The sequence below is a fragment of the Stagnihabitans lacustris genome (assembly GCF_025950525.1).
GTDB lineage: Bacteria > Pseudomonadota > Alphaproteobacteria > Rhodobacterales > Rhodobacteraceae > Stagnihabitans.
This window is the reverse complement of record NZ_JAPDGS010000002.1, coordinates 397,371-784,052: the sequence shown is the minus strand read 5'-3', so window position 1 is coordinate 784,052 and position 386,682 is coordinate 397,371. Positions and strand designations below refer to the sequence as shown.

The window sequence follows — 386,682 nt, the reverse complement described above, 5'->3', positions numbered from 1 at the left end:
CGCTTCGTTCCGTCGCTACCGTCGTTCGGTGAAGCGGTGTTTAGGCCCAGGTCACAAAACCCGCAAGAGGAAAAATCGGGCCATGTGACGATTTTTTGTCGGCCTTCAAAAAATACCCAAGCCTGCTTGAAAAAATCGCTTTGAAAAAACTTGGAACCGTCGTTTCCTGTATGACTTCGCGGGCCGACTTCTCCACAGAAACCGGCCCGCTTGTGGATAAGTCAAGCGAATCCATGGGCTTGGTGGGTCACGCGACCCGCCGAAACCGTCAAAGCGATTCCCATCGCGCCGATTTGCGCAAAGGACGTCGCCTCGATATCGCCATCCAGCAGCACCAGATCCCCCGCCAGACCGATCCGCAGCGTCCCGGTCACATCCTCCAGCTTGGCCGCCCAGGCGCCGCCGGCCGTATAGCCATGCAGCACCTCCATCAGTGTGAACCTTTCGTCCAAGGCCCCCTCATAGGTCGCCCGCGTCATCGCCGCCTGGATGCCGCGCAGGATCGAGATATCCGTGACCGGCCAATCCGAAGCCAAGGCCACCGGCGCCCCCGCCTCTTTCAGCGTCTTCCACAGATAGGCGTCGTCCCAGCGATCCTTCCCGATGATCTCCTCCATCACCGGCGAGAAGGGAAAGTCCATCGCCCCCGGAGGATGCGGCGGCTGCACCGAGGCGGTGATCCCCAAGGCCCCCAGCCGAGGGATATCGGCCTTGTCGATCAGCTCGATATGTTCGATCCGGTGGCGGGCATCGCGCCGCCCGTTGCGCTCCATCGCGGCCTGATAGCCGTCGATCGTTTGCCGCACGGCCCCATCGCCAATGGCATGAACCGCAATCTGCAGGCCCCTCCGGTCAATCTCGGTGCAGACATCCTGGAACTGCTGCAGCCCGAACAGCGGCTGCCCGCGCGCCGTGGTCCCCGGATAATCCCGCAGCATAAAGGCCGTGCGGCTGTCCACCACGCCATCCATGAACATCTTCACAAAGCCCGACCGCAGCCAGTCGCTGCGGTATAGCCGGTCCATCTCGGACGCCCGCTCCAGCTCCGCCAGCCCCATCGAGGGTTTCATATGGAAAGGCACGACCACCCGCGCGGTCAGATCCCCCGCGGCCTCAATCTCGGCCAGAACCTGCAGCGTGTATAGATTGCCGTCCATATTCACCATCGAGGTCACGCCATGCGCCGCGCAATGCGCCAGGCCGCGCCGGAAATGCACCGCATCCGCCGCCCGCTCCGCCGCCCCCGCAACCGGCTCTCCCCCGGTGGCAATCCCCACATTCATCCGCTCCAGCCCCGCAGCGCGGATCACCGGCCCAAAGGCCTCGAACTCGCGCAGCTCTCCGGTGGCCAGGCCATCCGCCCCCATCACCACCTCATGCCCCTCGGGCATCACGGCCCCATGCAGCAGCCCGCACAGCTCCAGCGCCTTGGTATTGGCCCAGACCGTGTGATGATCCGGCGAGGTCATGGCAATCGGCCGATCCGCAATCACCGCATCCAGCAGCAGCCGCGGCACGCCCTCCCCCAGACAGCCATAGCCCGCCCCCTGCGCCATCAGAACGACATCGTCGCGCCCCACCGCATAGGCGCGGAAGGCCGCGGCCACAGCGTCGAACCCGTAAACCCCGCCCAACTGCAATTGCCCCAGCTCTGACCCGCCAAGCCCAAGATGCAAATGGCTCTCGACGAACCCCGGCAGCAGCGTCCGCCCCCCGGCCTGAACCACCCGCGTGCCCGGCCCGCGCAGCGTCAGCACAGCCGCATCCGACCCCACCGCCACGATGCGCCCCCCCGCGACCGCGACCGCTTCGGCTCTGGGCCGCCCCGCATCCATCGTCAAAACCCGCGCACCACAAACGATCAGATCCGCTTCCATATCTCTCACCCTGCCCGAGAACTCCCGCCCTCGTCTTTCATCTTTTCAAAAATATCCCGGTGGGGTCCGGGGAGGCAGCGCCTCCCCGGGGCTTCCCCCTAACGCTCCGCCATGACGCACAAGAGCTCAAACATCAGGTTCACCGCCAGCCAGGCCGTATTCCCGGTCTGGTCAAACGGAGGCGACACTTCCACCAGATCCGCCCCCACGACATTGGCCCCCCGCAAGGCCCGCGCGACCTGCAAAGCCTGCCACGAGTTCGGCCCGCCCACTTCCGGCGTCCCCGTCCCCGGCGCAAAGGTCGGGTCCACGAAGTCGATGTCATAGGTCACATAGGTCTCACCGTCGCCGATGATCTCGCGGACCTCGGCCATCACGTCATCGACGCCACGGCGATGGAACTCTTCGATGCCGATGATGCGGATGCCATTGGCCGCGGCATAATCCCAATCGTCGCGGCCATAGGCCGTGCCGCGGATGCCCACCAGCACATAGCGCGCCGGGTCGATCAGCCCCTCTTCCATCGCGCGGCGGAAGGGCGTGCCATGGGTATACTTCCCCGTCCCGAAATAGCAGTCGTTCAGGTCGGTATGGCTGTCAAACTGCACCAGCCCCAGCTTGCGCCCCTTGGCGAGCCCCCGCAGGATCGGCAAGGTGCAAAGGTGGTCGCCGCCTCCGGTCAGGGGCCTGACCCCCGCCACGCGCAACCGGTCGTAAAACGCCTCCATCCGCGCAAGACTGTCCATCAGATCGGCCGGATTGGGCGAGACATCACCAAGGTCCGCGCAATTCTGCAATTCAAAGGGCGCCACCCAGGTCGCGCCATTCTTGGCGCGGATCATCGTCGACAGATCGCGCAACTGACGCGGCCCATGGCGCGGCCCCGGCCGGTTCGTCGTGCCCCCATCCCAAGGCGCCCCCACCAGGCCGATCGTCACATCCTTGAACCGCGGATGATCGAAGTCCACGTAAGGCAGCCGCATGAAGGTCGGCACGCCCGCGAATCGCGGCAGGTCCAGCCCGGACACCGGTTGAAAGAACGGATCACCCGCCATGATAGTCTCCATATTCCACCGCAGGGCGAACCCCCGCGCTTGCCCGCCAGTCAACACCCCCCGGACCGCCCCCACAAGCCCATCCGCGACACCCAAAGGGCGGGAAATGACGCCCGCCCCTTGGCCCCCTCTTGACCACGCCCCCCCTTTCCGTCCTTATCGGCCCAACCTTTTCGGGACCTGACACATGTTCACCAAGACCGAGCCGATGACTGCCCCCACCACGACCGCCCGCCCTGGCGCCAATACGAAATCCATCCTGGCCTCCGATTTGCGCATCGTGGGGGAAATCTCCTCCTCCGGTCAGATCGAAGTCCTGGGCGAGGTCGAAGGCAACCTGGTCGCCAAGGGCCTGCTGATCGGCACCGAAGGCCGCGTCTCGGGCACGGTCAATTCCGACATCGTCGAGGTCAAGGGCGTGCTCAGCGGCTCGGTCAAGTCGCAAAGCTTTGCGCTGCGCTCCACCGCCGAGGTTCAGGCCGATGTCACCTATTCGACCCTGACCATCGAAAGCGGCGCCCAGATCGAGGGCAAGTTCGCCCTGAACAAATGATTGCGGTCAGCCATCTCGGCCCGATCACCCGACTTACGCTGCAAAACGGCGCCAAGCTGAACCCCTTGTCCAGCGACATGCTTCAGGCCTTGACCGACGCGGTCGAGGCCTTTGCCTTGTCCCCCGCCCGGGTCCTGGTGATCGCCGCCGAAGGCCGCGCCTTTTGTGCCGGCCATGACCTGCGCGAGATCCAGGGCTTTCGCGCCGATCCCGACGGCGGCCAGGCGCGGATGACCGCGCTTTTCACCCAATGCAGCGCGCTCATGACCCGCATCGCCACCCTGCCCAAACCGGTCATCGCCGAGGTTCAGGGCATGGCCACCGCCGCGGGCTGCCAACTGGCGGCCTCTTGCGATTTCGTGGTGGCCTCGGATCACGCGCGGTTCGGGGTGAACGGCATCAACATCGGCCTGTTCTGTTCGACCCCCATCGTGGCCCTGTCGCGCAAACTCCCGCCATCGGTTGCCTATGAACTGGCCGCCACCGGCGATTTTCTGGATGCCCCCCGCGCCATGGCCCTTGGCCTCGTCACCCGCATCGCCCCGCCCGAGGCGCTGACCGCCATGACGATGGACCTTGCCGCAAAGCTTGCAAGCAAACTTCCCAGCGCCCTGGCCATCGGCAAACAGGTCTTTGCCGCGCAAAATGGCCTGCCCCTGGATCAAGCCTATGCCGCGGCCACCCCCCTGATGGTGGAAAACCTGATGAGCCCCGACACGAATGAGGGCCTGCAAGCCTTCCTGGAAAAGCGCCCGCCCCGCTGGTGATCTGGTATCCCGGGCTAGGCAGCCGAAACAGAGCCCTGCGCCGGATCAGCCCTCGACGCGCGGACGGGTCACGACCACGGCCAGCAGCAGCGCCGCCAGCGCAAAGCCCAACAGCGCCACATAGACCGCCTCGGTCCCCACCCCGTCCAGCAGGAAGGCCCCCAACGAGGGCGCCGCCGCCGTCGCCAGGATCGGCGAGACGGCCGAAGCACCCGAGACCGCGCCAAAGCCGCGCCGCCCCAGGACCTCACCCACCAGCATGGGGCGCATGATCGACATCAGCCCCACCCCTGCGCCCTGCACCGCCACCACGACAAAGACCAGCATCGGCGCGGCCCCGGCGGCGATCAGCAGGACGGCGGCCACCACGACCGAGGCCAGAGCCACCCGTGTCGCAGCCCGGTTGGTCACGCGGCCTCCGCCAAAGACCAGGACCAGGCGCCCGACCAGTTGCGCGGGCCCCAGGCAGGCGGCGGCAAAGGCTGCGGCTTCGCGGCCCACGCCACGCTCTTCGAACAGCGGCAGGATATAGGTCAGCAATATCCCGTGATCCAGCCAGATCAGCGCAAAGATCCCGGCGATGCCCCAGAACTCCCACCGCCGCAGGGCCGCGCGCAAGGCGCCCTCGGCGGCTTCGTGGACCGGGCTTTCGCCGCGCCCAAGCCGGCGCATCGCATAGATGTTCAAGGGCACGGTGACGACCAATGTCATCGCCGCAAAGACCGGATAGGCGCCCTGCCCGCCCAAGGCCCCCGCAAGGTAATGCCCCAGCGGAAAGGTCATGGTCCCCGACAGGCCCGCAACCAGGGTGATCCGCGTGATCCCCTCGCGCGCATAGGGGCCAAGGTGGCGGGCCAGGATGGCAAAGGTGCTTTCATAAAGGCACCCCGCCTGGGCCACCCCCATCAGCGCCCAGACCGCCCACCATTGCCAGACCTGCGTGACGAACCCCAAGGCGCCGACGCAGACCACCGCCAGCACCGGCATCCAGACCATCAGCCCCGCGCCGCGCCCCCGGTCGACCAAACGCCCGGTCAGAGGCGTCAGACCCGCCATGACCAAGGACCCCAGCGTCGGCCCGAAGGCCAGCGCCGCCTTGCTCCACCCGGTTTCCTCCAGCAGATCGGGCAGCATGGCCGGATAGGCATAAAAGACCCCGGCGTAGATCACCAAAAGCCCAAGCGCCAGCGCCCAGACCGCCCGCGCCTGATCCCGTGTCACAACCCGTAAAGCCCCGCGAACTTGGCCTCAAGGTAGTCCAGAAGCGGCCCTTCATGCGGGGCGAAACCGCAGGCATGGGCGATGGTGTCGGCCGGCGCGCGCAGGCCGCCTTGCGACTGCAACCGGTCTTTCAGCCAACCGACCGCGCCCGAAGTGTCGCCCTGTGCCAGCGCCTCTTCGACCCCCGGCACATCACGGCGCAGCGCCACCCACAGGCAGCCCGCATAGACATTGCCCAAAGTATAGGTCGGGAAATAGCCGAACAGCCCCACCGACCAATGCACATCCTGCAAGACCCCGTTCGAGGGCTTGTCGACCTTGACGCCGAAATCGGCCAGGAAGCGGGCGTTCCAGGCGGCCTCCAGGTCGCCCACCGCCAGATCACCCCGGATCAACGCGCGTTCCAGGTCAAAGCGCATCATGATATGCAGGTTGTAATGGACCTCGTCGGCTTCGGTGCGGATATAGCCGGCCTGAACCCGGTTCACGGCCTTCAGGAAATCCTGAGCCGAGCCCACCCCGATCTCGCCAAACCGCGCCTTCATCCGGTCGTAAAGCCACAACGCCATCGCGCCCCGGCCGATCTGGTTTTCATAGATCCGGCTTTGGCTTTCATGAACGCCCATCGACACGCCACGCCCGACCGGGGTCATCTTCAGCGCCCGGTCGATGTTCAGCTCATAAGAGCTGTGCCCGACCTCGTGGATGGTGGAATACAGGCAGTTGAACGGATCGCTTTCGACCACCCGTGTGGTGATCCGGCTGTCATCGCCGGTCCCGGATGAAAACGGATGGACCGCCAAGTCCAGACGCCCGCGGGTGAAGTCATAGCCATAGGCCTCGGCGACCTCACGGGCCAGCGCCAGTTGACCTTCGGCGGGGAAATGGCCCTCGACCTTGGGCGCCGCGCGGCCCAGCACCTTTTCGCGCAAAGCCACCAGCCGCGGCCGCATCCGGTCGAACATCGCGCCGATGGTGGCCGCCGTGGCGCCGGGCTCGTAGTCGTCCATCAAGGCGTCATAGAGATCGCCGCCCTGGGCCAGACACGCGGCCTCTTGGCGGCGCAGATCGACCACCTTTTGCAAGGTCGGCAAAAAGGCCGCGACATCTTGGGCCGCCCGCGCTTCGGCCCAGACCCCTTGGGCCACCGAAGTCACCCGGGCGAGGTCCTGCGCCAGCGCCCCCGGGATCTTGACCGCGCGGTCATGCGCCCGCCGGATCAAGCGCAGTTGCGCGGCCCCGGCCTGGTCTGGAGCCTCGGCCGCGGCCAGCCACTCCCCCACCCGCGGATCGGTGCGGCGGGCGTGCAGGATGCCCTCCATCGCGGCCATTTCCTCGCCGCGCTGATGCGAGGCCCCGCGCGGCATCATGGTTTCCTGATCCCAGCCCAGCCTTTCGGCCACGGCCGACAGGGCCTGTGTCTCGCGCTCAAACGCCATCAGATCGGTGTATGCGTGGTTGTTCATGCCGTTCCCTCCCGGATCGAGCCCTGCACCGGGGCCCCCGCCAAATGTCTGGCCCGCATCACAAGGACCCAAAGCACGATGGCCATGACCTGATGCGAAATCGCCGGATGCAGGCTTGCGGCCGACAAGACGGTGACGATGCCAAGGGCGATTTGCGCCAACAGCGCCAGGCCCACCCAATGAAAAGCCCGCCGCGTCGCCGCATGGGCAGATTTGCGCCCCTTCAACCAGGCATAGACGCCATAACCGGCAATCGCATAGGCCAGCATCCGATGGGCGAACTGCACCACGGCGGGGTTTTGCAAAAAGCCCACCGGCACGTCGAACGCATCCGGCGGAAAGAAGGCGCCGTTCATGTCCGGCCAGGTCGGGTAATATTGCCCGGCATCAACACCCGCAACCAGGGCGCCAAAGATCACCTGCAGGAAAAGGAAATGCATCAACCCGGTGGAGACCCCGAACAACCGCTTCTCGCGCCCGCGCCGGGCCTGCATCAGCTGCGCCTCGGTCCGGCCCAGTTGAAAGACCCATTCCGAAATCAGCCCAAAGATCAGGAAGGCCCCGGCCAGATGCGCCGCCAGCCAGACATTCGCCACCGAAACCATGCCCTCACGCAGGCCCGAGGACACCATCAGCCAGCCCACAGCGCCTTGCGCGCCGATCAGCGCCCCCAAAAGCCACAGCCGCGGCGACCAGCCCACCGGCACCTTGCGCGTCAAGGCAAGGCCCGCAAAGCCCACAGCCCAGACCAACCCGATGACCCGGCCCAACTGCCGATGCCCCCATTCCCACCAATAGATCGTCTGGAACTGCTCCATCGAGATATTGGGGTTCATCAGCTGCCCCTGGCTCGACTCCTTGTATTTGGCGAATTCCGAGGTCCAATCGGCCTCATTCAGCGGCGGAATGGACCCCATGACCAGGTTCCATTCGGTGATCGACAGCCCGCTTTCGGTCAGCCGTGTCAGGCCACCGACAGGGATCATCACCGCAACCAGAAGAAAGATGGTGACAAGCCAGGCCCGCACCGCATGGCGCCCGCCCAAAGATCTGGCGATCATGCCGGCCTTGGGGCCTTCGACCTTTTGGCCGACCTCTTCGAAAATGCTGCGCTTGCCCGCCATGGATGACCCCTTCTTTGCGGCGAAACCCTAGTGCGGGCTCTGGGGGGCTTCAAGGGGACGCAATGTCCAAGCGCGCTGGGTCCAGACCCGGAGGCCAGATTTTCACCGAAGATTTTCCGGGTGCCGGGCGCGAAAAGAGCCTCCGGCGGGAGTATTTGGGTCAGTATGAAAGCCTATTTGCCGGGGTGCTTCATCCGGTAGGCGATCTGGCGCAACATACCGTGAAAGGTCTGGACCTCGGCCCGGGTCAGGCCCAGCCGCGACCACATGTTGCGCAAGGCGGTCTTCATCCGCGGCGCCTTGTTGGGCGGAAAGAAGAAACCCGCGGTTTCAAGGTCTTCTTCGTAGTGCTGGGCCAGGGCCGCGATTTCTCCGGCATCGGCCAGATCGGCGCCGGCCATCTCCAGGACGACAGGCAGGGTGTCAACCGTCTGGCGCCGCCATTCATAGGCCAGAAGCAGGACGCATTGCGCGAGGTTCAGCGAGAAGAAATCGGGGTTCACCGGCACCGTGACGATGGCATTGGCCCGCACGATATCGTCGTTTTCAAGCCCCGCGCGTTCGGGACCGAACAGAAAGCCCACGCGCTTGCCCTGCGCGGCCATCTCGCGCGCAAGCGTCATGGCGCTTTCGGGCGTATGGACGGGCTTGGTCAGCTCGCGCCCCCGCGCCGTGGTGGCAAAGACGAAGTCGCAATCCTTCAGCGCGCCGTCCAGATCGGCAAAGACCCCCGCCTGATCCAGCACCCGCCCCGCACCCGAGGCCAAAGCCACCGCCCGCTCATTCGGCCAGCCATCGCGCGGCCCCACGACGCGCATCCGCTCCAGCCCGAAGTTCAGCATGGCCCGGGCGCTGGCGCCGATATTCTCGCCCATCTGGGGCCTGACAAGCACGAAAACCGGGGGGATCATGGCGTCTCCATTCTGCCCAGCCCCCTTACAGAAAAGCCCCCCCCTAGGCAACCGCCCCCCCATCCGCTAAACCGCCTGAAAGCGAGGTATCCCGATGTCGACAGAGCGTCCCCAGATCAACCTGATCACCCCCCCGGTGCTGGACCTCCAGACCTTCCCAGAAGTGCTGGCCCGCGTCATGGACAGCGTCGAGATCGCCTGCCTGCGCCTGTCCTTGGCCACCAAGGATATCGACGACCTGGGCCGCGCGGCGGATGCCTGCCGGGTCGTGGCCCATGCCCGCGACGTGGCCATCGTGATCGAGAACCACGTGGCCTTCGTTGAACGCCATGGGCTTGACGGGTTGCACCTGACCGACGGCGGCCGCAACATCCGCACCTTGCGCAAGGACCTTGGCGCCGATGCGATCCTCGGCGCCTATTGCGGCATCACCCGCCACGACGGGATCAATGCCGCCGAGGCCGGGGCGGATTACGTGGCCTTCGGCCCGGTGGGCGCCTCGCCCTTGGGCACCGGCGAACTCGCCCCCCATGACCTCTTCCAATGGTGGTCCGAGATGATCGAAGTCCCGGTCATCGCCGAAGGCGCGCTGACCCGCGACCTCGTGGCCTCCTTGGCCCCCGTCACCGATTTCTTCGCCCCCGGCCCCGAGATCTGGACCGCCGAGGACCCCGCCGCCGCCCTCAAGGCCCTCCTCGCCCCGATCCTGTAAGGCCCGGCCCCAAGGCCCTTCCCCCCATTCATCTTTTCATAAATATCCCGGGGGGAGAGGGCGCAAGCCCGAGGGGGGCAGCGCCCCCCCTCCCGAGGCGCAGCCGAGATATCTCTTGGCCGCAGGCCCCCGTTTGGCTCAAAGGTTTAGCTCAGCAAAGGATGCGAGGTCCGGATCACCCGCTCGCAATATCCCGCCAACACCTTGCGGTTTTCAAAGGCCGCCACGGTGACAGGGGCGTGAAAGATCACCTCGACATGGCCGCCCTTGCGGTCGCCCAGCACCATCAACAGATGCGGCGCGAATTCCATGTCGCCCCACCAGCCGTAGTGGCGCGGATCGCAGCCCTCGGGCGCGTGATAGACCAGTGTCACCGGCTGGACCTGCATCGGCGGCACCGTCTCGACCGTGAAAAACGCCTGAAACAGCGTCGACTTGAAGGGCAGGACATGCAGCGCATCGGTGCTGGTGCCCTCGGGGAAGAAGGCCAGCTTGTGCCCGGCCTTCAACCGCGCCTCGAAGAGCTCCTGTTGCCGCTTCGCCTCCGTCCCCTTGCGGGTGATGAAAACCGTCCCCGTGGCCCGCGCCAAAACGCCAATCCCCGGCCAGCCATGGACCTCTTCCTTGGACACAAAATAGACCCGCGCCGCCGCGTTCAGCGTAAAGATATCCAGCCAGGATGAGTGGTTCGCGACAATCGCCCCCGGCTCCTTCAAAGCCTTGCCCTTGACCGTATAGCGGATCCCCAGGATCACCATGGCCGAGCGGCAGACGAATTGCGTGATCCAGGGCGTCCAAGGCCGGTTCACCCCATGCAAAGGCGCCTCGATGGCCCGCAGGATCAGCAACAGCAGCAGGCATGCATAGGTCAGCCCGGCCAGAAGCAGCCCACGCCGGATGACCCTTAGCCAACCCCTGAGCCCCAGGGGCGGCATCGCCATCTCGGCGCTATTCCAGTCTGTCATGCCTCGCGGCCCTTTCGGATGTGGAAATCCCGATGCCGCGCGCTCATCCGCGCGGTGTCCATCACAAGGCACACATCCACCGTATTGAAGTCGCGGTCAACAAAGGCCCCATCCGAGACATAACCGCCCAGCCGCAGATAGGCCTTGATCAAGGCAGGCACCTGCGCCGCGCAATCGGGCGGGCCAAGGTCCATCCGCGCCGCGCCATGGGCCAGGGGAGTGACCCGCAAACCCTCCGGCGCGCGGTGGTTGTGCCACAGCCAGGACAGCGGACGCGCCAGCGCCTGCACATCGGTACCATGGAATGACGCCGGGCCGAACATCACCTCGATCCGGTTTTCGGTCACATAATCCGCCAGCCCATTCCACAGCATCAGCATCGAGGTCCCGCCCCGGTGATCGCGATGCACACAAGACCGCCCCAGCTCCAGCAGCCTGCGTCCCGAGGCGCGCAGGCGGGAAAGGTCGAACTCCGCCTCGCTGTAGTAACGCGCCGCCCGCCCCGGGGGCAGCAGGCGGTAAACCCCCACAACATCGGACAGCGTGTCGGGGTCACGGCGCGGGTCGATCAGCAAAAGGTGATCGCAGACCGCGTCAAAGGCATCGCTCTCCAGCCGGGCCGCGCGGTCCACCCCGGGGCCATCCGCCCCCAGTTCCGCCGCGAAAACCTCATAGCGCAGGCGCTGCGCGGCCCTCAGGTCGCGGGCATCCCGCGCCAGCCGCAGCGTCAGCCTCAGATCATGCACCGTCATGCCAAGCCCCCGGTTCCGTTCCGAACCCTCCTGCGGCACAGATGCTGCCGTTTTGTGACAGGTCCCGCAAGGCCGCTATTTAGCGTTGCCAAAATCCAGCACCAGATCAATTTGCCCCAGATCGAGGACAACCTTTCCTTGATGCTCGAAGTTAACCGTGCATTTACCATTAATGAGTGATTGTACCTGACCAAGGCCCCAGTCGGGGCACTGGGGATGGCGGACCAACATCCCCGGCTCCAGAAACGAACGCATTGACGGCCCCTTCGAAAGGATTCCCATGAGCGACAAGACAGATCTCGCAGCCCTGTTGGGCTCGCGCATCTGCCACGACCTTATCAGCCCGATCGGCGCGATCGGCAATGGGTTGGAGCTTTTGATGATGGAAACCGGGTCGCGCGGGCCGGAAATGGCGTTGATTTCCGAAAGCGTGGCCCATGCCAATGCGCGAATCCGGTTTTTCCGGGTGGCCTTTGGCGCCGCGGCCGGCGAGGCGCGCTTGGGCCGGGCCGAGGTGGTCTCGATCATTTCCGATATGACCAAGGGCGGGCGTCTGACCATCGACTGGCAGTCGGGGGCGGATCTGTCGCGCTCCGAGGTCAAGATCGCCTTCCTGCTGCTGATGTGCCTCGAATCGGCCATGGCCTATGGTGGCAAGATCACGGTGCAGGTCGATGGCGGGCGCTGGCAGATCGGCGGCGAGGCCAACAAGCTGCGCCTTGATCCGGGCCTCTGGGCTGTGCTGGCCGATCCGACCGCCGCGCCCGAGATCACGCCCTCGAACGTGCATTTCCCGCTTGCGGCCGAGGAAATCACCCGCCGCCAATTCCGCCTGACCGCCGAACTGGGCCAGACCGCGATCAAGCTAAGCTTCTGAGCTTTCCGCCAAGGCGGCTCCCGCGCGCCAAGATTTTTCCCCCAGGTTTTCGGCAAAAAATTTTGGCGCGCGCCCCGGGTCGCGCGCGGACGGGTTCACAGGAAACGGCGCAACCGCGTCTGGATAAAGGGGATCACCCCCCAGACCATGCAGCCCACCATCAGCGGCACAAAGACAAGGTTGCGCGCGGGCATCGGCCAGCCCGCGGTCAAGGGAAAGATCACAAGTTGCAAGACCGTGACCAGCGGATAAACCAAAAGCGCCACAAACAGGGCAAAGCGCAGTTTGGAGGGCGATTTCGGGGGTTGATTCTGCGTCATATGGGCCTCTAATGGAACGGTGTGTTCCGGCTATATGAAACGGAACGTTCCGTTTCGCAAGAGGCAAGATGGCGCTTGGTGAAGAAAAACGGCCCCCTGCCCGAGGGGAAGTTGAAAAACGGGGGGATGTTGAAAACCGGGGGGATGCCGAGAAGACCGCCGAAAGGCGGGCCTCGGTCGGCGCCAGGCGCTCCGAGGCGACCGAGGCAGCCGTACTAGGGGCCACCGCGGCCCTGATCGCCGAGGCAGGCTATGGCGCCCTGACGATGGAGGCGGTGGCCAAGCGCGCCCGCGCCGGCAAAGCCACGCTTTACCGCTGGTGGCCGACCAAGGCGCATCTGCTTTTGGGCCTGATCAGCCAGGCCAAGGGCTCCATGCCGCCACCGCGCGGCGAGGGTCTGCGCGGCGAACTGGTGGCCTATATCTCCGACATGGTCGCCCTGTGGCGCGGCGACGCGGGTCCGGCGATGGGCCCGCTGATCCGGCAATGCTATGCCGAAAGCTGGTCGAACCCCGACCTGGCCCTGGCCCTGCAAGAGGAACGCCGCGAACGCTGGACCCGCCTGACCGAGATCCTGAACCGCGCCGTGACCCGGGGTGATCTGCCCCAGGACCTTGACCTGGCGCGCGCCAAGGATTTCCTGATGTCCTGGCCGTTCTACCTTTTGATGACCGACCGGCTTCCGGACGCCCAAAGCATCGCGCAGATGGTGGACGACAGTTTGGGCGGGCTGCATGGCATGAAGTAACCCGGGGTGTACCCCGGGCTACGCAAGCGGAACCAAAGCCCTAACTCCGGACCGTGCCGTCCCCGGTGACAAGGTATTTGAACGAGCACAGCTGCTCTGCCCCCACCGGCCCGCGGGCGTGCATCTTGCCCGTGGCAATCCCGATCTCGCCACCGAACCCGAACTCTCCGCCATCGGCAAACTGGGTCGAGGCATTGCGCATCAGGATCGCACTGTCCAACCGCTCAAAGAAGCGCGCGGCGGTGGTGTCATTCTCGGTCAGGATGCTTTCGGTATGGCTGGAGCCATATTTCCGGATATGCGCAATCGCCTCGTCCACCCCATCGACCAGACGGGCGGCGATGATCATGTCCAGGAACTCGCGGCCGAAATCCTCCGGCGCGGCCTTGACCGTGCCGGGAACCTTCAGCAACTCGCCCTCTGTGCGCACTTCGACCCCAGCTTTCACAAGATCCTCGATCAGAACGGCCCCGTGGCGCGTATAGAACTGCCAGTCGATCAGCAGACATTCCGCCGCGCCGCAAATCCCCGTCCGCCGCGTCTTGGCGTTCAAAACCACGCGGCGCGCCTTTTCCAGGTCGGCATCGCGGTCGGCATAGACGTGGCAAATGCCCTCCAGATGGGCAAAGACCGGCACCCGCGCCTCGTCTTGCACGCGCCCCACCAGCCCCTTGCCACCGCGCGGCACGATGACGTCGATCCACTTCACAGCCCGCAGCATCTCGCCCACCATGGCGCGGTCCGTCACCGGGATCATCTGGATCGCAGCCTCGGGCAAGCGCGCCTCGCGCAGGCCCGCCACCATGCAATCGTAAATCGCCATCGAGGTCTCGTGGCTTTCCGATCCCCCGCGCAAGATCACCGCATTGCCCGCCTTCAGGCACAAGGCCCCGGCATCGGCGGTCACATTGGGCCGGCTCTCATAGATGACGCCCACAACCCCCAAAGGCGTCGCAACCCTTTGGATATGCAAGCCATTCGGCCGCGTCCACTCGGCCAGGACCCGCCCGACCGGGTCCTTTTGCTCGGCAATGGTGCGAAGCGAATCCACGATCCCGCGAATCCGCGCCTCGGTCAGGACCAACCGGTCGCGCATGGCGGGCGCAATCCCGCGCGCATCCGCCGCCGCAAGGTCCATGACATTGGCGTCCAGGATCGCCTCGCGCCGCTCCCAGACGAAATGCGCCGCACTGACCAGCGCCGCATACTTGCGCTCCTGCGACGCATAGGCCAGTTCCGCCGCAGCCGCCCGCGCCCGCGCGCCAATCTCATTCATCAGCCCGGCAAAATCCTCGCTCACGGCCAATCCTTTCATCTTTTCATAAATATCCCGCGGGGGTCCGGGGGCGCGAAGCCCCCGGGGGCGGGACATCAGACCACCATATCGTCGCGATGCACCAAAGCGGCCCTACCCTCATACCCCAGGATCGCGGCAATCTCGCCCGACCGATGCCCGGCAATCGCCTTCGCCTCGGCGACCGTATAGCGCACCAAACCCTTGCCGATCACATCGCCCGCTGGCGAAACCAAGGCCACCGGATCGCCGCGCCCGAAGTTCCCTCCGACCGAAACAACCCCGGCGGGAAGCAAGCTTTTGCCCTCCGCCATGGCCTTGACGGCTCCTGCATCCAACCGCAGCTCGCCGCGCGGCTTCATCGCATTGATCCAGCGTTTTCGCGCTGCCTGAGGGTCGCTTTGCGCGACAAACCAGGTCCGGTTGGCGCCCTCTGCCAGCGCCTTCAGCGGCCGCAGCACGGAACCCTCCATGATCGCCATGGCACAGCCCCCCGCAACGGCGGTCTTGGCGGCCAGCAATTTCGTCTTCATGCCGCCCTTGGACAGGCCGCTGATCGGATCGCCCGCCATGGCCTCGATCGCCGGCGTGATCTTTTCCACCAGGTCGAACCGGATCGCCGTCGGGTCTTCCTTGGGATTGGCCGAATAGAACCCATCGACATCGGACAGCAAAATCAGCTGATCCGCCCCCACCGTCACGGCGATTTGCGCGGCCAGCCGGTCGTTGTCGCCAAAGCGGATTTCATCCGTGGCCACCGTGTCATTCTCATTGACGATGGGCACGCAGCCCAGCGCCAACAGGGTCTCCATCGTGGCACGGCTGTTCAAATACCGCCGCCGGTCCTCGGTATCCTCCAGCGTCACCAGAACCTGAGCGGTGGTGATGCCATGCGGCGCCAGAACCTCTTCATAGGCCCGCGCCAGACGGATTTGCCCGACCGCCGCGCAAGCCTGCGACTGTTCCAGCGTCAAGGCGCCGGTCCCAAGGCCCAGAACCGACCGCCCCAGCGCAATCGACCCCGAGGACACCAGCACGACATCCGCGCCGCGCACCTTGGCTTCGGCCACATCCATGGCCAGCGCCGAAAGCCAGCCCTGCCGCAGCCCCTTTTCGCGGTCCACCAACAGGGCGGAGCCGATCTTGATGACGACCCGCTTGGCGCTGCGGATATCGGGGACGGTCAGTTGGACGCGGGATGCCACGGCGTTGCCTCCACCGGTTTTGCGGAAGCCTCCGCGATGTCTGATTGCAAAACCCGCAGCACCTCTTGCAGCCCCTTGCCCGCCACGCCGGAAATCACATGCACTGGCCCACCCGAGGCCTTTTCCAAGGCCCGGCGGCGGTCACTGATCTGCTTGGCATCCATCGCGTCGCATTTGGTCATGGCCAAAACCCGGCGCTTGTCGCCCAGAACCTCGGAATAGGCCTCGATCTCGTGGATGATGGTCCGGTAATCCTTGGTGATCGTGGAAGAGGTCCCGTCCACCAGATGCAACAGCACCTTGCAGCGTTCCACATGGGCCAGGAACTGGATGCCGAGGCCCCTGCCCTCATGCGCGCCTTCGATCAGGCCCGGAATATCGGCCATCACGAATTCGGTGCCGTCGATCCCCACGACGCCCAGGTTCGGAACCAGGGTCGTGAAGGGATAATCCGCGATCTTGGGGCGGGCGTTCGACACAGCCGCCAAAAACGTCGATTTCCCCGCATTGGGCAGGCCCAAAAGCCCGGCATCGGCAATCAGCTTCAACCGCAGCCAGATCGTGCGTTCCACCCCCGGGATGCCCGCATTGGCCCGCGCCGGAGACCGGTTGGTCGAAGACTTGAACCGCAGGTTGCCCCAGCCGCCATTGCCACCCTCGGCCAACAGCACGCGTTGGCCCAGCGAGGTCAGGTCGGCGATCACGGTTTCTTCGTCCTCGTCCAGGATCTCGGTGCCCATCGGCACGCGCAAAACGATGTCATCGCCCGACTTGCCGGTCTTTTGGCTGCCCATGCCGGGCTGGCCCGACTTGGCAAAGAAATGCTGCTGATAGCGGTAGTCGATCAGCGTGTTCATGCCGTCGACCGCCTCGACCCAGACAGACCCACCGCGCCCGCCGTCGCCGCCATCGGGCCCGCCGAATTCCACGAACTTCTCGCGCCGGAACGACACGCAACCGCCGCCGCCGCCACCCGAGCGGATATAGACTTTGGCAAGGTCAAGGAATTTCATCGTGCACGCTCCTGAAGATTCCTTGCCGATAAACGCCAAGGCGGCAAGGCGCAAGCCTTTCAGCGCAGGGCGCGCAGCACTTCTGGTGATGCCTGACCCGTGACAGGCTGCCCGGTGGCCGCCTGCCAGGCCTGTAGCGCGGCCTTGGTCTTGCGGCCAAAGACCCCATCGGTCGACCCGGTGTCAAAGCCAAGCGCGGTCAAACGCGTCTGCACCCGCACCCGTTCGGCCTGGGTCAGCCCCGTGCCATCGGGCGGGAATGTGCCCCTCAGACCCCCGCCGCCATTCACCCGGTCCGACAGAACCCCCACCCCGACGATATAGCGGGTGCTGGCGTTATAGGCGCCCAGGACCCGCCCATTGCGCAGGAGAAAGAACCCCGGCCCCGAAGAGGTCACAAGTTTCGCCTTGGCCGCTCCGGCAATCCTTGTCACCGGCGTCACGCCCCGTTCCGCCCATTCGGCCACGGTGCGGGTGGCCTCTTTGGTGCCCGGCGGCACCTGAACCTCGACGCCCCAGGGCTGACCCAGCTGCCAACCCGACTCCGCCAGGTAATGCGCGGCCGAGGCCAAGGCATCGGCCGGGTCCTCTCCCCAATGATCGGACCGCCCGTCGCCTGTCGCATCGACGGCATAGGCGCGGTAGGTCGTGGGGATGAACTGCATATGCCCCATGGCGCCGGCCCAGCCGCCCAGCATCCGGTCCGCCGTGGTATCGCCATGCTGCAAGATCTTGAGCGCGGCGATCAACTGGCCCTCAAAGAACTCGCCCCGCCGCCCCTCATAGGCCAGGGTCGACAGCGCCGAAATCACCGGAACCGTGCCCTTTTTCGTGCCGTAATAGCTTTCCACGCCCCAAATCGCGGTCAGAACATGGGCATCGACGCCATATGCCTGTTCCAGCTTCCGCAACAGCCCTCGGTTGCGGCGCAGCGCCTTGCGCCCGGCCGTGACGCGTTCGTCATTGGCGGTGATGGCAAGGTAATCCTCCATCCCCCAGATGCTTTCGGCCTGGTTGCGGTCCTTTTCGATGACGCCGGGGACAAAGCCCGCCCGGGAAAAGGCCGCGCGCAGGGTGGCCTGCGAGATGCCCTGGTCCAAAGCCCGGCCCTGGAATCGCGCGGCCCAGTCCTCCCAGCCCGCATCCGCCACCGGGGCGAACTGATCGGCAAAAGCCGCCATGGGTGCCGCCATCAGCCCCGCCAAAACCCCGCGCCGTGAAATCCGTGCAAACATCCGCCACCTCTTTTCGCTGCTACCCTAGCCCAGCCCCTGCCCCCTTGTCATTCCCCGCAACCGGCGCCATCAGGCCGGCATGACGCTTACCACCCTTCATCAGCTTGTTTCCGCCGGTCTTCTGACCAAGGCCGAGGCCCCCGCTTTGGCCCCCGTGGCCGAGACCTTCCGCATCAGCGTGACCGAGGCCATGGCCCGCCCCGAACTCGCCGCGCAGTTCGTGCCGACCCTGGCCGAGATGCTGACCCGCGCTGAGGAACTTTCCGATCCCATCGGGGACCACGCGCATGAGCCGACCCCCGGCCTGACCCATCGTTACCCCGACCGGGTGATCTTGCACGCCACCCAGACCTGCGAGGTCTATTGCCGGTTCTGCTTTCGCCGCGAATCAGTCGGCGCCTCGGGGCATCTGCCCGAAGACGACCTGAAAGCCGCGCTGGATCATATCGCGGCCACCCCGGCCATCCGCGAAGTCATCCTGACCGGCGGCGACCCGATGGTCCTGTCGCCCCGCCGCCTGACCGCCATCCTGCAACGGCTGGACGCCATCCCCCATGTCGATGTCGTGCGCTTTCACACCCGCATCCCCGTCGTTCAACCGGCGCGGATCACCGACGCGCTGATCGCGGCGCTGGACATCCGCCCCGCCGTCTGGGTCGTCGTCCACACCAACCACCCGGCCGAAATCACGCCCGAGGCCGCGGCGGCCTTGCGCAAGCTGACCCGCGCGGGCGTGCCCCTCCTGTCGCAATCCGTCCTGCTGCAAGGCGTCAACGCCGATCCCGACACTTTGGAGGCGCTGTTCCGCACCCTGATCGCCAACCGGGTCAAGCCCTATTACCTGCACCATGCCGACCTTGCGAAAGGCACCTCGCATTTCCGCACCACGATAGCCGAGGGCCAAAAGATCATGGAGACCCTGCGCGGTCGCCTGTCCGGCATCGCCCAGCCGACCTATGTGCTGGATATCCCCGGCGGCCATGGCAAAGTGCCCATCGGGCCGAATTACCTTGTGGCCCAAGGCGCAGCCTGGCAGGTCACAGACCCAAAGGGGCAAAGGCATGCTTACGCCGATGTGACAAAGGGTGACGTGCAACAGGCGGCCCAAGTGCCTATATTGGCGCCATGAATATCCTGGCCCTCCTCTCCCCGCTCGCCTTTGCGCCCCTGTTTTGGGCCGCGCCCCTGTCCGCCGCCGAAGTGCCGCTTGGCCAGATCTCGGCCTATCTGCAAGACCTGGTGACGGCCGAAGCCCCGTTCGATCAGGTGAACGCGGACGGCAGCACCTCGACCGGCAAGATCATCCTGAAACGCCCGGGCTTTGCGCGGTTCGAATATGCCAAGCCGGACAAGACGCTTGTGCTGGCCTCGCAGGGGATCGTTGCGGTCTTTGACGGCAAGACCAATGCCCCGCCCCAGACCTATCAGCTGCAACAGACGCCGCTGAACCTGATCCTGGGGCGCAACATCGACCTGGAAAGCTCGCGGATGGTGGTGGACCATACCGAGTTTCAGGGCGACACCCATGTGCTGGCCCAGGACCCGGCCCATGCCGACATGGGTTCAATCGAGCTGATTTTTGGCGACAGTCCCTTGCGGTTGAAGGGCTGGATCACGACGGACGAGGTCGGCAACCAGACCTCTTTGACGCTGGGCACGCTGGCCACGGGCCAGAGCTTTTCGCCCAACCTGTTTTCGATTGATCAAGAAAAGGCGCGCCGCGGGATCAACTGACCCCCCCCGGCGTCAGCCTATCCGGCGCTGCCCCCCCCCCGGCGCTGCCCCGCGTAGTCAGCCCTTCACCGCAAGCAGCGGCGCAGTTGTTCGCGATACATCTGCGCCCGCGACCCCACGCGCGCCGCCACATCGACCAGCCAGCCCTTGGCCTTGTAACTGCCATTGGCATAGCCGCGCCGGCCCTCGTGATAGGCCAGGTATTGGCTTTCGGCATCGCCCTTTGATATCCCCAGCTCGGCCGAGGTCTCGTCGATATACCAGCCCATGAAATCGGTCGCATCGCGGATATTGTCGCGCCGCGCGCCGCCGCGCCGCTGGTCCTTCTTGTATTCGTCCCAGGTGGAATCCAGCGCCTGCGCATAGCCATAGGCCGAAGATTGCCGCCCCATCGGGATGACCCCCAGCGCATATTGGTGCGGGGTGCGCGCATTGCCGATGAATTTGCTTTCCTGATACAGGATCGCCATTTGCACCGAAATCGGCACGCCCCATTTCGATTGCGTCGCCCGCATTGCCCGCAGGTATTGCGGCCGCTGTTTGATCACCGAACAGGCGTCATCCATGTTGCGAGGCGCCGAAAAGTTGCCCCCGCCACACGAGGCGAGAAACAGCAACAGGATCGACGCACGGGAAACTCTGCTCATCTGCCCCTCATGCGTTTTGTGGCCAAGTGTCGGCCGGTCGGTGAGCGTTCTGGCCTTTTGACGGCCGGGCGCTCTTGGTTTTGGCCGAAGATAGGCGAAAGCCCGGGGTTTTCCAATGGGTCCGCTGGGGGAAACGGGCGGAATCCCGCCCAACTGTAGGTCTGGGGGCCACAGATTGTTTCCCAGCCAGAGTCCCGCATCGGTGGACATGAGTTTGTTACAGGTTTACTGAAAAGAACCAAGGAGACTGGCCATGATGCTATCGACCGCCGCCAAATACCACATCGGCCAGGTGCTGCGTCATCGCAAGCACCCGTTCCGCGGCGTGGTTTTCGATGTCGATGCGATGTTCTCGAATACCGACGAATGGTATGAAAACATCCCCGAAGAGGCACGGCCGCCCAAGAACCAGCCGTTTTATCACCTTTTGGCCGAGAATGACCAAAGCTACTATGTGGCCTATGTGTCAGAGCAGAACCTTGTCCCCGACGAGACCGGAGAGCCGATGAGCCATCCCGACCTGCCCGACCTGTTCGGCGATTTCGAGGATGGGCGCTATCCGCTTCAGTTCCAATTGAACTGACCGCGCTTACCATTCTCTAACCCCTCCCCTCTAGGTTCAAACCTGAACCAAGACGAAAGGGTGTTCCATGAACCTGCAAACCGAACATCAGGGCGAAGTCCTTCTGATCACCGTGCAAGACGACCGCATCGACGCGGCCTCCGCCATCCAGTTCAAGGAAAAGATGCGCGAGATCGTGGCCGAACCCTCGGCCCGGGTCGTGCTGGACATGTCCAATGTGGGCTTTCTGGACAGCTCGGGGCTGGGCGCCGTGGTGGCCGTGATGAAGGCGCTTGGCCCGGTGCGGCGGCTAGAGCTGTCGGGCCTGACCACGACCGTCGAAAAGGTGTTTCGCCTGACCCGGATGGACACGGTCTTTGTCATCCACAAGTCCCTGCCCGAGGGAATTCGGCGTGCCGGCTGACGGGGTAGCCTTTGCGATGACGGCTGCCGACCCCTTCCCCGACCCTGACCCCGGCTTCCGCGTCCCGCGGGACCTGTCGGCCGACCTGGTCTTTGCCGCCACAACCGGCGCCGTGCGCGAGGGTTTGGCGCGGCTTTTGGCGCTGCCGATCCTGGCCGATCTGGGCGCCGATGACCGCGGCACGACCGAACTGCTCTTGGCAGAGGCGCTGAACAATGTCGTCGAACATGCCTATGCCAATTGGCCCGGAGAGATCCGGTTGCGCCTGTCGCGCAAGGGCGGCGACATCACGGTCTGCATCTGTGATCAGGGCCTGCCGATGCCGGACAACGCCCCGCCCCGCGGCACCTTGCCGGTGATCGGCGCGCCCGAACATCTGCCCGAGGGCGGCTTTGGCTGGTTCCTGATTCGCAACCTGGCCCGCGACCTTGCCTATCGCCGGCAGGACGGCAGCAACGCGCTGAGCTTTCGTATTCCCGTGGACAATCAGGACGATTGAGGGGGATTGTTTCTCGAACAGGGTCAGTGCCACGAAAGAGCCCTGATCCGCCCCAAATATCGCCGCCGCCCCGGGGCAATGTCGATCCTGTAGCTGCATAAAGCTTCACCTCGGCGCCGCGGATCACAGCCCCCACCCAGTCCGTGGCGCCGAGGTTCCTGCCCAAAGGCAGGACAAGGCGACGCCCGCCCCAGGGCACACCCTCTCCAGTCGGCGCGCCACAAACGCCCACGAAGGACCACTCGCCCTCCCACAGGGCAGCGCCCCTTTGCTGTGCCGCCCTCCCGCCAAGTCGGCAGAGCCCCACCCTTCGCCCCTTCCCTCGGCAAGCCCCCCGTCCTAATCTCCTGCCAAAGGAGACCCCATGCGCGATTTCCATCTTCCCGGCCGCTCTGCCGTTTATGCCGCCAATGGCATGGCTGCGACGTCCCATCCGCTGGCCACGGCCACGGCCATCGACATCCTGAAACAGGGCGGCAATGCGGTCGATGCCGCCATCGCCGCCGCTGTCCTTTTGGGCATCTGTGAGCCGCAGATGACCGGCATCGGGGGCGACTGCTTTATCCTGCTGAAACCTGCGGGCAGCGAAGAGGTGCTGGCGCTGAACGGCTCGGGTCGCTCGCCCGCCGCGGTCAGCGCGCAGCGCCTGCGCGACTTGGGCCACCAGACCGTGCCGATCCGCGGGATCGAGGCGGTGACGCTGCCCGGCGCCATAGACGCCTTTTGCACAATGTCGGAAACCCATGGGCGGCTTGGGCTTGCGGCCTCGCTGGCCCCCGCGATCCGTTATGCCGAAGAGGGCGTCCCCGTGGCCCCCCGCGTGGCTTTCGACTGGGCCGAGGAAGCCGCCTGCCTGCAAGGCGCCGCCCGGGATCATTACCTTGTGAACGGTCAGACCCCCCGCATGGGTCAGACCTTCCGCGCGCCGGGCCAGGCCGAGGTCCTGCGCCGCATCGCCCAACAGGGTCGCAAGGGGTTCTACGAAGGTGAGGTGGCCGAGGATATGATCACCTCGCTGCGCGCGCTTGGCGGGCTGCATGACCATGACGACCTGGGCGCCGTCAAGGCCACCTGGGGGGCGCCGGTCGCAGGCGACTATCAGGGCCACGAACTGCTGGAGCATCCGCCAAACGGCCAGGGCGCGACCGCGATCCTGATGCTGAACATCCTGAAACACTTTGACCTCGGCGCGCTTGACCCTTTCGGCCCCCAGCGTGCCCATCTGGAGGCCGAGGCCGCGAAACTGGCCTATGACGCCCGCAACCGCTTTATCGCCGAAACCGCGCCGCGTCTGGATCACATGCTGGCGCCCGAGACGGCGGCGCGACTGGCCGCCCTGATCGACCCCGCCCGTGCGATGAAGGCCGCGGCGCCGATCACCGAGGCCGTCCACCGCGACACCGTGCTTTTGACCGTGGTCGACCGCGACCGCATGGCGGTGACGCTGATCTATTCAATCTTCTGGGGCTTTGGCTCGGGCCTCGCCAGCACGAAATTCGGCATCAACTTCCAGAACCGTGGCGCGGGATTCACCCTGGCCGCGGGGCATCCGAACGAGCTGGGCGGGGCCAAACGCCCGATGCACACGATCATCCCCGCCATGCTGCGCCACAAGGGCCGCGTGACCATGCCCTTCGGCGTGATGGGCGGCGCCTATCAGCCCTGCGGCCATGCGCGGCTGGTCACAAACCTTTTGACCTATGGCATGGGCCTGCAAGAGGCCGTGGACGCGCCACGCTGTTTTGCGGCGCAAACCCTGGACATCGAGCGCGGCTATGCCCCCGCCACGATCGCCAAACTGTCGGAGATGGGCCATCAGGTGACGATCCCCGATGAGCCCCTGGGTGGCGCGCAAGCCATCCTGATCGACGAAACCGGCGTCCTTGTGGGCGCCTCTGATCCCCGGAAGGACGGCTGTGCCCTTGGATATTGACCGCACCCAACTGGATCGACCGGCCCTGAGCCAATCCATCCTGGCCCTGACGGCAGGCGAGACCGACACCGTCGCGCTGATGGCCACCCTGGTCTGCGAACTGCATCACCACCACCCTTTCGCAGATTGGACCGGGTTTTACCGCGTCGTGGCGCCAGAGCTGTTGAAGATCGGGCCCTATCAGGGCGGCCATGGCTGCCTGGTCATCCCGTTTTCGCGCGGCGTCTGTGGCGCCTCGGCCCGGACCGGCCAGGTGCTGAACGTGCCGGATGTGGAGGCCTTTGCCGACCATATCGCCTGTTCCTCGACCACGCGGTCGGAACTGGTTTTGCCAGTCTGGAACGGGGCGGGGCGGCTTTTGGGGGTGCTGGACCTGGACAGCAACACGCCTGCGGCCTTCACGCCCGAGGATGAGGCCTGGCTTGTGCCGCTTTTGGCGCAGGTCTTCCGGGACGCCGCCTGATGCGGGGCGCCTGCCTTTGCGGCGGGGTGGCCTTTACCGTCACTGGGCCTCTGCGTCCGGTGATCGCCTGCCATTGCACGCAATGCCGCAAGCAGTCGGGGCATTATTGGGCGGCGACCTCGGTTCCCGTGACCCATCTGCAGATGGACCGCGCCGAGACGCTGCGCTGGTATCAGGCAAGCCCCAGCGCCAGGCGCGGCTTTTGCGGCGGCTGCGGGGCGTTCCTGTTCTGGCAAGAGCAGGGCAGCGCGTCGATGTCACTGGCCGCAGGCGCGCTGGAGGGTCCAACGGGGCTCCGCATAGCCGAACACTGGTTCCATGAGGATGGCGGCGACTACTACACGACGCCAAGGGCCGCGACAAAGGTTCATGGCGCCTGCCTGTGCGGCGCCAACCGGTTCACCGTGCCCCATGCGGCGGGTGCGGTCTGGGCCTGTCACTGTTCGCAATGCCGCAAGACCTCGGGGCATTATTCGGCCAGTTTCGACGCGGAGCAGATCGACTGGCAGGCGCGGTCCGTGGCGCGTCATGTCGGGCCGAATGGCGGCCTGCGCGAGTTCTGCCCGACCTGCGGATCGGGGCTGACCTTCACCAAGGGCGGCGTGACCTCGGTCGAGGCCGGGGTATGCGAGGGGGCCACCGGCGGGCATCTGGCGGGCCATGTCTTTGCGGGCGACAGGGGGGATTACTACGCCCTGGACGACGGTTTGCCGCAAAGCGACCAGGACGATCTGAGCTAGGGGGGCCTCGGCTGCGCCTCGGCCCGCGCGGCGGCGGTGGCGCGCGCCCCGGCCTGTGCGCCGGTGACAAGGTCGGTCTGGCGCGCGTGACGGGGTGCGGCGCGGGGGGGACGGCCCGGGGGGCAGACAGTGCTGGGGGGAGGCTTGGCGAGGCTGGCGCTCCGGGCTATGGCTTGGCGAAACGGCAGGGAGATGGACCGATGATCACACTTCTGGACGGCGGCATGGGGCAGGAATTGGTCCACCGCTCTGGCGACACGCCGACGCCGCTTTGGGCGACGCGGGTGATGATCGACCATCCGGGGCTGGTGGCGGCGATCCATGCCGATTACTTCGCGGCGGGCGCCTCGGTGGCGACCACGAACACCTATAACATCCTGCATGACCGGCTGGTGGGCGTCGGGCTGGATCACCTGTTCCATGCGCTGCACCTGCGCGCCCTGATGGAGGCGCATGAGGCCCGCGCCGCGGCGGGGCGCGGGATCATTGCGGGGTCAATGGGGCCCTTGGGCGAGAGCTATCGGCCCGACCTGACGCCAGATATTTCCGTTTCCGTGCCGCTGTATCAGGAAAAGGCCCGGCTGATGGGCCCGCATGTCGATGTGATCCTGTGCGAGACCATGTCGTCGCTGGAACTGGCCCGCGGCGCCCTGATCGGCGCGCAGGCGGCGGGGCGGCCGGTCTGGCTGTCGGTGTCGGTGCATGACCGGGACGGGACCCGGCTGCGGTCAGGCGAGCCGCTGGCGGATCTGGCCGGCGTGCTGGCCGCGGCGCCGGCATCAGCCGTGCTGGCCAATTGTTCAATGCCCGAGGCGATGGGGGCGGCGCTGTCGGTGCTGCAGGGCTTTGGCCTGCCCTTCGGCGCCTATGCCAATGGCTTTTCAGAGATTTCCGCCCTGCCCCTGCCCGACGGCGGCGGGGCGCCCGATTACACCCACCGCCATGACCTGACGCCGGAACGCTATGCCGATTTCGCCTGTGGCTGGGTCGCGCAGGGCGCCACGATCGTCGGCGGCTGCTGCGAGGTGGGGCCCGCCCATATCGCCCATCTGCGCGACAGGCTGATCGCTGCGGGCCACCAGATCGCATGAAAGACTTCGTCTATAACCCGCCCGCCGATCCGCCCGTGATCCTGTATCAGGACGCGGCAATCCTGGTCGTGGACAAGCAGGCGGGCTTGCTGTCGGTGCCGGGCAAGCTGGAGGGGCGGGAAGATTGCCTGGAGCGCCGCTTGCGGCTGGCCTATCCCGGGACGCTTTTGGTGCATCGGCTGGATTGCGACACGTCCGGCGTGATGATCTTCGCCCGCAACAAGGCGGCTCAGGGGTTTCTGGGGCAGGAGTTCGAGAAAAGGCGGGCGAAGAAGACCTATGTGGCAAGGGTTTACGGGGCGCTGCACCCCGAGGCAGGCCAGGTCGATGCGCCCTTGTGTGCCGATTGGCCAAACCGGCCGCGCCAGATGATCGACAAGGTGAACGGGCGGACGGCCGTGACCGATTGGCAGGTGATCGGGCGCGAAGCGGAGGCGACACGGGTGCGCCTGCATCCGCTGACCGGGCGCAGCCACCAACTGCGCGTCCATATGCTCAGCTTGGGTCATCCGATCATCGGCGACCCGATCTATGCCGAGGACAGGCCAGAGGCGCCCCGCCTGATGCTTCATGCCGAAAGCCTGGCGCTTCATCATCCGGTGTCGGGGGAATGGGTGGAGTTCAAGGCGCCGGTGCCGTTCTGAACGGTGCGCTGAAGCACACCCTACGGAGTCATTCGGTAGGGTGCGTGCTTGCACGCACCGCTTCCCACAGTTCCGGTTGGCGTTCATAGGCGATATACAGCGGATGCTTCGGGATGCCGGCAATCGACAGACCCAGGTGGTAAAGCGCATGGCCCCTGCCGCGCAACAGCGCTTCGACCGCCGCCCCCCGCCCCCGATGTGTCCCATGCGTGCCCCAGGCGGCGACAATGCGATGGGCCTGCGCCGCCATCTCAAGGATGGCCGCGTCATTTTCCGCACCGATGGGATCGGGTTGCGCCCGCATCACCTTGGGGTCCGTCGCGCGAAAGGCAAAGATATTGCCCACCGCGAAGGACCCAAACCCCAAGGCCCGCGCCCGCCTTTCGCAGCGTTCGACCGTCGGGTCATTCTGCACCTCGGTCGCGGTCGAGGGGTTCAGCATGACAAACAGCACCCGCGGCCCCGGCGCCCAGACGCGCTCCAGCTGATAGCGGTAGGCCTGGTCATCCGAATAAACCGCGACGCTTTCGGCATCCCCCTTCAGATGCCGCCGCGTGATCATGCGACAAACACGCGGGAGGGGTGGAATTGGCCCATCTTGACCTCGCCGATCCCCAAAGCCTCACCCTGAAACGAGGCCCAGCAGATGCCCTCGGCCGCTTGGAACACGTCGCCGGGATTGCCCAGGCGGATGCGGCGGGCGCCGTCGATGGTGGTCTCGACCATGGGGAAATCCTCCAGCGCCGACTGAATCGGCAGGAGGGAGGCCTCCAGCGCCTCAGGGGTCAGGGCCAGGGCCGCCTCCCAGGTCAGGGCGTTTTCGACGTCGAAAGGCCCTGACCAGATGCGCCGCAGCCAGGCGACATGGGCGGCGCCACCCAGCGCGCGCCCCAGATCGCGGGCAATCGAGCGGACATAGCCGCCCTTGCCGCAGACCATCTCCAGCAAGACCGAATCAGCGCCGGGGCGGTCGATCACTTCCAGGCTTTCGACCCACAGGGGCCGGGCTGCCAGTTCGAAGTCCTCACCCTCGCGCGCCAGATCATAGGCCCGCGCACCATCGACCTTGACGGCGGAAACCCGGGGCGGAACCTGCAGGATATCGCCGCGAAAGGCAGGCAAGGCCGCCGCAATCGCCGCATCCGTGGGGCGGAGGTCAGAGGTAAGCACAACCTCCCCCTCGGCATCGTCGGTCGATGTCTCGGCCCCGAAGCGGACCTCGAAGCGGTAGGCCTTCAGGCTGTCGGTCAACAGGCTGACCGTCTTGGTCGCCTCGCCAAAAGCCACGGCCAGAACGCCGGTCGCGGCCGGGTCCAGCGTGCCGGCATGGCCCGCCTTCTTGGCCTTCATCAGCCAGCGGAGTTTGTTGACGATATCAGTTGACCCAATGCCCGCGGGCTTGTCGATCACCAGCCAACCCGTCACGGGCCGCCCCTTGCGTGCCATTATTCGACCACTCCAACCATGGGGCCGATGGCGAAACCACCGCCCTGACGGCCAATCTCGGGCGCATAAAGCCGCGAGATCGAGCCGTCGAAATACAGGGCATCCCGCGCGCCCAAATGATCACGGAAGAACCGCGCAAAGCGGTCGAAATTCACCCGCTGTTCGGAAAGGACAAACCAGGCGGTCTTTCCGTCACCTGAAACACCCACACCGTTGCGAATGTTCAAGCTGTCCGAGTCCGGCTTGAAGGCCGGATGCAGGTCGCCCGCGATCACAAGCATGGGCCCCGACTGGGTGGCATCGTCGCAGTCAGGGGGGTCCGCCTTGAAGGCCCGGCTTTCGACGACCGAAAACCGGGCGCCGATGCAAAAGACCCCATTGGGCAAAAGCCCGAAGTTCCCCGGCCCATCCGAGGTGACGATGCCATGGGCCTGAACCCCGTCCTCGATATACAGACCCACCGGCGAGAGGTCGGGTTGATACATCCCCGCATTCATCGCCCAGACCAGACGCCGTGGCGCAAGCGCCCGGTCCACCGCGCCAAAGCCGCCATAGGGACGCCCCGTCGCATCGTTCAGGAACAGCCGCAGATCCTCGCCCGCATGGACCTCGCAGACGGCCATGGGCACCTCCTCGAAGGTAACCCGCGTGCAATCGGCCGCCGCAGGGGTCGCCAGAAGGGCCAGGAGCGCCAGCCGCATCACGCCCCCTCTTGATCCTCGGAGGGCGCGTCCTTGGCGGCTATGTCGCGCTGGACCACGGGGTCGGAAAACAGCCGCCGCGTCTCGTCCATGCGGTCATAGGTCTCGTCGGCGCGAAAGCGCAGGTCGGGGGCATGGCGCAAGATGACCTCTTCGGAGACCTTCTTGCGGATGATGCCCTTGTGCCGCGCAAGCGCCGCAATGGCCTCTTCGATGGAGCCTTTGCCGAACAGGGGCATGACATAGATCGTCGCGACCTTCAGGTCGGCCGAGACCGAGACTTCGCCCACCGTGATCGGAATGGCATCAAAGGCCGGATCATGGATTTCGCCGCGCTGCAGAAGTTCCGACAGCACGCGGCGGATCATTTCGCCCACGCGCAGCTGACGCTGACCGGGGCCTTTTGAGGATTGTTTGACCATGGCGCCTGATAGGCCGAAATCCCGCCCCCCGCAAGCGCGAGGGCTTTCCGCTTGCCCGAAATGGCAGTAAACCGCGACAAAACGGAGGGACACCATGGAAAAGCCGGGCATCGTCATCACAGGGGCCTCGGGCCGCATGGGGCAAACGCTGGTGAAACTGGTGGTGGCCCAGGGTCGCTTCCGCATCGTGGGGGCGATCGAACGCGAGGGCTCTGCCGCGCTTGGCCAGGATATTGGCGCGCTGTGTGGCCTGCCTGCCCTGGGCGTGACAGTCACCGATGACCCGCTTCCCGCCTTTGCCCAGGCGCGCGCCCTGGTCGACTTCACTTCTCCGGCGGCCACGGTCGGCTTCACCGCCTTGGCGGCACAGGCGCGGTTGGTCCATGTGGTCGGCACGACGGGGATGGAGGCGGAACATCACCGCAAGCTGGACCTGGCCGCCCATCACGCGGTGATCATCCAAGCGGGCAACATGAGCCTGGGGGTCAACCTGTTGACACGGCTGACGCAAAAGGTCGCAGCGGCGCTGGACGAGGATTGGGACATCGAGGTCGTCGAAGCCCATCACCGCATGAAGGTCGACGCGCCCTCGGGCACGGCGCTGATGCTGGGCCAGGCCGCCGCCACGGGCCGCGGCATCGACCACGAGGCTGCCAAGGTGGCCGCGCGCGACGGCATCACCGGCGCGCGGGCGCGCGGCACGATCGGTTATTCCGCCATCCGCGGCGGGGATATCGTGGGCGAACATGACGTGATCTTTGCCGCCGACGGCGAGCGCATCATCCTGCGCCACATCGCCACCGACCGCGGCATCTTTGCCCGCGGCGCGCTGAAGGCCGCCGCCTGGGGGCTGGACCAAAAGCCGGGACGCTATGACATGATGGATGTGCTTGGGTTGTAAGCGCGCAGGGGGGCCTTCTGCCCCCCTCACCCCCCGAGAGATATTTGGGTCAGTATGAAAGACAGCCATCCCTTTCATACTGACCCAAATATCTCCGGGGTGAGGCGCGCCGCGCCGAGGGGCAGCGCCCCTCATTTCCTTCTTTCCTTCCCACCGATTCTGCGCTAAGCGCACGCATCCCGAAAGGGGCAAGGGCCTTGCTGGACGACATCCCGGCTCGTGCCGTCACACTCGAACAATGGAGATCCCGATGTCGATCACCGTCGAAGACAAAGCCCGCGTCATCAAGGAATATGCGACCAAGGAAGGCGACACCGGTTCGCCCGAAGTCCAGGTCGCGATCCTGTCGCACCGCATTGCTGCCCTGACCGAACACTTCAAGGGCCACAAGAAAGACAACCACTCGCGCCGCGGCCTGCTGGCCTTGGTGGCTCAGCGCCGCAAGCTGCTGGACTACCTCAAGGGCAAGGACCAGGCGCGCTATGCGACCCTGATCCAGCGCCTCGCCCTGCGTCGCTGATCGCACCGCACGCGGTCGAAACACAAACGCCCGGAGGTTTCCTCCGGGCGTTTTGCTGTGCGGTCTTGCGGGGGGCGGGCGCTTTGGCCAGTCTGGCGCCATGACCCATCTGCGCCGACGCCTTGGATTTGCCACGCTTGCCGCCCTGCTTTATGCGGGCCTCGGCTATCTGATGATCTGGGCCGACCCGACCCCCGGTGCCATGCCCTTTGTCGTGGGCCTTGTCCTGCTGCCCATGGGGCTGGCCGCGATCACCACGGCTCTGGCCAATCCCCTGGGTGAGGGCCGCATCTGGAAGGACATCTTCCGCGCCTGGATCGTGCTTTGCGCCGCCATCGCCCTGTCGGCCGTCCTTTTTGGCGAGGGCGCCTTGTGCCTGGCCATCGCCTCGCCCGTGCTGTTGGGCTTTTCGGCCTTGGGCGCGGTCCTGTCGCATCTGATGCTGCGCCGTCTGGCGCCCGCGACGGTCAGCGGGGTCTTCTGCCTCATGCCCTTTGCGCTTTTGCCGCTGGAGCCGCATTTCACCTGGCAGGCCAGCGCGGGCCGCGTCACCACCGTGATCGAAATCGACGCCCCGCCCGCCGAGGTCTGGCGCCACACCGTCCAGATCCCGCAGATCGACGCGGGCGCCCTGCCTTGGACCGTCAGCCACAACCTTTTGGGCCTGCCGCAGCCCATCGACGCAAGGCTTGCCCCGGGCTCAGGCGTCCGGCAGTTGCGCTGGACGCGGGGCATCGCCTTTGAGGAGGTCATCACCGATTGGCAGCAGGACCGCGCCCTTGCCTGGACCTTCCGCTTTGACGCGACCTCGATCCCGGACGAGATCGACCGCCATATCCAGGTCGAAAGCCGCTATCTGCATCTGGAGGGCGGCGGTTACAGGCTGGAGCCTCTGGGCCAAGGCACAAGGTTGACCCTGACCACCGATTACGTCGTGACCTCGCCGTTGAACGCCTATTTCAAGGCCTGGGGCGACCTGATGTTGAACGACTTTCACCACGTCGTCCTGTCGGTCATCAAGGAGCGGTCGGAGGGGGCGCCAACCGGTCGATCAGGCGAAAGGCCAAAGGGTTGACCAGGATCGACAGGATCGAGCCCGCCACGACCAAAGCCACGGCTTCGGGCGGGACCAGCGCCAGGTTCACCCCCAGCACGATCAGGATGAAAGAGAACTCTCCGATCTGCGCCAGGCTGGCCGAGATGGTCAGCGCCACGCCCCGGTCATGGCCAAAGGCGCGGACGATGGCATAGGCCACGGCCGATTTGCCAAGGATGATGATCAGCACCGTCGCCAACAGCGTCAGCGGCTGTTCCCACAGGATCGCGGGGTCAAACAGCATCCCCACCGAGACAAAGAACAGCACCGCAAAGGCATCGCGCAGCGGCAAGGTGTCCTTGGCCGCCTGGGTCGCCAGCTTGCTTTCCGCCAGGACCATGCCGGCGAAAAACGCCCCCAGCGCGAAACTGACGCCGAACAGCTTGGCCGAGCCATAGGCCACCCCCAGCGCAATCGCCAGAACCCCCAGCCGAAACAGCTCTCGTGAGCCGGTATGGGCGGTGTAATGCAGCACCATGGGAATGACGCGCCGCCCCAGGACCAGCATCACGGCGACAAAGACCCCGACCTTGACCGCCGTCAGCCCCAACGTCAGCCAAAGGGGCTGCACCCCCAGCGCGGCCACAAGCCCCCCCGCCTGGCCCTCGACCTGCCCCCCCAAAAGCCCGGCCATGGGCGGCAAAAGGACCAGGGTCAGCACCATGGCCAGATCCTCGACGATCAGCCAGCCGACCGCGATGCGGCCCTTTTCCGTGGCGACCTCACGGCGCTCTTGCAGCGCGCGCAGCAGCACAACGGTCGAGGCCACCGACAGCGACAGGCCAAAGACCAGACCCGCGCCGGGGCTCCACCCCAGGGCCCAGGCCAGGCCCATGCCCATGACGGTCGCCGCCGCGATCTGGCCTATGGCGCCGGGAATGGCGATGGCGCGCACCGACAGCAGGTCGCGCAGGGAGAAATGCAGCCCCACGCCGAACATCAGCAAGATCACCCCGATTTCGGCCAGTTCAGTCGCAAGCCCGGCATCGGCGACAAAGCCCGGGGTAAAGGGGCCGACACAGATCCCCGCCGCAAGATAGCCCACGATGGGCGGCAGGCGCAGCCTTTGGGCGATCAGCCCGAACAGAAAGGCAAGGCCAAGGCCAATGGAAATCGTGGCAATCAGCGGCGTGTCGTGGGGCATCGGTCCTCCGTTTCACCGCAAGGTAAGCAGGATGGCCGGGCGATCAACCGCAGCAGGCCGGATTTCCCCCCGGCGGGGGCGTTTTTCCGCGGGCTCCACCGTTTGCGCCCGCCAAAGCGTCGCAAACGGCGCCTGTGTTACGGGCACAGGGCCCGAGATTGGCGCGATGCAACGCCCCTGGCTTTTTCCGCTTTTGTCCGCCGCCATGATCATCGCCTGGTCGGGCGGCTTCATGGGCATCCGCTTTGCCACCCAGGAGGCGGCGGTGGAGACGATGTTGTTCTGGCGATCCCTCGCTTCGGGGTTGATCCTGTTGCCCTTTGCGCTGCGCGGGCCTGCGGTGTCGTGGCGGGCCTTGGGCGAGCAGGGGATTTTGTCGTTTCTGGGGATGTTCCTGTATCTGGGCGGGTTTTCCTGGGCCATCGCGCTGCGGGTGCCGACGGGGCTGGTGGCGCTGATGGCCGATCTGGTGCCCTTGGCCATCGCCGCGCTGGCCTGGCCGATGCTGGGGCAAAGATGGACCGGGCGGCAAGCCCTGGGCACCGCCATCGGCATCGGCGGCGTTGTCCTGACCTCGGCCGATGCGGTGACGCTGGGGGGCGCGCCGGTCTGGGCCTATGGCTTGCCGGTCCTGGGGATGGTGACGTTTGGCCTGGCGACCGTGCTGCAAAAGCGCCGCCCCAGCCTGACCATCGTGCAAAGGCTGTGCCTGCAATGCCTGTGGGCTGCGGCCTTCTTTGCGCCCTTTGCGGCCTTTGGCGGAGGCCTGCTGCCGCCGCTGACCTGGGTGTCGTTGGGCGGCCTCGCCTGGCTTGTGCTGGTGGCGACGCTGGCGGCCTGGGGGATCTATTACCTGTGCCTGCGGCTTTATCCGCCGAACCGGGTGGCGGCGGTGATCTATCTGTCGCCGCCCCTGACGATGGTCTGGGCGCATGTCGTCTTTGCCGAGCCGCTGACCCTGACCATGGCCGCGGGCCTTGTGATCACGCTGGGCGGGGTGGCGCTGGTTTCGGGCCGCGAGGCTTAAACCTTTCATCAACCATGGCCTGCTAGACCCATCCCAAAGCAAAGAATTTGCCGAGGATTTGATGAAGCACGTCAGCCTGCCCATGAACGACCGCTTGCGGGACTTCCTTTGGGAAAAACACATCATCCCCAAGCCGTGGCAGCGCAAGTCGCTGGCCGATGTCAAAACGCTGCTGGTGCCGCCCGGCCTTGCGGTCGAACCGATGACCCGCCACGTCTTTCGCCGGCCGGAACAGGCGCTTGTCCTGTCCTCGGCCAAGCATATGACCTATCTGCATTCCTCCCTGCCCCGGACCCGGCTGGGCGCCTATTGCTCGGTGGCGCTGGGGGTGATCGAGATGGGCGACACCCATCCGACCGAACGCGTCTCGACCCATCTTTACAGCTATGAGCCCTATTATCAGCACCTGTCGGGCCTGGCGCCGCAAGATTACCGCGCCCATGCCGAGTTTCGCTCGATCCCGCCGGATGTGATCGTCGGCAATGATGTCTGGATCGGGGCGGATGTGGTCTTGAAGGGCGGCATCACGATTGGCGACGGCGCGGTGATCGCGGCGCGGGCCGTGGTGACGCGCGATGTCGAACCCTATGCCGTGATGGGGGGGATGCCGGCCAAGCTGATCCGCCATCGCTTTCCGGCCGAACTGCGCGCCCGGCTTTTGGCGACGAAGTGGTGGGATTACCGGCTGCGCGATGTGGCCTCCTTTCCGTCCGAGGACCCTGCGGCCTTTTGCGACGCCTTCGAGGCGGCCCGCCCCGGCCTGACGCCGCGGCGGGCCCAAGTGATCACGGTTCAGACCCTTCAGGCCCTGGTGTGACGCGATCAGCCCGCTTCCCAAAGCCGTCGTTTTGGTGTAAGCGCGGCCCATCTGCGACGTGAGGCCCCACCCCCGGGCCCGTGCATCAGGATTGGGGGCGGCGGCAATGGGGCCGCCAGATATGCGGGGGCACTGGCAGGGGCCGGGCTTCCAGAGGATACGACAGATGTTCAATGAAACCAAGAAATCCATCCAGTGGGGCAATGAAACGCTCACGCTGGAAACGGGCAAGGTTGCGCGTCAGGCCGATGGCTCTGTGATCGCGACCCTGGGGGAAACCTCGGTCATGGCCAACGTGACCTTTGCGAAATCCGCAAAGCCCGGCCAGGACTTCTTCCCGCTGACCGTGCATTACCAAGAGAAATACTATGCCGCGGGCAAGATCCCCGGCGGCTTCTTCAAGCGCGAGGCCCGTCCTTCGGAAAAGGAAACGCTGGTTTCCCGCCTGATCGACCGTCCCTGCCGTCCGCTGTTCGTCGAGGGTTTCAAGAACGAAGTCCTGGTGATGGCGACCGTCCTGTCTTGCGACCTGGTCAATGACCCGGACGTGGTGGCAATGATTGCGGCCTCGGCTGCGCTGACCATTTCGGGCGTGCCCTTCATGGGCCCGATCGCGGCGGCCCGCGTTGGCTTCGCCAATGGCCAATATGTGCTGAACCCGGCCATGGACGACATGACCCAGCTGCGTCTGAACGCCGAACAGCGTCTGGATCTGGTCATCGCCGGCACCAAAGACGCCGTGATGATGGTGGAATCCGAGGCCTATGAGCTGACCGAAGAGGAAATGCTGGGCGCCGTGAAGTTCGGCCATGACGCGATGCAGCCGGTGATCGACCTGATCATCGACCTGGCTGAGGGTGCCGCCAAAGAGCCCTTCGACTTCCAGGCCCCCGACATCTCGGCTTTGTATGCCAAGGTGAAGACCGCTGGTGAGGCGTCGATGCGCGCCGCTTTCGCGCTGCGCGACAAGCAAGAGCGCACCAATGCGATCAGCGCGGCGGCCAAGGCTGTTGTCGCCTCCTTGTCCGAAGAGGACCAGAAGGACATCAACCTCGGTTCCGCGATCAAAAAGCTGGAATCGTCGATCCTGCGCGGTGACATCATCAACGGTGGCGCCCGCATCGACGGCCGCGACAACAAGACCGTGCGCCCGATCGACGTGGAAACCGGCATCCTGCCGCGCACCCATGGTTCGGCGCTCTTCACCCGTGGCGAAACCCAGTCGCTTTGCGTGGCGACCTTGGGCACCGGCGAGGATGAGCAGATCATCGACGCGCTGAACGGCAACTACCGGTCCAACTTCCTGCTGCACTACAACTTCCCGCCCTATTCGGTCGGCGAAGTGGGCCGCGTGGGTTCGCCCGGTCGTCGTGAAATCGGCCATGGCAAGCTGGCATGGCGCGCGCTGCAAGCGGTTCTGCCGGCGGCGACCGACTTCCCCTATACGGTCCGTCTGGTCTCGGAAATCACCGAGTCGAACGGGTCCTCCTCGATGGCCACCGTTTGCGGCTCGGCCTTGGCCATGCTGGATGCGGGCGTGCCGCTGAAGGCCGCGGTTGCTGGCGTCGCCATGGGTCTGATCCTGGAAGACGACGGCAAATGGGCCGTGCTGACCGATATCCTCGGCGACGAGGATCACCTCGGCGACATGGACTTCAAGGTTGCGGGCACCGCCACCGGCATCACCACGATGCAGATGGACATCAAGGTCGCGGGCATCACGCCGGCGATCATGGCTCAGGCCTTGGCTCAGGCCAAGGACGGCCGCCTGCACATCCTGTCGGAAATGGCCAAGTCGATCACCGGCCCGGCCAAGTTCTCGGCCTATGCGCCCAAGATCGAAACCATGTCGATCCCGACGGACAAAATCCGTGAAGTGATCGGCTCGGGCGGCAAGGTCATCCGCGAGATCGTGGAAACCTCCGGCGCCAAGGTCGATATCAACGACGACGGCACGATCAAGATTGCGTCCTCGGATGCAGCCGCGATCAAGCGCGCTTATGACATGATCTATTCGATCGTGGCAGAGCCCGAAGAAGGCCATATCTACACCGGCAAAGTGGTGAAACTGGTCGATTTCGGCGCCTTCGTGAACTTCTTCGGCAAGCGTGATGGTCTGGTCCATGTGTCGCAGATCGCCTCCAAGCGGTTGAACCACCCGAACGAGATCCTGAAAGAGGGTCAAGAAGTGAAGGTCAAGCTGTTGGGCTTTGACGAGCGTGGCAAGGTCCGCCTTGGCATGAAGATGGTCGATCAGGAAACCGGGCTGGAAATCACCCCGGAAAAGGAATCTGCCGAGGGCTGATTCTGGCTTGAAGACGACGGGCAGCGGGCCAAGGTCCGCTGCCCTTTGCATTGGAGGCGTCATGCGATTTGACAAGCTGCGCGTCAGGCGCGAATTGCGCCGGATCTATCTGCAGCTGCGGCTTTGGCCGGATGCCTGGGCGGCCGCCCGCCGCAAAGCCCGCCATGACCGCGACAAGCCCTTTCGCATCACCCAAGGCGCACAAGGCCCCCAGGCCGATGTGGCGATTTTCCTGCTGTATCAACCGAAGGGGCTTTTGGCCTCGACCTATGCGACCTGCCGCCATCTGACGGAAAAGGGCTTTGCGGTGATAGCGGTCAGCAATGTGCCGCTGTCGGACCATGACCGCACGGGCCTGACGGCCGTCGCCCACCGCGTGATCGAAAGGCCGAATTTCGGCTATGACTTCGGCGGCTATCGCGACGGGGTGCTTCATGTGCTGGAGACCGGGACCATACCGGACAACCTGTTGATCCTGAATGACAGCATCTGGTTCCCGGTGTTGCAAAACGACCTGTTCCTGGACCGGCTGCGCGCGCAAGAGGCCGATCTTTACGGCCCGATCCTGCACAAGGGCCACCTGCAATCCTATATGTTCAGCTTCAAGGCGCGGGTCGTGGCCTCGGCCCATTTCCGCGATTACTGGCAGAACCTGCCCCTGACCGACAACAAGGTCGGCGTCGTGCGGGGGGGCGAGATGAAGATGACCGGCCAGATCGCCGCCGGCGGCTTTACCGTCGCGGCCACGGCGACCACGCAAGATATGGTGGCGGCCATCACCGCCCTGCCCGATGCCGACCTGGCCCGCATCCTGCGCTATGACCTGGACAACGACACCGGCCTTGGCCGTGGGTTGCGGGGCCTTGACCTGCAAAGCCCGGGTTGGGCCGATGCGGCGCGGGCGCGGGTCCGGGCGCTGGCGGGCAAACGCTATCTGCTGAAGGACCATCCCGACCTGCTTTTGGGCGCCTTGGCCCTGCCCATCCTGAAAAAAGACCGCGCGCCGCAATATGTCCGGCAAAGGCGGGACCTGGCGCAAGGTGCGCTGCAAAGCCGCCTGGAGCCCGCGGTTTTGGCCGAAGTCAAGGCATGGGACCGCCGTTAACCCTGCCGCCGCGGGCAGATGGCTTGTCAAACCCCGCGCGCTATGCTTCACCGCAGCAAAACCGATAGCCATTCAAGTCGAGATAGCCATTTTGCCCCCAGTCTGGAAAATCAAACGAGAAATCAAACGCATCGGGATGCAGGCGCAAGACCTTTTTGCGCGCACACAAGAGCGTCTGGCGGAAAGCGGCCTGAACATCGGCAGCGCGGCTTCAAGTAGATCAAGCCAGGTTAAGGCGCGTTTGCAAAGCCGTATCTACACTGGTGCAATGGCTATCGAGTCCAAGGCTGCGCTATACCTGATCTTTCCAGCGCAAGGGGTCTTGGCCTCGCATCTGATTGCACTGGATTACCTGAACGCCTGCGGCTACGCGCCCGTCGTGATTTCCAATCTGCCGATTGCGCCCGAAGACCTGCCCTTGTTGCAAGCCCGTGCCGCCATCGTCGCCGAGCGGCCGAATTTCGGCTATGATTTCGGCGGCTATGAACATGGCATCTACCTTCTGCGCGCCCATATGGCCGGGCTGGAGCGGCTTGCAATTTTCAATGACAGTTCCTGGTTTCCGATGGACCCGACCGTCAACTGGTTCGACATGGCCGAGGCTTTGGACAAGGACCTGGTCGGGGCCTATGCCCACGAGGCCGTCGACTTCCGCGGCGTTCATGACCTTCGAGATTTGGCTTGGGACTGGAACACAAAGAACAAATTTTTCCACTACTGTTCCTTTGCGCTGTTGTTGAAGGGGCCAGTCCTACGCTCGAAGGCATTTAGGCGTTTCTGGACATACTATCTGGCAACGGACGATAAACATCGCACCGTCTTGCGAGGAGAGATTGGCTTGACCCGGCGGCTGGTCGATGCGGGCTTCAGTCACGGGGCGACTTGGCCGACCATTGATCTGCCCGCCCAAATAGCAGCACATGATCCTGAAATAGTTCGGCAGCTTGTGTCCGAACGGATACACACTGAAAGCGACTACTATGACCGTCTCTTTGATGGTCTGAAAGGCGCTGATCCAGAAATGACGAGCCGGATTTTTTTGGGCTTGGTGGCGAGACAAGGCCCTGCTTACAGCCTGGCCGCCCATGATCTTGCCTTCCGTCAGGGGCAGTTCGTCAAGAAGGCGCCGCTGAAATGGTCGGCCTCTGCGGCCCGGGCGACGCTGGCCATGCTGCGCCGCACCAAGGGCGCCGAGGTCTTCTTGGCCGAGGCCGAAGAGGCCCTGGCCCGCGGCGAATCTGCTGCGTCGTCACAGGATCAGGCCGGATAATTTCCGGCCACTTCGGCATTTCACGCAAGATTTCACCGCTCAGCACCCCCGCCCCGCCGATCTTTGCAGCAAAACGACAGGGCACCTGCCCTATCCTGTCGCCAACAGCGAACAGGAGTGCATCATGCGTGTCGTGGTTCTTGGGGCCGGTGTGATCGGCGTGACATCGGCCTGGTATCTGGCGCAGGCCGGGCATCAGGTGACGGTGGTCGACCGCCAGCAGGGCGCGGCGCTGGAGACCTCTTTCGCCAATGCCGGCGAGATTTCCCCCGGCTATGCCTCGCCCTGGGCCGCCCCCGGCATCCCGATGAAGGCGGTGAAGTGGCTGTTCATGCGCCATGCGCCCTTGATCATCCAGCCCAATTTCGACTGGACGCGGCTGGACTGGATGGCGCGGATGCTGGGGAACTGCACCCAAGCCGCCTACAAGGTCAACAAGTCCCGCATGGTGCGGCTGGCGGAATATTCCCGCGACGCGCTGCGCGACCTGCGCCGTGACACCGGCATCGCCTATGACGAACGCACGCAAGGCACGTTGCAGCTGTTTCGCACCGAAAAGCAGGTGCAGGCTGCGGCCAAGGACATCGAGGTCCTGAAGGCCGATGGCGTCCCCTATGAGGTCCTGTCGCCCGAGGCCTGCCTTCTGCATGAACCCGGCCTGGCCGCCAGTTTCGACAAGATCGCCGGGGGCCTGCGTCTGCCGGGCGACGAGACGGGCGATTGCTTCAAGTTCACCAATACCCTGGCCGATCTGGCGCGGGCGGCGGGCGTCACCTTCCGCTATGGCGTCAGCATAGACCGGCTGGAGCGGCAGGGCGACCGGATCGCCGCGGTCCAGACCTCGGAAGGCCGGATCACGGCGGATGCCTTTGTGCTGGCGCTGGGGTCTTATTCGCCCTTCCTGGTGCGGGAATTCGGGATGAAGCTGCCGGTCTATCCGATCAAGGGCTATTCGATCACCGCCCCCATCGTGGACGAAAGCCGCGCGCCGGTGTCGACCGTAATGGACGAGACCTATAAAATCGCCATCACCCGTCTTGGCGACCGCATCCGTGTTGGCGGCATGGCGGAAATCGCAGGCTTTGACGCGCGGCTGAACCCGCGCCGGCAAGAGACGCTGACCATGTCGGTCGAGGACCTGTTCGGCGGCGCGGCCGATCAGTCCAAGGCGACCTTCTGGAGCGGCCTGCGTCCGATGACGCCCGATGGCACGCCCATTGTCGGGGCCTCGCCGCTGTCGAACCTGTGGCTGAACACCGGGCATGGGACCTTGGGCTGGACCATGGCTGCGGGCTCGGGGCGGGTGATTGCCGACCTGATCTCGGGGCGGACGGCGGATATCGACGCCTCGGACCTGGGTCTTGCCCGTTATACCCGCCCCAAGGCGCGGGCCGCGCAGGTCCTGCATCCCCAAGCCGCCTAAGCGCTTGACAGGGCGCCTGCCGCCCTGTTCAACCGCAGGAAAAGCCGGGACGCGAGGTGGGCCCCGGCACGCGAGGTGGGCCTATGTATCTGGATTCCGTGCGCGATCTGCTTCGCAAGCAAAAGCTGGTCGAGGGCCTGACCCGGGCCCAGGCCGGCGCCCATCCGGCCGCTTTGGATTCCGCGACCGAAAAGCAGCAACATGGCGAGATCGAGAATTTCCTGGCCAAGCTGGCGGTTGCCGATATCGTCGAAATCTTTGAAAGCCTGACGCCCGAAGAGGCCGCTCAACTGTGGCCGCGGGTGCCTGCGGGGCGGTCCACCGATGTGTTGTGGGAGGTCTCGGACGAACTTCGCGACCGGCTGGAGGATGTGGCAGGGCCGCGCCTGGCGGAAACCAAGGTCTCGATCTTTGAAATCGAGGGCGGCCGCATCCGCCCGCATCCGATCAAGTCGCGCAAGGACCTTGAGGGGCGCAAACCGGTCTGGATCGACCTCTTGAACGCTTCACCAGCCCAGCGCGCCTATATCGGCGAGTTCTACAAGCTGGAGCTGCCCGACCCCGGCGACGAAGTGGACCTGGAGGTCGCCAACCGCTTCCATGTCGAGGAAAACGGCGCGCTGGCGCTTCATTCCAACTTCCTGCTGGACCGTGGCGGCAAAAGCCGGTCGATCCCGGTGTCTTTCCTGCTGCATCAAAAGATCCTGTTTTCCCTGCGCAACGAGGATTTGCCGGTCTTTCGCCTGCAGCGCCGCCGGGCCGAGACGGTGCCCTTCTATGCCGAGGATTGCTTCGACCTGCTGTTGTCGCTTTATGGCTCGGACGTCGAATATTCCGCCGACAGCCTGGAGGACATCTACAAGACCCTGTCCCGCGTCGGCAAACATGTCCTGTCCGAGACGATGACCGACGAAGAGGCCGCATCCGTCCTGGCCGATATCGCCGAGGAAGAGGACCTGAACGGCCGCATCCGCAGCAACATCATGGACACCCAGCGCGCCATCGTTTTCCTGATGCAGGCCAAGGTGCTGGAGGACGAACATATCCAGTCGGCCAAGCAGGTCTTGCGCAATATCGACAGTCTGAACAGCCACACGGCCTTTCTGTTCGACAAGATCAACTTCCTGATGGATGCGACCATCGGTTTCATCAACATCAACCAGAACCGCCGCGTGACGCAGCTGACCATGTTGTCGGTGGTTTTCCTGCCGATGAATGTGCTGGCGGGGATGGGCGGGATGTCGGAGTTCTCGATGATGACGGCGGGGGTGCCCTGGCCGGTGTCCTATGGCGCCTTCCTGGTCTGCACGGCGGCCATCGGCTTTCTGACCTACCGCGTGGTGCGCCGCGCCGACCGCATCAAGCGTGGGGCGAAATAGCGGCAGGCCTGCGGCGACCTGTCCACGACAAAGGGCGCGCCAATCGCATGGCGCGCCCCGTATTTCAGTCAGAGAGCTTACTTCGGCGCCTTGGCAAAGCGCAGGTAGGGCAGCTTGATATCCAGCGCGCCAAAACGCTCGGTCGCCTGGTCGTTGTTCAGGGCCAGGGCCACGATCACATCCTGACCCACCTGCCAGTTCGCGGGCGTCGCCAAGGGCACGCCGTCGGTCAGTTGCACCGCATCCAGCGCCCGCAGGATCTCGGCAAAGTTGCGGCCCACCGACATCGGATAGGTCATCGACAGCTTCACCTTTTTGTCGCGGCCCACGATATAGACCGTGCGCACCGTGGCCGAATGGGCAGGGGTGCGGCCCTCGGTCGGCAGATAGAATTCCGCCGGCAGCATGTCATAGGCCTTGGCCACCGTCAGCGAGGTGTCGTCGATGATCGGGAAGTCGGCAGGCGCGCCGCCAAAGGCCTCGATGTCGCGCTTCCATTTCGCGTGATCCTCGACCGAATCGACCGAGACGCCGATCACCTTGGTGCCGCGCCGCGCGAATTCCGGCACCAGCTGCGCCACGGCGCCGAATTCGGTCGTGCAAACCGGCGTGAAGTCGCGCGGATGGCTGAAGATGATCCCATAGCTGTCGCCCAGCCAGTCGTGGAACCTGATCTCTCCGGCGGTGGAGGGGGCGGTGAAATCCGGAGCGATGTCGTTGATGCGCAGACCCATGACGGCCTCCTTTTGCTGTCTCTGTCCCCTATCTAGCCAGAAGGCCCCGCCGATACACCCCCTTGGGTCAGTGCCGCCGCAGAAAAGAACCCGCTTCTGTGTGGGCCCCGGCCAAAGGAAAATCCCCCTCGTTTTGCCATGGCCGACAGGATTTGATCAAACCATGTCGCGCCCCGGCTGGACCTTTTTCCACCGCCTTCTATTCTGGCCCAAACAGGAGGCCCCCTCATGATCATTCGCCGTGACTTCTATATCGACGGGCGCTGGACCGCCCCTGCCGTGGCCCACGATTGCCCCGTCATCGACCCCTCGACCGAAGAGCCCTGCGCGGTGATCTCTTTGGGCGGCACGGCCGATACCGATGCGGCGGTGGCTGCGGCCAAGCGCGCCTTTCCGGCCTGGGCTGCGACCCCCCCGGCCGAGCGGCGCGCCGCGGTGGTCCGCATCCTGGCGCAATACGAAGCCCGCGTCGAAGACCTGGCCCGGGCGATGTCGACCGAGATGGGCTCTCCGATCGACCATGCCCGCACGGAACAGGCGCCCTGCCTGCCCTGGCATCTGACAAATTTCCTGACCGCCTTCGACCATATCGAATGGGTCAAGCCGCTTGGCCCCCATGCCCCCGACACGATGATCGCCCAAGAGCCCATCGGCGTCGTCGGCCTGATCACGCCCTGGAACTGGCCGATGAACCAGATCGCGCTGAAGGTCATCCCGGCGCTGCTGGCGGGCTGCACCTGCGTGCTGAAACCCTCCGAGGAATCCCCGCTGAACGCGATGATATTCGCCGAGTTCTGCCATGACGCGGGCCTGCCGCCGGGGGTGTTCAATCTGGTGAACGGCGATGGCGCGGGGGTCGGCGCGCGGCTGACCACGCATGAGGATGTGGCGATGATCTCGTTCACCGGCTCGACCCGGGCGGGCAAGGCGATCACCAAGGCTGCGGCCGAAACGCTGAAACGTGTCACGCTGGAGCTGGGCGGCAAAGGGGCCAACGTGGTCTTTGCCGATGCCGATGCCAAGGCGGTCGAACGCGGGGTGCGGCACATGATGGACAACTCGGGCCAAAGCTGCAACGCGCCCTCGCGCATGTTGGTGCAGCGGCCGTTCTACGACGAGGCGGTGAAGATCGCTGCCGAAGTGGCCTCCAGCATCCAGGTCGGCAGCGCGCATGAGGCGGGCGACCACATCGGCCCCGTGGTGAACAAGCGCCAGTGGGAGCAGATCCAGGGCTATATCCAGAAGGGCATCGACGAGGGCGCGCGGCTGGTGGCTGGCGGTCCGGGTCTGCCCGAGGGGTTCAACCGCGGGTTTTTCGTCAAGCCGACGGTCTTCGCCGATGTCGTGCCGGGCATGACGATCGAGAAAGAGGAAATCTTCGGCCCCGTGCTGGCGATGATCCCCTTTGACACCGAGGAAGAGGCCCTGACGATGGCCAATGACTCTCCCTATGGCCTGACCCATTACGTCCAGACCCAGGACGGCGCCCGGGCCAACCGGATGGCCCTGGGGCTGAAGGCCGGGATGATCCAGATGAACGGCAGGTCGCGCGGCGCTGGGGCGTTTTTCGGCGGGATGAAGCTGTCGGGCCGCGCGCGCGAAGGCGGCGTCTGGGGGATCGAAGAGTTCCTGGAATCCAAGGCCATCGGCGGCTGGGCGCTGTAAACGCGCAGGCCCGGGCTACGCTGCGACAGCAGAGCCCTGTTTCCGGCACGGTCGCTTGGGTGTCATCTGCGTAGCCCGGGTCTTGCCACCGGACTTGACACAGGTGTCTAGTCCGGTCAGCCTTACTCCAACGGAGGCCCCATGCACAAGCACCTGACATCCCCCCTGACGCTGCGCGGCCACAGCCTGCGCAACCGCATCGTTTTCGGCGCCCATACGGCGAATATGTCGGATATGGGCCTGCCGGGGCCGCGGGCCTTGGGCTATTGGCTGGAACGCGCCAAGGGCGGCGCCGCGATGATCGTGACCGAACCGGTGCCGGTCCATCGCACCGGGGTTCTGACGCGGGGCAACTATCTGCCGCAAGATGACGCCATCATCGCGGGCTTTCGTGCGGTGACGGATGCGGTCAAGGCCGAGGGCGCGGTGATCCTGCAGCAGCTTTACCACATCGGCGCGCATGGCGACAGCGACCTGAGCTTTGCGCCGCATTGGTCGCCCTCGGGTCTGCCGTCCTATCACGACAGCGACGGGTCGCACGAAATGACCGGCGCCGAGGTGCAAGAGCTGTTCGACGCCCATCTGGCGGCGGCGGTGCGCGCCCGGGATGCGGGGTTTCAGGGCGTCGAGATCTGGGCCGCCTACCACTCGCTGATCGACCAGTTCTGGACGCCGTGGAGCAACCGGCGGACCGACCAATGGGGCGGCAGCCTTGAAAACCGCACCCGGTTTTCCCGTGAGTTGATCGCCGCCATCCGCCGCGATTGCGGCCCCGATTTCATCATCGGCCTGGCGATTTCCTGGCAAGACAGCCCGGTTCTTCTGACCCAGGACGACTTCTGTCAGATCATCGCTTTGCATGACACCGGCGATGTCGATTACGTCACGGTGGGCGCCGGCGGCTATATGGATTTCGAATCCATCATCCCGCCCTTCACCCATGGCGAAAAGCTGACGACCCATCTGACGGCGCGGCTGAAAGCCCAGGCGCGGCATGTGAAGATCACCTCCGAGGCGGGGATACGCACGCCCGACAACGCCGAATCCGTGCTTTCGGCGGGCGAGGCGGACCTTGTGTCCATCGTGCGCGGCCAGATCGCCGATCCCTTTCTGGCGCGCAAGACGATGGAGGCGCGGGCCAGCGACATCCGCCCCTGCCTGTCGTGCAACCAGATGTGCTGGGGGCGACGGTCCCGCGACTACTGGATTTCGTGCCTGATCAACCCCTCGGCCGGGCGCGAGTTCGAATGGGGCGGGGATCGCTTTACCCCCGCCACAGGAGACCTGTTGGTGGTGGGCGCAGGCCCCGCGGGGCTGGAGGCCGCCCGCGCCGCCGCCGAACGCGGCATCCGCGTCGAGGTGGTCGAGGCCCTGCCCCAGATCGGCGGCCAGTTCCGTCTGGCGGGGATGCAGCCCCGGCGGGGTCAAATCCTGGACCTGATGGATTGGTATGAACGCCAATTCGACCGGCTGGGCGTGACGCTGCGGCTGAACACCTATCTGGACGACTTGGCGGACCATACCGCCGGGACGGTCATCATCGCGACCGGCTCTCTGCCCGACGAGAGCGGCTTTCAGCGCTGGCGCCCGCAAAGCGCCCTGCCCGGGATCGAAAATGGCCAGGTCTGGTCGCCCGAAGCCGTCATGCGCCGCGAGGCGCGGCTTGGTGACACGGTGATCCTGTATGACGAGGGCTCGAACTGGCGCGGTGTCGGCACCGCCTGGACCTTGGCCGAGCGCGGCCACAAGGTCATCATCGTCACGCCAGAGCCCTTTGTGGGCCGCGAGGTCGCCCGCACGGCAGCCGACGGCGCCGCCCGGCGCAAGCTGGCGGGTCTGGGCGTCGAATTCGTCACCGAAAGCGGCATCGCGCGCTGGCACGGGCAGGGGGCGACGGTGCGCAGCCTGTTGACCGGCGCCGAGCGCGAGATCGCCGCCGCCTCGCTGGTCATGGCGACGACCAACCGCAGCTTTGACCCCTTTCCCGCGCAGGTCCCCGGCAAGCGGCTGATCCGCGTCGGCGACGTGCAGGCCCCGCGCTTGGCGGCCTATGCCTTCCACGAGGGGCGAAAGGCGGCGCTGTCCCTGTAGCGACCGCCCCTCTTGCCTGTGGCGCGCCCCCTCCGACCGGATGGAAAGGCCCGCCCCAGATGGTTGGACGGCTCCGGGTGGTCCCAGGCGCCTATTTGAACGGATTGCCCGGGCTGGTGATCGCGTCCCCGCAATCCAGCAGCTTGGAGATCGAGGCCGACGACCCCGCCAGCGTGTAATCCTTGACCGGCGTCCCATCGCCCGACCGCAGATGCAGCGTCTTGCCCCGCGCCACTTCCACCACCAGATCCCCGGCATTGTCGGCCGCGGGCAGGTCGAACAGCACCGATTGCTTGTAAAGCTCCGCCGAGGTCAGCGACCAGGGCGAGCGGCGGTCGATCTCGACCTCCAGATCGGCCGTGTCGCCCTCGCCGAAGTCCCATTCCTCGGAATAGAACTGCAGCCGGATCGAGGCGTCCTGGAAGATCCAGATGGTAAAGCTTTCGCCCGGGTCGGCCACTTCGGCCAGGCAAGCATAGCTGCCGTCGTCAAAGCTGACGCCCTGAACGCGCCAGGATTTGTGCGTGAACAGCGTGTCGGTGCGGTCAGCCAGCGCCGGAGCCGCCGCAAGCCCCAAGCCCGCCACCAAAGCCAGACCGCCCAGCGTCGCGAATTTCATCTCAAAACCTCCCGGGTCAATTTGTGTCAGAATGAATCAGGCGTTGCGATTCCTGCAATGGGAAACTGCGAGAGAGGGCCGCTTTGCCGGGGGCTGCGACATCTGGTCCTCAGCGGGGGCTTCAGGCGGGCTCCCAGGGGGTCGCAAAGACGCCCAGGACCGCGGCGATATCCCCCGCACCGCTTCCCCCCGACACCCGGGCCACAAGGCCGCGCTTGCGGTCCTCGACCACGTCGACGACGCGGGCCGCAAGCCCCGCTTCGGTCAGGGCCGCGTCAAAGACCCGCGTGATGGCCGCCTTGCGCAGCTCGTTCTTCAGCACCTTGCCGACCGCGGTCTTGGGCAGGGCGGGCAGGATCTCGACATGTTTCGGGATGGCGGCGCGTTCGGTGATATGGGCGCGGCAATGGGCCTCGAGGGCGGCGGGCGTCGCCTCGGCGCCCGTCACCAGCTCGACATAGACGCAGGGCAGCTCGCCCGCAAAGGCGTCGGGCTGGCCGATTGCGCCGGCAAAGGCCACGGCGGGATGGCCGGCCAGGGCCTCTTCGATCAGGGCGGGGTCGATGTTGTGGCCGCCGCGGATGATCAGGTCCTTGGCGCGACCGGTGATATACAAATACCCCTCGGCGTCGATCCGGCCCAGGTCGCCGGTGCGCAGATAGGCGCCATGGAACAGGCCCGCGTTGCGCTCGGCCTCGACATAGGTGCCGCCCGGGATCACGCCGGGATTGCTGATGCAAATCTCGCCGATCTCGTCCGGGCCACGGTCAGACCCATCGGGCCCGGTGATCCGCACCTTGGTATGGGGAAAGGCGAAGCCCACCGAGCCGATGCGCTTTTCGCCATCGGGCGGGTTGACGGCCACCAGGCAGGTGGCTTCGGTCAGGCCATAGCCCTCGATGATCTGAACCCCGGTCGCCTTCTGATACCGTTGGAAAAGTTCAATCGGCAGCGGTGAAGACCCCGAAAACGTGCCCCGCAATGTTGAAATCTTCGCATCCACCGGACGCTGCATCAGCGCCGCCAAAGCCGTTGGCACCGCGATCAGATAGGTCACGCCCCAGCGTTCGACCAGCTTCCACAGGTTGTCAAAGACCCCATCGCCGCGATAGCCCGCGGGCGTCGGAAAGACCACATGACAGCCCGAGGCCACCGCCGACATCAGGATCGGATAGGCGGCAAAGACATGGAACAGGGGCAAGGGGCACAGCATCACATCCGAGGGCTTGAACAGCAGCGTCGCCCCCAGCCAACCGTTATAGACCATGCCCGAGACCCGGTGTTGCGCCACCTTGGGCAGGCCCGTCGTGCCGCCGGTGTGGAAATAGGCGGCGATCCTGTCCTCTTCGGGGTCGGCAAAGCCCAGGGTCGCGGCCTGCCCCGCCAGCGCCCGGGCGAAATCCATGACCCGCGCCTTGTGGCGGGCGGGGTTCTTTGGCCGCAACAGCCCGACGATCAGCGACTTGGGGAAACCCAGATAGGACGCAAGATCGACCTCCAGCACGGTCGTCACCCCCGGCGCCTCCTCCAGCGCCTTGGCCACCTTCTGCGGCACATCGGTGCGGGGAAAGGCCTTCAGCGTGACGACCACCTTGGCCCGCGTCTCGCGCAGGATGCCGGCGATCTGGCCAGGCTCCAGCAGCGGGTTGATCGGCGCCACGATCCCCGCCACCGCGCCGCCCAGCAGCGTCACCACGGTTTCCAGCGCGTTGGGCAGGACATAGGCCACCGTATCGCCCGGCCCGACGCCCAGACTGCGGAACAGGTTGGCCGCCCGCGTCACATCGGACAAAAGCTGATCCCAGGTCAGCGTCCGCGCCCGGTCCCCCGCCCCCGAGGTCAGCTGAAAACTGACCGCCGCCTTGCCGCCATGCGCCGCAGCCGTCCGCGCCAGGAACCGATGCATGGTCCGCGCGGTGCCCAGGCTCTCCCAGGGGCCCTGCGCCTCGATGGCCAAAAGGTCCGCGCCGTTGCGGAAATCCGCCATAGTCTCCTCCCCCGTCTTGGTCCCATGCCATCTCCCGTGGCCTGATCCCAAGATGGGGGAGAGCCCGACATTTGCCAAGCAACTCCTTGCGCGCGGCGGCTCGGGCGCGTTAATTCCGTTGCGGCACATGGAGGTGATGATGGCCTGGACCCAGTGGAGCGCGGATTGCACCGCCTGCGCGGCCTTGTGCTGCATCGAACTGCCCTTTGATGCGGGCCCGGACTTTGGCCATGACAAGGCGGCGGGGGTGCCCTGCCGCCATTTGCAGGGGCGCGCCTGCCTGTTGCATGGCGATTTGGCGGCGCGGGGCTATGGCGGCTGTGCGCGCTATGACTGCCTTGGCGCAGGGCAAAGGGCGACGCAAACCGGCCCCGGGACCTTTGCGGGCTTTCGGCGCCTGCATGACGACCACCTGACCCTGGTGGCGGCGGGCGCCCTGCCCCTGCCGCCCGATATTCAGGCCGCGCGCCTGGCCCTGATCGCCCAGGTCGCAGCCGAAACCGACAAGACGCCCGAAAGCTTGGAGGCCTATGTGACAGGCCCCCTGCCGGCACAGGTCAGGGACTTTCTGCGCGGGCTTAGATCGCTTCTGTCCCATCGGTGAATTGCAGCCGCGCAAGCCGGGCGTAAAGCCCGTTCTGCGCCACCAATTCCTCATGCCGGCCCTGCGCCACGATGCGGCCCTGGTCCAGCACGACGATCCGGTCGGCGCGTTTCACCGTGGCCAGCCGATGCGCCACGACCAACAGCGTCCGGTCCCGCGCCAGCGCATCCACCGCCTGTTGCACCGCCCTTTCGCTTTCGGCATCCAGCGCGCTTGTGGCCTCGTCCAACAGCAGAACCGGCGCATCCCGCAGGATGGCGCGGGCAATCGCGATGCGCTGGCGTTGCCCGCCCGACAGCATCACCCCGCGCTCGCCCAAAGGCGTGTCATAGCCCTGCGGCAAGGCCGCGATGAAGTCATGCGCCGCCGCAGCCTCTGCCGCGGCCTGAACCTCGGCCCGCGTGGCCTCGGGGCGGCCAAAGCGGATGTTTTCAAAGGCCGAGGCCGCAAAGATGAAGCTTTCCTGCGGCACCAAAGCGAATTTCCGGCGGAAATCGGCGCGGGTCATGTCGCGCAGATCGACGCCGCCCAGGGTGATGCGCCCGGCCTCTGGGTCGTGAAACCGTTGCAGCAGCTGGAAAATCGTCGACTTCCCCGCACCCGAGGGGCCGACCAAAGCCACCGTCTCACCCGGTTTGATCACCAGGTCGATCCCCTGCAACGAGGGCGCATCGGGGCGCGAGGGATAGCGGAAGGTCACGTCGTGAAACCCGATCTCCAGCGGGCCATTGGGCACCGGAACGGCGCGCAGCGGGTCGGCCACGCGGTCCTGATCATGCAAGATCTCGACCAGGCGTTCCGTGGCCCCTGCCGCGCGCTGCAACTCGCCCCAGATTTCCGAAAGCGCCCCCAGCGAACCTGCGACCATGACGGCATAGATGACGAACTGCACCAGCTCGCCCGCCGACATCGCGCCTTCCCGCACGTCATGCGCCCCGATCCACAACACGCCCACGACACCGGCAAAGGCCAGGAACATAACGACAAAGGTCATGACCGCGCGCAGCTGCACCCGCCGCAGGGCCGAGGCGAAACCGCCCTCGGTCACGGCCGCGAACTCGCCCCGCGTGGCGCCCTCATGGGTGAAGGCCTGGACGATCTGCACCGCGCTGAGCGCCTCGCCGGCTTTGGCGCTGCCCGCGGCCATCCAGTCCTGATTCTCGCGGCTGGACGCCCGCAAGCGCCGCCCCAAGATGATGATCGGCACGACCACCCCCGGCACGACCAGGGCCACCAGCCCCGTCAGCTTGATCGAGGTCAGCATCAAGAGCGCCATCCCCCCGATCAACGTCAGGAAATGCCGCAACGCGACCGAAACAGAGGACCCGATCACCGACAGGATCAGCGTCGTGTCCGTGGTGATGCGGCTGAGGATTTCCCCGGTCATCATCTTTTCGAACCACGAGGGGCTCATGCCCATGATCTTGTCGAACAGCGCGCGGCGGATGTCGGCCACGACCCGCTCGCCCAGCCTTGTGACGAAATAATACCGCGTGGCAGAGCCCACGGCCAACACCAGCGCCACGCCCATCGCCGCGCCGAAATACTTGTCCAGAAGCGCGCCTTGCCCGTCGCCAAAGCCGTCGATCACCCGGCGCACCGCCATGGGCAGCACCAGGGACACCGCCGCCGTCAGCACCAATGCCACAAAGGCCACGACGCCAAGCCCGCGATAGGGCCGCAAGAACGGCGCAAGCCCGCCAAGGGCCGAGACCTTGCGCGACTTCGGCCGCTCTTCTTCGCCCGGTTTCACCGGCGTTGCGTCTGCCATGGCATCCTCCGTTTGCAGGCGGGTTTAGGGGGCGGGGGCGCCCAAGGCAAGCAGGGCTTTCCGTCGCAGGGCCACGGGGATAGGATGGCGCGATGAACAAGGGGATGCCGATGACAAGCCTTGCCCGGACTGACCTTGACCGGATTGACCTTGACCAGACTGACCCCGCCCCGATTGACCTGGCCCCGATTGACTTGGCCCGGATCACGGCTGCAGCCCGGCGCATGGCGGGCCAGATCACCCGCACGCCGCTGCTGGAGGCGCCTTTGCTGAACCGGATCGCCGGGCGGCGGGTGCTGATCAAGGCGGAAAGCCTGCAAAAGACCGGCAGTTTCAAGCTGCGCGGGGCTTGGGCGGCCTTGTCGCTGCTGCCCCCGGGGACCGGGGTGCTGGCCTATTCCTCGGGCAATCATGCGCAAGGGGTGGCCTATGCGGGCGCTTGTCTGGGCCTGCCGGTCGTGGTCGTCATGCCCTCGGATGCGCCGGGGGTGAAGATCGCCAATACAAAGGCTTATGGCGCCGAGGTCGTGCTGTATGACCGCGCCACCGAGGACCGCAGCACGCTTGGCGCGCAGATCATGGCGGCGCGCGGCCTTGTGTTGGTGCCGCCCTATGATGACGCCGAAGTGATTGCGGGTCAGGGCTCTGTCGGGCTGGAGATCGCCGAGCAGGCCGCCGAACAGGCCGCGGGACTGGAGGCCGAGGTTCTGACCTGTTGCGGTGGCGGTGGCCTGACCGCCGGTGTGGCCCTTGCGCTGGAGGGCCGCCACCGCGTCCGCCCCGTAGAGCCCGCGGGCTTCGACGACATGGCGCGGTCATTGGCCGCGGGGCAAAGGCTGCGGAACCCGGGCCTGACGGGCTCGATCTGTGACGCGATCCTGACGCCCGAACCCGGCGCGCTGACCTTTCCCATCCTGAGCCGCCTGTGTGGCCCGGGTCTGGTGGTCAGCGACGATCAGGCGTTGCGGGCCGTGGCGCTGGCCTTCACCCATCTGCGCCTGGTGCTGGAGCCCGGGGGCGCGGTCGCCCTTGCCGCCGCGCTCTTTGCCCCGGACCTGCCCGATACCGTCATCGCCGTGGCCTCGGGCGGCAATGTCGACCCCGCCGTCCACGCCCGCGCCTTGGCGATGGCTTGACATTTTCCGACCTTTCCCGCCCGTGAACCGGCCAAAACCACCCGAAAGCAGACACTTCCCGATATGCATGTCTTTCTTCCCGATACCCGCATCAATGCCACCCTGCATGGACCCGAGGGCGCGCCGGCGCTGGTGCTGGCCCATGCGCTTGGCACCGATCACAGCCTTTTCGATGACCTGATCCCGCTGCTGCCGGGGCTGCGGGTCCTGACCTATGACCACCGCGGGCATGGGGCCTCTGACGTGCCGCCCGGCCCCTATGCCATGGGCGCGATGATCCGCGATGCCGAACGGCTGATGGACCATTTCGGGCTGAAGGACGCGGTGTTTCTGGGCGTCTCTCTCGGGGGTCTGGTCGCGCAGGGCCTGGCGATCAAGCGGCTGGATCTGGTGCGCGGCCTGGTCCTGTCCAACACCGCCGCCCGCATCGGCGCGCCCTCGATGTGGCACGCCCGCATTGCCGAGGTGCAATCCCAGGGCCTGACCGCCTATGCAACCGGCGCGTTGCAGCGCCAGTTGGGACCGAAATGGCGCGACCATCCGGCGCGCGCGCGACTGGAAACCCTCCTGACCGGGACCGATCCGCAAGGCTGGTGCGCCAGCGCCCATGCCATCGCGGGGGCCGATTTCACCCTGACCACGCCGACGTTGCGCCTGCCGACCCTGGTCATCGCGGGCCCCAACGATGGCACCACGCCCCCCGATCTGGTGCGCGAAACCGCCGAGATGATCCCCGGCGCGCGTTTTCACCTGATGCGCGGCACGGGCCACCTGCCGATGGTCGAACAGCCCGCGGCCTATGCGGAAACCCTGCTGCACTTCCTGACCGAAATCGGCCACAGGTGAGCGAGCAGCATTACCCCCAAGGCGCCCGCATCGGCGTCCTGACCTGCGAGCCGATCGGCCGGGTCCTGGATTACCGCGCGCCCGAGGGCGGCTGCGGCGATGGCGACTACCTGGAGGTGCCGCTTGGCCCTCGCAAGGTGCTGGGCGTCGTCTGGGGGCCGGGCACCGGCGACTTTGACGCGGCCAAACTGCGCGCGGCCTTTCGCGTGCTGGAGGCCCGTCCGATGCGCGCCGAACTGCGCGCCTTCCTGACCCGCGCCGCCGATTACACCCTGACCCCCCTGCCCGCCATGCTGCGCCTGGCCACCCGCGCGCCGGGCCTTGGCCTGCCGCCCTCGACCCGCCGCACCTACCGGCTGGCGGGTCCGGTCCCGAACCGCCTGACCGAAGCCCGCCTGAAGGTCGTGGAGGCCCTGCGCACCAACGCGCTTTTGACCATGACCGAGCTGGCCGAGGTGGCGGGCGTCTCGACCTCGGTCATCAAGGGCCTGGTGACTTTGGGCGTCGTGGCCGAAGAGGACGCGCCGCGCGACCTGCCCTATCCGCGCCTTGACCCGCTGCGCCCCTCGCGGCTGGAGGGCGATCAGGTGGCGGCAGGCGAAGCCCTGCGCCAGGCCGCCAAAGGCGCCTATTCCACCACGCTGCTGAAGGGCGTCACGGGGTCAGGCAAGACCGAAGTCTACCTGGAAGCCGTGGCCGAGACCCTGCGTCAAGGCCGCCAGGCCCTGGTCCTTCTCCCGGAAATCTCGCTCACCGGTGATTTCCTGGCGCGCGTCGAGGCCCGCTTCGGCGCCCGCCCCGGCGAGTGGCATTCCGGCCAGACCATGTCCGAACGCCGTCGCCTCTGGCGCATGGCCTCGGAGGGCGAGGTCGGCATGGTCGTCGGCGCAAGGTCCGCTTTGTTCCTGCCCTTTCAAGACCTTGGCCTGATCGTGGTCGACGAGGAACACGACACCTCCTATAAACAAGAGGAAGGCGCCTATTACCACGCCCGCGACATGGCGGTGCTGCGGGCCTCGATCCTCGGGTGTCCTGTGGTGCTGTCCTCGGCGACGCCCTCCTTGGAAACCTGGGTCAACGCCGCCCAAGGGCGCTATAACCGCATCGACCTGACCTCGCGCCATGGCCCCGCCGTCATGCCGCGCATGGCCACCATCGACCTGCGGGCGGAAAAGCTCCCCCCCGGCCGCTGGATCAGTGAAACCCTGGCCCGGGCCATCGACAAGCGGATCGGCCTTGGCGAACAAAGCCTGTTGTTCCTCAACCGCCGCGGCTATGCGCCGGTGACGATCTGCCGCGCCTGTGGCCACCAGATCGGCTGCGACCATTGCGACGCGCGGATGGTCGAACACCGCTTTCAAAAGCGCCTCGTCTGCCATCAATGCGGCGAGACGAAACCCATCCCCGAGACCTGCCCCGCCTGCCAGGCGACCGGCTCGCTGAACCCCATCGGCCCCGGGGTCGAACGCCTGGCCGAAGAGGTCGCGACCCGCTTTCCGGGTGCACGCTGCGAGGTCCTGTCGTCGGATATCTTCACCACCGCCCGCGCGCTGAAGGAAAAGATCGCCGAAATAGCCACCGGAGGCGCCGATATCATCATCGGCACGCAGATCGTGGCCAAGGGGCATAATTTCCCGAACCTGACGCTGGTGGGGGTGATTGACGCCGACCTTGGGCTTCAGGGGTCGGACCTGCGCGCGGCGGAGCGGACCTTTCAGCTGATCGCCCAGGTCTCGGGCCGGGCGGGGCGGGCGGACAAGCCCGGGACGGCGCTGTTGCAGACCTGCGCCCCCGATCACCCGGTGATCCTGGCCATCCTAAAGGGCGACACCGAGGCCTTCTGGACCGCCGAGGCCGAGGGCCGCCGCGCCGCAGGCGTGCCGCCCTATGGCCGGATGGCGGGGATCATCCTGTCCTCGCCCGACCTGCAACAGGTCTTTGATTTCGCGGGGGAACTGGCGCGGCTGGATGGCCCCCTGCGCGCGGTGGGCGCCCATGTTTACGGCCCGGCCCCCGCCCCGATCGCCCGCATCCGGGGCCGCCACCGCGTCCGCCTGCTGATCAAGGCCGACAAGACCACACCGCTGCAATCCGCCATCCGCGCCTGGGTGGCGCAACTTCGCCAGCCGCCCAACCTGCGCTTGGCCATCGACATCGACCCGCAAAGCTTCTTGTAAGTCGCAGCCAAGCCCGGGCCTGCCAGACAGCCCGGCCAGTCAGACAAGCCCAAGCCATCGCTGGAGCCCCGGCTTTCACACTGGCCCAAATACTCACGGGGTTCCCCAAGGGGCCCAAGGCCCCCTTGGGCTGGGGGGATCGGGGGGACTGGTCCCCCCGAAGCAGGGGGTCCGGGGGGCGCAGCCCCCCGGCCACCTCCGGCCCCAAACAAGGGCGTCAGCCCGCCGTGCGGGGCCGGACACCCAACGCGCAAAGCCAGCTATCACACCAGCTTGCGGTCGCGGGCAATCATCGCCGCATGGGTGCGGTTCCTTGCCCCCAGCTTGCGGCTCATCGTCTTGACATGCAGCTTGACCGTAACCTCTTGCAGATCATGATCCCGCGCGATTTCCTTGTTCGACTTGCCGGCGCAAATCCCGCGCAGCACATCCATTTCGCGGGCCGACAACAGGCCCTCGTCCGGCCGCGGCGCCAGGGGGACGGGGGCAAAGATCTCGCCCGCGATCATGCGTTCGACCGCCTGGACAAAGGCCGCCGGAGAGATCGTCTTGGGCACAAAGCCGCAGGCTCCGCGGTCCAGCGCCTCTATCACCAGCTCTTGACGCATCTCGCCCGAGATCAGCGCCACCGCCGCCACACCATCGACGGAAAGCACGCGGTCCAGCCCCGCCATCCCCGCCATCCCCGGCATGTTGTAGTCCAGAAGCACCAGGTCAAAGGTCGCATCCCCGGCCAGGATCGCCATGACCCCATCGGCATCGCCGGCCTGGGCCACGGGGCCAAGACCGCGCGTCACCAGGTATTGCGCGAGGGTCTCGCGCACAAGGTCATGGTCATCTGCCAGCAATATCCGCGCCACGTCGCCATCCTTGAACCTGGGCCTCCAATCTGGTGCCCCCTACTTTCAGCAACCAATCCTGCCGGCCCAATCCTGCCAGACCTGGCTTAGCCCGCGCCAACCCGGATCAAACTTGTTCCACAAATCCTGCCGGACCCGACCCGCGGCCCAAAGGCCGCGCCAGACACACCGCGCCCACCATGCCACTTTTTAGCGCAGAGCCCCGCCTTCGGCCATGCTTCATGAAAAGAGATTTAATTTCTGCTTAATCCTGTCCGCGCCACCTTCGGCCCCGCTTGCCCGCCCCCCTGCCGCGGCCTATACCTGCGACGAAGTGCCGCCTGTGGCCCGCAACCGTCGCTGGCCCGGGTCCCTGCCCCGGGTCCCTGCCTTGCCGGCGGCCAAGGACCCAGCGGCCCAGACCGGAGCCCCCATGCCTGCCCACCGCGTCTTGCTTCCCCTTCTGACCCTCGGCCTCCTGCCCCTGGCCGCGGTGGCCGACCAACCCCTTGCCCCGCCCGAGGGAGACATCATCCTGACCGTGTCGGGCCTTGATCCCGCCATGGCGCCGGATGGGGTCCTTGCCTTTGACCGCGCGGGCCTGGCCGCCCTTGGGCCTGTCAGCTTCTCGACGACCTCGATCTGGACCGAGGGGCGCCACGCCTTCACCGGCATCCCGCTTTGGACCCTGGCCCAAAAGCTGAACCTGCCGCCCGACGCCAAAGTGACCTTGCGCGCCATGAACGACTACCAGGTCGATATCCCGCTGACCGAGACCACGCCCCAGGCCCCGCTTTTGGCCTATGAGATGGACGGCAAGCCCATGTCAGTGCGCGACAAGGGGCCGATCTGGGTGGTCTATCCCTATGACGCCGACCCCAGGGCCTTTCAGACCGTCACCGTCTTTGCCCGCAGCATCTGGCAGCTGGACCGGATCGAGATCCCGCGCTAACCCCCAACCGCATCGGAGACCGCCTTGCCCGATGTCCTGACCTTTCCAGGCCTGCCCACGCTGAACCGCAAACGCGCGGTGGCGGCCTCGGCGCTGATTATCGTCGTGTTGTGCGGGCTGGCGCTGCTGGCCACCTCTGTTGCGCGGCAAATCGACCGGCTGGGGGCCTCGTCCATCGACAATGTGCAATGGACGCTGAGCCAGATGGGGGTGGAACTTCAGACCCTGGCCCTGGCGGTCGAGGACGGCATGGACCAGCCCGACGCCCTGCCCGAGGTGCGCAAGCGGTTCGACATCGCCTATAGCCGGTTCGAGACGCTGAAGGCCGGGGCGCTGTTCAACGACCTGCGCCAGCGGCGCGGGTTCGACCAGGCCTTTGCCGCGCTGGCCCGCTTCATGGACCGCAGCCTGATGCCGATCGACGGCCCCGATGCCGGCTTGCGTGCGGCCCTGCCCGGCATGCGCCAGGAGCTGCGCAAGCTGATCCCGGCCGCCCACCGGCTTGGCACCATCGGGGTCGAGGTCTTTGCAGCCCAAGCCGACGCCACCCGCGCCGCGATCAAATCGGCGCTTGTGGCGCTGGCGGTGCTGTCCTTCGTGCTGTTGACCGTGCTTCTGGCCCTGGTGGTGCGGCTGGTGCAGATCTCGCACACGACGCGGCAAAGGGCGCAAGAGGCGGCGGCGACCGCCCTGCGGCTGGATGCCGTCATCCGCGCCTCGTTGGACCCGGTGGTGACGCTGGACCAGGGCGGGCGGATCACCGGCCTCAGCCCAGCCGGCCACCGGGTCTTTGGCCATGACGAAGCGCAGATGCGGGGTCAGCCGCTGTCGGCGCTTTTGGCCCCCGGTCAGGCTTTGGCCCTGCCCGATGCCGGCCCGCAGCGCCTGCGGGTGACGGCGCGCCATGCCGATGGCACGACCTTCCCGGCCGAGGTCTCGATCTCGGCTGTGGCGGCGGGGGGGCGGGGGATCTTCGTGGCGTTTTTCTCGGACCTTTCGGCCCAGACCGCGGCAGAAGGCGCGTTGATCCAGGCGCGGGACACCGCGCTTGCGGGGGAAAAGGCCAAGGCCGATCTGGTCGTCCTGATGAGCCACGAAATTCGCACGCCGCTGAACGGGATGATTGGGACGATGGACCTGATGCAGGGCACCGACCTGAACCCGCAACAGGGCGAATACCTGCGCATCATGGCCGACAGCGGGCGGCTTTTGATGAACCAGGTCAATGACATATTGGACATGGCGCGGCTGGACAGCGGCAAGGCCGGGATGAACCGTCAGCCGCTGGACCTTGGCGCGTTGATCGGCGAGGTGATCGCAAACCAGCGCCCCGCCAGCGCGGCCCAGGGCAATGACCTGACCTTTGCCCCCGCGCCAGACTGCCCCATGCGGGTTCTGGGCGACTCCGGGCGGCTGCGGCAGGTGCTGTTGAACCTGGTGGGCAATGCGGTGAAATTCACCCGCGGCGGGCGGATCGTCATCGGGTTGGACCGCCTTGCCTCGGGCGCTTTTGCCATCACCGTCACCGACACCGGCATCGGCATCGCGCCCGAAAACCTGGCGCGGATCTTTGACGACTTTGTCACGCTGGACCCGTCCTTTGCCCGCAATGCCGGGGGGACGGGGCTTGGCCTGGGGATCGTGCGCCGCATCGTCACGCGGATGGGCGGCGAGATCACGGTGGACAGCGCCCCGGGCCAGGGCAGCAGCTTTCGCCTGATCCTGCCGCTGGAGGTGACAGAGGCTCTGCCCCTGCCCTCTCCGACGCAACTGCACCCCGCGACGCCCTGCGGGATGCATGTGCTGGTGGTCGAGGACAACGACTTCAACCGGCTGATCGTGCGCGAGATGCTGGCCCAGGACGGCCACCACGTCACCGAGGCCCGCGACGGGCTGGAGGGCGTCGCCCGCGCCGAAGCAGAGCTGTTCGACCTGATCCTGATGGATATCTCGATGCCGGGTCTGGATGGGATCGAGGCGACCGAAAGGCTGCATCACAAGGGCGGCCTGAATGGCGCGACCCCGGTTCTGGCGCTGACCGCCCATGCCATGCCCGAGGACCTGCGCCGCTTTGCCCGGGCGGGCATGGTCGAGACGCTTTTGAAACCGCTGGAGCGTCAGGTGCTGCGCCAAGCCCTTGCCGATCACGCCCCGCCGATGATCGACCTGCAAGCCCTGACCGAGATGACCGAAAACCTGGCGCCTGACGTGCTGGCAGATCTGGTGGACCGCTTTTTGGCCGATATGGACCGCCGCCTGACCGCTTTGGCCGGGGCAAAGCCCGATGCGGCATTGGAGGAGGCGCATCACATGGCGGGCTCTGCCGGGGTGTTCGGCGCCCATGCCATGGGCCTGGCGCTGCAACGGCTTTTGGCGCAGCTGCGGGCCGGCGAGCCCGATGCCGTGGCTCTGGCCCTGCCGCAGTTGACCGCGGTCTGGGCGCGCACGGCCAAGGCTTACCGGTTGGGCTCTTCGGCCCGGGCCCAGGCCTCCAGCTTGCGGTAAAGCGTCGAGGGCGAGATATCCAGCACCCGCGCCGCCTTGGGGACCGACCCGCCATGGCGCGACAGGGTGGCGGTGACGATCAGGCGTTCGACCTCGGCCAGGGGGCGGTCCAACAGGCTGTCCAGCGCCGGGGCATCGGGGGTCAGCACGCGTTCGGGCGGGGCAGTGCCGGCATCGGGCGCGGTCAGGGTCTCGGGCAGCATGTCCAGCGTGACAAGGCCGCCGGGGTTCAGCACGACGACATTGCGGATCACGTTCAACAGCTGGCGCACATTGCCGGGCCAAGGCTGGCGGCGGAACAGCTCTGTCACCTCGGGGGCCAGGCCGTCAAAGCGGCGGCCCTCTTCTTCGGCAAAGCGGGTCAGCATGGTTTCGGCGATTTCGATGATATCCTCGCCGCGGTCCCTCAGGGGCGGCAGGTGGATCGGCACGACGAACAGCCGGTAATACAGGTCCTCGCGGAAATGACCGCGGCGGACGGCGTCCAAAGGGTCGCGGTTGGTGGCGCAGACGATGCGGACATTGACCTTGATCGGCTTGGTCGCCCCCACCGGCAAAACGGTCGAGGTCTGCAGGAACCGCAGCAGTTTGGTCTGCAGCGCCGGGGCCATCTCGCAGATTTCATCCAGGAACAGCGTGCCGCCATCCGCCGCCGTCGCCGCCCCCGGCTTGTCGCTGATGGCGCCGGTGAAAGAGCCCTTCACATGGCCAAAGACCTCGGATTCCAGCAGGTCATGCGGGATGGCCCCGCAGTTCAGCGCGATGAAGGGCCCCTTGGCGCGCGGACTTGCCCCATGAACCGCCAGCGCCGCCAGTTCCTTGCCGGTGCCGCTTTCGCCGGTGATGAAAACCGTGGCCATCGACCCCGCCACCGAGGCGATCTTGTCATGGATGCGGCCCATGACCTCGGACGACCCCAGAAACCCCGCCGCCGCATCCCCCGCCGGTTTGCGCGCCTGCGACCGGGCCACCGCATTGGCCACGGCGGACAGGAACCGTTCATCCTCAAAGGGTTTGACCAGAAATTCATGGGCGCCCGCCCGCATCGCCTCGACCGCGCGGTTGATCGACCCATGGGCGGTGATGACGATGATCCGCGTGTCGGGGCGGGCCTGCAACATCTCGGTCATCACCTGCAGCCCGTCGCGGTCGGGCAATCCCAGGTCCAGCAGAACCACCCGGTGATGACCCGCGGCAAAGCGCTTTTGCCCCTCGGCTGCGGTGGCGGCCAGATGCACCTCATAGCCAGCAGCCTGCAGGACCGACCGATAGATCAGCTGCAACGAGGCCGTGTCCTCGATCAACAGCAGAGGACCGGCCTTCGCGGCTGCGGGGAAGGCTGCGGGTTTGACAGGTGCGCTTGCCATCGGAAATGCCTTTTACATCTCCGAACCATGCCGCCAATCCCTTCAGGGTTGCAAGGGGGCGTTAACGTTCGGCCCGCATCTCGATCAGGCGCTGGATCAGCCGGGCGACCATGGGCCGCAGGCCCGCCACCAGGTCTTCGCCTTGGGTCGGCCCCTCGCGCAACAGCTTCCCCGCCTCCAGCGCCAGCCGGTGCAGGGGCACCGCCCCCACCGTGCCGGCAATGCCGATCAGCGTGTGATTTTGCCGCCGCAACAGGGTGATGTCGACCCGTGAGGCCGCCTGCAGCACGTCCTGAACGCCGTGCAGGTCCAGGATCAAACGGTCTAGGATTTCGATGGTCTGCACCGGTCCGGCCAATTCAAACAGCCGCAACAGCACGTTTTCATCCAGCTCCGGCACCGGAGGGACATGGGTTTCGTCAGAGGTATCACGCGTGGATGAGGTCAAAACGGACCCCTTTTTACTCATCATGGCACAGACCCCGGGGTGAGTCCCGAGGTCCGGCCAGCGTTGCTACCTTTGTCTAATCTTGTCCATCTGAGTAACCAGATGTTAACGCTGATAGTCAGCCGTAAACCGAAACAGGCGCCGCAGCGAGGGCCGAGACGTTCAACAGCCCCCGCGCAGTGATCGACGGCGTGACGATATGGGCGCGGTTGCCCATCCCCATGAGAATCGGTCCGACCTCCAGCCCGCCCGCCTTCATCCGCAGCATGTTGCGCGCCACGTTGGCGGCATCGGTATAGCCAAAGATCAGGATATTGGCGGTGCCGGTCAGCCGCGAGTTCGGAAAGATCCGCATCCGCAAATCGGCATCCAGCGCGGCGTCCAGGCTCATTTCGCCTTCGTATTCGAAATCGACCTCGCGGGCGTCAAGGATTTCCATCGCTTGCCGCATCCGCCGGCCGCTGTCGCTTTCCAGGTTGCCGAAGTTCGAATGGGAACACAAAGCCACCTTGGGCGTGATGCCAAAGCGCCGCGCGTGGCGGGCGGCGCCGATGGCCGCGGTGGCGATCTGGTCGGGCTCGGGGATCGGGTTGACCTGGGTGTCGGCCACGAACAGCGGCCCGTCCTCCAGGATCATCAGCGACAGCGCGCCTTGCGGGTGATTGCCGCCGCGCGCCAGCACTTTGCGCACATAGTTCAGGTGCCATAGATACTGGCCATAGGTGCCGCAGATCATCGCATCGGCGTCGCCGCGCTGCACGGCGATGGCCGCAATCGCGGTGGTGTTGGTGCGCAGAACCGCCCGGGCCGTGTCGGGCGTGACGCCCTGACGTTCCAGCAACTGGTGATAGCTGCCCCAGTAATCCCGATAACGGCGGTCGCTTTCGGGGTTCACGATTTCAAAGTCGCGGTCGGGGCGGATCGGCAGGCCAAAGCGCTCACACCGCGCGATCATCACCTCGGGGCGGCCGATCAGGATCGGCTTGACGGTCATTTCCTCCAGGATCGCACTGGCGGCCCGCAAGACGCGCTCATCCTCGCCCTCGGCAAAGATGATCCGGCGTTCCGAAGACCGCGCGGCATCGAACACCGGCCGCATGATCAGCGCGGATTTGAAGACCGACCCGTCAAGTTTCTGGCGATAGGCCTCGATATCGGCCAGGGGCCTTGTGGCAACCCCCGTCTCCATCGCGGCACGGGCGACGGCGCTGGCCACGACGCCGATCAGGCGCGGGTCAAATGGCTTGGGGATCAGGTAATCCGGCCCAAAGGCCAGCTTTTCCCCGGCATAGGCGGCGGCGGCCTCGGCGCTGGTCGTGGCGCGGGTCAGGGTCGCGATGGCCTCGATGGCGGCCAGTTCCATTTCCGAATTGATCGTGGTGGCGCCGACATCCAGCGCGCCGCGGAAGATGAAGGGGAAGCACAGGACGTTGTTCACCTGGTTCGGAAAGTCGCTGCGCCCGGTGGCGATGATCGCATCGGGCACGGCGGCGCGGGCGACATCGGGCAAGATCTCGGGCGAGGGATTGGCCAGCGCGAAGACGATGGGCTTTGCCGCCATCGTGGCCACCATATCCGCCGTCAAGACGCCCGGCCCCGACAGGCCCAGAAACAGGTCGGCGCCGACGATCACATCGGCCAAAGTCGCGGGCGTGGTGCCCTGCGCATAGGCCGCCTTCTGGTCGGTCATCTGCTCGGTGCGGCCGTGATAGACCAGGCCCGCAAGGTCACAAAGCCAGACGTTTTCGCGCTTGACCCCCAGCTTCAGCAGCATGTTCAGGCAGGCAATCCCCGCAGCCCCGCCGCCCGTGGACACGACCTTGATCGCGCCAAAGTCCTTGCCCGCGACATGCAGCGCATTGGTCGCCGCAGCGCCCACGACAATCGCCGTGCCATGCTGGTCGTCATGAAAGACCGGAATCTTCATCCGCTCACGGCACAGCTTTTCGACGATGAAGCAATCGGGCGCCTTGATGTCCTCAAGGTTGATCGCGCCAAAGGTCGGCTCCAGCGCGCAGACGATTTCCGCCAGTTTCACCGGATCGGGCTCGTTCAACTCGATGTCGAAACAGTCGATGTTGGCGAATTTCTTGAACAGGACCGCCTTGCCCTCCATCACCGGCTTGGACGCCAAGGCCCCGATGTTGCCCAGGCCCAGAACGGCGGTGCCATTGGTCACAACCCCCACCAGGTTCCCGCGCGAGGTATAGCGGCTGGCCGTCGAGGGGTCGGCCTTGATCTCCAGGCAGGCTTCGGCCACGCCGGGCGAATAGGCGCGCGCCAGGTCGCGACCATTGGCAAGCGGTTTGGTGGCGCGGATCTCCAGTTTCCCGGGCTTGGGGAATTCATGGTAATCCAAGGCCGCCTGCCTTGCGCTTTGCTTCACCTCGTCCTGCCGGTCGTCGCTCATGGGCTTCCTCTTGCTCTCTTCTCCCGCCCGGGCCTTGGGCGGATGCCTTGCCCTGAAGTGGTCCCGCCGCGCCAAAGGGTCAAGCCTTTTCCGGCACATGAACGCTTGGCAGCGACGGGAAAGAGTATACCGAAAATACGGGTTTACGGCCTGATTTGCCCCACGCACCTTGACTTCGGCATGAAAAGTATACTTCTTTACCAAAACCCCGCGCTGAACATGACCAAAGACAACCACCGCACCCGCATCCGCGACGACATCCGCGCCCGACTTTTGACCGGCCAGATCGGCCCCGGCGATCGGCTGATCGACCATGCCATCGCGGCGGAATTGGGCGTTTCCCGGATGCCCGTGCGTGAGGCGCTGATGCAGCTGGTCTCCGAGGGCTATCTCACCTCGACCTCGCGCGGCTTTGCCCTGCCCGACCTGACACCGACCCAGATCGCCGAGGTCTTCACCCTGCGCAAACTGCTGGAGCCCCATGCAGCCGCCCTTGCCGCCCAAAGCCTGGACGCCGCGGCGCTAATGACCCTGACCCAGGCTCTGGCGGATCTGCACCAGGCCGCCGACATCGCCGCCTTTCACCGCGCCGCCGAGGCCTTTCGCAACACATGGGCGGGCGCCCTGCCCAACCAGGCACTGCGCGAGACGATCCAGCGCTACAGTGCGCAAATCCAGACCGTGCGGCTGGCCACGATGAAGGACCCCATGGCCCGCCAGACCATCGCCAGCGGCCTTTCGGCCCTGCTTGGCGCCTTTGCGGCCCGCGATGCGCTGGCCGCCCATGACCTCATGACCCGTTTCATCCACCAGGCCGAAGACAGCCTTCATACGCAAAGAGCCCCACAATGACCTCTGCGACCTCTGCGACCTCTGCACCCAAAGCCGAGATCCTGTTGCCGACCGCCGACCTGCGCGGCGACCTGCCGTTTTTCACCAAGACGCTGGGGATGCGGATGGACATGATCTATCCGGCCGACAATCCGGCGGTGGTGGTCCTGTCGGGCCATGGGCTGCGGCTGCGTCTGGATGCGGATTTGCAGGCCGCGCCGGGGACGATCCGCCTTTTGTCCGACGACTGGCAGGCGATTGCCGCGGGCGCGAAAACCCTGACCTCCCCCGGCGGCACCCGCGTGCAACTGGACGAGCTGGACCCGCCCCTGGTTCTGCCCGCGACCGAACATGCCTTTGTGGTGCGCAGGCTTGCCGATCAGGCGCCCTGGGTGATTGGCCGCGCCGGGATGATGTATCGCGACCTTGTGCCCACGCGTCTGGGCGGCGCGATGATCGCAAGCCACATCCGCGTGCCCGATGGCAAGGTCCCCGACCTCGTGCATTTCCACAAGGTCGGCTTCCAGCTAATCTTCTGCATCAAGGGCTGGGTCGATGTCCTGTATGAGGATCAGGGCGGCATCCGGCGCCTGCACGCCGGGGATTGCTTCATCCAGCCCCCCACGATCCGCCACCGCGTGCTGGAATCCGGTGACGGGATCGAGGTCATCGAAATCGGCGTGCCCGCCGAACATATCACCGAGATCGACCACGACATGACGCTTCCCACGCCGACCCTTCGCCCCGACCGCGAATGGGAGGGTCAGCGATTTGTCCACGACATCGGCGCGACGGGGCGTTTCGCCCCCTTCCGCATCCCGGGGTTCCAGGCCCGCGACACCACGATCAACGCCAATACCAAGGGCGTGGCCTCGGTCATGGTGGCAAAGCCCTTGCAAGACGGGCCCACCGGCACCGAAAGCCCCTGGACCAAACACCAGGGCGACATCCTTTTCACCTTTGTCATGTCCGGCGAAATGACCCTGCATGGCGAGGGCAAAGAGCCCTGGCGCCTCTCCCCCGGCGACGCTTTCGTCATCCCCCCGGGGCTGGCGACCCGCTATGCCGACACGACCCCCGACCTGCAACTTCTGGAGGTCTCCCTGCCCGGCGCGGCCCCCACGACGATCCTCTGACCCTGAGACCTTCACGGGGTTTCCAAAGGGCACGGGGTTTCCAAAGGGGCCCGTGGGCCCCTTTGGCGCGGGGGTGCGGGGGGCGCGAAGCCCCCCGCTTCCGCGACGTCAGGTCAAGGGCGCAAGCCCGCAGCCCTGACGTCGCAACCCTTGCAACCCATGGCAAACCGGATCATCCTTGTCCAAAAGGTCAAGGAGCCCCCATGTCCCTTCTGCAAGCCGCGTCCCTTCTGCCAACCGCGTCCCTTCTGCAAGCCGCGACCCAGGTCCGCGAGAACGCCTATGCGCCCTATTCCCGCTTCAAGGTCGGCGCGGCCCTGCGCTCGACCTCTGGCAACCTCCACCTTGGCGTGAATGTCGAAAACGCCGCCTACCCGGAAGGCACCTGCGCCGAGGCCGGCGCCATCGCCGCCATGATTGCCGCGGGCGACCACAAGATCGCGGAAATCCTCGTGATCGCCGATTGCCCCGAACCCGTGCCCCCCTGCGGCGGCTGCCGGCAAAAGATCGCGGAATTCGCCGCCCCCGATGTGCAGGTCACGCTTTGCACCACGGCGGGAAAATCGAAAACCATGACCGTGGCCGAACTCCTCCCCGGCTCTTTCTCTGCCGCCTTCATGGACCTGTGATGGAGCCCCGTGCCGTCATCGCCAAGGTGCGCGATGGGGTCCTGCCCTCGGCCGAAGAGCTGACCTTCTTTGCCCAAGGCCTTGCCACCGGGGCGGTTTCCGACGCGCAGGCCGGGGCTTTTGCCATGGCGGTGCTGCTGAAGGGGCTTGGCGAACAGGGCCGCGTGGCGCTGACAAGGGCGATGCGCGATACGGGTCATGTCCTGCAATGGCGGCTGAACGGGCCGGTGATCGACAAGCACTCGACCGGCGGGATCGGCGATTGCGTCTCGCTGCTGCTGGCGCCTGCGCTGGCCGCTTGCGGCGCCTATGTGCCGATGATCTCGGGCCGCGGGCTTGGCCATACCGGGGGCACGCTGGACAAGCTGGAGGCGATCCCCGGCTTTCGCACCAACCTGACCGAGGAACAACTGCGCCGCCAGATCGACCAGACACGCTGCGCCATCGTCTCGGCCAGCGCCGAGATGGCCCCCGCCGACCGCAGGCTTTACGCCGTGCGCGATGTCAGCGCGACGGTGGAAAGCATCGACCTGATCACCGCCTCGATCCTGTCCAAGAAACTGGCGGCGGGGCTAGAGGCCCTGGTGCTGGATGTCAAATGCGGCTCGGGCGCCTTTATGAAAACGCTGGAGGATGCCGAGGCCCTAGCCCGCGCTTTGGTCGACACCGCCAAGGGCGCGGGCTGCATGGCCAGCGCGCTGATCACCGACATGAGCCAGCCACTTGCCACCGCCGCGGGCAATGCGCTGGAGGTGATCGAGGTGATGGAGACGCTGACCGGCACGTCGGTGAACACCGCGCTTTGGGACCTGACCATGGCCCTGGGCGGTGAGGCTCTGGCCCTGGGCGGCCTGGCGGATGACCCGGCCGATGGCGCGGGGCGGATCGAACAGGCGCTGGAAAACGGCGGCGCTGCCGACTGCTTTGGCCGGATGATCGCGGCCCAGGGCGGCCCTGCCGATTTCGTCGACCGCTGGCCCGACCGCCTGCCCTCGGCGCCTGTGGTGGTCGAAGTGCCCTGTCCCGAGGGCGGTTTCGTGGGCGCCATCGACGGTGAGGCTTTGGGTCTGGCCGTAGTGCGCCTGGGCGGCGGGCGCCAGCGTGAGGGCGACCGGATCAACCCCTCGGTGGGCCTGTCGGACCTTGCGGGGATTGGCGATGCGATTGGCCGCGGCGATCCGCTGGCGTTGATCCATGCCGCCACGGTCGAACAGGCGGCGGCGGCGGTGGAAACCGTTTTGGCCGCCTATCGCATGGTGGAGGCCGAGCCCGCCGATCCGGGTCTGGTCCTGAAACGGGTGTCGTGATGGCGCGGGCTTTCCTGGTCGTGATGGATTCCGTGGGGGCCGGTGGCGCGCCCGATGCCGGTGATTTCGGCGATGCGGGGGCCAATACTCTGGGCCATATCGCCCAGGCACGGGCGGCCACGGGGCGGCCCTTGCAGATGCCGGTCTTGGACGGGCTGGGGCTGGGGGCTGCGGTGGAACTGGCCTCGGGTCTGCGGATGCCGGGGTTTACCGCCACGCCTGTGGGTCTTTGGGGTGCGGCCGAGGAGGTCAGCCGCGGCAAGGACACGCCCTCGGGCCATTGGGAGCTTGCGGGCGTGCCCGTGCCTTGGGACTGGACCTATTTCCCCGATCAGGTGCCGGCCTTCCCGCCCGAGATCACGGCTTTGGTTTGCCGCCTTGCGGGGACCGACGGCATCCTTGGGAATTGCCATTCCTCCGGCGTGCCGATCATCGAGGCGCATTGCGCCGAGCATCTGCGGACCGGATGGCCGATCTGCTATACCTCGGCGGATTCCGTGTTCCAGATTGCCGCCCATGAAGAGGCCTTTGGCTTGGATCGGCTGTTGAAGCTGTGTTCCGACCTTGCGCCTCATCTTCATGCGATGAAGGTGGGCCGGGTGATCGCGCGGCCTTTTGTGGGGGTTCCGGGGGATTTCCACAGGACGCCCAACCGGCGGGATTATGCGATTGCACCGCCGGGGCCGACTTTGCTGGACTGGGTGGCGGGGGCGGGGCGGATGACCCATGCGGTCGGCAAGATCGGCGACATCTTCTCCATGCAGGGCGTGGGGAAGCTGTGGAAGGGGAAAAGCGACCTTGACCTTTTCGATCATCTGGACCGGCTTGCGGATGAAGCCGAAGAGGGAAGTTTGACCTTCGCCAACTTCGTGGAGTTCGACAGCCTTTGGGGCCATCCCCGCGACGTCATGGGCTATGCCAGCGCGCTGGAATGGTTTGATGCCCGGGTGGGCGGGTTCCTCGCGCGGCTGAGGCCGGGGGATCTGGCGATCTTCACCGCCGATCATGGCAATGACCCGACTTGGGCGGGCACCGATCACACGCGGGAACGGGTGCCTGTGGTGGGCTATGGCGCGGCGGGGGCCATCGGCCTGCGGGGCTTTGTCGATGTGGGCGCCTCGGTGGCGACGCATCTGGGGGTGCGCGCGCAGGGGCCGGGACGCAGCTTTTTGTGACCGCCCGCCGGGGGTTTCACACCCCCGGACCCCTGTGGGATATTTGTGAAAAGATGAAACGAGGGGCCTTTGCGCAAGATCGAACTGCATCTGCATCTGGAGGGGGCGGCGCCGCCGTCTTTTATCAAGGGACTTGCCCGCGAAAAGAAAGTGGATATCGCGGGGATCTTCGATGAGCGCGGTGGGTATCGGTTCACCGGCTTTCCCGAATTCGTGCGGGTCTATGAGGCGGCGACCTCGGTCCTGCAGCGGCCCGAGGATTACGCGCGGCTGATGCGGGCGGTGCTGGAGGCTCAGGTCGAGGAAGGGGTGGTCTATACCGAACATTTCCTCTGTCCGGATTACTGCGGCGGTGGCGATCTGGGGGCGTGGCGGGAGTATGTGCTGGCGATGGAGGAGGCCGCGGCCGCGGTTCCCGAGATCACCGTGCGGGGGATTGCCCTGATGATCCGCCACATGGACCCGGCCAAGGGGCGGCGCGCGGCGCTTTGTGCGGCCGATACGGCGGGGGGCTTTGTCACCGGCATTGGCGTGGCGGGCAATGAGCGCATCGGCGCCTTGAAGGATTTCGCCTGGGGGATGGATTGCGGGCGCGAGGCGGGGCTTGGCCTGACGCTTCATGCCGGAGAGCTGAAGGGCCCCGAGGAGGTCCGCGAGGCCCTGGCCCTTGGCGCGGGCCGCATCGGCCATGGCGTGCGCGCCATCGAAGACCTGGCTCTGGTCGATGAGATCGCCGAGGCGGGGGTTGTGCTGGAATGTTGCCCAGGGTCGAACATGGCGCTGGGGCTTTACCCCAGCTGGCGCAAGCATCCGATTGGCGAGCTGTTTCACCGCGGTGTCAAGGTCACGGTGTCCACCGACGATCCGCCATTTTTCCATACGACGCTGCGGCGGGAGTATGAGCTTTTGTCCCAGGCTTTCGATTGGGACGAGGGGGTTTTCGCGACCTTGAACCGCTGGGCGCTTGACGCGGCTTTCTGTGACAAGGATACGAAAGAGAAAATCGCCCGAAGGATGGAGAGTTGAATGGGAAACGTGCCCGCCGAGCCTGTGCCGCCTCAGCCTGTGATCGTCGTGAGCCACCCTTTGGTGCAACACAAGCTGACCCTGATGCGGGAGAAGGACACCTCCACCGCCTCATTCCGCCAGCTTCTGCGGGAAATCAGCCTGCTTCTGGCCTATGAGGTCACGCGCAATCTGCCGATGACCACCAAATCCATCGAGACGCCGCTTTGCCCGATGGAGGCCCCGGCGATTGACGGCAAGAAGCTGGCCTTGGTGTCGATCCTGCGGGCGGGCAACGGGCTTTTGGACGGTATCCTGGAACTGATCCCCGCGGCGCGCGTGGGTTTCGTCGGCATGTATCGCGACCCCGAGACGCTGCAACCGGTGCAATATTACTGCAAGCTGCCCGACCATCTGGACGAGCGCGTGTCGATTGTCGTCGATCCGATGCTGGCCACGGGGAATTCCTCGGCCGCCGCCGTCAGCCTGTTGAAGGAAAAGGGCGCGCGCGAAATCCGCTTCCTGTGCCTTCTGGCCTCACCGGAGGGGATTGCGCATATGCAGGCGGTCCATCCCGATGTGCAGATCGTCACGGCCTCGATTGACAGCCATCTGAACGACCATGGCTATATCGTTCCGGGCCTAGGGGATGCGGGCGACCGCATGTTTGGCACCAAATAACAGGTTCAGGGGGTAATCCTCCTTTACTTGGAAACAATCCTGATTCATGATTCGTTCAAAACAAGAACGAGGGCGAGCATGTTTGTCAGGGTTTTGGGTCCGGCTTTGGCCGTGGCTGTTGTTGTGGGCATGGCGGCCGAGGCGCAGACTTTGCGCAACGTGACGGCGCCGGTCAATCCGCCGCCCGCCAGCTTCAAGGGTCAGCAGTTCATCGACAGCCGGGGATGCGTCTTTGTCCGCGCGGGGTTCGGCGGCCAGGTCAACTGGGTGCCGCGGATCGACGGATCAAAGCGGCCGATCTGCGGCATGATGCCCACCGGGGCGGCGCCTCAGCCGCTGGTGGCGGAGGTCGAGATCCCGCAGGTCGCGCCAACCACCCAGACCCCGACGGCGCCACAGCGCCCCCGCGGCCCGGGGCTCTTTGCCTTCCTGTTTGCCCCCGCCCCCGCACCCGCACCAATGGCGGCCCCAACCCGCGCCGAGCAGGTCGTGACCTTTGCCCCGCCGCCCACGCCCCGCGTCTTGCCGACCCCGCCCAAAGGCTGGACCCATGCCTGGAAGGACGACCGGCTGAACCCGATGCGCGGCATTGGCACGGCCGAGGGCCAGGCGGCGCAGAACCGGGTTTACACCCAAGACGTCCCCATGGTGGCCATCGCCGACCTGCCGCCGCAAAAGCAGGCCAAGGCCATTCGGGCAGCCCAGGTCGCAGCGCCAAAGGCCCAGCACGTCGCCGCACAACCCGTCACGGCGCCGCAAGTCACCGTCTCGACCATGTCGGCCCCCGCCGCGGGCCTGTTGATCCAGGTCGGCGCCTTTGGTCAGCCGGCCAATGCGGAAAAGGCGGCCGGGCGCATTGCGGGGCTGGGTCTGGCCGCCACGACCTCGGGGCAAAAGCTGCGGGTGGTCTTTGCGGGCCCCTTTGCCAGCACGGATGCGGCGCAGGCCGCACTTGTGGCCCTGCGCGCCGGCGGTTTCCCGGATGCCTTTCTGCGCTAACCCGCGCAGATGCCCTGCAGGCTGATCCAGTCGTTGTCCGAAATCACCGGCGCCGGAGAGCGGCCCTGAAAGGGGTCGCCCTCGATCAGCGCAAGTGAGCCCTCTCCGGTCGGGTCCAGTGCCTTGGCATAGGGGGTCGCGGACAGGCCCAGGGTCTTGAACGCCGCCAGCAGGGGCTCGGACGATGGGGTGGCGGTGGTCGCAAGCGCGGCCTCGGCATAGCCCTCGACCGCGCCATCAGGCAGCACGCCCGAGGTCAAAAGCCGCGTCGTGGCCACCAGGCCCGCGTGATGCAGCAGGGGGACGACGGGATCGGCCTCTTGGGCCGCGACCAAAGCGGCCAGGATGCGGCCAAGCACGGGCTCGGGGTCTTCAGAGGCGGTCAGCACGCCATTGGCCAAAAGCACGATGCCGCCGGGCAGAACCGTGACCTCTTGCGCGCCATCGCGGACCACGACGATTTCGCCGACGCCAAAGCCCGCGAACCTTTGCGCCAGGCTGCTGGCGGCCCGCGCGCCCAAAGGCTCGGCACAGGGCGAGCCGGTCAGGCGCTGCGCATCGGCCAGCGCCATCTTGCCGATCTGCACCCGCGTGGCCGTCGGCAGGACCTGCGCGGTATGCGACATCATCGCATCGGGCAGCCACAAAAGCAGCCCCAGCGCCGCCACCCCGGCGCCCAGCGCGACAAAGCCGCCGCGCAGCCGTCCGGGCCGGGGGCGGCGGCGGACCAGGGTGACATGGACGGTTTCCAGCGCCGCGATCATGTCGGGGTCGTCCAGCTCGATCGTCTCCGAGGGCGCGCCCTCTTCGGTGCGGCCGGGGGTAAAGATCGCGGGGCTTTCGCCCGGGTTCACCCGTTCGACCGAGGGCAGCGACCAATGCGACAGCGCCATTTCGGTGCGCGGATCGGCAAAGACCAGGGTGGTTTCGCGCAGGCCCACGACGACCTCGCGCAACTGGGCCGCAGGCGTCAGGCGCCAGAGCCCCGTACATTCCAGTCGCTGGTATTTCTCTAGGGCGGTCATTGCGCCTGCATTGCCTGTTTCGCCTTACAGTAACCGCGCGGCGCGGGCTTCACAATCGGCAGGTTGTCAGATCAGCAAAGCGGCGCCAAAGGGTCGCAATCAGGCGGGAATTCCGGGGCGGGCCGGGGTTCATGGGGGGATGAATGTGAACCTGAAGGCCCTGTCGATGATCGCCGTCTATGCCGGGATCATCGGGTTTACCGACAATTTCGTCCAGGTCATCGCCGCGGATGCGGGGCTTTGGCAGTTCCATGCGACGCGGTCGGTGATGGCGGTGGCTTTGCTGTGGCTGGTGGCGCGGCCTTTGGGGCTGCGCTTGGCGATGGTCGCGCCGCGCCGGGTTGTGGCGCGGTCGCTGATCCACGGCTGCGCCATGGTGATCTATTTCGGCGCGCTTGGGTTCTTGCCCGTGGCCCTGGTCGCGGCGGGGCTGTTCACCGCGCCGATCTTTGTCCTGTTGATCGAGCGGCTGTTTTACGGCGCGCCCATCAGCGGATCAGGCGCCCTGGCCGTCGCCTTGGGCTTTGCCGGCGTGGTCATGGTCCTTGGCCCCGAGGCCCTGGCGGGCGCCTCGCTTCCCGCCCTGCTGCCGGTTGTGGCCGGGGCGCTTTACGCGCTTGGCAACATCGCCACCCGCCGTTGGTGCGGCCCGGAATCCGCGGAAACCCTGCTGGCCGGGTTCTTCATCGCGCTGGGGGTGGCGGGTGCGCTTGGGATGGCCGCGCTGACGCTGCATCCTTTGGTGGCCCCCGCTGGCCCCGAGGGATTCCTCATGCGCGGCCCCGTCATCCCGGGGGGCGCGTTCTGGTTCTGGACCTTTGTGCAGGCGGCGGGATCGCTTCTGGGCGTCGGCCTGATGGTGCGCGCCTATCAGATCGCCGAGGCCTCGCGGGTTTCGGTCATGGAATACATCATCCTGCCCGCCTCTGCCGCCTGGACCTGGGTCCTGTGGGGCGAGGGGCTGAGCGCGCTGGCCATGGCCGGCATGGGCCTGATCGTGGCCGCAGGGGTGCTCATCGCGACGTCAAGGCGGGCCTGATCGGGTCAACCGCGCCGCGCTTGACCCGGCGCCTCCTGACCGAGAATCGCTGCACGGGAAGGCCGGGGCAACCTTGGTCGCCAGCCGCCCGGGGGCCAAGCGGCCCTACAACATCCCCGGCACCACCTGATCCGGTGGCCTATGCCCATCGGCAAAGGTCTTGATGTTGATGATGACCTTCTCGCCCATCTCCACCCGCCCCTCCACCGTGGCCGAGCCCATATGCGGCAACAGAACCACATTCGGCAGATCCTGCAGGCGCGGGTTCACGCGGCCGTTTTCCAGCACATCCAGACCCGCCCCCGCGATTTCCCCCGCCCGCAAGCCCCGCGTCAGGGCGTTTTCGTCGATCACCTCGCCGCGGGAGGTGTTCACGATCACCGCCGAGGGTTTCAACAGCTTCAGCCGCCGCGCGTTCATCAGGTGAAAGGTCGCCGGCGTATGCGGGCAGTTGATCGATATGATGTCCATGCGCGAGACCATCTGATCCAGGCTCTCCCACCAGGTCGCCTCAAGTTCGGCCTCGACCTCAACCCGCAGGCGTTTGCGGTTGTGGTAATGCACCTGAAGCCCAAAGGCGCGGGCGCGGCGCGCCACGGCCTGACCGATGCGGCCCATGCCCAGGATGCCCAGACGTCGCCCCGCCAGGCGCCCGCCCAGGAAGGCCATCGGCGACCAGCCCTGCCATTCGCCACGCATCGCCGCCAGACCCTCGGGGATGCGGCGCGTGACCGCCAGCATCAGCGCAATCGCCATATCGGCCGTGTCATCGGTCGTGACCCCGGGCGTGTTGGAAACCAATATCCCCCGCGCCCGGGCGGTGGACACGTCGATATGATCCACCCCCGCGCCGTAATTCGCAATCAGCTTCAACCGCGGCCCGGCCTGACCGATCAGCCCCGCGTCGATCTTGTCGGTGATCGTCGGCACCAGCACATCGCAGCGCCCCATGGCCTCGGCCAGCTCTTCGCGGGTCATCGGGCTGTCGGGGTCGCGCAACTCGACATCGAACAGCTCTTTCAGCCGCGTTTCCACAACTTGCGGCAAAGCCCGCGTCACCACCACCGTCAGACGTGATCCCCCCATGGCGCTCCCTCACTTCCCAATCGCAGCCTTTGATGGCAAAGTGGCCCCTTGCGGGTCCTAGCACAAGCCCGGGCGCATCGCGTTCGGGTGACAACAAGACGCAGGCCCGGTCAAGCAGGCTGGAATCGAGCGGGTAAACGGATGCGGGCATATCTGATTGCGGGGCTTTTGGCCCTGTCGGGGTCGATTTCGGTGACGGCGGCCTGGGGCCAGGAGGCCTCGATCGAGGAACAGGCCGAGGGCGCGCGTGAGGCCATGGCCCCCCTGCCCGAGGCCGATCCCGACGCCGAGGCCACGCCGCGCGATCCGACCAAGGGCGCTGTCACCAACCTGCCGATCCCGCGTTACGTCAGCCTGAAGGGCAACGAGGGCAATGCAAGGCGCGGTCCGGGGCTCACGCATCGCATCGACTGGGTTTTCACCCGCGAAGGGATGCCGCTGAAGATCACCGCCGAATACGAACACTGGCGCCGGGTCGAGGATGCCGACGGCGCGGGCGGCTGGGTGCATTACATGCTGCTGTCAGGCGTGCGCAGCGTGCTGGTCACGCAAGACATGGCCGAGGCCCATTCGGCGCCCGACGACGGCTCCGAGGTTCTGTTCCAGAACGAGCTGAACGTGGTGGGCCGCCTGGTGCAATGCGTCCCCGACTGGTGCCGCATCATGGTCGAGGGCGAAAAGGGCTGGGTCCATGCCTCGGCGCTTTGGGGCGTCACGTCGGGCGAGATCTTTCCCTGACCCGGCGCCTGACGCGGGGTCATTCGGTTTCCGGCAGGGATTGACGCCGCAAGGCCTTGCGGGGGCGCGAAACTTCGGCCAAGAATTATCCAGCTGAATAACTTGGCGCCGGACAGCAAGGCTCTTTCATGACCCCCGACCGCAAACCCTATCGCCGCGAGGCCGAAGACAAGCGCCGCCTTGCGCTGGTCGAGGCCACCTTGGCGCTGGTCGCCGAAGGGGGCGCGCAAAATGCCACCGTGCGGTCGATTGCCGAAAGGGCGGGGGTGACGGCGGGACTGATCCGGCACTACTTCCAGTCCAAGGATCAACTGCTGATCGCGGCCTATCGGCACCTGATGGACCGGATGACCGATGACAGCGCCTCGGTGCTGCGCGCGGCCCCTCATGCGCCCGAAGCGCGGCTGGCGGCCTTTGTCGCGGCCTCTTTGACCGCGCCGGTGGTTGACCCCGAGGCCCTGACGCTGTGGGCGACCTTTCTGCAGGAAACCCGGCGCGATCCGGTGATGCGAGAGACCCATTCCCAGACCTATCTGGGCTATCGCGACCGGCTGCAGGGGCTGATTGCCGACCTGCCGGGCGATTGGCCCGACCTTCATGCCCGCCGCATGGCCATTGCCTGCAACGCCGTGATCGACGGGTTGTGGATGGAGGGTTGCGCCCTGCCCGAGGCCTTTGCCCCCGGCGAGCTGGCCGAGTTGGGCATCCGTTCGGTCGGTGCGATCCTCGGGGTCGATCTGACGCCCTGGCTGTTGCTTTCCGCCCCCATCTTGACCGAGGTTTGACATGCGATACGCGGCGATCACCGAAAGGCTCGCGGGCCTGGGCGGGGCGAAATGGGAGATCCACGCGATGGCCAAGGCCATGGCGCAGACCGGGCAAGAGGTCATCGCCCTGACCATCGGCGAACCCGATGTCCCCCCGCCCGAAGAGCTGTTCGACAAGGCCCATGCCGCGATGCGGTCGGGCCGCTATGGCTATTCCAACGGCCGCGGCGAACCCGGCCTTCTGGCCGCCCTGGCCGAGCGCTATTCCCGCCGCACCGGGCGGACCATCGGCGCCAATCAGGTCATGTGCTTTCCCGGCACCCAGACCTCGCTTTACGCCGTGCTGTTGGGACTTGTCGGTCCGGGCGACGAGGTCCTTGTGGGCGACCCGATGTATGCCACCTACGAAGGCGTGATCCGGGCGCCGGGCGCGGTTCCGGTCATGGTGCCCCTGCATCCCGAACAGGGCTTCCGGATGCAGGCCGCGGATGTGGCGGCGCGCATCACGCCGGCCTCGCGCGTGCTGTTCCTGAACACGCCGCACAACCCGACGGGCGCCGTGCTGACCCGGGACGACCTGATGGCGCTGGGGCGGCTGGCGCGGGATCACAACCTGTGGATTCTGTCGGACGAGGTCTATGAAGAGCTGATCTTTGGCGGCGAATTCCTGTCGCCGCTGGATATCGCGGATTTCGCCGACCGGACCGTGGTCGTGTCGTCCATTTCCAAATCCCATGCCGCGCCGGGCTTTCGGTCGGGCTGGGCGGTCGGCCCGGGCGAGTTCATGGCCCGGCTTCTGCCGGTGGCCGAGACGATGCTTTTCGGCAACCAACCCTTTATCGCCGACATGACGGCGCTGGCGGTGTCGCGGCCCTCGCCGGTCGCTCCGGGGATGGTGGAACGCTTCTCCCGCCGCGCAAGGATGCTGAAGGACGCGCTGCATGGGGTGAACGCGCTGCAGGTCCATGAACCTTCGGCGGGGATGTTCAGCGTGGTGGATATCCGCGCCACGGGCTTGTCGGGCGAGGATTTCGCGCGCAAACTGCTGATGGAGGAACGCGTGGCCGTCATGCCGGGCGAAAGCTTTGGGCCGTCGCTGAACGGTTGGCTGCGGGTGTCTTTGACCCGGTCTGACGCCGAAATCACCGAGGCTTGCCGCCGCATCGCAGCCTTTACCGCCCGCCAGATGGAGGCCTGACATGAGAACCGTTGGCGAACGTCTGGTCGAGGGTCTGGCCGCGCGCGGCGTCAAGGTGGTCTTCGGCATCCCCGGGGTTCATACGGTCGAACTGTATCGCGGCCTGTCGGAAAGCCCGGTGCGCCATGTGACGGCGCGCCACGAACAAGGCTGCGCCTTCATGGCGGACGGCTATGCGCGCGCCAGCGGTCAACCCGGCGTGGCCTTTGTCATCACCGGGCCGGGGATCACCAATGCCCTGACCGCCATGGCGCAAAGCCGTCAGGATTCGGTGCCGGTCTTGGTCATCTCTGGCGTCAACCGGCGCGACAGCCTGGGCCGCGGCCTGGGGCGCCTGCATGAACTGCCCGATCAGGCCGCCATGGTCCGCGCTCTGTGTCCGACCCGCCAGATCACCGCGCCCGAAGATGTCGGCCCCGTGCTGGACTGGGCCTGGGCGCTGTTGACCACCGGCCGCCCGGGTCCCGTCCATATCGAGGTCCCGACCGATGTGATGCCCTTGCCCTGCCCGCCCCTTGCGCCCCCCGCGGCTTTGGCCGAACAGCCGGTGCCGGGGGCCGATGCGCTTGCCCGCGCGGCCGAGCTGTTGAACCGGGCCGCGCGCCCCGTGATCCTGGTCGGCGGCGGCGCCCGTGGCCAGCAAGCCGCGCTGCAAGCCCTGGCCGAAAAGCTTGACGCCCCGGTGATCCAGACCACCAACGCGCGTGGCATGATGCATGGCCATCCGCTGACCGTGCCCGCCTCGCCCAGCCTGGCCGTGGTGCGCGACCTGATCACGGGGGCCGATCAGGTCCTGGCCATCGGCACAGAGCTTGGCCAGACCGACTATGACATGTATGCGGACGGTGGCTTGCCCGACCTGTCCTCCATGATCCGCATCGACCGCGACGGCGCGCAGTTGGGCCGCTGGACGACCGCCTTGGCCCTGCTGGGGGATGCCGGGGCGACCATGGCGGCGCTTTTGCCTCTGCTGACCCCGCACGCGGCCCAAGGCGCGCCCCGCGCCGAGGACACCCGCCACCGCGCCCGCGCCGTGCTGGGAGAGCTTTCCCCCACCATGCCCGGCCAATTGGACATGGTCGAGGCGATCCGCGCCGCCCTGCCCGGCTGTCAGATCATCGGCGACAGCACCCAGCCGATCTATGCCGGCAACCTTTACTATGACCACGACCGCCCGGGCGGCTGGTTCAACGCGGCCACCGGCTATGGCGCGCTTGGCTTTGGCCCCGGGGCGGCGGTGGGCGCCGCCATGGCGCGGCCCGACCTGAAAACCGTTTGCCTGGTGGGCGATGGCGGCTTGCAATTCTCGCCGGGGGAACTGCGGACCGCGGTGGATGAACGCCTGCCCATCACCTTCCTTGTGTGGAACAACGCCGCCTTCCGCGAGATCGCCGAGGCGATGCGCGGCGCCAATACCGAGGTCATCGGCTGCCACCCCTCTCCGCTGCGGCTAGAGCCCTTTGCCGCGGCCTGCGACCTGCCCTTCACAAGCGTTCCCCAAGACCCCGATGTGCTGCATTGGGCGCTAAGCCAGCCCCAGGACGGGCCGCGCCTGATCGAAATCCGCGTGACGCTATAGCGCCCCTCTTGGCAAATCCTTCACCAGCCGATGCACGCGGTGGGGGATGCCGTTTTCCTGCATCTCGCGGTTGACCCCGGTGGGCCGAAAGCCCATGCGCTCCCAGAAGGTGCGGCCCCTCGGGTTGGCCTCCAGCACGGCCAAGTAAAGCCGCGGACAGCCCTGGGCAAGGGCCTGAATATGGTCCAGGAACGCCGCGCCTTGGCCCCGTGACCGGGCACGCGGCGCCAGGATCATCAGCCCCAGATAGGCATCCGGGGCGGTGGGAAAGCCGAAAGAGAGTTCCGCCACGCCCTCCAACCCCTCCCCCCAAAGGCCCAACCGATGCGAGGCCGCCGGATCGCAGCCCGGAGGACCGGCTTGCAAGACATCATCGACATCGCTTTCATTCGGATCGCGGCCCAGCCAAAGCTGATAGTAATCCCGCGCCTCGGTCAAAAGGCCAAGGATCGCGGCGCGGTCGGCCTGGGGGTCAAGCGGCAGGATCGGCATGGGATATCTCCAGAACGTCCAGGGTCACGACGCCCGAGGGCCTGCGCCACTGTACCGTATCGCCCAACTCGGCGCCGATCAGGGCGCGGGCCAGGGGCGATTGCGGCGCGATGCGGCCCAGGGCGGGGTCGGCCTCGTCCTCGCCGGTGATCTCATACCAGGCCGTGCCTTGCGGACCCGCCACGCGGACGCGCAGACCAAAGGCCACCGCGGTCAGATCGGCGGGGGGATCAACCGGAATGGCCGATTTCAACCGCGCCTCCAGATAGCGGATGTCGCGCTCGGCGGCGGCCTCGGGCAGCTTGTCCAGTCGATCCGCACGCGATTTCAAGTCGGCCAGCGCCTCTTGCCGCACAAGCAACCGCGCCTGCAAAGCCGCCAATCCCCGCCGCGTGACATAGTTCGGATGGGAGGAGATCGGCAGATCGGGCAAGGGCTCCAGCGACCCATCCCCCTCTTTCACGAAAGCGCGGCTCATGGCACGATGACTTCCAGCGGGTCGTAATGGCAGCCCGTGCCCCAGGCGGCCTTGGCCAGGCTGTCAGGTTTGAACCGGATGGCGGCCAGGTCGGCGCGGGCAAAGAACCGCCTTTGCGTCACGACGGCGGCCGGATCGACCCAGGCCGGGTCGATGACGCCCGCCGTGATGCGACAGCGGAAAAAGATGTCGACCTGGTGAAAGCCCGTGGCGGGGTCGTGGAATTCGTTGACCAGAGCCGGCGCGCCGACCTCGACGGTCAAACCGGTCTCTTCGCGCAGCTCGCGCGCCAGGTTCTCGGGCAAGGACGCCCCCGGCTCTACCCCGCCGCCGGGCGCGCACCACAGGTCCGAAACCCCACCGGGATAGGCATTGACCAGCAAAAGCCGATCCCGCTCCAGGATCAGCGCCCGCACCGCCAGACGTGGAAAGCGTTTCACAGCCATGTCTTACCCTATCCCGCGGCCCCGAAATGTCCAGAGGCCGCCCGGTGTCCCGGACGGCCTCTGTCGCAAGGGAGTATTTGGGTCAGTATGAAAGCCAAACCCCCTTTCATACTGACCCAAATATCTCCGGGGGAGTCCCAAAGGGACGGGGGCAGCGCCCCCCCTTAGGCGGCCACAGCCTGCGCGCCCTCGGATTTCCAGCCGCTCCACAACAGGTAAAGCGAGCCCGCCAGGATCAGCACGACGCCCATCCAGATATTGCCCTCGGGCCAATAGCCGAAGACCAGCCCATAGATCAGGATGTTCGAGATCAGCTTCAGATCGTCGAAGGGTTGGACAAAGGCCGCATCCGCCGCGGCATAGGACCAAGTCAGCAGATATTGCGCCGCCATCATCACCATGCCGCCCGCGATCAGCCAGAACCAGATCGGCGCCGAGGGCAGTTCGAACCCGGCATGAACCGACAGGCCCGCGTTGATCGGCGTCAACAGCACCAAAAGCCACAGCGTGATCGACGGCGCGCTTTCCGTCCGGGTCAGGACCTTGGTCAGCAGGGACGACCCCGCCCACAGCACCGCCGCCGCGACCGGATACAACATCGCCGCCGTCAGCCCCGAGGTCCAGAGCCCCGAAACGATGGTCGCCCCGCCCAAGCCGATCCCCGCGGCGATCCAGCGCGGCGCGCTGACGGTCTCGCCCAGGAACAGCGCCGCGCCCACCAGCACGAAGATCGGCGAGGTCATCACCAGCGAGATCACCTGCCAGATCGGCGTTCCCGCCGCCAGGCTCATGACAAAGGCCTGAACCCCCAGCGCCGAAACGACCACCCGCACCAGATGCATCACCGGCCGCTGAGTCTTGAAGCCCTCCAGCCCGTGGCGCAGGATGAAGGGCGCCGAAAAGACCGTGGCGATCAGATATTGCCAAAAGGTGTCAGACTGCGCCTTGAAGCCCAAGCCGCCCCAATCGCCCGGGGCCGTGATGTGATAGGTGATCGCATTGGCTGCCGCAAAGCAGATGCCCGCCAGCACCATATAGGCCGCGCCACGCAGGTTCTGAGTCATGCCGTTCTGAATCGTGCCGTTCTGAGTCATGGTTGTCTCCTTTCATTGACCACCTGTGACCCAGGGAGATCATGAGGAGACAGGCCCGCGCGAACGGGCCTGGCACTCATTCTCTTTCATCCGGACTATACCGTCGGCCCCGGGGTTCCACCGGATCTGCTGACCCTTCCGAAGAAGGCGCTCGCGGGCTATCACCGCCGGTGGGGAATTGCACCCCGCCCTGAGAATACCGGGACACCCCGGCCAAGAATGCATAGCGAAACTTGCCTCCCCGGGCAAGCGCGCCAGGGTGCGGGCCCGCAAAAGACCTGTGCGCGCCTGCAGATCGCCCGTTCCGCAGGCGGATATTCCCTTTGACGCGGCGGAAAGGAAAGCCGGGCGTCGTTGCCCCCTTGCCTCTGCCCTGCCGACGGGGCGACATAGGGCCATGCGCCGCTCTTCTGCCCTGTTCCTTGCCGCCCTCGCAGCCCTTGGCCCCGCGCCCGTGCTGGGCGAATGTGTGGTGCTCTTGCATGGGCTGGCGCGGTCCGAGGCCTCGCTTCTTCTGATGGACGGCGCCTTGCGGGCGCAGGGTTATCAGGTGGTGAACGAAAGCTATCCCTCGACAGCGGCCACGGTGGCCGAATTGGCCGAGATGGTGGGCGACCGGGTCGCTGCCTGTCCGCCCGGGACCAAGGTGAATTTCGTCACCCATTCGATGGGGGGTATCCTGCTGCGGCTGTGGCTGCGCGACCATCGCCCGGCGCAGATGGGCCGTGTCGTCATGCTGGCGCCGCCGAACCAGGGATCAGAAGTCGTCGATGCTCTGTCGGATTGGGCGCTGTTTCGCTGGGTCCATGGGCCTGCCGGGGCGGAGCTGGGCACCGGACCCGAGGGGCCGCGGTCGCTGCCGCCTGTGGATTTCGACTTGGGGGTGATTGCCGGCAACCGCTCGCTCAGCCCCTGGCTGTCGCGGTTGATCCCGGGGACGGATGACGGCAAGGTTTCGGTCGCCTCGACCAAGGTTGATGGCATGCGCGCCCATCTGACCCTGCCGGTCAGCCATACCTTCCTGATGAACTCGCCCGAGGTCATCGTGCAGGTTATGGCCTATCTGCAGACCGGGGCCTTCGTGCCCGGGCTGAAATGGGGCGATGCCTTGGCGCAGCTGCTCAAGCCAAAGGCTTGAGCGGGGCGCAATTTATCAAGGCCTGAGGGGCGGCGGGATCAATCCCGCCCTACACCTTCTCCGAGGGCTTCACCCGGTTGACATGGCCCATCTTGCGGCCGGGACGCGGGGCGCCCTTGCCATACAGATGCAAGGCCGCATGGCGTTCGGTCAGGATCGCGGGGACCTTGCCCACGTCATCGCCGATCAGGTTCTCCATGACCACATCCGAGTGCCGCGACCCGTCGCCCAGCGGCAGCCCCATGACCGCGCGGATATGCTGTTCGAACTGATCCACCGCGCAGCCGTTCTGTGTCCAGTGGCCGGAATTGTGAACCCGCGGCGCGATCTCGTTGCAGATCAGGCCCTTCGACGTGACGAACAGTTCGACCCCCATCACGCCGACGTAATCCAGCGCGTTCAGGATGCGGGCGGCGATCAGGATGGCGTCGGACCGCTGACCGGGCGTCAGCTTGGCGGGCACCGTGGTGGTGCGCAGGATGCCATCCTCATGGACATTCTGACCGGGGTCGAAACAGGCCACCGATCCATCCAGACCGCGGGCAGCGATCACCGAAACCTCGTGGGTGAAGGCGACGAACCCTTCCAGCACGGACACCGCGCCCTGCATCGAGGCCCAGGCCTCCGGGGCCTGTGCGGGTTCCATGATGCGGGCCTGGCCCTTGCCATCATAGCCAAGCCTTGTGGTTTTCAGGATGGCGGGCGTGCCGATGGTCGCAAGGGCCGCCTGCAGGCTGGCCGCATCGGTCACAGAGGCATAGGGCGCCGTCACGATGCCGATGCCGTTCAGGAAGTCCTTTTCAAGGATGCGGTCCTGAGAGGTCGCCAAGGCCCGGCGGTTCGGACGGATGGGCTTCAGGCTTTCCAGGAGGTCAAGCGCCGAGGTCGGAACGTTTTCAAACTCATAGGTGATCACATCGACCGAGGCGGCAAAGGCGCGCAAGCTTGCCTCGTCCTCATAGGGCGCGGTTGTCACTTGGTCGGCGACATGGCCCGCGGGGGGATTGGCGCCGGGCTCATAGATATGGGTGCGATAGCCCAGGCGCGAGGCCGCGACCGACAGCATGCGACCCAGTTGCCCGCCGCCTAGGATACCAAGGGTTTGCGGGTCAGTCATCGGAAGGCTCCTCGGGGATGGAGGCCGAAAGCGCGGCGCGCCAGGCGTCCAGACGGGCGGCAATCGCGGGATCGCTGATGGCGAGGATGCCCGCCGCCATCAGGCCCGCATTGGCCGCCCCTGCGCTGCCGATGGCCATTGTGGCGACCGGAAAGCCCTTGGGCATCTGCAGGATGGAATAAAGGCTGTCGACACCCGAAAGCGCCTTGGTCTGGACCGGCACGCCGATCACCGGGACCCGGGTCTTCGAGGCCATCATGCCGGGCAGATGCGCCGCCCCGCCCGCGCCCGCGATGATCACCTTGAGGCCGCGTTCGACCGCCGTCTTGCCGAATGACCACAGCCGGTCCGGCGTGCGATGGGCCGAGACGATCTTGGCCTCGTAGGGGATCGCCAATTCGTCCAGGATCTTGGCGGCTTCCTTCATGGTGGCCCAGTCGGACTGGCTTCCCATGATGATGGCAATTTCAGGCATCACGCACCTCCGTTTGATGGCGCGATAGCCGGAATGTGGGCAAAGGGCAAGTTGCAGCCTAGGCGATGATATCGGGGATCAGCTGGTCTTCCAGTTTGACGATATGATCCTTCAGCGCCAGCTTCTGCTTTTTCAACCGGCGCAGGGTCAGCGGATCGGGGCGCCCCGCAATCGCCAGGGCCGCAATCGCCTCGTCCAGGTCGCGGTGTTCGCGCCGCATGACCTCAAGCTTGATCCGCAGCATCTCTTCGAAACTGAGCGTGTTCTGGGCGTTCATCTGGCTTGGCCTTCCGTCAGGTCCTTCTGACCTTAACACAGTATACAATGATTCGCGCCACTTTGGGCAAGAATCTGCACGGTTGCAGACCCTTGCGCGGGCCGAAGTGCCGCCCCATATTTGTCTGATCCGGGTGCCAGCATGGGCCCGGGACCCCGATGTCGCTGACCAAGGACACCGCCGATGACGAAACTGACCTTTACCGCCCATCCCTATCTTTTGGGCTTTGAACAGCTGGAACGGCTGGTCGAACGCACCGCCAAAACCGGAAACGAGGGCTATCCGCCCTTCAACATCGAGGCGACCTCGGACAACACTTACCGCATCACCCTGGCGGTGGCGGGGTTCCGGGATGAAGACCTGCAAATCACTGTCGAGGACCGCCAATTGGTGATCCGGGGCCGCCAGGCCGAGGACGGCGGGGATCGGGTTTATTTGCATCGTGGCATTGCCGCCCGGGCCTTTCAACGCAGCTTTGTCCTTGCGGATGGGGTCGAAGTGGCGGGGGCCAATCTGGAACACGGACTCTTGCACCTGGATTTGCGGCGTCATGCGCCAGAAACCGTGGTGCAGACCATTCGCATCGGACGCAAATAGGAGGCCTTGATGGATCACAAACTTCCCGGACTTCAGACCCAGGGCGGCATCGTCTATGTCCGCCCCGTGGCGGTGGCCGACCTGCCCGACAACCTGCAAGAGCAGGTCTTGGGCTTGACCACGATCTATTCGGTCCACAAGGCCAGCGGAGAGCGTCTGGCCCTGGTGGCCGACCGCGCCCTGGCCTTTGCGCTGGCCCGCCAACACGACATGGCGCCGATGAGCGTCCACTAAGCCAGCCCCGGGGCATGCCCCGGGCTACGCAGCGGCGCCAGAGCCCTGAAATGACAAAGCCCGGAAATAGCAAAGGCCGCCCCGGCGTGGGCGGCCTCTTTGTTGTGTCGAAGGCCTTAGCCCTTGATCAACCCCAAGCTTTCCAGCTTCAAGATCACCTGATGGGCGCAGTGATCGACATCGACGCCGGTCGTATCGACGACGATTTCGGCCTGGGTCGGCGCCTCGTAGGGGTCGGAGATCCCGGTGAATTCTTTGATCTTGCCTTCGCGGGCCAGCTTATACAGGCCCTTGCGGTCGCGCTTTTCACATTCCTCGATCGGGGTCGCCACATGGACCTCGACGAAGGCGCCGTAAGCCTCGATCATCTCGCGCACGGCGCGCCGCGTCGCGGTATAGGGCGCAATCGGCGCACAGATCGCCACGCCGCCGTTCTTGGTGATTTCCGACGCCACATAGCCGATGCGGCGGATGTTGATGTCGCGGTGTTCCTTGCTGAACCCCAGTTCCGACGACAGATGCTTGCGCACCACATCGCCGTCCAACAAAGTTACGGGACGGCCGCCCATTTCCATCAGCTTGACCATCAGCGCATTGGCAATCGTCGATTTGCCCGACCCCGAAAGCCCGGTGAAGAAGACCGTAAAGCCCTGCTTGTCGCGCGCCGGAGAGGTGCGGCGCAATTGGCGAACCACCTCGGGGAAAGAGAACCAGGCCGGGATATCCACGCCCTCACGCAGGCGGCGGCGCAGTTCGGTGCCCGAGATATCCAGCACCGTGCAGCCCTCGGGGACCTCGTTGGCGGGATAATATTGATCGCGTTCCTGCACATAGACCATGTGCTTGAAATCGACCATCTTCACGCCGATTTCCGCCTCATGCTCCTGGAACAGGGTCTGCGCGTCATAGGGGCCGTAGAAATCCTTGCCCTGGCTGTTCTTGCCCGGGCCGGCATGGTCGCGGCCGACAATGAAATGGGTGCAGCCGTGGTTCTTGCGGATCAGGCCATGCCAGACCGCCTCGCGGGGCCCCGCCATGCGCATCGCCAGGTTCAACAGGCTCATCGTAGTGGTCGATTGCGGATACTTGTCCAACACCGCCTCATAGCAGCGGACGCGGGTAAAGTGGTCGACGTCGCCCGGCTTGGTCATGCCGACGACCGGATGGATCAACAGGTTGGCCTGAGCCTCGCGCGCGGCGCGGAAGGTCAGCTCCTGGTGCGCGCGGTGCAGGGGGTTGCGGGTCTGGAAAGCCACGACCTTTTCCCAACCCAGCTTGCGGAAATAGGCGCGCAATTCGTTCGGGCTGTCGCGCCGCGACTTGAAGTCGTAATGCACCGGCGCCTGCAGACCCCGCACAGGGCCGCCCAGATAGACCGGACCCGCCACATTGTGCAGGTAGTTGATCGCCGGATGGGCCAAATCATCGGCGCCATAGCCAAAGACCTTTTCGGCCTCAAGCTTCTTGTTCGGGACCCATTTGTCCGACACGGTCATCACGGCCAGGATCACGCCCTCGGCGTCGCGCAGGGCGATTTCGGTGCCCGGCGCCACCGCATCGGCAAACTTCTCGGACACGTCCAGCGTGATCGGCATGGGCCACAGCGTCCCATCGGCCAGACGCAGGTTTTCGACCACATTGTCGTAATCGGCCTGGGTGTTGAACCCTTTCAGCGGATGAAAGCCGCCGTTCATCAACAGCTCCAGATCACAGGCCTGGCGCGCGGTCAGATCCCAGGACGGCATCTCTCCGGCCGCGATCTTCAGGCGCTGCGCCTCGTCGGCGGAAACGAAAAGTTCGGGGATCGGCGCAAGGTTGGCTTTGGTCATGGTTCTCTCATCAAGATGCTGAACGGCACAGGGCTTTTGACCCCGCGCCGGGGATTAATCAAGCAAACCCCTAATTTTCGGCTTAAAAAGGGCCAAAATGCTGCGGAAACCGCAGATCTTGGCCCGATTTCCGCGAAAACCCGCGGGCCGTGGAACGGCTCACCCCTGCGCGGCGATAAAGCGCTCGGCATCCAGCGCCGCCATGCAGCCCATGCCGGCCGAGGTCACAGCCTGACGATAGACATGGTCGGTCAGGTCTCCGGCGGCAAAGACACCGGGAATCGCGGTGCGAGTCGTGCCGGGCTCGACCTCGACATAGCCGCCGTTGTGCAGCGGCAGTTGATCCTTGACCAACTCGCTGGCCGGCGCATGGCCGATGGCCACGAAGAACCCCGCACAGGGGATGACGGCCTCGGCCCCGGTCTTCAGGTTGCGCGTGCGCACGCCGGTGACGCCCAGGGGGGCTTCGGTGCCCAGAACCTCGGTGACTTCCGAGTCCCAGACGACGGAAACTTTGGGATGTTTGAACAAGCGGTCCTGCATGATCTTTTCGGCGCGCAAGCTGTCACGGCGATGGACCAAAGTCACCTTGGACGCGAAGTTCGTCAGGAACAAAGCCTCCTCGACCGCGGTATTGCCGCCGCCGATCACGACGATCTCTTTGCCACGGTAAAAGAACCCGTCGCAGGTCGCGCAGGCACTGACGCCAAACCCCTTGAACTTCTGTTCCGACGGCAGGCCCAGCCACTTGGCCTGCGCCCCCGTGGCCAGGATCACCGCATCCGCGGTATAGGTCATGCCAGAGTCGGCCTTGGCCACAAAGGGCCGGACCTGCAAATCAAGGCTGGTGATGTAGTCCGAGATCACCTCGGCCCCCATGGCCTTGGCGTGCTCCTCCATCTTGACCATCAGATCCGGGCCCATGATGTGGCTTTCGCCCGGCCAGTTCTCGACCTCGGACGTGATGGTCAGTTGACCGCCCGGCTGCAGGCCCTGGATCAAGAGGGGCTCCAGCATGGCGCGGGCCGAATAGACCGCCGCCGTATAGCCGGCCGGACCAGAGCCGATGATCAGAACCTTGGTGTGACGCGTCTCGGTCATATGTCTCTCCATCTTTGGCCAAGGGATATAGGCAAAAGACCCGCAAGGGGAAAGGGCGCAAAGCGGCAGGCCGCCTTGCATTGCGGCAATCCGCCCGGGCCTCTCCCGGGGCCTGCACGAATTTTTCTTGCGCTTTCGTGCAAGATTATTGCGCAGAAGGGCGCTCTGGCGTAAGCCACCGCCAAAGGAGACCCCAATGCCCGTATTCAAGCTGGACCCGATCGACCGCAAGATCCTGTCCGAGTTGCAGGCCGATGGACGGATGACCAACGTCGAGCTGGCCTCCCGGGTGGGCATCTCCGCCCCGCCCTGCCTGCGCCGCGTCCGCACGCTGGAGGAAGAGGGCTATATCACCGGCTATCACGCCGACATCAACGCCCGCGAATTGGGGTTTGAAGTCGCAGTCTTTGCCATGGTGCGCCTGAACTCGCAGGCCGAGGCCGACCTGTCGACGTTTGAGGCCCGCTGCCGCGCCTGGCCCCTGGTCCGCGAATGTCACATGCTGAACGGCGAGATCGACTTCATCCTGAAATGCGTCTCGCCCGACCTGTCGACCTTCCAGAACTTCCTGACCGAAGAGCTGCTGAAGGCCGAGAACGTGGCCAATGTGAAGACCAGCCTCGTCATCCGCTGCGCCAAGGATGAACCCGGCCTGCCCTTCGAGGTGCTGGAAAGCCGGCTCGCGAAACACGCCTGACGGCGTTGGTCGGCACCTGTCCGCCAGACCCTGAAGCCGGTTGGCCGCAGGCCAGAGGCGAGGCAAAGGCTCGCGCCGTCAGGCGCTCGATTTAACGGACACGTCCAACGAAAAGGGGCGCACCTTGCGGTGCACCCCCAAACTTTGGACCGAAGTCCGGGATGATTACATCATCCCGTCCATGCCGCCCATTCCGCCCATGCCGCCGCCAGCCGGAGCCGACTTGGGTTCCGGACGGTCCGCGATCATGGCTTCGGTGGTGATCAGCAGCGAGGCGATCGAGGCCGCATCTTCCAACGCGGTCCGGGTCACTTTCGCGGGGTCGATCACGCCGAACTTGAACATGTCGCCATATTCTTCGGTCTGCGCGTTGAAGCCAAAGGTCGGGTCCGACGACTCACGGATCTTGCCAGCCACGACAGCGCCATCGACGCCAGCGTTTTCAGCGATCTGACGCAGCGGAGCTTCCAGCGCGCGGCGCACAATCGCGATGCCGTTCTGTTGGTCGCTGTTCGCGCCCTTCAGATCGGCAAGGCCCTTGCCAGCCTGCACCAAAGCCACGCCACCGCCGACAACGATGCCTTCTTGCACGGCCGCACGGGTCGCGTTCAGGGCGTCATCAACGCGGTCCTTGCGCTCTTTGACTTCGATTTCGGTCATGCCGCCAACGCGGATCACCGCAACGCCGCCAGCCAGCTTGGCCACGCGCTCTTGCAGCTTTTCCTTGTCGTAGTCCGAGGTCGTCTCTTCGATCTGGTTGCGGATCTGAGCGACACGGGCTTCGATTTCGGCCTTCACACCGGCGCCGTCGACGACGGTGGTGTTGTCCTTGGTGATCGAAACCTTCTTGGCGCGGCCCAGCATGTCCAGGGTCACGGCTTCCAGCTTCATGCCCAGGTCATCCGAGATGACTTGGCCGCCGGTCAGGATCGCGATGTCCTGCAGCATGGCCTTGCGACGATCGCCAAAGCCCGGAGCCTTGACGGCCGCGATCTTCAACCCGCCGCGCAGCTTGTTGACGACCAGGGTCGCCAGCGCTTCGCCTTCGACGTCTTCCGAGATGATCAGCAGCGGGCGCTGCGACTGGATCACCGATTCCAGCAGCGGAACCATCGGCTGCAGCGACGAGAGCTTCTTCTCGTGCAGCAGGATATAGACGTCTTCCAGCTCGACCGTCATCTTGTCGGGGTTGGTGACGAAATAGGGCGACAGATAGCCGCGGTCGAACTGCATGCCTTCGACGACTTCGACTTCGGTTTCCAGGCCCTTGTTCTCTTCGACGGTGATGACACCCTCGTTGCCCACGCGCTGCATCGCGTCAGCGATGAAACGACCGATCTGAGCTTCGCCATTGGCCGAGATCGTTCCGACTTGGGCGACTTCGTCCGAGTCCTTGACGGGACGCGAGGCGGCCTTGATCGCTGCGACGACATTGGCGGTGGCGAGGTCGATGCCGCGCTTCAGGTCCATCGGGTTCATGCCGGCGGCAACGGCCTTCATGCCCTCTTTGACGATGGCTTGGGCCAGAACGGTGGCGGTGGTGGTGCCGTCGCCGGCCTCGTCATTGGTGCGGGAAGCGACTTCCTTCACCATCTGCGCGCCCATGTTTTCGAACTTGTCAGCCAGTTCGATTTCCTTGGCAACGGTCACGCCGTCCTTAGTGATGCGGGGCGCACCAAAGGATTTGTCGATGACGACATTGCGGCCTTTCGGGCCCAAGGTGACCTTGACCGCATCGGCCAGGACATTGACGCCACGCAGGATACGGTCACGGGCATCGGTGTTGAAACGAACGTCTTTAGCAGCCATGTTACAGACTCCAGTTAGATGTGAGGTTGAAAGCGTAGGGCGGGGTTCACCCCGCCGCTCGTGTCATCGCGGGGGCACGGCAAGCCATGCCCCGAGGGTCATCAGGAGATGATCCCCATGATGTCGCTTTCCTTCATGATCAGCAGTTCTTCGCCATTCAGCGTGACTTCGGTGCCCGACCACTTGCCGAACAGGATCTTGTCGCCAGCCTTGACGGCCGGTGCGATCAGCTCGCCATTGTCCTTGCGCGCGCCGGCGCCGGTCGAGATCACTTCGCCTTCGGAGGGCTTTTCCTTGGCGGTTTCGGGGATGATCAGCCCGCCCTTGGTCTTGTCTTCGGACTGGATGCGCTTGACCAGGACGCGGTCATGAAGCGGTTGAAAAGCCATCTGGGTATCTCCCTTGGGTATCCAGGTTCTACAGGGTTTAGCACTCATGCAGCGCGAGTGCTAACGAGGCTGGAGTTAGGCACAGTCACGGCGCCTGTCAACACCCGGCTTTGCGAAATTCTCATGACGGGCCCCTTTGCGGCCCGGCTTCGGCGGGGAATGGCTTGGCGCGGCCCCTTCCCGCGTGCCAAGGTCCGGCCCATGAAAACCCTTTTGCACGCCTTTGGCCTTTTGCTGGCCCTGTCCCTGCCCGGCCTTGCCCAATGCCAGGGCCAGGACCTGATCGCCGCCCTGCCGCCCCAGGCCCGCGCGGACCTGGCCCCTGATGTCCCCTTTGCCAAGGGGAACCTGTGGCAGGCCCGACGGGGGGACGCGCACCTTCTGCTGATCGGCACCTATCACCTGGACGATCCGCGCTTTGGCCCCCTGGCCGAGGCGCTGGCCCCGGCGCTGCAGGCCGCTACCGGCCTTTTCGTCGAGCTTTCCCCAAAGGACGAGGCGGCGTTGAAGGCGCAGATCGCGGGCAATCCCGATACGGTCTTCGATCAATCCGGCCCCTCGTTGCGCGACCAGTTGGGCGAGGCGGATTGGGCACGCCTGGCCAAGGCCCTCGCCTCACGCGGGACACCGGCACCGGCGGCGCTGAAGATGCGGCCCTGGGTCGTTGCCGCGATGCTGGAGGCCCCCGCCTGTCTCATGCCGGCCACGGTGGAACGCGGGCTGGACCGCCGCCTGACCACGCTGGCCACGACCCAAGACCTGCCCGTCACCTCGCTGGAGCCCGCCGATACCGCGCTGAAGGTCTTTGCCGCGCTGACCCCCGCGGATCAGCTGGAAATGATCCGCCAGGCCCTGATGGCCGAACCCCAGGCCGAGGACATGGCCGTGACCCTGACCGAGGCCTATTTCCGTGGCGAGAGCCAGCTTTACCTGGCCTTCACCCGGGCCGAGGCGATCCGCCTTGGCATGGACCCCGCCGAGGTCGACCGCCAGATGGAGGTGATGTTCGCGGCCCTCTTGGACGGCCGCAACGCCGCCTGGATACCGGTGCTGGAGGCGGCCCAGGGTCCCCATGTGGCGGCCTTCGGCGCCTTGCACCTGGGCGGCGAAAAGGGCGTGCTGAACCTGTTGGCCGCGCGGGGCTGGACTGTCACCCAATGGACCCCGGGGGACGCATGGCCAACACCCTAAGCGACCACCGCCTGGGGTTGATCCTGATCGCAGTGTCCACCCTGTCCTGGAGCACGGCGGGGCTGTTCACCCGCGCCATCACCGAGGACCTGTTCACCACCCTGGTCTGGCGTGGGGTCTTTGGCACCGCTGGCCTTTTGGCGGTCCTGCTTTGGCGCGACGGGGTCAAGGGCCTGCGCGACTTTGGCAGGCTGGGGCGCGCGGGCTGGGCCTATGCGGCGATTTCGGGCTTGGGGATGTATGCCTATATCGGCGCGCTGCGGATGTCGTCTATTGCCCATGTGTCGATCATCTATGCCTCGGTGCCCTTCATGACGGCGGGGCTGGCCTGGGTGATGATGGGCGCAAGGCCCACAAGGGACGCGGTGATCGCAAGCTCTGTGGCCTTTGCCGGAGCCGTGCTGATGGTGGGCCTTGGCGGCGATGGCAACCTTGTGGGCGACACGCTGGCCGTTGTCATGACCCTGGGAATGGCGCTGATGATGGTCATTGCGCGCAAACACCCCGACATCCCGACCCTGCCCGCCGGCATCACCTCGGCGGTGTTTTCCGTGGCCTTTGCCCTGCCCTTTGCCGGCGCCATGCCCGGCCCGGATCAGCTTTGGCTTCTGGCGGGGTTCGGGATTTTCAACTCGACCCTGGGATTTGCGCTGTTCCTGATGGGGTCGGCCAAGATCCCTCCGATCCAGACAGCCCTTCTGGGCGCCTTGGAGGCCCCGATTGCCCCGGTCTGGGTCTGGCTGGTCTTTGGCGAGACGCCGGGCCTGGCCACGATCCTGGGCGGCCTGGTCGTCATGGTTGCGGTCTTTTGGCACATCGGGCGGCAATACGGCCGGGCCCCGTGACAATCCCGGCTTTCCCGCCTATAAGCCGGGCAAAATTCCGCATCCAAAGAGGCATCCCATGTCGATCAAGGTCTTCGGCCACAAATCCCCCGACACCGATTCCACCGGCTCGCCCATCGCCTGGGCCTGGTATCTGTCCGAAGTGAAGGGCACGCCCGCCAAGGCCTGCCTGCTTGGGGAACCCAACACCGAGGCGCTTTTCGTGCTGAAACACTGGGACCTGGCCAAGCCCGAGATCATCGCCGATGTGACGGCGGACGATCACGTGGTCGTGGTCGATACGAACAACCCGGCCGAACTGCCGCCCTCGATCAACGAGTCCAAGCTTCAGGCGATCATCGACCACCACATGCTGGTCGGCGGGCTGAAGACCAAGTCGCCCATCGACATCACCATCCGCCCGCTGGCCTGCACCGCCACGATCATGCATGACCTGATGGGCGATGACCTGGCCCGCGCGCCGCGTGGGGTCAAGGGCGCCATGCTGTCTTGCATCCTCTCCGACACGCTGGAGTTCCGCAGCCCCACCACCACCGCCCATGACAAGGCCGTGGCCGAAAAGCTGGCCGCCGATCTGGGCGTTTCGATCCCCGAACTGGCCACCGCCATGTTCGAGGCCAAGTCCGATGTCTCGGCCTTTTCGGATGCCGAATTGCTGCGCATGGACTCCAAGGAATACAATGTCGCGGGCAAGGAACTGCGGGTTTCGGTCCTGGAAACCACCGCGCCCAAGATCGTTCTGGACCGCAAGGCCAGCCTGATGGCGTCGATGGTTGGCGTGGCGAAAGAGGACGGCGCGGATCAGGTCCTGCTGTTTGTCGTCGATATCATCCGGGAAGAGGCGACGCTTCTGGTCCCGAACGACTTGGTGAAACAGATGGCCGAAGCGTCCTTTGGCGTGAAAGTCACCGGGGATACGGTCGTCCTGCCCGGCGTCATGAGCCGCAAGAAGCAGATCATCCCCGCGCTGAAGCTGTAACCTGACCACAAGACCAAGGCTCCGCCGGGTTTGACCCGGCGGCTTATCCGCCGGGCCTGTCCCGGTTTTTCCATTCCGGGGGCCTCCATGACCGCTTTCATCTCTTCGCTGTCCGACATCGCGCAGGATTATGACGCGGTCTTTTGCGATCTTTGGGGGTGCCTGCACAACGGCTATACGCCCTTCCCCGGGGCGGTGGCGGCGCTGCAGGGGTTCCGGGCGCAGGGCGGCCGCGTCGTCCTGATGACCAATGCGCCGCGCCCGCGTGGCGCCGTGGCGGCGCAGCTGGACCGCATGGGCGTGCCCCGCGACGCCTGGGACCTGATCGTCACCTCGGGGGATGCCACGCAATATGCGCTGTTTTCCGGCGCCTATGGAACCCGTGTCGGCTTTATCGGCGCCGACAAGGACGAAAGCTTCTTCACCGACCTTCCGCAAGACCTGCGCGCCGTCCAGATCACCCGCACAGCCATCCCAGAGGCCGAGGTGCTGCTTTGCACCGGCCTCGCCCTGGACCTGACCGAGACGCCCGAGGATTACCGGTTGCAACTGGCGCAGGCGCGCAATGCCGGGCTGACCATGCTGTGCGCCAATCCCGATATCATTGTGGATTACGGCGACAAAAGGCTGTGGTGCGCCGGTGCGCTGGCGGCGGAATATGAAAAGCTGGGCGGCGCGGCGCTCTATTTCGGCAAGCCCCATCCGCCGATCTATGACCTGGCGCGGCGGCACCTGGGGCTTCAGGACCCGCGCATCCTGTGCATCGGCGACGGGCTTTGGACCGATATCAAGGGCGGCGTCGCCGAAGGGCTGGACACTTTGTATGTCACCGGCGGCATTTCCGCCCATGAGTTCGGCCCCGCGGATGCCCCCGACCCCGCCAAGGTCCGGGCCTTTCTGGACCGCGAGGCCCTGCCCGCGACCCATGCCATCCCGACGCTTCGGTAACAAAATTACCAGACTTACCGCCACAAAGCATCATTCTTGCGCAAGCACCTTGACGCCGCGCCGCAGCATCCCTAACCTCTCCCCTGCAAAGGGGAGGGAATCATGCTGGACAACCACGCGCCACGGACCGTCTGCATCGAGGACATCGAGGTCGGCATGAACTCTTCGCGCACGAAACGCATCACCGACCGCGATATCGCGCTGTTTGCCGAGGTGTCGACCGACCATAACCCGGTCCATCTAGACGAGGCCTATGCCCAGGCCACAATGTTCCAGGGCCGGATTGCCCATGGCATGCTGACCGCAAGCCTGATCTCGGCCGTGATCGGCGAGGACCTTCCCGGCCATGGCACGGTCTATCTGGGGCAAAGCCTGCGGTTTCTGGCGCCGGTCCGTCCGGGCGACGATCTGACCGCCACGGTGAAAGTGACGGCCATCGACCATGCGCGGCGGCGTGTGACCCTTGAAACCCACTGCGCGGTGGGCAATACCGTTGTGGTGAAAGGCGAGGCGCTGGTGATGGCGCCCTCGGCCAAACTGGACTGAAGCGCGGGGAGGCCCCCGCAAGGGGCAAGATGCGTATTCATCACGGCTGGACCGATATTCCTGACACGGCGCGCGGCGCCTCGGTCGCCATGGGCAATTTCGACGGGCTGCATATCGGCCACCAATCGGTGATCGACCTGGCGCGGCGCCCCCCGGCGTCCAGCCGCGGGCAGCTTGGCATCGTCACCTTCGAACCCCATCCCCGCCAGGTCTTCGCCCCCGAGGCCGCCCCCTTTCGCCTGATGAACGCCGAGGCCCGCGCCAACCGTCTGGCCCGCCTGGGCATCCAGGAGCTGTTTGAACTGCCCTTCACCGCCGAGATGGCCGGCATGGACCCGCAGGTCTTCGTGGCTCAGGTCCTGGGCGGGCTGGGGGTGGCGCATGTCGTGGTCGGCGCCGATTTCCGCTTTGGCAAGGGCCGCACGGGCGAGGCGCAGGACCTGAAACGTCTGGCCGAGGCGCAGGGCATCGCCGTCACCATCGCGCCGCTTGTGGCGCGCGGCGGGGTCGAGGTCTCGTCGACGGCCATTCGCGTGGCTCTGGCAGAGGGCCGCCCCCGCGATGCCGCCGACATGCTGGGCCATTGGCACCGCATCGAGGGCGAGGTGGTGCATGGTGAAAAGCGCGGGCGGCAACTGGGCTATCCGACGGCAAACATGTCGGTGCAGGGGCTGCATTTGCCCAAGCTGGGGGTCTATGCGGTCAAGGTCGATATCCTGACCGGGCCGCAGGCGGGCGCGCATATCGGCGCGGCCTCGCTTGGCGTGCGGCCGCAGTTTGGCGGCACGGTGCCGAACCTGGAGACCTTCCTTTTCGACTTCACCGGCGATCTTTATGGCCAGCATCTGTCGGTGGCCCTGGTCGACTACCTGCGCCCCGAGATGAAGTTCGACGGGCTGCAGGGGCTGTTGGACCAGATGGCGGCGGATTGCGACCGGGCGCGGGCGATCCTGTCCTAGCCGGGGGCTCATGCCACTTGTTTCCCGAACCCGTGGCGAAACAGAAGGCGCGCCCCCCCGACCCGCGCGCCCCCCGACCCGCGCGCCTCTTGAGAAGCCCCGTGAGTATTTGTGCAAGTATGAAAGCCGCGGGCTTTCCTTTCCGGGCCGGGAGCGCCAAACTGCAACCATGACCAAGCGCGACGAATTCTGGACCCTGCCCCTGACCAAGCTGAACTCCGAGGAATGGGAGGCGCTGTGTGACGGCTGTGGAAAATGCTGCCTGAACAAGCTGGAATACGAGGATACCGGGGAAGTGGCCTTCACCCGGGTGTCTTGCAAACTGCTGGATGCGCAGTCCTGCCGCTGTGTGGACTACAACAACCGCCATCATTTCGTGCCGGAATGTGTGCGCCTGTCGCCCGGCAGCCTGAAGAAGGTCGCCTATTGGATGCCGCAGACCTGCGCCTATCGCCTGCGCCATGAGGGCAAGCCCCTGCCCGACTGGCATCCCCTGCTGACCGGCGACCCCGAAAGCCCGCACAGGGCCGGGCAATCGGTGCGCGGCTGGGTGATCTCCGAACTGGCGGTGCCAGAGGACGACTGGGAAGATTACATCATCGAAGAGGGGCTGTAGGATGTTCTTTGCCTCGGACAACACATCCGGCGTCGCGCCGCAGATCATGGCCGCGATGACCCGCGCCAATGCGGGCTATGCGAAAAGCTATGGCGCCGATGACATCATGGCCCGGGTCCGCACTCGCATCCGCGAGGTCTTCGAGGCCCCCGACGCCGAGGTTCACCTGGTCGCCACCGGCACCGCCGCCAATGCCCTGTCATTGGCCCTGATCGCGCCACCGTGGTCGGCCATCTTTGCCCATGAGGCCGCCCATATCGCGGTGGATGAATGTGGCGCGCCCGAGTTCTATACCGCGGGCGCCAAGCTGATCCCGGTTCCCGGCGCCCATGGCAAGATCACGCCCGAAACCCTGTCGGCCGCCTTGGCCCAGGTCGGGGCCTCGGGCGTCCACGGCGTCCAGCGCGGCTGCCTGTCGCTGACCAATGTGACCGAGGCCGGCACTGTCTATACGCCCGCCGAAATCGCCACCCTGACCGCGCTGGCCCACAGGCAAGGCCTGCCCTGCCACCTGGATGGCGCGCGCTTTGCCAATGCGCTGGTGGCGACCGGCGCCACGCCGGCGCAAATGACCTGGCAGGCGGGGATCGACGTCCTGTCCTTTGGCGGCACCAAGAACGGCTGCATGGGGGTCGAGGCCGTGGTTCTGTTCGACCCCGCCCGCGCCTGGGAGCTGGAGCTGCGCCGCAAACGCGCCGGCCACCTGTTTTCCAAGCACCGCTTCCTGTCGGCGCAATTCGAGGCCTATCTGGACGGCGACCTGTGGTTGACCCTGGCGCGCCACGCCAATGCCATGGGCCAAAACCTTGCCCAAGGCCTTGCCCGCGTCCCGGGCGCCAGCCTGATGCACCCCGCGCCGGCCAATATGCTGTTCCCCTGGCTGGCCCCCGGCACCAACGCCCGCGCGGCCGCCCGCGGCGCGCAGTATTACGCCATGCAGGATGGCCCGCGCGAATCCGCCCGCTTCGTGTCCAGTTGGTCGACCACGCCCGCGGATGTCGAGGCGCTGATCGCGGCCCTTGTGCCGTAACATCCGCCTCCCGTGGCCCCAGGCTGCGCTGCTCTGCGCAGAGCGTGCCTGATACGACCAAACGGCCAAGTCTGGCCAAAGGGAAAAGCCCCGCCCGCCCTTTCGCGCCGTTCTTTCCCTTTCATACTGGCTCAAATACTCCACGGGTGGGTCCGGGAGGGTGTGAAACCCTCCCGGGGCGTCCGCCAAAACCACCCAGGGCGTGAAACCCAGTCCGCGCTTACAGCCCCAGGATCGGCCGCAGCGCCCGGGCCACTTCGGCCGCATGAGAGATCGGCAGCATATGCCCCGCCCCCACCACCGCCACGCGGCGCGCGCCCGGCAGGCGGGCCGCCAGCGCGTCGTGGATGGCGCCGACGATGGGCGGGCTCATCGCGCCCTCCATCAGCATCACCGGCATCGTCAGGCTCTCCAGCCCGCCGGGGACCAAAAGCCCCGCCGCATCCTCCATCAGCACAGCCGATTGCGCCGTGATCAGGTGAATCCGGTCGCGCATGTAATCCACCACCCGCAAGGGCAGATCGGCCAGGTCGGCGCCATTGCCCCAATCGGCATGGAAGGCCTCTAGCGCGGCCTGGCTTTGGCCTTCGTGGATCAGTTGCTCGATCCGGCGATGGCGGGCGTGAAACAGGGCATAGCGCGCATCGCCTGCCGCACGGGCCGCCGCGAACAAGGGCGGCTCGATCAGCGTCAGGCTGCGCACCCGCCCCGGATGGCGCAGCGCGATGCGCAGGGCGACCGTGGCGCCAAAGGAATGGCCGACCAGGTCGAACCGCTCCGGCGCAAGGTCCAGGGCGTCGTGACAGGTCTGGTCATGCAGATCCCTGACCCCGTCCCAGGCGGGCTGGCGGCCATGGCCGGCCTGATCCGGCGCGATCAACTGACGCCCGCCCAGGTGATCGGCCAAAGCCGACCAGGCCCCGGCATGCGCCAAAGAGCAATGCAGCATCATGACACAGGCCCGGGCCTCCGAATGCCAGACCCGATGCGGTGCTACAGCTTGCCCGATATCCATAGGTCCAAATCCTCCAGCCGGTCCTGACCCCAAAACTTCTCTTCCCCTACAACGAAAAACGGCACGCCGAAAACCCCGCGCGACACAGCCTCCTCCAGATTTCCGGCATAGGTCTCGGCGGCCATCAGCATCCCGCGGTCGGCCACTTTGGGGTCATAGCCCGCCTGCGCCAGCGCCGCCCCGATGACCGCGTCATCCGAGAAATCCCGCCCCTCGGCCCAGACCGCCCGGCTGATCGCCTGAACATAGGCGGCCAGGTCGCCTCCCCCCGCCTTTTGCGCCGCGATCAGCGCATAGGCGGCGGGCGCCGGATTGGCCGCGCGAAACATCGGCGCCGGGTCAAAGGCCAGGCCCAGCTTCCGCGCCTGCCGCGCCCGGTCCTGCGCGGCATAGGCATTGCGCGAGGGGTGGCGTTCGTCGCGCACCTTGCCGCCGGTCCGGGGGAACAGCTGCGCCACATCGACCGGCTTCAGCACCAGGTCAAACCCGTGCCGGGCCGCGATCTCCCAGGGGCGGCGGCCTGCCAAATAGACATAGGGCGACTGCAGGGCCAGAAAGTATTCGATCTGCGGCATCTTTCGGTCTTTCGTTAGCGGTCACATCCATGGCCAAGACGTTAGAAGGTTGCTAAGCGGTGTCAACGCTGCGAATCCCCACTCTGGCCCTGTGGAAAGAACCCGAATGCCCGCCATGACCGAACCGAAGCTGATCTCTGGCAATGCCAATCTGTCGCTTGCCAAATCCATCGCCCGCCGGATGTCCATGCATCGTGGCATGTCGGTGAACCTGGTGGATGCGCGGATCGAGCGCTTCAACGACCAGGAAATCTTCGTCGAGGTCTTCGAGAATGTCCGCGGCGAGGATATGTATATCATCCAGCCGACGTCGAACCCGGCCAATGACAACCTGATGGAGCTGTTGATCATGGCCGACGCGCTGCGCCGGTCCAGCGCGGATCGGATCACGGCGGTCATCCCCTATTTCGGCTATGCCCGCCAAGACCGCCGCGCCAAGGCCCGCACGCCCATCAGCGCGAAATTGGTGGCCAACCTGATCACCGAAGCCGGCATCGACCGCGTCCTGACGCTGGACCTGCACGCGGCGCAGATTCAGGGCTTTTTCGACATCCCGGTGGACAACCTTTACGCCTCGCCGGTCTTTGCCCTGGACATCGAACACCACTTCAAGGGCCAGATGCATGACCTGATGGTGATTTCCCCCGACGTCGGCGGCGTGGCCCGCGCGCGGGAACTGGCCAAACGGATCGGCGCGCCCCTGGCCATCGTCGACAAGCGCCGCGAAAAGGCCGGCGAGATTGCGGGCATGACGGTTATCGGCAATGTCGAGGGCAAGAAATGCATCATCGTCGATGACATTTGCGATACGGCCGGCACGCTGTGCAAGGCGGCCGAGGTCCTGATCGAGAACGGCGCGACCGAGGTCCATTCCTATATCACCCACGGCGTCCTGTCGGGCCCAGCGGTTGAACGCGTGTCCAAATCGGTGATGAAATCGCTGGTGATCACCGATTCCATCGAACCGACCGAGGCGGTGAAGTCCTGCGCCAACATCCGCATCGTGCCGACCGCCCCGATGTTCGCCCAAGCCATCCTGAACATCTGGAACGGGACTTCGGTGTCCTCGCTCTTTGAAACCGAGACCTTGGGGCCGATCTACGAAGGCATGTATAACCGCTGAACGCGCCCCGGGGTATACCCCGGGCTACGCAAGCTGCAGCAGAGCGATCGACGACAGCCCGGGGCACCCGCCTTGGGCTTTTTCTTGGGACCAGTCCCCTTTGATCTTCGAAGGTCAAACCCCGTCAGCCGCCACGTAGCCCGGGCTTTGCCCCCTCAGTCGATCTCCCAGTCGTCATCGTCGCGGATCGCGCCAATCGCCGTCCAGTCGGCGCGGATGCGGGCGACGCGGGTGTCGCCCCAGGTGCGGAAGACGATGTCAAAGCCCTTGCGGGTGACGTTCTCGGCCGTCAGATCCCCGCGCGAGGTGCTTTTGTGGTCGATATCCCACATCGCCAGGCCAACCATGACGGCAGGCGCCAGGTGAAAGCTTTCTTTGAAGGTGATGGAGTGGCGGCTTTCCCGCTCTCCTTGGCCGGTCCACATCGGGCCGCCATCGGCAAAATCCGAAAACAGGATCTTGCTGCCCTGCGCTATGCCGATCTTCCCGGAGGTAATACGCTTCATCTTCCGCTCACTCTTTACGCGAAGATATCCGAAAAGTTCGTTAACAAAAGGTCAAGATAGAAAAAGGCCCCCTGCGCAGCAGAGGGCCCCAAAAGCGGCTTAGTGACCGGCCAGGGCGGCCTTGACGGCGGCGAGGTCGGCAAAGGCCTTGTCGGCGTCGTCGCGGTTCGGGTTGATCGCGGCAGCCTCGGACATATCGGCCAGAAGCTTGTCCATCACGGCGGGGGTCGCCTCTTCGACCGGGATGGCCTGTTCGGCCAGCACGGTGACCGAGGTCGCGTTGATCTCGGCAAAGCCGCCGGTCACGACATAGGCCTTGGACCCACCCGCCCCATTGGCGCGCAGGATGCCCGGGCGCAGGCCCACCATGGCGGTCGAGTGACCCTCCATCGCCGTCAGATCGCCTTCAGCGCCGGGGATCTGGACTTCGGTGGCGGCCATCGAGAGCAGACGGCGCTCGGGGGTGACGATGTCGACTTGCATCTTCTTGCTCCATTCATGCCGTCTGGGCCGAGGGCCGGCGCAAGACGTATTGACAGTATTTCCCGACGATCTTTTCGAACCCCTGCGCCTTGGCGAATTCATCCACCGCCCGTTTCACACCGCCATGGGTGGAGTTCGGATCGGCGAAGTAATCGTCTCCCAGGATGACGCCATCGGGCTTCAGCCGGGGCAGGATCGCAGCAAGGTCGTCCCTGACCATCTCGTATTTGTGGCCCGCGTCCAGATAGACCCAGTCCAGAGTTTCGGGCGCCAGGCTCTCCAGGAACTCGGTCCCGAATTGCTCGCGCAGTTCGACCACATCCGGGGCGCTGGCCACGACCGCTTTCGCGGCTTCCAGCGTTTCCGCCACCGTCAGACGCCCCCGGTTGGTGTAGGGGCCCCAGGCGGGGTAGGTCTCGCCATGCAGGCGGTGATAGGGGTCCACCAAGTAGAACTTGGAGGGCGCGAATTCCCGCAGGATCACTTCGGAAAAATGCGCCCAAAACACCCCGATCTCGGCCCCGACCCCACCTTTGCGGACATATTCCGCCAGATAGGCACGGCGTGGGGCATGGGTGGCCTCGCGATGGGTCGCGCGGGAGAAAACCTCGTCCTCTCCCGCGCCCGCCATCTTAGGCTGCCGCTGCGGCCATCTTGGCCGCCTTGGCTTTCACGTCCTCGATGCCGCCGACCATATAGAAGGCGCCTTCGGGCAGGTGGTCATATTCGCCGTTCACAACCGCCTTGAACGAGGCGATGGTGACTTCCAGCGGGACCTGAACGCCGTCCGAGCCGGTGAAGACCTTTGCCACGTCGAAGGGCTGCGACAGGAAGCGCTGGATCTTCCGGGCACGGGCCACGGTCAGTTTGTCTTCTTCGGACAGTTCGTCCATCCCGAGGATGGCGATGATGTCTTGCAGCGACTTGTAGCGTTGCAGGATGCCCTGCACCGAACGGGCGACACCGTAATGCTCTTCACCGATCACGCCCGGGTCCATCAGACGCGAGGACGAGTCCAGCGGGTCCACGGCCGGATAGATGCCGAGTTCGGAGATCGCACGCGACAGCACGGTCGTGGCGTCAAGGTGAGCAAACGAAGTGGCCGGCGCGGGGTCGGTCAAGTCGTCGGCCGGAACGTAGATGGCCTGCACCGAGGTGATCGAGCCGTTCTTGGTCGAGGTGATGCGTTCCTGCAGCGCGCCCATGTCGGTCGCCAGCGTCGGCTGATAGCCCACGGCGGAGGGGATACGACCCAAGAGAGCCGACACTTCCGAACCGGCTTGGGTAAAGCGGAAGATGTTGTCGACAAAGAACAGAACGTCGGTGCCGGACTGGTCACGGAACTGCTCGGCCAAAGTCAGGCCGGTCAGAGCGACGCGCGCACGGGCGCCCGGGGGCTCGTTCATCTGACCGTAAACCAGGGCCACTTTCGAGGCGCCGAGGTCGTCGATCTTGATAACGCCGGATTCGATCATTTCGTGATAGAGGTCGTTGCCCTCACGGGTCCGCTCGCCAACGCCAGCAAACACGGAATAGCCCGAGTGCACTTTGGCGATGTTGTTGATCAGTTCCATGATCAAAACCGTCTTGCCCACGCCTGCACCGCCAAAGAGACCGATCTTGCCGCCCTTGGAATAGGGGGCCAGCAGGTCGATGACCTTGATCCCGGTGACGAGGATGTTGCTTTCCGTCGCCTGTTCCGAGAATTCCGGCGCCTTCTGGTGGATGGCGCGGGTTTGCGTGGCGGCCACGGGGCCCTTTTCGTCGATCGGCTCGCCGATGACGTTCAGGATGCGACCCAGCGTCGCGTCACCCACGGGCACCGAGATCGGCGCGCCGGTGTCGCTGACGCCTGCGCCGCGGACCAGACCTTCGGTCGCGTCCATGGCGATGCAGCGCACGGTGTTTTCGCCAAGATGCTGGGCGACTTCCATCACCAGCTTCTTGCCGTTGTTGTCGGTGATCACCGCATTCAGAATTGCGGGCAAAGCGCCTTCGAACTGCACGTCCACGACGGCGCCGATGACCTGAGTGACCTTACCTTGAGCCATATTTCGTGTCTCCGGTTATCAGAGCGCCTCGGCGCCCGAAATGATTTCGATGAGTTCCTTGGTGATCGCAGCCTGACGCGAGCGGTTATACACAACCGTCAGCTTGTTGATCATGTCGCCTGCGTTGCGGGTCGCGTTGTCCATGGCGGACATCCGCGCGCCCTGTTCCGAGGCGGCGTTTTCCAGGAGAGCGGTGAAGACCTGCGTCGCCACGTTGCGCGGCAGAAGGTCGGCCAAGATGGCCTCTTCGCCGGGCTCGTAGTCGTATTCGGCCGTGGCAGCTGCCGCGTCGAACACCGCCGGGATCACCTGTTGCGCAGTCGGGACCTGAGAGATCACAGACTGGAAGCGGTTGTAGAACAGCGTGACCACATCGGCCTCGCCATGGTCGAACCGGGCGATGACGTCGCGGGCAATGCCCAGGGCGTCAGCGTAACCCACGCGCTTCACAGCCGTCAGGTCGACATGGCCAACATAGTATTGGCCATAGTCGCGCTTCATCTGCTCGCGGCCCTTCTTGCCGACGGTGAGGATCTTCACCGTCTTGCCGGCCGCCAGCAACTCCGCGATCTTTGCCCGGGCCAGCCGGACGATCGTGGTGTTGAAGCCGCCGCAAAGGCCGCGTTCCGAGGTCATGATGACCAGAAGATGCACCTTGTCCGCGCCCGAACCGGCCAGGAGCTTCGGCGCCCCATCCCCGGTTCCGACCGACGAGGCCAGCGCAGACATGACCACGCCCATCCGCTCGGCATAGGGCCGGGCGGCTTCGGCGGAGTCTTGGGCGCGGCGCAGTTTTGCGGCCGCGACCATCTGCATGGCCTTGGTGATCTTCCGCGTGTTTTTCACGCTTCCGATACGGTTTTTTAAGTCCTTAAGGCTGGGCATGTCCCTGTCCTTTCAGGATCAAGCGAAGTCTTTGGCGAAGGCCGCGATGGCTTCCTTCAACTTGGCCTCGTCCGCGCCCTTGATCTTGGGATCGGCGGTGGTCAGCCATTCCAGGATGTCCTTGCGGGTGGTGCGCAGATAGGTCAGCAGACCCTTTTCGAACCGGCCAACGTCCTTGACGGCGACCTTGTCCAAGAAGCCCGCGGTGCCCGCATAGATCACGCAGACGATTTCCGCATTGGACAGCGGCGAATACTGGGCCTGCTTCATCAGCTCGGTCAGACGGGCGCCACGGTTCAGCAGAGCCTGGGTCGAAGCGTCAAGGTCGGAACCGAACTGGGCAAAGGCCGCCATCTCGCGGTATTGCGCAAGCGACAGTTTCACCGGGCCAGCCACGGTCTTCATCGAGTTGGTCTGAGCGGCCGAACCGACGCGGGACACCGACAGACCGGTGTTCACGGCGGGGCGGATGCCCTGATAGAACAGTTCCGATTCCAGGAAGATCTGGCCGTCGGTGATCGAGATCACGTTCGTCGGAATAAAGGCCGAGATGTCGCCGCCCTGGGTTTCGATGACCGGCAGCGCGGTCAACGAGCCCGAACCGAAGTCAGAGTTCAGCTTGGCCGAACGCTCCAGCAGGCGCGAGTGGAGATAGAAGACGTCGCCCGGATAGGCTTCGCGGCCCGGCGGGCGGCGCAGCAGCAGGGACATTTGACGATAAGCGACGGCCTGCTTGGACAGGTCATCATAGATCATCAGGGCATGACGGCCATTGTCACGGAAGTATTCGCCCATCGCGGTCGCGGCGAAGGGGGCCAGGAACTGCATCGGAGCCGGGTCCGAAGCGGTGGCGGCCACGACGATGGAGTAAGCCATCGCGCCGGTCTCTTCCAGCTTTTTCACCAGCTGTGCCACGGTCGAGCGCTTTTGCCCGATGGCGACATAGATGCAATAGAGCTTCTTGCCTTCGTCGTCGCCAGCGGCGTCGTTGTAGGACTTCTGGTTCAGGATCGCGTCCAGAGCCACGGCGGTCTTGCCGGTCTGACGGTCGCCGATGATCAGCTCGCGCTGGCCACGGCCGATCGGGATCATGGCGTCCACGGCCTTCAGGCCGGTGGCCATGGGCTCATGCACGGACTGGCGGGGGATGATCCCCGGAGCCTTGACGTCGGCCACGCGACGCTCGGTGAACATGATCGGGCCCTTGCCGTCGATCGGGTTGCCAAGGGCGTCCACGACGCGACCCAGCAGGCCGTCACCGGCGGGCACGTCCACGATGGACTTGGTGCGCTTGACGGTGTCGCCTTCCTTGATGTCCTGGTCGGAGCCGAAGATCACGACGCCGACATTGTCGACCTCAAGGTTCAGCGCCATGCCGCGGATACCACCGGGGAATTCCACCATTTCGCCGGCCTGGACATTGTCCAGCCCATGGACGCGCGCGATGCCGTCACCGACGGACAGAACGCGACCCACTTCGGCGACTTCGGCATCCTGACCGAAGTTCTTGATCTGCGCCTTCAGGATCGCAGAGATCTCAGCAGCCTGGATTCCCATTACCCAACCTCTTTCATTGCATTCTGGAGAGCGGCGAGCTTGGCCTTGACCGACGTGTCGACCATGGTCGAGCCCAGCTTGACGACGAGGCCACCGATGAGCGTGTCATCGACGGCAGCATTCAAAATCACGTCCTTGCCGACCTTGGCCTTCAGGGCCGCGGCAAGGGCCTCGGCCTGTGCGGGCGTCAAAGCCACGGCAGAGGTCACTTCGGCAGTCACTTCGCCCTTTTCCGTCGAGATGCGCGCCAGCAGGTCAGAGACCAGCTGCGGCAGGACGAAAAGGCGGCGCTTTTGCGCCATCAGGGCGATGGTTTGGCGGGTCAGCGCCTGAAGCCCCATGGCATTGGCCACGGCATTCATGGCGGCGGCCTGTTCGTCGCGGCCGATGACCGGCGACTGGATCATGCCCGCCAGGTCGGCGCTTTCGGCAAGGGCAACGCCCAGGGCCTTGGCATCGGCCTCAAGAGCGGTCAGCGCGCCCTCTTCCTTGGCCAGTTCGAACAGAGCCTGGGCATAACGCCCGGCGATGCTGAGCGAGATGGATGCTGTTTCGGACACGTCAACCCTTCCGCTGTCTGGACGCGTGGTGTTTAGACCACGTGCCACCGTTGGCGCACACTATTGTCTGCGTCTTGTCAAAGTTGGGGGGTGGATAGCAGAGCGCCGGACACCCCGCAACCAAGAATCCCACGTGAAGTAAGGCTTCGTAAACGGTCTTGTGCCGTGGGGCGATTTCAAGGCCCGGTCACAAACCTGTCACCTTGGCGTGATCAGCTTATTCCCCGGTTTTCCGGTCCAAACGGGGCATCGGCGCGGGGGCGGGCAGGCCCTCCAACGCACGCAGAGGCCGGCGCACCATGGCCCCGATTCCCCCCCTTGTGGGCTGGAACACCTGCTTGGAGGCCTCGATCATCAGGACCCCGCCCGCAAGCCAGGGCGCCCGCCGCCCGATCCATTCCCAGAAGTTCGAGGTCCGCAGCCAAAAGCGTGACATCGAGGGCGGGGCAAACAGCGCGGTCATGGCGCGTTCGGGGGTAAAGCCGTGGCGTTTGAGTTCCGCCTCCATCTGCCCCATCGAATAGGGGCGGCCGTGGCCAAAGGGCGTCCCATCGCCGCGCGCCCAAAGCCCGATCCGGTTGGGCACGATGAACAAGACGCGGCCGCCGGGGCCGATCACCCGATGCGCCTCCTCCAGCACAAGGCCCGGGTTGTCCGAGGTCTCCAGCCCATGCATGACGACCAGCCGATCGACGAACCCCGTGGCCAAGGGCCAGCAGCCGTCTTCGCACAGGGTGCAGACATTGGCTTCACCGATGGGCCAGGGCATGACGCCTTGCGGCCCCGGCATCAGGCCGATGACGCGCCGCGCCTCGGTCAGATAGGGGCGCAGCAGAGGCACGGCGAAGCCAAAGCCCGCGACGGTCTGGCCCGGCATCGGCGGCCAAAGCTCGACCAGCCTTTCACGGATGCCCCGTTGCGCCACGCGGCCCAAGGCCGTGCGGTAGTAAAAGTTGCGCAAATCCACCACATCAAGATGCATTGAAGCCAAGGCCTTTCGCCGTCAGACTGTCATTGTAACAGCCCGGATGGAAAAGCCCATGCTCGACCTTGTGACGATCCCCTGCCTCAAGGACAATTACGCCTATCTGATCCGCGACCCCGAAACCGGGCAAACGGCGGTCGTCGATGTGCCCGATGCCATTCCGGTGATCGAGACCCTGCAGGACAAGGGTTGGAAGCTGGGGATGATCCTTCTGACCCATCACCATGACGACCATGTCCAGGGCGTGGCGCGTCTGGTCGAGGCGACGGGCGCCATGGTTCTGGGCGCGAGGGCCGATAGCGCCCGCCTGCCGCGTCTGGACCGGGCGCTGGTCGAGGGCGACCGGGTGACAGTGGGCGGCGAGGAAGGCGTGGTGCTGGATGTCTCGGGCCATACTGTCGGCCATATCGCCTTTCACTTTCCGGCATCGAACCTGGCCTTCACCGCCGACAGCCTGATGGCGGGCGGCTGCGGGCGGTTGTTTGAAGGCAGCCCTGCGACGATGTGGGCCAGCCTGCAGAAACTGGCCGCCCTGCCCGATGACACGCTGATCTGTTCCGGCCACGAATACACCGCGTCGAACCTGCGCTTTGCCGCCGTGGTGGACCCCGACAATGCCGCGCTTCAGGCCCGGATTGCATCCACAGCCCGGGCGCGGGCCATGGCGGAACCCACGGTGCCCTCGCTGTTGTCCTTGGAAAAGGCCACCAACCCTTTCCTGCGCGCGCCTCTCTTGAAGGCGGCGCTGGGGATGGCCAAATCGTCAGATGCCGAGGCTTTCGCCGAAATCCGCGCGCGGAAGGACAAGTTCTGACCGCCCCAGCGCCCGGGATCATCACATTTTGTGACCCATGCCGGGGATAAGCACTTTTCCCCAGAAATAGCACTTGAAGTGGCGCGGTAAAAACCGATCCTTAAGAGTATGAGGCCACGGTTGGATCAGGCCCGGGGCGATACCCGCCCGGACCTGAAGACCTGCAGGACAGGAGCACGCAAACAGTGCCGACATTCTCGACGACCCTTGAACAGGCCATCCATGGCGCCTTGGCTTTGGCCAATGCGCGCCGCCACGAACTCGCCACGCTGGAACACCTCCTGCTGGCCCTGATCGACGAACCCGACGCGTCCCGCGTGATGAAGGCCTGCTCGGTCGACCTCGACGCCCTGCGCAAGACCCTGACCGATTTCATCGACGACGATCTGTCCACCCTGGTGACAGATGTCGAAGGATCAGAGGCTGTTCCGACCGCCGCTTTCCAGCGCGTGATCCAGCGCGCGGCGATCCATGTGCAGTCCTCGGGCCGCACCGAAGTGACCGGCGCCAATGTGCTGGTCGCGATCTTTGCCGAACGCGAATCGAACGCCGCCTATTTCCTGCAGGAACAGGACATGACGCGCTATGATGCGGTGAATTTCATCGCGCATGGCGTGGCCAAGAACCCTTCCTTCGGCGAGGCGCGCCCGGTTTCCGGCGCGGACGAGCCCCACCACGAGACGCCCAAGGCCGAGGCCGGGGCCGAAAAGGAATCGGCGCTGTCCAAGTATTGCGTCGACCTGAACGACAAAGCCCTGAAGGGCGAGGTTGACCCGCTGATCGGCCGCGAGGCCGAGGTGGAACGCGCCATCCAGGTCCTGTGCCGCAGACGCAAGAACAACCCGCTGTTGGTGGGCGACCCCGGCGTGGGCAAGACGGCGATTGCCGAAGGCTTGGCCAAAAAGATCATCGACGGCCAGACGCCGGAGATTTTGGCTGGGGCCACGATCTTTTCGCTGGATATGGGCGCTCTGCTCGCCGGCACCCGCTATCGCGGCGACTTCGAAGAGCGTCTGAAAGCCGTCGTGAAAGAGATGGAGGATCACCCCGATGCGATCCTCTTCATCGACGAGATCCATACGGTGATCGGCGCGGGCGCCACCTCGGGCGGGGCCATGGATGCCTCGAACCTGCTGAAACCCGCATTGCAGGGCGGCAAGCTGCGCTGCATGGGCTCTACCACCTATAAAGAGTTCCGCCAGCACTTTGAAAAGGACCGCGCCCTGTCGCGGCGGTTCCAGAAGATCGACGTGAACGAGCCTTCGGTGGAAGATTCGGTCAAGATCCTGATGGGTCTGAAGCCCTATTTCGAAGAGCATCACGACCTGCGCTATACCCATGACGCGATCAAGGCGGCGGTGGAACTGTCCGCCCGCTATATCCATGACCGCAAGCTGCCCGACAAGGCCATCGACGTGATCGACGAGGCGGGCGCGGCGCAGCACCTGCTTTCGGAGTCGAAGCGTCGCAAGACCATCGGCCAAAAGGAAATCGAGGCCGTGGTGGCCAAGATCGCCCGCATCCCCCCGAAGTCGGTCTCCAAGGACGATGCGGAAGTGCTGCGCGACCTGGAAAAGAACCTCAAGCGCGTGGTTTTCGGGCAAGACAGCGCCATCACCGCCCTGTCGTCGGCGATCAAGCTGGCGCGCGCTGGCCTGCGCGAACCGGAAAAGCCCATCGGCAATTACCTGTTCGCGGGCCCGACCGGCGTCGGCAAGACGGAAGTGGCCAAGCAATTGGCCTCGATCCTCGGCGTGGAGCTCCTGCGGTTCGACATGTCGGAATACATGGAGAAACATGCCGTTAGCCGTCTGATCGGCGCGCCTCCGGGCTATGTCGGCTTTGACCAGGGCGGCATGTTGACGGATGGCGTCGACCAGCATCCGCATTGCGTGTTGCTGCTGGACGAGATCGAAAAGGCCCACCCGGATGTCTATAACATCCTCTTGCAGGTCATGGACCATGGCAAGCTGACCGATCACAACGGGCGTCAGGTCGACTTCCGCAATGTGGTTCTGATCCTGACCACCAATGCCGGCGCGGCCGACATGCAAAAGGCCGCCATCGGCTTTGGCCGGGAAAAGCGTCAGGGCGAGGATACCGCCGCGATTGAACGCACCTTCACGCCGGAATTCCGCAACCGTCTGGACGCGGTGATCTCTTTCGGCGCTTTGGGCAAGGAAATCATCCGCTCGGTCGTCGAAAAGTTCGTCATGCAGCTGGAGGCGCAGCTTCTGGATCGTGGCGTGCATATCGACCTGTCGCCCGAAGCTGCCGATTGGCTGGGCGACAAGGGATATGACGACAAGATGGGCGCGCGTCCCTTGGGCCGCGTGATCCAGGAACACATCAAGAAGCCCCTGGCCGAAGAGCTGCTGTTCGGCAAGCTGACCAAGGGCGGATTGGTCCATGTCGGCGTCAAGGACGGCACGATCCACCTGACCTACGAAGAGCCGGGCAAGCCCCGCCTGACCGGTCAGAAACCGCCGCTGCTGACGGCGGAATGACCCCGCGCCAAATCAAGGCCCTCGCGCAAGCGGGGGCCTTTTTTCTGGCCCTGCCCGCGGCAGCCGAAGGTCTGGCTTGGCCAGTCGACTGCACCCTTGGCCAGACCTGTTTCATCCAGCACCATGTGGACCGCGATCCGGGGCCGGGGGTGCAGGACTTCGGCTGCGGCACGCTCAGTTACGACGGCCATGACGGCACCGACATCGCGCTGGCCACAAGGGCCGATATGGCCCGCGGTGTCGCCGTTCTGGCCGCCTCACCCGGAGTGGTGGTGGGCGTGCGTGACGGCATCCCCGACGCCGCCGCCTTTCCCGAAGGGCAGGATTGCGGCAATGGCGTCCTGATCCGCGACGGCGCGCGCGAGGTGCAGTATTGCCATCTGCGCCGCGGCTCAGTTGCGGTCAAGGCGGGCGATGCGATCAGCACAGGGATGCAACTTGGCCTGATCGGCCAATCGGGCAATGCGGATTTTCCCCATCTTCACATGACCTTGCGAGAGGGCGGCCAAACGGTTGACCCTTTCTCGACCGCGCAGACCTGCGGCGCGGCGGAGGGGCTTTGGCAAGACCCGCCGCCCTATCATCCCGGTGGGCTGGTGCAGATCGGCATCAGCGGCGCCATTCCCGATTACGACCTGGTCAAGGCTGGCAAGGCCGCGCCCCCGGACCGCGCCGCCATCGCCCTGGTCCTATGGGCCGAGGTCTTTGGCGCCCGGCCCGGCGATGTCATCCGCTTTGACCTGCAAGGCCCGGACGGAGATATCTTTCAGGGCGAAACCACGCTGGAGCGCCCCCAGGCACGCGCCTTCCGCGCCGAGGGGCGCAAACGGCAAGTCCTCCCTGGCACCTATCACGGGACCGTCACCCTGATCCGCGATGGCGCGCGTCTGGATCAACGTCAGGTCGTGACAGAGGTGCCCTGACCGCAAAGGCAAAGGCGTTCCCGCGCAGGCGGGAACCTCGCTCCGTTTAGGCGCCCCAGGTCCGCTCCAGAAGGCGCAACCAGTTGTCAGAGCTGATCTTTTTCACCAGCGCCTCGCCATAGCCATGGTCCAGCATCGCCTGTTGCAGCGCAGGCAGGCCGGTGACATCGCCAATCCCCTGCGGGATCGTCGCCCCGTCGAAATCGCTGCCCAGACCCACATGATCCTCGCCCAACTTGTCCAACAGGTGATCCAGATGGGCCAGAACATCGGTCCAATCCATATCCGCCGATTGCTTGCCATCGCGGCGCAGGAAAGAGGTCGCGTAGTTCAGCCCCACCATCCCGCGGCTTTCGGCGATCACCGCAAGCTGACGGTCAGTCAGGTTGCGCGACGATTGCGTCACCGCATGGGCGTTGGAATGGGTGGCGACCAGCGGCGCATCGGAAATCGCCGCCACATCGTCAAAGCCTGCCTCGTTGATGTGGGACAGATCGACCATGATTTTCAAGGTGTTACATTCGCGGATCAGGCGCTTGCCCGCCTCGGTCAGGCCCGCGCCGGTGTCGGGACCAGAGGGATAGGCGAAGGGCACGCCATGGCCAAAGACCGTGGGCCGCGACCAGACCGGCCCGATCGAGCGCAGGCCCATGGCGTGAAAGGCGTGCAGCGCGTCAAGGTCGGGGCCGATGGCCTCGGCGCCCTCCATATGCAGGATGCCCGAAATCACCCCCTTGGCCATATTCGCGCGAATATCGGCAACAGAGCGGACCATGGCAAAGGCCCCGGCGCTGGCGCGCTCCATCCACAGGAAGTGGTTGGCCATGGCCCAGGCCACTGGCAGCGCATCCGGCGCCGGGATCAACGCGGGCAGAGGCAGCTTGAAGGGCGGGTTCTCCATCAGCTGCATGTAGTCGATGCCTTCGTCATGCGGGCTGGGGATATAGATGGCGAAAAATCCGCCGGCAAAGCCGCCCTGCTTCATCCGCGGCAGGTCCAGATGGCCGCGGCCCTCGCCGGTCAGCCAGATTTCCGCGCGCTTTTCGGGGGCGTTGTAAAGCCGAAGGAGGATGTCGTTATGGCCGTCGAAAACCGGAAACATGGGCGCTCCTGGGGCTGGGCGGAAAGCCTGGGGGTTTCACACCCCCAGACCCCCGTGGAATATTTGAGTCAATGTGAAAGGGAGAAGGGGGAGTGTCCAGAGGGCTTATCCCATCAGTCGGTCGGCCGAGGCGGTAAAGAGGGTGCGCGCGTAATCGGTGGTCATGGCGCCCTGGGCCAGAGCCTCACGCGAGAGGGCTTCGACCGCCTTGCCGTGCTGCATCACAAGGATGCGGTCGCACATATGGTCGATGACGGCCAGGTCATGCGACACCATCAGAAAGGTCAGGCCGCGGGTTTCGCGCAGTCTTGTCAACAGGTTCAGCGTTTCGGCCTGGACCGAGGCATCCAGCGCCGAGGTGGGCTCGTCCAAGAGCAGGATGCGCGGCTCCAGCATCAGGGCGCGGGCGATGGCCACGCGCTGACGCTGGCCGCCCGAGAGCTGATGCGGAAAGCGAAAGCGGAAAGAGGTCGGCAGGCCGACATCGGTCAGGGCCTGTTCGATGCGGCCCTCGGTGGTTTTCAGCCCGTGGATCGTCAGGGGTTCCGACAGGACGCGGTCGATGGTGTGGCGGGGGTGCAGCGAGGCATAGGGGTCCTGAAAGACCATCTGCACCTGGCGCGCGAAGGCCCTTGTCTGCGGCGCCACGGGTTTGCCGTCGATGCGGATGGCGCCACCGCTGATGGGCGCCAGGCCGCAGATTGCCCGCAGGATGGTCGATTTGCCAGAGCCGCTTTCGCCCACCAGGCCGAAGCTTTCCTGGGCGCCGACGGTCAGCGAGACGTTTTCCACCGCGCGCACCAGGCGGCCCGCGGCGTTGAAGGTGACGGAGAGGGTGTCGATCTCGATCATTCTTGCGCCCATGCTTGGCTGCGGTCCAGCGCGGGCAAAGGCGTGCGGGGCCCGCCGATCCGGGGCAGGCAGTTCAACAGCCCCTGGGTATAGGGATGCTGCGCCTGCATCAGATCGCGGGCGGGAAGCTCTTCGACGATGCGGCCTTTATACATGACCAGCACCCGGTCGCAAAACCGTGAGACCAGGCGCAGGTCGTGGGAGATGAAGATCAGCCCCATGCCGCGGGTTTTCACCAGGTTGTCCAGGATCGACAGGACCTCGGCCTGAACGGTGACATCCAGCGCGCTTGTCGGCTCGTCGGCGATGAGCAAATCGGGTTCGGGGATCAGCATCATGGCGATCATCACCCTTTGCCCCATGCCGCCCGAAAGCTCGTGCGGCCAGGCGTGAAAGACCCGCTCGGGGTCGCGGATCTGCACGGCCTGTAAAGCGGCCAGCGCCTTGACGCGGGCGTCCTTCGCCGAGAGCCCGTCGCGCTGGCGCAGGCCCTCGGTCAGTTGGAAGCCGACTTTCATCACCGGGTTCAGCGAGAATTTCGGGTCCTGCATGACCATGGCGATGCGTCGCCCCCGAAGCGCGCGCATCTGGGGTTCAGGAAGGCCGATCAGGTCCTGGCCATCAAAGACCATGCTATCCGCCTCGATCCGACCGGGAGGGCGGATCAGTCTAAGCACCGACCTGCCGGTCATGGTCTTGCCAGAACCGCTTTCGCCGACGATGCCCAGACGCTCACGGCCCAGAGAGAAGCTGACCCCACGCACGGCCTGCACCGGGCCGGTTTCGGTGTCAAAGGTGACACGCAGGTTTTGCACCGACAGCAGGGTCATCGCGCCCCCTTGGGGTCAAGAACGTCGCGCAGGCCGTCTCCCATCAGGTTGAAACCCAATGATACCAGAAAGATGGCCAGGCCCGGCATGGTGGCGACCCACCATTGTTCGAACAGGAACTTGCGCCCTGCCGAGATCATCACGCCCCATTCCGGGTCGGGCGGTTGCACGCCCAGGCCCAGGAAGCCCAAGCCCGCGGCGGTCAGGATGATGCCCGCCATGTCCAGCGTCACCCGGATGATGACCGAGGGCAGGCACATCGGCATGATATGGCCCCAGATGATCCGCGTGGCCCCTGCGCCCTGCAGCCTGACGGCGGCGATGTAGTCAGAGTTGCGCACCGTCAGCGTCTCGGCCCGCGCCACCCTTGCATAGGGCGGCCAAGAGGTCAGGGCGATGGCCAGCACCGCGTTCTCCATCCCGTTGCCCAGGACGGCCACCAGGGCCAGGGCCAGGATCAGCTTGGGGAAGGCCAGGAAAATATCGGTGATCCGCATCAGGACCGCATCGACCCAGCCGCCGAAATAGCCCGCCACCGTGCCGATGATCAGGCCGGCCACCGGAGCCGTCAGGATCACCAGACCTACGATATAAAGCGTGATCCGGCTGCCATAAAGGATGCGCGACAGGATATCGCGGCCGAAATCATCGGTGCCCAGGAGGTGCCCCGGCGTCAACGGCGGCTGAAGCCGGTCGGCGAGGCTTTGGGTGATCGGGCCATGCGGCGCGATCAGGGGCGCAAAAATCGCCGCCAAAAGCAGCGTCACGGTGATGAAAAGCCCCAGCATCGCCAGATGGTTGCGCCGAAAGCGCAGCGCCTGCAGCCAGGCTTGCCCCAGCCGGGATTGCAGGCGCGACCTGGGGTTGGGGTCCAGAAGCCAAGCTCTCATCGGGCCCTCGGATCGGCAAGTCGGTAAAGGATGTCAGAGACCATGTTCAGCCCGATATAGACGCAGCCCACGACGATGGTCCCGCCCAGAACGGCGGGCATGTCGCCGATCAACAAGGCGTCGGTGATATAGCGGCCAAGCCCCGGCCAGGCAAAGATCGTCTCGGTCAGGACGGCGCCTTCCAGCAGATAGGCATAGCTTAGCGCAATCACGGTGATCAGCGGCACCATGGTGTTGCGCAAGCCATGGACCCAGATCACGCGGGCCTCGGACATGCCCTTGACCCGGGCCGTGGTCATATATTCCTGACCCAGCTCGTTCATCATGAAGCTGCGGGTCATCCGGCTGATATAGGCCATCGACAGCCAGGCGAGGATGCCCGCAGGCAGGATGATATGACTGATGGCGTTGGCAAACATCTCCCATTCGCCAGCAAGCGCCGTGTCAATCAGGATCATGTTGGTGACAGGCGTCACGTTGAATTCGAAGGCCATCTGATAGGCGCTGTCCAGCCGCCCCGGCCCGCCAACCCAGCCCAACTGCCCGTAAAACACCAAAAGCCCGATCAGCCCCAGCCAGAAGACCGGCATCGAATAGCCGATCAGCCCGAACAGCCGGGTGAACTGGTCAAAGATCGAGCCCGGCCGCGTCGCCCCCAACACGCCCGCCGGCACGCCGAACAAGACGCCAAAGATCGTGGCCAGCGTCGAAAGCTCCAGTGTGGCGGGGAAGTAACGGGCGACCTCGGACAGCACGGGTTCGCGACTGCGGATCGAGGTGCCAAGGTCGAAATGTGCCACGTCCCAGAGGTAAATGCCGAACTGCCGCCAGATCGGGTCATCCAGGCCCAACCGCGCCCGCATCTCGGCGATTTGCGCGGCGGTGGCGCGTTCGCCCAGCAGGGCCGTGACCGGATCGACCGGCACGACCCGGGCGATGATGAATGTGACGATCAGCAGGCCCAGAAAGGTCAGGGCCAGCGAAAACAGGGTCGAGCCCGTCTGTTTCAGGAATGGGGTCATGGGGAAGGCGCCGCGGGTTGGACCCGCGGCGCCATGTCCTTACTTCGTGGCCAGCCAATAGGCGGCGGCATCCACGGCGCCACCGGTATAAAAGCCCTCGACGCCCGCGCGCAGGCCGGTTTGACGGGCTTGCTGGAACATCACGATGAAGGGCGAGGTCTCGCGGTGGGTCTTTTGCAGCTCGGCATAGATCGCCTTGCGCTTTTCGGAGTCCTGCTCAAGCGCGGCGGCCTGCGACTTGGCGGTCATCTCGCCGGGGTCATAGGCATTGCGCCAGGCCAGATAGCCGGTGTTGTTGGCCTCGTCCGAATTGTCGGGGTTTTCGGCAAAGGTCGACGAGTTGGTGTTCGGATCGGGATAATCCGGGCCCCAAGTCTGCAAGGTCGCATCATGGGTGCGCGCGCGGTAGGCCTTCAGCTGATCGGCGCCCTCGCCCACGTCAAGTTCGACCTTGATCCCCGCTTGGCCAAAGGTGTTCTGGATCGAGGTCGCAACGTCGATCCGGTCAGCCGAGTTGCGCACCGACAGTTTGATCGTCGGATCGGTGATCCCCGATTCCGCAATCAGCGCCTTGGCCTTTTCCAGATCCAAAGCATAGGGCAGATCGTCCAGCGCACCCAGATAGCCTTGCGGCAAGAAGGCCTGGTGCGGGATGACCGCGCCCTTCATGATCGTATCGGCCATGCCTTGATAATCAATGGCATAACGCATCGCGTCCAGGAACTTGGCGTTCTTGTAATTCTCGTTCTTCTGGTTGAAGGCCATGTAATAGACCTGACCACCCACGTCGGACTGGATCTTGACATCGGCATTGCCGGTCATGCCTTCGACATCGGTCGGCGTCAGCGAGCGCGCCACATCGACGTCACCCTTTTCAAGCTGCAGACGCTCGGTCGCAGCTTCGGGGATATGCTGGATGAAGACGTTCTTCAGTTTCGCATCACCGCGCCAGTAGCCCGGGCGTGCTTCCAGGATCAGGCCCTCGTTCGGCTTGAAGCCTTTCAGCACATAGGCGCCGGTGCCTGCCGAATTGGCCTTCAGCCATTCATTACCCATGTCGCCCGCGACGTCCTGCGCCTTGACCGTCTCGGCATCGACGATCGAGGCCACACCGGCGGTCAGGCAGTTATACAGGAAGGTCGGCGCGAAGGGCTTCGAGACCTTGATGGTCAGCGTATCGCCCGCGCCCATGATCATCGCATCGACATTGTCCGCCGCCCAGCCGAACTGGTTCAGGATGAAGGCCGGAGTCTTGTTCAGCTTGACCGCGCGTTGCAGGGACCAGGCCGCAGCCTCGGCCGTCACCGGATTGCCGCTGGCGAAGGTCACGCCCGCCTTCATCTTGAAGGTATAGGTCATGCCATCTTCGGCCACGGACCAGCTTTCGGCCAGGCCCGGTTCCAGCTCCAGCGTGGTCGGGTTGATCTCGACCAGGCCGTCATAGACGTTGTTGACCATATCCAGGCCCGAGAACTCATAGGCCTCGGCCGGATCAAGCGAGACGATGTCGTCGATGGCAGCCGCCACGACCAGCGTATCGGCGGGTGTTTCGGCCATCAGCGCGGCAGGCGCCGCGGTCAGCATCAGCCCAGCCAGGGCCGCAGCGCCGGCACGGCGGGAAAACGGAAGGTAGGTCATCAGCAACTCCCTGTGATCATTGATATTTTGACGAACGGGTTGAGTCCCGTTCATGATCTTGACCGATTGGGCAACTTTCGCGCGGCCTTGTCAACAGAACGTTTACCCTGTTTGCGCAAGCAGTCCCGCCCTGCCCGGCTTTCAGGCAAATCCATCCGTGGCGCGCACCATGGCATCGGCGATCCCGGGCTCGACGCCGGTGTGACCCGCGTCGTCGATGATCACCAGCCGCGCCTCGGGCCAGGCGCGCGACAGGTCGACAGCGTTCTTGACCGGCGTGCAGGCGTCATAGCGGCCATGGATGATCACGCCGGGAATCCCCCGCAACCGGTCGGCACGGGCCAGAATCCAGTCGTCGCGGTCAAAGAACCCGCGGTGGGTGAAGTAGTGATTCTCGATCCGGGCAAAGGCAAGGGCGAAATGGGCGTCATCCCAGGCCGCCTCGCGCTTGGGGTCGGGCAAAAGCGAGATCGTCCGCGCCTCCCACAGGGTCCAGGAAAGGGCGGCGGCCCGGCGCTCGGGGCTGTCGGGCCCGGTCAGGATGCGGTGATATTCGGCCACCAAAGACCCCCGCCCGGGCACGGCGGCGGCATAATCGGCAAAGGCTTCGGGGAACAGGAACGAGGCCCCACCGGGTTCATAGAACCAATCCACCTCTTCCTTGCGCAGCATGAAGATCCCGCGCAGCACCAGTTCCGACACGCGCGACGGATGGGTGATCGCGTAAACCAGCGCCAGAGTTGACCCCCAAGAGCCCCCCACCACCTGCCAGGTCTCGACCCCCAGATGGACCCGCAGCTTCTCCATATCCGCCACCAGGTCCCAGGTCGTATTCTCGGCCAGCTCCGCAAAGGGCGTCGAGCCCCCACAGCCGCGCTGATCAAAAGAGATGATGCGGTAGCGCGCCGGATCATGGCCGCGGCGGATGAATTCCGACACGCCAGAGCCCGGCCCGCCATGCAGCACGACCGCGGGCTTGCCCAAGGGATTGCCGCTTTCCTCCCAGCGGATCTCGTGCAGGTCGCTGACCCGCAACCGCCCCTCCCGCCCCGCCGGGATCGAAGGGTAAAGCGCACGACGTTCGGCGGCGGGGGTCGCGGTGCAGGTTGCGGTCGTGGTTGCGGCGGGGGTCATGTTGGAAGTCAAGGCGGGTGTCATGGAGGCTCTCCTTTGCCCGCCATCCTGCCAAGGCCCCGCCCGAACTCAACCCCCAATCACGCCCCCGCCCCAATCACGCCCCCGCCCCAATCACGCCCCCGCCCCAATCACGCCCCGAACCCGCCCTTTCATACTTGCCCAAATACTCCCTTCTTTGCGCCCGCCCCCCGTCCCGCAAACCCCGTCCCGCAAACCCCATCCCCCAGTCCCAAGCCCCCCCTTTCACATTGACCCAAATACTCCCTTCCTTCCCCCCCCTTTCATACTGACCCAAATATCCCCGGGGGGGCCGAAGGCGGGGGCGGCGCCCCCTTCCCCCCGCGGCCCCCAAAAGCTACCCTGCCCGCAGGAGGCCCCAGATGCTCGCACTCGTCACCGCCGGAAGTTCGGCCATCGGAAGCCATCTTGTCCGCGGCCTGGCCCAGGCCGGCTACAAGGTCGCCTTCACCCATCTGGGCGACCCCAATGCGGAAACGCTGGCCGCCGAGGTTCAGGGCCTGGCCCTGCACTCCGACGCCAGCGACCCGGCGCAAGTCTCCGATTTCCATGCCCATGCCGCCGATTGGGCGGGCAAAGCGCCCAGCATCATGATCTGCAACGCCGGCATCCAGACATGGTCCAGCCTGCTGGACCTGACGGCGGAGCAATGGGACGCCGTCATGGCGACCAACCTGCGCGGCACCTTCCTGAACACCCAGGCCGCCGCCAAAGCGATGATTGCCGCGGGTCATGGCGGGTCGATCCTGACGCTGGGGTCGGGCTGCAACAAGCACGCTTTCCCGCGGCTGGTCGACTACACCGCCTCCAAGGGCGGGATCGAGCAATTCACCAAGGTCGCGGCCAGCGAGCTTGGCCCCCATGGCATCCGCGTCAACTGCATCGCGCCCGGTGCCATTGCCACCGAACGCACCGCCGCCGAATCCGGCGACTATGCCGCCACCTGGTCGCCCATCACCCCCTTGCGCCGCATCGGCACGCCGCAAGACCTTGTGGGGCCGATGCTGTTCTTTATCTCCGAGGCGGCGGCTTTCGTCACCGGCCAGACGCTCTATGTCGATGGCGGCACCTTTTCGCAGGCGCCCTGGCCCTATCCGGTTGCCCCTTGACCCAGGCGCCCCATCCCCTATCTGCCGCAGCATGAAAGCCCTGCTGATCGCCCATGGCCAACCCTCCTCTCCCGAACCCGCCCAGGCGGCTTTGGGGGAATTGGCTTGCCTGGTTGCGGGCCACCTGCCCGGCTGGGACATCCGCTATGCGACCCTTGCCCTGCCCGGAGCCCTGGCCCAGGCCGTCGATCCCACCCCCGGCCTGGTTTATCCGATGTTCATGGCGGGCGGCTGGTTCACCCGAACCGAGGTTCCCCGTCGCATGGGGCTTGAGGGCGCGCAGGATTGGCACCACCTCTCTCCTTTTGGCCTTGATGAGGCGGTGCAGGACCTTGCCGTGACCGTCGCCCAAGAGGCCGCCACAGCGCTTGGCCGCGCGCCGGCCGATACCCCGGTCCTGGTCGCAGCCCATGGCTCCGGGCGGTCACGTGCGCCAGCCGAGGTCGCGGAAACCATGGCCAACCGTCTGCGCGCCGCCGGGTTCACCCGGGCGCAGGCCTATTTCATCGAAGAAGCCCCCTTCATCGCCGAGGCCCGCGACTTTGGCCCGGGGTCGCTTTGCCTGCCGTTCTTTGCGGCCGAGGGCGGCCATGTGACCGATGACCTGCCCGAGGCGCTGGCGCTGGCGGGGTTTCAGGGCCTTTGCCTGCCGCCCTTGGGGCTTGACCCCCGCGTCCCCGCCCTGATCGCCGCAACGCTTAAACGGTCTGCAGGTATAGCCTGAGGTCCAGTTCCGAAACCTCGCGCGCGACCCGGGCATATTCCGCGCCGATCACCGCCAAAAAGGTGCGGTGCAGCCCCTCGCCCAGGGCCGCCTTCAGGAAATCCGAGCCCCGCGCCGCCTCGATCGCCTCGCGCCAGTCGCGCGGCAGGGTGGGGGCGCCCGAAAGCGGGCTGTCGGCATAGCCATTGCCCGTGGTTTCAGGCCCGGGGTCGATGCCCTGGGCCAGGCCCTGCCTGATCCCCGCAAGCACCACCGCGGCCACCAGATAGGGATTGGCATCGACGCCCGAGGGCCGGTGTTCGATCCTGCGGGCGCTTTTGCTGCCAGCCGGAATACGCAGCGCCACCGAGCGGTTGTTCACCCCCCAGGTCGGCTTGACCGGCGCATAGGAATTGCCCACAAACCGCCGCCAAGAATTTGCATGGGGGGCGAAAACCAACATCGCCTCGCCCATCGTCGCCGCAAGGCCACCGATGGCATGGCGCAGCGGGGCGTTCCACTGACCCTCTTGATCTTCCACAAGGATATTCCGCGCCCCCTGCCACAGGGACACATGGAAATGCATCCCCGAGCCCGCCCGGTCCTCATGTGGTTTGGCCATGAAACAGGCCAGCCGCCCATGTTTGCGCGCCATGGCCCGCACGATGCGCTTCAACCGGCACAGGTCATCGGCGGCCTGCAAGACGTCGTCGCGGTAATGCAAGGTCAGCTCGAACTGCCCCGGCGCATATTCGGAAATCGCGGTTTCGGCCGGAAGGTCGGACAGTCGGGCTGCGGCATAGACGTCATCCAGAAACGGCAACATCCCATGCAAGGCATCGACGGAATAGACATCCGTCCTGCGCCCCGCGCGCCCGTCCAGCACATCGCGGGCGGCGACGACCTTGCCATCCGGGCCAAGTTCGGGCTCCAGAAGGAAAAACTCCAGCTCGAAGGCCCCGCTGGCCCGCAACCCCTGCTCTGCCAGCGCCTGCACTTGGGCCGCAAGCGCATGGCGCGGGTCGCTGGTCATCGGCGCGCCGTCCAGTTCATACAGGCTGACCTGAACTTCGCCCCTGTTGGTGCCATGCAGCGGCTTCAAGGCGCCGGGCAGCGGCCAGGCCCGGCGGTCGGCGTCGCCCTCGTCCCAGACAAGGCCGGTCGCCTCGACATCCTCGCCCAGGATATCCAGCCCCAGGATGGAAATCGGCAGATGCCGCCCATGGGTATAAACCCCCATCAGCTCGTGCCGGCGGATGATCTTGCCCCGCGCGATGCCGTTGGCGTCGATCAGCACCAGGTCGAAGGCCTCGATCTGCGGGTTCGCGTCCAGGAAGGCCTGGGCCTCTGACGGGTCGGCCTTCATGTCAGCGCCTCCAGCACTTCGGCAAAGGCACGGATCAGCGCCTTGACCTGCGACGGTTTGGTCGCCGGAGAGATCAGCATCATGTTGTGGAAGGGCGCGATCAGGCAACCGCGGTTCAAAAGCGCCACATGGACCGCGCTTTCCACCTGCGGCACATGGGCGGCGGCGGCCTCGGTGCCGTTGAGCAAGGGACCCGGGGCGCAGATGAACTCGACCCGGGCGCCAACGCGGATGGTGTGCCACGGCAGGCCCCGGGCGGTGATGGCCGCGGCGAGGCCCTGTTGCAGGGTCTCGGCCAGGGTCTCCATATGGGCATAGGCTTGCGGCGTCATGACCTGCGACAGGGTGGCTTGCAGGCAGGCGAATTGCATCGGATTGGCCGACAGCGTGGTTCCCATGCCGGAATGGCCCGAGGCCCGCGCGGCATTGGCCTGATGATAGCGCGCCGCCGTGGCCGTGTTCAGCCCCCAGACCGCGGTGGGCATCCCCCCCGCCACGCATTTGCCAACGACGAAAATATCGGGCTGCAGCCCATGAACCCGGGTGTAACCGCCCAGACCCGACGAGATCGTATGCGTCTCGTCGATGATCAGAAGCGCGCCGTATTTCGTGGCCAGGTCGCGCAGGCCCTGATGGAAGCCGGGCGCGGGCAGGACCATGCAGGAATTGGTCATCACCGGCTCGGTCAGGATGGCGGCCACGTCCCCGCGGGCCAAGGCGACCTCGACCGCGGCAAGATCGTTGAACTCGACCGCGACGGCGACAAGGGAAAGGTCCGCCACCTGGCCCAGCAGGCCGGGGCGGTTGGCGGTGGCGCCGTCCGAAAGGCAGACCATCGCGTCATCCACCGTGCCATGGTAACACCCGTGAAAGACCAGCACCTTGGGCCGCCCCGTCACAGCCCGCGCCACGCGCAGGGCAAAGCGGTTGGCGTCCGTCGCGGTCGTGGCAATCTGCCACTGGAAGGCGCCGAAAGTGGCCGTCAGCAGCCGCCCCGCCTCCAGCCCGGCCTGAGAGGGCAGCATATAGGTCAGCCCCCGCCCCGCCTGCGCCTTGATCGCCCGGGCCACCGCGGGCGGCGAATGGCCAAACATCGACCCCGTATCGCCCAGGCAAAAGTCATGCAGCCCATTGCCGTCGATATCGGTGATCCGCGCGCCCTTGGCGCTTTCGACCACCGGCAGATGCGGCATCGGCCAATCCTTCATCCAGTGCAGCGGCACCCCGTCCAGGTAATGCCCCTGATCCCTGGCCAAGGCCGCGGCAGATTTCGGATGGGCCTGGGCAAAGGCCGCGGCCTCGGTGGCGCGCAAGGCCTCCAGTCGGATGGGGTCGATACCGGCGATCATTCGGGGCTCCTGTGCCGCAGCTGTGGCGGTCAGGACTATGGCAAGGAATTTGATCAAAAGAAAGAGGGCGGGTTTTGGCTTGGGTGGAATTTGGGGGGGCGGGAATTTTTGGGGGGTGGTGTGGTTTTCTGGGGAGGTTTTTTGGGGAGGCTGGAGGGTGGTGCAAAAGGAAAGGGCGGTTCCCTTGATGTGGCAGAGGACCACAGGAACCGCCCCGAAACCTTCCCATTCCGTCTGTGACGGCCGCAGCAAGAGCGAGGCGCCTTTTCAGGTCTTACCCCTGCACCCTCACCTGTCGCGGTGGGATCCAACGAGACGGAATTTGGCGCAATCTGGGCAGCTTGTCAAAAACATAGGGCGATTGGGGCGGGTGTTTTCCATAAAGTGGTGAAGAGGGGGTTATTGGTTAACCGCTGGCATCAATCTTGCCACAATTGGCCGGAAAGCCGGGAATCGTCGCCCGAATCGGGGTTGGAAAAGGACAAGTCGGGCGGGGATTGCGGGCGGATGGGCGACAATCCCATTGGGATGGCCGCAGAACCGGCCGTGACGTCAGGGGCAGGACGGGGGCCTTGGACGGGGGGGCCAAGCGACGGGGGGCCTTGGACAGGGTGAAGGAAAAAACGGACGGCGAACCGACCCGACGCGATAAAAAAGAGGGTCGGCGAACCGACCCTCAGGGACATGCTCTCACAGCAGGCAAAAGCACGAGGGAAACGGGCCCCGAAGCGGGGCGGGGAAAGAATGACCCGCCAGCGGGTCGGGGGACGAATGACCCGCCAGCGGGTCGGGGGACGAATGACCCGCCAGCGGGTCGGGGCAAAGTCAGCGTGCGGCGACCGATTTCGGCGCGGCTGCAGGGGTTTGGGCGGGCGGAGCGGTCCGAAAGGCCTCGGGGCGGCGGCGCGTGGTCCGCGCCCAGGGCAGCGCGACCTGAGGTTCGGCAGCGGCGGCAAGAACGGATTTCAGCCAGCGACGTTCGGTTTTCATCTGCGGTTCCTCAGCTTGGTTTCGACCTTGGGACCAATTTGCCCCGGCTTTGGGGCAAGGATTGGGCGGCGAAACGACAGGCTGCGATTATTTCCATGGCGGAAACGATCCCGGCCCCGAAGCGCCTGGGGCAACAATCGCCTGAAAATCCTTAACCAAACCTGACCCAGGCAACCCGGACCGGTAGAAATCATGGCAAGTTTGCGGCGAATTTGGCCTAAAGCCGGATTACCGAGATGAGGCGGCCGTAATCGGCCTCTTTCAGATGGGTGGTGCGGCGATAGGAATAGAATCGCTCGGGGTCACGGTAGGTGCAATGCCGCGTCCATTCTGCAGCCACCCCCGCCGCCCGCAGACGTGCCAAAGCATAGCCCGGCAGGTCGAACAGCATCCGGTCCCCAGGGCCATTCGCAAAGAACCGCGCCGCCTGGGGGTCGTCGTCAGTGAAGGTTTCAAAGAACTCGGGGCCGACCTCATAGGCGGCCTGGCTGATCGTCGGCCCGATCACCGCCACGATATCGCGCGCGCCAAGGGCCTGCATGGCGGCAACCGTCGCCTCCAGCACGCCATCGCGCGTGCCGCGCCAGCCCGCATGGGCCGCGCCAACAATCCCCGCCTTGGCATCGGCAAACAGCACAGGCTGGCAATCGGCGGTCAATATCCCAAGCCCCAGACCCGGGGTCGCTGTCACCATGGCATCGGCAGAGATCTTGCCCTCGGGCGGGGCGGTCAGCACGGCCACATCGGCCGAATGGGTCTGGTTCAGGCTGATCAGGTGGTCGGGCGCAAGCTCCAGCGCCTCGGCCACACGGGCGCGGTTGACGGCCACGGCCTGGGCCATATCCGACGACCCCGGCCCGCAGTTCAGCCCGGCAAAGATGCCGGACGAGGCGCCGCCCTTGCGGGTAAAGAACCCGTGGCGGAAGGGGATGGTCTCGGCGGTCAGGATCTCAAGCATCAGGGAAACCTGGGGGCTGGGGCGCGCCATGGGGGAAAAGCGCCAGGACTTTGAACAGAGTCCCCATTTCGGCAGGCGAGGTCAAGCGGCGTGTCGCGGCAAGGTGGCTTTGCAGGGCCGCCCCGGTCAGACGCTGGGCCAGGCGGGCCGAGCGGGCCTCGATCCCCAAAGCGGTCAGAAGGGCGCCCTGGGTCGTATAGGCATGGGCGCAAGCCCCGGTCAGGGGTTCAAAATCGACATGGGCCGTCAAGTCGGCCTCTCCGGGGGTGGCGAAAGGGTCGACGGGGGCGTGGGCGCGCAGGGCCTGGAAGGTGTCACCCAGGGAGTGCCAGCCGCCGTAATCCAGGATCAGCGCCAGTCCGGGGATCAGCCGCGCGGCAATCTGGGCCGCAATGGCGGGGGCCTGGGGGCAGGTCTCGACGATCTGGCCCTCGGTCGTGTCGGTCAGACGGTGGGTCAGCTCTGGCACGGGCAGCACCGGCCCAAGGCCGAGCGTCAGGCCATCGGGGCCGAGGCCCACAAGGCGCTCACGCCAGGCCGCACCGCTGCGCTGGAACTGGCGGATCGGCAGGGCGTCGAAGAACTCGTTCGCCACAAGGTAAAGCGGGCCTTGCAGGTCAGCGATCTGAACCCATTCGGGCGCGTAGCCCTGCAGCGTCTGGGCCTGCAGGGCGCGCAGGCGCGGCGAGGCCTCGACCAGGCGCAGGCGCATCCCGCCATGAAACCCCGGCACGGCGCGGGTGGCGCGCAGGATATCGGCCATCAAAGTGCCTCGGCCGGGGCCGACTTCGGCCAGGGTAAAGGGCACAGGCGCGCCCTGATCCAGCCAGGCTTGCGCGAGGCAAAGGCCTAGAAGCTCGCCGAACATCTGGGAGATCTCGGGCGCGGTGGTGAAATCGCCCTCGACGCCAAAGGGGGGCCTTGTGGTGTAATAGCCATGCTGGGGATGCAGCAGACATTCGGCCATGTAATCCGACAGCGGCATCGGCCCCTGGGCCATGATGCGGGCCGTCAGGATTTGGGCCAGCGCCGTCACTTGCGCGCCCTGAGCGCGAACCACAGGCCCAAGGCGATCATCGGGAGCGAGAGCGCCTGGCCCTGGGTCAGGCCGTAACCTGCGACCTGCCAGGCCAGGCCCAGCGGATTGCCCTCGGTGATGAACTGCACATCCGGCTGACGGAAGAATTCGACGCAGAACCGCGCCGCGCCATAGCCCGCGATGAAGGTCCCCATCAACCGGCCCGGATGGCGGAACCAATCGGCGCGGAAGGCGGCCCAAAGCAGCAGCGCACCCAAAAGCAGTCCCTCCAAGGCGGCCTCATAGAGCTGCGAGGGGTGGCGGGCGCAGATGCCGACGACCCCAGGGCACAGCTGGGCCGCATCACCCGGAAAGGCCACGCCCCAGGGCATCTGGGTCGGCCGCCCCCAAAGCTCGGCATTGATGAAATTGGCGATGCGGCCCAGGAAAAGGCCGATGGGCGAGGCCATGGCGAAAAGGTCGCCCAGCGTCAGGGCCGGGATCTTCTCACGCCGGGCAAAGATCAGACCCGCGACCACGACGCCCAGGAACCCGCCATGAAAGGCCATGCCGCCCTCCCAGACCCGCAGGATCTGCAGCGGGTTGGCCGCGAAATGGCCGGGCTGGTAAAACAGCGCATAGCCGATCCGCCCGCCCAACAGCACGCCCAGGATGATCCAGGTGAACAGCCGGTCCAGTTGTTCCTCGGTCATGGGCACCGTGGCCCAAAGCCGCGGGGTCCGGATCGCCTTGCGCATCAGCCAGAAGGCCAGGATCAGCCCGACGATATAGGCCAGCGCATACCAGCGCAGCGCGAAGGTCATGCCGCCAATGTCGATGGCGAAAATCTCGGGCGAGATGGGGGGGAAGGGGATGTAGGACATGATCTCTCCGGGTTCAGCGCGTTTTCCCGGGCGGGCGGGGGGAAGTCAACTGCCGCTCTCTTGCCGTGGCGGGCCCTTGCCGCCATATAAGGGAAAAGCGATGGAGAGACATCATGCAGCCCGGCAACAAGTTCTTTGACGACATGAGCAAGCTGATGACCAATGCCATGGGCGTGGCGCAGGGCGCGCGCACCGAGGCAGAGACGGCGATGAAGGGCTTCATCGACCGCTGGATGGCGGATCGGGATTTCGTCACGCGTGAGGAATTCGACGCGGTCCGCGCCATGGCGCAAAAGGCGCGCGAAGAGAACATCGCCCTGGAAGAGCGCATCGCGGCATTGGAAGCCAAGCTGGGCAAGTAAGCGGGTCTTGCCAATCGGCGGGACGGCGGTTGTGCCTGTGATGGCGGCCCCGGGGGCTTTCTGCGGAACGGGGCGGCGGGGGGCTCCGTGAGCCTGCTGACACGCGGTTGCCGACCTTGACCGCGCCGCGTTGACGGATTGGGGCGCGCCAGCGTTTGCCTTTTGGCCACTCAGGCCAAAGAGGCCGCGAAAAGCGACGTCACCCCCCAGGACCGCGAGGTCCGGGCCGAACGGTCGGCGCGCTGGATCAGATCGTCACGCAGCGCGATCCCCGCGGGCCAGGGGCCATAACCCGCCTCGATGTTGATATGCCCCGCCCGCCCCAGGTCAATGAAACGCGCTTGCCAATAGCGCGACAGGTCGCGGGCGCGGTCGAACTTCATCCAGGGGTCGTTGCGGCTGGCCACGACGGTCGCGGGGCGGCGCAGCGAGAGTTCCGGCAGCGGCGTAAAGAACTTGGCGCGGGGATGGGTCGGGTCCTCGGCCGGGGCCACCAGAAGCGCCGCCTTGACATCCAGATGCGGCCATTGCGCCAGAACCCGGGCGATCAGCACCGCGCCCAGCGAATGGCCCACCAGAACCGCGCCAGGCGTGTCAAGGATGGCCGAGACCAACTCGGCCTCCCAATCGCGGGGCACGGGGTTGTGAAGTTCAGTCAGAAGGACAGGCTTGGCGGTGGGATCGGTGTCGAGCCACCATTGCTGCCAATGCCCATCGCGGGACCCATCAAGGCCGGGGATGATCAGGGTGGCGGTCATGTCGGAACCTATTACCAGGGAATCAGGGGACTTTCGGCGAGTTTATCAGGTATCCCCTAAATCTCTAGTGCTATTGTCGTTATTAATTCGACGGAAGTGGTTAACCGCCGATTCCCCAAGGCCTCGCGCAACTGTGAGTGGAAAAGGCGGGGCGCCGGCCTCAACTTTGGGCGATCACCCCCGAAAGGAAACGCCATGACACGGATGACGGCCAAGGACTTTCCGCAAGAATTGATCGAGCTTTACGACTTCTACGCCCATGGGCGGATCACCAAGCGCGAGTTTCTGGACCGCGCCGGCCGCTGGGCGGTGGGGGGCGTGACCGCGGCGATGCTGTTGCAGATGATGTCGCCCGACTATGCGCTTGCTGAACAGGTGGCCCCTGATGATGCGGGGATCGTCGCGGAACGGATCACCTATCCCTCGCCCCTGGGCCATGGGACGGTGAATGGCTATCTGGTGCGGCCCGCGGAGGCGGGGAAACTGCCGGCGGTCGTGGTGGTGCATGAGAACCGCGGGCTGAACCCCTATATCGAAGATGTCACGCGGCGGCTGGCCAAGGCGGGGTTCCTGGCCCTGGCGCCGGATGGGCTGACCTCGGTCGGCGGCTATCCGGGCAATGACGACAAGGGGCGCGAGCTGCAGGCCACGGTGGATGGCGCAAAGCTGATGAACGACTTCTTTGCCGCGGTCGAGTTCCTTTTGGCGCATGAAGGTTCAACCGGCAAGGTCGGCATCACCGGGTTCTGTTATGGCGGCGGGGTGGCCAATGCGGCGGCGGTGGCCTTCCCGGAACTGGGCGGCGCGGTGCCGTTTTACGGGCGGCAACCGGCGGCCGAGGATGTGGCCAAGATCAAGGCGCCCCTGCTGATCCATTACGCCGAGCTGGACACCCGCATCAACGAGGGCTGGCCGGCCTATGAGGCGGCGTTGAAGGCGGCCGGGACGGGGTATGAGGCCTTCATCTATCCCGGGGTGAACCACGGCTTCCACAATGACACGACGCCGCGTTAGGATCAGGCCGCGGCGGAACTGGCCTGGGCGCGGACTTTGGCCTTCTTTGCGCGGGTTCTGGCCTGAGGGCTTGGCTCCCCGGGGGCACCCTGCCCTTTCGGACCTTGGCCTGACCTGGGGGAATGTCAGGCCTCGAAGAGGTCGCTTTGACCGGGCGGCTTCGGGGCCTCCAGCCCCAGGTGGCGCCAGGCGCTGCGGCCCAGCATCCGGCCGCGCGGAGTGCGCAGGATCAGGCCCTGTTGCAGAAGGAAGGGCTCGATCACCTCTTCGATGGCGTCGCGCGCCTCGGAAAGCGCCGCCGCGATGGTCTCGACCCCCACCGGGCCGCCGCCATAATGTTCGGCCAAAAGGTTCAGATAGCGGCGGTCGTTGCCATCCAGACCGAGTTTGTCGACGCCAAGCCGGGTCAGGGAGCTGTCCGCGATGGCCTGGGTCAGGACGCCATTGCCCTCGACCGTGACGAAATCGACGACGCGGCGCAACAGACGGCCGGCGATGCGCGGGGTGCCGCGGGCGCGGGCGGCGATCTCGCGGGTGCCAGCCGGTTCCGGCGTGATGCCCAAGAGGCGGGCTGCGCGGGTCACGATCAGGTCCAACTCGTCGACGGTATAGAACTCCAGCCGCGTCGGGATGCCAAAGCGGTCGCGCAAGGGCGTGGTCAGAAGGCCCAGGCGGGTCGTGGCGCCGACGAGGGTAAAGGGCTGCAGCTCGATTCGGACGGTGCGGGCGGCGGGGCCCTCGCCGATCACCAGGTCAAGGGCGAAGTCTTCCAGCGCGGGGTAAAGAACCTCTTCGACAACAGGGGACAGGCGGTGGATCTCGTCGATGAAGAGGACATCGCGGGGCTCCAGGTTGGTCAGGATCGCGGCCAGGTCGCCGGGCTTGGCCAACACGGGGCCCGAGGTCATGCGGAAGCCCACGCCCAATTCGCGCGCCATGATCTGCGCCAGGGTGGTCTTGCCGAGCCCCGGAGGGCCGTGGAACAGCGTGTGGTCCATCGCCTCGCCGCGCTGTTTGGCCGATTGGATGAAAACGCGCAGGTTGGCCCGCGCCTCGGCCTGGCCGGTGAAATCGTCCAGAGTCTGAGGCCGCAGGGCGCGGTCCATATCCTCGGGCAGTTTGTCGGGGCGCAGGGTGGGGTCAGATTGCATGGGGCTTTCCGGTGGCAGGCGGCGGCGGGGGTTTCACACCCCCGCACCCCCGTGGAGTATTTGAGCCAGTATGAAAGGGGAAGAGTGGTTTCGCGGTGCGGGAGGCGCGCGATTGGGACAAGGGGGGCCCTGGGTCTGTCATGCGGGCCAGATCCAGCTTTCGATCGGCGTCCAGGCGCACAGCGGGCGGCCGGTGGTCAGGTCGATGGCGTAAAGATTGCCGCCGCCACCGGGCTGGTCGCCGCCGCGCGAGATCGGATGGCCGGACAGCGCCTGATGCAACAGCGTGCCCACGGCGCCATGGCCGGTGAAGAGCGCGGGCGCTGTCAGGCCCTGGGACAGGCGGTGGAACGCTTGCAGGATGCGGGATTGCGCCTTTGCCGCGGGCTCCCAGCCGTTCTGGGACGTCGCGGGATGGGCAAAGAAGGCATCGGCCGCCTGTTCGAAGGCCGCGGGGGGCAGGTAATGCGGGCGGTGGTTTTCGGACAGGTCGTCGTGGATCTCGGGGGGCAGGTCGGGGCGCAGGGCTGCGGCGGTCTGCAGCGCCTTGGTCTCGGGCGAGGAAAACACCCGTGTGATCCGCGACGCCCAAGGCGCGGTCAGGCGGGCCCGGCCCTGCGGCGAAAGCGCCCATTGCGTCACGGGGATCGCGGGGTCCTGCAGCACCTGCGGATGCGAGAGATAGAGCGCGATCATGCCGGGCCCGGGGACCGGGAGCGGCTCATTTCGGGGCCGTTCATTTCGGGGCCGTTCATTTCGGGGCCGTTCATTTCGGGGCCAGGCGTTTCAGCGCCATGCGGATCAGGGCGGCGGTGTCGGCCTCTGGCGCCTCGTCAGAGGAGAGGGTGACGGCCTCGGCCGCCTCGGAATGGCCGTAGCCCAGGTTCAACAGCGCCGAAAGCGCATCCGAGGCAAAGGCCGCGCGGTTGGGGATCGGGGCGGCGGCTTTGCGGGGTTTCGGCTTCGGCGCTTCGATGACCTGCGGATCGGGGTCCTGCACATAGGGCGCCACATTCAGCGACCCACCCATGGCCATCATCCCGGCGGCCTTGGACTTCAGCTCCAGGATCACGCGCTGCGCCAGTTTGGGGCCGACGCCATTGGCGGCCTGGATGGCGCGCGCATCCCCCAGGGTGATCGCACGCGCCACACCATCCGCGCCCAAAGCCCCCAGGATCGCCATCGAGGCCTTGGCCCCCACTCCCTGCACCGTCATCAAGACCTTGTGCCATTCGCGTTCGAACAGCGTCAGAAAACCGAAGAGCTGAAGCAGATCCTCACGGACCAGAAGGTCGGTGTAAAGCGCGACCGCTTCGCCCGGGGGCGGCAATTGCGCCAGGGTGCGGTCGTTGACATGGATGATATAGCCCACGCCGCGCACATCCAGCAGGACCTGATCCAGGCCCTTCCAATCCACGATGCCAGAGAGTTTTCCGATCATGCGGATGCCCCCGTTTGCGCCCGCGCCACAGCGGCCTGAAGCCGGCCGGCGCTTTGCATATGGTGCGCATGGCAGATGGCGATGGCAAGGGCATCCGCCGCATCGGGGCCGGCGATCTGGACGCCCGGCAGGTGGATGCGAACCATGTGGTCGACCTGCGCCTTGGCGGCATGCCCCACGCCGACGATGGTCTTTTTCACCGCATTGGGCGCATATTCACCCACCGTCAGCCCTGCCTGAGCCGGAACGAGCAGCGCGATCCCCCGCGCCTGCCCCAGCTTTAGCGTCGCCACCGCGTCCTTGTTGACGAAAGTATGTTCCACCGCCGCCGCATCGGGCTTGTAGGTGCGCAGAACCTCGGTCAGCTGGGTGTGCAGCGACACAAGGCGAAAGGCCAGGTCGCCCTCTTTGCCATCCGAATGACAGATGCCGTTTGCGACATGGGTGATTCTCGCGCCCTGGACGTCGATCACCCCCCAGCCCAGATTTCGCAAACCCGGATCAATGCCCAGAACCCGCATGCCCGCCCTTTCTTATTCGTTAAGACAGGGTTAGCACGAAAGGGGAACATGCGCCAAGACCTAATCCCCCAGGCGCCGGAAATGCCGCAGGTGCGAAAAGCGACAGGTCAGGCCTTGCAGGCGACGCCACCTGGGGATAATGTGTAAAAGTTCTGTGAAATCAACGTTAACGACCTGGTAACCGCCATGCACGGGCTGCAAGGCGGCCTTGTCCGTGCCCCGCTTGCTGCGCATTCGCAGCACGACTAAATAGGGCGCATCAGGGACGAATGAACGCCCCTTCGTTGTGCAAATTGTGAAAGGATACCCGCTATGGCCGCCTATGAGACGTCCGCCGCGGCGCCGTTCGGCGCCATCACCGTATACCGCTTCGTGCAAACCCTTGCTGAAGGCTCTGACGCTTTCCGCCGCTGGAATTCGGCGCGCGTGACCCGCAAGGCGCTGCATCGCCTGTCGAACCGCGAACTGGACGACATCGGCCTGTGCCGTGGCGATATCGAGATGATCGGCCGCTGAAGCGCCGGACAATGTGATGTGGGGCCGCAGCGATGCGGCCCTTTTGCTTTTCCGGGTCCGGGCTTGCGGAAAGCAAAGCGCCCTTGGGCCGGGTCCACAGGGGGCGGTCACTGGCTGCCGGGGTGGGAAGACAAGGGCGGCGTTTGGCCGCTGTGGCGGCAAAACAAAAGGGGCCCGAAGGCCCCCGATCCGCGCTTTGATTTGCAGGCCTTAGCGCATCGGTGGCAAAAGGGCGCCCACTTCCCGCGCGACCATTTCGGACACAGGATCGACCTGCATCAGCCATCCGCCGACACGTTCGACCCCGGCCCCCGCCAAAAGCCGCTCGACACGGGACTCATATTCCATCCGGCCAATTTGGCTGATCATCAGGCCTTTCAGCAGAAAGACCGCGACCAACAGCACCAGAACGGGGCCCAGAAAACCGCGCCGCTGGGCCTGAGGCCTTGTGTAATACGACCGCCCCAAGACGCCCGGCGCCTCGAAGCCATGGCCCCTAGCCCTAGCTTTCTGGATCCGATCGACACGACGGTAAAACTCACTCATATTCGGGTCGGACATCCCCAAACTCCTGATACCGACCCCACCCAAGGTTTTGATACGACGAAATTGTGGCAGGAATTGGGCGAAAAGCCCCCATCTGCCGCAGTTTCGACGTTCAGTTGGGGGCTCAGGTGCGGCGCAAGACCAGGGCCGACCACTCGCCCAAGTCATCGCGCGACACCGGCGTGAACCCTGCCGCGACATAGGCCGCCGTCACCGCCTCGGCCTGCACGACCAGAAGACCAGAAAGGATCACGACGCCCTGGGGCGCGGTGTGGCGCGCCATCTCGGGGGCAAGCTCGATCAGCGGGCCCTTCAGGATATTGGCGAAGACGAGGTCGAAGGGCGCCTTCTGCAGGTCGGGATGGGCGAAACCCGCGGCCTCCATGCAGGCGATGCGCCCCGACAGGCCGTTGATATCGGTATTGGCCAGCGCCACATCCACCGCGACCTTGTCGATATCCGAGGCCATGACGACCGCATCGGGCAGCAGTTTGGCCGCAGCCATCGCCAGAACGGCAGTGCCACAGCCGATATCGGCCACGCGGGCGGGGCGGGTGCCCGCGTCATAAAGCCGGTCCCAGGCCAAAAGGCAACCCAGGGTCGTGTTGTGATGCCCGGTGCCAAAGGCCACGGTCGCCTCGATCTGAAGGGGGATGCGGCCATCCTGCGGCACCTTGTCCGCATCATGCGACCCATAGACAAAGAAGCGCCCGGCCTCGACCGGCGCCAGTTCGCGGCGGACATGGGCCACCCAATCGACCTCGGGCACCTCAGAGACGACAAAGGGCTTGGCCTCGAACGCGGTCGAGAGCAACTCCAGGAAGGCCAGGTTCGGCGGCTCGGTGTAATAGGCGCCGACCTCCCACAACCCGCTGTCATCCTCGATTTCAAAGACGCCGACGCCGATGGGCTCGGGCTGCAGCTTTTCCAGCGCCTCGCCCAAGGCCTCGGCGCGGTCTTCCCCGATCAGGGTGGTAAGGGCGGTATAGGTGGGCATGGGGGTCTCCACTGGATTTCCCCCCGGTTAGGCCGCGCGCCCTGTGACGTCAAGGGCCGGGGGTTTCTCAAGGGGGCCAAGGCCCCTTTGAGGCGGGGGGTGCGGGGGGCGGCAGCCCCCCGCTTGCCCGGTTCGGCGGCAGCCCCCCGCTTGCCCCGCCCGGGCGCCAAGGTTAACATCCGGCTAGCAAAAGAAAGCCCCGCATGACCCGTCCCGCCCTCTCTGCCGAAAAGATCGCCGATGAGGCCCTGCGGCTGATCGACGCCGAGGGGATGGAGGCCTTTTCCTTCCGCACTCTGGCGGCAAGGCTCTCGTGTCAGGCCATGAGCCTTTACCACTACTTCCCCAGCAAGCAGCACCTGTTTCAGGCCCTGATCGATCGCCTGATCCAAGAGGCCGCCGATTTCCCCGATACGGGCGAATGGCAGGCGCTCTATCGTCAGGCGGCGCAGGCCTGGCGCGAGATGGCCGTGAACCACCCGGGCTTTTACCCCTATTTCGCGCAATTCCGCCTGAACCACCGCGCGGGCCTGGCGCTTCTTGACCGGCAATTGGCGATCTTTGACGCGGCAGGCCTCTCGCCCAAATCCCGCGCCCGGCATTTCCGCGCCTTTGGCTTTTACCTCAACGGTGCCTGTCTGGATGAGGTCACGGGGCCGCTCTCCCCCGGCGCCACCGAACCCATGCCGGTGGCCGAGGCGGCCCTGGCCTTCCCCGGACTGATGGCCGCCGCCCCCTTCTTTGCCCCCGAACGGCGGCTCACCACCTTTCAGCACGGGCTGGAGGTGATGATCCGCGCCATCGAGGTCGAGATCGGCGCCAGAACGCGCGCTTAACCTGCCGACACCTTCAGCCCGATCGGGCAGGTCACACCCGTGCCGCCGATACCGCAATAGCCGTCGGGGTTCTTGGCCAGATATTGCTGGTGGTAATCCTCGGCAAAGTAAAACACCGGGGCCGGGATGATCTCGGTCGTGATTGCGCCAAAGCCCCGCGCGGTCAGTGCCGCCTGATAGGCCGCCTTGCTGGCCAAGGCCTCGGCCTGTTGCTCGGCACTGACGAAATAGATCCCCGACCGATAAGTGGACCCCACATCATTGCCCTGCCGCATGCCTTGCGTCGGGTCATGGTTCTCCCAGAAAACCTTCAGCAGATCCGCGAACGAAATCTTGGCGGGGTCAAAGATCACCCGAACGACCTCGTTATGGCCCGTCAGCTGGGTGCAGGTCTCTTTGTAGGTCGGGTTGGGTGTAAAGCCGCCCGCATAGCCCACCATCGTCAGCCAGACGCCATCCAGCGCCCAGAACTTGCGCTCGACGCCCCAAAAACAGCCCATGCCAAAGACCGCGACCTGAAAGCCTGCGGGGATTTCGGATTTCAGGGGCCGTCCATTGATGAAATGCGTCTCGGCGGTGGGAAGGGGTTCGGGCCGACCGGCAAGGGCGCGGTCGGGGGTCACCATCTGCATCTTGGCGCGGTCCAAAAGGAACATCATAGCCTCCATCTGTGTGGTGCCTATATAGGGCGCGGGATAGGCCTTGCACAGGGTGCCCTATTTGCCGCCGCCCGCCGTTTCCGACCCGCCGCGGGTCAGGTAATAGGCGGCGAGGATCGGCAGAAAGGTCGCGGCAAAAACCACCATGGCCACGACATTGGTCACTGGGCGCTGATGCGGGCGGATCAGCTCTTCCAGCATCCAGATCGGGATCGTGGACTGCGCGCCTGCGGTGAAGGTCGTCACGATGACCTCGTCAAAGGACAGCGCAAAGGCCAGCATCCCCCCGGCCAAAAGCGCCGAGCCCAGGTTCGGAAGCAGGATATGGCGGAACGTCTGAAAGCTGTTGGCGCCCAGGTCGGCCGAAGCCTCCAGGATCGCGCCCGAAAGCCTGCGCATCCGGGCGACCGCGTTGTTATGCACGATGACGATGCAAAAGGTGGCATGGCCCAAAACGATGGTCCAGGTGGAAAACGGGATGCCCGCCACACCAAAGGCCTGGCGCATGGCCAGCCCGGTCAGGATGCCCGGCAGCGCGATGGGCAACAGGATCAACAGCGTCACCTGGTCGCGCCCGAAAAACCGCGCCCGCGTCATGGCGCCCGCCACCAGGGTCCCCAGGATCAGCGCCAGCAAGGTGGCCCAGGCGGCGACCTGCAGCGACAGGCCAAGGGCCTGCCAGATGTCCGGCCGCTCCCAGGCCACGGCGAACCATTTCAACGTCAGGCCGGGGGGCGGAAAGACGTAAGACCGCTCTTCGGTTGTGAAGGCGTAAAGGAAGATGATGGCAATGGGCAGATGCAGGAACAAAAGCCCCAAGGCGGCGGCGGCTTTCAAAGGGAAGGAGGCTTCAGAGCGCATCAAAAGCCCCCAGGCGGCGGGCAATCCCCAGATAGACCAGCATGATCAGGATCGGCACGACCGAAAAGGCCGCAGCCAGCGGCAGGTTCCCCGCCGTGCCCTGCAACTGATAGACCGCCATGCCGATGAAGCTGGCCGAATTGCCGATGATCTGGGGGATGATGTAATCACCCAGCGTCAAGGAGAAGGTAAAAATCGACCCCGCCACCATCCCCGGCATGGCCAAGGGCAGGATCACCCGCCACAGCGTCTGACGCCCCGTGGCCCCCAGATCGCTTGAAGCCTCCAGCAGGCTTTGCGGCACGCGCTCCAGCGCGGCTTGCAAGGGCAAGATCATGTAGGGCAACCAGACATAGGTAAAGACAAGGAACATGCCCAAGTAAGAGGTCGAAAGCGACGGCCCGCCGATCACTGGAAGGGACAAGACGGCCTCCAGCACGGGGGTCGTGTGGCTGGCCTCGGCTGCCCAGGAGAGGATGCCCTCCTTCGCGAGGATCAGCTTCCAAGCATAGACCTTGACCAGGTAGGACGACCACAAGGGCAGCATGACGCCGAGGTAGAAGACCGCCTTCCAGCGCCCCTTGGCATGGCGCGCGGCATACCAGGCGATGGGAAAGGCCAGGACGGCCGAGGCGATGGTGACGGCCCCGGCCATCGACACCGTGCGCCACAGGATCGACAGGTTGGCAGGTTTGAACAGGCTGGCATAGGTCGAGAGCGTGAACTCCTCGACCACCAGGCCCGAGAAGTCGTCGACCGAATAGAAGCCCTGCCACAAAAGGGCGGCCAGCGATCCGATATAGACAGCGACCAGCCAAAACAGCGGCGGGGCCAGCAGCAGCGCAGTCAAGAACCGCGGATGGCGCCAGAACAGCGCGGTCAGCCTGTCGGCCAGGCCGCGGACGGGGAGGATCGCCGTCATGAGTGGGCCCTTGCGGACACCGAAGGGGGCGCTGCCCCCTTCACCCCCGGAGTATTTGGGCCAGTATGAAAGGGAAAGAGGGCGCGCGACCGATGGGACGGGGCGGCAACGCGGCGCCCGGTGGTGCGGCCCGGTTCCTCACGCCTGACGTTTGTGCGGGGGCCGAACTTGACACCCAAATCCGCTGGCCCGGGGTAAAGAGCCAGTTCAACGCGGGCGGGCCAAGCGGGGCGGCCAACCTTAGGCCAGGCAGGGCAGTCCTGGCGCGGCGTGTCTTTCATACTGACCCAAATATTCCGGTGGGGTCCGGGGAGGCAGAGCCTCCCCGGGGCTTGCAAATGGACCAGGCTTGGGCCGCTCATGGCGCCTCCATCACATGCAGGGCGCCAGGGGCGAAGCTGAGGGCGGTGGCTTGGCCGGGCTCTGGCAGGGGCGCACCTGCGGGGATCAGGGCCGCGACCTCCTGGCCCATCAGTTGCACGGCCACGCGGGTGGCGGACCCTTGATAGCGCAGGCTGGTGACGATGCCTTGCAGGCCCGTGGGGACCAATGACAGGGCTTCGGGGCGCAGCGCGGACCAGGCTTTGGGGCCACCAAGCGCGAGGGTCAGCTCGGGCGGCAACACATTGGCCGAGCCGACGAAATCGGCCACGAAACGGGAGCGGGGCCTTGCATAGACCTCTTCCGGCGTGCCGATCTGGGCGATACGCCCTTCGGAGAACACCGCCAGGCTGTCGGCCATCGACAGGGCCTCGTGCTGGTCATGGGTCACGAAGACAAAGGTGATGCCAAGCCGGTGCTGCAGCGCCTTCAACTCGTCTTGCATCGCCTCGCGCAGTTTCAGATCCAGGGCGCCCAGAGGTTCGTCCAGCAACAGCACCCGGGGCTTGTTCACCAAGGCCCGCGCCAGCGCGACCCGCTGCCTTTGGCCGCCCGAAAGCTGGCCCGGCTTGCGGTCGCCGTAACCGTCCAGCTTGACCAGGGCCAGCATCTCTTCGGCCTCGGCATAGCGCTTGGCGCGGGCCACGCCCTTGACCATCAGCCCATAGGCCACATTGTCGCGCACATTCAGATGGGGAAACAGCGCGTAATCCTGAAAGACGGTGTTCACGTTGCGCAGATGGGGCGGCACCTGACTGACATCCTCGCCAAAGATGCGGACGCGGCCAGAGGTCGGGCTTTCGAACCCCGAGATCAGCCGCAGACAGGTCGTCTTGCCCGACCCCGAAGGCCCCAGCATGGCGAAAAACGACCCTTCGGCAATCGTCAGATCAACCGCATCCACCGCCCGGACCAGACCGCGCGACGAGGGGAAATGCCGCGAGACGGCTTGGAATTGGACGGCGGGCATGGACTCTTCCCCTTGCGTGGCGCGCGCCCACGGGGGGCGCGCGTCCAAGGTCAGTTGTTGCCGATGATGGCGATGTAATCCTCGACCCACTGGCGATAGGGCACGCAGGTGCCTGCCGCACATTCGGCCACCGGCGTGCGCCAGAAGGCGATCTTGTCGAAGAAGTCCGACCCATTGGCCGCACAGCCCTCGGCCGTCTGCATCCCCGACCCATCCGTGCAAGCCGCCGGCACCACCGGCACCGAACCGAACCAGACCGACAAATCGCTTTGCAGGTTCGACGACAGCGCGTGTTCAAAGAACTTGTAGGCGCAGACCGGATGGGCGCTGTCGGTGGCCAGCATCAAGGAATCCGCCCAGCCCGTCGCGCCCTCGGCCGGGATGGTCTGTTCGACCTTGGCGCCCTCGGATTTCAACAGGTTGACCTGATAGGGCCAGGAAGAAGAGGCCACCAGCCCCTCGTTCTTGAAGTCATCGACCTGCACCGCCGCATCGTGCCAATAGCGGCTGACCAGGTCGCGCTGACCGCGCAACAGCGCCAGCGCGGCGTCATATTGCGCCTGCGTCAGGGCATAGGGGTCGGTGATGCCCAGTTCCGGCTTGGTCGCCTTCAGATAGATCGCGGCATCGGCGATATAGATCGGGCCGTCAAAGGCCTGGACGCGGCCCTTGTTGGGCTTGCCATCGGGCAGGTCCTGGGCATCGAACACCACCGACCACGAGGTCGGCGCGGTCGGGAAGACCTCGGTGTTATACATCAGCACATTGGCGCCCCACTGATAGGGAACCCCGTAATGGACGCCGTCCACCGTGTGCCAGGGCGACTCCTTCAGCCGGTCGTCGATCTTGGCCCAGGAGGCGATCTGCGTGATGTCGATCGGCTGCACCTTTTTGCCCGCGATCAGCCGCAAGGTCGCATCGCCCGAAGCGGTGACAAGGTCAAACCCGCCCTGATTCATCAAGGACACCATCTCGTCACTGGTGCCCGCCGTCTTCACCGAGACCTTGCAGCCCGAAGCCGCCTCGAACTTGGTGATCCAGTCATAGGCCGCATCGCTTTCGCCGCGCTCGATATAGCCGGGCCAGGCGACGATGGACAATTCGCCCTCGGCCTCTTGGGCCAGGATCGGCGTGGCGGTCAGGCTGACGGTCAGCGCCGTGGTGATCAGATGTTTCAGCATGTCACTCTCCCTGAGGCCGCCTCTGCGGGCGGCGATTCATTTGATCATATTGAACCGCCGCCAGCGTTAAGCAAGCAAAACCCGCGGCGCCACGGTCAGGGAAAGCCGCTTGCCTAGGCTTTGACCCCATCGGCGGCCTGAGCCTTGGAGGCCAGACCCGCGACCAGCAGCAGCAAAAGCGCCACCGCGCCATAGGTATAGCGGAACCCGACATGTTCGGCGATGAACCCGATGATGCCAGGCGCCAGCAGATAGCCGGTATAGCCGATCATCGTCGTGGTCGCGATGCCGGAGCCCATTGGCAATCCGGGGTAGTTGCCCGCGGCCGAAAACATGATCGGCACCATATTGGCCACCCCGATGCCGGCAAAGGCAAAGCCCGCGATGGCGATCTCGGGAGTGGGTGCCATGGCTCCGGCCAGGATGCCAAGGCCGCCGATGATCCCCGAATAGCGCAGCGTCGTCACGGCGCCGAACCGGTTGCGCACCGCGTCGCCCAAAAAGCGCATCACCGCCATGGCGCCGGAAAACAGCCCAAAGGCCAGGCCCGCCGCCGTCAGCCCCGCGCCAAGCTCGTCGCGCACATAGACCGCCGCCCAATCCAGCACCGCGCCCTCGGGCACCATGGAAAACAGCGCCATGGCCCCCAGCAGATACAGCACCGCCACGCGGGGGAACATCTGCGCCTTGGGCTTGGTCGCGCCCTCATGCGGGGGGTCCTCCACGACATGGCGCGCCACCAGTGCCAGGGTCAGCGCGCAAAGACCCGCCACCCCCAGGGCCTGCGCCGCAAAGCCGTAACGGTCGATGACCGCCCCCCCCAGCGCGCCGCCGATAAAGCCGCCCAGGCTCCAGAAGCCATGCGACGAGGACATGATCGCCCGGCCAAGCTTTTGTTCGACTGCCACCGCATTGGCGTTCATCGCCACATCCATGCAGCCGCCAAAGGCGCCGAACAGGAACAGGAAGGGCACCGCCAGCCAGGGTGAGGGCGCCAGGATCATCAGGGGGAACATGGGGATGAAGCACAGGGCAAAGATCAGCACCATCTTGCGCGACCCATGCGCGGCGATCAGCTTGCCGGCAAAGATCATCGCCGACACCGCGCCCACGCCGACCATGACGATCAGCTTGCCCATGTCGCTTTCACCGATCTGGTGGCGCTCCATCATCTGAGGGATCTGCGTGGCCCAGGCCCCCATGTTGAAGCCGTTGATCAAAAACAGGGCAGCGACGGCCCAACGGCCCATCCCGGCATTTTCCGCGCGCATCATCCATCCCCCTCGGTTCGGCCCTGCATAGCGGGTGGGGGCGCCCCCCGGAAGGGATTGGCGATGCTTTGGTTTTTCACGTTTTGTGACGGGCGGGCGGAAAACTGTAACGTTTACGGTAAACGGTTACACCATCAAGGCGCCCTCGTGCCGCAAGAGCCAGATCTTGGCCTCGACCCCACCCGGAGCCGAAAAGCCGCCAAGGCCCTTGGCGCCCAGAACCCGGTGGCAGGGCACGATCAAGGGCAGCGGATTGGCGCCACAGGCCTGACCCACGGCCTGCGGCGGGGCGCCGACCTGGCGCGCGATCTGGCCATAGGTCAGGGTCTGGCCGCGCGGGATCTGCCCCATCGCCCGTTGCACCGTGCCGGTCAGGCCGGGGCGAAAGTCCAGGGCCAGGTCAAAGACCTCAAGCCGGCCGGCGAACCAGGCCTCCAGCTGCGCCAGGGCCTCGGCGATCAGGGGAGAGCTTTGGTGCCCCTCGGTCCAATGCAGCGCGCTGATCCCGGCTTCGGTCTCGGACAGGCTGACCGGGCCCAACGGCGTGACCAGCGTGCTAGGGCGCGGCATACAGCACATGCGGGCTTTGCGCGCCGTCATAGCTTGCGTCGACCTCATGGCGGGTCAGGCGGAAATGGCCCTGGGTCAGCACATAGGTCGCGCCGTCAAAGGCATCGCCAATCCCGCGCCAGGCGGAATAGGTCGTCAGGGTCAGCGTCGCGGGGTCGAACTGCGGGTTCATCGCCACCGGATCGGCGGTCCAGCCGATGATATCGACCGACAGGACCTTGCTTTCCGGGTCCTCGGGATTTTCCGTCACCACATTCAGCTCGGGTCGGGCAAAGCTTGCGGTGACGAAGCCGTCGTAATCCGTCCAGGTCAGGAAGATATCTGCGGCATTATAGGCCCCCATCGAGCAGCCAAAGTGCCACAGCGTCAGGTCCTGGGTGTCGCCAAGCCCGGTGGGCACCTTCAGGTCGTATCGGGTGGCCGGGGTGATCAGGTTGCCCGCCTCGTCCAGCGCGGAAACGCAAAAGGTGGCATGGGCGGCTTTGAAATAGGCCAGGGCCGCGTCGTCCGAAGGGGCCGCCAAGGCCGGAGAGGCCGCAAGGGTCAGGATCAGGGCGTAACGCATGGGATCTTTCGCAAAGGGGGAGGGCGCATGAAAAAGGGGGCCGCTGGGGCCCCCCTTGGGTTACAAAGCCGCGTCGCAGCGGGCGCAGGTGCCGGGGTGCTTGTGCGTCCCGACATCCGGCAGAACCTTCCAGCAGCGCTGGCATTTTTGGCCGGGGGCGTGTTCGAAAACCACGCCGACGCCGGGGATTTCGGGCAGGCGGAAGGCCTCGGGCGGTTCGGGGTCGGCGGTCAGCTGCAAGCCGCTGGTGATGCAAAGATCGGCGAAATTCACCGACTTCAGCGCGGCCAGGATCGCGGTATCCGTGACATGCACGACAGGCGCCGCCTCCAGGCTGGCGCCGATCACCTTGGCCGTGCGCTGCACCTCCAGCGCGCCAGTGACGGTGCGGCGGACCTGACGGATGCCCTCCCATTTCGCGGCCAGCGCCTCGTTGCGCCAGGATGCGGGCGTTTCGGGCAGGTCTTGCAGGTGGACCGACGAGTCCGCGCCCGGGTGGCGGCAAAGCCAGACTTCCTCGGTCGTAAAGACCAGGATCGGGGCCATCCAGGTGGTCAGCCGGTCATACAGCGCCTCTAGCACGGTGCGGCAGGCGCGGCGGGTCAGCGACGAGGGCGCGTCGCAATACAGCGCGTCCTTGCGGATGTCGAAGTAAAAGGCTGACAGATCCGTGGTCGCAAAGGTGAACAGCTTTTGAAACACGCCCTGGAAGTCATAGGCCTGATAACCCGCGCGGACCTGCTCATCCAGCTCTGACAGGCGGTGCAGGACCCATTGTTCCAGTTCGGGCATATCCGAGGCCGCGACCCGTTCCGAGGTCTCGAAGCCCTGCAGCGCGCCCAACATATAGCGCATCGTGTTGCGCAGGCGGCGGTAGCTGTCGGCCACGCCCTTCAGGATCTCTTTGCCGATCCGCAGGTCCTGGGTATAGTCCGACAAGGCCACCCAAAGCCGCAGGATATCGGCGCCGTATTCCTTGATGACCTCTTCGGGGGCGACCGTGTTGCCAAGCGATTTGGACATTTTCATGCCCTTCTCGTCCAGCGTGAAGCCATGGGTCAGCAGGCCGCGATAGGGCGCCCGACCCTTGGTGCCCGAGGCCTGCAGCAAGGAGGAATGGAACCAACCGCGGTGCTGGTCGGTGCCCTCCAGATACAAGTCGGCGATGCCGTCCTCTGACCCATCGGGCCGGTCGCGCAGCACGAAAGCATGGGTCGAGCCTGAGTCGAACCAGACGTCCAGCACGTCATTGACCTGTTCATATTCCTGCGGATCGGCAAGGTCAGCCAGGACCTTTTCCTTGAAACCTTGCACATACCAGACATCGGCGCCCTCGGCCTCAAACGCGGCCTTGATGCGGGCGTTGACCTCTGGGTTCTTCAGCAGGAAATCGGCATCCGAGGGCAGGGCGCCCTTTTTCACAAAGCAGGTCAGCGGCACGCCCCAGGCGCGTTGACGCGACAGCACCCAATCCGGGCGGTTCTCGATCATCGCTTGCAGGCGGTTCTTGCCGATGGCCGGGGTGAAGGTGACAAGCTCACGGATCGAGGTGAGCGCGCGTTCGCGGATCGTCTGGCCATAGTTGCCCAGGCCGTCATCCAGCTTGCGGTCGATGGCGGCAAACCACTGCGGCGTGTTGCGATAGATCAGCGGCGCCTTGGAGCGCCAGGAATGAGGGTAGGAGTGCAGCATCGTGCCCTTGGCAAACAGCGCACCTGCGCCGGCCAAGGCCTTGATATTGGCGACATTCGCCGCGCCATCCCAAGGATTGCGCTTGTTCTTGGGATCGGGTTCCGACCGCAGGATCGCCATGCCACCGAAGAGGGGCAAGCTGGCGCGGTAGGTGCCATCGGCCTCGACGTTATAGGTCATCGGCAGGCCGAACTTCAGCCCCATCTGGTAGTCGTCATCGCCATGCGAGGGCGCGGTATGGACAAACCCCGTGCCCGCGTCGTCGGTCACATGGTCGCCCGGCAGGACGGGGACGTCGAAATCCCACTCGCCCTGGCCTTCGGCAATCCCGCGATAGGGATGCGCGCAGGTCATCGCCGCCAGATCATCCGGCGTCACGTCACACAGGCGACGGACGAACTCCGGCCCGTTGATCTTGGCCTGGGCAAAGGCGCTTTCGGCCAGCTTGTCGGCCAGGATCACCCGGTGGCCGATGGTCAGCGTCGACTCCTCAGGGCGCCCGATGATCTCGTATAGGCCATAACCGATCCCCGGCCCGAACGAGATCGCCCGGTTCTGCGGGATGGTCCAGGGCGTCGTTGTCCAGATCACCACATCGGTCCGCGTGTTCGTGAAGACCGCCGGACCGCTCATCACCGGAAACCGCACCCAGATCGTATGCGAGGTGATGTCGTGATATTCCACCTCGGCCTCGGCCAGGGCAGTTTTCTCGACCGGAGACCACATCACGGGCTTTGACCCCTGATACAAAGCGCCGTTCATCAGGAACTTCATGAACTCGTCGGCGATGACGGCTTCGGCGTGGAAATCCATCGTCAGATAGGGGTTCGCCCAATTGCCGGTGACGCCCAGACGCTTGAACTCTTCGCGCTGGATGTCGATCCAGCCCTCGGCGAATTTGCGACATTCCTGGCGGAAGGTGACGATATCCACGTCGTCCTTGTTCAGCCCCTTGGCGCGGTATTGCTCTTCGATCTTCCACTCGATCGGTAAGCCGTGGCAGTCCCAACCCGGCACATAACGGGCATCGCGGCCCATCATCTGCTGGCTGCGGACGACCATATCCTTCAGCACCTTGTTCAGCGCGTGGCCGATGTGCAGGTGGCCATTGGCATAGGGAGGGCCGTCATGCAGTGTAAAGTCCTTGCGGCCCGTCTTCTCGCGCAGCCGGTCATAGACGCCGATCCGGGCCCAGCGGGCCAGCCATTCGGGCTCGCGCTGGGGCAGGCCAGCGCGCATCGGGAAGTCGGTCTCGGGCAGAAAGACGGTGTCGCGGTAGTCGGGAAGTTCGGTGCTCATCGGCAGCGGTCCTTGCAAGGAGAGGGCAATAGCGGAAGGGTCCCGGCGCCTCAGGACGCCGGGCCGCTAATTCGGGCGATGAACACGCGACATGCCATGGCGGCCTTATAGAAAAGGCAGCGCAGGGGGTAAAGGGGCGATAGGGCAAAGCGTCTCATGGACAAGGCGCCTGCGGGGGGTAAAAGGGGGCATGACCGCCCTGCCCGCCAGATTCCCCGTGACCGATGCCCAGATCGACCTTGTCGTGGCCGAGTTCTATGCGGCCATCCGCCAACATCCCGGCCTGGGTCCGGTCTTTGCCGCCCATGTGACCGATTGGCCGGCGCATGAGGCCAAGATCGCGGGCTTTTGGCGCAATGCGATCCGGTCGGACCGCAGCTATGAGGGCAACCCGATGCGGGTGCATCAACGGGCGGGCGATGTGCGGCCGGGGATGTTCATCCCTTGGTTGGGGCTGTTTGACACGGTCTTGCGGCGAAACCTGGAGCCGCCGACGGCCGAGGCCTGGTCCGCGCTGGCGCATAGGATCGGGGAAAGCCTGATGATGGGGCTGATGCGCTGGAACGAGGGGGTTCCGGTGCTGCGCTAGGGGCAGACCCGGGGTATACCCCGGGCTACGCGGCGGAAGCAGAGCGCCGGGGGGCGGACGCATGGCCGGTGCGGCGAGGGGCCAAGGCCGGCCAGACCGAGGAGGGGGCAGACCGCGAGGCCAGCGCAGACCCAGGCTTGCCGGTTGAAGCGGGGCGGGATTACGCTATCATCGCCCCATGGAACCCTCGATCAATGTCCTTGGCGACACGCTTGAACCCTGCTCGGCCGCGCCCGTCACCGGGTTTTTCCGCAATGGCTGTTGTGACACCGGCCCGGCTGACCGCGGCCGTCACACGGTCTGCGCGGTCATGACGGCGGAGTTTCTGGCCCTGTCGAAATACCTCGGCAACGACCTGTCGACGCCCAAACCCGAATGGGGCTTTGCCGGGCTGAAGCCGGGCGACCGCTGGTGCCTTTGTGCCAGCCGCTTTCTGCAGGCCCATGAGGAAGGCGCGGCGCCCAAGGTCAACCTGGCCGCCACCCATATCCGCACCCTGGACATCGTCCCGCTGGAAATCCTGCAGGAAGCCGCTCTTCAGCCCTGAGGCCGCAACTTCGGGTCGTCGCGCATCAGGTCGTCAATGAACAACGACAGCAATTGCGAGCGCCCCGAAACCCCCGCCTTGCGATAGATCGCATTGGTCTGCGCCTTGACCGTTCCTTCAGAGGTCTGGCGCAGCACCGCGATTTCGGCCGTCGACATGCCCTTGATCGCGAAAAGCGCCACGTCGCGCTCGGCCGGGGTCAGGCCCCATTCGCCGAAGCGTTCCTCCAGCAGGTCAAGGAAGGCGCCCGAGGCCCGCCGCAGCCGCTCTTGCGCCTTGTTGCGGTCGCGGATCGCACCGCGCAGCGCAAGGCCGCCGAGAACCAGGCCGATCACCAGCCCCAGGGCCGCGCCGATCTCGAACAGCTCGCGCAGCTCCCAGGGGATCGGGGCGTCCTCAAACCCGAAGATCGACGAGAAGATATCAGAGATGAACAGGATCGCGAACAGCGCCTGGGCAAAGAAGACGAGGGCAAATCCTGCGAGCCGTCCCATCAGGCGCCCGCCGTATCAAAGGTCAAGGTCGGTCATCCCGTTCAATCGTCATCGCCGCCATCGTCCGAACCATCGTCGTCCGAACCACCGTCATCAGAACCGCCCGATGAACCCCCGGAGGAGCCCCCCGAAGACCCACCCGAAGACCCACCCGAAGACCCGCTGTTCGATCCGCCGCCGTCGCTGTCGTCGTCACCGCCGCCATCGTTGCCGCCATCGTTGCCGCTGTCGTCCGAGCCACCATCGCTGTCCGAACCGCCGCTGTCGCCGCCCTCCGAGCCTGAGCCTGAGCCAGAGCCTGAATCCGCCCCCTTGCCCGACCCGCTGTTGCCCGAACCCGACTTCGAGTTGCCGCCGCCGGGGTTCAGGATCGCATTGCGTGCCTGGCCCGAAGCGCCGGTAAAGACGTCGCGCAGGATCTCGCCGGTGCGGGGGTTCACGATGATCTCGCGCTGGCCGCCATCGCGTGCGGCCAGGATGCGCAGGCGGCCCAACCAGGTCGTCTCGACCGTCAGCACGTCAAAGCCCTGCGCCCGCAGCTGGGCTGCAAGATCGGCGCCAAGATCCTGGGCGAAAGCCCCCAGGGCCGGGGCCACAAGCCCGGCCACCAGACCCGCGATCAGTTTCCGTCTGTTCATCATCACACCCGGCCGGTCTCCGGCCCCAAAGCTTTACTGGAACACCCCTGCCCCATGCAAGCCACCCGACCCTGATGGGCCGGGTGGCGCAATTTCATCTGGCCAAAGGCTCAGTCGTCGTCGCCGTCGTCGCCGCCACCATGGCCCGAGTTGTCCGACCCACCATGGTCGCCGCCGCTGTCCCCGCCATGGTCGTCGCCCGCATCGTGACCCGACTCATGGCTGCTGTCGTCATCGCTGCTGTCATCCGAGCTGTCATCAGACCCGTCACGGTCGCCGCCATGATCGTCGCCGACGTCATGACCCACCCCGTCGTCGGACCCGCGCCCGCGGCCCTGGTCATCGGTGCCATCGTCATCCGACCCCGTGGTGAAGTCGCTGGCCGAGGTCTGGACCTCGACCGACGTGTCGCTGGCATCGCGCGCCCGGGCCGGCTTTTGCTCTTGTTTCAGGATCGCGCCAGAGCCGATGTCATAGACGACCTCGACCTTGGTGCCGTCCTTGACCGCCTCGACCTTGATCTGGGTGACGCCGGTCGTCACCTCGATCGCGTTGAAGCCGTTGGATTGATAGGTGGCGACCAGGTCATTTGCGGTGACAGCCGCGAAGGCGCCGGTGGCCGTGAAGAGGAAGGCGGCAGAGAGAAGCAGTTTTTTCATCATGAGTCCTTTCGGGTCAGGCATGGCGGAGGTCGAAAACCCCTGGGGGGGGGCCACCCTGTCCGGTGCTGGGGGAAGGCGCCAAGCGCCACAGCGGGCCGGACAGGGTGGGCAGGATCGGCAGGGCGCGGGCAGTGTGGTGGCCGTGGGACAGATGCGCCGCAGACGATCCTGATGGGGTTTCGTGAAGCCTCCGTTGACATGCATCCGTTTGGCCGGGGCGGGATTGCCTTGGCGATGGGTTGACCTTGGCCCGGCCAGAGACGGCTGGAAATCCGTCTGGGGTTTAATCCAGCCCCCCTTTTTCCGCCCTAACCCGGCATAAACTGCAGTTTAGGACAGTTGCGGCGGCAATCTTCAGACCAAGGTCCGAGGATTCAGCCCACCCCCGCCGACCTCGGTCCGACCCATCCTGTCCGGGACCCGAAACACCCGGAACCCGACTCACCCCCGGCTCACCAGGGAATCATCAGCCCCTTGGCATCGACGAATCGCCCGGTTTCGGCGGGTCCCTGGCCTTGCAGCACCGCAAGCAGGTTCTCCGCGGCCTCGGCGGACGTCACGGCCGGATGGGTGCCGCGATGCGAGGCGGTCAGGCGCGTGTCCACGGTGCCCGGATGCAGCGCCAGGACGCAGGCCTTGGGATGGGTGCGCGCCACCTCGACCGAGGCGGTGCGGATCAACTGGTTCAAGGCCGCCTTGGCCGCGCGGTAGGAATACCACCCGCCCAAGGCATTGTCCCCGATCGACCCCACCCGCGCCGAAAGCGCCGCAAAATGACAGGCCCGATCCCGCGGCATCAGGCGCAGCGCGTGTTTCAGCACCAGCAAGGGCCCCGTCGCATTCAGCGCGAATTGCGCGGCCAAGCTTGCGGGGTCCAACGCCCGCAGGGTCTTTTCCGGGCCCCGCCCCGCGATCTCCAGCGCGCCGGTGGCGACAAAGACCAGGTCATATCCCGGCTCCAGCGCGCCAAGGGCCGCAGCGACCGTGGCCTCGTCGGTCACATCCACCCCTTGCGCGCGCGACAGCCCCGTCACAGCCACGCCCCGCGCCGCCAAGGCCGCCGCCAGCGCCGCCCCAATCCCGCCCGTATGACCCACCACCAAAGCCCGTTCCATCAGACACTCCCTTTCCCGTCTGCCCCCGCGGCAGCAGCCTTTGGAAGGGCCTCGATGGCCCGCCCAAAGGCAGTCCTTGATCTGGCGCGCCACGCCCCGGGGTCCAGCCGCCCGCCCGCGCCAGGCCCGACCCCCGGCAAATTTCGCCCAAGCCCCCTTTTCTTTCGCGATTCTCCCCTTATAGTCGCCCCCATGACCAAGGATCGCATCAGCATCAACGCTTTGCCCGGGGGCCCTGCCCTCTCCTTGGGGCTGCTTCTTCTTACCCGCCTCTGAGCGTGCCCATGGGCGCGACCGCTCGGAGGTGATCAGCGCCCGAAGAAGAAGCAACAAACCCTCCGAGGATAATATGACCGACCAACCCCGCGTTCTGATTTTCGACACCACCTTGCGTGATGGGGAACAATCCCCCGGCGCCACCATGACCCACGAAGAAAAGCTGGAGATCGCCGGCCTTCTGGATGAAATGGGCGTGGATATCATCGAGGCGGGCTTTCCCATCGCCTCCGAAGGTGACTTCGCCGCCGTCAGTGAAATCGCCAAACGGTCCAGGAACTCCACGATCTGCGGCCTGGCGCGCGCGAATTACAAGGACATCGACCGCTGCTGGGAGGCGGTGAAACACGCCCGCTCGCCGCGCATCCATACCTTTATCGGCACCTCGCCGCTGCACCGCGCCATTCCGAACCTGGACATGGACCAGATGGCCGAGCGTATCCACGACACGGTCAGCCACGCCCGCAACCTGTGCGACAACGTGCAATGGTCGCCGATGGATGCGACGCGGACCGAACATGACTATCTGTGCCGCACCGTGGAAATCGCCATCAAGGCGGGGGCCACCACGATCAACATCCCCGATACGGTGGGCTATACCTATCCCTTCGAATCCGCGAAACTGATCCAGATGCTGCTGGAGCGTGTCCCCGGCGCCGATCAGATCATCTTCGCGACCCATTGCCACAATGACCTGGGCATGGCGACGGCCAACAGCCTCGCCGCGGTCGAGGCCGGCGCCCGCCAGATCGAATGCACGATCAACGGTCTGGGCGAACGTGCCGGCAACACGGCTTTGGAAGAGGTCGTCATGGCGATGCGCGTGCGCAACGACATCCTGCCCTATCGCACGCAGATCGACACGACCAAAATCATGAACCTGTCGCGCCGGGTCAGCGCGGTTTCCGGCTTTCCGGTGCAGTTCAACAAGGCCATCGTGGGGAAAAACGCCTTCCTGCACGAAAGCGGCATCCACCAGGATGGCGTGCTGAAAAACGTCCAGACCTTTGAAATCATGCGCCCCGAAGATATCGGCGTTTCGGCCGACAACATCCAGATGGGCAAACACTCGGGCCGGGCGGCGCTGCGGGCCAAGCTGAAGGCCTTGGGCTTCGACATGGCCGAAAACCAGCTGAACGACGTCTTCGTCCGCTTCAAGGCGCTGGCTGACCAAAAGAAGGAAGTCTACGACGAGGACCTGATCGCCCTGGTCAAGGACGAAGCGGTCAACGACGAGAACGACTTTCTGCAGGTAAAACGCCTGCGCGTCGTCTGCGGCACCGAGGGCCCGCGTGAGGCCGAGTTGACGCTTCTGATCGACGGGGTCGAACATACGACCGACACGACCGGCGACGGTCCGGTCGATGCGGCCTTCAACGCTGTGGATGACCTCTTTCCGCACAAGGCCACGCTGGAGGTCTATCAGGTCCAGGCCGTGACCGAAGGCACCGACGCCCAGGCGACCGTTTCGGTCCGCCTGTCCGAGGATGGCCGCATCGCCACGGGGTCCTCGGCCGATACCGATACGGTCGTCGCTTCGGTCAAGGCCTATGTGAATGCCTTGAACCGGCTGATCGTCCGCCGGCAAAAGACCGCGCCCGACAGCGATGTGAAGTCGGTAAACTACAAGGATCAACACTAGTTCGGGCCACAAACCCGCCGAAATGTTGTGAAATGACAAGCCCATGGAGACCGCGCGGGCATCCGCGCGGTGCCGCCCTTTTGACTCGCACTCTGTGACACAGGTCAGTATACCACCTGACACCGGTTTGGGGGCCTTGAGTCGTTCCAGACGCAAGGCAGGCCGGGGACGCTAGGGGGCTCACAGTGATGTCTTTTCTTTCCAATCTCTTTTCGTCAGACATGGCGATCGACCTTGGGACCGCCAATACGCTGGTCTATGTCAAGGGTCGCGGGATCATCCTGAACGAGCCCTCCGTGGTCGCCTATCACGTCAAGGACGGCAAAAAGCAGGTCCTGGCCGTGGGCGAAGACGCCAAGCTGATGCTGGGCCGCACGCCCGGAAGCATCGAGGCGATCCGCCCGATGCGTGACGGCGTCATCGCCGATTTTGACACCGCCGAGGAAATGATCAAGCATTTCATCCGCAAGGTGCATAAGCGGTCCACCTTCAGTAAGCCCAAAATCATCGTCTGCGTGCCCTATGGCGCGACGCCCGTGGAAAAGCGCGCGATCCGGCAGTCGGTGCTTTCGGCTGGCGCCCGCCGGGCGGGTCTGATCGCGGAACCCATCGCGGCCGCCATCGGCGCGGGGATGCCGATCACGGACCCCACCGGCAACATGGTCGTCGATATCGGCGGCGGCACGACGGAAGTCGCGGTCATGTCGCTGGGCGACATCGTCTATGCCCGCTCGGTCCGCGTTGGTGGCGACCGGATGGACGAGGCGATCATCAGCTATCTGCGCCGTCACCAGAACCTGTTGATCGGCGAATCCACCGCTGAACGCATCAAGACCACCATCGGCACCGCCCGGATGCCCGATGACGGGCGCGGCGCAAGCATCCAGATCCGCGGTCGCGACCTGTTGAACGGTGTCCCCAAGGAAACCGAGATCAACCAGGCCCAGGTGGCCGAGGCCCTGTCCGAACCCGTTCAGGCCATCTGCGATGCGGTCATGCAGGCGCTGGAAACGACGCCCCCCGACCTCGCCGCCGATATCGTCGACCGTGGCGTCATGCTGACGGGCGGCGGTGCTTTGCTGGGCGATCTGGACCTGTCCTTGCGCGAACAGACCGGGCTGTCGATTTCGGTCGCCAACGAACCTTTGAACTGCGTGGCTCTGGGCACGGGCAAGGCTTTGGAGTATGAAAAGCAACTCCGCCACGTCATCGACTACGACAGCTAAAGGCCCGTCATGGCCCGCGCCCGCTATGAAACCGAGGATTTCACCCGGCCCCTGCGCCGGGTGCTTGTGGGCCTTTTGGTCCTGTTTCTGCTGGTCATTTTCCTGATCTGGCGCATCGACAGCCCCAGGGTCGAACGCTTTCGCACCGCGCTGATGGACCGCGTGGTGCCCGATATGTCCTGGGCTTTGGTGCCTGTCACCAAGGCCTCTGGCATGGTCGAGAACTTTCAAAGCTATGGCCGGCTTTACGAACAGAACCAAGAGTTGCGCGACGAGTTGCAGCAGATGAAGGCCTGGAAAGAGGCCGCGTTGCAGCTGGAGCAAAAGAACGCCCGGTTGCTGGACCTGAACAACGTGCGGCTGGACCCGATGCTGACGCAGGTCACGGGGCAGGTTCTGGCCGACAGCGGCAGTCCGTTCCGGCAATCGGTTCTGCTGAACGTGGGTCAAAGGGACGGCATCCGCGACGGTTGGGGGACGATGGACGGGATCGGCCTTGTCGGTCGGATTTCGGGCGTGGGCGACCGCACCTCTCGGGTGCTGCTCTTGACCGACAGTTCCTCACGGATTCCGGTTGTGGTGCAACCCTCGGGGCTGAAAGGGATTTTGTCGGGGGATAACTCGATGTATCCCGCGCTGGATTACCTGGAACATCCTGACCAGCTTAGCCCCGGGGACCGCGTCGTCACGGCGGGCGATGGGGGGGTTTTTCCCGGCGGGCTTTTGGTCGGTGAGGTCGTTCTGGGCGCGGACAAGCGGCTTCGGGTGAACCTTGCCGCCGATTATCAGCGGCTGGAGTATCTGCGGGTCCTGCGGTCCTATGCCTCGGCGCCGATCTCCGACCCCGGCGCGCTTTTGGTGCCAGAGCCGCCCAAACCGCTGCCCGCGGGCTTCCAGGGGCCTTTGTTGCCCGCCGAGGGCCTGCCCGCAGCCACAACCGATGCCCCCACGGCCACGGCCACCCCGGTCGAGGATGGCACGACGGGGGTGCGCAGTGATTAGGGCCTGGATCGGCGAATTGTGGTTCCACCGGCTGATCTTTCTGGCCGCGGTCTTTGTGCTGCTTTTCGTCCGATTGTTGCCTTTGGACACGGTTGCGGGCGCTTTGCCCGGTCCTGACCTGCTGGCATGTTTGATTTTTGCATGGATGGTGCGGCGGCCGGAATACCTGTCGGCCCCGATGATCGCCGCCGTCGTCCTGATCGAGGATATGCTTCTGATGCGCCCCCCCGGGCTTTGGGCCGCTTTGGTGCTGGTGGGGGCCGAGTTCATCCGCTCGCGCAGCGCGTTGACGCGGGAGCTGTCCTTTGGCGTGGAACTGCTGCTGGTCGCAGGCGTCATGATGGGGGTCTTTGCGGCCAATCGGCTGATCCTGGGCCTGGCCTTTGTCGATCAGCCGCCCTTTGGCATGGGTCTGGTGCAGATCCTTTGGTCGGTGTTTGCCTATCCTCTGGTCGTGGCGGTGTCGCGCTATGGGCTGGACCTGCACAAGCCCGCCATGGGTGAAATCGACGAGAGGGGGCGCAGGCTATGAGGCGACCGGTGCGCGATACCGAAGACAGCCACCGCAAGGTGACGCGGCGGGCGCTGTTCATGGGGGGCTGCATGGCGGCCACAATGGCGGTGCTGGGCGGGCGGATGCGCTATCTTGGCGTCGATCAGGCGCAGGATTTCGCGCTTTTGGCCGAACAGAACCGCGTCAACATCCAGCTGATCCCGCCCGACCGGGGCCTGATCGTGGACCGCAACGGCAAGCTGATCGCGGGCAATGTGCAGAACTACCGCGTCGTGATCACGCGCGAAGGCGCTGGCGATGTCGGTGAGGTTCTGAACCGCCTGTCGCATCTGATCCCCCTGACCCGCAACGACATGGAGCGGGTCTTGCGCGATGTCGACCGCAACCCCTCTTTTGTGCCGATCCCGGTCAAGGACCGGCTTTCGTGGGAGGAGTTCAGCCGCATCACCGTGAACGCCCCGGCCCTGCCCGGCGTGTCGCCCGATGTCGGCCTGTCGCGCATCTATCCGCGTGACACGGATTTCGCCCATGTCGTGGGCTATGTCGGCCCGGTGTCAGAGAGCGACCTTGAGGGGCTTGAAAACCCAGATCCCCTGTTGCGCATCCCCAAGTTCCAGATCGGCAAGATCGGGGTCGAACGCTGGCGCGAGGATGTGTTGCGCGGCAGTGCCGGCAACCGCAAGATCGAGGTCAACCATGTCGGCCGCGTCATGCGCGAACTGGAGCGGACCGAGGGGCTTTCGGGCGCCGATCTGATGCTGACCATCGACGCCGATATCCAGAACTTCACCCAGGCGCGGCTGGGCGAGGATTCGGCCGCCTGCGTCGTGATGGATGTCCACAATGGCGATATCATCGCGGCGGTCTCGGCGCCTTCGTTTGATCCGAACCTGTTCGTGCGCGGGATTTCCAGCGCGAATTACAATGTGCTGATGCAAAACGACCACCGCCCCCTGGCCAACAAGGTCGTGCAGGGCGCCTATCCGCCCGGATCAACCTTCAAGGTCGTGACCGCGCTGGCAGCCCTGGCCGAGGGCGCCATCGACGTCGAAACCACGGTCCGTTGCCCGGGCTATCTGGAGTTCGGCGGACGGCGTTTTCACTGCTGGAAACATGGCGGGCATGGCAAGGTCGACCTGGCCCGCAGCCTTGCCGAAAGCTGCGACGTCTTTTACTACGAGGTCGCGCAGAAGGTCGGCATCGACAAGATCTCCGAGATGGGGCGCCGCATGGGGCTTGGCATGCGCCATGACCTGCCCATGTCAGCGATCACGGAAGGCAACCTGCCGACCAAGGACTGGAAGCAGGCGAAGTATAAACAGGACTGGCGGATCGGCGACACGATCAACGCCTCGATCGGCCAGGGCTATGTTCTGGCCTCGCCGTTGCAACTGGCGGTGATGACGGCACGGGCGGCGACCGGGCGCGCCGTGGTGCCCCGCCTGATCCGCGCCATCGACGGTGTCGAAACCGAAATCGTGCCGCCCGAAAGCCTGGGCATCCCCGAAAGCCATCTGGAGGCCGTTCGGTCGGGCATGAACAACGTCGTGAACTCGCAGCACGGCACCTCCTATGGCGCGCGGGTCGCGGCTGCGGACAAGAAGATGGCGGGCAAGTCGGGGACCTCTCAGGTCCGCAACATCTCGGCCAGCGAGCGCGAGACGGGGGTGGTCGCCAACACCGACCTGCCGTGGAAATACCGCGACCATGCGTTGTTCGTGGCCTATGCCCCGGCCGAGGCGCCGCGCTATGCGGTGGCGGTGGTGGTGGAACATGGCGGCGGGGGGTCCTCGGCCGCGGCCCCCATTGCGCGCGATGTGCTGCTGCGGGTGCTGAACGGCGCCCTGCCCGACCCGGCCGATTACCCCGAGGCCCAGCGCAAGCGGATCGAGTCGATGCTGAAGGACCTGCGGTTGCGCAATGCCGACGGCAAGATGCCCGCCGAAAAGAAGGTCTGACATGTCATTCCTGGAATACCGCGTCAAATTCGCGCCGACCGGCCTGACCAAGGTGCTTTACGTCAACTGGGGGCTTTACCTGGTCATCACGGCCTGTGCGGCCATCGGCTGGCTGATGCTGTATTCGATTTCGGGCGGGGATATGGGCCAATGGGCCGGGCCGCAGATGAAGCGGTTCGGTGCGGGCCTGGTGCTGTCTTTGATGATCTGCCTGACGCCGATCTGGTTCTGGCGGTCGATGTCGGTGGCGGCCTATGTGGCGACCTTTGCGCTTTTGCTGGTGGTGCAGTTCTTTGGCGTTATCGGCATGGGGGCGCAACGCTGGATCGACATCGGCTTCATGCGCCTGCAACCCTCCGAGCTGATGAAGGTCGCCCTGGTCATGATGCTGGCGACCTATTACGACTGGCTGCCCGACCGCAGGGTCTCGCGCCCGCTGTGGGTGCTGGTGCCGGTGGCGTTGATCCTGGCGCCGGCCGCCCTGGTCTATCTGGAGCCGAACTTGGGCACGACGCTGATGCTGGTCATCGCGGGCGCGGGTGTGATGTTCGCGGCCGGCGTGTCGCTGTGGTATTTCGCGGGGGTCGTGGGGGTCTTTGGTGCGGGGGTGGCGGGGATCTTCCTGTTGCGCGGCACGCCCTGGCAGCTGATCCATGACTACCAATACCGCCGGATCGACACCTTCCTTGACCCCTCTGCCGATCCTTTGGGCGCGGGCTATAACATCTTGCAAGCCAAGATCGCGCTGGGGTCGGGGGGCTGGACCGGCAAGGGCTTCATGCAGGGAACGCAAAGCCGCCTGAACTTCCTGCCCGAGAAACACACAGACTTCATCTTTACCACCCTGGGCGAGGAATTCGGCTTCATCGGCGCGATTTCCCTGTTGACGCTTTATGCGGTCATCCTGATCTTTCTGTTCTGGGCGGCGCTTCAGAACAAGGACCGCTTCTCGTCGCTGTTGCTGATCGGGATCGCGATGAACTTCTTCCTTTACCTCGCGGTGAACCTGGCCATGGTCATGGGGCTGGCGCCGGTCGTGGGCGTGCCTTTGCCCTTCCTGTCCTATGGCGGATCGGCCACCCTGGTCTTGCTGATCGCCTTTGGCCTGGCGCAAAGCGCCATCGTGCACCGGCTGCGATGACGATCTGGCGCAAGCACAAACGGTTTCTGGTGGCGCTGGCCTTGGGACTGGGTCTTTGGGCGGCCTGTTTCGGCCTTGCGCCCGAGATGCGGGCCCTGGCCGGGGTGAACGGGTTCTTTGCCACCTATCTGGTGCTGGTGGGGCTGATGGGCCGCGGCCTGACCCCGCAAGCCCTGCGCGCCCATGCCGAGATCGAGGACGAGGGCGCGACCCTGATCCTGATCCTGGCGCTTTTGGGCGTGGGGGTCAGCCTTGCCTCGGTGTTTCTGGTGCTGAACCGCGACAACACCGCGCCCGAGGCGCTGTTTGCCCTGGCCGCCGCCCCCTTGGGCTGGGCCACGCTGCAGGTCATGGCGGCCTTCCGTTATGCCCATCTTTGGTTTGCAGCCGAGCCCGAGGGCGGGCTGAACTTTCCCGGCACGACGCCCCCCGACATCTGGGATTTCCTGTATTTCGCGCTGACCGTCGGCATGACCTTTCAGGTTTCGGATGTGGTCGTGACCTCTGCGCGGTTGCGGCGCATGGTCCTGCTGCATGGCTTGGGCAGTTTTTTCTTCAACACGGTCATTCTGGCTCTGGCGGTCAATGCCGCCCTCGCCCTGTCCCGATGAACCCTGTCCCGCTGAATCCTGTCCCGATGAACGCTTCGAGGTAACATGCTGATCCTGTTTGCCGCCCCCGCGCTTTGGCCCGAATATGAAACGCTTTTGCCCGCAGCCCTGGCCCGGGCCGGCATCGCGGCGCAGGTGGTGACAGAGGCCGCGCCTGAAGAGGTCGATGTGATCATCTATGCGCCCTCGTCCTGGCTGCAGGATTTCACGCCCTATGTGAAGGCAAAGGCGGTCCTGAACCTGTGGGCAGGGGTCGAGCGGATCGTGGGCAATGCGACCCTGACGCAAGCCCTGTGCCGGATGGTCGATCCCGGGCTGACCGAGGGGATGGTGGAATGGGTGCTGGGCCATGCGTTGCGCCACCACCTTGGGATGGACCGCCATATCGTGAACCCTGGCCATGTGTGGGATGCCACCTGCCCGCCTTTGGCGCGGTCGCGCCCGGTGGCGATGCTGGGCCTGGGCGAACTGGGCCTGGCCTGCGCGCGGGCTTTGCAAGCGATGAACTTCCCCGTGACCGGCTGGAGCCGCACCGCCAAGGACATCCCCGGCCTGCGCAGCCTGCATGGCGAAACGGGCTTGAAAGAGGCGCTGTCGCAGGCCCAGATCGTCGTGACCCTTTTGCCCAAAACGCCCGAGACCGAGAACCTGTTGAACGCCGAACGCCTGGCCTTCCTGCCCAAGGGCGCCGTGATCCTGAACCCCGGGCGCGGGCCCTTGATCGACGATCAGGCGCTGCTGGCGGCTTTGGACGGCGGGCTTGGCCATGCCACGCTGGATGTCTTTCGGACCGAGCCCCTGCCGCAGGATCACCCGTTCTGGACCCATCCCAAGATCACCGTCACCCCCCATATCGCCGCCGATACCAGGCCCGAAACCGCGGTCGGGGTCCTGGTGGCCAATATTGCGAGGGCGCGTGACGGCTTGCCGCTTTTGCATCTCGTCGACCGCGCGCGCGGCTACTAAGCGCTGGGAGGGCGCTGCCCTCCCAGACCCACCCGGAATATTTGGGCCAGTATGAAAGCGAAAGAGGTCGCTTTCTTGCAATCCCGGGCGCTTGACCCCCGCTAAGGTCCTGACAAAACGGGGGCTTTGATGCGGTATGGGACAGGAGCGGCGCTGGTCGTCGCCGCGGGCGTGGTCTGGTCGGTGCAAGGCGTGCTGATCGGCGGGATCGAACAGGCGGGCTCTTGGGCCGTGCTGTTCTGGCGGTCGCTGGGGATGTTGCCGGTCATGCTGGCCTGGATCGGACCGGGGCGCGCCTGGGGCGCGATCCGCGCTATGGGCTGGGCCGGGGTCCTGGGCGGGCTGGGCCTGGTCGCGGCCTTTGGCGGCGCCATCACCGCGCTGCAATCGACCACGGTGGCCAATGCGGTGCTTTTGTTCTCCGCCTCGCCGTTTCTGGCCGCGGTCTTTGGCCGTGTCCTGCTGAAAGAGCGCGTCAGCCCCCTGACCTGGGGCGCCATCGCGCTGGCCCTGGTGGGCATCGTCATCATGGTCGGCGGCGTGGGCCAGATCGGGGGCGGCACCGGCTTTGGCACGCTGGCGGCGCTTTTGTCCGCGGCGGGCTTTGCCGCCTTCACCGTGGCCGTCCGCTGGGGCCATGTCAGCGACACCCGCCCCGCTGTCCTTTTGGGCGGGGTCTTTTCGACGGCCATCGGCGCGGTCGGCGCCCTGCTGGCTGGCGAAGCCTTGCTCACAGCCCCCCAGGACATTGCCATTGCAACCGCGATGGGCGCCGTGACCCTGACCGGCGGCATGGCGCTTTACACCGCAGGCTCGCGCGTCGTGCCCGCGGCCCAAGCCACGCTGTTCTCGCTGATCGAGGTCCTGCTGGCGCCGCTTTGGGCCTGGGCGCTGTTGAACCAGACCCTGTCGCCCAACACCGCACTGGGCGGCGCGGTCTTGCTGACCGCCGTGGCCTTGAACGCCGCCCTAGGCCTGCGGCACCGCTGATCCCTTTCATCTTTTCATAAATATCCCACGGGAGGGTCCGGGAGGGTGTGAAACCCTCCCGGCGCTGTCCGCTAGCGATGCCGCCGAAAGAAGCGCGTGCGGGCGTAAAGGTCCTCCAACCGCCGCAACCTGGGTTCTGTCACCTCCCAGGTCGCGTTTTGCACCGCGGCCAACAGCGTTTCCACCAGGACCATCAGCACCGCATTGCTGTCCCAGGCACTTGGCGCCTCGACATGGGCGCACATCACATGCCGGGCGTGCGAAGCCGCAGGCGAGACCCAGCGGTCGGTGACAAGCACGATCTCGGCGCCCTGTTCCTTGGCCATCTCGGCCACCTGCAACACCGCATTTTCATAGCGGCGGATGTCAAAGACCAAAAGCACATCGCCGGCCTGCATCTCCAGCAGGGCGGGCGGCCAGGTGGCGGAATTGTCGGACAGCAACGTCACTTCCGTCCGGATCACCGTCATCAGGCTGGCGAAATAATCGGCAAGCGCATGGGTGATCCGCCCGCCCAAGGCAAAGACCCGGCGCGAGGGGTCCGCCAGCAAAGCGACCACCGCGTCGAAATCGGCCGGGTCGATCTGGTTCAGCGTCGATTGCAGATTGGCCACCACGGCCTCGGCAAAGCGGGTCAGCATGTGACCGGACGGCACGCCCTGCGCCCGCATCGCCTGTTTGGTGATGGGCGTCACCAACATGGCCTCGACCTCGCCGCGCAAAGACCCCTGAAAGTCGGGATAGCCCTTGTAGCCCAGCTTTTGCGCCAGCCGCACCACGGTCGGCGTCGACACCTGCGCGGCCTTCGCCAGCACCGTGATCGACCCCAGCGCCGCCACCGGATAATGCGACAGGATATGGGTCGCCAATTGCCGCTCGGCCCGGGTCAGATCGGGAAGAGCGGTGCGCAGTTGATCGTCCAGGGTCATCGGCGGTCTCCGTTTCGTAAACATCGTAACAGGATTTGCCCGGCGGAAACAATCTTGACAGTTTGGCCCAGCCAAGACAGCCTGTCGCAAAAGGGAGACCGCCATGCGGGCATTTCAGCCGATCATCGAGAATTTGTCTGCGACGGGGCGGCTGGTTCTGGTCTGCGAACATGCCTCGAACGCCTTTCCTGCACCTTGGGGCGACCTGGGGCTAAGCCCGGAGCAGCGCGCGGCCCATATCGCCTGGGACCCGGGCGCGCTGGACGTGGCGCGGGGGCTGATGCACCGCTTGGATGCGGTGCTGATCCATGCGCCCGCGACACGGCTGATCTATGACCTGAACCGCGCGCCCGACATGAAGGGCGCGATGCCGGCGCGGTCCGAAATCCACGACATCCCGGGCAATGCGACGATCACCGCGCAAGACCGGCTGGCGCGGACAGAGGCGCTGTATCTGCCCTGGGCCAATGGGTTGCACAACCTGATTGCCCGGCGCATTGCCTTGGGGCTGCGGCCGGTCATTGTCACCATCCACTCCTTCACCCCCATCTTTCACGGCCGCCCCCGCGCGGTCGAATTCGGGGTGATCCATGACGCCGATGCCGCCCTTGCCGTGGCGATCAACGACGCCGCCCGCCGGCTGACCCGGCTGAACGCGCAACTGAACGCGCCCTATTCCGCCGCCGATGATGTGACGCATACCCTGCGCCTCCATGCGACGCCTTACGGCCTGCCCAATGCCATGCTGGAGATCCGGAACGACCTGATCGCCGACAGCGCGGCCGCCGACCGCATGGCCGAGACCCTGGCCCCCGTGATCAACATGGGCCTGACCGAGATCCAGAAGCAGGCGAAGGCGAGCTAAGGCCGCCCGCGACCTGCCACCATGAAGCCCGACAACAGGGCCACACCCAACAGAGGAATCCAGATATGCCCGGCAATCTGACCCTAGACCGACTGAAAGACCTTGTGGACCAAGGCAGCATCGACACCGTTCTGGTCGCTGCGGTGGATATGTGGGGGCGCCTGGTGGGCAAACGCTTTCACGCGGCCTTTTTCGTGAATGGCGGCTACAAGGAGACGCATTGTTGCGACTACCTGCTGACCGTGGATCAGGACATGAACACGGTGCAGGGGTATAAATCCTCCAGCTGGTCAACCGGCTATGGCGACCATGTGATGAAGCCCGACCTGGCCACGATGCGGCTGATCCCCTGGCTGGAGGGGACGGCTTTGGTCCTGTGCGACCTGATCGACCATCACACCCATCAGCCGGTCCCCCATTCCCCCCGCGCCGTGCTGAAGGCCCAGGTCGCCCGCGCCCGCGCCATGGGCTTTGATGCGATGATGGCGACCGAGCTGGAGTTCTATCTGTTTGAAAACAGCTATAACAACCTGCGCGATGGCGGCCTCAAGGCCTTGCAGCCGGTCAGCGCCTATAACGAGGATTACCACATCTTCCAGACCACCAAGGAAGAAGACGTCATGCGCGCCGTCCGCAATGGGCTTTATGGCGCGGGCATCCCGGTCGAAAACTCCAAGGGTGAGGCCGATGCGGGGCAGGAAGAGATCAACTACCGCTATTCGGACGCTTTGGACACGGCAGACAACCATGTCCTTGTGAAGAACGGGGTCAAGGAAATCGCCTGGTCCAAGGGCAAGTCCGTCACCTTCATGGCCAAGTATGATACGAAAAAGGCCGGGTCGTCGTCGCATATCCACCAAAGCCTGTGGAGCATGGATGGTCAGGCCCTGTTCGCCGACCCCGAGGGGACGCATGGCATGTCCGACCTGATGCGGCATTACATGGCGGGGCAATTGCACCATGCCCGCGACATCACGGCCTTTCTGGCGCCCTATGTGAACAGCTACAAACGCTTCTGCGTGGGCCTTTTTGCGCCGACCAAGGCGGTCTGGTCGGCGGACAACCGCACGGCGGGGTTCCGGGTTTGTGGCGAGGGCACCAAGGCCATTCGCGTCGAATGTCGCATCCCGGGGTCGGATGTGAACCCCTATATGGCTTGCGCGGCGCTGCTGGCGGCGGGCCTGGACGGGATCGAAAAGAAGATGGCGCTGGAACCGGAGCTTTCGGGCGATATGTATACGGCCAACGGCATCCGCGAGATCCCCAAGACGCTGCGCGAGGCCTCGGAGCTGCTGAAGGGCTCGGCGATGCTGCGGGCGGCTTTTGGCGACGATGTGGTGGACCATTACCACCACGCCTGCCAGTGGGAGATCGCAGAGACCGACCGCGTGGTGACGGATTTCGAACTGCAACGCGGGTTCGAGCGGGCTTGATCGGGAGCGGTGCGTGGAACCACGCACCCTACCCCGGCGGAAACGGAGTGTAACATGATCCAACTGATTTCCCCGGTCGATGGCCGGGTCTATGCGGAACGGGCGCCGCTGACGCCCGAGGCGGCGACGGCGGCTGTTGCCCGGGCGCGGGCGGCGCAAAAGGCCTGGGGCGCGCGTCCCCTGGCAGAACGGATCGCGCTGGTCCGTGCGGGCATCGCCCATCTGAACGAGAAAAAGGCCCAGATCGTCGAGGAAGCCGCCTGGCAGATGGGCCGCCCGACCCGCTATAACGAGTTCGGCGGCGTCAATGCCCGGACCGATTATATGGCCGATATCGCCGCCGAAACCCTGTCCCCCAAGGTGATCGAGGACAGCGCGACCTTCCGCCGCTATATCGCGCGGGAGGCCCTGGGCGTCGTCTTTGTCATCGCGCCCTGGAACTATGCCTATCTGACCGCCATCAACACCATCGTTCCCGCGCTGATTGCCGGGAACACGGTCGTGCTGAAACACGCCAGCCAGACCCTTCTGGCGGGCGAGCGCCTCGCCGAGGCCTTTCATGCCGCCGGTATCCCCGAGGACGTGTTCCAGAACGTCGTCCTGGACCACGCCACGACCGAAGCGCTGATCAAGGCGCGCAGCTTCAACTTTGTGAACTTCACGGGGTCTGTTGCGGGCGGGCAGGCCATCGAACGCGCGGCGGCTGGCACCTTTACCCCCCTGGGGCTGGAACTGGGCGGCAAGGACCCGGGCTATGTCCGCGCCGATGCCAATCTGGATGCGGCGGTCGATACGCTGATGGATGGCGCGATGTTCAACGCGGGCCAGTGCTGCTGCGGGATCGAGCGGATCTATGTCCACGAAAGCCTTTACGACGCCTTTGTCGAAAAGGCCGTGGCCTGGGCGCGGGCCCTGACGCTGGGCAATCCCTTTGACGAAGGGACCACCCTCGGGCCGATGGCCCATGTCCGCTTTGCCACTGTCGTGCGCGATCAACTGGCCGATGCGCTGGCCAAGGGGGCGCGTGCGCTGATCGACGCGAAGGACTTCCCCTTGGACGGCGGCGCCTATGTCATGCCGCAGGTTCTGGTCAACGTCGACCATTCCATGAAGATCATGACCGAAGAGACCTTCGGCCCCGTGGTCGGCATCATGAAAGTGGCCTCGGACGCAGAGGCCCTGGCCCTGATGAACGACAGTCCCTATGGCCTGACGGCAAGCATCTGGACCGAAGATTACGACACCGCAGCCGCCATCGGCGCGCAGATCGAGACGGGGACCGTCTTCATGAACCGCGCCGACTACCTGGACCCCGCGCTGTGCTGGACCGGCTGCAAGGACACCGGCCGCGGCGGGTCGCTGTCCTATCTGGGCTATATGTCGGTCACGCGGCCGAAATCCTATCATCTGAAAAAGGTCTGAGACATGACGCACAACGTTCCGAACCGGAATTGGAACTACCCGACCGCGATCAAATTCGGCGTGGGCCGGATTGCCGAGCTGGCCGAGCATTGCAAGGCCACGGGCATCACCAAGCCGCTGTTGGTGACGGACAAGGCGCTGGCCTCGCTGCCGATCACCACGCAGGCGCTGGATGTGCTGGAGGCCGCAGGGCTGGGCCGCGCGGTCTTCTCCGAAGTGGACCCGAACCCGAACGAAAAGAACATGGCCGACGGGATCGCGGTTTACCTTGCGGGCGGTCATGACGGGGTCGTGGCCTTTGGCGGGGGCTCTGGCCTGGACCTTGGCAAGATGATCGCCCTGATGGCGCATCAGCGCGGCGACCTGTCCGTCTGGGATCTGGAGGATGTCGACGACTGGTATACCCGCGCCGATGCCTTGAAAATCGCGCCGATCATTGCGGTGCCGACGACGGCGGGCACGGGGTCCGAAGTGGGGCGTGCAGGCGTGCTGACCAATGCGCTGACGCATAAGAAGAAGATCATCTTCCACCCCGCCCTGATGCCCAAGGTGACGATCTGTGACCCGGCGCTGACCGTGGGGATGCCGCGCTTCATCACCGCAGGCACCGGCATGGACGCGCTGGCCCATTGCCTTGAGGCCTATTCCTCGCCCTTCTACCACCCGATGTCCCAGGGCATCGCACTGGAGGGGATGCGGTTGGTGTTTGAAAACCTGCCCAAGGTCTATGACAACCCGAACGACCTGGACGCCCGCGCGCATATGATGTCGGCGGCGGCTATGGGCGCCGTGGCCTTCCAAAAGGGGCTGGGCGCCATCCACAGCCTCAGCCACCCGATCGGCGCGCTGTATAACACCCACCACGGCACGACCAATGCCGTCGTCATGCCCATGGTGCTGGACTTCAACCGTGCCGTGATCGAGGACCGGATTGCGGCGGCCGCCGCCTATCTGGGCTTTGACGGCTTTGATGGCTTCAAGGCGGCGGTGATGGACCTGCGCGCCAAGCTTGGCATCCCGGCCAACCTGACCGCTTTGGGCGTCAAGGCCTCGGATCTGGACCAACTGACCGAATTCGCGCTGGAAGACCCGTCCTGTGGCGGTAACCCGGTCGTGATGACGGCGGAAAACACCCGTGCGCTCTTTGAGGCCTGCATGTAACAATCACTGGGCCGGGGGATGACCCCGGCCCGGGAGACCTTGATGGTGCAGCATATCTCTACCCAGATCGCCGTGATCGGCGCGGGCGTCGTGGGCCTGGCCGTGGCCGAAGCCCTGTGCGCCGAGGGGCTGGAGGTCGTGTTGATCGACCCCGAGACCCCAGGCGCCGGCGCCAGCTATGGCAATGCCGGGACGATTGCCGATTATGCGGTGATGCCGGTGGGGTCGCCCGATGTGCTGCGGTCGCTGCCCTCGCTGCTCTTCAACCGCAACTCGCCCCTGTCGATCCGGCCCGGGGCCTTGGGGGCCTTGGCGCCCTGGCTGATGCGCTTTGCCCGCCAGTCGCTGCCGGGGGCGACGCTACGCAATGCGACCGCGATTGCGGGGCTGCTGGACGGCGCCAAAGAGCTGTGGACCGACCTTGCTGCGCGGATCGGGGGCCTCGACCTGATGCGCGCCGAGGGCTGCCTTTACCTCTATGAGACGGAAAAGGCGCTGCGGACGGCGGGCGCGGATATGGACTTCCGCCGGACCCTGGGCGTCGAAGTCGAGCTGATCGACGACCACGGCCTGGCGCAGCTGGAACCCGGGCTGCAGGGCATGGCGGGGGCGGCCTATTTTCCCAACGCGGTCTTTTTGTCCGACCCCGGAGAGATGGTGGCGCGCCTCGCCCAAGCCGCGCTGCAATATGCCGGCCTGTTGCGGGGCCGCGTCGATAGGCTGACGCGGCAATTCGACGGCATCTTGCTGGAGGGCGCGGGCTTCAAGGTTCATGCGAAACGGGTGGTCCTGGCGGCGGGCGCCCATGCGCGCGACCTCGCCCGGATGGCGGGCGACCGCGTGCCCCTGGACACCGAGCGCGGCTATCACATCGAATTCGACATGGACCGGCCCTTGTTGAACCGGCCCTGCTGTCCGACGGCGCGGGGGTTTTACCTTTGCCCGATGACCGGGCGCCTGCGGGTGGCGGGCACGGTGGAACTTGGCGGGCTGACCGCCCCGCCCTCGGCCCACCGCATCGCGCGGCTTTTGGATGGCGCCAGGTCGGTTTTCCCGCATCTGGGCGAGCCTGACCGCACCTGGATGGGCTTTCGCCCCTCGATCCCCGATTCGCTGCCGGTGATCGGGCCCAGCCGGGCGGGGGCCGAGGTCATCCATGCCTATGGCCATGGCCATATCGGCCTGACGCTGGCCCCGGTGACGGCGCAGATCGTCACGGACCTGGTGATGGGGCGTGAGACCTCACGCGATATCAGCGCCTGTCGGGCAGACCGGTTTTAAAAGGGGGGCGCTGCCCCCCGCTTCGCTCCCCCCGGAGTATTTGAGCCAGTATGAAAGAGATCAGGCGCCCATCGCCTCGCGCCAATGCCTGCGACACAGGCTGACATAGGTTTCGTTCCCGCCGATCTGCACCTGATCGCCATCGCGCATGGCCCGTCCATCTGCGCCGCGCCGGATCACCATCGTGGCCTTCTTGCCGCAATGACAGATCGTGCGGACTTCGCGCATTTCATCCGCCCAGGCCAGAAGTGCGGCCGAGCCCGGGAACAGGTTGCCCTGAAAATCCACCCGCAGCCCATAAGCCATGATCGGCACGCCCAGATCATCCACCGCGCGGGCCAGTTGCCAGACCTGCTCTTTGGTCAGGAACTGCGCCTCGTCCAGGAAGATGCAGTCCACGCGGCCCTCGGCCAGGCGGGCCTGGATCTTGGCGAACATGTCCTCACCGGGTTCGAACGTGTCGGCGGGCTCGCCGATGCCGATGCGGCTGGCGATGCGGCCCTCTCCGGCGCGGGTGTCGAAGCGGGCCGTGACCAGATATGTCACCATCCCCCCCTCACGGTAGTTGTGCGACGCCTGCAACAGCAGCGTCGATTTGCCGGCATTCATGGTGGAGAAGTGAAAATACAGCTTGGCCATGCCGCCCTTTAGCCGAAAGCCACAGCCTCACGCAAGTTCGCGCATGGGGGGACGGGTCCGCCCTGCCCCCATCGCGAGACACAAGGCATGGCGGACCCAAACCCAAACCCGTGCAATCCAAGGCGGATTGATCCGGTCACTCGCACAATCCCGAACGTCGGGCCACCTTTATGCATGACAAATCTTTAGTTCCTGATTAATGGGAAAAGTTGCAGGAATTTCCCGCGCCCCTAAAGGGTTCAGAACATGTCGGTCGAAAGCTATCTGAAGAAACACGCCGAAGCCCTGGTCAAGGATGTCGGCATAGAGGCCGCCTGCGCCCTGACCGGCAAGTCCAAGGCGACGTTGGGGCGCTATTACTCGGATCAGGACGAACATGGCGACCGCTTCATGCCGGTCGATGTCGTGGCGCAGCTGGAATCGGCGGCGCGCTTTCCCCATGTCACGGCGGCGCTGGCCGATCTGCGCGGCATCACGCTGTCTTACAGCCCGGAAAAGCGCAATGCGACCTCGGGCGGGGTGAACCAGGACGTCGTGACGCTGGCGCAGCGATTTGCGCAGCTGATGGCGGAATACAACCTGGCGATCGAGGACGGAAAGATCTCTCCCAACGAGGCCAAAAAGCTGTTGCGTGAGACGCTGTCGCTGCAGGAAATCTTGCTGACGATGAAGCTGAACTTGGAACAGGGCCTGGCATAAGCCGCCCCAAGACCGAGACATGGAAAAGGGGGCCGAAGCCCCCCAAACCTTAGCGCGCCTTGCGCTGGGGCGTTGCGGCCCCACCCGTCGCAGGACGCGGAGGCCGCGCGCCCGCAGGCTTTGCGCCCATCGGCTTGGCACCGGCAGGCTTGGCGCCAAAGGGTTTCGCCCCGGCCCCGGCCGGCTTGGCCGGACGTGCGCCAGCCTGTTGCGGCCGCCCCTGGCCCTGACCTTGCGGACGCGGCGCATCGGACGGACGGCTTCCCGAACGCCCCTTGCCCTGCCCCGGCTTGGACGGAGCCGCAGCCACCGCAGCCGCCGACCAGGCCGCCCCGCCAACCACCGGGATGATCTTCTTCAGCAGCTTTTCGACGGCCTGCAGCTCGCCCATTTCCGAAGGCGAAACGAAAGAGGTCGCATTGCCCTCGGCCCCGGCCCGCGCGGTGCGGCCGATGCGGTGGACATAGTTTTCCGGCACATTCGGCATGTCGAAATTATAGACATGGCGCACGCCCGGAATGTCGATGCCGCGGGCCGCGACATCGGTGGCCACCAGCACATCCAGTTTGCCTTCGCGGAACTCGGTCAGGGTGCGGTCACGCTGGTTCTGGCTTTTGTTGCCGTGGATCGAACCCGCCTTGAAGCCCCAGGTCTCCAGCAGCTTGAACAGCTTTTCCGACCCATGCTTGGTGCGGCCAAAGACCAGGGCCTGTTCGCCCGGGTGCTTTTTCAGGTAGTCTTCCAACAGACGCGCCTTGTCGCCATTGGGGATGTAATGGACGGCCTGCACGATCTTGTCGGCGGGCTTGCCGGGGGGCGCGACCTGCACCTTGACCGGGTTGCGCAGATAGGTATCCGCGATCTCGGAGATATCGGCGGGCATCGTGGCCGAAAACAGCATCGTCTGACGCTTTTGCGGGATGAACTTGGCGATTTTCCGCAGGGCATGGATAAAGCCCATGTCCAGCATGTGATCGGCCTCGTCCAGCACCAGATAGCCGCAGGATTCCAAGGTCACGTCGCCGCGGTCCAGAAGGTCGATCAGACGGCCCGGCGTCGCCACCAGCACATCCGACCCGCGCTTCAGCCGCTCCGCCTGTTTGAAGATCGACGCGCCGCCCACGACCATGGTGATCTTGACCGCGGTCCCCTTGGTGAAAGAGGCGATGTTGTCGAAGATCTGGGAGACCAGCTCCCGCGTCGGCGCCAGGATCAGGGCGCGGACATGTTTCGGCGGCGGCGGATGGCCGATCTCCAGCAGGCGGTGCGCCAGGGGCAGGCCAAAGGCCGCCGTCTTGCCGGTGCCGGTCTGGGCCAGACCCATCAGGTCAGAGCCCTTCATGATATGCGGGATCGCCTGGGCCTGAATCGGCGTCGGCGTGGAAAGATTGGTGGCCTCCAGGGCCTTGAGAAGTTTCGGCGAAAGGCCGAGTTCGGCAAAAGTGGTCATATGTGACACCATCGCAAAAGGACCAAAGGCCCTCGGCGTCAGAACCTTCTGACACCCGTGCCTCTGTGGGCACCCCTGCGTGATGGTGGGAACCTGTGTCCGGGTCGAAAAGGTGCTCACGCGGCACGGACGTCGGACTTGGGGCAGATGCGCCCCTTTGACGCAAAAGTCAAGCGCCGCGAAAGTGCAGGTTCAGGCGAATTGCTCGACGATCAGCCGTTCTTCCAGCCCATGACCGAGATCAAACAGGATGCGGTGGCAGGTTTCGGGGGCCGAGCGGATCTCGACGCTGACGACATGGGTCACGGGCATCGTGTCGGCATCGGCGCGGACCGGGCGTTTGCCGGGGTCGATGACCTCGAACCGGACCACGGCGGATTTCGGCAAAAGCGCGCCCCGCCAGCGCCGGGGGCGAAAGGCCGCAACCGAGGTCAGCGCCAGCACATCGGCCCCAATCGGCAGGATCGGCCCATGGGCGGAATAGTTATAGGCCGTCGATCCCGCAGGCGTGGCCAGAAGACAGCCATCGCAAACCAGCTCTGGCATCCGTTCGACTCCATCGACCAGGATGCGCAGCTTGGCCGCCTGCGCCCCCATCCGCAAAAGCGAAACCTCATTGATCGCAAGGGCTTCGGTCACGCGGCCATCCTCGTCGACCGCCGTCATATGCAGGGGGTTCAAGCTGACCTCTTGCGCCGCCTCCAGCCTTTCGGCCAGGCCCTCGACCTCATAGGCGTTCATCAGGAACCCCACGGTGCCGCAATTCATCCCGTAAACCGGCAGACCCGAGGCCTGGACCTCATGCAGGGTCTGCAACATGAAGCCATCGCCCCCCAGGGCCACGATCACTTCGGCCTCGGTCAGCTTGCTTTGGCCATGGAGCGCGGTCAGGGCGGCAAAGGCCTCCTGGGCCGCAGGAGCACGCGAGGCACGAAAGGCGATGTTGCGGGTCATGAGGTCCTCCGCCTGCCATCTTGACCCTGGGGGCGCGGAACTCAACCCCCCCTCGGATCGGGTCGGAGAAATCTGCCGCCAATCTTAAAGGAAGTTTCCTATCGGAAACTTTTTTCGTCTCCGACCTCTTTCCCGTCGTTTTCCGCCCTATCCTTGTCGTCAGACTGCGGCTAAATGGCCGCAACCCACAGGAGAGACCCATGACCAACGGCTTCTTTACCGAATCCCTCGCGTCCCGTGATCCGGAGCTTTTTGGCTCGATCACCAACGAACTTGGCCGCCAGCGCGACGAGATCGAGTTGATCGCCTCGGAAAACATCGTCTCCCGCGCCGTGATGGAGGCACAGGGCTCGGTGATGACGAACAAATATGCCGAGGGCTATCCGGGCAAGCGCTATTACGGCGGCTGTCAGTTCGTCGACGTGGCCGAACAGCTGGCCATCGACCGGGCCTGCCAGCTTTTCGGCGTGACCTATGCCAATGTGCAGCCCAACAGCGGTTCCCAGGCGAACCAGGGCGTGTTTACCGCGCTGATCAAGCCCGGCGACACGATCCTGGGGATGAACCTGGCCTCGGGCGGGCACCTGACCCATGGGGCAGCGCCGAACCAGTCGGGCAAGTGGTTCAACGCCATCCAGTATGGCGTCCGTCAACAGGACAACCTGATCGACTATGACCAGGTCGAGGCCTTGGCCGTCGAACATCAGCCCAAGCTGATCATCGCCGGCGGCTCGGCCGTGCCGCGTCAGATCGACTTCGCCCGGTTCCGCGCGATTGCCGACAAGGTGGGCGCTTATCTGATGGTGGATATGGCGCACTTTGCCGGTCTGGTCGCGGGCGGCGCGCATCCCTCGCCCTTCCCCTATGCCGATGTGGCGACGACCACGACCCACAAGACCCTGCGCGGCCCCCGTGGCGGCATGATCCTGACGAATTCGGAAGAGATCGCGAAAAAGATCAACTCGGCCATCTTTCCGGGCATCCAGGGCGGGCCGTTGATGCATGTGATCGCGGCCAAGGCGGTGGCCTTCGGCGAGGCGCTGCGTCCCGAGTTCAAGGATTATGCGGCTCAGGTGATCAAGAACGCTCAGGCGCTGGCCGATCAGCTGATGAAGGGCGGCCTGGATATCGTCACCGGCGGCACGGATACCCATGTGATGCTGGTCGACCTGCGCCCAAAGGGCGTGAAGGGCAATGCGACGGAAAAGGCCTTGGGCCGCGCCCATATCACCTGCAACAAGAACGGCATCCCCTTTGACCCGGAAAAGCCCATGGTGACGTCGGGCGTGCGCCTTGGCACCCCGGCTGGCACGACCCGCGGCTTTGGTGAGGCAGAGTTCCGCCAGATCGGCCAATGGATCGTCGAAGTCGTCGACGGCCTGGCCGCCAATGGCGAAGAGGGCAACGCCGCCGTCGAAGCCGCTGTGAAGGCCAAGGTCGAGGCGCTTTGCGCCAAGTTCCCGCTCTATCCCGGCCTCTGACCGCTGCGACAAAGACAAAGGGGCTGGCCCAACCGCCAGCCCCTTTTGCATGTCATCTGTTCATACCTATCCACGGAGGGGGTCCGGGGGAGGGGCGTGCCCCTCCCCCGGGCGGGGGTGCGGGGGCGGCAGCCCCCGCGTCCTCCCGTGGGTTTCACAGGCATTTCATGCCTGTGAAACCCACGGGACCCGCCTAAAGATTGCCGCGCCAATAGATCGCCGCCAGCCAGAGCCCGCCCACGACCAACAGCGCAAAGGCAATGCGGGCCGCAACGTCCAACAGCATCCCCTTGCGCCGCGCCGACCGCCCCACCCCGTTCAGATGCCGCACCAGGATGTCATAGGATATCGCCACGGCCTCGTCGTCGATCCGGGCCATGAACTTGGGATTGGCCGACAGCTTGACCGCCTCGGCCAGAGCTTCGGCGGCGGCAAAGACCTCACGCGGCAGACGCCTGCGCGCGCGCGTCACCTGGACCTCCAGCGGGCCCTTGATCTTCAGCCGCTCGGCCATCAGGCCAGAGACGCGGTCGGCCATCTGCGTGATCGTGGTTCGGCTCATCTTGCCCTCGCTTGAACCTGATCCTTAGACCTGAGAAAAGGGCATTTCAACGATGGGAAGACGGCGAACATGCTGAACCAGGTGCTTCATCCGGCAAAAGAGGCCAAGTCGCTGCCGACCTTGCTGATTGTGCATGGGCTTTTCGGGTCGGCGCGGAACTGGGGCGCCATTGCGCGCAACCTGTCAGGCCCGCGCGACGTGGTGACGGTGGATCAAAGGAATCACGGCGAAAGCCCGCGCGGAGCGACGCAGTCCTATCCCGACATGGCCGCCGACCTGGCCCAGGTGATCGAGGCCCTGGGCGCTCCGGTCGATCTTCTGGGTCATTCGATGGGGGGCAAGGCCGCGATGCAACTGGCGCTGACCCGGCCCGAGCTGATCCGCCGCCTTGTGGTCGCCGACATCGCCCCCGTCGCCTATAACCACGACCAAAGCGGTCATATCGCGGCGATGCGGGGCTTGGACCTGACGGACCTTGCCAGACGTCAAGAGGCCGACCGCCGCCTGGCCCTGACCGTCGAAGACCCCGCGCTTCGGGCCTTCTTTCTGCAGTCGCTGGACCTGAAGGCGCAGCCGCCGCGCTGGCGGCTGAACCATGACGTGCTGGAGGCCGAGATGGACAAGATCATCGGCTGGCCGGGCACGACGGGCAGTTTCCCCGGGGCGACCCTCTTCCTGACCGGGGCCGACAGCCACTATGTCCGCCCCGAACACCGCGCGGCGATCAAGGCGCAATTCCCCAAGGCGCGCTTTGCGAAACTGCCCGGGGCGGGCCACTGGCTGCATGCCGACCGCCCGCGCGAATTCGAAGAGACGGTCCGCGTCTTTCTGGCCGCCTCCGCCTCGGACTGATCGGCGTCGCAGGGGCAGGCCTCGGATGGATCAGCGCGGCGTCCGCATCCGGTCCAACAGCCCGTCCTTCAGGACAAACTGGTGATACAAGGCCATGACCACATGGCCCGCGATCAGCACCCACAGCAGGGCCTTCAACGGACCGCCATGGATCTCGGCCAAAAAGGCCACGCCGCCGAAATAGGCGGCAAGCCCGGTGACAGGCAGGCCGATCATCAGCGCATAGATCGCCCAATGGCCGATCTTGCCGGCTTTCTCCAGCAGGGGGCTCGACGCTGGCACCTCGGGCGCACCGCGCACCAGCCGCACGCCCAGGCGCAGCACGACCAGCGCCAGCACCAGCCCGCCCACCAGGATATGCAACAGCGCCGTGACCGTCATATCGGTGTTGCCCCCGGTTTCGACGGCGCGCCACAGCTCTGACATGCCATCCGAAAAGATCAGGTTGAAGACGATCAAGACCCCCACAACCCAATGCAAGATGATCTGAAGACGGGAATATCCCTGCACCATATCGGCCTCCTGTTTTCGGCCATCAAGCAGCCATTGCCCCGAGGGCGCAAGATGAAAGCGGCCCCGAAGCTGACTTCGGGGCCGTTGGGTGACAAATCGCCACAGGTCAGATCAAATCGCCAAAGACCGCGCGCCCTGGGCAGAAGATTGCTCGGCCCGGTCCAGCATCTTTTGCAAAACCGCCCCGCGGGCAAAGTCCGGATCGGCCGCGCCCTCACCACGGATCGCCGCGATGAACCGTTGGTAGATATTGGCCAGCACCGGCGCCTCAACCTCGTGCCACTCGGCCTTCTCCAGCCCCGGGGCAAGGCAGGCCCGCAGGGTCGAGACGTTGTTTTCCCAACAAACCTCAAGCCCGCCCAGCGTGCCATATATCCGCAACCGCAAGTCGTTCAGATGACCAGAGGCAAAGCGCGTGGCCGCAACCGTGCCCAGCGCGCCGTTGGCCAGGACCACTTGCATCGTGGCGCTGTCATTGGCATCCAGCGGATATTCCCCGATCTGATCCCCCGGCGCCTTGGCAAAGGTCGCCAGCCGGCAAGAGATCTCGGCGACATCCTGCCCCGCGATAAAGGTCGCGTAATCAAGGATATGGATGCCCACATCGCCCAGAACGCCCTTGGACCCGTGCTTGGTCGACAGCCGCCACAGCCATTGGCTTTCGCGGTCCCAATGCCCCCAGGCGGGCTGGGTCAGCCAGGATTGCAGATAGCTGGCCTCGAAATGGCGGATCTCGCCGATGGCCCCCTCGCGCACCATCTTGGCCGCCTGCTGCAAGGCCGCGACATTGCGATAGGACAGGTTGACCATGTTGACGACGCCCGCCTTGGCGGCCGCCGCGGCCATCTCGTCGGCCTGAGCCTCATTGGTGGCCAGGGGCTTTTCGCACAGGATATGCTTGCCCGCAGCCAGAACCGGCATGGTCGTGGCATAATGCGCGGCGTCGGGCGTCACATTGGTGACGGCGTCGAATTCGCCCCAGGCGAGCGCCTCGGCCAAAGAGGCGAAGCCATGCTCGATCCCATGCTTGTCACAAAAGGCCTTCAGCTGTTCCGGGCGCGTATCGACCCCGGCCACAACCTTGACGCCCTCGATCTTGTTGAACTCGGTGGCGTGGTTGTTGGCCATGCCCCCGGTGCCGATGATCAGGATGCGGATGGTCATTTGTAACCTTCCTCGCCGTCATGGTGCAGACGGGGGCCGCGTTCCACGATGGGCTCCAAGGCCTTGTCGACCGGCGTGTTCGGCGCATCGTTCGGCGCCGCGATCCGCGCTTCGGGGTTAAAGGCCCAGCGGACGCCGTTCGCAATCACCTTCTGCACATTGGCATCGTGATAGGTCGGATAGGTCTCATGCCCCGGGCGGAAGTAAAAGATGTTCCCCGCGCCGCGCCGATAGGTCAGGCCAGACCGGAAGACCTCGCCGCCCTGGAACCACGAGATGAACACCGTCTCCAAGGGTTCCGGCACGCCAAAGGGCTCGCCATACATCTCTTCGGTTTCCAGCTCGAAATGATCGGGCAGGCCCCGTGCGATCGGGTGCTGGCGCGACGTGACCCAGATCCGCTCGCGCTCACCGGCTTCGCGCCAGGTCAGGTTGCAGGGCGCCCCCATCAGCCGCTTGAACGGCTTGGCGAAATGGGCGGAGTGCAGGAAAATCACCCCCATGCCGCCCCAGACCGCATTGCAAACGCGTTCGACGATGGCATCATCAACCTGGCCATGGGCGGCATGGCCCCACCAGATCAGCACATCGGTTTCGGCCAACTTCGCCTCGGTCAGCCCATGTTCGGCATCCTGCAAGGTCACGGTGGACGCCGCAATCCCGGCTTCCTTGTTCAGGAATTCGGCAATCGTGCCATGCATGGTCAGCGGGTAAACCCCCGCCACGACCTTGTTCTTCTGCTCGTGAACGTTCTCGCCCCAGACGGTGACGCGAATAGTCATGCTCTCATCCTCTCAAAGGGGGAACCGCTCCCCCTTTCACATTGGTTCAAATACTCCGGGGGGTCCGGGGGGCTGGCCCCCCGGCCTGTCCGTCAGCGCATCGGCTTCCCATCCTTGTCGAACCGATGCAAGTGCTCAGCCATCGGTCCGAAGGTCACTTTCGTGCCAAGCCCGATATCGGTCTTTCCGGGACGCCGGCAGATCAAAGGTTCATCACCGCCCATCTCGATGAAGAGGTAATGATCCGAGCCCAGGTCCTCGACATGGACCACATCCCCGGTCCAGGGTCCCTCGCCGATCATCACATGTTCCGACCGGATGCCCAGCGTCTCGCAGCCATAATCCGCAGCCACCTTGCCGGTCAGGAAGTTCATCTTGGGCGAGCCGATGAAGCCCGCCACAAAGATGCTGTTCGGGCGTTCATAAAGCTCGGTCGGCGTGCCGACCTGCTCCAGCTTGCCATCGCGCAGCACGGCGATGCGGTCGGCCAGGGTCATCGCCTCGACCTGGTCATGGGTCACATAGACCATGGTCACATCGCCCATGGAGTGATGCAGCTTGGCGATTTCCAACCGCGTCGCCACCCGCAAGGCGGCATCGAGGTTCGACAGAGGCTCGTCGAACAAAAACACCCGCGGATCGCGCGTGATCGCGCGCCCGATGGCCACCCGCTGCCGCTGACCGCCCGAAAGCTGCTTGGGCAACCGGTCCAGCAGATGCTCGATCTGCAGCAGTTTCGCCGCCTCGCGGACGCGCTTGTCGACCTCGGCAGGCGTCGCCTTGGCCAGCTTCATCCCGAAGGCCATGTTGTCATAGACTTTCATATGCGGATAAAGCGCATAGCTTTGAAACACCATTGCGATGCCGCGTTGGCTGGGGATGACATTGTTCACCCGCTCGCCGTCGAACAGCATGTCGCCCCCGGTGATCTCTTCCAGCCCCGAAATCAGGCGCAGCAGGGTGGACTTGCCGCAGCCCGAAGGCCCGACAAACACCATGAATTCACCCTTTTCGATGGTCAGGTCGATGCCCTTGATGACATCCACCGCGCCATAGGACTTCTTGATATTCTTCAGTTCGATCTTGGCCATGGTTTAACCCTTCACGCCGCCTGCGGTCAGACCCGCGACGATCTTGCGTTGGAAGACAAGGACGAGGACAACCAGCGGCACGGTCACGATGACCGAAGCCGCCATGATGGGCCCCCAGGGAATTTCCTGCACCGAGGCGCCCGACAGCATGGCAATCGCCACCGGGGTCGTGCGCTGCGTCTCGGTCTGGGTGAAGGTCAGCGCGAAGAGGAACTCGTTCCACGCGCCGATAAAGGCCAGAAGGCCGGTGGTCACAAGCGCCGGCCACATCAGCGGCAAGAAGACCTTGGTGATCACGATCCAGGGCGTCGCCCCATCGACCACGGCGGCCTCTTCGATCTCGACCGGCAGATCCCGCATGAAGGTGGTCAGCACCCAGACGGTGAAGGGCAGGGTAAAGATCGTATAGCTGATGATCAGCGCGAAGGGCGAGTTCAGCAGGCCCATAAAGCGGATCAGCTCGAACAGGCCGGCCAGAACCGCGATTTGCGGGAACATCGACACGCCCAGGATGGTCATCAAGAGCAGCCCACGGCCGCGGAACCGCACCCGCGCCAAGGCATAGGCGGCGGTCACGGACAGGAACAGCGCAAAGCCCACGGTGGTCGCGGCAATGAAGATCGAGTTCCAGATCGACCGCGAAAAGGCCCGCGCGCCCATGACCGTCTCGTAGTTCGACCAATCCCAGGCGGGCCAGAACCGCGCCTCGAACAGCGCCGATCCGGTCGAGAAAGAGGTGACGATCGCATAGTAGAACGGAAAGACCGAAAACACGACGATCACCACGACCAGCGCGTAAAAGGCCACGTTTTTCAACAGCTTGTTGTTGCCCATCACTTGGCCTCCCCGGTCAGGTCGACGCGGCCCAGCCAGATATACAGCGAGACAAAGATGGCCAGGATCGCGAACAGCAGCGTCGATTGCGCCGCGCCATAGGCGAAGTTGTTGTATTCAAACAGGTTCTGGCGCGAGATCACCGACATGGTCTTGGTGGCGCTGGAATCCGGCGTCAGCACATAGACCAGATCGAAGATCCGCAGCGCGTCCAGCATGCGGAAGATCACGGCGACCGCAACGGCCGGGCGGATCAGGGGCAGCGTCACCTTGAAGAAGACCCGCACCGGATGGATGCCGTCCAGCTTGGCCGCCTCGTAGATGTCGCGCGGCACCATTTGCAGACCGGCGAGGCAAAGCAAAGCCATGAAGGGCGTCGTCTTCCAGATGTCGACGATCAGCACCGCCGCCATGGCGGTATCAAGGCTGGCGGTCCAGGCGATCTTTTTCTCGATCAGGCCCAGGTTCAACAGGATGACGTTGATGATGCCATATTGGTCGTTCAGCATCCAGGACCACATCTTGGCGCTGACGATGGTCGGGATGGCCCAGGGGATCAGGATGGCAGCACGGACCCAGCCGCGGCCCTTGAACTCGGCATTCAGCACCAGGGCGACCATCAGGCCGAAGAAGGTTTCCAGGATGACCGAAACAAAGGCGAAGCGCACCGTGTTCCAGACCGCGTTCCACCAGGCCGGATCGGCCAGGGTGCCCTTGAACCGCCAGGCGCCCGAGGGCAGTTCCTGCACCCGCAAGTAGTTGTCAAAGCCAACCCACTTGCCGCCGTAAAGATTGTCCATCGACGTATCGGTGAACGAAAACCAGATCGTGCGCAGCAAAGGCCAGGCCGCCACACAGAACAACGCGACCACCATGGGTGCAAGGAACCAGAAAGCGGCTCTTTGGCGTTGTTGCTGCAGGCTGAGGCCGGCATCGCGCGCGCTGTGCGTCGGCGAAGTCATAGCAATCCCCCCCCTTTGGCCCCCTCCTGTTTACCCAAGGGGCCGAATGAAAAATGGGCGGCGGAACCGCCGCCCATTCTGTCGTGCAGGCTGTAAGGCTTATTTCCAGCCGTCGCCCTTCAGATCGGTCAGGTCAGCTTCCAGCGCGGCCAGGTTGTCGGCAGCCGAGCCATTGCCCGCCAGCGTCTCGTGGACCGCATTGAAGAACTTGGCCGAAACTTCCGAATACTTGGTCAGGGTCGGCGCCGAAGGCCGCGGCACGGCATTCAGGAACACGTCCTTCCACTGCGGGATGATCGGTGCCTTTTCGGCGATTTCGGCATCGTCATACAGCGACACGATCGTCGGCAGGTTGGTTTCGTTCAGGGCGCGCATCTTCTGCACTTCCGGGCCCGAGAGCCACAGGGCCAGCGAGATCGCCGCTTCCTGGTGTTCGGAATACTTCGACACGGCCACGTTCCAGCCACCCAGCGTCGCGGCCGACTTCTCATCCGCCGAACCGGCCGGCAGGGTCGTCACGCCGAACAGGCCCTTGACCTTGCTGTCGTCGCCATTGCCCAGCGCATAGGCATAGGGCCAGTTGCGCATGAAGGCCGCGTTGCCGGTCTGCCAGACGCCGCGGGCTTCTTCTTCCTGATAGGACAGGATGCCTTCGGGAGAGATCGTGCCGACCCAGCCCTTGGCGGTTTCGATGGCCTTGGCGGCCTTTTCGTTGTTGATCGAGATCGTGCCATCGGGCTCGACGATCTGACCGCCACCAAAGGACTTGACCCATTCCAGCGCGTCGCAGGTCAGGCCCTCATAGGCGTTGCCCTGCCAGACAAAACCCCAGAAGTCCGGGTTGGCGGCCTTTTCGCCGTCCTGGATCGTCTGCGCCGCGGCGGTCAGTTCGTCCCAGGTCTTGGGAACGGCGACGCCATACTTCTCCAGCAGGTCCTTGCGGTAATACAGGGCCGGCGCATCGGTGAAGATCGGCAGAGCGACCAGCTTGCCGCCGACGGTCTGCGATTCGATGATCGAGGGGAAGTGGTTGCCCGCGACGTCCTTGGCGGCTTCGGTCAGGTCAACGAACTGCTCGGCCAGCTGCGGCGCCCAGATCACGTCGGTCTGATAGACGTCGATGTCGGTCGAACCGGCGGCCAGCCACAGACGATATTGGGCGAACTGGTCGGTGGTCGAAGAGGGCATCGGAACCATGGTCACGGTGTGCCCGGTCTGCGCTTCCCAGGGCGCCACGTATTTCTTGAAGTTCTCGACGGCCGCGCCGGTGGCGCCCGAAACATAGAAGAGTTCGTCCGCCATGGCCGGCGCACCGAACACAGCCAAAAGTGCGGCAACAGCCGTCGCCCGATATCCAAAGGACATGGGTTTCCTCCCTAAACGATTGATAAGCGCCGATGTGGCGCGAGCTCCCTTAAAACGCGACGGACCCCCATCTGATGTGGGCCTCCTCCGAAGCGCTTCGGATCGGTTATCGCAGCAATTCGGCACAAGTCAACGATTCTCGCTTCAAAGCGCTTTCAAATTCCCTTTGCAGCCGCAGAAACGCGGCCAGTTGATGGCCGGGTCAACAGGGAAGACAGGTCGGTCAAAGCGCTTTCAACCAAGCTTTGCCGCGGTCCTCTGGAAAATCGCAGCGGCAAGGGCGCAAAAGGGGGCGAAAGGCCGGGGGGCACCTTGCCAAGCCGGGGCGGGCGGCTCATCCTGAGGCGCAACCCAGGCCCGGAGGAGCCCCCGATGCAGACGATTTCCATAGGCGGCGCCCTGCCCGCCTCGCAGGTGATCCTTGGCCTGATGCGGATTGCCACGATGGAGGATGCGGCGATCCGCAACCTGGTGGCCGCCGCGACCGAGGCGGGGATCACCATGATGGACCATGCCGATATCTATGGCCGCCCGCCGGTCCACACCTGCGAAGCGCGCTTTGCCGAGGCGCTGGCGCTGTCGCCCGCCCAACGCCAGCGCCTGGTGATCCAGACGAAATGCGGCATCCGCGATGGGTTCTTCGACTTTTCGCGCGAACATATCCTGGCCTCGGTCGAGGGGTCGTTGCGCGCACTGAAGACCGATTACATCGACATCCTGCTGTTGCACCGCCCCGATGCCCTGGTCGAACCCGAAGAGGTGGCGGCGGCCTTTGACCTTTTGCACGCCCAGGGCAAGGTCCGCCATTTCGGCGTGTCGAACCAGACCCCGGGTCAGGTCGAGTTGCTCAAGCGCAGCCTGAACCAGCCCCTGATCTGCAACCAGGTTCAGCTGTCGATCACCCATGCGACGCTGATCGCCCAAGGCGTTGCGATCAACATGGAGGGGCTGGAGCAATCGGTGGACCGCACGCTGGGGCTTTTGGATTATTCCCGCCTGAACAAGATGACGCTGCAGGCCTGGTCGCCGTTCCAGAAACGCTGGTTCGACGGCGTCTTCGTGGGCGACCCCGCCTTGCCCGCCCTGAACCGCGCCCTGAACGAGATCGCCGAGGCGCATGGCATCACGCCGACCGGTGTGGCCGTGGCATGGATCACCCGCCATCCGGCGCAAATGCAGGTGGTGCTTGGCACGACCTCGCCCGGGAGGGTGGCCGATTGTGTGGCCGGCGCGGGGGTAAAGCTGACCCGAGAGGAATGGTATCGCCTGTTCCGCGAGGCCGGCTATTCGGTGCCGTAAACAGCCCCGTTGTATACCCCGGGCTACGCAAACGGAGGCAGAGCGACCGGGACCGGCCGTGGCGCGCGGGGTCCAGCCGCGCAGCCCTCGGATGGACACCGCAGCCCCCACCGCCCAGCCTTGGCGCCACCGTTCCGCCGCGTAGCCCGGGGTATACCCCGGGTCTTGCCTCACTCCGCCGACAGGATCGCCCGGGTCAGGCTGCCTGTGGCCGGGTAAAGCGGGATCAGGCAGGCCTGCAGCGCGTGATAAATATCGCCCTTGCCAGGGAAAATCTCATAGGACGGCGCCAAGTCCTCGGTCCGTTCCTCATACCAGCCGCCGTTCTGGCGGTCGACGAAATGGGCGCCAATGACCTCCCAGATCCGGCGGTAATCGGCCTCCCATTCGCCGGGGACCAGTTCGTTCAGCCAATGCGCCGCCGCCGCGGCTTCGCACAGGGGCCACCACAGCTTCATGCGCTTGGCCGGGCGGTTCTCCCAATCCAGCGTATAGAACAGGCCGCCCTTGGCCTGGTCCCAGCCCAAGGCCATGGCCTGCGTGAAAAGCCCCTGCGCCGCCTCGACCATCCAAGCCTCGCGCTTGCCGTCCAGAACCCAAAGCTGCAGGATCAGCCGCGCCCATTCCAGCGCATGGCCCGGCGTGGTGCCCGCGGGGCGGAACATCTCGTTCGGGTGGTAATAATCGCGGTCCAGCGTCCAGTCGGCGGTGAAATGCTCGGCCACCCGCCAGCCGCAGGCGCGGGCGGACTGGCCGATCACCCGTTCGGCAATGGCGCGCGCCTTGGCCAGATACTCCGCCTCACCCGTGGCCTCGAAACCCGCCATCAAGGCCTCGGTCAGATGCATGTTGGAATTCTGCCCGCGGTAGGTGCCCCCCTCCAAAGGCTGCCAATCGGCGGTGAATTCCTCGGCAATGGCGCCAAATTGCGGCTCCCAAAAGCGGGCGTTCAGCACCTCGGTGATATCGCCCAGCATCGCATCCGCCAAGGGATGCCCCACCAACTTGGCCGACGAGGCCGCCAGCAGCACGAAAGCATGGCCATAGCCCTGCTTGTTGGCATCGACCGGAACCCCGCCCCGCATCGACCAGAAATACCCGCCATGGGCCGTATCGCGATGCTGACGCCACAGCATCTCCATCCCGTGATCGACGACCGAGGCCGAGCCCGGCCGCCCCAAAAGTTGACCGATGGCAAATCCATGCACCGCCCGGGCTGCGATATGGATGGGGTGGACCTGCCCCGCCGCATCCAGCGGCGCGCCCGAGGGTGCAAGGTCATAAAACCCGCCCGAAGGATCAACAAAGCCCTTCTGAAAGAAGTCCCAAAGCGCCTCGGCCTGCCCCCAAAGCCATTCGCGATGCAAGAGCTTGTCCGTCCAACGATCCATAACCGCCTCCCCGATTGCGCCGCCAAACTACAGCCCCAACCGCCACAGCCAAGCCCCGATTTTCATACTGGCAGAAATACTCACGGGGTTTCCAAAGGGGAGCGTGCTCCCCTTTGGTTGGGGGGCGCGGGGGGCGAAAGCCCCCCGCCTCCTCCCGCAGGTTTCAGAGGCATTTCATGCCTCTGAAACCTGCGGGACCCCTCACTTCATCAGGTCGCCCATCACCGCCAAAGCCTCAGCCGAGCCCCAATCCGCCCCGCCAATCAGCCTTGCGACCTCCTCGCCCTCCGGGTTGACGATCACCGTGACCGGCAGACCCAGCACCCCCATCTCGCGGGCGAATTGCTGCTTGGGGTCGCGCAACAGCCCGATGTGGCTGGCGCCCACCTCTTCCATGAAGGCCTTGATCTTCGGCACCGGGTTCGGCCCCACCGCCACGGCCGTCACGGCCACTTCCGGCAAGGCCACGGCCAGGGCCTCCAGCGCGGGCATCTCTTCGCGGCAGGGCACGCACCAGGTCGCCCACAGGTTCACCACCTGCCACTTGCCCTGCGGCAGCGCGCCCGGCCCGTCGGCCATGTCCAACAACGCCACACCCGGCAGCGCCCTCGGCTCCGAGGGCACCAGCTTGGCCATCTCGCCCGTGATCAGGCCCGGGTCCACCTCCGCCAAAGCCATGTTTGCGCAAGCCAGCGCCAGGGTATAAACAGCCGCCCGTATGATCCGCATCTCACCTCCGAAAGGGGCCGCACATGACCCAGGACAAATCCGCCAATAGCATGTGGGGCGGCCGCTTTGCCACCGGCCCCGATGCGATCATGACGGCCATCAATGCCTCGATCTCGTTTGACCAGCGGCTTTACGCGCAAGACATCGCGGGCTCGCGCGCCCATGCCGCCATGCTGGCCGCCCAGGGCATCATCACGCAGCAGGATGCCACGGCGATCCGGGAAGGTCTTCTCACGATCCTGTCAGAGATCGAGGCGGGGCGGTTCCAGTTCTCCGAGGCGCTGGAGGACATCCACCTGAACATCGAATCCAAGCTGACCGAGATGATCGGCGAGGCGGGCAAGCGGCTGCACACCGGGCGGTCGCGCAACGACCAGGTGGCCGTCGACTTCCGGCTTTGGGTGCGCGACCAATGCGACGCGGCGATCACGGGCCTGACGGCGCTGATGCGGGCCTTCCTGGCCCAGGCTGAGGCGGGGTCCGACTGGATCATGCCCGGCTTCACCCATCTGCAAACCGCGCAACCCGTGACCTGGGGCCATCACATGCTGGCCTATGTCGAGATGCTGGCCCGCGACCGTGGCCGGTTTCAAGACGCCCGGGCCCGGATGAACGAATGTCCCCTGGGTGCGGCCGCGCTGGCCGGCACCGGCTTCCCCATAGACCGCCATGCAACCGCAAGCGCCCTGGGCTTTGACCGCCCCACCGCCAATTCGCTGGACTCCGTCTCCGACCGCGACTTCGCACTGGAATTCCTGTCTGCCTCCGCCATCTGCGCCACCCACCTGTCACGCTTTGCCGAAGAGCTGGTGATCTGGTCCACCGCCCAGTTCCGCTTTGTCAAGCTATCAGACAAGTGGACCACCGGCTCCTCCATCATGCCGCAAAAGAAAAACCCCGATGCGGCCGAGCTTCTGCGCGCCAAGATCGGCCGCATCCTCGGCTCTACCGTCGCGCTCTTCACCATCATGAAGGGCCTGCCGCTGACCTATTCCAAGGATATGCAAGAGGACAAGGAACAGGTCTTCGACGCCGCCGACACGCTGATGCTGTCCTTGGCCGCCATGACCGGCATGGTCAGCGACATGACCGCCAACCAAGCGACCCTGAAAGCCGCCGCCGCAAGCGGTTTCTCCACCGCCACCGATCTGGCCGATTGGCTGGTCCGCGCGCTTGGCCTGCCCTTCCGCGAGGCGCATCACGTTACGGGCCGCCTTGTGGCCTTGGCCGAGGAAAAGGGCTGCGACCTGCCCGACCTGTCCATGACCGAGATGACCTCCGCCCATCCCGGCATCACTCAAGAGGTCTATTCGGTGCTGGGCGTGGAAAACTCGGTCCGGTCGCGGGTCAGCTACGGCGGAACCGCGCCGGATCAGGTGCGCGCCCAGGTCGCCCGCTGGAAAACGCTGCTGGGCTAAACCAATCTGCAGATCCAAACCGGAGATCGCCATGAGAAAACTCGCCCTCTTCCTGCTGCTCGCCGCCTGCGGCGCCGCCGGCGCCCCCGAAGCCCCCTCGCAGGGCGTCACCGTCACCGGAGAAGCTTCGGCTGGTGTGTCGGGGAGCCTTTAGGTCGGAATCCTTCTCGTAGCGGGGGGCTGCCGCCCCCCGCACCCCCTGCCCAAAGGGGGCCACGGCCCCCTTTGGAAACCCCGTGGATATTTCTGAAAAGATGAAAGTGAGAGGGGCTCTTTCCCTTTCATCTTTTCCCAAATATCCCCGCCGGAGGCTCTTTGGACCCGCCGTGGACATGGGCGCGCCATCTGGTAGAAGGGGCGCGTGATCAGGAGGCCTGCATGGACCATTTCATCTATCAAAACGGCAGGCTTCATGCCGAGGACGTCGATCTGGCCGAGATCGCCCGCGCGGTCGGCACCCCGTTTTACGTCTATTCCACAGCCACCCTGACCCGGCATTACAAGCTTTTCACCGAGGCGCTTTCTCCCCTGCCCCACCAAGTCTGCTTTGCCATCAAGTCGCTGTCCAACATCGCCGTCTTGAAACTGCTGGGCGACCTTGGCGCCGGGATGGATGTCGTCTCGGGCGGGGAATACCGCCGGGCGTTGGCCGCAGGGGTGCCCGGCGACCGTATCGTATTCTCCGGTGTCGGCAAAACGCGGGAGGAAATGCGCCTCGCCCTGACCCATGGCATCCGCCAGTTCAACGTCGAATCCGAGCCGGAATTGTTGGCCCTGTCGGCAGTGGCACATGCGATGGGGGCCACCGCGCCGATCACCCTGCGCGTCAACCCCGATGTCGACGCCAAGACCCATGAGAAGATCGCCACCGGCAAGTCGGAGAACAAGTTCGGCATCCCGATCGCCAAGGCCCGCGCGGTCTATGCCCTGGCCGCCACCCTGCCCGGGATCAAGGTCGTCGGCGTCGATGTCCATATCGGCAGCCAGCTCACCGACCTCGCCCCGTTTGAGGCCGCCTTCCAGAAGGTCGCGGAACTGACCCTGCAACTGCGCGCCGACGGGCACGAGATCACGCGGCTTGACCTCGGCGGCGGGCTTGGCATCCCCTACACGCGTTCGAACGAGGCGCCCCCCCTGCCCACCGATTACGGCGCCATGGTCAAACGCACCCTGGGCCACCTGAACTGCGAGATCGAGATCGAGCCGGGGCGGCTGATTTCCGGCAACTCGGGGCTTCTGGTCAGTGAAGTCATCTATGTCAAAGAGGGCGAGGGGCGGACCTTTCTGATCCTGGATGCCGCGATGAATGACCTGGTGCGGCCCTCGATGTATGGCGCGCATCACGACATTGTCCCCCTGGTGGAAAGCACCGGCCCCGGCCAGGATTACGACGTCGTGGGCCCGGTCTGCGAGACGGGCGACACCTTTGCCAAGGGCCGCGCCCTGCCCGCGTTGGCCCCGGGCGACCTGGTGGCCTTTCGCTCGGCCGGGGCTTACGGCGCGGTCATGGCGTCGGAATACAACACAAGGCCCCTGATCCCCGAAGTCCTTGTCCGGGGTGATCAATTCGCCGTCATTCGCGCAAGACCAAGCTTTGACGAAATCCTGAACCGCGATAGCATCCCCGAATGGCTGTAGCCTGGAAAAGCTGAATGGCTGTAGCCTGAAAGAGGACGATGACCGCGCCGGATGAGGCCCTGAAACGGATCGAGACCCCGCTTCGCCTGACCCTTCTGGGGCTTTGGGCGGAACGTCTGGCGCGTGGGTTCTGGCCGCTTTGGTCGCTGTGCATCACCGGTCTGGCGCTTGCGGCGCTTGGGGTGCAAGACAACCTGCCGTTGGAGGCGACCTGGTTCGGCCTTGTCTCGCTGGTGGGGTCTGCGCTTTGGGCACTGATCCATGGCCTGCGCGGCTTTCGCCGTCCGACACGGGCCGAGGCGCTGATCCGGCTGGACTCGCGGCTGAAGGGCCGCCCGATTGCGGCGCTTCTGGACACGCTGGCCCTGGGCGAGACCGACCCCGAGGCACAGGCGCTGTGGGCCGCCCACCGCGCCCGCATGGCCGACCGCGCCGCCAAGGCCCGGGCGGTCGAACCCGATCTTCGCCTGGCCTCACGCGATCCCTATGCCCTGCGTTACATGGCGCTGACCCTGCTGGCGGTGGCCTTGCTGTTCGGCTCGGTCTGGCGGGTGACATCGGTGGGCACGCTGACGGTCCCCGAGGCCCAGGCCGCCGCCGGCCCCGCCTGGGAGGGTTGGGCCGAGCCCCCGGCCTATACCGGCAAACCGGTGCTGTATCTGCGCGACCAGACCGACGAGGCGCTTTTGTTGCCGCAGGGCACCAAGCTGCGGCTGCGGTTTTACGGCGCTCCGGGGGCCTTGATCCTGTCCGAAACCGTGTCGGGGCGCGTCGATGTGCCCCCGGCCTCGGCCATGCAGCAGGAATTCACCGTGACGCAATCGGGCCGCCTGGGGGTCGAGGGCGCGGGCGGGCGCGAATGGCTTGTCACCATGATCCCAGATGCGGCGCCCGCGATTGCCACGGCCGGCCAGATCGACCGCGACGGCCAGGGCCGCTTTAAACAGCCCTTCACCGCCAGCGACGATTACGGCGTCACCAAGGGGGCGGCGATCATCGCGCTGGATCTGGGCGCGGTCCCGCGGACCTATGGCCTGGCCCTGGACCCCGAGCCGATTGCCCCCGTGACGCTGGACCTGCCCTTGCCGCAAAAGCGCGACCGGACCGAGGTGGCGGGCGTGCTGGTCGATGACCTGTCCAAGTCGGTCCTGTCGAACCTGCCCGTGACCCTGACCCTGCAGGCCCAGGACGCGGCGGCGCAAAAGGCGCTGTCGGCGCCGGCGCAAATCGTGCTTCCCGGCCGCCGCTTCTTTGATCCCCTGGCCGCCGCCCTGATCGAACAGCGCCGCGACCTGATCTGGAACCGCGCCAATGCGCCCCGCATCGCCGACCTTCTGCGCGCGATCACCTGGGAGCCAGAGGATCAGCCCGACCCGATCTTTCGCGACCGCGCCCACCGCGACCAGATCCGCGCCCTGATCCCCCGGCTTGGGCAGACGCTGGACGACAAGGCCCGCGATACGCTGGCCGAAGATATGTGGAAGCTGGCCTTGTCCATCGAGGACGGCAAACTGTCGGATGCCAAGGCGCGGCTGGACCGGGCGCAAGACCGGCTGGACCAGGCGATCCGCAACGGCGCCTCTCCGGCGGAAATCGACCGCCTGATGAAGGAAATGCGCGAGGCGCTGAACGATTACATGGCGCAAGAGGCCGAAAAGAACCCCAAGGGCGCCGACGAGCCCGACAGCGGGGATCAGGGCCAGACCATGACGCAAGACCAGCTGCAACAGATGCTGGACCGCTTGCAGCAGCTGATGAAAGAGGGCCGCATGGCCGAGGCTCAGCAGTTGATGGACCAGCTGCGGCAGATGATGGAAAACATGCAGGTCCAGCAGGGCGAGGGTCAGGGCCAAGGCCAGGGGCAGACCGGCCCGGGCGGTCAGGCGATGAAGGACCTGGGCCAAAGCTTGCGCGACCAGCAGGGCCTGTCGGATGACGCCTTCCGCGACATGCAGCGCGGCGGGCAGGACGGGCAGTCGCTGGCCGACCGCCAACAAGAGCTGCGCGACCGGATCGAGGGCATGCGCGAAGGCGGCGCCCTGCCCGGCGCCGGCACCGAGCTGGGCGAAGAGGGGCGGCAGAACCTGGATGACGCCGGCCGCGCCATGGACGAGGCCGAACAGGCGCTGCGCGATGGCGACACGGCCGGCGCTCTGGACCGCCAGGCCGAGGCGCTGGACGCTTTGCGCAACGGCATCCGCAACTTCGGTCAGGCGCAGCAACAGGCCGAAGACAACCGCGCCGCCGATGGCGAAAGCTTTGCCGAAAACGCGCCCCGCGGTCAGCGCGACCCCCTGGGCCGCGAGGCCGGTGAGGGGATGACCATGGGCACCGACGGTCCGATCCTGCAGGGCGAGGACGTCTATCGCCGCGCCCAAGACCTGCTGGACGAGATCCGCAAACGCGCGGGCGAACAAAACCGCAGCAGCGAAGAGCGCGGCTATCTGAAGCGGTTGCTGGACTTGTTCTAGGCGCACCAAAAGCGGGGTGGGGCCAGGCTTTTGGGTGCCCTCGGCGGGGGTTTGCGGACTGGGGACTGGCGGGGCGCGGTCCGGCGGTCAGGTGCAATAGCCGCGGCCGTCGCGATGCGCAGACGCTGACAAAACCGCGCTTTGCTTGAACCGCGTAGCCCGGGGTATACCCCGGGGATCGGGTCCCGCCCTGGCAGCGCTTACCCGGCCGAGCCGCCCGCCAAGCCGCGCAGCCAGCCGATGACCGCTTGCAACTGACCATCCAGCGCCCGGCGCAGGTCGTTAACCGTATCAACATAGGTCGCAACCGGCCCCCGCAGCGCGGGCACGGTTTCGCTGATCAAGGGCGCCATGACATAGACCGCAAGCAGCACGACTGCGACCAGAGCCACCAGCACAAAGCCCAAGCCGAACCCATTGCGCGGCGGCGCCGAAAGGCCGCCAAAGGTCTCTTCCTCGGGGTCCAGCGTCGGGTTCAGCGAGGATTTGATCTCTTCGATGGCAGGAAGCAACTCGCGTTTGCGCGGCGCACCGGGGATCGTGACGCTGGGTGCTTCGATGGCGGCAGAGGTTGCGGAAACGGCTGCGGCCTCGGTCGCGGCAGGCAAGGGAACCGGGGGAACCGCTGCCGCGAGGGGGTCAGCCACCGGACGCGACACAGAAAGGCGCGACGCAGAAGGGCGGGCCACCGCGGGGCGCGACACAAAGGATCGGGGCGACTCGGGCAAGGTCATCTCGGTCTGGGTCTCGAGGCGCGGACGCTCGCCACGGCGGGCGGCGGCCTCGCGCTCGGCCTCTTCGCGCAGGACGGCCAGGACGCTTTCGTCAATCGACCGGCGCAGGGGTTCGGGCTGCGGGTCGGGCTGCGGGTCGGGCTGGAGTTCAGGCTCGGCCTCCGAAGCGACGATCTCGTGGCCTTCGGGTGCCGCCTCGGAAACGGGGGAGGGTGTGTCAAGATCAGCTTCAGGCTGGCCCCCGTCCTGCGGGTCCCCGTCCTGCAGGTCCCGGTCCTGCAGGTCCCGGTCCTGCTCGCCCCCGTCCTGCGGGTCTCGATCCGACTGACCCCGATCCGACTGACCCCGATCCGACTGGCCCCGATCCGACTGGCCCCGATCCGTCTGACGGCGGTCCTGTTGGCGACGGTCCACCCGCTCGGGCTCGACAAGATCGCGCTCCGCTTGCCCCAACTCGGCGGGCGCATCGGGCGCCGTGCCCTCTGCGCGGGCCAGGATGTCTTCGGGCTCCCAATCGACGGCAGAAGGCGCGTCAGCTTCGGGCGTGCCGAAAAGCTCGGCCTCGTCCTCGGCCTCGGCCTGGACCTGGGGGTGGCCCTGAAACCACGCATGGCCGCAGCTGGAACACTGCACATCCCGCCCACTCGACGGGATGGCCGCGTCGTCAACTTCGTATTCGGCATCACAATTGGGGCAAATCAGCCGCATCAGAACCTGTCCCGCCGCGCCTCGCGGCCGTTTTGTTGGAGTTTGTAGCAACTAAACCGGGGAGGTCCAATGGTTTGTCCTCAAAATGTTAACTATTTACCCTCCCCCTGCAGCTTTGCTACATGGGGTCGATTGAATCCGCCGCTCATCTCGGCAATTCTCCACCTCGCCCTTATCCTCCGGAATGCGCCGCCGTGATCGCCTTCGAAAATGCTGCCTATTCCTACGGAGGCGGAGAGCTGCTCTCCGAGATATCCTTGCGCCTGGCGCCGGGGTCGTTCCATTTCCTGACCGGGCCTTCGGGTTCGGGGAAATCGACCTTCCTGAAACTGTGCTACGGCGAGCTTTTGCCCACCGCGGGCCGGGTCATGCTGTTTGACCGCGAGGTGCGCAGCCTGAACCGCGATGCCGTGGCCCTGACGCGGCGGCGGATCGGGGTGGTGCATCAGGATTGCCAGTTCCTGGACCATCTGCCGCTGGCGTCAAACGTCGCCCTGCCCCTGCTGGTTTCGGGGCGGCCAACGCCGGCGCGCGACCTGTCGGACCTGCTGTCCTGGGTGGGACTGGGGCAACTGGCCACCGCCCTGCCGCCGTCGCTGTCGGGCGGAGAGCGGCAACGCGCGGCGCTGGCCCGGGCGGTGATCACTGGGCCGGATGTGATCCTGGCCGACGAGCCCACGGGCAACCTGGACTGGGAGCGGTCCTTGCGCCTGCTGACGCTGTTGGTCGAGCTGAACCGGATGGGCAAGACCATCGTCGTGGCGACCCATGACCTGAACCTGATCCGTCAGGCCAAGTCGCAGATCTCGACCCGGGTGCTGCGGATATCAAAGCGGCGCATCCAATTGGCGGGGGCGGATCTGTGACCACACCGGGACCCGAGAATTTCCATGACCGCATCGTGCCGCCTTCGGGCGCGCCGGCCTGGCTGACAAGCTTTACCGCGGGGGCGATGACCTTCCTCGCGGTCTTTGCCCTGGCGCTGTCGCTGGCCGCCGACCGGCTGGCGACCCGCTGGGCCAGCGCCCTGGACCGCACCGCGACGATCCGCATTTCCGCCCCCGACGACCAGATGGACTTGCAGACCAAGGCCGTGCTGGCCGTGCTAAAGGAAACCCCGGGCATCGCCAGCGCCCGGGCCCTGTCGGTCGAGGAGACCCGCGCCCTGCTGGAGCCCTGGTTCGGCCCCGACCTGCCGCTGGCCGACCTGCCCTTGCCGCAGCTGGTCGAGCTGACCGAGGCCGCGCAGGGCTATGACGGTCAGGGCCTGAGGTTGCGCCTGACCGCCGAGGCGCCGGGCGCGGTGCTGGACGACCATTTGCGCTGGCGCAGGCCCCTGGCTCAGGCGGCGGCGACGCTGCGGGTGCTGGGGGTGACGGCGATTGCGCTGATCGGGCTGACCATGGCCGCGATGATCACCCTGGCGGCCAGTGCCGCGCTGGCGGCCAATGCGCAGGTGATCAAGGTCTTGCGGTTGGTTGGCGCCACCGATGGCTATATCGCCCGCGCCTTCACCAGGCGCTTCACCATGCGGGCCGCCGGGGGCGCTGTTGTGGGCGCGCTGGCGGGGACGGCGGGGGTCTTTCTTCTGCCCGCCCAGGACGAGGCCGGGGGGTTCCTGACCGGCCTTGGCTTTACCGGTGCGGGCTGGCTTTGGCCGCTTGGCTTCATTCCCTTGGCTGCCGCCATCGCCTTTGCCGCGACCCGGCTTGCGGCCTTTCGCACCCTGAAAGGGTTGACCTGATGCGTTGGATCTTGTCGCTGGTGTTTATCATCCAGATGTATGTGGCCCTGGCCGTGGTGTCCTTCGGCTTTGCCATCCCGGCGCTGATCACCCGCCGCGCGGCCTTTGCCGCGATCCACACCTATTGCCGCTATGTGCGCTGGTCGGCGGCGGTTCTGGTCGGCTTGCGGTCGGAGGTTCGGGGCGAGGTGCCCCAGGGCGAGGTGCTGATCGCCTCCAAGCACCAAAGCTTTTTCGACATCCTCATCTTGGCCTCGGTTCTACCCCGGCCGAAGTTCATCATGAAGCGCGAGCTGCTGTATACGCCCTTCATCGGGTTCTATGGGCTGCGGACCGGGTGTATCCCGGTGAACCGGGGCAAGCGTGGGGCGGCGATCGTCAAGATGAAGCAGGATGTGATGGCAAGCCCGGTCAAGGGCCAACTGATCATCTTTCCGCAGGGGACGCGCGTGGCGCCGGGGGCGGACCTGCCCTACAAGGTCGGCGCGGGGCTGCTGTATGATCAACTGGAGCAGGTCTGCGTTCCGGTGGCGACCAATGTCGGCGTCTTCTGGCCGCGCCATGGGGTGCTGCGCAAGCCGGGGCTTGCCGTGATCGAATTCCTGCCGGTGATCGAACCGGGCCTGAAGGTCAAGGCCTTCATGGGCCGGGTCGAGGCGGTGATCGAACCGGCATCAGATGCGCTGATGGCCGAGGCGGGCTGGAAACCGGCAGAGACTTGATCCAGCCGGGGACCTGCGGCCAAACCTTTTGCCTCGGCTCCGGCTTGCGCCTGCGTCTCCGGTGGGGGGCGCCGCCCCCCGCTTCGCTCCCCCCGGAGTACTTCGGTCAGTATGAAAGCGAAAGAGGCGCGGGTTTGCACCTGCGCCTCTTGGGTTTCACATCTTGGGTCTCACATTGCGCCAAAACCTGAGCCGGTTGGGCCGCAGGCCCAGAGGCGAGGCAAAAGGCTTGCGCGCAGCGCTCCTTTTGGAAGTGATCAGGCGGCAAGGCCCTTGACGCCCATGTCCAGGAACTTTTCGCGGCGGTCCTTGATCAGGGCTTCGGGCTTCTTGCCCGAAAGCTCTTTCAGCATGGCTTCGATGGCCTTGCCCACCGCTTCGATGGTGTCCTTGCGTCCGCGTTGCGCACCGCCCAGGGGTTCCTTGACGATCCGGTCGATCACGCCCAGCTTTTGCAGGTCCTGGGCGGTCAGACGCAGGGCCTCGGCCGCTTCGCGCATCTTGTCGGCGTCCTTCCACAGGATGCTGGCGCAGCCCTCGGGCGAGATCACCGAATAGACCGAGTGTTCCAGCATGGCGATGCGGTTTGCGGTGGCCAAGGCCACGGCGCCGCCTGAGCCGCCCTCTCCGACCACAACCGAGATCACCGGGACGCCGATTTGCAGGCACTTTTCCGTGGCGCGCGCGATGGCTTCGGCCTGGCCGCGCTCTTCGGCGCCCTTGCCGGGATAGGCGCCGGGCGTGTCGACCAGCGTCACCACCGGCAGGCGGAAACGGTCGGCCATCTCCATCAGGCGGATCGCCTTGCGATAGCCCTCGGGCCGCGCCATGCCGAAGTTGCGCTCGATCCTTGTCTTGGTGTCATGGCCCTTTTCCTGGCCCATCACCACCACCGCCATATCGTTGAACCGCGCAAGCCCGCCCATGATCGCATGGTCATCGGCAAAGTTGCGGTCGCCGGCCAAGGGGGTGAATTCGGTGAACAGCCCCTCGATGTAATCCTTGCAATGGGGCCGATCCTGATGGCGCGCCACCTGGCATTTCTGCCAAGGGTTCAAGGCCTTATACAGGTCCCGCAACATGGTTTCGGCCTTGCGGTCCAGACCCTCGGCCTCTTTGGCCACATCCATCGCCGGATTGGCCCGCGCCAAGGCCCGAAGCTCCTCGGCCTTGCCTTCGATCTCGGCCAGAGGCTTTTCGAATTCAAGGTAGTTCATCGCAGGCTCCCAGCATTACTGCCCTAATATCACTGCCCCTATATGGCGCCTGAACCGCCCAAGTGCAACTCGGCAAGATTTGTCGCATGATCCGCGTGCAGAAAGGGGCTGCGAAAGGAGGCATCATGGCACAGGATTATGAGCGGCGGATGGCACGGGTCATCGACCACATCCATGACAATCCGACCGGCGACCTGTCCTTGGACGCCCTGGCGGATGTGGCGGCGCTGTCGCGGTTCCACTTTCACCGGGTGTTTCAGGCGATGACCGGGATCACCGCGGCGGCCCTGGTGCGGCAAATGCGGCTGCACCGCGCGGCCGTGGCCCTGGTTCAGGGGGGCGAGCCGGTGGACCGCATCGCCCACGCCTGCGGCTTTCCCAGCCGGGCGGCTTTGGCCCGCGCCTTTGCCGATCACTTCGGTGCCACGCCTTTGGCCTTTCGCAAGTCGGGGGCGCATCGCCCCTTTACCCTCAGCCTTCCAATGAAAGGACCTCTCATGCATCCCGTCACCTTGCGGACCGACCCCGCCCGCCGCCTGGCCTGCCTGCCCCACAAGGGCGCCTATCACCAGATCAACCGCGCCTTCGAAAAGCTGGGCGCCACGCTGGGGGCCCGCGGGCTTTACGGCCAGGCCGGGCTGATGGTCGGCGTCTATTACGACAGCCCCGGCGCCGTGGCCGAGGCGGATTTGCGCTCTCATGCCGGGGTGATCCTGCCCGAGGGTGACATCGCGGCCCCGCTGGAGGCGATCACCCTTCCCGCCGGCCGCCATGCCGTCCTGACCTTTCGGGGGCCCTATGCCGGGCTTCAGGCGGCCTATGATCAGCTGTTCGGCATCTGGCTGCCCACCTCGGGCGAGACGCCGGCCGACTGTCCGATCTTTGAAGTCTATCTGAATTCGCCGATGGACACCCTGCCCGAGGATCTTTTGACCGAGATCTGCTTGCCGCTGGCCTGAGCCTGGAAATCTGACCCCGCGGGCCTGCCCCGGAAAACAGCAGCGCCCCGTGACGATGTCACGGGGCGCGTGCCTCCTCCCCAAGTTGCGACGCCGGGCCTCCTCTCCCATTGTCGCCGGGTATACCGTGGGACACTGTTTCGCGCCCCGTAGGACGAATGATTGACGTGGCGTTACCCGCCTGTCAACAAACTTTTACCAGCGCCATTTTTTCAGGCATCCGCCAGAAGCTCTGCCTGTTTCACGATCACTTCGGCCTGTTTGATCGAGGCGATATCGACCAGGCGCCCCTTGTAGACCGTTGCCCCTTGTCCTGCGGCCTTGGCGGTCTCCATCGCTGACAGAATCTCTCGGGCTTCCTGGACCGTGGCATCCGAGGGGGTGAAGACCTCGTTGGCCAAGGCGACCTGCTTGGGATGGATCGCCCATTTGCCGACCATGCCCAGGGTGGCCGCGCGCCGGGCCTGCGCGCGAAAGCCCTCGTCGTCGCCGAAATCGCCAAAGGGGCCGTCCACGGGCAAGATGCCATGGGTCCGGCAGGCCGCCACGATGGCCGCCGTTGCCCAATGCCAGGGGTCGGGCCAATACTGCGCCCCTTGGCGGGCCATGTAGTAATTCTCTTGCGTGCCGCCGATGCCCGTCGTCTGCATCCCCATGCTGGCGGCAAAATCGGCCGCCCCCAGGCTCATGGCCTGCAAACGAGGGCTGGCGCTGGCAATCGCTTCGACATGGCTGATCCCGGCCGCCGATTCGATGATGACCTCAAAGCCCACCCGTTTCGTCCGCCCCTTGGCGCGTTCGATCGCCGTCACCAGGGCATCGACGGCGTAAAGGTCTTCGGCGCAGCCCACCTTGGGGATCATCAGAAGGTCGATCCGCTGTGACCCCTGCTCCAGCAGGTCGACGACATCGCGATACCACCAGGGCGTGTCCAGGCCGTTGATGCGCACCGACAGGGTCTTGCGGCCCCAATCCACCTCATGCGTGGCGCGGATCACCTCGGCCCGGGCCGAGTCCTTGTCCAAAGGCGCCACCGAATCCTCAAGGTCCAGGTTCACCACATCGGCCGCACTGGCCGCCATCTTGGCGAAAAGCGCGGGCCGCGAGCCGGGGCCAAAAAGCTGACAGCGGTTCGGACGGGCGGGCGGAGTCGGTTGCAGGCGAAAGGACAAGATGGCCTCGCAAGTAAGTTTCAATCGTTGCGCCGTCAGGGTTATAATCTTGCGCGGACCCATGCAAGCTGTTTCGCAGGCGCAGCAATAGCCAGACGCGTCTTGACCCGGGGTCAGATTGCCGCCAAACCGCCGAAAACCCCACAGGAGGCCCCATGTCCCGCATCGTCCATGTCAACGGCGAATTCCTCCCCGAGGCAGAGGCCAAGGTTTCGGTCTTTGATCGCGGTTTCCTGATGGCCGATGGGGTCTATGAGGTGACATCGGTCCTGGGCGGCAAGCTGATCGACTTTGCCGGCCATTGTGTGCGCCTGGCGCGCAGTCTGGGCGAGTTGGAGATGACCAACCCCCATACCGAAGCCGAATGGCTGGCCCTGCACCGCGATCTGGTGGCCAAGAATGACATCGTCGACGGCATGATCTATCTGCAAGTGACCCGAGGTAATCCGGGCGACCGCGACTTCGCCTATCCGGCGGCCGACCTGCCCCCGACGGTGGTGATGTTCACCCAGTCCAAACCCGGCCTGGCCGATAGCCCCGCCGCCAAGACCGGCTGGAAGGTGATCTCGGTCCCCGACATCCGCTGGGGACGGCGCGACATCAAGACGGTGCAGCTTTTGTATCCGTCGATGGCCAAGATGGCCGCCAAGAAGGCCGGCGTCGATGACGCCTGGCTGGAGCAAGACGGCTTCGTCACCGAAGGCACCTCCAACAACGCCTATATCGTCAAGGGCAACCGGATCATCACCCGCGCCTTGTCCAGCGACATCTTGCACGGCATCACCCGCGCCGCCGTCTTGCGGTTCGCGGTCGAGGCCCAGATGGAGGTCGTCGAACGCAGCTTCACCCTGACCGAGGCGCAAGAGGCCGACGAGGCCTTCATCACCTCGGCCAGCGCCTTTGTGATGCCGGTGGTGGAAATCGACGGCAAGGCGCTTGGGCTCGGCAAGCCCGGCCCCGTGGCCGCCCGCCTGCGGGAAATCTACCTGGACGAAATGCGCAAGGCCGCCGTCTGATTTCATACTGACTTAAATATTCCCGCCGGAGGCGCAGGTTGACGCCAAGAGCCTCCGGCGGGAATATTTGGGTCAGTTTGAAAGTTCAGCCCTTGGGCGCGACATTGAGCGCGAAGGCCACCTCGAAGGCGGCTTTCTTGGCCGCATCGGCCTCGGTCTGGGTCTTGGCTACCCAATCGGCATAAGGCATGCCATAGACCACTTCCCGCGCCTGATCCTTGGTCATCGCGATGCCCCGCGCCTCGGCGGCCTCCTGATACCAGCGGCTCAGGCAATTCCGGCAGAACCCCGCCAGATTCATCAGGTCGATGTTCTGCACATCGGGGCGTTTTTCCAGAAGGTGATGCATCAGCGCGCGGAAGGCCGCGGCTTCAAGTTCGGTTTTCGGGTCGGTCATTGGGACTCCAATACGGCGCGCAGATGGGGAGCAAGGCGGGCGGCCCAGGCGCCCTGCCCCGCTGCATCGGATATGAGGTCGTTGCGGACCTCGATCAAGGTGTTGTGGCGGCCATGCGCCAGCCCGTGGCGGTCGATGCTGTCACCCGGCAGCGCCCCGGCATAGGGTTCATTGTCTCCGACGCAAAGGTCGGGCTCGGCCATCAGGCGCGCGATCAGGGGCCGGGAAAAGCGCGGGTCCTGATCGGCATAAAGCACACCGACATGCCAGGGCCGGGGGCTGCGGCCCCGCAGGCAGGGGGTGAAACTGTGCATCGCCACCACCGCGCGGCCGTCGGCCAGACCGGCCAAGGCGTCGTGATAGGGGCGGTAAAGCGTCTTGAGGCGGCGCTCGATTTCCGCCTCGGTCACGCGGGCATTGCCCGGAATGATCGTGCCGTCATAAAGCCGCATGACCAGGGTCGGGTCGTCCTCGCCCCGGTTCGGGTCGATCACCAGCCGCGAGAAATCACTGGCGATGACCGGGCTGTCCAACAGCTTTCCCAGGGCCAGCGCAACCCCCAGCGCCCCCACGTCCCAGGCGATGTGGCGGGCCATGTCCGCAGGGGAGATGCCAAGGTCGCCGCCGCAGACATCGGGGGGCACGCGGTTGGACGCATGGTCCACCGTGATCAGAAAAGGGCCGGGGCGCGTGGCCCCATGGATGTGAAAGGCGCTCATGCCCCCGACATAGGCCAAGACGGCGAAAAAGGGAATCACATTGCCGCGCAACAGGCTTTTGCGGCGCTTTCGCCGTCAAAAGCGGCGGAATTCGCATCGGTCTTTGCAGAATGTTCATTTCGACGGCATAAGACGTCATGGCAGTTGCCCCCCGTTGCCGGATCGGCCATAAGACCCGCGGCCCACCGTTAATCGAGACACGACGAAAAGGATCAAGGCATGAGACGCCTTCGGAACGTAAAGATCGTGGCCACTCTGGGCCCGGCCTCCAGCGACTACGCGACCATCCGCGCCCTGTTCGAAGCCGGGGCCGATGTGTTCCGCCTGAACATGAGCCACGGCACCCATGACGACATTCGGGCCCGCCATGTGATCATCCGCAAGGTCGAGGCCGACACCGGCCGCCCGATCTGCATCCTGGCCGACCTTCAGGGGCCGAAGCTGCGCGTTGGCACCTTTGCCAATGGCCCGGTCGACCTGATCGAGGGCGCCAAGTTCCGCATGGACCTGTCGACCGTTCCGGGCGACGTGACCCGCGTGAACCTGCCCCATCCCGAGATTTTCGCCGCCTTGGAACCCGGCGCGACCCTGCTGGTCAACGACGGCAAGATCGCGATGAAGGTTGATGACTGCGGCAAGGATTACGCCAATTGCACCGTCACCGTGCCGGGCGCGATTTCCAACCGCAAGGGCGTGAACGTGCCCGACGTGCTGTTGCCCGTGGCGGCGCTGTCCGAAAAGGACCGCGTTGACCTGGAATTCGCCTGCGAGCTGGGCGTGGACTGGCTGGCCCTGTCCTTTGTGCAGCGTCCCGAAGACGTGCTGGAGGCCAAGGACTTGGCCCGTGGTCGCGCCCTGGTGCTGGCCAAGATCGAAAAGCCCGCCGCCGTGAAGGCCTATGACGCGATCCTGCAGGTCTCTGATGGGATCATGGTCGCACGTGGCGACCTTGGCGTCGAACTGCCGGTCTATACCGTGCCGCCGATCCAGAAGCGCCTGATCCGGGGCGCCCGTGCCGCGGCCAAGCCGGTGATCGTCGCCACGCAGATGCTGGAATCCATGATCGAAAGCCCGGTGCCGACCCGTGCCGAGGTTTCCGACGTCGCCACCGCGATCTATGAAGGCGCCGATGCCATCATGCTCTCGGCCGAATCGGCTGCCGGCAAGTTCCCGATCGAGGCCGTGACCACGATGAACAACGTGGCCATCTCGGTCGAAAAGGACCCGACCTATCGCCAGGTGATCGAGTCCAGCCGTCAGATCCGCCGCGAGACCATCGCCGATGGCATCGTCGCTGCCGCGCGTGAAATCGCCGAGGCGACCAATATCCAGGCCATCGCCACCTTCTCGCAGTCGGGAACGACGGCGGCTTTGGTGTCGCGCGAACGTCCGCGCGTGCCGGTGATCGCGCTGACACCACTGATGTCGACCGCACGGCGCATGGCGCTGACCTGGGGCCTGCATTGCGTCATCTGCGAACCGCAAATCCGGCTGAAGGGCGCCGTTCTGGCCGCCGTCAAGGCCGCCCGCGACGAGGGGTTCGCCGGGGTCGAGGACAATATCGTCCTGACCGCGGGTGTGCCCTTCAACGTCAAGGGCACGACCAATGTGCTGCGCGTCGCCCCCTGCGATGAGCGGTTGATTTCCAACGTCGATCCTGAATAATCGGAAGGGTCCGCGACCTGATGGCTGCGGCCCCTTTTCCGAGGTTTTCATGGATAGTGATTTGATGCTTGTTGTGGGATCGCTGGCCCTCGTGCTGTCGGTCCCATCCCTCATATCCTCTTGGATCGAGGGGCAGGTGCCGCGAATCGGCGCCATCCTCGTGCTGATCGGCGGGGTGCTTGTCGTGGTCGCGCTGAAAGATCACGGGCGCCCCTATACTTTCGCCGAATTGCCCGGTGTTTTCCTTGGGGTTCTGGCTCGGTTCCTGCCCTGACCCCCTTGCGCCCCGCGCCAAGCCCCCCTATACGACCCCACCTGAATACCCTGCACGACCGGGCGAATGTGGCATGCCCGCCGTGCTTAAGATCGGAGATCAAAATGCCCAAGATGAAGACCAAATCCGCTGCGAAGAAGCGGTTCTCCTTCACGGCCAATGGCCATGTGAAGGCGGGGAATGCTGGCAAGCGCCACGGCATGATCAAGCGGACGGCCAAGTTCGTCCGTGACAGCGCCGGGACCATGATCCTGTGCGACAGCGACGAGAAGATCGTCAAAAAATACATGCCGTATAACCGCTAAGGAGAGCCAGATATGTCCCGCGTCAAATCCGGCAAGGTCACGCACGCCCGTCACCGCAAGGTCATTGCCAAGGCGGCTGGCTATTACGCCGCCCGCTCGACCAACTTCAAAACCGCAACGCAGGCCGTCGACAAGGCCCAGCAGTATGCGACCCGCGACCGCAAGGCCCGCAAGCGTCAGTTCCGCCAGCTGTGGATCGCCCGTATCAACGCCGCCGTGCGGCTGTTCGACCCGGCCTTCACCTACTCGCGTCTGATCGACGGCCTGAACAAGGCCGGCATCGTCGTCGACCGCAAGGTCCTCGCCGATCTGGCCGTGCGTGAGCCCGAGGCGTTCAACGCCATCGCCGCCCAAGCCAAGGCTGCCATGGTCGCTGCCTGAAGCTTCTGAAATTCCGGAAAACCCCGTGCCTCTGGCGCGGGGTTTTTCTTTGTCCGCTTGCATCCGGGGGCGTCAGGGGCTAGCACCAACTCCGATTGAAGGAGGCCCCGATGGACGGTCTGGACGCGCTGAAAGCCAAATATCTTGCTGCCTTGGGCAATGCTCAGGGCGAAGCCGCCTTGGAAGAGGTGCGCCTGTCCGCCCTTGGCAAAAAGGGCGAGATTTCCGCCCTGATGTCGACCCTGGGCAAGATGGAGCCCGAGGCCCGCAAGGCCGCCGGCGCCATGTTGAACGTGGTCAAGGACGAGATCGACTCCGCCCTGCGGGCGAAAAAGGCCGCCCTGGCCGATGCCGCGCTTGATGAGCGTCTGCGGTCGGAATGGCTGGATGTCACCCTGCCCGGCCGCCCGCGTCCGCGCGGCACGATCCACCCGGTGTCGCAGGTGATGGAAGAGCTGACCGCGATTTTCGCCGACATGGGTTTCGCCGTGGCCGAGGGTCCGCAGGTCGAAAGCGACTGGTATAACTTTGACGCGCTGAACATCCCGCCCGAACATCCCGCCCGCCAAGAGCATGACACGTTCTTCATGGCCCGCGCCTCGGACGATCCGCGCCCGCCGCATGTGTTGCGCACCCATACCTCTCCGGTGCAGATCCGCGCCATGATGGAGCAGGGCGCGCCGATCCGCGTCATTGCTCCGGGCCGCGTCTACCGGATGGACATGGACCAGACCCATGCGCCGATGTTCCACCAGGTCGAGGGCCTGGCCATCGACCGCGACATCAGCATGGCCAACCTGAAATGGACGCTGGAGGAATTCTGCCGCGCCTTCTTTGAGGTGCCCTCGGTGGAACTCCGCTTCCGCGCGTCGCATTTCCCCTTCACCGAGCCTTCGGCCGAGGTTGATATCCGCTGTTCGTGGAAAGACGGCCAGCTGAAGATCGGCGAGGGCGACTCGTGGCTGGAAATCCTGGGGTCGGGCATGGTCCACCCCAAGGTCCTGGCCTCGGCCGGCGTTGACCCGACCCAGTGGCAAGGCTTTGCCTTCGGCATGGGCATCGACCGTATTGCGATGCTGAAATACGGCATCCCCGACCTGCGCGCGTTTTTCGACAGCGACCTGCGCTGGCTGCGCCATTACGGGTTCAGCGCGCTGGACATGCCCAACCTGCCCGGTGGGCTTTCGTCGTAACCGTCGGACCCCGGGGTATACCCCGGGCTACGCCAATGAATTCTGGCCCGCATAAGGGGACAAGACATGAAATTCACCCTCTCCTGGCTGAAAGATCACCTGGATACCTCGGCCACGCTGGACGAAATCTCCGAGGCCCTGACCGATCTGGGTCTGGAGGTCGAAGAGATCGCCAATCCGCTGGCCAAGATCAGCGCCTTTACCCTGGCGAAAATCCTTGAGGCCGAAAAGCATCCCGATGCCGACAAGCTGCGGGTCTGCAAGGTGGAAACGCTTGAGGGCGTCAAGCAGATCGTCTGCGGCGCGCCCAATGCGCGGGCGGGGATCACCGTGGTTCTTGCCCGCCCCGGCGATTACGTGCCGGGCATCGACGTGACGCTGGGCGTGGGCAAAATCCGCGGCGTCGAGAGCCAGGGCATGATGTGTTCCGAGCGCGAACTCATGCTGTCGGATGAACACAACGGCATCATCGAGCTGGCCTCTGGCACTGTGGGCGAAAGGTTTGTCGACTGGCTGGCCGACAACCGCCCGGCCTTGGCCGATCCGATGATCGAGATCAAGATCACCCCCAACCGCCCCGACGCCTTGGGCGTGCGCGGCGTGGCGCGTGACCTTGCGGCGCGGGGTCTGGGTGTGCTGAAGCCCATGGCGGTCGAGGCCGTGCCCGGTGGCTTCCCCTCGCCCATCGGGGTCAAGATTGCCGATGACGTGAAGGCCAAGGGCTGCCCGCATTTCGCAGGCCGTGTCATTCGCGGCGTCAAGAATGGCGCCTCGCCGGATTGGCTGCAAGCGCGGCTGAAGGCGATCGGGCTGCGTCCGATCAACGCTTTGGTCGATGTGACGAACTATTTCACCTATGACCTGAACCGCCCGCTGCATGTCTTTGATGCGGCCAAGGTGAAGGGCGATCTGCGCATCCATGCCGCCACGGGGGGCGAAACCCTGCTGGCGCTGGATGGCAAGACCTATACCCTGGCCGCCGGCATGATGGCAATTTCGGACGACACCCAGGTCGAAAGCCTGGCGGGCATCATGGGCGGCGAGGCCTCGGGCTGCACCGAAGCGACCGTCGATGTCTTCCTTGAAAGCGCTTGGTGGGACCCGATCACCGTGGCCTCGACGGGGCGTGCGTTGAAGATCAACTCGGATGCGCGCTATCGGTTCGAACGCGGGATTGACCCCCAGTTCACCTTGCCGGGGCTGGAGCTTGCAACCCAGATGATCCTGGACTTGTGTGGTGGCGAGGCCTCGTCTGTGGTGCAGGATGGCGCGCCCAAGGACGTGGCGCGCGCCTATCGCCTGGACCCGGCGCGGCTGGTGTCCCTGGTGGGGATGGATATCCCCGAGGCTACCCAGCGCGCCACGCTCATGGCCCTGGGCTTCACGCTGAACGGTGACATGGCGACCCCGCCGACCTGGCGCCCCGATGTGCTGGGCGAGGCGGACCTCGTCGAAGAGGTCGCCCGCATCGCCTCCCTGACCAAGCTGCAGGGCAAGCCCCTGACCCGCGCCGTGGCCGGTGTGCCGCGCCCGATCCTGACGCCAAGCCAAGTCAAAGAGCGTGCCGCGCGCCGGACCCTGGCGGCGCTGGGGTATAACGAATGTGTGACCTACAGCTTCATCGACGGGGCGGATGCCGCGCTGTTTGGCGGCGGGTCAGATGCGGTGCGGATCGAGAACCCGATCAGCTCGGAGATGACCCATCTGCGGCCCGACCTTCTGCCGGGGCTGCTGCGGGCTGCGGCGCGCAATCAGGCGCGGGGCTTCATGGACCTGGGTCTGTTTGAGGTCGGTCCGGTGTTTTCGGGGGGTGAGCCTGGGGAACAGGCCTTGATGGCCACCGCCTTGCTGGTGGGCGCAAATGCGGCGCGCGACCCCTTTGCCTCGCGCCGGCCGGTCGATGTGTTCGATGTGAAGGCCGATGCCGAAGCGGTGCTGGCTGCCCTCGGCGCGCCCGCGCGCACGCAGGTCAGCCGCAAGGTGGCGGCCTGGTTCCACCCGGGCCGCTCTGGCGTGATTGGCCTAGGGCCGAACATGCTGGCCACCTTTGGCGAGATCCACCCCAAGGTCCTGGCGCAAATGGGCGTCAAGGGACCGGCCATGGCCTTGACGATTGCCGTGGCCAATGTGCCCGACCCCAAGGTCAAGACGCCGACGCGCCCCGCCCTGGGCCTGTCCGATCTGCAAGCGGTCGAGCGCGACTTTGCCTTTGTGGTGGATGCCCGGGTCGAGGCCCTGACGGCGGTGAACGCCGCTTTGGGGGCCGACAAGGTGCTGATCGAAAAGGTAGCGGTCTTTGACCAGTTCACCGGCGAAAAGGCCGAGGCACAGATGGGCGCGGGCAAGAAGTCCATCGCTTTGTCGGTGCGGCTGCAGCCCCGTGACAAGACCCTGACCGATGCCGATATCGAAGCCGTCAGCGCCAAGATCGTCGAAAAGGTGACAAAGGCCACCGGGGGCATGTTGCGGAAGTAAAGCGGCGTCCCGGCCGCGCGTCTGGCCCCGACGCCGCCGTCGGCCGGTCGTCTGGCCCCACGGCTGGGACGCGCTGCCTCCCCGAGCCCGGCCGGTATATGTGGGAAAAGATAAAAGGGGCGCCTCGACCAGGGCGCCCCTTTTTCTTTGCAGCCATGGTCCCAAGGTCAGGTCGCTCCGATCACAACACAGGCGCGACACGGCAAGGCCCCCGGTTTGCCCTTGGCAGCCCCCCTTCCCCTTTCACATTGACCTAAATATCCCGGGGGAGTCCCGGAACGGGACGGGGGCAGCGCCCCCAACCGGAGGCGCAATCACAGCCTTGGTCGCAGGCTTGGGTTCAGCGACGGAACAACCGGCGGAACCAGCCCCGGGTGCGGTCGCCGGCCTCTTGCACCTCGGCCATAGCGGGGTCCACCATGCGCTCCCAGAACTGCAGCCACATGGCGCGGACCCAGAAGATCAGCCCCAACAACAGCGCGATGATCACCAGGTTCAGCCAGGGGAAATAGGTGTAATCCGGCCCCGAGACCTCACGGATCGCAATGGCATTGGGCGTGATCGACAAAAGCGGGATGCGCCAGCCGTAATGCGTCACCATCACCCATTTGTCGCCCTTCAGGCTGGAGGCCACCGCCTGCAGGTTAGAGCTGTCGTATTTGAAATAGGGCGGCCAGATCCAGCCCGTGTCCTCGTTGCGATAGACCATCACCGACCCATCCTGAAACACCGCAGAGATAAAGCGGATGTCGCGGCCATTCGTCGTTTCGGCCGTGCCACTGTCGGGCGAGGCATAGAACATCGAATTCGCCCAAGAGACTGTGGTGATCCGGTTATAGACCTCGGTCACGCGCACCACGTCATGTTGCGGCAGCGTATACCACAGGATCAGGACCAGGATCAGCGCCAAGACCCCCCGGAAAATCCATTTCACCTTGTTCATGTCGGCCTCAATTCGCGTTGACGGCCCAGGCGATCGCCACCACGGCCAGAATGGGGATGATATAGACCAGAACCACGATCCTGGCCCTGAGCGAGCCTTCGTATGCGGCCATGCCCGCCGCGATGAAGTCCTCGCGCGTGCCCGTCTCGCCGCCGTTGTCGTAATCGCGCTCCAAAGCCTCGCGCCGCAGCGAGCGGAAATAGACCGCCACAACCCAATGCAGCAGGGGCAGGACCAAAATCCAAAGGGCGATAGCGCGCAGCATGGCGACCTCCTGCCCTTCAGGTAAGCCCCGGGGGGCTCCGGTTCAAGCCGGGATATTGTCGATCAGCCGCACGCCCTCCAGCCAGGCGGCCGCCAACAGCCTGCGCGGGTGGCCCGGGCGCGGCGCGTCCAGTGTCTCGGCATCATGAAAGGCCAGGTATTCGACGCGGTCAAAACCCGCCGCCAGAAGCCCCGCTTCGGCCTCATGGGCTGGGGTGCCCGCCGCCATCCGCCCCATCCACAAGGGCAAGGCCGCCGCCCGCGCCCGGGCCTGCGCCGACAGCCGCGCATTGCGCGAGGACATCGCCAGCCCGTCCGGGTCGCGTAGCGTGGGGACGCCCAGGACCTCGACCGGGATATTCAGATCTGCGACCATGCGGCGGATGACCTGCAGCTGCTGCCAATCCTTCTCGCCGAACCAGGCGCGGTCGGCCATGGTCATGCCGAACAGCTTGGTGACAACCGTCGCCACCCCCGCGAAATGGCCGGGCCGCAGCGCGCCCTCCAAGGGCAGGGCCACCCCGCCCACGGTCACTTCGCTGGCAAAGCCTGGCGGATAGACCTCATCAGGGTCGGGCACAAAGACCGCGTCCACCCCAAGGGGCGCCAGAAGGGCCGCATCGGCCGCTTCGGTGCGGGGGTATTTCGCCAGATCGGCTGCCGAATTGAACTGCCGCGGATTGACAAAGATCGAGACGATGACCCGGTCAGCACCCTGTTGGGCCGCTTGCACCAAGGACAGGTGGCCCTGATGCAGCGCCCCCATGGTCGGCACCAGGCCCACGACGCCCGTCTTCTTCCAGCCACGCACCAGGGCGCGCAGCTCGTTGACCCTGCGGATGATCATCAGTCGGCAAACCCATGTTCGGGCCCCGGAAAGCGCCGCGCCCGGACATCCTCGGCATAGGCGGCAATCGCATCGGCGGCGGTCAGGCCCAGATCGGCATAGCGCTTCACGAATTTCGGGCGGAAATCGGTGAACAGCCCCAGCATGTCATCCAGCACCAGGACCTGGCCATCGCAATCGACCCCCGCGCCGATCCCGATGGTCGGCACTTTCAGCGCCGCCGTCACCCGCCCCGCCAGCCCCACCGGCACCTTCTCCAGCACCACGGCAAAGGCCCCTGCCGCCTCGACCGCCATGGCATCGGCCAGCACCTTGTCGGCCTCTGCCGCGCGGCCCACGACCTTGTAGCCGCCCAAAGTGTTCACCGCCTGAGGCGTCAACCCGATATGCGCCATGACCGGGATGCCCCGCGCCGTCAGAAAGGCAATCGTCGGCGCCATATGCGCCCCGCCCTCGATCTTGACCGCCGGAGCCCCGGTTTCCGCCACGATCCGCGCCGCATTGCGAAACGCCTGTTCCGGGCTTTCCTCATAGCTGCCAAAGGGCATGTCGATCACTGCCATGGCGCGCGACAGGCCCCGCATCACCGACCGGCCATGCAGGATCATCATCTCCAGCGTGACGCCATGGGTCGAGGGCAGGCCATGTAGCACCATGCCCAGCGAATCGCCCACCAGCGCCACATCGCAATGTGCATCGACCAGCCGCGCCATGGGCGTCGTATAGGCGGTCAGCACGACCAAGGGCGCCTGGCCCTTCTTGGCCGCGATATCGGGCGGCAGAACCGGACGAAGGCTCGCTCCAGGATTAGCGCTCATCTGACAGGCTCCGCAGTTTCCCCCGGGCGGATATGGACACGTTTCCCCCCCACGCGCAAGATTGTTGCGCCGCATCGCAGCGCAGGTCAGGCTTGACCGGGGCGCAACCCGCAGGCGAAATGGCGGGATGGAACATCTGATCGCAATGACCCGCCAGGGCGTCACGCCCGAAACCTCCCGCCCGCCCCGTGTGGTCGAGGGCGACCCCATCCACACGACCTGGAACATCGAAGAGCGCCAGGCCCAACCTGCGCAGGCCCTGCCCGGCGAGGGCCAGACCCCGCATGGCGCGGACAAGGGGATGCTTTACGCGGGCCTCTGGCACACCACGCCAGGCGCCTGGACGGTGAATTACGAGGAATGGGAATATATCCGCATCCTTGAAGGCGTCTCTGTCCTGATCGACGAGCAGGGCGTTGAGACCCGGCTTCAGGCCGGCGACAGCCACATCATCCGCCCCGGTTTCAAGGGCATCTGGCGCTGCATCGAGCCCACTTTGAAGGATTACGTCATCCTCGCCTGACGCGCGCGCCAAGCCCCATGATCCGCCGGCCCATCTGCACAGCCTTGGCGGCCACATGTGCCCCAAAACCAAAAGCCGGACGCTGCCGCCCGGCTTTCATACTGACGCAAGTATTCCGCGGAGGTCCGGAGGAGTCGCACCCCTCCGGTTGGGGAGGTCTGGAGGGGGCAAGGCCCCTTCCAGTGGGGGTCCGGGCCAGTGGGGGGTCCGGGGGGCGAAGCCCCCCGACTTGGGGCCGCCGCGCGGGCCGAGCGCGCAGCGCGAGGCCCCCTGTTCCGAAACCCTTGGCCCCCGATAAGAGTGGCCGCCCGAAACCTCGTTCCGCCAGATTACTTCCCGCCCGCAGCCGCCGCCTGCAGCATGGCGCGGCGTTCGGCCTCTTGGGCCGCCGCCAGTTTGGCCGCGAATTCCGGGTCCGCCGCAGCTGCCTCGGCAATCGCCGCCTCGTCCTTCAGCTTTTGTTCCTGGTTTTCCGGCGTATCGGGCACGGCGCGGCCAAAGGCGTTGTCCATATAGGGCCCCTCGGCCGCCACGCTTTCCTCCAGCGTGCGAACCTTGATCTTCGCCCCGCGCTCGACCCGCTCATACAGGTCGATGGCATCTTGGTTGAACAGCCGGATGCACCCGGCCGAGGTCGCATGCCCGATCGAAGCCGGGTCCATCGTGCCATGGATGCGGAACATCGTGTCGCGCCCGCCGCGATACAGATACAGCGCCCGCGCGCCCAAGGGGTTGTCCAACCCGCCAGACCGTCCGCCGGCATATTCCGCGTAAAGGTCGGGCCGCGTCCGCACCATGTTCGCGGTCGGCGTCCAGGAGGGCCATTCCTCCGTCCGCCCGATCACGCCATTGCCGCGGAAGGACAGGCCCTGCCGCCCCACCGCCACACCATAGCGGATCGCCATGCCGTTTTCCTCGACCAGATACAGCTTGCGGGCAAAGGGATCGACCACGATGGTCCCGGGCTCTTCCTCGCCGGCATAGGCCACGCCGGTGCGCTGATAGCCGTCCTTCAACAGCGCCGGATCGACCGCGGGGATCTCGAAGCCGTTGTCCACCACCGCCTCATAACCCGCCACCGCGGGCGGCGGCACATCGACCTTGGGCGTGGGCGCACAAGCCGCAAGGCTGGCAAGCAGGGCAAAAGCAGAGAGTTTTGAGGCCAAAGCGCTAAATGGGGTCACGACGCCGTTCCGGTCTGTGAATTGTTGCGATTTTCGCACCAAGCGGAGAACGGGCCACCTGTCAACCCCTGGCGTCCCGCGCTGACCTTATTTTGAACAGGCGTTGCCCGGCGTCTAATCCCCATTCAGCTCACGGGCAGCGGACAAGAGCATGATCGGGATGCCGTCGCGGATCGGGAATGCGAGGCCCGCCGCCATCGAAATCAGCTCTTGCCGGTCGGGATCATAGCGCAAGGTGGTCTGGGTCTGGGGGCAGACCAGCGCTTCCAGCATGCGGCGGTCGGTTTCGGGCGAGGTCATTGCAGAACCTCATCCTCGCCGCCCGATTGCAGGGCAAAACTGATCAGGGTTTGCAGGACCTTGCGTCGGGCCGCGAGGTCGGGCGCCTCCAGCAGGGCCTGTTTCTCTTCGGGGGCAAAGGGGCACAGCATGGACAGGGCGTTGATCATCAACTCGTCTTCGGCCGTTTTCAGCGCGCCCCAGTCAACCCCCAGCTGGCGCTGTTTGAAAAACCGCGCCAGGTCGGCCAACAGGCCGTCGCGGTCCATGCCCGGGTCGGTTTCGGCGCGGCGTTCGGCCGAGAAAGACGCCCAATCCGGCCGCGCCCGGCGATAGGGCTGAAACCCCGTGACCTCTTCGGCGACGCGGAACCGCGCCACGCCGGTCAGGGTGATCATGTAACGCCCATCTTCGGTTTCCGAAAACGACGTCACGCGCCCGGCACAGCCCACCTGGTGCAGGTGGTCGCCCGAGGGTTGGATCATGCCGATCATCCGGTGATCGGTCTTCAGCGCGTCCCCCAGCATGGTCAGGTAACGCGGTTCAAAGATATGCAGCGGCAGGCGCGATCTTGGGAACAGGATCGCGCCGGGCAGCGGGAAGAGGGCGATGGTCTCTGGCAGGTCGGTCATCAACATGATCTGGCGCATCCCACCGAAATGACAAGTCAGGCGAAGATCATCGACGACAGCCGACGACGACCGGCGAGCGCAATCGGGTCCTGGGGCTTCAGCGCGCCAAAGATGGTCAGCAAAAGCGTCTTGGCCGCGCCCTCGTTCCACTCACGGTCCAGCTTGAACAGGTCCAAGAGCAGATCCACCGCGCCTTGCACATCCCCCGCCGCCTGCAGCGCGGTCGCAAGGTCGAACATCAGCTGAAGGTTGCCCGGATCGCGGGCAAGCGCCGCGCGAAGTTCCTGTTCCGGCCCCGCATTGGCCGCCTGACGGGCCAGCTCGATCTGGGCTTTCGCGGCCGAGACTTCCGGCCCCCCCGCGATCTTGGCCGGAGCGGCGGCCACAAGCGCCTCCGCCTGGTCCAGATCGCCCAAAGCCAACTGCGCACGGATCAGCCCGCCATAGGCGGCGGCGTTCTCGGGCTCTTCGGCCAGGATGGCGGCGAAGGTCTCGGCGGCGTCGGCCGCGGCGCCATCGGTCAGCATCTGTTCGGCCATCTCCAAAGCCTCGGTCAGGCCCTTGTCGGGGCCGGCCATGGCGATCAGGCCATCGACGAATTTCTTGATCTCTGACCCAGGAACGGCGCCCTGAAAGCCATCGACCGGCTGGCCGTTCACAAAGGCATAGACGGTCGGGATCGACTGGATGCGCAGCTGTCCCGCGATCATCTGATTCTTGTCAACGTCGATCTTGACCAGCTTGACCTTGCCCTTGGCGGCCGTCACCGCGGCCTCCAGCGCCGGGGTCAGTTGCTTGCAGGGCCCGCACCAGGTGGCCCAGAAATCAACGATCACCGGCACGTCGCGGCTGGCCTCGATCACGTCTTTCATGAAGCTGGCTTCTGTGCCGTCTTTGATCAGATCGGCCGCCACAGGAGTTTCCGTCAGTCCGAACATCATGCCCTCGGGTCAAGTTTTGTCCATATATGCGGGGCGCAGGGCCAAAGGCCAAGGGGTCAAAGCGAAAATGCCCTTGGCAAGGGGGGGGAGGTTGGGCCAAATGCGGCCATGCAGATTGAACCCACCTCCCTTCCCGATTGTGTCATCCTGACCCCTGCACGTTTTGGCGATGCCAGGGGCTGGTTCAGTGAAACCTGGTCCGCGCGGCGTTTTGCCGAGGCGGGATTGCCCGGCGACTGGGTGCAGGACAACCATTCGTTTTCCGCCAGCGTCGGCACGCTGCGGGGGCTGCACTTTCAACGCCCGCCCCATGCGCAAGACAAGCTGGTGCGCTGCACCCGTGGCGCGATCTTCGATGTGGCGGTGGATGTGCGGGTTGGCTCTCCGACTTATGGGCGCTGGGTCGGCGTCGACCTGACGCCCGAGAATGGCCGGCAATTGCTGGTCCCCAAGGGCTTCCTGCACGGTTTTGTCACAAGGGCCCCGGATACCGAGGTGCAATACAAATGCACCGACACCTATGCGCCCGATTGTGACGGCGGCATCCGCTGGGATGACCCTGTGATCGGCATTGATTGGGGCGTCACGGACCCCGTCCTGTCCGCCAAGGACCAGGTTGCCCCCCTGCTGGCCGATTGGGTCAGCCCCTTTGTCTGGGAGCCGAAATGAAACTTCTTGTGACAGGTGGCGCGGGCTTCATTGGCTCGGCCGTGGTGCGGCAGGCTGTGGCCAAGGGACATGAGGTCGTGAACCTTGATGCCCTGACCTATGCGGCCAATGTGGAGAACGTGGCTTCGGTGTCCACGTCGAACCTGTATTCGTTTGAACAGGCCGATATCCGCGACCGCGTGCGGCTGGACGAGATCTTTGCGCTTCACCGCCCCGATGCGGTGATGCATCTGGCCGCCGAATCCCATGTCGATCGGTCGATCGACGGGCCGGGGGATTTCATCCTGACCAATATCAACGGCACCTTCAACATGCTGGAGGCCGCGCGGGGCTATTGGACGCGCGCCGGGAAGCCTGCGGGCTTCCGCTTTCACCATATCTCGACCGACGAGGTTTTCGGGTCCCTGGGCGACACGGGCCAGTTCACCGAAGAAACGCCTTATGACCCGCGCAGCCCCTATTCGGCCTCGAAGGCCGCTTCGGATCACCTGGTGCGGGCCTGGGCCGAGACCTATGGCCTGCCGGTCGTCCTGACGAATTGCTCCAACAACTACGGCCCCTTCCACTTTCCGGAAAAGCTGGTGCCGGTGGTGATCCTGAACGCGCTGCATGGCCGTCCGATCCCAGTTTACGGCGCCGGTCTGAACGTCCGCGACTGGCTTTATGTCGAGGATCACGCCGATGCCCTGTTGACCGTGGTGGCCAAGGGCGAACTTGGCCGCAGCTATAACATCGGCGGCGAGAACGAGGCGCGCAACATCGACCTCGTCCGCCTGATCTGTCGCCTGATGGACGAGATGCACCCCGCAGGTGCCCCGCATGACCGGCTGATCACCTTTGTGACCGACCGCCCGGGCCATGATGCACGCTATGCCATTGATCCCGCGCGGATCAGGGCGGAACTCGGCTGGCGGCCCTCGGTGACGCTGGAGGAAGGGATGCGCCGCACCGTCCGCTGGTATCTGGACAACGAGGCCTGGTGGCGGCCCCTGCTCGACCGGCAAGGCGTGGGGCAACGTCTGGGCACCAAAGCATGAAGCTGATCGTATTCGGTCAAACCGGCCAGGTGGCGCGGGAATTGCAACGCCTGGTGCCCGAGGCGCGGTTCCTGTCCCGCGCCGAGGCCAACCTTGCCGATCCGCAGGCTTGCGCGGCGGCCGTCCGCGACTGTGACGCGGTGATCAACGCCGCCGCCTGGACCGCGGTCGACAAGGCCGAAACCGAAGAGGCTGCGGCCACTGTCGTCAACGGTCAGGCCCCCGGCGCCATTGCGCGGGCCTGTGCGGCGCAGGGCTTGCCGTTTCTGCATATCTCGACCGATTATGTCTTTGACGGCCAGGGGACGGCGGCCTTCAAGCCCTCCGACCCTGTGGCGCCCTTGAACGCCTATGGGCGGTCGAAACTGGAAGGCGAACGTCAGGTTCTGGCCTCGGGCGCGCAGGCCTTGATCCTGCGGACCTCTTGGGTCGTGTCGGCGCATGGGGCGAATTTCGTCAAGACCATGCTGCGGCTGGGCCGCGACCGCGATACGCTGAACGTGGTGGGCGACCAGGTCGGCGGCCCGACCCCGGCCGCGGCCATCGCCGAGGCGCTGTTGACCGCCGCCCGCGCCATGACCCAGGGCGTGCCGGGTGGCGTGCATCACTTCTCGGGCGCCCCCGATGTGTCCTGGGCCGATTTCGCGCGCCAGATCATGACCCAGGCGGGATTGTCCTGTCAGATCAACGATATACCGACCTCTGCCTATCCGACCCCCGCCAAAAGGCCCGGCAATTCCCGCATGGATTGCAGCGCGCTTCAGGCGGCCTTTGGCATCCAGCGCCCCGATTGGCGCGCCCATTTGACCCAGATCATCAAGGACCTGACATGAACCGCAAAGGCATCATCCTCGCAGGCGGCTCGGGCACGCGGCTTTGGCCGATCACCATGGGCGTGTCGAAACAGCTTTTGCCGGTCTATGACAAGCCGATGGTCTATTATCCGCTGTCGGTCCTGATGCTTGCCGGCATCCGCGAGATCGCCTTGATCTCGACCCCCGAGGATCAGCCAGCCTTCATCCGGCTTTTGGGCGATGGGTCGCAATGGGGGATTTCGATCACCTATATCATCCAGCCCTCGCCCGATGGGTTGGCGCAGGCCTATCTGCTGGCCGAAGACTTCCTCGATGGCGCGCCCTCGGCCATGGTCTTGGGCGACAATATCTTCTTTGGCCACGGCCTGCCGGAAATGTTGGAAGAAGCCAAGACCCAGGAAAAGGGCGGCACGGTCTTTGGCTACCGCGTGGCCGATCCGGAGCGCTATGGGGTCGTGGCTTTCGACGCCGAAGGCCGGGTGAGCCAGATCATCGAAAAGCCCGAGGTTCCGCCCTCGAACTTCGCGGTGACGGGTCTGTATTTCCTGGATGGCGATGCGCCGCGCCGGGCCCGCGCGATCAAGCCCTCGCCGCGCGGAGAGCTGGAAATCGTCGACCTGCTGGACACTTACCTGAAAGAGGGCAGCCTTTCGGTCCAACGCATGGGGCGCGGCTTTGCCTGGCTTGACACCGGCACCCATGCAAGCCTGATCGACGCCGGCAACTTTGTGCGCACCTTGACGGAACGTCAGGGCCAGCAAGTGGGCAGCCCCGACGAGATCAGCTTTCGCGCCGGGTGGATCGACCGCACGGCCATGGCGGCAAGGGCGGAAATGTTCAAGAAGAACGATTACGGCCGCTATCTGAAAACGGTCCTGGCGGAAACGGCCAGTTGATCTCGCGCCCGATCAGGGACGACATCAGCGCAAGGGCCAGGGCCGCCGCGGCCAGGGCCGAAAGCGCCTCCCGAAAGGGGGGCGTCGTGGCCTTTGCCTCATGCGCCCGGGCCAGAATCGCATAGGGCGCATCCAGCAAGCGGCCCTCGATCCGGGCGCGCACCTCGAACTGAGCCAGGTTCTTTTGCACCTCGGCATACTGGCTTTGCATCAGCGCGAGTTGCCTTTGCCCCGCCGCATCCAGGTCCTGTCCCGAGGACAGCGCGGCGATCTCTTGCCACAAGCGATCCTCTTCGGCACGATACAGGCTAAGCCTTTCGGCCCCAGCGTCGATCTGGCCCGCATCGGCCAGGTCCATGATCTGAAGCGCCAGGTCATTGGCGGTGCGGACGGCCTGGTCGGGGTCCGGCAGGCGGACGATGACCAGAAGGCCAATATTCTGAACCGCATAGCCCAGGGTCGTGCCCGCAGCACTGGTCAGCGGTTGCAGCGCGATGGCCTGCGAAAGGGCAACGGCAGAGGCGATTCCGTGCCGGGCCGCGGTGGCCTCCAGCATGTCGCGGGTGAAAAGGCGGCTTTCGATCAGCGGGACCGAATCGCCGCCGGGGCGGATCTGGACGACGGCAAAGGCCTCGTAGGCCGGGGTGGCATTCCAGAACCGGCCCAGGACCAACAGGAAAACCAGGCACAGCGCGACCGACAGCACGCGCATGGGGCCGCGCAACGGAGCGCCGCCGATCCTGACCGTTCTGCCCACCATTCGACTTCTGCCTTTCCCGCGCTTGGGTCGGGTATGCCAGAAGATTGGGGCCGAAGTTTGATGCCGATCAGGCGCGGATGCGGATCAGATGGGGCGGCGGATCAGGTTGGCGGCCTCGATCACCAGGGGGCGCAGGCCCATGCCGCCGCCATCCAGCACCTCGAACAGGTGGCGGCGCATCCGCGGCTCCCAAAAGTCGTTTATGTGACTGGAAAGCCCCTCCAACCCCTCGGAATGGGGCTTGGATTCCATGAATTTGGCTATCTGGTTCGCCATGGTGATCAGTTTGGCATGGGGCGTCAGGGTTTGGGTGTCATGCGACATGGGCTGCCTGCTGGATGCGATGGGGATGGGTGAAGATTTCGAAGCGGTCGGGGCGGGCCAGGCCGATCAGGGTGATGTTCAGCTTGTCAGCCAAGGCGACCGCCTGGGCCGTGGGGGCCGAGACGGCGATGATGACGGGCTGGCCAAAGGCCGCGACCTTTTGGACCATGTCAATCGACACCCGCGAGGTCAGGACCACGGCGCCAAACAGCGGCGGCGATTGCAGCACGCCGGGGATCGTGCGGTTGTCCCAAGCCCAAGCCCCCGCCAGCTTGTCCAGCGCGTTGTGGCGGCCGACATCCTCGCGGACGGCAAGCATTTTGCCATACCACAGGCCCGCCGCATGGACCGCCCGGGTCACGTCATGCAGCTTTTGAAACTGCGGCAAGGCGGATACGGCGGCCATGACCTCGGAAGGGCTCATCGAAAGGTCGGTGCTGACCGGCGCCAGCTCTCGCAACGCCTCGTCGATGGAATCGATGCCGCAAAGCCCGCAACCCACCGGCCCCGCCATATAGCGCCTGCGGGCCGCGAGCCGCGCCTCGGCGGATTTTTTCACCCAGATTTGCAGGTCAATGCCTTTGGAGGTTTCAACCGGCGTGATCTTGGTGATTTCCTCCAGCTCTGCCAGACCCTCGGTCAGGGCAAAGCCACGGGCAAAGTCGCGCAGATCGGCGGGCGTCGCCATCATCACCGCCTGGGTCGAGCCGTTGAAAGAGATCGCCACCGCCACTTCCTCGGGCAGCGCGCGGCCGCCCGAAGTCATGCCGTCCGGCCCAAAGGCCAGACGGGTCTGGGGGCGATGCCCTTTCATTCGGCCGCGATCCGCCGCGACTTGCTGGCCTGGGCGTTGTAGCCCTCTTGCCATTCGGTCGGGCCGTTCGACAGCGCCACTTGCACCGCCGTCACCTTGTATTCCGGGCAGTTGGTTGCCCAGTCCGAAAAGTCGGTGGTGACGACATTGGCCTGGGTGTCGGGGTGGTGGAAGGTCGTATAGACCACGCCCGGATTGACCCGGTCCGTCACGGTCGCCCGCAAAGAGGTCTCCCCGGACCGCGAGGCCAGCTTGACCCAATCGCCCTCTTTGACGCCGCGCTGTTCGGCGTCATGGGGGTGGATCTCCAGGATGTCCTGGTCATGCCACACCACATTATGCGTCCGGCGCGTCTGGGCCCCCACATTATACTGCGACAGGATGCGCCCCGTCGTCAGCAACAGCGGAAAGCGGGGCCCGGTGCGTTCGTCCGTCGCCACATATTCCGTGTTGATGAACCGCCCCTTGCCGCGGACAAAGCCGTCGACATGCATCAGGGGCGTGCCCTCGGGCGACTTCTCGTTGCAGGGCCATTGGATCGAGCCCATGGTCTCCAGCTTTTCGTAAGTCACGCCGGCGAAGGACGGCGTCGTCAGCGCGATTTCCTCCATGATTTGCGCGGGATGGGTGTAGCCCCACTCCGCCCCCATGGCGTTCGCGAACATCTGGGTGACTTCCCAATCGGCATAGCCCTGACGCGGCGCCATGACCTTGCGGACACGGTTGATGCGGCGTTCGGCGTTGGTGAAGGTCCCGTCTTTTTCCAGGAAGGTCGAGCCCGGGAAGAAGACATGGGCGTAATTCGCCGTCTCGTTCAGGAAAAGGTCATGGACGATGACGCAATCCATCGCAGCCAAGCCCGCCGCCACGTGCTTGGTGTCGGGGTCGGATTGAAGGATATCCTCGCCCTGGCAATACAGCCCCTTGAAGGTGCCCTCGACGGCGGCATCCAGCATGTTGGGGATGCGCAGGCCGGGTTCGTTGTCGATCTCGACGCCCCAAACCTGACGGTAGATGTCGCGCACCGCCTCGCCCTTGACGTGGCGATAACCCGGGAGTTCGTGGGGGAAAGACCCCATGTCACAGGAGCCCTGGACGTTGTTCTGCCCCCGCAGCGGGTTCACACCGACGCCCGGACGGCCGACATTGCCGGTCAGCATGGCAAGGTTGGCGATGCCGATGACGGTGGTCGACCCCTGCGAGTGTTCGGTGACGCCCAGCCCGTAATAGATCGCGCCATTGCCGCCCTTGGCATACAAACGCGCGGCGCCCCGGACTTCCTCGGCCTGAACGCCGGTCAGCAGCTGCACGGCCTCGGGCGAGAATTGCGGCTGGCTGATGAACTCGGCATAGGCTTGGAATTCGTCCCAATCGCAGCGGTTGCGGATGAAGTCCTCGTCAAAAAGGCCTTCCGTCACAATGACATGCGCCAAGGCGCTGACAACGGCCACGTTGGTGCCGGGCGTCAGGGCCAGATGGTGCGCGGCCTTGTAATGCGCGCCCTGCACGGTTTCGGTCCGGCGGGGGTCGACGACGATCAGCTTGGCCCCCTTGCGCAGCCGCTTCTTCATGCGGGAGGCAAAGACCGGATGGCCCGAATGAGGATTGGCGCCGATGACCATGATGACATCGGCATGTTCCACCGAATCAAAGTCTTGCGTGCCCGCCGAGGTGCCAAAGGTTTGCCCCAGGCCATACCCCGTGGGCGAATGGCAGACCCGCGCACAGGTGTCGGTGTTGTTGTTGCGGAAGACCGCCCGGGTCAGCTTTTGCACGAGGAAGGTTTCCTCGTTCGTGCAGCGACTGGAGGTGATCACGCCGACCGAATGTCGGCCATGCGTGTCGATGATCCCCTTCATCCGGTTCGCGGCAAACGCCATCGCCTCGGCCCAAGAGACCTCTTGCCAGGGGTCTTCAATCGACGACCGGATCATCGGCGACAGGATGCGGTCGCTGTGGCTGGCATAGCCATAGGCGAAGCGCCCCTTGACGCAGGAATGGCCGCGGTTGGCCTTGCCATGCTTGTAGGGCGTCATGCGCACCAGCTCATCGCCGCGCATTTCCGCCTTGAACTGGCAGCCAACGCCGCAATAGGCACAGGTCGTGATGACCTCACGCTGAGGCGTCCCGAGTTCGATCACCGACTTTTCCTGCAGCGTCCCGGTCGGGCAGGCCTGCACGCAGGCGCCACAGCTGACGCAATCCGAGGTCAGGAAGCTGTCCGACTTCAGGCCCGCGCTGACGCGGCTGTCGAACCCGCGCCCCGAGATCGTCAGGGCAAAGGTCCCTTGCACTTCCTCGCAGGCCCGGACGCAGCGCGAGCAGACGATGCATTTGGCCGGATCATAGCTGAAATAGGGGTTGGAATCGTCCTTGGGGATGTAAAGCGGGTTCGCCTCGCCGTTGCTGCGGGCCTGGAAGTGGTTCTCCACAGCCTCATAGCGCACATCGCGCAGGCCAACGGCGCCGGCCATGTCCTGCAACTCGCAATCGCCATTCGCGCTGCAGGTCAGGCAATCCAGCGGGTGATCGGAGATGTAAAGCTCCATCACCCCCTTGCGCAGTTTCGCCAGCTTGGCGTTCTGGGTGGAGACTTTCAGCCCGGGTGCGACCGGCGTGGTGCAAGAGGCGGGCGTGCCGTTGCGGCCCTCGATTTCCACCAGACACAACCGGCAGGACCCAAAGGCGTCGATGCTGTCGGTCGCACAAAGCTTGGGCACCTGGATGCCGATTTCGGCCGCGGCCCGCATGATCGAGGTGCCTTCGGGCACCGTGACCTCGAAGCCGTCGATCACCAGGGAAACCATGGTCTTGGACTTTGCGGCAGGGGTCCCGAAGTCGCGGTCCGGGATGATGAAGTCCTTCATGTCACGCGCCTTTCTTCTGGGCCAGCTGATGGGCCACAATCGCATTTGCATGGCCATGTCCAAGGCCATGCGTCTCTTTCAGATGCCCCACGATCTGCATGTGGGGTTGGTCCAGCAGGGGGGCTACCACCGCGAACCAGTGGTCCATGGGCTGGCCGTATTTCGCCTCGATCGAGGGGAAATAGCTGGCCGGGCCCCCAATCTTGGGTTTCGCATCGTTTTCCGTCATTCCGCCGCCTCTTTGGCTGCGAAATCATCGGGGAAATGGGTCAAAGCCGACATGACCGGGTAAGGCGTGAAACCGCCCAAAGCGCACAAAGAGCCCGACTTCATCGTCTGGCACAGGTCGATCAGCAGCGGCTTGGCGTCAGTGTCGCCGCGCGCGATGCGGTCGACGGTTTCCACGCCGCGCACCGCACCGATGCGGCAGGGGGTGCATTTGCCGCAGCTTTCGATGGCGCAGAACTCCATGGCGAACCGCGCCATGCCCAGCATATCGGCGCTGTCGTCAAAGATGGTCAGGCCGGCATGGCCGATCAGACCCTCTTTGCCCGCGAATTCCTCATAGCCAAAGGGCGTGTCGAACAGGCTGCGGGGGAAATAGGCACCCAGGGGCCCGCCCACCTGCACCGCCTTGACCGGACGGCCCGTCAAGGTCCCGCCGCCGATCTTGTCGACGATATCGCCCAGCGTCAGACCGAAAGCGACCTCATAAAGCCCGCCATGCTTCACATTCCCCGCGATCTGCAAGGGGATCGTGCCCCGCGACCGACCCAGGCCAAAGCCCTTGTAGAACTCTGCCCCGCGCGCGAAAATCACCGGCACCGAGGCCAGCGAGATCACGTTGTTGACCACAGTGGGCTTGCCCATGAAGCCCTCCAAAGCGGGCAAGGGCGGCTTGGCGCGCACAATGCCGCGTTTGCCTTCCAAGGAGTTCAACAGGCTGGTTTCCTCGCCGCAGACATAGGCGCCCGCGCCAACTCGGACCTCCATGTCGAACTGCCGGCCACTGCCCAGAACGTCGCCCAGCAGGCCACCGGCCCGCGCAACCTCCAGCGCCTTTTGCATCACCGCAATCGCCACCGGATATTCGCTGCGGATATAGACAAAGCCCTTCTCGGCCCCGCAAGCCAGGCCGGCAATCGCCATGCCCTCGATCAGCGTCAGCGGATCGCCCTCCATCAGCATCCGGTCGGCAAAGGTCGCGCTATCGCCCTCGTCCGCATTGCAGACGATATACTTGCGGTCGCCCTTGGCCTCGGAGACGGTCTTCCACTTGATCCCGGTCGGGAAGCCCGCACCCCCGCGCCCCCGCAGACCCGAGGCCGTCACTTCCGCCACCATCTCGGGCGCGGTCATCGCCACGGCGCGCTTCAGCCCCTCAAGGCCCCCATGTGCCACGTAATCCGAAAGCGACAGCGGATCAACGACCCCCACCCGAGCAAAGGTCAGCCGCGTCTGGCCCTTCAGCCAGGGCAGGTCCTCGGTCAGGCCCAGCGCCTTGGGATGGGCGGCCAGATCGCCAAACAGCCCCGCCACATCGCCGGGCTCCATCGGGCCAAAGGCCATGCGGCCCTGGGGCGTGACGACCTCGGCCAGGGGCTCCAGCCAGACCATCCCGCGTGAGCCATTGCGCACCAGATCGACCGCAACGCCCCGCTTGGACGCCTCGGCCAGGATCGCCGACGCCACCTCATCCGCGCCAAGCGCCACGGCAGCCGAATCCAAAGGCAGGTAAATCTTCAACGTCATTTCAGGCCCCCCAGGATTGCATCCAGCTTGGCCGCATCCAGCCGCCCGACCAGCTTGCCATCCACCAAAGCCGCAGGCCCGCAGGCGCACAGGCCCAGGCAAAAGATCGGCTCCAAAGTCACCGCGCCGTCCTTCGAGGTCTCATGCCAATCCAGCCCCAGCTTTTCGCGCACATGATCCGCAAGACCATCCGCCCCGACCGATTTGCAAGACTCCGCCCGGCACAGCTTCAGCACATGCCGCCCCGCAGGGTGTTCGCGGAAGTCGTGGTAAAACGACATGACGCCCGCCGCCTCGGCCTTGGTGATCACCAGCGCCTCGGCGATGACCGGAAGCGCCGCCTCGGGCACATGACCAAACTCGGCCTGAACGGCATGAAGGATCGGCAAAAGCGCGCCCTCCATGTCTTTGTGCGCAAAGAGGATCTCTTCGACACGGGCAATCATGCTGGCGGAATCAAGCATCCCGGGACCTTTCGCTGGCTTTCCCGCCTTTCTGCGTCAGGTCACGGGGGCAATCAATATCAAACTCCCGTCAATCAATAGCCAAATCCTATCAATGCTGCAGTGCACGGGGTTTCCAAAGGGGAGCGTGCTCCCCTTTGGGCAGGGGGTCCGGGGGGCGGCAGCCCCCCGGCTACCTCCCAGGCCGGTGACAAGGGCGTAAGCCCGCAGATCACCGCCGGGACAGCCGCCCGGCTTCCTCCATCAAGGCCATCAAGACTGGCGTTTGCGGGTCCCGCTTCGGCGCGATCAGCCCCACGACATGCTCGGCCTCTGGCGACACAATCGGCACCGAGACCAGCCCCGCGCCCCGGAACATATCCGCCAGCCGTTTCGGCACGACCGAGGCCCAGCGCCCCGACATCACATGCCCGATCAAGGCCATCGAGGAATTGCTCTCTACCCCCGGCGCGGCCTTCACCCCGGCTTCGGCCAACAAGGCATTGACGATGCGCCGGTTCTGCATATCGCCGGTCAAAAGGCAGAGGTTCTCCCCGGCGACCTCGGCCCAAGTCACCTGATCCCGCCCCGCAAGCGCCGACCCCGGCGCGCACAGGAACCGGTAGTATTCGACATAAAGGCTGACCTGGGACACCCGCCCCAGCGGCTCGTTGTCCAGATAGGTGATGCCGGCGTCCAGCTCCAAAGTCTCGATCCCCGCGAGGATCTCGGCAGAGGTCCGCGACAGTACCGTCACCCGCACATTCGGATGCGCCGCGGTAAAGGGCGCGGTCAGGTCGGCCACCATGGGCAAAGCGGTCGGGATCACCCCCAGCCGCACCACCCCCGACAGGCCCTTGTGGACCGACCGCATCTCGTCGCGCATCGACCGCACATCGCCCAAGATGCGCCGCGCCCAGTCCAGCACGCGCGCGCCTTCGGGCGTCAGACCCTGAAACCGGCTGCCGCGATAGACCAGCTGGACGCCCAACTGATCCTCCAGCGCCCTGATCCCCGCGGACAAGGACGGCTGCGTCACGCCGCAAACCTCGGCAGCTCGGCCAAAGTGCCGTTCCGCCGCCAAAGCCACGAACATTTCCAGCCGGTCGATCATGCCTCACCTTGTTCTGACGCCCGCACCACCATAGCTTCAACCCATGCAATTTCCCATCTTCCCCCGCAAGCCCACCGTCGCCGTGATCCGGCTGCAAGGCGCCATCACCTCGGGCCGTGGCCTGTCGGATGCCGCGACCGCCCCCCTGATTGAACGCGCGTTTGCCAAAAAGCCCAAGGCGGTGGCGCTTCTCATCAACTCGCCGGGCGGGTCCCCGGTGCAAAGCTCGCTGATCGCCGCCCGCATCCGCCGTCTGGCCGAGGAAAAGCAAATCCCCGTCCATGCCTTTGTCGAGGATATGGCGGCCTCGGGCGGCTATTGGCTGGCCTGCGCGGGGGATGACATCTGGGTCGATCCCTCGTCGATCCTGGGGTCGATCGGGGTGATCTTCGCCTCCTTCGGCTTCCCCGAGCTGATGGCGCGCCAAGGCATCGAACGCCGAGTCGTGACGGCGGGCACATCCAAGAGCCTCGCCGATCCCTTCCTGCCCCAGCGCGCCCAAGATATTGACCGGCTGAAGGCGATCCAGGCCCCGATCCATCAGGCCTTCATCGACCATGTCAAGGCGCGGCGCGGCAACCGCCTTGCGGATGCCGACCTGTTCAACGCCGATGTCTGGGTGGGGAGCCAGGCCGTGCAAATGGGCCTTGCCGATGGCGTGGCCCATCTGGTGCCCAAGATGAAGGCGCTTTACGGTGACAAGGTCCGCTTTCAGGTCTTTGGCCCGAAAAAGGGCCTGTTGTCGCGCTTTGGCTTGAACCTGGCTGAAGACATGCTGCAAACCGTCGAAGAGCGCCTGATGCGCGCAGGCTTCGGGGCCTAGATCGCTGAGGGACTGAATGTTCAAGATCGTCATCGTCTTTCTGATGGTCATGCTGATCATCTCCATGGCGGCTTCGGCCGTCACGCGGTTCTTGCGTGGCGCGGCCCCGCCGCCCCGGGTGGACAAAGGCCAAACCCGCGCCAAATGCGGCCATTGTGGGCGGGCCGTTCTGGGCACCGCCCCTTGCGTTTGCGGGAAGGGATGACATGCGTGCCTTGGTGACAGGAGCGGCCAAACGGGTTGGCCGCGAGATTTCTTTGTATCTGGCCCGGCGCGGCTTTGACGTGGCGGTCCACTATTCGGCCTCCGCCCCCGAGGCCGAGGCCCTGGTGGCCGAAATCCGCGCGCTGGGTCGTCAGGCCGTGGCGCTGCGGGCCGATCTCTTGGACGAGTCGCAGGTGGTCCCCCTGGTTGCCCGTGCGGCCGAAGCGCTTGGCGGGCCGCTGACGCTTTTGGTCAACAACGCCTCCATCTTTGAATATGACAATGTGAAGTCCGGGACCCGCCGGTCCTGGGACCGCGCTTTGGAAAGCAACCTGCGCGCGCCTTTTGTCCTGACCCAGTCCTTTGCCGCCCAGGCGCCCAAACCCGTGCTGGACGCGGCCAATGAGCCTCTGTCGCAAGCCCTGATCGTCAACCTGATCGACCAGCGCGTCTGGAAGCTGACGCCGGAATTCATGAGCTATACCATCGCCAAGATGGGCCTGTGGACCCTGACCCGCACCGCCGCCATGGGCCTGGCGCCCGATGTGCGCGTGAACGCCATTGGCCCCGGCCCGACCCTGCAAGGCGCGCGGCAGTCCGATGCGCACTTCGCCAAACAGCGCGCGGCCACGGTTTTGGGGCGCGGCTCCAACCCTTCGGATATCACGGCGGCGCTTGGATTTTTCCTCGATTCCCCCGGTGTCACCGGCCAGATGATCGCCACCGACGGAGGCCAGCACTTGGGCTGGCAGACCCCTGATGTGCTTGGTCTGGAATGACCCTGCGACGACTTGTCCACTTTCGCTACCACCGTCAAAAAACGTTCACGAAATATTTAGGTTTATCAGGGCCTTGCCTTTGGCTAAAGATTCTCTTCAATAAAATCAATTGGTTAACATTGTGCCTAAATTTTAGGCAAACCAATCAGGGCCCAAGAATCCAAGGCAAAATCCGGTCTCCCGAAAACTTCTCCGCAGACTTATCCACAGAAGCTGTGGACCTCTTCCCCCTTGCCCCCAGTGCCATATCATTGCAGCACCGACAGGGAATCGGAGGCCAAAGATGACGGAACCCAAGACCGGCCAAGAGCTGATCCAGGACTACCTGAAAACGCTGGATGGCTCGCCCGGGGTCTACCGGATGCTGAACGCCGCCGGAGAGGTCCTGTATGTCGGCAAGGCGCGCAACCTGAAGGCGCGGGTGTCGAATTATGCGCGCGGCAACGGGCACAGCGCCCGGATCGCGCGGATGATCTTTGAAACCGCGTCGATGATGTTCCTGACGGTCAAGACCGAGACAGAGGCTCTGCTGCTGGAGCAGAACCTGATCAAACAGCTGAAGCCGCGCTACAACGTGCTGCTGCGCGACGACAAAAGCTTTCCGAATATCCTGATCGGCAAGGAGCATGGCTTTCCGCAGATCAAGAAGCACCGGGGGAAAAAGACCGAGAAGGGCAGCTATTTCGGCCCCTTTGCCAGCGCGGGCGCCGTGACGCGGACGCTGAACCAGCTGCAGAAGGTTTTCCTGCTGCGCAACTGCACGGACAGCATGTTCGCGGGGCGGACGCGGCCCTGTCTGCAATACCAGATCAAGCGTTGCTCTGGCCCCTGTGTCGGCAAGATCGACGAGGCGGGTTACGCCAGCCTTGTGGCCGATGCGGAACGTTTCCTGCAGGGCAAGACGACGACCGTGCAGTCGAACCTTGCGACCGAGATGGCCACGGCGTCACAGGCGATGGAGTTCGAACGGGCGGCGGCTTTGCGCGACCGCATCCGCGCGCTGACCCATATCCAGTCGGCCCAGGCCATCAACCCGCATGGCGTGGCCGAGGCCGATGTGGTCGCCCTATATCTGGAACATGGCCAGGCCTGCGTTCAGGTCTTCTTCATCCGCGCCAACCAAAGCTGGGGCAACCGCGACTTCTATCCCAAGACCGGCGCGGGGGCCGAGGAACCCGAGATTATGGAGGCCTTCCTCGCCCAGTTCTATGACGACAAGGAACCGCCGCCGCTGATCCTTTTGTCGCATGGCGTGGAGAACCCCGACCTGGTGGGCGCTTTGCTGTCCGACCGCGCGGGGCGGCGCGTCGAGGTGGCGATCCCCCAACGCGGCGAAAAGGCCGAGCTGGTGGAAAACGCCGCCCGCAACGCCAAGGAAAGCCTGGCCCGGCGGATGTCCGAAAGCAGCACCCAGAACAAGCTGCTGCAGGGTCTGGCCGAGGCCTTTGACCTGGATGCGCCCCCCAAGCGGATCGAGGTCTATGACAACGCCCATATCCAGGGTTCGGATGCGGTGGGCGGGATGATCGTGGCGGGGGCGGAAGGGTTCCTTAAATCCCAATACCGCAAGTTCAACATCAAGTCGGATGCGGGCAAGAATTCCGACGACTTCGGCATGATGCACGAGGTCCTGACCCGCCGCTTTGAACGCCTGATCAAGGAAGACCCCGAGCGCAAATCGGACGCCTGGCCCGACCTGCTGCTGATCGACGGCGGCGCGGGGCAGGTTTCGGCGGTGGCCGAGGCTTTGGCGGAAATGGGGGTGGATGACGTCGCCTTTATCGGCGTGGCCAAGGGCATCGACCGCGACGCGGGCAAAGAGGAATTCCACCGCCCCGGGGTGCCCGCCATGGCGCTGCCCCGCAACGACCCGGTCCTGTATTTCATCCAAAGGATGCGCGACGAGGCCCACCGCTGGGCCAATGGCGCGCATCGGGCGAAACGCGCGGCCAAGGTCTCGATCACGCCTTTGGACGACATCCCCGGCGTGGGGGCGACCCGCAAACGCGCGCTTTTGGCGCATTTCGGATCGGCCAAGGCGGTCAGGGGCGCGGCCATTCCCGATCTGATGGCCGTGGACGGGATTTCGGCGGCCATGGCCGAGACGATCTACAACTTCTTTAACCCCTGAGCTGTGGCCCCAAAAAACCGTCACAAATCCATCATCAAACCGTTACGCGCGCCTTCTACCCCGGACCCAAAACGGAGGGCGCGATGGGTGAAGCAAACGACTGGATGGCCGAAGAGCTGGCCGATATCCTGGATGAAGACCTGGAGCTTGAACTCGAAGACGCCACGATCTCGCGCGAGGTCGCGCGGCTTTATCGCGAGCGTCACCCCGATGCGCTGGACAGCCGGACCTATCTGCAGGCGCTGATCCATCTGCAAGCCGAGCTGATCAAGCTGCAGGATTGGGTCGTGCACTCCAAGCAAAAGGTCGTCGTCCTGTTCGAGGGCCGCGACAGCGCCGGCAAGGGTGGCGTGATCAAGCGCATCACCCAGCGGCTGAACCCGCGTGTGGTGCGCACCGTGGCCCTGCCCGCGCCGTCCGACCGCGAAAAAACCCAGTGGTATTTCCAGCGCTATATCCCCCACCTGCCTGCCGCCGGTGAAATCGTGCTGTTCGACCGGTCGTGGTATAACCGCGCCGGCGTCGAGCGGGTGATGGGCTTTGCCAGTGAGGACCAAGTGGAGGAATTCTTCCGCTCGGTCCCGGAGTTTGAACGCATGCTGGTGCGGTCGGGCATCAAGGTCATCAAATACTGGTTCTCGATCACCGACGAGGAACAGCAGATGCGCTTCATGATGCGCATCCATGACCCGTTCAAACAGTGGAAGCTGTCGCCCATGGACCTGCAAAGCCGGGTCCGCTGGGAGGATTACACCAAGGCCAAGGAAGACATGTTCGCCCGCACGAACATCCCCGAGGCGCCATGGTATATCGTCGAGGGCAATGACAAAAAGAAGGCGCGGTTGAACTGCATCGACCATTTCCTGTCGCTGAACCCCTGCCATCCGGTCCCGCATGAGGAAATCACCCTGCCGGAACGGGTCTTCAACCCGGATTACGAACGCGCCACCCTGCCGCGCGAATTGTATGTGCCCGAGAAATATTGAACCCGCTCAGATGGCGCGCAGACGCGGACGGCCAGGGGCCATAGACCTGTGACGACAGGCTAGGTGGAAAAGACGGGCCAGGCGGAAAAGACAGGCTAGGTGGAAAAGACGGGCCCTGTGAAGAAACCGGCCAAATGAAATAAAGCGGCCCCGGATCACGTCCGGGGCCGCTTTGGTCTTGGGGCGGTCGTGGCGCCAGATCAGCGGGTCATTCTTCGACGACGTCGCCGCCCTCGTCGCCGCCCTCGTCCCCACCTTCGTCGGAGGAACCGTCATCGGTGGCGCCCTCGTCAGCGCCCTCTTCGGCCGATGCATCGTCACCGGACTCGGTGGTGGTGCCATCGTCGACGGCCTCTTCGCCCGCAGCCGCAGCCTCGTCGTCGCTGGCGGAATCCGCGCCGGTCATCTCCTCTTCGGCGAAGTCCTCCGAGGCCGCAGCCTCTTCGATCAGCGTCTCAGAGCTTTCGTAGGAGTCCGAGATCTCGGAGGCATATTCCGCGGTATATTCGCTGTAAGAGAAGCTTTCGTAGGAATAGCTTGACCAGGTCGACACGGTGGTCACGTCGATCACGGTCGCATAGCTTTCCAGCGTGATCGTGGTCGCATAGGTCGCAGCCTTGCCCGCGCGCCAGCCGTCGAAACCGAAGTCAAAGGTGCCTTTCTGGATCCAGTAATAGACCACCTCGTCCAGGGTGATCGGATCGGTGATCGCATGGCCATGGGCCAGGCTGATGACGTCGCCCGGCGCGACGCCGGCGGCATCGGCCACGCCATCGGGGGCGACAGCCAGAACCAGAACGCCGGCCTCATCGGCGCCAAGGCCGAAGGCGCTGCGGACCGCGTCATCGACGGGGATCAACACGGCATCCAGCGCGCGGCTGACATAGGGGGCGGGCAGATCGGCCGCCAGGGCCGGCAGGGCGGCCAAAACAAGGCCAAGCGGGGCAAGACGCAGAAGTCTGGACATGAAGACCCTTTCCAAGGTTTGGGGATAGCGCAGGTAAAGCAGTCGCCCCCTTAACGTCCAGTGAACTCTGGTGTGTTTTCGCGCGCTGCGGCAGGATGGCCACGAAGTTCCGCGCAAGCGCGCAGAGGCCCTTTCCCGTGACAAAACCATGGGCTAGGAAGTAACCATGAAATGGACGATCCCGAACACGTTGACCACGCTGCGCCTTTTGGCGGCGCCGGCCGTGCCGGTGATGTTCCTGTATTTCAATCGCCCCCTGGCCGACTGGTTCGCCCTGACGCTTTTCGTCTCGGCTGCGATCACCGATTACTTTGACGGCTATCTGGCCCGCCTGTGGAAGCAGGAAAGCAAGTTCGGCACCATGCTGGACCCAATTGCCGACAAGGCCATGGTGGTGATCGCCCTGCTGATCCTGACCGGCTATTCCGGCATGAACCCCTGGCTGATCCTGCCCGCCACCGTGATCCTGTTCCGCGAGGTCTTCGTGGGGGGCTTGCGCGAATACCTTGGCGCCAAGGCCGGGCTTTTGAAGGTCACCAAGCTGGCGAAATGGAAAACCACGGCGCAGATGGTGGCGATTGCCATCCTGTTCCTTGGCACCGGGCTTGAACATATCGAGGCGATCCGCCTGCAGGGCAAGACGGTCGAACAATATGCCGAGCTGGTCTCCAAGGGTCTGGCCGCGCCGATCCCGTTTTGCGGGACGCGGGATTGTTCGTCCTATGCGACCTGGGCGGGGTTGATGCTGATCTGGCTGGCGGCGGCTTTGACGGCTGTGACGGGCTGGGATTACTTCGCCAAATCCCTGCCGCATCTGAGGGACTGACATGCTGACGCTGCTGTATTTCGCCTGGGTGCGGGAGCGGATCGGCCTTCCCCGCGAAAAGGTGGAAACCGGGGCCGCGACCGTGGCCGATCTGATCGCCGAGCTGATCGCCCGCGACGAGGCCTATGCTCTGGCCTTTGCCGACCTGACCTCTTTGCGGGTGGCGGTCGATCAAAAGCTGACCTCGTTTGATGCGCCTTTGGCGGGGGCGCGCGAAGTGGCGTTCTTTCCGCCGATGACGGGGGGCTAGGGATGCTGCGCGTTCAGGCAGAGCCCTTTGACGCCGGCGCCGAGGTCAACGCCTTTACCGCGGGCGCGACAGGCGCGGGGGCCGTGGTGTCCTTTACCGGGATCGTTCGGGGCGATGGCGGGCTTCGGGCGCTGGAGATCGAGCATTACCCCGGCATGACCGAAAGCGCGATTGCCGCCATCATCGCAGAGGCCCGCGCCCGCTGGGAGCTGACCGATGTGCTGGTGATCCACCGGTATGGGCTGTTGGAACTGGGCGCGCCGATCATGATGGTCGCCACCGCCGCGCGCCACCGCGTCGCGGCCTTTCAGGCGGCCGAGTTCCTGATGGACTACCTGAAATCCCGCGCCCCCTTCTGGAAGAAAGAGGTCGGCGGCGATTGGGTGAAAGCCAAGGCCGAGGACGAAGACGCGCTGGATCGGTGGTAGTTATTTGCCTTTCGACTTCACCAGTTTCCACCAAGCTATAGCTGCGACCATAACCACGGTCATCGAATTGAAGGCCGTGATGTTATCGGTTTTAACAGGGGCCTTCACGGCAGGCGACGTAACGGTCGTGGCCTTTGCGATTACCGGCTCTGGCTTGATTTTGATGCACTTGAGTTCTGACATCTTGGGAAGCGGCTTTGCGACATTCTTGACGTCAAGGTTGGTCATGTCTTGCAGCGCCGCCAACAGAATCTCCAGATAGTCTTGCAGGGCTTCAGCCACTGCCTTGTTTCGAGCGATCAAGGTTTTAATGAACCTCTCTATTGCCTCGGCTTTCGCAAGATTCTGGTCAATGGCCTTCCCGTGCTTTGCGATCAGCCGCCGAAAGGCATCGGCTTCGGCCACCTTCGCCTGCGCCACCTTCTCTTTCGAGGTCTGCGCATTGGCCTGGGTCTTGGCGGGGTTTCTGCCGTCTGCGGGGCGCATCGCCATTCCACTCTCCCAAATTTGCACGTTCAATCCCTGGATCATCGGCTAACCGAGACCTTGCGTCCAGCACCTCTGTCGATCCCCCGCCATCGGCGTCGCGTGAAAGACCGCCCTGGCAATCGCGCGCGCCAGGCAACAGGCTGCGGCATGGCCCAGCTGGAACGGATCGCGCACAGGGTCGGCCAGAGCGCGGGCGCCAGTGGCGGCCGCAAAGACCAGGTCGCCGTCCAGCAGCGTATGCGAGGGGACGATCGCCCGCGCCATGCCGTCTTGCGCCGCCACAGCCAGCCGCGTCGCCTGGGCCTGCGTCAGCGCGGCATCGGTGGCGATGATGGCGATGGTCGTGGCCTCTCCCATCCGCTTGGCGGGCTCGGGCGCGGTGGCCTCGGCCATGCCGCCCGGACCCAGGCCGCCGAACTCTGCCCCCATCTCGAAGGGCGCGGCCCAGAAATGGCGGCCCTGGCCCACCGTGACCGACCCCAGCGCATTGACCGCGACCAAAGCCCCCACCGTGAACCCGCTGTCCAAAACGACCGAGGCCGTGCCCGTGCCGCCCTTCCATGTCCCGGTCAAAGCGCCATACCCCGCCCCGACCGAACCCAAAGCGACCTCGGGACCCGCCGCGCGCAAAGCCGCAAGCCCAAGGGCGTGATAGGGGTTGCGCGTCCAGTCCTTGTCGCCGCCGTTCAGCAGGTCGAACAGGATCGCCCCCGGCACGATCGGCACGCGCGCGGGCCCGACGGCAAAGCCGCGCCCCATCGCCCGCAGCCCATCCGCCACGCCCGAACAGGCGTCCAGCCCAAAGGCGGACCCGCCCGACAGGACCAGCGCATCGACCTGCTGCACCAGCCGGTCGGGCGCCAGAAGGTCGGTCTCACGGGTGCCGGGGGCGCCGCCCATGACATGGACGGCGGCGGTAAAGGGCGCCTCGCCCACGACCAGGCTGACCCCCGAGCGCAGCCGTGCATCCTGCGCCTGGCCCACCCACAGCCCCGCCACATCGGTGATCGTATTTCGGGGTCCGGGCCGCATGGCGCCTCCTTTGGACAGATGACGATTTGATGACAGGCTTTGATGCGGGTCAAGGACAGGCCGCCACGGCGGGCGCGAAACTGTCCCCAAACCGCAAAGGCCAAACCGCAAAGGAGTGACCATGGACGCCACGATCCCGCCGCTTGACGAGGCCACGCTTCAAGGCCCGCGCCAGTTTCCGGTCACAGAGGCCGACCGGCTGCGCCATGCCTTCGAGACGGGCCATTACCCCTATGCCCGCGCCCTTGGCCGCGCCACCTATGAGGCAGAGTTGGTCAAGCTGCAGGCCGAATTGCTGAAGGTGCAGATCTGGACCCAAGAGACCGGCCAGAAGTTCGTCATCTTGATGGAGGGCCGCGACGCCGCCGGCAAGGGCGGCACGATCAAGCGGTTCATGGAACATCTGAACCCGCGTTACGCAAGGGTTTGCGCTCTGACCAAACCGTCGGATGTCGAAAAGGGCCAGTGGTTCTTTCAGCGCTATCTGGCGCATCTGCCGACCTCGGGGGAAATGGTGTTCTATGACCGGTCCTGGTATAATCGTGCCGGGGTAGAGCGGGTCATGGGCTTTTGCTCGCCCGTCGAATACCTGGAGTTCATGCGCGAGGCGCCCGAGCTGGAACGGATGCTGACACGCTCGGGGGTGCGGCTGCACAAATACTGGTTCTCGGTCACGCGCGACGAACAGCGCGCCCGCTTTACCGCCCGCGAGACCGATCCGCTAAAGCGGTGGAAGCTGTCGCCCATCGACAAGGCCAGTCTGGACAAGTGGGAGGATTACACCGAGGCCAAGGAGGCGATGTTCTTTTACACCGACACCGCCGATGCGCCCTGGGTGATCGTCAAGTCGGATGACAAAAAGCGCGCCAGGCTGAACGTGATGCGGCACTTCCTGTCGACGGTGGAGTATCCGGGCAAGGACGCCGACGCGATCGGCGAGATCGACCCGCGGATCGTGCAGCACGCGGCGCAGGTGATGGACAAGGCAGGTCATATCCTGGACCGCGCCCGCCACCCGGCCGCGCGGCGCGGTTAGGGCGAGGCCCAGATCTGGATGGGCTGCCCGTTGTAGGGAAAGGTCAGCGGCCCGCAGAACCGATAGCCCGCCGCGGGGCGCAGGGCGGGCGGCAGGTCGGACAGCGCGGCCAGGGCCTCGGGCGACAGGGCCAAGACGCGGCGTTGCCCCGGGGCTTCAGTCCAATGCGCCATGACGCTATGGGCCTGGGCTGCATTGTTCAGCCAGGGCGACACCGGGGGCACGGCCTGCAGGGCAAGGGCCAGGCCCGGCACGTTATACAGGCCGAAAAAGGCCGCGCCGGGTTTCAGGTCGCAGGCCTGGATGGCGGCCCGGGCCTGGGTCAGCATCGTTTCGGTCTGCGGATCGACCTGCAGGGCGCCAAGCTCGGGCATGGTGATCTTGCGGGTCTGGCCGGTCAGGGGGGCGGCCAGGTGATAGGGGTCGCGCAGATAAGAGGTCGTGATCTGCACCGTCAGCAGGATCAGCAGGGCCGCGCTGACCGCCACGGGGCCCAGGCTGCGCGGCTTGTCCGGCGGGGCCAGGCAGGCCAGCGCAGTCACGGCCAGCGTCCAGGGCGCCAGCGCCACGACCACTTGGGTGAACAGCGAATTGCCGGTGCCGACCGTGATGGCAAAGGGCAAGACCAGCAGCGCCAGGATCACCAGCCGCACCCGCCCCGGCAAGGCCCCGCCGCCCAGCCCCATGACCGCGACGGCGGCGACCGCGACATAAATCGCCTCGGCCATGGCCTGATAGGACTGCATCCCGCCCAGGTGGTTGCCATAGGCCGACAGCGTCCATAGGCCAGCCGCCAGCGCGGGCAACAGCATCCAGCGCCGAGGAATGACCCACCACAGCGCCAGGGCCGCCAACGCGGGCGCAAAGGCGTAAAGCCCGCCGCCAAAGGACCAGGCCAACGTCTCGCCATAGCGCCAAAGCCGCGCGCCCACCGGCTCTGTCTGCACCTGTCGGAACAGCTCTAGTCCGCCTTGCAGGCTGGCCCAGACCCCCGGCGTCGCGGGCTGCAGCGCCACCATCAGCACCAACAGGGCCAGCGTCCCCGCGATGCCGCCCGCCAGCACCAGCGCCCCGCGCCGGTTGGGCTGCAAGACCAGCACCAGCCCCAGGATCACCAGGGCGACCGACACCCCGGCCGAGGGCTTGTTCACCAGGCAGACCGCCAGCGCCAGCCCCGCCAGCAGAGACCAGCCCCCGCGCCCCGCCAGCGCCATCAAGGCCAGCCCCACCGCGCCGTAAGCCCCAGCCGAGGCCAGAAGGTTATAGCTTGGCGAGGGCGCAATGGTCGCGACATATAGCAGCGCGCCAACCCCGGCGGCGGCCACCATCGCACCCTGGCCAGCCCCCAAAGGCCTGCCCAGCGCGCCCAAGGCCCGCCCCAGACCCAGCGCCAGCACCCCCGCCGACCCCAGCAGGATCGCCGCCCCGAGCAGCCGAAACGCCAGCAGGCTTTGCGTCACCGCCCAGAGGGGCGCCAGCGTCCAATGCTGCGCCGAGACATACAGCGTGACCTGATCCGGATGCAGGGCCGACAGGATGTAATAGGCCTCATCCGTCAGCTCGATCCCGCGCCCCGCGGCCCAAATGACCCCCAGAACCAGAAAGACCCAGCACGTCCAGGCCACAAGCGACAAAAGACGGATCATGAGCCCTCTTCGGTTTTGCGCAGCGACACGAACTTGGCCGAAACGAAGTTCAGCACGATGACGACGGGCATGGCGGCGACCTGCGACCAAAAGGCGTCATGGCCGCCCAGATCGACCAAAAGGAACAAAAGGCCAAGGTTGATCGCCACCGAAACGCCCCCGGTGGCCAGATAGGTCACAAAGCGCCAGCCAAAGGTCAGCCGCGGTTCAGGGCGAAAGACCCACAAGAAATTCAGCACATAGGTCAGCATATTGCCCGCCACCCAGGCCAGCAACAGCGCCAGGTGGTGATCGAGGTGCAGGCCCTTGAGCGCGAAGGTGAAGATCGCAAAGGTAAAGACGAAGTTCACCGCCCCGACCAACAGAAAGCCCGAAACCTCGGCCCGCGCGCGGCTCATCCCGGCTTGGACCCGGATTTGCGCGCCACCACGACCAGGGTCCCGCCAAAGGGCAGGGACAGGCCCAGTTTGATCAGCGCCTCGTCCAGATACATGACCTTGTCAAAGACCCAGTTCACCAGCGGCGAGAAAGTGACGCGGTCCGACAGCTCGTCGCCGCCGGCCTGCGGCGCCGCCCCCCGCGCCCGGTCCAACAGCCGCGACAGCGCCATCAACGGGAACAGCGCAAAGACATGGGACGTCACGCGCACCGGGGCAAAGCCCGTGGCGCGCAGCTTGGCCACCATCTCGGCCCGGGAATAGCGGCGCTTGTGGCAGACGATCTCGTCCAGGCGGCTCCAGAGGAACATGTGCTGCGGCACCGAGATGACAAAGACCCCCTCGGGCGACAGCATCTGGTGGACATGGCGCATCCCGTCCACATCGCGGTCGATATGTTCGAAGACGTCAAAGGCGGTGATGATGTCGAACCCGCGGTCCAGCACGCCTTCGGTCACGTCATACTGGATGAACTCGACCCCAGGCTGGCGCTTTTTGGCGAAATGCAGGCCCTTGAGGTAAATCTCCGACCCGGTGACGGTCAGCGTGCCATCCTTGACCAGATGTTGCGCGAAATCCCCCGTGCCGCAGCCGACATCCAAGAGCCGCGCGCGCCCCAGCCGCCGCAGCTCGCGGTGGACAAGCCAGGAAAACAGCCGGTTGCGGGTGCCGACCCAAAAGCTGGTCGCCGCCGTGTCATCGGTGACATCAAAGCCCGCATCCGGGTAATCGGTGTAATCCTGCGCGACATCCGGGCTATAGCATTGGATGCCCGCGACATCCCTAGCGGTCAGAGTTCTGATCATGGAGCCTGTCCCGTATGATGTAGTTCGGCCGCTTGCGCACCTCTTCGTTGATGCGCCAGACATATTCGCCGATGATGCCCAACATGACCATGATCATTCCGCCGATGATCAGCGTGACCATCATCAAGGGCGCCCAACCCTCAAAAGGGGTCGAGCCGAAGATCCAGGCCACAAGGATCGTGATGGCCCACAAAAGCCCCAGAAAGCTGGTGAAGACCCCGATCAGCGACATGGCCCGGATCGGCAGGTAAGACGAGTCCAGGATCGCGTCGATGAAGTTCTTCAGCTTTTTGGCGAAGTTGTATTGCGACCGCCCGATCGTGCGCTTTTGCCGCTCATAGGGGATAAAGCTGGTGCGGTAGCCCGGCCACAGAAGGTCGCCCTGAAAGAACCGGTGGCGGGTGTCCATGGCGTTGAACTGGTCCATCGCGATCCGGTCCATCAGCACATAGTCGAAGCCCCCCTTGGGGATCTGCGGCACGCCGATCCGCAACAGGCTATAGGCCAGCCACGAGAAGGCCTTGGCCGCCGCGGGGTCCGACCGGTTGGTCCGGTAGCAGACGACGATTTCCGCCCCGCCCTGCCATTGGCTGACCATCTGCGGGATCAGATCGACCGGGTCTTGCAGATCGGCCGAGATGTTGATGACCGCATCCCCCGTCGCCTCGGCAAATCCCGCCAGCATCGCCGCCATCTGGCCGAAGTTGCGGGTAAAGGACAGGACCTTGACCCGGGGATCGGCGCGGTGAATGGCGCGCAGCTCCTCCAGCGAGCCATCGGTAGAGCCGTCGTTGACGAAGACCATCTCCAGCTGATGACCCTTCAGCGGCCCTTCGAACAGCGCCGCGATCTGGTCATGGGTCCCGGTCAGCGAGCCCTGGTTCTGATAGACCGCCACAACAACAGAGATCTTGCGCGACAGGTGGGCGGTCATGAGCGGGGGGGCGGTCATGAGCGGGGCTCCTGTCCCTTGAGGCAAGGGGGGGCCTTGGTTTGAAGGGTCATGAAATCTCGCTCCCGACGAATGCGCAACAGCGCCCTGCATGCACCGAAGCGCCGCAACAGGTCAAGGCAGATGGCCAATGGGGAATGTGGCGACCCCGGAAGGAATCGAACCCTCAACCTCGGACTTAGAAGGTCCTTGCTCTATCCAGTTGAGCTACGGGGCCAAGTTGGTCTGCCATGGCGGTCTTTTGCCCAAAGGCCACCGCCTTCGCAAGGGGCCTTACAGGGCGCGGGTCATATAGACGGAATTCGGGTCCAGCCGGTAGTCGGCAAAGGGGCCAACTTCGGTGAAACCCGCCTTTTCATACAGCCGCCGTGCGGGCAGGAACATCGGCTGCGAGCCGGTTTCCAGGCTGAGGCGCGACAGACCCAGGGCCAGGGCCTCGGTCAGAAGGTGGTCCAGCATCAGGCGCGACAGGCCGCGGCCGCGGTCTTCGGCCAGGACATGCATCGACTTGACCTCGGCATGGCCCGGTTCGAAGACCTTGAAGGCGCCCATCGCAACCGCCCGGCCCGCATCACGCATCACGAAGAAATGCACTTCGGGAATGTCCAGCGCCGAGGCGGGCATCATGTGGATGCTTTCCGGCGGGGTGTCGGCATGCATGTCGGCGGTGTGGCGCGCAAAAAGCAACGCCAGCTCCGCCGACTGCGGGTTTATCCTGGAAATCTCCAGGGTCATTGACCGCCCATCATCGACACGCCGTTGATCAGCGGGTTGCTCGGGTCGGTCGCGTCGATTTCCCAGACCAGCTTGTCGCCGTCCTGCTTGGCCATGCCCTCTGCCATGCCAAAGCCCATCATGGCCTGCATCTTCATGTCGTCGGGCGCCTTGTCGATGGCGGCTTGCAGCACATCCGCCCCGGTCAGGGTGATCAGCGCTTTGCCCGAAGGCATCTCGGAGGCCATGTCGACGATCATGTCGCCCTGATAGGCCAGCTCATAGCCCTCACCGGTGACGGCCGAGGGGTTGATCGACACGGTGATCGTGCCGTTGGGGAAGAAGGCCTTCTGGACGGCGGCGTCGAATTCGGTCGTGTCGGCCATGCCTTCGGGCAGGTCGAAAGCGCCCAAGGCAGCCTGAATCCCGGCGGCGGCGTCAAAGCCCGAAGCCTGGAAGTCCAGCGAGACCTTTTGCGGCAAGATCGGCGCGGCCCATTCGGGAACCAGGCCCGCCGGCAGGGTCAGGCCCGAGACCGAAAAGGCCTCGCGGAACTTGCCCTCGGAAACGGCGCCGTTCATGTCGACGGTAAAGGTCATCTCTTCCAGGGCGACGGGGCCAACCGGGGTGTCGGCAGAAATGCCAGAGACCTTGCCATCGACAAGGACGTTATCCCAGACCGGCAGGGCAGCGGTGATCGCGGCCTTGGCCTCGTCCTTGGCGGACTTGATCGCAGTTTCGTCGGCATGGGCGACAAAGAACGCCACGACGCCCAGGATGCCTTCGGCGCGCAGGCCGGTCAGCTTGCCCGAATAGGTCGCCGAGGCCGCCTTGATGGCGATCGGCATCTCGGGGGCGCCTTCGCCTTGCGGGAACGCGGCGGTCATGGCGATACCGGTCGACTCATAGGCGATATCGGCATCTGCCCCACCCGAGGCCCCGGCCACGGCGGTCGAGGTCGAGGTGGTCATCTCGACCGTCGTTTCCGACGAGATCTTGGTGCCGTCGGGCATGGTCTGGGTGTTGACCGACTTCCAGCCCTCCATCGTGCCGGTCGAGGAGGTCAGGACCATCAGGCTTTCGTCGAACACGCCGTCCATCGTCAGCTTGGCGATGTCCTGCTTGCCCTCGGCGCCCATTCCGTCATTGGTGGTGATCGAAAAGGCCTGGTCCTGCAAGACGCCCCAGGTGCCGTCGCCGTTGTCGGTCAAGGTCAGCTCGACCGGCGAGACAGTGACCTGTGCGCCGGTCTGGGCCAGGGTGGCAAACAGGGCCGAACCGTCCAGGGTCACGGCATAGTCTTCGCCGTCGATCTCGACCGAAACCACGCCCTCGGTCGTGCCGAGATAGGTTTGGAAGACCTCGGTCAGATGGGCCGCGCCCTCTTCGGTGGCGGGACCGGCAATGGCGGTGGACGCCATCAGCAGGGGGATCAGGGCAAGGGTATACTTGGTCATGGGAAACTCCCGAAAAAGACAAAAGGGGGGGGAAGCAAAAGGGCCCCGCGCGGGGCCGCACGGCGTCAGGTCGGCGTCAATGGGTCCAGGCGCCCTTGCGGTCGGTGGCGAAATTTTCGCCATAACCACGGGCGCGGATGTTCGGCTGGCGGGCCTGGGGAAGCACCACGTCGAATTCGATGCCGCGGGCCGTGGCATAGGCCTCGGCCGCCTCGCGGGTTTCAAAGCGCAACTTGACCTGGGTTTCGGTATCGCTGGACGAGGTCCAGCCCATCAGCGGATCGACCTCCCGCGCCGAGGCGGGGGCGAATTCCAGCACCCAGGAATGGGTCTTGGCCGTGCCCGACTGCATCGCGGTCTTGGCAGGTTGGTAGATGCGGGCGCGCATAGGCAGAACCTCACGTTCGGAACACGCGGGCTATTTGACCGGAAAGGGGGAAAAAGGCAAGGTCTGTCGGCTGGTAGCTGGGAGTGGGTTGGGGTGTGTGTGCATCCCAGCCGACAGTTTGCTGCTTGCAACGCCAATATGCCTTGGGACTTTTTGCCGCGCAACCAAAAGATGTATTCTTTGATCCGTCTTTTCCTTAAAATTGCAAGGTCCATGGCAACCCTGCCGCAACTTCTGCTGATATCCGGTTAACGCAGGCCTTTTTTCGGAACAAAAACGGAATAGATTGGGGGTCAGATAGGGAATCACCCATGCCGCACAACAATTCCAACGCCTTGACCGAACGTCCCGATGTCCTGACCAAACCCAAGCTGGAGGGCGGGCGGCGTTTCGTCATGCACTCGCCCTTTCAGCCGGCGGGGGATCAGCCGACCGCGATCCGCGAGCTTTCGGCAGGCGTCCGGGCGGGCGACCGCGATCAGGTGCTTTTGGGCGCCACGGGCACGGGCAAGACCTTTACCATGGCCAAGGTGATCGAGGAAACCCAGCGCCCCGCCATCATCCTGGCCCCGAACAAGACGCTGGCCGCCCAGCTCTACGCTGAATTCAAAGGGTTTTTCCCCGAGAACGCGGTGGAATATTTCGTCAGCTACTATGACTATTACCAGCCCGAAGCCTATGTCGCCCGGACCGATACCTATATCGAGAAGGAATCCCAGATCAACGAACAGATCGACCGGATGCGCCACTCGGCCACCCGGGCTTTGCTGGAGCGTGACGATGTGATCATCGTGGCCTCGGTCTCGTGCATTTACGGTATCGGGTCAGTCGAGACCTATTCGGCGATGACCCAGGATCTGATCGTCGGCCAAAGCTATGATGCCCGAAAAGTGATGGCCGAACTGATCGCCCAGGCCTATCGGCGCAACGATGCGGCCTTTCAGCGCGGCTGTTTCCGGGTGCGCGGCGACGTGATCGAGCTGTGGCCCGCCCACCTGGAGGACCGCGCCTGGCGATTCTCTTTCTTTGGCGACGAGCTGGAGGCGATCACGGAATTCGACCCTCTGACCGGGGCGAAGACCGATGTGATCAAACAGATCAGGGTTTATGCGAATTCTCACTATGTGACCCCGCGCCCGACGATGCAACAGGCGGTCAAGGGCATCAAAGCCGAGCTTTTGGCCACTTTGGATCGCATGATCAAAGAGGGCAAGTTGCTGGAGGCGCAGCGCCTGGAACAGCGCACCAATTTCGACGTCGAAATGCTGGAGGCCACCGGGGTTTGCGCCGGGATCGAGAACTATTCGCGCTATCTGACAGGGCGGGCGCCCGGAGAGCCTCCGCCGACGCTTTTCGAATTCATCCCCGACAATGCCATTGTTTTCGCAGACGAATCCCATGTGTCGGTGCCGCAAATCGGCGGCATGTATCGGGGCGACTATCGGCGGAAATTCACTTTGGCCGAACATGGCTTCCGCCTGCCGTCTTGCATGGACAACCGCCCGCTGAAGTTCGAGGAATGGGACGCGATGCGCCCGCAATCGGTCTTCGTCAGCGCCACCCCGGCGGCCTGGGAGATCGAGCAATCCGGCGGCGTCTTTGTCGAACAGGTGATCCGGCCCACGGGCCTTCTGGACCCGGTCGTCGAGATTCGCCCCGTGGAAATGCAGGTCGATGACCTGCTGGACGAGATCCGCAAGGTGGCTTTGCTGGGTCTGCGCGTGCTGGTGACGACCCTGACCAAGCGCATGGCCGAGGATCTGACCGACTATTTCCACGAACAGGGCATCCGCATCCGCTATATGCACAGCGACATCGACACAATCGAACGTATTGAAATCCTGCGGGATTTGCGGCTTGGCGCCTTTGACGTGCTGGTGGGCATCAACCTTCTGCGCGAGGGACTGGATATCCCCGAATGTGGGCTGGTGGCGATTCTGGACGCTGACAAGGAAGGCTTTCTGCGGTCGGAAACCTCGTTGATCCAGACCATCGGGCGGGCGGCACGCAATGCGGATGGCCGCGTGATCATGTATGCCGACCGGATCACCGGGTCGATGGAACGCGCGCTGGCCGAAACCAACCGCCGCCGGGCCAAGCAAGAGGCCTATAACGTCGAACATGGCATCACGCCGACGACGGTGCGCAAGAATGTCGACGACGTGCTGTCGGGCCTGTGGCAGGGCGACACCGACCAATCGCGCATCACGACCAAGGTGGAAAAAGCCCAGGTTGGTCAGAACCTTGCCGCTCATCTGGATGCTTTGCGCACCACGATGCGCAAGGCGGCCGAGAACCTGGAGTTCGAAGAGGCCGCCCGTCTGCGCGACGAGGTCAAGCGGCTGGAGGCGGTCGAACTGGCGGTGTCAGACGACCCGATGGCCCGGCAAAGTGTGATCGACGACGCGGTCGAAGAGGCCGTGTCGAAATCCGGCCGATCAACCGCCGGGCGTGCGGGGCAAAGGGGCGGCAACAAGCGGCGGCGGTAGGGGCGCAAAGCGCTCTGTCTCCGCTAGCGTAGCCCGGGGCATGCCCCGGGACCCCTTGCCAAACGCGCCGACGATCGCCATGTCGGACCGAACCAAATGAGAGTCCGCGATGCAGAAACGCCCCTTCCTCGACCCCGACCATCCGATGTTCGCGCGTGCCTGGGTCCGCTGGCTTGTGTCGGTCGGTCCGATGCTTTGGGCGGGCTTTGAATTTTGGCAGAACCAGCCCATGTGGGGCATGATCTTTGCGGCCTGCGGCGGTTACGCCTTTTGGACGCTTATCTGGAACAGGAAGTAAGCCGCCCCCGCATCTCTCCGCTGTCGCCGGTTTCGACCACGGGGGTGCAGCCGGTGACTTGGCTGACCACCAGAAGCATCGTCTCGCGCACCAGGGGCTGTTCGGCGCGGGACGCCCAGCCGTGGCGGATGACCTCGAACTTCTTGTCCTGGCGGTAGACGTCATAGTCATGCGCCCCCACGGTCACGCGGGTGCTTTCGGCCCCCCGCATCTGCCAGGCGGGCGAGGCATCACAAGCGGCCAACAGGCCAAGGATCAACAGGTATCTCATCCCGCCACCCTCGCAGGACTTGGTTAACACACCGTTAACCGCCCTGAAGCGAGCCGCGCACCACAAGCCGCGGCGTGATCAACCGGTGTTCCGCCACCGCCCGCCCACCGATCCGCGACAACAGCGCCTGCGCCGCCATCCGCCCCATCCGCCGCCCGTCCTGATCGACAGAAGCCAATGAGATCAAGGGCAAAGCCGCCACCGGACTGTCGTCATAGCCCACGATGGCCAGGTCCTCGGGCACCCTGATCCCCATCTGATGCGCCAGGTTCAACAGGGGCACCGCGTCCAGATCCGACCAGCAGAACACCGCCCGCGGCCGGTCCGGCGCCGCCAACAAGGCGCGCAACTCCGCTTCGCGCGGCTGGTTCGAGGGCGGCACCCGGATGACCCGCGGCGTCAAACCCGCCGCAGCCATCGCCGCCACATAGCCCTTCTCGCGCTGTGGCGAGACATCGGCGGCGTGGTCGTGTTTGTCGTCCATGGCCAACATGGCGATGTCGCGGTGCCCCGCCTCGTATAGCGCCCGCACCACCATCCGCGCGCCCTCGAAGTCATCCGAGTTGATCGTGTCGAAACTTGACGCCGTGGGCTCGTGATGGCCCACCACGACCGTCGGGATCTGCCGCGCATAGCGGTCCAGCGTGTCGCCGGAAATCTGGCTGGCCACCAGGATCAGCCCATCCATCCGGTTGTCGATCATCTGCTCGATCAACTGCGCCTCGCGCCCGGCCCGCGCGGCGCCCACCCCCACCATGATCTTGTAACCCGCCTCGTCCGTCACGCTTTCGATGCCGTGATAGACCGACGGCAAAAACGGGTTGGCGATTTCCACCAGCAGAACCCCCAGCGTAAAGGTCTGCCCCCGCATCCCCCGCGCCGCCACCGAAGGCCGATAGCCCAGCTTTTCGATCGAGGCCTCGACCTTGGCCCGCAGCCCGTCCGACACGCCATAAGCATTGCGCAAAACCTTGGAGACCGCGGCCACCGAGACCCCCGCATCCGCCGCCACCGTGCGGATCGTCACCCGAGCCTCTTCCCTGCCATCTGCCATTCTGGTCCCCTTTGCGGCCACCCTAGCAAAAATGTCTTGCCTTGGAAACCGGGCTGTAGAATGATTGACGTATAACGGTATACGAAACGCCGGGAGGGCGATTCGCTTACCCAAGGGAGGATGTCAGAATGGGCCTTCAGGGGCAGTCGCAGAGCTTTTCTGCGGATGGTAAAGACTTGTCAGCGTTCAGCTTTTCGGCGGCGATGATCGCGCCGGCCTGTGATGGCGGCGAGGGCGGGCCGGGGTGCTTTGTGGCCCGTGACTTCGACCTGGATCAGGTGCCCGGGCAAGCCATGCTGCACGTGACGGCCTTGGGGCTTTACCGCGCGTTTCTGAACGGGGTGCGGGTGGGCCACGACCTTCTGACCCCCGGCTGGACCTGCTATGACGACCGCCTGGCCTATCAAAGCCATGACGTCAGCGCCCTGCTGAAGCCCGGGGCGAACCGGCTGGAGATCTGGCTTGGCGACGGCTGGTATCGCTCGCGGTTGATGTGGGCGTCGAACCCGATCCCGAACACCTGGGGCACGCGGACCGCGGCGATGGCCGAACTGGTGGCCGGCACGACGATCCTGCGGACGGATGAAAGCTGGGTTTCGGGCCTGACCCCGGTGACGGCCAACGGCATCTATTACGGCGAGGATCACGACGCCCGGATCGCGGTCAAAGACACCGCTGGGGTCGAGATCCTGCCCTTTGCCACCCGCATCGTTCCGCATGAGACCCATCCGGTCGTCGAACTGCCGCCCCATGCCCCGGTCGATCACTGGCAGGACCAGGGTGACATCTTCGACTTCGGCCAGAACTGCGGCGCCTATGCGCGGATCACCGTGCGCGGCCCGGCGGGGTCTTCTGTCCGGGTCGAGTTCTCTGAGGTGCTGGGCCCCAACCGCGCCTTTGACAACCGCAACTTCCGCTCGGCCCGCGCCGAACAGCGTTACATCCTGGCGGGCGGCGAGGCGACCTGGGCCCCCATGTTCACCTTTTTCGGCTTTCGCTATGCTCGCGTGACCACCGAGGGTTGTGAACTTGTGAAAATCGAACAAGTGCCGCTGACCTCGGTTCCCGATGTGGCGGGCGGCTTCACCTGCGGCGTGCCCGCGGTCAACCGGCTGGTGCAGAACACGATCTGGTCGCAGCGGTCGAATTTCATCGAGATCCCGACCGACTGCCCGCAACGAGACGAGCGCTTGGGTTGGACCGGCGACGCGCAGGTCTTTGCGGGCACCGCCTGCTGGCTGGCCGACAGCCAGTCCTTCCTGACCAAATACCTGCGCGATGTGCGCCATGACCAACGCCCGAATGGCGCGGTGCCGCATTTCTCGCCCGACCCGACGCGGCTTTTCCCCATCGACGCGCGCGGCGATTGGGCGGGAAGCACGGGTTGGGGCGATGCCATCGTCATCATCCCCTGGCAGCTGTATCTGCATTACGGCGACAAATCCGTGCTGGCGGAAAACTTCCCGGCCATGGTGAAATGGCTGGATTACCTTTGGGGCATCTCGGATGGCCCGATCATCCGCCCGCCCTCGCTGTGGGGGGCGCATGGCTTTACCTTTGGCGATTGGCTGCAGCCGGTGGGCGACAACCGCAAGCCGCGGCCGACCGTGGCCGATGACTGCGCGGCGACGCTGTATCACTATATCTCCACCGATCTGGCGGCGAAAATCGCGGGTCTGATCGGACAGGACCCCGCGCCCCTGCGCGCCCGGGCCGAGGCCATCAAGACCGCCTTTGCCCGCGAATACTTCTCCCCCACGGGTCGCATCGCGCATAACGACCAGACCTCGTGGAGCCTGGCGTTTCTGTATGGCCTTGTTCCTGATGAATATTACGACCAGGGCAAAGCCTATTTCCGCAAGGTGGTCGAGGATGCCGATGGGCTGATCGGCACCGGCTTTATCGGCACCCCTGCCCTGCTGCCCGCGCTGACGCTGCATGGCATGACGGACCTGGCCGAAAAGATCTTCCTGAACCGCAAGGTGCCGGGCTGGCTTTATCAGGTCGACCGCGGCGCCACCTCGATCTGGGAGCGGTGGGACGCCCTGGGCGAGGACGGCACGATCTATGACCCCGACATGAACAGCTATAACCACTATGCTTATGGCGCCGTCTGTCAGTGGCTGTTCGAAGGCGTGGCGGGCATCCAGCCGGAACCCGGCTTCGATGTCGTCACCCTTAACCCCCTGATCTTGCCCGCGCTTTCCCCCGTGGCCGCTTGGCACGACTGCCGCCACGGACGGATCGAGGCGGGCTGGGTGCTGGAGGGCGACCTTGTCACCTATACCGTCACCCTGCCGCCGGGCACCATCGGCCGCCTGGGCTTCCAGGCCCTGACCGTCGACGGCGCGGCCCCCCAAGGCGACCTGCCCCCCGGCCAGCACGTCATCACATTCCGCATCTGAAGCGGATGAAGAACCGGGCACCAAGCCCGGCCCCATCACCGGTCCATAGGAGGAGAGACCCATGAACTTCACCCCAAGCGCAGCCTTTTTGGCCGCCTTCTCGCTGATGGCGGGGTTGGCCCAGGCCGACACCGTCCTGTCCGTCACCACGGACGGCAATGCCGAAACCGTCACGGCGATCGAGGCCCTGACCAAGGCCTATACCGCCGCCCATCCCGACGTGACCTTTGAAATCGAAAACCGCCCCGGCGGCGCCGAGGGCGACAACCTGGTGAAAACCCGGCTTGCGACCGGTGAGGCGGGCGACATCCTGCAATACAACTCCGGCTCGCTGTTTCAGGCGCTGGACCCCGCCCGCAACCTGGCCGACCTGTCCGACATCCAGACCCATGTGCTGGACAGCTTCAAGACCGTGGTGACGGCCCCCGATGGCACGGTCCGCGGCGTGCCCTTTGGCGCGGCGATGGGCGGCGGGATCTATTACAACAAGAAGATCTATGCCGACCTTGGCCTGTCGGTTCCCAAATCCTGGGACGAGTTCATGGCCAACAACGCCAAGATCAAAGAGGCCGGCAAGGTCGCCGTCGCCACGACCTTTGGCGACACCTGGACTTCGCAGCTCTTCGTTCTGGGCGATTACTTCAACGTCCAGGCAGAAGTCCCCGATTTCGCCGCGAACTACACGGCCAACAAGGCGAAATATGCCTCGACCCCGGCGGCGATGCGCGGCTTTCAGTATCTGGAGGACGTCTTCAAGGGCGGCTACATGAACGAGGACTTCGGCGCCGCCAAGTTCGATGACGGCGTGCGCATGGTGGCCACGGGTGAGGCCGCGCATTACCCGATGCTGACCTTCGCCTTGGGCAACATCAAGCAGAACTTCCCGGAAAACCTTGAAGACGTTGGATTTTTCGCCCAGCCCGGGCCTTCGGCTGACAAAAATGGCCTGACCGTCTGGATGCCTTCGGCGCTTTATATTCCCGCGGCTTCCGAACATCAGGCCGAGGCCAAAGACTTCCTGTCCTTCGTGGCTTCGGTCGAGGGCTGCAACACGATGATCGGCGCCATCGGGGCGACCGGGCCCTATCTGATCAAGGATTGCGCCCTGCCCGCCGAGGTTCCGGCCGCCGTGGCCGACATGCTGCCCTATTTCCAGGCCGGCGCCACGGCCCCTGCGCTGGAATTCCTGTCGCCGATCAAGGGCCCGGCGCTGGAACAGATCACGGTCGAAGTGGGCTCGGGCATCCGTCCGACCGCCGAGGCCGCCGCGCTTTATGACCAAGACGTCGAAAAGCAGGCCAAGCAGCTGGGCTTGCCCAACTGGTAAGGCCCGCCTTTGGCCCAAAGAGGGCCCCCGCATGTCGGGGGCCCTCCCTCCCCGCCCCGCCGCGCGATGCGGCCCCCCAGCGAGACCCCATGATCCGCCAAAAATCCCCCTATCCCTATTGGTTCGTGCTTCCGGCCGCGGTGGTCTTTGTGACCCTTTTCCTGGTGCCGACGCTGGCAAGCCTGTGGTTTTCGCTGACCCGCTGGGACCTTTTTACCGCCCATTTCATAGGCTTGGACAACTACCGGCAGTTCTTCAAGGAACCCTTCCTGATCCAGGGCCTTGGCAATACGCTGGTCTATGCCGTGCTGACATCAGTGTCGAAATCGGTGCTGGGGCTTTTGTTGGCGGTGCTGCTGACAAGCGGCATCCTGTGGCAAGGCTTCCTGCGCGCCGTGGTGTTTTTTCCGGTGCTGGTGTCGACCATCGGGATCGGCATCACCTTTGCCGCGCTGATGCATCCGACCAAGGGGGCGATCAATGTGGCGTTGGCCTGGGTCGGCATCGACGGGCCGGCCTGGCTGTCGGACCCGGCGCTGGCGCTGTATTCCGTGGCTTTCATCGACCTGTGGAAGGGCGTGGGCCTGGCGACGCTGATCTATATTGCGGGCCTCGCCGCGATTTCGCCCGATTACTACGAGGCCGCGCGCATCGACGGCGCAACCCGCCTGCAGCAGTTCTGGCGCGTGACCGTGCCGCTGGTGCGCCCCGCGACCGTGACCGTGGTGACGCTGTCCCTGATCGGCGGCCTGCGCAGTTTCGACATCATCTGGGCCACGACCAAGGGGGGGCCGGGCTTTGCCTCTGACGTCCTGGCCTCGGTCATCTACAAGCAATATCAGGCCGGGTTTTACGGGCTGGCGACGGCGGGCAACGTGATCCTTTTCGCGCTGATCGCCCTTATCATCCTGCCGCTGACCTGGTGGCTGAACAAGCGGGAGGTCGACCTTTGAAACCGCACCAACGCAACGCGGGCCTGGCCGCCCTGGCCGTGGCCTTTGTGGTCTTTATCCTGCCCTTTCTCTTTACCTTTCTGATGGCGGTGAAAACCAAGAAAGAGGCCGCGCTTTTCCTGTTTTCATGGCCGTCGGAATGGCAGTTCTGGGCCAATCTGACAGAGGTGGTCAAGGCGCGCAACTACATGCTTTTGCTGGCCTATTTCAACTCTACGCTGATCACTTTGGCGGCGGTGTCGGGGCTTGTGGTGATGGGCGCCATGGTCGGCTATGTGCTGCAACGCAGGGCGTCGGGCTGGAACCGGCTGATCTATGCGGGGGTCCTGATGGGGCTGATGGTGCCGCCCGCGGTCGTCCCGACCATCTGGGTCCTGCAGGGCTTGGGGCTGTTCAAGACGATTCACGGCATGGTCCTGATCCAGATCGCCTATGGGCTGTCCTTCTCGATCCTGCTGTATCGGTCGTTCATCGGCACGATCCCCCGCGACCTGGACGAGGCTGCCCGCATCGACGGCGCCCGCCCCTGGGAGATCTTTTTCCGCGTCATCCTGCCGCTGCTGAAACCGGTGACTGTCACCCTGATCGTCGTGCAATCCATCGCGATTTTCAACGACTTCACCAATCCGCTGTATTACCTGCCGGGCAAAGAGAATGTGACCGTGCAGCTGACCTTGTTCAACTTTCAGACCCAGTTTCAAAGCCAGTTCAACCTGTTGTTCATGAATATCCTCCTGGTGACGATCCCGCCTTTGCTGGTCTTCATCTTCTTCAATCGCCAGATCGTCGCGGGCATGACCGCGGGCGGGGTGAAAGGCTGACACATGTCCTCTGTTATCTTGAAAAACCTGAAGAAATCCTTTGGCGCCGTGGGCGTGATCAAGGGCATCGACCTGCTCATCGAACCAGGTGAATTCTGCGTCTTTGTCGGCCCCTCGGGCTGCGGAAAGTCGACGCTTTTGCGTCTGATTGCCGGGCTGGAAGAGGCGAGTTCGGGCGTCATCGAAATCGCGGGGCGGGAAGTCACCGATGCCGAACCCTCCGAGCGCGGGATCGCCATGGTGTTCCAAAGCTATGCTTTGTATCCCCATCTGACGGTGCGCGAGAACATCGGTTTTGGCCTGTCGCTGGCGCGTCTGCCCAAGGCCGAGATTGCGGCCAAGGTCCAGGCTGCGGCAGAAATCTTGCAGCTGGGGCCGCTTTTGGACCGCAAACCCAAGGCCCTGTCGGGGGGGCAACGCCAGCGCGTCGCCATCGGGCGGGCCATGGTGCGCGACCCCAAAGTGTTTTTGCTGGACGAGCCCCTGTCCAATCTGGATGCCGCCCTGCGCGCCCAGATGCGGATGGAGCTGACCGACCTGCACCGCAAATTGGGCGCCACGATGATCTATGTAACCCATGATCAGGTCGAGGCGATGACCATGGCCGACAAGATCGTCGTGTTGAACGGGGGGCGGATCGAACAGGTCGGCTCACCGATGGAGCTGTATAACGCGCCGGTCTCGCCCTTTGTTGCGGGCTTTATCGGCAGTCCCAAGATGAACCTGGTCCCGCGCGACGGGGGCACCTTTGGCATCAGGCCCGAACACCTGGACCTGTCAACCAGTGCGGGCCTTTGGGAGGGCACGGTGCGCCATGTCGAAAGGCTGGGCGCCGAGAGCATCCTTTACCTGGCCACGCAAGAGATGGGCGAGTTGACCATCCGCATTCAGGGACAAGATTGCCCGGCCCTTGGTGCGCGTGCTTTCGCGACGCCACAGCCGGGCCGGGCCTTTCACTTTCAGGCCGCCTGACGTTTGCGGCCAGAGTTGTTGTCGATGCGGAAGACGGCCACCATCTCGGCCAGGTCGCGCGATTGGGCCCGCAGCGCCAGGCAGGATTCGGTCGTCTGCTGGGCCATGGCGGCATTTTTCTGCGTCACCTGGTCCAGCTGACCGACGCCGATGTTGATTTCGCCCACCGCGGCGGATTGTGCCCCGGCGCCCTTTGCGATGCCGGAAATCAGCTGGGTGATGTTCTGCACCCGGTTGGCGATCTTGGACAGGGCCTCACCGGCGTTCGACACCAGACCCACACCGCGTTCGACCTGCTGGGCCGACCCGTTGATCAGCGACTTGATTTCGCGCGCGGCCTCGGAGGACCTTTGCGCCAGCGCTCGCACTTCCGAGGCCACGACGGCAAAGCCGCGGCCCGCCTCGCCCGCCCGTGCCGCCTCGACGCCCGCATTCAGGGCCAGAAGGTTGGTCTGGAAGGCGATGTCGTCGATCACCCCGATGATCGTGGAAATCTGACCCGAGAAGCGTTTGATATCCTGCATCGCGGCCACGGCATTTTCGACCACGGCGCCGCTTTGCGAGGCCTCCGCCTCGGCGGAATGGACGATGCCTTCGACCTCTTGCGTGGAATTGGCGGCCGAGCGCACGTTGGAATGAAGCTCTTCCATGGCGGCGGCCGTCTCTTCCAGGGTCGCGGCCTGGTTTTCGGTGCGCTGCGACAGATGGGTCGTCTGCTGGCTGATGTCATTGGCCGAGGTCTCGATCCGGCGCGCGGTATCGACCACCGACTTCAACACCGCCCCCAACCGCTCCAGCGCGGAATTGTAGTTGTCGCGCAGCTCTTCATAGCCGGCGGGGATGCTGGCGGGCAGGCGCACCGTCAGATCGCCCTGCGCCAGTTGCCGCAAGCTGGCCGACAGATCCTCGACCACGATGGCCTGATCCGCCTGATCCATCTCGCGCTGCTGGCGTTCTTTTTCGGCCATGCTCAGGTTGTGCCGCATGACATCCAGCGATTGCGCAATGCGGCCGGCCTCGTCCGACCGGGTCCGGCCCGGAATCTCGGTCACGAAATCGGCATTGGCGACGCCATCCATCGCGGTGGCCAGCGACTCCAGCGGCTTTTTCAGGCTGCGGTTCAGATACCAACCGACAGCGCCCATCAAGGTCAGAAAGACCACGCCGGCAAGGATGATCGCCCGGGTCTGCTGCGCCCCATAGGAAGCCTCAAGCCCCGCCGATGTCCACTGCATGGCCACAGCCCCGGCCAAAGCGCCCTTTTCGCCAAAAACCGCCGGCGAGGCGAGGAAAAGGCCCGTTGCATCCCGCTCCAGCTGGCCGGAGGCCATGGCTTTCTTGGCAAGGTCGGCAAAGATCGCCGTCGTCGCAGGGTCCGGGCTGCCCAGGACGGCGCCCGGCGCACCCTCGGCGCTGAAGGCCTGCGCGGCCTCCAGCTTGTCGCCGATTTGCGCCTTGAAGTCGGTGAAAGCGGTCTGGATGATCGCCGTCTTGCCGAATTTCAGCGCCCCCGAAAGGTCGCTGGCGACCCCCATGGTCGCGGCAGCGGCCAAGTCACGCAGCCCGTTCCTGGCGACATCCTGAAGGAGAGTGGCCGCGTTGAACGTGACCATCCCGGCGACCAAAGCGGTCGTCACGGCCATCGCCGTCAGGCATTTCTGAAAGATCGTTAGCCCCTTGAAGGGCGTTTTGCCTGGTTTGGCCATGCGACACTCCCCCTTTGCGGATTACATCAAGGACTCGGCATTCACCCCGACGGTCAAGGTGCCGATGGCTTCGCCCGTCGCCGGATCGGTGATCGTCACCGAAATCTGACCCGAATAGATCTGGGTCGACTCGTCCAGTTCGACATCCGAGAACAGGACGCCGTCCTTGCCCTTGGTGAAAACCTCGGAGAACTTGGGCTCGTCGCCCTGCCAGAAGTCAGAGGTCGGCTCGGATGCGGCGACGTTCAGACCCTTGGCATCGGTCACGAAAGCCTCGGTCACAGCGCCGGCCGAGGCCTCGACTTGCGCGCGCAGGAAGTCCGACGCGGCATTGGTCAGGACGGGCGAGATCGTGGGTTGGGCGGCGGCCCCGACCTCTGCCTTCCAGGCGGCGTCAAGTTCGTCGATCTTGGCCTGATCATAGGCCGCACGTTCCGCATTGGCGGCCTTGATCGCCTCGACCAGGGCGGGATCACTGGCCCAGGGGCGGATCGAGGCGTTCAAATACGCCTCTTCCGCGGCCTGGAAATCGGCGGCATTGGCCATAGAGGCCATCAGCGCAAAGGGGAGCAACAAGGAAAAACGACGGACCATGGGAGCCTCTTGGTTGAGCGAAACATCGCGTCTTTGCCGCGATTAGCAGCAAAAATCGCATGAGAAACTTGCCAACCGATTAATTCAGCCCCGATCCGCCCGGATTCTTTCCGCCCGTTCAATCTGCAACGCCTGCGCCGCATCAACCCTTTGAAAATGAACCCCATCCCCCGGCCTGACGCGCGCCAGCGCATCCAGATCGGCATCCAGAATCGTTGCAATTTTAGGATAGCCGCCGGTGGTCTGGTGGTCGGCCATCAAGACCGTGGTCCCCCCCTCGCCATTCACCTGCACCGAGCCGCGCAACAAAGGCTCGGAGGGGATCGACAGCGCGCCCACCGGCACCAGCGCCGGCCCCTGCAGCCGAAGCCCCATCCGGTCGATGGCCGTCGAAACCACGAAACGCGCGGAAAAAAAGGTCTTCAGGTCCGCGGCGGCAAAGAACCGGTCCTGCGGCCCCGCCACCGCCCGGAACACCCGGCGCGGCCGTGCAAAAACCGGACAGGGCAGGATCGCATCGGGCAAAAGCCGCGGGGCCTGCACCTCCAGCACCTGGCCCGTCGTCAGCCGCCCGCCGCCCAGACCCGAGGGCCCATGCGTCGCCTGCGCGCCCAGCCAGTCCGGCGCCAGAACCCGCCCCGCAACCGCAACATAGGTCCAGGCGCCCCAAAACCCGGGCCGCAGCCGCAAAGTCTCGCCCTCCTGCAGCGTCAGAACCTGCCAGGAGCCGCCCTTGCCGCCATGCTCGGCGATGAAGCCGCCACCGGCCAGCGCCAGGCTGACCGCGCCATCCAGCGCCTGCAGCGCAAGGCCGCCAAGTGACACCTCGATGGCCGAGGCGCTCTCTGCCGCCCGCGTCGCGATGGCAAAGGCCGCGCGGTCCATCGGCCCCGAGGCGGGCACGCCAAAGCGCAGCATCCCCGGGCGCCCGCGGTCCTGCAGCGTCACATGCGGGCCGGCGAAAACCACCTTCAACCGGGTCATGGCGCGAACCGGACCGTGTCGCCGACCGCGAACAGAAAGGGGCGGCGGGCGTCGCCGGTCAGGACCTTGACCGGGCTGTGGCCGATGATCCACCAGCCGGTGGGCATGGTCAGCGTGGTGATCAGGCATTGCCCGCCCGCGATGATGACCGACCCCGCCGGCACATCGCGCAGCGGCGCGGTCTTGCGGTCCAGCCGCAGCGCGGGCGGCAGGCCACCCAGATAGGCATAGCCGGGCGCAAAGCCGTAAAGACAGACCTTATAGGTCGCCGCCGCATGAAGGGCCGCGACCTTTGGCGGCGTCAGCCCGGTCCGCGCGGCGACCTCGGCCAAGTCCGGACCGTCATAGGTGATCGCGACCTCATGGGCCTGACCGGCCCGGCTTTGCGCCTGGATCGGCAAGGTCGACAGGTGCCGGGCGATGGCCTCGGGATCGGTCCGCAGCGGGTCAAAGGTGATCAACAGGTTGACAAAGGCCGGCACGGTTTCGACCAATCCGTCGAAGGGATGGGCGCGCAGGGCGGCATCCAGGTCCAGCACCGCCGCATGGGCGAGGTCCGAGATCGCCTCGGCATATTCGACCAGAAGGGCGTGACCGGCAACCGGACGCAGATGGGGCGTCATGCGAAGGGCGCCAGGGTGACGCCCTCGGCCAAGAGGCGCGCGCGCAGGTCTTGGGCCAGGCTCAGGGCCTCGGCGCTGTCGCCATGGATGCAGATCGACTGCGCCTTCAAGGCCAGCGGCGCGCCGGTCGTGGGCATGACCCCGCTGCGCAAAAAGCCCAGGATGCGGTCGACCGCGGCTGGACCATGAAGCATCGCATCGGGCCGGCTGCGCGGCACAAGCCTGCCATCGGGCAGATAGGCGCGGTCGGCGAAAATCTCGGCAAAGACCGGGTGGCGGGCCTCTTGCGCCGCAAGCTGTTGCGCGGTGCCCGAAATCGCCAGAAGCGGCAGGTCGGGCGGCAGGGCGGCCACCAGGGCGCGGGCGACCTCGGGGCTTTCGGCGGCAAGATTGGCCAGGGCGCCATGCGCCTTGACATAGGCCACCCTTGTCCCCGCCAGCCGCGCGATGCCCTGCAGGGCGCCGATCTGGGCGGCAACCATCCGCGTGATCTCGGCCGGGGTCATGGGGATGACGCGACGGCCAAAGCCCATCGGATCGGCATAGCCGGGATGGGCGCCGACGGTCACGCCCCGCTCCCGCGCCAGAACCAGGGTGCGATACATGGTCTCGGGGTCGCCGGCATGGCCACCACAGGCGACATTGGCCGAGGTGACAAGCTGCAACAGCGCGGCATCGGGGCCCATGGACCAGGGGCCGAAAGCCTCGCCAAGATCGGAGTTCAGGTCGATGTTCATGGCGCCATGGAAGCGGAAGCCGCGGCGCGGGGCAAGGGGGAACCGCGCGCTTGCACGAAAGCCGCCCTAGGCGATGCGGCGCAGCGGGGAGGGGTTGGGCGCAAGAGGGGCGTGATGGGGCGCAAGCGGCGATTGGTGGGGCGCTAGCGCCTGGGCCAGGTCCAGAGCCTGCCGGTCGGCCAGCACCAGCGTCGCCAGGTGACGTTCGGCGATCAGGGCGTGACGCTCTGCCTCGGGCACAAGACCTGCGCCCGCCCCTTGCAGGCTCAGCGCCGCAGCCAGCCCGCCCGCCCCCTCTTGCAGGGTCCGCGCATCCGCCACCGCATCGCGCAGCGTTTCTTGCAGACCGGCCGCTTCCCGGCCCCGGGCCCCGCCCCCCTGCGGCGCCCATTGTGACAAGATCGCCCCAAACTTCTGCCGCAGCGCTTCGTTCATGTCCTGACGCGGGGGACGCCCCGCCGCCGCCGCCTCCAGCGAGGCCAGCACCGCCGATTGCCCCGCCGAGATCCGCACCAGCGCCGCCGTCAACCGGCCCGAGAGATTGCCCTTGACCCAGGTCGGCGGCGCCCCCGTCGCTTCGGCGATCTGTTCGGCAAGCCGCACCGCCGCCTCCAGCCCGCGGCCAAGCCGCGACAGGCCCAGCATCACCAGGCCAAAGCCAAGGACAAGCGCCCCATCGACCATCAGCACCAGCGTCATCCGCCAATCCGCCGCCGCCTCTTGGGCTGCGGCCTCGACCGCGCGGCGGCCGGTCTGCATCAGCCGCGCAAGGCCCGACAGACCCTCTTGGCGCTGGCGGTCCAGCGGGCGCAACTGCGTCTGAAAGATCGTTTCGGCCGTGTCCTGCCCGCCATCACGCACCAAAACCTCCATCTGGTCGTCCAGCGCCTGCAACTCGGCCATCAGATCACGCAGCGGGACCATCGCGGGCACGGGATCGGCGGGTAGCCGCGACAGCGCGTCCGCCATCTCGGCCCGGGCGAGGGCGGCCGCGGCCAGTTGACCCGTCACATAACCCGGCGCGGGGTCCAGCAGAGCGTTCTTCTGTGCGGCCGCAACCCCATTCAAGGCGGCCTTTGCCCGGGCCACCGCCAGGGCATTGCCGGTCTGCGCCGCCACATCATCCAGCGTCGCGATGATTTCGGCGCGCAGGGAAGGCATCTGCTGGGTCGCCAGAACCACAGCCTCGCCCAAGGTGTTGCGGGAGGAGATCGACACCAGCCGCGCGCGCAGGTCCGCCGCCTGTTTCGCCTGAAGCTGCAGGTCGGCGACAAGGGCCCCCTCGGCCCCTTGCGCCAGCCCGGCCAGGGTCGAGATCGCCAGCGCCTCTTTCGTGTCGGCGGCCAGGAGTTCGACGGCCAGCCCGGCCTTGTCCGCCTGGGTCCGGGCCTGCAGATGGGCCAGGATCAGACCCTGGGTCTGGAACGGCAAGGCGCCCAGCGTCGCCATCGCCTCGACCGCGCGATCCTGCCGCGTCAGGGCCGCAACCGAGGCCTGGACCTGCCGATCCAGAGCCGAGATCGACAGGACCGTCACGGCCCCCATCACCCCGGCCATCAGGGCGAAAGCGGCGAAGAGTTTGAAACGCAAGGAAATGTTCATGACGGCCTCCTGTCTTGTCAGGCAGTATGGCCGCGTCAGGGTTAACGTGGGGTTTAGAACGAAAGCGGATCGCGCAGGGTTGCCCCCGCGCGGCCAGCTAAAGTCGCAGCGCGCCCAGACGATGGGTCAGGTCAGGCGGCACAGGCGTGCCCGTCAGAAGGTTGGCGCCATTGCCCAGGGGCTGCGCGCCGGTCAACAGCGCCAGCGCCAGCGCCGAAGCCACACAGGGCGCCGCCGAGGACGTGCCCGACCGCACCGCAACTCCGCCGCTGCTTGTGGCCAGCGACAGGACCCCCTTGCGGACATTCCCGCGGTCCGCAGGCGCCGAGACATCGACGCCGCGCCCCATCCCCGCCGAGGAATAGCGCGCCGGTCGCCCCGTCGCATCGACGCTTCCGCCGACGTTCAACGACACAACTTGCGTCGCCAGCCCGTTCAGCCCGTCGCGGCGCGAGATCATGGCGCCGTTGTCCTCTTGGCCCGGGGCGCCCCAGACGTCAAAGGGCGCATGGGCCGGGTCGATCAGCCGCGACTGGCGGGCGCCGGTATGGCCCATGTCCTCGTCGCGCTGGATGCGGACCTGCACCACGCCCCGGGCCGTCGCAGGCCTGCGCACCGCGATCCGCCATTCCCCAGCCGGGGCAGGCCCATGCGGCAGCGGAGGCCGCGCCTTGGGCTCGGTCGGCGCCAGGCAAAACGTCGCCCGCCAGCGCCCGCGCTGCTGGTCCAGCATCGCAAGGCCGACCGTCCGCCCCTCGACCGTCACATCCTGCCAACCGGGCGCGCTTAGCGTCACGGCCTGACCATTCGGCGCGGTCAGCGAGACCTGATACCCCTCTGGACCGCCCGGCAACCAGACCTCGGCAAAGGACGAGGTCATGTCGCAGGGCGGCGCGAACCAGCCGATCGCAGCCTGACCCGCCACGAAATGCCCATCCTCCAGCCGCGCCGAAAGCTGATGGTTCAGCATGTTGCCCGAGGGCAGCACCAAAAGCGTTGGCGCAAGGGTTCGGCGGTGGGTGATGATCTCGGCCAGGGCGGCCTCGATGGGCGAGGACCCGTCATGCGGCCCACCCGACCAACCCAAAGAGATATTGACCACAACCGGCACGGCGGGCAGGCCATGGGCCGCGGCGATGCGGTCGGCGCGGTCAAAGATGTAATGCAGCGCCGACAGAAGGAACATGTCGGTGCCAAAGCCAGAGGTGTCCCACAGCGCGGTCGCGGGCAGATCGACCGCCACAAGCCGCACCTGATCCGGGCCTTGGGCTGCGGTGCCAAGCACATGGGTGCCATGGGTCACGCGCCGCGCCAGGGGCATCGGCGGACGGTTGGCCCCGCCCAGAAGGCCCGCCGCGCGGTAAAGGCTGTCTTCATCCGCCCCCGCGATCTGATCCCGCGTGAACTCGCGGCCAAAGGGCACGGGCTGGCCCGGCCCCGCCAAGGCCGATTGCGACCAGCAATAGTCCATCCGGTCGCGCAAGGCCTGGTGGGCAAAGCCGATGCCGTGGTCGATCACGCCCACCACCACCAGCGGCGTTCCCGCGGCCAAGGCGGGCGCTTGCGGCATGGCGGGCGCGGTGCCTTGGTTGATCGTCTCGGAGCGCAGCGGGAAGTTCAGCCGCAGATGCCGCGGCCTGGGCGGCAGAAGACCCAGCATCGTGGCCAGGCTGGCCGGATCATGGGCCGACAGCGGCGTGACCTGCCCCGGCTCCAGGAAGAAGGGCAAGAAGGTCGGGTGAAAGCTGTCCGGACGCCACAGCGGCGGCAGGCGCGGTTTCATGGTCACGCCATCGGCCCGCAACAGGCTGCCCAGCGCGGTCAGGGGATTGCGGACCGGGGTCGGGAACTCGGCCAGGCAAGACAGGCTGGGCGAGGCGTCCAGCCAAAGCCCCGGCAGGTCATAGGCCTGGCCGGGGCCGTAAAGCCAACGCTCATGCGGGCCAAGATCGGACAATTGGGTCATGGCGCGGCCTCACAGAGTGAATTCGCGGGCGGCCTCGCCCCAGGCCCAGGCCCAAAGCGGATCGCCCGCGACCGGGACGGGGTTGCCTTGGCCCGCAGCCGTCCACAGCGCCTTGGTGTCGTCGTAAAGATAGTCGCGGGCCGGGTCGGTGTTGGGGTCAAAGGGGGCAAGATCGCGCACCGAACCGCCCCCCGTCGCCATGGCCACCAGGATGCGGCCGATCTGCAGCCCCAACCGAGCGCCCGCCGCGGAATCCATCGGGTAATGCACGCCCGCCACCGTGCGGTTGCAGGCGATGCGCTGCGCCGCGCGGTAAACCAGGTCGACCCGCGCCGCCGCATCGCCGAAATGGGCGGGGGTCGACAGGATCAGCGCCTCGGCCACCACGGCCATGGCCATGGCCTGAGCCGCATGGCCGGAAGGATAGGCGCCATGGCCCGGCGTGCCGATCAGGGGGGCCACCCGCACATCCAGTTCAGCCGGGCGGCGGACGGCAAAGACATGTTTCGCCACCATAGTCAGCGGCCCGGCGATGGCCGGCACCAGGGACAAAAGCTCTAGCGTTTTGGGATTGCGCGCCGCGGTCAGGCCCATCAGATGCCCGAAATAGGCGGTAAAGGCGTCCATCTGGCTGAAGACCTCGGCGCTGCGGTCGCTGCGCTGATCGGCGTAATAGCGCACGAGGTCGCATTGCCGGGCCAAGGTGGCCGCATCGGGCGGCAAAAGCGTGGCCACCGTGTTGCCGCCCCAGGTCAGCGAGACGAAATCGCCCGCCGGATCGACCGCATGGCCCGCCTTGGCCGCCACCGCCCCTTGCAGCAGCATCCCCCGCACTTCGGGCGCCCAGCGCCGCATGTGGGTGGCGCTGTTCCGGGCCAGGGGCGCAATCCCCGCCTCGGGCAAGGGCGCAAGGCCCGCCGCGTGCATCATGGCCTCGGCGGCGGATTGCTGGCCCGACTCGGCCCCCGGCCCCGCCGCGCCCAAGCCGTGCAATCCGTGCAGCCCGTGCAGACCATGAAGGCCATGCAGCCCGTGCAAACCATGCAGGCCGTGAAGACCATGCAAACCGTGCAATCCGTGTTGAGTGTTAAACGTCGACATCAAATCCCCCTTGGGTTTCAGGAAATCAGGTCAGGCCGGCCTCCAGCAGGGCAGAGACGACCCTTTGTCCAATCTTCGCCTCGGCGGCCGGATGGGTGCGGCGATATTGCGCCACCGAAAACCCCGGCTGCCTGCGTTTCAACTCGTTCGCCACCTGGCGCGCCTCGCCGCCCCGTCCCAGGTGATGCAGCGCGCAAATCTTCGCCCGCAGCGTCGAGATATGCCGGTCGTTGCGCGCCAGGGACCGGTCCGCCAGCTCTAGTGTGCGGGTCCAATCCTCGGCCGCGGCATAGGCGGTCGAGGCCATGGCGTCGTAGAAATAGCCAAAGGGATCGACCGGAGAGAGCCGGATCGCCTGTTCCGCCCGCATCACCGCCCCCGCCCCGTCATCGCGGTAAGCCGCAAGCACCGAGGACAAAAGCCAGGCCAGGCTTTCATTCGGATTGAGGTCCAGCGCCGTGTCGAACCGCGCCCCCGCCGTATCCAGCCGCTGAAACAGGTTGTTCATCACCACCCCGTCGATGGTCAGGGCAAATGTGTTATCGGGGTCGATGGTCAGCGCCTCTTCGGTGGCGGCCATGGCGCGGCCCGCGTCGCGCAAGGTGTCATCCGACCAGCCGTTGAAGATCGCCATCACATACCACTCCGCCAGCCAGGCATGGGCTTCGGGCACGGCGGGGGCGCGGCGGATCGCCTCTTCGATCAGCTCACGCGATTTCGAGAATGACGACAGCCGCAGTTCATGCATCATCCCCACCCCGGCAATCAGCGGGTGGTGATCGGCCAGCGCCTTCAGGCTGCGGCCGCGGGCATGGGTCAGCGCCTCGGTTGCGACGGTGCGGCCGATGGCGCGGACGATCTCGGCCACGGAATCGGCATCGGGGGCCAGGAAATCGGCCATGCGACCCTGGGCCTGACGGGTCCACAGGATGCGCCCGGTGGCCACGTCGATGCAATCGGCATCCAGCACGACCTTTTCGCCCAGGACCCTTAGGCTGCCCAAGACGGCGTAATCCACCCCCAGGGCCCGGCGCAGACGCTGGGTGTCGGGCCGCTGCGCGCTGATCTCACGCGAGGACAGGTGGGAAATCACCGTCAGCAGCGGGCTGCGCGACAGGGCGCGGCAGATTTCCTCGGCCAGCCAGTCGCCCAGGACCGTGTGGATCGCCTCTCCGGCCACCAGGCGAAAGGGCAGGATCGCGATGGCGGGCAGGATGGCGCGGGCCGCGGGCGCAGGCGCCGCCCCGCCGCGCAACAGGGCGAAATACTGGTCCGGCGCCTGGCGGATGCCCTGCAGCCAGTGGTTGAAGTCGTCGTCGCGGATGTCGATGCCCTCCAGGAACTCTCCGGCGCTGGGGGCCCCGGTGAATTCGACCTTCGACAGGTCCAGCGTGATTTCGGTGTTGTCGACCTTTAGCAGCAGGTCAAAGGCGCCGCCCATCTCGGTGCGCAGCTTGGACAGGGCGGTGCGCAGCGACTGGCGCCCGCCGTCATGGGCCGAGGCGCCCCAAAGCATGTTCAGCAACCAGACCCGCGTCCGCCGCCCGCCATTGGCCGTGGCCAACAGCGCGAAAAGCGCGCGGTGCTTGGCTGGCTTGACCTCGAAGGCGCCGCTTGGGGCGGTTCCGGTCACGCTGCAGGCGCCAAAAAGGTTGATATGCAAGATTTTGGTCATTACAGGCCCAGGTCCACCCACACCGGACTGTGAACCCCGCCCCGCCACCGGGCAAGACCTTTGACGCTTTTTTAACATCGCATGTCGCATCGCAGGCGCCATGATCGCCCCATTGCAGGGCGGACGAACGAATGACAGGATTTGAGATGCGAGACGGTTCCGGTATTGCCCGCGAGGCCAGGACGACCTTGGCCCGCGCGCGAGACGTGGCGGATTTTCAAAACAGATGGACCGAATTCCGGCCCGTGGCGCTGGGGGCGCTGCGCAATCCGATGCTGACGGCCGATGAGGCGGACACTTTGGGCTGGATGATCGAGGTCATGGACCGCATCGGCGCCCGCGACATTCAGGACCAGGCGCCCTAGGCCGTCCGTGGCGGGCGACATCTGGGGGGGGCATTTGCGCATCAGCCCTTGAAACCTTGGCCGGAAAGGGCGATGTCAGGGCGGCTGATCAGGAGGTTTCCCATGCCGCACTACCGTTCCCGCACGACGACCCATGGCCGCAACATGGCCGGAGCCCGTGGCCTTTGGCGCGCGACGGGGATGAAGGATGGCGATTTCGGCAAGCCGATCATCGCGGTGGTGAACAGCTTTACCCAGTTTGTCCCGGGCCATGTGCATCTGAAGGACATGGGCCAGCTGGTCGCGCGCGAAATCGAAAAGGCCGGCGGCGTGGCCAAGGAATTCAACACCATCGCCGTCGATGACGGCATCGCCATGGGCCATGATGGGATGCTTTACAGCCTTCCGAGCCGCGAGCTGATCGCCGACAGCGTCGAATACATGGTCAACGCGCATTGCGCCGATGCCATGGTCTGCATCAGCAACTGCGACAAGATCACCCCCGGCATGCTGATGGCCGCCATGCGGTTGAACATCCCCGTCGTGTTTGTGTCCGGTGGCCCGATGGAGGCCGGCAAGGTCGTCATCAAGGGCAAGGAAGTGGCTTTGGACCTGGTCGACGCCATGGTCTCGGCCGCCGATGAAAGCTATTCGGATGAAGAGGTCGAGGCGATCGAAAAGGCCGCCTGCCCGACCTGCGGGTCGTGCAGCGGCATGTTCACCGCCAATTCGATGAACTGCCTGACCGAGGCTTTGGGCCTGTCGCTGCCGGGCAACGGGTCCACCCTTGCGACCCATGCCGACCGCAAGCGCCTGTTCGAAGAGGCCGGCCATGTGATCGTGGACATCACCAAGCGCTATTACGAGGGCGAGGACGCTTCGGTCCTGCCGCGCAACATCGCGACCAAAGAGGCGTTTGAAAACGCCATCGCCCTGGACATCGCCATGGGCGGATCGACCAACACGGTGCTGCATATCCTGGCCGCGGCCCATGAAGGCAGCGTCGATTTCACCATGGCCGATATCGACCGCATGTCGCGCAAGGTGCCCTGCCTGTGCAAGGTCGCGCCCGCCAAGCAGGATGTCCATATGGAGGACGTCCACCGCGCCGGTGGCATCATGGCGATCCTGGGTCAGCTGGACAATGCCGGCCTGTTGCACCGCGAGGTGCCCACGGTTCATGCGCGGTCTTTGGGCGCGGCCATCGACAAATGGGACATCAGCCGGACCAACCAAGAGGACGTGCGCCAGTTCTTCATGGCGGCGCCGGGTGGGGTCAGGTCTGCCACGGCCTTTACCGCCACCGGGCGCTTTGCCGAACTGGACCTGGACCGCGAACATGGCGTGATCCGCTCGGCCAAGACGCCGTTTTCCAAGGATGGCGGGTTGGCCGTGCTGACGGGGAATATCGCGGTCGATGGCTGTATCGTGAAGACCGCCGGGGTGGATGATTCAATCCTGGTCTTCTCGGGCCCGGCGCGGGTCTTCGACAGCCAGAACGCATCGGTCGAGGCGATCTTGTCGAACAAGATCGTGGCCGGCGATGTCGTGGTGATCCGCTATGAGGGGCCAAAGGGCGGCCCGGGCATGCAAGAGATGCTGTATCCGACGAGCTATCTGAAGTCACGGGGCCTGGGGAAGGCCTGCGCGCTGTTGACCGATGGGCGGTTTTCGGGCGGGACCTCGGGCCTGTCGATTGGGCATGTCAGCCCCGAAGCGGCGGGCGGCGGGGTCATCGGACTGGTCCGCGAGGGCGACATGATCGACATCGACATCCCGAACCGCAAGATCTCGTTGCGGGTGTCGGATGAGGTCTTGGCGGCGCGGCGGGCGGAACAGGACTTGGCGGGGTGGAAGCCTGCAAAGGCGCGGCCGCGGAAAGTGTCTCAGGCGCTGAAGGCCTATGGGATGTTTGCGTCCTCGGCGGATCGGGGCGCGGTGCGGATCTTGCCGGACGAGGTGTGAGCGGGTCCGGTTGGGATCAAAGGCATGAAATGCCTTTGATCCCAACCGGAGGACGCGGGGGGCTGCCGCCCCCCGCACCCCCTGCCTCAGGGGCTTTCACAGCCCCTGAGAACCCCGTGGGATATTTCTGAAAAGATGAAATCAGGCGGCTTTGGGCGAAAGCTCCAGGCCGCCTTCGTGTTCCAGGAAGGCCACGACCTGGTCAATGCCGAGGCCATGGCGGATGCGGGCCATGACATAGGGCTTGGTGCCGCGGGCGCGCTTGGTGTCTTCCTCCAGCAGCACGGGATCGACGCCGACATGGGGGGCAAGGTCGGTCTTGTTGACCACCAACAGGTCGGATTTCGTCACGCCCGGGCCCTTTTTGCGCGGGATGTCCTGACCGGCGGCGGTGTCGATGATGTAGATGCTAAGGTCGGCCAGTTCCGGCGAGAAGGTGGCCGAGAGGTTGTCGCCGCCGCTTTCGATCAGGATCAGGTCCAGGTCGGGGAACTGGCGCCGCAGGTCGGCCACGGCCGAAAGGTTGATGCTGGCGTCCTCGCGGATCGCCGTATGGGGGCAGCCGCCGGTTTCCACGCCGCGGATGCGGTCAGAGGGCAGGACCTGGGCGCGGGTCAGGTAATCGGCATCCTCACGCGTGTAGATGTCATTCGTGATCACCGCCATGGAACAGCGATGCGCCAGCGCCCGGCACAGCTGTTCGGTCAGCGAGGTCTTGCCAGCGCCGACCGGGCCGCCGATGCCGACTTTGAGGGGACCGGTGGATTGGGGACCGGTGTGGGTCATGTGCGGAAAATCCTTGGTTGCAGGGTTTCATGCGCCATGGCGGCGAGGTCGGCCGTCAGATGGGCCGAGGTGAGGCCTTGCGGGTTTGGGGCGAAACTGGGGGCCACAAAACTGGGAGCCAGCCGGGCCAGGACCTGCTGGCCCTGGGTCGCAGCCAGCGGCAAAAAGCGCACGGCGGCCGAGATCAGCTGCGCCGCAAGGGCCTGAAGATACAGCGCCACGACCTCGGCGGTTTCCAGTGGCAGGGCGGCGGTGGCGGCCCCCAGCGCCACGGGATAGGGCAGGTCCGGGCAGTCCAGCCCCAGCGCCCGGGCACAGACGGCGAAGGCCGCGCCCTGGTCGCGCAATTCGGCCGCGCGTTCGCCCGAGGTGGCATAGGCCAGGGCCAGGGCGGCCAGCGCGGGCAAGTCGGCTCCGGGCGCGCGGGCCTCGGCGACAAAGGCGGCGTCGATCCGGCCAGAGCCATACAGGATGACACCCTCGACCCAAGCCTCAAGCGAGGCCGCGTCATGGACCGTGGCCAAGCCTGTGGCCTGAACCATGGCGACCTCTAGCCCCTGGGAATAGGCGTAGCTGCCAACCGGAAAGGCCGGCGACAGCAGCTGTGTCAGGATCAGCCGCGCCTGAGGCTGCGGGATCGCCGGGGATGGGTTGACACTATGCGCCAAGACAGCGGCCGAGGGCGCGTCATCCGGGGGGCGCAAGGAAGGACTGCCCGCCCCCGTTATCTCCCCGGCTATCTCCCCTGCCATCTCGTCCGCCATCGCGTCCGTCATTTCATCGCAAAGGGGAAAAGCGGGACCGGGGCGGCAGGGTCAAAGGCGGGGGCGTGGCTGTGCCCCCCGTGACTGTGCCCCCCGTGACCATGTTCCCCGTGACTATTTTCCCCATGGCTATTTTCCCCATGGCTGTGGCCCATGGTTCTGCCATGGCCATAGGCGCCGCCTTCGGGGGTGAAGGGCTCGATCGCGCGGGACAACGTCGCGCCAAGCTGCGCCAACATCGCCTCGATCACGTGGTCCTGACGGATGAGCAGGCGCGCGGCCTCGATCTGGCAAGGCGTGTGGCGGTTGCCGATATGCCAAGCCAGCCGCGCCAGGTCGCCCTGGATCACCACGACGGGCTCTTCGGCGGCAATGACCTGGATCAGGCGGCCATCGTCCAGCCCAAAACAGTCGCCGTGGTTCAGCGACAGGGTCTCGGCCAGGTTGACCATGAAGCTAAGGTCATGCGCCGTCACAAGGCGCTTCCGGCGCAAGAAGCGTTCGTCATAGGTCAGGGTCACATGGTCATGCGCCGTGACGCCCTTGGGGCTGCGGATCACTTGGCGGGCTGTGGTCAGAAGGCTCATGGTCAATACAGGAAATAGCGTTGGGCGAGGGGAAGCTCGCTTGCGGGTTCACAGGTCAAAAGTTCGCCATCGGCGCGGACCTCATAGGTTTCCGGGTTCACCTCGATATGGGGCTTGGCGCTGTTGTGGATCATGCTGGACTTGCCGATCTTGCGGGTGTTTTCCACCGCGACCAGCGATTTGGCCAGACCCAGATGCGCCAGACCGTCGGCCTGTGCGGCCTGGCTGACAAAGATCACCGCGTTGCGTTCGACCGCGCGGCCCATGGCGCCGAACATCGGACGGGAATAGGTCGGCTGCGGCGTCGGGATAGAGGCGTTCGTATCGCCCATCTGCGCACAAACGATCATGCCGCCGATCAAGACCATCTCGGGTTTGGCTGCGAAAAACGCCGGGAACCACAGGACGAGGTCGGCGCGTTTGCCGACCTCGATGGAGCCGATGTGGCGGCTCATCCCCTGGGCGATGGCGGGGTTGATCGTGTATTTCGCGATATAGCGCTTGGCGCGGATGTTGTCGTTGTCGCCCTTTTCATCGAACAGGCGGCCGCGTTGGAGTTTCATCTTATGGGCGGTCTGCCAGGTGCGGGTGATGACCTCGCCCACACGCCCCATGGCCTGACTGTCAGACGACATGATGGAAAATGCGCCCATGTCATGCAGGATATCCTCCGCCGCGATGGTCTCGCGGCGGATGCGGGATTCCGCGAAGGCCACGTCCTCGGGGATCGACTGGTCAAGGTGATGGCAGACCATCAGCATGTCCAGATGCTCTTCCAGCGTGTTGACGGTATAGGGCATCGTCGGGTTGGTCGACGAGGGGATGACGTTTTCCGCAGCCACGACCTTGATGATGTCGGGCGCATGGCCGCCGCCCGCGCCCTCGGTGTGAAAGGCATGGATCGTGCGGCCCCGGATCGCGGCCATGGTGTTTTCCACGAAGCCGGATTCATTCAGCGTGTCGGTGTGGATCATCACCTGCACATCCATATCGTCGGCCACCGAAAGACAGCAGTCGATGGCGGCGGGCGTCGTGCCCCAATCCTCATGCAGTTTCATGGCGCAGGCGCCGGCGCGCACCATTTCCACCAAGGCCTCGGGGCGGCTGGCATTGCCCTTGGCGGACAGGCCGAAGTTCATGGGCAAGCCGTCCAAGGCCTGCAGCATCCGCCCGATGTGCCAGGGGCCCGGCGTGCAGGTCGTGGCCAAAGTCCCATGCGCGGGGCCGGTGCCGCCGCCCAGCATCGTGGTGATGCCGGAATGGAGCGCGTCCTCGACCTGACCCGGAGCGATGAAGTGGATATGGGCGTCAAAGCCGCCGGGGGTCAGGATCTTGCCCTCTCCGGCGATGATCTCGGTGGACGGGCCGATGATGATGGTGACGCCGGTTTGCGTGTCGGGGTTGCCCGCCTTGCCGATGCCCGCGATGCGCCCGTCGCGCAGGCCCACATCGGCCTTGTAGATGCCCGAGTGGTCCAGGATCAGCGCATTGGTGATGACGGTATCCGCCGCCCCCCCCGCGCGGGGGATCTGGGACTGGCCCATCCCGTCACGGATCACCTTGCCGCCGCCGAACTTGACCTCTTCGCCATAGGTCGTCAGGTCGCGTTCGACCTGGATGATGATATCCGTATCGCCAAGGCGCACCCGGTCGCCCGTGGTCGGCCCATACATCGCCGCATAATCGGCGCGCGGGATTTTATAGGACATTCACAGCGCTCCCATCACTTTGCCGTTGAAACCCCAGACCTGACGCAGCCCGCCATAGGGCACCAGATGCACTTCGCGCGACTGGCCCGGTTCAAAACGCACTGCGGTGCCGGCCGGGATATCCAACCTTTGGCCCCGCGCGGCCTCGCGGTCGAAACTGAGCCCCGGGTTGGTTTCGGCAAAGTGGTAATGGCTGCCGACCTGGATCGGACGGTCGCCGGTGTTGGCCACGATCAGCGTGGTGACGGGGGCGCCGGTGTTCAACTCGATCTCGCCGGGGGCGGTCAGGACTTCTCCCGGTATCATCGCCGCACCTTGACGACGACATAGACCACGGCGGCCACGGCGATGCCCATGAGAAGCAGGTGGTCGGGCTCGGTCAAGAGGTGCAAGAGACCCGCGTGGCTGTGGTCGCCCTGATGGGCAAAGGCCGGAGCGGGGATCAAGGCAAGGAGGGCAAGACGCTTCATATGGGGCCTCAACGGATCGGGTGATGGACGGTGACAAGCTTGGTGCCGTCGGGGAAAGTCGCTTCGACCTGGACGGAGTGGATCATTTCGGGGATGCCCGCCATGCATTGATCCGCCGTGATCACATGGGCGCCGGCCTGCATCAGGTCGGACACGGAACGGCCATCGCGGGCGCCTTCGACGACGAAATCGGTGATCAGCGCCACGGCCTCGGGGTGGTTCAGCTTGACGCCGCGGGCCAGGCGACCACGGGCCACCATGGCGGCGACGGAAACGAGCAGCTTTTCGCGCTCGCGGGGGGTCAGGTTCATATCGTGCCTCCGCTGGACCAGACGCGCGGCAGGGGGCGTCCGGAGAATTGAGTGATGACGGCGGCCATCTGGCGCCGCAGGGTCAGGCCGCTGGTGGCGGCAATGCGGACCAGGGCGCGCCCATCCCAGGCCGAGAATTCCAGCCGCGCGCCGTCGATTTGCACCGGGCGGGGCATGTCCTGGGCCGCCCTTGCGACCAGGGCCACGACGCCAAAGGCCGTGGCGCCGCCCAGAAGCACGGGGCGAGAAAGCGTCTCGGGCGACAGCATCTGGCCCTCGGCCCAGACCGGCACACCGTCGCGGCGCACCATGCGGGTGTCGGACAGGCGGGCGCGGGTCAGATGTTCGCCCATGGCGTGACGGCCCAGCACCAGGCTTTCGCACACCAGAACCTCGGCCTCGCCCAGCAGGTCGATTTCCGTCGTTCGGTTCAGGTGGCTGGCCTCGAAAAGGATGGTTTCCTGCGGCAGCCAATGGAGGCTGGCGCGGTCGACATGGGCGCGGAAGGTGACATGGGCGGCGGGGCCTTGGGACTGATAGGCGCGCTCGGCCGTCTGGGTCGTGGCGCTGACCTGGGCGCCCGGGGTCAGGGTCAAGGACAGGTCCAGACGGTCGCCCCCGGTCAACCCGCCGGAGGTGTTCAGAAACACGACCTCGGGCCGGTCGGTGACACGCGGCAACAGCACCTTGGCCGAGCCCTGTTGCGCCAGATCGACCAGCCGCGTGGTGCCGCGCAGGCCAAAGGCCACATGGGCCCGGCCTTTGGCGCGTTGCATCTGGATGGGGGCGGCGTCGAGCATCTGTCCTCCGGTTTGCGGACAGGATTGCGCCGGGATGGGATCAGGGCCAGTGGTGGCGCCTGTGCCGGATGGGGTTCACCGGGCTGCGCCGGTCGTTTGCCCGCAAATGCGGCATGTCGCCCGAAAAACAGGCGGTGCGCAAAGTGCTGTGGTGTGGAAACCGTTCCACAGAGCCTCTGGCCCTTGGCCGCAGGTCCCGCTAACATGCCAGTCACCCGCGCTTCGGAGGCCCCATGCCCTTGTTTTCTGACCCCGTCATCACCTGCATCGAAGACCTGAAACGGCTGCACAAGCGCCGCGTGCCCAAGATGTTCTGGGATTACTGCGAAAGCGGCAGCTATACCGAACAGACCTTCCGCGACAATGTCAGCGACTTTTCCCGGCTGCGGTTCCGCCAAAAGGTCGCGGTGGACATGACCAACCGGACGATTGCCAGCACGATGGCAGGGGAAAAGGTGGCGATGCCCGTGGCGCTGGCTCCGGTCGGTCTGACGGGGATGCAATCGGCGGATGGCGAGATCAAGGCGGCCCGCGCGGCCCAGGCTTTCGGTGTGCCCTATACGCTGTCGACCATGTCGGTCTGTTCGATCGAGGATGTGGCGGCGGCCACCGGCAAGCCCTTCTGGTTCCAGCTTTATGTGATGAAGGATTGGGATTTCGTGGCGGCAACGCTGGAGCGGGCCAAGAAGGCGGGCGTCTCGGCCCTGGTCTTGACCTTGGACCTGCAGCTGTTGGGGCAACGTCACAAGGACCTGAAGAACGGGCTGTCGACGCCGCCCAAGCCGACCTTGCGCAACATCCTGGACATTGGCTTGCGCTGGCATTGGGCGTTGGGAATGGCGGGGACGCGGCGCCATTCCTTCGGCAATATCGTGGGGCACGCCAAGGGGGTGTCGAACCTGTCCTCGCTGTCGTCCTGGACGGCGGAACAGTTCGATCCGCAGCTGGATTGGGGCAAGATCGCGCGCATCCGCGACATGTGGGGCGGCAAGCTGATCCTGAAGGGGATTTTGGACGAGGACGACGCGCGCCGGGCCGCCGATTTCGGCTGTGAGGCGATTGTGGTGTCGAACCATGGCGGGCGGCAATTGGATGGGGCCCTGTCGTCGATCCGCAGGCTGCCGGGGATCGCCCGGGCGGTGGGCGACAAGGTCGAGGTCTGGATGGACAGCGGCATCAGGTCTGGCCAAGACGTGCTGCGGGCGCGGGGCATGGGCGCGCATGGCGTGATGATCGGGCGGGCCTATATCCATGGGCTGGGGGCGATGGGGGAACGCGGCGTGACCAAGGCGCTGGAGGTCATCAGCCGCGAGATCGACACGACGATGGCTTTGTGCGGTGAGCGCGACATCGCGCAGTTCGGCGCGCATAACCTGATGATCCCCGCCGATTTCGAGGGCGACTGGAAGGCGTGAGGGCTTGGCAGGGCGGGGGTCCGGGGGGGGCGCCCCGCCTCAGGCGTTGACGTCGATGACGACGCGGCCCTTGACCTCTCCCTTCAGGATCGCCGGACCAAGAGCGGGCAGGTCGGCCAGCGTCACGTTTTGGACCATGGCGTCCAGCTTGTCATGCGGCAGGTCGGTGACGATGCGCGCCCAGGCCTTCACCCGGTCGGGATAGGGGCGCATCACGGAATCAATGCCCAGAAGGTTCACGCCGCGCAGAAGGAAGGGGATGACGCTGGTGGGCAGCCCTGCCCCGCCCGCAAGCCCCACCGCCGCGACCGAGCCGCCGTATTTCATCTGGCCCAACACCCGCGCCAGCATCGGCCCGCCGACGGCGTCGATGCAACCGGCCCAGGTCTCGGCCTCCAGCGGGCGCTTGACGGTTTCGGCCAGATCCGCCCGGGGGATGATGCGGGTGGCGCCGAGGTCGCGCAGATAGCCTTCCGTCTCGGGGCGGCCCGTGACGGCGGCCACCTGATAGCCCAGATGGGCCAGGATCGCGACCGCGGTCGAACCAACGCCGCCGGCCGCGCCCGTCACCAGGACCTCGCCCTTTGCAGGGGTCAGCCCGTGATCCTCCAGCGCCAAGACGGCCAGCATCGAGGTCAGCCCCGCCGTCCCCACCGCCATGGCCTGACGCGTGGTCAGACCTGCAGGCAGGGGCACCAGCCAATCGGCCTTGACCCGGGCCTTTTGCGCAAACCCGCCCCACCAGATTTCGCCCACACGCCAGCCGCCCAGAAGCACCTTGTCACCCGGGGCATAGCGCGGGTCCTGGCTGTCCAGCACGGTGCCCGCCATATCCACCCCGGGGATATGCGGCCAGGCCTTGACCAGGCCGCCGCCGGTCGGACCCATGCAAAGCCCGTCCTTGTAGTTCAGCGTCGAAAACTCCACCGCCACGGTCACATCGCCGGGGGGAAGGTCGGCCTCGTCGACGTCACGCAGGACCGGGATTGCGGTCTCGCCGGGTTTTTCCATCACCAGGGCCTTGAACATCGCCACCTCCATCTTTGGGCCAGAATGACAGGCGGGACGCGGGAGGCAAGGGTGAAGGGAGTATTTGGGTCAGTATGAAAGGATCAGCGGCGGCGCAAAGCCCGCAGGTCGGACAGGCGAAAGGCGCCGATCAGGGCTCCGACCGCGAAATAGGCCAGGATGCCGATGGCGCACAGCAGGCCCAAGGCCGGGAAGTGCCAGAAGCGGGCGTTCAGCGGGCCATCCAGGACCTGCGCCGCGCCCCAGAGGACTCCGCCCATGACGGCAGAGGCCAACATGATCCGCGGCAGGCGTTTGCGGAAGCGGGCGTCGAACTGCGCCTCGGCGGCCATCTTGCGCGAGCCCCACCAGAGCTGGCCCACCATGGCCCAGCCCGAAAGCGTCGTGGCCCAGGCGGCGGCCGAAAACCCCAAAAGCGGCAGAAGGCCCACCGCCAGCCCCACATTCACCACCATGGATACCAGCGCATAGACAAAGGGGCTGCGGCTGTCCTCACGCGCATAGAAGAGCGGTTGCAAGACCTTGTGCAGCACGAAGGCCGGCAGGCCCGCGCCATAGATGGCCAGCACCAGCGCCGTGGCCTGGGTGTCCGCCGGGCCAAAGGCGCCGCGCTGATACAGGACCTGGCACAAAGGCACCGCGATGACCATCAGCGCCACGGCGGCGGGCAGCGTCAGCATCAGGGCGAATTCGGCGCCGCGGTTGAAGGCATCGCGTCCGCCCTCGGCGTCGCCTGCCCTCAGGCGGCGGGAGAGTTCCGGCAGCAGGACCGTCCCGATGGCGATGCCCACCACCCCCAGGGGCAACTGATACAAGCGGTCGGCATAGGACAGCCAGGCCACCGCGCCTTCGGTAAACGAGGCCACCTGGCGGCCCACCAGCATGTTGATCTGCACCACCCCGCCCGCAAGCACCGCGGGCCCGGCGATCACCGCCAGATGCTTCAGCTCGGGCGTCAGGCGTGGCCAGCCCAGGGTGAAACCATAGCCCAGGGACCGCGCCGAGACCCAGGTGAAGGCCAGTTGCGCCACCCCGGTCACAGGCACGGTCCAGGCCAGGGTCAACCCCATGTCCCACCCGGCCCAGGCCGCAAGCCCCATGGCCGCGATAAAGACCAGGTTCATCAGCACGGGGACGAAGGAGGCCTCGGAGAACCTTTTGTGCGAGGTCAAGATGCCCGAGAGCAAAGCCACCAGCGAGATGAACAGGATATAGGAAAAGCTGATCCGCCCGAAGGTGACGGCCAGGTCGAACCGCTCTCCGGCAAAGCCCGAGGCCATGGCCCAGACCAGCCAGGGCATCGCCAGCGTGCCCAGCACGGTAAAGGCCAGCAAGATCCAGACCATGCCGTTCCAGGCGTCGCGGGCAAAGCCCGTGGCATCCTCGCCGCCCTCAAGCTTTTTGGCGAACATCGGCACGAAGGCCATGTTGAAGGCGCCCTCGGCAAAGAACCTTCGGAACATGTTGGGCAGGGAAAAGGCCACGAGGAAGGCCTCGGCCACCGGCCCGGTGCCGAGGTAAGCCGCCATCAGCACGTCGCGGGCGAACCCCGTGCCGCGAGACACCAGCGTCCAGCCGCCGACCGTCAGGATGGAGCGGATCACGCTTGCGCCCTTTCGGTGCCCTCGGCGATGGCCTGGCGAAGCTTCGCCTCCAGCGCCTCTTGTCGGTGCTTGGCATGCAGCTTTAGCCCGAACATGTCCTTGACGTAAAACGTATCCACCACCTGGGCCCCATAGGTCGCGATCACTGCGGATGCGATGTAGATGTTGTTGGCCGCAAGCGTCCTGGTCAGGTCATACAGCAGCCCCGGCCGGTCGCGGGTGTCGACCTCGACGATGGTGTAGATCTCAGAGCCCTCGTTGTCGAAGGCGATATGGGTCGGAAAGCGGAATTCGCGCTCGCGCTTCTTCACCTTGTCGCGATCCGCGAGGGCGGTGCGGGGGCGGACCTCGCCCTTCAGGGTCTTGTCGATCATGCCGCGCAGACGGGGCAGACGAGAGACCTCGTAGGGATGGGCTTCGGAATCCTGAATCCAGAAGACCGCGGTCGCATAGCCGTCTTTCGACGTATAGGTCCGGGCGTCGACCACATTGGCGCCGACCAAGGCCAGGGCGCCGGACAGCCGCGAGAAGATGCCGGGGTGGTCGACCAGGGCGAAACAGGCGCGGGTGGCGTCGCGCTGCGGTTCGGGATGCAGGTCGATGCGGATTTCATCGTCCTGCAGGCCCCGCAGCAGGCGGGCAAAGGCCTCTTGCGTGTCGGTGGTCAGGCCGGACCAATAGGGGTCATAGTGGCGGGCGGTTTCTTTGGCGGCCTCGTCGGCGGTGAAATCGGTCAGCCGCGCCCGCAGCGCCGCGCGGCTTTCCTCGACCGCGCGACCGCGGTTGAAGGTTTCAAGCCCGCCCTCCAGCGCCTCGGCGGTGTGAGAGTAAAGCTGGCGCAGCAGCATGGCCTTCCAGTTGTTCCAGGTGCCGGGCCCGACGCCACGGATGTCGCAGACGGTCAGGACGGTCAGCAGGTCCAGCCGCTTGCGGGTTTCGACCGCCTTGGCGAAGTCGCGCACGGTGCGCGGGTCGCCGATGTCGCGCTTTTGCGCCACGTCCGACATCAGAAGGTGATGACGGACCAGCCATTCGACGGTTTCGGATTCCTCGGCCGTCAGACCCAGACGCGGGGCGATGCGGCGCACCATCTGCGCCCCGAGGATCGAGTGATCCTCGGGCCGCCCCTTGCCGATGTCATGCAACAACAGCGCCACATAGATCACCCGCCGGTTCACGCCGGTTTTCAGGATACCGGTCGCCACGGGCAGCTCTTCGACCAGCTCGCCGCGTTCGATCTGCGCCAGGACGCTGACGCATTGGATGATATGCTCGTCCACCGTGTAGTGGTGATAGACGTTGAATTGCATCATCGCGACGATGGCTTCGAATTCGGGGATGAAGGCCGACAGGACGCCAAGTTCGTTCATCCGCCGCAGGGCGCGTTCCGGGTTGCCATGATCCAGCAGCGTCTGCAGAAAGATACGCACGGCTTGCGGATCGTCGCGGACATGGTCGTCGATCAGCGACAGGTTGGCCGCGATCAGCCGCATGATATTGGGGTGAAGCAGATATCCCGACCGCACCGCCTCTTCGAAGACGCGCAGCATGTTGACCGGGTCTTTCAGGAATTTGGCCGGATCGGTGACATCCAGCCGCCCCTGGACCAGTTTATACCCCGCGCCGACCTTGCGGCGGTTCAGAAAGCCCAGAAGCCGCGCCTCGGGTTTGACATGGCGGGCCTCCAGCTCTGTCAGAAAGACGCGGGTCAATTCGCCGACGCGGGTGGCGTGGCGGAAGTAGTCCTGCATGAAGTATTCGACCGCGCGGCGGCCTTGGGTGTCGCGGTAGTTCATCCGCTCGGCCACCTCGACCTGCAGGTCGAAGGTCAGCTGATCGGTGGCGCGCCCGGTGATGTAATGCAGATGGCAGCGCGCGGCCCAAAGGAAATTTTCGGCCCGGCTGAACAGGGCATATTCTTCGGCGGTCAGCAGGCCCGCGGCCACAAGGCCTTCGGATGAGTCCACCCGGTGCAGGTATTTGCCGATCCAATACAGCGTCTGCAGGTCACGCAGGCCGCCCTTGGCCTCTTTGACATTGGGCTCCAGGACATAGCGCTGGCCGCCCTGGCGTTTGTGGCGTTCACCGCGTTCGGCCAACTTGGCCTCGATGAAGTCGCGGCCCGTGGTGCGGAAAAGCTCGGACCACAGCCGGTCGTCCAGCTCTGCCGCCAAGGCGCGGTCGCCACAGATGGCCCGGTGTTCCAGAAGCGCCGTGCGGATCGTGATATCCTCACGGCCCAGGCGCAGGCAGTCTTTGACCGTGCGTGAGGCATGGCCGACCTTCAGCTTCAGGTCCCACAGGATGTAAAGCATCGTTTCAATGATGCTTTCGGCGCGGGCGGTGATCTTCAGCGGGTAAAGGAAAAGCAGGTCGACATCGGAATGGGGCGCCATCTCGGCCCGGCCAAAGCCGCCAACGGCCAGGACAGACAGACGCTCGGCATCCAGGGTGATGGCGGGGCTTTGCATCGCTTCGGCGGCGGCAAAGGCCAGCTGGACCAGGCCATCGGTCATCAGCGCCTGAGACCGGGTCAGCGGCAGGGCATTGCGCGGATCGACGGCAAAGGCCGCGGCCAGGCGGGTGTTGGCGGTGGCCTTGGCCTCGGCCAGGATCGCCCCCACCGCGGCACGGGCCGACTTGGCATCGGTGTCCCGCACAGCCGCCAGCACCCGCGGACGCAGAAGGCCGAGGTCCAGGACCTCGGCTTCCGGCAGGATAAGACCGACACCACGGGGCGCCAGAGGATTTGGCGCCGGCGCCTTGGGGGGTGTGGTCATCAGAACCCGGCGCCGCCAAAGCTTTGCGGGGCGGGGTCGATAATCTGGACCTGTTGGTTGACGATCTGGGCCACGGCCAAGCCGCGCTGGCTGGTGCCATTGCCGTTCAGGCGGAAGATGCCGCCGACGCCGACAAAGCCCTGGGGTTGGGTCAGGCCCTGGGCCGAGACCTGGGCCAGGCCGCCCTGTTTGACCAGGGCGCCGACCGCGGCAATCCCGTCATAGGCCAGGCCCGCGGTGGCATGGGGCGCGGCGCCATAGGTGGATTGATACCGGGTCAGGAAGGCCTGGGCCAGGTTCGGATCGGGCATGGCAAACCAGCCGTTCTGGACGCCGGGCTGGGTCAGGTTGGCGGTGGGGATATCCCAGCGCGTCAGGCCGATATACTGGGTGGCGGCCGGGTTGATGCCGTTCTCCATCAGCAGCTGGGTCAGCAGGGGCAGCGCCCCACCGGTGTCGGCGGTCAGGAACACCGCCTGCGCGTTCGAGGACTTGGCCGAGGCCGCGATGGCCGTGACCGCCTGGACGATGCCGTTCTGGCTGAAGGGATAGGACCCCGCCGCCGCGATCTGCCCGCCCGAAGCGCCGATGGCGGTCTGGATGGCGGCTTTGCCGGCCTCGCCGGCCGGGGTCTCGTCCGAGACGACCATGATCCGGGTCAGCCCGCGCGACACGGCAAAAGAGGCAAGGCGCCCGGCCGTCGACTCGAAGGTCTGGCCCAGGATAAAGACATTGCCGCCGGCGACCGAGGGGTTGTTGGAAAAGGACAGGACCGGCACGCCAGCCGGGGCGACCGTGGCGCCGACCTTGGCGGCCTCCAGCGCGTAGAAGGGACCGAGGATGACCTTGGCCCCGTCGGTCACGGCCTTGGAAGCCTGCGAGGCCGCCTGGTCGGGATTGGCGGCGGTCGGATAGACGCGCAGGTCGATCTTGACGTCGCCCAGATCGGCGATGGCCATGCGGGCGGCGTTCTCCAGCCCCTGTGCGATCAGGTCATCGGTGGCCTCGCCCGAGCCCGAGGGGACCAGCAGGGCCACGGGGACCGGCTCGCCGTTATAGGCGCCGGTGGGGGCGGGGCCGGTCGTGGTCTCGCAGGCCGAAAGGACCGTCAGCGCGGCAAGGGCGCCCAGCGTGGTGCCCCTGATGGTCGCCGTGACGGAGCTTGTCACCCGGGCGGCAAGATGCGACAGGGCAGGACCGGCGGTCCTTGCCAGGGCTGACAGAATGGCGACCATGGAAATCTCCTCATTCGGGTGCGGCGCTGGCCGACCTTGACCTGAACGGGAGTCTAAAGGGAAGCTGCGGTGAAGTAAACTTGGGCTGACCCTGGGTCGGCGGAAAGGGTGCCAGATGTCGGGTTGGACGGCGATGCCGGGGCGGGTGGTGCCGGGGCTGCATCTGGTGTCGACGCCGATCGGGGCCGCACGGGATATCACGCTGAAGGCGCTGGATGTGCTGGCGGGGGCGGATGTGCTGGCGGCCGAGGATACGCGGACGCTGCGACATCTGATGGAGATCCATGGCGTGGCGATCAACGGGCGCATGATGCTGCCCTATCACGACCACAACGGCGCCGAGATGCGGCCCAAGATCCTGGGGCTGTTGGCCGAGGGGAAGTCGGTCGCCTATGCGTCAGAGGCCGGAACGCCGCTGGTGGCGGACCCGGGCTTCCAACTGGCGCGCGAGGCGATTGCGGCAGGGCACACGGTGCTGGCAGCGCCGGGGGCCTCGGCGGTGCTGTGCGCGCTGACGGTGTCGGGCCTGCCCTCGGACCGGTTCCTGTTCGCGGGATTCTTGCCGCCCAAGTCCCAGGCCCGCAAGACCACGCTGCGCGAGTTGGCGGGCGTTCCTGCCAGCCTGATCTTTTACGAATCACCCAACCGCGTGGCGGCAACCCTGGCCGATATGGCCGAGGTCCTGGGAGCAGATCGCCAGGCGGCCCTGTGCCGAGAGCTGACGAAAAAGTTCGAAGAAGTGCGACGCGGGCGCCTTGCCGATCTGGCGCTGGCCTTGAAAGAGACTGATGTGAAAGGCGAAATCGTGCTGATCGTGGATCGCGGTGCAGAACGCCAGGCCACGCAAGCCGAGATCGAAGCCGCCCTTCGAAACGCTTTGCTAACCCTTTCCAGCAAAGATGCAGCAACGGCGGTGGCCAATGCCTTCGGCCTGCCGCGTCGCGAAGTCTATCAAATGGCGCTTGCCTTGGGGGATGCGGAATGACGATGCGGTCCAGACAGTTGCGCGGCAAGACCAACTACCTTGCAGGCCTTGCGGCCGAAGATCAGGTCAGCCGGCTTTACGACGACACCGGGCGCACGGTGATCGCGCGGCGTTGGCGCGGCACCGCAGGTGAAATCGACATCATCGCAAGGGATGGCGACAAGCTGATCTTCATCGAGGTCAAGAAAAGCTCGACCCACCTCATCGCCTCCGAACACTTTACCTGGTCCCAGCAACAACGCGTGCGTGTCACTGCCGAAGAGTTCTTCTTCACCGGCAGTTTCGAGGGGGTCGAGGAACTTCAGGTCGACCTGGCCCTGGTCGACAGTATGGGGCGAATCGAAATCGTCGAAAACGCGCTGGCGGCCTGATCAATTGCATCTCTTTGCGCGCTGGGTCATCAAGGGCTCTGTATCAAGGAGAGCGCCATGGGCTTGAACGTCGCTTTGCAGATGGACCCGATCGGGTCGGTCAATATCAACGGGGACAGCACCTTCCGCATCGCGCTGGAGGCGCAGGATCGGGGTCATTCCCTGTTCTTTTATACGCCTGACAAGCTGGCCTTCGTCGAGGGGCGTGTGGTGGCGCGCGGGTTTCCGATCACCCTGCGCCGCGAAGAGGGCAACCATGTCACCTATGGGCCCGAGACCGAGGTGGATCTTGCGACCTGCGATGTCGTCTGGCTGCGCCAGGACCCCCCCTTCGACATGGGCTATATCACCACGACACATCTTCTGGATCTGATCCATCCCAAGACGCTTGTCGTCAATGATCCTTTCTGGGTGCGCAACTGCCCTGAAAAGCTGCTGGTCCTGCAATTCCCCGACCTGCATCCGCCCACCGCCATCGCCCGTGACCTTGCCACCATCCGCGCTTTCAAGGCCAAGCATGGCGATGTCATCCTCAAGCCGCTTTACGGCAACGGCGGGGCCGGGGTCTTCCGGCTTGACCCCAACGACCGCAACCTGTCTTCGCTACATGAGCTTTTCACGTCGATGAGCCGCGAGCCGCTGATCGTCCAGAAGTTCCTTCCCGACGTGGTCCATGGCGACAAGCGCATAATCCTGGTGGACGGCGAGCCTGTCGGCGCCATCAACCGCGTGCCCCAGGCCGGCGAAACCCGGTCCAACATGCACGCCGGCGGCCGCCCCGAGAAGGTGGGCCTTACGCCGCGCGACCTGGAGATTTGCGCCGCCATCGGTCCGACCTTGCGCGAGAAGGGTCAGGTCTTTGTCGGCATCGACGTCATCGGCGACTACCTGACCGAGATCAACGTGACCTCTCCGACCGGTATCCAGGAGTTGGAGCGTTTCGACGGCACCAACACCGCCGCGCGGATCTGGCAGGTGATCGAGGCCAAGATCGCCGCCAGATGAGCCTGTCGCTGCGCCTCTTGAACCTGCTTCTGCGCTGGACGGCGCGACCCTCGGTCGCCCGTGCTCGCAACCCCGGGGTCGAGAGGCGCCGCTTCGCCAGCGCCGCGCGCTTTTTGCATCGCCCGGCGCATCTGTGTTTTCTGGACGGCCCCCTGCCCCGCGTCACCTGTCACCTGACCAATGACACCCATGCCGTGCTTTATTTCCACGGCGGCGCCTATATCACCGGCAGCCCCGAGACCCACCTGACCATCACCGGGCGCCTGGCCCGGCTGACCGGCCTACCGGTTTTTGCCCCGCGCTATCCGCTTGCTCCCGAACATCCGGCGCCCGCCGCTTTTGACGCTGCCCTTGCCGCGCATGAGCGGCTTTCGCGGATTTATCCGTGGCAGAACATCATCTTGGGCGGTGACAGCGCGGGGGGAGGCTTGGCGCTGGCCTTGATGTCGCACCTCTGCCAGACGGGCCGCCCGCCGGCCGGGCTCTTTGCCTTTTCACCCTGGACCGATCTGACCCTTGGCGGAGAAAGCCTGCTTACGAACGCCGATTCGGACGTGCTTTTGCCCGCGCATCGGGTCGCAGAGGCCGCAACGCTTGTCCGCGGCACCCTCGCGCCCACGGACCCCCGCATCTCGCCGCTGTTCGCCGCCTTTCCCGATCCGCCCCCCGTCCTGATCCAGACCGGCACGACCGAGGTTCTGCGCGACGATGCCCGCCGGATGACCAAAGTGCTGGGTGCGCGGCTTTCGGAATGGCCGGATTGCCCGCATGTCTGGCAGATGTTCGACGGTTATTTGCCCGAAGCCCGCGCGGCGCTGCGCGAAGTGGCGGCGTTTGTCGCTCATTTGGCCGACAGAACCGTCCGATAGCTGACCGCCTCGGCGATATGGCCGCGCGTCACATCCGGCGCGGCCTCCAGATCGGCAATGGTCCGCGCCACCCGCAAGACCCGGTGATAGCCGCGCGCGGTCAGGCCAAAACGCTCTGCCACGCGTTGCAACAGGGCCCGACCCTCGGCATCGGGGCGGGCGATCTCATCCAGCAATTCGCCCTCGACCTCGGAATTCACCCGCAGATCCAGCCCGTGATAGCGTTCGGCCTGGATCTCGCGGGCGGCCTGAACCCGGGCGGCGATGGTGGCGGACCGCTCTCCGTCTGCAGGCAAATCAAGGTCTTGCCAGGACACCGGTGGCACATCGACGCGCAGATCGAAGCGGTCCATCAGCGGGCCCGAAATCCGCCCCATGTAATCCTGCCCGCAGATCGGCGCCTTGGAGCAGGCCTTTTCGGCATCCGCCATATGGCCACAGCGGCAGGGATTGGCGGCGGCGACCAGCAGGAACCGGCAGGGATAGCGGACATGAGCCGAGGCGCGGGCCACCATAACCTCGCCCGATTCCATCGGCTGGCGCAAAGTGTCCAGCACCATGCGGGGGAATTCCGGCAGCTCGTCCATGAAAAGGACGCCGTTGTGGGCCAGGCTGATTTGCCCCGGTTTCGCCCCCCGCCCGCCGCCGACAATGGCGGCTTGGCTGGCCGTGTGATGCGGATCGCAAAAGGGGCGGGCCCGGGTGATGCCGCCCGTCAAAAGGCCCGCGACGGAATGAACCATCGAGGTCTCCAGCGCCTCTTCGGCCGACAGCGGCGGCAGGATACCGGGCAAACGCTTGGCCAGCATGGATTTTCCCGAACCGGGAGGGCCGATCATCAGCATGTGGTGGCGGCCCGCGGCGGCAATCTCCAGCGCGCGTTTCGCCCGCTCTTGCCCCTTGACGTCGCGCAGGTCCGGAAATTGCGTGGTCTCGGCCATCTCTGCGGCCTCGGCCCGGGTCAATGTCTGACGCCCGGTGAAATGCGCTACGATCTCGGACAGGGTGGTGACGCCGTAAACCTCGGTCATGCCGACCCAGGCGGCCTCGGCGGCGGAGGCCCGCGGCACCATCAGCGCCTTGCCTTCGGCCGCGGCTGCCACCGCCGCGGGCAGGGCGCCGGCGACAGGCAGGATGCGGCCGTCCAAGGACAATTCCCCCATGAAGACAAAGGCTTCAACCTGATCGGCCGGCACGATTTCCAGCGCGGCCAGCACGGCCATGGCGATGGGAAGATCGAAATGCGACCCCTCTTTCGGCAGATCCGCAGGCGAGAGATTGACCGTGATCCGCTTGGAGGGCAGGGCGAACGACAGGACGGTGAGGGCGGCGCGGACCCTTTCGCGCGCCTCGGAGACCGCTTTGTCGGCAAGGCCCACGACGCCAAAGGTCGCCATGCCAGAGGCGATGGCGCATTGCGCCTCGACCAGGCGCGCTTCGACGCCTTCAAATGCCACGGTGAAAGCAACTGCACCCATAGGGACCTCCAGAATGGTTAACAGATCACTTGGGATGGTTTAGGAAAAGTTAACGCGCGCCCTTGGGCCAGAAATTTCGTCGCAATATTTCGGGCTTAAAGCGCTCGTCCCATCAAAATCGCATCCTCGACCTGCCCCTGACCGCGGTAATAGCCCCGCCGCCGCCCGGTCGGCGCGAAACCACAGGCCGCATACAGCGCCTGTGCGCCCGGATTGGCCTCGGAGACCTCCAGAAATGCCGTTTCGGCGCCCCGCGCCCGCGCTTCGATCAAGAATCCTTGCACAAGGTCGCGGCCAATCCCCTGTCGACGCGCAAGCGGGTCGACGGCGATGGTCAAAAGCTCGGCCTCGCCCGCCACGACCTGACCCAAAAGAAAGCCGTCGGGCCGCGTCAGCACAAAGGCAAAGCGGCCGGCCAGGGTGGCCGCGAACTCGGCCTCGGACCAGGGCGGCGGCAGGGTAAAGCAAGCGGCATGAAGCCGCGCCATCGCGGCAGGCGTCACAGAATCACCGGCGGCGGGTCAGAGGGCGGGGCGGCGTCGGCGCCGCGCAAGTAGAAGGGCGCGGGCTTGCCGCCCTGCCCAGCCGCCGCCACGCGGGCGATGGACAGTGCCAGCGGCGGGGTCGGCAGCGCCACACCACCAAAGCGGGCAGCAAGCTCTTCGGCCCGATAACCCACGGTAAAGGCCGGGGAAAAGCCTGAAAGCTCTTCCCATTCCGCCAAAGCCGCCGGCCCCTCGGCCTGCACATAAACCGCACCACGCCGCGCATCCAGACAAGCCAAGGCCCCCGAGACCCCATGGCGCAGGGCCTGCAAAGAGGTCACGCCGACCAAGGGCACGCCCAGTCCCAGCGCCAGCCCCCGCGCCGCGGCCACCGCGATCCGCACCCCGGTGAAATTGCCCGGCCCAGTGCCCACCGCCAAAAGCGTCACGTCGCCCCAGCCAAAGCCCTGCCCGGCCAACAGCCCCTCGACCATCGGAAGCAGCTTTTCGGCCTGGCCGGTGGCCATGTCCTCGAACACCTCGGCCTGGCCGCCGGGGAAAAGCAAAGCGGCGGCGCAATGCGCCGCCGATGTGTCGAAGGACAGCGTGATGTCAGGCCGCAACGGGGCGGACCTCGGTCACTTCGGGGATATAGTGGCGCAACAGGTTTTCGATCCCCATCTTCAGCGTCAGGGTCGACGAGGGGCAGCCCGCGCAGGCGCCCTTCATATGCAGGTAAACCACGCCGCGGTCAAAGCCGTGGAAGGTGATGTCGCCGCCATCCTGCGCCACGGCCGGACGGACGCGGGTGTCCAGAAGCTCTTGAATTTGCTTGACGATATCGCCATCCGGGCCTTCATGCACGGCATGGGCCGCAGCCTGTTCGCCGACGATGACCGCGGCGCCCGACTGGTAATGCTCCATGATGGCGCCCAGGATCGCGGGCTTGACATGCTGCCACTCGACGCCCTCGGCCTTGGTCACGGTGACGAAATCGGTGCCGAGGAAGACCCCGGTCACACCGGCCACCGCAAAGATGCGGGTGGCCAGGGGCGATTTCGCGGCGACTTCGGCGTTCGGGAAATCGGCGGTGCCCATGGCCAGAACCTCCATCCCCGGAAGGAATTTCAGCGTGGCGGGGTTCGGCGTGGATTCGGTCTGGATGAACATCCGGTATCTCCTGACAGTTCCTGTCGGATATGCGCCCCATGGGGGCCGAAGTCAAGATTGGAATGGTTCCAGATCAGCCGTAATAGCCGAACATCTGCTCTAGCGCGGTCAGCGGGGGTTGCGGCGCGGGCTTGGTCGGTTGGGGCGTGTAATAGGACAGGCCCGGAACCTCGGGACGGGGGGCGGATTGCAGCTTGGACATGACAGACCCTTTCTTCCCCCCCCGGTTTGATGCGCCTTTGCCCCCCGCAACACCAGCGCCAAGGCCGCCCCTCCGCCATGCAGAAAACGCATGGCTAAAGGCCGCGCACCAGCCGCCGCAGCATGGAGCGGACGATCAGCCGATGAGCCGGACCCACGACCCACATATAAGCGCGGCCAAAAAGGTTATGCGTGACGACCGAAGCGGTGATCACCAGCCGCGCCCCGCCCTCCACGCAGATCATCACATCCAGGTGGCGATCCCGCGCCGTCAGGGTCAGGCGACCCGGTTCCGCCGCCTCGACCAAAAAGAAGTCCAGGTGGTCGCCGACCTTTGGCGTCCCGATCGTGGCCCCCGAAAACCCACCGATCCGCGCCACACCAAACCGCGCCGAGATCGCATCGCGGACCCGGAAGGCCAGGCGCATCCCGGGCAAGGGGTCGGCCATGATCCGCCCCCAGGCCATAGCCGGCGTCAGGGGCCGCGGCAAGTCGACCGCACCTTCGTGAAAGAAATCAAGCCTTTGCCTTGGCGCCACCAAAAGCGCGGTCACGAGATGCTCTCCAGCCGTTCCTTGCTCATGTCGCCGGGCACGATGGTGATGGGCACCGGCAGCGTCCCCGCCGACCGCGTCAGGGCCGTCACCAGGGGCCCCGGCCCGTGCTTTTCGTGGTTCGCGCCCAGCACCAGGACACCGACTTGCGGGTCCTCACGCACCTGAGCCAGGATCTCGGCGACCGGATCGCCCTCACGGATGACCAGTTCGGGGTTCACCCCCTGCTTGTCGCGCATCCACTTGGCAAAGACCTCGAAATGGGCCTCGATCCGCTCGCGCGCTTCGGCCCGCATCAGATCGGCGACGCCCATCCAGTGCTGGAACTCTTCGGGCGGGATGATGGACAGGATCTGCACGCCGCCCCCGGTATGCGCTGCACGCAGGGCTGCAAAGCGCATGGCGTTCAGACATTCCCGCGTGTCGTCAAGGACAACCAAGAACTTCCGCATCGGACTCTCCTTCGGGGCTGTTATCGCCGATGGGCGTCCAAGCGGCAAGCGGCTTTCAATTTGGTCCAGATACCGCGCCAAAAAAGACCCCCGGCCAAGCGACCGGGGGCGAGAGCCCGACAAGGACCCGGCCGAGGGGACGGCGGAAGGGTCAGGGTGCCTTCAACCTGCCCGCCCGTTGAATCGATTCCGTGACGCCGCAGCCCTTTTCTGGGGATAAGTCACCGTGAGCGGATCATGCCGACGATGTCCTTGACCTGGTTCAGGATCGGCCGCGCGATGGCGTCGGCGCGGTCGGCGCCCGCACCCAGGATGCGGTCGATCTCGGCGGGGTCCTTCATCAGCCGGTTCATCTCGGTCGTGATCGGCGCCAGCTTGGCCACCGAAAGCTCGGCCAAACGCGGCTTGAAGGTGCCGAATTGGGCGCCGGCATATTCCGCCACCACCGCCTGTGGGGTCATATCGGCCAAAGCGGCATAGATATTGACCAGGTTGCGCGCCTCGGGGCGGTCTTTCAGACCCTCCAGCGTGTCGGGAAGGGGCTCGGCATCGGTCTTGGCCTTGCGGATCTTGGCCGAAATCGCATCGGCATCATCGGTCAGGTTGATGCGCGACTGGTCCGAAGGATCGGACTTCGACATCTTTTTCGTCCCATCCCGCAAGCTCATGACACGGGTGGCCGCGCCCTCGATCAAGGGGTCAACCACCGGGAAGAAATCCACCTTGTAGTCGTTGTTGAACTTGATCGCGATGTCGCGGGCCAGTTCCAGATGCTGCTTTTGGTCGTCGCCCACCGGCACCATGGTCGCGTGATAGGCCAGGATATCGGCGGCCATCAGCGAGGGATAGGCGAACAGCCCCAGCGACACGTTTTCGCTGTTCTTGCCCGCCTTGTCCTTGAACTGGGTCATCCGGCTCATCCAGCCCATCCGGGCGATGCAGTTGAAAATCCAGCCCAATTCGGCATGGGCCGTCACTTGGCTTTGGTTGAACAGGATCGACCGCGCCGGATCAATGCCCGCCGCGATAAAGGCCGCGGCCCCCTCACGGGTCTGCTGGCGCAGCTTTTCCGGGTCTTGCCAGACGGTGATTGCGTGCATGTCGACAAGGCAATAGATCGTCTCGATCCCCTCATCCTGCTTTTCGACGAACCGCTTCAGCGCGCCGAGATAATTCCCAAGGGTCAACCCGCCCGAAGGCTGGATGCCCGAGAAGATCCGGGGTTTGAAACGGGACTGAGGCGTTTGGACCGGCTCGGTCATTTTAGGCTCCATCTGGAAAGTTCAGGTCCAAGGGCTTATCCAAGGGGACGCAATAGGTCAAACGAAAGCCCCAGATGGATCAGAATACGCCGCTTAACCCTTTGCCCGCGATTGCCTGGGTCCTGGCCCTGCCGATGATCGCACTAGAGATCGTGATTTCGGCGGGCGAAAACGGGCTGGTGGGCGGGCCCGGCGCCATCGGCTGGCGGTCCGAGGCGATCCAGATGCTTGCCTTTTCGCCAGAGTATCTGCGGCAAATGCTGGTGCTGGGGCAGTTTCCGGCCGATGGGCTGTGGCGGCCCTTTACCCATGTCTTCGTCAACAGCGACCTGACGGGGGCGCTGTTTTCCGTGGTGATCCTGCTGGCCTTGGCCAAGTTCACCGGCGAGGTCTTTCGGTGGTGGGCGGTGGCGGTGATCTTCCTCGCCTCGGCCGCGCTGGGGGCCGTGGCCTATACCGCGGTGCCCTGGACGCAAGCCGCGCTGACCGGGGGATGGCCTGCGAATTACGGGCTGATCGGCGCCTTCACCTGGGTGCAATGGATGCGCGGGCGGCTGACCGGGACGCAGACCCATGCCTTCCGGCTGATCGGCTTTTTGCTGGGCGTGCGGGTGGCCTTTGGCGTCGTGGCCCTGGTCGCAGGCGGATTGGACCAGTCCGAGGGCTGGATCTGGGTCGCCGACGCCGCGGGTTTTGCCGTGGGCTTTGCGCTGAGCTTTGTGGTGGTCAAAGGCGGATGGCAGGCGCTGTTGTCCCGCATCCGCCAAAGATAGGCCCCGGGGCCTCCCTCACACCGGTTCCAACAACCCGCGCCCTTTCAACAAGGGCTCGACCCCCGGCATCTTGCCGCGGAAGGCGACATAGGCGGCGTCGGCCTCTTGGGACCCTCCGGCCGACAGGATGAACTTCTCCAGCCGCGCGGCGGTGTCCGGGTCAAAGGCGCTGCCGGCCTCGGTGAAGGCCGCGAAGGCGTCGGCGTCCATGACCTCGGACCACATATAGCTATAATAGCCCGAGCTATAGCCGTCGCCGCTGAACACATGGGCGAAATGCGGCGTGGCGTGGCGCATCCGGATGGCCTGGGGCATCCCCATATCGGCCAGGATCTGATCCTGCCGCGCCATGATATCGGCGGGCGGCGCGGCCTCGTGGAAGGCCAGGTCGACCATGGCGCTGGCCACGAATTCCACCGTGGCAAAGGCCTGATCATAGGTCCCCGCCGCCAAAAGCCGCTGCAGCATATCGGCGGGCATCGGTTCGCCGGTCTGCCAGTGGCGGGCATATTCCTGCAACACTTCAGGCACTTCCAACCAATGTTCATAAAGCTGCGAGGGCAGTTCGACGAAATCCCGCGCCACATTCGTCCCGCTGATGAAGCCATAGGTCACATCCGACAGCATCTGATGCAAAGCATGGCCGAATTCGTGGAACAGGGTGCGGGCATCGTCATAGGACAGAAGGCAGGGCTCGCCCTTGGCAAAGTTGCAGACGTTCACCACGATGGGCCGCTGATCCCCGCCCAACTTGCGCTGCGGACGGATGTCCGAACACCAGGCGCCCGAGCGTTTGGAGCCCCGCGCAAAGTAGTCCCCGATAAAGACCGCGACATGGGCGCCTTTGCGCGTCACCTCCCAGGCCCGGCAATCTGGGTGATACAAAGGCACCGACAGCGGGCGGAACTCCAGCCCGAACAGCTTGGTGGCACAGCCGAACATGGCCGCCAGCATCGCCTCCAACCCCAGATAGGGCTTCAAGGCCGCCTCATCCAGGTCATGTTCCGCGCGGCGCCGCTGTTCCGAATAATAGCGCCAGTCCCAGGGCTCCAGCGGACCTGCGATGCCGTCGGCGTGAAGCATCGCCTCCAGCACGGCGGCATCGGCCAGCGCCTTGACCCGCGCGGGCGCCCAGACCCGCGCAAGCAGGTCGCGCACCGCAGAGGGCGTCTTGGCCATCTCGGGCTCCAGCTTGTAATCGGCAAAGCTGGCATAGCCCAGCAGCGCCGCCCGTTCGTGGCGCAGCGCCAGAGTCTCGGCGGCAAGGGCACGGTTGTCGGTCTCGCCCCCATTCGCGCCGCGCGCCACCCAGGCGGCATAGGCCGTCGCCCGCAGGTCACGACGCGGCGAGAACTGCAGGAAGGGCACGATCAGCGACCGGTTCAGCGTGACACAGGGCGCACCATTGCCGCCCGCAGCCCGCGCCGTCGCCACGACGAAATCCGGCAGGCCGTCCAGGTCGGCCTCGGTCAGCTCCAACTTCCAGGCGCGTTCGTCGGCCAGCACATTCTGGCTGAACCTTGTCCCCAGAACCGCCAGCCGCGCCTTGACCTCGGTCAGCCGCGCGGCCTGATCGCCCTCCAACAAGGCCCCCGACCGCACGAACATCCGGCGATACAGCTCCAGCACCCGCAGGCGTTCGCCCGTCAAAGCCCCGCGCCCCTGCCAGACCGCCTCGATCTTGGCAAACAGCGCCTTGTTGTTCGACACCCAGGAGGAATAATCCGACAGCTTCGGCGCCATCACGGACTGCAAAGCCTCACGCGCGTCATTGGAATCCGCGCCGACCAGGTTGTAAAACACCCCGCACACCCGGCTAAGGCTCTCTTCCGACATCTCCAGCGCCTCGATGACGGTCTCAAAGCTGGGGGCGCGCGTGTCCTCGGCAATCGCCGTCACCGCCGCCCGCGCCTGATCCAGCGCCGCCGCAAAGGCCGGGCCGAAGTCCTCATCCGAGAACCCGCCATAGGGCGGCAGGCCAAAGTCACTCGTCCATTCGGTCAGCAGCGCGTTCATCTTTGCCTCTTTCATACTGGCCCAAATACTCCGGGGGTCTGGGGGCAGCGCCCCCAGCGGTCAGCCTATTTCTCGACCACTTTCATCCCACGCTCGAACCGCCGCAAGAGCAGGGACAGGGAAATCGTCATCACAAGATAGATCATCGCGACCATGTTATAGGTCTCGAAATAGCGGAAATTGCCGGCGGCCATGACCTTGCCGATCTGGGTGATATCGGCCACGCCCAGGATGCTGACCAAAGACGAATCCTTCACCATGGCCACAAAGTCATTCCCCAAGGGCGGCAGGATCACGCGAAAGGCCTGGGGAAAGACGACATGGCGGAACCTTTGCCAGCCGTTCAGCCCCAGCGACATCGCGGCCTCGGACTGGCCCTTGTCGACCGATTGCAGGCCGGCGCGAAAGATCTCGGCCAAAAAGGCGGAATAGGCCAGCGTCAGGGCCATCACGGCCCGCGCGAGCAAAGGAAAATCGCGCGGCCGGATCGGGTCAAAGCCCACAAAGGCTGCCACCTGATTCCAGGCCCAGACCATGCCCGGCGCCACGACAAAGGCCACATACAGCAGCAAGACCATGATCGGCACGCCGCGGATGACCTCGATCCACAGCCGCGCCGCCTGACGCAAGACGCGAAACCGTGACAGCCCCGCCATGGCCAGCCCAAGACCCATCAGGCAGGCCAGCACATAGGCCACCAAAGTGACGCCGATCGTCACCCAGATGCCCTTGACCAGACCCGCCATGACCTCGGAATAGGCGGGGCTGGCCCAGACCTCATAGACCGCCCAAAGGCCGGTGGCGCCCAGCACCACCAGCCACCAGGGGAAGTCCTTGTTCGGAACTTCTGCGGACACTCAGTTCATCTTGTAATCAAGGAACCACTTCTTGTTCAGCGCATCCAGCGTGCCATCCGCCTTCAGGGCCGCGATGGCCGCATTCATCGGCGCCGCAAGGTCAGAGCCCTTGGGGAAGATGAAGCCGAAATCCTCGGTGCCCAGGGGTTCGCCCACCAGCTTCAGCCCACCGTTCGACGCATCGACATAGCCCTTGCCCGCCGTCATGTCGGTCAGAACCGTGTCGACATCGCCGGTCTTCAGCGCCTCGACCGTGGCGCCAAAGGTCTCCATCAGCTTGATGCGGGGGTTTTGTTCGTTGCCATCCAGCACCGAATAGACGGCGGTATAGAAGGGCGTGGTCCCGGGCTGCGCGCCGATCAGCAGGTCGGCATTGGCGGCAAATGAGGCCGCATCGGCAAAGCGGCTTTCGTCGCCCCGCGCCAGCATGATGCTTTCCGACCGCATATAGGGCTCAGAGAAGTCGATCTTTTCCTTGCGCTCGTCGGTGATGGTGATGCCGGTCATGCCCATGTCGAACTGGCCTTCCGACACCGCCGGGATCATCGCATCCCACGAGATATTGGCGTAAGTCACCTTCAGGTTCAGCCGCTTGGCGATTTCCGCGACGGCGTCATATTCCCAGCCCACCGCCTGCCCGTCCTTGTCGACGAATTGCAGCGGCGGATAGGCGTTTTCGGTGACGATGGTGATTTCCCGACCCGCCAGATCAGGCAAGGCCTGGGCAAAGGCGGTGGTCGAAAAGAGGCCAAGGGCGATCCCGGCAAGGGTCGAGGCGAATTTCATGTGCAGTCTCCCTGTTCTTCTGCAAAAGATGGCACGCAGCGATGGGGGATCAAACCCTGAATGAGGCCCGACCGCAAGGGGGAGGGGCGCAAAAGACGCCTGGTCTGGTCGTCTTTCCGCCGCGGAGTCTTTCACGTTGGCGGCTTTCACGTTGGCCGCCCTGCCCGCTCATCACCCCCCCGCTCGCCGCCTTTCCCGCTCGGTGCAAGCATGCACCCTGGCCCTGCCGTTCTGCACATTGCGCCAGGCGTCGCCCGGGCGCATCTTTGGCCCAAGGAGGTGCCCCGATGCCTGTTTCGAAACCCCGTATGCCCACCTATTTCATCAGCCATGGCGGCGGCCCTTGGCCCTGGCTGCCCAATATGCGCGCCATGTTGAAGAACCTGGAAGTGTCGCTCGCCCGGATGGCGTCGGAACTGCCGGAAAGGCCCAAGGCCATTCTGATGTTTTCGGGCCATTGGGAAGAGGAGGCCTTCGCCGTCATGACCTCGGCCCGCCCGGGGATGGTCTATGACTATTCCGGCTTCCCGCCCGAGACCTATCAGATCAGCTATCCCGCCCCCGGTGCGCCCGAGATCGCCGCCCGGACGGCCGACCTGATCGCGGCGGCGGGCCTGCCGGTCCGGCTGGATGCGAAACGCGGCTTCGACCACGGCACCTTTGCGCCGGCGGTGGTGATCTATCCTGAGGCCGATGTGCCGGTCTATCAGGTGTCGATGATGCATGACTATGATCCGGGCCGCCATTTCGCGCTGGGTCGGGCCCTGGCGCCTTTGCGCGACGAGGGGGTCCTGATCGTTGGCTCGGGCCTGTCCTATCACAACCTGCGGCTTTTCGGGCCGGGGGCAAAGGTGCCCTCGGCGGCCTTTGACGCCTGGCTGGATCAGACCATGGCCCTGCCCGCGTCCGAACGGACCCAGGCGCTGATGGACTGGGAAACCGCGCCCTATGCCCGGACCTGCCATGCAAGCGAGGACCATTTCGTGCCGCTGTTCACCGCTTTGGGCGCGGCAGAGGCAGAAGAGGCAGTGCGGGTCTATCATGACACCGACCTGTTTGGCGGCGTCACGGCCTCAAGCTATCGGTTCGGTTAGGCGGAAAGCGTCGGGCTTCACGCCCGCGACGGTCTTTTGCGACAGCACCGGGAGGGTTTCACGCCCTCCCCGATCTCTTGTGGCAAGCCCCGGGAGGGTTTCACACCCTCCCCGATCTCTTGGGGCAAGCCCCGGGAGGGTTTCACGCCCTCCCCGATCTCTTGTGGCAAGCCCCGGGAGGGTTTCACGCCCTCCCCGATCTCTTGTGGCAAGCCCCGGGAGGGTTTCACACCCTCCCGGACCCTCCCGTGGAATATTTTTGTCAGTATGAAAGGGGAAGAGGCGCGGGTTTGGCCTTGTGACCTTGTCGGCAAAGGCCGCCGCTTTGACAGCGACGCGGGCGCCCTAGTCCTTGCTGCAGACCGGGCAATCCGGGCGGCGGGTGATTTCGAAGCTGCGGGCCTCGGTGTAAAGCGCGTCGTAGAGGAAGAGGCGGTTCTTCAGCGTTTCGCCGGCGCCGGTCAGGTGTTTGACCGCCTCCATCGCCATCATCGACCCCAGGATGCCCGGCAGGGGGGCGGCGACGCCGGCTTCGGCGCAGGTGGGCACCATGCCGGGAGCGGGGCGTTCGGGAAAGCAGCATTGGTAGCAGGGCGTGCCTTCGGCGGTGTGGAAGAGCGAGATTTGCCCCTCCCATTGCGTGATGGCGGCCGAAATCAGGGGTTTGCGGGCCTGGTGGCACAGGCGGTTGACCAGATAGCGGGTGTCGAAATTGTCGCAGCCGTCCAGGATCAGGTCGTAGTCCGCGATCAGGGCGGCGGTGGTCTCGTCCAGGCGGGTGTCATGCGGGATGACGCGGATATGGGGGTTCAGGGCGGTCATGGCGGCTGCGGCAGAGGCCACCTTGGCCTGGCCGATGGTTGCGGTCTGGTGGATGATCTGGCGCTGAAGATTGCTGTCGTCGACGCGGTCGGCGTCGATCACCCCGATGGTCCCCACGCCCGAAGCCGCCAGATACATCAGCGCCGGAGAGCCCAAGCCCCCAGCGCCGACCACCAGGACCCGCGCGTCCTTTAGCGCACGTTGCCCCGGGCCGCCGATTTCGCGCAGCAGGATATGGCGGGCATAGCGGCTGAGTTCGCCGGGTGTGAAGGAGCGGGGCTTGGGGTCTGCCCCGTCCGCAAGGGGGATCGCGGCGAGGGGTGGCGTGGCGGCCACGTTGCCCCCCCATTCGGCAGGGACCCGGCCAGAGGTTTTTGCCCGGCGGCGCAGGTGGCGCAGCGTCGCCCGATAGGCCAGCACGACCCCCGCCACGACGCCAAGCGCGGCCCAGGTCCGCCAGCCACCCAGCCGCAGCGCCAGCACCGACCCCGGCGCCAGCGCCAGGACCAGCCCCACGGCGCCCCAGACCAGGCCCATCGGGATCAGCCGCTTGGCCGGCGCCACGTCAAACACCCAGCCCAGCACCCAAAGCCCGGCCAGAAAGCCCAGGACCACTGTCACGTCCGCCCCCTCATCCGCGGCCCGTCGAGCCGAAACCGCCCGTCCCGCGCGCGGTGTCATCCAGCGCCGTCACGACCCGGTAGCCCGCCTGGACCACCGGCGCCACCACGGCCTGCGCGATCCGGTCGCCGTGGCGGATCGTGTAATCGTCGCCGGACAGGTTGACCAAGGCCACGCCCAGGGGCCCGCGGTAATCGCTGTCGATCGTGCCCGGCGCATTGACCACCGTCACCCCGGACTTGACCGCCAGGCCAGAGCGCGGGCGGATCTGCATCTCATACCCTTGGGGGATGGCCAGCCTGATCCCGGTGGGCAGGATCGCGCGGCCCATCGGCGGCAGGGTGATGCCGTCCGCCCGGGCCTCGGGGGGGAGGTTGGCGCGCAGGTCGGCGCCCGCGGCCCCCAGGGTCTCATAGCTGGGCAGGGGAAGGGCGCGGTCGGCCCAGTCCTCCCAGATCACCGCGATTTCAACCATTCAGACTCTCCGCAATCCGCACGGCCAGACGCCGCGCCACCTCGTCCTTGGGGGCGCGCGCCCAGGTCTCTTCGCCCGCACCCGTGATCAGCGTCACGGCGTTTTCCGCCCCCCCCATGATCCCGGTGCCCGGCGAGACGTCATTCGCCACGATCCAGTCGCAGCCCTTGCGCAGGCGTTTGGCGCGGGCATGGGCCACCACGTCCTCGGTTTCGGCGGCAAAGCCCACGACAAGCGCCGGGCGCTGCGGGCCTTTTGACACCGTGGCCAGGATATCCGGGTTCTCGGCAAAGCTCAGGCTGGGAGCCGCGCCCGCCTGTTTCTTGATCTTTTGCGCCCCGGCGTTTTCCACCCGCCAATCGGCCACCGCCGCCGCCATCACCGCCGCATCACAGGGCAGCGCGCCTTGCACCGCCGCCAGCATCTGCGCCGCGGTTTCCACCCGCACCACCGTCACCCCGGGCGGAGGCGGCACGGCGGCGGGCCCGGTCACAAACGTCACCCGCGCCCCCAGATCGCGCAGGGCCACCGCAATCGCCGTCCCCTGGGCGCCAGAGCTGCGGTTGGCGATATAGCGGACGGGGTCGATGGGTTCATGCGTCGGACCCGAGGTCACAAGGACATGACGGCCGCTCAACGGCCCCTGAAACATCCCCTGGATCGCGGCAAAGATCGCGGCGGGCTCTGCCATGCGGCCCGGGCCATATTCGCCGCAGGCCATCTCGCCCTCGTCCGGGCCCACGAAGCGAACGCCGTCGGCCATCAGCGCCGCCAGGTTGCGCTGGGTCGCGGGGTGCTGCCACATCCGCACATTCATCGCGGGCGCCACCAGAACCGGCGTGTCGGTGGCCAACAACAGCGTCGAGGCCAGATCGTCGGCGCGCCCCGTGGCCATCTTGGCCATCAGGTCGGCGGTGCCGGGCGCCACCACGATCAGGTCGGCGCTGCGCGAAAGTTCGATATGGCCCATCTCGGCCTCGGCGGTCAGGTCAAACAGCGCCTCGTGGACCTTTTCGCCCGCCAAGGCGCCGACCGACAGCGCCGTCACGAATTCGGACCCCGCCCGGGTCAGAACCGGCGTCACAGCCAGACCCGCGCCCTTTAACAGCCTGATCAGCAACAGGCTTTTGTAAGCAGCGATCCCGCCGCCGATGATCAGCAAAACCCGTTTCATGGCGTCCCCTTTTGCGGCCAAGCTAGGCCGCAAAAGGCCTTAGCGCAACAGGTCGCCCATGCCCTGTGCCTCCAGCTGGCGGCGCAGCTTGGTGAAGGCGGCGGCCTCCAGCTGACGGATGCGCTCTTTGGACAGGCTAAGTTCGGCGCCCAGACTTTCCAGCGTGCGGGGCTCGTCGGCCAGCTGGCGTTCGCGCACGATCAGCCTTTCGCGCGGGGACAGCGTCGCCAAGGCCTCGGACAAGGCGCGGCGCAGGACCGCGCGGTCGTGGTCGCCGGCAAAGCCCGGGTCCTGGTCGTCCTCCAGCACGTCGATCCATTCGCGGCCATCCTCGTCAGAAGACTGCGTCGCGTTCAACGAGGCATCCGAGCCCGACAGACGCCCGTCCATCATCAACACATCATGCAGGGGAACGCCCAACTCGTCGGCCACGGCCTGTGACAGCGCCTCGCCCTGCAGGCTTTCGCCGCGGGCTGTGGCCTCCCGCGACAAACGCGCCTCGACCCGGCGCATGTTGAAGAACAGCGACTTTTGCGAGGTGGTCGAGCCGGTGCGCACCAGGGACCAGTTGCGCATCACATAGTCTTGCAGCTGCGCCTTGATCCAGAACATCGCATATGTGGAGAACCTGACCCCGCGGTCGGGGTCGAATTTCTCGGCCGCCTTCATCAGGCCCAGGGCCGCTTCCTGCGTCAGATCGCCCATCCCCGCGCCATAGCGGCGGAACTTCATCGCCATGGAAATCGCCAGCCGCATATAGGCCGTGATCAACCGGTCCAGCGCGTGGCGGTCCTTGTGGTCACGCCAGGCGCGGGCCAAGGTGGCCTCGCTCTCGGCGGTCAGAAGTTCGGCGCGGCGGGCCCGCAAGGCCAGCCTCGGGTCGGCGAATTGGTCCAAAGCCATCACGACCTCCAGGTTTGCTGTCTTGTCTTTCCAGTGATACGCACCATGTTCATGACCGGATCACACGAACTTCCAAAATTGTCGCTGGTTCTGGGCGGGGCGCGCTCGGGCAAATCGGGGCTGGCCGAGAGGCTGGTTTCGGCCACCGGGCGGCCGCGCCACTACATCGCCACGGCCGAGGCCTGGGATGACGAGATGCGGGCGCGGATCGCCCTGCACCATAGGCAACGCGGCCCGGATTGGGTGACGCATGAGGCGCCGCGCGATGTGGCGGCCGTGCTGGCCTTGGTGCCGTCGGGGGCCGTTGTGCTGCTGGATTGCGCGACGCTGTGGTTGACCAATGTGCTTTTGGCCGAGGGCGACATCCCGGGCGAAAGCGCGGCGCTGATTGCGGCGTGCCTGGCTTGCCCGGCGCCGGTTGTGGTCGTGTCGAACGAGGTCGGCTGGGGCATCGTGCCGGACAACAAGCTGGCGCGGGCGTTTCGGGATCATCAGGGGAGGCTTAATCAGCAGCTTGCCGCGGTTTCGGGGCTTGTGGTGGGAGTCATGGCGGGCTTGCCGATGATCCTGAAGACGCCGCCGGGGTTTCATCACGAATTCTGATGGCAGCCGCCACAAATGGGCGTTTCCTTATGCGGCGCGGCAGGGCTAGCCTGACCAAAAGGAGACCCCCATGTATGATCTGGTGATCGGCGACCGCGGCTATTCGTCCTGGTCCTTGCGCGGCTGGCTGTTGTTCGACGCTTTCGGGATTCCGGTGCGCACCCTGTCGGCCCGGCTTTATACCGACGAATTGGCCAATGTGCTGAAGGACTTCGCCCCCTCTCGGACCGCGCCGACCATGCGGACGCCCGAAGGCTGGGTCATCCCCGAGACCATCGCCATCGCCGAGGAACTGGCGACCCGCCACCCTGACGCCGGGATCTGGCCCGCCGACCCCCATCAGCGCGGCGTGGCGCGGGTTCTGGCAGCCGAGATGCACGCGGGCTTCGGCGCCTTGCGCAACCATTGCCCGATGAACCTGCGGGTCAGCTATACCGACTGCGCCCCGCCCGACGCCGTGCTGAAAGACCTGGAGCGGCTGGACAGCCTTTGGGCCTGGGCGCGAGAGCAGACCGGGGGCGCATGGCTGGCGGGGGCCTATTCCGCCGCCGATGCCTTCTTTGCCCCGGTGGCCACGCGGATTGCGACCTATAACCTGCCGGTTTCGGCTGCGGCCATGGCCTATGTCGATCAGCACCTGGCCCATCCGTCCTTCCGCAAATGGCGGGCCATGGGGCTGGTCGATGGCGCCGATCAGCCGTTTTACGCGCGCGATTATCCGACGCGGCCCTGGCCCGGCCCCAAGCCGCTTGCGGCCAAGGCGGTCCCCGGCACCCAGTCCGAGAACACCGCCTGCCCCTATTCCGGCAAGCCCATCACCCATGTGCTAGAGCTGGACGGCCGCCGCTTTGGGTTTTGCAACGCCTTTTGCCGGGACAAGACCGTGGCCGACCCGCAAGCCTGGCCTGCCTTCATGGCGCTGGTCTGAGGCCCGATGTGACGCCGCGTAAAACGGCGGGAGAATGCCCGCGCCTTGATCATATGATCAAAAAGCAAACCACCCCGCCGTTTTTCCCGTTGACGATAGCCCTGTGCTGCACCCTTAATCAGCGGTGAACGCCCGCGAACCGGACCTGAGTCTGGCGGACAGGGCATCGCTTTTGACAACGGGAGACAGATATGACCCTGATGAAATCGCTTTTGGGCGCCTCCGCGCTTTTGGCGCTTGGCACCGTGGCGGCTTTGGCCGAACCGGCGATCATTTATGACGTGGGCGGCAAGAACGACAAATCGTTCAACGAGGCCGCCTTCAATGGCGCGACCAAATGGGCCACCGAGACCGGCGGCACGTTCAAAGAGCTGGAAATGCAGAACGAGGCCCAGCGTGAGCAGGCGCTTCGTCAGCTGGCCGAATCGGGCGCCAATCCGATCGTCATGACCGGCTTTGCCTTTGGCGACACGCTGGGTGCGGTCGCTCCGGACTATCCGGACACCAAATTCGCGATCATCGACATGGTCGTCGATCAGCCCAACGTGAAATCGGTGGTCTTCACCGAAGAGCAGGGCTCGTATCTGGTTGGCATGATGGCTGGCCTGGCGTCCAAGACCGGCACCGTTGGCTTCATCGGCGGCATGGACATCCCGCTGATCCGCAAGTTCGGCTGTGGCTATGCCCAAGGCGTGATGGCCGCCAACCCCGAAGCCAAGGTCGTGCTGAACATGACCGGCACCGACGGGTCCGCCTGGAACAACCCGGTCAAGGGCGCCGAAATCGCCAAGTCGCAGCAGTCCCAAGGCGCTGACGTGATCTATGCCGCCGCGGGTGCGACCGGCGTGGGCGTGCTGCAGGCCGCCGCTGACCTGAAGATCCTGTCGATCGGCGTGGACAGCAACCAGAACTACATCCACCCCGGTTCGGTCCTGACCTCGATGCTGAAGCGCGTCGACAATGCCGTTTATGAGGCCTTCAAGGAAGGCGCCGACCTCAAGGCCGGGATCAATGTCATGGACCTCGCCGCGGGTGGCGTTGACTATGCGATGGACGACAACAACGCGCCCCTCGTCACCGACGACATGAAGGCCAAGGTCGAGGCTGCCAAGGCCGCGATCATCTCGGGCGAAGTCAAGGTGCATGACTACATGTCGGACAACACCTGCCCGGCGGCTCAGTTCTGATGCCTTCACAGGCCAATTTGGGGCGGCAGGCAACTGCCGCCCCCTTTGCTATCGAGTTGCGGGGCATCTCCAAGGCCTTTGGCCCGGTGCAGGCCAACCGCGACATCAACATCGCCGTGCCCAAGGGCACGATCCACGGCATCATCGGAGAGAACGGCGCGGGGAAATCCACCCTGATGTCGATCCTTTACGGTTTCTACAAAGCTGATGCCGGGACAATCCTTGTGGGCGGCGTCGAAACCGCCATCCCCGACAGCCAAAGCGCGATCCGCGCCGGCATCGGCATGGTTTTCCAGCATTTCAAGCTGGTGCAGAATTTCACGGTGCTGGAGAATATCATTCTGGGCGCCGAAGACGGGCCCTGGCTTGGCACCTCGCTGGCGCGGGCGCGCAGGGCCTTGGCCGATCTGTCGCGCGAATATGACCTTGATGTGAACCCCGACGCCGTCGTCGAGGATCTGTCCGTCGGTCATCAACAGCGGGTCGAGATCCTGAAGGCCCTGTATCGTCAGGCCGATATCCTGATCCTGGACGAGCCCACCGGGGTTCTGACGCCCGAAGAAGCCGACCACCTGTTCCGCATCCTGCGCGGCCTGCGCGATCAGGGGAAAACCGTCATCCTGATCACCCACAAGCTGCGCGAGATCATGGAGACGACCGACAATGTCAGCGTGATGCGGCGCGGCACGATGGTCGGCACGGTGAAGACCGCCGAGACCAACCCCGAAGAGCTGGCCGAGCTGATGGTGGGCCGCAAGGTCCTGTTGCAGGTGGACAAAGACCCGGCCAACCCCGGCCGCGAGGTTCTGCGCGTCGAAAACCTGCGCGTGATGACCGAAGGGGTCGAACGGCTGAAGGGTGTGTCCTTCTCTATCCGCGCCGGGGAAATCGTCGGCATCGCCGGTGTCGCGGGCAATGGCCAATCCGAACTGCTGGAGGCCCTGGGCGGCATCGCCGAGGCCACGGGCCGCATCGTCATGAACGGCGTGGACCTGCCGCTGAAAGGCCTGAACGGCCAAAGCCGCCGCGAGGCCGGGATCGCCCATGTCCCCGAGGATCGGCAGGTCCTGGGCCTGATCATGGACTTCGCGGCCTGGGAGAATGTGGGCTTCGGCTATCAGAACGACCCGAAATACCAAAGCGGGCTGTTCATGAACAACGGCGCCTTGCGGGCCGATACCGAGGCCAAGATGGCGCGCTTTGACGTGCGGCCTCCGATCCCCACCTTGGCGGCCAAGAACTTCTCGGGCGGCAATCAGCAAAAGATCGTGGTCGCCCGCGAGATCGAGCGCAACCCCGACCTGTTGCTGATCGGCCAACCGACCCGCGGCGTCGATATCGGCGCCATCGAGTTTATCCACAAGGAAATCGTGGCTTTGCGCGATGCGGGCAAGGCCGTGCTTCTGGTCTCGGTCGAGCTGGATGAGATCCGGTCGCTGTCCGACCGCGTCCTTGTGATGTTCGACGGTCAGATCATGGGCGAGCGCCCGCCACAGACCGACGAGCGGGAACTTGGCCTCTTGATGGCCGGCATGACGGAGACAACAGCGTGACCAAACTTCCCCGTTGGGCCGATGTCGTGCTGGTGCCACTGATCTGCCTGTTGATCGCCTTTGTCTTTTGCGGGCTGTTGATTGCCGCCATCGGGCAGAACCCCTGGGTGGCGCTGACCTCGATGATCCAGGGGTCCTTGGGGACGCAGTCGGGCTGGGGCTATACGCTGTTTTACGCGACCAACTTCCTGCTGACCGGGCTTGGCGTGTCGATTGCCTTTCACGCCAGCTTGTTCAACATCGGCGGAGAGGGTCAGGCGACCCTTGGCGGCCTGGGGGTCGCGGTGGCTTGCCTGTTCATCCCCTGGCCGCATTGGTCGCTGGCGCTGTTGGGGTCGATCACGCTGTCGGCCCTGTTCGGGGCGCTTTGGGCGCTGATCCCGGCCTGGCTGCAGGCGAAACGCGGCAGCCATATCGTCATCACCACGATGATGTTCAACTTCATCGCCTATGCGCTGATCTCATACCTGCTGGTCAATGTCCTGCGCCCCGAAGGCGCGATGGACCCGGCGACGGCGCGCTTCGACAAGGCCTTCAACCTGCCAAAGCTGGCCGATATCTTTGGCGTCATGGGCATCCCGTTTTCCAAGGCGCCGCCTGCGAATATCATGCTGTTTGTGGCCCTTGCCCTGGCCGTGGCGACCTGGGCGCTCTTGTGGCACACGCGGCTGGGCTATGCGATCCGCGCCTTTGGCAAGCAGGAAAAGGCCGCGGTTTATGCCGGCATCAGCCCGGTGCGGATCACGCTTTACGCGCTGCTTCTGTCGGGCGGCATTTCGGGGCTGATGGCGGTCAATGCGGTGCAGGGCGGGGCGCACCGGCTGGTGATGAACTCGGTCGAGGGCGCGGGCTTTATCGGCATCGCGGTGGCGCTGATGGGGCGCAACCACCCCTTTGGCATCGTGCTGGCCTCGTTGCTGTTCGGCTTTCTGTTTCAGGGCGGCGCGCAACTGGCCATGGCCTCGGACCCGGTGACGGGCGAGCAGCTGAAGATCCCGCGTGAGGTGATCACCGTGCTGCAAGCCCTGGTGATCCTGTTCACCGGCGCCCTGCCCTATATGGTGCAGCGCCCGCTTGAAAAGCTGTTCGCAAGAGGGGGCCGCTGATGGACCTGACAGCCATTCTGCAAATCCTGGAATCGACGATCCGCATGTCGACGCCTTTGCTCTTCGCCTGCCTGGCGGGGCTGTATTCCGAACGCGCGGGCGTCATCGACATGGGGCTGGAGGGCAAGATGCTGGCCGCGGCCTTTGCCGGTGCCGCAGCCGCCGCCGTCACCGGAAGCGCCGCTGCAGGCGTGTTGGCCGGGATCGGCGCGGCGCTGATCCTGTCGGCAATCCACGGGCTTGCCTCGATCACCTTCCGCGGCAATCAGCTGATTTCGGGCGTCGCGATCAACTTCTTTGCCAGCGGCCTGACCATCGTTTTGGGCGCAAGCTGGTTCGGCCAGGGCGGCCAGACCCCGGCCCTGTCCGAGGGTCGCTTGGCGCAGACGCCTTTGCTGGACCTGTTCGGCATCGAGGACAGCCCGCTGCTGGAGCTGTTCTTGGGCCATGGCACGCTGGTCTATGTGGCGCTTGCGGCGGTGCCGTTTACCTGGTGGCTGCTGTATCGCACAAGGTTCGGCCTGCGCCTGCGGGCCGTGGGCGAGAACCCGGCGGCGGTCGATACCGCAGGCGTCTCGGTCGCGCAGCTGCGCTATGCGGCGGTGGGGATCACGGCGGTTCTGTGCGGGCTGGCGGGGGTCTATATGTCGATGGGGCTGAACACGTCCTTTCAGCGCGAAATGACGGCGGGGCGCGGTTATATCGCATTGGCCGCCCTGATCTTTGCCAAATGGAAGCCGGTGCCCGCGCTTGGCGCCTGCCTGCTGTTCGGCTTTCTGGACGCGATTTCCATCCGATTCCAGAACATCGACCTGAACGGCATCGGGATACCCGTTGTCATCCCGGGGCAGTTCACCAACGCCCTGCCCTTCATCCTGACCGTCATCATTCTGGCGGGCTTTGTCGGCAAGGCCATCCCGCCGCGTGCGGGCGGCGAGCCCTATGTGAAGGAGCGCTAAATGACCGCTTTGGATGTGATCCGCGCCCGCGCGGGCGATGAACCCGTGGCTTTGGGCCTGATCCTGGGGTCGGGCCTTGGCCATCTGGCCCATGCGGTTGACGGCGTGGCGATCCCCTATGCCGACCTGCCGGGCTTTCCCCATGCCGCCGTTTCGGGCCACAATCCGAACCTGCATGTGGGCCTGCTGGAGGGCGTCCGCGTCGCCGTCTTTGGCGCGCGGGAACACTATTACGAAAAGGGCAACCCCGCCGCGATGCGGGTGGCGTTGCAGACGCTGCAAGGCCTTGGCGCGCGGGCGCTGATTGCCACCAATGCGGCGGGAAGCCTGGTTCCCACCACCCGGCCCGGCGATCTGATGCTTTTGTCCGATCACATCAACTTTAGCGGGCTCAACCCCCTGATCGGCGAGCCGACCGACGCCCGGTTCGTGCCAATGACCACGGCGCATGACGCGGGGCTTCGGGCGGGGCTGCGGGCGGCTGCGGCGCGTCAGGGCATCGACCTGGCCGAGGGCGTCTATGCCTGGTATTCGGGCCCCAGCTTCGAGACCCCCGCCGAGATCCGCGCCATCAAGATCCTGGGCGGCGATGCGGTCGGCATGTCCACGGTGCCCGAAGTGATCCTGGCCCGTTTTCTGGGCCTGCGGGTGGCTGCGATTTCGTCGATCACCAACATGGCGGCGGGCATGTCGTCCGAGAATATCTCCCACGAACACACCAAGGCCATGGCGCCTTTGGGGGCGGCGAAACTCGACCGGATTATTCGTGATTTCCTGAGGGAATATAAGGACCTGTGACCGATTTGCCCCTTGGCGGGCATTTGGCGGGAAAGGCCCGGCATGGGGCGATTTCTTCTTTGACAGGCCGGGGAAAGCCGCGCATCGCTTGGGTCTAACGAGGCCCTCCGATGCAGCTTTACCTTCCGATTGCCGAGGTATCGGTCAATGCCTTCCTCCTTTTGGGGATCGGGGGGTTCGTGGGGTTTTTGTCGGGCATGTTCGGCGTGGGGGGCGGGTTCCTGATCACGCCGCTGCTGATGCTGATCGGGGTGCCGCCCGGGGTGGCTGTGGCCACCGGGGCAAATCAGGTCGTGGCCTCGTCGATTTCGGGTGTCCTGGCGCAGTTCAAGCGTCGCGCGGTCGACATGAAGATGGGCACGGTGTTGACGGTGGGGGGGCTTGTCGGATCGACCTTCGGCGGCTGGGTCTTTGACCTGATGGGCCGCGCCGGGCAAACCGATGTCTTTGTCCAGCTGTCCTATGTCCTGTTCCTGGGCCTGATCGGCGCCATGATGCTGACAGAGAGCCTGCGCGCCCTGCGCCGCGTTGGCGCCCCCAAGGTGCGGCGCGGAAGGGTTCATTCCATCGTCCATGACCTGCCCTTCAAGGTGAAGTTCCGCGCTTCGGGCCTGTATATCTCGGTGCTGCCACCCTTGATGGCGGGCTTTGTCGTGGGCTTTTTGTCGGCCATCATGGGGGTCGGGGGCGGCTTCATCATGGTGCCCCTGATGATCTATGTGCTGGGGATGCCCACCAAGGTCGTGGTCGGCACCTCGCTGTTCCAGATCACTTTTGTGACCGCCTATACGACGCTGGTCCATGCCGTCACCCATCACACGGTGGACATGATGCTGGCGCTTTTGCTGATCCTGGGCGGCGTGATCGGGGCGCAGATCGGTACCAAGGTCGGCGTCCGGCTGAAGGCCGAACAGCTGCGCGTCCTCTTGTCGCTTCTGGTGCTGATGGTCGCGGTCAAGATCGGCTTTGACCTGATACTGACGCCCGCAGAGCTTTACTCGGTGACGTTACGATGACGGGAGTGATGAGGGGACTGTTGCTTCTTTTGGCGCTGGCGCTGCCCCTGCGCGCCGAAGAGATCGTCTCGGGGGTTTCGACCTCGGATATCTCGATCACCACGGATTTCAACGGCACGGCGATCCTGATCTATGGCGCGGCCATGCGCGAGGCGCCGCCGCCGGATTGGCCGCTGTTGCAGGTCATCGTGACGGTTGAAGGCCCCGCGACGCCGCTGGTGATCCGCAAGAAACAGCGGGTGGCCGGCATTTGGCTGAACCGTGGCGCGGTCGAAATCGCCTCGGCGCCGTCGTTTTACGCCGTGGCCACGACCGGGGAGCTGGAGGCGATCCTCAGCCCCGAAGAGGACGCCAAGCACCATGTCTCGATCCCCTCGACGATCCGGGCGATTGCGGGGAAAGAGGACGAGGACACCTATGTCGAGGCGCTGCAGCGCATCCGCGAGGGGACGGGGCAATATCGCCTGGCGCAAAACGCGGTCCTGCTGCTGCGCCAATCGCTGTTTCGCACCGATGTGACCTTGCCCGCCAACCTGGTCGAGGGCGATTACCGGGTGCGGATATTCCTGACCCGCGGCGGCAAGGTGGTGGACCTGCAAGAGAACGTCATCGACGTTCGCAAGGCCGGGCTGGAGCGGTGGCTTTATAACCTCGCGATGCAGCAGCCGCTGATCTATGGGCTTTTGTCTTTGGTCATCGCCATGCTGGCGGGCTGGGGCGCGTCAGAGCTGTTCCGGCGGCTGAGATTGTAGGGGGCTGAGGTTGTAGGGGGGCGCTGCCCCCCAACCCCCGGAGATATTTAGGTCAGTATGAAAGACCGCGGTGCCTCAGGGCATCAGGAAATGAGCCGTGGCGGCGGCGAAGGGTTTCAGGCGGTTGTCCTGCCAGGCCTCGACATGGACGGAGGCGAAACGGCGGCCCGAGCGGTTCACGCGGGCGCGGGCATAGGCGTCGCGTGGCAGGCCAGACCGCAGGTAATCCACGGTGAAGGTCACGGTTTTCGGCAGAGCGATGATCTCGGACATGGTGCCGGATTCGATGTCTTCCCAGAGGTTCGACCACGACAGTTCGATGATCGCGGTGATTTCCAGAAAAGCGGCCGTGGCGCCACCATGCAGGGCGGGCAGCATCGGGTTGCCGATCAGCATGGGTTGAAACGGCAGATGGGCGGTCAGTTCGTCGCCGCGCCGGTCGAACCTCGCGCCCAGAAATCCGATATAGGGGACGGAGGCCACGAGACGGGCAAGGGCGGCCTCGCGGCGGGATTTGACGACTTCGACGGGCTCGGGGGGGAGGCGCATCTACCGCTCCAGCGTGAAAGTGCCGGTGCCCATGGCGACCGGGCGAGTGGGGTCGGCGTCATGCGCCGTCACACGGATAAAGGCCACCGACCGCGTGACATGGTGACATTCGGCCCGCGCGGTGATCTGTTGCCCCGGCGTCGCGGGGCGCATGTAGTCGATGCGCAGGTCCAGCGTCGCGGTCGACCTTGGCGCCGAGGGATGCGACATGACCGAAGCGCCCGAGGCGGTATCCATCAGGGCCGAGATTGCGCCGCCATGGATCACGCCGGTTGCGGGGTCTCCGATCAGGCGGGGGTCATAGGGCATGGTGATCGTGGCCACGCCCTCGCCCAAATCGGTCAGCTGCATCCCCAGCGCCTTGGAATGGGGCAGCGCGTGGATGAAGCTTTGGGCCAAAGCCAGGCGCGGGTCTTCTGGGCGGGGGTCATCAGGGATGGGATCATCGGTCATGGGCGGTATCTTGGCGCAAGGGAAGCCGCCTGCAAGAGGGATTTGCATGGGGCTGACGTTGACGTTAAGGTAAGCTCATGGATGACACCCTTCTGACCTTCAAGGACATGTGCGCGAAGTTCGACGTGACGCCGCGCACCCTGCGCTATTACGAGTATATCGAACTGATCGCGCCGCAAAAACAGGGCCGCGCGCGGTTCTATGGCGCGCGGGAATGTGCGCGGATGACGCTGATTCTGCGCGGCCGGCATTTCGGCTTTTCGCTGGAGGAAATCCGGCAATGGCTGCTGATCTACAACATGAAGGGCACAAGGTCGCAGCTTGAGGCCTGGTTGGAGCTGGCGGATCGCCGTCTGGCCGCGCTGGCTGCCGAAGAGGCGGAGTTGGCCCGCCGTATTGCCGATCTGCGCGCCCTGCGCACCGCCTCGGCCGAGGATCTGTCGAACCTCCCGTGACGCCACGTTACCTTGACGTCAACGTCAATTTCCCTTTTCATGGCGCGGGGCACGCGCCATCCTGATCCCATGGAGGCTGTGATGGACGATGTCCTGACGATCGGCGAAATGTGCGCGGCCTATCAGGTCACGGCGCGGACGCTGCGGTTTTATGAGCAAAAAGAGCTGATCTGGCCGATCCGCCAGGGCTCGCACCGGCTTTATGACCGCAAGGCGCGGGCGCGGCTGCAGTTGATCCTGCGCGGCAAACGCTTTGGCTTTTCGTTGGAAGATATCCGTCAGCTTCTGGACATGTATGAGCGCGAGGGCTCCAACCAGGCCCAGCTGGAGCGGACCTATGCCGTGGCGGTGGACCGTCTGGGGCAGATGGTGGCGCAGCGGGACGAATTGGACCTGGCCATCGCAGAGTTGAAACAGGAATTGGCCGAGGGGGCTGCGATGATCGCGGCCTTCAAGGCGGCAGCGGAGTAAGACATGGGTTATCGCGCACCTTTGACGGACATCGGCTTCGTTCTGCACCATGTGCTGAAGGTGCAAGACAGCGACATTCCCGGCTATGGCGATCTGGATACGGGGTTTACGCAGGCGATCCTGGAGGAGGCGGGCAAGCTGTGCGCCGATATGCTGGCGCCCCTGAACGCGGTGGGCGACCGTGAGGGGTGCCGGTTGGAGAATGGCAAGGTCCGCGTGCCTTCGGGCTTTCAACAGGCCTTTGACGCCCTGCGTCAGGGGGGCTGGACGGCGATCGACTGTGACGTGGATCATGGCGGTCAGGGCCTGCCCTATATCCTGCATACGGCGGTGAATGAGACCTTCGTTTCGGCGAACATGGCCTTGCAGATGTATCAGGGCCTGACCCATGGCGCCTACTCGGCCCTTCGGGTGCATGGCACGGAGGCGCAGAAGGCCTATTACCTGCCCAAGCTTGCGACCTGCGAATGGACCGGCACGATGAACCTGACCGAGCCGCAATGCGGCACGGACCTGGGTCTGATCCGCACCAAGGCAGAGCCGCAACCGGATGGGTCCTATCTGATCACCGGGACCAAGATCTTCATCTCGGCCGGCGATCACGAGATGGCGTCGAACATCATCCATCTGGTGCTGGCCAAGGCGCCGGGCGGGGGTGAGGGGACGCGCGGGATCAGCCTCTTTGTCGTGCCGAAATACCTGGAGGATGGCAGCCGCAATGCCGTGGCCCCCGGCAAGGTCGAAGACAAGATGGGCATCCATGGCAATGCCACCTGCGTGATGAATTACGACGGCGCACGGGGCTGGCTGGTGGGGGACCTGCACAAGGGGATGCGCGCCATGTTCACCATGATGAACGAAGCGCGGTTGGGCGTGGCGCTGCAGGGCTATGCGGTGGCGGAAGCCGCCTATCAATCCTCGGTGGGTTATGCGCGGGAGCGTATTCAGGGCCGCGGTGTGACCTCGGGTCCCGGGCCGTCCGAGGCCTTGATCGTGCACCCGGACGTGCGGCGGATGTTGATGGATCAGAAGGCCTTTGTCGAAGGGGCCCGCGCGCTGACCTATTGGGGCGCCGTGATGCTGGACCGGGCGCATCGGCTGGGGGATCGCGCGGCGGAGGGGGTGGTGTCGCTGTTGATCCCGGTGATGAAGGGCTTCCTGACCGACAAGGGGTTCGAGGGCGCGGTGACGGCGCAGCAGGTCTGGGGCGGGCATGGCTATATCGAGGACAATGGGGTCAGCCAATATGTCCGCGATGCGCGGATCGCGATGATCTATGAGGGCGCCAATGGGGTGCAGGCCTTGGACCTTGTGGGCCGCAAGCTGACCGCAGAGGGTGGCAAGCCGGTGATGGATTTCTTTGACATCCTGAAATCCGAATGTTGCGCCCATGACGACCGGCCCGAGATGGCCGAGTTCACCGGCGCGCTGAAAGTGGCCTCCAAGCAGATGCAGGCCGCGGCCATGGTCTTTGCCGAGCGGGGGATGAAGAACCCGAATGACGCTTTGGCAGGCTCGACCGATTTCCTGCATCTGGCGGGGCATGTCTGCCTGGGCCTGATGTGGGTGCGGATGGCGCGGGCTGCTTTAGAGATGGGCGGCAGCTTTGGCGCGGCCAAGCTGGTGACGGCGCGGCATTACATGACCCGCGCTCTGCCGGCCTGCGCGCTGCATCTGGCGCGGATCGAGGCCGGGGGGGCTTCGGTCATGGCTCTGGCGGCGGAGGATTTCTGAGGGCTTGGGGGGGAGCGCGGCCCTCCGCACCCACCCGAAGAGCGGGGGTTTCACACCCCCGCACCCCCGTGGAGATATTTGGATCAGTATGAAAGCTGGACGGAATCGAGAGGGGGAGGCGTTGCGGCTTGGGGCGAAGAGGTTCAGGCTTAGGGCGAAAGGAGGGCCCTCATGCCCAAGAGATTTCGACTGACGCGGCGGTTTCCCGTTGCGATGACCGAAGAAGGATACCGCCGTCTGCGCCGTTTCGCGGCCGAGGCGGGGTTGGAGGAGGGGGAGGCCTTGTCCTTCCTGTTCGAACATTTCGACAGCGTCACGGACCATGAGAAACTGGTCCACCGGATGCGGCTGTTCCAGGCCGAGTTGGAGGAGAGGCGATGAAGCTTTACGGATTCGGCGAAAGCGGCAATGCCTATAAGGTGGCGCTGATGCTGGAACTGACCGGCACCCGGTGGGAGCTGGAGTTCGTGCCCTTCTTTACCGGGGGCGCCCGGACGCCTGAATTCCGCGCGCTGAACCCGATGGGAGAGGTGCCGGTGCTGGTCGATGGCGATCTGGTGCTGACGCAATCCGGCGTCATGCTGGATCACCTGGCGCAGGTCACGGGGCAGTTTGGCGGGCCGCGGGCGGAGGTGCTGCGCTGGCTGCTCTGGGACAATCACAAGCTGTCGGCGCAGATCGGGTCCTGCCGGTTCCTGATGAACTTCCTGCCCGAGGAGAAGCGACCCGTGGGGGTGATCCCCTTCCTGCAGGGGCGTTTGAGGGCGGCTTATCAGGTGCTGGAGGGCGAGCTTTCGCGCCGCGACTGGCTGGTGGGGGATGCGGCCTCAATCGCGGATATCTCGTGCTGTGGGTATCTGTATTACCCGGAGCCTTACGGCTTTGACCGCGCGGACTGGCCGGCCATCGGGGCCTGGCTGGACCGGATCGCAGCACTTCCCGGCTGGCGGCCTCCCTATGACCTGATGCCCCCCGCCTTCAAGTAATCGCGCCTTAAAGTAACTGCGCATATACCCGAGGAGACCCACATGGACGCCTATATCTTCGACGCCATCCGATCCCCCCGCGGCAAGGGGCGGCCTGACGGGGCCTTGCATGAGGTCACGTCGGTGGCCTTGTCGGCGCAGATCCTGGACGCTTTGGCCGCGCGCAACGGGATCACAGGCGCGGTGATCGAGGATGTCATCTGGGGCAATGTCACGCAGGTGGGCGAACAAGGCGGCTGCCTGGCGCGCTCGGCGGTCCTGGCCAGCGGGCTGGACGAAGCGATCCCGGGCCTGTCGATCAACCGGTTCTGCGCCAGCGGCATGGAGGCGGTCAACCTGGCCGCCCAGGGGGTTGCGGCCAATGGCGGCGCCTATATCGCCGGCGGGGTCGAGATGATGAGCCGGGTGGCCATGGGCTCGGACGGCGCGGCGATTGCGGTGGACCCCTCGCTGGCCATGGGCACGCGGTTCGTGCCGCAGGGGATTTCGGCCGACATCATCGCCACGGAATACGGCTTTACGCGGGACATGGCCGATGCCCTGGCGGTGGAAAGCCAACGCCGGGCGGCCAAGGCCTGGGGCGAGGGGCGCTTTGCGCGCTCAGTGGTCCCGGTGCGCGACCGCAATGGGCTGATGATCCTGGAGCATGATGAATACATGCGCCCCGGGACCGATATGGCGACCTTGGGTGCGCTGAAGGCGGCCTTCAAGGAGATGGGCGAGGTCATGCCGGGCTTCGACAAGGTGGCCTTGATGAAATACCCGCATCTGGAGCGGATCAACCACATCCACCACGCCGGGAACTCCAGCGGGATCGTCGATGGGGCGGCGGCGGTGCTGGTGGGATCAAAGGAATGGGGCGACGCCCATGGGCTGAAGCCCCGCGCCCGCATCCGCGCCGTGGCCCGGGTCGGCACGGACCCGACCATCATGCTGACCGGTCCCGTGCCGGTGACAGAACGCATCCTGAAGACTGCGGGCCTGACCATCCGCGACATCGACCTTTTCGAGGTGAACGAGGCCTTTGCCGCCGTCGTCCTGCGCTTTCAGCAGGCTTTCGACGTCGATCCGGCGCTTGTTAACGTCAATGGCGGGTCGATTGCCATGGGGCATCCTTTGGGGGCGACAGGGGCGATGATCCTTGGCACACTCTTGGACGAGATGGAACGCAGCGACAAGACGCTTGGCCTTGCGACCCTATGCGTGGCCAGCGGGATGGGCGCGGCGACGGTGCTGGAAAGGCTTTGAAATGAAGCACTTGGGGCGCAGACATGCCGGTTCGCGGGGGGCTTGGGGCGCATCCCCTCAGCCATGCCTGCGACGCATGGCCGCCACCCGAGTCGCTTTAGACCGACAAAGCGTCGCTTCAACCCTAAGGAGATTCCCCTCAGGTTGTATCGCGACCTCTGGTCCAAAGCGTTTCGAGGAACCCGCGCCCCATGTATGCCCGTCTGCAAGACCTTCTCCAATGGCGCATGTCGCTCTTTTTGACCGGGCGGCATGGCGATCTGGCGCAGGAATATCTTTACCCCTTTCCGATCTATACCGGCGGGCGGCAACAGGTCGTGCGGTCAGCCGCCGATATGGAAGCGACGTTCGGGCGCCTGCACAAGATGGCCACGGCCCGCGACATCGCCCGGATCGAGACCTGGGTGGTCGCCATCGAACTGCCGCGCGGTGGGCGGTTCCGGGTCTGGGTCGCGCATCGCGACTTTGGCAAGGATGGGGAATCGCTCGGGTCGGGGCAGATCGTGCATTACTGTCGCATGACCGACGCCGGGATCAAGACCGAGATGTCGGACTATCCGCAGTGTCAAAGCGACTGGCTTTCGACCGAACCGCGGCGCGCGCTGGCCTGAGGCTTGACGGGGGCGCGGATGCCTGACCGCGCCATCCCCGAACTGTCCGACCTTTTGACACGGGCCCTGATCGGCGGCGATTTCGCGCAGTATCGCACGCTTGTGACCTTGCCGATGCAATTCACGCCGCGGGGCGAAAAGCCCTATGTCCTGACGACCGAAGCCGACCTTCGCGCCGATTTCGACCTTTATGTCGGAATCATCCGCACCCATGGCGTGACGGATATCTATCGCAAGTTGCTGGGCGTGCACCGCACCGAACAGGGCGCCGAGGCGCGGCTTCTGACCCATATCCTGGTGCGCGCCCGCCTTCTGGCAGAGCCTTTCGAAACCCGGATGCGCCTGGTGCAGGGCAACGAGGGCTGGAAGATTGCCGAGATCGAAAGTTCGGAAGGGCATATCCACTGGACCATGGGCCGGGCCGAGGTGTCGGACGGCCGTTTCACCCCCAAGGAGACATGATGAAGATCGACCTTGCGCAAGTGCCGGTCAAGACCGGGTCCATCTATCCCGAACCCTATGCCGCGATGATGGCCGGGCGGTCCTCTTTGCGGCTGGGTCAGGCGGGGGGCCTGACGCAATTCGGCGTCAATCTGGTGACGCTGGACCCCGGCGCCCTGTCCAGTCTGCGCCACTGGCACCTGAACGAGGACGAGTTCGTGATGGTGACAGAGGGGACCTGCATCCTGATCACCGATGCGGGCGAAACCGAGATGCGCCCCGGCGACTGCGCGGCCTTTCCGGCCGGGCGCCCGGATGGCCACCATTTCATCAACCGCACCGACGCCCCGGCGCGGTTCCTGGTCGTGGGCACCAAGGCGCCCTCCGAGACAGCCACCTATTCCGATGTCGACATGATGGTCCATATGGCGGATGGCCAGGCGCGCTTCACCCACAAGGACGGCAGCGACTGGAGCGGCCCGAAATGATCGTCACCCCGCCTCAGGCTCTGGCTCAGGAGGGGCTGACCAGCATCCCCCTGTCGGATGCGGGCGGGATCACGCAATTCGGCCTGCATCTGCAAAGCCTTGACCCCGGGGCCTCCACCGGCAAGCGCCACTGGCATACGGCCGAGGACGAGATGGTCTTTGTGCTGGAAGGTCAGGTCACGCTTCTGGACGATGCCGGGGAAACCGCGCTGTTGCCCGGTCAGGCCGCCTGCTTTCGCCGCGGCGATCCGAACGCTCATGCCCTGGCCAACCGCAGCGCGGCGCCTTGCCGCTTTGTCATGATCGGCGCCCGCGCCCGGGGTGATATCTGCACCTATGACGACGGCACGCGCCAGGTCAACACCGCGACCGATTGGCACATCGAGACCCCGTTCGGCGAGCGCATCCGCGGCGGCGCCCTGCCCCCCCACCTGCTGAACCTGGCCGCGCCCTGGGGCGATCCGCCCGGCGCGGGGTCCCGCGTCATCCGCCCCGGCGCGCCTGTGCCCGCCCGGGGCTATACCCATCCGATCCTGGGCGGCGGCCTTGGGGATTACGATTACCACCTTCTGTCCGACCCCGGCGGCCTGACCCAGTTCGGATGCTTTGTCGAAATTCTGCCCCCCGGCAGCCGATCCGCCTTTCGCCACTGGCACGAGGCCGAGGACGAGATGCTGCATGTCCTGGACGGCCACCCCACCCTGATCGAGGATCACGAGACCGCTTTGCAGCCGGGCGATACGCTTGCCTGGCCCCGGGGCGCGGGTCCCGCCCATTGCCTGCAGAACCGGACCGACCGCCCGACCCGCTATCTGGTTCTGGGCACCCGGTTGCACCAGGACCGCATCCACTACCCCGACCACGGGTTGATCACCGAAAAAGACGGCACCGCCCGCCGCTATCTGCAAGAGGCCTGAATGGACAGCGCGGGCATCCTGCAAAGCTATCTGGACGAGGTTTCCACCGCGACCCTGCGCCTCGACTGGGAGGCCTATCGTGAGGCCGTAGCCCTGCCCTGCGCCGTCATCAGCCATGACGAAAGCAAGGTCATCACCACCGAAGACGAGCTGAAGGCCGGCTTTGACACCTTTGCCGGCACGCTGAAGGCGCTGCGCGTCACCGATTACATCCGGCTGGTCGAACAGGCCGCACTTTTGGACCATGACCTGATTTCTGGAAGCTATATCAGCCACTTGATCGCGGGGGGCCAGCGCGTTCTGGCGCCCTATCGGTCTATCATGACCCTGCGGCTGGTGGGCAACCGCTGGAAAGCCGCTTCTGTCACCAACGGGCTTGCCAACAGCCGCTGGCCCCTGATCCGTCTAGAACTCCCGGAGGAAAAATGACCGATTTCACCTATGACCTTGATGCCGATGGCGTGGCCGTGATCACCTGGGACACGCCCGGGCGGTCGATGAATGTCATGTCGATGGCGGGTTTTGCCGAGCTGGAGCGGCTGATCGACCGGGCCTTGGGGGATGGCGCGGTCAAGGGCGTGGTCCTGACCTCGGGGAAAAAGGATTTCGCGGGGGGGATGGACCTGAACGTCCTGGCCCAGATGCAGGCGGGCGGCACGCAGGCGGTGTTTGACGGCATCATGGAAACCCACCGTTTCCTGCGCAAGATCGAACGCGCAGGCATGGACCCCAAGACGCTGAAGGGCGGCAAGCCCGTGGTCTGCGCCATGCCGGGCACGGGGCTGGGGATCGGCTTTGAAATCCCGCTGGCCTGTCACCGCATCATCGCCGCCGACAATCCGAAAGCGAAAATCGGCCTGCCGGAGATCCTGGTGGGTATCTTCCCCGGTGCGGGCGGCACGACGCGACTGATCCGCAAGATGGGCGTGATGCTGGCCGCGCCCTTTCTGATGGAGGGCAAGTTGCTCTCTCCGCGTCTGGCCAAGGCCGAGGGGCTGATCGACGAGGTCGTCCCCGCCGATCAGCTTTTGGCCCGCGCAAAGGAATGGGTCCTGACGGCCAAAGAGGCCGATCTGGTGAAACCCTGGGATCAAAAGGGCTATAAACTGCCCGGCGGCGCGCCCTATCACCCTGCGGGCTTCCAGACCTTTGTCGGCGCCAATGCGATGATCCTGGGGAAAACCCAAGGCTGCTATCCGGCGGCGCAGGCCCTGCTTCAGGCGGCCTATGAGGGCACGATGGTCCCCTTTGACACCGCCCTTCGGGTCGAGGCCCGGGCCTTTACCGGCGTGCTGATGGACCCCACCTCCTCCGCGATGATCCGCAGCCTGTTCATCAATAAAGAGGCGCTGGAGAAAGGCGCCCGCCGCCCCGACCTGCCCGATGAAAGCGTCAAGGTCCTTGGCGTCATCGGCGCGGGCATGATGGGGGCGGGCATCGCCTATGTGGCGGCCAATGCCGGGATTTCCGTGGTGCTGATCGACGCCACGCAAGAGGCGGCTGAAAAGGGCCGCGCCCATGCCGAGGCGCTTTTGGAAAAGGGTGTCCAGCGCCGGAAAGTGACGCCCGAGAAAAAGGCCGAGGTCCTGGCCCGCATCACCGCCACCACCGATTACGCCGCCCTTGCCCCCTGTGACCTGGTCGTCGAAGCGGTCTTCGAAGACCCATCGGTCAAGGCCGAAGTCACCGCCAAGGTGGAGGCCGCAACCGGCGCGATCCTGGCCACCAACACGTCAACCCTGCCGATCTCGGGGCTTGCCAAAGCCTCGCAGCGCCCGGGCAGCTACATCGGCATCCACTTCTTTTCGCCGGTCGACAAGATGGCGTTGGTGGAAATCATCCGCGGCAAACAGACCGAAGACCGCGCCGTCGCCAAGGCGCTCGACTTCGTCCGGGCGCTGCGGAAAACCCCCATCGTGGTGAACGACGCCCGGTTTTTCTATGCCAACCGCTGCATCATCCCCTATATCAACGAGGGCCTGCGGATGGTCGCCGAAGGCGTCCCCCCGGCCTTGATCGAGAACGCGGCCAAGCTGCTGGGGATGCCCTTGGGCCCGCTGCAACTGGTGGACGAGACCTCGATCGACCTGGGGGTGAAAATCGCCACCGCCACCCGCGCTGCGATGGGCGACACCTATCCCGACACGGCGGTCGATCAGGTGCTGTTTCCCATGGCCGAACAGGGGCGGCTGGGGCGCAAGGCCAAGGCGGGCTTCTATGCCTATGACGAGGCTGGCAAACGTCTGGACCTATGGGAGGGGCTTTCGGACCTCTGGCCGGTCACACAGACCCCGGACCTGACGACGGTGCAAGATCGCCTCTTGATGATCCAGGCACTAGAGGCGGTGCGGGCGCTGGATGCCGGTGTCCTGACCGATATCCGCGAGGGCGATGTAGGGGCGATCCTGGGATGGGGCTTTGCGCCGTGGTCAGGTGGGCCGTTTTCCTGGCTGGACCGGATCGGCGCGGGTCAGGCCGTGGCGATCTGCGACGGACTTGCCGAACTGGGACCAAGATTCAGCGCCCCGCAAAGCCTGCGCGACATGGCGGCCTCCAGCGCGGCCTTCTATCCCCGCCCCGACGTTCACCCCCGCGCCGCCTGAGCCAACCCCAGCCCGGTCGCAGCCCCGATCAGGGTTGCGACCAGGTGCCGCGCGGCGGCCAGCGGCAGAACCGGCCGCTGCGGCGCCGCCATCAGCCGGGTCAAAAGATCGGCCTTGGCCTCCTCGGAGCCTTCCAGCCCCACAACGACCCCGGGGCCACATTCGATCAGGCTGGCGCGGTCCAGCCGGACTTGCCAGATCGGCAGGGTCGTGGCCCGCGCCACGGGCAGGATGCCGCGCCACCCCTCAAGCGACGAGGCCGGAACCAGCGCCTCGGCCTCTCCGGTATAGGGCATGGCGAAATCGGTTTGGACCAACACGGGCTGGCCGGGCGGCAACAGAAGGTCGGCGGTGTTCTCGAGGGCGCCCGCGGGGATGCGCACAGCCCACAGCGCCGGGCGCTCTTCGCGGGTCAGGCTGACGACGGGGCAAAGCCCGCGGTCGCGCGACAGCACCAGTTCCCCCGGACACAGGCTTTCAATGGCGGCCCAGCCCAAAGGCGTCCGCAGCACGGTGCCGGCATAAAGCCCGCGTGCAAGGCCGGCGCGGCCCGATATGGCGATGGTCAAGGCGGGATCGTGGCGACCCATGTCATGCCCTCCGATGTTTCCCACAAATGGCGCCAGGCGACGGGCAGCCACACGGAGGAATTGCGGCAAACAAACGGCCCTTCGTTAAAGATCGAAGCGCCTAGGGGTCGAACCCATAGCCAAAGCGGGCGATATCCTCGGCGCAAAGCTCGGCCAGAAGGGCCGCGGAGGCGTCAGAGTAATAGGGCCGGTAGTCGCGCTCGCGGTTGCTTTCATTGGCGCGGGGGACCTGCAACCGAAAGCCCAGATGCGCTTCGAAGGGGGCGATATCCGCGGCCAGATGCTCCAGCCGGATGAACAGGCTGGCGCGTTCGACGCCGGCGCGGTCGCGCATATAGGCGCCATAGGGCCAGAGGGCCAGGGCCGTGCGGGTCTGGGGATGGGCGAGGAAATCCGCGAAGCTCAGCGCCTTGGCCAGGCCCACGGCCGGATGGGCGAAACCCTGCGCCCGCAGCCAGTGGTAATAGCTGACCAACCGGTCCCAGGGGTTGCGCACCAGCGTCACGGTGAAGAACGACGCCACGTCCTCATCCGTGACCAGCCCCGCGATGTCGGACAGCGTCGAATGTTTCCACAGCCGCCCCGCTGCTTTGCCCCCCGCCACCTTGCCTCCCGCCAGGCGCCCCTTGCGCGCGCGGGCCTTGGGCGTGTCGCCGATCAGGATGTCATCAGCCTTGGCCCGCGCTTCCAGCGCCAGGGTCAGGGCCGTGCCCCCGGTCTTGGGGATATGAACAAAGATATAGCGCCGCCCGCGCGAGATGATCATCGGACGGCCCCTTTGGCACGGTTGGACGCTCCGCGGGGAATATTTATGTCAGTATGAAAGACAAGGCCGCTTTCATACTGACATAAATATTCCCGCCGGAGGCATTCGCCGCGCATCTCAGTTGACCGGGTTCAGAAGCGGGCGCCCCTCGGCCGAGGCGATCAGGTTGTCGACCGCCATCATCCCCATGGACTCGCGCACCTCCAGCGCCGCGGTTCCCAGATGCGGCAAAAGGGTCACGTTTTCCATCGCCATCAGGTCGGGCGAGACTTTGGGTTCGAATTCATAGACATCCAGCCCCGCGCCCGCGATCTGGCCGGACTTCAGAGCGGCGACGAGGGCCGCCTCATCCACCACATCGCCGCGCGCGATGTTGATCAGCAGGGCATGGGGCGCCATCAGGCCCAAGGCCTCGGCGTCGATCAGGTGGCGCGTCGTGGCGCCACCCGGCACGGCCAGGACGACGACATCCGCCGCCATGGCCTCGGCGAAGGTCCCTTGCCGCGCCGGAAGACCGGGATCGACCTGCGAGCGGTTGAAGAACACCACCTCCATGCCAAAGCCGAAATGACAGCGCCGCGCGATGGCCCGTCCGATGCGGCCCATGCCGATCACGCCCAACCTTTTGCCGGTCAGGTGCATCCCCAGCATCTGCGTCGGATGCCAGCCGGTCCATGCGCCCCGGCGCAGCATCCGTTCCCCCTCGCCGGCCCGCCGCGCGGTCATCAGGATCAGCGTCAGCGCGATATCCGCCGTCGCATCGGTCACGGCGCCGGGCGTGTTCGTGACCGCAACCCCAGCCGCCTTTGCCGCCGCAACGTCGATGTGGTTATAGCCCACGCCGAAATTCGCGAGGATCTTGGTGCGCGGGGCCTTTGCGAAGACCCCTGCCGCAAAGATATCGCCCAACGTCGGCAGGATCGCATCATATTCGGACAGGGCGGCGGTCAACTCGTCCGGGCTCATGGGAGTCACCTGATTGCGCCAGGTCACGTCGAAATGCGCCCCGGCGCGGCGCACCACGGCCTCGGGCATCGACCGCGTGATCAGCAGGTTCAAAACAGCCTCCCGCCCAACGGCACCTCATGGCCCGGCCCCACCAACACCACGGCCCCATCGGCATCGGGCACGCCAAGCACAAGCACCTCTGACATGACCTTGCCGATCTGGCGCGGCGGAAAATTCACCACGGCCAGCACCTGCCGCCCCACCAGCGCCTCGGGCGTGTAATGCACCGTCACCTGCGCCGAGGACCGTTTCTCGCCGATATCCCCCCCGAAATCGACCCAAAGCTTGTAGGCGGGCTTTTTGGCCTCTGGGTAGGGTTCGGCGCGGGTGATCACGCCCAGGCGGATATCGACCTTTTCGAAATCGGCATAGGTGATCATTTGCCCAGCTCCCGCCCGCGTTCGGCTGCGGCATGGACGGCGCGGGCCATCAGGGGGGGCAGGTCCTCCATCAGATGCGCCAGCGCCGCCGCCGTCGTCCCGCCCGGAGAGGTCACGTTGATGCGCAACTGCGTCGCGCTGTCGGGCGACCGATGGGCCAGTTCCCCGGCGCCGCAGACCGTGGCGCGGGCCAGTTTCATCGCGACCTCGGGCGAGAGCCCCTCGGCCACGCCCGCCGCGGCCATCGCCTCGATCAGGTGAAAAACATAGGCAGGGCCAGAGCCGGACACCGCCGTCACCGCGTCGATCTGGTGTTCGCCGTCCAGTTCGACGACCTCGCCCACCGCCTGCATCAGCGCACGCGCCAAGGCCAGCCCCGGTTGACCCGCCTTGTTCGCACAGATCCCGGTGATGCCGCGGCCGACCATGGCGGGGGTGTTCGGCATGGTGCGCACGATGGGCGTGGCTGCGCCCAAAACCGCCTCGAATGTCGCGATCGAGGTCCCGGCGGCGATCGACACGAACAGCGTCTTGCCATTGCCCAAAGCCTGCAGCGCCGGAAGCGCCGCGCCCATCATCTGCGGCTTGACCGCCAAAAGCGCCACGGCGGGCGCGGGCGGCACGCCTTCATTCAGATGCACGCCGCAGGATGTCAGCCAGTCGGTCGGATGCGGCTCTATCACCCAGACCGAGGCGGCAGGCACCCCGGCCTCCAGCCAACCGGTCAAAAGCGCGGTCCCCATCTTGCCGCACCCCAGCAAAACCAAACCCCTGCGGGCGACGTCTTCCAACATACCTGTCTCCATTCTTTGGCGGCAGGTTAGGAGGTTTCACGGCCAGAGGGCAAGGGGCAGACAGAAGGGGGTGTCAGCAGCGGCCATAGGCCTCGGCGATGGCGATCTTCAACGCATCGACCGGCATCTGATCGGACCAGGACACCAGCTGGAAGGCCGGATAGAACCGCTCACAAGCGAGGATTGCGCCCGAAATCAGCGTATCCACCTGCTCGGCCGAGGCAGAGTGACCGCCCGCCAGCACCAGGCCATAGCGCCAGACCATCAGCTTTTGTTCCGCCCACCAGGTGAAGGCGCCGGTCCAGACCATGTCATTGCAGCGGTTCATCAGGTCATAAAGCGGCGCGATGCGGCCCTCGGGGGGCTCCATTTCAAAGGTGCAGATCAGCCGCAGCGTCTCATCCTGCGCCGACCAGGCCAGCGTCAGGGAGTAGGTGCGCCATTGGCCCTCGACCGCCATGGCGATCTGGTCATCGGTGACACGGTCGAATTCCCAGGCATGGTATTCGGCGAGGCTTTCGACCACGTCGATGGGGTGTGCATCGTCCATCCCCATGAAATCTTCTGCAATCGACATGCCCGGCCTCTTTCTGGTGCTGACCGGGGGAAAGACCCCTAGCCGCAGGGTGTCTGGCAAGAAACTGCGATGCCCGACCCATTCCTTACTAGATATAGTGAGCCGCTGGGGGAAGTCTGTAAAGCGTTTTGTCATGAAATCTTCTGTGGACAAACGATCCACAGGCTGTGGCATCTCGTGCCATGGACAGGGGGGGCGCGAAGGTTTACCCAAAGGGCCATGCGTGTGATCCTGACCCTTGTGATGTCGCTGATCCTCGCCATGGCCTCTTTGACCGAGGCCGTGGCCCGGTCGGAAATGGCCGGGGCCACAAGCCAGGCACTGTGCGGCACCGGGTCGGTTCTGCTGGACGCCACGGGCAAGCCCATGGCCGCCCATGCCTGCGCGCATTGCCTGGCGGCTTCGGTGGCGGCGGTGGGTCTGGACGTGCCGGTTGTGACCCGGCCCGAAACCCGCGCCCGCGGCTCCCGGCCCGAAACGACGATGCTGGCGCAGTCGCGCCCCCTGCCCGCAGCCCTGGCCCGAGGCCCCCCAGGGCTCGTTTGATCGCCCCCCTTCCCCCTGATCAAACGAGGTTATCATGAAACTTACGCTTACCCTGTGTGGCGCCCTGTTCGCCCTTCCCGCCCTTGCGCATGAGGGGGTCCATGTCACCGACCCCTTCGCCCGCTTTGTCGGCCCCTCGGGCGCGGCCTATTTCCAAGTCACCAACCATGCGCAGGCGGACGACCGCCTGATCTCGGCCTCGTCGCCCGATGTCGGCATGGTGATGATCATGACCAATTCGGCCGATGAAAACGGCGTGATGAAGATGACGGACCTGCCCGATGGCATCGTCCTGCCGGGCGAGGCCAGCCATGACCTGGCCCCGGGCGGTGATCATGTCATGCTGATGCAGCCCAAGCATCCGGTGAAGGACGGCGAGACGATTTCGGTCACGCTGGTCTTTGAACATGCGGGCGCGGTGACGGTCACGATCCCGGTGATGAACAAGCGCGAAGAGGCGCCGGGCGACGGTCCGACCGACTTTGACGCGGCCAGCGGCGAAGAGGCGGCCGCGGTGGCTCCGGCCACAGACGCTCCGGCCACAGACGCTCCGGCCATGGGCGCGATCAGCACCGAGGACCAGGGGGCGATCATCACCCTGATGAAGGCGCAGTTCGACAAGCCCGAAGCGCCCCTGACCGTCGATCCGGTCGTGGTGATGGGGGATCACGCGCTGGCCTCTTGGGCGCAGGGCGACACGGCGGGCCGCGCCCTGCTGGAGCGTCGGGCCGAGGGTTGGGCCATCATCCTGTGCGCCGGGCCTGAACTGCGGGCCGCCGATTTCCTGGCGCAACATGGCGTGGCGGGGGCCGAGCATCTGTCGGCCATGTTCAACGCCGCCGAGGATGGCTTGGGCTCTGACGCCGTGGCGCGGTTCTCGACCTTTGACCAGGTGGTGATGATCACCGACCCGGCCTCGCATGGGGATCACGCCGCCCATGGCACCGCTGCCGACCCGCACGCCGCGCACAAACACGCCGCGCCCTAAGCCCACGAGGCCCGCATGACCCCCTTTCACCTGATCCCCGAAGCCCTGTCGCCCGATGAATGTGACCGGCTGATCGCGCTGTGCAAAGCGGGACCGATGAAGGATGCGGGCCTTGTCCGCCAGACCACGGCGCACCAGATCCGGCGGGCCGAACTGTCCTGGCTGGACGACCTCCCCGAAGCGGCCTGGGTGATGGAGCGGATGACCCGCCTCATCGCCCAGGCCAACCGCGAGGCCTTTGGCTTTGACCTGACCGACTTTCTGGAAAGCCCGCAGGTCGCGCGCTATGGTGCAGAACGCGAGGGACATTTCGACTGGCACTCCGATATCGGCAGCGGTCCGGCGGCGGCGCGGCGCAAGCTGACCATCGTGGTGCAATTGTCCACCCCCACCGATTATGACGGCGGCGTGCTGGAACTGCGGCCGGACAGCAACATCCGCCAAGTGGAAAAGGCGCGGGGGACGGCGGTGCTGTTCCCGTCCTTTGTGCTGCACCGCGTGACGCCCGTGACCCGGGGCACGCGGTGGAGCCTGACACTTTGGACGCATGGCCCGGCGTTCCGCTAGCCCCGGGCCAGGCAACCGGAACCAGAGCATTTGCGGCCCGGCCCCGGGCGCGCTAATCTGAGGCGCTCACGAAAGGCCCCCCGATGAAAGCTCCCCTCCCGAACGCGCCGACCGACCGCACCCGCCTGCGCCGCTTTTCCGAAAAGGCGGATTATGACGCCGCCACCGTCCATGCCGTGCTGGATGCAGCCCCGCTGGCCCATATCGCCTATCAGATGAACGGCGCCCCCATGGTCCTGTCAACGCTGGCCTGGCGCGAGGGCGACCGGGTCTTCTGGCATGGCTCCTCGGCCAGCCGGGCGCTCAAGGCCATGCGCGACCAGGCGGTCTGCCTGTCTGTCACCACGCTGGACGGGCTGGTCCTGGCGCGTTCGGCCTTCGAACATTCGGTGCAGTTCCGCTCGCTGATGGTGATGGGACAGGCGCAGGAAGTGACCGAGGGCAAAGAGGCGCATCTTCAGGCCATGGTCGAACGGCTTTTCCCCGGCCGCTGGGATCAGTTGCGCCCGATGCAGCCGCAAGAGGTCAAGGCCACGATGGTCATGGCGCTGGACCTGTCCGAAGCCTCGGCCAAGATCGCCAAGGGCGGCCCGACCGACCCGGACGAAGACCGCGCCTGGCCGGTCTGGGCGGGCGTCGTGCCGCTGTCGCTGCAAACCGGCGCACCCTTGGCCGAACCTGACAGCGCCGAGGGCGCGCCCGCACCGCAAGTCAGTTGGAGCCTGTAACGAAAAGGCCGCCCCACAAGGCGGCCTTTGGACTTAGCCCTGGCAAGAGGCGGCAGCCGCCGCGCTGAAGGCCTGATACCGGTCCCAGAACGCGTCATCGCGGTCCGATTGCGACATGCGCACGCTTTGCGCCTTGTCAGGGTTCTTGAAGAACGCCGCCACCTGGCGCTGATCGCCACCGGTCAGCGTCTGATTGGCCACGCGCTGAATACACGAACACAGCTGACGATTGGCCGCATCGCGGTCCGACCGCAGACAGGCGTTGTCAATCGGGCCAGCCTGAACCGCGCCAACCATCATCAGGGACAGGCCCGCCAACGCGGCCCCGAAAAACATTCTGCTCATGTTTCTGCCTCAGCTTGTTCGGGGTAACGACACGCCCCCCCGCTGTTTTTGTTGCCTACCGTTTACCGATTCGGAACGGAATTTTCAACCCTGGCAGGGATTTGCGCGGATTTCCGCCCTTGCCCGGACCCCACCCCCAAATCCGGTGGCCCCATTCCCAAGCCCCCCTAAATCTGCCCCTTTCATACTGACCCAAATATTCCGGAGGGGTCCGGGGAGGCAGCGCCTCCCCGGGGCTTGCCGCCAAACGCGCCGCTGGCTTTGGAATCACCCCGCAAACCGCCGGCAAACGCGGGCAGCCCCCTTCCCCGGCAGCCCGCCTTGGGCTATAGGGCGGCCATGACCGATCTTGACCGTATCCGCAATTTCTCCATCGTGGCTCACATCGACCACGGCAAATCCACGCTCGCCGACCGCCTGATTCAGGCGACCGGCACTGTCGCCCAACGCGACATGAAAGAGCAGATGCTTGACAGCATGGACATCGAGCGTGAGCGTGGCATCACGATCAAGGCCAACACGGTGCGGCTGAACTACCGCGCCAAGGATGGGCTGGACTATGTCCTGAACCTGATCGACACCCCCGGCCATGTCGACTTCGCCTATGAGGTCTCGCGTTCCATGCGCGCTGTGGAGGGGTCCTTGCTGGTCGTCGATGCCTCCCAAGGCGTCGAGGCCCAGACGCTCGCCAATGTCTACCAGGCACTGGACGCGGGCCATGACATCGTGCCCGTGCTGAACAAGATCGACCTTCCGGCGGCCGAACCCGAGCGGGTGAAGGCGCAGATCGAAGACGTCATCGGTCTGGACGCCTCGGATTCGGTGCTCATTTCGGCCAAATCCGGCCTTGGGATTCCCGATGTGCTGGAGGCCATCGTGACCCGGCTTCCGGCGCCGAAAGGCACGCGGGATGCGCCGCTCAAGGCCATGCTGGTCGACAGCTGGTATGACGCCTATCTGGGTGTGGTCGTCATGATCCGCGTCATCGACGGCGTGATCAAAAAGGGCGACCGCATCCGCATGATGGCCACGAACGCGGCTTACGGCATCGACAAGCTCGCCGTCCTCCGCCCCCAGATGGTCGATATCCCCGAGCTTGGCCCGGGCGAAATCGGCATCTTCACCGCCTCGATCAAGCAGGTCCGCGACACCCGCGTCGGCGACACCGTCACCCACGAACGCAAACCCTGCGAGACGCCCCTCGACGGTTTCAAACCCGCCCAACCCGTCGTCTTCTGCGGCCTCTTCCCGGTCGACGCCAACGACTTCGAAACGCTCCGCGACGCGATCGAGAAACTGGCGCTGAACGACGCAAGCTTCTCGACCGAGATGGAGACCTCCGCCGCCCTCGGTTTCGGCTTCCGCTGCGGCTTCCTCGGCCTCCTCCACCTGGAGGTGATCCGTGAACGGCTGGAGCGTGAGTTCGACCTCGACCTGATCACCACCGCGCCTTCCGTGGTCTACCACCTGCACATGAAGGACGGCGAGGTCCGCGACCTCCACAACCCCGCCGACATGCCCGACCTGACCTATATCGACCATATCGAGGAGCCCCGGATCAAGGCGACCATCATGGTCCCCGACGAATATCTGGGCGATATCCTGAAGCTGTGCCAAGACCGCCGCGGCATCCAACAGAACCTGACCTATGCCGGATCGCGCGCCATGGTCGAATATGACCTGCCGCTGAACGAGGTCGTCTTCGACTTCTACGACCGCCTGAAATCGGTGACCAAGGGCTATGCCAGCTTTGACTACACGATCAGCGAATACCGCGAGGATTTCCTGGTCAAGATGTCGATCCTGGTGAACGACGAGCCGGTGGACGCCTTGTCGATGATGGTCCACCGCGACCGCGCCGAGATGCGCGGCCGTGGCATGGTGGAAAAGCTGAAAGAGCTGATCCCCCGCCACATGTTCAAGATCCCGATCCAGGCGGCCATCGGCGGAAGGGTCATCGCGCGTGAGACCTTGAGCGCGATGCGCAAGGACGTGACGGCGAAGTGCTACGGCGGGGATGCCACCCGGAAGAAGAAGCTGCTGGAGAAGCAGAAAGAGGGCAAGAAGAAGATGCGCCAGTTCGGGAAAGTCGAGATCCCGCAGACGGCGTTCATCAATGCGTTGAAGATGGATTCGTAAAGGCCGCCCCAAGGGGAGACCCGTAGGGTGCGTGCTTGCACGCACCTTTTTCAAAAAGAGATGTTTCCTAACAGGGCCACGAATAGAATGACTGAACCTGAAAGCGTAAAGCCGAAGCACAGGACTCCTTTTGAAGACTTGGCTCGCCGGGTAGAAATGACACGCGATGCAAGATTTCAGGCGAATCTCCGACTTGAACGCCGTCAGCGAGAGTCCAATCTAATGGTCTCAATTCTTTCGCTTTTCGTGATCTTTCTTTCACTTATCCCGAATTTTAGGACGCTTGCTCCTCAGCAGAGCCAGCTGCTTCTGGCTTTGTCAGTAGTCAACTCCATATTCATCATTATCACCAGCCTTCTCGAATCCTCAGGTGGCTTCCAACTGAAGGGGGAGGCCCTTCATCGGAGCGCCAGAAAAATCGCTGCTGTCTATAGCCGGTTAATGCTCTTGACCCCGGAGGAGCGATCGGACGCAACCAAAATTGGCGAATTGCAACAGGAGTATCAATCGGCTCTGGATGACTGCGCCTTCAATCATGATAACCTCGACCATTACGGGGTCGTGTGCAGAAAGCCTTCTCTGTCTTCATCTATCTCCCCGTTTTGGCGAAATGGTTTCGTCTATCCAGTCAGATACTTCATCTGGGAAAAAAGCTGGATGAGCTTGCACATTTCGGTACTAATCGTAACTGGGATTGTTGTTTGGATGTCAATTTTTCCAAACGAGCCTCAGATGGACGAAAAGATTGATGCGGCAAGCCTACACGAACCGGAGAACAAGTGATCGTAGGGTGCGTGCTCGCACGCACCACTCCCCACCACCGTAATGGTGCGTGAAATCACGCACCCTACCCACCATCATCGCTTGATGACCTCCGCCACCCCACCATCGCCATGGTGCGTGAAATCACGCACCCTACCGCAAATCTCGGTGGATAGAGGAATAGGGCCAATCCTCGGGCCGCTCGACCAACCCATGCTTCACCGGGTTGATCCAACAATACTGCACATGTGCCGCGAAATCGGCCTCGTTGCGGATGTGGTGCTCCCAAAATCGCCGCTGCCATATGCCGCGCTCTTGCCGCCGCTCATGGCTTGCCCGCCGCGTGCCCATCGGGAGCCCCCGCGAAAACCGCGTCTTGATCAACCGCCACCGCGTCGAGAAATCCGTCTCCCCCTCTGGAAGCGTCCAGACGCAATGCAAATGGTCCGGCAAGACGACGAAAGCGTCGATCTGGAACGGTCGCTCGGCCCTGGTCACCGCCACCGCCTCGCGCAACCGTGCCACTTCATCGACCAACAACTGCCCGCCCCGGTCCTGCAACGTGACCGTGAAGAAGACCGAAGCGCCAGAGACGCGAGGGCGAACATATCCCGACATGCCCCCATCTCACCGGATCAAGGTTAACAACTGGTGTAGGGTGCGTGATTTCACGCACCTTTTCTGTCCCACCCAATCCCCCGCTCTGCGCGCCCTGCCCCCGGGGCCACAGCCCCGCCCCAACCCCTACCGACCGGGGCCGGGGGATAAATCCCCCGGCCCCGGAGAGCCCCATGACTCCGCCCCCCAAACGGCGGGATAAATCCCGCCCTACACCACCCACCCGAGCGCCCTACGCCAACCCCACCCGCGCCCACCGCCCGGCCCGCGAAAGCTTTCGCGGGCGTTCGGACCTCAAAATGGTCCACTGGACCATTTTGACCCCGAGGCCCAAGGGCCATGGGGTCGGTCCGAACCCTACGTCACGCTTCCCCTCTCCCCCGTCCTCCGCCATCCTCCAACCAAAGGAGGCCCACATGCACCCCCATCTCTTCACCCCCCTCCATCTCCGCCCCTTCACCCTGAAGAACCGCGTCGTCATGGGCTCGATGCACACGGGCCTCGAGGAACGCGAGGACTGGGCCGCCCTCACCCGCTTTTACCGGGCCCGCGCCGAGGGAGGCGCCGCCCTCATCATCACCGGCGGCATCGCCCCCAATCCCGAAGGCGCGGTCTTCCAAGGCGCGGCAGAGCTGACGGACGCGAACCTTTCCCACCACCGCCACCTCACTGACACCGTCCACCAACATGGCGCCAGGATCGTCCTGCAAATCCTCCACGCCGGCCGCTATGCCTTTTCGCCGCATTGCGTCGCGCCCTCTCCGCTGAAATCCCCCATCTCCCCCTTCCCGCCCAAAGAACTGACCGAAGAAACCATCGCCAAGCAGATTGCCGACATCGCCAGCACCGCCCAAAGGGCCATCAGCGCAGGCTATGACGGGGTCGAACTCATGGGATCGGAAGGCTATCTGATCAACCAGTTCCTTGCCCCCCGCACCAACCGCCGCACCGACCGCTGGGGCCAGGACCGCCGCCTTTTCGCCCGTGAGGTCACGAAAGCCACCCGCGACGCCATCGGCCCCAACCTATTGATCTTCCGCATTTCCCTCATCGACCTGGTCGACCAGGGCCAGACCTGGGAGGACACCGCAGCCCTGGCGCAAGAACTCTCCCCCCTCGTCGATATCTTCAACTCCGGCATCGGCTGGCATGAGGCCCGCGTGCCCACCATCGCGCAGAACGTCCCCCGGGCGGCCTTTGCCCCCCTGACAGCGCGGCTCAAAGCCCTGACCGACCGCCCGGTCATCGCCGTCAACCGCATCCCAGATCCGGCCACCGCCGAGGCGATCCTTGCGGCAAAACAAGCCGACCTGATCGGCCTGGCCCGACCGCTGCTGGCCGATCCCGACTGGGTCAACAAGGCCCAGAACGGCCAGAACATCACCCCCTGCATCGCCTGCAACCAGGCCTGTCTGGACCACACGTTCGAGGGCAAGGCGGCCACCTGCCTGACCAATCCCGCCGCCGGGCGCGAGGCGGAGTTCGAAGCCCCCCCAGCACCCGCCAAGACCGTCGCCATCATCGGCGCCGGGGCGGCGGGTCTGGCCTGTGCGCTGACAGCGGCCAAACGCGGCCACAAGGTGACGCTGTTCGAGGCCGCCGCGCAGATCGGCGGCCAGATGCGGCTGGCGGCCAAGGTGCCGGGCAAGGAGGAATTCCAGACCCTGCTGGCCTATTACGAGGCCGAGGCCCGCCACCCCAATATCACCCTGCGGCTGAACACGCGCGCCGGGACGGCCGATCTTGCGGGCTTTGACGCGGTGGTCATCGCCACGGGGGTCCGGCCGCGCAAGACCGCCCTGCCCGGCCCGGACTACCAACAGGCGCTGAATGGCGCGCCCCTGGGCCCAAGGGTCGCGATCATCGGCGCCGGGGGCATCGGCTTTGACGTGGCGGCCTTTCTGCTGGGGCATGAGGACTTCGCGACGGAATGGGGTTTGGGCGATCCGGCTGTCTCCGCAGGCGGTTTGCAAACGCCCCGCCCGATGAAGCCAAGCCGCGAGATCTGGCTTTTGCAGCGGTCAAAAGGCAAGCCGGGCAAGGGCTTGGGCAAAACGACGGGCTGGATTCACCGGGCGCATCTGGCCGCGCATGGGGTGACGATGTTGGGCGGGGTGGACTACAGCCACTTTGACGATCAGGGCCTGCATGTGCTTCAGGATGGTCAGCCCTTGGTCATTCCGGCCACCGACCTGGTGATCTGCGCAGGTCAAGAGGCCGTGGCCGACCTGCCCGGGCCCCGGATCGGCGGCGCGCGGGATGCCGCCGGCATCGACGCCAAGCGCGCCATCGAAGAGGGCACACGGATGGGCTTGGCTCTATGACGCCTGACCGCGCATAGGTCCAGCGACCGGCCGCGCTGGACCCAAGGATGAAGCTTTTGTAACAAGGGGCAAGGCCGCACCGGCCGCAAGGGAAACCGTCGCCCCATGTCCGTCTTCGTCATGCTGGCCGTCCTGGGCAGCGCCTTTTTCCATGCGCTGTGGAACACGCTGATCAAATCCGGCACCAACCGGATGGCGGCCACGGTGATCCTGTCGCTTGGGGAGATTCCCTTTGGCCTTGCGGTCGCGGCCTCGCGGCCCATGCTTGCAACCGAAGCCCTGCCCTGGGTCCTGGCGGCGGGCTGCACGCATTTCTTCTACAAGCTGTTCCTGACCCTGGCCTATCAGCGCGGCGACCTGTCCCGGGTTTACCCGATTGCCCGGGGGACGGCGCCCCTGATCGTGGCCGTCGTCTCGGCCTTTTTCCTGGGCGAGGTCCTGACGCCGCAGGAATTCGCCGGCATCCTGGTGCTGGGTCTGGGCATCCTGATGATGGCCGGCGGGGTGATCTTTGCCGGAGAGAACCGGCGGCTGATCCCCTTTGCCTTGGGGTCGGCGGTGGCGACCTCGATCTATACGTTGATCGACGCGCATGGGGCCAAGATCAGTGGCGATGCGGTGGCCTATGTGGCCTGGGTCTTCATCGCGGATGGGGTGATTTTCGCCGGAGGCGTGACGCTGTGGAAAGGGACGGGTTTCCTGCCGCGTGAGTGGAAACCCTGGATCACCGGGCTGATCGCGGCGGCGGCCAGCTATGTGGCCTATGCGATCTCGATTTGGGCCACGACGGTGGCGCCGGTGTCTTTGGTGGCGGCTCTGCGCGAGACGTCAATCCTGTTCGCGGTGGCGATGGGCTGGGTGTTCTTCCACGAAAAGATGACCGGAACCAAGGCGCTGGCCGCTTTGGTGATCGTCGGCGGCGTGGTGCTGACGAGGTTGTAACCCGGGGTATACCCCGGGCTACGCGGTTGCACATCGAGCGCCCTGGTTCCGCAGGGTAGCCCCCGGGTCTTGCGCTTAGCCGACGATGTTGGTTTCCGGGCCATAGGGATATTTGGTGATATCCTCGTTGCCGTCCTCGGTGATGAACAGGATGTCGTGTTCGCGATACCCGCCCGCGCCCGGCTGGCCTTCGGGGATCGTCAGCATCGGTTCCATCGAAATCACCATGCCCGGTTCCAGCACCGTGTCGATATCCTCGCGCAGCTCCAGCCCCGCCTCGCGGCCATAGTAATGCGACAAGACGCCAAAGGAATGGCCATAGCCAAAGGTGCGGTATTGCAGCACCTGATGTTCCTCAAAGAAGGTGTTCAGCTTGGCCGTGACTTCGGCGCAAGAGACGCCGGGCTTCAACAGGCTGATCCCGTATTCATGGGCTGCGACGTTGATATCCCAGATCCGCCGGCTGGCCGCATCACATTCGCCAACGAACATCGTCCGCTCCAGCGCGGTGTAATAGCCGCTGATCATCGGGAAGGTGTTCAGCGACAGGATATCGCCGCGCTGCAGCTTGCGCGAGGTCACAGGGTTGTGCGCGCCATCGGTGTTGATGCCGGACTGAAACCAGACCCAGGTGTCGCGGTATTCCGCATCGGGAAAGCGACGCGCAATCTCCAGCTCCATCGCGTCGCGGCCGGCCATGGCGATGTCAATCTCGCGCAGGCCCTCCTTGACCGCATCGCGGATGGCAAAGCCGCCAACATCGGCCACCGCCGCACCATGGCGGATGATCTCCAGCTCGGCCGCCGACTTGTGCATCCGCTGCTCCATCACCGCCTTCGAGATATCGACCCCGCGCTTCGGCTTCAGGAAAGCGTTCAGCTTTTCCGACTGCACCAGCGTCAGGTGATCGGCCTCGCAGCCGATGACCCGGCCTTCGCCCGTCACCGACAGGATCGCGCGCCAGTAATTGTCGCGCTGCCAGTCGGTATAGGTGATGTTGTCGCCATGACAGCGCCGCCAGGGTTGGCCTGCGTCGATGCCCGCGCTGATCGTGACGCTTTCCGTCGCCGTCACCACAAGGCCATAAGGCCTGCCGAAAGAGCAATACAGGAAGCCCGAGTAATAGGCGATCGAATGCATCGAGGTGAAAACGCAGGCCTCGACGCCGTGGATCTCCATGATTTCGCGCAGATCGGCAAGGCGCTGGTCGTATTCCGACGCGGCAAAGGGCAAGACACGGTCGCCCTGGTGAAAGCGGTATTGTTGCGGACGGTTCGTCATTTCAGACCTCATGCAAGGGGTCTGCTGGGGACCCCGAAAGGTCCCGGCGTACAGGACGACAGCGGCGGGGCGCCGCAAGCCGTGGGACATCCCTGGGGCGACGCCATCGCCCCGGCTCGGCAACAGGATGGGCCGAAGGGCGCGGTTTGGCAAGCCCGTCCGCGACATCGCACGGCGGAAACCGGCTGACTTGCGCTGGACGGCAAAAGGGCGGGCCTCCCCCCGGAGCCCCGCCCATCGACGGCCCAAGGCCGCCGCCCACACAGTGGGGCTATCGGAATCTCGCGGCCGGGATATGGCCTTGCCTGACGGATCGGCCCCGGGGGCCATCGACGTGCGGGGATCGGTGCGGGGATCGGGCAAGGCGATGACCGCCTTGCCCGCTTTTGGATCAGCAGCCCGGCTTGCCGACATCGCCCGCGCCGTCGCAGCCCGAGCCACCGGGGGTGCGGGGGCTGCGGCCCTTGCGGTCGAAGTCCTGCATCATCCCGATGTCATGCAGACCTGCCTTCAGCGTCATGGCCGAAACAGGGGCAACGGTCGACAGGGTGGCGGCGATCAGGGTGGCGGTCAGGATCAGCGTCTTCATGGGAACCTCCAGGTTGAGGAGCTTGATTGCTCCGATGCCCCCAACCTGCCCGATTCGAACCCTTTGCGGCACGGCCCGCGGTCGGGCAAAGATCAGGACCATGGACGGGTGGGCCTTCAGACCAAAGGCCCGCCCCTTCGCCGCCCAGGTTGGGGGCCAAAAGGTTGGGGGCCGGGAGAGGGGGGCCAGAGTTGCGGGCCAGAGCCACGTGGCTAAGTTGCGGGCCAAAGTTGCGGGGCGGAAACAAGGCGGAACGATCGAGAGCCGGGAGAGCGGGCCGGGGTCTTTGCCCTGTGGAATGAACCGCGGGCCGCCGACGCCCTTTCCGAAGGTCCCGGATCAAGGGCGAGTGCAAAGACCGCCGCCAAGCGCCCCCCCCCCCCCCCCCCCCCCCCCCCCCCGCTCCGCGCCTGCTCTGTGTCACGTTTCTCCGTGGCAACGCCGGACGAGGGGGCTCGATGCCCCCGAGGGCGGCAGCCCTCAAATGGTGGAAGCGGGCGGCAGCCCTCAAATGGTGGAAGCGGGCGGCAGCCCTCAAGGATCAGCGGCGGGCGGCACCCCTCAGGCTGAGTGGGTCGGGCGGCCTTCTGCTGCCGAAGTGTCGAAGGCCCTCAGACGCCAGAGGTCATGCGCCCTCCCTCCGCTACCATGCCCCCCCGGCGAAAGCGCGCGCAAGTTCCGGCGCAGGTGCTGGCGCAAGTTCCGGCGCACGGGGCCCACCCAAGGCGCCCCTCAAAGCCGCACCCACCAGCCGCCCCCTCACCCCTTCAGATGTTGCCGCGCCAGCATCGCCGCCTCGACCCGGTTCCGCACCTGCAGCTTCTGCAGGATCGAGGTCATGTAGTGCTTCACGGTCTTTTCCTGCAGGTCCAAAGCCTCGCCCACCTCGCGGTTCGACTTGCCCTGGGCCACCAGCTTGAGGATATCCTCCTCGCGCTTGGACAGGTCATCCAAAGGGTTCTCGGGCTTTTCCACCGGGCGGCGCATGGCGACCAAAAGCCGCCCCGCCAGCCCCGGCGAGACATAGGACCGCCCCGCCGCCAATTCCCGCACCAGATAGGCCAGCTCTTCGGCGCCCACCCCTTTCAGGATATAGCCCAAGGCGCCCAGTTTCAGCGCCTGCATCAGGTCCTCATCCGCCTCTGACGCCGTCAGCATCGCCACCTTGGGCGGACTGTCCTGCGCCATGATCCGCGCAAGCGCGCCGATCCCGCCCCCCTTGGGCATCGAGACATCCAGAAGCACCACATCCGGCCGCAGCTCGGCCACCATGGCGGCCACCTCTTCGCCATCGCGGGCCGCCCCCACAACCTCGATATCGGCCTCCTCGCCCAGGCTCATCACCAGACCCTGGCGATAGATCGGATGGTCGTCGGCCAAAACCAGCCGGATGATATCGGTCATTCCACGCTCCGCAAATCCAGAACCATGCGCAATTCCGCGCCCTGCCGCCCGTCAACCCGTGCCGTCAGCGCCAATTCCCCGCCCAAGCTTTCCACGCGCCCGGCCAGCCCCGCAAGCCCCAGACCGTAAAGATCCTCGCCCAGGTCCTGCGCCAGCCCCGGACCTGCGTCAAGCACCTGCGCCACCAGCGCGCCATCGGTCTCGACCACCCGCACCTCCTGGCCCAAAGCCCCGGCATGGCGGAAGCCGTTGGTCAGCCCCTCTTGCACCAGCCGCCCCAAACAGATCTTGACCGCAAGGGGCAGTTCCCGCGTCAGGGACAGGGTCAAGGCCACCTCATGCCCGGTGCGCGCCGCATGGGCATCGACCAGGCCGCGGATCACCTCGCCCATGTCGCGCTTTTCGATCTCGGGCAGGGATACCCCGCGTGAGATGTTGCGGATCTCGGTGATCGCCTCGCGGATCGCCTTTTGGATGCCGTCGATCTCGATCTGACCCCGCGCATCGGCGCCCTTGCGCAGACTGTCCAACCGCAGCGCGGCAAAGCCCATCAGCTGCGCCGGCCCGTCATGCAGATCCGCCCCGATCTGGCGCAAGGCCTGATCGTTCAGCGCGCTGAACCGCCCCGCCGCGCCCTGCACCTTGATGCGCAGGCTGACATTGCGGCTGGCCATCTCGGCCAGGGCCTCCAGCTGGCGTTCGATGATCCGGCTGCCGCGCAGGACGATGGCGAACAGCGTGCCAAAGATTGCCGCCATCACCATCAGCACCGCCATCCAGGACGACATCCGCGCCTTGGTCAAGTCGGCCTGCAACCCGGTGGCGACCTCGTAGAACTCGGCCACCGCGATGATCCGCCCCGAGCCCCTTTCGCGGATCGGCGTATAGACCTGCAGCAAGGGCAGGCCCAGGGCGCGTTCGCGGGCGTTCTCTGCGTCGTCCAGCTGGTCAAAGCTGGCCACGACCTCGCCCGCCCAGGCCGCGACCACGTCATGTTCGTCGGGAAAGCTTTGGCCGATGACAGCCGGGTCGGTCGCGGCCACAACCCTTTGCGCCCCATCCCAAAGCTTAAAGCTGATGACCCTTTTGCCCAGGCTCGTGTCCGACAAAAGCCCCGCAATAGCCGCCTCGGCGCCGGGCGTCAGCCGCGATGCATGGGCCATGTCCTGCGCCAAAGGCTCGATGAAGCTTTCCATATACAGGGCGGTCGTGTTGGCAGCATTGCGCACCACGACCCCCTCGATCCGCCCCGAGACCCAAAGCCCCACGACCGCGGTGGCCAGGGCCATGACCAACCCGCCGCCCAGGGCGAATTGCCCGGCCAGCGACAGGTCGGACCACCAGTTGCGCGTGTCTTCGGTCAGGCTCATGGCCCGACCCTAGCCGCCAAAGACAAAGGCCGCCAGCCCCGCAGCCACAGCGCCGCCCAGGGTGGCCGCCACGACCGACCGCGCCCAGGCCCAGACCGCCAGCACCCCCAGCACCCCCGCCGCGCCATGGACCAAGCCCGGCCCGCCCTCGCGGATCACCGGCAGCATCTCGGCCACGAACAGCGTGGCAATCGCCGCCGGACCGGTCGAGGCCAGAAACCGCGCCACCCAGCCCCGCGTCCCCATGCCGCCAAGGTCCAGCCGAATCGGCAGATACCGCCACAGATACGTCAGCCCCCCGGCGATCAGGCACAGGAACAGAACCTCACTTCGCATCCTGACCCCTCCGCATCAGACTGGGGCTCATCACGCCCAGAACCGCCCCGCTGATCATGCCGGCAAACAGCCCCACCGTCCCCGAAACCGCCCAGGTCCCCGCCACCGTGGCCAGCCCCGCCACAAGGATCACCGGCACCTGAGCCCCCGACAGGATCGACAGCAAAAGCGCCAGGAACAGCCCCGGCAACATGAAATCCAACCCCGCCGCCAGGGCTGGGAACCCGTCCAGCGCCCCGCCCCCCGCCCAGGCCCCGGCCGCCGTCCCCGCCACCCAGGCGCCATAGGCGGCAAAGCCCAGGGCGCCCATGAAGCCCTCGGAAAACCGCTGCCCCCGCGCCAAGGCGCCCAGCGCCGCGCCAAAAACCTCATCGGTCAGGGCGAAGGACCAGGCCCAGGCAAAGCGCCGCGACCCGCCCGCCCCTTTGTCCATGGCTCCGGCCTTTTGCAACACGACCGGCCCATACAGCAAATGCCGCAGGTTCATCGCCGCCAGCGTCAGCCCCGCCAAGATCACCGGCGTGCCGCTCGCCACCAGCGCAATCGCCAGAAACTGCGCCGCCCCGGCAAAGACGATGACCGACAGGGCCATGGCCTCCCACCCCGTCATCCCGCTGCGCGTCGCCGCCACCCCGAAGGAGAAGGCGATGGGAAAGTAACCCAACATCAGCGGCACGGCCTCGGCCAGTCCCGCCCTGATCCCCGATCGCTCCATCCCGCCCCCTTTCATACTGACCTAAATACTCTCTTGCGCCGCCCGGCAAACCACGACCGCTTTCATACCAAGTATCGGGCGGCAGGTCCCAGAGGGTACAAAACCCTCCAGCCCCCGGATATACAGTATGCAATCGTATTCCCCCCTCTTGCCAAATCCGACCCTTCATGGCTAGATTGCGACCGTCAGGTTCGGGAGAATCCGCAGCAATGCGGTGCCGAAGGAGCAACCGCCCCGGTAAACTCTCAGGCGCAAGGACCGTTTCTGGCACGAAAACTCTGGAGAGTGGCGCTTGCGCCCGCCGAAGGGATAACGATCTCAGGCGCCCGAACCATTTCTCAAGAATGGGGGGCAAGGACAGAGGGGGCATCGAAGGGCAGGGATTGGTCTGTCCGCTCGGTGCCGGAGGCATGCCCCCGGCCAAGAAGGAGGGCGTCTTGCAAGATGACCTGTTGAAACTGGGGCTGGATGGCCTGCATCGCGCATGGGGCGGCCGCATGGTGCCCTTCGCAGGCTATGACATGCCGGTGCAATATGCGGATGGCGTGCTGAAAGAGCATCTCGCGACCCGCGCAGGCGCTGGCCTGTTTGATGTCAGCCATATGGGCCAGGTGATCCTGCGCCCCAAGACCTCGCTGGCCGAACTCTGCTTGGCCTTTGAATCCCTCGTGCCCGCCGATGTGCTGGACCTGGGTGTCGGCCGCCAGCGCTATGGGCTTTTCACCGATGCCAAGGGCGGCATCCTGGATGACCTGATGTTCGCCAACCGCGGCGATCACCTGTTCGTCGTCGTCAACGCCGCCTGCAAGGCCGCCGACATCGCCCATATGAAAGCCCATCTTTCTGCTGTGGCCGAGGTCCTGCCGCAAGACCGCGCGCTTCTGGCGCTGCAAGGCCCCGGCGCCGAGGCGATCCTTGACACAATGGCCCCCGGGGCCGCCAAGCTGCGGTTCATGGATGTGGCTTACCTGGATTGGGACGGTGTCGAACTTTGGGTCTCGCGGTCAGGCTATACCGGCGAGGATGGCTATGAAATCTCGCTGCCCCAGGCCCGGGCCGAGGCCTTTGCCCGCGCCCTGGTCACGGCTGGCGCGCAGCCCATCGGCCTTGGCGCGCGGGACTCTTTGCGGCTGGAGGCCGGGCTTTGCCTTTACGGCCATGACATCGACCGCACGACCTCGCCGATCGAGGCCGCCTTGTCCTGGGCCATCCCGAAATCCCGCCGCAAGGGGGGCGAGCGTGAAGGCGGCTTTCCCGGCGCCGAACGCATCCTGCGCGAGATCGAGCTTGGCCCCGAAAGGCTGCGCGTCGGTCTGGCCCCCGAAGGCCGTGCCCCGATGCGCGAGGGGGTCGAGCTGTTCCAGGGCTCTGATCCGGTCGGGCGCATCACCTCCGGCGGCTTTGGCCCCTCGGTCGCAGCCCCCATCGCCATGGGCTATGTCCCCCTGGCGCTGTCCAAACCCGGCACGCGGCTAGAGGCGGAACTGCGCGGCAAACGCCTGCCCGTCACCGTGACGACACTTCCCTTCCACCCCACCACCTATAAACGTTGAGGCTTGCGATGAAATTTACCGAAGAACACGAATGGCTTCGCGCCGAGGGCGATGATGTGGTCGTGGTGGGCATCACCGCCCATGCCGCCACCCAACTGGGCGATGTGGTTTTCGTCGAACTCCCCGAGATCGAGACCATGGTGGCCGCAGGCGACGAGGCGGTGGTGATCGAAAGCGTCAAGGCGGCCTCGGATATCCTGGCGCCTGTCGATGGCGAGATCATCGCGGTCAATACCAAGCTGGTGGACAATCCGGGCCTGGTGAACGAGGACCCGCTTCAGGCCTGGTTCTTCAAGATCCGGGTCGATGACCTGGCGGTGATCGACGAGTTCATGGACGAAGACGAATACGCTGACCTGATCGGGTAAGGGGGCGCTGCCCCCGAGGCCCTTTGGGCCTCTCCCCCGGAGATATTTGCATCAGTATGAAAGCGGCAGGGTCCGCTAACGGAGAAGTCATGTCTTTCACGCCCATCGACTATAACCCCTATGACTTTGCGAACCGTCGTCATATCGGCCCCTCGCCCGAGGAGATGGCCGCGATGCTACAGGCGGTCGGTGCGGCCAGTTTGGAGGCGCTGATCGACGAGACGGTGCCGGGCTCGATCCGGCAGGCGATCCCCCTGGGCTGGGCGCCCTTGTCCGAACAGGGGCTTTTGGCGCGGATGCGTCAGGTGGCGGCGCGCAACAGGGTGATGACCTCGTTGATCGGGCAGGGCTATCACGGGACGGTGACGCCGCCCGCGATCCAACGCAATATCCTGGAGAACCCGGCCTGGTATACCGCCTATACGCCCTATCAGCCCGAAATCGCCCAAGGCCGGCTTGAGGCCTTGTTGAACTATCAGACCATGGTGGCCGATCTGACGGGCATGGATGTGGCCAATGCCAGCCTGCTGGACGAGGCGACGGCGGCGGCCGAGGCGATGACCATGGCCGAGCGCTGCGCCAAGTCCAAGGCGCGGGCGTTTTTCGTGGCCGAGGATTGCCATCCCCAGACCATCGGCGTCGTGCGCACCCGGGCCGAGCCTTTGGGGATCAAGGTCATCGTGGGGGCGGCGGCGGATCTGGACCCTGCGGCGGTCTTTGGCGCGCTTTTCCAGTATCCCGGGACCTATGGCCATGTCCGCGATCTGTCCGAGGATATTGCCCGCCTGCATGACGCGGGCGCGATTGCCTGCGTGGCGACGGATTTGCTGGCGCTGACCCTGTTGAAAGAGCCGGGCGCGATGGGGGCGGATATCGCTTTGGGGTCCTCGCAGAGGTTCGGCGTGCCGATGGGCTATGGCGGGCCTCATGCGGCGTTTTTCGCCTGCAAGGACGCGCTAAAGCGGCAGATGCCGGGGCGGATCGTCGGCGTCTCCATCGACAGCCGCGGCAACAAGGCCTACCGGCTGGCGCTGCAGACCCGCGAGCAACATATCCGGCGCGAAAAGGCGACCTCCAACGTCTGCACCGCGCAGGCTTTGCTGGCCGTCATGGCCTCGATGTATGCGGTGTTCCATGGGCCAAAGGGGCTGCGCGCGATTGGCGAGCGGGTGCATTTCCTGACCAACCGGCTGTATCGGGCTTTGGGGGCGGCGGGGGCCAAGGTGTCACCCAAGGCGTTTTATGACACGATCACGGTCGAGGTTGGGGTGGGTCAGGCGGGCATCCTGGCCGCCGCCCGGGCCGAGGGGTTGAACTTCCGCAAGATCGGTGCCGACCGCGTGGGGATCACGCTGGACGAGACGACGGATGAACAGGTCCTGATCCGGGTCCTGCGCGCCTTTGGCATCGAGGGCGTCCCGCCGCATCGCGCCGAGCTGTCCTTCCCGGAAAGCCTGCTGCGGGAAAGCGCGTTCCTGACCCATCCGGTCTTTCACATGAACCGGGCGGAATCCGAGATGATGCGCTATATGCGCCGGCTTTCCGACCGTGACCTGGCCCTGGACCGCGCGATGATCCCCTTGGGGTCCTGCACGATGAAGCTGAACGCGGCGGCGGAAATGGCCGCGATCACCTGGCCCGAGTTCGCCAATATCCACCCCTTTGTCCCGGTCGATCAGGCGGCAGGCTATCACGAGGTCTTTGCCGACCTGACCGACAAGCTGTGCGAAATCACCGGATATGAGGCCTTTTCGATGCAGCCCAATTCCGGCGCGCAGGGGGAATATGCCGGGCTGATGACGATCATCGGCTATCACAAGGCGCGCGGGGATCATCAGCGCACCCTGTGCCTGATCCCGACCTCGGCCCATGGCACCAACCCGGCTTCGGCGCAGATGGCGGGGATGGGGGTGGTGGTCGTGAAGACCGCGCCGAATGGCGACGTCGACCTTGACGACTTCCGGGCCAAGGCGGCGGAGGCGGGGAACCGGCTGGCCGCCTGCATGATCACCTATCCCTCGACGCATGGGGTCTTTGAGGAAACCGTGCGCGAGATCTGCAAGATCACCCATGACCATGGCGGCCAGGTCTATCTGGACGGGGCAAACATGAACGCCCTGGTGGGCCTGGTGAAGCCGGGAGAGGTGGGCTCGGATGTCAGCCACCTGAACCTGCACAAGACCTTTGCGATCCCGCATGGCGGTGGCGGCCCGGGCATGGGGCCGATTGGCGTCAAGGCGCATCTGGCGCCCTATCTGCCGGGGCATGGGCATACCGGCGGTCCCGCAGGCGTAGGCCTGCAAAACTCACCCGCAGGCGTAGGCCTGCAAAACTCAAGTGCCGGCCCCGTGTCGGCGGCGCCTTGGGGTTCGGCAAGCATCCTGCTGATCTCCTGGGCCTATTGCCTGATGATGGGGGGGCAGGGCCTGACCCAGGCGACCCGCGTGGCGATCCTCTCGGCCAACTACATCGCGGCCCGGCTGGGCGGCAGCTATCCGGTGCTTTTCATGGGCAACAAGGGACGGGTGGCGCATGAATGTATCCTGGACACGCGGCCCTTTGCGGCTTGCGGCGTGACCGTGGACGATATCGCCAAACGCCTGATCGACAACGGCTTTCACGCGCCGACAATGAGCTGGCCCGTGGCGGGGACGCTGATGGTGGAGCCGACCGAATCCGAGACCAAGGCCGAGATCGACCGCTTTATCACCGCGCTTCTGGCGATCCGCGAGGAAATCCGCGCGGTGGAAAACGGCGAGATCACGGCCGAGAACAGTCCCCTCCGCCACGCCCCCCACACGGTCGAGGATCTGGTGGCCGACTGGACGCGGCACTATCCCCGCGAGCAGGGTTGCTTCCCCCCCGGCGCCTTCCGCGTCGACAAATACTGGCCCCCCGTGGGCCGCGTCGACAACGTCTGGGGAGATCGCAACCTGCAATGCATCTGCCCACCCGTGGAGGATTACGCCCAGGCGGCAGAGTAGCGCGCCGGGAAGCGGGGGCTGCCGCCCCCGCACCCCCGCTTCAAGGGGGCCACGGCCCCCTTGAAAATCCCCGTGAGTATTTGGATCAGTATGAAAGAGGGCGCCACCGGCATGGGGCGCCCTCTTTCATACTGATCCAAATATTCCCGCCGGAGGCACGTCCGAGCCGGTTGGCCGCAGGCCAGAGGCGAGAAAATAACCTTGCGCCGCAGGCGCTCCGTTTACTTGCGGACCGTTTGCAGCAAGGGCATGACATCGGCCATTTCGGGGCCTGCGTCGCGGCCCGTCAGCGCGCGGCGCAAGGGGCGGAAGAGGCCCTTGCCCTTGCGGCCCGTGGCCTCCTTGACCGCCGCCGTCCACTGGCCCCAGGTGTCCTTCGTCCAGGGCTGGGCCGGCAGCATCGCAAGCGCTTGGGCCACGAAATCGCGGTCCTCTTCGTCCACCAGGGGCTCGGCGCCGTCGCGGAACAGGGTCCACCACGCGGCCAGATCGGCCATCACGGTGATGTTCTCACGCGCGACATTCCAGAAATCCTCGGCGATGGCATCGGGCACGCCCAGCGCCGCGACCTGAGCCTTGACCTGCGCGTAAGGCCGGGCCCCAAGGATCGCGCGGGTCAGGGGGAAGAGGTCCTCGCTATCCAGCTTGGTCGGCGCCGCGCCAAAGCTTTCGACGTCGAAACCCGCGATCAGCTCTTCCACCGAACCGGCCACTTCCACGGGCTTCGACGACCCCAGCCGCGCCATCAGGGACAGCAGAGCCATCGGCTCTACCCCGCGCTCGCGCAGGTCACGCAGCGCAAGGACGCCCAGGCGTTTGGACAGTTCCTCGCCCTGCGGCCCGGTCAACAGCGAATGGTGCGCAAAGGCCGGAGGCGTGCCGCCCATCGCCTGCATGATCTGGATCTGCGTCGCGGTATTGGTCACGTGATCGGCGCCGCGGACGATATTCGTGACCCCCATGTCAATGTCATCCACCGAAGAGGCAAAGGTATACAGGATCTGCCCATCCGCCCGGATCAAGACCGGGTCCGACACCGAAGCCGCGTCGATCGAGATATCGCCCAGGATGCCATCCGGCCATTCGATGCGGTTCTGTTCCAGCAGGAAACGCCAATAGCCTTGACGCCCCTCGGCGCGCATGGCCTCGCGCTCGGCCTCGGTCAGCCGATAGGACGACCGATCATAGACCGGTGGGCGGCCCATGTTCAGCTGTTTTTTCCGTTTCAGGTCCAGTTCCACCGGCGTCTCGAAACACTCATAGAACCGCCCCGCCGCCTTCAGCCCCTCTGCCGCCTCGCGGTAGCGGTCAAAGCGCAGCGACTGCTGTTCGATGCGGTCCCAATGCAGGCCCAGCCACTCCAGGTCCTGCTTCAGGCCGTCGATGTATTCCTGCTTTGACCGCTCTTGGTCCGTGTCGTCCAGCCGCAGGATGAAGGTGCCGCCGGTCTTGCGGGCGATCAGGTAATTCATCAAGGCGGTGCGCAGGTTGCCCACATGGATGTAACCGGTGGGCGAGGGGGCAAAGCGGGTGACAGTCGGACGGGTCATCATGAACTCCAGATTTCCGCTTTCCCTGTCACTTCCCAAGCGATTTGTCCAGCAAAAGGCCTTGCGGGACCGGGGCGCACCCCCCATCCTTGGCCGATGTTGACCCCATCCGACGCCCTTGCCCCCGATGGGGCGCTGATCCTCTCCTTGGCCGAGGCCGCGCGCCAAGCCCTGCCCGAGGCCTTTCGCATTGCCGCCACCGAAGTCCGTCTGGTGATCGCCGATTTCGCCGAGCCCGAAATCCTTGAGGCGCTGCAGATCGAGGACCCCTATGATCTGACCGGGCTTTACGACGGCATCCCCCTGACCGAAAAGCGCCTGTCAGAGCCCGATCCGCGGCCGGACCAGATCTTCTTGTATCGCCGTCCGATCCTGGAAGAATGGATCGACCGCGGGAATGTCTCTTTGGGGGAATTGGTGTCCCATGTTCTGGTCCACGAATTGGCCCATCATTTCGGCTGGTCCGATGACGATATCGCCGCCATCGACCCCTGGTGGGAATAGAGCGCGTGGATGAGCCCCCTTCCCCCACCCCCTGTTCACGGTTAAACCTGCGGGCATGACCTATTGCATGCGGATTTCTGCCGGACTTCTCTTGTGGGGTGCCCTCGCCTCTGCTGCCTTTGCCGGCCCGGTGGCCGATCAGGCCGCCGCCATCGAGGGCAAATTGGCCGAGGGCGATGGCGCGGCGGCGGTGTCGCTGGCCCAGGACCTGCTGGCCGGGGTCTGGGCCCAGGCGCTGGAGATGTCGTTCACCCAGGCCCTGCTGGTCGAAACAGAGGCCACGGGATACGGCGTCTATAACCCCCGCGCGACCAATGTCTTCAAACAGGGCGAGCCGGTCTTGATTTACTGCGAGCCGGTGGGTTTCGACTATGGCAATCCCGGCGAGGGGCTTTGGTCGGTCAATTTCTTCATCGACCTGCAGGTGCTGGATTCGGGCGGAAACCAATTGGCCAACCTGCCCGAGGTGACGCAATACAACACCACCTCGCGGCATCTGAACCGCGAAATTCCGGCCAATATCACCTATACTTTGCAGGGTATCAAACCGGGGCGCTATACTTTGGTGACAACCCTGCGCGACAAGAACAGCCAGAAATCCGGGTCCTTCCAGACCGCCATCGAAATCGCGGAGTAGCCGATGCCCAATCCCGCCCAGCAAACTCCGGTCGTGACGCTGACGCTGAACCCGGCGCTGGACATGTCCTCGGATGTGCCGGCGCTGATCCCGGATCAAAAGCTGCGCTGTTCGGACCCTTTGCTGGACCCGGGCGGCGGTGGGCTGAATGTCAGCCGGGCGATCAGTGCCCTGGGCGGGGAAAGCCTGGCGCTGGTGGCCCTGGGCGGGTTGACCGGCGACCGGCTGGCCGGCCTGATCCGGAATGAGGGCGTGCCCTTCCTGGCCCTGACCGCCCCCGGCGAGACGCGGCAAAGCCTGACCGTGACCGAGACGACCACCGGGCGGCAATACCGCTTCATGCTGCCGGGGCCGAAATGGTCGGACGAGGATCAGACGCGGGTCTTCACCCTGCTGCGCGCCTCGGCCCGCCCGGGGGCTTTTGGCGTGATCTCGGGCAGCCAGCCGCCCGGCGTGCCGGTGGACTTTCCGGCACGTCTGGCGCGGGCCATGCCGGGGCTGAACGTGGTGCTGGACACTTCCGGCCCCGCCCTGGTCGAGGCGGTCAGCAACCCGATCCCCGGCCTTGCGATCCTGCGGATGGATGGCGACGAGGCCGAGAGCCTGGCCGGTCGCCCCCTTGCCACCCGCTCGGACTCCGCCGATTTCGCCGCGGGTCTGGTCAAGGCGGGGGTGGCGCGGACGGTGATCGTGGCACGCGGGGCCGATGGGTCGGTGCTGGTGGATAACGACCGCCGCATCTTTGCCAAGGCGGCCAAGGTCAAGGTCAGGTCGACGGTGGGGGCGGGTGACAGCTTTGTGGCAGGCCTCGTGCTGACGCTGGCGCGTGGCGAGGGGCCCGAAGCCGCGCTGGCCATGGGCACGGCTGCAGCCTCGGCCGCGGTAACGACGGATGCCACGCAGCTTTGCCGGGCTGAAGACGTGCTGCGGCTTTTGCCGGAATGTGTGATCTCTCAGGTCTAGGCCCCACCGCGCAGGTCTGGGCCCCACCCGCGCAGGGGGGCGCTGCCCCCCTCACCCCCCGGAATATTTGGATCAATGTGAAAGACGAAGAAGGGCCCAACCGCGCCCCCGACCTCTAACCACGCCCCGCTGGCGCAACATCGCGCAAGATGCACTTGCCCGGGCCTTTGTCTTTCACATTGGCCCAAATACTCCCGCCGGAGGCCCTTCGCCCGAGCCGGTTGGCCGCAGGCCAGAGGCGAGATGAAAATCTTGCGCGCTTTGCGCGCTCCGCCTAGTTCTCAGCAGGCGCCTCGGGTGGGGCGATCAGGATGCCCGCGCGCCATTGGCCTTCTGACACATCGCCGTTCTTGTAGACCAGCTTGCCCTGGCCCTCGCGCACGCCGTTGACGAAATCGCCCTCATAGACCTCGCCGCCCGGATAGGTCGCCACGCCGCGGCCCCGGATCTCGCCCGTGACCCAGTCGCCGACATAGACAAAGCCATCCGCCATGATCAGCTTGCCCTTGCCCTGGCGCAGCCCCTTGGCAAAGCCGCCCTGATAGACCGTGCCGTCAGGATAGGTCGCGATGCCAAAGCCCTCGCGCTCGGCCGCCTTCCATTGGCCCTGATAGGTCTGGCCATCGGCCCAGGCCATGCGGCCGATCCCCTCGGGTTGGCCCGCCTTGAAAACGCCCTCATAGACCGCGCCGCCAACATAGGCCGCCCGACCCTTGCCCTCGATTGCGCCCTTGACCCAGGCGCCCTCATAGGAACTGCCATCCTTGCGGGTGATCTTGCCCAGGCCCTCGGGCAGGCCCGCCACAAAGGCCCCGTCATAGACCGAGCCATCGGCATAGGTCATCACGCCGCGCCCCTGCATCACGCCGGCAACCCAAGCCCCGCGATAGGTCTTGCCATCGCCCGAGACCCAGATCCCCTGGCCCTCGCGCAAGCCCGCCTTGAAGCCGCCCTCATAGGACCCGCCCGCCTTCCAGACGACCTTGCCCTGACCCTCGCGCTGGTCGGTCTTGAAGGCGCCCTCGTAGATGTCGCCATTGGCCTGGACCATGCGGCCCTGGCCATTCACCTGGCCCGCCGTCCAGTCGCCCTCATAGACCGTGCCATCCTTGGCCGTCAGCTTGCCCTTGCCCTCGGGCAGATCGGCACGGAAGGCGCCATCATAGACCGAGCCATCGGCATAGGTCAGCTTGCCCGCGCCCTCTTTCTTGCCCGCGACCCAGGCGCCTTCAAAGACCGCGCCGCCGGGTTCGGTGAGCTTGCCCTGGCCCTCGCGCTGGCCGCCCAGAAAGCCGCCCTCATAGACCGCGCCATCCGCCCCGGTCCAAACCCCGGTCCCGGTGATCGCCCCCGCCACCCAGTCGCCCTGATAGCTGCCACCCTCGGCCCAGGCGATCTTGCCGCGCCCGTCGGGCACCCCCGCCGCAAAAGAGCCCTCATAGATCGAGCCGTCGGGGAATTGCGCCCGGCCCTCGCCCTTGATCTCTCCGGCGACCCATTGTCCGGTGTATTCGAATCCATCGGGCATCTTGTAAGTGCCCGTCCCGTCCAGCTTGCCGTCCTTCAGCGTGCCTTCGTAAACCGCGCCATTGTCGAATTGCTTGGTCACGACCTCTTGCGCCATGGCGGATGCGACACCGCCCGCAATAAGGGCCGCCGTCACCCCAAGGACCATCCATTTCGACATCGCAAACTCCCTTGCCAAGCGCGCCCCGACCCTAGCCGCCCGGAGGCCCCGCTGACAAGCTGATCCCGGGCTCCTCCTTGGGCGCAACCCGGGGCACCACCCCTTTTCCCCGGCCCCGAACCTGCTAGAACCATGGCACCGCAGGAGCCCGCCATGACCCATTTCCGCCTGACGCTTGCCCAAGAAAACCCCATCCTGGGCGACCTGGATGGCAATGCCGCCCGCGCCCGCGCCGCCTGGGAGGCGGGCAAGCAGGCCGGCGCCCATATGGTCTGTCTGACAGAGATGTTCATCACCGGCTATCAGACCCAGGACCTGATCCTGAAACCGGCTTTCGTCGCGGCGGCATTGGATCGGATCGCGGCGCTCGCCCTGGCCTGCGCCGAGGGTCCCGCGCTGGGGCTCGGCGGGCCCGCCGTCAAAGAAGGCAAGCTTTACAACGCCTTCCACATCCTGCAGGGCGGGGTTGTGACCTCGGTCCTGAAGCATGAACTGCCCAACAACGGCGTTTTTGACGAAAAGCGCCTGTTCACCCCGGCCGATATCTCTGGCCCCGTCGTCGTGGGCCCCGTGCGCCTGGGCGTGCCGATCTGCGAGGATGCCTGGCACGCCGATGTGGCCGAAACGCTGGCCGAGACCGGGGCCGAGATCCTGTTCGTCCCCAATGGCTCGCCCTATCACCGCGGCAAGGTGGATGTGCGGATGGGGCTGATGGTGTCCCGCGTGGTCGAAACCGGCTTGCCGCTTGTGTATCTGAACATGGTGGGCGGCCAGGATGATCAGGTCTTTGACGGGGCCAGTTTCGTGCTGAACCCCGGTGGAGAGCTTGTGGCCTCGCTGCCGCAGTTCCAGACCGCGCTGGCCCATGTCGACTTCGACCTTGGCCCGGACGGCTGGCGGGCGCGGCCCACGGCTCTGGCGGTCTGGCCCGAGGCGCATGAGGCCGATTATCACGCCATGGTCCTGTCCTTGAAGGATTATTGCCGCAAGACCGGGTTTGCCAAGGTGATCCTGGGCCTGTCGGGCGGTGTGGACTCTGCCCTGGTCGCCGCCATCGCCGCCGATGCTCTGGGGCCTTCGAACGTCCATTGCGTCATGCTGCCGTCGCGCTTTACCTCGGCCCATTCGCTAGAGGATGCCGCAGGCGTGGCCCGCGCCTTGGGGACGCGGCTGGACACGGTGCCGATCAGCGGCCCGCAAGAGGCCGTGGGCGAGGCTCTGGCGCCCCTGTTTGCCGGCACTGAGCCCGGCATCACCGAAGAGAACATCCAAAGCCGCCTGCGCGGTCTTCTGCTGATGGCGCTGTCGAACAAGACCGGCGCGATGCTTTTGACCACCGGCAACAAGTCGGAAATGGCGGTGGGCTATTGCACGATCTATGGCGATATGAACGGCGGGTATAACCCGCTGAAGGACCTGTATAAAACCCGGGTCTTCGACGCCTGCCGCTGGCGGAACGCGAACCACCGGGATTGGATGGCGGGGCCTGCGGGGGTCGTGATCCCGCCGCGCGTGATCGAAAAGCCGCCCTCAGCCGAGTTGCGCGACAACCAGAAGGACGAGGACTCGCTTCCCCCCTACCCCGTGCTGGACGCGATCCTGGAGGGGCTGGTGGAAAACGAACTCTCCGTGGCCGAGATCGTATCGCAGGGCTTCGATGAGGCCATTGTGAAGCGCATCGAACACCTGCTTTACATCAGCGAATACAAACGCTTCCAATCCGCCCCGGGGGTCAAGCTGACGAAGAAAGCCTTCTGGCTGGACCGGCGCTATCCCATCGCGAACCGCTGGAGGGACCGCTGAGCGGCAGCCCCAAGGTCGCGTTTCGGCAGAACAGGGCCACGGCGCTGCTTTCCGTCCTGTTGTGGACGGCCTTCGGCGTGCTTTGTGTCGTGGCGCAGATCAATATGGGGCCAAGCCCCGCGCTTTGGGAAGGCCCCGCGCGCGACGCGCTCTTTCCGGTGGCCGCTCCGATTTGCCAGCTGCTGATGATCGTCTCGGTGATCCCGATTGTGTTTCGCCTGCAGCGCAACCCGGTGCTGCTGCGGATCAGCGCGGGGGGGCTGGAGGTCTGGCTGCTTGGCCTGATCCCTTGGGAGGACGTCGGCAGGGCCCAGGTCATCCAGGTGCGACAAGGCCGGTTCAACCGCGACTGCCTGCGCATCGAGCTGCACAACCTGACCCGCTACAAGACGCGGATGGATTTCTGGAGCCAGCTGCTTGGCGACCAGAATTTGAACAGGGGCGGGCTGCTGTATCGGTCCAGGGTCCTGGATGCGCCCCTGGCCGAGGTCATGGCCGCGCTTGAAGCCCACCGCCCACAGGAGACCCCATGAGCCTCCCGCTCTACGCCCTGGCCGCCCTGGCCGAGATCGCAGGCTGCTTTGCCGTCTGGTCATGGTGGCGCGGCGCAAGCGCGCTGTGGCTGATCCCCGGAGCGGCAGCGCTTGCGGTCTTCGCCTTTGCCCTGGCCCTGACCCCACCTTCCCATGCCGGGAAAAGCTATGCGGCCTATGGCGGGGTCTATATCGCGGCCTCTCTGGTCTGGCTCTGGCTGGTGGAAGGCGCGGTACCGACGGCAAGGGACCTGATCGGCGCCGGGCTGGCCCTGCTGGGCGCGCTGGTGATCCTCAGCCAGGCCTGAAGGGGGCCCCGCCGACTGCCCCCGCCCGACTGCCCTGCCCAACTGCCCTGCCGCGTCCGGACCTCCACCGTCGCCCCGCCGACTGCATTTGCGTTCAGGTGACCCGGGGGGCTTCTTCCGGCTCTCAGTCGGCAGGGCGACGGGGGGCGGCGCAGAGCGCGGGCGCAGTCGGCAGGACCCGCCCATGGCAAAGGGCCCCGCCCAAGGCGGAGCCCTTTGCCATGGTCAAGACTTCAGACGGCGACTTGCACACCCAGGTGCTTGGCGACGGTGAAGATATCTTTGTCGCCGCGGCCACACATGTTCATCACGATGATATGGTCGCGCGGCAGCGTCGGCGCGATCTTCATCACATGGGCGAGGGCATGGGACGGCTCCAGCGCCGGGATGATCCCCTCCAACCGGCAGCACAGCTGAAAGGCCTCCAGCGCCTCCTTGTCGGTGATCGACACATATTGCGCCCGGCCAATGTCGTGAAGCCAGGAATGTTCCGGCCCGATCCCGGGGTAATCCAGACCGGCCGAGATCGAGAAGCCCTCCAGGATCTGCCCGTCATTGTCCTGCAACAGATAGGTCCGGTTGCCATGCAGCACGCCCGGACGGCCACCGGTCAGACTGGCGCAATGCTCCATCCGGTCGTCCACACCCTTGCCGCCGGCCTCGACCCCGATGATGTTCACCGACGCATCGTCCAGGAAGGGATAGAACAGCCCCATGGCATTGGACCCGCCGCCAATGGCCGCCACAAGCGTATCGGGCAAGCGCCCCTCGCCCTCTTGCTCGGCCAGCTGCCAGCGCACCTCTTTGCCGATGATCGACTGAAAGTCGCGGACCATGGCCGGATAGGGATGCGGACCCGCCACCGTGCCGATGCAATAAAAGGTGTCGCGCACATTCGTCACCCAGTCGCGCAGGGCGTCGTTCATCGCATCCTTCAGCGTGCCACGGCCCGATGTCACCGGAATGACCTCGGCCCCCAAAAGCCGCATCCGAAACACGTTGGGCGCCTGACGTTCCACATCATGCGCGCCCATATAGACCACGCATTGCAGCCCGAACTTGGCGCAGACCGTGGCCGTGGCCACGCCATGCTGGCCCGCGCCCGTCTCGGCGATGATCCGCGTCTTGCCCATGCGCCGCGCCAGGATGATCTGGCCCAGCACGTTGTTGATTTTGTGCGCGCCGGTGTGGTTCAGCTCGTCGCGCTTCATATAGACCTTGGCGCCGCCCAGATGCTCGGTCAGACGGGGGGCGAAATACAGGGGCGAGGGGCGACCCACGTAATGCTTCCACAGGTCCTCCATCTCGGCCCAGAAGGTCGGATCGGTCTTGGCGAAGTTATAGCGCTCTTCCAGGTCCAGGATCAGCGGCATCAGGGTTTCCGACACGAAACGCCCGCCGAACATGCCAAAGCGGCCCTGCTCGTCCGGTCCCGTCATAAAGCTGTTCAACCCGTCCTCGGCCATGTCGCTCTCCCTGTGCTTTGAGCCATACCTAGCGCCATGGGGCTGCGGTGGAAAGGGGGCGCTGCCCCCCGCTTCGCTCCCCCCGGAGATATTTGGGCCAGTATGAAAGTGAAAGCGCGCGCGTTTTCATACTGACACAAATATCCCCGCCGGAGGCCACGCCCGAGCCGGTTGGGCGGCACGCCCAGAGGCGAGAAAAAAGCAATGCGCGCAGCGCTCAATTTGGCAAGGGCTGCGACGGAAACGCGGGCGGGCGGCGTAGGACGGATGACCGGCCCAGCAGAGGCCGGGGTTTTCAAAGGTCGGGACATGCTCAGCTTCTTCAACCGTTATGCCACACCCTTCATCACCGGGTTCTTCGTGATTTCGCTCGTCACCGGGGTCGCGCTGTTCTTCCACTTTGGCCCCACGGCCTTCCGTGAGATGCATGAGATCCTCAGCCTTGTGCTGATCCTGCCCTTTGCCTTCCACATCTGGAAGAACTGGCGGCCCATGGTGTCCTATTTCAAACATGCGCCCATGGTCGTGGCCCTGGGGCTTTCGATCCTGGCCTGCGTGCCGTTTTTCCTGGAGACCGGGACCGACACGCGCTCCGGTCCGCCGGCTTTCGCCTTCGTCACCCAGGCCATGACCCATTCGGCAGACGAGATCGCGCCCCTGCTTGACATGACCGGCGACGAGATCCGCACCAAGCTGACCGCCTCGGGCTATGTCTTTGCCGCCCCCGACCAGCCTTTGTCCGAAGTGGCGGCGGCCAAGGGGGCCGATGCCAACACGCTCTTTGGCGCGTTGTTCACCCCGGCATCCTGAAGGCGACCTTGGGCTTGGGTGCGGCGGCCTCGGCCGACCGCACGAAGGCCGCGATGCGCCCGGGGTCCTTTTGGCCGGGCGCGCTTTCCACGCCCGAGGCCACGTCGACCTGGGTGGCGCCGGTCAGGCGGATCGCCTCGGCCACGTTGTCGGGCGTCAGGCCGCCGGCCAGCATCCAGGGCCGCAGCCAGCGGCGCCCGGCAATCAGGCGCCAGTCAAAGGCCACGCCATTGCCGCCCGGCAGGACCGCGCCCTTCGGCGCCTTGGCGTCGATCAGCAGCTGATCGGCCACGACGGAATGATCGAAGATCGCGGCCAGGTCGCTTTCATCAGCCACGCCCAGCACCTTCATCACCGGCAGGCCATAGCGGGCGCGGACCTCTGCCACACGGTCCGGGGTCTCGTGGCCATGCAGCTGCAGCATGTCCAGCGGCACGGTTTCCACCAGAGCGTCCAGCATCTCATCCAAGGCATCGACCACAAGGGCCACCTTGGCCAGACCCACCGGCGCGGCAAGCGCCAGGTCGCGCGCTTGGCCCGGGGTCACATAGCGCGGCGATTTCGGGAAAAAGTTGAACCCGGCATAGGCCGCCCCCGCCTGAGCCACCGCCTGAACATCGGCCAGCGTCCGCAGGCCGCAGATCTTGACCCGGATCATTTGCGCGGCTTTTGCAACAGCGCCAGAACGTCATCCTGCGGCAAGGAGGTCTGGTCCTTCATCGCGGCCAACTCCCGCTCCAGCTTGGTGACAGCGCGGGTCTGCACGCGGGCCACCTTGCGGTGCTTGTGTTCGCGCAGCCACTCCCAGACAAAGCCGATGACGATCCCCATCACCGCGCCAAAGCCCAGCACGACGAAAACCGGCACCTCGGCCCGGGCCTGCCAGCCCAAAAGCATGGCCAGGTCCTCGGGCAAAAGCGTGATCCCAACCGGGCCGCGATTGGCCAGGGCCACGGTCAGGAAAGCCAAAAGCAGGGCCCCAAGGACCAGGTAGCGCAAAATCCGCATGAGACACCTCCTGGGGCCACTATCCCCGCGGGCGTCGCAGGGTCAAGCTTTGCCGTTCAGACGGTCACGCAGAAGTTTGCCGGTCTTGAAGAAGGGGACCTTCTTGTCGTCGACCTGCACGGCCTCGCCGGTGCGCGGGTTGCGGCCCACGCGGGCATCCCGCGCCTTGACCGAAAAAGCACCAAAGCCGCGCAGCTCGACCCGGTTGCCCTGCGCCAAAGCCTCGATGATCTCGTCAAAGACGGTGTTCACGATTTTCTCGACGTGCTTTTGCGTCAAATGCGGATTTTCGTCAGCGATCTTCTGGATCAGCTCCGAACGGATCATCAATTACCCCCCGTCGTGGTCGCCCTTGCCGTGTGCCCGGCCTTGGTTGCGCCAAATGTTAACTTCTGGTGGACTGTAGCGAGAAATTTACCGCTGACAAAGGTTTTCGCAGCGAAGCCCCCGCAACCAAACAAAAAGGCCCCGCCAAATGGCAGGGCCTTTCCGATTGTTTCCGGCAAAGGATCAGTTCTTGCCCTTCAGAGCCGCGCCGAGGATGTCGCCCAGCGAAGCGCCCGAATCGGAGGAGCCATATTGTTCAACGGCTTCCTTCTCTTCGGCGATCTCGCGCGCCTTGATCGACAGGCCCAGCTTGCGGGTCTTGGAGTCGATCGCGGTGACGCGGACGTCGATCTTGTCGCCGACGCCAAAACGCTCGGGGCGCTGGTCGCCACGGTCGCGGGCCAGATCCGAGCGGCGGATGAACGACTTGGCGCCGTTGTATTCCACTTCGATCCCACCTTCTTCGATGGCGGAAACCGCCACGGTGATGATCGAGCCGCGCTTCACATCGCCAACGGCGTCGGTGAAGGTGTCATCGCCCAGAGCCTTGACGGAGAGCGAGATGCGCTCCTTCTCGACGTCCACTTCGGTGACAACGGCCTTGACCATGTCGCCCTTGCGGTATTCCTGGATGGCCTCTTCACCGCGCTTGTCCCAGGACAGGTCGGAGAGGTGAACCATGCCGTCGATGTCGCCGTCCAGACCGACGAACAGACCGAATTCGGTGATGTTCTTGACTTCGCCTTCGATGGCAGAGCCGACCGGATGGGTTTCGACAAAGACTTCCCACGGATTGCGCTGGGTCTGCTTGAGGCCCAAGGAAACCCGACGCTTGGACGAGTCGATCTCCAGCACCATGACTTCGACTTCTTGCGAGGTCGAAACGATCTTGCCGGGATGGACGTTCTTCTTGGTCCAGGACATTTCGGACACGTGAACCAGGCCCTCGACCCCGGCTTCCAGCTCCACGAAGGCGCCGTAGTCGGTGATGTTGGTGACGCGGCCCTTGTGGACCGAACCCAGCGGATAGGCCTTTTCAACGGCATCCCACGGATCGGACTGCAGCTGCTTCATGCCCAGGGAGATGCGGTGCGTCTCCTTGTTGATCTTGATGACCTGGACCTTCACGGTCTCGCCGATCGCCAGGATCTCCGACGGGTGGTTGACGCGACGCCAAGCCATGTCGGTCACGTGCAGCAGGCCGTCCACGCCGCCGAGGTCAACGAACGCACCATATTCGGTGATGTTCTTGACGACGCCGTCAACGGTCTGGCCTTCGTGCAGGTTGCCGATGACTTCGGCGCGCTGCTCGGCACGGGATTCTTCCAGGATCGCACGGCGCGAGACAACGATGTTGCCGCGACGACGGTCCATCTTCAGGATCTGGAAGGGCTGCTTCATGCCCATCAGCGGGCCAGCGTCACGCACGGGGCGGACGTCAACCTGCGAACCGGGAAGGAAGGCAACAGCGCCGCCCAGGTCGACCGTGAAGCCGCCCTTGACGCGGCCAAAGATCGCGCCGTCGACGCGGGTCTCGGAGGCATAGGCTTTTTCCAGACGGTCCCAGGCTTCTTCGCGGCGAGCTTTCTCGCGCGAGATTTGGGCCTCGCCTTTGGCGTTCTCGACGCGGTCAAGGTAAACCTCGACTTCATCGCCCACATTGATGTTGGGCTGCTCGCCGGGATTTGCGAATTCTTTAAGGTCGATGCGGCCTTCCATCTTGTAGCCGACATCGATGATGGCCTGGCCCGCTTCGATCGCGATAACCCGGCCTTTGACAACCGTGCCCTCTTCGGGGGTGTCAATTTCAAAGCTTTCCTTCAACAGGGCTTCGAAGTCTTCCATAGTAGCTTTAGCGCACATGCGGCGTAGTCCTTTCAACATATGACAGGCCTGGCGGTTGTCTCCACCGGTCTTTGCCTTTTGCAGGCGATGGGTCTTTGCGGCACAAACACAAAAAGGGCCGGGGTTGCCCCCGCCCTGCCGCTGGCGTCCTGCTAAACGCTTTCGCCCAATCCCACAAGGCGATTCGGCATGAAAAAGGGGCGACCGAAGCCGCCCCTTTGCGCGAGTTCAGGCGCTTATTTGACTTCGACGATCAGGTCGGCGCGCGACTTGCGGACCTTGGGCAGATCCTTCAGCCAGTCGCCTTCGGCGGCACGGTAGCCGATGGGCAGCAGCGTGACCGAGCGCAGGCCATGGGCCTTCAGCCCCAGGATCTCGTCGACCTGGGCCGGATCAAAGCCTTCCATCGGGGTCGCATCGACGCCTTCAAAGGCGGCTTGGGCCAGGGCTAGACCAAAGGCGATATAGGCCTGACGGGCGGCGTGTTCATAGTTCACATCGGCCGGGCGCGGCAGATACATGCCCTTGAGGTTGTTGTAATACTCGGCCACGGCCTCGATCGGTGCGCCACGGTCGGCGGCGGTGCGCGTCACCACGTCGTCAATGCGCGCATCGGTGTAATTGTCCCAGGCCGCGAAGACCAGAAGGTGGCTGGCCTCGGTGACTTGCGCCTGGCCATAAGAGGCCGCTTGCAGCTTGGCGCGGATGTCCTTGTTGGTCACGACGATGACCTGGAAGGGCTGCAGGCCCGAGGAGGTCGGCGCCAGACGCGCGGCTTCCAGGATGGATTCGACCTTTTCGGCCGACACGATTTTGGCGGCATCAAACTTCTTGGTCGCATAGCGCCACTGCAGTTTTTCGATCAGCGCCGAGGAGGAGGCTTGGTCCAACATGGTAGAGTCCTTTCAGAGAACACAGAACTGGGTAATGGTTTCTTTACCATACCCGGTGTTAATTTGACACCGGTATACATAAGTAACTGGACGAGGAAAGCAACCCCCTTCATAATGGTGTCATCATGGATCACCCCGATTGCCCAGATCAGCGCCATAAGCTGTGCCGCGTGATGAACGAGGTCCTGTCGCGCGTGGGCGATCGCTGGTCGGTGCAGATCGTCTATGCCCTGTCGCGCGGCACGATGCGCTTCAACGAGCTGAAGCGGGAACTGGGGATTTCTCAGCGTGTCCTGTCGGAATCCCTGCGCGACCTGGAGCGTGACGGGCTGATCGCTCGCCGTCACTACGCCATGATTCCGCCCCGCGTCGAATATGACCTGACCGACCTGGGCCGCACCTTTCAGGAACCGGTCATGGCCATGGCGAAATGGGCCTTCGACCACCAGCCCTGCATCGAGGCCAACCGCCGCGCCTTTGCCGAAGCCGAACCCATCTTGTCAGACTAGCGTTCTGCGGACCTGCCCTGCACGAACCTCCTTCATCTTTTGATAAATATCCCGCAGGGGGTCCGGGGGGCGCGAAGCCCCCCGGCGGCCAGCCATGCGCGCGCCGCAATCCACCCTTGCGCAAGCATGGATTGGCGCCGCCTCCGCGCGGCCTTATGCAAGCCTATCCTGAGGAGGAGTTGCCCATGGAAGCCCTGGTCGAATGTGTCATCGAGGATGCCCGTTGGCAGGACTTCGGGCTGGAACCGCTGGCCCTGCGGGCCGTGCAGGCGACGCTTGCCGAACTGGGCCTGCCTGAGGTCGGCGTGACCGTCTCGGTCATGGGCTGTGACGATGCCCGCATCGCCACCTTGAACGAGGAATTCCGCGGCAAGGCCAAGCCGACCAATGTCCTGTCCTGGCCCGCCTGGGACCTGGCCGCCGACGCGGACGGCGCCGCCCCGGATGCGCCCGAGATCGGCTCGGCGGATGATCCCGAATCACTGGGTGACATTGCGATTTCCTATGACACCTGCGCCCGTGAGGCGCTGGAGACCGGCAAGCCCTTGGCCGATCATGTCACCCATCTGGTGGCCCATGGGCTGTTGCATTGTCTGGGATATGACCATGTCCGCGATGAGGATGCCACGCGGATGGAGGCTTTGGAGGTGCGGATACTTGCATCTCTGGGCCTTCCTGACCCATACTAAGTGCGCCCATGCACGGGCCAATCAAGGATTTCCGCGACCGCCATGGGCAGTAGCACCGAAGGACCGGCCCCTGCTGTGCCGGGAACGACTGACGAACCTCCCTTGCGACGGGGGCTGTTGCAGCGCCTGTTTCGCCGCAGCCCCGAGCAAAAGGACGCCCTGCCCGCCCAACCGGTGATCCAGGTCGTGGCGACGCATGGCATGTCGAACCTGCGCAAACTGCGGGTCGATGACGTGGCCATCCCCAAGGTCGACATCGTGGCCGTGGCTTTGGACATCACCAAGGAAGACCTGGTGGCGGCCTTCAAGGAACACGGGTTCTCGCGGATCGTGGTCTACAAGGGCAACCTGGACAGCCCACAAGGCCTGGTGCTGCTCAAGGACCTGGCGCTTCAGCATGGCTTTGGCACCGGAGGGCGGTTCTCGTTGAAGAAACTCCTGCGGCCGATCCTCTATGCGCCGCCGTCGATGCCGGTGGGGGTTCTGCTGCAAAAGATGCAGCGCGAGCGGGTGCATATGGCGCTGGTGATCGACGAATATGGCGGCGTCGATGGGCTGGTGACGATCGAGGACCTGATCGAGACGGTGATCGGCGAGATCGAGGATGAGCATGACGAGGACGAGGGCAACCTCTGGAAAGAGGAAAAGCCCGGCGTCTTCCTGGCCCAGGCCACCGCGCCGCTGGACGAGTTCGAACCGGCGCTTGGCTTGACGCTGCGGACGTTGGAGGATGACCAGGACATCGACACTTTGGGCGGCTTGGTGATGCTGCGCACCGGCCGGATGCCCGCCCGGGGCGAGATCGTGCCGCATGAGTCGGGGGCCGAGTTCGAGGTGGTCGACGCCGACCCCCGCCGCATCAAACGCATCCGGGTAAGGCTGCCCGGCGCTTTGACGGCGCCGGAAGAAGCGCCCAAGGCCGAGACCGCGGCGTAAGGCTGCCTTCCCCTGAGGCTGCGGCCGTCGGGGGCATCGAGCCCCCTCCGCCCGCGTTGCCACGGAAGGCGGCACCCGGTCGCCACCAAGCTTCGGCGCCGGGGCTTTGGGCCCGGACCGCGCAGCCCGGGGTAGACCTCGGGTCTGGGCCGTCCTCTGGTCTGGCCGACCCCCTCGGACAACACCGCATCCCACGCTCCCCGCCGTCCCGGGCTTGACCCGGGACCTCGACGCCGGGAAACTCCGCCCACCACATTTCGCAAAAACGAGGCCTGAGTTTGTCCGACACCGTCAATCTGAGCGTTGCTCTGCAAAAGGTGCACATTACGTCCGGCTGCCAGATGGAAGATCGCGTGGTGCCTTCATCAGAGCGGTCGCAGAACGCTATGGCGCACCTTTGTTGTCAGATGCTGGCGCCAGAACTCTTGCCTCAGAGAGCAATAGAAGACCGAGGCCGTCCTGTTCGCAGCCTACCTGCTCTGTTCATGGTGAATGGATTCCTCTGTGTCACGGACAAGGCCGCCCAGGTCCTGCGAGATCATGACTTGGGGAAAGGCGGTCTCTATAATCTGGAGTTGTTTCGAAGCGACGGTCAAACTCCCATCACTGGGCCATTCTGGGCTCTGAATTTCGGGGAAAAGAAGTCGGCACTGAATCTTGCGGAAAGCAAAGGGCTGGAACACTCCCCGCAGGACAGGTTCTCGCCGTCTCTCTTGATTCAGCCAGATGATGTCGCCGTTACCGCTGCGGCATTGCAGGGGGCAGACCTTTGGGGGGACGAGAAGCTGGTCAGTGGCTTCTTCGTCAGCCCGAAACTGGCGAAGGCCCTGTTCAAAGCGAAATTGGACAAGGCTTTTTACTTGGTCTCCTGCCGCGTGGTCCCGGAGTAGGGTGCGCTTCAGCGCACCGCGCGCCCGGAGGGTGCGTGAGTTCACGCACCCCACCCCCGCACCCCCAAACCGCCCAGGCCCCGGGTCAAGCCCGGAGCGGCGGGGCGCGCGCGACACGGGCTCCCCACCCGGCGGGGGCGGCGCTCGGACTCCGCCGCGTAGCCCGGGGTATACCCCGGGGCTCCCCCCGGCGACGGCGCAAGCCCCCTCTCTCCCTCGTGACCCGCGCGGCCCTTGCCAAAACCCCCGCCCGCCTCTACCCCCAAAGTCCCGTGACCCCGCCGCGCAAGGCCGACTGATGTTCCGCAAATCCTTCCCCGGCTGGCGCCCCTTCGCCCTGACTGCCGCTCTTGGCGCCCTGGCGGGACTTGGCCTTGCGCCCTTCCACCTCTGGCCCCTGACGCTGCTGGCCCTCGCCGCCGCCCTCCGCCTGGTCCCGAAATCCCCCTTCTGGCTGGGTTGGGCTTTGGGGATCGGCTGGTTCGCCTCCACCCTGAACTGGATCGTGAACCCTTTCCTGGTCGAGCCCGAGACCTATGGCTGGATGGCCCCCTTTGCTCTGATCCTGATGGCCGCGGGCTTGGGTGCCTTTTGGAGCCTGGGCCTCGGCCTTGGGTCCCGCCTTGGCGCGCCGGGGCTCGTGGCGGGGCTATCGGCCACCGAATTCGCCCGGGGTCATATCCTGACCGGCTTTCCCTGGGCCTTGCCGGGTCATGTCTGGATCGACTGGGCGCCGGTGCAGGTGGGCGCGTTGGTGGGTCCCTTCGGCCTGACGCTGTTCACCCTGGGCCTGGCGGCGCTGGCCAGCCGGCCAAGGACCCTGCCCCTGGCCGTCCTGAGCCTGGCCGCCGCCTGGGGCTACGGCGCCCATGTCCTGAGCCTGCCGATGTCCGCAGACAAGCCCATCACATTGCGCCTAGTGCAACCCTCGGCGGCGCAATCGTTGAAATGGGACCCGGATCAGGCCGCAGGCTTTTACCGTCGCCTGATCGAGGCGACCGCAGCCCCCGCGGGCCCCCTGGGGCGGCCCGATCTGGTGATCTGGCCGGAAACCGCCCTGCCCTATATGGTGGAAAACGCCCCCGACCTGCCGCGAGAGATCGCAGCGGCCGCCGGGGGGGGCGCGGTGCTGACCGGGCTGCAAAGGGTTGAGCGCGGGGCGGACAGCTTGCGCGGCTGGAACGCCTTGGCGGTCTGGGGACCGGGCGGCAAGACCATCGCGACCTATGACAAGCACCACCTGGTGCCCTTTGGCGAATATATCCCGCTGGGCGAACTGGCCTATGACTGGTTCGGCATCAAGGCCTTTGCGGCAAGGGTGGGGGCGGCCTATTCCGCGGGGCCGGGGCCGCAGGTTCTGGACCTTGGGCAGATGGGACACGTCCTGCCGCTGATCTGCTATGAGGCGATCTTTCCGCAGGACCTGCGCGGGGTTCCGCGCCCGGACTGGCTGTTGCAGATCACCAATGACGGCTGGTTCGGCACCTTCTCGGGTCCGTTCCAGCACGAGGGCCAGGCGCGGTTGCGCGCCATCGAACAGGGCTTGCCGCTGGTGCGGGTGGGCAACACTGGCGTGACCGAGGTTGTGGATGCGCGGGGGCGGGTCGTGGCCTCCTTGCCCTTCGGGCCGCAGGGGCATCTGGACGCGCGGCTTCCGGGGGGCCTGGATGCGCCGCCCTATGCGCGCTGGGGAGAGATCCCCTTCCTCCTGTTGCTGGCCGGTAGCGTTCTGTTTGCCATCTTGGTAAAAAGGCGTCGCATGGCTTGACGCTTGGGCCTATTCACCATAGCGCCAGCGTCACATTCCGTCACAACGGCTTCCTGGCGTGACGGTTAACCCCAATGGAGCATGTCCCAATGGCGCGTAAATCCTACGTCTTCACCTCGGAATCGGTGTCCGAGGGGCATCCTGACAAATTGTGCGACCGTGTGTCCGACGCGGTTCTGGATGCCTTTCTTTCGGTCGAACCCAATGCCCGCGTGGCTTGCGAGACCTTTGCCACCACGGGCCGCGTGGTCGTGGGCGGTGAAGTGGGCCTGTCGGACCCCGACAAGCTGGCCGAGATGATGGCTTCGGTCGATGGCATCGTGCGCGCCTGTGTGCGTGACATCGGCTATGAACAGGACGAGTTCCACTGGAACACGCTGCAAGTGCAGAACTACCTGCACCAGCAATCCGCGCATATCGCCCAAGGCGTTGACCGCGACGGGGCGGGCGATCAGGGGATCATGTTCGGCTATGCCTGCCGCGAAACGCCCGAGCTGATGCCGGCGCCGATCCAGTATTCCCATGCGATCCTGCGTCGCCTGGCCGAGGCGCGGAAGTCGGGCGCCGAGCCCACTTTGCGCCCGGATGCCAAGTCGCAGCTGTCCCTGCGCTATGAGGATGGCAAGCCGGTCGAAGTGACCTCGATCGTCCTGTCGCACCAGCACGCGTTGGAAAGCCAGGGTTCGGATGACATCCGTGCCATCGTGGAACCCTATATCCGTCAGGTTCTGCCCGAGGGCTGGATCACCGCCAAGACCGAATGGTGGGTGAACCCGACCGGGACCTTCGTGATCGGCGGGCCGGATGGCGATGCGGGGCTTACGGGCCGCAAGATCATCGTGGACACCTATGGTGGCGCGGCCCCCCATGGCGGCGGGGCGTTTTCGGGGAAAGACCCGACCAAGGTCGACCGCTCGGCCGCCTATGCGGCGCGCTACCTGGCCAAGAACGTGGTCGCGGCAGGCCTCGCGGATCGCTGCACCTTGCAGGTGAGCTATGCGATTGGCGTGGCCAAGCCCTTGTCGATTTATGTCGACACCCATGGCACGGGCCAGGTGGACGAGGCCGCCATCGAACGCGCCGTGGCCCAGTGCATGGACCTGACGCCGCGCGGCATCCGGACCCATCTGGGCCTGAACCGTCCGATCTATGCCCGGACCTCGGCCTATGGCCACTTTGGCCGGGCTGCGACCGAAGACGGCGGGTTCTCGTGGGAGCGCACCGACCTGATCGAGGCGCTGAAGAAAGCCGTCTGACCTGCACCAGTGGGCCAAGCGGCGGGCGGCGGGGGCATCGAGCCCCCTTCGCCCGCGTTGCCACGGACAGTGGACCGGGCGCAGCAAGGTGTCCTGCGTCACATGGGCGGTGCGCGAGTCGCCGCACTCCCAAACCAGCAAGGGCCCGGCTATCGGTCTGACCATCGGGCTTCGACCCTTCGTGCAGCACCCGCCAACCTGCCGCGAGAGTGCCTGACCACGCCCTCCGCCAAATCCGCCCTTGACCAAAAGTTCCCGCGGCAGCAGCGGAGGAAGGGGGCTCGATGCCCCCGACCTCCGCACCCGCAACCCGAAAACCTTCGGCGAAAACTTTCCCCGCCGCGCTGCCCGACCAAGCAAGGCTTGACCTTCGCCCTGCCGCGCCCTAACGGGCGGCCATGACCGACAGCACCACGCCCCCTTCCGAGTCTCCGCCCGCCCCCGGGCGCCGCAACTTTTATGGCCGCATCAAGGGCAAGACCCTGCGGGCCTCTCAGAAGTCTTACCTGGAAGAGGACCTCGGGCCGCTGACCCTGCAAGGCGTCACCCGGGATGAGAACCCCACCCGCACCCCCGTCCCGCTGGAACCCTGGCGCGGGCAAAAGCCGCTTTGGCTGGAAGTGGGCTTTGGCGGCGGGGAGCATCTGATCCACCAGGCCGCGCAGAACCCCGGCATCGCCATCCTTGGCGCCGAACCCTTCGTCAACGGCATCGCCATGCTGTTGGGCAAGGTCCGCGCCGAGAGGGTCGAAAACCTGCGCCTGCATCCCGGCGATGTCCGCGACCTGTTCGAGGTCCTGCCCGAGGCCAGCCTTGAAAAGGTCTTCCTGAACTACCCCGATCCCTGGCCCAAGGCGCGTCACCACCGCCGCCGCTTTGTGACGCAGGAATACCTTCAGCCCCTCGCGCGCCTCTGCGCCCCGGGGGCCGAGTTCCGCATCGCCTCGGACATCCCCGACTATATCCGCCAGGCCCGCGAGGAAGTCCCGCTGGCCGGTTTCACCCTGACCGACGACAGCCCGACCCCTTGGCAGGACTGGCTTTCCACCCGCTACGAGCAAAAGGCCTTGCGCGAGGGCCGCACGCCGCATTACCTGACCTATCGTCGCTAGGGGGCAGTCATGGCCAAGAAGCTCTTCATCAAGACCTATGGTTGTCAGATGAATGTCTATGACAGCGAGCGGATGGCCGAGGCCATGGCGCCCGAGGGTTACACCCTGACGGACAGGGCCGAAGACGCCGACATGGTCCTGTTGAACACCTGCCATATCCGTGAAAAGGCCGGGGAGAAGCTGTATTCCGACCTTGGCCGCCTGCGTCCGCTGAAAAACGCCAAGCCGGACATGAAGATCGGCGTCGCGGGCTGCGTGGCCCAGGCCGAGGGCGACGAGATCATCCGCCGGATGCCGATGGTTGACCTTGTCGTGGGCTCTCAGGCCTATCACCGCCTGCCCGAACTGGTGCGCGGCCCGCGCCATGCCGTCGACACCGACTTCCCGGTCGAGGACAAGTTCGACCTTCTGCCCAAGCGCACGGGCAAGCGCGGTCCCGCGGCCTTTCTGACCGTGCAAGAGGGCTGCGACAAGTTCTGCGCGTTTTGCGTCGTCCCCTATACCCGCGGCGCCGAGGTCTCGCGCCCGGTGGACCGCGTTCTGGCCGAGGCCCGCGATCTGGTGGACAAAGGCGTGCGGGAGCTTTCGCTTCTGGGTCAGAACGTCAACGCCTATCACGGGCAACTGGAGGGCCGCGACATCGGCCTTGGCGCCCTGATCGAGGCCTTGGCCCAGATCGACGGGCTCAGCCGCATCCGCTATATGACCTCGCATCCGAACGACATGACCGATGACCTGATCGCCGCCCATCGCGACCAGCCGAAGTTGATGCCCTATCTGCATCTGCCAGTTCAGGCGGGGTCCGATCGCATCCTCAAGGCGATGAACCGCAAGCACACGGCGGATGACTACCTGCGGCTGATCGACCGCATCCGTCAGGCGCGGCCCGATATCCTTCTGACCTCGGATTTCATCGTGGGCTTCCCCGGCGAGACTGACGCGGATTTCCGCGCGACCTTGGACCTGGTGGAAAAGGTCGGCTTCGGCATGGCCTACAGCTTCAAATACTCCGCCCGCCCCGGCACCCCGGCGGCAGAGAAAGAGACCCTGCCAGACGCCGTCACCGATGCCCGCCTGTCCGAGCTGCAAGCGCTGATCACCCGGCAGCAGCGCGCGGCCCAGGATGCAATGGTGGGGCGCGAGACGACGGTTCTGTATGAAAAGGCCGGGCGTCTGCCGGGTCAGATGGTCGGCAAGTCCGAACATCTGATGGCCGTCCATGTGACTGACCCCAAGGGCCAGGTCGGCGACCTGGTGCGGGTGCGCGTCACCGCCGCCTCGACCAATTCGCTGGCCGCAGAACCGGTGGCCTGACACCAGCTCCCCCCGGCCAAGTGATTCTCTGACCTTGTTTTCTTGACCGAAACGCCTTTGGGGCGCGGGTCCAATCATGGCACAATTGTGGCAAGATGTTTCCATCCGCGCGCCAATGATTAAGCTTGCACCTCGTTGGCGCCTGTCCGTAAACAATTACCCTGTAAATTCAATCACTTAGCCTAGATTTTGCTTTACTTCGGCCCTGCGGAAGGCCATTTCTGGCCTATGCGGGGGCATGATGTTGGTATGAACGAGGAGGCCTTGGCCGTGGAACGTATTTCCAGCGTTGTCAGGTTGGCGATCGGGGCTGTGACCCTTTCGGCCGGTCTGATGGCTGCGTCGATGAGCATGGCCCAGCAACTGGCGCCCACTGTTGCGCCGCAAGTGGCGGGCAAGATCAACTGGGGCATCTGGGTCGATGACGACGGCTGCCAGCACTGGTGGGCCGATGGCGGGCTGGAAGGCTATATGCTGGACCGCGTCGATCCCAAGACCGGCAAGCCGATCTGCCTGGCCAAGAACACCTGCTTTACCGAAAACACCGACACGCTGTTTGCCACTGACAGCGCGCGCCTGACGACCGATGGCCGCCGCCGCCTGTCGTCCTTCTTCCAAAGCGCTGGCGCCTTTGGCTATGCGATCTATGGCCATACCGATGCCCGCGCCTCGGATGAATACAACATGGACCTGTCCGACCGCCGCGCCAAGGCCGTGGGCGAGGTCGCCCGCTCGGTCGGCGCCGTCGTCGAACGCCAGATCGGCTTTGGCGAGCGTCAGCCCATCGCCGACAACACCTCGGCCGCCGGGATGCAGAAGAACCGCCGCGTCGAAGTGGTGTGCTATACTTGGGGGACCTCGAATTGATCCGCACTCATGTGATGGGCCTTCTGGCTCTGGTCTCTTTGTCGGCCTGCGTCGAGGGCGGGCTTGTGCCCTATCAGGCGGGCCCGAACACGGTCATCGCCACCAATGCCGACGGCGGCAATGACCGCAATCCGCTGGTCGATGGCCATGCCGCGATCGCCTATGACCCCGACGGCTGCCAGGGCTGGGTGATGGATGACGGCGTCGAAGGCTATACCGGTCGCCGCTATGACCCCAAGACCGGCCTGCCGGTTTGCAACGGGCTTTACCCGCCCGGCACCGTGGTCGGCGAATACCGCCAGCAGAACCGCATGTTCAACGACTGGGTTCCGGCGCAGTGATTTAGTGGTGCGATTGGTTCGGGGCCGCAGCTTGCTGCGGCCCCTTTTTTATTTTTCGGACGCGGCAGCTTGCTGCGGCCCCTTTTTTTGCATGTCTGGCGCCGCAGCGTGCCGCGTCCCCCCTTTACGGTCCGCGCGTCGCCACCTGCCGCCGCCCTTTTGTCTTTCCCCCATGCCGCTTCTTTTGCGCAAATTGTCACCGTATCTTCACGCTTTGCTGTCTGAATGAGATTCAGGGAGTTTTGGACTGGACAGATGACCGGTCCCGCCCCACACTTAGAGGTATCCAAGCCGCCTGCGACTGTATCTAGACCAGAAGGAGAGCCCTTTGGGCATCAGCGCGCTGACCCCCCCGACCCGTCCGGAAGACATCGTCGAAACCGTCCTTGAATTCCCGGATAATCGTTTGTTGATCGAGCTTTGCGGCGAATATGACCGCAACCTGGCCCAGATCGAACACCAGACCGGGGTGCATGTCCTGCGACGGGGGAACAGGTTGGCGGTGGTGGGCGACAAGCCCTGCCGCGACCAGGCCGCCGCCGTCCTGCGCGGGCTTTACGCCAAGCTTGAGGCTGGCAAGCACATCTCGGCCGGCGACATCGACGGCACGATCCGCATGGGCCGCCCCCAGGGCAGCGACGCCCGCGAGGAGCAGATCGAACTTTTCTCCGGCGGCATCGAGTTGCGCACCCGCCGCAAGGGCGTTGAACCCCGGACCGAGGCGCAAAAGGCCTATGTCGCCAATCTTTTCGCCAATGAGATGGGCTTTGGCATCGGCCCGGCCGGCACCGGCAAGACCTATCTGGCCGTGGCCGTCGGCGTCACGATGTTCATCAGCGGTGCGGTCGAACGCATCGTCCTGTCGCGCCCCGCGGTCGAGGCCGGGGAGCGTCTGGGCTTCCTGCCCGGCGACATGAAGGAAAAAGTCGATCCCTATATGCAGCCGCTCTATGACGCGCTGAACGACTTCCTGCCCGCCAAGCAGGTGCAAAAGCTGCTGGAGGAAAAGCGGATCGAGATCGCGCCGCTGGCCTTCATGCGCGGCCGGACGCTGTCCAACGCCTTTGTCGTGCTGGACGAGGCGCAGAATGCGACCTCGATGCAGATGAAGATGTTCCTGACCCGCCTGGGCGAGGGCTCGCGCATGGTCATCACCGGCGACCGCACCCAGGTTGACCTGCCGCGCGGCACGGCCAGCGGTCTGGCCGAGGCGGAGCGCATCCTGAAAGGCGTCAAAGGGGTCTCCTTCAACTACTTCACCTCCAAGGACGTGGTCCGCCATCCCCTGGTCGGCCGCATCATCGAGGCCTATGAGGCCGACGAGGCGCATCAAGGCTAACTTGACGCCCCAGTCCGGTTCTGACAGGTCAGGACCGAACGGGGGCAAAGGTTTGGACAAGGTGGATCAGGCGCCGCATCAGATGCGCGAGGGGCTATACGCGCTGCAGCCCCTTGTGTGGCCGCAGCCGATCCATCCCGTCCAGGGTCTGACCCTGCGTCGTCAGGGTGCCGTCGACCTTGCGCCCGGCATGCTGACCTTCGGCCCCGGCGGCTATCTGCGGTTGAACACGGCCTATAACATCTTCCCCTTGGGCAAGTGGCGCAGGCTGTGCGGGCTGCGGGATCTTCGGCTGGTGCTGCGGGGGACGGGGCTTCTGACGCTGTCGATCAAGGGCGAAACCCGCGACCGCCCTTTTGCCGAACGCCACGACCTGCGGCTTGCGGGCGTGGTCGAGGTGCTGCTGACCGACCTGCCCGCCGATGTCGAAATCCTCCACCTGTCGTTTCGCTGTGCGGATCAGGCGACGCTGACCGAAGTGACCTGGGCCACGACCGACGCGCCAAAGCGCCTGCCGCGGTTGGCGCTGTCGATCACCACCTATCACCGCGAGGCGCAGGTGGCGCGCACCATCGCCCGCTTTGTCCGCGAAACGCAGGGCGACCATCTGCGGCTGATCGTGGTGGACAATGGCCAGACCCTGACCGCGCCCGACCATCCCCGCATCCGCCTGGTGCCCAACCGCAACCTGGGCGGCGCGGGCGGCTTTGCCCGTGGCATGGCCGAAGCGCGGGCCGAGGGCGCCAGCCATTGCCTGTTCATGGACGACGATGCGGCGCTGGATTTCGCCTCGGTCGACCGGATCTGGACCTTTCTGGCCCATGTCACCGACCCCCGCACCGCGATTGCGGGGGCGCTGACCTCGGCCGAGCAGCCGACCGAGCTGTGGGAGAATGGCGCGGTTTTTCGCGGCCATTTCCAGCCGCTGGCCCGTGGGTTGGACTTGGCGGTCCCGGCCGACCTGCTGAAGGCAGAGCTTCTGTCCACCCCGGTTCCCACGAATTTCTATGGCGGCTTCTGGTGCTATGCCTTTCCGCTGGACCATGTCACCCATGCGCCCTTTCCGTTTTTCGTGCGCGGCGACGACACCAGCTTTTGCATCGCCAACGGGTTTTCCAATGTGACGCTGCCGGGGGTCTTGTGTTACCAAGACGTTGATTTCTCGGAAAAAGAGACCTCATTGACGCTGTATCTGGATCTGCGGTCGAACCTGATCCACCTTGTGACCCTGCCGCGACAAAGCCTGCGGCTGTGGCGGGCGGTGATCCTGCCGGCGCGGTTTTTTGGCCGCTGCCTGATGCAGCACCAGACGGATTCGATGGCGGCCTTGAACCGCGCGGTCGAGGATTTCCGGGCAGGCCCCGGCTTTGTCGAGGCAGAGCCCGATCTGGCCAGCCGCCGCGCCGATCTGGCCGCGGCCCGCAGGGTGGAACTGTGGACCCCCAGCACCAATGTCCCCGCCCCGCGTCAAAGGTTCAATCCGCACAGCCGGTTGCAGCGCTTGGCCCTGGCGCTGACGCTGAACGGGCTTCTGGCGCCGGGATTTGGCCGCTGGGGGGATCGGGTGGTCCTAAGCCAAAAGCAACGCGGCGTCGTGCGCTTTGCCTGGGGCGCGGCCGAGATCACCTATGTCTCGACCGATGGCGGGCGGGTGATGCAGATCCGCCAGAACAAGCCCGAGGCGCTGCGCCAAAGCCTGCGCATGGCCTGGAACCTGATGCGGTTGGTGGCGGCCTTCCCCCGGCTGCGGCGCGTCTGGGCGCGGGGTTACACGCGGATGACGCGCCCCGAATGGTGGGAAAACCAGCGCTAAAGCCGCTGACGGATGACCTGGGTCGCCAAGGCGATGGCCTGGTCGATGGTCAGGTCCGAGGTGTCGATGACCACCGCATCCGCCGCCGGGCGCAAGGGGGCCTCGGCGCGGGTCATGTCGCGTTGGTCGCGCTCGATGACCTCGGCCAGGACCTGCGCCGCGTCGCCGCCGACCTCCAGCCAACGGCGATGGGCGCGGACCGCTGGGCTGGCGGTGACGTAAAGCTTGACCCGGGCATCGGGGCAAATCACCGTGCCGATGTCGCGGCCATCCAGAACGGCGCCGGGCTCTTGGGTGGCAAAGCGGCGCTGAAACGCGGTCAGCGCGGCGCGGACCTCGGGGATCACCGCGACCCGAGAGGCCGCTTGACCGGCGGCCAGGCTGCGCAGGTCGTCGCGGGCCAGATCCTGCGGCGTCAGCGACAGGGCGGCCTGGACCGGATCACCGCCCTTGGCCCCCACGGCGCGATACAGCAACCCGGTGTCCAGATGGGCAAAGCCGAAGGCCGCCGCCAGCGCCCGGCTGATCGTCCCCTTGCCCGCCGCAGCCGGCCCGTCGATGGCGACCGTAAAGCTCATCGTGTCCGCCAGCCTTGCCACAAAGCCCAGGCCGCCAGCCCCACCGCAAGACCCAAAGCCAGGAACTTGCCCTGCGTCAGCGTCGAGGCCAGCATGACCTGAGAGGCCGTCATCTCGGCCCCCGCGGTCAAAAGCCGCGCGACGGCGTTGTTTTCGCCCAGGTCCGCCAGCCCATAGGCCAGCGCGGGCAGAAACCACATCTGCCCCCGCCCCCACAGCGGCAGCAAAAGCGCGGGCATCATCAGCAGCGGAAACAGCGTGTCCGCGATGCGCCAGGGGCCCAGATAGGTCGCCATGGCCTCGGGCGTCAGGGCCGCGACATAGGCCAGGGCCTCGGTCAGGCCATAGCCGGTCAAGCGCAGGTCAAAGGGCACCCCCGCCTGCTGCAGATCGGGCAAAAGCGTCCAGACCCAGACCCCGATCCCCGCCGCCAGCAAGGGCAGCAGCCAGGTGATCAGACGGTCACGCATTATCACGGCGCAGCGTGGCGCCCAGCGTCCGCATCAGGGGCTCGAACACAGGGAAGGACGTCGCGATGGGCGAGGCATCATCGACCGACACCGGCTTTTGCGCGGCCATGCCCGCCACCAGGAAAGACATGGCGATGCGGTGGTCGATATGGGTCTTGGCGGTGGCGCCGCCCGGCATCCCGCCCGGCCCCATGCCATGCACGATCAGCGTGTCTTCGTCCTCTTCGATCCTGACACCGCAGGCCTCCAGGCCCCGGGCCATGGCGTCGATGCGGTCGCTTTCCTTCACCCGCAGTTCCTTCACGCCGCGCATCACCGTCTTGCCGGTGGCAAAGGCCGCGACGACCGACAGGATCGGATATTCGTCGATCATCGAGGGCGCGCGTTCGGGGGGCACTTCGATGCCCTTCATGGCGCCGCTGAACCGGACGCGCAGATCGGCGACCGGCTCGCCCCCCTCTTCGCGGGGGTTCTGGAATTCGATCTCGGCGCCCATTTCCACAAGCGTGATGTAAAGCCCGTTGCGGGTCAGGTTCTGCGACACGCCGGGGACAAAGATATCCGACCCTTCGACGATCAGCGCCGCGCAAACCGGAAAGGCGGCGGACGAGGGGTCACGCGGCACGGCAACCGTCTGGGGCCGCAGGTTCGGGCGGCCTTGCAGCGTGATCACATGGCCCGCCGCGGTCTTTTCGACGTTCAGGCTGGCGCCGAAGCCCACAAGCATCCGTTCGGAATGGTCGCGGGTGGGTTCCTTTTCAATCACCACCGTCTCGCCCGAGGCATTCAGCCCGGCCAGCAGGATCGCCGATTTCACCTGGGCCGAGGCGACTTTCAACGTGTGGCGGATGCCGCGCGCATCGGCGGCGCCGACCACGGTCATCGGCAGGCGGCCCCCCTTGCGGCCATAGGCCAGGGTCCCGAACTCGGCCAAAGGCTCGGTCACGCGGCCCATCGGGCGCTTGCGCAAGCTGGCGTCGCCGGTAAAGGTCGCCGTGATCGCCGTCGTGGCCATGGTCCCCATGATCAGCCGCACCCCGGTGCCGGAATTGCCGCAGTCGATCACATCGGCCGGCTCGGCGAAATTGCCGACGCCCACGCCCTGCACCGACCATTCGCCCTGACCGTGGCGGGTCACGGTCGCGCCAAAGGCCTGCATCGCCTTGGCCGTGTCCAGCACGTCCTGACCCTCTAGCAGCCCTGTCACCCGCGTCTCACCCACGGCCATCGCGCCAAAGATCAACGACCGGTGGCTGATCGACTTGTCGCCGGGCACCGAGGCCGTGCCCTTCAGCGGCGCGGACTTGGCAGAGGTCATGGGTTGGGCTTGGCCATGCGACATCGGGGGCTCCTGTCTTGATGGACGCCTGATAGCGCAAGGCGCGGCACGGGTCCACCCTTGGCCGCAGCGCCGTCATGCGCTAGGCATAAGCCAAAAGGGGGCGCCATGCGCTATTCATCGCTGGATGCATTTCTGGAAACCGGCAAGGCCGCGCTGGCCAAGGGGCCGCTGGCCATCGTCATCGCGGAAGACGGGGTCGAGGTCGCTTCGACGCTGGCCCATCACCTGCGCATCGGCTTTTTGCGCGTGATCCTGCTGGCGGACCCCTCGCTGGAGCTGGACGCTCTGTCGCCCCAGGTTGACCGGATCGACCATGACACCCTGGCCGAAAATGCCGCGGTCGACGCGGTCAACCACATCCAGTCGGCGGCGCCGGGCATCTGGTTTTACTATTGTTTCAACGCGGAATACCTGTTCCATCCCTTTTGCGAGACGCGCAACATCCGCGAGGCCATGAGCTTTCACATCGAAGAGCGGCGCGAGGCGATGTTGTCCTATGTCGTCGATCTTTACGCCGAGGACCTGACAGCCCATCCCAATGCGGTGTCCCTGACCTCGGCGCATCTGGACCGGTCGGGATATTACGCGCTGGGGCGGCCGGACCCTGCGAACCACAACCACCCCAAGGAACGGCAGCTGGATTTCTTTGGCGGTTTGCGCTGGCGGTTCGAAGAGCACGTGCCCCCCGCGCGCCGCAAGATCGACCGCATCGCGTTTTTCAAGGCCAAGCCGGGGGTTGTGCTGCGTCCCGATTTCACCTTCTCGGAGGAGGAATACAACACCTATGCCTGTCCCTGGCACCACAATATCACGACCGCTGTCGCCTCGTTTCGCACGGCCAAGGCGCTGAAGACCAATGCCGGGTCGCGGTTCGAGATTTCGACCTTTCGCTGGCACAATTCGGTGCCCTTCCAATGGGGCAGCCAGCAGTTGATGGACCTGGGCCTGATGGAGCCCGGCCAGTGGTTCTGACCGGGTCGCAAAAGGTTACATCTCGGCCAGGGTAACGCGCCGCCCTTCGCGGGCCGAGCGGGCAATCGCGTGAATGGCGGTTTCGATCGCAAGCCCGGCGGTAAAGTCCAGGGGCGCCGCGGTCCGGTCACGGATGGCGCGCAACAGGCCCGCGGCCTCGATCACCTTCAGGTCGTTGAAGCCCAGCTGATGCCCGGGCGCCGGACAGAAGGCGCCATAGGGCGCATGGTCCGGGCTGGTCAGGATCGTGACAAATCCCGCCTTCGCGCGTTCGCCGCGGTTTTGATACAATTGCAGCTCGTTCATGCGTTCCTGGTCAAAGATCACCATGCCTGAGGTGCCATGGACCTCGAAGCCCAGCCGCGACTTGCGACCCCAGGCGCTGCGCGAGGCGGTGAAGGTGCCCTTCACCCCGCTGGCAAAGGTCAACAAAGCCGAGGCCGCATCCTCGTTCTCCACCGCGGCGCGGCCTGTGCCATCGGGCAGCGGGCGGGTCTGGTGAAGCGTCTCCATCTCTGCGACGACCGAGTCCAAGGGGCCCGCCAGACCGGTCAGCAGCGAAATCAGATGGCAGCCGATATCGCCCAGGGCGCCCAGGCCCGCATCCTTGATCTTGGCGCGCCAGGACCAGGGGAGGTCGGGATCGGCCTGATAATCCTCGTCAACCCAACCGCGGACCTGAATGACACGGCCGATCTCTCCGCCCTGCACCAAGCGGCAGGCATGGGTAAAGGCGGGGTTGGCGGTGTAGTTATAGCCCAGCTGCGTGACCAGACCGCTGGCGCGGGCGGCGGCCTCCATGTGGCGGGCATCGTCCAGCGTCAGGGCCATGGGCTTTTCGCACCAGACATGTTTGCCGGCGGCCAGGCAGGCCTCGGCCATCTCGCGGTGCAGGCCGTTGGGGGTGGTGATCGAGACCAGTTGCACGGCAGGATCGGCCAGCACGGCGCGCCAATCGTCGGTTGCCCGGTCAAAGCCGAACTGCGCGGCCATGGCTTCGGCCTTGGGCAAGGGGGTTTCCACCAGCGTCACAAGCCGGACGCCCGGCACATCGCCCATGACCGCCCGCGCGTTGCGATAGGCCAGGGCATGTGCCTTGCCCATAAAGCCGGTGCCGATCAAGGCCACTCCGATATCTGACATCTTGTCTCCTGAAAGGGTAGAGGCCCCCTTGCCTTATAGATCTGGGGGGCCTGATAGATTATGGGGGCCCGTTACATCCGGGGGTCCGGGGGTTTTTGGTCCTATTGCTGATCCAGCCAGTCGCGGAACTGGCTGACCACTTCGGCGTCGCAATCGACCAAGTATTGCGGAGCGGGATAGTCGCCGCCATGCACATCCTGAACGAAACGGCCCATCGCCTCGACCCGCAAGGCCTGCAAGCGGTCGCGTTCACTGGCGAAATCGGCATAGCGCTTGGCGTGGCGGGGCACCTTGCCGCGGGTCTGGCCCAGCACGTCATCGGTGAACAGATACTGCGCATGGCCCGCAGCCCCCGCCCCCATCGAGATCAGGAACAGGCCGGTCTTCTCGGCAATCGCCTGGGTGATCGAATGGGGCACGACCTCGATTTCGACGGCAAAGGCGCCGGCTTCTTCGGCGGCCTTGACCTGGGCCCAGACGACTTGCGCCATGTCCAACGTCTTGCCCACGGCCTTGAAGCCGCCGGTCCAGGTGCGTTTCGACGGGATCAGCCCGACATGGCCGCACACCGGAATTCCATGGTCAGACAGCTCGCGCACCGTGCGCATGGACCCCGAGCAATAGACCCCATCCGCCCCCGCCTTGAACAGCGGCATGGCCCAGCGCAGGAAATCATCCGTCCCGCCGATCTCATAGAAATTGTCACCGGGGAATGTGAAGGCATCGGGGGCAACCTCACGAAAGCGGCCATCGTGGATCATGGCGGGCGGGATCGAGAGCAGTTCCACCCCGGCGCGGGCGGCGGCCTCGGCCTCCTCCAGCGTTTCGACCCGCAGCATGGCGAATTGATGCGTGCCGCGGGCGTCCAGCAGGTCTTTGACGGTAGGGGGCATGTCAGACCTCGATCCAGACGCGGTCGGCTTCGACCTTCACGGGAAAGGTCCGCAGGTTCACGCAGGCGGGCAGGCGTTTCGCCTCGCCGGTGCGGTAATCGAACTGGCCGTTGTGCTTGGGACATTCGACCATGAAATCCATCACCAACCCGTCACACAGATGCACGTCCTCATGGGTGCATTTGCCGGCAGTGGCGTAAAACTTGCCATCCACCCCGTGATAGATCGCATAGGTGGCGCCGCCGTGGTCAAAGCGGATCAGGTCTTCGGCGTCGATATCATCGGTCGCGCAAGCATCAATCCAGGGCATGGTTCACTCCGCAGCAGGGGCGGGCATCATGCCCGGCACATAAAGTTGGAAGTCTTCGCGGTAGGGCTTGGCGGTGGCCGGCAGATCGCGCTTCAAAAAGTAGTCCTGATGGGCCAGCTGGCGCTTGATCGCGGGCCACATCTCGGCAAACCCCTCCGCGATGGACCGGTTCGGCGCGGGCAGGTCGTGCTTGATGATCTCATGCAGGCGCGGCAGGGCATGATAGGGCACCATCGGGAACATGTGATGTTCGACGTGGTAATTCATGTTCCAATAGATAAAGCGGCTGATGGGGTTCATATAGACCGTGCGACTGTTCAGCCGGTGGTCGACGACATTGTCCGCAAGGCCGCCGTGCTGCAGCAGGCCGGTCATGACGTGATGCCAGGCGCCATAAAGCCGCGGCAGGCCGATCACCATCAAGGGCAGGATCGACCCCATGGCCAGGGCCAGCGCCCCGGTGGCCAGATAGATCGCCAGATGGACCTGCGCGACGCGCTGGACCTTGGGCCATTCGGCCTGGGGCACAAAGGTCCGTTCCGCAGCGCTCGGGCCGGTCAGGGCATTTTGCACCAGGTTGGGGATGAACTTCAGCACATCCAGGATGCCAAAGAAGTTGACGATCAGCTTGGCCATCTCGGTCGGGCGCATGATGGCAATCTCGGGATCGCGGCCGACGAAATAGGTCTCGGAGTGGTGGCGGGCATGGCTCCAGCGCCAGGTGGCCGAGTTGCGCATGATCATGAAGCTGGCAATCTGATAGACCGCGTCATTCATCCAGGGCGTGCGAAAGGCGGTGCCGTGGCTACATTCGTGCCAGCGCGAGTCGGACGCGCTGCCATACAACACGCCGTAAGCCAGCCAGAAGGGCGCCGACCACCAGGTCGGCCACAGCGCGATGCCAAGCCCCGCCAGCACGATCATCGCGCCATACAAGATCACCGTGTCGCGCATGGCCGGGCCATCGCTGCGCGCCATCAGCTCTTTCATCACCTTGCGCGGCACGTCGGAATGATACCACTCCGCCGCCGTCAGCCCGCTTTCGACCGCACGCTTGGCGTCCGGGCCAAAGAGGTCGTAATCGCGATTTCCCATGTCGTCCTCCGGTCTAAGGCGCCCTTTTGGGGGCTTGGGCAGGAATAGAACGCAAATTCCATTTTCGGGAAGGGGGCGCGCTGGACATTTCGTCAGATTTCGTCAAGAACCGGTCCAGGTTGACGTGATATCGTCAGGAGGCGGAATGGCACGGCGCGCGGGATTGGTGGAACTGGCAGAGGCCTCGGGCGTGTCGCTGTCGACGGTGGATCGCTGTCTGAACGGGCGCGAACAGGTCTCGGCCACGGCGCGGGCGCGGATATTGGAGGCCGCGACTCGGATCGGCCATCCGGCGGCGCTGCGGCTGGGGGCGGGGGCGCCCGCGTCGTTGCCAGAGCTGCGCTTTGGGGTTGTGCTGCACAAGCAGGGGCAAGAGTTCTACAAGGCCTTTGCCGAGGAATTGCGCCGCGCCGTGGCGCAGGTCCAAGGGGTGCGCGGGCGGCTGGTGCTGGAGTTTGCGGCCAGCCAGGCGCCCTCCGAGATGGCCGCCCTGCTGCGGTCGATGGCCGGGCGCTGCGACGTGCTGGCGGCCACGGCGGTCAACCACCCCGAAGTCACCTCGGCCGTAGAAGAGCTGCGCGCCAAGGGGTTGCGGGTGTTCTCCTTGCTGTCGGATTTCGGTCAGGGGGTGCGGGCGGGCTATCTGGGGCTCAACAATCTCAAGGTGGGGCGGACGGCGGGTTGGGTCACGGCCATGGCGGCGCGGGGGCCGGGCAAGGTGCTGCTTTATGTCGGCGGCCACCGCTGGCATGGGCATGAACTGCGCGAAACCGGCTTTCGCGCCTATCTGCGCGAGGTGGCGCCGGGGCTGGAGGTGCTGGAGACCCTGGTGAACCTGGAGACCCGGCAGCTGACCTATGAGACCACCTTGCAGGCCTTGGGCCGCCATGCCGATCTGCGCGGGATCTATGTCGCGGGCGGCGGGATGGAGGGCGCGATTGCCGCCCTGCGCGAGGCGCGGCCTCCGGGTCAGGTCGTTTTGGTCGTCTCGGCGCTGACACCCGATTCGCGGGCGGGGCTGGCGGATGGGACCATCACGCTGGTCATCAACACCCCGCTGGAGAAGCTGTGCACCGAGCTGTTCCGGCGCATGGCGGACGGCTCACAAGCCGCTGATATAGGTCAGATATTCCTGCCCCCGGACATCCATGTTGCCGAGTCTCTCTGACGATAAAACATCAAAATGCGGGGCTATGGGCCCCTCCTTTGGTCGGAAAACGAAATATTCTGGTTGATCCGATCCAATCTTGGAATATCAGTTCCATTCAACGGGTTTGGGAGAGCCCGAAAGTGGAGACCAACATGACCGATTTCGCGCTGAACCACATGACCGTGGCCCGGCTGAGCTTTGTGCAGCTTGTCGAGCTGGCCGCCCAACTGGGCATGGTCGGCATCGAGGTCCGCAACGACCTGCCGCAGCCGCTGTTTGACGGCATGGCGCCCGAAGCTGCGGGCGCGTTGATCCGGTCGAAAGGCCTGCGCCTGCTGGCCCTGGCCGAGGTGAAACGCTTTAACGATTGGTCCGAGACCAAGGCCGCCGAGGCGCTGGCCCTGATGCAGATCGCACAGGCCGCGGGCGCCGAGGCGGTCAGCCTGATCCCGCGCAACGACAACCTTGGCATGGCCGATGGCGAGCGTCAGGCCGCGCTGCAGGCCGCCTTGTCCGGGCTGAAGCCGATGCTGGAAGACCACAACCTGACCGGCATGGTCGAACCCCTGGGCTTTCCGATCTGCGCCCTGCGTTACAAGGCCTGGGCGGTCGAAGGGATCGAGGCTGTGGGCGGCAAAGGCCGCTTCAAGCTGGTGCATGACACCTTTCATCACACCCTGGCCCATGGCGGCCCGCTGTTCCCCGAACACACGGGCATCGTTCACATTTCCGGCGTCGAGGACCCGGAACCCCAGGTCGAGGCCATGCAGGACGCCCACCGCGTTCTGGTTGGCCCCGCCGACCGTCTGGGCAATGTCGAACAGCTGCGCGCGCTGAAGGCTGCGGGCTGGCAAGGCCCGGTCAGCTATGAGGCCTTCGCGCCGCAGACCCATGCTTTGACCGATCCGAAAGCGGCGCTGCAGGCGTCGATGGACTTGATCCGCAAAGGCTGAGGCCTGACATAGCATTTGACAAACGCGATGTTTTGCAATTTTGGTTGCAAAACCTCTGGGAGACGGCCAGGCGTTCAAGACACCGCCCCAAAGGGCGGTCCGGCGGGAGAAACGGTGTGCCGGACACCGCATGTGGAGGAAAGAACCATGAAGAAGTCCATTATCGTTGCAGGCTTTGCCGCCTTGATGTCGACCGCGGCCATGGCCGATATCGGCGTGACGATGGCCAAGTTCGACGACAACTTCCTGACCGTGCTGCGCAACGGCATCCAGACCTATGCCGATGCCAATGGTCAAAAGGTCCAGATCGAAGACGCGCAAAACGATGTGGCCAAGCAGTTGGACCAGATCAACAACTTCATCGCCGGTGGCGTCACCGCGATCATCGTCAACCCGGTCGACACCTCTGCCACGCAAGCCATGTCTGATGCCGCTGAAAAGGCTGGTATTCCGCTGGTCTATGTCAACCGCGAGCCGATCAACGTCGACACGCTGCCCGACAACCAGGCCTTCGTGGCGTCCAACGAAATGGATTCCGGCACGCTGGAAACGCTGGAGGTTTGCCGCCTGCTGAAGGAAGCCGGCAAGACCGAAGCCAACGCCTATGTCATCATGGGCGAACTGTCGAACCAGGCGGCCGTGATGCGCACCAAGGACATCCATGACGTGATCGGCGGCCCGGATTGCGGCGTCAAGATCAACATCCTGGCCGAGCAGACCTCGAACTGGTCGCGCGACGAGGCGCAGAACCTGATGACGAACTGGCTGTCCACGGGGACGGCTTTCGACGCCGTGATTGCCAACAACGACGAATCCGCCATCGGTGCGATCCAGGCGATGAAGGCGGGCGGGATCGACATGGCTTCGGTCGTGGTCGCTGGCGTCGATGCCACCCAGGACGCTTTGGCCGCAATGGCTGCGGGCGATCTGGACGCGACCGTGTTCCAGGATGCGGCCGGCCAAGGCTCGGGCGCGGTGGATGCGGCGGTCAAGCTGGCGGCAGGCGAGGCGGTCGAGCAGAAGGTCTATATCCCCTTCCAGCTGGTGACCCCGGCCAACATGGCCGATTTCGCGGCCAAGAACTGATCTGAAAAGGTCGAACGGGGGGCGGGTCAAGCTGCCCCCCAACCGCCCGGCGCGCCGCGCCGGGCTTTGTTGCAAAGGGGGGAAAGATGTCGCAACCCACAAGTCAGGCTCATGGGCTTGGCGGCTTGAAATACGACCCGGCAAAGCGGACCCGCGCGCCGGAATGGAACGTGGCCCTGGCCCTGGTCATCATGGTGGTGATCTTCGAGGTCCTGAACCGGTTCAACGGCACCTCGTTCCTGTTCAACATGCGCGACAATGTGGACGCGCTGTTCAACCAGCAGCGCATCGACATCATGCTGTTGCAGGTGGCCATCGTCGGCATCATCTCGCTGGGCGTCACCCAGGTGATCATCGTGGGCGGGATCGACCTGTCCTCGGGCTCGGTCGTGGGGGTCACGGCCATGGTCGCCATGAGCTTTGCGCAAACCGCCCTCGTCAACGGCAACCCCAATCCCAAGGCGGTCTTCGGGCCTGCGCTGATGGACCTGCCGGTGATCATTCCCATCGTCGTGGGCCTGGTGGTCGGGCTTTTTGCCGGTCTGATCAATGGCTTGCTGATCGCCTATACCAAGATTCCGCCCTTTATCGCCACCTTGGGGATGATGGTTGCGGCGCGCGGTGCCTCGCGGTGGTGGTCGAACGGCAACCCGATCTCCTTTCCGACCGAGAGCTATGGCGCCCTGTCCAACGGCGACCTTCTGGGGACGCTGACCTTTGGCCTTTTGTCCTGGCAGGGGCAGAACCCGGCGCTGATCTTCATCGGGCTGGCGGTGCTGTTTCATATCCTGTTGAATCACACGCTTTACGGCAAATGGACCTATGCCATCGGGTCGAACGAGGCCGCGGCGCGGATGTCGGGGATCAATGTCGACCGTCACAAGGTGCTGGTCTATGCGATTGCAGGCCTGCTGGCCGGGGTCTCGGCGGTGCTTTTGACGTCAAAGAACCTGACGGCGCAGGCGGGCATGGGGGTCATGTATGAGCTGGACGCCATCGCCATGGCGGTCATCGGGGGGATTTCGCTGTCCGGGGGCCGGGGGTCGATCCTGGGCACCGTGCTGGGGGCCGCGATCTTTTCGGTGATCATCTCGGGCTTCACCTCGATCCAGCTGGACGCCTATTACCAAGAGATGGTCAAGGGCGTTATCATCGTCGGTGCCGTCGTTCTGGACCAGGCCCGTCAACGCAAGCGCATGAGGGCATGATGAGCGACATTATCCTTGAAACCCGGGGCCTGACCAAGCGTTACGGCGGGGTTCACGCGCTGGAGGATGCCGATTTCATCCTGCGCGCTGGCGAACATGTGGCGGTGGTGGGCGACAACGGCGCGGGGAAATCGACCTTCGTGCGGCAGGTGACGGCGGTGGAACAGAAATCCGCCGGCCAGATCTTTTTCGACGGCCGCGAGGTGAACTTCACCGGCCCATTGGAGGCGCGCGAGGGCGGGATCGAGACGGTGTTTCAGACCCTGGCCTTGGCCGATGACCTGGACGTGCCTTCAAACCTGTTCCTGGGCCGCGAGCTGTTCAAGTTCCGCTTTGGCCCGTTCTCCTGGCTGGACAAAAAGGCGATGCGCGACCGCACGCTAGAGGCGCTGAAGACCACGGCGGTGAAAATCCCCAATGTCGACAACCCGATCCGCAACATGTCGGGCGGTCAGCGGCAGTGCGTGTCGATTGCCCGGACGGCGGCCTTTGCGTCCAAACTGGTGATCATGGATGAACCGACGGCGGCTTTGGGGGTGCAGGAAACCGCTCAGGTGGAGAACATCATCCGCGGCCTGAAGGATCGTGGCATCCCGATGATCCTGATCAGCCACAACTTGCGCCAGGTCTTTGATCTGGTGGACCGGATCGTGGTGTTCCGCCGGGGTCGCATCGTCGCCTCCCTGCGCAAGGACGAGACGGATGGCAACGACGTCGTGGCCTATATCACCGGGATCAAGGGGCCTGCCGACAACGTGGCAGCGTAAGGGGCCCGCTCCCGGTCCCAAACTGACCGGACCGGCGTCGCAAGGCGCCGGTTTTTCAATGTCGCGCTATCGTTTGCGCAGCCGGATCACGACATCGACGCGCGAAATCTCGGTCCCATCGGGGGCGAGCGGCAGGCGCGAGATCTGGATCTGGTCGGCGGGGGCATCGGTCAGCGTGCCGCGGTCTTCCCAATAGAAATGCGGGTGATCATCCATCCGCGTGTCGAAATAGCTGCGCGAGCCATCGACCACGATTTCATTCATCAAGCCCGCGTCGCAAAACGCCCGCAGCGTGTTGTAGACCGTGGCGAGCGAGACTTTCTCTCCCTCGCCCCCCGTCAGGGCGAACAGGCTTTCGGCGGTGACATGGCGGTCCTGCCCGTCGCCGACCAAAAGCCGCGCCAAAGCAATGCGTTGCCGGGTTGGCCGAAGGTCGCCCTTCGCCAGCCAGTCGCTTGCCCGCTGTTCCGGTGTCATCGTCATGATCCCGTTATACTGCGCCCTTGCCCCTTGCGCCAGAGAGGATGCGCAACAAGGTCAAGCCCAGAACCGCCGCCAGTGTCGAGGCGCCCAGAACGCCCGCGCGGACGGCGTTCATCTCTTCTCCGCCGCGAAACGCCAGGCCGCCGATGAACAGCGACATGGTGAAGCCGATCCCCGCCAGCAGGGCCGCCGCCGCAAGATGCCCCCAGCCGACACCGGCCGGCAAGGCCAGCCCAAACCGGGACAACAGGACGGTGACGCCGAAAACGCCGACGAACTTGCCCACCAAAAGCCCCGCCGCCACACCCAGCGCGATGACGCCATCGGCGCCGGTCAGCGACAGGTCGGCCAAGGGCAGTCCGGCATTGGCAAAGGCAAAGATCGGCACGATGGCAAAGGCGACCCAGGGCGAAAGCCGGGTTTGCAGGTCGTGCAGCGGATGGCCTCCGCTGCGGCTGTGGGCGGGCAGGCAAAAGGCCGTGACCACCCCGGCCAAGGTCGCATGAAGCCCCGATTGCAGCACGCAGACCCACAAGACCGCGCCAAGGGCCAGGATCGGCCAAGTCCGGTCCTGACGCAGGCGCATCAGCGTCACCATCCCCGCCAGCGGCACCAAGGCCAGCGCCAGCCATGTGACCTGCAGGTCATGGCCGTAAAAGATCGCAATCACCAGGATCGCGCCCAGGTCATCCAGGATGGCCAGGGTCAGCAGAAAGCTGCGCAACCCCGCAGGCACGCCCGGCACCAGCGCCATGATCCCCAGGGCAAAGGCGATATCGGTCGCCGTCGGAATGGCCCAGCCCTGCACCGGACCGCCAATCCAAAGGTAGATCAGCGCCGGCACCACCATACCCCCCAGCGCCGCCAAACCCGGAAGCGCCACCGCACTTGGCTTGCGCAAGGCGCCGTCCACCATCTCGTGTTTCAGCTCCATGCCGACCGACAGAAAGAAGACCGCCATCAGCCCATCGTTGATCCAATGCAGCACCGACAGGCCGAATTCGGCGTGCAAGGCCGCCTCATAGGCCTGCAGCCCGCCAAGGTTCGCCACGGCCAGCGCCAAAAGCGTGGCGCCAATCAGCGCCATTCCGCCCAAAGCCTCTTTCGTCATCTGCCTCACCATTCTGTCGGCCGGGCGCGGAAAACCCGGCCTCGGTCTTGGCCCCGATAGGCGGGGCATCGCTTTGCGCAAGATAGGCCGGGGCGGCCCCAAAGGCAAAGCCCCCTCGACCCTTGCGCCTGTCCCTCACGCTCTGTTACATGGATTGAAACCTAGAGGGGGGTTCTGATGAGCGTCTATCCGACCAGTTTCGACAAGGAAGCGCTGTTGGCCTGCGCGCGCGGCGAGCTTTTTGGCCCCGGCAATGCGCAGCTTCCCGCGCCGCCCATGCTGATGATGGACCGCATCACGGAAATCTCCGGGGACGGCGGCGAATTCGGCAAGGGCCATGTCGTGGCGGAATTCGACATCACGCCGGACCTGTGGTTCTTTGACTGCCACTTCCCCGGCAATCCGATCATGCCGGGCTGCCTTGGCCTGGACGGGCTGTGGCAGCTGACCGGGTTCAACCTGGGCTGGCGCGGCTGGCTGGGGCGCGGCTATGCGCTTGGCGTGGGCGAGGTCAAACTCACCGGCATGGTCCGTCCCGACCGCAAGATGCTGACCTACCGCGTGAATTTCACCAAGGCGATCACCTCGCGCCGCCTGACCATGGGCGTCGCAAATGGCATCGTCGAGGCGGATGGCGAGGTGATCTATCAGGTCACTGACATGAAAGTCGCCCTCTCTGCGTCCTAAGATCCGCGTCCCCTGATTTGCGTCTCCAGAAAGGATTTCCCATGCGTCGCGTCGTCATCACCGGCCTTGGCATCATCTCGCCCATCGGCAACAGCGTCACCGAGGTCGAGGCCTCGCTTCGGGCGGGCAAATCCGGCATCGTCTTTGCCCCCGATTACGCCGAACATGGCTTTCGCAGCCAGGTGAAAGGCCAGCCGAACATCGTGCTGGAGGACCATATCGACAAGCGCGACCTGCGCTTCATGGGTCCGGGCGCGGCCTATAACTTCCTGGCGATGAAGCAGGCGATCGAGGACGCGGGGCTGGAACCCGGCGATGTGTCGAACCCGCGTTCGGGGCTGATCATGGGGTCCGGCGGGCCTTCGACGTCGAACTTCTTTCAGGCCTTCGATGCGGTGCTGAACAAGGGCGCGCCCAAGAAGATGGGCCCCTATATGGTGACGCGCTGCATGTCGTCGACCAACTCGGCCTGTCTTGCGACGCCGTTCAAGATCAAGGGCGTCAACTATTCGATCACCTCGGCCTGTTCGACCTCGGCGCATTGCATCGGCAATGGGGTCGAGCTGATCCAGATGGGCAAGCAGGACATCGTCTTTGCCGGCGGCGGCGAGGAACTGGATTGGACGCTGTCCTGCCTGTTCGATGCGATGGGCGCCATGTCGTCCAAGTATAACGACACGCCCACCACCGCCTCGCGGACCTATGACGCGACGCGGGATGGCTTTGTCATCGCGGGCGGCGGCGGGGTTGTCGTTTTGGAAGAGCTGTCGCACGCGCTGGCCCGTGGCGCCAAGATTTACGGCGAAGTGACCGGGTATGGCGCGACCTCGGATGGGCATGACATGGTGGCCCCCTCGGGCGAGGGTGGCGAACGTTCGATGCGCCTGGCCGTGGCGACGCTGCCCGAAGGCCGCAAGATCGACTACATCAACAGCCACGGCACCTCGACCCCCGCAGGCGATGTGACCGAGATGGAGGCGATCCGCCGCGTCTTTGGCCGTGGCACGACGCCGCCCACCGCCTCGACCAAGTCGCTGACCGGTCACAGCCTGGGCGCCACCGGGGTGCATGAGGCGATCTATTCGCTGATCATGATGAACAAGTCCTTCATCGCGGCCTCGGCCAATGTCGTGACCCTGGACCCGGCGATTGACCCGTCGGAAATCGTCACCACCCTGCGCGAAGGCGTCGAGCTGGACTCGGTCCTGTCGAACTCTTTCGGTTTCGGCGGCACCAATGCCACCCTGGTGATGAGCAAATATCGGGACTAAGTCCCCCGCCCGGGCGCCCTGCCCGGGCCAATCCCACGAACAAAGGAGCCTCGAAATGGCGGAACTGATGAAGGGCAAGCGCGGCCTTGTCATGGGCGTGGCCAACGAGCGTTCCATCGCCTGGGGCATCGCCAAGGCTTTGGCGGACGAGGGCGCAAGCCTGGCGTTTTCCTATCAGGGCGACGCGTTCGGCAAGCGGGTCGAGCCGCTGGCGGCCTCGGTCGGGTCGGATTTCCTGGTCGATGTCGATGTGACCAATGACGAAAGCCTGACCGCCTGCTTTCAGACGCTGAAGGACCGCTGGGGCACGATCGACTTCCTGGTCCATGCCATCGCCTTTTCCGACAAGAACGAGCTGACGGGGCGGTTCATCAACACGACCAAGGGGAATTTCCTGAATTCCCTGCATATCTCGTGCTTTTCCTTCATCGACGTGTCGCGCCGTGCGGCCGAGCTGATGCCGGATGGCGGGTCGCTGATCACGCTGACCTATGCCGGATCGAACCGCGTGACGCCGAATTACAACGTGATGGGCGTGGCCAAGGCGGCGCTGGAATCGGCGACCCGTTACCTGGCCAATGACCTTGGGCCGCAAAAGGTGCGGGTCAACGCGATCTCTCCGGGCCCGATGAAGACCCTGGCCGGGGCGGCCATCGGCGGCGCCCGCGCCACCTTCCGCCACACCGAGGCCAATGCGCCGATGCGCCAGAACGCCACGCTGGAGGCCATCGGCGGCACCGCCGTCTGGCTGTGCAGCGACTACGGCAACTGCACCAGCGGCGAGATCGTCCATGTGGACTGCGGCTATCACGTCCTGGGGATGCCGCAGGCGGAGAATATCTGACATGGCGCCGGTCCCGCCCATTCAGCGGGTCCTGGCCTTCATGATCGACAAGATGGCAGCCTGGGCACTGCTTGGGCTGATCATCGCCGTGACCGGCCTTGACACCACGAACGACAGCCTGACGGACCCGACCAGCGCCTTTGCGGCAAGCTTCGACGCCACTTTGGACAGCACGGAGTTTCGGCCCATGATCCGGCTTGGGACCACGACCTGCGGCGCGGCTGTGCCGGACACCGTCAAAGCCATCGGCGCCTTGGTCCCGGAGGCCAAGATTTCGGCAGTGACCTCTTGCATGGATCGCATCTCCGGCGTGGCCACCGGGGGGCGCATCGACTTCACCATGACGCATGGCGATGGGACGCAAGAGCCGGGCGCTTTGGACATTTCGGTCAACGGCCTGGTTTTCCGCCACATCGACGCCTTTGCTCTGCTTTGCCTGCTGGGCCTGTCGAGCCTGTGCCTGGCCGTGTTTCACACGACCCCCGGCAAAGCCCTGTGCGGGATCAAGGTCAGCGGCAAGGCCTGGGCCATGCCCCTGCGCGAGGTGATACGGCTAAGCCCTTTCCTCGTCTCTGTCCTCTGGGGCTCCAAGCTTCGCCTCAGCTTGACCGAAGTCGGCATCGAGACAAGTTGGGGCCTGATCGCTATCGCCATCAGCGCGGCGCTCGTCGTTGGGCTCTGGGTCGTTCCTGTGGCAAAGGATCACCCACTCATGCCCTGGGACCGCATCGCGGGCACCTCCACGGTCCGGCGTTGACTTCTGGGCAGGCCGCTCATAGTTTGACATCAAACAAAGGAGCCCGCCATGCCCCGGATGATCTTTATCACCCTGCCCGTCACCGACCTGCCCCGCGCCCGGGCGTTTTACGAGGCTCTGGGCTTCACCATCAACCCGAAGTTCTCTGGCCCAAGTTCGGCCTGTGTCGTGGTCTCGGACGCGATCTATTTTATGCTGTCGACCCATGAGCAGTTCCGCGAATTCTCGCCCAAGCCGCTGATCCTGCCCTCCGAAGGCGCCACCTGCCTCTTCGCCCTGTCCTGCGACAGCCGCGCCGAGGTTGATGCCATGACCGAGGCCGCCATCGGCGCCGGGGGGCGCGCGCTGCACGACGCCGAGGACCTGGGCTTCATATATTCCCGCGCCTTCGAGGACCCCGACGGCAACGGCTTTGGCCCCTTGTGGATGGACCCCGCCGCGGCTTGACCCAACCTTGGGCGCGCGGGCTTTCCCCTGCGGCGCGAACAGGGCATGATTTGCCGCATGGACTGGCAAGACGACGGCATCCTTCTGACCACCCGCCCGCATGGCGAATCCTCGGCCATCGTCGAGGTGCTGACCGCGATGCATGGCCGCCACATGGGCGTCGTGCGCGGCGGGGGGTCGCGCAAGATGGCGGGCGTGCTGATCCCCGGCACGCAACTGGCGGTCCGCTGGCGCGCGCGGCTTGAAGATCACATGGGCGCCTTTACGGTGGAACCGAAACGCTCCCGCGCGGTGATCCTGGAGGATAGGGGGCGGCTGGCTGCGCTCAGCTCTGCCGTGTCCCTGCTTCACATTTCTCTACCGGAACGCGATCCGCACCCGGGGCTTTACACCCTGTCGCTTGGCCTTTTCGATCAATTGGCCGAAGGGGAGGAGTGGTTGACCCATTACATCCACTGGGAAATGCAGCTGCTGGAGCAGATGGGCTATGGGCTGGACCTGACGGCCTGCGCGGTGACGGGCAGGCGCGACGATTTGGCCTATGTCTCGCCGCGGACGGGACGGGCGGTCAGTGCGGCGGCGGCGGGCGA

General features: G+C 65.3%; 396 protein-coding genes, 1 tRNA gene, 1 pseudogene and 3 riboswitches (1 of these 401 cut by a window edge). Of the genes and pseudogenes, 196 read left to right on the top strand and 202 right to left on the bottom strand.

Annotation, left to right across the window (positions count from 1 at the left end; all coding sequences use genetic code 11):
• Nucleotides 1-40: 40 nt before the first annotated feature.
• The 3 genes from NX862_RS08510 to NX862_RS08500 form a co-directional block, all read right to left on the bottom strand.
• Nucleotides 41-235, bottom strand: a complete 195-nt coding sequence (locus NX862_RS08510) for a hypothetical protein (protein ID WP_264493459.1) — start codon at nt 233-235, stop codon at nt 41-43.
• Complete coding sequence (locus tag NX862_RS08505; RefSeq protein ID WP_264493458.1) at nt 222-1,877, bottom strand: amidohydrolase; 1,656 nt, start codon at nt 1,875-1,877, stop codon at nt 222-224. The genes NX862_RS08510 and NX862_RS08505 overlap by 14 nt, the downstream gene beginning before the upstream one ends.
• Before the next feature lie 98 nt (nt 1,878-1,975).
• Nucleotides 1,976-2,932: an agmatinase gene (locus tag NX862_RS08500; protein WP_264493457.1), complete on the bottom strand. Its 957-nt coding sequence runs from the start codon at nt 2,930-2,932 to the stop codon at nt 1,976-1,978.
• A 187-nt stretch (nt 2,933-3,119) separates the two neighbouring features.
• On the opposite strand from NX862_RS08500, the gene NX862_RS08495 reads away from it, so the two are divergent.
• Both NX862_RS08495 and NX862_RS08490 read left to right on the top strand, forming a co-directional pair.
• Complete coding sequence (locus NX862_RS08495; protein ID WP_264493456.1) at nt 3,120-3,485, top strand: bactofilin family protein; 366 nt, start codon at nt 3,120-3,122, stop codon at nt 3,483-3,485.
• The gene (locus NX862_RS08490; protein ID WP_264493455.1) at nt 3,482-4,252 is read left to right on the top strand and encodes an enoyl-CoA hydratase; all 771 of its coding nucleotides are present in this window, start codon (nt 3,482-3,484) and stop codon (nt 4,250-4,252) included. Before NX862_RS08495 ends, NX862_RS08490 begins: the two co-directional genes overlap by 4 nt.
• A gap of 45 nt (nt 4,253-4,297) precedes the next feature.
• Here the strand turns inward: NX862_RS08490 and NX862_RS08485 are convergent, their stop codons facing one another.
• From NX862_RS08485 to NX862_RS08470, 4 genes are all read right to left on the bottom strand, one after another.
• On the bottom strand, nt 4,298-5,473 hold the full coding sequence (locus NX862_RS08485) for an MFS transporter (protein WP_264493454.1): 1,176 nt from the start codon (nt 5,471-5,473) through the stop codon (nt 4,298-4,300).
• A complete protein-coding gene (locus tag NX862_RS08480; RefSeq protein ID WP_264493453.1) occupies nt 5,470-6,939 on the bottom strand; it encodes a carboxypeptidase M32 in 1,470 nt (489 codons plus the stop codon). The genes NX862_RS08485 and NX862_RS08480 overlap by 4 nt, the downstream gene beginning before the upstream one ends.
• On the bottom strand, nt 6,936-8,063 hold the full coding sequence (locus tag NX862_RS08475) for a COX15/CtaA family protein (protein ID WP_264493452.1): 1,128 nt from the start codon (nt 8,061-8,063) through the stop codon (nt 6,936-6,938). The genes NX862_RS08480 and NX862_RS08475 overlap by 4 nt, the downstream gene beginning before the upstream one ends.
• A 173-nt stretch (nt 8,064-8,236) precedes the next feature.
• Nucleotides 8,237-8,974 (bottom strand): RNA methyltransferase, encoded by a 738-nt coding sequence (locus NX862_RS08470; protein WP_264493451.1) that lies wholly within the window; start codon nt 8,972-8,974, stop codon nt 8,237-8,239.
• A 94-nt stretch (nt 8,975-9,068) separates the two neighbouring features.
• Here NX862_RS08470 and NX862_RS08465 point away from each other — a divergent pair, with 94 nt between their 5' ends.
• Nucleotides 9,069-9,686 carry a thiamine phosphate synthase gene (locus tag NX862_RS08465; protein ID WP_264493450.1) on the top strand — a complete coding sequence of 206 codons (618 nt, stop codon included), beginning with the start codon at nt 9,069-9,071 and terminating at the stop codon, nt 9,684-9,686.
• A gap of 146 nt (nt 9,687-9,832) precedes the next feature.
• Here the strand turns inward: NX862_RS08465 and olsA are convergent, their stop codons facing one another.
• The 3 genes from olsA to NX862_RS08450 form a co-directional block, all read right to left on the bottom strand.
• Entirely contained in the window at nt 9,833-10,651 is an 819-nt protein-coding gene (gene olsA, locus NX862_RS08460) for a lyso-ornithine lipid O-acyltransferase (protein ID WP_264493449.1), read from the bottom strand.
• On the bottom strand, nt 10,648-11,403 hold the full coding sequence (gene olsB / locus NX862_RS08455; RefSeq protein ID WP_264493448.1) for an L-ornithine N(alpha)-acyltransferase: 756 nt from the start codon (nt 11,401-11,403) through the stop codon (nt 10,648-10,650). Before olsB ends, olsA begins: the two co-directional genes overlap by 4 nt.
• A 75-nt stretch (nt 11,404-11,478) precedes the next feature.
• Complete coding sequence (locus NX862_RS08450) at nt 11,479-11,658, bottom strand: DUF3553 domain-containing protein (protein WP_264493447.1); 180 nt, start codon at nt 11,656-11,658, stop codon at nt 11,479-11,481.
• A 25-nt stretch (nt 11,659-11,683) separates the two neighbouring features.
• On the opposite strand from NX862_RS08450, the gene NX862_RS08445 reads away from it, so the two are divergent.
• Complete coding sequence (locus NX862_RS08445; protein WP_264493446.1) at nt 11,684-12,280, top strand: histidine phosphotransferase family protein; 597 nt, start codon at nt 11,684-11,686, stop codon at nt 12,278-12,280.
• A 95-nt stretch (nt 12,281-12,375) separates the two neighbouring features.
• Here the strand turns inward: NX862_RS08445 and NX862_RS08440 are convergent, their stop codons facing one another.
• A complete protein-coding gene (locus NX862_RS08440) occupies nt 12,376-12,600 on the bottom strand; it encodes a putative antibiotic biosynthesis monooxygenase (RefSeq protein ID WP_264493445.1) in 225 nt (74 codons plus the stop codon).
• Nucleotides 12,601-12,668: 68 nt separating this feature from the next.
• Between NX862_RS08440 and NX862_RS08435 the strand changes: the two genes are divergently transcribed.
• On the top strand, nt 12,669-13,349 hold the full coding sequence (locus NX862_RS08435; RefSeq protein ID WP_264493444.1) for a TetR/AcrR family transcriptional regulator: 681 nt from the start codon (nt 12,669-12,671) through the stop codon (nt 13,347-13,349).
• 40 nt (nt 13,350-13,389) lie between these two features.
• Here NX862_RS08435 and NX862_RS08430 read toward each other — a convergent pair whose 3' ends face one another.
• Genes NX862_RS08430 through NX862_RS08415 form a run of 4 tightly spaced genes read right to left on the bottom strand, consistent with a single transcriptional unit; the run spans nt 13,390 to nt 18,096 of the window.
• Complete coding sequence (locus NX862_RS08430) at nt 13,390-14,664, bottom strand: glutamate-5-semialdehyde dehydrogenase (RefSeq protein ID WP_264493443.1); 1,275 nt, start codon at nt 14,662-14,664, stop codon at nt 13,390-13,392.
• 56 nt (nt 14,665-14,720) lie between these two features.
• Nucleotides 14,721-15,815: a glutamate 5-kinase gene (gene proB / locus NX862_RS08425; RefSeq protein ID WP_413694546.1), complete on the bottom strand. Its 1,095-nt coding sequence runs from the start codon at nt 15,813-15,815 to the stop codon at nt 14,721-14,723.
• Nucleotides 15,816-15,826: 11 nt separating this feature from the next.
• A complete protein-coding gene (gene obgE, locus NX862_RS08420) occupies nt 15,827-16,861 on the bottom strand; it encodes a GTPase ObgE (RefSeq protein WP_264493441.1) in 1,035 nt (344 codons plus the stop codon).
• A gap of 59 nt (nt 16,862-16,920) precedes the next feature.
• Nucleotides 16,921-18,096 carry a lytic murein transglycosylase gene (locus tag NX862_RS08415; protein ID WP_264493440.1) on the bottom strand — a complete coding sequence of 392 codons (1,176 nt, stop codon included), beginning with the start codon at nt 18,094-18,096 and terminating at the stop codon, nt 16,921-16,923.
• A 79-nt stretch (nt 18,097-18,175) separates the two neighbouring features.
• On the opposite strand from NX862_RS08415, the gene NX862_RS08410 reads away from it, so the two are divergent.
• On the top strand, nt 18,176-19,225 hold the full coding sequence (locus NX862_RS08410) for a lysine-2,3-aminomutase-like protein (RefSeq protein ID WP_264493439.1): 1,050 nt from the start codon (nt 18,176-18,178) through the stop codon (nt 19,223-19,225).
• Nucleotides 19,222-19,830 carry a LolA family protein gene (locus NX862_RS08405; protein ID WP_264493438.1) on the top strand — a complete coding sequence of 203 codons (609 nt, stop codon included), beginning with the start codon at nt 19,222-19,224 and terminating at the stop codon, nt 19,828-19,830. The genes NX862_RS08410 and NX862_RS08405 overlap by 4 nt, the downstream gene beginning before the upstream one ends.
• A 65-nt stretch (nt 19,831-19,895) precedes the next feature.
• Here NX862_RS08405 and NX862_RS08400 read toward each other — a convergent pair whose 3' ends face one another.
• Complete coding sequence (locus tag NX862_RS08400) at nt 19,896-20,477, bottom strand: transglycosylase SLT domain-containing protein (RefSeq protein ID WP_264493437.1); 582 nt, start codon at nt 20,475-20,477, stop codon at nt 19,896-19,898.
• A 256-nt stretch (nt 20,478-20,733) separates the two neighbouring features.
• Between NX862_RS08400 and hspQ the strand changes: the two genes are divergently transcribed.
• The 8 genes from hspQ (at nt 20,734) to NX862_RS08360 (ending at nt 26,833) form a co-directional block, all read left to right on the top strand.
• Nucleotides 20,734-21,060, top strand: a complete 327-nt coding sequence (hspQ, locus tag NX862_RS08395; RefSeq protein ID WP_264493477.1) for a heat shock protein HspQ — start codon at nt 20,734-20,736, stop codon at nt 21,058-21,060.
• 67 nt (nt 21,061-21,127) lie between these two features.
• On the top strand, nt 21,128-21,463 hold the full coding sequence (locus tag NX862_RS08390; protein WP_264493436.1) for an STAS domain-containing protein: 336 nt from the start codon (nt 21,128-21,130) through the stop codon (nt 21,461-21,463).
• 16 nt (nt 21,464-21,479) lie between these two features.
• Nucleotides 21,480-21,962, top strand: a complete 483-nt coding sequence (locus tag NX862_RS08385; protein ID WP_264493435.1) for an ATP-binding protein — start codon at nt 21,480-21,482, stop codon at nt 21,960-21,962.
• Nucleotides 21,963-22,326: 364 nt separating this feature from the next.
• Entirely contained in the window at nt 22,327-23,895 is a 1,569-nt protein-coding gene (locus tag NX862_RS08380) for a gamma-glutamyltransferase family protein (RefSeq protein WP_264493434.1), read from the top strand.
• Nucleotides 23,879-24,358 carry a GAF domain-containing protein gene (locus tag NX862_RS08375; RefSeq protein ID WP_413694544.1) on the top strand — a complete coding sequence of 160 codons (480 nt, stop codon included), beginning with the start codon at nt 23,879-23,881 and terminating at the stop codon, nt 24,356-24,358. The genes NX862_RS08380 and NX862_RS08375 overlap by 17 nt, the downstream gene beginning before the upstream one ends.
• The gene (locus tag NX862_RS08370; RefSeq protein ID WP_264493433.1) at nt 24,358-25,098 is read left to right on the top strand and encodes a GFA family protein; all 741 of its coding nucleotides are present in this window, start codon (nt 24,358-24,360) and stop codon (nt 25,096-25,098) included. Before NX862_RS08375 ends, NX862_RS08370 begins: the two co-directional genes overlap by 1 nt.
• A 200-nt stretch (nt 25,099-25,298) precedes the next feature.
• A complete protein-coding gene (locus tag NX862_RS08365) occupies nt 25,299-26,189 on the top strand; it encodes a homocysteine S-methyltransferase family protein (RefSeq protein ID WP_264493432.1) in 891 nt (296 codons plus the stop codon).
• Nucleotides 26,186-26,833, top strand: coding sequence for an RluA family pseudouridine synthase (locus NX862_RS08360; protein WP_264493431.1), 648 nt, complete (start codon nt 26,186-26,188; stop codon nt 26,831-26,833). The genes NX862_RS08365 and NX862_RS08360 overlap by 4 nt, the downstream gene beginning before the upstream one ends.
• Before the next feature lie 28 nt (nt 26,834-26,861).
• Here NX862_RS08360 and NX862_RS08355 read toward each other — a convergent pair whose 3' ends face one another.
• Genes NX862_RS08355 through rbfA form a run of 4 tightly spaced genes read right to left on the bottom strand, consistent with a single transcriptional unit; the run spans nt 26,862 to nt 29,402 of the window.
• Entirely contained in the window at nt 26,862-27,395 is a 534-nt protein-coding gene (locus NX862_RS08355) for a DUF1643 domain-containing protein (protein WP_264493430.1), read from the bottom strand.
• On the bottom strand, nt 27,392-28,279 hold the full coding sequence (gene truB, locus NX862_RS08350) for a tRNA pseudouridine(55) synthase TruB (protein ID WP_264493429.1): 888 nt from the start codon (nt 28,277-28,279) through the stop codon (nt 27,392-27,394). Before truB ends, NX862_RS08355 begins: the two co-directional genes overlap by 4 nt.
• The gene (locus NX862_RS08345) at nt 28,279-28,980 is read right to left on the bottom strand and encodes a phosphodiester glycosidase family protein (protein ID WP_264493428.1); all 702 of its coding nucleotides are present in this window, start codon (nt 28,978-28,980) and stop codon (nt 28,279-28,281) included. Before NX862_RS08345 ends, truB begins: the two co-directional genes overlap by 1 nt.
• Nucleotides 28,980-29,402 (bottom strand): 30S ribosome-binding factor RbfA, encoded by a 423-nt coding sequence (rbfA, locus tag NX862_RS08340; RefSeq protein ID WP_264493427.1) that lies wholly within the window; start codon nt 29,400-29,402, stop codon nt 28,980-28,982. Before rbfA ends, NX862_RS08345 begins: the two co-directional genes overlap by 1 nt.
• Before the next feature lie 94 nt (nt 29,403-29,496).
• Between rbfA and dapB the strand changes: the two genes are divergently transcribed.
• The 3 genes from dapB to NX862_RS08325 all read left to right on the top strand — a co-directional run bounded on the left by dapB (nt 29,497) and on the right by NX862_RS08325 (nt 31,898).
• A complete protein-coding gene (gene dapB, locus NX862_RS08335; RefSeq protein WP_264493426.1) occupies nt 29,497-30,303 on the top strand; it encodes a 4-hydroxy-tetrahydrodipicolinate reductase in 807 nt (268 codons plus the stop codon).
• Nucleotides 30,304-30,553: 250 nt separating this feature from the next.
• Nucleotides 30,554-30,823, top strand: coding sequence for a 30S ribosomal protein S15 (rpsO, locus tag NX862_RS08330; protein WP_264493425.1), 270 nt, complete (start codon nt 30,554-30,556; stop codon nt 30,821-30,823).
• A gap of 100 nt (nt 30,824-30,923) precedes the next feature.
• Complete coding sequence (locus tag NX862_RS08325; RefSeq protein ID WP_264493424.1) at nt 30,924-31,898, top strand: SRPBCC family protein; 975 nt, start codon at nt 30,924-30,926, stop codon at nt 31,896-31,898.
• Here NX862_RS08325 and NX862_RS08320 read toward each other — a convergent pair.
• A complete protein-coding gene (locus NX862_RS08320) occupies nt 31,840-33,063 on the bottom strand; it encodes a cation:proton antiporter domain-containing protein (RefSeq protein WP_264493423.1) in 1,224 nt (407 codons plus the stop codon). The two genes, NX862_RS08325 and NX862_RS08320, sit on opposite strands and share 59 nt — an antisense overlap.
• 205 nt (nt 33,064-33,268) lie before the next feature.
• Between NX862_RS08320 and NX862_RS08315 the strand changes: the two genes are divergently transcribed.
• The 7 genes from NX862_RS08315 to NX862_RS08285 all read left to right on the top strand — a co-directional run bounded on the left by NX862_RS08315 (nt 33,269) and on the right by NX862_RS08285 (nt 42,389).
• Complete coding sequence (locus tag NX862_RS08315; RefSeq protein ID WP_264493422.1) at nt 33,269-34,090, top strand: DMT family transporter; 822 nt, start codon at nt 33,269-33,271, stop codon at nt 34,088-34,090.
• Between the two features lie 61 nt (nt 34,091-34,151).
• Complete coding sequence (locus NX862_RS08310; protein ID WP_264493421.1) at nt 34,152-34,907, top strand: CatB-related O-acetyltransferase; 756 nt, start codon at nt 34,152-34,154, stop codon at nt 34,905-34,907.
• Nucleotides 34,908-35,073: 166 nt separating this feature from the next.
• Nucleotides 35,074-37,212, top strand: a complete 2,139-nt coding sequence (pnp, locus tag NX862_RS08305) for a polyribonucleotide nucleotidyltransferase (protein ID WP_264493420.1) — start codon at nt 35,074-35,076, stop codon at nt 37,210-37,212.
• A gap of 61 nt (nt 37,213-37,273) precedes the next feature.
• A complete protein-coding gene (locus NX862_RS08300; protein WP_264493419.1) occupies nt 37,274-38,317 on the top strand; it encodes a rhamnan synthesis F family protein in 1,044 nt (347 codons plus the stop codon).
• A gap of 136 nt (nt 38,318-38,453) precedes the next feature.
• On the top strand, nt 38,454-39,587 hold the full coding sequence (locus tag NX862_RS08295) for a rhamnan synthesis F family protein (protein WP_264493418.1): 1,134 nt from the start codon (nt 38,454-38,456) through the stop codon (nt 39,585-39,587).
• 124 nt (nt 39,588-39,711) lie between these two features.
• Nucleotides 39,712-41,010, top strand: coding sequence for a D-amino acid dehydrogenase (locus NX862_RS08290; protein ID WP_264493417.1), 1,299 nt, complete (start codon nt 39,712-39,714; stop codon nt 41,008-41,010).
• Between the two features lie 83 nt (nt 41,011-41,093).
• Complete coding sequence (locus tag NX862_RS08285; RefSeq protein WP_264493416.1) at nt 41,094-42,389, top strand: CorA family divalent cation transporter; 1,296 nt, start codon at nt 41,094-41,096, stop codon at nt 42,387-42,389.
• A gap of 77 nt (nt 42,390-42,466) precedes the next feature.
• Here NX862_RS08285 and NX862_RS08280 read toward each other — a convergent pair whose 3' ends face one another.
• Entirely contained in the window at nt 42,467-43,123 is a 657-nt protein-coding gene (locus NX862_RS08280) for a peroxiredoxin (protein ID WP_264493415.1), read from the bottom strand.
• A 228-nt stretch (nt 43,124-43,351) separates the two neighbouring features.
• On the opposite strand from NX862_RS08280, the gene NX862_RS08275 reads away from it, so the two are divergent.
• Both NX862_RS08275 and NX862_RS08270 read left to right on the top strand, forming a co-directional pair.
• Nucleotides 43,352-44,788, top strand: a complete 1,437-nt coding sequence (locus NX862_RS08275; protein WP_264493414.1) for an aldehyde dehydrogenase family protein — start codon at nt 43,352-43,354, stop codon at nt 44,786-44,788.
• A gap of 141 nt (nt 44,789-44,929) precedes the next feature.
• Nucleotides 44,930-46,879: an FAD-dependent oxidoreductase gene (locus NX862_RS08270; RefSeq protein ID WP_264493413.1), complete on the top strand. Its 1,950-nt coding sequence runs from the start codon at nt 44,930-44,932 to the stop codon at nt 46,877-46,879.
• 91 nt (nt 46,880-46,970) lie between these two features.
• Here the strand turns inward: NX862_RS08270 and NX862_RS08265 are convergent, their stop codons facing one another.
• Complete coding sequence (locus NX862_RS08265; protein ID WP_264493412.1) at nt 46,971-47,498, bottom strand: hypothetical protein; 528 nt, start codon at nt 47,496-47,498, stop codon at nt 46,971-46,973.
• 121 nt (nt 47,499-47,619) lie between these two features.
• Nucleotides 47,620-49,485 carry an acyl-CoA synthetase gene (locus NX862_RS08260; RefSeq protein ID WP_264493411.1) on the bottom strand — a complete coding sequence of 622 codons (1,866 nt, stop codon included), beginning with the start codon at nt 49,483-49,485 and terminating at the stop codon, nt 47,620-47,622.
• A gap of 139 nt (nt 49,486-49,624) precedes the next feature.
• Here NX862_RS08260 and NX862_RS08255 point away from each other — a divergent pair, with 139 nt between their 5' ends.
• Nucleotides 49,625-50,089: a hypothetical protein gene (locus NX862_RS08255; RefSeq protein WP_264493410.1), complete on the top strand. Its 465-nt coding sequence runs from the start codon at nt 49,625-49,627 to the stop codon at nt 50,087-50,089.
• Here NX862_RS08255 and NX862_RS08250 read toward each other — a convergent pair.
• Entirely contained in the window at nt 50,064-51,860 is a 1,797-nt protein-coding gene (locus NX862_RS08250) for an ABC transporter transmembrane domain-containing protein (RefSeq protein WP_264493409.1), read from the bottom strand. The genes NX862_RS08255 and NX862_RS08250 overlap by 26 nt on opposite strands.
• A 224-nt stretch (nt 51,861-52,084) precedes the next feature.
• Here NX862_RS08250 and NX862_RS08245 point away from each other — a divergent pair, with 224 nt between their 5' ends.
• The 3 genes from NX862_RS08245 to NX862_RS08235 all read left to right on the top strand — a co-directional run bounded on the left by NX862_RS08245 (nt 52,085) and on the right by NX862_RS08235 (nt 56,019).
• Nucleotides 52,085-52,996, top strand: coding sequence for a threonine ammonia-lyase (locus NX862_RS08245; protein ID WP_264493475.1), 912 nt, complete (start codon nt 52,085-52,087; stop codon nt 52,994-52,996).
• Nucleotides 52,997-53,059: 63 nt separating this feature from the next.
• The gene (locus NX862_RS08240) at nt 53,060-53,842 is read left to right on the top strand and encodes an alpha/beta fold hydrolase (protein ID WP_264493408.1); all 783 of its coding nucleotides are present in this window, start codon (nt 53,060-53,062) and stop codon (nt 53,840-53,842) included.
• Complete coding sequence (locus NX862_RS08235) at nt 53,839-56,019, top strand: primosomal protein N' (protein ID WP_264493407.1); 2,181 nt, start codon at nt 53,839-53,841, stop codon at nt 56,017-56,019. Before NX862_RS08240 ends, NX862_RS08235 begins: the two co-directional genes overlap by 4 nt.
• Before the next feature lie 263 nt (nt 56,020-56,282).
• On the opposite strand, the gene NX862_RS08230 is transcribed toward NX862_RS08235, so the two are convergent.
• On the bottom strand, nt 56,283-56,879 hold the full coding sequence (locus NX862_RS08230) for a response regulator (RefSeq protein ID WP_264493406.1): 597 nt from the start codon (nt 56,877-56,879) through the stop codon (nt 56,283-56,285).
• A 412-nt stretch (nt 56,880-57,291) separates the two neighbouring features.
• On the opposite strand from NX862_RS08230, the gene NX862_RS08225 reads away from it, so the two are divergent.
• Both NX862_RS08225 and NX862_RS08220 read left to right on the top strand, forming a co-directional pair.
• On the top strand, nt 57,292-57,810 hold the full coding sequence (locus NX862_RS08225) for a putative pterin-binding protein (RefSeq protein ID WP_264493405.1): 519 nt from the start codon (nt 57,292-57,294) through the stop codon (nt 57,808-57,810).
• Nucleotides 57,811-57,834: 24 nt separating this feature from the next.
• A complete protein-coding gene (locus NX862_RS08220; protein WP_264493404.1) occupies nt 57,835-60,315 on the top strand; it encodes an ATP-binding protein in 2,481 nt (826 codons plus the stop codon).
• Here NX862_RS08220 and NX862_RS08215 read toward each other — a convergent pair.
• The 3 genes from NX862_RS08215 to NX862_RS08205 form a co-directional block, all read right to left on the bottom strand.
• On the bottom strand, nt 60,267-61,682 hold the full coding sequence (locus NX862_RS08215; protein ID WP_264493403.1) for a sigma-54-dependent transcriptional regulator: 1,416 nt from the start codon (nt 61,680-61,682) through the stop codon (nt 60,267-60,269). The genes NX862_RS08220 and NX862_RS08215 overlap by 49 nt on opposite strands.
• Before the next feature lie 61 nt (nt 61,683-61,743).
• Entirely contained in the window at nt 61,744-62,130 is a 387-nt protein-coding gene (locus NX862_RS08210) for an Hpt domain-containing protein (protein ID WP_264493402.1), read from the bottom strand.
• Between the two features lie 118 nt (nt 62,131-62,248).
• Nucleotides 62,249-64,540: an NADP-dependent malic enzyme gene (locus tag NX862_RS08205; protein WP_264493401.1), complete on the bottom strand. Its 2,292-nt coding sequence runs from the start codon at nt 64,538-64,540 to the stop codon at nt 62,249-62,251.
• A gap of 180 nt (nt 64,541-64,720) precedes the next feature.
• Between NX862_RS08205 and NX862_RS08200 the strand changes: the two genes are divergently transcribed.
• The 8 genes from NX862_RS08200 (at nt 64,721) to NX862_RS08165 (ending at nt 72,303) form a co-directional block, all read left to right on the top strand.
• Complete coding sequence (locus NX862_RS08200; RefSeq protein ID WP_264493400.1) at nt 64,721-65,392, top strand: GntR family transcriptional regulator; 672 nt, start codon at nt 64,721-64,723, stop codon at nt 65,390-65,392.
• Complete coding sequence (locus tag NX862_RS08195) at nt 65,389-66,507, top strand: cupin domain-containing protein (protein WP_264493399.1); 1,119 nt, start codon at nt 65,389-65,391, stop codon at nt 66,505-66,507. Before NX862_RS08200 ends, NX862_RS08195 begins: the two co-directional genes overlap by 4 nt.
• Before the next feature lie 203 nt (nt 66,508-66,710).
• On the top strand, nt 66,711-67,136 hold the full coding sequence (cdd, locus tag NX862_RS08190; RefSeq protein ID WP_264493398.1) for a cytidine deaminase: 426 nt from the start codon (nt 66,711-66,713) through the stop codon (nt 67,134-67,136).
• Entirely contained in the window at nt 67,136-68,443 is a 1,308-nt protein-coding gene (locus tag NX862_RS08185; protein ID WP_264493397.1) for a thymidine phosphorylase, read from the top strand. Before cdd ends, NX862_RS08185 begins: the two co-directional genes overlap by 1 nt.
• Entirely contained in the window at nt 68,443-69,618 is a 1,176-nt protein-coding gene (locus NX862_RS08180; RefSeq protein WP_264493396.1) for a phosphopentomutase, read from the top strand. The genes NX862_RS08185 and NX862_RS08180 overlap by 1 nt, the downstream gene beginning before the upstream one ends.
• 69 nt (nt 69,619-69,687) lie before the next feature.
• Nucleotides 69,688-70,644, top strand: coding sequence for an adenosine deaminase (add, locus tag NX862_RS08175; RefSeq protein ID WP_264493395.1), 957 nt, complete (start codon nt 69,688-69,690; stop codon nt 70,642-70,644).
• The gene (gene upp, locus NX862_RS08170; protein ID WP_264493394.1) at nt 70,645-71,304 is read left to right on the top strand and encodes a uracil phosphoribosyltransferase; all 660 of its coding nucleotides are present in this window, start codon (nt 70,645-70,647) and stop codon (nt 71,302-71,304) included.
• Nucleotides 71,305-71,382: 78 nt separating this feature from the next.
• Nucleotides 71,383-72,303: an SPOR domain-containing protein gene (locus NX862_RS08165; RefSeq protein ID WP_264493393.1), complete on the top strand. Its 921-nt coding sequence runs from the start codon at nt 71,383-71,385 to the stop codon at nt 72,301-72,303.
• On the opposite strand, the gene NX862_RS08160 is transcribed toward NX862_RS08165, so the two are convergent.
• Nucleotides 72,300-73,328: a hypothetical protein gene (locus NX862_RS08160; protein WP_264493392.1), complete on the bottom strand. Its 1,029-nt coding sequence runs from the start codon at nt 73,326-73,328 to the stop codon at nt 72,300-72,302. The genes NX862_RS08165 and NX862_RS08160 overlap by 4 nt on opposite strands.
• A gap of 139 nt (nt 73,329-73,467) precedes the next feature.
• Here NX862_RS08160 and NX862_RS08155 point away from each other — a divergent pair, with 139 nt between their 5' ends.
• Nucleotides 73,468-74,367, top strand: coding sequence for a DMT family transporter (locus NX862_RS08155; RefSeq protein ID WP_413694543.1), 900 nt, complete (start codon nt 73,468-73,470; stop codon nt 74,365-74,367).
• Nucleotides 74,368-74,472: 105 nt separating this feature from the next.
• On the opposite strand, the gene NX862_RS08150 is transcribed toward NX862_RS08155, so the two are convergent.
• On the bottom strand, nt 74,473-75,453 hold the full coding sequence (locus tag NX862_RS08150; RefSeq protein WP_264493390.1) for a 2-hydroxyacid dehydrogenase: 981 nt from the start codon (nt 75,451-75,453) through the stop codon (nt 74,473-74,475).
• Nucleotides 75,454-75,594: 141 nt separating this feature from the next.
• Here NX862_RS08150 and NX862_RS08145 point away from each other — a divergent pair, with 141 nt between their 5' ends.
• From NX862_RS08145 to NX862_RS08130, 4 genes are all read left to right on the top strand, one after another.
• Nucleotides 75,595-76,191, top strand: coding sequence for an SH3 domain-containing protein (locus NX862_RS08145; RefSeq protein WP_264493389.1), 597 nt, complete (start codon nt 75,595-75,597; stop codon nt 76,189-76,191).
• Nucleotides 76,192-76,319: 128 nt separating this feature from the next.
• Nucleotides 76,320-76,976 (top strand): TetR family transcriptional regulator C-terminal domain-containing protein, encoded by a 657-nt coding sequence (locus NX862_RS08140; RefSeq protein ID WP_264493388.1) that lies wholly within the window; start codon nt 76,320-76,322, stop codon nt 76,974-76,976.
• A gap of 1 nt (nt 76,977) precedes the next feature.
• Entirely contained in the window at nt 76,978-78,156 is a 1,179-nt protein-coding gene (locus NX862_RS08135) for a pyridoxal phosphate-dependent aminotransferase (RefSeq protein ID WP_264493387.1), read from the top strand.
• Nucleotide 78,157: 1 nt separating this feature from the next.
• Entirely contained in the window at nt 78,158-79,735 is a 1,578-nt protein-coding gene (locus NX862_RS08130) for a 5-guanidino-2-oxopentanoate decarboxylase (protein WP_264493386.1), read from the top strand.
• On the opposite strand, the gene NX862_RS08125 is transcribed toward NX862_RS08130, so the two are convergent.
• From NX862_RS08125 to NX862_RS08110, 4 genes are all read right to left on the bottom strand, one after another.
• Nucleotides 79,730-80,227 carry a GNAT family N-acetyltransferase gene (locus tag NX862_RS08125; protein ID WP_264493385.1) on the bottom strand — a complete coding sequence of 166 codons (498 nt, stop codon included), beginning with the start codon at nt 80,225-80,227 and terminating at the stop codon, nt 79,730-79,732. The genes NX862_RS08130 and NX862_RS08125 overlap by 6 nt on opposite strands.
• Nucleotides 80,208-80,705 carry a GreA/GreB family elongation factor gene (locus NX862_RS08120; protein WP_264493384.1) on the bottom strand — a complete coding sequence of 166 codons (498 nt, stop codon included), beginning with the start codon at nt 80,703-80,705 and terminating at the stop codon, nt 80,208-80,210. The genes NX862_RS08125 and NX862_RS08120 overlap by 20 nt, the downstream gene beginning before the upstream one ends.
• Nucleotides 80,702-81,151: an NUDIX domain-containing protein gene (locus NX862_RS08115; RefSeq protein ID WP_264493383.1), complete on the bottom strand. Its 450-nt coding sequence runs from the start codon at nt 81,149-81,151 to the stop codon at nt 80,702-80,704. The genes NX862_RS08120 and NX862_RS08115 overlap by 4 nt, the downstream gene beginning before the upstream one ends.
• A gap of 164 nt (nt 81,152-81,315) precedes the next feature.
• Nucleotides 81,316-82,245, bottom strand: a complete 930-nt coding sequence (locus NX862_RS08110) for a DMT family transporter (RefSeq protein ID WP_264493382.1) — start codon at nt 82,243-82,245, stop codon at nt 81,316-81,318.
• Between the two features lie 74 nt (nt 82,246-82,319).
• Nucleotides 82,320-82,447, bottom strand: a riboswitch (FMN riboswitch).
• A 195-nt stretch (nt 82,448-82,642) separates the two neighbouring features.
• On the opposite strand from NX862_RS08110, the gene NX862_RS08105 reads away from it, so the two are divergent.
• Complete coding sequence (locus tag NX862_RS08105; protein ID WP_264493381.1) at nt 82,643-83,383, top strand: esterase/lipase family protein; 741 nt, start codon at nt 82,643-82,645, stop codon at nt 83,381-83,383.
• Between the two features lie 49 nt (nt 83,384-83,432).
• Here NX862_RS08105 and NX862_RS08100 read toward each other — a convergent pair whose 3' ends face one another.
• Genes NX862_RS08100 through NX862_RS08090 form a run of 3 tightly spaced genes read right to left on the bottom strand, consistent with a single transcriptional unit; the run spans nt 83,433 to nt 85,252 of the window.
• Nucleotides 83,433-84,500: a 5-(carboxyamino)imidazole ribonucleotide synthase gene (locus NX862_RS08100; protein ID WP_264493380.1), complete on the bottom strand. Its 1,068-nt coding sequence runs from the start codon at nt 84,498-84,500 to the stop codon at nt 83,433-83,435.
• Complete coding sequence (gene purE, locus NX862_RS08095) at nt 84,493-84,975, bottom strand: 5-(carboxyamino)imidazole ribonucleotide mutase (protein WP_264493379.1); 483 nt, start codon at nt 84,973-84,975, stop codon at nt 84,493-84,495. The genes NX862_RS08100 and purE overlap by 8 nt, the downstream gene beginning before the upstream one ends.
• Before the next feature lie 58 nt (nt 84,976-85,033).
• Nucleotides 85,034-85,252, bottom strand: a complete 219-nt coding sequence (locus NX862_RS08090) for a YdcH family protein (RefSeq protein ID WP_264493378.1) — start codon at nt 85,250-85,252, stop codon at nt 85,034-85,036.
• 183 nt (nt 85,253-85,435) lie between these two features.
• Between NX862_RS08090 and NX862_RS08085 the strand changes: the two genes are divergently transcribed.
• Both NX862_RS08085 and NX862_RS08080 read left to right on the top strand, forming a co-directional pair.
• Nucleotides 85,436-85,849: an Hsp20 family protein gene (locus NX862_RS08085; RefSeq protein WP_264493377.1), complete on the top strand. Its 414-nt coding sequence runs from the start codon at nt 85,436-85,438 to the stop codon at nt 85,847-85,849.
• Between the two features lie 9 nt (nt 85,850-85,858).
• Nucleotides 85,859-86,083, top strand: coding sequence for a DUF1150 family protein (locus NX862_RS08080; protein WP_264493376.1), 225 nt, complete (start codon nt 85,859-85,861; stop codon nt 86,081-86,083).
• Between the two features lie 116 nt (nt 86,084-86,199).
• Here NX862_RS08080 and NX862_RS08075 read toward each other — a convergent pair whose 3' ends face one another.
• Nucleotides 86,200-87,912 (bottom strand): bifunctional sulfate adenylyltransferase/adenylylsulfate kinase, encoded by a 1,713-nt coding sequence (locus tag NX862_RS08075; protein ID WP_264493375.1) that lies wholly within the window; start codon nt 87,910-87,912, stop codon nt 86,200-86,202.
• 159 nt (nt 87,913-88,071) lie between these two features.
• A complete protein-coding gene (gene trxB / locus NX862_RS08070) occupies nt 88,072-89,013 on the bottom strand; it encodes a thioredoxin-disulfide reductase (RefSeq protein WP_264493374.1) in 942 nt (313 codons plus the stop codon).
• A gap of 196 nt (nt 89,014-89,209) precedes the next feature.
• Here trxB and NX862_RS08065 point away from each other — a divergent pair, with 196 nt between their 5' ends.
• Nucleotides 89,210-89,710, top strand: a complete 501-nt coding sequence (locus NX862_RS08065; RefSeq protein ID WP_264493373.1) for an Lrp/AsnC family transcriptional regulator — start codon at nt 89,210-89,212, stop codon at nt 89,708-89,710.
• Between the two features lie 165 nt (nt 89,711-89,875).
• Here NX862_RS08065 and groL read toward each other — a convergent pair whose 3' ends face one another.
• Both groL and NX862_RS08055 read right to left on the bottom strand, forming a co-directional pair.
• A complete protein-coding gene (groL, locus tag NX862_RS08060) occupies nt 89,876-91,519 on the bottom strand; it encodes a chaperonin GroEL (protein ID WP_264493372.1) in 1,644 nt (547 codons plus the stop codon).
• 101 nt (nt 91,520-91,620) lie between these two features.
• Nucleotides 91,621-91,908 (bottom strand): co-chaperone GroES, encoded by a 288-nt coding sequence (locus NX862_RS08055; protein WP_264493371.1) that lies wholly within the window; start codon nt 91,906-91,908, stop codon nt 91,621-91,623.
• Between the two features lie 201 nt (nt 91,909-92,109).
• On the opposite strand from NX862_RS08055, the gene NX862_RS08050 reads away from it, so the two are divergent.
• The 8 genes from NX862_RS08050 to NX862_RS08015 all read left to right on the top strand — a co-directional run bounded on the left by NX862_RS08050 (nt 92,110) and on the right by NX862_RS08015 (nt 99,022).
• A complete protein-coding gene (locus NX862_RS08050; protein WP_264493370.1) occupies nt 92,110-93,099 on the top strand; it encodes a TraB/GumN family protein in 990 nt (329 codons plus the stop codon).
• Complete coding sequence (locus NX862_RS08045; RefSeq protein ID WP_264493369.1) at nt 93,084-93,944, top strand: DMT family transporter; 861 nt, start codon at nt 93,084-93,086, stop codon at nt 93,942-93,944. Before NX862_RS08050 ends, NX862_RS08045 begins: the two co-directional genes overlap by 16 nt.
• A gap of 58 nt (nt 93,945-94,002) precedes the next feature.
• Nucleotides 94,003-94,923, top strand: coding sequence for a manganese-dependent inorganic pyrophosphatase (locus NX862_RS08040; protein WP_264493368.1), 921 nt, complete (start codon nt 94,003-94,005; stop codon nt 94,921-94,923).
• An 87-nt stretch (nt 94,924-95,010) separates the two neighbouring features.
• Nucleotides 95,011-95,871, top strand: a complete 861-nt coding sequence (locus tag NX862_RS08035) for a TIGR01459 family HAD-type hydrolase (protein WP_264493367.1) — start codon at nt 95,011-95,013, stop codon at nt 95,869-95,871.
• Nucleotides 95,872-95,973: 102 nt separating this feature from the next.
• A complete protein-coding gene (locus tag NX862_RS08030) occupies nt 95,974-96,417 on the top strand; it encodes a MaoC family dehydratase (protein WP_264493366.1) in 444 nt (147 codons plus the stop codon).
• 29 nt (nt 96,418-96,446) lie between these two features.
• Nucleotides 96,447-97,376: a bifunctional riboflavin kinase/FAD synthetase gene (locus NX862_RS08025; RefSeq protein WP_264493365.1), complete on the top strand. Its 930-nt coding sequence runs from the start codon at nt 96,447-96,449 to the stop codon at nt 97,374-97,376.
• Between the two features lie 169 nt (nt 97,377-97,545).
• Nucleotides 97,546-97,992, top strand: a complete 447-nt coding sequence (locus tag NX862_RS08020) for a YcgN family cysteine cluster protein (RefSeq protein ID WP_264493364.1) — start codon at nt 97,546-97,548, stop codon at nt 97,990-97,992.
• 1 nt (nt 97,993) lies between these two features.
• Nucleotides 97,994-99,022, top strand: coding sequence for a threonine aldolase family protein (locus NX862_RS08015; protein WP_264493363.1), 1,029 nt, complete (start codon nt 97,994-97,996; stop codon nt 99,020-99,022).
• Nucleotides 99,023-99,242: 220 nt separating this feature from the next.
• Here NX862_RS08015 and NX862_RS08010 read toward each other — a convergent pair whose 3' ends face one another.
• Together NX862_RS08010 and NX862_RS08005 are read right to left on the bottom strand one after the other, a co-directional pair.
• A complete protein-coding gene (locus NX862_RS08010) occupies nt 99,243-100,037 on the bottom strand; it encodes an alpha/beta fold hydrolase (RefSeq protein WP_264493362.1) in 795 nt (264 codons plus the stop codon).
• Nucleotides 100,016-100,612 carry a 2-hydroxychromene-2-carboxylate isomerase gene (locus NX862_RS08005; protein WP_264493361.1) on the bottom strand — a complete coding sequence of 199 codons (597 nt, stop codon included), beginning with the start codon at nt 100,610-100,612 and terminating at the stop codon, nt 100,016-100,018. Before NX862_RS08005 ends, NX862_RS08010 begins: the two co-directional genes overlap by 22 nt.
• Before the next feature lie 106 nt (nt 100,613-100,718).
• Between NX862_RS08005 and NX862_RS08000 the strand changes: the two genes are divergently transcribed.
• Entirely contained in the window at nt 100,719-101,735 is a 1,017-nt protein-coding gene (locus NX862_RS08000; protein WP_264493360.1) for a ribose-phosphate pyrophosphokinase, read from the top strand.
• A 155-nt stretch (nt 101,736-101,890) separates the two neighbouring features.
• Here the strand turns inward: NX862_RS08000 and NX862_RS07995 are convergent, their stop codons facing one another.
• The 8 genes from NX862_RS07995 to NX862_RS07960 all read right to left on the bottom strand — a co-directional run bounded on the left by NX862_RS07995 (nt 101,891) and on the right by NX862_RS07960 (nt 108,759).
• Entirely contained in the window at nt 101,891-102,241 is a 351-nt protein-coding gene (locus NX862_RS07995; protein WP_264493359.1) for an H-type lectin domain-containing protein, read from the bottom strand.
• A 99-nt stretch (nt 102,242-102,340) separates the two neighbouring features.
• Nucleotides 102,341-102,724: a F0F1 ATP synthase subunit epsilon gene (locus NX862_RS07990; RefSeq protein WP_264493358.1), complete on the bottom strand. Its 384-nt coding sequence runs from the start codon at nt 102,722-102,724 to the stop codon at nt 102,341-102,343.
• A gap of 13 nt (nt 102,725-102,737) precedes the next feature.
• Entirely contained in the window at nt 102,738-103,355 is a 618-nt protein-coding gene (locus NX862_RS07985; RefSeq protein WP_264493357.1) for a class I SAM-dependent methyltransferase, read from the bottom strand.
• Nucleotide 103,356: 1 nt separating this feature from the next.
• Complete coding sequence (atpD, locus tag NX862_RS07980) at nt 103,357-104,775, bottom strand: F0F1 ATP synthase subunit beta (RefSeq protein WP_264493356.1); 1,419 nt, start codon at nt 104,773-104,775, stop codon at nt 103,357-103,359.
• Nucleotides 104,776-104,793: 18 nt separating this feature from the next.
• Nucleotides 104,794-105,660, bottom strand: coding sequence for a F0F1 ATP synthase subunit gamma (locus NX862_RS07975; RefSeq protein ID WP_264493355.1), 867 nt, complete (start codon nt 105,658-105,660; stop codon nt 104,794-104,796).
• 18 nt (nt 105,661-105,678) lie between these two features.
• Complete coding sequence (atpA, locus tag NX862_RS07970) at nt 105,679-107,217, bottom strand: F0F1 ATP synthase subunit alpha (protein WP_264493354.1); 1,539 nt, start codon at nt 107,215-107,217, stop codon at nt 105,679-105,681.
• Nucleotides 107,217-107,777 (bottom strand): F0F1 ATP synthase subunit delta, encoded by a 561-nt coding sequence (locus NX862_RS07965; protein ID WP_264493353.1) that lies wholly within the window; start codon nt 107,775-107,777, stop codon nt 107,217-107,219. Before NX862_RS07965 ends, atpA begins: the two co-directional genes overlap by 1 nt.
• A gap of 217 nt (nt 107,778-107,994) precedes the next feature.
• Nucleotides 107,995-108,759 carry a class I SAM-dependent methyltransferase gene (locus tag NX862_RS07960; RefSeq protein WP_264493352.1) on the bottom strand — a complete coding sequence of 255 codons (765 nt, stop codon included), beginning with the start codon at nt 108,757-108,759 and terminating at the stop codon, nt 107,995-107,997.
• A 46-nt stretch (nt 108,760-108,805) separates the two neighbouring features.
• Here NX862_RS07960 and gloB point away from each other — a divergent pair, with 46 nt between their 5' ends.
• The 3 genes from gloB to NX862_RS07945 all read left to right on the top strand — a co-directional run bounded on the left by gloB (nt 108,806) and on the right by NX862_RS07945 (nt 113,006).
• Nucleotides 108,806-109,576: a hydroxyacylglutathione hydrolase gene (gloB, locus tag NX862_RS07955; protein WP_264493351.1), complete on the top strand. Its 771-nt coding sequence runs from the start codon at nt 108,806-108,808 to the stop codon at nt 109,574-109,576.
• A 185-nt stretch (nt 109,577-109,761) separates the two neighbouring features.
• Nucleotides 109,762-112,083: an ATP-dependent Clp protease ATP-binding subunit ClpA gene (gene clpA / locus NX862_RS07950; protein ID WP_264493350.1), complete on the top strand. Its 2,322-nt coding sequence runs from the start codon at nt 109,762-109,764 to the stop codon at nt 112,081-112,083.
• Nucleotides 112,080-113,006 (top strand): peptidoglycan DD-metalloendopeptidase family protein, encoded by a 927-nt coding sequence (locus tag NX862_RS07945; RefSeq protein ID WP_264493349.1) that lies wholly within the window; start codon nt 112,080-112,082, stop codon nt 113,004-113,006. Before clpA ends, NX862_RS07945 begins: the two co-directional genes overlap by 4 nt.
• Nucleotides 113,007-113,052: 46 nt before the next feature.
• Here the strand turns inward: NX862_RS07945 and NX862_RS07940 are convergent, their stop codons facing one another.
• The 7 genes from NX862_RS07940 to pip form a co-directional block, all read right to left on the bottom strand.
• Nucleotides 113,053-114,108 carry a dipeptidase gene (locus tag NX862_RS07940; protein WP_264493348.1) on the bottom strand — a complete coding sequence of 352 codons (1,056 nt, stop codon included), beginning with the start codon at nt 114,106-114,108 and terminating at the stop codon, nt 113,053-113,055.
• A 105-nt stretch (nt 114,109-114,213) separates the two neighbouring features.
• Nucleotides 114,214-114,960, bottom strand: coding sequence for an ABC transporter ATP-binding protein (locus tag NX862_RS07935; protein ID WP_264493347.1), 747 nt, complete (start codon nt 114,958-114,960; stop codon nt 114,214-114,216).
• Nucleotides 114,957-115,790, bottom strand: a complete 834-nt coding sequence (locus tag NX862_RS07930) for an ABC transporter ATP-binding protein (protein WP_264493346.1) — start codon at nt 115,788-115,790, stop codon at nt 114,957-114,959. The genes NX862_RS07935 and NX862_RS07930 overlap by 4 nt, the downstream gene beginning before the upstream one ends.
• Nucleotides 115,787-116,680: an ABC transporter permease gene (locus NX862_RS07925; protein WP_264493345.1), complete on the bottom strand. Its 894-nt coding sequence runs from the start codon at nt 116,678-116,680 to the stop codon at nt 115,787-115,789. The genes NX862_RS07930 and NX862_RS07925 overlap by 4 nt, the downstream gene beginning before the upstream one ends.
• Entirely contained in the window at nt 116,677-117,702 is a 1,026-nt protein-coding gene (locus NX862_RS07920; RefSeq protein ID WP_264493344.1) for an ABC transporter permease, read from the bottom strand. Before NX862_RS07920 ends, NX862_RS07925 begins: the two co-directional genes overlap by 4 nt.
• Before the next feature lie 39 nt (nt 117,703-117,741).
• Nucleotides 117,742-119,340 (bottom strand): ABC transporter substrate-binding protein, encoded by a 1,599-nt coding sequence (locus tag NX862_RS07915; protein WP_264493343.1) that lies wholly within the window; start codon nt 119,338-119,340, stop codon nt 117,742-117,744.
• Between the two features lie 141 nt (nt 119,341-119,481).
• The gene (gene pip, locus NX862_RS07910) at nt 119,482-120,498 is read right to left on the bottom strand and encodes a prolyl aminopeptidase (RefSeq protein WP_264493342.1); all 1,017 of its coding nucleotides are present in this window, start codon (nt 120,496-120,498) and stop codon (nt 119,482-119,484) included.
• Between the two features lie 359 nt (nt 120,499-120,857).
• Between pip and NX862_RS07905 the strand changes: the two genes are divergently transcribed.
• Both NX862_RS07905 and NX862_RS07900 read left to right on the top strand, forming a co-directional pair.
• Entirely contained in the window at nt 120,858-121,604 is a 747-nt protein-coding gene (locus tag NX862_RS07905; RefSeq protein WP_264493341.1) for an SDR family NAD(P)-dependent oxidoreductase, read from the top strand.
• 31 nt (nt 121,605-121,635) lie between these two features.
• Nucleotides 121,636-122,328, top strand: a complete 693-nt coding sequence (locus tag NX862_RS07900) for a CbiX/SirB N-terminal domain-containing protein (RefSeq protein ID WP_264493340.1) — start codon at nt 121,636-121,638, stop codon at nt 122,326-122,328.
• Here NX862_RS07900 and NX862_RS07895 read toward each other — a convergent pair.
• From NX862_RS07895 to lgt, 6 genes are all read right to left on the bottom strand, one after another.
• Nucleotides 122,303-123,673, bottom strand: a complete 1,371-nt coding sequence (locus tag NX862_RS07895) for a glutamine synthetase family protein (protein WP_264493339.1) — start codon at nt 123,671-123,673, stop codon at nt 122,303-122,305. The two genes, NX862_RS07900 and NX862_RS07895, sit on opposite strands and share 26 nt — an antisense overlap.
• Nucleotides 123,670-125,022 (bottom strand): aspartate aminotransferase family protein, encoded by a 1,353-nt coding sequence (locus tag NX862_RS07890; RefSeq protein WP_264493338.1) that lies wholly within the window; start codon nt 125,020-125,022, stop codon nt 123,670-123,672. The genes NX862_RS07895 and NX862_RS07890 overlap by 4 nt, the downstream gene beginning before the upstream one ends.
• An 825-nt stretch (nt 125,023-125,847) precedes the next feature.
• Nucleotides 125,848-126,012 (bottom strand): hypothetical protein, encoded by a 165-nt coding sequence (locus tag NX862_RS07885; protein ID WP_264493337.1) that lies wholly within the window; start codon nt 126,010-126,012, stop codon nt 125,848-125,850.
• A 217-nt stretch (nt 126,013-126,229) separates the two neighbouring features.
• The gene (gene pgeF, locus NX862_RS07880; protein ID WP_264493336.1) at nt 126,230-126,970 is read right to left on the bottom strand and encodes a peptidoglycan editing factor PgeF; all 741 of its coding nucleotides are present in this window, start codon (nt 126,968-126,970) and stop codon (nt 126,230-126,232) included.
• Nucleotides 126,963-128,006: a class I SAM-dependent methyltransferase gene (locus NX862_RS07875; RefSeq protein WP_264493335.1), complete on the bottom strand. Its 1,044-nt coding sequence runs from the start codon at nt 128,004-128,006 to the stop codon at nt 126,963-126,965. Before NX862_RS07875 ends, pgeF begins: the two co-directional genes overlap by 8 nt.
• Nucleotides 128,003-128,872: a prolipoprotein diacylglyceryl transferase gene (gene lgt / locus NX862_RS07870; RefSeq protein ID WP_264493334.1), complete on the bottom strand. Its 870-nt coding sequence runs from the start codon at nt 128,870-128,872 to the stop codon at nt 128,003-128,005. Before lgt ends, NX862_RS07875 begins: the two co-directional genes overlap by 4 nt.
• Nucleotides 128,873-128,985: 113 nt before the next feature.
• On the opposite strand from lgt, the gene NX862_RS07865 reads away from it, so the two are divergent.
• Nucleotides 128,986-129,234 carry an accessory factor UbiK family protein gene (locus tag NX862_RS07865; protein WP_264493333.1) on the top strand — a complete coding sequence of 83 codons (249 nt, stop codon included), beginning with the start codon at nt 128,986-128,988 and terminating at the stop codon, nt 129,232-129,234.
• A gap of 170 nt (nt 129,235-129,404) precedes the next feature.
• On the opposite strand, the gene NX862_RS07860 is transcribed toward NX862_RS07865, so the two are convergent.
• Nucleotides 129,405-129,992, bottom strand: coding sequence for an RBBP9/YdeN family alpha/beta hydrolase (locus NX862_RS07860; protein WP_264493332.1), 588 nt, complete (start codon nt 129,990-129,992; stop codon nt 129,405-129,407).
• A 195-nt stretch (nt 129,993-130,187) separates the two neighbouring features.
• On the opposite strand from NX862_RS07860, the pseudogene yghX reads away from it, so the two are divergent.
• Nucleotides 130,188-131,072, top strand: a pseudogene (yghX, locus tag NX862_RS07855) (YghX family hydrolase).
• A gap of 59 nt (nt 131,073-131,131) precedes the next feature.
• On the opposite strand, the gene ruvB reads toward yghX, so the two are convergent.
• The 4 genes from ruvB to ruvC all read right to left on the bottom strand — a co-directional run bounded on the left by ruvB (nt 131,132) and on the right by ruvC (nt 134,119).
• Entirely contained in the window at nt 131,132-132,157 is a 1,026-nt protein-coding gene (gene ruvB, locus NX862_RS07850; RefSeq protein ID WP_264493331.1) for a Holliday junction branch migration DNA helicase RuvB, read from the bottom strand.
• 138 nt (nt 132,158-132,295) lie between these two features.
• Entirely contained in the window at nt 132,296-132,853 is a 558-nt protein-coding gene (locus tag NX862_RS07845) for a histidine phosphatase family protein (protein ID WP_264493330.1), read from the bottom strand.
• Between the two features lie 70 nt (nt 132,854-132,923).
• Complete coding sequence (gene ruvA / locus NX862_RS07840; protein WP_264493329.1) at nt 132,924-133,598, bottom strand: Holliday junction branch migration protein RuvA; 675 nt, start codon at nt 133,596-133,598, stop codon at nt 132,924-132,926.
• Complete coding sequence (gene ruvC / locus NX862_RS07835; RefSeq protein WP_264493328.1) at nt 133,595-134,119, bottom strand: crossover junction endodeoxyribonuclease RuvC; 525 nt, start codon at nt 134,117-134,119, stop codon at nt 133,595-133,597. Before ruvC ends, ruvA begins: the two co-directional genes overlap by 4 nt.
• A gap of 312 nt (nt 134,120-134,431) precedes the next feature.
• Between ruvC and NX862_RS07830 the strand changes: the two genes are divergently transcribed.
• The gene (locus NX862_RS07830) at nt 134,432-134,635 is read left to right on the top strand and encodes a DUF1127 domain-containing protein (RefSeq protein WP_264493327.1); all 204 of its coding nucleotides are present in this window, start codon (nt 134,432-134,434) and stop codon (nt 134,633-134,635) included.
• 210 nt (nt 134,636-134,845) lie between these two features.
• Here the strand turns inward: NX862_RS07830 and NX862_RS07825 are convergent, their stop codons facing one another.
• Together NX862_RS07825 and NX862_RS07820 are read right to left on the bottom strand one after the other, a co-directional pair.
• Nucleotides 134,846-135,196 (bottom strand): hypothetical protein, encoded by a 351-nt coding sequence (locus NX862_RS07825; protein WP_264493326.1) that lies wholly within the window; start codon nt 135,194-135,196, stop codon nt 134,846-134,848.
• A gap of 109 nt (nt 135,197-135,305) precedes the next feature.
• Complete coding sequence (locus NX862_RS07820) at nt 135,306-136,178, bottom strand: 50S ribosomal protein L11 methyltransferase (RefSeq protein WP_264493325.1); 873 nt, start codon at nt 136,176-136,178, stop codon at nt 135,306-135,308.
• A gap of 203 nt (nt 136,179-136,381) precedes the next feature.
• On the opposite strand from NX862_RS07820, the gene NX862_RS07815 reads away from it, so the two are divergent.
• Nucleotides 136,382-137,014 (top strand): TetR family transcriptional regulator, encoded by a 633-nt coding sequence (locus tag NX862_RS07815; protein ID WP_264493324.1) that lies wholly within the window; start codon nt 136,382-136,384, stop codon nt 137,012-137,014.
• On the opposite strand, the gene msrA is transcribed toward NX862_RS07815, so the two are convergent.
• From msrA to ileS, 9 genes are all read right to left on the bottom strand, one after another.
• Complete coding sequence (gene msrA, locus NX862_RS07810; protein ID WP_264493323.1) at nt 137,011-137,670, bottom strand: peptide-methionine (S)-S-oxide reductase MsrA; 660 nt, start codon at nt 137,668-137,670, stop codon at nt 137,011-137,013. The genes NX862_RS07815 and msrA overlap by 4 nt on opposite strands.
• A 60-nt stretch (nt 137,671-137,730) precedes the next feature.
• Nucleotides 137,731-138,534 (bottom strand): ABC transporter permease, encoded by an 804-nt coding sequence (locus tag NX862_RS07805; RefSeq protein ID WP_264493322.1) that lies wholly within the window; start codon nt 138,532-138,534, stop codon nt 137,731-137,733.
• Entirely contained in the window at nt 138,524-139,456 is a 933-nt protein-coding gene (locus NX862_RS07800; protein WP_264493321.1) for an ABC transporter permease, read from the bottom strand. The genes NX862_RS07805 and NX862_RS07800 overlap by 11 nt, the downstream gene beginning before the upstream one ends.
• A gap of 358 nt (nt 139,457-139,814) precedes the next feature.
• Nucleotides 139,815-140,807, bottom strand: coding sequence for an ABC transporter ATP-binding protein (locus NX862_RS07795; RefSeq protein ID WP_264493320.1), 993 nt, complete (start codon nt 140,805-140,807; stop codon nt 139,815-139,817).
• Between the two features lie 50 nt (nt 140,808-140,857).
• Complete coding sequence (locus tag NX862_RS07790) at nt 140,858-141,988, bottom strand: ABC transporter substrate-binding protein (RefSeq protein ID WP_264493319.1); 1,131 nt, start codon at nt 141,986-141,988, stop codon at nt 140,858-140,860.
• Between the two features lie 113 nt (nt 141,989-142,101).
• Complete coding sequence (locus NX862_RS07785) at nt 142,102-143,259, bottom strand: MFS transporter (RefSeq protein ID WP_264493318.1); 1,158 nt, start codon at nt 143,257-143,259, stop codon at nt 142,102-142,104.
• A 126-nt stretch (nt 143,260-143,385) separates the two neighbouring features.
• A complete protein-coding gene (locus tag NX862_RS07780) occupies nt 143,386-143,829 on the bottom strand; it encodes a methylated-DNA--[protein]-cysteine S-methyltransferase (protein WP_264493317.1) in 444 nt (147 codons plus the stop codon).
• Nucleotides 143,816-144,394: a DUF1176 domain-containing protein gene (locus tag NX862_RS07775; RefSeq protein ID WP_264493316.1), complete on the bottom strand. Its 579-nt coding sequence runs from the start codon at nt 144,392-144,394 to the stop codon at nt 143,816-143,818. The genes NX862_RS07780 and NX862_RS07775 overlap by 14 nt, the downstream gene beginning before the upstream one ends.
• A 60-nt stretch (nt 144,395-144,454) precedes the next feature.
• Nucleotides 144,455-147,385, bottom strand: a complete 2,931-nt coding sequence (gene ileS / locus NX862_RS07770; protein WP_264493315.1) for an isoleucine--tRNA ligase — start codon at nt 147,383-147,385, stop codon at nt 144,455-144,457.
• 190 nt (nt 147,386-147,575) lie between these two features.
• Between ileS and NX862_RS07765 the strand changes: the two genes are divergently transcribed.
• Both NX862_RS07765 and NX862_RS07760 read left to right on the top strand, forming a co-directional pair.
• The gene (locus NX862_RS07765; protein ID WP_264493314.1) at nt 147,576-147,974 is read left to right on the top strand and encodes a group III truncated hemoglobin; all 399 of its coding nucleotides are present in this window, start codon (nt 147,576-147,578) and stop codon (nt 147,972-147,974) included.
• Nucleotides 147,975-148,152: 178 nt separating this feature from the next.
• On the top strand, nt 148,153-148,521 hold the full coding sequence (locus NX862_RS07760) for a DUF2237 family protein (protein ID WP_264493313.1): 369 nt from the start codon (nt 148,153-148,155) through the stop codon (nt 148,519-148,521).
• On the opposite strand, the gene NX862_RS07755 is transcribed toward NX862_RS07760, so the two are convergent.
• From NX862_RS07755 to NX862_RS07740, 4 genes are all read right to left on the bottom strand, one after another.
• Entirely contained in the window at nt 148,512-149,015 is a 504-nt protein-coding gene (locus NX862_RS07755) for a helix-turn-helix transcriptional regulator (protein ID WP_264493312.1), read from the bottom strand. The two genes, NX862_RS07760 and NX862_RS07755, sit on opposite strands and share 10 nt — an antisense overlap.
• 41 nt (nt 149,016-149,056) lie before the next feature.
• Complete coding sequence (locus tag NX862_RS07750) at nt 149,057-149,653, bottom strand: PepSY domain-containing protein (RefSeq protein WP_264493311.1); 597 nt, start codon at nt 149,651-149,653, stop codon at nt 149,057-149,059.
• Between the two features lie 110 nt (nt 149,654-149,763).
• On the bottom strand, nt 149,764-150,312 hold the full coding sequence (locus tag NX862_RS07745; protein WP_264493310.1) for a PepSY domain-containing protein: 549 nt from the start codon (nt 150,310-150,312) through the stop codon (nt 149,764-149,766).
• A gap of 455 nt (nt 150,313-150,767) precedes the next feature.
• Nucleotides 150,768-151,430 carry an SDR family NAD(P)-dependent oxidoreductase gene (locus tag NX862_RS07740; RefSeq protein WP_264493309.1) on the bottom strand — a complete coding sequence of 221 codons (663 nt, stop codon included), beginning with the start codon at nt 151,428-151,430 and terminating at the stop codon, nt 150,768-150,770.
• Nucleotides 151,431-151,779: 349 nt separating this feature from the next.
• Here NX862_RS07740 and NX862_RS07735 point away from each other — a divergent pair, with 349 nt between their 5' ends.
• The 9 genes from NX862_RS07735 to NX862_RS07695 all read left to right on the top strand — a co-directional run bounded on the left by NX862_RS07735 (nt 151,780) and on the right by NX862_RS07695 (nt 161,756).
• Entirely contained in the window at nt 151,780-153,348 is a 1,569-nt protein-coding gene (locus NX862_RS07735) for a 2-isopropylmalate synthase (protein ID WP_264493308.1), read from the top strand.
• A gap of 188 nt (nt 153,349-153,536) precedes the next feature.
• Nucleotides 153,537-154,574 (top strand): rod shape-determining protein, encoded by a 1,038-nt coding sequence (locus NX862_RS07730; RefSeq protein ID WP_264493307.1) that lies wholly within the window; start codon nt 153,537-153,539, stop codon nt 154,572-154,574.
• Nucleotides 154,575-154,583: 9 nt separating this feature from the next.
• Nucleotides 154,584-155,576 (top strand): rod shape-determining protein MreC, encoded by a 993-nt coding sequence (mreC, locus tag NX862_RS07725; protein ID WP_264493306.1) that lies wholly within the window; start codon nt 154,584-154,586, stop codon nt 155,574-155,576.
• Complete coding sequence (locus NX862_RS07720; RefSeq protein WP_264493305.1) at nt 155,569-156,108, top strand: rod shape-determining protein MreD; 540 nt, start codon at nt 155,569-155,571, stop codon at nt 156,106-156,108. The genes mreC and NX862_RS07720 overlap by 8 nt, the downstream gene beginning before the upstream one ends.
• Nucleotides 156,105-158,048 (top strand): penicillin-binding protein 2, encoded by a 1,944-nt coding sequence (gene mrdA / locus NX862_RS07715; protein ID WP_264493304.1) that lies wholly within the window; start codon nt 156,105-156,107, stop codon nt 158,046-158,048. Before NX862_RS07720 ends, mrdA begins: the two co-directional genes overlap by 4 nt.
• 1 nt (nt 158,049) lies before the next feature.
• Entirely contained in the window at nt 158,050-159,189 is a 1,140-nt protein-coding gene (rodA, locus tag NX862_RS07710; RefSeq protein WP_264493303.1) for a rod shape-determining protein RodA, read from the top strand.
• Complete coding sequence (locus NX862_RS07705) at nt 159,186-159,800, top strand: DUF1345 domain-containing protein (protein ID WP_264493302.1); 615 nt, start codon at nt 159,186-159,188, stop codon at nt 159,798-159,800. The genes rodA and NX862_RS07705 overlap by 4 nt, the downstream gene beginning before the upstream one ends.
• 45 nt (nt 159,801-159,845) lie before the next feature.
• A complete protein-coding gene (locus NX862_RS07700) occupies nt 159,846-160,766 on the top strand; it encodes a 2-hydroxyacid dehydrogenase (RefSeq protein WP_264493301.1) in 921 nt (306 codons plus the stop codon).
• Nucleotides 160,767-160,895: 129 nt separating this feature from the next.
• Nucleotides 160,896-161,756 carry a DMT family transporter gene (locus NX862_RS07695; protein WP_264493300.1) on the top strand — a complete coding sequence of 287 codons (861 nt, stop codon included), beginning with the start codon at nt 160,896-160,898 and terminating at the stop codon, nt 161,754-161,756.
• A gap of 71 nt (nt 161,757-161,827) precedes the next feature.
• On the opposite strand, the gene NX862_RS07690 is transcribed toward NX862_RS07695, so the two are convergent.
• Nucleotides 161,828-162,685 carry a MurR/RpiR family transcriptional regulator gene (locus NX862_RS07690; protein ID WP_264493299.1) on the bottom strand — a complete coding sequence of 286 codons (858 nt, stop codon included), beginning with the start codon at nt 162,683-162,685 and terminating at the stop codon, nt 161,828-161,830.
• A 103-nt stretch (nt 162,686-162,788) separates the two neighbouring features.
• Here NX862_RS07690 and NX862_RS07685 point away from each other — a divergent pair, with 103 nt between their 5' ends.
• The 5 genes from NX862_RS07685 (at nt 162,789) to NX862_RS07665 (ending at nt 168,847) form a co-directional block, all read left to right on the top strand.
• A complete protein-coding gene (locus tag NX862_RS07685) occupies nt 162,789-163,550 on the top strand; it encodes an N-formylglutamate amidohydrolase (protein ID WP_264493298.1) in 762 nt (253 codons plus the stop codon).
• A gap of 65 nt (nt 163,551-163,615) precedes the next feature.
• Entirely contained in the window at nt 163,616-164,983 is a 1,368-nt protein-coding gene (locus tag NX862_RS07680; protein ID WP_264493297.1) for a glutamine synthetase family protein, read from the top strand.
• Nucleotides 164,984-165,037: 54 nt separating this feature from the next.
• The gene (locus tag NX862_RS07675) at nt 165,038-166,405 is read left to right on the top strand and encodes an aldehyde dehydrogenase family protein (RefSeq protein ID WP_264493296.1); all 1,368 of its coding nucleotides are present in this window, start codon (nt 165,038-165,040) and stop codon (nt 166,403-166,405) included.
• A 3-nt stretch (nt 166,406-166,408) separates the two neighbouring features.
• Nucleotides 166,409-167,566 carry an iron-containing alcohol dehydrogenase gene (locus tag NX862_RS07670; protein ID WP_264493295.1) on the top strand — a complete coding sequence of 386 codons (1,158 nt, stop codon included), beginning with the start codon at nt 166,409-166,411 and terminating at the stop codon, nt 167,564-167,566.
• A gap of 18 nt (nt 167,567-167,584) precedes the next feature.
• Nucleotides 167,585-168,847 carry an NAD(P)/FAD-dependent oxidoreductase gene (locus tag NX862_RS07665; RefSeq protein ID WP_264493294.1) on the top strand — a complete coding sequence of 421 codons (1,263 nt, stop codon included), beginning with the start codon at nt 167,585-167,587 and terminating at the stop codon, nt 168,845-168,847.
• Between the two features lie 60 nt (nt 168,848-168,907).
• Here NX862_RS07665 and NX862_RS07660 read toward each other — a convergent pair whose 3' ends face one another.
• Nucleotides 168,908-169,486, bottom strand: coding sequence for a thymidine kinase (locus NX862_RS07660; protein ID WP_264493293.1), 579 nt, complete (start codon nt 169,484-169,486; stop codon nt 168,908-168,910).
• Between the two features lie 246 nt (nt 169,487-169,732).
• On the opposite strand from NX862_RS07660, the gene NX862_RS07655 reads away from it, so the two are divergent.
• On the top strand, nt 169,733-170,185 hold the full coding sequence (locus NX862_RS07655) for a phage regulatory CII family protein (RefSeq protein ID WP_264493292.1): 453 nt from the start codon (nt 169,733-169,735) through the stop codon (nt 170,183-170,185).
• 49 nt (nt 170,186-170,234) lie between these two features.
• Here NX862_RS07655 and NX862_RS07650 read toward each other — a convergent pair whose 3' ends face one another.
• Together NX862_RS07650 and NX862_RS07645 are read right to left on the bottom strand one after the other, a co-directional pair.
• The gene (locus tag NX862_RS07650; RefSeq protein ID WP_264493291.1) at nt 170,235-171,635 is read right to left on the bottom strand and encodes a DEAD/DEAH box helicase; all 1,401 of its coding nucleotides are present in this window, start codon (nt 171,633-171,635) and stop codon (nt 170,235-170,237) included.
• 192 nt (nt 171,636-171,827) lie between these two features.
• Entirely contained in the window at nt 171,828-172,589 is a 762-nt protein-coding gene (locus tag NX862_RS07645) for an NAD kinase (protein ID WP_264493290.1), read from the bottom strand.
• A gap of 200 nt (nt 172,590-172,789) precedes the next feature.
• On the opposite strand from NX862_RS07645, the gene glyA reads away from it, so the two are divergent.
• Nucleotides 172,790-174,070, top strand: a complete 1,281-nt coding sequence (gene glyA, locus NX862_RS07640; RefSeq protein ID WP_264493289.1) for a serine hydroxymethyltransferase — start codon at nt 172,790-172,792, stop codon at nt 174,068-174,070.
• 193 nt (nt 174,071-174,263) lie between these two features.
• On the opposite strand, the gene NX862_RS07635 is transcribed toward glyA, so the two are convergent.
• Nucleotides 174,264-174,632 (bottom strand): hypothetical protein, encoded by a 369-nt coding sequence (locus NX862_RS07635; RefSeq protein WP_264493288.1) that lies wholly within the window; start codon nt 174,630-174,632, stop codon nt 174,264-174,266.
• Between the two features lie 69 nt (nt 174,633-174,701).
• Here NX862_RS07635 and NX862_RS07630 point away from each other — a divergent pair, with 69 nt between their 5' ends.
• The gene (locus tag NX862_RS07630; RefSeq protein ID WP_264493287.1) at nt 174,702-175,484 is read left to right on the top strand and encodes an alpha/beta fold hydrolase; all 783 of its coding nucleotides are present in this window, start codon (nt 174,702-174,704) and stop codon (nt 175,482-175,484) included.
• Nucleotides 175,485-175,514: 30 nt separating this feature from the next.
• Here NX862_RS07630 and NX862_RS07625 read toward each other — a convergent pair whose 3' ends face one another.
• From NX862_RS07625 to NX862_RS07595, 7 genes are all read right to left on the bottom strand, one after another.
• Complete coding sequence (locus NX862_RS07625) at nt 175,515-175,997, bottom strand: cytochrome b (protein WP_264493286.1); 483 nt, start codon at nt 175,995-175,997, stop codon at nt 175,515-175,517.
• A 111-nt stretch (nt 175,998-176,108) separates the two neighbouring features.
• Nucleotides 176,109-177,161: a Gfo/Idh/MocA family protein gene (locus NX862_RS07620; RefSeq protein WP_264493285.1), complete on the bottom strand. Its 1,053-nt coding sequence runs from the start codon at nt 177,159-177,161 to the stop codon at nt 176,109-176,111.
• Nucleotides 177,158-177,943: a ThuA domain-containing protein gene (locus tag NX862_RS07615; RefSeq protein ID WP_264493284.1), complete on the bottom strand. Its 786-nt coding sequence runs from the start codon at nt 177,941-177,943 to the stop codon at nt 177,158-177,160. The genes NX862_RS07620 and NX862_RS07615 overlap by 4 nt, the downstream gene beginning before the upstream one ends.
• A gap of 92 nt (nt 177,944-178,035) precedes the next feature.
• Nucleotides 178,036-179,034, bottom strand: coding sequence for an ABC transporter ATP-binding protein (locus NX862_RS07610; RefSeq protein ID WP_264493283.1), 999 nt, complete (start codon nt 179,032-179,034; stop codon nt 178,036-178,038).
• 3 nt (nt 179,035-179,037) lie between these two features.
• Nucleotides 179,038-179,868, bottom strand: a complete 831-nt coding sequence (locus NX862_RS07605; protein WP_264493282.1) for a carbohydrate ABC transporter permease — start codon at nt 179,866-179,868, stop codon at nt 179,038-179,040.
• On the bottom strand, nt 179,868-180,830 hold the full coding sequence (locus NX862_RS07600; RefSeq protein WP_264493281.1) for a carbohydrate ABC transporter permease: 963 nt from the start codon (nt 180,828-180,830) through the stop codon (nt 179,868-179,870). Before NX862_RS07600 ends, NX862_RS07605 begins: the two co-directional genes overlap by 1 nt.
• A gap of 99 nt (nt 180,831-180,929) precedes the next feature.
• The gene (locus NX862_RS07595; RefSeq protein ID WP_264493280.1) at nt 180,930-182,132 is read right to left on the bottom strand and encodes an ABC transporter substrate-binding protein; all 1,203 of its coding nucleotides are present in this window, start codon (nt 182,130-182,132) and stop codon (nt 180,930-180,932) included.
• 435 nt (nt 182,133-182,567) lie between these two features.
• On the opposite strand from NX862_RS07595, the gene NX862_RS07590 reads away from it, so the two are divergent.
• Nucleotides 182,568-183,494: an aldo/keto reductase gene (locus NX862_RS07590; RefSeq protein ID WP_264493279.1), complete on the top strand. Its 927-nt coding sequence runs from the start codon at nt 182,568-182,570 to the stop codon at nt 183,492-183,494.
• Between the two features lie 170 nt (nt 183,495-183,664).
• On the opposite strand, the gene NX862_RS07585 is transcribed toward NX862_RS07590, so the two are convergent.
• Nucleotides 183,665-184,885 carry an AGE family epimerase/isomerase gene (locus NX862_RS07585; RefSeq protein WP_264493278.1) on the bottom strand — a complete coding sequence of 407 codons (1,221 nt, stop codon included), beginning with the start codon at nt 184,883-184,885 and terminating at the stop codon, nt 183,665-183,667.
• A gap of 201 nt (nt 184,886-185,086) precedes the next feature.
• A complete protein-coding gene (locus tag NX862_RS07580; protein ID WP_264493277.1) occupies nt 185,087-185,614 on the bottom strand; it encodes a TlpA family protein disulfide reductase in 528 nt (175 codons plus the stop codon).
• 23 nt (nt 185,615-185,637) lie between these two features.
• Between NX862_RS07580 and argH the strand changes: the two genes are divergently transcribed.
• The 4 genes from argH to NX862_RS07560 all read left to right on the top strand — a co-directional run bounded on the left by argH (nt 185,638) and on the right by NX862_RS07560 (nt 191,141).
• Entirely contained in the window at nt 185,638-187,032 is a 1,395-nt protein-coding gene (gene argH, locus NX862_RS07575; protein WP_264493276.1) for an argininosuccinate lyase, read from the top strand.
• 31 nt (nt 187,033-187,063) lie between these two features.
• Nucleotides 187,064-187,186, top strand: a complete 123-nt coding sequence (locus NX862_RS07570; RefSeq protein ID WP_264493275.1) for a hypothetical protein — start codon at nt 187,064-187,066, stop codon at nt 187,184-187,186.
• A 224-nt stretch (nt 187,187-187,410) separates the two neighbouring features.
• Nucleotides 187,411-188,670: a diaminopimelate decarboxylase gene (gene lysA, locus NX862_RS07565; protein ID WP_264493274.1), complete on the top strand. Its 1,260-nt coding sequence runs from the start codon at nt 187,411-187,413 to the stop codon at nt 188,668-188,670.
• 38 nt (nt 188,671-188,708) lie between these two features.
• Nucleotides 188,709-191,141, top strand: coding sequence for a DUF4175 domain-containing protein (locus NX862_RS07560; protein ID WP_264493273.1), 2,433 nt, complete (start codon nt 188,709-188,711; stop codon nt 191,139-191,141).
• 200 nt (nt 191,142-191,341) lie between these two features.
• Here NX862_RS07560 and NX862_RS07555 read toward each other — a convergent pair whose 3' ends face one another.
• A complete protein-coding gene (locus NX862_RS07555; protein WP_264493272.1) occupies nt 191,342-192,583 on the bottom strand; it encodes a zinc-ribbon domain-containing protein in 1,242 nt (413 codons plus the stop codon).
• Between the two features lie 194 nt (nt 192,584-192,777).
• Between NX862_RS07555 and NX862_RS07550 the strand changes: the two genes are divergently transcribed.
• From NX862_RS07550 to NX862_RS07540, 3 genes are read left to right on the top strand one after another with little or no spacing between them, the layout of a single operon-like run.
• A complete protein-coding gene (locus NX862_RS07550) occupies nt 192,778-193,449 on the top strand; it encodes a cell division ATP-binding protein FtsE (protein WP_264493271.1) in 672 nt (223 codons plus the stop codon).
• Nucleotides 193,446-194,327, top strand: a complete 882-nt coding sequence (locus tag NX862_RS07545; RefSeq protein ID WP_264493270.1) for a cell division protein FtsX — start codon at nt 193,446-193,448, stop codon at nt 194,325-194,327. Before NX862_RS07550 ends, NX862_RS07545 begins: the two co-directional genes overlap by 4 nt.
• Complete coding sequence (locus NX862_RS07540) at nt 194,327-195,049, top strand: lysophospholipid acyltransferase family protein (RefSeq protein ID WP_264493269.1); 723 nt, start codon at nt 194,327-194,329, stop codon at nt 195,047-195,049. The genes NX862_RS07545 and NX862_RS07540 overlap by 1 nt, the downstream gene beginning before the upstream one ends.
• 257 nt (nt 195,050-195,306) lie before the next feature.
• Here the strand turns inward: NX862_RS07540 and NX862_RS07535 are convergent, their stop codons facing one another.
• Nucleotides 195,307-196,266 carry an acetyl-CoA carboxylase carboxyltransferase subunit alpha gene (locus NX862_RS07535; protein ID WP_264493268.1) on the bottom strand — a complete coding sequence of 320 codons (960 nt, stop codon included), beginning with the start codon at nt 196,264-196,266 and terminating at the stop codon, nt 195,307-195,309.
• Nucleotides 196,267-196,391: 125 nt separating this feature from the next.
• Between NX862_RS07535 and NX862_RS07530 the strand changes: the two genes are divergently transcribed.
• Nucleotides 196,392-197,225 carry an AraC family transcriptional regulator gene (locus NX862_RS07530; protein ID WP_264493267.1) on the top strand — a complete coding sequence of 278 codons (834 nt, stop codon included), beginning with the start codon at nt 196,392-196,394 and terminating at the stop codon, nt 197,223-197,225.
• Nucleotides 197,226-197,437: 212 nt separating this feature from the next.
• Here NX862_RS07530 and NX862_RS07525 read toward each other — a convergent pair whose 3' ends face one another.
• Nucleotides 197,438-198,397 carry an L-malyl-CoA/beta-methylmalyl-CoA lyase gene (locus NX862_RS07525; RefSeq protein WP_264493474.1) on the bottom strand — a complete coding sequence of 320 codons (960 nt, stop codon included), beginning with the start codon at nt 198,395-198,397 and terminating at the stop codon, nt 197,438-197,440.
• A gap of 155 nt (nt 198,398-198,552) precedes the next feature.
• On the opposite strand from NX862_RS07525, the gene NX862_RS07520 reads away from it, so the two are divergent.
• The gene (locus NX862_RS07520) at nt 198,553-199,413 is read left to right on the top strand and encodes a D-amino-acid transaminase (RefSeq protein WP_264493266.1); all 861 of its coding nucleotides are present in this window, start codon (nt 198,553-198,555) and stop codon (nt 199,411-199,413) included.
• A gap of 85 nt (nt 199,414-199,498) precedes the next feature.
• Here the strand turns inward: NX862_RS07520 and NX862_RS07515 are convergent, their stop codons facing one another.
• Together NX862_RS07515 and NX862_RS07510 are read right to left on the bottom strand one after the other, a co-directional pair.
• Nucleotides 199,499-199,810, bottom strand: coding sequence for a DUF1244 domain-containing protein (locus tag NX862_RS07515; RefSeq protein ID WP_264493265.1), 312 nt, complete (start codon nt 199,808-199,810; stop codon nt 199,499-199,501).
• Entirely contained in the window at nt 199,807-200,529 is a 723-nt protein-coding gene (locus NX862_RS07510) for an N-formylglutamate amidohydrolase (RefSeq protein ID WP_264493264.1), read from the bottom strand. The genes NX862_RS07515 and NX862_RS07510 overlap by 4 nt, the downstream gene beginning before the upstream one ends.
• Nucleotides 200,530-200,748: 219 nt before the next feature.
• Between NX862_RS07510 and pyk the strand changes: the two genes are divergently transcribed.
• The 6 genes from pyk (at nt 200,749) to pheT (ending at nt 206,822) form a co-directional block, all read left to right on the top strand.
• Nucleotides 200,749-202,194 carry a pyruvate kinase gene (gene pyk, locus NX862_RS07505; RefSeq protein WP_264493263.1) on the top strand — a complete coding sequence of 482 codons (1,446 nt, stop codon included), beginning with the start codon at nt 200,749-200,751 and terminating at the stop codon, nt 202,192-202,194.
• A gap of 64 nt (nt 202,195-202,258) precedes the next feature.
• Nucleotides 202,259-202,468, top strand: a complete 210-nt coding sequence (locus NX862_RS07500) for a hypothetical protein (RefSeq protein WP_264493262.1) — start codon at nt 202,259-202,261, stop codon at nt 202,466-202,468.
• Between the two features lie 104 nt (nt 202,469-202,572).
• The gene (gene rpmI / locus NX862_RS07495) at nt 202,573-202,773 is read left to right on the top strand and encodes a 50S ribosomal protein L35 (RefSeq protein ID WP_264493261.1); all 201 of its coding nucleotides are present in this window, start codon (nt 202,573-202,575) and stop codon (nt 202,771-202,773) included.
• A 12-nt stretch (nt 202,774-202,785) separates the two neighbouring features.
• Nucleotides 202,786-203,154 carry a 50S ribosomal protein L20 gene (gene rplT / locus NX862_RS07490; RefSeq protein ID WP_264493260.1) on the top strand — a complete coding sequence of 123 codons (369 nt, stop codon included), beginning with the start codon at nt 202,786-202,788 and terminating at the stop codon, nt 203,152-203,154.
• A gap of 119 nt (nt 203,155-203,273) precedes the next feature.
• The gene (gene pheS, locus NX862_RS07485) at nt 203,274-204,347 is read left to right on the top strand and encodes a phenylalanine--tRNA ligase subunit alpha (protein ID WP_264493473.1); all 1,074 of its coding nucleotides are present in this window, start codon (nt 203,274-203,276) and stop codon (nt 204,345-204,347) included.
• 66 nt (nt 204,348-204,413) lie between these two features.
• Nucleotides 204,414-206,822: a phenylalanine--tRNA ligase subunit beta gene (pheT, locus tag NX862_RS07480; RefSeq protein WP_264493259.1), complete on the top strand. Its 2,409-nt coding sequence runs from the start codon at nt 204,414-204,416 to the stop codon at nt 206,820-206,822.
• A gap of 340 nt (nt 206,823-207,162) precedes the next feature.
• Here pheT and NX862_RS07475 read toward each other — a convergent pair whose 3' ends face one another.
• Genes NX862_RS07475 through panB form a run of 4 tightly spaced genes read right to left on the bottom strand, consistent with a single transcriptional unit; the run spans nt 207,163 to nt 209,694 of the window.
• Nucleotides 207,163-207,765: a DUF1523 family protein gene (locus NX862_RS07475; RefSeq protein ID WP_264493258.1), complete on the bottom strand. Its 603-nt coding sequence runs from the start codon at nt 207,763-207,765 to the stop codon at nt 207,163-207,165.
• Between the two features lie 7 nt (nt 207,766-207,772).
• A complete protein-coding gene (locus NX862_RS07470) occupies nt 207,773-208,030 on the bottom strand; it encodes a hypothetical protein (RefSeq protein ID WP_264493257.1) in 258 nt (85 codons plus the stop codon).
• Between the two features lie 42 nt (nt 208,031-208,072).
• On the bottom strand, nt 208,073-208,876 hold the full coding sequence (gene panC / locus NX862_RS07465) for a pantoate--beta-alanine ligase (RefSeq protein ID WP_264493256.1): 804 nt from the start codon (nt 208,874-208,876) through the stop codon (nt 208,073-208,075).
• A complete protein-coding gene (gene panB, locus NX862_RS07460) occupies nt 208,876-209,694 on the bottom strand; it encodes a 3-methyl-2-oxobutanoate hydroxymethyltransferase (RefSeq protein ID WP_264493255.1) in 819 nt (272 codons plus the stop codon). The genes panC and panB overlap by 1 nt, the downstream gene beginning before the upstream one ends.
• Before the next feature lie 127 nt (nt 209,695-209,821).
• On the opposite strand from panB, the gene NX862_RS07455 reads away from it, so the two are divergent.
• Complete coding sequence (locus NX862_RS07455) at nt 209,822-210,217, top strand: cupin domain-containing protein (protein WP_264493254.1); 396 nt, start codon at nt 209,822-209,824, stop codon at nt 210,215-210,217.
• A gap of 329 nt (nt 210,218-210,546) precedes the next feature.
• On the opposite strand, the gene NX862_RS07450 is transcribed toward NX862_RS07455, so the two are convergent.
• The 4 genes from NX862_RS07450 to trxA all read right to left on the bottom strand — a co-directional run bounded on the left by NX862_RS07450 (nt 210,547) and on the right by trxA (nt 213,250).
• Nucleotides 210,547-211,401 (bottom strand): L,D-transpeptidase, encoded by an 855-nt coding sequence (locus tag NX862_RS07450; RefSeq protein ID WP_264493253.1) that lies wholly within the window; start codon nt 211,399-211,401, stop codon nt 210,547-210,549.
• A gap of 114 nt (nt 211,402-211,515) precedes the next feature.
• Nucleotides 211,516-211,701 carry a Trm112 family protein gene (locus NX862_RS07445; protein WP_264493252.1) on the bottom strand — a complete coding sequence of 62 codons (186 nt, stop codon included), beginning with the start codon at nt 211,699-211,701 and terminating at the stop codon, nt 211,516-211,518.
• Complete coding sequence (locus tag NX862_RS07440) at nt 211,698-212,321, bottom strand: LON peptidase substrate-binding domain-containing protein (RefSeq protein WP_264493472.1); 624 nt, start codon at nt 212,319-212,321, stop codon at nt 211,698-211,700. Before NX862_RS07440 ends, NX862_RS07445 begins: the two co-directional genes overlap by 4 nt.
• Nucleotides 212,322-212,347: 26 nt before the next feature.
• Nucleotides 212,348-213,250 carry a thioredoxin gene (gene trxA, locus NX862_RS07435; RefSeq protein WP_413694542.1) on the bottom strand — a complete coding sequence of 301 codons (903 nt, stop codon included), beginning with the start codon at nt 213,248-213,250 and terminating at the stop codon, nt 212,348-212,350.
• A 111-nt stretch (nt 213,251-213,361) separates the two neighbouring features.
• On the opposite strand from trxA, the gene rfbC reads away from it, so the two are divergent.
• Genes rfbC through rfbA form a run of 4 tightly spaced genes read left to right on the top strand, consistent with a single transcriptional unit; the run spans nt 213,362 to nt 216,670 of the window.
• Nucleotides 213,362-213,922, top strand: a complete 561-nt coding sequence (gene rfbC / locus NX862_RS07430) for a dTDP-4-dehydrorhamnose 3,5-epimerase (protein ID WP_264493250.1) — start codon at nt 213,362-213,364, stop codon at nt 213,920-213,922.
• On the top strand, nt 213,919-214,959 hold the full coding sequence (rfbB, locus tag NX862_RS07425) for a dTDP-glucose 4,6-dehydratase (RefSeq protein WP_264493249.1): 1,041 nt from the start codon (nt 213,919-213,921) through the stop codon (nt 214,957-214,959). Before rfbC ends, rfbB begins: the two co-directional genes overlap by 4 nt.
• Nucleotides 214,956-215,792 (top strand): dTDP-4-dehydrorhamnose reductase, encoded by an 837-nt coding sequence (rfbD, locus tag NX862_RS07420; protein WP_264493248.1) that lies wholly within the window; start codon nt 214,956-214,958, stop codon nt 215,790-215,792. Before rfbB ends, rfbD begins: the two co-directional genes overlap by 4 nt.
• Nucleotides 215,789-216,670 carry a glucose-1-phosphate thymidylyltransferase RfbA gene (gene rfbA / locus NX862_RS07415; protein WP_264493247.1) on the top strand — a complete coding sequence of 294 codons (882 nt, stop codon included), beginning with the start codon at nt 215,789-215,791 and terminating at the stop codon, nt 216,668-216,670. Before rfbD ends, rfbA begins: the two co-directional genes overlap by 4 nt.
• On the opposite strand, the gene NX862_RS07410 is transcribed toward rfbA, so the two are convergent.
• The 8 genes from NX862_RS07410 to NX862_RS07375 all read right to left on the bottom strand — a co-directional run bounded on the left by NX862_RS07410 (nt 216,612) and on the right by NX862_RS07375 (nt 224,744).
• Complete coding sequence (locus NX862_RS07410) at nt 216,612-217,382, bottom strand: hypothetical protein (protein WP_264493246.1); 771 nt, start codon at nt 217,380-217,382, stop codon at nt 216,612-216,614. The genes rfbA and NX862_RS07410 overlap by 59 nt on opposite strands.
• Nucleotides 217,383-217,514: 132 nt before the next feature.
• Nucleotides 217,515-217,733, bottom strand: a complete 219-nt coding sequence (locus NX862_RS07405) for a formate dehydrogenase subunit delta (RefSeq protein ID WP_264493471.1) — start codon at nt 217,731-217,733, stop codon at nt 217,515-217,517.
• A 10-nt stretch (nt 217,734-217,743) separates the two neighbouring features.
• On the bottom strand, nt 217,744-218,568 hold the full coding sequence (gene fdhD, locus NX862_RS07400) for a formate dehydrogenase accessory sulfurtransferase FdhD (RefSeq protein ID WP_264493245.1): 825 nt from the start codon (nt 218,566-218,568) through the stop codon (nt 217,744-217,746).
• Nucleotides 218,565-221,435: a formate dehydrogenase subunit alpha gene (gene fdhF, locus NX862_RS07395; RefSeq protein ID WP_264493244.1), complete on the bottom strand. Its 2,871-nt coding sequence runs from the start codon at nt 221,433-221,435 to the stop codon at nt 218,565-218,567. The genes fdhD and fdhF overlap by 4 nt, the downstream gene beginning before the upstream one ends.
• Nucleotide 221,436: 1 nt before the next feature.
• Nucleotides 221,437-221,664: a DUF4287 domain-containing protein gene (locus NX862_RS07390; protein WP_264493243.1), complete on the bottom strand. Its 228-nt coding sequence runs from the start codon at nt 221,662-221,664 to the stop codon at nt 221,437-221,439.
• Nucleotides 221,661-223,181 (bottom strand): formate dehydrogenase beta subunit, encoded by a 1,521-nt coding sequence (locus NX862_RS07385; RefSeq protein ID WP_264493470.1) that lies wholly within the window; start codon nt 223,179-223,181, stop codon nt 221,661-221,663. Before NX862_RS07385 ends, NX862_RS07390 begins: the two co-directional genes overlap by 4 nt.
• Before the next feature lie 2 nt (nt 223,182-223,183).
• On the bottom strand, nt 223,184-223,651 hold the full coding sequence (locus NX862_RS07380) for a formate dehydrogenase subunit gamma (RefSeq protein ID WP_264493242.1): 468 nt from the start codon (nt 223,649-223,651) through the stop codon (nt 223,184-223,186).
• A gap of 211 nt (nt 223,652-223,862) precedes the next feature.
• On the bottom strand, nt 223,863-224,744 hold the full coding sequence (locus NX862_RS07375) for a LysR family transcriptional regulator (protein ID WP_264493241.1): 882 nt from the start codon (nt 224,742-224,744) through the stop codon (nt 223,863-223,865).
• Between the two features lie 43 nt (nt 224,745-224,787).
• On the opposite strand from NX862_RS07375, the gene NX862_RS07370 reads away from it, so the two are divergent.
• The 5 genes from NX862_RS07370 (at nt 224,788) to ppk2 (NX862_RS07350) (ending at nt 229,667) form a co-directional block, all read left to right on the top strand.
• Nucleotides 224,788-225,567 carry a S49 family peptidase gene (locus NX862_RS07370; RefSeq protein ID WP_264493240.1) on the top strand — a complete coding sequence of 260 codons (780 nt, stop codon included), beginning with the start codon at nt 224,788-224,790 and terminating at the stop codon, nt 225,565-225,567.
• Nucleotides 225,568-225,583: 16 nt separating this feature from the next.
• Entirely contained in the window at nt 225,584-225,772 is a 189-nt protein-coding gene (locus tag NX862_RS07365) for a hypothetical protein (protein ID WP_264493239.1), read from the top strand.
• Between the two features lies 1 nt (nt 225,773).
• Entirely contained in the window at nt 225,774-226,550 is a 777-nt protein-coding gene (locus NX862_RS07360) for an SDR family oxidoreductase (protein ID WP_264493238.1), read from the top strand.
• Between the two features lie 283 nt (nt 226,551-226,833).
• Complete coding sequence (gene uvrC / locus NX862_RS07355; protein ID WP_264493237.1) at nt 226,834-228,681, top strand: excinuclease ABC subunit UvrC; 1,848 nt, start codon at nt 226,834-226,836, stop codon at nt 228,679-228,681.
• An 83-nt stretch (nt 228,682-228,764) separates the two neighbouring features.
• Nucleotides 228,765-229,667: a polyphosphate kinase 2 gene (gene ppk2 / locus NX862_RS07350; RefSeq protein WP_264493236.1), complete on the top strand. Its 903-nt coding sequence runs from the start codon at nt 228,765-228,767 to the stop codon at nt 229,665-229,667.
• 208 nt (nt 229,668-229,875) lie between these two features.
• Here the strand turns inward: ppk2 (NX862_RS07350) and NX862_RS07345 are convergent, their stop codons facing one another.
• Nucleotides 229,876-230,634 (bottom strand): serine protease family protein, encoded by a 759-nt coding sequence (locus tag NX862_RS07345; protein ID WP_264493235.1) that lies wholly within the window; start codon nt 230,632-230,634, stop codon nt 229,876-229,878.
• A gap of 166 nt (nt 230,635-230,800) precedes the next feature.
• Between NX862_RS07345 and pgsA the strand changes: the two genes are divergently transcribed.
• From pgsA to NX862_RS07330, 3 genes are read left to right on the top strand one after another with little or no spacing between them, the layout of a single operon-like run.
• Entirely contained in the window at nt 230,801-231,460 is a 660-nt protein-coding gene (pgsA, locus tag NX862_RS07340; protein WP_264493234.1) for a CDP-diacylglycerol--glycerol-3-phosphate 3-phosphatidyltransferase, read from the top strand.
• Between the two features lies 1 nt (nt 231,461).
• A complete protein-coding gene (moaD, locus tag NX862_RS07335; protein ID WP_264493233.1) occupies nt 231,462-231,710 on the top strand; it encodes a molybdopterin converting factor subunit 1 in 249 nt (82 codons plus the stop codon).
• Between the two features lie 2 nt (nt 231,711-231,712).
• Complete coding sequence (locus tag NX862_RS07330) at nt 231,713-232,138, top strand: molybdenum cofactor biosynthesis protein MoaE (RefSeq protein ID WP_264493232.1); 426 nt, start codon at nt 231,713-231,715, stop codon at nt 232,136-232,138.
• On the opposite strand, the gene NX862_RS07325 is transcribed toward NX862_RS07330, so the two are convergent.
• Nucleotides 232,139-232,630 carry a hypothetical protein gene (locus tag NX862_RS07325; protein WP_264493231.1) on the bottom strand — a complete coding sequence of 164 codons (492 nt, stop codon included), beginning with the start codon at nt 232,628-232,630 and terminating at the stop codon, nt 232,139-232,141.
• Nucleotides 232,631-232,672: 42 nt separating this feature from the next.
• Nucleotides 232,673-233,659 (bottom strand): P1 family peptidase, encoded by a 987-nt coding sequence (locus NX862_RS07320; RefSeq protein WP_264493230.1) that lies wholly within the window; start codon nt 233,657-233,659, stop codon nt 232,673-232,675.
• 121 nt (nt 233,660-233,780) lie between these two features.
• Between NX862_RS07320 and ppk2 (NX862_RS07315) the strand changes: the two genes are divergently transcribed.
• On the top strand, nt 233,781-234,695 hold the full coding sequence (ppk2, locus tag NX862_RS07315; RefSeq protein ID WP_264493229.1) for a polyphosphate kinase 2: 915 nt from the start codon (nt 233,781-233,783) through the stop codon (nt 234,693-234,695).
• Here ppk2 (NX862_RS07315) and NX862_RS07310 read toward each other — a convergent pair.
• The 8 genes from NX862_RS07310 to NX862_RS07275 all read right to left on the bottom strand — a co-directional run bounded on the left by NX862_RS07310 (nt 234,692) and on the right by NX862_RS07275 (nt 241,095).
• Nucleotides 234,692-236,341, bottom strand: a complete 1,650-nt coding sequence (locus NX862_RS07310) for a hypothetical protein (protein ID WP_264493228.1) — start codon at nt 236,339-236,341, stop codon at nt 234,692-234,694. The two genes, ppk2 (NX862_RS07315) and NX862_RS07310, sit on opposite strands and share 4 nt — an antisense overlap.
• Nucleotides 236,338-236,739, bottom strand: coding sequence for a GtrA family protein (locus NX862_RS07305; RefSeq protein ID WP_264493227.1), 402 nt, complete (start codon nt 236,737-236,739; stop codon nt 236,338-236,340). The genes NX862_RS07310 and NX862_RS07305 overlap by 4 nt, the downstream gene beginning before the upstream one ends.
• Complete coding sequence (locus tag NX862_RS07300) at nt 236,736-237,584, bottom strand: class I SAM-dependent methyltransferase (protein WP_264493226.1); 849 nt, start codon at nt 237,582-237,584, stop codon at nt 236,736-236,738. Before NX862_RS07300 ends, NX862_RS07305 begins: the two co-directional genes overlap by 4 nt.
• Nucleotides 237,562-238,536, bottom strand: coding sequence for a glycosyltransferase family 2 protein (locus NX862_RS07295; RefSeq protein WP_264493225.1), 975 nt, complete (start codon nt 238,534-238,536; stop codon nt 237,562-237,564). The genes NX862_RS07300 and NX862_RS07295 overlap by 23 nt, the downstream gene beginning before the upstream one ends.
• A gap of 140 nt (nt 238,537-238,676) precedes the next feature.
• Nucleotides 238,677-238,753, bottom strand: a tRNA-Arg gene (locus NX862_RS07290).
• 56 nt (nt 238,754-238,809) lie between these two features.
• Nucleotides 238,810-239,271 (bottom strand): GNAT family N-acetyltransferase, encoded by a 462-nt coding sequence (locus NX862_RS07285; protein WP_413694541.1) that lies wholly within the window; start codon nt 239,269-239,271, stop codon nt 238,810-238,812.
• Nucleotides 239,268-240,707 (bottom strand): hypothetical protein, encoded by a 1,440-nt coding sequence (locus NX862_RS07280; protein WP_264493223.1) that lies wholly within the window; start codon nt 240,705-240,707, stop codon nt 239,268-239,270. Before NX862_RS07280 ends, NX862_RS07285 begins: the two co-directional genes overlap by 4 nt.
• 76 nt (nt 240,708-240,783) lie before the next feature.
• Nucleotides 240,784-241,095, bottom strand: a complete 312-nt coding sequence (locus NX862_RS07275; protein ID WP_264493222.1) for an ETC complex I subunit — start codon at nt 241,093-241,095, stop codon at nt 240,784-240,786.
• Nucleotides 241,096-241,406: 311 nt separating this feature from the next.
• Between NX862_RS07275 and uvrB the strand changes: the two genes are divergently transcribed.
• Together uvrB and NX862_RS07265 are read left to right on the top strand one after the other, a co-directional pair.
• The gene (uvrB, locus tag NX862_RS07270; RefSeq protein WP_264493221.1) at nt 241,407-243,584 is read left to right on the top strand and encodes an excinuclease ABC subunit UvrB; all 2,178 of its coding nucleotides are present in this window, start codon (nt 241,407-241,409) and stop codon (nt 243,582-243,584) included.
• Nucleotides 243,585-243,693: 109 nt separating this feature from the next.
• Nucleotides 243,694-243,882: a hypothetical protein gene (locus NX862_RS07265; RefSeq protein ID WP_264493220.1), complete on the top strand. Its 189-nt coding sequence runs from the start codon at nt 243,694-243,696 to the stop codon at nt 243,880-243,882.
• Here NX862_RS07265 and NX862_RS07260 read toward each other — a convergent pair.
• Complete coding sequence (locus NX862_RS07260) at nt 243,863-244,153, bottom strand: hypothetical protein (protein ID WP_264493219.1); 291 nt, start codon at nt 244,151-244,153, stop codon at nt 243,863-243,865. The two genes, NX862_RS07265 and NX862_RS07260, sit on opposite strands and share 20 nt — an antisense overlap.
• A gap of 34 nt (nt 244,154-244,187) precedes the next feature.
• A complete protein-coding gene (locus tag NX862_RS07255; RefSeq protein WP_264493218.1) occupies nt 244,188-245,207 on the bottom strand; it encodes a LacI family DNA-binding transcriptional regulator in 1,020 nt (339 codons plus the stop codon).
• Nucleotides 245,208-245,383: 176 nt separating this feature from the next.
• Here NX862_RS07255 and NX862_RS07250 point away from each other — a divergent pair, with 176 nt between their 5' ends.
• The 5 genes from NX862_RS07250 to NX862_RS07230 all read left to right on the top strand — a co-directional run bounded on the left by NX862_RS07250 (nt 245,384) and on the right by NX862_RS07230 (nt 251,685).
• Nucleotides 245,384-247,612 carry a family 78 glycoside hydrolase catalytic domain gene (locus NX862_RS07250; protein ID WP_264493217.1) on the top strand — a complete coding sequence of 743 codons (2,229 nt, stop codon included), beginning with the start codon at nt 245,384-245,386 and terminating at the stop codon, nt 247,610-247,612.
• Between the two features lie 61 nt (nt 247,613-247,673).
• The gene (locus NX862_RS07245; RefSeq protein WP_264493216.1) at nt 247,674-248,939 is read left to right on the top strand and encodes an ABC transporter substrate-binding protein; all 1,266 of its coding nucleotides are present in this window, start codon (nt 247,674-247,676) and stop codon (nt 248,937-248,939) included.
• Between the two features lie 89 nt (nt 248,940-249,028).
• Complete coding sequence (locus NX862_RS07240) at nt 249,029-249,892, top strand: carbohydrate ABC transporter permease (RefSeq protein ID WP_264493215.1); 864 nt, start codon at nt 249,029-249,031, stop codon at nt 249,890-249,892.
• A complete protein-coding gene (locus NX862_RS07235; RefSeq protein WP_264493214.1) occupies nt 249,889-250,713 on the top strand; it encodes a carbohydrate ABC transporter permease in 825 nt (274 codons plus the stop codon). Before NX862_RS07240 ends, NX862_RS07235 begins: the two co-directional genes overlap by 4 nt.
• Before the next feature lie 3 nt (nt 250,714-250,716).
• Nucleotides 250,717-251,685 carry an ABC transporter ATP-binding protein gene (locus NX862_RS07230; RefSeq protein ID WP_264493213.1) on the top strand — a complete coding sequence of 323 codons (969 nt, stop codon included), beginning with the start codon at nt 250,717-250,719 and terminating at the stop codon, nt 251,683-251,685.
• Here NX862_RS07230 and NX862_RS07225 read toward each other — a convergent pair.
• The 9 genes from NX862_RS07225 to NX862_RS07185 all read right to left on the bottom strand — a co-directional run bounded on the left by NX862_RS07225 (nt 251,673) and on the right by NX862_RS07185 (nt 262,673).
• Nucleotides 251,673-253,391, bottom strand: coding sequence for a methyl-accepting chemotaxis protein (locus NX862_RS07225; RefSeq protein WP_264493212.1), 1,719 nt, complete (start codon nt 253,389-253,391; stop codon nt 251,673-251,675). The two genes, NX862_RS07230 and NX862_RS07225, sit on opposite strands and share 13 nt — an antisense overlap.
• 21 nt (nt 253,392-253,412) lie before the next feature.
• Nucleotides 253,413-253,985, bottom strand: coding sequence for a hypothetical protein (locus tag NX862_RS07220; RefSeq protein ID WP_264493211.1), 573 nt, complete (start codon nt 253,983-253,985; stop codon nt 253,413-253,415).
• An 84-nt stretch (nt 253,986-254,069) separates the two neighbouring features.
• On the bottom strand, nt 254,070-254,969 hold the full coding sequence (locus tag NX862_RS07215; protein WP_264493210.1) for a 5-oxoprolinase subunit C family protein: 900 nt from the start codon (nt 254,967-254,969) through the stop codon (nt 254,070-254,072).
• Entirely contained in the window at nt 254,966-255,592 is a 627-nt protein-coding gene (locus tag NX862_RS07210; RefSeq protein WP_264493209.1) for a 5-oxoprolinase subunit B family protein, read from the bottom strand. Before NX862_RS07210 ends, NX862_RS07215 begins: the two co-directional genes overlap by 4 nt.
• Nucleotides 255,589-256,329, bottom strand: coding sequence for a LamB/YcsF family protein (locus NX862_RS07205; RefSeq protein ID WP_264493208.1), 741 nt, complete (start codon nt 256,327-256,329; stop codon nt 255,589-255,591). Before NX862_RS07205 ends, NX862_RS07210 begins: the two co-directional genes overlap by 4 nt.
• 66 nt (nt 256,330-256,395) lie before the next feature.
• Nucleotides 256,396-257,931: a hypothetical protein gene (locus NX862_RS07200; RefSeq protein ID WP_264493207.1), complete on the bottom strand. Its 1,536-nt coding sequence runs from the start codon at nt 257,929-257,931 to the stop codon at nt 256,396-256,398.
• A gap of 97 nt (nt 257,932-258,028) precedes the next feature.
• The gene (locus NX862_RS07195) at nt 258,029-259,897 is read right to left on the bottom strand and encodes a S8/S53 family peptidase (RefSeq protein ID WP_264493206.1); all 1,869 of its coding nucleotides are present in this window, start codon (nt 259,895-259,897) and stop codon (nt 258,029-258,031) included.
• A gap of 9 nt (nt 259,898-259,906) precedes the next feature.
• A complete protein-coding gene (locus tag NX862_RS07190) occupies nt 259,907-260,998 on the bottom strand; it encodes a phosphatase PAP2 family protein (RefSeq protein ID WP_264493205.1) in 1,092 nt (363 codons plus the stop codon).
• 25 nt (nt 260,999-261,023) lie between these two features.
• Nucleotides 261,024-262,673, bottom strand: coding sequence for a hypothetical protein (locus tag NX862_RS07185; RefSeq protein WP_264493204.1), 1,650 nt, complete (start codon nt 262,671-262,673; stop codon nt 261,024-261,026).
• A gap of 146 nt (nt 262,674-262,819) precedes the next feature.
• On the opposite strand from NX862_RS07185, the gene NX862_RS07180 reads away from it, so the two are divergent.
• Both NX862_RS07180 and ilvD read left to right on the top strand, forming a co-directional pair.
• Nucleotides 262,820-263,038, top strand: coding sequence for a hypothetical protein (locus NX862_RS07180; protein WP_264493203.1), 219 nt, complete (start codon nt 262,820-262,822; stop codon nt 263,036-263,038).
• Between the two features lie 102 nt (nt 263,039-263,140).
• Nucleotides 263,141-264,982, top strand: coding sequence for a dihydroxy-acid dehydratase (gene ilvD / locus NX862_RS07175; RefSeq protein WP_264493202.1), 1,842 nt, complete (start codon nt 263,141-263,143; stop codon nt 264,980-264,982).
• A gap of 141 nt (nt 264,983-265,123) precedes the next feature.
• Here the strand turns inward: ilvD and ureG are convergent, their stop codons facing one another.
• The 8 genes from ureG to NX862_RS07135 all read right to left on the bottom strand — a co-directional run bounded on the left by ureG (nt 265,124) and on the right by NX862_RS07135 (nt 270,409).
• Nucleotides 265,124-265,768: an urease accessory protein UreG gene (gene ureG / locus NX862_RS07170; protein ID WP_264493201.1), complete on the bottom strand. Its 645-nt coding sequence runs from the start codon at nt 265,766-265,768 to the stop codon at nt 265,124-265,126.
• Nucleotides 265,765-266,436: an urease accessory protein UreF gene (locus NX862_RS07165; RefSeq protein ID WP_264493200.1), complete on the bottom strand. Its 672-nt coding sequence runs from the start codon at nt 266,434-266,436 to the stop codon at nt 265,765-265,767. Before NX862_RS07165 ends, ureG begins: the two co-directional genes overlap by 4 nt.
• Nucleotides 266,437-266,540: 104 nt before the next feature.
• On the bottom strand, nt 266,541-267,119 hold the full coding sequence (locus NX862_RS07160; RefSeq protein WP_264493199.1) for an urease accessory protein UreE: 579 nt from the start codon (nt 267,117-267,119) through the stop codon (nt 266,541-266,543).
• A gap of 2 nt (nt 267,120-267,121) precedes the next feature.
• Complete coding sequence (gene ureC, locus NX862_RS07155) at nt 267,122-268,828, bottom strand: urease subunit alpha (RefSeq protein WP_264493198.1); 1,707 nt, start codon at nt 268,826-268,828, stop codon at nt 267,122-267,124.
• Nucleotides 268,829-269,134, bottom strand: a complete 306-nt coding sequence (locus NX862_RS07150; RefSeq protein ID WP_264493197.1) for an urease subunit beta — start codon at nt 269,132-269,134, stop codon at nt 268,829-268,831.
• Nucleotides 269,131-269,298 (bottom strand): hypothetical protein, encoded by a 168-nt coding sequence (locus tag NX862_RS07145; RefSeq protein WP_264493196.1) that lies wholly within the window; start codon nt 269,296-269,298, stop codon nt 269,131-269,133. Before NX862_RS07145 ends, NX862_RS07150 begins: the two co-directional genes overlap by 4 nt.
• Nucleotides 269,299-269,306: 8 nt before the next feature.
• Nucleotides 269,307-269,609, bottom strand: a complete 303-nt coding sequence (locus tag NX862_RS07140) for an urease subunit gamma (protein ID WP_264493195.1) — start codon at nt 269,607-269,609, stop codon at nt 269,307-269,309.
• The gene (locus tag NX862_RS07135) at nt 269,606-270,409 is read right to left on the bottom strand and encodes an urease accessory protein UreD (RefSeq protein WP_264493194.1); all 804 of its coding nucleotides are present in this window, start codon (nt 270,407-270,409) and stop codon (nt 269,606-269,608) included. The genes NX862_RS07140 and NX862_RS07135 overlap by 4 nt, the downstream gene beginning before the upstream one ends.
• Nucleotides 270,410-270,642: 233 nt before the next feature.
• Here NX862_RS07135 and NX862_RS07130 point away from each other — a divergent pair, with 233 nt between their 5' ends.
• On the top strand, nt 270,643-271,824 hold the full coding sequence (locus NX862_RS07130; protein ID WP_264493193.1) for an alpha-hydroxy acid oxidase: 1,182 nt from the start codon (nt 270,643-270,645) through the stop codon (nt 271,822-271,824).
• Between the two features lie 39 nt (nt 271,825-271,863).
• Here NX862_RS07130 and NX862_RS07125 read toward each other — a convergent pair whose 3' ends face one another.
• The 4 genes from NX862_RS07125 to NX862_RS07110 form a co-directional block, all read right to left on the bottom strand.
• Nucleotides 271,864-272,853, bottom strand: coding sequence for an MDR family oxidoreductase (locus tag NX862_RS07125; protein ID WP_264493192.1), 990 nt, complete (start codon nt 272,851-272,853; stop codon nt 271,864-271,866).
• Nucleotides 272,854-272,936: 83 nt separating this feature from the next.
• Nucleotides 272,937-274,457, bottom strand: a complete 1,521-nt coding sequence (gene murJ / locus NX862_RS07120) for a murein biosynthesis integral membrane protein MurJ (protein ID WP_264493191.1) — start codon at nt 274,455-274,457, stop codon at nt 272,937-272,939.
• Nucleotides 274,454-277,237, bottom strand: a complete 2,784-nt coding sequence (locus tag NX862_RS07115) for a [protein-PII] uridylyltransferase (RefSeq protein ID WP_264493190.1) — start codon at nt 277,235-277,237, stop codon at nt 274,454-274,456. Before NX862_RS07115 ends, murJ begins: the two co-directional genes overlap by 4 nt.
• Nucleotides 277,237-278,472, bottom strand: a complete 1,236-nt coding sequence (locus NX862_RS07110) for a penicillin-binding protein activator (RefSeq protein ID WP_264493189.1) — start codon at nt 278,470-278,472, stop codon at nt 277,237-277,239. Before NX862_RS07110 ends, NX862_RS07115 begins: the two co-directional genes overlap by 1 nt.
• Before the next feature lie 115 nt (nt 278,473-278,587).
• Here NX862_RS07110 and rsmI point away from each other — a divergent pair, with 115 nt between their 5' ends.
• The 4 genes from rsmI to NX862_RS07090 are packed head-to-tail and all read left to right on the top strand — an operon-like array spanning nt 278,588 to nt 281,702.
• Nucleotides 278,588-279,457 carry a 16S rRNA (cytidine(1402)-2'-O)-methyltransferase gene (gene rsmI / locus NX862_RS07105; RefSeq protein WP_264493188.1) on the top strand — a complete coding sequence of 290 codons (870 nt, stop codon included), beginning with the start codon at nt 278,588-278,590 and terminating at the stop codon, nt 279,455-279,457.
• A gap of 2 nt (nt 279,458-279,459) precedes the next feature.
• Complete coding sequence (locus NX862_RS07100) at nt 279,460-279,828, top strand: YraN family protein (protein WP_413694545.1); 369 nt, start codon at nt 279,460-279,462, stop codon at nt 279,826-279,828.
• A 57-nt stretch (nt 279,829-279,885) separates the two neighbouring features.
• Nucleotides 279,886-280,833: a glutathione synthase gene (gene gshB, locus NX862_RS07095; protein WP_264493186.1), complete on the top strand. Its 948-nt coding sequence runs from the start codon at nt 279,886-279,888 to the stop codon at nt 280,831-280,833.
• Entirely contained in the window at nt 280,830-281,702 is an 873-nt protein-coding gene (locus tag NX862_RS07090) for an alpha/beta hydrolase fold domain-containing protein (RefSeq protein WP_264493185.1), read from the top strand. Before gshB ends, NX862_RS07090 begins: the two co-directional genes overlap by 4 nt.
• On the opposite strand, the gene NX862_RS07085 is transcribed toward NX862_RS07090, so the two are convergent.
• From NX862_RS07085 to trpS, 8 genes are all read right to left on the bottom strand, one after another.
• Nucleotides 281,675-283,180, bottom strand: a complete 1,506-nt coding sequence (locus NX862_RS07085) for a YifB family Mg chelatase-like AAA ATPase (RefSeq protein ID WP_264493184.1) — start codon at nt 283,178-283,180, stop codon at nt 281,675-281,677. The two genes, NX862_RS07090 and NX862_RS07085, sit on opposite strands and share 28 nt — an antisense overlap.
• Nucleotides 283,181-283,275: 95 nt before the next feature.
• The gene (locus NX862_RS07080) at nt 283,276-283,683 is read right to left on the bottom strand and encodes a GNAT family N-acetyltransferase (protein WP_264493183.1); all 408 of its coding nucleotides are present in this window, start codon (nt 283,681-283,683) and stop codon (nt 283,276-283,278) included.
• A complete protein-coding gene (gene tsaB, locus NX862_RS07075; RefSeq protein WP_264493182.1) occupies nt 283,680-284,288 on the bottom strand; it encodes a tRNA (adenosine(37)-N6)-threonylcarbamoyltransferase complex dimerization subunit type 1 TsaB in 609 nt (202 codons plus the stop codon). Before tsaB ends, NX862_RS07080 begins: the two co-directional genes overlap by 4 nt.
• Nucleotides 284,278-284,835 carry a NifU family protein gene (locus NX862_RS07070; protein ID WP_264493181.1) on the bottom strand — a complete coding sequence of 186 codons (558 nt, stop codon included), beginning with the start codon at nt 284,833-284,835 and terminating at the stop codon, nt 284,278-284,280. Before NX862_RS07070 ends, tsaB begins: the two co-directional genes overlap by 11 nt.
• A 73-nt stretch (nt 284,836-284,908) precedes the next feature.
• Nucleotides 284,909-285,037, bottom strand: a complete 129-nt coding sequence (locus NX862_RS07065) for a hypothetical protein (protein ID WP_264493180.1) — start codon at nt 285,035-285,037, stop codon at nt 284,909-284,911.
• A gap of 94 nt (nt 285,038-285,131) precedes the next feature.
• Nucleotides 285,132-285,590 carry a DUF2867 domain-containing protein gene (locus NX862_RS07060; protein ID WP_264493179.1) on the bottom strand — a complete coding sequence of 153 codons (459 nt, stop codon included), beginning with the start codon at nt 285,588-285,590 and terminating at the stop codon, nt 285,132-285,134.
• Entirely contained in the window at nt 285,587-286,042 is a 456-nt protein-coding gene (locus NX862_RS07055) for a universal stress protein (RefSeq protein WP_264493178.1), read from the bottom strand. Before NX862_RS07055 ends, NX862_RS07060 begins: the two co-directional genes overlap by 4 nt.
• Before the next feature lie 221 nt (nt 286,043-286,263).
• Nucleotides 286,264-287,304: a tryptophan--tRNA ligase gene (gene trpS / locus NX862_RS07050; RefSeq protein WP_264493177.1), complete on the bottom strand. Its 1,041-nt coding sequence runs from the start codon at nt 287,302-287,304 to the stop codon at nt 286,264-286,266.
• Between the two features lie 74 nt (nt 287,305-287,378).
• Between trpS and NX862_RS07045 the strand changes: the two genes are divergently transcribed.
• On the top strand, nt 287,379-288,077 hold the full coding sequence (locus NX862_RS07045) for a rhomboid family intramembrane serine protease (protein ID WP_264493176.1): 699 nt from the start codon (nt 287,379-287,381) through the stop codon (nt 288,075-288,077).
• Nucleotides 288,078-288,092: 15 nt separating this feature from the next.
• Here the strand turns inward: NX862_RS07045 and NX862_RS07040 are convergent, their stop codons facing one another.
• The 3 genes from NX862_RS07040 to NX862_RS07030 all read right to left on the bottom strand — a co-directional run bounded on the left by NX862_RS07040 (nt 288,093) and on the right by NX862_RS07030 (nt 291,736).
• Nucleotides 288,093-290,093: a M3 family metallopeptidase gene (locus NX862_RS07040; protein ID WP_264493175.1), complete on the bottom strand. Its 2,001-nt coding sequence runs from the start codon at nt 290,091-290,093 to the stop codon at nt 288,093-288,095.
• 65 nt (nt 290,094-290,158) lie between these two features.
• Nucleotides 290,159-290,950 (bottom strand): amino acid ABC transporter permease, encoded by a 792-nt coding sequence (locus NX862_RS07035; protein ID WP_264493174.1) that lies wholly within the window; start codon nt 290,948-290,950, stop codon nt 290,159-290,161.
• A complete protein-coding gene (locus NX862_RS07030) occupies nt 290,951-291,736 on the bottom strand; it encodes a transporter substrate-binding domain-containing protein (protein WP_264493173.1) in 786 nt (261 codons plus the stop codon).
• Nucleotides 291,737-292,023: 287 nt separating this feature from the next.
• Here NX862_RS07030 and NX862_RS07025 point away from each other — a divergent pair, with 287 nt between their 5' ends.
• A complete protein-coding gene (locus NX862_RS07025) occupies nt 292,024-292,830 on the top strand; it encodes a DODA-type extradiol aromatic ring-opening family dioxygenase (RefSeq protein ID WP_264493172.1) in 807 nt (268 codons plus the stop codon).
• A gap of 345 nt (nt 292,831-293,175) precedes the next feature.
• Here the strand turns inward: NX862_RS07025 and NX862_RS07020 are convergent, their stop codons facing one another.
• The 4 genes from NX862_RS07020 to NX862_RS07005 are packed head-to-tail and all read right to left on the bottom strand — an operon-like array spanning nt 293,176 to nt 296,825.
• A complete protein-coding gene (locus NX862_RS07020; protein WP_264493171.1) occupies nt 293,176-294,273 on the bottom strand; it encodes a HesA/MoeB/ThiF family protein in 1,098 nt (365 codons plus the stop codon).
• 10 nt (nt 294,274-294,283) lie between these two features.
• Complete coding sequence (gene dut / locus NX862_RS07015; RefSeq protein ID WP_264493170.1) at nt 294,284-294,748, bottom strand: dUTP diphosphatase; 465 nt, start codon at nt 294,746-294,748, stop codon at nt 294,284-294,286.
• Nucleotides 294,741-295,922, bottom strand: a complete 1,182-nt coding sequence (gene coaBC, locus NX862_RS07010) for a bifunctional phosphopantothenoylcysteine decarboxylase/phosphopantothenate--cysteine ligase CoaBC (RefSeq protein WP_264493169.1) — start codon at nt 295,920-295,922, stop codon at nt 294,741-294,743. Before coaBC ends, dut begins: the two co-directional genes overlap by 8 nt.
• A gap of 39 nt (nt 295,923-295,961) precedes the next feature.
• Complete coding sequence (locus NX862_RS07005) at nt 295,962-296,825, bottom strand: RNA polymerase factor sigma-32 (protein ID WP_264493168.1); 864 nt, start codon at nt 296,823-296,825, stop codon at nt 295,962-295,964.
• 51 nt (nt 296,826-296,876) lie between these two features.
• Between NX862_RS07005 and cobU the strand changes: the two genes are divergently transcribed.
• The 9 genes from cobU to NX862_RS06960 all read left to right on the top strand — a co-directional run bounded on the left by cobU (nt 296,877) and on the right by NX862_RS06960 (nt 305,727).
• Nucleotides 296,877-297,428, top strand: coding sequence for a bifunctional adenosylcobinamide kinase/adenosylcobinamide-phosphate guanylyltransferase (cobU, locus tag NX862_RS07000; RefSeq protein WP_264493167.1), 552 nt, complete (start codon nt 296,877-296,879; stop codon nt 297,426-297,428).
• A 70-nt stretch (nt 297,429-297,498) separates the two neighbouring features.
• Nucleotides 297,499-298,356 (top strand): glutathione S-transferase, encoded by an 858-nt coding sequence (locus NX862_RS06995; RefSeq protein WP_264493166.1) that lies wholly within the window; start codon nt 297,499-297,501, stop codon nt 298,354-298,356.
• Between the two features lie 191 nt (nt 298,357-298,547).
• A complete protein-coding gene (locus NX862_RS06990; protein WP_264493165.1) occupies nt 298,548-299,543 on the top strand; it encodes a BMP family lipoprotein in 996 nt (331 codons plus the stop codon).
• The gene (locus NX862_RS06985; RefSeq protein ID WP_264493164.1) at nt 299,543-301,096 is read left to right on the top strand and encodes an ABC transporter ATP-binding protein; all 1,554 of its coding nucleotides are present in this window, start codon (nt 299,543-299,545) and stop codon (nt 301,094-301,096) included. The genes NX862_RS06990 and NX862_RS06985 overlap by 1 nt, the downstream gene beginning before the upstream one ends.
• The gene (locus NX862_RS06980; protein ID WP_264493163.1) at nt 301,093-302,202 is read left to right on the top strand and encodes an ABC transporter permease; all 1,110 of its coding nucleotides are present in this window, start codon (nt 301,093-301,095) and stop codon (nt 302,200-302,202) included. The genes NX862_RS06985 and NX862_RS06980 overlap by 4 nt, the downstream gene beginning before the upstream one ends.
• Nucleotides 302,202-303,161: an ABC transporter permease gene (locus NX862_RS06975; RefSeq protein WP_264493162.1), complete on the top strand. Its 960-nt coding sequence runs from the start codon at nt 302,202-302,204 to the stop codon at nt 303,159-303,161. The genes NX862_RS06980 and NX862_RS06975 overlap by 1 nt, the downstream gene beginning before the upstream one ends.
• On the top strand, nt 303,162-303,959 hold the full coding sequence (locus tag NX862_RS06970) for a purine-nucleoside phosphorylase (protein ID WP_264493161.1): 798 nt from the start codon (nt 303,162-303,164) through the stop codon (nt 303,957-303,959).
• A gap of 110 nt (nt 303,960-304,069) precedes the next feature.
• Nucleotides 304,070-304,975, top strand: coding sequence for a sulfite exporter TauE/SafE family protein (locus tag NX862_RS06965; RefSeq protein WP_264493160.1), 906 nt, complete (start codon nt 304,070-304,072; stop codon nt 304,973-304,975).
• Between the two features lie 8 nt (nt 304,976-304,983).
• On the top strand, nt 304,984-305,727 hold the full coding sequence (locus tag NX862_RS06960) for a TIGR02186 family protein (protein ID WP_264493159.1): 744 nt from the start codon (nt 304,984-304,986) through the stop codon (nt 305,725-305,727).
• A 75-nt stretch (nt 305,728-305,802) separates the two neighbouring features.
• Here the strand turns inward: NX862_RS06960 and NX862_RS06955 are convergent, their stop codons facing one another.
• Nucleotides 305,803-306,276 carry a PaaI family thioesterase gene (locus tag NX862_RS06955; protein ID WP_264493158.1) on the bottom strand — a complete coding sequence of 158 codons (474 nt, stop codon included), beginning with the start codon at nt 306,274-306,276 and terminating at the stop codon, nt 305,803-305,805.
• Nucleotides 306,277-306,729, bottom strand: a complete 453-nt coding sequence (locus tag NX862_RS06950; protein ID WP_264493157.1) for a PaaI family thioesterase — start codon at nt 306,727-306,729, stop codon at nt 306,277-306,279.
• 77 nt (nt 306,730-306,806) lie between these two features.
• Between NX862_RS06950 and NX862_RS06945 the strand changes: the two genes are divergently transcribed.
• The 12 genes from NX862_RS06945 (at nt 306,807) to NX862_RS06890 (ending at nt 316,683) form a co-directional block, all read left to right on the top strand.
• Nucleotides 306,807-307,184 (top strand): MerR family DNA-binding protein, encoded by a 378-nt coding sequence (locus NX862_RS06945; RefSeq protein ID WP_264493156.1) that lies wholly within the window; start codon nt 306,807-306,809, stop codon nt 307,182-307,184.
• 78 nt (nt 307,185-307,262) lie between these two features.
• Nucleotides 307,263-307,655, top strand: coding sequence for a MerR family transcriptional regulator (locus NX862_RS06940; RefSeq protein WP_264493469.1), 393 nt, complete (start codon nt 307,263-307,265; stop codon nt 307,653-307,655).
• Nucleotides 307,656-307,658: 3 nt separating this feature from the next.
• Nucleotides 307,659-309,389 (top strand): acyl-CoA dehydrogenase, encoded by a 1,731-nt coding sequence (locus NX862_RS06935; protein ID WP_264493155.1) that lies wholly within the window; start codon nt 307,659-307,661, stop codon nt 309,387-309,389.
• Between the two features lie 171 nt (nt 309,390-309,560).
• Nucleotides 309,561-309,770 (top strand): hypothetical protein, encoded by a 210-nt coding sequence (locus NX862_RS06930; protein WP_264493154.1) that lies wholly within the window; start codon nt 309,561-309,563, stop codon nt 309,768-309,770.
• Nucleotides 309,767-310,375: a glutathione S-transferase family protein gene (locus NX862_RS06925; RefSeq protein WP_264493153.1), complete on the top strand. Its 609-nt coding sequence runs from the start codon at nt 309,767-309,769 to the stop codon at nt 310,373-310,375. Before NX862_RS06930 ends, NX862_RS06925 begins: the two co-directional genes overlap by 4 nt.
• Before the next feature lie 42 nt (nt 310,376-310,417).
• Nucleotides 310,418-311,623, top strand: a complete 1,206-nt coding sequence (locus NX862_RS06920; protein ID WP_264493152.1) for an acetyl-CoA C-acetyltransferase — start codon at nt 310,418-310,420, stop codon at nt 311,621-311,623.
• Nucleotides 311,624-311,850: 227 nt separating this feature from the next.
• The gene (locus NX862_RS06915; RefSeq protein ID WP_264493151.1) at nt 311,851-312,234 is read left to right on the top strand and encodes a hypothetical protein; all 384 of its coding nucleotides are present in this window, start codon (nt 311,851-311,853) and stop codon (nt 312,232-312,234) included.
• An 18-nt stretch (nt 312,235-312,252) separates the two neighbouring features.
• Complete coding sequence (locus tag NX862_RS06910) at nt 312,253-312,696, top strand: hypothetical protein (RefSeq protein WP_264493150.1); 444 nt, start codon at nt 312,253-312,255, stop codon at nt 312,694-312,696.
• A complete protein-coding gene (locus NX862_RS06905) occupies nt 312,693-313,163 on the top strand; it encodes a cupin domain-containing protein (RefSeq protein ID WP_264493149.1) in 471 nt (156 codons plus the stop codon). The genes NX862_RS06910 and NX862_RS06905 overlap by 4 nt, the downstream gene beginning before the upstream one ends.
• Complete coding sequence (locus NX862_RS06900; RefSeq protein ID WP_264493148.1) at nt 313,160-314,080, top strand: cupin domain-containing protein; 921 nt, start codon at nt 313,160-313,162, stop codon at nt 314,078-314,080. The genes NX862_RS06905 and NX862_RS06900 overlap by 4 nt, the downstream gene beginning before the upstream one ends.
• The gene (locus NX862_RS06895) at nt 314,081-314,509 is read left to right on the top strand and encodes a hypothetical protein (protein WP_264493147.1); all 429 of its coding nucleotides are present in this window, start codon (nt 314,081-314,083) and stop codon (nt 314,507-314,509) included.
• Nucleotides 314,506-316,683, top strand: a complete 2,178-nt coding sequence (locus NX862_RS06890; RefSeq protein ID WP_264493146.1) for a 3-hydroxyacyl-CoA dehydrogenase NAD-binding domain-containing protein — start codon at nt 314,506-314,508, stop codon at nt 316,681-316,683. The genes NX862_RS06895 and NX862_RS06890 overlap by 4 nt, the downstream gene beginning before the upstream one ends.
• Here NX862_RS06890 and NX862_RS06885 read toward each other — a convergent pair.
• From NX862_RS06885 to NX862_RS06860, 6 genes are all read right to left on the bottom strand, one after another.
• Nucleotides 316,665-317,273: a Hint domain-containing protein gene (locus NX862_RS06885; protein ID WP_264493145.1), complete on the bottom strand. Its 609-nt coding sequence runs from the start codon at nt 317,271-317,273 to the stop codon at nt 316,665-316,667. The genes NX862_RS06890 and NX862_RS06885 overlap by 19 nt on opposite strands.
• Nucleotides 317,274-317,373: 100 nt before the next feature.
• Entirely contained in the window at nt 317,374-318,039 is a 666-nt protein-coding gene (locus NX862_RS06880; protein WP_264493144.1) for a sulfotransferase family 2 domain-containing protein, read from the bottom strand.
• 117 nt (nt 318,040-318,156) lie between these two features.
• Nucleotides 318,157-319,098 carry a 2-hydroxyacid dehydrogenase gene (locus NX862_RS06875; protein WP_264493143.1) on the bottom strand — a complete coding sequence of 314 codons (942 nt, stop codon included), beginning with the start codon at nt 319,096-319,098 and terminating at the stop codon, nt 318,157-318,159.
• Nucleotides 319,095-319,427 (bottom strand): tRNA-binding protein, encoded by a 333-nt coding sequence (locus tag NX862_RS06870; RefSeq protein WP_264493142.1) that lies wholly within the window; start codon nt 319,425-319,427, stop codon nt 319,095-319,097. Before NX862_RS06870 ends, NX862_RS06875 begins: the two co-directional genes overlap by 4 nt.
• Nucleotides 319,424-320,221 (bottom strand): pyrroline-5-carboxylate reductase, encoded by a 798-nt coding sequence (gene proC, locus NX862_RS06865; protein WP_264493141.1) that lies wholly within the window; start codon nt 320,219-320,221, stop codon nt 319,424-319,426. The genes NX862_RS06870 and proC overlap by 4 nt, the downstream gene beginning before the upstream one ends.
• Before the next feature lie 73 nt (nt 320,222-320,294).
• On the bottom strand, nt 320,295-320,798 hold the full coding sequence (locus NX862_RS06860; protein ID WP_264493140.1) for a type III secretion system chaperone family protein: 504 nt from the start codon (nt 320,796-320,798) through the stop codon (nt 320,295-320,297).
• 219 nt (nt 320,799-321,017) lie between these two features.
• On the opposite strand from NX862_RS06860, the gene NX862_RS06855 reads away from it, so the two are divergent.
• The 4 genes from NX862_RS06855 (at nt 321,018) to NX862_RS06840 (ending at nt 323,627) form a co-directional block, all read left to right on the top strand.
• Nucleotides 321,018-321,344 carry a hypothetical protein gene (locus NX862_RS06855; protein ID WP_264493139.1) on the top strand — a complete coding sequence of 109 codons (327 nt, stop codon included), beginning with the start codon at nt 321,018-321,020 and terminating at the stop codon, nt 321,342-321,344.
• A 34-nt stretch (nt 321,345-321,378) separates the two neighbouring features.
• Complete coding sequence (locus NX862_RS06850) at nt 321,379-322,332, top strand: copper uptake system-associated protein (RefSeq protein ID WP_264493138.1); 954 nt, start codon at nt 321,379-321,381, stop codon at nt 322,330-322,332.
• 15 nt (nt 322,333-322,347) lie between these two features.
• Complete coding sequence (locus tag NX862_RS06845) at nt 322,348-322,899, top strand: 2OG-Fe(II) oxygenase (protein WP_264493137.1); 552 nt, start codon at nt 322,348-322,350, stop codon at nt 322,897-322,899.
• 83 nt (nt 322,900-322,982) lie between these two features.
• The gene (locus NX862_RS06840) at nt 322,983-323,627 is read left to right on the top strand and encodes a pyridoxamine 5'-phosphate oxidase family protein (protein ID WP_264493136.1); all 645 of its coding nucleotides are present in this window, start codon (nt 322,983-322,985) and stop codon (nt 323,625-323,627) included.
• 33 nt (nt 323,628-323,660) lie between these two features.
• Here the strand turns inward: NX862_RS06840 and NX862_RS06835 are convergent, their stop codons facing one another.
• On the bottom strand, nt 323,661-323,972 hold the full coding sequence (locus NX862_RS06835; RefSeq protein ID WP_413694540.1) for a hypothetical protein: 312 nt from the start codon (nt 323,970-323,972) through the stop codon (nt 323,661-323,663).
• Between the two features lie 339 nt (nt 323,973-324,311).
• On the opposite strand from NX862_RS06835, the gene lepA reads away from it, so the two are divergent.
• Both lepA and NX862_RS06825 read left to right on the top strand, forming a co-directional pair.
• Entirely contained in the window at nt 324,312-326,111 is a 1,800-nt protein-coding gene (gene lepA, locus NX862_RS06830) for a translation elongation factor 4 (RefSeq protein ID WP_264493135.1), read from the top strand.
• A gap of 87 nt (nt 326,112-326,198) precedes the next feature.
• On the top strand, nt 326,199-326,894 hold the full coding sequence (locus NX862_RS06825) for an SLATT domain-containing protein (RefSeq protein ID WP_264493134.1): 696 nt from the start codon (nt 326,199-326,201) through the stop codon (nt 326,892-326,894).
• 132 nt (nt 326,895-327,026) lie between these two features.
• On the opposite strand, the gene NX862_RS06820 is transcribed toward NX862_RS06825, so the two are convergent.
• Nucleotides 327,027-327,491, bottom strand: a complete 465-nt coding sequence (locus NX862_RS06820) for an REP-associated tyrosine transposase (protein WP_264493133.1) — start codon at nt 327,489-327,491, stop codon at nt 327,027-327,029.
• 416 nt (nt 327,492-327,907) lie between these two features.
• Here NX862_RS06820 and NX862_RS06815 point away from each other — a divergent pair, with 416 nt between their 5' ends.
• Together NX862_RS06815 and NX862_RS06810 are read left to right on the top strand one after the other, a co-directional pair.
• Complete coding sequence (locus NX862_RS06815; protein ID WP_264493132.1) at nt 327,908-329,815, top strand: NADPH-dependent 2,4-dienoyl-CoA reductase; 1,908 nt, start codon at nt 327,908-327,910, stop codon at nt 329,813-329,815.
• Nucleotides 329,816-329,920: 105 nt separating this feature from the next.
• Nucleotides 329,921-330,757, top strand: a complete 837-nt coding sequence (locus NX862_RS06810; RefSeq protein WP_264493131.1) for an EamA family transporter — start codon at nt 329,921-329,923, stop codon at nt 330,755-330,757.
• Nucleotides 330,758-330,832: 75 nt separating this feature from the next.
• On the opposite strand, the gene NX862_RS06805 is transcribed toward NX862_RS06810, so the two are convergent.
• From NX862_RS06805 to NX862_RS06780, 6 genes are all read right to left on the bottom strand, one after another.
• Nucleotides 330,833-332,038: a M24 family metallopeptidase gene (locus NX862_RS06805; protein ID WP_264493130.1), complete on the bottom strand. Its 1,206-nt coding sequence runs from the start codon at nt 332,036-332,038 to the stop codon at nt 330,833-330,835.
• A 391-nt stretch (nt 332,039-332,429) separates the two neighbouring features.
• Nucleotides 332,430-332,627, bottom strand: coding sequence for a hypothetical protein (locus NX862_RS06800; protein WP_264493129.1), 198 nt, complete (start codon nt 332,625-332,627; stop codon nt 332,430-332,432).
• Between the two features lie 759 nt (nt 332,628-333,386).
• A complete protein-coding gene (locus NX862_RS06795) occupies nt 333,387-334,031 on the bottom strand; it encodes a response regulator (protein ID WP_264493128.1) in 645 nt (214 codons plus the stop codon).
• Nucleotides 334,028-335,401: a sensor histidine kinase gene (locus NX862_RS06790; protein WP_264493127.1), complete on the bottom strand. Its 1,374-nt coding sequence runs from the start codon at nt 335,399-335,401 to the stop codon at nt 334,028-334,030. Before NX862_RS06790 ends, NX862_RS06795 begins: the two co-directional genes overlap by 4 nt.
• Nucleotides 335,402-335,410: 9 nt before the next feature.
• Entirely contained in the window at nt 335,411-335,737 is a 327-nt protein-coding gene (locus tag NX862_RS06785) for an AzlD domain-containing protein (protein WP_264493126.1), read from the bottom strand.
• Complete coding sequence (locus tag NX862_RS06780; RefSeq protein WP_264493125.1) at nt 335,727-336,452, bottom strand: AzlC family ABC transporter permease; 726 nt, start codon at nt 336,450-336,452, stop codon at nt 335,727-335,729. The genes NX862_RS06785 and NX862_RS06780 overlap by 11 nt, the downstream gene beginning before the upstream one ends.
• A 182-nt stretch (nt 336,453-336,634) precedes the next feature.
• Nucleotides 336,635-336,723, top strand: a riboswitch (glycine riboswitch).
• 166 nt (nt 336,724-336,889) lie between these two features.
• On the opposite strand from NX862_RS06780, the gene gcvT reads away from it, so the two are divergent.
• The 3 genes from gcvT to gcvP all read left to right on the top strand — a co-directional run bounded on the left by gcvT (nt 336,890) and on the right by gcvP (nt 341,357).
• The gene (gcvT, locus tag NX862_RS06775; RefSeq protein WP_264493124.1) at nt 336,890-338,005 is read left to right on the top strand and encodes a glycine cleavage system aminomethyltransferase GcvT; all 1,116 of its coding nucleotides are present in this window, start codon (nt 336,890-336,892) and stop codon (nt 338,003-338,005) included.
• 8 nt (nt 338,006-338,013) lie between these two features.
• Entirely contained in the window at nt 338,014-338,373 is a 360-nt protein-coding gene (gene gcvH / locus NX862_RS06770; RefSeq protein ID WP_264493123.1) for a glycine cleavage system protein GcvH, read from the top strand.
• A gap of 89 nt (nt 338,374-338,462) precedes the next feature.
• On the top strand, nt 338,463-341,357 hold the full coding sequence (gcvP, locus tag NX862_RS06765) for an aminomethyl-transferring glycine dehydrogenase (RefSeq protein ID WP_264493122.1): 2,895 nt from the start codon (nt 338,463-338,465) through the stop codon (nt 341,355-341,357).
• Nucleotides 341,358-341,578: 221 nt separating this feature from the next.
• On the opposite strand, the gene gltX is transcribed toward gcvP, so the two are convergent.
• Nucleotides 341,579-342,907, bottom strand: a complete 1,329-nt coding sequence (gene gltX / locus NX862_RS06760; RefSeq protein WP_264493121.1) for a glutamate--tRNA ligase — start codon at nt 342,905-342,907, stop codon at nt 341,579-341,581.
• 96 nt (nt 342,908-343,003) lie between these two features.
• Between gltX and NX862_RS06755 the strand changes: the two genes are divergently transcribed.
• Genes NX862_RS06755 through NX862_RS06745 form a run of 3 tightly spaced genes read left to right on the top strand, consistent with a single transcriptional unit; the run spans nt 343,004 to nt 345,011 of the window.
• Complete coding sequence (locus tag NX862_RS06755; protein ID WP_264493120.1) at nt 343,004-343,411, top strand: metallopeptidase family protein; 408 nt, start codon at nt 343,004-343,006, stop codon at nt 343,409-343,411.
• 55 nt (nt 343,412-343,466) lie between these two features.
• Entirely contained in the window at nt 343,467-344,048 is a 582-nt protein-coding gene (locus tag NX862_RS06750) for a hypothetical protein (protein ID WP_264493119.1), read from the top strand.
• 3 nt (nt 344,049-344,051) lie between these two features.
• Nucleotides 344,052-345,011, top strand: a complete 960-nt coding sequence (locus tag NX862_RS06745) for a 1-phosphofructokinase family hexose kinase (RefSeq protein WP_264493118.1) — start codon at nt 344,052-344,054, stop codon at nt 345,009-345,011.
• A 274-nt stretch (nt 345,012-345,285) separates the two neighbouring features.
• Here NX862_RS06745 and NX862_RS06740 read toward each other — a convergent pair whose 3' ends face one another.
• Complete coding sequence (locus tag NX862_RS06740; protein ID WP_264493117.1) at nt 345,286-346,698, bottom strand: MORN repeat-containing protein; 1,413 nt, start codon at nt 346,696-346,698, stop codon at nt 345,286-345,288.
• Nucleotides 346,699-346,851: 153 nt separating this feature from the next.
• Between NX862_RS06740 and NX862_RS06735 the strand changes: the two genes are divergently transcribed.
• Genes NX862_RS06735 through NX862_RS06725 form a run of 3 tightly spaced genes read left to right on the top strand, consistent with a single transcriptional unit; the run spans nt 346,852 to nt 349,342 of the window.
• Nucleotides 346,852-348,501, top strand: coding sequence for an NAD+ synthase (locus NX862_RS06735; protein WP_264493116.1), 1,650 nt, complete (start codon nt 346,852-346,854; stop codon nt 348,499-348,501).
• A gap of 59 nt (nt 348,502-348,560) precedes the next feature.
• Nucleotides 348,561-349,034 carry a hypothetical protein gene (locus NX862_RS06730; RefSeq protein ID WP_264493115.1) on the top strand — a complete coding sequence of 158 codons (474 nt, stop codon included), beginning with the start codon at nt 348,561-348,563 and terminating at the stop codon, nt 349,032-349,034.
• A complete protein-coding gene (locus NX862_RS06725) occupies nt 349,031-349,342 on the top strand; it encodes a YnfA family protein (protein WP_264493114.1) in 312 nt (103 codons plus the stop codon). Before NX862_RS06730 ends, NX862_RS06725 begins: the two co-directional genes overlap by 4 nt.
• Before the next feature lie 233 nt (nt 349,343-349,575).
• Here NX862_RS06725 and trpB read toward each other — a convergent pair whose 3' ends face one another.
• Entirely contained in the window at nt 349,576-350,808 is a 1,233-nt protein-coding gene (gene trpB, locus NX862_RS06720; protein WP_264493113.1) for a tryptophan synthase subunit beta, read from the bottom strand.
• A 309-nt stretch (nt 350,809-351,117) separates the two neighbouring features.
• Here trpB and NX862_RS06715 point away from each other — a divergent pair, with 309 nt between their 5' ends.
• Complete coding sequence (locus NX862_RS06715; RefSeq protein WP_264493112.1) at nt 351,118-351,618, top strand: DUF4405 domain-containing protein; 501 nt, start codon at nt 351,118-351,120, stop codon at nt 351,616-351,618.
• Here NX862_RS06715 and NX862_RS06710 read toward each other — a convergent pair.
• The 5 genes from NX862_RS06710 to NX862_RS06690 form a co-directional block, all read right to left on the bottom strand.
• Nucleotides 351,602-352,276 carry a phosphoribosylanthranilate isomerase gene (locus NX862_RS06710; protein WP_264493111.1) on the bottom strand — a complete coding sequence of 225 codons (675 nt, stop codon included), beginning with the start codon at nt 352,274-352,276 and terminating at the stop codon, nt 351,602-351,604. The two genes, NX862_RS06715 and NX862_RS06710, sit on opposite strands and share 17 nt — an antisense overlap.
• Nucleotides 352,273-352,626 carry a LapA family protein gene (locus tag NX862_RS06705; RefSeq protein WP_264493110.1) on the bottom strand — a complete coding sequence of 118 codons (354 nt, stop codon included), beginning with the start codon at nt 352,624-352,626 and terminating at the stop codon, nt 352,273-352,275. Before NX862_RS06705 ends, NX862_RS06710 begins: the two co-directional genes overlap by 4 nt.
• Nucleotides 352,627-352,668: 42 nt before the next feature.
• Nucleotides 352,669-352,953 (bottom strand): integration host factor subunit beta, encoded by a 285-nt coding sequence (gene ihfB, locus NX862_RS06700; RefSeq protein ID WP_264493109.1) that lies wholly within the window; start codon nt 352,951-352,953, stop codon nt 352,669-352,671.
• Between the two features lie 183 nt (nt 352,954-353,136).
• Nucleotides 353,137-354,816, bottom strand: coding sequence for a 30S ribosomal protein S1 (gene rpsA / locus NX862_RS06695; protein ID WP_264493108.1), 1,680 nt, complete (start codon nt 354,814-354,816; stop codon nt 353,137-353,139).
• Between the two features lie 218 nt (nt 354,817-355,034).
• Entirely contained in the window at nt 355,035-355,691 is a 657-nt protein-coding gene (locus NX862_RS06690) for an NAD(P)H-dependent oxidoreductase (RefSeq protein WP_264493107.1), read from the bottom strand.
• 125 nt (nt 355,692-355,816) lie between these two features.
• Here NX862_RS06690 and NX862_RS06685 point away from each other — a divergent pair, with 125 nt between their 5' ends.
• The 12 genes from NX862_RS06685 (at nt 355,817) to NX862_RS06630 (ending at nt 368,525) form a co-directional block, all read left to right on the top strand.
• The gene (locus NX862_RS06685; protein WP_264493106.1) at nt 355,817-356,200 is read left to right on the top strand and encodes a winged helix-turn-helix transcriptional regulator; all 384 of its coding nucleotides are present in this window, start codon (nt 355,817-355,819) and stop codon (nt 356,198-356,200) included.
• 185 nt (nt 356,201-356,385) lie between these two features.
• Nucleotides 356,386-356,889, top strand: coding sequence for an rRNA maturation RNase YbeY (gene ybeY, locus NX862_RS06680; RefSeq protein WP_264493105.1), 504 nt, complete (start codon nt 356,386-356,388; stop codon nt 356,887-356,889).
• A 42-nt stretch (nt 356,890-356,931) separates the two neighbouring features.
• Nucleotides 356,932-357,825 (top strand): transporter associated domain-containing protein, encoded by an 894-nt coding sequence (locus NX862_RS06675; protein ID WP_264493104.1) that lies wholly within the window; start codon nt 356,932-356,934, stop codon nt 357,823-357,825.
• A gap of 278 nt (nt 357,826-358,103) precedes the next feature.
• Nucleotides 358,104-358,715: a hypothetical protein gene (locus tag NX862_RS06670; protein ID WP_264493103.1), complete on the top strand. Its 612-nt coding sequence runs from the start codon at nt 358,104-358,106 to the stop codon at nt 358,713-358,715.
• A 298-nt stretch (nt 358,716-359,013) separates the two neighbouring features.
• Complete coding sequence (gene lnt / locus NX862_RS06665; RefSeq protein WP_264493102.1) at nt 359,014-360,483, top strand: apolipoprotein N-acyltransferase; 1,470 nt, start codon at nt 359,014-359,016, stop codon at nt 360,481-360,483.
• Nucleotides 360,484-360,517: 34 nt separating this feature from the next.
• Nucleotides 360,518-360,565: riboswitch (SAM-SAH riboswitch) on the top strand.
• Between the two features lie 7 nt (nt 360,566-360,572).
• Nucleotides 360,573-361,739, top strand: coding sequence for a methionine adenosyltransferase (metK, locus tag NX862_RS06660; RefSeq protein ID WP_264493101.1), 1,167 nt, complete (start codon nt 360,573-360,575; stop codon nt 361,737-361,739).
• Nucleotides 361,740-362,137: 398 nt separating this feature from the next.
• Nucleotides 362,138-362,851 carry a tRNA (guanine(46)-N(7))-methyltransferase TrmB gene (gene trmB / locus NX862_RS06655; protein ID WP_264493100.1) on the top strand — a complete coding sequence of 238 codons (714 nt, stop codon included), beginning with the start codon at nt 362,138-362,140 and terminating at the stop codon, nt 362,849-362,851.
• A gap of 9 nt (nt 362,852-362,860) precedes the next feature.
• Nucleotides 362,861-364,165, top strand: a complete 1,305-nt coding sequence (gene miaB / locus NX862_RS06650; RefSeq protein WP_264493099.1) for a tRNA (N6-isopentenyl adenosine(37)-C2)-methylthiotransferase MiaB — start codon at nt 362,861-362,863, stop codon at nt 364,163-364,165.
• 249 nt (nt 364,166-364,414) lie between these two features.
• Nucleotides 364,415-365,032, top strand: coding sequence for an OmpA family protein (locus NX862_RS06645; RefSeq protein WP_264493098.1), 618 nt, complete (start codon nt 364,415-364,417; stop codon nt 365,030-365,032).
• A complete protein-coding gene (locus NX862_RS06640; RefSeq protein WP_264493097.1) occupies nt 365,029-365,373 on the top strand; it encodes a hypothetical protein in 345 nt (114 codons plus the stop codon). Before NX862_RS06645 ends, NX862_RS06640 begins: the two co-directional genes overlap by 4 nt.
• A gap of 328 nt (nt 365,374-365,701) precedes the next feature.
• Nucleotides 365,702-366,712, top strand: coding sequence for a PhoH family protein (locus tag NX862_RS06635; protein ID WP_264493096.1), 1,011 nt, complete (start codon nt 365,702-365,704; stop codon nt 366,710-366,712).
• Nucleotides 366,713-366,773: 61 nt separating this feature from the next.
• Nucleotides 366,774-368,525, top strand: coding sequence for a glycosyltransferase (locus NX862_RS06630; protein WP_264493467.1), 1,752 nt, complete (start codon nt 366,774-366,776; stop codon nt 368,523-368,525).
• On the opposite strand, the gene NX862_RS06625 is transcribed toward NX862_RS06630, so the two are convergent.
• The 3 genes from NX862_RS06625 to aroA are packed head-to-tail and all read right to left on the bottom strand — an operon-like array spanning nt 368,522 to nt 370,915.
• Nucleotides 368,522-369,103, bottom strand: coding sequence for a (d)CMP kinase (locus NX862_RS06625; RefSeq protein ID WP_264493095.1), 582 nt, complete (start codon nt 369,101-369,103; stop codon nt 368,522-368,524). The two genes, NX862_RS06630 and NX862_RS06625, sit on opposite strands and share 4 nt — an antisense overlap.
• Nucleotides 369,100-369,573 carry a hypothetical protein gene (locus NX862_RS06620; RefSeq protein WP_264493094.1) on the bottom strand — a complete coding sequence of 158 codons (474 nt, stop codon included), beginning with the start codon at nt 369,571-369,573 and terminating at the stop codon, nt 369,100-369,102. The genes NX862_RS06625 and NX862_RS06620 overlap by 4 nt, the downstream gene beginning before the upstream one ends.
• The gene (aroA, locus tag NX862_RS06615; RefSeq protein WP_264493093.1) at nt 369,566-370,915 is read right to left on the bottom strand and encodes a 3-phosphoshikimate 1-carboxyvinyltransferase; all 1,350 of its coding nucleotides are present in this window, start codon (nt 370,913-370,915) and stop codon (nt 369,566-369,568) included. The genes NX862_RS06620 and aroA overlap by 8 nt, the downstream gene beginning before the upstream one ends.
• Before the next feature lie 105 nt (nt 370,916-371,020).
• Between aroA and NX862_RS06610 the strand changes: the two genes are divergently transcribed.
• On the top strand, nt 371,021-371,887 hold the full coding sequence (locus NX862_RS06610) for a hypothetical protein (RefSeq protein ID WP_264493092.1): 867 nt from the start codon (nt 371,021-371,023) through the stop codon (nt 371,885-371,887).
• A gap of 15 nt (nt 371,888-371,902) precedes the next feature.
• Here the strand turns inward: NX862_RS06610 and NX862_RS06605 are convergent, their stop codons facing one another.
• The 4 genes from NX862_RS06605 to NX862_RS06590 form a co-directional block, all read right to left on the bottom strand.
• Nucleotides 371,903-373,030, bottom strand: coding sequence for a Gfo/Idh/MocA family protein (locus NX862_RS06605; protein WP_264493091.1), 1,128 nt, complete (start codon nt 373,028-373,030; stop codon nt 371,903-371,905).
• Between the two features lie 101 nt (nt 373,031-373,131).
• Nucleotides 373,132-373,923 carry a 3-methyl-2-oxobutanoate hydroxymethyltransferase gene (locus NX862_RS06600; protein WP_264493090.1) on the bottom strand — a complete coding sequence of 264 codons (792 nt, stop codon included), beginning with the start codon at nt 373,921-373,923 and terminating at the stop codon, nt 373,132-373,134.
• A gap of 1 nt (nt 373,924) precedes the next feature.
• A complete protein-coding gene (locus NX862_RS06595; RefSeq protein WP_264493089.1) occupies nt 373,925-374,233 on the bottom strand; it encodes a MocE family 2Fe-2S type ferredoxin in 309 nt (102 codons plus the stop codon).
• Between the two features lie 3 nt (nt 374,234-374,236).
• The gene (locus NX862_RS06590; RefSeq protein WP_264493088.1) at nt 374,237-375,328 is read right to left on the bottom strand and encodes a fatty acid desaturase family protein; all 1,092 of its coding nucleotides are present in this window, start codon (nt 375,326-375,328) and stop codon (nt 374,237-374,239) included.
• A 145-nt stretch (nt 375,329-375,473) separates the two neighbouring features.
• Between NX862_RS06590 and NX862_RS06585 the strand changes: the two genes are divergently transcribed.
• From NX862_RS06585 to NX862_RS06565, 5 genes are all read left to right on the top strand, one after another.
• Nucleotides 375,474-376,496 carry a LacI family DNA-binding transcriptional regulator gene (locus NX862_RS06585; protein ID WP_264493087.1) on the top strand — a complete coding sequence of 341 codons (1,023 nt, stop codon included), beginning with the start codon at nt 375,474-375,476 and terminating at the stop codon, nt 376,494-376,496.
• Nucleotides 376,497-376,630: 134 nt separating this feature from the next.
• The gene (locus NX862_RS06580) at nt 376,631-377,431 is read left to right on the top strand and encodes a TIM barrel protein (protein ID WP_264493086.1); all 801 of its coding nucleotides are present in this window, start codon (nt 376,631-376,633) and stop codon (nt 377,429-377,431) included.
• 147 nt (nt 377,432-377,578) lie between these two features.
• Nucleotides 377,579-378,517, top strand: a complete 939-nt coding sequence (locus tag NX862_RS06575; protein WP_264493085.1) for a sugar ABC transporter substrate-binding protein — start codon at nt 377,579-377,581, stop codon at nt 378,515-378,517.
• An 86-nt stretch (nt 378,518-378,603) separates the two neighbouring features.
• Nucleotides 378,604-379,725, top strand: coding sequence for an ABC transporter permease (locus NX862_RS06570; RefSeq protein WP_264493084.1), 1,122 nt, complete (start codon nt 378,604-378,606; stop codon nt 379,723-379,725).
• The gene (locus tag NX862_RS06565) at nt 379,725-380,492 is read left to right on the top strand and encodes an ATP-binding cassette domain-containing protein (RefSeq protein WP_264493083.1); all 768 of its coding nucleotides are present in this window, start codon (nt 379,725-379,727) and stop codon (nt 380,490-380,492) included. The genes NX862_RS06570 and NX862_RS06565 overlap by 1 nt, the downstream gene beginning before the upstream one ends.
• Before the next feature lie 66 nt (nt 380,493-380,558).
• On the opposite strand, the gene irrA is transcribed toward NX862_RS06565, so the two are convergent.
• Nucleotides 380,559-380,975, bottom strand: coding sequence for an iron response transcriptional regulator IrrA (gene irrA, locus NX862_RS06560; RefSeq protein WP_264493082.1), 417 nt, complete (start codon nt 380,973-380,975; stop codon nt 380,559-380,561).
• Nucleotides 380,976-380,982: 7 nt separating this feature from the next.
• Nucleotides 380,983-382,086, bottom strand: coding sequence for a Na+/H+ antiporter NhaA (gene nhaA, locus NX862_RS06555; RefSeq protein ID WP_264493081.1), 1,104 nt, complete (start codon nt 382,084-382,086; stop codon nt 380,983-380,985).
• 177 nt (nt 382,087-382,263) lie between these two features.
• Between nhaA and fabA the strand changes: the two genes are divergently transcribed.
• The 6 genes in view from fabA to recO are tightly spaced (at most 57 nt apart) and all read left to right on the top strand, a layout consistent with a single transcriptional unit that may run on beyond the window.
• Complete coding sequence (gene fabA / locus NX862_RS06550; RefSeq protein WP_264493080.1) at nt 382,264-382,773, top strand: bifunctional 3-hydroxydecanoyl-ACP dehydratase/trans-2-decenoyl-ACP isomerase; 510 nt, start codon at nt 382,264-382,266, stop codon at nt 382,771-382,773.
• A gap of 41 nt (nt 382,774-382,814) precedes the next feature.
• Nucleotides 382,815-384,044 carry a beta-ketoacyl-ACP synthase I gene (fabB, locus tag NX862_RS06545; protein ID WP_264493079.1) on the top strand — a complete coding sequence of 410 codons (1,230 nt, stop codon included), beginning with the start codon at nt 382,815-382,817 and terminating at the stop codon, nt 384,042-384,044.
• A 55-nt stretch (nt 384,045-384,099) separates the two neighbouring features.
• The gene (locus NX862_RS06540; RefSeq protein WP_264493078.1) at nt 384,100-384,888 is read left to right on the top strand and encodes an enoyl-ACP reductase FabI; all 789 of its coding nucleotides are present in this window, start codon (nt 384,100-384,102) and stop codon (nt 384,886-384,888) included.
• Between the two features lies 1 nt (nt 384,889).
• On the top strand, nt 384,890-385,645 hold the full coding sequence (locus NX862_RS06535; protein ID WP_264493077.1) for a hypothetical protein: 756 nt from the start codon (nt 384,890-384,892) through the stop codon (nt 385,643-385,645).
• A gap of 48 nt (nt 385,646-385,693) precedes the next feature.
• Nucleotides 385,694-386,092: a VOC family protein gene (locus NX862_RS06530; protein WP_264493076.1), complete on the top strand. Its 399-nt coding sequence runs from the start codon at nt 385,694-385,696 to the stop codon at nt 386,090-386,092.
• Between the two features lie 57 nt (nt 386,093-386,149).
• Nucleotides 386,150-386,682 carry the 5' portion of a DNA repair protein RecO gene (recO, locus tag NX862_RS06525; protein WP_264493075.1) on the top strand. It continues 187 nt past the right edge of the window, so only the first 533 of its 720 coding nucleotides appear in the window; its start codon is at nt 386,150-386,152; the stop codon falls past the right edge of the window.

Bases quoted from the DNA above. Each gene is read 5' to 3' on its own strand.
- NX862_RS08495 (WP_264493456.1), top strand. From the start codon at position 3,120: ATGTTCACCAAGACCGAGCCGATGACTGCCCCCACCACGACCGCCCGC.
- NX862_RS07180 (WP_264493203.1), top strand. From the start codon at position 262,820: ATGCGAGACGGTTCCGGTATTGCCCGCGAGGCCAGGACGACCTTGGCC.
- rfbC (WP_264493250.1), top strand. From the start codon at position 213,362: ATGCAGATTGAACCCACCTCCCTTCCCGATTGTGTCATCCTGACCCCT.
- aroA (WP_264493093.1), bottom strand. From the start codon at position 370,915: ATGTCGCATGGCCAAGCCCAACCCATGACCTCTGCCAAGTCCGCGCCG.
- NX862_RS08125 (WP_264493385.1), bottom strand. From the start codon at position 80,227: ATGCCGATCCTGCCGCTTGACCCCCAGGCCGACCGCGCCGCGATCCTT.
- NX862_RS06570 (WP_264493084.1), top strand. From the start codon at position 378,604: ATGTCGCAACCCACAAGTCAGGCTCATGGGCTTGGCGGCTTGAAATAC.
- NX862_RS07650 (WP_264493291.1), bottom strand. From the start codon at position 171,635: ATGACCACTTTTGCCGAACTCGGCCTTTCGCCGAAACTTCTCAAGGCC.
- NX862_RS07055 (WP_264493178.1), bottom strand. From the start codon at position 286,042: ATGCGGAAGTTCTTGGTTGTCCTTGACGACACGCGGGAATGTCTGAAC.
- NX862_RS07360 (WP_264493238.1), top strand. From the start codon at position 225,774: ATGCGTGCCTTGGTGACAGGAGCGGCCAAACGGGTTGGCCGCGAGATT.
- NX862_RS08000 (WP_264493360.1), top strand. From the start codon at position 100,719: ATGCCCGCCATGACCGAACCGAAGCTGATCTCTGGCAATGCCAATCTG.
- NX862_RS08140 (WP_264493388.1), top strand. From the start codon at position 76,320: ATGACCCCCGACCGCAAACCCTATCGCCGCGAGGCCGAAGACAAGCGC.
- NX862_RS07115 (WP_264493190.1), bottom strand. From the start codon at position 277,237: ATGACCACACCCCCCAAGGCGCCGGCGCCAAATCCTCTGGCGCCCCGT.
- NX862_RS08035 (WP_264493367.1), top strand. From the start codon at position 95,011: ATGACCGCTTTCATCTCTTCGCTGTCCGACATCGCGCAGGATTATGAC.
- ruvB (WP_264493331.1), bottom strand. From the start codon at position 132,157: ATGCAATCTGACCCCACCCTGCGCCCCGACAAACTGCCCGAGGATATG.
- NX862_RS06885 (WP_264493145.1), bottom strand. From the start codon at position 317,273: ATGGGTCGCCACGATCCCGCCTTGACCATCGCCATATCGGGCCGCGCC.
- gltX (WP_264493121.1), bottom strand. From the start codon at position 342,907: ATGACCCGTCCGACTGTCACCCGCTTTGCCCCCTCGCCCACCGGTTAC.
- NX862_RS06815 (WP_264493132.1), top strand. From the start codon at position 327,908: ATGCACCCCCATCTCTTCACCCCCCTCCATCTCCGCCCCTTCACCCTG.
- NX862_RS06565 (WP_264493083.1), top strand. From the start codon at position 379,725: ATGAGCGACATTATCCTTGAAACCCGGGGCCTGACCAAGCGTTACGGC.
- NX862_RS06535 (WP_264493077.1), top strand. From the start codon at position 384,890: ATGGCGCCGGTCCCGCCCATTCAGCGGGTCCTGGCCTTCATGATCGAC.
- NX862_RS06780 (WP_264493125.1), bottom strand. From the start codon at position 336,452: ATGGAGCGATCGGGGATCAGGGCGGGACTGGCCGAGGCCGTGCCGCTG.
- fabA (WP_264493080.1), top strand. From the start codon at position 382,264: ATGAGCGTCTATCCGACCAGTTTCGACAAGGAAGCGCTGTTGGCCTGC.
- NX862_RS07280 (WP_264493223.1), bottom strand. From the start codon at position 240,707: ATGACCAAGTATACCCTTGCCCTGATCCCCCTGCTGATGGCGTCCACC.
- NX862_RS06870 (WP_264493142.1), bottom strand. From the start codon at position 319,427: ATGATCACCTATGCCGATTTCGAAAAGGTCGATATCCGCCTGGGCGTG.
- ureC (WP_264493198.1), bottom strand. From the start codon at position 268,828: ATGTCCTATAAAATCCCGCGCGCCGATTATGCGGCGATGTATGGGCCG.
- NX862_RS07320 (WP_264493230.1), bottom strand. From the start codon at position 233,659: ATGCGGCCCGGACCCCGAAATACGATCACCGATGTGGCGGGGCTGTGG.
- NX862_RS07125 (WP_264493192.1), bottom strand. From the start codon at position 272,853: ATGTTCAAGGCCCTGGTGATGGAAAAACCCGGCGAGACCGCAATCCCG.
- NX862_RS07005 (WP_264493168.1), bottom strand. From the start codon at position 296,825: ATGGCTTTGGACCAATTCGCCGACCCGAGGCTGGCCTTGCGGGCCCGC.
- NX862_RS08025 (WP_264493365.1), top strand. From the start codon at position 96,447: ATGCGTATTCATCACGGCTGGACCGATATTCCTGACACGGCGCGCGGC.
- NX862_RS08285 (WP_264493416.1), top strand. From the start codon at position 41,094: ATGTATCTGGATTCCGTGCGCGATCTGCTTCGCAAGCAAAAGCTGGTC.
- NX862_RS07295 (WP_264493225.1), bottom strand. From the start codon at position 238,536: ATGACCGCCCCCCCGCTCATGACCGCCCACCTGTCGCGCAAGATCTCT.
- NX862_RS08505 (WP_264493458.1), bottom strand. From the start codon at position 1,877: ATGGAAGCGGATCTGATCGTTTGTGGTGCGCGGGTTTTGACGATGGAT.
- NX862_RS06745 (WP_264493118.1), top strand. From the start codon at position 344,052: ATGCCCAATCCCGCCCAGCAAACTCCGGTCGTGACGCTGACGCTGAAC.
- NX862_RS08250 (WP_264493409.1), bottom strand. From the start codon at position 51,860: ATGGCAGACGCAACGCCGGTGAAACCGGGCGAAGAAGAGCGGCCGAAG.
- NX862_RS07845 (WP_264493330.1), bottom strand. From the start codon at position 132,853: ATGATCGCGCTCTATCTCTCGCATCCGCAGGTGCTGCAGGACCCCGCG.
- ilvD (WP_264493202.1), top strand. From the start codon at position 263,141: ATGCCGCACTACCGTTCCCGCACGACGACCCATGGCCGCAACATGGCC.
- NX862_RS08490 (WP_264493455.1), top strand. From the start codon at position 3,482: ATGATTGCGGTCAGCCATCTCGGCCCGATCACCCGACTTACGCTGCAA.
- NX862_RS07745 (WP_264493310.1), bottom strand. From the start codon at position 150,312: ATGAAAAAACTGCTTCTCTCTGCCGCCTTCCTCTTCACGGCCACCGGC.
- NX862_RS07815 (WP_264493324.1), top strand. From the start codon at position 136,382: ATGACCCGTCCCGCCCTCTCTGCCGAAAAGATCGCCGATGAGGCCCTG.
- NX862_RS06860 (WP_264493140.1), bottom strand. From the start codon at position 320,798: ATGTCGATTGCAGAAGATTTCATGGGGATGGACGATGCACACCCCATC.
- NX862_RS06755 (WP_264493120.1), top strand. From the start codon at position 343,004: ATGTTGACCCCATCCGACGCCCTTGCCCCCGATGGGGCGCTGATCCTC.
- NX862_RS07615 (WP_264493284.1), bottom strand. From the start codon at position 177,943: ATGACTATTCGCGTCACCGTCTGGGGCGAGAACGTTCACGAGCAGAAG.
- rfbB (WP_264493249.1), top strand. From the start codon at position 213,919: ATGAAACTTCTTGTGACAGGTGGCGCGGGCTTCATTGGCTCGGCCGTG.
- NX862_RS07660 (WP_264493293.1), bottom strand. From the start codon at position 169,486: ATGGCCAAGCTGTATTTTCACTTCTCCACCATGAATGCCGGCAAATCG.
- NX862_RS06880 (WP_264493144.1), bottom strand. From the start codon at position 318,039: ATGATCATCTCGCGCGGGCGGCGCTATATCTTTGTTCATATCCCCAAG.
- NX862_RS06675 (WP_264493104.1), top strand. From the start codon at position 356,932: ATGGGCAGTAGCACCGAAGGACCGGCCCCTGCTGTGCCGGGAACGACT.
- NX862_RS06825 (WP_264493134.1), top strand. From the start codon at position 326,199: ATGACTGAACCTGAAAGCGTAAAGCCGAAGCACAGGACTCCTTTTGAA.
- NX862_RS07190 (WP_264493205.1), bottom strand. From the start codon at position 260,998: ATGTCGACGTTTAACACTCAACACGGATTGCACGGTTTGCATGGTCTT.
- ihfB (WP_264493109.1), bottom strand. From the start codon at position 352,953: ATGATCCGTTCGGAGCTGATCCAGAAGATCGCTGACGAAAATCCGCAT.
- gshB (WP_264493186.1), top strand. From the start codon at position 279,886: ATGGGCTTGAACGTCGCTTTGCAGATGGACCCGATCGGGTCGGTCAAT.
- NX862_RS08400 (WP_264493437.1), bottom strand. From the start codon at position 20,477: ATGAGCAGAGTTTCCCGTGCGTCGATCCTGTTGCTGTTTCTCGCCTCG.
- NX862_RS07675 (WP_264493296.1), top strand. From the start codon at position 165,038: ATGATCCAACTGATTTCCCCGGTCGATGGCCGGGTCTATGCGGAACGG.
- NX862_RS06710 (WP_264493111.1), bottom strand. From the start codon at position 352,276: ATGATCCGGGTCAAGATCTGCGGCCTGCGGACGCTGGCCGATGTTCAG.
- NX862_RS06960 (WP_264493159.1), top strand. From the start codon at position 304,984: ATGAGGGGACTGTTGCTTCTTTTGGCGCTGGCGCTGCCCCTGCGCGCC.
- NX862_RS07740 (WP_264493309.1), bottom strand. From the start codon at position 151,430: ATGGAACGGGCTTTGGTGGTGGGTCATACGGGCGGGATTGGGGCGGCG.
- NX862_RS07325 (WP_264493231.1), bottom strand. From the start codon at position 232,630: ATGGCGATGCGCCCCGCAGACGGCAGAAACCCCGCCAAGACCCAGGCC.
- NX862_RS07045 (WP_264493176.1), top strand. From the start codon at position 287,379: ATGGATCAGAATACGCCGCTTAACCCTTTGCCCGCGATTGCCTGGGTC.
- miaB (WP_264493099.1), top strand. From the start codon at position 362,861: ATGGCCAAGAAGCTCTTCATCAAGACCTATGGTTGTCAGATGAATGTC.
- NX862_RS07285 (WP_413694541.1), bottom strand. From the start codon at position 239,271: ATGACCCTGGAGATTTCCAGGATAAACCCGCAGTCGGCGGAGCTGGCG.
- NX862_RS07765 (WP_264493314.1), top strand. From the start codon at position 147,576: ATGACCGCCCTGCCCGCCAGATTCCCCGTGACCGATGCCCAGATCGAC.
- NX862_RS07925 (WP_264493345.1), bottom strand. From the start codon at position 116,680: ATGAGAGCTTGGCTTCTGGACCCCAACCCCAGGTCGCGCCTGCAATCC.
- trpB (WP_264493113.1), bottom strand. From the start codon at position 350,808: ATGGCCGAGGACGGGTTGAACAGCTTTATGACGGGACCGGACGAGCAG.
- NX862_RS08050 (WP_264493370.1), top strand. From the start codon at position 92,110: ATGAAAACCCTTTTGCACGCCTTTGGCCTTTTGCTGGCCCTGTCCCTG.
- NX862_RS08475 (WP_264493452.1), bottom strand. From the start codon at position 8,063: ATGGCGGGCAAGCGCAGCATTTTCGAAGAGGTCGGCCAAAAGGTCGAA.
- groL (WP_264493372.1), bottom strand. From the start codon at position 91,519: ATGGCTGCTAAAGACGTTCGTTTCAACACCGATGCCCGTGACCGTATC.
- NX862_RS08015 (WP_264493363.1), top strand. From the start codon at position 97,994: ATGTTCTTTGCCTCGGACAACACATCCGGCGTCGCGCCGCAGATCATG.
- NX862_RS08385 (WP_264493435.1), top strand. From the start codon at position 21,480: ATGACGGCTGCCGACCCCTTCCCCGACCCTGACCCCGGCTTCCGCGTC.
- NX862_RS07590 (WP_264493279.1), top strand. From the start codon at position 182,568: ATGCAGACGATTTCCATAGGCGGCGCCCTGCCCGCCTCGCAGGTGATC.
- NX862_RS07800 (WP_264493321.1), bottom strand. From the start codon at position 139,456: ATGACGGCGATCCTCCCCGTCCGCGGCCTGGCCGACAGGCTGACCGCG.
- NX862_RS06915 (WP_264493151.1), top strand. From the start codon at position 311,851: ATGTCGCTCTTTTTGACCGGGCGGCATGGCGATCTGGCGCAGGAATAT.
- NX862_RS07730 (WP_264493307.1), top strand. From the start codon at position 153,537: ATGTCTTTTCTTTCCAATCTCTTTTCGTCAGACATGGCGATCGACCTT.
- NX862_RS07960 (WP_264493352.1), bottom strand. From the start codon at position 108,759: ATGCATCTTGATGTGGTGGATTTGCGCAACTTTTACTACCGCACGGCC.
- NX862_RS08115 (WP_264493383.1), bottom strand. From the start codon at position 81,151: ATGGCTGTGAAACGCTTTCCACGTCTGGCGGTGCGGGCGCTGATCCTG.
- NX862_RS07830 (WP_264493327.1), top strand. From the start codon at position 134,432: ATGGCCGCCTATGAGACGTCCGCCGCGGCGCCGTTCGGCGCCATCACC.
- fdhD (WP_264493245.1), bottom strand. From the start codon at position 218,568: ATGAAAGGGCATCGCCCCCAGACCCGTCTGGCCTTTGGGCCGGACGGC.
- NX862_RS07560 (WP_264493273.1), top strand. From the start codon at position 188,709: ATGACCGCGCCGGATGAGGCCCTGAAACGGATCGAGACCCCGCTTCGC.
- NX862_RS06705 (WP_264493110.1), bottom strand. From the start codon at position 352,626: ATGCGGATTTTGCGCTACCTGGTCCTTGGGGCCCTGCTTTTGGCTTTC.
- NX862_RS06610 (WP_264493092.1), top strand. From the start codon at position 371,021: ATGCGCTATTCATCGCTGGATGCATTTCTGGAAACCGGCAAGGCCGCG.
- NX862_RS08205 (WP_264493401.1), bottom strand. From the start codon at position 64,540: ATGAGCGACGACCGGCAGGACGAGGTGAAGCAAAGCGCAAGGCAGGCG.
- NX862_RS07040 (WP_264493175.1), bottom strand. From the start codon at position 290,093: ATGAACGCGCTGCTGACCGAATGGACGAGTGACTTTGGCCTGCCGCCC.
- NX862_RS07820 (WP_264493325.1), bottom strand. From the start codon at position 136,178: ATGCCCACCTATACCGCCCTTACCACCCTGATCGGGGAAGACCGCGCC.
- trpS (WP_264493177.1), bottom strand. From the start codon at position 287,304: ATGACCGAGCCGGTCCAAACGCCTCAGTCCCGTTTCAAACCCCGGATC.
- NX862_RS07630 (WP_264493287.1), top strand. From the start codon at position 174,702: ATGCTGAACCAGGTGCTTCATCCGGCAAAAGAGGCCAAGTCGCTGCCG.
- NX862_RS08165 (WP_264493393.1), top strand. From the start codon at position 71,383: ATGTTTGTCAGGGTTTTGGGTCCGGCTTTGGCCGTGGCTGTTGTTGTG.
- dut (WP_264493170.1), bottom strand. From the start codon at position 294,748: ATGGTTGAAATCGCGGTGATCTGGGAGGACTGGGCCGACCGCGCCCTT.
- NX862_RS07025 (WP_264493172.1), top strand. From the start codon at position 292,024: ATGCCTGTTTCGAAACCCCGTATGCCCACCTATTTCATCAGCCATGGC.
- NX862_RS08435 (WP_264493444.1), top strand. From the start codon at position 12,669: ATGGCGCTTGGTGAAGAAAAACGGCCCCCTGCCCGAGGGGAAGTTGAA.
- NX862_RS07365 (WP_264493239.1), top strand. From the start codon at position 225,584: ATGTTCAAGATCGTCATCGTCTTTCTGATGGTCATGCTGATCATCTCC.
- NX862_RS07065 (WP_264493180.1), bottom strand. From the start codon at position 285,037: ATGTCCAAGCTGCAATCCGCCCCCCGTCCCGAGGTTCCGGGCCTGTCC.
- pgsA (WP_264493234.1), top strand. From the start codon at position 230,801: ATGAAATGGACGATCCCGAACACGTTGACCACGCTGCGCCTTTTGGCG.
- NX862_RS08345 (WP_264493428.1), bottom strand. From the start codon at position 28,980: ATGCGGCTGGCGCTCCTGGCCCTTCTGGCGACCCCTGCGGCGGCCGAT.
- pheT (WP_264493259.1), top strand. From the start codon at position 204,414: ATGAAATTCACCCTCTCCTGGCTGAAAGATCACCTGGATACCTCGGCC.
- olsA (WP_264493449.1), bottom strand. From the start codon at position 10,651: ATGACAGACTGGAATAGCGCCGAGATGGCGATGCCGCCCCTGGGGCTC.
- NX862_RS08215 (WP_264493403.1), bottom strand. From the start codon at position 61,682: ATGGCAAGCGCACCTGTCAAACCCGCAGCCTTCCCCGCAGCCGCGAAG.
- NX862_RS07780 (WP_264493317.1), bottom strand. From the start codon at position 143,829: ATGCCGCGCCCTAGCACGCTGGTCACGCCGTTGGGCCCGGTCAGCCTG.
- NX862_RS08355 (WP_264493430.1), bottom strand. From the start codon at position 27,395: ATGATCACGCGGCGGCATCTGAAGGGGGATGCCGAAAGCGTCGCGGTT.
- NX862_RS07200 (WP_264493207.1), bottom strand. From the start codon at position 257,931: ATGAACATTTCCTTGCGTTTCAAACTCTTCGCCGCTTTCGCCCTGATG.
- NX862_RS07305 (WP_264493227.1), bottom strand. From the start codon at position 236,739: ATGAGCCGCGCGCGGGCCGAGGTTTCGGGCTTTCTGTTGGTCGGGGCG.
- NX862_RS06605 (WP_264493091.1), bottom strand. From the start codon at position 373,030: ATGTCAGATATCGGAGTGGCCTTGATCGGCACCGGCTTTATGGGCAAG.
- gloB (WP_264493351.1), top strand. From the start codon at position 108,806: ATGGAAAAGCCCATGCTCGACCTTGTGACGATCCCCTGCCTCAAGGAC.
- NX862_RS06580 (WP_264493086.1), top strand. From the start codon at position 376,631: ATGACCGATTTCGCGCTGAACCACATGACCGTGGCCCGGCTGAGCTTT.
- NX862_RS07535 (WP_264493268.1), bottom strand. From the start codon at position 196,266: ATGAACTACCTTGAATTCGAAAAGCCTCTGGCCGAGATCGAAGGCAAG.
- NX862_RS08315 (WP_264493422.1), top strand. From the start codon at position 33,269: ATGATCATCGCCTGGTCGGGCGGCTTCATGGGCATCCGCTTTGCCACC.
- NX862_RS07705 (WP_264493302.1), top strand. From the start codon at position 159,186: ATGACGATCTGGCGCAAGCACAAACGGTTTCTGGTGGCGCTGGCCTTG.
- NX862_RS06845 (WP_264493137.1), top strand. From the start codon at position 322,348: ATGACCCCCTTTCACCTGATCCCCGAAGCCCTGTCGCCCGATGAATGT.
- NX862_RS07635 (WP_264493288.1), bottom strand. From the start codon at position 174,632: ATGAGCCGAACCACGATCACGCAGATGGCCGACCGCGTCTCTGGCCTG.
- rsmI (WP_264493188.1), top strand. From the start codon at position 278,588: ATGTCGGGTTGGACGGCGATGCCGGGGCGGGTGGTGCCGGGGCTGCAT.
- NX862_RS07520 (WP_264493266.1), top strand. From the start codon at position 198,553: ATGTCCCGCATCGTCCATGTCAACGGCGAATTCCTCCCCGAGGCAGAG.
- NX862_RS07445 (WP_264493252.1), bottom strand. From the start codon at position 211,701: ATGACCTCGCCCGAAACCGACCGCCGCATGCTGGAAGCGCTGGTCTGC.
- rbfA (WP_264493427.1), bottom strand. From the start codon at position 29,402: ATGGTCAAACAATCCTCAAAAGGCCCCGGTCAGCGTCAGCTGCGCGTG.
- NX862_RS08365 (WP_264493432.1), top strand. From the start codon at position 25,299: ATGATCACACTTCTGGACGGCGGCATGGGGCAGGAATTGGTCCACCGC.
- NX862_RS07785 (WP_264493318.1), bottom strand. From the start codon at position 143,259: ATGCGCGCGGAAAATGCCGGGATGGGCCGTTGGGCCGTCGCTGCCCTG.
- NX862_RS07245 (WP_264493216.1), top strand. From the start codon at position 247,674: ATGAACTTCACCCCAAGCGCAGCCTTTTTGGCCGCCTTCTCGCTGATG.
- NX862_RS07470 (WP_264493257.1), bottom strand. From the start codon at position 208,030: ATGCTGCGCGCTATCGCCCTTTGGATTTTGGTCCTGCCCCTGCTGCAT.
- NX862_RS07210 (WP_264493209.1), bottom strand. From the start codon at position 255,592: ATGACGCCCCATCTGCGTCCGGTTGCCGGTCACGCCCTTCTGGTCGAA.
- NX862_RS08465 (WP_264493450.1), top strand. From the start codon at position 9,069: ATGTCGACAGAGCGTCCCCAGATCAACCTGATCACCCCCCCGGTGCTG.
- rfbA (WP_264493247.1), top strand. From the start codon at position 215,789: ATGAACCGCAAAGGCATCATCCTCGCAGGCGGCTCGGGCACGCGGCTT.
- rpsA (WP_264493108.1), bottom strand. From the start codon at position 354,816: ATGTGCGCTAAAGCTACTATGGAAGACTTCGAAGCCCTGTTGAAGGAA.
- ybeY (WP_264493105.1), top strand. From the start codon at position 356,386: ATGGAAGCCCTGGTCGAATGTGTCATCGAGGATGCCCGTTGGCAGGAC.
- NX862_RS07825 (WP_264493326.1), bottom strand. From the start codon at position 135,196: ATGTCCGACCCGAATATGAGTGAGTTTTACCGTCGTGTCGATCGGATC.
- NX862_RS07775 (WP_264493316.1), bottom strand. From the start codon at position 144,394: ATGCGTTACGCCCTGATCCTGACCCTTGCGGCCTCTCCGGCCTTGGCG.
- NX862_RS06690 (WP_264493107.1), bottom strand. From the start codon at position 355,691: ATGTTGGACCAAGCCTCCTCCTCGGCGCTGATCGAAAAACTGCAGTGG.
- NX862_RS06575 (WP_264493085.1), top strand. From the start codon at position 377,579: ATGAAGAAGTCCATTATCGTTGCAGGCTTTGCCGCCTTGATGTCGACC.
- NX862_RS07645 (WP_264493290.1), bottom strand. From the start codon at position 172,589: ATGACCCGCAACATCGCCTTTCGTGCCTCGCGTGCTCCTGCGGCCCAG.
- NX862_RS08145 (WP_264493389.1), top strand. From the start codon at position 75,595: ATGCGGGCATATCTGATTGCGGGGCTTTTGGCCCTGTCGGGGTCGATT.
- NX862_RS07220 (WP_264493211.1), bottom strand. From the start codon at position 253,985: ATGGTCCGTCGTTTTTCCTTGTTGCTCCCCTTTGCGCTGATGGCCTCT.
- NX862_RS07215 (WP_264493210.1), bottom strand. From the start codon at position 254,969: ATGACCCGGTTGAAGGTGGTTTTCGCCGGCCCGCATGTGACGCTGCAG.
- NX862_RS08150 (WP_264493390.1), bottom strand. From the start codon at position 75,453: ATGGGGGGATCACGTCTGACGGTGGTGGTGACGCGGGCTTTGCCGCAA.
- NX862_RS08300 (WP_264493419.1), top strand. From the start codon at position 37,274: ATGCGATTTGACAAGCTGCGCGTCAGGCGCGAATTGCGCCGGATCTAT.
- NX862_RS06930 (WP_264493154.1), top strand. From the start codon at position 309,561: ATGCCCAAGAGATTTCGACTGACGCGGCGGTTTCCCGTTGCGATGACC.
- NX862_RS08055 (WP_264493371.1), bottom strand. From the start codon at position 91,908: ATGGCTTTTCAACCGCTTCATGACCGCGTCCTGGTCAAGCGCATCCAG.
- pyk (WP_264493263.1), top strand. From the start codon at position 200,749: ATGAGACGCCTTCGGAACGTAAAGATCGTGGCCACTCTGGGCCCGGCC.
- NX862_RS07085 (WP_264493184.1), bottom strand. From the start codon at position 283,180: ATGGGTGCAGTTGCTTTCACCGTGGCATTTGAAGGCGTCGAAGCGCGC.
- lysA (WP_264493274.1), top strand. From the start codon at position 187,411: ATGGACCATTTCATCTATCAAAACGGCAGGCTTCATGCCGAGGACGTC.
- NX862_RS07310 (WP_264493228.1), bottom strand. From the start codon at position 236,341: ATGATCCGTCTTTTGTCGCTTGTGGCCTGGACGTGCTGGGTCTTTCTG.
- NX862_RS07655 (WP_264493292.1), top strand. From the start codon at position 169,733: ATGTCGGTCGAAAGCTATCTGAAGAAACACGCCGAAGCCCTGGTCAAG.
- NX862_RS06595 (WP_264493089.1), bottom strand. From the start codon at position 374,233: ATGCCCTGGATTGATGCTTGCGCGACCGATGATATCGACGCCGAAGAC.
- NX862_RS07610 (WP_264493283.1), bottom strand. From the start codon at position 179,034: ATGGCCAAGATCGAACTGAAGAATATCAAGAAGTCCTATGGCGCGGTG.
- hspQ (WP_264493477.1), top strand. From the start codon at position 20,734: ATGCTATCGACCGCCGCCAAATACCACATCGGCCAGGTGCTGCGTCAT.
- fabB (WP_264493079.1), top strand. From the start codon at position 382,815: ATGCGTCGCGTCGTCATCACCGGCCTTGGCATCATCTCGCCCATCGGC.
- ruvC (WP_264493328.1), bottom strand. From the start codon at position 134,119: ATGCGGGTTCTGGGCATTGATCCGGGTTTGCGAAATCTGGGCTGGGGG.
- NX862_RS08100 (WP_264493380.1), bottom strand. From the start codon at position 84,500: ATGACTGACCCGCAAACCCTTGGTATCCTAGGCGGCGGGCAACTGGGT.
- NX862_RS07940 (WP_264493348.1), bottom strand. From the start codon at position 114,108: ATGTTTCCGGTTTTCGACGGCCATAACGACATCCTCCTTCGGCTTTAC.
- gcvH (WP_264493123.1), top strand. From the start codon at position 338,014: ATGAAATTTACCGAAGAACACGAATGGCTTCGCGCCGAGGGCGATGAT.
- NX862_RS07195 (WP_264493206.1), bottom strand. From the start codon at position 259,897: ATGACCCAATTGTCCGATCTTGGCCCGCATGAGCGTTGGCTTTACGGC.
- rodA (WP_264493303.1), top strand. From the start codon at position 158,050: ATGTCATTCCTGGAATACCGCGTCAAATTCGCGCCGACCGGCCTGACC.
- NX862_RS08185 (WP_264493397.1), top strand. From the start codon at position 67,136: ATGGAGCCCCGTGCCGTCATCGCCAAGGTGCGCGATGGGGTCCTGCCC.
- NX862_RS07540 (WP_264493269.1), top strand. From the start codon at position 194,327: ATGCGTTGGATCTTGTCGCTGGTGTTTATCATCCAGATGTATGTGGCC.
- NX862_RS07890 (WP_264493338.1), bottom strand. From the start codon at position 125,022: ATGATCGCCGGTATCGACCCCATCCGACTGGAGGCCTTGCGCGCCACC.
- uvrB (WP_264493221.1), top strand. From the start codon at position 241,407: ATGCCGCACAACAATTCCAACGCCTTGACCGAACGTCCCGATGTCCTG.
- NX862_RS08200 (WP_264493400.1), top strand. From the start codon at position 64,721: ATGAAAAGTATACTTCTTTACCAAAACCCCGCGCTGAACATGACCAAA.
- NX862_RS07500 (WP_264493262.1), top strand. From the start codon at position 202,259: ATGCTTGTTGTGGGATCGCTGGCCCTCGTGCTGTCGGTCCCATCCCTC.
- coaBC (WP_264493169.1), bottom strand. From the start codon at position 295,922: ATGAAACGGGTTTTGCTGATCATCGGCGGCGGGATCGCTGCTTACAAA.
- rpsO (WP_264493425.1), top strand. From the start codon at position 30,554: ATGTCGATCACCGTCGAAGACAAAGCCCGCGTCATCAAGGAATATGCG.
- NX862_RS07805 (WP_264493322.1), bottom strand. From the start codon at position 138,534: ATGCGCTCTGAAGCCTCCTTCCCTTTGAAAGCCGCCGCCGCCTTGGGG.
- NX862_RS06840 (WP_264493136.1), top strand. From the start codon at position 322,983: ATGAAAGCTCCCCTCCCGAACGCGCCGACCGACCGCACCCGCCTGCGC.
- cobU (WP_264493167.1), top strand. From the start codon at position 296,877: ATGACCGGATCACACGAACTTCCAAAATTGTCGCTGGTTCTGGGCGGG.
- NX862_RS07600 (WP_264493281.1), bottom strand. From the start codon at position 180,830: ATGACTTCGCCGACGCACAGCGCGCGCGATGCCGGCCTCAGCCTGCAG.
- argH (WP_264493276.1), top strand. From the start codon at position 185,638: ATGACCCAGGACAAATCCGCCAATAGCATGTGGGGCGGCCGCTTTGCC.
- NX862_RS08430 (WP_264493443.1), bottom strand. From the start codon at position 14,664: ATGAAAGGATTGGCCGTGAGCGAGGATTTTGCCGGGCTGATGAATGAG.
- NX862_RS06585 (WP_264493087.1), top strand. From the start codon at position 375,474: ATGGCACGGCGCGCGGGATTGGTGGAACTGGCAGAGGCCTCGGGCGTG.
- NX862_RS06540 (WP_264493078.1), top strand. From the start codon at position 384,100: ATGGCGGAACTGATGAAGGGCAAGCGCGGCCTTGTCATGGGCGTGGCC.
- NX862_RS07110 (WP_264493189.1), bottom strand. From the start codon at position 278,472: ATGGTCGCCATTCTGTCAGCCCTGGCAAGGACCGCCGGTCCTGCCCTG.
- ileS (WP_264493315.1), bottom strand. From the start codon at position 147,385: ATGAGCACCGAACTTCCCGACTACCGCGACACCGTCTTTCTGCCCGAG.
- upp (WP_264493394.1), top strand. From the start codon at position 70,645: ATGGGAAACGTGCCCGCCGAGCCTGTGCCGCCTCAGCCTGTGATCGTC.
- NX862_RS07205 (WP_264493208.1), bottom strand. From the start codon at position 256,329: ATGAACATCGACCTGAACTCCGATCTTGGCGAGGCTTTCGGCCCCTGG.
- NX862_RS06795 (WP_264493128.1), bottom strand. From the start codon at position 334,031: ATGACCGATATCATCCGGCTGGTTTTGGCCGACGACCATCCGATCTAT.
- NX862_RS07985 (WP_264493357.1), bottom strand. From the start codon at position 103,355: ATGGCGGGCGCGGGAGAGGACGAGGTTTTCTCCCGCGCGACCCATCGC.
- NX862_RS07375 (WP_264493241.1), bottom strand. From the start codon at position 224,744: ATGATCGACCGGCTGGAAATGTTCGTGGCTTTGGCGGCGGAACGGCAC.
- NX862_RS07700 (WP_264493301.1), top strand. From the start codon at position 159,846: ATGCTGATCCTGTTTGCCGCCCCCGCGCTTTGGCCCGAATATGAAACG.
- NX862_RS07580 (WP_264493277.1), bottom strand. From the start codon at position 185,614: ATGCGGATCATACGGGCGGCTGTTTATACCCTGGCGCTGGCTTGCGCA.
- NX862_RS08030 (WP_264493366.1), top strand. From the start codon at position 95,974: ATGCTGGACAACCACGCGCCACGGACCGTCTGCATCGAGGACATCGAG.
- NX862_RS07995 (WP_264493359.1), bottom strand. From the start codon at position 102,241: ATGAAGCGTATTACCTCCGGGAAGATCGGCATAGCGCAGGGCAGCAAG.
- NX862_RS08005 (WP_264493361.1), bottom strand. From the start codon at position 100,612: ATGCCGCAGATCGAATACTTTCTGGCCCTGCAGTCGCCCTATGTCTAT.
- irrA (WP_264493082.1), bottom strand. From the start codon at position 380,975: ATGACGATGACACCGGAACAGCGGGCAAGCGACTGGCTGGCGAAGGGC.
- NX862_RS06910 (WP_264493150.1), top strand. From the start codon at position 312,253: ATGCCTGACCGCGCCATCCCCGAACTGTCCGACCTTTTGACACGGGCC.
- NX862_RS07330 (WP_264493232.1), top strand. From the start codon at position 231,713: ATGCTGCGCGTTCAGGCAGAGCCCTTTGACGCCGGCGCCGAGGTCAAC.
- NX862_RS08360 (WP_264493431.1), top strand. From the start codon at position 26,186: ATGAAAGACTTCGTCTATAACCCGCCCGCCGATCCGCCCGTGATCCTG.
- NX862_RS08020 (WP_264493364.1), top strand. From the start codon at position 97,546: ATGACCAAGCGCGACGAATTCTGGACCCTGCCCCTGACCAAGCTGAAC.
- NX862_RS06590 (WP_264493088.1), bottom strand. From the start codon at position 375,328: ATGGGAAATCGCGATTACGACCTCTTTGGCCCGGACGCCAAGCGTGCG.
- NX862_RS07625 (WP_264493286.1), bottom strand. From the start codon at position 175,997: ATGGTGCAGGGATATTCCCGTCTTCAGATCATCTTGCATTGGGTTGTG.
- NX862_RS07410 (WP_264493246.1), bottom strand. From the start codon at position 217,382: ATGCGCGTGCTGTCGGTCGCGCTGTGCCTGGTTTTCCTGTTGGTCCTG.
- panC (WP_264493256.1), bottom strand. From the start codon at position 208,876: ATGATCATCCGCAGGGTCAACGAGCTGCGCGCCCTGGTGCGTGGCTGG.
- NX862_RS08510 (WP_264493459.1), bottom strand. From the start codon at position 235: ATGGATTCGCTTGACTTATCCACAAGCGGGCCGGTTTCTGTGGAGAAG.
- NX862_RS06740 (WP_264493117.1), bottom strand. From the start codon at position 346,698: ATGTCGAAATGGATGGTCCTTGGGGTGACGGCGGCCCTTATTGCGGGC.
- gcvP (WP_264493122.1), top strand. From the start codon at position 338,463: ATGTCTTTCACGCCCATCGACTATAACCCCTATGACTTTGCGAACCGT.
- NX862_RS07915 (WP_264493343.1), bottom strand. From the start codon at position 119,340: ATGACCTACCTTCCGTTTTCCCGCCGTGCCGGCGCTGCGGCCCTGGCT.
- NX862_RS08310 (WP_264493421.1), top strand. From the start codon at position 34,152: ATGAAGCACGTCAGCCTGCCCATGAACGACCGCTTGCGGGACTTCCTT.
- NX862_RS06810 (WP_264493131.1), top strand. From the start codon at position 329,921: ATGTCCGTCTTCGTCATGCTGGCCGTCCTGGGCAGCGCCTTTTTCCAT.
- moaD (WP_264493233.1), top strand. From the start codon at position 231,462: ATGCTGACGCTGCTGTATTTCGCCTGGGTGCGGGAGCGGATCGGCCTT.
- NX862_RS07135 (WP_264493194.1), bottom strand. From the start codon at position 270,409: ATGCTCGACGCCGCCCCCATCCAGATGCAACGCGCCAAAGGCCGGGCC.
- NX862_RS08105 (WP_264493381.1), top strand. From the start codon at position 82,643: ATGCGCCGCTCTTCTGCCCTGTTCCTTGCCGCCCTCGCAGCCCTTGGC.
- proC (WP_264493141.1), bottom strand. From the start codon at position 320,221: ATGTTGGAAGACGTCGCCCGCAGGGGTTTGGTTTTGCTGGGGTGCGGC.
- NX862_RS07935 (WP_264493347.1), bottom strand. From the start codon at position 114,960: ATGATCGAGATCGACACCCTCTCCGTCACCTTCAACGCCGCGGGCCGC.
- atpA (WP_264493354.1), bottom strand. From the start codon at position 107,217: ATGGGAATCCAGGCTGCTGAGATCTCTGCGATCCTGAAGGCGCAGATC.
- NX862_RS08440 (WP_264493445.1), bottom strand. From the start codon at position 12,600: ATGACGCAGAATCAACCCCCGAAATCGCCCTCCAAACTGCGCTTTGCC.
- NX862_RS07510 (WP_264493264.1), bottom strand. From the start codon at position 200,529: ATGAGCGCCTTTCACATCCATGGGGCCACGCGCCCCGGCCCTTTTCTG.
- NX862_RS08445 (WP_264493446.1), top strand. From the start codon at position 11,684: ATGAGCGACAAGACAGATCTCGCAGCCCTGTTGGGCTCGCGCATCTGC.
- NX862_RS07370 (WP_264493240.1), top strand. From the start codon at position 224,788: ATGCAATTTCCCATCTTCCCCCGCAAGCCCACCGTCGCCGTGATCCGG.
- NX862_RS07920 (WP_264493344.1), bottom strand. From the start codon at position 117,702: ATGACCCCATTCCTGAAACAGACGGGCTCGACCCTGTTTTCGCTGGCC.
- NX862_RS06785 (WP_264493126.1), bottom strand. From the start codon at position 335,737: ATGCGAAGTGAGGTTCTGTTCCTGTGCCTGATCGCCGGGGGGCTGACG.
- ppk2 (WP_264493229.1), top strand. From the start codon at position 233,781: ATGGACGCCACGATCCCGCCGCTTGACGAGGCCACGCTTCAAGGCCCG.
- NX862_RS06925 (WP_264493153.1), top strand. From the start codon at position 309,767: ATGAAGCTTTACGGATTCGGCGAAAGCGGCAATGCCTATAAGGTGGCG.
- NX862_RS06935 (WP_264493155.1), top strand. From the start codon at position 307,659: ATGGGTTATCGCGCACCTTTGACGGACATCGGCTTCGTTCTGCACCAT.
- NX862_RS07300 (WP_264493226.1), bottom strand. From the start codon at position 237,584: ATGATCAGAACTCTGACCGCTAGGGATGTCGCGGGCATCCAATGCTAT.
- ppk2 (WP_264493236.1), top strand. From the start codon at position 228,765: ATGGGTGAAGCAAACGACTGGATGGCCGAAGAGCTGGCCGATATCCTG.
- NX862_RS07275 (WP_264493222.1), bottom strand. From the start codon at position 241,095: ATGCGCGCCCGCATCTACCAACCTGCCAAGACCGCGATGCAGTCGGGC.
- rplT (WP_264493260.1), top strand. From the start codon at position 202,786: ATGTCCCGCGTCAAATCCGGCAAGGTCACGCACGCCCGTCACCGCAAG.
- NX862_RS07240 (WP_264493215.1), top strand. From the start codon at position 249,029: ATGATCCGCCAAAAATCCCCCTATCCCTATTGGTTCGTGCTTCCGGCC.
- NX862_RS06800 (WP_264493129.1), bottom strand. From the start codon at position 332,627: ATGAAGACGCTGATCCTGACCGCCACCCTGATCGCCGCCACCCTGTCG.
- NX862_RS06965 (WP_264493160.1), top strand. From the start codon at position 304,070: ATGCAGCTTTACCTTCCGATTGCCGAGGTATCGGTCAATGCCTTCCTC.
- NX862_RS08290 (WP_264493417.1), top strand. From the start codon at position 39,712: ATGCGTGTCGTGGTTCTTGGGGCCGGTGTGATCGGCGTGACATCGGCC.
- NX862_RS08045 (WP_264493369.1), top strand. From the start codon at position 93,084: ATGGCCAACACCCTAAGCGACCACCGCCTGGGGTTGATCCTGATCGCA.
- trmB (WP_264493100.1), top strand. From the start codon at position 362,138: ATGACCGACAGCACCACGCCCCCTTCCGAGTCTCCGCCCGCCCCCGGG.
- NX862_RS08120 (WP_264493384.1), bottom strand. From the start codon at position 80,705: ATGAGCCGCGCTTTCGTGAAAGAGGGGGATGGGTCGCTGGAGCCCTTG.
- NX862_RS08085 (WP_264493377.1), top strand. From the start codon at position 85,436: ATGACGAAACTGACCTTTACCGCCCATCCCTATCTTTTGGGCTTTGAA.
- NX862_RS08010 (WP_264493362.1), bottom strand. From the start codon at position 100,037: ATGGATATCGGGCAAGCTGTAGCACCGCATCGGGTCTGGCATTCGGAG.
- NX862_RS06995 (WP_264493166.1), top strand. From the start codon at position 297,499: ATGTATGATCTGGTGATCGGCGACCGCGGCTATTCGTCCTGGTCCTTG.
- metK (WP_264493101.1), top strand. From the start codon at position 360,573: ATGGCGCGTAAATCCTACGTCTTCACCTCGGAATCGGTGTCCGAGGGG.
- lnt (WP_264493102.1), top strand. From the start codon at position 359,014: ATGTTCCGCAAATCCTTCCCCGGCTGGCGCCCCTTCGCCCTGACTGCC.
- NX862_RS06620 (WP_264493094.1), bottom strand. From the start codon at position 369,573: ATGCGTGACCGTCTGATCACCTGGCTGCTGCCCTTGCTGGCGGCGGGG.
- NX862_RS06945 (WP_264493156.1), top strand. From the start codon at position 306,807: ATGGATGACACCCTTCTGACCTTCAAGGACATGTGCGCGAAGTTCGAC.
- NX862_RS08090 (WP_264493378.1), bottom strand. From the start codon at position 85,252: ATGAACGCCCAGAACACGCTCAGTTTCGAAGAGATGCTGCGGATCAAG.
- NX862_RS08135 (WP_264493387.1), top strand. From the start codon at position 76,978: ATGCGATACGCGGCGATCACCGAAAGGCTCGCGGGCCTGGGCGGGGCG.
- NX862_RS06895 (WP_264493147.1), top strand. From the start codon at position 314,081: ATGGACAGCGCGGGCATCCTGCAAAGCTATCTGGACGAGGTTTCCACC.
- truB (WP_264493429.1), bottom strand. From the start codon at position 28,279: ATGGCACGCAAGGGGCGGCCCGTGACGGGTTGGCTGGTGATCGACAAG.
- NX862_RS07150 (WP_264493197.1), bottom strand. From the start codon at position 269,134: ATGATACCGGGAGAAGTCCTGACCGCCCCCGGCGAGATCGAGTTGAAC.
- NX862_RS07900 (WP_264493340.1), top strand. From the start codon at position 121,636: ATGAAAGCCCTGCTGATCGCCCATGGCCAACCCTCCTCTCCCGAACCC.
- NX862_RS07345 (WP_264493235.1), bottom strand. From the start codon at position 230,634: ATGTCCAGACTTCTGCGTCTTGCCCCGCTTGGCCTTGTTTTGGCCGCC.
- msrA (WP_264493323.1), bottom strand. From the start codon at position 137,670: ATGTTCCTTTTGGACCGCGCCAAGATGCAGATGGTGACCCCCGACCGC.
- NX862_RS08065 (WP_264493373.1), top strand. From the start codon at position 89,210: ATGCCCGTATTCAAGCTGGACCCGATCGACCGCAAGATCCTGTCCGAG.
- NX862_RS07380 (WP_264493242.1), bottom strand. From the start codon at position 223,651: ATGCTTGATTCCGCCAGCATGATTGCCCGTGTCGAAGAGATCCTCTTT.
- NX862_RS07860 (WP_264493332.1), bottom strand. From the start codon at position 129,992: ATGACCGCCACCCTGATCATCCCCGGCCTTGATGGGTCCCGCGATGGG.
- NX862_RS06715 (WP_264493112.1), top strand. From the start codon at position 351,118: ATGCTCAGCTTCTTCAACCGTTATGCCACACCCTTCATCACCGGGTTC.
- NX862_RS06955 (WP_264493158.1), bottom strand. From the start codon at position 306,276: ATGCGCCTCCCCCCCGAGCCCGTCGAAGTCGTCAAATCCCGCCGCGAG.
- NX862_RS07570 (WP_264493275.1), top strand. From the start codon at position 187,064: ATGAGAAAACTCGCCCTCTTCCTGCTGCTCGCCGCCTGCGGCGCCGCC.
- NX862_RS06900 (WP_264493148.1), top strand. From the start codon at position 313,160: ATGATCGTCACCCCGCCTCAGGCTCTGGCTCAGGAGGGGCTGACCAGC.
- NX862_RS07755 (WP_264493312.1), bottom strand. From the start codon at position 149,015: ATGGGACGGCTCGCAGGATTTGCCCTCGTCTTCTTTGCCCAGGCGCTG.
- NX862_RS08260 (WP_264493411.1), bottom strand. From the start codon at position 49,485: ATGGCGGATTTCCGCAACGGCGCGGACCTTTTGGCCATCGAGGCGCAG.
- NX862_RS08320 (WP_264493423.1), bottom strand. From the start codon at position 33,063: ATGCCCCACGACACGCCGCTGATTGCCACGATTTCCATTGGCCTTGGC.
- NX862_RS07515 (WP_264493265.1), bottom strand. From the start codon at position 199,810: ATGACCGACCCGAAAACCGAACTTGAAGCCGCGGCCTTCCGCGCGCTG.
- NX862_RS07265 (WP_264493220.1), top strand. From the start codon at position 243,694: ATGCAGAAACGCCCCTTCCTCGACCCCGACCATCCGATGTTCGCGCGT.
- NX862_RS07145 (WP_264493196.1), bottom strand. From the start codon at position 269,298: ATGAAGCGTCTTGCCCTCCTTGCCTTGATCCCCGCTCCGGCCTTTGCC.
- NX862_RS06920 (WP_264493152.1), top strand. From the start codon at position 310,418: ATGGACGCCTATATCTTCGACGCCATCCGATCCCCCCGCGGCAAGGGG.
- NX862_RS07680 (WP_264493297.1), top strand. From the start codon at position 163,616: ATGCCCGGCAATCTGACCCTAGACCGACTGAAAGACCTTGTGGACCAA.
- NX862_RS06890 (WP_264493146.1), top strand. From the start codon at position 314,506: ATGACCGATTTCACCTATGACCTTGATGCCGATGGCGTGGCCGTGATC.
- fdhF (WP_264493244.1), bottom strand. From the start codon at position 221,435: ATGAAGGACTTCATCATCCCGGACCGCGACTTCGGGACCCCTGCCGCA.
- NX862_RS06530 (WP_264493076.1), top strand. From the start codon at position 385,694: ATGCCCCGGATGATCTTTATCACCCTGCCCGTCACCGACCTGCCCCGC.
- NX862_RS07260 (WP_264493219.1), bottom strand. From the start codon at position 244,153: ATGAGATACCTGTTGATCCTTGGCCTGTTGGCCGCTTGTGATGCCTCG.
- mreC (WP_264493306.1), top strand. From the start codon at position 154,584: ATGGCCCGCGCCCGCTATGAAACCGAGGATTTCACCCGGCCCCTGCGC.
- pnp (WP_264493420.1), top strand. From the start codon at position 35,074: ATGTTCAATGAAACCAAGAAATCCATCCAGTGGGGCAATGAAACGCTC.
- NX862_RS08415 (WP_264493440.1), bottom strand. From the start codon at position 18,096: ATGTTTGCACGGATTTCACGGCGCGGGGTTTTGGCGGGGCTGATGGCG.
- NX862_RS08195 (WP_264493399.1), top strand. From the start codon at position 65,389: ATGACCTCTGCGACCTCTGCGACCTCTGCACCCAAAGCCGAGATCCTG.
- nhaA (WP_264493081.1), bottom strand. From the start codon at position 382,086: ATGACGAAAGAGGCTTTGGGCGGAATGGCGCTGATTGGCGCCACGCTT.
- NX862_RS06625 (WP_264493095.1), bottom strand. From the start codon at position 369,103: ATGAGCTTTACGGTCGCCATCGACGGGCCGGCTGCGGCGGGCAAGGGG.
- NX862_RS06805 (WP_264493130.1), bottom strand. From the start codon at position 332,038: ATGACGAACCGTCCGCAACAATACCGCTTTCACCAGGGCGACCGTGTC.
- panB (WP_264493255.1), bottom strand. From the start codon at position 209,694: ATGAGCGCTAATCCTGGAGCGAGCCTTCGTCCGGTTCTGCCGCCCGAT.
- NX862_RS07585 (WP_264493278.1), bottom strand. From the start codon at position 184,885: ATGGATCGTTGGACGGACAAGCTCTTGCATCGCGAATGGCTTTGGGGG.
- NX862_RS08040 (WP_264493368.1), top strand. From the start codon at position 94,003: ATGTCGATCAAGGTCTTCGGCCACAAATCCCCCGACACCGATTCCACC.
- lepA (WP_264493135.1), top strand. From the start codon at position 324,312: ATGACCGATCTTGACCGTATCCGCAATTTCTCCATCGTGGCTCACATC.
- NX862_RS08470 (WP_264493451.1), bottom strand. From the start codon at position 8,974: ATGATCCCCCCGGTTTTCGTGCTTGTCAGGCCCCAGATGGGCGAGAAT.
- NX862_RS06750 (WP_264493119.1), top strand. From the start codon at position 343,467: ATGACCTATTGCATGCGGATTTCTGCCGGACTTCTCTTGTGGGGTGCC.
- NX862_RS07885 (WP_264493337.1), bottom strand. From the start codon at position 126,012: ATGAAAACCGAACGTCGCTGGCTGAAATCCGTTCTTGCCGCCGCTGCC.
- NX862_RS06600 (WP_264493090.1), bottom strand. From the start codon at position 373,923: ATGCCCCCTACCGTCAAAGACCTGCTGGACGCCCGCGGCACGCATCAA.
- NX862_RS08075 (WP_264493375.1), bottom strand. From the start codon at position 87,912: ATGACCAAAGCCAACCTTGCGCCGATCCCCGAACTTTTCGTTTCCGCC.
- NX862_RS08255 (WP_264493410.1), top strand. From the start codon at position 49,625: ATGGCCTGGACCCAGTGGAGCGCGGATTGCACCGCCTGCGCGGCCTTG.
- NX862_RS08245 (WP_264493475.1), top strand. From the start codon at position 52,085: ATGGCGGGCCAGATCACCCGCACGCCGCTGCTGGAGGCGCCTTTGCTG.
- NX862_RS08275 (WP_264493414.1), top strand. From the start codon at position 43,352: ATGATCATTCGCCGTGACTTCTATATCGACGGGCGCTGGACCGCCCCT.
- NX862_RS08500 (WP_264493457.1), bottom strand. From the start codon at position 2,932: ATGGCGGGTGATCCGTTCTTTCAACCGGTGTCCGGGCTGGACCTGCCG.
- NX862_RS07595 (WP_264493280.1), bottom strand. From the start codon at position 182,132: ATGGCGGACGAACTCTTCTATGTTTCGGGCGCCACCGGCGCGGCCGTC.
- NX862_RS07030 (WP_264493173.1), bottom strand. From the start codon at position 291,736: ATGAAATTCGCCTCGACCCTTGCCGGGATCGCCCTTGGCCTCTTTTCG.
- NX862_RS07160 (WP_264493199.1), bottom strand. From the start codon at position 267,119: ATGAGCCTTCTGACCACAGCCCGCCAAGTGATCCGCAGCCCCAAGGGC.
- NX862_RS07090 (WP_264493185.1), top strand. From the start codon at position 280,830: ATGAGCCTGTCGCTGCGCCTCTTGAACCTGCTTCTGCGCTGGACGGCG.
- NX862_RS07750 (WP_264493311.1), bottom strand. From the start codon at position 149,653: ATGAACAGACGGAAACTGATCGCGGGTCTGGTGGCCGGGCTTGTGGCC.
- NX862_RS08130 (WP_264493386.1), top strand. From the start codon at position 78,158: ATGAGAACCGTTGGCGAACGTCTGGTCGAGGGTCTGGCCGCGCGCGGC.
- NX862_RS08160 (WP_264493392.1), bottom strand. From the start codon at position 73,328: ATGACCGCCCTAGAGAAATACCAGCGACTGGAATGTACGGGGCTCTGG.
- purE (WP_264493379.1), bottom strand. From the start codon at position 84,975: ATGCCTGAAATTGCCATCATCATGGGAAGCCAGTCCGACTGGGCCACC.
- NX862_RS06685 (WP_264493106.1), top strand. From the start codon at position 355,817: ATGGATCACCCCGATTGCCCAGATCAGCGCCATAAGCTGTGCCGCGTG.
- NX862_RS07130 (WP_264493193.1), top strand. From the start codon at position 270,643: ATGCCCTTGTTTTCTGACCCCGTCATCACCTGCATCGAAGACCTGAAA.
- ruvA (WP_264493329.1), bottom strand. From the start codon at position 133,598: ATGATCGGAAAACTCTCTGGCATCGTGGATTGGAAGGGCCTGGATCAG.
- ureG (WP_264493201.1), bottom strand. From the start codon at position 265,768: ATGACCCACACCGGTCCCCAATCCACCGGTCCCCTCAAAGTCGGCATC.
- pip (WP_264493342.1), bottom strand. From the start codon at position 120,498: ATGACACCCGCCTTGACTTCCAACATGACCCCCGCCGCAACCACGACC.
- NX862_RS07905 (WP_264493341.1), top strand. From the start codon at position 120,858: ATGCTCGCACTCGTCACCGCCGGAAGTTCGGCCATCGGAAGCCATCTT.
- NX862_RS07230 (WP_264493213.1), top strand. From the start codon at position 250,717: ATGTCCTCTGTTATCTTGAAAAACCTGAAGAAATCCTTTGGCGCCGTG.
- NX862_RS08480 (WP_264493453.1), bottom strand. From the start codon at position 6,939: ATGAACAACCACGCATACACCGATCTGATGGCGTTTGAGCGCGAGACA.
- NX862_RS07100 (WP_413694545.1), top strand. From the start codon at position 279,460: ATGCGGTCCAGACAGTTGCGCGGCAAGACCAACTACCTTGCAGGCCTT.
- NX862_RS07070 (WP_264493181.1), bottom strand. From the start codon at position 284,835: ATGTTCATCCAGACCGAATCCACGCCGAACCCCGCCACGCTGAAATTC.
- NX862_RS08390 (WP_264493436.1), top strand. From the start codon at position 21,128: ATGAACCTGCAAACCGAACATCAGGGCGAAGTCCTTCTGATCACCGTG.
- NX862_RS06725 (WP_264493114.1), top strand. From the start codon at position 349,031: ATGAGCCTCCCGCTCTACGCCCTGGCCGCCCTGGCCGAGATCGCAGGC.
- NX862_RS06905 (WP_264493149.1), top strand. From the start codon at position 312,693: ATGATGAAGATCGACCTTGCGCAAGTGCCGGTCAAGACCGGGTCCATC.
- NX862_RS07225 (WP_264493212.1), bottom strand. From the start codon at position 253,391: ATGGCCAAACCAGGCAAAACGCCCTTCAAGGGGCTAACGATCTTTCAG.
- NX862_RS08270 (WP_264493413.1), top strand. From the start codon at position 44,930: ATGCACAAGCACCTGACATCCCCCCTGACGCTGCGCGGCCACAGCCTG.
- NX862_RS07605 (WP_264493282.1), bottom strand. From the start codon at position 179,868: ATGGGCAACAACAAGCTGTTGAAAAACGTGGCCTTTTACGCGCTGGTC.
- NX862_RS07670 (WP_264493295.1), top strand. From the start codon at position 166,409: ATGACGCACAACGTTCCGAACCGGAATTGGAACTACCCGACCGCGATC.
- rfbD (WP_264493248.1), top strand. From the start codon at position 214,956: ATGAAGCTGATCGTATTCGGTCAAACCGGCCAGGTGGCGCGGGAATTG.
- NX862_RS08380 (WP_264493434.1), top strand. From the start codon at position 22,327: ATGCGCGATTTCCATCTTCCCGGCCGCTCTGCCGTTTATGCCGCCAAT.
- NX862_RS06735 (WP_264493116.1), top strand. From the start codon at position 346,852: ATGACCCATTTCCGCCTGACGCTTGCCCAAGAAAACCCCATCCTGGGC.
- atpD (WP_264493356.1), bottom strand. From the start codon at position 104,775: ATGGCTCAAGGTAAGGTCACTCAGGTCATCGGCGCCGTCGTGGACGTG.
- NX862_RS06645 (WP_264493098.1), top strand. From the start codon at position 364,415: ATGAACGAGGAGGCCTTGGCCGTGGAACGTATTTCCAGCGTTGTCAGG.
- cdd (WP_264493398.1), top strand. From the start codon at position 66,711: ATGTCCCTTCTGCAAGCCGCGTCCCTTCTGCCAACCGCGTCCCTTCTG.
- NX862_RS07255 (WP_264493218.1), bottom strand. From the start codon at position 245,207: ATGGCAGATGGCAGGGAAGAGGCTCGGGTGACGATCCGCACGGTGGCG.
- NX862_RS07795 (WP_264493320.1), bottom strand. From the start codon at position 140,807: ATGCCCGCCGTCCAATTCCAAGCCGTCTCGCGGCATTTCCCCTCGTCG.
- NX862_RS07735 (WP_264493308.1), top strand. From the start codon at position 151,780: ATGACCGACCAACCCCGCGTTCTGATTTTCGACACCACCTTGCGTGAT.
- NX862_RS07690 (WP_264493299.1), bottom strand. From the start codon at position 162,685: ATGACCCTGGACGATCAACTGCGCACCGCTCTTCCCGATCTGACCCGG.
- trxB (WP_264493374.1), bottom strand. From the start codon at position 89,013: ATGACCGAGACGCGTCACACCAAGGTTCTGATCATCGGCTCTGGTCCG.
- NX862_RS07475 (WP_264493258.1), bottom strand. From the start codon at position 207,765: ATGAACAAGGTGAAATGGATTTTCCGGGGGGTCTTGGCGCTGATCCTG.
- uvrC (WP_264493237.1), top strand. From the start codon at position 226,834: ATGACGGAACCCAAGACCGGCCAAGAGCTGATCCAGGACTACCTGAAA.
- NX862_RS06790 (WP_264493127.1), bottom strand. From the start codon at position 335,401: ATGAGCCTGACCGAAGACACGCGCAACTGGTGGTCCGACCTGTCGCTG.
- NX862_RS06975 (WP_264493162.1), top strand. From the start codon at position 302,202: ATGGACCTGACAGCCATTCTGCAAATCCTGGAATCGACGATCCGCATG.
- lgt (WP_264493334.1), bottom strand. From the start codon at position 128,872: ATGTCCTACATCCCCTTCCCCCCCATCTCGCCCGAGATTTTCGCCATC.
- NX862_RS08265 (WP_264493412.1), bottom strand. From the start codon at position 47,498: ATGAAATTCGCGACGCTGGGCGGTCTGGCTTTGGTGGCGGGCTTGGGG.
- NX862_RS08225 (WP_264493405.1), top strand. From the start codon at position 57,292: ATGCCTGCCCACCGCGTCTTGCTTCCCCTTCTGACCCTCGGCCTCCTG.
- obgE (WP_264493441.1), bottom strand. From the start codon at position 16,861: ATGAAATTCCTTGACCTTGCCAAAGTCTATATCCGCTCGGGTGGCGGC.
- NX862_RS06835 (WP_413694540.1), bottom strand. From the start codon at position 323,972: ATGAGCAGAATGTTTTTCGGGGCCGCGTTGGCGGGCCTGTCCCTGATG.
- NX862_RS07895 (WP_264493339.1), bottom strand. From the start codon at position 123,673: ATGAAGGCCGACCCGTCAGAGGCCCAGGCCTTCCTGGACGCGAACCCG.
- NX862_RS08110 (WP_264493382.1), bottom strand. From the start codon at position 82,245: ATGACTCAGAACGGCACGATTCAGAACGGCATGACTCAGAACCTGCGT.
- NX862_RS07555 (WP_264493272.1), bottom strand. From the start codon at position 192,583: ATGCGGCTGATTTGCCCCAATTGTGATGCCGAATACGAAGTTGACGAC.
- glyA (WP_264493289.1), top strand. From the start codon at position 172,790: ATGACCAACGGCTTCTTTACCGAATCCCTCGCGTCCCGTGATCCGGAG.
- NX862_RS08405 (WP_264493438.1), top strand. From the start codon at position 19,222: ATGAATATCCTGGCCCTCCTCTCCCCGCTCGCCTTTGCGCCCCTGTTT.
- NX862_RS07455 (WP_264493254.1), top strand. From the start codon at position 209,822: ATGGAACATCTGATCGCAATGACCCGCCAGGGCGTCACGCCCGAAACC.
- pgeF (WP_264493336.1), bottom strand. From the start codon at position 126,970: ATGCTTGAGATCCTGACCGCCGAGACCATCCCCTTCCGCCACGGGTTC.
- NX862_RS08410 (WP_264493439.1), top strand. From the start codon at position 18,176: ATGACGCTTACCACCCTTCATCAGCTTGTTTCCGCCGGTCTTCTGACC.
- NX862_RS07530 (WP_264493267.1), top strand. From the start codon at position 196,392: ATGGCACAGGATTATGAGCGGCGGATGGCACGGGTCATCGACCACATC.
- NX862_RS07620 (WP_264493285.1), bottom strand. From the start codon at position 177,161: ATGACCATCCGCATCCTGATCATCGGCACCGGGGGCATGGCCAACAAC.
- NX862_RS07990 (WP_264493358.1), bottom strand. From the start codon at position 102,724: ATGCAAGTCGACATCGTCACCCCCGAGCGCCGTCTGCTCTCGATGGCC.
- NX862_RS06950 (WP_264493157.1), bottom strand. From the start codon at position 306,729: ATGACCGATGATCCCATCCCTGATGACCCCCGCCCAGAAGACCCGCGC.
- NX862_RS08450 (WP_264493447.1), bottom strand. From the start codon at position 11,658: ATGCGTTCGTTTCTGGAGCCGGGGATGTTGGTCCGCCATCCCCAGTGC.
- NX862_RS07790 (WP_264493319.1), bottom strand. From the start codon at position 141,988: ATGCTGAAACATCTGATCACCACGGCGCTGACCGTCAGCCTGACCGCC.
- NX862_RS07865 (WP_264493333.1), top strand. From the start codon at position 128,986: ATGCAGCCCGGCAACAAGTTCTTTGACGACATGAGCAAGCTGATGACC.
- rpmI (WP_264493261.1), top strand. From the start codon at position 202,573: ATGCCCAAGATGAAGACCAAATCCGCTGCGAAGAAGCGGTTCTCCTTC.
- mrdA (WP_264493304.1), top strand. From the start codon at position 156,105: ATGAGGCGACCGGTGCGCGATACCGAAGACAGCCACCGCAAGGTGACG.
- olsB (WP_264493448.1), bottom strand. From the start codon at position 11,403: ATGACGGTGCATGATCTGAGGCTGACGCTGCGGCTGGCGCGGGATGCC.
- NX862_RS08240 (WP_264493408.1), top strand. From the start codon at position 53,060: ATGCATGTCTTTCTTCCCGATACCCGCATCAATGCCACCCTGCATGGA.
- NX862_RS08180 (WP_264493396.1), top strand. From the start codon at position 68,443: ATGGCGCGGGCTTTCCTGGTCGTGATGGATTCCGTGGGGGCCGGTGGC.
- trxA (WP_413694542.1), bottom strand. From the start codon at position 213,250: ATGTTCGGACTGACGGAAACTCCTGTGGCGGCCGATCTGATCAAAGAC.
- NX862_RS07975 (WP_264493355.1), bottom strand. From the start codon at position 105,660: ATGCCCAGCCTTAAGGACTTAAAAAACCGTATCGGAAGCGTGAAAAAC.
- NX862_RS08325 (WP_264493424.1), top strand. From the start codon at position 30,924: ATGACCCATCTGCGCCGACGCCTTGGATTTGCCACGCTTGCCGCCCTG.
- NX862_RS06990 (WP_264493165.1), top strand. From the start codon at position 298,548: ATGACCCTGATGAAATCGCTTTTGGGCGCCTCCGCGCTTTTGGCGCTT.
- NX862_RS06850 (WP_264493138.1), top strand. From the start codon at position 321,379: ATGAAACTTACGCTTACCCTGTGTGGCGCCCTGTTCGCCCTTCCCGCC.
- NX862_RS08295 (WP_264493418.1), top strand. From the start codon at position 38,454: ATGCAGGCGCAAGACCTTTTTGCGCGCACACAAGAGCGTCTGGCGGAA.
- NX862_RS08280 (WP_264493415.1), bottom strand. From the start codon at position 43,123: ATGGGTCTGCGCATCAACGACATCGCTCCGGATTTCACCGCCCCCTCC.
- NX862_RS08155 (WP_413694543.1), top strand. From the start codon at position 73,468: ATGAATGTGAACCTGAAGGCCCTGTCGATGATCGCCGTCTATGCCGGG.
- NX862_RS07760 (WP_264493313.1), top strand. From the start codon at position 148,153: ATGGAACCCTCGATCAATGTCCTTGGCGACACGCTTGAACCCTGCTCG.
- NX862_RS06970 (WP_264493161.1), top strand. From the start codon at position 303,162: ATGACCGCTTTGGATGTGATCCGCGCCCGCGCGGGCGATGAACCCGTG.
- NX862_RS07930 (WP_264493346.1), bottom strand. From the start codon at position 115,790: ATGACCCTGCTGTCGGTGCAAAACCTGCGTGTCACCTTTGACACCGAA.
- NX862_RS07695 (WP_264493300.1), top strand. From the start codon at position 160,896: ATGCGGTATGGGACAGGAGCGGCGCTGGTCGTCGCCGCGGGCGTGGTC.
- NX862_RS07685 (WP_264493298.1), top strand. From the start codon at position 162,789: ATGCGGGCATTTCAGCCGATCATCGAGAATTTGTCTGCGACGGGGCGG.
- NX862_RS07390 (WP_264493243.1), bottom strand. From the start codon at position 221,664: ATGACGGAAAACGATGCGAAACCCAAGATTGGGGGCCCGGCCAGCTAT.
- NX862_RS07140 (WP_264493195.1), bottom strand. From the start codon at position 269,609: ATGAACCTGACCCCCCGCGAGCGCGAAAAGCTGCTCGTTTCCGTCGCC.
- NX862_RS07945 (WP_264493349.1), top strand. From the start codon at position 112,080: ATGACCCCGCGCCAAATCAAGGCCCTCGCGCAAGCGGGGGCCTTTTTT.
- NX862_RS06820 (WP_264493133.1), bottom strand. From the start codon at position 327,491: ATGTCGGGATATGTTCGCCCTCGCGTCTCTGGCGCTTCGGTCTTCTTC.
- NX862_RS07665 (WP_264493294.1), top strand. From the start codon at position 167,585: ATGACCCCGGCCCGGGAGACCTTGATGGTGCAGCATATCTCTACCCAG.
- NX862_RS06985 (WP_264493164.1), top strand. From the start codon at position 299,543: ATGCCTTCACAGGCCAATTTGGGGCGGCAGGCAACTGCCGCCCCCTTT.
- NX862_RS08080 (WP_264493376.1), top strand. From the start codon at position 85,859: ATGGATCACAAACTTCCCGGACTTCAGACCCAGGGCGGCATCGTCTAT.
- NX862_RS06855 (WP_264493139.1), top strand. From the start codon at position 321,018: ATGCGTGTGATCCTGACCCTTGTGATGTCGCTGATCCTCGCCATGGCC.
- dapB (WP_264493426.1), top strand. From the start codon at position 29,497: ATGGAAAAGCCGGGCATCGTCATCACAGGGGCCTCGGGCCGCATGGGG.
- NX862_RS07185 (WP_264493204.1), bottom strand. From the start codon at position 262,673: ATGACCAAAATCTTGCATATCAACCTTTTTGGCGCCTGCAGCGTGACC.
- NX862_RS08370 (WP_264493433.1), top strand. From the start codon at position 24,358: ATGCGGGGCGCCTGCCTTTGCGGCGGGGTGGCCTTTACCGTCACTGGG.